The 461,373-nt window shown below is 36.6% G+C and carries 420 protein-coding genes, 7 tRNA genes and 3 pseudogenes (2 of these 430 running past the window's edge); 253 read left to right on the top strand and 177 right to left on the bottom strand.

All coding sequences use genetic code 11. The features are described from left to right. The 3 genes from GTH25_RS10270 to GTH25_RS10260 all read left to right on the top strand — a co-directional run. Nucleotides 1-50 carry the 3' end of a conjugal transfer protein TrbL gene (locus tag GTH25_RS10270; RefSeq protein WP_164530540.1) on the top strand. 148 nt of this gene lie to the left of the window's left edge, so 50 of the gene's 198 nt are visible here — the last part of the coding sequence; its start codon lies beyond the left edge, outside the window; it ends in the stop codon at nucleotides 48-50. A 20-nt stretch (nucleotides 51-70) separates the two neighbouring features. Further along, nucleotides 71-325 carry a hypothetical protein gene (locus GTH25_RS10265; RefSeq protein WP_164530539.1) on the top strand — a complete coding sequence of 85 codons (255 nt, stop codon included), beginning with the start codon at nucleotides 71-73 and terminating at the stop codon, nucleotides 323-325. A gap of 476 nt (nucleotides 326-801) precedes the next feature. Further along, a complete protein-coding gene (locus tag GTH25_RS10260) occupies nucleotides 802-1,725 on the top strand; it encodes an Abi family protein (RefSeq protein WP_140367403.1) in 924 nt (307 codons plus the stop codon). 65 nt (nucleotides 1,726-1,790) lie between these two features. Here GTH25_RS10260 and GTH25_RS10255 read toward each other — a convergent pair whose 3' ends face one another. Together GTH25_RS10255 and GTH25_RS10250 are read right to left on the bottom strand one after the other, a co-directional pair. Next, nucleotides 1,791-2,423, bottom strand: coding sequence for a Cap15 family cyclic dinucleotide receptor domain-containing protein (locus GTH25_RS10255; RefSeq protein ID WP_140350356.1), 633 nt, complete (start codon nucleotides 2,421-2,423; stop codon nucleotides 1,791-1,793). Further along, nucleotides 2,423-3,322: a nucleotidyltransferase domain-containing protein gene (locus GTH25_RS10250; RefSeq protein ID WP_164530538.1), complete on the bottom strand. Its 900-nt coding sequence runs from the start codon at nucleotides 3,320-3,322 to the stop codon at nucleotides 2,423-2,425. Before GTH25_RS10250 ends, GTH25_RS10255 begins: the two co-directional genes overlap by 1 nt. Before the next feature lie 605 nt (nucleotides 3,323-3,927). Here GTH25_RS10250 and GTH25_RS10245 point away from each other — a divergent pair. From GTH25_RS10245 to GTH25_RS10235, 3 genes and pseudogenes are all read left to right on the top strand, one after another. Continuing rightward, nucleotides 3,928-4,113, top strand: a complete 186-nt coding sequence (locus GTH25_RS10245; RefSeq protein WP_164530537.1) for a hypothetical protein — start codon at nucleotides 3,928-3,930, stop codon at nucleotides 4,111-4,113. Nucleotides 4,114-4,312: 199 nt separating this feature from the next. After that, on the top strand, nucleotides 4,313-5,536 hold the full coding sequence (locus tag GTH25_RS10240; RefSeq protein WP_164530536.1) for an ISL3 family transposase: 1,224 nt from the start codon (nucleotides 4,313-4,315) through the stop codon (nucleotides 5,534-5,536). Nucleotides 5,537-5,579: 43 nt separating this feature from the next. Then, nucleotides 5,580-5,984: pseudogene (locus tag GTH25_RS10235) on the top strand (IS91 family transposase); the annotation flags it as partial. A 106-nt stretch (nucleotides 5,985-6,090) separates the two neighbouring features. On the opposite strand, the gene GTH25_RS10230 reads toward GTH25_RS10235, so the two are convergent. Genes GTH25_RS10230 through sul2 form a run of 3 tightly spaced genes read right to left on the bottom strand, consistent with a single transcriptional unit; the run spans nucleotide 6,091 to nucleotide 8,606 of the window. After that, complete coding sequence (locus GTH25_RS10230) at nucleotides 6,091-6,927, bottom strand: aminoglycoside O-phosphotransferase APH(6)-Id (protein WP_000480968.1); 837 nt, start codon at nucleotides 6,925-6,927, stop codon at nucleotides 6,091-6,093. Beyond that, nucleotides 6,927-7,730 carry an aminoglycoside O-phosphotransferase APH(3'')-Ib gene (gene aph(3'')-Ib, locus GTH25_RS10225; protein ID WP_001082319.1) on the bottom strand — a complete coding sequence of 268 codons (804 nt, stop codon included), beginning with the start codon at nucleotides 7,728-7,730 and terminating at the stop codon, nucleotides 6,927-6,929. The genes GTH25_RS10230 and aph(3'')-Ib overlap by 1 nt, the downstream gene beginning before the upstream one ends. Before the next feature lie 60 nt (nucleotides 7,731-7,790). Then, nucleotides 7,791-8,606 (bottom strand): sulfonamide-resistant dihydropteroate synthase Sul2, encoded by an 816-nt coding sequence (gene sul2 / locus GTH25_RS10220; RefSeq protein WP_001043260.1) that lies wholly within the window; start codon nucleotides 8,604-8,606, stop codon nucleotides 7,791-7,793. A gap of 690 nt (nucleotides 8,607-9,296) precedes the next feature. Here sul2 and GTH25_RS10205 point away from each other — a divergent pair. Continuing rightward, a complete protein-coding gene (locus GTH25_RS10205) occupies nucleotides 9,297-10,577 on the top strand; it encodes a DUF262 domain-containing protein (RefSeq protein ID WP_101095781.1) in 1,281 nt (426 codons plus the stop codon). Further along, nucleotides 10,574-12,526 carry a DUF262 domain-containing protein gene (locus GTH25_RS10200; RefSeq protein ID WP_101095780.1) on the top strand — a complete coding sequence of 651 codons (1,953 nt, stop codon included), beginning with the start codon at nucleotides 10,574-10,576 and terminating at the stop codon, nucleotides 12,524-12,526. Before GTH25_RS10205 ends, GTH25_RS10200 begins: the two co-directional genes overlap by 4 nt. 366 nt (nucleotides 12,527-12,892) lie before the next feature. Here GTH25_RS10200 and GTH25_RS10195 read toward each other — a convergent pair whose 3' ends face one another. After that, the gene (locus GTH25_RS10195) at nucleotides 12,893-13,486 is read right to left on the bottom strand and encodes a hypothetical protein (protein WP_156733535.1); all 594 of its coding nucleotides are present in this window, start codon (nucleotides 13,484-13,486) and stop codon (nucleotides 12,893-12,895) included. A 146-nt stretch (nucleotides 13,487-13,632) separates the two neighbouring features. Here GTH25_RS10195 and GTH25_RS10190 point away from each other — a divergent pair, with 146 nt between their 5' ends. Then, nucleotides 13,633-14,412, top strand: a complete 780-nt coding sequence (locus GTH25_RS10190) for a nucleotidyltransferase domain-containing protein (RefSeq protein ID WP_156733533.1) — start codon at nucleotides 13,633-13,635, stop codon at nucleotides 14,410-14,412. Then, nucleotides 14,396-15,448, top strand: a complete 1,053-nt coding sequence (locus tag GTH25_RS10185) for a DNA polymerase beta superfamily protein (protein ID WP_156733531.1) — start codon at nucleotides 14,396-14,398, stop codon at nucleotides 15,446-15,448. Before GTH25_RS10190 ends, GTH25_RS10185 begins: the two co-directional genes overlap by 17 nt. A gap of 128 nt (nucleotides 15,449-15,576) precedes the next feature. Here GTH25_RS10185 and sra read toward each other — a convergent pair whose 3' ends face one another. After that, the gene (sra, locus tag GTH25_RS10180; RefSeq protein ID WP_075674263.1) at nucleotides 15,577-15,810 is read right to left on the bottom strand and encodes a stationary-phase-induced ribosome-associated protein; all 234 of its coding nucleotides are present in this window, start codon (nucleotides 15,808-15,810) and stop codon (nucleotides 15,577-15,579) included. A gap of 390 nt (nucleotides 15,811-16,200) precedes the next feature. Then, a complete protein-coding gene (gene cutA, locus GTH25_RS10175; protein ID WP_075674264.1) occupies nucleotides 16,201-16,509 on the bottom strand; it encodes a divalent-cation tolerance protein CutA in 309 nt (102 codons plus the stop codon). 371 nt (nucleotides 16,510-16,880) lie between these two features. On the opposite strand from cutA, the gene GTH25_RS10170 reads away from it, so the two are divergent. From GTH25_RS10170 to GTH25_RS10155, 4 genes are all read left to right on the top strand, one after another. Continuing rightward, complete coding sequence (locus GTH25_RS10170; RefSeq protein ID WP_075674265.1) at nucleotides 16,881-17,864, top strand: sugar-binding transcriptional regulator; 984 nt, start codon at nucleotides 16,881-16,883, stop codon at nucleotides 17,862-17,864. Between the two features lie 253 nt (nucleotides 17,865-18,117). Then, a complete protein-coding gene (modA, locus tag GTH25_RS10165; protein WP_075674266.1) occupies nucleotides 18,118-18,873 on the top strand; it encodes a molybdate ABC transporter substrate-binding protein in 756 nt (251 codons plus the stop codon). A gap of 99 nt (nucleotides 18,874-18,972) precedes the next feature. Further along, nucleotides 18,973-19,749: an ABC transporter permease gene (locus GTH25_RS10160; RefSeq protein ID WP_075674267.1), complete on the top strand. Its 777-nt coding sequence runs from the start codon at nucleotides 18,973-18,975 to the stop codon at nucleotides 19,747-19,749. Continuing rightward, on the top strand, nucleotides 19,743-20,369 hold the full coding sequence (locus GTH25_RS10155; RefSeq protein WP_099660548.1) for an ABC transporter ATP-binding protein: 627 nt from the start codon (nucleotides 19,743-19,745) through the stop codon (nucleotides 20,367-20,369). The genes GTH25_RS10160 and GTH25_RS10155 overlap by 7 nt, the downstream gene beginning before the upstream one ends. Before the next feature lie 21 nt (nucleotides 20,370-20,390). Here GTH25_RS10155 and GTH25_RS10150 read toward each other — a convergent pair whose 3' ends face one another. Together GTH25_RS10150 and GTH25_RS10145 are read right to left on the bottom strand one after the other, a co-directional pair. Next, nucleotides 20,391-21,083 (bottom strand): XRE family transcriptional regulator, encoded by a 693-nt coding sequence (locus GTH25_RS10150; RefSeq protein ID WP_156733530.1) that lies wholly within the window; start codon nucleotides 21,081-21,083, stop codon nucleotides 20,391-20,393. 110 nt (nucleotides 21,084-21,193) lie between these two features. Further along, nucleotides 21,194-21,451, bottom strand: a complete 258-nt coding sequence (locus GTH25_RS10145) for a hypothetical protein (RefSeq protein ID WP_075674270.1) — start codon at nucleotides 21,449-21,451, stop codon at nucleotides 21,194-21,196. Nucleotides 21,452-22,349: 898 nt separating this feature from the next. Here GTH25_RS10145 and GTH25_RS10140 point away from each other — a divergent pair. From GTH25_RS10140 to GTH25_RS10125, 4 genes are all read left to right on the top strand, one after another. Further along, nucleotides 22,350-22,757, top strand: a complete 408-nt coding sequence (locus tag GTH25_RS10140) for a DUF4878 domain-containing protein (protein ID WP_075674012.1) — start codon at nucleotides 22,350-22,352, stop codon at nucleotides 22,755-22,757. Further along, nucleotides 22,754-23,311, top strand: a complete 558-nt coding sequence (locus tag GTH25_RS10135) for a YiiX/YebB-like N1pC/P60 family cysteine hydrolase (protein WP_156733528.1) — start codon at nucleotides 22,754-22,756, stop codon at nucleotides 23,309-23,311. Before GTH25_RS10140 ends, GTH25_RS10135 begins: the two co-directional genes overlap by 4 nt. Nucleotides 23,312-23,560: 249 nt before the next feature. Then, nucleotides 23,561-24,265 carry an RNA ligase family protein gene (locus GTH25_RS10130; RefSeq protein ID WP_156733526.1) on the top strand — a complete coding sequence of 235 codons (705 nt, stop codon included), beginning with the start codon at nucleotides 23,561-23,563 and terminating at the stop codon, nucleotides 24,263-24,265. Then, complete coding sequence (locus GTH25_RS10125; RefSeq protein ID WP_075674015.1) at nucleotides 24,262-25,398, top strand: AAA family ATPase; 1,137 nt, start codon at nucleotides 24,262-24,264, stop codon at nucleotides 25,396-25,398. Before GTH25_RS10130 ends, GTH25_RS10125 begins: the two co-directional genes overlap by 4 nt. A 142-nt stretch (nucleotides 25,399-25,540) precedes the next feature. On the opposite strand, the gene GTH25_RS10120 is transcribed toward GTH25_RS10125, so the two are convergent. Continuing rightward, entirely contained in the window at nucleotides 25,541-26,032 is a 492-nt protein-coding gene (locus GTH25_RS10120) for a DUF4822 domain-containing protein (protein ID WP_099660544.1), read from the bottom strand. Nucleotides 26,033-26,989: 957 nt separating this feature from the next. Between GTH25_RS10120 and GTH25_RS10115 the strand changes: the two genes are divergently transcribed. From GTH25_RS10115 to GTH25_RS10100, 4 genes are all read left to right on the top strand, one after another. Further along, entirely contained in the window at nucleotides 26,990-28,210 is a 1,221-nt protein-coding gene (locus tag GTH25_RS10115) for a PfkB family carbohydrate kinase (protein WP_023581937.1), read from the top strand. 27 nt (nucleotides 28,211-28,237) lie between these two features. Then, on the top strand, nucleotides 28,238-28,975 hold the full coding sequence (locus GTH25_RS10110; protein WP_075674017.1) for a glutamine amidotransferase: 738 nt from the start codon (nucleotides 28,238-28,240) through the stop codon (nucleotides 28,973-28,975). A 130-nt stretch (nucleotides 28,976-29,105) separates the two neighbouring features. Beyond that, nucleotides 29,106-30,062, top strand: coding sequence for a DMT family transporter (locus GTH25_RS10105; protein WP_075674018.1), 957 nt, complete (start codon nucleotides 29,106-29,108; stop codon nucleotides 30,060-30,062). 10 nt (nucleotides 30,063-30,072) lie between these two features. Then, on the top strand, nucleotides 30,073-31,104 hold the full coding sequence (locus GTH25_RS10100; RefSeq protein WP_075674019.1) for a methylphosphonate esterase: 1,032 nt from the start codon (nucleotides 30,073-30,075) through the stop codon (nucleotides 31,102-31,104). Between the two features lie 109 nt (nucleotides 31,105-31,213). Here the strand turns inward: GTH25_RS10100 and glpX are convergent, their stop codons facing one another. Beyond that, the gene (gene glpX / locus GTH25_RS10095) at nucleotides 31,214-32,194 is read right to left on the bottom strand and encodes a class II fructose-bisphosphatase (RefSeq protein WP_075674020.1); all 981 of its coding nucleotides are present in this window, start codon (nucleotides 32,192-32,194) and stop codon (nucleotides 31,214-31,216) included. Nucleotides 32,195-32,400: 206 nt separating this feature from the next. On the opposite strand from glpX, the gene GTH25_RS10090 reads away from it, so the two are divergent. From GTH25_RS10090 to tnpA, 13 genes and pseudogenes are all read left to right on the top strand, one after another. Next, nucleotides 32,401-35,475, top strand: coding sequence for a DUF2339 domain-containing protein (locus tag GTH25_RS10090; protein WP_156733524.1), 3,075 nt, complete (start codon nucleotides 32,401-32,403; stop codon nucleotides 35,473-35,475). 96 nt (nucleotides 35,476-35,571) lie between these two features. Next, nucleotides 35,572-35,976 (top strand): GFA family protein, encoded by a 405-nt coding sequence (locus GTH25_RS10085; protein ID WP_075674022.1) that lies wholly within the window; start codon nucleotides 35,572-35,574, stop codon nucleotides 35,974-35,976. A 216-nt stretch (nucleotides 35,977-36,192) separates the two neighbouring features. Next, nucleotides 36,193-36,852, top strand: coding sequence for a LuxR C-terminal-related transcriptional regulator (locus GTH25_RS10080; protein WP_075674023.1), 660 nt, complete (start codon nucleotides 36,193-36,195; stop codon nucleotides 36,850-36,852). Continuing rightward, the gene (gene uvrC, locus GTH25_RS10075) at nucleotides 36,836-38,668 is read left to right on the top strand and encodes an excinuclease ABC subunit UvrC (RefSeq protein WP_156733522.1); all 1,833 of its coding nucleotides are present in this window, start codon (nucleotides 36,836-36,838) and stop codon (nucleotides 38,666-38,668) included. The genes GTH25_RS10080 and uvrC overlap by 17 nt, the downstream gene beginning before the upstream one ends. Before the next feature lie 55 nt (nucleotides 38,669-38,723). Next, nucleotides 38,724-39,272: a CDP-diacylglycerol--glycerol-3-phosphate 3-phosphatidyltransferase gene (pgsA, locus tag GTH25_RS10070; RefSeq protein ID WP_075674025.1), complete on the top strand. Its 549-nt coding sequence runs from the start codon at nucleotides 38,724-38,726 to the stop codon at nucleotides 39,270-39,272. Between the two features lie 141 nt (nucleotides 39,273-39,413). After that, nucleotides 39,414-39,489, top strand: a tRNA-Gly gene (locus tag GTH25_RS10065). Between the two features lie 25 nt (nucleotides 39,490-39,514). Then, nucleotides 39,515-39,588: transfer RNA gene (locus GTH25_RS10060), tRNA-Cys, on the top strand. 5 nt (nucleotides 39,589-39,593) lie between these two features. Next, a tRNA-Leu gene (locus GTH25_RS10055) sits at nucleotides 39,594-39,680 on the top strand. 126 nt (nucleotides 39,681-39,806) lie between these two features. After that, nucleotides 39,807-39,893, top strand: a tRNA-Leu gene (locus tag GTH25_RS10050). A 167-nt stretch (nucleotides 39,894-40,060) separates the two neighbouring features. Continuing rightward, a tRNA-Leu gene (locus GTH25_RS10045) sits at nucleotides 40,061-40,147 on the top strand. Nucleotides 40,148-40,889: 742 nt separating this feature from the next. Then, nucleotides 40,890-41,300, top strand: coding sequence for a (deoxy)nucleoside triphosphate pyrophosphohydrolase (locus GTH25_RS10040; protein ID WP_099660541.1), 411 nt, complete (start codon nucleotides 40,890-40,892; stop codon nucleotides 41,298-41,300). Then, on the top strand, nucleotides 41,293-44,163 hold the full coding sequence (locus GTH25_RS10035; protein ID WP_156733520.1) for a DEAD/DEAH box helicase: 2,871 nt from the start codon (nucleotides 41,293-41,295) through the stop codon (nucleotides 44,161-44,163). The genes GTH25_RS10040 and GTH25_RS10035 overlap by 8 nt, the downstream gene beginning before the upstream one ends. A gap of 207 nt (nucleotides 44,164-44,370) precedes the next feature. Then, nucleotides 44,371-44,815: pseudogene (gene tnpA, locus GTH25_RS10030) on the top strand (IS200/IS605 family transposase). Between the two features lie 274 nt (nucleotides 44,816-45,089). Here the strand turns inward: tnpA and GTH25_RS19195 are convergent. From GTH25_RS19195 to copM, 5 genes are all read right to left on the bottom strand, one after another. After that, complete coding sequence (locus GTH25_RS19195) at nucleotides 45,090-45,563, bottom strand: glycosyltransferase family 9 protein (protein WP_229581668.1); 474 nt, start codon at nucleotides 45,561-45,563, stop codon at nucleotides 45,090-45,092. 42 nt (nucleotides 45,564-45,605) lie between these two features. Then, complete coding sequence (locus tag GTH25_RS19190) at nucleotides 45,606-45,956, bottom strand: glycosyltransferase family 9 protein (RefSeq protein ID WP_223673590.1); 351 nt, start codon at nucleotides 45,954-45,956, stop codon at nucleotides 45,606-45,608. Between the two features lie 453 nt (nucleotides 45,957-46,409). Next, entirely contained in the window at nucleotides 46,410-47,579 is a 1,170-nt protein-coding gene (locus tag GTH25_RS10020) for an iron-containing alcohol dehydrogenase (RefSeq protein WP_075674026.1), read from the bottom strand. 228 nt (nucleotides 47,580-47,807) lie between these two features. Further along, on the bottom strand, nucleotides 47,808-48,719 hold the full coding sequence (locus GTH25_RS10015) for an AraC family transcriptional regulator (protein WP_099660538.1): 912 nt from the start codon (nucleotides 48,717-48,719) through the stop codon (nucleotides 47,808-47,810). Between the two features lie 166 nt (nucleotides 48,720-48,885). Continuing rightward, complete coding sequence (gene copM / locus GTH25_RS10010; protein WP_075674028.1) at nucleotides 48,886-49,251, bottom strand: CopM family metallochaperone; 366 nt, start codon at nucleotides 49,249-49,251, stop codon at nucleotides 48,886-48,888. A 285-nt stretch (nucleotides 49,252-49,536) separates the two neighbouring features. Between copM and GTH25_RS10005 the strand changes: the two genes are divergently transcribed. The 5 genes from GTH25_RS10005 to GTH25_RS09985 all read left to right on the top strand — a co-directional run bounded on the left by GTH25_RS10005 (nucleotide 49,537) and on the right by GTH25_RS09985 (nucleotide 53,452). Next, nucleotides 49,537-50,322, top strand: coding sequence for a class I SAM-dependent methyltransferase (locus tag GTH25_RS10005; protein ID WP_223672290.1), 786 nt, complete (start codon nucleotides 49,537-49,539; stop codon nucleotides 50,320-50,322). 212 nt (nucleotides 50,323-50,534) lie between these two features. Continuing rightward, the gene (locus tag GTH25_RS10000) at nucleotides 50,535-50,954 is read left to right on the top strand and encodes a hypothetical protein (RefSeq protein ID WP_099660537.1); all 420 of its coding nucleotides are present in this window, start codon (nucleotides 50,535-50,537) and stop codon (nucleotides 50,952-50,954) included. A gap of 459 nt (nucleotides 50,955-51,413) precedes the next feature. Continuing rightward, on the top strand, nucleotides 51,414-52,643 hold the full coding sequence (locus tag GTH25_RS09995) for a sugar transporter (RefSeq protein ID WP_099660536.1): 1,230 nt from the start codon (nucleotides 51,414-51,416) through the stop codon (nucleotides 52,641-52,643). A 134-nt stretch (nucleotides 52,644-52,777) separates the two neighbouring features. Further along, the gene (locus GTH25_RS09990; RefSeq protein WP_075673888.1) at nucleotides 52,778-53,110 is read left to right on the top strand and encodes an SMR family transporter; all 333 of its coding nucleotides are present in this window, start codon (nucleotides 52,778-52,780) and stop codon (nucleotides 53,108-53,110) included. Nucleotides 53,111-53,143: 33 nt separating this feature from the next. Further along, on the top strand, nucleotides 53,144-53,452 hold the full coding sequence (locus GTH25_RS09985; protein WP_075673887.1) for a putative hemolysin: 309 nt from the start codon (nucleotides 53,144-53,146) through the stop codon (nucleotides 53,450-53,452). Nucleotides 53,453-53,537: 85 nt separating this feature from the next. On the opposite strand, the gene dsbB is transcribed toward GTH25_RS09985, so the two are convergent. Together dsbB and nhaB are read right to left on the bottom strand one after the other, a co-directional pair. Further along, nucleotides 53,538-54,062, bottom strand: coding sequence for a disulfide bond formation protein DsbB (gene dsbB, locus GTH25_RS09980; protein ID WP_075673886.1), 525 nt, complete (start codon nucleotides 54,060-54,062; stop codon nucleotides 53,538-53,540). Nucleotides 54,063-54,240: 178 nt separating this feature from the next. Then, nucleotides 54,241-55,785 (bottom strand): sodium/proton antiporter NhaB, encoded by a 1,545-nt coding sequence (gene nhaB, locus GTH25_RS09975; protein ID WP_075673885.1) that lies wholly within the window; start codon nucleotides 55,783-55,785, stop codon nucleotides 54,241-54,243. 233 nt (nucleotides 55,786-56,018) lie between these two features. Here nhaB and fadR point away from each other — a divergent pair, with 233 nt between their 5' ends. The 5 genes from fadR to GTH25_RS09950 all read left to right on the top strand — a co-directional run bounded on the left by fadR (nucleotide 56,019) and on the right by GTH25_RS09950 (nucleotide 62,845). Next, a complete protein-coding gene (fadR, locus tag GTH25_RS09970) occupies nucleotides 56,019-56,738 on the top strand; it encodes a fatty acid metabolism transcriptional regulator FadR (RefSeq protein ID WP_072064116.1) in 720 nt (239 codons plus the stop codon). 476 nt (nucleotides 56,739-57,214) lie between these two features. After that, nucleotides 57,215-58,519 carry a D-amino acid dehydrogenase gene (locus GTH25_RS09965; protein ID WP_075673884.1) on the top strand — a complete coding sequence of 435 codons (1,305 nt, stop codon included), beginning with the start codon at nucleotides 57,215-57,217 and terminating at the stop codon, nucleotides 58,517-58,519. Nucleotides 58,520-58,532: 13 nt separating this feature from the next. Continuing rightward, entirely contained in the window at nucleotides 58,533-59,645 is a 1,113-nt protein-coding gene (gene alr / locus GTH25_RS09960; RefSeq protein WP_075673883.1) for an alanine racemase, read from the top strand. 49 nt (nucleotides 59,646-59,694) lie between these two features. Further along, entirely contained in the window at nucleotides 59,695-61,998 is a 2,304-nt protein-coding gene (gene hypF, locus GTH25_RS09955; protein WP_156733518.1) for a carbamoyltransferase HypF, read from the top strand. Nucleotides 61,999-62,092: 94 nt separating this feature from the next. Further along, nucleotides 62,093-62,845, top strand: coding sequence for a MipA/OmpV family protein (locus tag GTH25_RS09950; protein ID WP_098942553.1), 753 nt, complete (start codon nucleotides 62,093-62,095; stop codon nucleotides 62,843-62,845). 99 nt (nucleotides 62,846-62,944) lie between these two features. On the opposite strand, the gene GTH25_RS09945 is transcribed toward GTH25_RS09950, so the two are convergent. After that, entirely contained in the window at nucleotides 62,945-63,829 is an 885-nt protein-coding gene (locus GTH25_RS09945) for a D-hexose-6-phosphate mutarotase (RefSeq protein WP_075673880.1), read from the bottom strand. Between the two features lie 115 nt (nucleotides 63,830-63,944). Next, entirely contained in the window at nucleotides 63,945-64,940 is a 996-nt protein-coding gene (gene gapA / locus GTH25_RS09940; protein WP_023581959.1) for a glyceraldehyde-3-phosphate dehydrogenase, read from the bottom strand. A 343-nt stretch (nucleotides 64,941-65,283) separates the two neighbouring features. Here gapA and msrB point away from each other — a divergent pair, with 343 nt between their 5' ends. Next, nucleotides 65,284-65,721, top strand: coding sequence for a peptide-methionine (R)-S-oxide reductase MsrB (msrB, locus tag GTH25_RS09935; RefSeq protein ID WP_164530535.1), 438 nt, complete (start codon nucleotides 65,284-65,286; stop codon nucleotides 65,719-65,721). A gap of 81 nt (nucleotides 65,722-65,802) precedes the next feature. Next, nucleotides 65,803-66,084, top strand: coding sequence for a YeaC family protein (locus GTH25_RS09930; protein ID WP_036912841.1), 282 nt, complete (start codon nucleotides 65,803-65,805; stop codon nucleotides 66,082-66,084). 106 nt (nucleotides 66,085-66,190) lie between these two features. Here GTH25_RS09930 and pncA read toward each other — a convergent pair whose 3' ends face one another. From pncA to sppA, 3 genes are all read right to left on the bottom strand, one after another. Next, on the bottom strand, nucleotides 66,191-66,835 hold the full coding sequence (pncA, locus tag GTH25_RS09925; protein WP_075673878.1) for a bifunctional nicotinamidase/pyrazinamidase: 645 nt from the start codon (nucleotides 66,833-66,835) through the stop codon (nucleotides 66,191-66,193). 22 nt (nucleotides 66,836-66,857) lie between these two features. Next, complete coding sequence (gene ansA, locus GTH25_RS09920; RefSeq protein ID WP_075673877.1) at nucleotides 66,858-67,880, bottom strand: asparaginase; 1,023 nt, start codon at nucleotides 67,878-67,880, stop codon at nucleotides 66,858-66,860. Nucleotides 67,881-68,124: 244 nt separating this feature from the next. Beyond that, nucleotides 68,125-69,981 carry a signal peptide peptidase SppA gene (gene sppA, locus GTH25_RS09915; protein WP_075673876.1) on the bottom strand — a complete coding sequence of 619 codons (1,857 nt, stop codon included), beginning with the start codon at nucleotides 69,979-69,981 and terminating at the stop codon, nucleotides 68,125-68,127. A gap of 546 nt (nucleotides 69,982-70,527) precedes the next feature. Here sppA and GTH25_RS09910 point away from each other — a divergent pair. The 3 genes from GTH25_RS09910 to GTH25_RS09900 are packed head-to-tail and all read left to right on the top strand — an operon-like array spanning nucleotide 70,528 to nucleotide 74,105. Further along, nucleotides 70,528-71,079, top strand: a complete 552-nt coding sequence (locus tag GTH25_RS09910) for an NAD(P)H nitroreductase (RefSeq protein ID WP_075673875.1) — start codon at nucleotides 70,528-70,530, stop codon at nucleotides 71,077-71,079. A gap of 16 nt (nucleotides 71,080-71,095) precedes the next feature. After that, complete coding sequence (selD, locus tag GTH25_RS09905) at nucleotides 71,096-72,139, top strand: selenide, water dikinase SelD (RefSeq protein WP_075673874.1); 1,044 nt, start codon at nucleotides 71,096-71,098, stop codon at nucleotides 72,137-72,139. Between the two features lie 4 nt (nucleotides 72,140-72,143). Continuing rightward, the gene (locus GTH25_RS09900; protein ID WP_159364056.1) at nucleotides 72,144-74,105 is read left to right on the top strand and encodes a DNA topoisomerase III; all 1,962 of its coding nucleotides are present in this window, start codon (nucleotides 72,144-72,146) and stop codon (nucleotides 74,103-74,105) included. Between the two features lie 62 nt (nucleotides 74,106-74,167). Here GTH25_RS09900 and xthA read toward each other — a convergent pair whose 3' ends face one another. Then, nucleotides 74,168-74,974 (bottom strand): exodeoxyribonuclease III, encoded by an 807-nt coding sequence (gene xthA / locus GTH25_RS09895; RefSeq protein WP_075674383.1) that lies wholly within the window; start codon nucleotides 74,972-74,974, stop codon nucleotides 74,168-74,170. 447 nt (nucleotides 74,975-75,421) lie between these two features. On the opposite strand from xthA, the gene GTH25_RS09890 reads away from it, so the two are divergent. Further along, on the top strand, nucleotides 75,422-76,285 hold the full coding sequence (locus GTH25_RS09890) for a helix-turn-helix domain-containing protein (protein WP_075673962.1): 864 nt from the start codon (nucleotides 75,422-75,424) through the stop codon (nucleotides 76,283-76,285). 33 nt (nucleotides 76,286-76,318) lie between these two features. Here the strand turns inward: GTH25_RS09890 and GTH25_RS09885 are convergent. From GTH25_RS09885 to GTH25_RS09875, 3 genes are all read right to left on the bottom strand, one after another. Continuing rightward, nucleotides 76,319-76,403: transfer RNA gene (locus tag GTH25_RS09885), tRNA-Tyr, on the bottom strand. 256 nt (nucleotides 76,404-76,659) lie between these two features. Further along, a complete protein-coding gene (gene purU, locus GTH25_RS09880; protein ID WP_069368973.1) occupies nucleotides 76,660-77,508 on the bottom strand; it encodes a formyltetrahydrofolate deformylase in 849 nt (282 codons plus the stop codon). A gap of 38 nt (nucleotides 77,509-77,546) precedes the next feature. Beyond that, nucleotides 77,547-78,020, bottom strand: coding sequence for a YchJ family protein (locus tag GTH25_RS09875; protein ID WP_099660528.1), 474 nt, complete (start codon nucleotides 78,018-78,020; stop codon nucleotides 77,547-77,549). Between the two features lie 149 nt (nucleotides 78,021-78,169). On the opposite strand from GTH25_RS09875, the gene rssB reads away from it, so the two are divergent. From rssB to GTH25_RS09860, 3 genes are all read left to right on the top strand, one after another. Continuing rightward, nucleotides 78,170-79,189 (top strand): two-component system response regulator RssB, encoded by a 1,020-nt coding sequence (gene rssB, locus GTH25_RS09870; protein ID WP_075673960.1) that lies wholly within the window; start codon nucleotides 78,170-78,172, stop codon nucleotides 79,187-79,189. A gap of 179 nt (nucleotides 79,190-79,368) precedes the next feature. After that, nucleotides 79,369-80,277 (top strand): UTP--glucose-1-phosphate uridylyltransferase GalU, encoded by a 909-nt coding sequence (gene galU, locus GTH25_RS09865; protein WP_075673959.1) that lies wholly within the window; start codon nucleotides 79,369-79,371, stop codon nucleotides 80,275-80,277. A 256-nt stretch (nucleotides 80,278-80,533) separates the two neighbouring features. After that, nucleotides 80,534-81,541 carry an NAD-dependent epimerase gene (locus GTH25_RS09860; RefSeq protein ID WP_075673963.1) on the top strand — a complete coding sequence of 336 codons (1,008 nt, stop codon included), beginning with the start codon at nucleotides 80,534-80,536 and terminating at the stop codon, nucleotides 81,539-81,541. Between the two features lie 231 nt (nucleotides 81,542-81,772). Here GTH25_RS09860 and hns read toward each other — a convergent pair whose 3' ends face one another. After that, nucleotides 81,773-82,177: a histone-like nucleoid-structuring protein H-NS gene (gene hns / locus GTH25_RS09855; protein WP_075673958.1), complete on the bottom strand. Its 405-nt coding sequence runs from the start codon at nucleotides 82,175-82,177 to the stop codon at nucleotides 81,773-81,775. A 509-nt stretch (nucleotides 82,178-82,686) separates the two neighbouring features. Between hns and GTH25_RS09850 the strand changes: the two genes are divergently transcribed. Further along, the gene (locus GTH25_RS09850) at nucleotides 82,687-83,283 is read left to right on the top strand and encodes a thymidine kinase (protein ID WP_023581977.1); all 597 of its coding nucleotides are present in this window, start codon (nucleotides 82,687-82,689) and stop codon (nucleotides 83,281-83,283) included. A 1,238-nt stretch (nucleotides 83,284-84,521) separates the two neighbouring features. Here the strand turns inward: GTH25_RS09850 and adhE are convergent. Then, complete coding sequence (gene adhE, locus GTH25_RS09845) at nucleotides 84,522-87,188, bottom strand: bifunctional acetaldehyde-CoA/alcohol dehydrogenase (RefSeq protein WP_075673957.1); 2,667 nt, start codon at nucleotides 87,186-87,188, stop codon at nucleotides 84,522-84,524. A gap of 514 nt (nucleotides 87,189-87,702) precedes the next feature. Between adhE and GTH25_RS09840 the strand changes: the two genes are divergently transcribed. After that, nucleotides 87,703-88,347: a YchE family NAAT transporter gene (locus GTH25_RS09840; protein ID WP_036936397.1), complete on the top strand. Its 645-nt coding sequence runs from the start codon at nucleotides 87,703-87,705 to the stop codon at nucleotides 88,345-88,347. A 108-nt stretch (nucleotides 88,348-88,455) separates the two neighbouring features. On the opposite strand, the gene GTH25_RS09835 is transcribed toward GTH25_RS09840, so the two are convergent. The 5 genes from GTH25_RS09835 to GTH25_RS09815 all read right to left on the bottom strand — a co-directional run bounded on the left by GTH25_RS09835 (nucleotide 88,456) and on the right by GTH25_RS09815 (nucleotide 93,506). After that, nucleotides 88,456-89,172 carry an ABC transporter ATP-binding protein gene (locus GTH25_RS09835; RefSeq protein WP_171455368.1) on the bottom strand — a complete coding sequence of 239 codons (717 nt, stop codon included), beginning with the start codon at nucleotides 89,170-89,172 and terminating at the stop codon, nucleotides 88,456-88,458. Next, nucleotides 89,159-89,995 carry an ABC transporter ATP-binding protein gene (locus GTH25_RS09830; RefSeq protein WP_075673955.1) on the bottom strand — a complete coding sequence of 279 codons (837 nt, stop codon included), beginning with the start codon at nucleotides 89,993-89,995 and terminating at the stop codon, nucleotides 89,159-89,161. The genes GTH25_RS09835 and GTH25_RS09830 overlap by 14 nt, the downstream gene beginning before the upstream one ends. Beyond that, nucleotides 89,988-90,818 carry an ABC transporter permease gene (locus GTH25_RS09825; protein WP_075673954.1) on the bottom strand — a complete coding sequence of 277 codons (831 nt, stop codon included), beginning with the start codon at nucleotides 90,816-90,818 and terminating at the stop codon, nucleotides 89,988-89,990. The genes GTH25_RS09830 and GTH25_RS09825 overlap by 8 nt, the downstream gene beginning before the upstream one ends. After that, nucleotides 90,818-91,861 (bottom strand): ABC transporter permease, encoded by a 1,044-nt coding sequence (locus GTH25_RS09820; RefSeq protein ID WP_156733515.1) that lies wholly within the window; start codon nucleotides 91,859-91,861, stop codon nucleotides 90,818-90,820. Before GTH25_RS09820 ends, GTH25_RS09825 begins: the two co-directional genes overlap by 1 nt. Before the next feature lie 79 nt (nucleotides 91,862-91,940). Then, nucleotides 91,941-93,506: an ABC transporter substrate-binding protein gene (locus GTH25_RS09815; RefSeq protein WP_075673952.1), complete on the bottom strand. Its 1,566-nt coding sequence runs from the start codon at nucleotides 93,504-93,506 to the stop codon at nucleotides 91,941-91,943. Nucleotides 93,507-94,110: 604 nt separating this feature from the next. Here GTH25_RS09815 and nirB point away from each other — a divergent pair. The 16 genes from nirB to GTH25_RS09735 all read left to right on the top strand — a co-directional run bounded on the left by nirB (nucleotide 94,111) and on the right by GTH25_RS09735 (nucleotide 114,033). Beyond that, a complete protein-coding gene (nirB, locus tag GTH25_RS09810; RefSeq protein ID WP_164530534.1) occupies nucleotides 94,111-96,657 on the top strand; it encodes a nitrite reductase large subunit NirB in 2,547 nt (848 codons plus the stop codon). Next, nucleotides 96,654-96,998, top strand: a complete 345-nt coding sequence (gene nirD, locus GTH25_RS09805) for a nitrite reductase small subunit NirD (protein WP_164530533.1) — start codon at nucleotides 96,654-96,656, stop codon at nucleotides 96,996-96,998. Before nirB ends, nirD begins: the two co-directional genes overlap by 4 nt. Nucleotides 96,999-97,012: 14 nt before the next feature. Next, nucleotides 97,013-98,392, top strand: a complete 1,380-nt coding sequence (gene cysG, locus GTH25_RS09800; RefSeq protein ID WP_099660520.1) for a siroheme synthase CysG — start codon at nucleotides 97,013-97,015, stop codon at nucleotides 98,390-98,392. A gap of 654 nt (nucleotides 98,393-99,046) precedes the next feature. Further along, on the top strand, nucleotides 99,047-100,684 hold the full coding sequence (locus GTH25_RS09795; protein ID WP_164530532.1) for an ABC transporter substrate-binding protein: 1,638 nt from the start codon (nucleotides 99,047-99,049) through the stop codon (nucleotides 100,682-100,684). Between the two features lie 268 nt (nucleotides 100,685-100,952). Further along, nucleotides 100,953-102,590 (top strand): oligopeptide ABC transporter substrate-binding protein OppA, encoded by a 1,638-nt coding sequence (gene oppA / locus GTH25_RS09790; protein WP_164530531.1) that lies wholly within the window; start codon nucleotides 100,953-100,955, stop codon nucleotides 102,588-102,590. A gap of 79 nt (nucleotides 102,591-102,669) precedes the next feature. Further along, nucleotides 102,670-103,590 carry an oligopeptide ABC transporter permease OppB gene (gene oppB / locus GTH25_RS09785; RefSeq protein WP_069368989.1) on the top strand — a complete coding sequence of 307 codons (921 nt, stop codon included), beginning with the start codon at nucleotides 102,670-102,672 and terminating at the stop codon, nucleotides 103,588-103,590. 18 nt (nucleotides 103,591-103,608) lie between these two features. Further along, a complete protein-coding gene (gene oppC / locus GTH25_RS09780) occupies nucleotides 103,609-104,517 on the top strand; it encodes an oligopeptide ABC transporter permease OppC (RefSeq protein ID WP_023581989.1) in 909 nt (302 codons plus the stop codon). A 10-nt stretch (nucleotides 104,518-104,527) separates the two neighbouring features. Next, nucleotides 104,528-105,514, top strand: a complete 987-nt coding sequence (gene oppD, locus GTH25_RS09775) for an ABC transporter ATP-binding protein (protein ID WP_075673767.1) — start codon at nucleotides 104,528-104,530, stop codon at nucleotides 105,512-105,514. After that, complete coding sequence (oppF, locus tag GTH25_RS09770) at nucleotides 105,511-106,518, top strand: murein tripeptide/oligopeptide ABC transporter ATP binding protein OppF (protein ID WP_075673768.1); 1,008 nt, start codon at nucleotides 105,511-105,513, stop codon at nucleotides 106,516-106,518. The genes oppD and oppF overlap by 4 nt, the downstream gene beginning before the upstream one ends. Nucleotides 106,519-107,326: 808 nt before the next feature. Then, nucleotides 107,327-107,662, top strand: coding sequence for a helix-turn-helix domain-containing protein (locus GTH25_RS09765; protein WP_098942576.1), 336 nt, complete (start codon nucleotides 107,327-107,329; stop codon nucleotides 107,660-107,662). 272 nt (nucleotides 107,663-107,934) lie between these two features. After that, complete coding sequence (gene fimA, locus GTH25_RS09760) at nucleotides 107,935-108,495, top strand: type 1 fimbrial major subunit FimA (RefSeq protein WP_069368993.1); 561 nt, start codon at nucleotides 107,935-107,937, stop codon at nucleotides 108,493-108,495. A 62-nt stretch (nucleotides 108,496-108,557) separates the two neighbouring features. Continuing rightward, nucleotides 108,558-109,100 carry a fimbrial protein gene (locus GTH25_RS09755; protein WP_156733507.1) on the top strand — a complete coding sequence of 181 codons (543 nt, stop codon included), beginning with the start codon at nucleotides 108,558-108,560 and terminating at the stop codon, nucleotides 109,098-109,100. 24 nt (nucleotides 109,101-109,124) lie between these two features. Beyond that, on the top strand, nucleotides 109,125-109,817 hold the full coding sequence (locus tag GTH25_RS09750; RefSeq protein ID WP_156733505.1) for a fimbria/pilus periplasmic chaperone: 693 nt from the start codon (nucleotides 109,125-109,127) through the stop codon (nucleotides 109,815-109,817). Between the two features lie 33 nt (nucleotides 109,818-109,850). Then, nucleotides 109,851-112,442 (top strand): fimbrial biogenesis usher protein, encoded by a 2,592-nt coding sequence (locus GTH25_RS09745; RefSeq protein WP_156733503.1) that lies wholly within the window; start codon nucleotides 109,851-109,853, stop codon nucleotides 112,440-112,442. 19 nt (nucleotides 112,443-112,461) lie between these two features. Then, a complete protein-coding gene (locus GTH25_RS09740; protein ID WP_098944070.1) occupies nucleotides 112,462-113,457 on the top strand; it encodes a fimbrial protein in 996 nt (331 codons plus the stop codon). An 18-nt stretch (nucleotides 113,458-113,475) separates the two neighbouring features. Continuing rightward, nucleotides 113,476-114,033 carry a fimbrial protein gene (locus GTH25_RS09735; RefSeq protein ID WP_098942581.1) on the top strand — a complete coding sequence of 186 codons (558 nt, stop codon included), beginning with the start codon at nucleotides 113,476-113,478 and terminating at the stop codon, nucleotides 114,031-114,033. A 63-nt stretch (nucleotides 114,034-114,096) separates the two neighbouring features. Here the strand turns inward: GTH25_RS09735 and GTH25_RS09730 are convergent, their stop codons facing one another. Both GTH25_RS09730 and GTH25_RS09725 read right to left on the bottom strand, forming a co-directional pair. After that, a complete protein-coding gene (locus GTH25_RS09730; protein ID WP_164530530.1) occupies nucleotides 114,097-115,254 on the bottom strand; it encodes a pyridoxal phosphate-dependent aminotransferase in 1,158 nt (385 codons plus the stop codon). A 159-nt stretch (nucleotides 115,255-115,413) separates the two neighbouring features. After that, on the bottom strand, nucleotides 115,414-116,292 hold the full coding sequence (locus GTH25_RS09725) for a LysR family transcriptional regulator (RefSeq protein WP_164530529.1): 879 nt from the start codon (nucleotides 116,290-116,292) through the stop codon (nucleotides 115,414-115,416). A gap of 205 nt (nucleotides 116,293-116,497) precedes the next feature. On the opposite strand from GTH25_RS09725, the gene GTH25_RS09720 reads away from it, so the two are divergent. Beyond that, nucleotides 116,498-117,112, top strand: coding sequence for a LysE family translocator (locus GTH25_RS09720; RefSeq protein WP_164530528.1), 615 nt, complete (start codon nucleotides 116,498-116,500; stop codon nucleotides 117,110-117,112). A 62-nt stretch (nucleotides 117,113-117,174) separates the two neighbouring features. Here the strand turns inward: GTH25_RS09720 and GTH25_RS09715 are convergent, their stop codons facing one another. Further along, nucleotides 117,175-119,217 carry a choline transporter gene (locus GTH25_RS09715; RefSeq protein WP_164530527.1) on the bottom strand — a complete coding sequence of 681 codons (2,043 nt, stop codon included), beginning with the start codon at nucleotides 119,215-119,217 and terminating at the stop codon, nucleotides 117,175-117,177. Nucleotides 119,218-119,426: 209 nt separating this feature from the next. On the opposite strand from GTH25_RS09715, the gene betI reads away from it, so the two are divergent. The 7 genes from betI to GTH25_RS09680 all read left to right on the top strand — a co-directional run bounded on the left by betI (nucleotide 119,427) and on the right by GTH25_RS09680 (nucleotide 126,937). Further along, a complete protein-coding gene (gene betI, locus GTH25_RS09710) occupies nucleotides 119,427-120,029 on the top strand; it encodes a transcriptional regulator BetI (protein WP_075673777.1) in 603 nt (200 codons plus the stop codon). A gap of 24 nt (nucleotides 120,030-120,053) precedes the next feature. After that, entirely contained in the window at nucleotides 120,054-121,529 is a 1,476-nt protein-coding gene (gene betB / locus GTH25_RS09705) for a betaine-aldehyde dehydrogenase (RefSeq protein WP_099660320.1), read from the top strand. Between the two features lie 39 nt (nucleotides 121,530-121,568). Next, nucleotides 121,569-123,248 (top strand): choline dehydrogenase, encoded by a 1,680-nt coding sequence (gene betA / locus GTH25_RS09700; protein WP_075673779.1) that lies wholly within the window; start codon nucleotides 121,569-121,571, stop codon nucleotides 123,246-123,248. A gap of 365 nt (nucleotides 123,249-123,613) precedes the next feature. Then, nucleotides 123,614-124,864 carry a cytosine permease gene (gene codB, locus GTH25_RS09695; RefSeq protein ID WP_164530526.1) on the top strand — a complete coding sequence of 417 codons (1,251 nt, stop codon included), beginning with the start codon at nucleotides 123,614-123,616 and terminating at the stop codon, nucleotides 124,862-124,864. After that, nucleotides 124,854-126,131, top strand: coding sequence for a cytosine deaminase (locus GTH25_RS09690; RefSeq protein WP_075673780.1), 1,278 nt, complete (start codon nucleotides 124,854-124,856; stop codon nucleotides 126,129-126,131). Before codB ends, GTH25_RS09690 begins: the two co-directional genes overlap by 11 nt. Before the next feature lie 240 nt (nucleotides 126,132-126,371). After that, nucleotides 126,372-126,590, top strand: coding sequence for a hypothetical protein (locus GTH25_RS09685; RefSeq protein ID WP_069369007.1), 219 nt, complete (start codon nucleotides 126,372-126,374; stop codon nucleotides 126,588-126,590). A gap of 2 nt (nucleotides 126,591-126,592) precedes the next feature. Next, complete coding sequence (locus GTH25_RS09680) at nucleotides 126,593-126,937, top strand: low molecular weight protein tyrosine phosphatase family protein (protein ID WP_202983534.1); 345 nt, start codon at nucleotides 126,593-126,595, stop codon at nucleotides 126,935-126,937. Between the two features lie 103 nt (nucleotides 126,938-127,040). Here the strand turns inward: GTH25_RS09680 and GTH25_RS09675 are convergent, their stop codons facing one another. From GTH25_RS09675 to GTH25_RS09660, 4 genes are all read right to left on the bottom strand, one after another. Continuing rightward, nucleotides 127,041-127,505, bottom strand: a complete 465-nt coding sequence (locus GTH25_RS09675) for an HIT family protein (protein WP_075673782.1) — start codon at nucleotides 127,503-127,505, stop codon at nucleotides 127,041-127,043. Nucleotides 127,506-127,615: 110 nt separating this feature from the next. After that, nucleotides 127,616-128,593 (bottom strand): porphobilinogen synthase, encoded by a 978-nt coding sequence (gene hemB / locus GTH25_RS09670; RefSeq protein ID WP_072064069.1) that lies wholly within the window; start codon nucleotides 128,591-128,593, stop codon nucleotides 127,616-127,618. 592 nt (nucleotides 128,594-129,185) lie between these two features. Then, complete coding sequence (locus tag GTH25_RS09665; RefSeq protein ID WP_075673783.1) at nucleotides 129,186-129,548, bottom strand: hypothetical protein; 363 nt, start codon at nucleotides 129,546-129,548, stop codon at nucleotides 129,186-129,188. A gap of 727 nt (nucleotides 129,549-130,275) precedes the next feature. Next, nucleotides 130,276-130,497 (bottom strand): DUF2594 family protein, encoded by a 222-nt coding sequence (locus GTH25_RS09660; protein ID WP_036936466.1) that lies wholly within the window; start codon nucleotides 130,495-130,497, stop codon nucleotides 130,276-130,278. A 278-nt stretch (nucleotides 130,498-130,775) separates the two neighbouring features. On the opposite strand from GTH25_RS09660, the gene GTH25_RS09655 reads away from it, so the two are divergent. From GTH25_RS09655 to GTH25_RS09625, 7 genes are all read left to right on the top strand, one after another. Further along, nucleotides 130,776-131,660 carry an NAD(P)H-hydrate dehydratase gene (locus tag GTH25_RS09655; RefSeq protein ID WP_156733496.1) on the top strand — a complete coding sequence of 295 codons (885 nt, stop codon included), beginning with the start codon at nucleotides 130,776-130,778 and terminating at the stop codon, nucleotides 131,658-131,660. A gap of 142 nt (nucleotides 131,661-131,802) precedes the next feature. Continuing rightward, on the top strand, nucleotides 131,803-132,231 hold the full coding sequence (locus GTH25_RS09650) for a universal stress protein (protein ID WP_075674297.1): 429 nt from the start codon (nucleotides 131,803-131,805) through the stop codon (nucleotides 132,229-132,231). A gap of 118 nt (nucleotides 132,232-132,349) precedes the next feature. Beyond that, nucleotides 132,350-132,688 (top strand): hypothetical protein, encoded by a 339-nt coding sequence (locus GTH25_RS09645; RefSeq protein ID WP_075674296.1) that lies wholly within the window; start codon nucleotides 132,350-132,352, stop codon nucleotides 132,686-132,688. Between the two features lie 64 nt (nucleotides 132,689-132,752). After that, nucleotides 132,753-133,190 carry a universal stress protein gene (locus GTH25_RS09640; protein WP_075674295.1) on the top strand — a complete coding sequence of 146 codons (438 nt, stop codon included), beginning with the start codon at nucleotides 132,753-132,755 and terminating at the stop codon, nucleotides 133,188-133,190. Nucleotides 133,191-133,400: 210 nt separating this feature from the next. Continuing rightward, entirely contained in the window at nucleotides 133,401-133,814 is a 414-nt protein-coding gene (locus tag GTH25_RS09635) for a hypothetical protein (RefSeq protein ID WP_075674299.1), read from the top strand. 297 nt (nucleotides 133,815-134,111) lie between these two features. After that, nucleotides 134,112-134,915, top strand: coding sequence for a threonine/serine exporter family protein (locus tag GTH25_RS09630; RefSeq protein WP_099660326.1), 804 nt, complete (start codon nucleotides 134,112-134,114; stop codon nucleotides 134,913-134,915). Then, complete coding sequence (locus GTH25_RS09625; RefSeq protein ID WP_088495400.1) at nucleotides 134,906-135,379, top strand: threonine/serine exporter; 474 nt, start codon at nucleotides 134,906-134,908, stop codon at nucleotides 135,377-135,379. The genes GTH25_RS09630 and GTH25_RS09625 overlap by 10 nt, the downstream gene beginning before the upstream one ends. 4 nt (nucleotides 135,380-135,383) lie before the next feature. Here GTH25_RS09625 and GTH25_RS09620 read toward each other — a convergent pair whose 3' ends face one another. After that, nucleotides 135,384-135,587, bottom strand: a complete 204-nt coding sequence (locus GTH25_RS09620; RefSeq protein WP_023582012.1) for a hypothetical protein — start codon at nucleotides 135,585-135,587, stop codon at nucleotides 135,384-135,386. Between the two features lie 232 nt (nucleotides 135,588-135,819). Between GTH25_RS09620 and GTH25_RS09615 the strand changes: the two genes are divergently transcribed. Next, the gene (locus tag GTH25_RS09615) at nucleotides 135,820-136,803 is read left to right on the top strand and encodes an endonuclease (RefSeq protein WP_164530524.1); all 984 of its coding nucleotides are present in this window, start codon (nucleotides 135,820-135,822) and stop codon (nucleotides 136,801-136,803) included. Nucleotides 136,804-136,818: 15 nt separating this feature from the next. Here the strand turns inward: GTH25_RS09615 and GTH25_RS09610 are convergent, their stop codons facing one another. Further along, a complete protein-coding gene (locus GTH25_RS09610) occupies nucleotides 136,819-137,262 on the bottom strand; it encodes a methyltransferase family protein (protein WP_075674291.1) in 444 nt (147 codons plus the stop codon). A gap of 350 nt (nucleotides 137,263-137,612) precedes the next feature. On the opposite strand from GTH25_RS09610, the gene phoH reads away from it, so the two are divergent. The 6 genes from phoH to GTH25_RS09580 all read left to right on the top strand — a co-directional run bounded on the left by phoH (nucleotide 137,613) and on the right by GTH25_RS09580 (nucleotide 144,523). After that, entirely contained in the window at nucleotides 137,613-138,398 is a 786-nt protein-coding gene (gene phoH, locus GTH25_RS09605; RefSeq protein ID WP_075674290.1) for a phosphate starvation-inducible protein PhoH, read from the top strand. A gap of 456 nt (nucleotides 138,399-138,854) precedes the next feature. Beyond that, nucleotides 138,855-139,445 carry a fimbrial protein gene (locus GTH25_RS09600; RefSeq protein WP_075670953.1) on the top strand — a complete coding sequence of 197 codons (591 nt, stop codon included), beginning with the start codon at nucleotides 138,855-138,857 and terminating at the stop codon, nucleotides 139,443-139,445. 47 nt (nucleotides 139,446-139,492) lie between these two features. Further along, nucleotides 139,493-140,185: a fimbrial biogenesis chaperone gene (locus tag GTH25_RS09595; RefSeq protein ID WP_075670955.1), complete on the top strand. Its 693-nt coding sequence runs from the start codon at nucleotides 139,493-139,495 to the stop codon at nucleotides 140,183-140,185. Between the two features lie 13 nt (nucleotides 140,186-140,198). Beyond that, the gene (locus GTH25_RS09590; protein WP_235906208.1) at nucleotides 140,199-142,712 is read left to right on the top strand and encodes a fimbria/pilus outer membrane usher protein; all 2,514 of its coding nucleotides are present in this window, start codon (nucleotides 140,199-140,201) and stop codon (nucleotides 142,710-142,712) included. A gap of 11 nt (nucleotides 142,713-142,723) precedes the next feature. Beyond that, nucleotides 142,724-143,803 carry a fimbrial protein gene (locus tag GTH25_RS09585; protein ID WP_098942605.1) on the top strand — a complete coding sequence of 360 codons (1,080 nt, stop codon included), beginning with the start codon at nucleotides 142,724-142,726 and terminating at the stop codon, nucleotides 143,801-143,803. 12 nt (nucleotides 143,804-143,815) lie between these two features. Then, entirely contained in the window at nucleotides 143,816-144,523 is a 708-nt protein-coding gene (locus GTH25_RS09580; RefSeq protein ID WP_138158014.1) for a fimbrial biogenesis chaperone, read from the top strand. A gap of 87 nt (nucleotides 144,524-144,610) precedes the next feature. Here GTH25_RS09580 and GTH25_RS09575 read toward each other — a convergent pair whose 3' ends face one another. From GTH25_RS09575 to GTH25_RS09555, 5 genes are all read right to left on the bottom strand, one after another. Then, nucleotides 144,611-145,456, bottom strand: a complete 846-nt coding sequence (locus tag GTH25_RS09575) for a siderophore-interacting protein (RefSeq protein WP_164530523.1) — start codon at nucleotides 145,454-145,456, stop codon at nucleotides 144,611-144,613. A gap of 383 nt (nucleotides 145,457-145,839) precedes the next feature. After that, nucleotides 145,840-146,223, bottom strand: a complete 384-nt coding sequence (locus tag GTH25_RS09570) for a DUF805 domain-containing protein (protein ID WP_075670963.1) — start codon at nucleotides 146,221-146,223, stop codon at nucleotides 145,840-145,842. Nucleotides 146,224-146,832: 609 nt separating this feature from the next. Then, nucleotides 146,833-146,994 (bottom strand): DUF2474 domain-containing protein, encoded by a 162-nt coding sequence (locus GTH25_RS09565; RefSeq protein ID WP_074454095.1) that lies wholly within the window; start codon nucleotides 146,992-146,994, stop codon nucleotides 146,833-146,835. Continuing rightward, nucleotides 146,975-147,982 (bottom strand): cytochrome d ubiquinol oxidase subunit II, encoded by a 1,008-nt coding sequence (gene cydB / locus GTH25_RS09560; RefSeq protein ID WP_159364039.1) that lies wholly within the window; start codon nucleotides 147,980-147,982, stop codon nucleotides 146,975-146,977. Before cydB ends, GTH25_RS09565 begins: the two co-directional genes overlap by 20 nt. After that, the gene (locus GTH25_RS09555; RefSeq protein WP_164530522.1) at nucleotides 147,972-149,306 is read right to left on the bottom strand and encodes a cytochrome ubiquinol oxidase subunit I; all 1,335 of its coding nucleotides are present in this window, start codon (nucleotides 149,304-149,306) and stop codon (nucleotides 147,972-147,974) included. Before GTH25_RS09555 ends, cydB begins: the two co-directional genes overlap by 11 nt. Nucleotides 149,307-149,443: 137 nt before the next feature. On the opposite strand from GTH25_RS09555, the gene GTH25_RS09550 reads away from it, so the two are divergent. Together GTH25_RS09550 and GTH25_RS09545 are read left to right on the top strand one after the other, a co-directional pair. Continuing rightward, the gene (locus GTH25_RS09550; RefSeq protein ID WP_075670969.1) at nucleotides 149,444-150,859 is read left to right on the top strand and encodes an aminotransferase-like domain-containing protein; all 1,416 of its coding nucleotides are present in this window, start codon (nucleotides 149,444-149,446) and stop codon (nucleotides 150,857-150,859) included. A gap of 114 nt (nucleotides 150,860-150,973) precedes the next feature. Next, nucleotides 150,974-151,543 carry a HutD/Ves family protein gene (locus GTH25_RS09545; protein ID WP_099660334.1) on the top strand — a complete coding sequence of 190 codons (570 nt, stop codon included), beginning with the start codon at nucleotides 150,974-150,976 and terminating at the stop codon, nucleotides 151,541-151,543. A 56-nt stretch (nucleotides 151,544-151,599) separates the two neighbouring features. Here the strand turns inward: GTH25_RS09545 and GTH25_RS09540 are convergent, their stop codons facing one another. Continuing rightward, nucleotides 151,600-152,211: a LysE family translocator gene (locus GTH25_RS09540; protein ID WP_075670973.1), complete on the bottom strand. Its 612-nt coding sequence runs from the start codon at nucleotides 152,209-152,211 to the stop codon at nucleotides 151,600-151,602. A 161-nt stretch (nucleotides 152,212-152,372) separates the two neighbouring features. On the opposite strand from GTH25_RS09540, the gene GTH25_RS09535 reads away from it, so the two are divergent. Then, complete coding sequence (locus GTH25_RS09535; RefSeq protein ID WP_023582027.1) at nucleotides 152,373-152,837, top strand: Lrp/AsnC family transcriptional regulator; 465 nt, start codon at nucleotides 152,373-152,375, stop codon at nucleotides 152,835-152,837. A 102-nt stretch (nucleotides 152,838-152,939) separates the two neighbouring features. On the opposite strand, the gene GTH25_RS09530 is transcribed toward GTH25_RS09535, so the two are convergent. Both GTH25_RS09530 and bla read right to left on the bottom strand, forming a co-directional pair. After that, nucleotides 152,940-153,164: a hypothetical protein gene (locus tag GTH25_RS09530; RefSeq protein ID WP_075670975.1), complete on the bottom strand. Its 225-nt coding sequence runs from the start codon at nucleotides 153,162-153,164 to the stop codon at nucleotides 152,940-152,942. A 181-nt stretch (nucleotides 153,165-153,345) separates the two neighbouring features. Beyond that, nucleotides 153,346-154,242 (bottom strand): class A beta-lactamase, encoded by an 897-nt coding sequence (gene bla, locus GTH25_RS09525; RefSeq protein ID WP_075670977.1) that lies wholly within the window; start codon nucleotides 154,240-154,242, stop codon nucleotides 153,346-153,348. A 171-nt stretch (nucleotides 154,243-154,413) separates the two neighbouring features. On the opposite strand from bla, the gene GTH25_RS09520 reads away from it, so the two are divergent. Then, complete coding sequence (locus GTH25_RS09520; protein WP_156734451.1) at nucleotides 154,414-155,292, top strand: LysR substrate-binding domain-containing protein; 879 nt, start codon at nucleotides 154,414-154,416, stop codon at nucleotides 155,290-155,292. A gap of 68 nt (nucleotides 155,293-155,360) precedes the next feature. Here GTH25_RS09520 and lhgO read toward each other — a convergent pair whose 3' ends face one another. From lhgO to budA, 12 genes are all read right to left on the bottom strand, one after another. Beyond that, complete coding sequence (gene lhgO, locus GTH25_RS09515) at nucleotides 155,361-156,563, bottom strand: L-2-hydroxyglutarate oxidase (protein WP_164530521.1); 1,203 nt, start codon at nucleotides 156,561-156,563, stop codon at nucleotides 155,361-155,363. A 15-nt stretch (nucleotides 156,564-156,578) separates the two neighbouring features. Further along, nucleotides 156,579-157,292 (bottom strand): FadR/GntR family transcriptional regulator, encoded by a 714-nt coding sequence (locus GTH25_RS09510; RefSeq protein ID WP_075670981.1) that lies wholly within the window; start codon nucleotides 157,290-157,292, stop codon nucleotides 156,579-156,581. Next, nucleotides 157,293-159,260 (bottom strand): TRAP transporter permease, encoded by a 1,968-nt coding sequence (locus GTH25_RS09505; RefSeq protein WP_159364036.1) that lies wholly within the window; start codon nucleotides 159,258-159,260, stop codon nucleotides 157,293-157,295. It abuts the gene before it with no gap. Between the two features lie 12 nt (nucleotides 159,261-159,272). Continuing rightward, nucleotides 159,273-160,307 carry a TAXI family TRAP transporter solute-binding subunit gene (locus GTH25_RS09500; protein WP_075670985.1) on the bottom strand — a complete coding sequence of 345 codons (1,035 nt, stop codon included), beginning with the start codon at nucleotides 160,305-160,307 and terminating at the stop codon, nucleotides 159,273-159,275. A 414-nt stretch (nucleotides 160,308-160,721) separates the two neighbouring features. Then, complete coding sequence (locus tag GTH25_RS09495) at nucleotides 160,722-161,234, bottom strand: DedA family protein (RefSeq protein WP_099660337.1); 513 nt, start codon at nucleotides 161,232-161,234, stop codon at nucleotides 160,722-160,724. Nucleotides 161,235-161,302: 68 nt separating this feature from the next. Further along, nucleotides 161,303-162,124, bottom strand: coding sequence for an energy-coupling factor ABC transporter ATP-binding protein (locus GTH25_RS09490; RefSeq protein ID WP_099660338.1), 822 nt, complete (start codon nucleotides 162,122-162,124; stop codon nucleotides 161,303-161,305). Continuing rightward, on the bottom strand, nucleotides 162,108-162,953 hold the full coding sequence (locus GTH25_RS09485; protein ID WP_164530520.1) for an energy-coupling factor ABC transporter ATP-binding protein: 846 nt from the start codon (nucleotides 162,951-162,953) through the stop codon (nucleotides 162,108-162,110). Before GTH25_RS09485 ends, GTH25_RS09490 begins: the two co-directional genes overlap by 17 nt. Continuing rightward, nucleotides 162,944-163,648, bottom strand: a complete 705-nt coding sequence (locus tag GTH25_RS09480) for an energy-coupling factor transporter transmembrane component T (RefSeq protein ID WP_075670993.1) — start codon at nucleotides 163,646-163,648, stop codon at nucleotides 162,944-162,946. Before GTH25_RS09480 ends, GTH25_RS09485 begins: the two co-directional genes overlap by 10 nt. A gap of 2 nt (nucleotides 163,649-163,650) precedes the next feature. Next, nucleotides 163,651-164,232, bottom strand: coding sequence for an ECF transporter S component (locus tag GTH25_RS09475; RefSeq protein ID WP_075670995.1), 582 nt, complete (start codon nucleotides 164,230-164,232; stop codon nucleotides 163,651-163,653). A gap of 76 nt (nucleotides 164,233-164,308) precedes the next feature. Next, a complete protein-coding gene (locus GTH25_RS09470) occupies nucleotides 164,309-164,737 on the bottom strand; it encodes a PPC domain-containing DNA-binding protein (protein ID WP_075670997.1) in 429 nt (142 codons plus the stop codon). A gap of 361 nt (nucleotides 164,738-165,098) precedes the next feature. Next, complete coding sequence (alsS, locus tag GTH25_RS09465) at nucleotides 165,099-166,778, bottom strand: acetolactate synthase AlsS (RefSeq protein ID WP_099660339.1); 1,680 nt, start codon at nucleotides 166,776-166,778, stop codon at nucleotides 165,099-165,101. 67 nt (nucleotides 166,779-166,845) lie between these two features. Continuing rightward, the gene (gene budA, locus GTH25_RS09460) at nucleotides 166,846-167,673 is read right to left on the bottom strand and encodes an acetolactate decarboxylase (RefSeq protein WP_075671001.1); all 828 of its coding nucleotides are present in this window, start codon (nucleotides 167,671-167,673) and stop codon (nucleotides 166,846-166,848) included. 495 nt (nucleotides 167,674-168,168) lie between these two features. Here budA and GTH25_RS09455 point away from each other — a divergent pair, with 495 nt between their 5' ends. The 3 genes from GTH25_RS09455 to GTH25_RS09445 are packed head-to-tail and all read left to right on the top strand — an operon-like array spanning nucleotide 168,169 to nucleotide 169,969. Next, a complete protein-coding gene (locus GTH25_RS09455) occupies nucleotides 168,169-168,414 on the top strand; it encodes a hypothetical protein (protein WP_164530519.1) in 246 nt (81 codons plus the stop codon). A gap of 55 nt (nucleotides 168,415-168,469) precedes the next feature. After that, on the top strand, nucleotides 168,470-168,859 hold the full coding sequence (locus tag GTH25_RS09450; RefSeq protein ID WP_164530518.1) for a pentapeptide repeat-containing protein: 390 nt from the start codon (nucleotides 168,470-168,472) through the stop codon (nucleotides 168,857-168,859). A gap of 42 nt (nucleotides 168,860-168,901) precedes the next feature. Further along, a complete protein-coding gene (locus GTH25_RS09445) occupies nucleotides 168,902-169,969 on the top strand; it encodes a hypothetical protein (protein ID WP_164530517.1) in 1,068 nt (355 codons plus the stop codon). Nucleotides 169,970-170,067: 98 nt separating this feature from the next. Here GTH25_RS09445 and ychF read toward each other — a convergent pair whose 3' ends face one another. After that, complete coding sequence (gene ychF, locus GTH25_RS09440; RefSeq protein WP_072064039.1) at nucleotides 170,068-171,159, bottom strand: redox-regulated ATPase YchF; 1,092 nt, start codon at nucleotides 171,157-171,159, stop codon at nucleotides 170,068-170,070. 184 nt (nucleotides 171,160-171,343) lie between these two features. Further along, entirely contained in the window at nucleotides 171,344-171,928 is a 585-nt protein-coding gene (pth, locus tag GTH25_RS09435) for an aminoacyl-tRNA hydrolase (RefSeq protein ID WP_036912918.1), read from the bottom strand. A gap of 344 nt (nucleotides 171,929-172,272) precedes the next feature. On the opposite strand from pth, the gene ychH reads away from it, so the two are divergent. Then, entirely contained in the window at nucleotides 172,273-172,551 is a 279-nt protein-coding gene (ychH, locus tag GTH25_RS09430) for a stress-induced protein YchH (RefSeq protein WP_075671005.1), read from the top strand. A gap of 236 nt (nucleotides 172,552-172,787) precedes the next feature. Here the strand turns inward: ychH and prs are convergent, their stop codons facing one another. From prs to lolB, 3 genes are all read right to left on the bottom strand, one after another. Then, nucleotides 172,788-173,735: a ribose-phosphate diphosphokinase gene (gene prs, locus GTH25_RS09425; protein WP_036912921.1), complete on the bottom strand. Its 948-nt coding sequence runs from the start codon at nucleotides 173,733-173,735 to the stop codon at nucleotides 172,788-172,790. A gap of 87 nt (nucleotides 173,736-173,822) precedes the next feature. Continuing rightward, nucleotides 173,823-174,698: a 4-(cytidine 5'-diphospho)-2-C-methyl-D-erythritol kinase gene (gene ispE, locus GTH25_RS09420; RefSeq protein WP_109419814.1), complete on the bottom strand. Its 876-nt coding sequence runs from the start codon at nucleotides 174,696-174,698 to the stop codon at nucleotides 173,823-173,825. Then, nucleotides 174,695-175,333 (bottom strand): lipoprotein insertase outer membrane protein LolB, encoded by a 639-nt coding sequence (gene lolB, locus GTH25_RS09415; RefSeq protein WP_075671009.1) that lies wholly within the window; start codon nucleotides 175,331-175,333, stop codon nucleotides 174,695-174,697. Before lolB ends, ispE begins: the two co-directional genes overlap by 4 nt. Nucleotides 175,334-175,573: 240 nt before the next feature. Between lolB and hemA the strand changes: the two genes are divergently transcribed. Genes hemA through GTH25_RS09385 form a run of 6 tightly spaced genes read left to right on the top strand, consistent with a single transcriptional unit; the run spans nucleotide 175,574 to nucleotide 181,430 of the window. Beyond that, nucleotides 175,574-176,836 (top strand): glutamyl-tRNA reductase, encoded by a 1,263-nt coding sequence (gene hemA / locus GTH25_RS09410; RefSeq protein ID WP_075671011.1) that lies wholly within the window; start codon nucleotides 175,574-175,576, stop codon nucleotides 176,834-176,836. A gap of 28 nt (nucleotides 176,837-176,864) precedes the next feature. Continuing rightward, nucleotides 176,865-177,947 carry a peptide chain release factor 1 gene (gene prfA / locus GTH25_RS09405; RefSeq protein ID WP_075671013.1) on the top strand — a complete coding sequence of 361 codons (1,083 nt, stop codon included), beginning with the start codon at nucleotides 176,865-176,867 and terminating at the stop codon, nucleotides 177,945-177,947. Beyond that, on the top strand, nucleotides 177,947-178,795 hold the full coding sequence (prmC, locus tag GTH25_RS09400; protein ID WP_075671015.1) for a peptide chain release factor N(5)-glutamine methyltransferase: 849 nt from the start codon (nucleotides 177,947-177,949) through the stop codon (nucleotides 178,793-178,795). Before prfA ends, prmC begins: the two co-directional genes overlap by 1 nt. After that, on the top strand, nucleotides 178,779-179,588 hold the full coding sequence (sirB1, locus tag GTH25_RS09395; RefSeq protein ID WP_075671142.1) for an invasion regulator SirB1: 810 nt from the start codon (nucleotides 178,779-178,781) through the stop codon (nucleotides 179,586-179,588). The genes prmC and sirB1 overlap by 17 nt, the downstream gene beginning before the upstream one ends. Nucleotides 179,589-179,644: 56 nt before the next feature. Next, nucleotides 179,645-180,499, top strand: a complete 855-nt coding sequence (gene kdsA, locus GTH25_RS09390) for a 3-deoxy-8-phosphooctulonate synthase (protein WP_075671017.1) — start codon at nucleotides 179,645-179,647, stop codon at nucleotides 180,497-180,499. Nucleotides 180,500-180,506: 7 nt separating this feature from the next. Continuing rightward, complete coding sequence (locus GTH25_RS09385) at nucleotides 180,507-181,430, top strand: tRNA modification radical SAM protein MnmL/YtqA (RefSeq protein WP_164530516.1); 924 nt, start codon at nucleotides 180,507-180,509, stop codon at nucleotides 181,428-181,430. A 145-nt stretch (nucleotides 181,431-181,575) separates the two neighbouring features. Here the strand turns inward: GTH25_RS09385 and dauA are convergent, their stop codons facing one another. Together dauA and GTH25_RS09375 are read right to left on the bottom strand one after the other, a co-directional pair. Beyond that, on the bottom strand, nucleotides 181,576-183,276 hold the full coding sequence (gene dauA, locus GTH25_RS09380) for a C4-dicarboxylic acid transporter DauA (RefSeq protein ID WP_098942637.1): 1,701 nt from the start codon (nucleotides 183,274-183,276) through the stop codon (nucleotides 181,576-181,578). A gap of 573 nt (nucleotides 183,277-183,849) precedes the next feature. Next, nucleotides 183,850-183,937, bottom strand: a tRNA-Ser gene (locus GTH25_RS09375). Between the two features lie 314 nt (nucleotides 183,938-184,251). On the opposite strand from GTH25_RS09375, the gene ghrA reads away from it, so the two are divergent. The 4 genes from ghrA to GTH25_RS09355 all read left to right on the top strand — a co-directional run bounded on the left by ghrA (nucleotide 184,252) and on the right by GTH25_RS09355 (nucleotide 189,938). Then, nucleotides 184,252-185,193 (top strand): glyoxylate/hydroxypyruvate reductase GhrA, encoded by a 942-nt coding sequence (gene ghrA, locus GTH25_RS09370; protein ID WP_156733483.1) that lies wholly within the window; start codon nucleotides 184,252-184,254, stop codon nucleotides 185,191-185,193. A 197-nt stretch (nucleotides 185,194-185,390) separates the two neighbouring features. Continuing rightward, nucleotides 185,391-188,252, top strand: coding sequence for a hypothetical protein (locus tag GTH25_RS09365; protein ID WP_164530515.1), 2,862 nt, complete (start codon nucleotides 185,391-185,393; stop codon nucleotides 188,250-188,252). A 244-nt stretch (nucleotides 188,253-188,496) separates the two neighbouring features. After that, nucleotides 188,497-189,105 carry a 2OG-Fe(II) oxygenase gene (locus tag GTH25_RS09360; protein WP_075671027.1) on the top strand — a complete coding sequence of 203 codons (609 nt, stop codon included), beginning with the start codon at nucleotides 188,497-188,499 and terminating at the stop codon, nucleotides 189,103-189,105. A gap of 251 nt (nucleotides 189,106-189,356) precedes the next feature. Next, the gene (locus GTH25_RS09355; protein WP_075671029.1) at nucleotides 189,357-189,938 is read left to right on the top strand and encodes a TorD/DmsD family molecular chaperone; all 582 of its coding nucleotides are present in this window, start codon (nucleotides 189,357-189,359) and stop codon (nucleotides 189,936-189,938) included. Nucleotides 189,939-190,047: 109 nt separating this feature from the next. Here the strand turns inward: GTH25_RS09355 and GTH25_RS09350 are convergent, their stop codons facing one another. Next, nucleotides 190,048-190,602, bottom strand: a complete 555-nt coding sequence (locus GTH25_RS09350) for a lipoprotein (protein ID WP_075671031.1) — start codon at nucleotides 190,600-190,602, stop codon at nucleotides 190,048-190,050. A 42-nt stretch (nucleotides 190,603-190,644) separates the two neighbouring features. After that, nucleotides 190,645-191,847, bottom strand: a complete 1,203-nt coding sequence (gene mdtH, locus GTH25_RS09345) for a multidrug efflux MFS transporter MdtH (protein WP_156733479.1) — start codon at nucleotides 191,845-191,847, stop codon at nucleotides 190,645-190,647. Nucleotides 191,848-192,044: 197 nt separating this feature from the next. On the opposite strand from mdtH, the gene rimJ reads away from it, so the two are divergent. Beyond that, a complete protein-coding gene (gene rimJ, locus GTH25_RS09340; RefSeq protein ID WP_075671035.1) occupies nucleotides 192,045-192,626 on the top strand; it encodes a ribosomal protein S5-alanine N-acetyltransferase in 582 nt (193 codons plus the stop codon). A gap of 107 nt (nucleotides 192,627-192,733) precedes the next feature. On the opposite strand, the gene GTH25_RS09335 is transcribed toward rimJ, so the two are convergent. After that, nucleotides 192,734-193,369: a GNAT family N-acetyltransferase gene (locus tag GTH25_RS09335; RefSeq protein WP_099660347.1), complete on the bottom strand. Its 636-nt coding sequence runs from the start codon at nucleotides 193,367-193,369 to the stop codon at nucleotides 192,734-192,736. A 104-nt stretch (nucleotides 193,370-193,473) separates the two neighbouring features. Here GTH25_RS09335 and GTH25_RS09330 point away from each other — a divergent pair, with 104 nt between their 5' ends. The 3 genes from GTH25_RS09330 to GTH25_RS09320 all read left to right on the top strand — a co-directional run bounded on the left by GTH25_RS09330 (nucleotide 193,474) and on the right by GTH25_RS09320 (nucleotide 197,052). Further along, nucleotides 193,474-194,070 carry a TetR/AcrR family transcriptional regulator gene (locus tag GTH25_RS09330; protein WP_075671039.1) on the top strand — a complete coding sequence of 199 codons (597 nt, stop codon included), beginning with the start codon at nucleotides 193,474-193,476 and terminating at the stop codon, nucleotides 194,068-194,070. A gap of 146 nt (nucleotides 194,071-194,216) precedes the next feature. After that, nucleotides 194,217-195,752, top strand: coding sequence for a murein biosynthesis integral membrane protein MurJ (gene murJ, locus GTH25_RS09325; protein ID WP_075671041.1), 1,536 nt, complete (start codon nucleotides 194,217-194,219; stop codon nucleotides 195,750-195,752). Between the two features lie 1,027 nt (nucleotides 195,753-196,779). Next, nucleotides 196,780-197,052: a hypothetical protein gene (locus GTH25_RS09320; protein ID WP_075671043.1), complete on the top strand. Its 273-nt coding sequence runs from the start codon at nucleotides 196,780-196,782 to the stop codon at nucleotides 197,050-197,052. A gap of 140 nt (nucleotides 197,053-197,192) precedes the next feature. Here the strand turns inward: GTH25_RS09320 and argS are convergent, their stop codons facing one another. Then, the gene (gene argS, locus GTH25_RS09315; protein WP_075671045.1) at nucleotides 197,193-198,923 is read right to left on the bottom strand and encodes an arginine--tRNA ligase; all 1,731 of its coding nucleotides are present in this window, start codon (nucleotides 198,921-198,923) and stop codon (nucleotides 197,193-197,195) included. 172 nt (nucleotides 198,924-199,095) lie between these two features. Here argS and GTH25_RS09310 point away from each other — a divergent pair, with 172 nt between their 5' ends. Further along, on the top strand, nucleotides 199,096-199,650 hold the full coding sequence (locus tag GTH25_RS09310; RefSeq protein WP_075671047.1) for a VOC family protein: 555 nt from the start codon (nucleotides 199,096-199,098) through the stop codon (nucleotides 199,648-199,650). 154 nt (nucleotides 199,651-199,804) lie between these two features. After that, nucleotides 199,805-200,557 (top strand): copper homeostasis protein CutC, encoded by a 753-nt coding sequence (gene cutC / locus GTH25_RS09305; protein WP_099660349.1) that lies wholly within the window; start codon nucleotides 199,805-199,807, stop codon nucleotides 200,555-200,557. 48 nt (nucleotides 200,558-200,605) lie between these two features. On the opposite strand, the gene GTH25_RS09300 is transcribed toward cutC, so the two are convergent. The 5 genes from GTH25_RS09300 to GTH25_RS09280 all read right to left on the bottom strand — a co-directional run bounded on the left by GTH25_RS09300 (nucleotide 200,606) and on the right by GTH25_RS09280 (nucleotide 205,701). Next, the gene (locus GTH25_RS09300; protein WP_075671051.1) at nucleotides 200,606-202,180 is read right to left on the bottom strand and encodes an ATP-binding cassette domain-containing protein; all 1,575 of its coding nucleotides are present in this window, start codon (nucleotides 202,178-202,180) and stop codon (nucleotides 200,606-200,608) included. Between the two features lie 228 nt (nucleotides 202,181-202,408). Next, nucleotides 202,409-203,233, bottom strand: coding sequence for a hypothetical protein (locus tag GTH25_RS09295; RefSeq protein WP_099660350.1), 825 nt, complete (start codon nucleotides 203,231-203,233; stop codon nucleotides 202,409-202,411). A gap of 155 nt (nucleotides 203,234-203,388) precedes the next feature. Further along, nucleotides 203,389-204,363 (bottom strand): tRNA 5-methoxyuridine(34)/uridine 5-oxyacetic acid(34) synthase CmoB, encoded by a 975-nt coding sequence (gene cmoB / locus GTH25_RS09290; protein ID WP_109419830.1) that lies wholly within the window; start codon nucleotides 204,361-204,363, stop codon nucleotides 203,389-203,391. Further along, nucleotides 204,363-205,115 carry a carboxy-S-adenosyl-L-methionine synthase CmoA gene (gene cmoA / locus GTH25_RS09285; protein WP_075671144.1) on the bottom strand — a complete coding sequence of 251 codons (753 nt, stop codon included), beginning with the start codon at nucleotides 205,113-205,115 and terminating at the stop codon, nucleotides 204,363-204,365. Before cmoA ends, cmoB begins: the two co-directional genes overlap by 1 nt. 187 nt (nucleotides 205,116-205,302) lie before the next feature. Further along, complete coding sequence (locus GTH25_RS09280) at nucleotides 205,303-205,701, bottom strand: MAPEG family protein (protein ID WP_075671057.1); 399 nt, start codon at nucleotides 205,699-205,701, stop codon at nucleotides 205,303-205,305. A 266-nt stretch (nucleotides 205,702-205,967) separates the two neighbouring features. On the opposite strand from GTH25_RS09280, the gene aspS reads away from it, so the two are divergent. The 7 genes from aspS (at nucleotide 205,968) to GTH25_RS09245 (ending at nucleotide 211,877) form a co-directional block, all read left to right on the top strand. Then, complete coding sequence (gene aspS, locus GTH25_RS09275; RefSeq protein ID WP_075671059.1) at nucleotides 205,968-207,752, top strand: aspartate--tRNA ligase; 1,785 nt, start codon at nucleotides 205,968-205,970, stop codon at nucleotides 207,750-207,752. Nucleotides 207,753-207,755: 3 nt separating this feature from the next. Then, nucleotides 207,756-208,190 carry a dihydroneopterin triphosphate diphosphatase gene (nudB, locus tag GTH25_RS09270; RefSeq protein ID WP_164530808.1) on the top strand — a complete coding sequence of 145 codons (435 nt, stop codon included), beginning with the start codon at nucleotides 207,756-207,758 and terminating at the stop codon, nucleotides 208,188-208,190. A 27-nt stretch (nucleotides 208,191-208,217) separates the two neighbouring features. Next, nucleotides 208,218-208,973, top strand: a complete 756-nt coding sequence (locus tag GTH25_RS09265; RefSeq protein ID WP_023582074.1) for a YebC/PmpR family DNA-binding transcriptional regulator — start codon at nucleotides 208,218-208,220, stop codon at nucleotides 208,971-208,973. Between the two features lie 124 nt (nucleotides 208,974-209,097). Beyond that, a complete protein-coding gene (ruvC, locus tag GTH25_RS09260; RefSeq protein ID WP_006536599.1) occupies nucleotides 209,098-209,619 on the top strand; it encodes a crossover junction endodeoxyribonuclease RuvC in 522 nt (173 codons plus the stop codon). A 103-nt stretch (nucleotides 209,620-209,722) separates the two neighbouring features. Further along, nucleotides 209,723-210,343: a Holliday junction branch migration protein RuvA gene (ruvA, locus tag GTH25_RS09255; RefSeq protein ID WP_075671063.1), complete on the top strand. Its 621-nt coding sequence runs from the start codon at nucleotides 209,723-209,725 to the stop codon at nucleotides 210,341-210,343. A 12-nt stretch (nucleotides 210,344-210,355) separates the two neighbouring features. Then, nucleotides 210,356-211,366 carry a Holliday junction branch migration DNA helicase RuvB gene (gene ruvB, locus GTH25_RS09250; RefSeq protein ID WP_075671065.1) on the top strand — a complete coding sequence of 337 codons (1,011 nt, stop codon included), beginning with the start codon at nucleotides 210,356-210,358 and terminating at the stop codon, nucleotides 211,364-211,366. A 34-nt stretch (nucleotides 211,367-211,400) separates the two neighbouring features. Then, nucleotides 211,401-211,877, top strand: coding sequence for a macro domain-containing protein (locus GTH25_RS09245; protein ID WP_075671067.1), 477 nt, complete (start codon nucleotides 211,401-211,403; stop codon nucleotides 211,875-211,877). A gap of 98 nt (nucleotides 211,878-211,975) precedes the next feature. Here GTH25_RS09245 and znuB read toward each other — a convergent pair whose 3' ends face one another. Then, nucleotides 211,976-212,761: a zinc ABC transporter permease subunit ZnuB gene (gene znuB / locus GTH25_RS09240; RefSeq protein WP_075671069.1), complete on the bottom strand. Its 786-nt coding sequence runs from the start codon at nucleotides 212,759-212,761 to the stop codon at nucleotides 211,976-211,978. Then, entirely contained in the window at nucleotides 212,754-213,479 is a 726-nt protein-coding gene (gene znuC, locus GTH25_RS09235) for a zinc ABC transporter ATP-binding protein ZnuC (RefSeq protein ID WP_075671071.1), read from the bottom strand. The genes znuB and znuC overlap by 8 nt, the downstream gene beginning before the upstream one ends. Nucleotides 213,480-213,553: 74 nt before the next feature. Between znuC and znuA the strand changes: the two genes are divergently transcribed. The 3 genes from znuA to lpxM all read left to right on the top strand — a co-directional run bounded on the left by znuA (nucleotide 213,554) and on the right by lpxM (nucleotide 216,916). Beyond that, a complete protein-coding gene (znuA, locus tag GTH25_RS09230; protein WP_156733472.1) occupies nucleotides 213,554-214,498 on the top strand; it encodes a zinc ABC transporter substrate-binding protein ZnuA in 945 nt (314 codons plus the stop codon). Between the two features lie 12 nt (nucleotides 214,499-214,510). Continuing rightward, nucleotides 214,511-215,836, top strand: a complete 1,326-nt coding sequence (mepM, locus tag GTH25_RS09225) for a murein DD-endopeptidase MepM (RefSeq protein WP_099660353.1) — start codon at nucleotides 214,511-214,513, stop codon at nucleotides 215,834-215,836. A 105-nt stretch (nucleotides 215,837-215,941) separates the two neighbouring features. Further along, nucleotides 215,942-216,916 (top strand): lauroyl-Kdo(2)-lipid IV(A) myristoyltransferase, encoded by a 975-nt coding sequence (lpxM, locus tag GTH25_RS09220; RefSeq protein ID WP_075671077.1) that lies wholly within the window; start codon nucleotides 215,942-215,944, stop codon nucleotides 216,914-216,916. Nucleotides 216,917-216,998: 82 nt separating this feature from the next. On the opposite strand, the gene pyk is transcribed toward lpxM, so the two are convergent. After that, complete coding sequence (gene pyk, locus GTH25_RS09215) at nucleotides 216,999-218,441, bottom strand: pyruvate kinase (RefSeq protein ID WP_075671079.1); 1,443 nt, start codon at nucleotides 218,439-218,441, stop codon at nucleotides 216,999-217,001. 231 nt (nucleotides 218,442-218,672) lie between these two features. Then, on the bottom strand, nucleotides 218,673-219,515 hold the full coding sequence (locus GTH25_RS09210) for a MurR/RpiR family transcriptional regulator (RefSeq protein ID WP_075671081.1): 843 nt from the start codon (nucleotides 219,513-219,515) through the stop codon (nucleotides 218,673-218,675). 351 nt (nucleotides 219,516-219,866) lie between these two features. Here GTH25_RS09210 and zwf point away from each other — a divergent pair, with 351 nt between their 5' ends. From zwf to GTH25_RS09190, 4 genes are all read left to right on the top strand, one after another. Then, nucleotides 219,867-221,342 carry a glucose-6-phosphate dehydrogenase gene (gene zwf / locus GTH25_RS09205; protein ID WP_075671083.1) on the top strand — a complete coding sequence of 492 codons (1,476 nt, stop codon included), beginning with the start codon at nucleotides 219,867-219,869 and terminating at the stop codon, nucleotides 221,340-221,342. 568 nt (nucleotides 221,343-221,910) lie between these two features. Beyond that, entirely contained in the window at nucleotides 221,911-222,351 is a 441-nt protein-coding gene (gene mdtJ / locus GTH25_RS09200; protein WP_075671146.1) for a multidrug/spermidine efflux SMR transporter subunit MdtJ, read from the top strand. 2 nt (nucleotides 222,352-222,353) lie between these two features. After that, nucleotides 222,354-222,686 carry a multidrug/spermidine efflux SMR transporter subunit MdtI gene (gene mdtI, locus GTH25_RS09195; protein WP_023582084.1) on the top strand — a complete coding sequence of 111 codons (333 nt, stop codon included), beginning with the start codon at nucleotides 222,354-222,356 and terminating at the stop codon, nucleotides 222,684-222,686. Between the two features lie 432 nt (nucleotides 222,687-223,118). After that, nucleotides 223,119-223,982 (top strand): SDR family oxidoreductase, encoded by an 864-nt coding sequence (locus tag GTH25_RS09190; protein ID WP_075671085.1) that lies wholly within the window; start codon nucleotides 223,119-223,121, stop codon nucleotides 223,980-223,982. A 33-nt stretch (nucleotides 223,983-224,015) separates the two neighbouring features. On the opposite strand, the gene GTH25_RS09185 is transcribed toward GTH25_RS09190, so the two are convergent. Further along, on the bottom strand, nucleotides 224,016-224,360 hold the full coding sequence (locus GTH25_RS09185; protein WP_072068200.1) for a RidA family protein: 345 nt from the start codon (nucleotides 224,358-224,360) through the stop codon (nucleotides 224,016-224,018). 85 nt (nucleotides 224,361-224,445) lie between these two features. On the opposite strand from GTH25_RS09185, the gene GTH25_RS09180 reads away from it, so the two are divergent. The 5 genes from GTH25_RS09180 (at nucleotide 224,446) to rnd (ending at nucleotide 231,079) form a co-directional block, all read left to right on the top strand. Beyond that, nucleotides 224,446-226,389 carry a DNA repair helicase YoaA gene (locus GTH25_RS09180; protein ID WP_083629065.1) on the top strand — a complete coding sequence of 648 codons (1,944 nt, stop codon included), beginning with the start codon at nucleotides 224,446-224,448 and terminating at the stop codon, nucleotides 226,387-226,389. A gap of 92 nt (nucleotides 226,390-226,481) precedes the next feature. Then, complete coding sequence (gene tsaB / locus GTH25_RS09175; RefSeq protein ID WP_156733470.1) at nucleotides 226,482-227,183, top strand: tRNA (adenosine(37)-N6)-threonylcarbamoyltransferase complex dimerization subunit type 1 TsaB; 702 nt, start codon at nucleotides 226,482-226,484, stop codon at nucleotides 227,181-227,183. A gap of 92 nt (nucleotides 227,184-227,275) precedes the next feature. Next, nucleotides 227,276-227,872 carry a Slp family lipoprotein gene (locus GTH25_RS09170; RefSeq protein ID WP_075671089.1) on the top strand — a complete coding sequence of 199 codons (597 nt, stop codon included), beginning with the start codon at nucleotides 227,276-227,278 and terminating at the stop codon, nucleotides 227,870-227,872. A 301-nt stretch (nucleotides 227,873-228,173) separates the two neighbouring features. Continuing rightward, nucleotides 228,174-229,862: a long-chain-fatty-acid--CoA ligase FadD gene (gene fadD / locus GTH25_RS09165; protein WP_075671091.1), complete on the top strand. Its 1,689-nt coding sequence runs from the start codon at nucleotides 228,174-228,176 to the stop codon at nucleotides 229,860-229,862. A gap of 98 nt (nucleotides 229,863-229,960) precedes the next feature. Further along, nucleotides 229,961-231,079 carry a ribonuclease D gene (gene rnd, locus GTH25_RS09160; protein WP_156733468.1) on the top strand — a complete coding sequence of 373 codons (1,119 nt, stop codon included), beginning with the start codon at nucleotides 229,961-229,963 and terminating at the stop codon, nucleotides 231,077-231,079. A gap of 373 nt (nucleotides 231,080-231,452) precedes the next feature. Here rnd and minE read toward each other — a convergent pair whose 3' ends face one another. From minE to minC, 3 genes are read right to left on the bottom strand one after another with little or no spacing between them, the layout of a single operon-like run. Next, nucleotides 231,453-231,722, bottom strand: coding sequence for a cell division topological specificity factor MinE (minE, locus tag GTH25_RS09155; RefSeq protein WP_023582089.1), 270 nt, complete (start codon nucleotides 231,720-231,722; stop codon nucleotides 231,453-231,455). A gap of 3 nt (nucleotides 231,723-231,725) precedes the next feature. Next, the gene (gene minD / locus GTH25_RS09150; RefSeq protein WP_099660358.1) at nucleotides 231,726-232,538 is read right to left on the bottom strand and encodes a septum site-determining protein MinD; all 813 of its coding nucleotides are present in this window, start codon (nucleotides 232,536-232,538) and stop codon (nucleotides 231,726-231,728) included. 22 nt (nucleotides 232,539-232,560) lie between these two features. Further along, nucleotides 232,561-233,262: a septum site-determining protein MinC gene (gene minC / locus GTH25_RS09145; protein ID WP_075671097.1), complete on the bottom strand. Its 702-nt coding sequence runs from the start codon at nucleotides 233,260-233,262 to the stop codon at nucleotides 232,561-232,563. 133 nt (nucleotides 233,263-233,395) lie between these two features. On the opposite strand from minC, the gene GTH25_RS09140 reads away from it, so the two are divergent. The 6 genes from GTH25_RS09140 to GTH25_RS09115 all read left to right on the top strand — a co-directional run bounded on the left by GTH25_RS09140 (nucleotide 233,396) and on the right by GTH25_RS09115 (nucleotide 237,815). After that, nucleotides 233,396-233,683, top strand: coding sequence for a YcgL domain-containing protein (locus GTH25_RS09140; protein WP_069369136.1), 288 nt, complete (start codon nucleotides 233,396-233,398; stop codon nucleotides 233,681-233,683). 24 nt (nucleotides 233,684-233,707) lie between these two features. Then, the gene (locus GTH25_RS09135; protein ID WP_164530514.1) at nucleotides 233,708-234,835 is read left to right on the top strand and encodes a lytic murein transglycosylase; all 1,128 of its coding nucleotides are present in this window, start codon (nucleotides 233,708-233,710) and stop codon (nucleotides 234,833-234,835) included. A 53-nt stretch (nucleotides 234,836-234,888) separates the two neighbouring features. Continuing rightward, on the top strand, nucleotides 234,889-235,545 hold the full coding sequence (locus GTH25_RS09130) for a fumarylacetoacetate hydrolase family protein (RefSeq protein ID WP_075671101.1): 657 nt from the start codon (nucleotides 234,889-234,891) through the stop codon (nucleotides 235,543-235,545). A gap of 36 nt (nucleotides 235,546-235,581) precedes the next feature. Continuing rightward, nucleotides 235,582-236,025, top strand: coding sequence for a cysteine cluster protein YcgN (locus GTH25_RS09125; RefSeq protein WP_075671103.1), 444 nt, complete (start codon nucleotides 235,582-235,584; stop codon nucleotides 236,023-236,025). A gap of 57 nt (nucleotides 236,026-236,082) precedes the next feature. Beyond that, entirely contained in the window at nucleotides 236,083-236,559 is a 477-nt protein-coding gene (locus GTH25_RS09120; protein ID WP_099660360.1) for a DUF6392 family protein, read from the top strand. Nucleotides 236,560-237,083: 524 nt separating this feature from the next. Next, entirely contained in the window at nucleotides 237,084-237,815 is a 732-nt protein-coding gene (locus GTH25_RS09115; RefSeq protein WP_375546383.1) for a DNA/RNA non-specific endonuclease, read from the top strand. A gap of 82 nt (nucleotides 237,816-237,897) precedes the next feature. Here GTH25_RS09115 and fetB read toward each other — a convergent pair whose 3' ends face one another. The 5 genes from fetB to GTH25_RS19285 form a co-directional block, all read right to left on the bottom strand. Then, entirely contained in the window at nucleotides 237,898-238,671 is a 774-nt protein-coding gene (gene fetB / locus GTH25_RS09110) for an iron efflux ABC transporter permease subunit FetB (protein ID WP_075671107.1), read from the bottom strand. Nucleotides 238,672-238,721: 50 nt separating this feature from the next. Beyond that, nucleotides 238,722-239,372 carry an iron efflux ABC transporter ATP-binding subunit FetA gene (gene fetA / locus GTH25_RS09105; protein ID WP_075671109.1) on the bottom strand — a complete coding sequence of 217 codons (651 nt, stop codon included), beginning with the start codon at nucleotides 239,370-239,372 and terminating at the stop codon, nucleotides 238,722-238,724. Between the two features lie 161 nt (nucleotides 239,373-239,533). Further along, nucleotides 239,534-239,737, bottom strand: coding sequence for an EamA family transporter (locus GTH25_RS09100; protein ID WP_156733461.1), 204 nt, complete (start codon nucleotides 239,735-239,737; stop codon nucleotides 239,534-239,536). Continuing rightward, nucleotides 239,715-240,647: an acyl-CoA thioester hydrolase/BAAT C-terminal domain-containing protein gene (locus tag GTH25_RS09095; protein WP_099660363.1), complete on the bottom strand. Its 933-nt coding sequence runs from the start codon at nucleotides 240,645-240,647 to the stop codon at nucleotides 239,715-239,717. Before GTH25_RS09095 ends, GTH25_RS09100 begins: the two co-directional genes overlap by 23 nt. 181 nt (nucleotides 240,648-240,828) lie before the next feature. After that, nucleotides 240,829-241,743: a helix-turn-helix domain-containing protein gene (locus tag GTH25_RS19285; RefSeq protein WP_075671115.1), complete on the bottom strand. Its 915-nt coding sequence runs from the start codon at nucleotides 241,741-241,743 to the stop codon at nucleotides 240,829-240,831. Nucleotides 241,744-241,832: 89 nt separating this feature from the next. Between GTH25_RS19285 and GTH25_RS09085 the strand changes: the two genes are divergently transcribed. The 3 genes from GTH25_RS09085 to GTH25_RS09075 all read left to right on the top strand — a co-directional run bounded on the left by GTH25_RS09085 (nucleotide 241,833) and on the right by GTH25_RS09075 (nucleotide 245,114). Continuing rightward, on the top strand, nucleotides 241,833-242,453 hold the full coding sequence (locus tag GTH25_RS09085) for a TetR family transcriptional regulator (RefSeq protein WP_075671117.1): 621 nt from the start codon (nucleotides 241,833-241,835) through the stop codon (nucleotides 242,451-242,453). Nucleotides 242,454-242,518: 65 nt separating this feature from the next. Further along, the gene (locus tag GTH25_RS09080) at nucleotides 242,519-242,995 is read left to right on the top strand and encodes an NUDIX hydrolase (RefSeq protein ID WP_075671119.1); all 477 of its coding nucleotides are present in this window, start codon (nucleotides 242,519-242,521) and stop codon (nucleotides 242,993-242,995) included. 520 nt (nucleotides 242,996-243,515) lie between these two features. After that, nucleotides 243,516-245,114 carry a methyl-accepting chemotaxis protein gene (locus GTH25_RS09075; protein ID WP_075671121.1) on the top strand — a complete coding sequence of 533 codons (1,599 nt, stop codon included), beginning with the start codon at nucleotides 243,516-243,518 and terminating at the stop codon, nucleotides 245,112-245,114. 89 nt (nucleotides 245,115-245,203) lie between these two features. On the opposite strand, the gene GTH25_RS09070 is transcribed toward GTH25_RS09075, so the two are convergent. Continuing rightward, nucleotides 245,204-246,202: a 2-hydroxyacid dehydrogenase gene (locus GTH25_RS09070; protein ID WP_075671123.1), complete on the bottom strand. Its 999-nt coding sequence runs from the start codon at nucleotides 246,200-246,202 to the stop codon at nucleotides 245,204-245,206. 148 nt (nucleotides 246,203-246,350) lie between these two features. On the opposite strand from GTH25_RS09070, the gene GTH25_RS09065 reads away from it, so the two are divergent. Genes GTH25_RS09065 through GTH25_RS09055 form a run of 3 tightly spaced genes read left to right on the top strand, consistent with a single transcriptional unit; the run spans nucleotide 246,351 to nucleotide 249,533 of the window. Further along, on the top strand, nucleotides 246,351-248,987 hold the full coding sequence (locus GTH25_RS09065) for a YdbH family protein (RefSeq protein ID WP_164530512.1): 2,637 nt from the start codon (nucleotides 246,351-246,353) through the stop codon (nucleotides 248,985-248,987). Further along, nucleotides 248,984-249,190, top strand: coding sequence for a YnbE family lipoprotein (locus tag GTH25_RS09060; protein ID WP_371317006.1), 207 nt, complete (start codon nucleotides 248,984-248,986; stop codon nucleotides 249,188-249,190). The genes GTH25_RS09065 and GTH25_RS09060 overlap by 4 nt, the downstream gene beginning before the upstream one ends. A gap of 10 nt (nucleotides 249,191-249,200) precedes the next feature. Further along, nucleotides 249,201-249,533, top strand: a complete 333-nt coding sequence (locus GTH25_RS09055; protein WP_075671127.1) for a YdbL family probable chaperone protein — start codon at nucleotides 249,201-249,203, stop codon at nucleotides 249,531-249,533. 82 nt (nucleotides 249,534-249,615) lie between these two features. Here GTH25_RS09055 and GTH25_RS09050 read toward each other — a convergent pair whose 3' ends face one another. The 5 genes from GTH25_RS09050 to GTH25_RS09030 form a co-directional block, all read right to left on the bottom strand. Continuing rightward, a complete protein-coding gene (locus GTH25_RS09050; RefSeq protein ID WP_099660368.1) occupies nucleotides 249,616-250,167 on the bottom strand; it encodes a fimbrial protein in 552 nt (183 codons plus the stop codon). Between the two features lie 26 nt (nucleotides 250,168-250,193). Then, nucleotides 250,194-252,563, bottom strand: a complete 2,370-nt coding sequence (locus GTH25_RS09045) for a fimbria/pilus outer membrane usher protein (protein ID WP_164530511.1) — start codon at nucleotides 252,561-252,563, stop codon at nucleotides 250,194-250,196. Then, entirely contained in the window at nucleotides 252,553-253,248 is a 696-nt protein-coding gene (locus tag GTH25_RS09040) for a fimbrial biogenesis chaperone (RefSeq protein ID WP_164530510.1), read from the bottom strand. Before GTH25_RS09040 ends, GTH25_RS09045 begins: the two co-directional genes overlap by 11 nt. A gap of 76 nt (nucleotides 253,249-253,324) precedes the next feature. Beyond that, nucleotides 253,325-253,873 (bottom strand): fimbrial protein, encoded by a 549-nt coding sequence (locus GTH25_RS09035; protein WP_164530509.1) that lies wholly within the window; start codon nucleotides 253,871-253,873, stop codon nucleotides 253,325-253,327. Between the two features lie 357 nt (nucleotides 253,874-254,230). Beyond that, complete coding sequence (locus GTH25_RS09030; protein WP_075673648.1) at nucleotides 254,231-254,854, bottom strand: FMN-dependent NADH-azoreductase; 624 nt, start codon at nucleotides 254,852-254,854, stop codon at nucleotides 254,231-254,233. A gap of 233 nt (nucleotides 254,855-255,087) precedes the next feature. Here GTH25_RS09030 and hrpA point away from each other — a divergent pair, with 233 nt between their 5' ends. Continuing rightward, complete coding sequence (gene hrpA, locus GTH25_RS09025) at nucleotides 255,088-258,984, top strand: ATP-dependent RNA helicase HrpA (protein ID WP_164530508.1); 3,897 nt, start codon at nucleotides 255,088-255,090, stop codon at nucleotides 258,982-258,984. A gap of 257 nt (nucleotides 258,985-259,241) precedes the next feature. Here hrpA and GTH25_RS09020 read toward each other — a convergent pair whose 3' ends face one another. Then, nucleotides 259,242-260,636, bottom strand: a complete 1,395-nt coding sequence (locus tag GTH25_RS09020) for a basic amino acid/polyamine antiporter (protein ID WP_099660373.1) — start codon at nucleotides 260,634-260,636, stop codon at nucleotides 259,242-259,244. A gap of 267 nt (nucleotides 260,637-260,903) precedes the next feature. Next, nucleotides 260,904-261,857: a DUF1471 family protein YdgH gene (gene ydgH, locus GTH25_RS09015; protein WP_075673645.1), complete on the bottom strand. Its 954-nt coding sequence runs from the start codon at nucleotides 261,855-261,857 to the stop codon at nucleotides 260,904-260,906. 386 nt (nucleotides 261,858-262,243) lie between these two features. Here ydgH and pntA point away from each other — a divergent pair, with 386 nt between their 5' ends. Together pntA and pntB are read left to right on the top strand one after the other, a co-directional pair. Then, entirely contained in the window at nucleotides 262,244-263,773 is a 1,530-nt protein-coding gene (pntA, locus tag GTH25_RS09010) for a Re/Si-specific NAD(P)(+) transhydrogenase subunit alpha (RefSeq protein WP_075673644.1), read from the top strand. A gap of 11 nt (nucleotides 263,774-263,784) precedes the next feature. Beyond that, nucleotides 263,785-265,173 carry a Re/Si-specific NAD(P)(+) transhydrogenase subunit beta gene (gene pntB / locus GTH25_RS09005; protein ID WP_075673643.1) on the top strand — a complete coding sequence of 463 codons (1,389 nt, stop codon included), beginning with the start codon at nucleotides 263,785-263,787 and terminating at the stop codon, nucleotides 265,171-265,173. Nucleotides 265,174-265,243: 70 nt separating this feature from the next. On the opposite strand, the gene uspE is transcribed toward pntB, so the two are convergent. Beyond that, the gene (uspE, locus tag GTH25_RS09000) at nucleotides 265,244-266,194 is read right to left on the bottom strand and encodes a universal stress protein UspE (protein WP_075673642.1); all 951 of its coding nucleotides are present in this window, start codon (nucleotides 266,192-266,194) and stop codon (nucleotides 265,244-265,246) included. Between the two features lie 141 nt (nucleotides 266,195-266,335). Beyond that, the gene (locus tag GTH25_RS08995) at nucleotides 266,336-267,094 is read right to left on the bottom strand and encodes a fumarate/nitrate reduction transcriptional regulator Fnr (protein ID WP_036912995.1); all 759 of its coding nucleotides are present in this window, start codon (nucleotides 267,092-267,094) and stop codon (nucleotides 266,336-266,338) included. A gap of 572 nt (nucleotides 267,095-267,666) precedes the next feature. Here GTH25_RS08995 and GTH25_RS08990 point away from each other — a divergent pair. The 12 genes from GTH25_RS08990 (at nucleotide 267,667) to ahpF (ending at nucleotide 283,012) form a co-directional block, all read left to right on the top strand. Next, nucleotides 267,667-270,057, top strand: a complete 2,391-nt coding sequence (locus tag GTH25_RS08990) for a DMSO/selenate family reductase complex A subunit (RefSeq protein ID WP_164530507.1) — start codon at nucleotides 267,667-267,669, stop codon at nucleotides 270,055-270,057. Beyond that, on the top strand, nucleotides 270,054-270,683 hold the full coding sequence (locus GTH25_RS08985; protein ID WP_075673640.1) for a DMSO/selenate family reductase complex B subunit: 630 nt from the start codon (nucleotides 270,054-270,056) through the stop codon (nucleotides 270,681-270,683). The genes GTH25_RS08990 and GTH25_RS08985 overlap by 4 nt, the downstream gene beginning before the upstream one ends. Then, a complete protein-coding gene (locus GTH25_RS08980; RefSeq protein ID WP_159242044.1) occupies nucleotides 270,680-271,552 on the top strand; it encodes a dimethyl sulfoxide reductase anchor subunit family protein in 873 nt (290 codons plus the stop codon). The genes GTH25_RS08985 and GTH25_RS08980 overlap by 4 nt, the downstream gene beginning before the upstream one ends. Nucleotides 271,553-271,566: 14 nt before the next feature. Next, nucleotides 271,567-272,451 (top strand): 4Fe-4S binding protein, encoded by an 885-nt coding sequence (locus GTH25_RS08975; protein ID WP_075673638.1) that lies wholly within the window; start codon nucleotides 271,567-271,569, stop codon nucleotides 272,449-272,451. A 128-nt stretch (nucleotides 272,452-272,579) separates the two neighbouring features. Next, entirely contained in the window at nucleotides 272,580-273,605 is a 1,026-nt protein-coding gene (locus GTH25_RS08970) for an NAD(P)H-quinone oxidoreductase (RefSeq protein ID WP_099660377.1), read from the top strand. A 516-nt stretch (nucleotides 273,606-274,121) separates the two neighbouring features. Further along, entirely contained in the window at nucleotides 274,122-275,960 is a 1,839-nt protein-coding gene (locus tag GTH25_RS08965; protein WP_075673636.1) for a tyrosine decarboxylase, read from the top strand. A gap of 424 nt (nucleotides 275,961-276,384) precedes the next feature. Then, nucleotides 276,385-277,221 carry a PadR family transcriptional regulator gene (locus tag GTH25_RS08960; RefSeq protein ID WP_099660379.1) on the top strand — a complete coding sequence of 279 codons (837 nt, stop codon included), beginning with the start codon at nucleotides 276,385-276,387 and terminating at the stop codon, nucleotides 277,219-277,221. Then, on the top strand, nucleotides 277,214-277,369 hold the full coding sequence (locus tag GTH25_RS08955; protein ID WP_164530186.1) for a hypothetical protein: 156 nt from the start codon (nucleotides 277,214-277,216) through the stop codon (nucleotides 277,367-277,369). The genes GTH25_RS08960 and GTH25_RS08955 overlap by 8 nt, the downstream gene beginning before the upstream one ends. Before the next feature lie 676 nt (nucleotides 277,370-278,045). Further along, nucleotides 278,046-279,569, top strand: a complete 1,524-nt coding sequence (locus GTH25_RS08950; RefSeq protein WP_156733446.1) for a carbohydrate porin — start codon at nucleotides 278,046-278,048, stop codon at nucleotides 279,567-279,569. A 314-nt stretch (nucleotides 279,570-279,883) separates the two neighbouring features. Further along, nucleotides 279,884-280,534: a hypothetical protein gene (locus tag GTH25_RS08945; protein WP_226891900.1), complete on the top strand. Its 651-nt coding sequence runs from the start codon at nucleotides 279,884-279,886 to the stop codon at nucleotides 280,532-280,534. 279 nt (nucleotides 280,535-280,813) lie between these two features. Continuing rightward, nucleotides 280,814-281,377 (top strand): alkyl hydroperoxide reductase subunit C, encoded by a 564-nt coding sequence (ahpC, locus tag GTH25_RS08940; RefSeq protein ID WP_006536680.1) that lies wholly within the window; start codon nucleotides 280,814-280,816, stop codon nucleotides 281,375-281,377. 69 nt (nucleotides 281,378-281,446) lie between these two features. Next, on the top strand, nucleotides 281,447-283,012 hold the full coding sequence (ahpF, locus tag GTH25_RS08935; protein WP_075673632.1) for an alkyl hydroperoxide reductase subunit F: 1,566 nt from the start codon (nucleotides 281,447-281,449) through the stop codon (nucleotides 283,010-283,012). Between the two features lie 253 nt (nucleotides 283,013-283,265). On the opposite strand, the gene catA is transcribed toward ahpF, so the two are convergent. Continuing rightward, the gene (gene catA / locus GTH25_RS08930; RefSeq protein WP_099660381.1) at nucleotides 283,266-283,907 is read right to left on the bottom strand and encodes a type A chloramphenicol O-acetyltransferase; all 642 of its coding nucleotides are present in this window, start codon (nucleotides 283,905-283,907) and stop codon (nucleotides 283,266-283,268) included. Nucleotides 283,908-284,182: 275 nt separating this feature from the next. Between catA and GTH25_RS08925 the strand changes: the two genes are divergently transcribed. Then, nucleotides 284,183-284,674, top strand: a complete 492-nt coding sequence (locus GTH25_RS08925; RefSeq protein WP_075673630.1) for a hypothetical protein — start codon at nucleotides 284,183-284,185, stop codon at nucleotides 284,672-284,674. Nucleotides 284,675-284,749: 75 nt separating this feature from the next. Here GTH25_RS08925 and GTH25_RS08920 read toward each other — a convergent pair whose 3' ends face one another. Genes GTH25_RS08920 through GTH25_RS08910 form a run of 3 tightly spaced genes read right to left on the bottom strand, consistent with a single transcriptional unit; the run spans nucleotide 284,750 to nucleotide 289,231 of the window. Continuing rightward, entirely contained in the window at nucleotides 284,750-287,263 is a 2,514-nt protein-coding gene (locus GTH25_RS08920) for a PEP/pyruvate-binding domain-containing protein (protein WP_164530506.1), read from the bottom strand. Further along, nucleotides 287,247-288,128 (bottom strand): phosphatase PAP2 family protein, encoded by an 882-nt coding sequence (locus tag GTH25_RS08915; protein WP_109420003.1) that lies wholly within the window; start codon nucleotides 288,126-288,128, stop codon nucleotides 287,247-287,249. Before GTH25_RS08915 ends, GTH25_RS08920 begins: the two co-directional genes overlap by 17 nt. After that, complete coding sequence (locus tag GTH25_RS08910) at nucleotides 288,122-289,231, bottom strand: 1-acyl-sn-glycerol-3-phosphate acyltransferase (protein ID WP_164530505.1); 1,110 nt, start codon at nucleotides 289,229-289,231, stop codon at nucleotides 288,122-288,124. The genes GTH25_RS08915 and GTH25_RS08910 overlap by 7 nt, the downstream gene beginning before the upstream one ends. Before the next feature lie 143 nt (nucleotides 289,232-289,374). On the opposite strand from GTH25_RS08910, the gene GTH25_RS08905 reads away from it, so the two are divergent. The 4 genes from GTH25_RS08905 to GTH25_RS08890 all read left to right on the top strand — a co-directional run bounded on the left by GTH25_RS08905 (nucleotide 289,375) and on the right by GTH25_RS08890 (nucleotide 293,919). Beyond that, nucleotides 289,375-289,860, top strand: coding sequence for a GNAT family N-acetyltransferase (locus GTH25_RS08905; RefSeq protein ID WP_099660457.1), 486 nt, complete (start codon nucleotides 289,375-289,377; stop codon nucleotides 289,858-289,860). 191 nt (nucleotides 289,861-290,051) lie between these two features. Next, nucleotides 290,052-290,960 (top strand): AEC family transporter, encoded by a 909-nt coding sequence (locus GTH25_RS08900; protein WP_075673626.1) that lies wholly within the window; start codon nucleotides 290,052-290,054, stop codon nucleotides 290,958-290,960. 134 nt (nucleotides 290,961-291,094) lie between these two features. After that, a complete protein-coding gene (locus GTH25_RS08895; protein ID WP_164530504.1) occupies nucleotides 291,095-292,402 on the top strand; it encodes a hypothetical protein in 1,308 nt (435 codons plus the stop codon). Nucleotides 292,403-292,467: 65 nt separating this feature from the next. Then, a complete protein-coding gene (locus GTH25_RS08890) occupies nucleotides 292,468-293,919 on the top strand; it encodes an AMP nucleosidase (protein WP_164530503.1) in 1,452 nt (483 codons plus the stop codon). A gap of 91 nt (nucleotides 293,920-294,010) precedes the next feature. Here GTH25_RS08890 and GTH25_RS08885 read toward each other — a convergent pair whose 3' ends face one another. Then, nucleotides 294,011-295,003 (bottom strand): tyrosine-type recombinase/integrase, encoded by a 993-nt coding sequence (locus GTH25_RS08885; protein ID WP_164530502.1) that lies wholly within the window; start codon nucleotides 295,001-295,003, stop codon nucleotides 294,011-294,013. Between the two features lie 329 nt (nucleotides 295,004-295,332). Continuing rightward, nucleotides 295,333-296,367 carry an isoaspartyl peptidase/L-asparaginase family protein gene (locus GTH25_RS08880; protein WP_156733438.1) on the bottom strand — a complete coding sequence of 345 codons (1,035 nt, stop codon included), beginning with the start codon at nucleotides 296,365-296,367 and terminating at the stop codon, nucleotides 295,333-295,335. Nucleotides 296,368-297,219: 852 nt separating this feature from the next. Between GTH25_RS08880 and GTH25_RS08875 the strand changes: the two genes are divergently transcribed. From GTH25_RS08875 to GTH25_RS08855, 5 genes are all read left to right on the top strand, one after another. Further along, entirely contained in the window at nucleotides 297,220-298,293 is a 1,074-nt protein-coding gene (locus tag GTH25_RS08875; RefSeq protein WP_156733436.1) for an HlyD family secretion protein, read from the top strand. A gap of 8 nt (nucleotides 298,294-298,301) precedes the next feature. After that, complete coding sequence (gene rbbA, locus GTH25_RS08870; protein ID WP_191902118.1) at nucleotides 298,302-301,058, top strand: ribosome-associated ATPase/putative transporter RbbA; 2,757 nt, start codon at nucleotides 298,302-298,304, stop codon at nucleotides 301,056-301,058. Next, a complete protein-coding gene (locus tag GTH25_RS08865; protein ID WP_156733432.1) occupies nucleotides 301,059-302,186 on the top strand; it encodes an ABC transporter permease in 1,128 nt (375 codons plus the stop codon). Between the two features lie 259 nt (nucleotides 302,187-302,445). Then, nucleotides 302,446-302,835 (top strand): hypothetical protein, encoded by a 390-nt coding sequence (locus GTH25_RS08860; RefSeq protein WP_075673119.1) that lies wholly within the window; start codon nucleotides 302,446-302,448, stop codon nucleotides 302,833-302,835. Further along, nucleotides 302,822-305,569 carry a phage tail protein gene (locus tag GTH25_RS08855; RefSeq protein WP_156733431.1) on the top strand — a complete coding sequence of 916 codons (2,748 nt, stop codon included), beginning with the start codon at nucleotides 302,822-302,824 and terminating at the stop codon, nucleotides 305,567-305,569. Before GTH25_RS08860 ends, GTH25_RS08855 begins: the two co-directional genes overlap by 14 nt. A gap of 43 nt (nucleotides 305,570-305,612) precedes the next feature. Here the strand turns inward: GTH25_RS08855 and kdpE are convergent, their stop codons facing one another. The 6 genes from kdpE to GTH25_RS19365 are packed head-to-tail and all read right to left on the bottom strand — an operon-like array spanning nucleotide 305,613 to nucleotide 313,480. Continuing rightward, entirely contained in the window at nucleotides 305,613-306,296 is a 684-nt protein-coding gene (gene kdpE, locus GTH25_RS08850; protein WP_075673117.1) for a two-component system response regulator KdpE, read from the bottom strand. Then, nucleotides 306,293-309,013, bottom strand: a complete 2,721-nt coding sequence (gene kdpD / locus GTH25_RS08845) for a two-component system sensor histidine kinase KdpD (RefSeq protein WP_156733429.1) — start codon at nucleotides 309,011-309,013, stop codon at nucleotides 306,293-306,295. The genes kdpE and kdpD overlap by 4 nt, the downstream gene beginning before the upstream one ends. 1 nt (nucleotide 309,014) lies before the next feature. Then, entirely contained in the window at nucleotides 309,015-309,611 is a 597-nt protein-coding gene (gene kdpC, locus GTH25_RS08840) for a potassium-transporting ATPase subunit KdpC (protein WP_075673115.1), read from the bottom strand. A gap of 10 nt (nucleotides 309,612-309,621) precedes the next feature. Next, entirely contained in the window at nucleotides 309,622-311,679 is a 2,058-nt protein-coding gene (gene kdpB, locus GTH25_RS08835) for a potassium-transporting ATPase subunit KdpB (RefSeq protein ID WP_075673114.1), read from the bottom strand. Nucleotides 311,680-311,690: 11 nt separating this feature from the next. Beyond that, entirely contained in the window at nucleotides 311,691-313,394 is a 1,704-nt protein-coding gene (gene kdpA, locus GTH25_RS08830) for a potassium-transporting ATPase subunit KdpA (protein WP_164530501.1), read from the bottom strand. Nucleotides 313,395-313,396: 2 nt separating this feature from the next. Next, complete coding sequence (locus GTH25_RS19365; protein WP_099660395.1) at nucleotides 313,397-313,480, bottom strand: potassium-transporting ATPase subunit F; 84 nt, start codon at nucleotides 313,478-313,480, stop codon at nucleotides 313,397-313,399. Nucleotides 313,481-313,696: 216 nt separating this feature from the next. On the opposite strand from GTH25_RS19365, the gene GTH25_RS08825 reads away from it, so the two are divergent. Further along, nucleotides 313,697-314,383 (top strand): ankyrin repeat domain-containing protein, encoded by a 687-nt coding sequence (locus GTH25_RS08825; RefSeq protein WP_075673112.1) that lies wholly within the window; start codon nucleotides 313,697-313,699, stop codon nucleotides 314,381-314,383. Then, nucleotides 314,383-314,844, top strand: coding sequence for a nucleoside deaminase (locus GTH25_RS08820; RefSeq protein ID WP_099660396.1), 462 nt, complete (start codon nucleotides 314,383-314,385; stop codon nucleotides 314,842-314,844). The genes GTH25_RS08825 and GTH25_RS08820 overlap by 1 nt, the downstream gene beginning before the upstream one ends. An 85-nt stretch (nucleotides 314,845-314,929) precedes the next feature. Here the strand turns inward: GTH25_RS08820 and dmsD are convergent, their stop codons facing one another. The 4 genes from dmsD to dmsA form a co-directional block, all read right to left on the bottom strand. Further along, nucleotides 314,930-315,541, bottom strand: coding sequence for a Tat proofreading chaperone DmsD (dmsD, locus tag GTH25_RS08815; RefSeq protein ID WP_075673110.1), 612 nt, complete (start codon nucleotides 315,539-315,541; stop codon nucleotides 314,930-314,932). A gap of 174 nt (nucleotides 315,542-315,715) precedes the next feature. Beyond that, nucleotides 315,716-316,573 carry a DmsC/YnfH family molybdoenzyme membrane anchor subunit gene (locus GTH25_RS08810; protein WP_099660397.1) on the bottom strand — a complete coding sequence of 286 codons (858 nt, stop codon included), beginning with the start codon at nucleotides 316,571-316,573 and terminating at the stop codon, nucleotides 315,716-315,718. Between the two features lies 1 nt (nucleotide 316,574). After that, nucleotides 316,575-317,192: a DMSO/selenate family reductase complex B subunit gene (locus tag GTH25_RS08805; RefSeq protein ID WP_023582154.1), complete on the bottom strand. Its 618-nt coding sequence runs from the start codon at nucleotides 317,190-317,192 to the stop codon at nucleotides 316,575-316,577. Nucleotides 317,193-317,203: 11 nt separating this feature from the next. Next, nucleotides 317,204-319,642, bottom strand: coding sequence for a dimethylsulfoxide reductase subunit A (dmsA, locus tag GTH25_RS08800; protein WP_164530500.1), 2,439 nt, complete (start codon nucleotides 319,640-319,642; stop codon nucleotides 317,204-317,206). 675 nt (nucleotides 319,643-320,317) lie between these two features. Between dmsA and GTH25_RS08795 the strand changes: the two genes are divergently transcribed. The 13 genes from GTH25_RS08795 (at nucleotide 320,318) to GTH25_RS08735 (ending at nucleotide 333,419) form a co-directional block, all read left to right on the top strand. Next, entirely contained in the window at nucleotides 320,318-321,688 is a 1,371-nt protein-coding gene (locus GTH25_RS08795; RefSeq protein WP_075673122.1) for a sucrose-specific PTS transporter subunit IIBC, read from the top strand. Beyond that, complete coding sequence (locus tag GTH25_RS08790; protein ID WP_075673107.1) at nucleotides 321,689-323,095, top strand: sucrose-6-phosphate hydrolase; 1,407 nt, start codon at nucleotides 321,689-321,691, stop codon at nucleotides 323,093-323,095. A gap of 63 nt (nucleotides 323,096-323,158) precedes the next feature. Beyond that, nucleotides 323,159-324,169, top strand: a complete 1,011-nt coding sequence (locus tag GTH25_RS08785; RefSeq protein WP_075673106.1) for a LacI family DNA-binding transcriptional regulator — start codon at nucleotides 323,159-323,161, stop codon at nucleotides 324,167-324,169. Between the two features lie 82 nt (nucleotides 324,170-324,251). Then, nucleotides 324,252-325,106, top strand: a complete 855-nt coding sequence (locus GTH25_RS08780) for an AraC family transcriptional regulator (RefSeq protein WP_075673105.1) — start codon at nucleotides 324,252-324,254, stop codon at nucleotides 325,104-325,106. 130 nt (nucleotides 325,107-325,236) lie between these two features. Continuing rightward, a complete protein-coding gene (locus tag GTH25_RS08775; RefSeq protein WP_075673104.1) occupies nucleotides 325,237-325,950 on the top strand; it encodes an AzlC family ABC transporter permease in 714 nt (237 codons plus the stop codon). Continuing rightward, a complete protein-coding gene (locus GTH25_RS08770; RefSeq protein ID WP_075673103.1) occupies nucleotides 325,947-326,261 on the top strand; it encodes an AzlD domain-containing protein in 315 nt (104 codons plus the stop codon). Before GTH25_RS08775 ends, GTH25_RS08770 begins: the two co-directional genes overlap by 4 nt. Before the next feature lie 313 nt (nucleotides 326,262-326,574). Further along, nucleotides 326,575-327,819: a PfkB family carbohydrate kinase gene (locus tag GTH25_RS08765; RefSeq protein ID WP_075673102.1), complete on the top strand. Its 1,245-nt coding sequence runs from the start codon at nucleotides 326,575-326,577 to the stop codon at nucleotides 327,817-327,819. Further along, a complete protein-coding gene (locus GTH25_RS08760; protein WP_075673101.1) occupies nucleotides 327,819-328,763 on the top strand; it encodes a tripartite tricarboxylate transporter substrate binding protein in 945 nt (314 codons plus the stop codon). The genes GTH25_RS08765 and GTH25_RS08760 overlap by 1 nt, the downstream gene beginning before the upstream one ends. Before the next feature lie 31 nt (nucleotides 328,764-328,794). Continuing rightward, nucleotides 328,795-329,232: a tripartite tricarboxylate transporter TctB family protein gene (locus tag GTH25_RS08755; protein WP_075673100.1), complete on the top strand. Its 438-nt coding sequence runs from the start codon at nucleotides 328,795-328,797 to the stop codon at nucleotides 329,230-329,232. 15 nt (nucleotides 329,233-329,247) lie between these two features. Further along, a complete protein-coding gene (locus GTH25_RS08750) occupies nucleotides 329,248-330,738 on the top strand; it encodes a tripartite tricarboxylate transporter permease (RefSeq protein WP_075673099.1) in 1,491 nt (496 codons plus the stop codon). A 147-nt stretch (nucleotides 330,739-330,885) separates the two neighbouring features. Next, on the top strand, nucleotides 330,886-331,881 hold the full coding sequence (locus GTH25_RS08745; RefSeq protein ID WP_075673098.1) for a dihydroxyacetone kinase subunit DhaK: 996 nt from the start codon (nucleotides 330,886-330,888) through the stop codon (nucleotides 331,879-331,881). Between the two features lie 2 nt (nucleotides 331,882-331,883). Then, nucleotides 331,884-332,489, top strand: coding sequence for a dihydroxyacetone kinase subunit L (locus GTH25_RS08740; RefSeq protein ID WP_075673097.1), 606 nt, complete (start codon nucleotides 331,884-331,886; stop codon nucleotides 332,487-332,489). An 18-nt stretch (nucleotides 332,490-332,507) separates the two neighbouring features. Beyond that, nucleotides 332,508-333,419 (top strand): dihydrodipicolinate synthase family protein, encoded by a 912-nt coding sequence (locus tag GTH25_RS08735; RefSeq protein WP_075673096.1) that lies wholly within the window; start codon nucleotides 332,508-332,510, stop codon nucleotides 333,417-333,419. A gap of 121 nt (nucleotides 333,420-333,540) precedes the next feature. Here GTH25_RS08735 and GTH25_RS08730 read toward each other — a convergent pair whose 3' ends face one another. The 4 genes from GTH25_RS08730 to GTH25_RS08715 all read right to left on the bottom strand — a co-directional run bounded on the left by GTH25_RS08730 (nucleotide 333,541) and on the right by GTH25_RS08715 (nucleotide 337,426). Continuing rightward, nucleotides 333,541-334,509, bottom strand: a complete 969-nt coding sequence (locus GTH25_RS08730) for a threo-3-hydroxy-L-aspartate ammonia-lyase (protein WP_075673095.1) — start codon at nucleotides 334,507-334,509, stop codon at nucleotides 333,541-333,543. Further along, nucleotides 334,502-334,903 (bottom strand): RidA family protein, encoded by a 402-nt coding sequence (locus tag GTH25_RS08725; protein WP_164530499.1) that lies wholly within the window; start codon nucleotides 334,901-334,903, stop codon nucleotides 334,502-334,504. Before GTH25_RS08725 ends, GTH25_RS08730 begins: the two co-directional genes overlap by 8 nt. A gap of 124 nt (nucleotides 334,904-335,027) precedes the next feature. After that, complete coding sequence (locus GTH25_RS08720) at nucleotides 335,028-335,804, bottom strand: type III secrection system effector, WxxxE family (RefSeq protein WP_164530498.1); 777 nt, start codon at nucleotides 335,802-335,804, stop codon at nucleotides 335,028-335,030. Between the two features lie 206 nt (nucleotides 335,805-336,010). Continuing rightward, on the bottom strand, nucleotides 336,011-337,426 hold the full coding sequence (locus GTH25_RS08715) for an MFS transporter (RefSeq protein WP_099660405.1): 1,416 nt from the start codon (nucleotides 337,424-337,426) through the stop codon (nucleotides 336,011-336,013). A gap of 93 nt (nucleotides 337,427-337,519) precedes the next feature. Here GTH25_RS08715 and GTH25_RS08710 point away from each other — a divergent pair, with 93 nt between their 5' ends. After that, nucleotides 337,520-338,170 (top strand): helix-turn-helix transcriptional regulator, encoded by a 651-nt coding sequence (locus GTH25_RS08710; protein WP_075673091.1) that lies wholly within the window; start codon nucleotides 337,520-337,522, stop codon nucleotides 338,168-338,170. Between the two features lie 85 nt (nucleotides 338,171-338,255). On the opposite strand, the gene glgP is transcribed toward GTH25_RS08710, so the two are convergent. From glgP to GTH25_RS08680, 6 genes are all read right to left on the bottom strand, one after another. After that, nucleotides 338,256-340,709, bottom strand: a complete 2,454-nt coding sequence (gene glgP, locus GTH25_RS08705; protein ID WP_223672263.1) for a glycogen/starch/alpha-glucan family phosphorylase — start codon at nucleotides 340,707-340,709, stop codon at nucleotides 338,256-338,258. Between the two features lie 42 nt (nucleotides 340,710-340,751). Continuing rightward, nucleotides 340,752-342,185, bottom strand: a complete 1,434-nt coding sequence (glgA, locus tag GTH25_RS08700; RefSeq protein ID WP_164530497.1) for a glycogen synthase GlgA — start codon at nucleotides 342,183-342,185, stop codon at nucleotides 340,752-340,754. Continuing rightward, nucleotides 342,182-343,531, bottom strand: coding sequence for a glucose-1-phosphate adenylyltransferase (glgC, locus tag GTH25_RS08695; protein WP_075673088.1), 1,350 nt, complete (start codon nucleotides 343,529-343,531; stop codon nucleotides 342,182-342,184). The genes glgA and glgC overlap by 4 nt, the downstream gene beginning before the upstream one ends. Before the next feature lie 21 nt (nucleotides 343,532-343,552). Continuing rightward, the gene (gene glgX, locus GTH25_RS08690) at nucleotides 343,553-345,622 is read right to left on the bottom strand and encodes a glycogen debranching protein GlgX (RefSeq protein WP_164530496.1); all 2,070 of its coding nucleotides are present in this window, start codon (nucleotides 345,620-345,622) and stop codon (nucleotides 343,553-343,555) included. Between the two features lies 1 nt (nucleotide 345,623). Continuing rightward, nucleotides 345,624-347,807, bottom strand: a complete 2,184-nt coding sequence (gene glgB, locus GTH25_RS08685) for a 1,4-alpha-glucan branching protein GlgB (RefSeq protein WP_164530495.1) — start codon at nucleotides 347,805-347,807, stop codon at nucleotides 345,624-345,626. A 365-nt stretch (nucleotides 347,808-348,172) separates the two neighbouring features. After that, complete coding sequence (locus GTH25_RS08680) at nucleotides 348,173-349,054, bottom strand: LysR substrate-binding domain-containing protein (protein ID WP_083629140.1); 882 nt, start codon at nucleotides 349,052-349,054, stop codon at nucleotides 348,173-348,175. 144 nt (nucleotides 349,055-349,198) lie between these two features. On the opposite strand from GTH25_RS08680, the gene GTH25_RS08675 reads away from it, so the two are divergent. Further along, on the top strand, nucleotides 349,199-349,924 hold the full coding sequence (locus tag GTH25_RS08675; protein WP_164530494.1) for a sulfite exporter TauE/SafE family protein: 726 nt from the start codon (nucleotides 349,199-349,201) through the stop codon (nucleotides 349,922-349,924). Nucleotides 349,925-349,953: 29 nt separating this feature from the next. Here GTH25_RS08675 and GTH25_RS08670 read toward each other — a convergent pair whose 3' ends face one another. Next, nucleotides 349,954-350,571 carry a TetR/AcrR family transcriptional regulator gene (locus GTH25_RS08670; protein WP_075674319.1) on the bottom strand — a complete coding sequence of 206 codons (618 nt, stop codon included), beginning with the start codon at nucleotides 350,569-350,571 and terminating at the stop codon, nucleotides 349,954-349,956. 85 nt (nucleotides 350,572-350,656) lie between these two features. Between GTH25_RS08670 and GTH25_RS08665 the strand changes: the two genes are divergently transcribed. Together GTH25_RS08665 and GTH25_RS08660 are read left to right on the top strand one after the other, a co-directional pair. Further along, nucleotides 350,657-351,415: a DJ-1/PfpI family protein gene (locus GTH25_RS08665; protein WP_075674318.1), complete on the top strand. Its 759-nt coding sequence runs from the start codon at nucleotides 350,657-350,659 to the stop codon at nucleotides 351,413-351,415. A gap of 81 nt (nucleotides 351,416-351,496) precedes the next feature. After that, complete coding sequence (locus GTH25_RS08660) at nucleotides 351,497-352,096, top strand: sugar O-acetyltransferase (protein ID WP_156733414.1); 600 nt, start codon at nucleotides 351,497-351,499, stop codon at nucleotides 352,094-352,096. A 52-nt stretch (nucleotides 352,097-352,148) separates the two neighbouring features. Here GTH25_RS08660 and GTH25_RS08655 read toward each other — a convergent pair whose 3' ends face one another. Further along, nucleotides 352,149-352,916 (bottom strand): GNAT family N-acetyltransferase, encoded by a 768-nt coding sequence (locus GTH25_RS08655; protein ID WP_075674316.1) that lies wholly within the window; start codon nucleotides 352,914-352,916, stop codon nucleotides 352,149-352,151. 774 nt (nucleotides 352,917-353,690) lie between these two features. Between GTH25_RS08655 and leuE the strand changes: the two genes are divergently transcribed. Further along, complete coding sequence (leuE, locus tag GTH25_RS08650; RefSeq protein WP_075674315.1) at nucleotides 353,691-354,338, top strand: leucine efflux protein LeuE; 648 nt, start codon at nucleotides 353,691-353,693, stop codon at nucleotides 354,336-354,338. A gap of 79 nt (nucleotides 354,339-354,417) precedes the next feature. Here the strand turns inward: leuE and GTH25_RS08645 are convergent, their stop codons facing one another. After that, nucleotides 354,418-355,440 carry an ArsR family transcriptional regulator gene (locus tag GTH25_RS08645; RefSeq protein WP_238795311.1) on the bottom strand — a complete coding sequence of 341 codons (1,023 nt, stop codon included), beginning with the start codon at nucleotides 355,438-355,440 and terminating at the stop codon, nucleotides 354,418-354,420. Nucleotides 355,441-355,768: 328 nt separating this feature from the next. Here GTH25_RS08645 and GTH25_RS08640 point away from each other — a divergent pair, with 328 nt between their 5' ends. The 3 genes from GTH25_RS08640 (at nucleotide 355,769) to yqfB (ending at nucleotide 357,686) form a co-directional block, all read left to right on the top strand. Then, the gene (locus GTH25_RS08640; RefSeq protein ID WP_075672866.1) at nucleotides 355,769-356,377 is read left to right on the top strand and encodes a DNA-3-methyladenine glycosylase family protein; all 609 of its coding nucleotides are present in this window, start codon (nucleotides 355,769-355,771) and stop codon (nucleotides 356,375-356,377) included. A gap of 77 nt (nucleotides 356,378-356,454) precedes the next feature. Continuing rightward, nucleotides 356,455-357,303, top strand: coding sequence for a bifunctional DNA-binding transcriptional regulator/O6-methylguanine-DNA methyltransferase Ada (gene ada, locus GTH25_RS08635; RefSeq protein WP_075672865.1), 849 nt, complete (start codon nucleotides 356,455-356,457; stop codon nucleotides 357,301-357,303). A gap of 62 nt (nucleotides 357,304-357,365) precedes the next feature. Further along, nucleotides 357,366-357,686 carry a N(4)-acetylcytidine aminohydrolase gene (yqfB, locus tag GTH25_RS08630; RefSeq protein ID WP_099660415.1) on the top strand — a complete coding sequence of 107 codons (321 nt, stop codon included), beginning with the start codon at nucleotides 357,366-357,368 and terminating at the stop codon, nucleotides 357,684-357,686. A 58-nt stretch (nucleotides 357,687-357,744) separates the two neighbouring features. Here the strand turns inward: yqfB and GTH25_RS08625 are convergent, their stop codons facing one another. After that, nucleotides 357,745-359,490 (bottom strand): ABC-F family ATP-binding cassette domain-containing protein, encoded by a 1,746-nt coding sequence (locus GTH25_RS08625; protein WP_159242066.1) that lies wholly within the window; start codon nucleotides 359,488-359,490, stop codon nucleotides 357,745-357,747. A 730-nt stretch (nucleotides 359,491-360,220) separates the two neighbouring features. On the opposite strand from GTH25_RS08625, the gene ddlA reads away from it, so the two are divergent. After that, nucleotides 360,221-361,321, top strand: a complete 1,101-nt coding sequence (gene ddlA / locus GTH25_RS08620) for a D-alanine--D-alanine ligase (RefSeq protein WP_099660417.1) — start codon at nucleotides 360,221-360,223, stop codon at nucleotides 361,319-361,321. A 25-nt stretch (nucleotides 361,322-361,346) separates the two neighbouring features. After that, on the top strand, nucleotides 361,347-361,727 hold the full coding sequence (locus GTH25_RS08615; protein WP_099660418.1) for a VOC family protein: 381 nt from the start codon (nucleotides 361,347-361,349) through the stop codon (nucleotides 361,725-361,727). A gap of 54 nt (nucleotides 361,728-361,781) precedes the next feature. Here the strand turns inward: GTH25_RS08615 and GTH25_RS08610 are convergent, their stop codons facing one another. Continuing rightward, on the bottom strand, nucleotides 361,782-362,657 hold the full coding sequence (locus GTH25_RS08610) for a DMT family transporter (protein WP_202983529.1): 876 nt from the start codon (nucleotides 362,655-362,657) through the stop codon (nucleotides 361,782-361,784). A 172-nt stretch (nucleotides 362,658-362,829) separates the two neighbouring features. Here GTH25_RS08610 and GTH25_RS08605 point away from each other — a divergent pair, with 172 nt between their 5' ends. Then, entirely contained in the window at nucleotides 362,830-364,164 is a 1,335-nt protein-coding gene (locus GTH25_RS08605; protein WP_159242067.1) for an aminotransferase-like domain-containing protein, read from the top strand. Nucleotides 364,165-364,268: 104 nt separating this feature from the next. Here the strand turns inward: GTH25_RS08605 and GTH25_RS08600 are convergent, their stop codons facing one another. Then, nucleotides 364,269-365,318, bottom strand: a complete 1,050-nt coding sequence (locus GTH25_RS08600; RefSeq protein ID WP_164530492.1) for an alpha/beta hydrolase family protein — start codon at nucleotides 365,316-365,318, stop codon at nucleotides 364,269-364,271. 545 nt (nucleotides 365,319-365,863) lie between these two features. Here GTH25_RS08600 and GTH25_RS08595 point away from each other — a divergent pair. The 4 genes from GTH25_RS08595 (at nucleotide 365,864) to GTH25_RS08580 (ending at nucleotide 369,563) form a co-directional block, all read left to right on the top strand. Then, entirely contained in the window at nucleotides 365,864-366,241 is a 378-nt protein-coding gene (locus GTH25_RS08595) for a lysozyme inhibitor LprI family protein (protein ID WP_223672418.1), read from the top strand. Nucleotides 366,242-366,446: 205 nt separating this feature from the next. Further along, nucleotides 366,447-366,980 carry a carbapenem self-resistance protein CarG family protein gene (locus GTH25_RS08590; RefSeq protein WP_075672858.1) on the top strand — a complete coding sequence of 178 codons (534 nt, stop codon included), beginning with the start codon at nucleotides 366,447-366,449 and terminating at the stop codon, nucleotides 366,978-366,980. A 218-nt stretch (nucleotides 366,981-367,198) separates the two neighbouring features. Next, nucleotides 367,199-367,999, top strand: coding sequence for a MetQ/NlpA family lipoprotein (locus tag GTH25_RS08585; RefSeq protein ID WP_164530491.1), 801 nt, complete (start codon nucleotides 367,199-367,201; stop codon nucleotides 367,997-367,999). A gap of 280 nt (nucleotides 368,000-368,279) precedes the next feature. Then, a complete protein-coding gene (locus GTH25_RS08580; RefSeq protein ID WP_075672856.1) occupies nucleotides 368,280-369,563 on the top strand; it encodes a cystathionine gamma-synthase family protein in 1,284 nt (427 codons plus the stop codon). Nucleotides 369,564-369,630: 67 nt separating this feature from the next. Here the strand turns inward: GTH25_RS08580 and GTH25_RS08575 are convergent, their stop codons facing one another. Next, a complete protein-coding gene (locus GTH25_RS08575; RefSeq protein WP_156733411.1) occupies nucleotides 369,631-370,188 on the bottom strand; it encodes a GNAT family N-acetyltransferase in 558 nt (185 codons plus the stop codon). A gap of 221 nt (nucleotides 370,189-370,409) precedes the next feature. On the opposite strand from GTH25_RS08575, the gene GTH25_RS08570 reads away from it, so the two are divergent. Both GTH25_RS08570 and GTH25_RS08565 read left to right on the top strand, forming a co-directional pair. Further along, nucleotides 370,410-371,255 (top strand): helix-turn-helix domain-containing protein, encoded by an 846-nt coding sequence (locus GTH25_RS08570; protein WP_099660425.1) that lies wholly within the window; start codon nucleotides 370,410-370,412, stop codon nucleotides 371,253-371,255. 132 nt (nucleotides 371,256-371,387) lie between these two features. Beyond that, nucleotides 371,388-371,924 carry a metallophosphoesterase gene (locus tag GTH25_RS08565; protein ID WP_156733410.1) on the top strand — a complete coding sequence of 179 codons (537 nt, stop codon included), beginning with the start codon at nucleotides 371,388-371,390 and terminating at the stop codon, nucleotides 371,922-371,924. Nucleotides 371,925-372,022: 98 nt separating this feature from the next. Here the strand turns inward: GTH25_RS08565 and ydeE are convergent, their stop codons facing one another. Next, the gene (gene ydeE / locus GTH25_RS08560) at nucleotides 372,023-373,210 is read right to left on the bottom strand and encodes an efflux MFS transporter YdeE (RefSeq protein WP_156733409.1); all 1,188 of its coding nucleotides are present in this window, start codon (nucleotides 373,208-373,210) and stop codon (nucleotides 372,023-372,025) included. 302 nt (nucleotides 373,211-373,512) lie between these two features. On the opposite strand from ydeE, the gene accA reads away from it, so the two are divergent. Then, nucleotides 373,513-374,475, top strand: coding sequence for an acetyl-CoA carboxylase carboxyl transferase subunit alpha (accA, locus tag GTH25_RS08555; protein ID WP_075672851.1), 963 nt, complete (start codon nucleotides 373,513-373,515; stop codon nucleotides 374,473-374,475). Between the two features lie 78 nt (nucleotides 374,476-374,553). Next, nucleotides 374,554-375,441, top strand: a complete 888-nt coding sequence (locus tag GTH25_RS08550) for a LysR family transcriptional regulator (RefSeq protein WP_099660460.1) — start codon at nucleotides 374,554-374,556, stop codon at nucleotides 375,439-375,441. A 4-nt stretch (nucleotides 375,442-375,445) separates the two neighbouring features. On the opposite strand, the gene GTH25_RS08545 is transcribed toward GTH25_RS08550, so the two are convergent. Continuing rightward, nucleotides 375,446-376,948: an MFS transporter gene (locus GTH25_RS08545; protein WP_075672850.1), complete on the bottom strand. Its 1,503-nt coding sequence runs from the start codon at nucleotides 376,946-376,948 to the stop codon at nucleotides 375,446-375,448. A gap of 152 nt (nucleotides 376,949-377,100) precedes the next feature. Between GTH25_RS08545 and GTH25_RS08540 the strand changes: the two genes are divergently transcribed. Beyond that, the gene (locus tag GTH25_RS08540; protein ID WP_099660427.1) at nucleotides 377,101-377,697 is read left to right on the top strand and encodes a TetR/AcrR family transcriptional regulator; all 597 of its coding nucleotides are present in this window, start codon (nucleotides 377,101-377,103) and stop codon (nucleotides 377,695-377,697) included. Between the two features lie 96 nt (nucleotides 377,698-377,793). On the opposite strand, the gene GTH25_RS08535 is transcribed toward GTH25_RS08540, so the two are convergent. Then, the gene (locus tag GTH25_RS08535) at nucleotides 377,794-378,000 is read right to left on the bottom strand and encodes an MFS transporter (protein WP_164530490.1); all 207 of its coding nucleotides are present in this window, start codon (nucleotides 377,998-378,000) and stop codon (nucleotides 377,794-377,796) included. On the opposite strand from GTH25_RS08535, the gene GTH25_RS08530 reads away from it, so the two are divergent. Further along, nucleotides 377,999-378,616 carry a hypothetical protein gene (locus GTH25_RS08530; protein ID WP_164530489.1) on the top strand — a complete coding sequence of 206 codons (618 nt, stop codon included), beginning with the start codon at nucleotides 377,999-378,001 and terminating at the stop codon, nucleotides 378,614-378,616. The two genes, GTH25_RS08535 and GTH25_RS08530, sit on opposite strands and share 2 nt — an antisense overlap. Nucleotides 378,617-378,901: 285 nt before the next feature. Here GTH25_RS08530 and GTH25_RS08525 read toward each other — a convergent pair whose 3' ends face one another. The 7 genes from GTH25_RS08525 to GTH25_RS08495 form a co-directional block, all read right to left on the bottom strand. Beyond that, the gene (locus GTH25_RS08525) at nucleotides 378,902-380,497 is read right to left on the bottom strand and encodes an ABC-F family ATPase (RefSeq protein ID WP_164530488.1); all 1,596 of its coding nucleotides are present in this window, start codon (nucleotides 380,495-380,497) and stop codon (nucleotides 378,902-378,904) included. Nucleotides 380,498-380,757: 260 nt separating this feature from the next. Continuing rightward, nucleotides 380,758-381,384, bottom strand: coding sequence for an NAD(P)H-binding protein (locus tag GTH25_RS08520; protein ID WP_075672846.1), 627 nt, complete (start codon nucleotides 381,382-381,384; stop codon nucleotides 380,758-380,760). Nucleotides 381,385-381,390: 6 nt separating this feature from the next. After that, the gene (hutX, locus tag GTH25_RS08515) at nucleotides 381,391-381,879 is read right to left on the bottom strand and encodes a heme utilization cystosolic carrier protein HutX (RefSeq protein ID WP_229578339.1); all 489 of its coding nucleotides are present in this window, start codon (nucleotides 381,877-381,879) and stop codon (nucleotides 381,391-381,393) included. A 42-nt stretch (nucleotides 381,880-381,921) separates the two neighbouring features. Continuing rightward, nucleotides 381,922-383,268, bottom strand: coding sequence for a heme anaerobic degradation radical SAM methyltransferase ChuW/HutW (gene hutW, locus GTH25_RS08510; RefSeq protein ID WP_373274655.1), 1,347 nt, complete (start codon nucleotides 383,266-383,268; stop codon nucleotides 381,922-381,924). 13 nt (nucleotides 383,269-383,281) lie between these two features. After that, nucleotides 383,282-384,160, bottom strand: a complete 879-nt coding sequence (locus tag GTH25_RS08505; RefSeq protein WP_223672422.1) for a heme/hemin ABC transporter substrate-binding protein — start codon at nucleotides 384,158-384,160, stop codon at nucleotides 383,282-383,284. Between the two features lie 2 nt (nucleotides 384,161-384,162). Continuing rightward, nucleotides 384,163-386,301 (bottom strand): TonB-dependent receptor plug domain-containing protein, encoded by a 2,139-nt coding sequence (locus GTH25_RS08500; RefSeq protein ID WP_075672844.1) that lies wholly within the window; start codon nucleotides 386,299-386,301, stop codon nucleotides 384,163-384,165. A 284-nt stretch (nucleotides 386,302-386,585) separates the two neighbouring features. Then, entirely contained in the window at nucleotides 386,586-387,068 is a 483-nt protein-coding gene (locus tag GTH25_RS08495) for a MarR family winged helix-turn-helix transcriptional regulator (RefSeq protein WP_075672843.1), read from the bottom strand. 99 nt (nucleotides 387,069-387,167) lie between these two features. Here GTH25_RS08495 and GTH25_RS08490 point away from each other — a divergent pair, with 99 nt between their 5' ends. After that, the gene (locus GTH25_RS08490) at nucleotides 387,168-388,043 is read left to right on the top strand and encodes an EamA family transporter (protein WP_164530487.1); all 876 of its coding nucleotides are present in this window, start codon (nucleotides 387,168-387,170) and stop codon (nucleotides 388,041-388,043) included. A gap of 69 nt (nucleotides 388,044-388,112) precedes the next feature. Continuing rightward, complete coding sequence (locus GTH25_RS08485) at nucleotides 388,113-388,568, top strand: YaiI/YqxD family protein (RefSeq protein WP_075672841.1); 456 nt, start codon at nucleotides 388,113-388,115, stop codon at nucleotides 388,566-388,568. A gap of 102 nt (nucleotides 388,569-388,670) precedes the next feature. Here GTH25_RS08485 and GTH25_RS08480 read toward each other — a convergent pair whose 3' ends face one another. Next, a complete protein-coding gene (locus GTH25_RS08480) occupies nucleotides 388,671-389,909 on the bottom strand; it encodes a TerD family protein (RefSeq protein ID WP_156733406.1) in 1,239 nt (412 codons plus the stop codon). 173 nt (nucleotides 389,910-390,082) lie between these two features. Here GTH25_RS08480 and GTH25_RS08475 point away from each other — a divergent pair, with 173 nt between their 5' ends. Both GTH25_RS08475 and GTH25_RS08470 read left to right on the top strand, forming a co-directional pair. Continuing rightward, nucleotides 390,083-391,483 carry an amidohydrolase gene (locus GTH25_RS08475; protein WP_075672868.1) on the top strand — a complete coding sequence of 467 codons (1,401 nt, stop codon included), beginning with the start codon at nucleotides 390,083-390,085 and terminating at the stop codon, nucleotides 391,481-391,483. A 361-nt stretch (nucleotides 391,484-391,844) separates the two neighbouring features. After that, nucleotides 391,845-393,497 carry a DUF4139 domain-containing protein gene (locus GTH25_RS08470; protein WP_164530188.1) on the top strand — a complete coding sequence of 551 codons (1,653 nt, stop codon included), beginning with the start codon at nucleotides 391,845-391,847 and terminating at the stop codon, nucleotides 393,495-393,497. Nucleotides 393,498-393,744: 247 nt separating this feature from the next. Here the strand turns inward: GTH25_RS08470 and GTH25_RS08465 are convergent. Then, nucleotides 393,745-393,858, bottom strand: a pseudogene (locus GTH25_RS08465) (transcriptional regulator); the annotation flags it as partial. A 107-nt stretch (nucleotides 393,859-393,965) separates the two neighbouring features. Here GTH25_RS08465 and GTH25_RS08460 point away from each other — a divergent pair. Then, nucleotides 393,966-394,709: a DUF4184 family protein gene (locus GTH25_RS08460; protein WP_156733404.1), complete on the top strand. Its 744-nt coding sequence runs from the start codon at nucleotides 393,966-393,968 to the stop codon at nucleotides 394,707-394,709. A 91-nt stretch (nucleotides 394,710-394,800) separates the two neighbouring features. On the opposite strand, the gene mnmH is transcribed toward GTH25_RS08460, so the two are convergent. Then, nucleotides 394,801-395,886, bottom strand: a complete 1,086-nt coding sequence (gene mnmH / locus GTH25_RS08455; protein ID WP_075672834.1) for a tRNA 2-selenouridine(34) synthase MnmH — start codon at nucleotides 395,884-395,886, stop codon at nucleotides 394,801-394,803. Between the two features lie 270 nt (nucleotides 395,887-396,156). Here mnmH and GTH25_RS08450 point away from each other — a divergent pair, with 270 nt between their 5' ends. Then, a complete protein-coding gene (locus GTH25_RS08450) occupies nucleotides 396,157-396,303 on the top strand; it encodes a hypothetical protein (RefSeq protein WP_226891894.1) in 147 nt (48 codons plus the stop codon). 93 nt (nucleotides 396,304-396,396) lie between these two features. Here the strand turns inward: GTH25_RS08450 and GTH25_RS08445 are convergent, their stop codons facing one another. Continuing rightward, on the bottom strand, nucleotides 396,397-397,485 hold the full coding sequence (locus tag GTH25_RS08445) for a linear amide C-N hydrolase (RefSeq protein ID WP_075672833.1): 1,089 nt from the start codon (nucleotides 397,483-397,485) through the stop codon (nucleotides 396,397-396,399). A gap of 102 nt (nucleotides 397,486-397,587) precedes the next feature. On the opposite strand from GTH25_RS08445, the gene GTH25_RS08440 reads away from it, so the two are divergent. Continuing rightward, on the top strand, nucleotides 397,588-398,001 hold the full coding sequence (locus tag GTH25_RS08440; protein ID WP_075672832.1) for a DUF6122 family protein: 414 nt from the start codon (nucleotides 397,588-397,590) through the stop codon (nucleotides 397,999-398,001). Nucleotides 398,002-398,028: 27 nt separating this feature from the next. Here GTH25_RS08440 and GTH25_RS08435 read toward each other — a convergent pair whose 3' ends face one another. Continuing rightward, entirely contained in the window at nucleotides 398,029-398,460 is a 432-nt protein-coding gene (locus GTH25_RS08435) for a DMT family transporter (protein WP_075672831.1), read from the bottom strand. A 3-nt stretch (nucleotides 398,461-398,463) separates the two neighbouring features. Further along, the gene (locus tag GTH25_RS08430) at nucleotides 398,464-398,919 is read right to left on the bottom strand and encodes a DMT family transporter (protein WP_075672830.1); all 456 of its coding nucleotides are present in this window, start codon (nucleotides 398,917-398,919) and stop codon (nucleotides 398,464-398,466) included. A 98-nt stretch (nucleotides 398,920-399,017) separates the two neighbouring features. Here GTH25_RS08430 and GTH25_RS08425 point away from each other — a divergent pair, with 98 nt between their 5' ends. Further along, nucleotides 399,018-399,941: a LysR family transcriptional regulator gene (locus GTH25_RS08425; RefSeq protein ID WP_075672829.1), complete on the top strand. Its 924-nt coding sequence runs from the start codon at nucleotides 399,018-399,020 to the stop codon at nucleotides 399,939-399,941. Here the strand turns inward: GTH25_RS08425 and GTH25_RS08420 are convergent, their stop codons facing one another. Beyond that, a complete protein-coding gene (locus GTH25_RS08420) occupies nucleotides 399,942-400,418 on the bottom strand; it encodes a hypothetical protein (protein ID WP_164530486.1) in 477 nt (158 codons plus the stop codon). A gap of 236 nt (nucleotides 400,419-400,654) precedes the next feature. On the opposite strand from GTH25_RS08420, the gene yegD reads away from it, so the two are divergent. The 5 genes from yegD to GTH25_RS08395 all read left to right on the top strand — a co-directional run bounded on the left by yegD (nucleotide 400,655) and on the right by GTH25_RS08395 (nucleotide 408,014). Beyond that, nucleotides 400,655-402,007, top strand: a complete 1,353-nt coding sequence (gene yegD, locus GTH25_RS08415) for a molecular chaperone (protein ID WP_099660442.1) — start codon at nucleotides 400,655-400,657, stop codon at nucleotides 402,005-402,007. Between the two features lie 140 nt (nucleotides 402,008-402,147). Next, nucleotides 402,148-403,173, top strand: a complete 1,026-nt coding sequence (locus GTH25_RS08410; protein WP_075672826.1) for a threonine aldolase family protein — start codon at nucleotides 402,148-402,150, stop codon at nucleotides 403,171-403,173. Nucleotides 403,174-403,345: 172 nt separating this feature from the next. After that, a complete protein-coding gene (locus tag GTH25_RS08405; protein ID WP_075672825.1) occupies nucleotides 403,346-403,609 on the top strand; it encodes a YjbD family protein in 264 nt (87 codons plus the stop codon). Nucleotides 403,610-403,902: 293 nt separating this feature from the next. Next, nucleotides 403,903-406,311 carry an SMC family protein gene (locus tag GTH25_RS08400; protein ID WP_156733400.1) on the top strand — a complete coding sequence of 803 codons (2,409 nt, stop codon included), beginning with the start codon at nucleotides 403,903-403,905 and terminating at the stop codon, nucleotides 406,309-406,311. Continuing rightward, entirely contained in the window at nucleotides 406,311-408,014 is a 1,704-nt protein-coding gene (locus GTH25_RS08395; RefSeq protein ID WP_164530485.1) for a LeoA/HP0731 family dynamin-like GTPase, read from the top strand. The genes GTH25_RS08400 and GTH25_RS08395 overlap by 1 nt, the downstream gene beginning before the upstream one ends. A gap of 75 nt (nucleotides 408,015-408,089) precedes the next feature. Here GTH25_RS08395 and xylB read toward each other — a convergent pair whose 3' ends face one another. The 4 genes from xylB to GTH25_RS08375 form a co-directional block, all read right to left on the bottom strand. After that, nucleotides 408,090-409,544, bottom strand: coding sequence for a xylulokinase (gene xylB / locus GTH25_RS08390; protein WP_164530484.1), 1,455 nt, complete (start codon nucleotides 409,542-409,544; stop codon nucleotides 408,090-408,092). Nucleotides 409,545-409,615: 71 nt separating this feature from the next. Continuing rightward, the gene (xylA, locus tag GTH25_RS08385; RefSeq protein ID WP_075672821.1) at nucleotides 409,616-410,932 is read right to left on the bottom strand and encodes a xylose isomerase; all 1,317 of its coding nucleotides are present in this window, start codon (nucleotides 410,930-410,932) and stop codon (nucleotides 409,616-409,618) included. A gap of 10 nt (nucleotides 410,933-410,942) precedes the next feature. After that, the gene (gene nhaC / locus GTH25_RS08380) at nucleotides 410,943-412,418 is read right to left on the bottom strand and encodes a Na+/H+ antiporter NhaC (protein WP_075672820.1); all 1,476 of its coding nucleotides are present in this window, start codon (nucleotides 412,416-412,418) and stop codon (nucleotides 410,943-410,945) included. A gap of 6 nt (nucleotides 412,419-412,424) precedes the next feature. Next, entirely contained in the window at nucleotides 412,425-413,594 is a 1,170-nt protein-coding gene (locus GTH25_RS08375; protein WP_164530483.1) for a MalY/PatB family protein, read from the bottom strand. Nucleotides 413,595-413,782: 188 nt separating this feature from the next. Between GTH25_RS08375 and GTH25_RS08370 the strand changes: the two genes are divergently transcribed. Beyond that, the gene (locus GTH25_RS08370) at nucleotides 413,783-414,949 is read left to right on the top strand and encodes a XylR family transcriptional regulator (RefSeq protein WP_075672818.1); all 1,167 of its coding nucleotides are present in this window, start codon (nucleotides 413,783-413,785) and stop codon (nucleotides 414,947-414,949) included. 119 nt (nucleotides 414,950-415,068) lie between these two features. Next, on the top strand, nucleotides 415,069-415,767 hold the full coding sequence (locus tag GTH25_RS08365) for a DUF7830 domain-containing protein (RefSeq protein ID WP_164530482.1): 699 nt from the start codon (nucleotides 415,069-415,071) through the stop codon (nucleotides 415,765-415,767). Between the two features lie 60 nt (nucleotides 415,768-415,827). Here GTH25_RS08365 and GTH25_RS08360 read toward each other — a convergent pair whose 3' ends face one another. Continuing rightward, nucleotides 415,828-416,118 (bottom strand): VF530 family protein, encoded by a 291-nt coding sequence (locus GTH25_RS08360; protein ID WP_075674396.1) that lies wholly within the window; start codon nucleotides 416,116-416,118, stop codon nucleotides 415,828-415,830. 456 nt (nucleotides 416,119-416,574) lie between these two features. Here GTH25_RS08360 and GTH25_RS08355 point away from each other — a divergent pair, with 456 nt between their 5' ends. After that, a complete protein-coding gene (locus tag GTH25_RS08355) occupies nucleotides 416,575-417,363 on the top strand; it encodes an LEM-3-like GIY-YIG domain-containing protein (protein WP_075673835.1) in 789 nt (262 codons plus the stop codon). 38 nt (nucleotides 417,364-417,401) lie between these two features. Here the strand turns inward: GTH25_RS08355 and GTH25_RS08350 are convergent, their stop codons facing one another. Continuing rightward, a complete protein-coding gene (locus GTH25_RS08350) occupies nucleotides 417,402-418,073 on the bottom strand; it encodes a Crp/Fnr family transcriptional regulator (protein ID WP_083629120.1) in 672 nt (223 codons plus the stop codon). A 136-nt stretch (nucleotides 418,074-418,209) separates the two neighbouring features. Between GTH25_RS08350 and add (GTH25_RS08345) the strand changes: the two genes are divergently transcribed. The 3 genes from add (GTH25_RS08345) (at nucleotide 418,210) to GTH25_RS08335 (ending at nucleotide 421,849) form a co-directional block, all read left to right on the top strand. After that, nucleotides 418,210-419,205 (top strand): adenosine deaminase, encoded by a 996-nt coding sequence (gene add / locus GTH25_RS08345; protein WP_164530481.1) that lies wholly within the window; start codon nucleotides 418,210-418,212, stop codon nucleotides 419,203-419,205. 444 nt (nucleotides 419,206-419,649) lie between these two features. Further along, the gene (locus GTH25_RS08340; RefSeq protein ID WP_075673828.1) at nucleotides 419,650-420,006 is read left to right on the top strand and encodes a DUF4186 domain-containing protein; all 357 of its coding nucleotides are present in this window, start codon (nucleotides 419,650-419,652) and stop codon (nucleotides 420,004-420,006) included. A gap of 721 nt (nucleotides 420,007-420,727) precedes the next feature. Continuing rightward, nucleotides 420,728-421,849 carry a ribosomal protein uL16 3-hydroxylase gene (locus GTH25_RS08335; protein ID WP_075673827.1) on the top strand — a complete coding sequence of 374 codons (1,122 nt, stop codon included), beginning with the start codon at nucleotides 420,728-420,730 and terminating at the stop codon, nucleotides 421,847-421,849. A gap of 162 nt (nucleotides 421,850-422,011) precedes the next feature. Here the strand turns inward: GTH25_RS08335 and arsC are convergent, their stop codons facing one another. From arsC to GTH25_RS08320, 3 genes are all read right to left on the bottom strand, one after another. Further along, the gene (gene arsC / locus GTH25_RS08330) at nucleotides 422,012-422,437 is read right to left on the bottom strand and encodes a glutaredoxin-dependent arsenate reductase (protein ID WP_075673826.1); all 426 of its coding nucleotides are present in this window, start codon (nucleotides 422,435-422,437) and stop codon (nucleotides 422,012-422,014) included. A 10-nt stretch (nucleotides 422,438-422,447) separates the two neighbouring features. Next, nucleotides 422,448-423,737, bottom strand: coding sequence for an arsenic transporter (locus GTH25_RS08325; protein WP_075673825.1), 1,290 nt, complete (start codon nucleotides 423,735-423,737; stop codon nucleotides 422,448-422,450). Nucleotides 423,738-423,811: 74 nt separating this feature from the next. Beyond that, nucleotides 423,812-424,147, bottom strand: a complete 336-nt coding sequence (locus GTH25_RS08320) for a metalloregulator ArsR/SmtB family transcription factor (RefSeq protein ID WP_075673824.1) — start codon at nucleotides 424,145-424,147, stop codon at nucleotides 423,812-423,814. Between the two features lie 261 nt (nucleotides 424,148-424,408). Here GTH25_RS08320 and dhaT point away from each other — a divergent pair, with 261 nt between their 5' ends. Next, nucleotides 424,409-425,572, top strand: a complete 1,164-nt coding sequence (gene dhaT / locus GTH25_RS08315) for a 1,3-propanediol dehydrogenase (protein ID WP_075673823.1) — start codon at nucleotides 424,409-424,411, stop codon at nucleotides 425,570-425,572. Nucleotides 425,573-425,649: 77 nt separating this feature from the next. Here the strand turns inward: dhaT and GTH25_RS08310 are convergent, their stop codons facing one another. Next, nucleotides 425,650-425,952 (bottom strand): hypothetical protein, encoded by a 303-nt coding sequence (locus GTH25_RS08310; protein ID WP_075673822.1) that lies wholly within the window; start codon nucleotides 425,950-425,952, stop codon nucleotides 425,650-425,652. Nucleotides 425,953-426,028: 76 nt separating this feature from the next. Here GTH25_RS08310 and GTH25_RS08305 point away from each other — a divergent pair, with 76 nt between their 5' ends. Continuing rightward, complete coding sequence (locus tag GTH25_RS08305; RefSeq protein ID WP_223673648.1) at nucleotides 426,029-426,538, top strand: P-loop NTPase family protein; 510 nt, start codon at nucleotides 426,029-426,031, stop codon at nucleotides 426,536-426,538. A gap of 22 nt (nucleotides 426,539-426,560) precedes the next feature. Here GTH25_RS08305 and tehA read toward each other — a convergent pair whose 3' ends face one another. Further along, nucleotides 426,561-427,547, bottom strand: coding sequence for a dicarboxylate transporter/tellurite-resistance protein TehA (gene tehA, locus GTH25_RS08300; protein WP_156733395.1), 987 nt, complete (start codon nucleotides 427,545-427,547; stop codon nucleotides 426,561-426,563). Between the two features lie 229 nt (nucleotides 427,548-427,776). Between tehA and osmB the strand changes: the two genes are divergently transcribed. From osmB to GTH25_RS08280, 4 genes are all read left to right on the top strand, one after another. Beyond that, nucleotides 427,777-427,998: an osmotically-inducible lipoprotein OsmB gene (gene osmB / locus GTH25_RS08295; RefSeq protein ID WP_006536908.1), complete on the top strand. Its 222-nt coding sequence runs from the start codon at nucleotides 427,777-427,779 to the stop codon at nucleotides 427,996-427,998. Nucleotides 427,999-428,517: 519 nt separating this feature from the next. Further along, nucleotides 428,518-429,267, top strand: coding sequence for a bifunctional NADP-dependent 3-hydroxy acid dehydrogenase/3-hydroxypropionate dehydrogenase YdfG (ydfG, locus tag GTH25_RS08290; protein WP_156733394.1), 750 nt, complete (start codon nucleotides 428,518-428,520; stop codon nucleotides 429,265-429,267). Nucleotides 429,268-429,406: 139 nt separating this feature from the next. After that, the gene (locus tag GTH25_RS08285; RefSeq protein WP_228766779.1) at nucleotides 429,407-429,724 is read left to right on the top strand and encodes a DUF1283 family protein; all 318 of its coding nucleotides are present in this window, start codon (nucleotides 429,407-429,409) and stop codon (nucleotides 429,722-429,724) included. 53 nt (nucleotides 429,725-429,777) lie between these two features. Continuing rightward, the gene (locus tag GTH25_RS08280) at nucleotides 429,778-430,014 is read left to right on the top strand and encodes a DUF1161 domain-containing protein (RefSeq protein WP_075673817.1); all 237 of its coding nucleotides are present in this window, start codon (nucleotides 429,778-429,780) and stop codon (nucleotides 430,012-430,014) included. Between the two features lie 277 nt (nucleotides 430,015-430,291). Here the strand turns inward: GTH25_RS08280 and bioD are convergent, their stop codons facing one another. The 3 genes from bioD to GTH25_RS08265 all read right to left on the bottom strand — a co-directional run bounded on the left by bioD (nucleotide 430,292) and on the right by GTH25_RS08265 (nucleotide 433,413). Beyond that, on the bottom strand, nucleotides 430,292-430,963 hold the full coding sequence (bioD, locus tag GTH25_RS08275) for a dethiobiotin synthase (RefSeq protein ID WP_075673816.1): 672 nt from the start codon (nucleotides 430,961-430,963) through the stop codon (nucleotides 430,292-430,294). Between the two features lie 195 nt (nucleotides 430,964-431,158). Then, a complete protein-coding gene (gene mlc, locus GTH25_RS08270; protein WP_083629119.1) occupies nucleotides 431,159-432,370 on the bottom strand; it encodes a sugar metabolism global transcriptional regulator Mlc in 1,212 nt (403 codons plus the stop codon). A 128-nt stretch (nucleotides 432,371-432,498) separates the two neighbouring features. After that, entirely contained in the window at nucleotides 432,499-433,413 is a 915-nt protein-coding gene (locus tag GTH25_RS08265; protein ID WP_075673814.1) for a LysR family transcriptional regulator, read from the bottom strand. A 125-nt stretch (nucleotides 433,414-433,538) separates the two neighbouring features. Here GTH25_RS08265 and GTH25_RS08260 point away from each other — a divergent pair, with 125 nt between their 5' ends. The 3 genes from GTH25_RS08260 to tus all read left to right on the top strand — a co-directional run bounded on the left by GTH25_RS08260 (nucleotide 433,539) and on the right by tus (nucleotide 436,209). Continuing rightward, on the top strand, nucleotides 433,539-434,822 hold the full coding sequence (locus GTH25_RS08260; protein ID WP_099659704.1) for an MFS transporter: 1,284 nt from the start codon (nucleotides 433,539-433,541) through the stop codon (nucleotides 434,820-434,822). A 110-nt stretch (nucleotides 434,823-434,932) separates the two neighbouring features. Beyond that, the gene (locus GTH25_RS08255; protein ID WP_156733393.1) at nucleotides 434,933-435,103 is read left to right on the top strand and encodes a hypothetical protein; all 171 of its coding nucleotides are present in this window, start codon (nucleotides 434,933-434,935) and stop codon (nucleotides 435,101-435,103) included. 176 nt (nucleotides 435,104-435,279) lie between these two features. Continuing rightward, nucleotides 435,280-436,209 carry a DNA replication terminus site-binding protein gene (tus, locus tag GTH25_RS08250; RefSeq protein ID WP_075673812.1) on the top strand — a complete coding sequence of 310 codons (930 nt, stop codon included), beginning with the start codon at nucleotides 435,280-435,282 and terminating at the stop codon, nucleotides 436,207-436,209. An 8-nt stretch (nucleotides 436,210-436,217) separates the two neighbouring features. Here the strand turns inward: tus and GTH25_RS08245 are convergent, their stop codons facing one another. After that, nucleotides 436,218-436,577, bottom strand: a complete 360-nt coding sequence (locus tag GTH25_RS08245) for a hypothetical protein (protein WP_159242189.1) — start codon at nucleotides 436,575-436,577, stop codon at nucleotides 436,218-436,220. Between the two features lie 75 nt (nucleotides 436,578-436,652). After that, a complete protein-coding gene (gene fumC, locus GTH25_RS08240) occupies nucleotides 436,653-438,050 on the bottom strand; it encodes a class II fumarate hydratase (RefSeq protein WP_075673810.1) in 1,398 nt (465 codons plus the stop codon). A 580-nt stretch (nucleotides 438,051-438,630) separates the two neighbouring features. Here fumC and GTH25_RS08235 point away from each other — a divergent pair. After that, nucleotides 438,631-440,313 carry a YdgA family protein gene (locus GTH25_RS08235; RefSeq protein WP_164530480.1) on the top strand — a complete coding sequence of 561 codons (1,683 nt, stop codon included), beginning with the start codon at nucleotides 438,631-438,633 and terminating at the stop codon, nucleotides 440,311-440,313. A 79-nt stretch (nucleotides 440,314-440,392) separates the two neighbouring features. Here the strand turns inward: GTH25_RS08235 and GTH25_RS08230 are convergent, their stop codons facing one another. Further along, entirely contained in the window at nucleotides 440,393-441,361 is a 969-nt protein-coding gene (locus GTH25_RS08230) for a VWA domain-containing protein (RefSeq protein WP_164530479.1), read from the bottom strand. Nucleotides 441,362-442,041: 680 nt separating this feature from the next. Between GTH25_RS08230 and add (GTH25_RS08225) the strand changes: the two genes are divergently transcribed. Beyond that, complete coding sequence (gene add / locus GTH25_RS08225) at nucleotides 442,042-443,043, top strand: adenosine deaminase (RefSeq protein ID WP_075672044.1); 1,002 nt, start codon at nucleotides 442,042-442,044, stop codon at nucleotides 443,041-443,043. Between the two features lie 133 nt (nucleotides 443,044-443,176). Continuing rightward, the gene (locus tag GTH25_RS08220; protein WP_075672046.1) at nucleotides 443,177-443,629 is read left to right on the top strand and encodes a hypothetical protein; all 453 of its coding nucleotides are present in this window, start codon (nucleotides 443,177-443,179) and stop codon (nucleotides 443,627-443,629) included. Nucleotides 443,630-443,725: 96 nt separating this feature from the next. Here the strand turns inward: GTH25_RS08220 and GTH25_RS08215 are convergent, their stop codons facing one another. Both GTH25_RS08215 and GTH25_RS08210 read right to left on the bottom strand, forming a co-directional pair. After that, nucleotides 443,726-444,715: a bile acid:sodium symporter family protein gene (locus GTH25_RS08215; protein ID WP_075672047.1), complete on the bottom strand. Its 990-nt coding sequence runs from the start codon at nucleotides 444,713-444,715 to the stop codon at nucleotides 443,726-443,728. A gap of 22 nt (nucleotides 444,716-444,737) precedes the next feature. After that, on the bottom strand, nucleotides 444,738-445,781 hold the full coding sequence (locus tag GTH25_RS08210) for an oxidoreductase (protein WP_164530478.1): 1,044 nt from the start codon (nucleotides 445,779-445,781) through the stop codon (nucleotides 444,738-444,740). Nucleotides 445,782-445,912: 131 nt separating this feature from the next. Between GTH25_RS08210 and GTH25_RS08205 the strand changes: the two genes are divergently transcribed. From GTH25_RS08205 to GTH25_RS08160, 10 genes are all read left to right on the top strand, one after another. Then, complete coding sequence (locus GTH25_RS08205) at nucleotides 445,913-446,380, top strand: DUF2569 domain-containing protein (protein ID WP_088495674.1); 468 nt, start codon at nucleotides 445,913-445,915, stop codon at nucleotides 446,378-446,380. A gap of 94 nt (nucleotides 446,381-446,474) precedes the next feature. Further along, the gene (gene rsxA, locus GTH25_RS08200; protein ID WP_006536930.1) at nucleotides 446,475-447,056 is read left to right on the top strand and encodes an electron transport complex subunit RsxA; all 582 of its coding nucleotides are present in this window, start codon (nucleotides 446,475-446,477) and stop codon (nucleotides 447,054-447,056) included. Next, nucleotides 447,056-447,682, top strand: coding sequence for an electron transport complex subunit RsxB (gene rsxB / locus GTH25_RS08195; RefSeq protein ID WP_006536931.1), 627 nt, complete (start codon nucleotides 447,056-447,058; stop codon nucleotides 447,680-447,682). The genes rsxA and rsxB overlap by 1 nt, the downstream gene beginning before the upstream one ends. Next, a complete protein-coding gene (gene rsxC, locus GTH25_RS08190; protein WP_164530477.1) occupies nucleotides 447,675-450,332 on the top strand; it encodes an electron transport complex subunit RsxC in 2,658 nt (885 codons plus the stop codon). Before rsxB ends, rsxC begins: the two co-directional genes overlap by 8 nt. A gap of 6 nt (nucleotides 450,333-450,338) precedes the next feature. Beyond that, nucleotides 450,339-451,415 (top strand): electron transport complex subunit RsxD, encoded by a 1,077-nt coding sequence (gene rsxD / locus GTH25_RS08185; protein WP_075672057.1) that lies wholly within the window; start codon nucleotides 450,339-450,341, stop codon nucleotides 451,413-451,415. Nucleotides 451,416-451,431: 16 nt separating this feature from the next. After that, nucleotides 451,432-452,058, top strand: coding sequence for an electron transport complex subunit RsxG (gene rsxG, locus GTH25_RS08180; protein ID WP_164530476.1), 627 nt, complete (start codon nucleotides 451,432-451,434; stop codon nucleotides 452,056-452,058). 1 nt (nucleotide 452,059) lies between these two features. Further along, nucleotides 452,060-452,764: an electron transport complex subunit E gene (locus GTH25_RS08175; protein WP_075672061.1), complete on the top strand. Its 705-nt coding sequence runs from the start codon at nucleotides 452,060-452,062 to the stop codon at nucleotides 452,762-452,764. A gap of 12 nt (nucleotides 452,765-452,776) precedes the next feature. Continuing rightward, nucleotides 452,777-453,415 carry an endonuclease III gene (gene nth, locus GTH25_RS08170; RefSeq protein ID WP_075672064.1) on the top strand — a complete coding sequence of 213 codons (639 nt, stop codon included), beginning with the start codon at nucleotides 452,777-452,779 and terminating at the stop codon, nucleotides 453,413-453,415. 113 nt (nucleotides 453,416-453,528) lie between these two features. Next, the gene (locus GTH25_RS08165) at nucleotides 453,529-455,475 is read left to right on the top strand and encodes an exoribonuclease II (RefSeq protein WP_075672066.1); all 1,947 of its coding nucleotides are present in this window, start codon (nucleotides 453,529-453,531) and stop codon (nucleotides 455,473-455,475) included. 179 nt (nucleotides 455,476-455,654) lie between these two features. Beyond that, nucleotides 455,655-456,203 (top strand): RNA 2'-phosphotransferase, encoded by a 549-nt coding sequence (locus GTH25_RS08160; protein ID WP_164530475.1) that lies wholly within the window; start codon nucleotides 455,655-455,657, stop codon nucleotides 456,201-456,203. A 52-nt stretch (nucleotides 456,204-456,255) separates the two neighbouring features. On the opposite strand, the gene yciH is transcribed toward GTH25_RS08160, so the two are convergent. The 5 genes from yciH to pgpB all read right to left on the bottom strand — a co-directional run bounded on the left by yciH (nucleotide 456,256) and on the right by pgpB (nucleotide 459,744). Beyond that, entirely contained in the window at nucleotides 456,256-456,579 is a 324-nt protein-coding gene (yciH, locus tag GTH25_RS08155) for a stress response translation initiation inhibitor YciH (protein WP_075672070.1), read from the bottom strand. 6 nt (nucleotides 456,580-456,585) lie between these two features. Next, nucleotides 456,586-457,320: an orotidine-5'-phosphate decarboxylase gene (pyrF, locus tag GTH25_RS08150; protein ID WP_075672072.1), complete on the bottom strand. Its 735-nt coding sequence runs from the start codon at nucleotides 457,318-457,320 to the stop codon at nucleotides 456,586-456,588. A gap of 45 nt (nucleotides 457,321-457,365) precedes the next feature. Then, the gene (gene lapB, locus GTH25_RS08145) at nucleotides 457,366-458,535 is read right to left on the bottom strand and encodes a lipopolysaccharide assembly protein LapB (protein ID WP_075672074.1); all 1,170 of its coding nucleotides are present in this window, start codon (nucleotides 458,533-458,535) and stop codon (nucleotides 457,366-457,368) included. 12 nt (nucleotides 458,536-458,547) lie between these two features. Further along, nucleotides 458,548-458,805: a LapA family protein gene (locus GTH25_RS08140; protein ID WP_229578439.1), complete on the bottom strand. Its 258-nt coding sequence runs from the start codon at nucleotides 458,803-458,805 to the stop codon at nucleotides 458,548-458,550. 219 nt (nucleotides 458,806-459,024) lie between these two features. After that, the gene (gene pgpB, locus GTH25_RS08135) at nucleotides 459,025-459,744 is read right to left on the bottom strand and encodes a phosphatidylglycerophosphatase B (protein WP_075672078.1); all 720 of its coding nucleotides are present in this window, start codon (nucleotides 459,742-459,744) and stop codon (nucleotides 459,025-459,027) included. A gap of 266 nt (nucleotides 459,745-460,010) precedes the next feature. On the opposite strand from pgpB, the gene ribA reads away from it, so the two are divergent. Beyond that, a complete protein-coding gene (gene ribA, locus GTH25_RS08130; protein WP_075672080.1) occupies nucleotides 460,011-460,610 on the top strand; it encodes a GTP cyclohydrolase II in 600 nt (199 codons plus the stop codon). Nucleotides 460,611-460,860: 250 nt separating this feature from the next. Then, nucleotides 460,861-461,373: the 5' portion of a MetQ/NlpA family lipoprotein gene (locus GTH25_RS08125; RefSeq protein WP_109420116.1), read on the top strand. It continues 303 nt past the right edge of the window; only the first 513 of its 816 coding nucleotides appear in the window; its start codon is at nucleotides 460,861-460,863; its stop codon lies off the right edge, out of view.

Raw genomic sequence — 461,373 nt, 5'->3', positions numbered from 1 at the left:
AACGAAATAGTGAGATTGCCAGCTTTATTAAAAAAGGCCGCATGGCCTAACTAGATAAGGATTACTGATTATGGAGTTTAACTTTCCACCCCAAAACCTTGCGGAGGTATTTGGTTTCTTCGCAGTGATGTTCATTGTGATGTTAGCCTTCTATTTTTTTGGGCAGTGGCTGCACAGCACCGGACACGGCCCGAAGATGAAAGACATTGCCGACAAAATGGAGGTATTCCAAAACAGGTTGACCGGTCGTGCTTACAAGGACATGACGAGATCGATTGATCAAATAGACAAAATGAGACGATGGCCGTTTGGTCGACGCAAGTAGTTAGAAAGCACACGGGCCGGTGATGGTGCACCGGCCCGCGTTTTCACATACATCAAACCGATTATGGTGAAGCTGTAACTCGTTCTGGACAGAACCTTGTTAGACCTGATGATCTAAAAGGGCTCTATCTGATTAAGAAAACTATCTTGAAACCTTAAGTGTTTGTTAAGTGAACATAAATTGATGACAAACTTCTTTCCTTTACCTCAGAAACAAGAAAGCCCTCGCATAAATGCAAGGGCTAATTTCTTGTGCCGTTATGTAAGAAGTATCAACCTGTTGTTGAAAGGGTTCTACATTAGCTATTTCTTTAGTGCCATTATGCTAGACATAAAGAACGATGTTGCCATTCCAAAGGGGTCTGCACTAGCTCCGTTAACTATACGAGATCGAGAGGTGGACGTCAAATATGAATACAGACTTATAAACGGTTTATGATAAGCTTGCTTGCACTTTCAATATCATAAGTTAGATATATGCCAAATTCGATACGCTACCATATCATACAGAATGCAATCTCAACACCACGCATCGAAACATACCGAAAATTTTTTGATGGTCATTCAACAGAAGAGATCTATGGCATATATCTTTGGAACAAAACTCTTTGTGGAGCAATCTACCCATTATTGCAGGCCTGTGAAGTTGCACTCAGAAATGCGATAAACGCTCCAGCGGTTGAGCGTTTCGGACCATATTGGTATGAAACAATTAGCCATACACAATATCGTGGAAATGACAACTATAACTATACTAACTTAGTTGGAAACTTCGAGAGAGCTAGAGATAACGTTGTAAAAAAGTTAAATAAACAACTTCGCAGCCGTGGTCGTCGCCAATTGAGGCGTGATCACAGACCTGATTTCAATTTAGTTGTTGCGGCTACTGACTTTAGTACATGGGAGTACGCCCTGCATACTTGTCATTACAGAGTAAATAACAACAATTACCTATGGCCAAAACAAACTAAAAAATCATTTAAAAATTGGCCCCACCAAAGCTCATCAGATACCCAAACAGAGCTTTATGACATCGTGTCTGAACTTAGGCCTTTTAGAAACCGTCTATCTCACCATGAGCCGTTATGGAAAGGTATATCAGTTACAACAGAGGAAGAGGCTTTAGCATATGTGAACCAAAAAATTGACAAAATTGAGTCATTAATTTCCATTATCTCCGATGAAAAAGCTAAATATCTAAACGTTCAAAAATTACTTGTTAAAGCTAGATATACTGCATCGAAAGATATGTTGGATAGATGTAGATACCGCTCAAAAGCACGACAATTTAGCCTAAAACGTAAAAATAAACTGAAGGCTTTTTTACGCGAACTATCAACTTCAAATACACCGAAAATCATCGAATTTGGCGGCACTAAGCTTCTAATTGAGGCACTTTAATAGTGCCTAGTCATATTCACTTAACGCCGCTCTCTGCGGAGAATTTGTCCGACAGCAGCGCCTTGTTAGTTGCCGATTTCACGCTCTGCCTGCTCATACGTGCTATATAATTTTCCCACACGACCAACTAACTTCATTCCACCTTTTGTTGCTCTATCTGTCCAATAATGCCCTTCGAGCTCTTCGGCTGGGGAACCATGCACTTCTAGGGCGAAAGAACCATGATGGATTTCGCTTCTTACGCCCTGTAATTCAATTTTGGGTTCATTTCGATAAACACCAACTAGCTTGAACAGATCTTCATCTTCTTGCTGCTCTATACTGTGGGCTACCAACACGGATCTAGATTCCTTTGTCATCAACCTCAAACTAAGAAATGTTAACGACTGCCTGATGACTGCATACCCATAGACTGGTTCGATTCCTTCACCAGTATCAGGGTTTATCCAGCTACTTTTCAGCTCAACTTTCCATGTTCCCCTCAAGTCCGGTCTTTTAACATACCAACCTTTAAATATTTTCCATGACCACATGTATTTGTTAAACAAGGCTACAAACAGTGTTATGACACCAACTACTGTACCAAATGGCTTTACAAAGTCCGCACTGAGTACAGGCATGCCTTGAACCCATAGAGCAACTAACCAAACCGCGATCGTGAGACCAATAAATGATGAAATATGAAGTCTAGTTAGCATTATTCGTAACCTATGTAGTCCCATGCATCACTTAAGAACTTATGCGCTCCCTGCCTCGTCCAAGGCTGTGAGCCTCTGAATAAGTATTTAAGCTCGCTCACTTCCCCCCATTCAGAACATTTCTCATCGTTAATTGTATTGTTGAAAGTTTCAGCTAGAACTTCACGAACCATTTGTTTATATGTTGAATAGTTGAAGCAGGAATTTGAAGCATTAAAAACTAAGCATTCGATCAAAAAACTGGGAGCGTCTTCTGCTGATTTGATACCATTTCCCGCCATTTCATTGGATAGCGTTTTAAGAATCCGAACAACACGCTTGTATCTTCTGGATGTAGAATTGTTCTTGTCTACGCCATTAGCATAATGTTGCTCTGGCCAGTTTCGTACGATAAACGGTTTCCCATCATCAGGTCGCATTTCTACACCTGATAAATAACTAGAGGTAGATGTATACCTTCTATGTTCAAAGAAAGCTGCTACGTCTGACTCTACCCGATAAGTGTTTTTCTTAATGTCGAAAGATTTACTACTTCTAGATACGGACGCTCTACCAAATCGAGCGACTAGGGCTTCTTCAAGCTCATTTTTGAAAGTCAAATAAGTGTATGTGCCATCGCTAAAGCTCTTATTCAATTCTGCTTTGACGTTATCATCTGGATAATCTGGGAAAAAGGCGTCATAACAAATTACACCGATGTCAACGTCACTATCTTTTCTTACATTTACCCGATTTCTGTAAGAACCTTGAGTAATTACTTTTATATCTCTATTTTGAAGCTTAGAACTATTTTGAATTGCCTGCCTGATTTGACGTTCTGCGTTTTCAGCTCGCTCCTGCTCAGTTTTACTTGGTCCTTGCGCCCATCTTGAAAAATCTGACTCCCAATCTCTACTCATTCCTGTTCCTTTAGTGATGCAATTTAGCAACTAACAGTTTTAAGACAGACAACGTCCACCTGAACTTGTCTGTCTAAAAAACATTACGTAATCCTTTTAACCATTTATCCAATCGCAGACACTGTCGGTCTAACACACCATGGTAAACTATGTACATAGTTTACCATTACCGAAAGTAGATCAATAAACGACAAGCGTAACGAGTCAAGAATGTAGAGCTAAGCAACTTTAGGGCAAAAGTGTGTTTTGGGTTATAGCAACAAGAGTCAGTACCGCTTACTCTGACTCGATATTGAGGTAGCGTTACTTGGTCGAGGATTTACTCGGCTTTAAGCCCGGAGTGTTTCCTGGAGTTTTTTTGTTGTCACGTCGACGTTGATCTGGTTTACCAGTCGACTTGGCTATTGGTTTTGGCCCTGGTTTCAAACCCATGATTTGATCCTTTTATTTAACGAGGTTATTCCTCGTTGTATAATCTTTGGGCGGTATTGATGGCTTTCAAGATGTGTATGAAAAACAATCTAAAAATATCCCCAAGGTCTCTTGCTGGTAACTCATGTTTTGATGCGTTTTAAAAATGTACTGCGACAAGTTGGAGGCACAAGATGGATAGAATTACCTCAGGTCCGCGACGGCTTAGTGTTGAAGAGATACAAGAGCTTCGTCGTGATATGCAAGAATCCTCAGCTTGGGCCAAAGCAGAACTAAAACGTCGACGAGCAGCAAAAATTCAAAAAAATTCTGCGCATGGTATCGATGATGGTATTGAGAAAAGCCACCTTTCTAACTAGCTGTTATATAAGTTTATTTTATTCTCATTGATATTCGAGTGGGAGTGACGGGCACTGGCTGGCAATGTCTAGCAACGGCAGGCATTTCGGCTGAGGGTAAAAGAACTTTCCGCTAAGCGATAGACTGTATGTAAACGGCTCTTCTCTGAACATGGTGGAGTAGGTATAGTTCCAGCCAAATTCCTCTTAAATATCAGTGATGAGTGAAGCAGCTTTATATCAACAAATTTTGGGGTTAAAGACACCCTGGATTGTATCCAGTGTTCAACTCGATGAACCACATCAGAGCATAATTGTTACCATCGCCTATGCTTCTCAAACAGGCTTTAAATGCCCTATATGCCACAATGCGAGTCGCCATTACGATTCCCGTATACGGAAATGGCGTCACTTGGATACCTGCCAGTATCAAACGCTCATTCAAGCTAACGTGCCACGAGTACACTGTACTTCACACGGTTATCAAACTCTTCAAGTCCCATGGGCCAGTGGTAGTAGTCGTTACACTGAGCTATTTGAGATGCGTGTACTGGCCTTGCTTGCGATGAGTTCTCTTAATGCCGTCAGTCGATTCTTTAAACTGAGCTGGGGAGCCATCGACAGGATTATGGCGCGTGCTGTTTACCGCGGACTGGCAAAGCGCAAACAGATTAATACAGACTATCTATTAGTTGATGAAACCGCACTTAAAAAGGGGCATGAATATGTCACGTTACTTTCTAATCATGAAGGACAAGTTTTAGCGGTTTCTGAGGGCCACTCAGCTGCAAGTTTTGATGCCTGCCTAACACAACTGCCTTCAGATGCATTACGTCAAACACAGTCCATCTGTATGGATATGAGCCCTGCTTACATTAAAGCTGCAAGGAAAGCGTTACCAAATGCAGAGAGGAAAATCGCATTTGATCACTTCCATGTAGCCAAGATGCTAACGGAAGCGGTTAACCGGATCCGCAAAGAAGAGTTACTCAGGTTGGCGCCATCAATGCGGCAAGAGGCACATCGAACGCGTTTTTACTGGTTAAAGCGACGAGATAATCTCAGTAAACCCGACCGAGAGAGAGTCAATAGACTCATTCCGGCAATGATGAATACGGCGCTCGCATGGTATTTCAAAGAGCAGGCTAGAAACATCTGGCATGGCAATAGTGTTCGAGGAACAAAGCAACGATGGACAGACTGGATAGCTTTAGTTAAAGCCAGCGGACTAAAACCTTTAATGGCGGTGGCAGATACTATCGAGAGTAAACTCTGGGGCATACTTAATGCCATGCGCTTTGGTCTATCAAATGGTTTGGCAGAAGCAATCAATAGCCAAATTAGACTACTCAGAGTAAAGGCTATGGGGTATCGAAATTCAGAGAGATTTCAACGTGCCATCTTCTTTCACTTTGGTAAGCTGGATATGGGGTTCCACCAATAACAACGAAGAGCCATGTAAACACAGTATTGCAAGGACGCGGAACATGCCTCATGTGGCGGCCAGGACGGCCAGCCGGGATCGGGATACTGGTCGTTACCAGAGCCACCGACCCGAGCAAACCCTTCTCTATCAGATCGTTGACGAGTATTACCCGGCATTCGCTGCGCTTATGGCAGAGCAGGGAAAGGAATTGCCGGGCTATGTGCAACGGGAATTTGAAGAATTTCTCCAATGCGGGCGGCTGGAGCATGGCTTTCTACGGGTTCGCTGCGAGTCTTGCCACGCCGAGCACCTGGTCGCTTTCAGCTGTAAGCGTCGCGGTTTCTGCCCGAGCTGTGGGGCGCGGCGGATGGCCGAAAGTGCCGCCTTGCTGGTTGATGAAGTACTGCCTGAACAACCCATGCGTCAGTGGGTGTTGAGCTTCCCGTTTCAGCTGCGTTTCCTGTTTGGGGTCGTTTGCGGGAAGGGGCGGAATCCTACGCTAAGGCTTTGGCCAGCGATATTCTCCGGTGAGATTGATGTGTTCCCAGGGGATAGGAGAAGTCGCTTGATATCTAGTATGACGTCTGTCGCACCTGCTTGATCGCGGCCGCGATAGCTAGATCGCGTTGCTCCTCTTCTCCATCCGCGTTCCAAGCTGCGGAAAGGCACCCATAAGCGTACGCCTGGTCGAGCAGGCGACGCGGATCGACGTCCAGCGCACGAGAGAATGCGTCCGCCATCTGTGCAATGCGTCTAGGATCGAGACAAAGGTCGTCTCTGTCAGCCGGATCGTAGAACATATTGGCGGCGCCAAAGCCCACTTCACCGACCAGACCGACGGGATCTATCACCAGCCAGCCGCGACTGGAGAACATGATGTTTTCATGATGCAGATCGCCATGTAGCCCACGCAGTTCCGAGGCATTGCTCATCATTTGATCGGCTATAATCGCCGCGTGGACGTAGTCAGTTTGACAACCTGCGTTTTGATCATCGCGCGCCCGCTGAAACAAAGCTGCAAAGCGATCCCGGATCGGGAGAAGGGCAGAAGGCAGGGGTTCCTCAGATGCGGCATACAGCTTCGCCATTAGTTCCGCTGCAATTTCGGTCGCCTGGTAGTCGCCGTGCTCGGCAACGATGTGAGAGAGCATTCGCTCCCCGGCATATTCGAGCAACATCAGATTGTTCTCACGACCGAGCAACCGGACTGCTCCCCTCCCATTGCGCCATACCAGATAGTCGGCCCCGCGCAGTTCATCAGCAATGTCTTCTATAGGTTTCAATCCCTTGACGATTGCAGGAGTCCCGTCTGGCAATGAAACTTTCCAAACGAGGCTGGAAAAGGTGTCCGCAATGAGAACAGGTTGCGAAACGTGCCAATGAGCAGGAAAAACAGGCGGCATGAACATCAACCCCAAGTCAGAGGGTCCAATCGCAGATAGAAGGCAAGGCGTTCGCGGTCGGGGGCTTCGATCCCCAATACATTGAATAGGACAGCGAAGGCGCGCTCTGCTTCATCTGGCGCTGCCCAGTTCTCTTCGGCGTTAGCAATCATGAGTGCCAAATCGGCATAGCGATCTGCTGTTCCGAGCCGCCCAAGGTCGATCAGACCCGTGCATTGAAGAGTTTTAGGGTCCACCATGAAGTTCGGCATGCAGGGATCACCATGGCAAACAACCATATCGGTGCGCTCTTGGTCGAGCCGCACCGGTAGCTCTCGTTCGACACGAGCCAAAAGATCGAGCTGCGGCGTACTCTTGTCCTCGTCCGGTAAGAAGTCGGGATTGACGGCATTGCGGGACACCACATCAACGGCGCGTCCGAACATTCGCGACAGCCTGCGCTCAAACGGACATTGATCAACCGATAGGCTGTGAACAGCGCCAAGTTGCTGCCCCATTGACGGCCACGCTTTGAGCAAATCCGCTCCAGACAGATCAGCCGCCGGTACTCCCGGAATTGCCGTTATCACCAAGCATGCACCCTCCTGTTCCTCCTGCCAGTTGATGACCTCGGGGCAAGCCACACCTCGACCTTTGAGCCAAATGAGGCGGTCACGCTCTCCAGCGAGCTCACCGCGGCGGGAAGCAGGTGCGATTTTCGCGAAGGCATGCCCGTCACCACGTCGAAAAACAAAATCACCAGATTCTCCGCCTCTGACAGGCAACCAGTCAGAATGCGATTCACCAAAAAAAATATTAGTTCGATTCAATGGAGGTTCCTTCAGTTTTCTGATGAAGCGCGAATATAGAGAAATATCCCGAATGTGCAGTTAACGAATTCTTGCGGTTTCTTTCAGCGCCGCCAATACCGCCAGCCCGTCGCGCAAGGGGCGCGGCTCGTGTGTGCGGATGAAGTCAGCTCCACCTGCGGCGGCGGCAAGCTCTGCAGCGAGTGTCGCGGCCCCGACATCCCCCGGACCACGGCCTGTGAGCGCGCGCAGAAAGGATTTGCGCGAAACAGACAGAAGCACCGGCAAATCGAAGCGCAGCCGCAATTCATCGAACCGCGCCAGCACCGAGAGCGAGGTTTCGGGAGCAGCCCCCAGAAAAAACCCCATGCCGGGATCAAGGACAAGGCGGTTGCGTTTGATACCGGCACCCGTCAGCGCCGCGATGCGCGCGTCAAAGAACGCCGCAATGTGATCCATGATGTCGCCAGCGGGTGCCTCGCGCCGATCTGCCTGCCCGTCTTGCACCGAATGCATAACGACGAGTTTGGCAGATGATTTCGCCAATTGCGGATAGAACGCAGCGTCTGGAAAACCGCGAATATCATTGAGATAGGCCACACCACGCGACAAGGCATAGGCTTGCGTCGCGGGTTGATAACTGTCGAGCGAGACGGGAATGCCATCTGCCTTGAGCGCGTCCAGCACCGGCGCGATACGCGCGATTTCTGTGTCGGACGAAACAGGCGCGGCGTCGGGATTGCTGGATGCCGGACCGAGGTCGATCACATCTGCCCCCTCGGCCATCAGCTTACGCGCCTGCGCAATGGCTGCGTCTGGCGCCAGATACCGGCCTCCATCGGAGAAACTGTCCGAGGTTATGTTGACGATGCCGAAAATGATGAGCGATTTATTCATGGGGGCTTCTATAATAATAATAATCGAGCATGAGTCTCATACGGATGCTCGGGTCGAAAGGGAATCCCCAGGCGAGTAACCTGTTTGCGGTGATCCATTAGCTGCAGGAGCAGAATAGCATACATCTGGAAGCAAAGCCAGGAAAGCGGCCTATGGAGCTGTGCGGCAGCGCTCAGTAGGCAATTTTTCAAAATATTGTTAAGCCTTTTCTGAGCATGGTATTTTTCATGGTATTACCAATTAGCAGGAAAATAAGCCATTGAATATAAAAGATAAAAATGTCTTGTTTACAATAGAGTGGGAGTGAGGCTATTATCTAGCCTATTGTTTTATTTGATTTAGTGAGTGCCATTGATGATATTGACTGCATTATCAATGGCATTTTTTATGGTTTAAGGCCGACGCTGAATCGAAGATATAGCAAATACCATGTGACCGTATCAGCAAATGCCATGGTATCGACAACCGGGTGCAATGCAGCGCTGTGCTGATGCCATCGATGCTCGCTTTGATCAGAACCGCTCTCTCGACCCATGCCCCAGATCGTTAAATATGCGCCAGAGGAGCACCTCGTGATAGAAATTGTGAACAAGACAGCCGCCACTCGGAATCGAAATATCCATATAGGTGAATAAAGTTTGCGGAAAATACGCTGAGAAAATAGAAAAGCGTCAATGAAGGGACATAGGAATGGCGATTAACGGAGAGAACGGTGTTAGTGCAGCCACCGTGGATGAACTACTCAAGCAAGGCCTTCGGATACCGAACTATCAACGCCCATACAGTTGGGATGTATCGACTGCTCTACAACTGGTGGATGATATCAGCGAAGCTCTTCGAGATACCGAACGAAAAGATATTCCCTATGTTTTGGGTGCAATCATTCTTCACGATGATGGTGAGTATCTCAATGTAGTCGACGGGCAGCAGCGCCTGCTGACTTTGCGAATGATTCTTGCGGCCTTAGATCCGATAAATCATCAAATTTCGATGTCTGGTAACAGCGAAACTCCTGTCTCCCTAGTTTGGATAGAGCTTCAAAGGCGCCTGTCGCAGTTGGAAGATAAAAAAGAGTTTTTGGATTTTATCTGTCACAAATGTCAGTTGGTGCGTATTGTGACGGACGATATTGATGAGGCATTTCGTGTCTTTGATTCCCAGAACTATCGCGGCAAACCGCTTGCCCCTCACGACTTGCTCAAAGCACACCACCTACGCGAAATGCACGATGAGTCCGCTGCTATGAAAGTGGCTGTCGTTGAGGCTTGGGAAGCCGTAAACGATGAGGATCTGGACAGGCTTTTTTCTACTTTTTTATACCGGATATCCAAGTGGTCACGAGGCGAAAGCTCGCTCGAATTTACTATTCGGGACATCGGCATGTTCAAAGGCATTTCATCACGATCCCACAGGTCATTTTCGCCAAATCTGCGATATCACCTTGCAGCACAAGCCGCTATGCCACTTCTAAGTGCATGGTCGGTATCCTCTACACATGATGCACGAAATGCCGGGCGCAGCCGCTTTCAGCTTGATGCCCCGATAATCGCAGGACGCTCATTTTTCGAGATGGTGACATTCATGCTTGACGAATTGAAGATACTGGAACAAGAGGTTATTGACAGAGGTTTCAAAAACTTTGGCCCATCTCAAAGTCGCTACCGCTACGTGTACGAATTGTTCATTGCCGCGCTGCTTTGCTATACAAACAAGTTTGGCGATGAAGATGTAGATGAAGTGCGAAATAGGTTATTCGCATGGGCATATGCCTTGCGGGTCGAGTTACTTCGTGTGCAATTTGTATCTGCTGACAACCGAGCGCGAGGTAAAAACGATGCAAATAAATCGCCTTTTGTTTTGCTACGTAATGCGATGACTGGAAGTGTTGTCCGCAAACTTCCAATAGCAAGTAAGCCATACAGCGATAACCACGAAAAGGAACTCGTTGCTTTTATCAAGGGGCTGCAATGAGCAAGAAGGAGTTGAAACCTGAACTGTTAACAGTAGGCAAGTTATTCACTGACAATTATCTGATTCCTATTTATCAACGGAACTATGCTTGGCGGGCCGAACAGATTGAGCAACTTATTAGCGATATTCAAGACTCGGTGGTAGGGGGCCAGGACAACTATTTTCTTGGGAACCTTGTTGTAATCAAGCGGGGTAGAGAGGATGAGTTCGAGGTCATAGATGGACAACAACGACTTACAACCCTCTATCTGCTTCTGACCTTCCTGGAGCAAGACGGTGAGGGTGAGAAGCCCTCGGTTGGCCATGCAGGCCACTTGCAATATGAGTCGCGCGCACGGGCAACTGAGGCCCTGCTGCGAGTAGCACAGGAGGCGGCTAAGGAGCACGCTCGACCGCAGAGCTCCACGAGTAATGCAGATGCTGGCATTCATGAAGGCTACAGCATCATCAATCAGTTCTTCAAACAAAATGAAAACCTTAATCGCTCACGCGAAAAATTCTCCGATTTCTTGCTAACGAAGGTGACTGTCGTCCGTGCCTCGCTGCCACCCAATACCGACCTCAATCGCTACTTCGAGATCATGAACACTCGTGGGCAGCAACTCAAGCAGGTTGATATTGTTAAGGCTCGCCTGATGAGCAAACTGCCCAATCAATATGAACGCGAATGCTTTGCGTGGGTTTGGGATTCCTGTGCTGACATGGATTCTTATGTCCAGATGTCTCTGACCCGTGGTGACACAAGTTTGCGAAACAAAGTATTTGGTGATGAATGGTCCTGGCTGGAGGTGACCAGCTTCGCTTCGCTAATGGAAAGTCGTCCGCAATCCGGCATCAATTCATCAAGGCAATCCTCCGAAGGGGTATCGTTGTCCTTGGATGAGGCGTTGTCAAAATACGCTAAAGAGCTCGAGTCAAATTCCACTGAAGACGAGGGCAACGAGCGGTTTCGTTCGACTATTGAGTTTCCGGCCTTTCTGCTACACGTTCTAAGAATTATGAAAGGCGATGAGGTCGAAGACGAAGGCCTGCTTGACGACAAGCGCCTCATCAAGTCATTTGACGACGCCGTAAATAATGTACCCGATGCTAAAGCCGATTGGGTGCGTAGTTTTGCATTTATGCTTCTCAAGTGCCGCAACCTCTTCGATGGCTTCATCTTGAAGCGTCAATTCACGGCAAACATCGGTGACGATGGCGATTGGTCTCTCCAGCGACTGAAAAAAGGAGGCGGGGACAAGAAGCCAACCCCGACGTACATCCATGTTTTCTCGGCCAGCAATGGAAGCTTAGAGGAGGACGGGAGTGCTGACCCACATACCCGAGATGTATTGCTGCTTCAGTCCATGCTTCGGATTACCTACACTTCTCCGCGAACGATGCACTGGATTACCAAAGTTCTTCGCTGGCTCTCCGTTAAAGCCCCTCGAGACGTGAAACATGCGGATCTTGCCGATTTGTTGAAGGGATATGCCCGCAGCAAGGTTAAAGAGACATTCTCCTTTGAGAAAGATCAGCAACCACAAGGGTTTGGTATCAGCCGTATCGTCTTTTCGTATCTCGACTATCTTCTGTTGAGTGACTCCTCAAAACGAGATTTCAAATTTCAGTTCAGAACTTCCATTGAGCACTTCTATCCACAGCATCCTGACAAAGAACAGTCGGGCGCGGTTGTTTCAGGTTCTAGCCTTAACCTGCTTGGCAACCTCGCGCTCGTAAGCGTCAGCGCGAACTCAAAATTCAGCAATAGCCTCCCCAGAGCGAAGGCCGAAAACTTCAAGGATACAATTGAACTTCAAAGTCCCAAGCTCAAGAGAATGGCGGAAATCACCCGAAATACAAACTGGGACGATCAGCAGATAACAGCACATCACGAAGCGATGGTGACATTGCTTCGTGATGATGTAAGTCTGGTGGAGGCAAGCGGAAGATCCAACCCAGGGCGTTGACTTCTTTGAATAACCGCTTTTGGACGAATATCCTTTGTGGTGTGCAAGTTGTCAGTCTAAAAGCGTTTTGCGTCGGGCGACACGATCAGTACAGTCTCCAAGTTTTCTTACCATGGTATTTTGTATGGTATCGACATGCAGAGATAATGCTATTTTATTGATTTTATAGTGTTTTAAGACAGCATTAATCATCGAGTGGGAATAAAATAACGTTTATCAGCAATAGTTGATAAAGGTTAAAAAACCAAGAGCCATCAGTAAGTTACTGGTGGCTTCTAAAATATTATGGCGATAAATAACGAAAAATAATATTTGGTATTATACCTAATAAACTTAATATATTAGAAATAATAGTAATTAAATTCATTAGCATGAATTCTCATTCCTAATAGCCTTCCTTAATTCTTTTATAATATCCTCTTCAAACCATATACTATTATCGACAATAATGGCATGCTCGATTTTATCCACGAGAACAATTTCAGTTTCAATATTACGCTTATTTAATAATGCTTGTATATGTTGTAAATGGCGGCGTTTACCAGTAAACCAATTTCTACTAATAGTGAGTAAATTAACGGTGTCGGTATATCCGTATCCTAACCATTGTTTTAAATTAAGTAATGCGATTTTGTTTTCTTTAGAAAAGGTAGGGCGAAGAAGATAAAACTGACTGCCAGCGGCTTTGGCATCGTAGATATCTTGCAGAAAATCCTCGACACTTTCTCCACTGCCAACGGTATCAATTTTACCCGTAAAGGTATCCACTAAATAGGCATTTACACCAACATAACAATGTTCTGGTTGATTATAAATAACATAACACTCAGAGTTACAACGGATTATCCAAAAGTCTTGCTTAGGCGATAACTCACAAAAATAAATAGCAAACCGCTCACCACAATGTGATGAATGACAATGATTAAGAACGATATCTTGTGCTTGTTGTGAGGTTATCATTTTAATTTATAAACCACCTAATTACACATGGATAAAATGGGAATTTGACTAAGTTTGTATTGGCTTATGTCTGTGTTATAACCATAGAATATTAACGTTGAGATGTAAATTAGTGAAAAAATCACAAATAAGGAGATAAGGACATCATGCATAATGTGATATTAAAAAAATTACCGCAAATAGAACAAGAGCATCAAGTTAAATTACTTTATGTTGCAGAAAGTGGTAGCCGAGCTTGGGGATTTGCCTCAACAGATAGTGATTATGATGTGAGGGGGATTTTTATACGCCCTCGCAATGCCTATCTTTCTATCGATAAACCTAAAGAAACCTTAGAATGGATAGAAAACAGTTGGTTTGATGTTGGTGCTTGGGATATTACTAAGGCACTGCATTTATTACGTAAATCGAACTGTATATTATTAGAGTGGCTCCAATCACCGATAATTTATCAACAATATCCTAATGCCCAAAAGGAATTGTTTGAGCTTGCAAAACTCTATTATCAACCCAAAGTGATTGTTCACCATTACCGAGGAATCGCTAAAGTTGTAAGTGGATATTCTCCTGAAAATAACTCAAAGAGTGAGATTAGTGTAGCGCCAATAAAATTAAAAAAATGGTTCTATATGCTGCGTTCTCTTTTATCCGCTTATTGGACAGTAAAAACGGGTGATATTCCGCCTATGGAATTGGATAAGCTGATAAAAATTTTAACTGTTGAAGAACAAAAAGCCATCAAAGAGCTAGTAGAATTTAAATCAGATAAAAATGAGCATTTTACTTGGATCCCAACAGATGCGATGCAATATTTAGTGATTTCTTTATGGCAAGAGACAAATGTTCAATTAGCAAAAAGAACAGTGCCAGATAATGATATTTTAAATAATTGGTTTAGGAAGAAATTAGATGAAACTGACCATTGAAGATATAAAGCCTTACCTTTTATTTGAAAGTATCTCTGGAAGTCGTTCTCATAACCTTGCGACGGAAACATCAGATACGGATATTAAAGGCATATTTTATCTCCCTAAAGATCTTTTTTATGGGTTGGAATACACACCGCAAGTCAGTAATGAAACCAATGATATCGTTTATTATGAACTAGGACGATTTATAGAACTATTGTGTGCATCTAATCCTAATATTTTAGAGCTACTTAATTCACCTGAACATGTGGTTATCTATAGACACCCTTTAATGTCATTAATAAAGCCAGAGTGGTTTTTGTCTAAAACATGTATTCAAACATTTGTGCACTATGCGCAAGGCCAAATTAAAAAAGCTCAGGGACTAAATAAAAAAATAGTAAATCCAATTGAAAAAACATTAAAAACTATTCTCGACTTTTGTTATGTGATTGAAGACGGAAAAACAATTTTAATCAATACTTGGTTAGAGAATCGACATTGGAAACAAGAACATATTGGATTAACAAAACTTGCCCATGCTCAAGATATTTATGCAATTTATTATGATGATAAAGCGAATTATCAAGGAATAATAAAAAAAGAAAGTGCTAATGATGTACTGCTAAGCAGTATTTCTAAAATAGCAAAACTAGAAGGTTATCTTAGTTTTAATAAAGAAGGTTATAGCGCATATCGAAAACAATATCATGAATATTGGCAGTGGGTTGAGCAGCGTAATAATGTTCGTTACCAACAAAATATCGATCATGGGCGAAGTTACGACAGTAAAAATATGATGCATACCTTTAGATTACTCTATATTGCATTGGGGATCGCACAAGAAGGGAAAGTAAAGGTTTGGTGTGATAATCGAGATGAGTTATTAGCAATTAAAGCCGGTCAGTTTAGTTATGATGAATTATTAGAGCGTAGTAAAACTCTTATCAAGAATATTGAGAATACATTTCAACTAAGCACATTGCCTGATGAAATTGATCCTTCAATCGCGGAGGTTGCACTTATAAATATAAGAAAAGAGCTTTATAAATAGTGGGAAAATAAACTAGCCTAGAAAACTAATATCCCTTACGTAACGTAAGGGATATGCTATTTTTAATATTTTAAGTATATAAACTGAAAACAAAAATATTTATCAAATAGCGTTGGCGTATAACCATATTAATTGGTTGCAAGATACTCTGGATAAGCATCTATTAACTTCATATAGACACGCTTGTGCTCTGCTTTCTTTCTGAAATCCTGTTTTAAACAGACTTTAGCTGAATTTTTTAACTCAGCAGGTATATTTTCAGCATTTGTAGAGGCAATAATGGAAAAACGCACTTTCCTTTTAGACCGACTTAAATTATAAGGTAAACCTAAAATACGTCTTGCGACTCTGTTTGTTTTCACAACTCACTCCTTTTTGTATGTAATTTAGAGAAAGCCCGTTTATTATAACAGAAAATAAAAAGAATAAGATGTTGGTAAGTTTATTAATTTAGCATTAAAAGCTATTTAACCTATATATATTTAAAATATATTCATACCAATAAAATAAATAATCTTCTGTTTATATTTAATTAACCATCTGTATTGTTACTGGCCAAAATTAAAATTATTTTTATTGTAAAGTATATTTAAAATACCTGTATTAATTTAAAATAAGAAGTTTAATTTAACATTAACAATAAGTTACTTGTCTAATAATTGAGATGGAATAAGATGATTTTATTTACAATTTATTATTATATTTTTGAAAAAATATTAAAAAAGAAGCCTCACTAAAAATTTAACATTGTTTTAATTCAAGGATGTATGGATCCAATTAAGATAACCTTTAAAACTATTTTCAATCGGTATTATAATTACTTCAGGAATATCGTAAGGATGTATTTCGACAAGAGTATCAATTAAGTTTTGCTGTTTACTCTTTTCAGATTTTATCATCATAAGTATTTCATTATCTTCAATAATTTCATTATTCCAATAATAAATAGATTTGACTTGAGGGATTAAATTTACACAAGCAGCAAGTTTCGCATTGATGAGGTAGTGAGCAATTTCATTAGCGATTGTTTCATTTGGTGCTGTAGAGTATGCAATTATCATTCTTTTTCCTGTTAAAATTAATTTGATTTTTCATAGCAACAATAAGGATTGGGTTATTTTAATTTTATCAAAATAAAACTTTTTAAAACTTAAAGCTAATATTTTTATTTTTAGCAAAATAAAACTGCATTTTCAAAAAAAACTTTCTCGATATGAACTGTTTACGGCATTATTAAGGGCTTTTTACGTATTATAAGGTTCTTGTAGTAAAGAAAAATATCAGGGTGCCGATATTATTAGTAGATTAATGAAATGTATCTATTTGTGTTATAAGACTTAATTTTGCCAAAGGCATTTTTATCTTCAATAATATCTCTAATATAAAATAAATTAATTAGTCATAAGATTTATAAAAATTTGTGGGGTTTAAAATGGATAATAATTCGCTAAAAAACGCGAGTTTATTTGATAATGATCCCGTTCTCTATGCTGCATGGCTTTACTATCAGGACGGACTCAGCCAAAGTGAAGTTGCAAATATAATGGGTGTTTCTCGTGTCACTGTAGTGAAATATTTGCATCTAGCTAGAGAAAAAGGATTCGTAAATATTAACTTGGATTCATCAGTATTTTCTACGATTGATTATGCCATAAGAATAAAAGCAAAATTCGATCTTAATAATGTGCTTATTTTGCCTGATGAAGAAAAGAATAAATCGCAACATACTTTAAATATGAACAGAGAAAGATTAGCGAAAGCAGGAGCGATGTATCTTTCTCAGATAATTAATGACGATGATATTTTAGGTGTTGCTTGGGGACGAACAATTTATAAATTGGGTAATTATCTTCCACCCAAGTCATTAAAAAATATCACAGTATTACAAATGATAGGTGCCGTGGCACCACAACCTGATTTTAAAACAACAGAAGCAGCCGCGTTAATCGCAAACAAGTTATCAGGGTGCAGTATTAATTTACATGTACCTGCGGTGGTGTCTAGCGCACGCCTAGCAATGGAACTCCAAGCTGAGCCCATTATTAGGCGTAATTTTTCAGCGCTAAATCAGTGTAATAAAGCTCTGTTTGTCGTGGGTAATACATGCGATGACAATCCTCTGGTAACAACGGGGGTTTTAACGAGTAGTGAAATGGCTCAATATCGTGATTTGGGTGCTGTTGGTGTAATTTGTGGGCGTTTTTATGATGCGCAAGGTAATCCTTTGGTTTCTGATATTGATCTTAGGATTATGGGAATAAGCCTTGCTCAATTAAGACAAATAACACAGCGACTTTTTATTGCAGGTGGCGTGGAAAATATTCAGGCAACAATAGGGGCGATAAAAGGAGGTTACGCCACTGATATTGTGATTGATGAAGTGACAGCGTTGGCATTATTAGAGCTAGATAATTAGTAATAAAATCCTCGTGAAAGCGAGGATTTGTCGGCAAACTGCTAATTTAAGATCTACTTATCTCTGATAAAAATAAAATATTTGAAGCATTTATTTTGAGTAGTTTTCTTTGTAAAGCTTACACATAAAGAAAAAGATAAAAATGATATGTTGTTAACATTTTTCTCTTTTTTTATATGAGCCTCTTGCCTTAAACTGTCACATCATACATTATATAAAAAATTATATAACGATAGTTAGGGTCTCCACATTTATGAAACGCCAATTGCTTGCTGGTTTAGGACTAGCATTAGGATTAATTTGTCATAATACATTTGCAACCGAGCTTCATCTTTATGCTGGAGCTGGGTTAAAACAACCCGTAGAGCAAATTGTAAGTGTATTTGAAAAAGAGACAGGAAATAAAGTTACTATTGAATATGGCGGTTCAGGTCAAATATTAACACGCTTTAATTTAACTAAGCAGGGGGATTTATTCTTTCCTGGTTCACAAGATTATGTGGAAAAGTTAGATAAAGAAGGCCAAGTCGTTAATCAGTATTCTATTGTTCGTCATATTCCAGTTATTGCTGTGCGTAAAGATAAAGTGGGTGATATTAAAACACTAGAAGATCTTGCGAATAGCTCATTAAAACTAGGAATGGGTGATGCTAAAGCTATCGCGTTAGGAAAAAGTGGCGAGCAACTCATTGATGCGTCAGGTCAAGGCAATAAATTACGTGATAAAGTTGTTGTGCGCACTGCAACGATTAAACAATTGCTTATGTATTTATTAAATGGGGAAGTGGATGCCGCCATTATTGGATATGCAGATGCAATGAAAAACCAAGATAAACTTGTTTTACTTCCAGTTCCTGAGGGCAGTCCAGAAGAAGTGGCAACACTTGCTGTTTTAAAAACATCAGCAAATCCAAAAGAAGCACAATTACTTGCTGATTATTTTACGCGAGCTGAAGGGATAAAGGCTTTTACTGATTATGGTTTTCTTCCTGTAATTTCGAAACCATAGATTTTTTCTCACATAAATTGTGTTTTTTCGCCACCAACTCACTGGTGGCTTTTTTCATTATTACAGCAAAATAAATATCTATCTTAAAAAGGAAGTAACGTGTTTCGATGGGCATTAATTCCACTTTTTTTGTTGTTATTTCTGATCTTAGGATCGCTAATTGCACTAATATGCCAACTTTCTTATGTTGAATTGAGTCAAGTTATTACTGATCCTGAATTCCATTTTGCTATTGGTATGTCACTTAGTACAGCGTTAACTTCTTTATGTTTGGCTATTATCCTAGGTGTGCCAGCAGCGTGGGCAATGGCAAGAATTCCTTTTAAAGGACATCGTTTTATTGATGCATTATTAGATTTACCCTTGGTGACTCCTCCATTAGTTATCGGTATCGGATTATTATTATTGTTAGGAAATCAAGGGCCTTTAACAGGAGTTTTTCCTGAATTATCTCGCTCTCTCTTTTCACCATTGGGTATTATTATTGCCCAAACTTATGTCGCTAGCGCGATTATTATGAGAAATAGCCTCTCTGCTTTTAAATCAGTTGATCCTGCTTATATTCAAACTGCGCAAAATCTAGGATTAACACCAACAAAAACATTTTTCCTGATTGAAATCCCACTGTGTTGGGCTGCTCTAATGAGTGGAAGTATCATTGCATTTTCTAGAGCCTTAGGTGAATTTGGCGCTACGTTAATGTTAGCTGGTGCAACAAGATTAAAAACAGAAACGTTACCAATGGCAATTTATTTAAATATCGCCAGCGGAGACTTCACTCTGGCAATAGGTTGTGCACTTATTCTTATCGCTATCGCGATTATTTTATTATTTGCGTTACATCGTTTACAGCGAGAAAGGAAAAGATCATGCTAGAAATTCGTTCATTAACAACGGGTATATTAAAAGATATTTCACTGAAAGTAGAAAAAGGAACATGCTTAGGAATAAGTGGTACATCTGGAAGTGGTAAAACAACGCTTTTAAATGCGATTGCTGGATATACTTCATACTCCGGTGATATCTACCTTGCAGATAAAAATATAAATAAACAACCAGTGTGGTTACGTTCTTGTCGATATTTAAATCAGCGGCTTTATTTATTTCCATTTATGACGGTGACACAAAATTTATGGCTAGCACAATATGGTGCAAAACAGAAACGAAGCAAGGAGAGAGAAACGGCGATATTAGAGCAAATGGGAATTGCACATCTCGCAACACGTTATCCTCATCAAATTTCAGGAGGGGAGCAACAACGCGTCGCATTGGCTAGAGCTCTTATTAGCCAACCCAAACTTTTACTACTGGATGAACCTTTTTCGAGTTTGGATTGGGAAACACGTTATCAGCTTTGGGATTTAATTGATTCCTTAAAATCTAAGGAAATAACGATGATCATGGTTACTCATGAGCCTCGTGAAATCAGAGCGCTAGCAGATAAAACGGTTTTATTATCTAAAGGACAAGTTGTTACTGAAAATTCTATACTGTGAAATTATTGCCTTGCTTATTGATTACCAAGCCATTACTGACCAATGGATAATACGTCCCATAATTTTTACAGAATCAGTTTCCGCAGATTCATCAGGAAATTCGTCTTTATTATAGCTACGTATAATCAATTTACCGCCCGGTTGACGGTAAAGCAGTTTTATTCTAAATAAGGCATCTTGTTCGATAGCATAAATGCCACCATCGACAATACGTGTGTTGCCTGTATCAACGGTGACTGTTGAGCCATTTGGAATAACAGGTGACATACTATCGCCATAAACAGAAAAGCAAATAACGTTCTGAGAAGATGCGCCATAACGGCGTAATGTGCTTTTTGAAAATCTCAATTTATATCCATTATGATCTTCGTTTGTACAACAACCGTCACCCGCTGCGAGTTCGATACTTTTAAAATAGGGAATTTCCACTTCATCAGCACCTAAAGGGGTATTACTGTCCCATTCGCTTACTGGTTGCCATTCATTCTCTGGCGGAATTTCAGAATTCACATTGAGTTGTTCTTCACCTTCGAGTAGCCAAGCTAAATCACAATTTAATGCTTTTGCTAATTCAGGTAAAAAACGGGGACGTTTAGTTTTACCACTTTCTAGCTGTTCTATGGATTGCTGCGTTGTACTTGCTAAAGTAGCAAGTTCTGATTGTGTTAAACCTAACGCAATGCGTTTATTTTTGGTACGTTTCGCAATAGACATTAGTGACTCCTAATACGTGTCCTTACATATTCAAGTACAAAGAGTATATCGTAAAAAGAAAACAAATTAAATTGTATTTTATCCTAATCATAAAATTAAGAATAAATTAATTACTTAACTTTGAAAACGTCGTCTACACTATCTGGTGGGATGAGATAAGGATTTTCATCAGTAACTTCAGGATCTCTCAAGACTTCTCCACAGAAAATAATAAAGTCCGGTCTTTTTTGTTTTAAGTAGTTAAGCCGTGTTGTGCATTCATCTTTAGTATAAATTGTTTCTGTAACAGGAACTGCATCACAAGAATCATTTCCACAAGGACTTACCAATAACACATAACCGACCAGCATGAGCTGTGAAGTAAACATAAAATACCCTTTTAACTATTCATGTTTGGTCATCAAAATAAGACCGTTAGATTACCTATTTGTTGATAAAAAAGCAGTTTATATTTGTCTTAAATAGCATTAATGATGCAAAAAGGTGTATGTGGTCACAATTTTTCTAGTGTTTATTTGTATTTTTTTGCAATGTGTTATAGGCAAAAGACCTAAATATTAGGCAATAATATACTATGATATATTATGAAAACAAATAGAATTGTTTTTTAGTCTATTTTGTTGTTGTAATATTGTTATTTGTAATGTTAAATTGATATTTTCTATGAAATATTAATTTAAATGATGTTTGTTAATTAGATAAATTAAAATACATTATATTTAGCAAAAATTAAGTGGTTATAGCAATAAATAGAGAATAATTTTATTTCAAGATTGTTACAAAAATAATAAAGTTTATTCTTATTAATACTTGATCTTAATTATATTCTTAAAGTTAAAGTTAAAGTTAAAGTTAAAGTTAAAGTTAAAGTTAAAGTTAAAGTTAAAGTTAAAGTTAAAGTTAAAGTTAAAGTAAAAAGTCAAAGTTGAGATAAATTCTTTCTTATTTATTGATTATAAAGGATAAAAATAAATCACTTTTATTGTTTAACTAGTGAATTCCCTGTGATAATTGGAATTGCTCTTTTTATGATATGTTGCAAAACTAATTAAATCTCATCTAACCTCTACACACAAATAGTGAGTGATATAAAAATATGCCGAAATCTATTTTTATCGCGTATACTTTATCAATAGAAAAGGCGAAGTTAGCTCTCTTTATAAAATTAATTTTAAATAATGTATTTGCTACCTTATATTTTAATATAGAAAATATTTTATATAAGATTTTTTTGGTCAAAATAACTTTTTATGGTGATGGTGAATTATGTTAAAGAAAATTATAAGTTCTCTGTTTTTAATATTTACAGTCATGACATTATCAGCTTGTGGTGATAAAACGGATGATCCAGGGCAAGCTGCTGTTGCATTTGTCGAAGCAATTGCAGAAGGAAATGGGGATAAAGTCATTTCATTAATTCATTTAGGTGATATGGAAGGAGATCCAAGAACTGAACAATTTAATAGCAAATTTAAAATGATTGTAGAAGAGACTGGAAAACAAGTTAAAAAGCAAGGTGGCTTGAGCAAAGTTGAAGTTATCAGCATTGAATACAGTGAAGATAAAAATAGTGCAATTGTGACATTAAAAACTGTATTAAAAGATGGTGTAGAAAAAAATCAAGCACAAGAGATGATTAATGTTGATGGTAAATGGAAAGTTGCCATCAAATGATAGTTCACATATTTAATATTGTCGCTTTATTCTTAGTGAGTGCATTTTATGCACTCGCTTTGCCTCATGACTTAAAAAACGGTGATTTGGTTTTTCGGGATGGCGATGAAGTTATTAGTGAGATAATTAAACAAGTTGATAAAAGCGGGTTTAGCCACGTAGGTATGCTGTGGATCTCTGATAACGGCATTCAAGTGATCCATTCTACACCCAGTGAACATAGTAATATAAAAGGTGGTGTTATTGTGGATAGTCTTGAATTTTTCATTAGTCGAGCAAAGCCTAATTCAGTTCGTTTTTACCAAGTGAAAGGAAGTGAAGAAGCAAGAGAGATTGCAGTGCAAACTGCATTAGAACGAGTGGGTGAAAATTTTAGTATTCATTCCGGGCAAGGTGTTTATTGTACTGAGCTAGTTGCTACAGCATGGTTAAAAGCAGGGGTTTCTATTTCTACTGGTACTCGAAAATTAGATATGCCATTTATTTCAGATAATCCACTTATTCTTCCTGAAAATCTGATTAAGTCTAAAAATATTATCCAATATCCCCGGTAATACTTATTTTTGCCATCTCTTAATAACTCTTAACCAAGAAAAATAAATAACATTAAATTTCTAGCTCTTTGGAAAACTTACAGGTAGTATCTGTCTAAATTTATTTTCCTCTCTCTTTTGATTATTTAGGTCGTTGTTATGTAATACGCATTAAGGCACTGAAGGATATAGTGCAAATACAGAAAAATAAACTTACCGAATTTTTCTTTTAATTTGGTAGACCTTCTGTTACTTAATGAGTATTAAATAATGAATAATCAATCACAAAAATATGATAGAACCTATCACTATCCTTTTTCACCAGGTACAACAAACGACGATCGTATAAATGCGCAATGGTGGCAGGATATTTGCCAAATAAAACAACTTATCCACACAGAAAAACTGGATGGAGAAAATAATTGCCTAAATAAAATTGGGGTTTTTGCACGCTCACATGCAACCCCGACTCAATCAGCGTGGACATCTCAATTGCGTCAACGTTGGCAAATGATGAAAAACGATTTAGGTGAGTTAGATATTTTCGGTGAAAATCTATATGCCATTCATTCTATTGAATATACACATTTAGAAGAATATTTTTATGTGTTTGCAGTTCGTTATAAAGATAAATGGCTAAGTTGGGAAGAAGTGCAGTTTTATGCTTCTCTCTTTGATTTACCAACGGTGCCAGAAATGAAACTACCTGAATGTCAGGATAAAACTGCTTTTGAAAATATGATTGTTTCACAAGCCAAGCAGGCAAGTTTTTTCCAATCACAAGATGTTTTAACACAAAAACCAAGCCCAATGGAAGGCATTGTTACACGAGATGCCCAGTCGTTTTCTTTAGATGATTTTTCACATCGTGTTTTTAAATATGTTAGAAAAGACCATGTTAAAACAGATGTTCATTGGAAAACAAATTGGCGAAGAGCCCCTTTAATTTGGGAAAAAATACAGGAGTCTCAATGATGCTTCATAAGAAATTACACACTGAAATGTCATGGGGACACCTCTGTGAACTGTATGATGAGATTAGTGATATGGCAGGTGTTATGCAGGATCCTATTCATCATGCAGAAGGTGATGTGGCGATACATACACAAAGAGTAATCAATTCAGTTAAATCATTGCCAGAATATGAAACGTTAACTGAAAGAGAACAGCAAATTTTATGGATCTCGGCACTTCTTCATGATGTAGAAAAACGTTCTACAACACGAGAAGAAGAGGGGCGAATTGTTTCACCGGGTCATGCACGTAAAGGTGAATTGACAACGCGTCTTTTTCTATATGAAAAAGTGCCTTTAAATTTTGCAGATAGAGAGCAGATCGCGGCTTTAGTTCGTTTTCATGGATTGCCGCTGTGGGTGATGGATAAACCTGATCCTAAAAAAGCACTGCTTGCTGCATCATTAAGAGTTGATTGTTATTTATTGGCATTATTAGCTAAAGCTGATGTTTTAGGGCGAGATTGTGAAGATAAGCAGGCACTTTTTGATAAAATTTCACTATTTACACTTTATTGCGAAGAGTTAAATTGTTGGCGTAGAGTCGCTCCATTTCCTTCAGATGATGCTCGTTTTCACTATTTTTATACAGAAAATAGTACGGATTGCAATTATGAGCCTTATCCTGAAAAAGGAAGTGAGGTTACAGTGTTATGTGGACTACCGGGTATGGGAAAAGATACCTTTATTCACCAACATTGTGCAGATATTCCGATTGTTAGTTTAGATGATCTCCGTCGCAAGCATAATATTAAGCCTGATAATAGAGATGCTAATGGTTGGATAGCACAGCAAGCAAAAGAACAAGCCCGTATTTATTTACGAGAGCATAAACCTTTTGTTTGGAATGCCACCAATATTACGCGAAAAATGCGAGACCAGCTTATATCTTTATTTTATCGCTATAATGCCAAAGTCACCTTGGTTTATATTGAAGTTCCTTATGCGCAATGGCAGAGGCAAAATAATGCACGAAATGAAGCTGTACCAGCTAAAGTAATGGAACGCATGTTGAGTAAATTGGAAGTTCCCACACCAGAAGAAGCGCATAAAGTGATTTATTGGATTGAAGGGCAATCTCAGAGCATACTTTAATAATTTGATTAATTTCAGTGAAATGACAAATAGGTTATAAAAATAAAGTGGGGGTTACTTATAAAAATAAGTAACCCTTTTTTATTTATTAAGCTGGACTAATTTAGTAGGATTAATTTGCAGGTAAAACAACGTATTAAATTTATTTTTTAACGTGATGAATAATATCAAAATAGGTATTACGATCATCCGCATTTGGATAAATACGGTAGGTATATTCGTCATTTTTAATTGTGATATTTTCTACATCTCGGGTGAACAGTGTTTTACCTTCAGTATCTTTAGCAACTAAAGTACGTATTTTTCCATCATCTGAGATTGACCAGTCACCTTGCATTTTTTGTTTACCTTCAGGTGTAAACATAATAAACGTGCCATTAGGGTAGTATTCAGCAAGGCCAAAATAATTGCTTACTTGTGCATTATCTGCATTTGTTTTATTACCTTTTTCATCTATAGCATCTGTCGTTACCCAGACTTTTTCTATCATGATTTTTTCATAATCATTAAGCTCTTTTTGAGCCTGAATAACACTTTGAGTTTGAATATTGGTAGATGATGTTGAACTCTCTGCAGCGAAAAGAGAAAAGCTAGCGCTTAATAATGAGATTGCGATAAGTGATTTTATTTTCATTGATATATCCTTATTTTATATTGTGCTTCTGTCAGGAATTTATGTTGTGTCTGACGGTATGAATAAACTTAAGTATAAAATAGGCAAAGTGCTAGGAAAGAAGTATGTCTAAATGTTTCTGATAAAAACACTTTTTGACAAAAATAAATGGTTTAAAGTATCGATACTTTTGTTTTTACTGGCATTATTATCTGCATTTATTCTTATTCTAGATGTAATTACTGTGAATGAAGTGGTTAAAAAAACAAATCATATTTATAGATGGTATAGAAAATAGATAAAAACCATTCTTGATTTACAATATGAACTCAAAGATTGACTTACATGTGAACTAAATAGACAAAGGTGATGACTTTTTTATCTAACTAAATGTTACTTAGATCACAAAAATGAAAGATGAAAAATGAGTATGTTTTAAGCATTGCTTTTGCATTACTTAAGTAATTTACGTCCTTTGTCAAAAGGGTATCGTTTTCTTTGGTATTTAATGATTAGAATTCCTTTATGGTAAATTCTGACTAAAAATTAGAGATGATAAAAATAATTAATGCATTGCTCGATTCAATTAGATTGTATTTTATTTAAGCATTATTACGGTTACTTTACAGAAATATAAAATGATTTTTTTGTAATGTCTTATTTATAAAAGTAAATTTTATTCTTGCATGTGAGATTTTAATGTTATTTCCTTTGGATAGGTAAAAAGTAATATTAAATTTATTTATACTAAATAAGTTAAAGCTACGTTATTTAATAACTCTATTTTTTATAAAAAAAGAATAAACCTCAAATTTATTTATTAAATAATCTTACGATTTTCATTGTTTATTTCTGTTTCTTTTTGTTTTTTATTTTTGTATTTCTGCTTTTTTTTGCTTTTAATAAATAACATATGATTGTAATCACAATCCCATAACAACTAATAAACTAAAGTTGTTGCCATAGAGGTAACATTAAATGAAAGCAGAACGTCATAAGAAAATAATTAATCTGATCAAAGGTAATGGTGCAGTAAAAGTTTCTGTTTTGGCTAAAGAACTTGATGTTACCAAAGAAACAATACGATCAGATTTAAATACACTAGCAGAAAAAGGAATTATAAAAAGATGCCATGGTGGCGCTTTTATAGAATTTGAAACATTAGATAAAGTAGCGAAGAAAGAAATTATACAATTTCTAGAATGTAATGATCAAATTGATAAAAACGATTTAGCAAACAAGACTGCAATAAATAAGGTATGCGTACTGGGTTCATTTAATGTTGATATGATTAGCTATCTTCCTAGATTGCCAGAAGCCGGGGAATCCTTATTATCGAATAAATTTATCTTCTCGCCAGGAGGTAAAGGTTGTAACCAAGCACTAGCTGCGAGTTATGCTGATGCGCAGGTACATTTTATTACTAAGATAGGTACTGATCAATTTAGTGATTATGCAGTTAATTTTATATCGTCATCAAGAATAAAAACATCAACGATATATCAAACTGAAAATTACCAAACAGGAACAGCTTCTATTTTTGTTTCAGAAGAGAGTGGAGAGAATATTATTTCTATTTACTCTGGTTCTAATATGGATATTTCTGCTGATGAAGTGAAAATACAGAAAGATAAAATTATTGATGCAGATATAATCTTATTACAATTAGAAACAAATATTGAAGCATTAAAAGAAATTATTGCTATTGGAAATGAGAATAATATTCCTATTATTCTTAATCCAGCACCTTATAACAAAATAGTTAATGAATTACTTCCAATGATAGATGTATTAACACCTAATGAAACGGAAGCGAGTTTATTATCTGGAATAGAAGTACTTGATTTAGAATCTGCAAAAAATGCTGCGGTTTCTATTTATCAGCAAGGCGTAAATAAGGTGGTTATTACGCTGGGTAGTAAAGGTTCGTTAGCTTATGACGGATATAAGTATATTTACTCGCCGGCATATCCGGCAGTTGTAAAAAATACAGCAGGGGCAGGTGATGCTTTTAATGGCGCGCTCGCTGCCTCGTTGGCAAAAGGAAAGCAGTTTTCTTATGCGTTACGCTATGCATCAGCTTTTTCATCATTAGCTGTTGAGACGAGTAATGCTTCAGAAATGCCTGAAGATATTAATGTCATGCATCGCATCAATCAAACAACATATTCACAGATTGTCACCCAATCCCCTGAATAAATAATCTTTTTTGAAAGAGGAATAAAAATGAAAATCTTATTTATTGGTGAGTCATGGCACATTCATATGATCCACTCCAAAGGCTACGACAGTTTCACTTCCAGCAAATATGAAGAAGGTTCAACGTTCTTATTAAGTTGCTTAAGAGAAAAGGGTATTGAAGTTGATTATATGCCTGCTCATACCGTTCAGGTTGCATTCCCACAAACGGCTGAAGCATTAGCTAAATACGATGTCATTGTCATTAGTGACATTGGTGCAAATACGTTCCTTCTGCAAAACGATACTTTCTATAACATGAAAGTTATTCCTAACGCATTAGGGTTAATTAAAGAGTTTGTAGTTAATGGCGGTGGTTTATTAATGATTGGTGGTTACCTGTCATTTATGGGTATTGAAGCTAAAGCAAACTACAAAAATACATTACTTGCAGAAGTTCTGCCTGTTGAAATGCTGGATGGTGACGATCGTGTTGAAGCGCCTGAAGGTGTATTTGCAAGTGCTGTGAATGCTCAGCATGCATCAGTAAAAGGTTTTGGTGAATGGCCAATGTTCCTTGGCTATAACAAAGTTTCAGCTAAAGAGAATACAGAGACTGTATTAAATATTGGCGAAGATCCATTGTTGGTATTTGGTCAATTTGAAAAAGGGAAAACGAGTTGCTTTATGAGCGATTGTTCTCCTCACTGGGGTAGTAAAGAATTCTTAGCATGGCCTCATTATGCAGATATGTGGGTCAACATTCTTAAACAAATTGCCCGTTAATTTGCATTAAGAATAACTGTCATAAAAAGTAAAAAAGCGCAGAGTTGCCGCTCTGCGCTAATAAAAAACCGATTACTTGAAAAATAAAAAAAGAAATCACTCATAGCCAATAATCCAAAAGGAACATCTTATGAGTACAAAAAATTTATCAACACCATTGCTGATGTTAGCAACTGTGTTAGCAGGTATGCTATCACCAATGCAGTCTGCGGTGAATGGGCAGTTAGGGCATGTTTTAAAAGATGGTAACGCGAGCGCAGTTATTTCTTTTGCCAGTGGTTTAGTGGTGATGTTTTTTATCATCATGTCGAAAAAACAGTATCGCCAGCAATTTGCTTCAATTCCAAGTTTAATTAAAACGCGCAAAATTCCATTGTGGAACTGGTTTGCGGGTCTTTGTGGTGCAATGGTTGTTTTCTCTGAAGGGGCTTCTGCAAGCGCATTAGGGATTGCAACATTCCAAACAGCATTAATCTCAGCACTCTTATTATCAGGTTTATTGTGTGACCGCTTTGGTGTTGGTGTTGATGAGAAAAAATATTTCACGCCATATCGTGTATTAGGTGCAGTATTAGCCGTTGTTGCAACTTTATTTGTGGTTTCTCCACAATGGCACTCAACCTCATTTATCTATTTAGCAATCTTACCTTTCCTTGCAGGCTTATTAGCCGGTTGGCAGCCAGCTGGTAACTCTAAAGTTGCAGAAGCAACCGGTTCAATGATGGTGTCTATCACTTGGAACTTTATTGTTGGCTTCACTGTTTTAACCATTGCTCTTATTGTTCGTATGGCATTAGGTCATATCACTCTTGAATTGCCAGGTACTTGGTGGATGTATTTAGGTGGTCCTTTAGGACTCATGTCTATCGCATTAATGGCTATTTTAGTTCGTGGTTTAGGTTTACTGATGTTAGGTGTTGCTTCAACAGCGGGTCAATTATTAGGTTCTGTATTAATTGATTTATTATTACCTTCATTAGGCAATACCGTTTATTTAGTGACAATCATCGGTACATTATTTGCGCTAGTAGGTGCGATTGTAACCACAATCCCTGAATTCAGAGCCACTAAGTCAGCAAAAGCGTAGGAGTATCGTAATGAAAGGTTATATTCAAACCGTAACTGGCCCCGTGAAAAAAGAAGATATGGGGCTAACATTGCCTCATGAACACCTCTTTAATGATCTCTCAGGTGTTGTTGATGAACCTTTTTATGAATTCTCGCATGTGTTAGTTGATAAAAAAGTGAGTGCAGATATTCAGTGGGGGCTTAAATATGATCCATATTGCTGCTGCGATAATATGGATAAAAAACCAATCGAAGATGTTATTTTTGAATTAAATAACTTCAAAGAGTTAGGTGGAAGAACAATTGTTGATGCAACTGGCTCTTCATCTATTGGACGTGATATTAGAAAACTAAGACAAGTTGCAGAGATAACAGGCATTAACGTAGTGGCTTCTTCCGGGCTTTATATTGAGAAATTTGAAGGAGAACGACTGGCTGATGATATTGATGCAATGGCAAAAATCATTGATGATGAATTGAATGTAGGTATCGATGGTACTGATATTCGTGCAGGTATGATTGGTGAAATTGGTGTTTCTCCCTTCTTTACTGATGGTGAGAAAAATAGTCTAAGAGCAGCAGCTATTGCACAAAATAGTAATCCTCATGCATCGATGAATATTCATATGCCGGGTTGGCAGCGTCGTGGTGATGAAGTTTTAGATATTTTATTAACTGAAATGGGATGTAATCCCGCTAAGATTTCATTGGCACACTCAGATCCATCAGGAAAAGATATTGATTATCAATGTAAAATGTTAGATCGTGGTGTTTGGCTTGAGTTTGATATGATTGGCCTCGATATCTCTTTCCCTAAAGAAGGGGCGGCACCAAGTGTTATGGATACTGTAGAAGCTGTCGCAACCTTAATTGAAAGAGGTTATGGTAGCCAAATCGTATTAAGCCATGATGTGTTCTTAAAACAGATGTGGGCAAAAAATGGAGGGAATGGTTGGGGCTTTGTTCCTAATGTATTCCTTTCATTATTGGCTCAACGTGGGATTGATAAATCTATTATCAAAAAATTATGTGTTGAGAATCCAGCTAATTTATTGGCTTAAATCTGAAGTGAATAAATAATAATAAATATACCCCTTGTAATAAATTTAGCGGCACTTTAATCGAGTGCCGCTTTTTTATGTCTCAAGGAAAGAAAGACAAATTGAGGTATTAACGTAAATGGTAATTCTCAATATAACGTAATGAATGTGTTGAACCATTAATCACTAAAGAGTGTGTTTGTAGGTATTGGGTTTGTTGATTAACACCCGATAAGAAATCACCAGCAGTAATTGCCGTTGCTGCAAACATAACATCTTGGTTACGTACTAATGTATCTAATGACAATTTGATATTTACATCAGTCCCCATTTTATGACAGCGAGCAATTTCAGAGATGGCATATTCTCTATTTTCTGCGCTATTTCCTTTTGCAATATCACGAGTAATTAAACGAGCTTGCATATCACCGCCTAATGCCTTAGCTATCGCAGCACTAATAACGCCTTCAGGTGCTCCACCAATGCCGTACATAACATCAATACTGTTATTAGGCATTGTGGCATATAAAGAGGCTAAAACATCACCATCAGGAAGTGTAATAACATTAATGCCTTTAGCGCGTAGATCTTTAATAATATCGTGGTGGCGTGGTTTATCTAAAATAGCGAGAGTTAATTGCTCAATAGATTTATTTAATGTTTGTGCAATAGCATCAAGGTTATATTCAAGACAATGGTTAAGATCAATCACGCCAGCAGCTTGCTTACCAACAATTAATTTTTCCATATACATGTCGGGAGCTTGTAAAAAACTGCCTTCAAAGCCAGCAGCTAAAATTGCTAGAGAATTGTTTTCACCAGTGGCTACCATACGAGTACCGTCAATTGGGTCAACTGCAATTTCTATTTTATCGCCTTTCCCATTACCGACTTTTTCGCCAATATAGAGCATAGGTGCTTCGTCTATTTCACCTTCACCAATGACAATTTCACCATTGATATTTAGGCTATTTAAGCGTTCACGCATGGCACTGACTGCCGCATCGTCTGCTGCGTTTTTATTTTGCTTTCCAATCCAAGGCATTGCTGCAATAGCTGCGGCTTCTGTTACAGAAGCGATAGCATTAGTTAATTCGTCATTTAATTTCATATTATGAGTGTGTTTTGCGATATAAATGGAAGGTTAAGATAGGTTACCGATCATACCTTTTTTTCGAAATTATGTGCTAGGTTTAAATCAAAAGTTCTAGAAATAGGTTATTTAGGAATAAACTAAGATAAATCTGTGAAAATTAAAGTATAACTAAGGTTAAGTAATTAAAACTATATGATGCTTAATGCAAAAGGATTAGGTCTATGGACGACTTTTTGGCGCTCATCGTTACAATATTTGTCGTGGTGTCTTTGTATTGGCAATACCACTCTTATACAAATAGTAATTCATTGCTGTATCGAATTAAACAGCTTGAAGAAAAACTGACTGAGCAACAAGAGAAATTATTTAAGTTATTAAATAAAGATAACGCTGTGGATATTCGTACAGAGGTTGATGCTCAGAAAAGCGAAGTTAAGGATTTATCTCATGATATAAAAAGAGAGCCTCAACCAACAGTTTCAACCGCTTCAACTCATCAACCCAAAACGGTTGACCTTAAAACAGTTGAGTCTATTAACACAAGAGAGCATGTACAAAATAAGGCGAAAAATAAAGAAGTACCTGTATATCAACATGCTAAAACACCACAAGAAACAACATTTAATAAAGTTTCTCCTAAAGAAGAAAATTCAGTTGTTCAGTCTTCTATAGTTAATGATATTAACATTGAAAACAAACAATCGAATAAACCTGAAATACCAACAGTCCCTACACCTAAAGAGCCCGAGCTTTATCAACCTAAGGTAGCTACAAGTCGTTTTGCTCATCATTATCAAAAAGAAGTGAAACAAACATCTATTGAACCTGCATCAGATCCGCGTGTGGAAAATAGAGCAAATGTGGCAAGTGCTAGCCTTGCGGGATCTGAAATAGGTCATTTAAAAAGTGCTACACCTCAAGTAAATAGACCAGCATCGCAATATAGACCTGCTTTAAATCCTCATCCAAAACGTCAACAGAAATCGATTTTGGGACTTATTTGGAATTGGGTAGTAACAGGAAATCCGTTGGCTAAAATAGGGATGTTATTGCTCTTTTTTGGCCTATCTTATTTACTTAAATACAGTATTGAAAATGAGCTTATCTCAGCATCAACACGTTTAATGATGGCTGGAACAGGATGCTTAGCCTTATTAGGTATTGGCTGGTGGCTTAGAAAGAAAAACTTGATATATGCATTAATTTTGCAAGGTGGTGGCATTGGTGGGCTTTACATTACTATTTTTGCCGCAACTAAAATTTATGATTTTATTCCAATTGGTATTGCTCTCGCGATTATGGTGTTTATCTGCTTGGTCAGTGTAAGTTTAGCAGTTATTCATCGAGCCATTAGTTTAGCCGTATTAGCCTCGCTTGGCGGTTATTTAGCCCCTATTTTATTATCTACTGGTGATAACAATTATGTTGGATTGTTTAGCTATTATCTTATCCTTTCAATTGGCATTCTTATTATCAGTCATTGGCAAGTTTGGCGTTTATTAAATCTTATTGGTTTTGCTTTTACTTTTGGTATTGGTTTTATATGGGCAATACCCAATTACACTCATGCCGATTATTTACCTTGCCAGCTGTTTTTAATTGCAAACTGGTTGATTTTTGGTGTCGCAACGGAACTTTCAACATTAAAAAATAAACTGAAACTTAATATTTCTTTTGATGCCACATTATTATTTGGCACACCATTAATTGGTTTTATCTTCCAACATCGATTAGCCTCAGAATGGGAATATGGTGTTGCTATCGCTTCATCACTTTATGGATTAGCCTATTTCGCACTAAGTTGGTTTGTGCTTAAGCATTATCGTGAAGAGGGCAAATTACTGGCAATTGCCTTCTTTATGCTCTCTGCTACTTTTGCAACTTTAGCTGTACCATTTGCATTCTCTGCTGAATGGACATCGATTGTATGGGCAATTGAAGGGGTGATGATCCTTGCATTTTCTGTTTTACAGCAGCAAAAGAAACCCGCTATTGCAGGGACTCTTTTAGTTGCAGTTTCCTTTGTTTTACTGTTCAACATGCCTGTTACCTTGTTAGGTGATTGGCTAATGATCGTAATACAAGTAATCGCTGTATTTGCTGTTGCAGTACTGTGGTATCGAGCTAAATTTATTAATATTGATAATCAAACTATTGGGTATGTAGCACTATTTATCTCTGTTGTAAGTTGGGGATATAGCGTTTTACTTTTACAAGAGTATGGCGAATATTGGCTCTACCCGGAGGTAAAATCCATTACCTTTGCATTTATTCTTATTAGCTGTTGGGGCATGTTCTTTGCGGGTAAGAAAACCCAATTTTCTGAGTTGGCTAGTTGCTCTATTTTATTATGGCCGATGTCAGCACTTATTATGTTAGTGTACATCTATCTTGCAGGTTCACTAATTGATAATTGGTTAAGTGCGATTATCTGGATTGCAATTTTTGCAAGTGGTTTCTACTTGCTTAAAGTAAATACGTTATTGCCGAAACAAAGGATCAATAAAGCGTTGATCCATAGTATGCATCTTGTTTTTATTGGTATTTTCTTATTTACTGAAATTATTTGGCTGCTGGATGTTACGTACCTTTATGTGAGCTTACATTTTGCAAGCGTTATTCTTGCCATAAGTTTATTTATTGCAATAAGCTTTATGTTAGCAATGAAAGTTAATTGGATAAAAGAGTATCAGAATACCTATTGGTTAGTTACTTTACCGATTTTAGGTTTACTGGCACTTTCTTTAATCTTTGCGAACTTTAATAACGGTACTGAAAGTGGAATTAAATTTATTCCATTATTTAACTTGATGGATCTAATGGGTATTATTGGAATATGGGTTGGCTATAAATTTATTTCAGTAATAAAACAGTCAACTAAGTGTCAAGCATTATTGAAAAATAACTTACCTATATTTAATTACATTATTCCCGCGATGATTTTCTGGTGGGCAAACGGTATTTTATTAAGAGGGTTAGTCTTTGCAACAGATATTGATTGGTCGAGTTATGCAATCATTAATTCCAAAGTGATCCAAACCGTATTAGCTATTATTTGGGCGATTACGGCATTAGTGACTATGGTAATGGCGACACGTAAGAAGTTACGCTCACAATGGTTTATTGGTGGTGTGCTGTTGGCTGTGGTTATCGCTAAACTCTTCCTAATTGATACGTCATTAAGTAGTGGATTGCTGAGAGCATTGGCCTTTATTGGTGTTGCAATATTGATTTTATTAATCGGATATTTCTCACCATTACCGCCGAAAAAACAAACTAACAATACAAGTGTGTAAGTCATGCTTTAGCTTGTGTTGTGTTTGTTTTAGTAATTAAATCATGCATATAACCTTAAATGGTTAGTGCATGATTTAACGAAGAGGAGAGTTATAATGCATCAAGGTCAATGTTTATGCGGTAAAGTTAAACTATCGACAACACAAGATATATCTGCGCTCAGTGTTTGTCATTGTAGTATGTGTTTGCGTTGGAATGGTGGCCCAGGTTTTTCGATTGATTGTAAATCAGATTTGAAAATTAAAGGTGAAGAAAATATAACACGCTATGATTCATCTTTATGGGGAGAACGAGCATTTTGTAAGCATTGTGGCTCTCATCTTTTTTATCATTTAAAAGAATCCCATACTTACTATGTATCAGCAGGATTATTTCCTGATGCAAAAGAAAGCAAACTAACAATACAAATTTATATAGATAGCAAACCTCTTTATTATAATTTTGTAGAAAAAACACCAATGCTAACAGAGCAAGAGATTATGAGTATGTTTAATAAATAATATTTTAATTTATTAGTTTTTTGGATTTTTTATTCTTTTAAGACTCTTTTCTATATGAGTCTTTTTTTATGATATTTATTAAATAAACATTAAGTAACACTAAGAAAGAGTTAGGTTACTATTTTTTAGTATAGTATGATGTTTTCTTTAAAGTTTATAACAAGTTGATCTAATGTTTTTTGTTATGTTTTGTTTTGATTTAAAAGGAGAGTTTTATTGATCAATACATTGATAATAAGTCGAGTTGAAATATTTAGCTTGGGAATAAAAACACTTCTTAGTCAGATTAAAAAAATCAATATCCGAAAGGTGATGAATGATGAAAATGATGCATTTCGTTATTGTCGACAATTTTCGGTTAATCTTATTATTATTTATTCAGTACCTTCAGTGTCATTAATTGATTCTATAAAAAGAATAAAGCGATCATCTTTATCAATTAAAATTATTGTTATTTCACCAAAAATAGACTCTATATTATCAATAACACTTCTTCAATTAGGTATCGAAGGCTTTATTGTCGTTGATACTTCTTGTGAAAATATTCTGCAAGCTATTCGACAAGTTTGTATCGGTCAACGATATATAAGCCAAGAGTTAGCTATGGAAATCGCACTCACAAAACTACAGCAAGAATTAAATCCGTTACATCATCTATCTGAACGAGAATTGCAAATTATGTCGATGATCATTAGAGGAAAAAAAATCGCACAAATTGCAAGTGAGCTGAATATTAATACAAAAACAGTAAATAGCTATCGCTACCGAATGTTTAGTAAACTTAAAATCTCAGGTGATGTAGAATTAACACATATAGCAATACGTTATGGGTTAATTGAGATAGAGAGTCATTTACAAAGTGGAAGACAAATTTGACGCCAAAGCATTCTTAAGCCGAGTCACAGATAAACCAGGTGTTTATCGGATGTATGATGCGACAGACACAGTAATCTATGTTGGCAAAGCTAAAGATCTGAAAAAAAGGCTTTCGAGCTATTTCCGTACACAAGTAAATAGCCGTAAGACTGAAGCTTTAGTGAAGTGCATCACCAATATTGATGTCACGATCACCCATACAGAAACAGAAGCTTTATTGCTTGAACATAGCTACATCCAGCGTTATCAACCTCGCTATAATGTGTTGTTACGCGATGATAAATCCTATCCTTATATCTATTTAAGTGGTGATAAACACCCTAGACTTGCTAGTTACCGCGGTGCAAAACATGCGAAAGGGGAATATTTTGGGCCTTTCCCTAACTCTTTTGCAGTAAGAGAAACATTGGCGTTAATGCAAAAATTGTTTCCTATTCGTCAATGCGAAGACAGTGTGTATCGCAATCGTTCAAGACCTTGTTTGCAATATCAAATTGGCCGCTGTCTTGCACCTTGTGTAAAAGGTTATGTTTCTGATGAAGAATATGCTCAACAAGTTAATTATGTACGACTTTTTCTTTCAGGTGATGATTCGCAAGTTATTGAAGGATTGGTTAAACGTATGGAAGAAGCAAGCCAAGAGTTACATTTTGAAGAGGCCGCTCGCATTCGTGATCAAATCCAAGCGGTAAGGCAAGTGACTGAAAAACAATTTGTCGCTAATATTGGTGATGATCTTGATGTGATCAGTGTCGCTTTTAATGGTGCGATTGCTTGTGTTTATGTTCTCTTTTTCCGTCAAGGTAAAGTGTTGGGAAGTCGGAGTTATTTTCCTAAAGTCCCCGCAAATACCTCAATTGATGAAGTTGTTCAGACTTTTATTGGCCAATTTTATTTACAAGGTAGTGCAATTCGAACTTTACCAACTGAAATCTTGCTTGATTTTAATTTAGAAGATAAAGCCATTCTTTCTGAGTCTATTTCTTCAATAGCAGGGCGAAAAATTCAAATTCAAACAAAACCGCGCGGTGATAGAGCTCGTTATTTAAAATTAGCCAGAACAAACGCAGCAACAGCATTTGCTTCAAAACAAGTCGAGCAATCGACAATTTCACAACGTTATACCTCGTTGATGTCTCTTCTTGGCATGAAAGAGATAAAACGAATGGAATGTTTTGATATTAGTCACACTATGGGAGAGCAAACTGTGGCTTCATGTGTAGTATTTGACATGAATGGCCCATTAAAATCTGAATATAGGCGCTATAATATCAGTGGTATTACTCCTGGTGATGATTATGCGGCGATGAATCAGGTGCTCACTCGACGTTATGGTAAATCATTAGAAGAGACTAAGGTTCCAGATATTATCTTTATCGATGGTGGTAAAGGGCAATTAGCACAAGCAATAGAGGTATTTGATTCTCTTGATGTTGATTGGGACAAATCACACCCGAAATTAATAGGTGTCGCAAAAGGGAGTGATCGTAAAGCAGGGCTTGAAACCTTGTTTTTTGTGCCAGAAGGTGAAGGGATGGCATTACCTTCGGATTCACCTGCGTTGCATTTGATCCAACATATTCGTGATGAATCGCATCGTCATGCAATAACTGGACATCGTCAGCGTAGAGCAAAAGTGAAAAATACTAGTTCGTTAGAATCTATTGAAGGTGTAGGGCCTAAACGTCGTCAAATGTTGTTGAAATATATGGGAGGGCTACAAGCTTTGCGAGACGCAAGTGTTGAAGAAATTGCGAAAGTCCCCACAATTTCGACTGCATTAGCAGAAAAAATTTTTAATGCGTTGAAACACTAAGTGTATTGATGCACCATATTAATAACTCTCACTTTTCTAGGTCGTGTAGAACGCTATGCAACTAAATATCCCAACTTGGCTAACTCTATTTCGTGTCGCATTAATCCCATTCTTTGTTTTGGTGTTTTATTTACCATTCAAAGATGCTCCCTTAGTCTGCGCTATTATTTTTATGGTAGCAGCTGCAACTGACTGGTTTGATGGTTTTTTAGCACGTAGATGGAAACAAACTACTCGCTTCGGGGCTTTTCTTGACCCAGTAGCGGATAAAGTAATGGTTGCAACAGCACTTGTTTTAATTACTGAATACTATCATGAGTGGTGGATAACCTTACCCGCAGCAACCATGATTGCTCGTGAAATTATCATTTCTTCACTAAGAGAATGGATGGCTGAATTAGGAAAGCGTAATAGTGTTGCAGTTTCTTGGATAGGAAAAGTGAAGACAACCGCACAAATGGGTTCACTGGTTGTGTTATTATGGCGTCCTACTGTTGAAGCGGAGTGGTTTGGATTCGCTTTATTATATATTGCAACTGTGTTGACATTCTGGTCAATGTTTCAATATTTGAGCGCTGCATGGTCAGATTTGCGCGAAGGTTGATCGAAATGACTGAAAATTCACCGAACAGTCAAAAAGATGCAAATATAGTGTTGACTAGATTCAGGAAATCAGTAGAATGCAACGCATCGAAAGGCACAACGGTTTACGGAAATAAATAAGTAAATCAGCAAGTTCGGTAAAGCGGGAATAGCTCAGTTGGTAGAGCACAACCTTGCCAAGGTTGGGGTCGCGAGTTCGAGTCTCGTTTCCCGCTCCAATCTCTAATGAGATTGAGCAGTTGAGGCGCGTTGGCAGAGTGGTCATGCAGCGGATTGCAAATCCGTGTACCTCGGTTCGATTCCGGGACGCGCCTCCATTAATGCCCAGGTGGTGAAATCGGTAGACACAAGGGATTTAAAATCCCTCGGCTGTAAGGCTGTGCGGGTTCAAGTCCCGCCCTGGGCACCATCTCTTTTAGATAAAGAGTTTGGTGCAAAAAAGTCCATTGTGAATGGCATTGAGAAGTAAGTAATAAGTCGTCCATACCAGTATCTCTCTTAGTAATAAGAATTTACGGACGCACCACAGAATTTAGCCCAGGTGGTGAAATCGGTAGACACAAGGGATTTAAAATCCCTCGGCTGTAAGGCTGTGCGGGTTCAAGTCCCGCCCTGGGCACCATACAAATAGCGGACCTTAAGTTAGGTCCGTTTTTTCTTCCATTAGCAAGCAAGTTGGTGAGAGAAGAGTAAAAACTAAAGTTAGTTTAGAAGTGAATGCTTTAAATTTATTTGTTATCTATCTTGTTTGATAAACGGGTATTAAGTGTAACAAGTAAATACAATTTAGCCCAGGTGGTGAAATCGGTAGACACAAGGGATTTAAAATCCCTCGGCTGTAAGGCTGTGCGGGTTCAAGTCCCGCCCTGGGCACCATATAAAAAAGCGGACCTCAATGAGGTCCGTTTTTTTCTTTATGGATAATATTTTTCTTTTCATATTGGTACGGCAAAAACTTTAACCGTATCAATCAACAAGCTGCTAAAAAGTGATATTAAGACTATCTTTAGCAACATATTTGGATGGTCAATCAAACATAGGTAGATTTGTTTAAAGCCATATTAGATATGGCTTGGTTGCTATTCCAAAGTAAATTAAATTCTTTATCCATAATAATCACTTCCACCGGATAAGCTATTCACACCTTCGATTATTCTTACTCTGGATATTTTATTAGCTGTTTAGTTAAAAGTAGCATCATTTTGATGAGTATCGAGTACGCGTCAGAGTATTGCATTCGACTCCCTATTAGCAATATCCCAAACTATCATTTCTATTTGGATCCTGCATTTTTGAACAGTGTCTGTTGCTCTAGCATCCATCAGATATTCATCGGAGATCTTAGAGAAAATAAGATACAAGAGTGAGATAGGTAAATAGTTCGAATGACCCGAAGGAATAGCATAAAAAAGAAATCGGAGTGGATTAGAAAATCTTACACAACTATCAGAGCGATCTATGATCCTTACTTGTTTGAAATTAAGCCATTGACCATTTTTGTTGTTTAAAAAATTATTTTCAATAATTTTCAAAAAGAGATGAATATAAGGAATATATGGTAAATAAATGTATATACTGAGGGTATTCAAATAAATATTGTATTAGGTATTCCAGATTTATGACTAAAAAAACTATTTATGTTGTTGCAGCTGCAATGTATAACGAAAAAAATGAAATATTTTGTGCCTTAAGATCTCAAAAAATGAGCTTGCCAGGATTATGGGAATTCCCTGGAGGTAAAATCGAACCCGGTGAAACTCCTGAAGAGGCACTTAAACGAGAAATTCAAGAAGAATTAGGATGTGAAATACTGGTACAAGCACATATCGATACTCATTTACACGAATATGAGAATATAAATGTTAATTTAAGTGTTTATAAGTCAGTTCTTCAAAGTGGAAAGATTCAATTATACGAACATGAAAAAGGAATGTGGACTCCTATTTCTGAGCTACTAACTTTAAATTGGGCCCCCGCTGATATCTCTGCTGTTGAAAAAATCTTAAAAGAAGAGAGTCGCAATGCATAAAGATTTTAAGCAGTCTATTTTACACAGCTTTGTAGATCATCAGATACAAGCGAAAGATCACCTTAAAGCTGAGGTTTTTACAAATCAAAGTTATGATGATCAATTGTTGTCAGGCATTATTGATCGATTAAAAAATGTAAAATCATTTGATATTGCGGTCGCTTTTGTGACTAAATCGGGCTTATCTCTACTTAAAACAATCTTGTCAGATTTGTCTCTTAGAGGAATTACTGGCCGACTTCTAACATCAGATTATTTAACATTTAACCATCCTGATACATTTAAAGAATTACTAAAAATCTCTAATTTAGAAGTGAAGATTTCAACAAAGCAGGGATTCCATGCCAAAGGCTATTTTTTTCATTATGAAAATTACTCAACTACAATTATTGGTAGCTCAAATCTAACGGCAAATGCATTAAAGATAAATTATGAATGGAATCTTGCTATTACGAGCTATCAAGATGGTGATATCTATAAAAAATTACGAGATATATTTGAAGATGAGTGGGGAGCTAGTGAATTATTAGATTTGGTTTTTATCAATAAATATACGATTGAATATCAGAAAAATAACAAGCTATACCCGCAAGATAACTCAATATCTAAAGTAGTTAATACAGACATAATTAAACCAAATAAAATGCAGCAAGATGCTTTGCTAAATCTTAAGGCTTTAAGAGATCAAGATAAAAAAAAAGCGCTTATTATTTCTGCTACCGGAAGTGGTAAAACATATTTATCTGCCTTTGAAATACAAAATGCTAAACCCAAGAGAATGCTGTTTCTGGCACACAGAGAACAAATTTTATTAAAGGCATCCGAAAGCTTTAAAAAAATTATTCCCGCTTCATCCGAGATTGAATATGGTATCTTTTCGGGAAATCAAAAAAATTTAAACGCTAATTATCTTTTTGCGACAATACAAACTTTGTCACAGACAGAACACTTAGATAAGTTTTCAGCTGATTATTTTGATTATATTATTATTGATGAAGTCCATAAAGTTGGTGCTACTTCATATCAAAAAATTTTAGATTATTTTAAACCGAAATTTTTACTTGGTATGACTGCTACGCCAGAAAGAACAGATGGATTTAATATTTTTGAAATGTTTAACTATAACGTTGCATATGAGATCCGCTTGAAAGACGCATTAGAAATGGATTTAGTTGCGCCTTTTCATTATTTTGGCGTGGTGGATTATGAGCTTAATGGCGAATTAATTGATAATTTATCCAATCTGAAACATTTAGTTAGTGACGAGCGAGTCGATTTTCTAATTGAAAAAATAGAATATTATGGGTATTCAGGTGATTCACCCAAAGGTTTAATATTTTGTCGTTCACTAGATGAAGCAAGAGATCTTTCAGATGAATTCAATAATAGAAATTATAGAACTGTAGCATTGTCGGGAGAAGATCCACAGGAATATAGAGCACACACTATTAAGCGGCTTGAAGTTGGAGAAATTCAGTATATTTTTGTTGTGGATATATTTAATGAAGGCATTGATATTCAATGTTTAAATCAAGTGATTATGATGAGACAAACGGAATCAAGCATCATATTCATTCAGCAACTAGGTAGAGGATTGCGCAAATTTCCAACTAAAGAATATCTAGTTGTTATTGATTTTATAGGGAATTATCAGAAGAACTATTTGATCCCAATAGCCTTGATGGGTGATAACTCATTGAATAAAGAAAGTATCAGACGAGCAGCTATTGATCCTGGTAATTTATATGGTTTGAGTAATATTAGCTTTGAAAAAATAGCACAGGAGAGAGTGCTTAAGGCTATTTCTTCCGTCAAACTTGATAGTGTTCGATCCATCAAAAAGGCTTACATTGATTTAAAAAACCGTATAGGCCGTATCCCGTTATTGTTGGATTTTATTACCAATAATAGTGTAGATCCTAGTGTTATAGCCAGTTCATATAAAACATATGATGACTTTATTGCCTCAATGGAAGGACAACCCATAAAAACTTTTGGGGTGTATGCGGATGCCGTTTTGCTGTTTTTAATGAGGGAGTTATTAAATGGTAAACGCTTACATGAGGTTTTATTATTAGAAACTTTATATATCCAATCTACATTATTACATGCTAATTATTTAAAAGTTTTAGATGATAATCAAGTTAGTTATACAGTAGAAACTATAATTTCTGTCCAAAGAATATTGAATTATGATTTTTGGGGAGAGATTGAACGAAAAAGGTATGGTGGATCTTCTTTAGTTATTTATGATGAGGCATCAGAAAATTATATTCTGGCATCAGAAATAAAAAATCTATTAGAATGTAATCAAGAGTTTAAAAATCGCTTCTTAGATATTATAAATGTAGCAAAAGCGAAAAATAAAAAATACTCTTCATCTACACCATTAAAACTGTATGAGCGTTACAGTAGAAAAGATATATGTCGATTATTAAATTGGCATAAGGACGAATCAAGTACTATTTATGGTTATCGCCTTAAACATAACACACTGCCTATTTTCACAACTTATCAAAAAACGGAAGATTTGAATTCCAAGGTGCATTATGAAGATAAGATATTAAGTCCAGATCTTATCAAATGGTATAGTAAGTCTAAGCAAACACGAAATTCAGGACCAATGCTTGAAATATTTCAATCTCAAAAAGATAAAACAGCTGTAATACATTTTTTTATTAAAAAAGATGATTCTGAAGGTACAGAATTTTATTATTTAGGCCCAGCTGATATCGTTGAAGATTCGATTATGGATGAGCAAGCAACAGAGATCGATGGAGGAAAAACACACTCTATTGTATCAATGCATTTGCGTTTACATTATTCGATAGAATTAAGTTTGTATCATTATTTAATTGCCTAATTTTTTTAGGCACCATATAAAAAGTGGACCTTATTGAGGTCTATTTTTTTGATTTTGGCTTTAGCCAGTTTAAGTCGCATCAGTGTCTTAAACATAAAACCACCTGCTTTGCGGGTGGCATTCAAGGGTTATACCAAGAAAAACACCTTTCCGTTACGATATAGATGTTCAAGCTAATATTCGTAACTTAAATAAGGAAAGGTGTTTATGGGCATTAAAGCACAAAGTTCAGCACATACAAAGTGGCTGTGTAAATACCATATTGTCTTTTTGCCGAAAAATAGACGGAAAGTTATTTTTTATAATATTCGTTTAAGTATAGGTGAGATCCTTAGAGACCTTTGTAAGTATAAAGCAGTGGAAATAATCGAAGGTCATCTTATGCCAGATTATGTTCATATGTTAGTGAGTATTCCACCAAAAATAGGTATTTAAAGTTTCATGGGATATTTGAAGGATAAAAGTTCGCTAATGACCTTCGATAGACACGCCCATTTAAAAAACAGAAAGTTTTGGGCGGAAGGGTTCTATGTATGTACAGTAGGGGGTCAATGAAGCCACAATTCAGAAGTATATCAGAGAGCAAGAAAAGTCGGATTTAATCTTGGATAAATTGAGTAGTAAAGAGTATGTGACCCCCTTCAAAGGGTAAGCCAAGGTAGCAAAGGCACTTAGCTTGAACGAAGAGAAAGCTGCGTCATTTAGGCGCAGTCGGTAACAAGCCTTTATAGGGCAAGAGCAAACTACCCATTTTACGGGTGGTTTATTATCAAAAAGTAAAAATTAAATTGAACACATTATCTTATAGTCACTTAAGCTAATATGGTTTTGTAAATTTGATAGTGTGTAAAATAAAAAATCACCTTATCAGTTGTGGCAATAAAGGTGATTTATATTTGATATTGTTTTGTCTAAGTGTTCACCGATTAACTCTTAGTGTCTAAGGCAATAATTCTATTTCTTAGTGTAATAAAGCGAGCCAATACGTCGTCTACCGTAAGAAGCTCTACATTATTTTCAGGCGCTTTTAGTACTTCATTCGCTATATGCCACGGCCCCCAAAAATCAGCATCACTATTACCAAACATAGCTACTGTCGGTACACCAACACCTACTGAAATATGTAATGCTCCCCCATCACTAGTTAGCATTTGATCACATAAAGACATACCGGCCATTAATTCTCTAAGGTTTTGTGTAGGCAGCGGTGTGATAGGAATATTTTTACACTGTTCGAGAATAAATTGTGCTTTTTCGTCATCACCAGGGTGCAGTTTATTATCGCTCCTGCCTGGCGACCAAAAGAGAAGAATATGACATTTTTCGCGTTGTGTTAATTGGTGCGCTAACGCGATAAATTTTTCTGCTTGCCAACGTTGTTGTGGCTTGCGTGAACTAATTTGTAATCCATAAATAGGAATATTTTCAGTTATTTTAATACGTTAGCGAATTGTAGCAATTTCTTCATTTTTGACGTACAACTTTAAAGGACCTGCTTTTTTCTCTATTCCAAGAGGATGGCTTAGTTGACAGAACAACTCAGCGATATGACCTTTATTAGACGGTGTTGGAATTGGATCTGTCACTGCTGAAGGTGTGTCATTGCCAATAGCGATAATACGCTTAGCGCCTGATAATTTTGCCCATTGTAATGCTCTTTTGGCCCAATGATCACGAGCAATAATGGCAACGTCATAATGTTGACGACGCATATCAAGAATAATTTTCAAGCGACTAAGAATAAGTTTTAAGGATGACTGGCCTGATTTTTTATGATGTAACTTGCTGTACACATGGATATTTCCAACAGAAGGGTTACCTTCTAGAATCGCTTGATTGTAAGAGTTTACGAGCAGATCTATTTTCGTATTATATTCATGGGCAAGAGTATCAATTAATGGTGTTGTAAGTATTAAATCACCAATGTTATCTCTTTGTATTATTAATATTTTAGGCATAGTTAGATTTATGTATATTCGAATGAGAGAAGTTCATTGCTGAAAAGTATAACTTCAGCTGTAATCATATTATGTATTTATGATTATAGGCTATTCGACATGTAGGGGCATCTTTATCAGAGAATTAATCTGCTTTTTGAAGAGGAAATAAGAAGGGGGTAAGTTCAAATGTTGAGCTATTGATAATACGATGACTATTTCTTAGATAATCATCGTATTTATTACATGCCTAAATATGAAATTTATTTTAGTGGCTAAGGTGATGCTAACAAGAGTATTGATAGATAATTAAAAACATGCTTCCAAAATATCGAGGACATCTTTAGTGGTTAGTTTTTTATATCCTCTACCAATAATTGTGGTTGATTGCGCAATCTCAGGAAGCATCTCTCTTGTTGCACCTAAGTCTTCTAATGAAGTTACAATACCGCACTCTTTTGTGAAATGTTCTAGTGCATCAATACCTTCAAGTGCAATTTGATTTTGTGTTTTTCCTTCTGTTGAAATACCCCAGACTTGAGTTGCAAATCGTACAAATTTATCAATGCCAAATTTATAGATAAAACGATAATAAGGTAGAGAAATTGCAGCAAGTCCCATTCCATGTGCACAGTCTGTATAAGCCCCTAATTGATGCTCAATCATATGGACTTGCCAATCTTGTGTTTTTGATAATCCTGTGAGGGTATTTAGTGCAAGTGTTGCATTCCACATAAGATTACTTCTTGCTTCGTAATCACTTGGATTTTTAAGTGCGATACGTAAATTATCAATCGAAGATTTTAATAAACTTTCAATTAAGTAATCTGTTGTGTTTGCACCTTGATCAGAGAAATACTGCTCCATCAAATGCGACATGGTATCAAATACACCACTGACCATCTGATACTGAGAAACAGTAAAGGTATATTCTGGATTTAAGATTGAAAACTTAGGAAATACATTGGCAGGAAATACTCGGCCAATTTTATATTTTGTGTCTTCATGTGTAATAACAGAACCCCCATTCATTTCAGAGCCTGTACCTACCATGGTAAGAATTGAAGCAACAGGAATAATTTTATTTTTAACTTCTTGATATTCAACCCAATATTTTTGAAATGGATCTTCATTTTCACAGTAAGCAGAAACAGAGATCCCTTTAGCACAATCAATGACAGAGCCTCCACCAACGGCTAAAATTAAGCTGACGTTATGTTCACGAACTAATTGAGCGCCTTCCATCATTTTTTTATAAGTTGGGTTTGGCATAACACCTGATAATTCAATAATATTTTTACCAGCATGACGGAGTATCGCGATAACTTCATCGTAGAGTCCATTAGATTTAATCGCGTTTCGGCCATACATCAGCATAACTGTTTCGCCATAATGTGATAATTCATCATTCAATTTAGCAAGAGAATTCTTACCAAAATGGATAGTTGTTGGATTATAGTAAGAGAAATCGAGTTGCATTATGAGATCCTATTGCCAGATTAAAGATTATCTAATTGAAGTTTATTGTATTTTTTAACTTCAAATAAGATAGGAATGGATTATTTGTTGAGTAGAATGCTATCGCTTTTGTATTTAGAAATGAATGTCTGATCTTCTTAGTCTCTTGCCTATTTTTCCAAAAAACTAAAATGATGATTGTGAATAATATAAATTTGGTAATAGAGAGAATAAGAAACTTTATAGCGGTTAAATATGATTTGTTTCTTTAAGCATCTTAATATCGGTTGCCGGTGGAGCTCCAAATAATCGGCTATATTCACGACTAAATTGAGAAGGGCTTTCATAACCAACTCGGAAAGTAGTTGTCATTGCTCCTAAATTTTCAGTTAACATCAATCGGCGGGCTTCACTGAGCCGTAATTTTTTTTGGAATTGAAGCGGAGTCATTGATGTCATTGTTTTAAAATGAGTATAAAAAGCAGATTTACTCATTCCTGAACATGAAGCCAATTCATTGATATTTAATGGTTTTATGTAATTACTTTTTAGCCAATCAATCGCTTTAGCTATTTGATGACTATGGCTACCTGCTGTGACAATTTGATTCAATCGTTCACCTTGCTCCGTAATCAATAGACGATAGAAAATTTCACGTTTTATACCAGAAGCAAGAATTTTAATACTATCAGGCTCATCAAGAAGAGTGAGTAAGCGAATAAACGCATTGACTAAAGGTTCTGATAATTCACCAACAGCAATGCCTTTTTGGGCATTAGAATCTGAGCTAAATGTTATTCCACTATCAACAATAAGTTGTGATATTTCTTGCAGATCTAACTCCATAACTAGCCCTAAAAACGGTTTCTCGTTGCTGGCTTTCATAATATTTGCCATAACAGGGAGTTCTATTGAAGAAATTAAAAAATGATTGGCATCGTAAATAAAGCTTTCTTCTCCTAAGATCACTCTCTTTTCGCCCTGGGCAATTAAACAGATCCCTGATTTATGAGTATGGCTGGTAATTGGTGTAGGAGAAGTCCAGTGTGTTAGTGTTAATCCTGGAATGGGGGTTTCAAATTGATTAGTATCATGAGTCCATTTTTTAATCTGCATGGCTAGCTTTTGAGTTAATAACGCCATGTTTTTTAAATTATTCATATGGACCCCATACGTGATAAAGCGATTAATATTATGGTAGTCGTAATATTATAATATATGAGATGAGTATTAGAAAATTATTTGATTTACTTTAATAAGAAATTAGGAAAGGAAATATTAAAAATAAAACAGGCTGTGCCTAATAAATCACAGCCTTATAAAATTCTTATTTATTGGTTTTATTTTTTTCTAACCATTTTTGCATTTGTTCTATTTCAGGGCCTTGCGCATCAATAATAGCTTGAGCTAGTTTACGCATTTCAGGATCAGTACCATATTTCAACTCAATTTTAGCCATATCAATAGCGCCTAAATGGTGGGCTATCATGCCATCAGCAAAAGCAACATCTGCATTATCAGTATTCATTCCTTTTGCCATATCAGCATGCATTTTATTCATAGATTCATTAAGCTCTTTTTGCATTGGAGAGCTATTATGTGATGCATCCATGTTCATATGTGTATTGTTTGCCATTGCACCAAAAGAGATAGCACTCATTAAAATAACTGCGGCAGGTAAAAACTTTTTCATAACAGTTTCCTTTAATTTATCGTGAAATTGTTATCACTCTAAAGATTCCCCCTAGGGGAAGGTCAATGTTGTTATTCAAAGTTTAATATTCTTTACCTTTAATGACGTAATTACAAAAATAGTCTTTTTACCTACTTTATTTCAATGGGTATATATCAATATCTAACTTTATACCTCTTTGCATATTCGGAATTTCTTTATAAAAAAGAAAATTAATGATAACTATTCCCATTAAATCTATTTTACTATAAAGTTGTATAAATAATGCAACTTTAAGGTGTCTATATGGATAATCAAACTACAACGCAATATATGTCTCAAGAACCGTCAAAAGCAGGGCATACCTTTTTAGCGAGTTTAGGGAAAACACGTTTAAGACCGGGTGGTGTAGAGGCATCTGATTGGTTAATTAATAATGCACATTTTACATCATCAAGCCATGTTCTTGAGATTGCTTGTAATATGGCGACAACTTCAATCGAGATTGCCAAGAAATACGGTTGTCATATTATTGCTATCGACATGGATGATAATGCTTTGTCTCAAGCGCAAAAAAATGTCGATAGCGCTCAATTATCACATTTGATCCAATTAACAAAAGCTAATGCGTTATCTTTGCCTTTTCCTGATAATACTTTTGATATTGTGATAAATGAAGCGATGCTGACAATGTATGCAGATAAAGCCAAAACAAAACTAGTAAAAGAGTATTACCGGGTTTTAAAACCTGGTGGCTTATTATTAACTCACGATATTATGAAGAAAAATGATGATGTTAATAGAAAAAAATTAATCGATATAGTGAAATCAAATGTAGCACCTATGTTTCAGCAAGAGTGGCACGATTTATTTATTAATGTTGGTTTTTCAGAAGTAAAAATAAAATCAGGTAATATGAGTTTAATGTCACCTATTGGTTTAATTCGTGATGAAGGCTTATTTAGGACTGCAAAAATAATTAAGAATGGGTTGATAAATAAGAAAAATAGATCACGATTTTTATCAATGTTCCGTTTTTTTAGAGAGAATCGACATGTTTTAAATTATATTGCATGTTGTTCTAAAAAGTAATGTTATCAAGAAAAATTTATATATTAATTAGTGGCACCTAAGTCAAACTAGGTGCTCGTTTTCTTTTATAAATAAGAATAAATAGAACTGTATACCTCCGTAATAAAATGTAAAAAATAAAAAGAATCGTAATCCAGATTGAATCCTATTTATTTTGACTATATATATTAAAAAAGAAATATTAAAAAAATAATTTTTATGTGGAGTTTAATATGAAACAGATACTTATTATTGCGGGAGGAATATTGTCGCTGACTATTATGCTGGCTATTCTTGTTGCTATTTTAATTGTGTCTGTCATTAAAGAAAATACTACTGAGTTTTGGAATGAAAACCGCGAAGTGATTGAAAGTTCGTCATCTACCATACGTGAAACTCTTTCTAGCGTAGATGCAAAGCGCGATACGCTTATGGCTATTTACCAATCTAAAAATAACAATGGAAGTTGTCAGCAGTTAGCTGAAAAGCTAAATGATGTAGAAAAAGCACTTTCTAATGGAAATTTAACGTTACCACGACCCGCAAAAGAACAAATTTCAACTATCAAAAATGCTTTTGATGGTTCAACATCATCTACGAAAAATATTGCTTGCGAACAGGCACTTCAAGTTATTAATGATTTGAGTCAGTAATCTCAATATCCTTTCTATTTTTATTTATCTTTTGTCCAGCAGTAAGATTATTTCGGACTGTTAAATTAATATCTCTTAACTTAATTCAATGAATATTCGATATATTTTTCTTGAAAAGAGCATGTTTTTATTCTTCAACATAAAATAGTGATAGGTCATTTATATCTACAATCTCTCTATTAGAAGATTATGTTAACGTTAAAAAGAAGTTGCGAAGGGGATTTAAAATCATGATATGAGATGCTAAAATTGATAGCTGATTCGCTTTAGCAATGAGATTTAGTGATAAGTTAGTTTATTTTTTGTTTTTAACAAAATACATTTTTATCTTTATGTTATTTTTTTATTTTCAATATAATAAATACATTTTAGCTCAAGTAAGAAAAGTAAATCAGACAAAAGCTTCTGTAAAAAGCATGGCATATATATCAATATAATTTAAGAAAGCATCAATTAATTATGAATATCGCAACATCAAATGTAAATGAAGTTAGCCGTCAAACAGCGTGGATCAGAGTAATAATATTATCATTTGCGGCTTTCGTTTTTAATACAACAGAATTTGTTCCGGTTGCACTGTTAAGTGATATTTCTGACAGCTTCGGCATGCTTCCGGCTCAAACAGGTTTAATGATCACAATATATGCTTGGGTTGTTGCTTTGATGTCTTTGCCTTTAATGATAATGACAAGCAAAGTTGAGCGACGTAAGCTACTTATTATTTTATTTATTCTCTTTATTTTAAGTCATATTTTATCTGGTGTAGCATGGGATTTTAAATCGTTGCTAGTAGGGCGTATTGGTGTTGCATTTTCTCATGCCGTATTCTGGTCGATTACTGCATCACTGGCTATTAGAGTGGCGCCTGCGGGTAAGCGAGCTCAAGCATTAGGTTTATTAGCGACAGGAACTGCATTAGCAACTGTACTTGGTTTACCTTTAGGCCGTGTTGTTGGGCAGTGGTTAGGATGGCGTGCAACATTTATGGGAATTGGTGTTTTAGCTTTAATTACCATGTTTGCATTAATGCGCTATTTACCTTTATTACCAAGTGAGCATTCGGGATCATTAAAAAGTGTGCCCGTGTTATTAAAACGTGGACCATTAATGGGTATTTTTCTGTTAACTGTAATCGCGGTTACTGCACACTTTACCGCTTATAGTTATATAGAACCTTTTGTTGTTGATATTGCCAATTTAGATCAAAACTTTGCCACATTGGTTTTACTTATTTTTGGAGGGGCAGGTATTGTGGGAAGTATTTTATTTAGTCGTTATAGTACCAAAATGCCAACATCATTCTTGTTCTTTGCCTTAATTCTGCTGACATTCTGTTTAAGCTTATTAATGATGAGTAGTCAAAGTTTAACGTCATTTATTGCACTGATTATATTTTGGGGCATCGGCTTTATGTGCATTTGTCTTGGAATGCAAGTCAAAGTGATTGATTTAGCCCCTGATGCAACAGATATCGCCATGTCCATTTACTCAGGTATTTTTAATATCGGTATTGGCGCTGGAGCATTGATTGGTAATCAAGTTATCTTACATGCTGGTATGACAAATCTTGGCTACGCAGGAACAATATTAAGTGTTGTTGCTGTGGTTTGGTGTGGTTTTATCTTTAATCGCTATCGTGTTTCCATGGGCGGAGAACCTCGTCAAAAAAATCAGCTTCATCAACACTAAATAAGTATTTCCACGATATAAAGGCATCTATTCAATATGAAAGATGCCTTTTTTATTTGTTGTAGATGAATATCCTTAATCTCGCTTGTGATAGAATTCACAAAATTGATTTTATATAGGATTAAGGCGAAAAAATGAATGGATTAACTTACCTAATGTTGGCAATTATATCTGAAGTGATTGCGACAACAATGCTGAAAGCTTCTGATGGTTTTAGTCGTTTGTATCCATCTATTGTGGTCGTCATAGGTTACTGTTTTTCTTTTTGGGCACTTTCCCAAGTGGTAAGAGTGATGCCATTAGGTATTGCTTATGCAATATGGAGTGGTCTAGGGATAGTTTTAGTTTCTGTTGCGGCGGTGTTTCTCTATCAACAAAAACTTGATTTACCAGCCATTGTTGGTATGACTTTGATTATTGCTGGTGTTTTAATTATAAATCTACTATCCAAAAGTGCTTCACACTAATAGGAATAACTGGACAAAATTAGGGTGTCTTTGATGCAAAAGAAATTTAAAACAGCTTGTTATCTATTTATGTTAACTAGCTTTGCTTTTATTGCAGGATGCAGTAATTCAACACAGACACAATATTCATCTACACAAGTAGTTAATAAGAGTCGAACAATACCGACAACCAGCCTTGATATTCCCTTAGATGAATCAGCCAAGGCAACCTGTGTCTTTTCAGGTGGCGTGCCTTCTTTAAACTATGAATTACATGGTGGTCAGACACCTGTGTGTCAATTTGCTAATGGTAAGCGTTGTAGTGAACAAGCTTTAATTGAAGGGGCTTGTATACCAGGTTAAAGCTTATTTTGGGTTGAATCTTTAATCACTAATTATCTATTATAAAAATAGCCCTTAGTTTATCGCTAAGGGCTATTTTCTTTTTTTATTCTTTTGTTTTAAAAGAACTTGTTATTTGGCTCATTAATACTAATAAACCCACAACAAAATAAGCTGAGAAAATAATAAGCATCCATTGTGGCATTTCTAAAGTTAAGAATTGCCATTGGCTGACAGAGCAATCACCAGTTGCTTGGAATACAGCAGGGAACCAATCTTGCAGAGCAAACCAAGAGGGTAAAGTGACAAAAAAGTCACAGGTTGCAAAAGGTGATGGATTCAGAATGAGTTGTGTATGTTCCCAAGAAAGTTCAATTCCTCGGTATGCAGAATAAATCCATAAGAAACCACCTGCCATACGCATAAGTGCCATTTTAGGTGCGGTTGCCCCAATCAATGCGGCAACTAATATTCCTAATACCGCGATGCGTTGATAGACGCACATTACACAAGGCATTAATTCCATTCCGTACTGAAAATACAAAGCTGCGCCTTCAAGACCTATTGCTGTTAATGCAAGCAACAGCCATGAAAAACGGCATTGTGACCAGTGACGAAGAGAAGTCAGCATAATAATGTCCATTTAAATATTAAATAAAATAAGTGTATATTCTGCCCAAAAATCAAGCGCAAAAAAAGTCAAAACCTGTTATTTCACAAATATTTACATTCAAGCTTCTTTTAAAGAAGAAAATAGGACTTTCATCAAATAAAAGTCCTATTAATGTGGTGTAACTGTGGATCTATTGTTATGGAATAGCAACTAAACCAATTTCATAGAACCAATGTGTTGCAGGAACAAGCCAAAACTCAACAGCTAGTAAACCAAGTAATGTCATTATAATCGTGTATGGCAGTGCCATTATCACCATTCGGCCATATGATAAACGGATGAGCGGTGATAGTGCCGATGTTAATAAGAACAGGAATGCAGCTTGACCATTTGGGGTCGCAACAGAAGGTAAGTTTGTACCTGTATTAATAGCAACACCAATATGCTCATATTGTGATTGGCTAATTAACCCATCTTGCAATGCAGTTAAGGCCTCACTGATATAAACCGTACCTACAAACACGTTATCTGAAATAGCAGATAGTAGACCATTAAAGAGGTAAAAAAGAGATAGTTGTGAGGATTCTGACGCTTGAAGAACAAACTGAATAATAGGGCCAAATAATTGTTGGTCAATAATAACAGCAACGATAGAGAAGAATACGGTCAATAATGCAGTAAAAGGTAAGGCTTCTTCAAATGCTTTACCAAGAGCATGTTCTTCTGTGATCCCACAAAATGCAGTGGCAAGAATAATAACAGATAAACCGATAATACCGACTTCTGCTAAATGGAGCGCTAAAGCAACAATCAACCAAATACCAATTAATGCTTGGATCATTAATTGAGCTTTTTCTTGCGAAGTACGTTTTTCACTGTTTTTCCTGTCGTATTCAGTTAGAACTTTACGAACTAAATCAGGTAATTCAGCACCATAACCAAAGAGCTTAAAGCGTTCTACTAAGTAGCACACTACAAGACCAGCAAAGAAAACAGGAATAGTGACAGGTGACATTCTGATAAAGAAGGTCACAAAATCCCATTCTAAATGTTTTGCAATAATTAGGTTTTGTGGTTCACCTACCATGGTCATTACGCCACCTAACGCAGTACCGACACCAGCATGCATCATTAAGCTACGTAAAAAGGCACGGAATTGTTCTAAAGTTTGTTTTTTTTCTGCGGTATCAATAAATCCATCATTACTTAATTCTGCACCTGATTGATTCGAGGCAAAATTATGATAAATAGAGTAGAAACCGAGAGAGACACTGATTACAACCGCGATTACGGTTAAAGCATCTAAAAAGGCAGATAAAAATGCACTTGCGAAGCAAAAGGCAATAGATAACATTCGTTTAGAACGAATGGATAACAGCAGTTTAGTAAAAGCAAACAGCAATAATTGCTTCATAAAATAGATGCCTGCAACCATAAAGACAAGAAGCAAAATCACTTCAAGGTTGTTGGCAATTTCATGACCAATTTGTTTTGGGCTAGTCATACCAATGATGACAGCCTCAATGGCAAGTAATCCTCCGGGTTGTAACGGGTAACACTTTAGCGCCATAGCTAGTGTAAAAATAAATTCTACAACTAATAGCCAACCGGCGACAAAAGGGTCAATAAAGAAAAAAATCAGTGGGTTGATAATTAAAAAAGTAAGAATAGCAAGCTTATACCAATCTGGGGAATTCCCCATAAAATTCTTTAGTAGTGCTTGTCTTATACTCATATCCATTAGGTTTCTCATCCTCCAAATAGAGATTTTAAGCGCAATGATACGCAATTGAACCATAGTACGCGCTAATCGCTGTGAAATTAAGCGCATTAGTAATAATAAATTGATAAAGCTACATCAAGTTTTATGATGCCATTCACTATTTAATGATGGTTGAGCTATATCAAAATTACGCATTCTGATATTATCTTTTCCATTATTAGCAGAAAAATCGCTTCGGAAGAAATAAAAATATGGTTATTAAGGCTCAAAGCCCCGCAGGTTTTGCGGAAGAGTATATTGTTGAAAGCATCTGGAATAATCGTTTTCCTCCTGGATCTATTCTTCCAGCGGAACGTGAGCTCTCTGAATTAATCGGTGTTACAAGAACCACATTAAGAGAAGTGTTACAACGCCTTGCTCGTGATGGTTGGTTAACAATTCAACACGGAAAGCCAACGAAGGTAAACAATTTCTGGGAAACATCTGGCCTTAATATCCTTGAAACAGTTGCTCGTCTTGATCATGATCGAGTACCACAGTTAATAGATAATTTATTGGCTGTCAGAACCAATATTTCAGCTATTTTTATACGTACAGCATTTAGAAATAGCCCTGAAAAATGTATTGAAGTTTTAAACCATGAGCTTACCACTGAAAATAGCGCTGATGAGTTTAGTGAACTGGATTACAACATTTTCCGTGGATTAGCGTTTGCGTCAGGTAATCCAATTTATGGTCTTATCTTAAATGGCTTAAAAGGGCTTTATACGCGCGTAGGCCGTTATTATTTCTCAAATATTCAAGCCAAAGAACTCGCGTTAGCATTCTATAAAAAACTGGCTGTATTATGTGAGCAAAAAGATGTCGAGCATGTCATGGAATGCGTCCGCCAATATGGTAAAGATAGTGGTATTATCTGGCAAAGTTTACAGTCACCACTACCTAGTGATCTAGAAGAAGTAAAACGCTAATTACGTTTGTTACTTTATTACAATAGAAAAAACCAGTATTCCTATAATTTGTGGTACTGGTTTTTTTATGTTTTTAAAAAGTGAAAAAGAGTCATTTTTTAGGCAATGCTTTAAATAGGTTATTTTTAGTAAAAAGAGTAACCAAAGTGAGTTAATTAAAGATTTATCATCTTAAATTAAGCCTATTCTTGGATTTTAATAAAACCCCAGCTTTGTCTTCTTACACCTTAAAATCCCTTCAATTTTAAATAATTTACTAATCAATATTATTATAATTTATGGTGATAATTATATCTTGTTGATTTTATGAGTTAATTCAATAATTGTTTTTGAAAATCACTTGTCGAATAGCAATCAAATGTGATTTAACTCTAAAATTTGCTTTTTTATTAGTCTAGATGATTATTCTATATTGGCTTTTTGTGTATGGAATATTATTCTTATGTTATATCAATGTAAATTATTGGAGTCTTGCCATGAAAGTAATCATCTTAGGTGGCGGCGTTATTGGTGTAACGAGTGCGTGGTATCTTGTGCAACAAGGCCATGAAGTCATTGTTGTTGATAGACAAAACAGTGCAGCAGAAGAGACTAGTGCAGGTAATGCAGGTCAGATATCTCCAGGATATGCTACCCCTTGGGGTGCTCCGGGCATCCCATTAAAAGCAGTTAAATGGATGTTCCAAAAGCACGCACCATTAGCAATTAAACCTGATGGCTCACTTTTCCAGTTACGTTGGATGTGGCAAATGTTACGTAATTGTGATGCATCACATTACACCATGAATAAAAGTCGTATGGTGCGTATTGCTGAATATAGCCGTGATTGTATTCGCCAGTTACGCCAAGATACTGGTATTGAATATGAAGGGCGCCAAGGTGGCACTCTGCAACTTTTTCGCGATCAAAAGCAATTTGATAATGCAGCCAATGATATTGCTGTATTAAAGCAAGAGGGTGTTGCTTATGAGTTGTTAACTGCGGATCAATTAAAACTAGCAGAGCCAGCGCTTGAACATGTTAGTCACAAATTGACAGGTGGTTTACGTTTACCGAATGATGAAACGGGTGATTGCCAAACTTTTACGAAAAAACTCGCTAAAATGGCAGAAGATGCCGGTGTTACGTTCCTATTTAACAAAGAAATCAAACATTTGTTATTTGATGGTGATAAAGTTGCGGGTGTTCAATGCCATGATGGATTATTAACAGCCGATCACTATGTTGTTGCCATGGGCTCTTACTCAACAGCGTTTTTGAAAAACAAAGTCGCCATTCCAGTCTATCCTCTTAAAGGTTATTCGCTTACGATGCCGATTATTGATGCTTCAAGAGCACCAACATCCACTATTTTAGATGAAACCTATAAAATTGCGGTAACGCGTTTTGATGAACGAATTCGTGTCGGTGGAATGGCGGAGGTCGTTGGTTTTAATCTGGATATTTTAAAATCGCGCTGTGAAACATTAAAAATGGTTGTGCAAGATCTCTATCAAGGTGGTGGTGATATTGAAAAAGCCACATTTTGGACCGGTTTAAGACCTATGACGCCTGATGGTACGCCTATTGTAGGGCCTACGGCTTATCGCAATTTATCATTAAATACAGGGCATGGCACATTAGGTTGGACAATGGCATGTGGCTCAGGCCAATTATTGGCTGATTTAATTTCAGGAAATAAACCTGCTATTGCCGCTGATGATTTATCTGTGTTTCGGTATATCGATGGCTTTAATACTAAATTGCTCTTACCGGGGCAAAAACTTGATGCAGCTTATTAATTGAGGAAAAACCATGTCCAGACCTACAAAAGTAACCATTAACCTCGATGCATTAAGCCATAATCTGTCTGTTATTAAAGAGAGAGTCAAGGGCAGCAAAGTGTGGTCTGTTGTGAAAGCAGATGCTTATGGACATGGATTATCCAGTGTTTGGCCTGCATTAAGTCATACTGATGGTTTTGCATTAATTGAGTTAGACAAAGCTGTTATGCTAAGAGAGCAAGGATGGGTAGGGCCTATCCTTTTGCTGGAAGGTTTTTTTAAGCCAGAAGATGTCTATTTATTAGAACGTTATTCCTTAACGACAACAATTCATTCTGATTGGCAATTTGATGCTATAGAAAATGCACAATTAGAAAGGCCCATTAACATCTACCTTAAGCTTAATAGTGGAATGAATCGGCTGGGCTACCGACCAGACACTTATAAGCAAGCAATTGCTCGTGCAAAAAGTATCAAAAATATTGGTTCTATTATTCAAATGTCTCATTTTGCTAATGCAGATACGGGATTGAATATGGGGGCACAGAAAAATACCATTAATCAAGCTATGGTAAATGAATTACCTCGATGTTTGGCAAATTCAGCCGCAATACTGTTTGATCCTGAAACTTATCAAGATTGGGTGCGTCCGGGCATTATTTTATATGGTGTTTCGCCTTCAGGTGTTTGGCAAGATATTGCTGATTTCGATTTACAACCCGTAATGGCATTTAATAGTGAGATATTAGCTATTCAACAAGTCAAAAAAGGTGAGCAGATAGGCTATGGTAGCCGATATACCGCTGAGCGTGATATGCGGATCGCTGTTGTTGCCTGTGGTTATGCTGATGGTTATCCAAGACATGCGCCAGACGGTACACCCGTTATTGTTAATGGGCATAAAACACAATTGGTCGGGCGTATCTCTATGGATATGCTAACCGTTGATGTAACGGATTTTCCTGATGTAAGTTACGGGAGTCCGGTTGAATTATGGGGAGAGCAATTGCCTGTTGATGATGTCGCAACGGCATGTGGCACTATTGGTTACGAATTATTGTGTGCAATTGCACCAAGAGTGACTGTTGAAGTGATGATAAATCTACCTAATTCCACTTTTTCTGATCTAAATGAAAGTTGTTGATAATCACTAAACTAGAATAAGCTTAAATTTATTTTGATTTGGTGATCCTATGAGTAACGGCATTGCATTGCGTGTGAAAGGAAAGGTTCAAGGCGTTGGGTTTCGCCCATTTGTTTGGCAACTAGCCCATCGTTTTGGTTTATTAGGGCAAGTAAGTAACGATAGTTTAGGTGTATTGGTGCATTTAACCCCTTCACCTAAAAATGCGCTCTTTATCGAAGCATTAAAAGCAGAATGCCCACCACTAGCACGCATTGAACGAATAGAAGAATCACCCTATCAATGGGAACAGTTGCCTACAGACTTTATTATTGTAAAAAGTGGTGGTGGCGAAATGGATACACAAGTTGTTCCTGATGCTACAACTTGCCAAGTTTGTATTGATGAATTGTTTGACCCTCAAAATCGTCGTTATCATTATCCTTTTATCAACTGCACACATTGCGGCCCTCGTTTTACTATCATAAAAAAAATGCCTTACGATAGGCCTTTTACTTCAATGTCTGAGTTTCCATTCTGCCCTGACTGTAAACATGAATATGAAGATCCCGCAGATAGACGGTTTCATGCTCAGCCTAATGCATGTCCTGTTTGTGGACCTCACATCTGGCTTGCAAATAATCAAGGAAAAGAGTTAGCAATAAAAGAACTTGCATTAACTCAAGCTTGTGAAGCGTTACTTGCTGGAAAGATTGTTGCAGTTAAAGGTATTGGTGGTTTTCATTTAGTATGTGATGCACGCAATAATGAAAGTGTTGCATTATTACGAGAGCGCAAATATCGACCTGCGAAGCCACTCGCTGTGATGCTCACCGGAATTGATCAAATTAAAGCAGATAAGCAAGATCCAGATTTTCTTCCAACCGCTATCCAAACGTTGCAAAGTACTGCCGCCCCAATTGTATTAATCCCCAAAACAGTTGCACCTAAGCTTGCGGAGCTTATTGCGCCAGGATTAACTGAAATTGGTGTTATGTTGCCATCCAATCCGTTGCAACATCTATTAGCGCGTGGCACAAATATTCCACTTGTTATGACATCAGGCAATGCATCAGGTCATACGCCGGCATTAAGTAACGAAGATGCCTTAATGCAATTGAAAGATATTGCAGATTTATTCTTAATGCACAATCGAGAGATCATACAAAGAGCTGATGACTCACTTGTTCGCATTGAGGGTAAAAAGAGTGTGATGATCAGACGCTCTCGTGGTTATGTCCCAGATGCGATTTCATTACCTGAAGATTTTGGAGAGCAACCCTCAGTACTCGCGATGGGAGGCGATCTCAAAAATGTATTTTGCCTATTACGCCAACATCAAGCCATTATGGGGCCTCATTTAGGGGATCTTGATGATTTAAGTGTGCGACAGCAGTTGATAAAATCGTTGGCTCTCTTTCAGCAAATTTATCGTTTTACGCCTAAAGCGATAGCGATAGATGCGCATCCTAACTACATTAGTCATCAGTTGGGTAAACAGTTTGCTCAAGAGCAAGATATTCCTGTTATTGAAGTCTCTCATCACCATGCACATATTGTTTCTTGTCTCGCCGAACATGGTCATACACATCAACAAGGTGCTGTCATTGGTATTGCGCTTGATGGATTAGGTTTTGGACAAGATGGCACGCTATGGGGAGGGGAATGCCTGTGGGTGGACTATCAAAAATCAGAGCGGGTTGGGGGGCTTCCTGCTGTTGCGATGCCCGGAGGTAATCTTGCCTCAATTCAACCTTGGCGAAACTGGTTCGCACATTTAGCTACTTTTTCTGAAGATTGGCAAGGTAGTGTAATCGCCCAAATGGTGCCTAGCAATGATTTGCAGATATTAAGTAAGGCCATAGAGCGTGGCTTAAATTCACCTAAAGCCTCTTCTTGTGGGCGTTTTTTTGATGCGGTTTCAGCATCATTAGGATTAGCCCCTAAAGAGATAAGTTGGGAAGGTGAAGCGGCTTGTTATCTACAAACAGCAGCATTAGCGTGCCATCAAGAAAAACAGGCAGAAATAATTAAGCAGTATGGGCATTTAATGCCAGTAAAAAATAGTGTGCTTGATTTGTCGGTTTTTTGGTCGCAGTGGGAAAGTGTAGCGCTGAATGTCAGTGAAAAAGCATGGTTATTTCATTATTTATTAGCTGAAGGTTTAGGCGATATTGCATTGCAATATGCAGATAAATATCAGATTGACACCATTGTACTTACGGGCGGTGTGTTAAATAACACATTACTCAAACATCTGTTTAAGAAAAAATTAAACAATAAAAAAGTACTTACCCCTATGATGTTACCAGCCGGAGACGGTGGTATTGCATTAGGGCAAGCACTGATTGCTACACATTTAATGCAAAACTAAAATGATTATAGGTAAAATAATACCAGTTTTAGTTATTTGTGACTGAAATAGGTTTTTGGTTGCTACTTTATTAATGACAATATGGAAAATCATCGTGAGTAATAAGAAGATTATCATTTCTTTAGCCGTTATCGCAGGGCTTAGCACACCAGCAGCATTTGCTGGCGAATGGTCAATAGGTGGTTCAGTCTTAGCGCAAGTCACTCCTTATAAAGGGGCTAAATCAAAAGATTATTTATTACCAGTACCACAAGTTAACTACCAGTCAGAAAACTTCTATTTCGCAACGTTAGCTGCAGGATATTACCTGTGGAATACACCTAAAGATCAGCTTTCTGTTGATTTGCACTATTATCCTCAGGCTTATAAACCAAGCGATAGTGATGATGAGCAAATGAAAAAACTGAATCGTCGTCGTGACACCATGATGGGTGGCTTTACTTATAAACACCACGAATCATGGGGTAGCTTAAGAGCGATCGTATCGGGTGATATGTTAGGAAAAAGTAACGGTATTATCGCTGACGCGGCTTATTTATATCCTTTTGAATTCGGTAACTGGTCTTTACAGCCGGGTGCTGGTGTTGTTTGGGAAAACAAAAAACAAAACCGTTATGCTTATGGAATTAGTCATGCAGAATCACAACGCAGTGGTTTAGCAGAATATACGCCAAATGATAGCTGGAGACCTTATGTTGAAATCTCCGCTAATTATAAATTTGCTGAAAAATGGAATTTCTTTGCGATGGGGCGTGTTGATCATTTACCAAGTGAAGTGAAAGACAGCCCTATGGTGAATAAATCTGTTACTGCGATTGTGTGGACAGGTGTGACTTACACATTTTAATTAGCAGAAATCTGACTAGAATTTAGTGAGATTAATGATGATAAAAAAGCTTCGATTTAAACTCGAAGCTTTTTTATTGTGTAAGATGCCAGCAATATTTTATTTTTCAGCAATATTCTTACGAACACGGACTACCAAAGATAAACGGCCGGGATGAACGTTATCTGGTTTTAATGGCTGGTGGATGCGTGCGGTTTCTACACAAGCCATTTTACGATAACCGCCAGAACTCATATCTTTCATTGAACTTGCAAGCTCTGCGCCGGGGTTCCAACACACGACATCACTATGATGATAATGATGAACTTCAATTGTACGATCCCAACCATCATCATGAATGAGATTGAAATCATCAGGCTCCGTATAAAGCCTGTCAGTGCGTCCATTAAAGCGTAATGAGGTTTCATCAGTGTAAACCTCTTTATCTGCCACTGTGTCAATGTAGTGGCCTCCTAGGCCGGTTACAGAAACATTATCGATATCACTCACATTAAAGTAAGAGTGAAGAGCAGCTGTCGCTTCATAATCACCATAAGATTCTAATTCAACCTCACAGGTTGCTCCTAATTTAAAACGAGCAATAACAGTAAAGGGATGGGGCCAATATTTTTGTGTTTGTTGACTCTCTTTTAATGTCATGGTGATGAGGACACCATCATCTTGTTCTGTATGAGCACTAAACTCCCAAGGAAGAATACGTGCAAATCCATGACTTGGTGTACCTGCTGAAGCAAACCAAGGCCAGCAAATAGGGATACCACCACGAATGGCAACACCTGGAGTGAAGAGAGAGGCTTCACTTACCCAAAATACAGGATGTTCTTGTGCGGGCTGCCAAGCGATTAAATGTGCGCCTTGAAGGCTGATAGCTGCGCGTACTTTAGGATGTGAAATAACAAGGATAGGAAGTTCGCCTAATTGCCGACGACTTAAGTAAGGGGATATTTGTTCAATAATCGGCAAAGAAAAAATTTTCTCATTCATTATCTTATGACCTTTATGTCACTGGCTATTTCAATACAATAAACTGACTGGCTAGAAAATAAAAGAGCCACCGAAACGGTGGCTCTAAAAGAAATCGTGACTTTCTAAACTCTAATTATTTAGAGATATGAGAAATCAGATCCAGAACTTTGTTTGAATAACCAACTTCGTTATCGTACCAAGCAACTAATTTAACAAAGTTGTCATTCAGAGCGATACCTGCTTTAGCATCAAATACTGAAGTCAGAACTTCGCCATTGAAGTCAGTTGAAACAACTGCATCTTCAGTGTAACCCAGAACGCCTTTCAGTTCGCCTTCAGCTGCTGCTTTGATAGCGTCACAGATTTGAGCGTAAGTTGCTGGTTTTTCCAGACGTGCGGTCAGGTCAACAACAGAAACGTTAGGAGTAGGAACACGGAAAGACATACCAGTCAGTTTGCCGTTCAGTTCAGGGATAACTTTACCTACAGCTTTAGCAGCACCAGTTGATGAAGGGATGATGTTCTGGGAAGCACCACGACCACCACGCCAGTCTTTTGCAGATGGGCCATCAACAGTACGTTGAGTTGCAGTTGTTGCGTGAACAGTAGTCATCAGACCTTCAACGATACCGAAGTTGTCGTTGATAACTTTAGCTAAAGGCGCTAAGCAGTTAGTAGTACAAGATGCGTTAGAAACGATATCTTGGCCTGCGTATGATTTATGGTTTACGCCCATTACGAACATTGGAGTGCTGTCTTTTGAAGGACCAGTCAGAACAACTTTTTTCGCACCAGCTTGGATGTGTTTACGAGCAGTTTCGTCAGTTAAGAACAGACCAGTTGCTTCTGCAACAACGTCAGCACCGACTTCGTTCCATTTCAGATTTGCTGGATCTCTTTCTGAAGTTACGCGGATGGTTTTACCATTAACAACGAGGTGGCCATCTTTTACTTCAACAGTACCGTTGAAACGGCCATGAGTTGAATCGTATTTCAGCATGTATGCCATGTAGTCTGCGTCTAACAGATCGTTAATACCTACGATTTCGATATCTGAACGTTCTTGAGCAGCACGGAAAACGATGCGGCCGATACGACCAAAACCATTAATACCTACTTTGATAGTCATATGTATTCCACCAGCTTTAATTTAGTGAATTAAAAAGTTGCTTCTAAAGTTACCAAAACCGCGCCAATCGTCAAGCGGAATCGTGTCAATAATTGCAAAAAATCAATTAAAAAAACACTTTTCGCTTAAAGATTGGTCGTTTTAGCTAAATGTTACGCTGTGTATTATCGGGATCAACGCCGATAAATGAAGTTACCTTTGCTCTATTATGTGAAATTCATCACATTTCAAAAACTAAAGATTACTCTTGATGATTTTAGACTATATTTTTCAGATTTGTTGTTAAATCTTTGTTATTATTCACTGTTGTTTTAAAAAGCATTTTTCTGGGCAAGAGGTCGATATGGCAGATAATGAAAAGAAAGTGAATATTTCAAGTAATAACAATCACCTTGATTTATCAATACTCAACGAAATGCAACGTTATGTGACGCAACAGCAAGGCACAGAACCTCCGTTTAGTGGTAAATTATTACACAATCGTCAAACAGGTATTTATCACTGTTTATGTTGTTCGGCTCCTTTGTTTTATTCAGAAACAAAATTTGATGCTGGATGTGGTTGGCCTAGCTTTTATCAACCCGTTAGTGATAATGCAATTCGCTATATTGATGATTTTTCTCATAATATGAAAAGAACTGAAATACGTTGTCAGCAATGTGATGCACATTTAGGCCATGTTTTTAATGATGGCCCAGCCCCTACAGGGGAGCGTTATTGTGTCAATTCAGCATCTCTTTCATTTACGAATAGTGAAACAGGCGAAAAACAAATCGGTTAATCCAGTTAAATTAACAAAATGATAACAATAGAAAAAACGATTCAGCCATTTCAATAGATTATTTAGTTTATGGAGCAATCAATGGAAGTTAATGAACTTATTTCGATGGTAACCCCTGAAATTTACCAACGTATTTCAACCGCAGTTGAACTGGGTAAATGGCCTGACGGCGTTGCATTGACTGATGAGCAAAAAGAACATTGCATGCAGATTGTTTTATTATGGCAGGCGAAAAATAATCACACACCTGAGCATATGACTGTGGGAACTAATGGGCAGATTACCATGAAGAGCAAACAAGAATTAAAAGCTCAGTTTCAATCTGAACGTTTAGCAACACTAACACCAATGGATGATGACTAAAACGTGTATTGAATGAATAGAATCGAGATAAAAAAGGGGGGTTATTAACCAAACCGGTTAAAATTAACCCCTTTTTTGTTTTATGAAGATGAAGAAAATAACGAACCTATTGATTGTTACGATTAAGCCAATGTGCTGAATCAATTAATACCGCACCTTGTGCCCGCATCTCTTCTAGTGCTTTTTCGCTGTCATCATCTTGAATATTTACGCCACGACAACCATCTGTAATTACGGTCACATGATAACCTAACTGTAAAGCATCCAGTACCGTATATTTAACGCAGTAATCCGTAGCAATTCCTAAAATATAAAGATGTTTTATATTCAGAGTCTGCAAAAGAGTATGCAAGCCCGTCTGATATTCATGGTCGTTATCAAAAAAGGCACTATAACTATCAATAAGACGATTTTGCCCTTTGTAAATAATATGGTTTATTAGTGCTTGGTTTAATTCAGGGTGAAATGCAGCACCATAAGAATTTTGTACACAATGCACAGGCCACCATACTTGTGGTAATCCATTAAGCGTTCCAATTTCTCCTACAACAGTGCCTGAATTTTCAGCAAAGCTAAGATGATCGGCTGGGTGCCAATCTAAACTGGCAATAATGGGATTTTTAGATAGCTTAAAATCATGAATAAGTTGGTTGGCTGTTTGTATCACTATATCGCTTTCATTAACAGCTAATGCACCACCAGTACAAAAATCGTTTTGTATATCAACCAATAACAGTGCAGAATTTTTCACCAATTTTACCTTTAAATTAAACTTAGTCGTTATCGTCTAATGTCATTTCACCGCGAAGGTTTTGTTGCATTAGTCGGCAGATCTCTGTGTAATTATATTGTTGGCTAAGGAGATAATGCAGTTTAGTTAATGTTGCTTCAAATGTCATATCAAAGCCACTGATCACACCCACTTCCGCTAATGCCTGACCTGTTGCATAACCTTCCATATTTACTCGACCAGAAATACATTGCGTAAGGTTGATAACAACAATGCCACGCTCAGTTGCTTCACGTAGGGTTGAAAGTAGAGCAGGATGCGATGGTGCATTACCGACACCATAAGAGCGCAATATTAAGGCTTTTACAGGTTGCATTAAGATATTTTTAACAACTTCATCTGAAAGACCTGGATAAATGGTGACAACGCCGATCGGCTGAGGCGTAATATTATGTGCAGTAAATTCGCCTTTTCCTTTTGGAAATGAATTAATTTTAAATTGTTTAATATTAATACCCGCTTCTAACAGTGGGGCGCTATTGGGTGATGCAAAGGCGTTAAAACCATCTGCATGGGCTTTTACTGTGCGGTTCCCACGATACAGCGTGTTATTAAAAAATAGCGCCACTTCATTAATTGGGTGATGTGCTGCGAGGTAAAGTGCATTTAATAGGTTTGTTTGCCCGTCAGAACGTAAGGCTTCTAAAGGAATTTGAGAGCCAGTAACGATAATCGGTTTGCTAAGATTCTCAAACATAAAAGAGAGTGCTGATGCGGTAAAAGCCATGGTATCTGTACCATGAAGAATAACGAACCCGTCATAGTTGTGATAATTTTCATTAATATCATCAGCAATGGATTGCCAATCTTCTGGTGTGATATTTGAAGAATCAATTAAAGGAAGGTGCTCTTTAATTGTAAAATCAGGCATCTCCTCACGGTGGAATTCTGGCATTTTAGCTAATTGGCGTTGTAAATGCCCTGATACAGGAATATAGCCATGTTCAGAATGTTGCATACCAATAGTACCGCCAGTATAAACAACGTAGATTGATTTCTTTTGCATCAGACAAAGCACTCTTATTAAGCTGTGAGAAATACCTGATTATAGGGAGTTTGCAGAATAAAAAAAGGAAAGGATGCTAAAAAAAGAAAATAGAGACTGACTAATATCTACTTTAAATCATTGTGTTAAAAATAGTTTGAATATAGACGAACAAAAAGCATTCATCAGAATATCATTCTATCAAAAGCCAGAAAAAGGAGAGAAATACACCTGTTCAGTGTAAACAGGTGTATCAGTGGAAAGACTATTGAATATCACCACAAGATAAACAATACGCATAGCGATTTAGCGGATCGTTCATATTGCGATAAAACTCTGTCTGTGTTTTAACTTCTTTTAAAACAGGCGCAGGAATATAAGCTTGTAACGGATCAGGAAGAAGTGCTTTTGCATTAGACGATAAGCTCATAATGATTTGCTCAGAAAGGCTTAATTCTGGTTTCATCCAATCAATAACAGGTTGGTCAATTTTTGCCATTTTAGCGACTGCATCAATAGCATCATCAAAGTCACCAAACTCATCAACTAAACCGACATTCTTTGCATCTATTCCTACCCACACTCGGCCTTGAGCAATACGATCAATTTGAGCGGGTGTTTTTTTACGAGATTCAGCCACTAAATTAAGAAACGTTTTATAACCACTTTCAATATTGAGCTGTAAAAGCTCTGAAAATTCTTCAGGTAGTTTATTTGTGACAGATAATCCGGCTAATGGTGAAGTTGTGACACCATCAGTATAAACACCAATAGATTCTAAGCTGTTCTCAAAAGTATTAATAACGCCAAAAATACCAATCGAGCCAGTTAATGTTGATGGGCTAGCAATAATCTTATTTGCAGGGGTTGAGATCCAATATCCACCTGATGCCGCTAAACCTCCCATTGAAACAACCACATGTTTTTTCTGTTGTTTAAAGGCGGCAATTTCACTACGTATTTGCTCTGATGCAGAAACACTACCACCAGGGCTGTTTACACGTAAGACAAGCGCCTTAATATTTGGATCTAAACGTGCTTGACGAATTTGATTAGCAATAGTTGACCCTCCCGCTGAACCCGGGATACTTTCACCATCAATAATGGCACCTTGAACAACGACTACGGCAATATTACCTTCATCACTGGCAGGTAAAGAGGAGGTTAGCGTATCGGCATAATCATAAATACTGATATTGTTAAATTGCTTGCTCTCTTTATCCCACTGGAAGGTTTCTGTCATATCAGCTTCAAATTGAGCATATGAGCTTACAGAATCCACTAATTTACGATTTAGCGCATAAGTTGCGTTATCCCCATCCGCATTACGTAGCTGTGCAATCATCTCTTTTGCACCAGGGAAAACATCTTCTATGGTAATGCTACGGTTTTCTGCAACTTGGGTTAAATATGTAGACCATAGTGCATTAACTAAACGTAATGACGCTTCTCGAGATTCCGCAGACATGTCATTACGCATTAATGGTTCAACCGCAGATTTATACGTTCCGACGCGGAAAATATGAGTACTCACCTTTAAGTTTTCTAACAGTGTCTTGTAATAGAGATTTTGAAAGCCAAAACCATAAACACCCACAGCACCTTGAGGTGTGAGATAAATTTTATCAGCATAAGAAGCGAGATAATATTGTGGCTGATTATAATAACCGCTTACTGCAAAAATTGGTTTGCCTGTCTTTTTAAATTCATTAAGTGCTTTACCAATATAATTTAGCGAAGGTTGGTCTGCGCCTGCAAATTCATCAAGTTTGAGCACCATACCTTTAATTTTTGGATCTTGAGAGGCGAGGCGTAGTGTATCGACAACTTCAAATAATGAATTTTCTTGGAGCTGGCTACTAGAAACACCTAAAAGCTCACGTCCAACTTCACCTAAAGGATTTTGGGTTGCCGTTTGGTCAACAATCACACCCTTAAGGTCAACAAGAAGGGCACCTTCATAATCCATTGGTTTTTGTGCTTCTTTGCTAATTAAGAAAATACCAATGACCATAAAAAGAAGGAAAAAGAAAATAACGTTTAAGATTAATTTCCTGATAAAGTTAATGGCTTGCCAACTAAATTTTAATATTGCGCCGATTAACTCCATAATTTTACTCATATTATCTCCACATCATGTAAAGCTAAATTTTAATCCTAAACAGTCATGCTAGAATTATTGGTAAGCAGGCTACATTCACATAATCTCATACTATTAAAACAAAAAATATTGTTAGTAATAGAGAGAATAGCAATAACAATGAAGGAATATTCTAATATAGCTCTTATTGAATGTCTGTCATTGATTTTTAAGAAACCATTGATGATAACTTTTTGCTTAAGGTGTTGTTAAGTAAATATTTACCTTATGTCAAAATAGCGAAACAATTTCACACAAAAAGGGTTTAACGTAATATAGGAATTTGTCGAATTAAAAAGAAAATAAGAACCAAGGCCAGTATAAATTAACTGAGGTAAACTAAGGTTAATCATTTTATGAACAATAAATTACGATTAAATAACCACACAGCGGATTTTTAGAAAAATTCCCGCCTAAATCTATGGATGGTGGTAATATAACAGTTTGTTATACTGCGAATTGATAAGAACTGTCCATCCCCATAAGAATGGGATCTTGCTAAAATAAAATGCTGACAGGAGAATAAAAATGGATGCATTAACACTGCTTTTGAACCGCCGTTCAGCTTCCCGACTGACTACTCCAGCCCCTGATAGTGAAGCCCTCAATACTATTTTACAAGCCGGTATGCGCGCGCCTGATCATGGTGCACTTAAACCTTGGCATTTTATTGTGATGCAAAATGAAGGTATAGAGCGTTTTAGCCAATTACTGCATAAAGCCGCGGTTGTGGGTAATTTAGGGCCAGAAGTTGAAGAAAAAGCAAAAAATGCACCTTTTCGTGCCCCATTAATCATCACTGTTATTGCGAAAGTGAAAGATCATCCAAAGGTTCCTGAATGGGAGCAAGTTGTCGCTGCTGGTTGTAGTGTTCAAGCAATGCAAATGGCTGCGGTTGCTCAAGGATTTGGGGGAATTTGGCGTTCAGGTTCTTGGACTCATGATGCAGTGGTAAGAGAAGGACTTGGCTGTGGTGAACACGACCAGATTATTGGTTTTCTTTATTTAGGCACGCCAGCCCTGAAAGCGCCAATGACGGTTTCTCCTGCTGACTTAACTGATTTTGTGACTTATTTTTAAAAAAGGATGGCATGTTATGTCTGAAGCAATTCGTTTAACACAGTACAGTCATGGTGCAGGTTGTGGTTGTAAGATATCACCAAAAGTTTTAGAAACCATTTTACATAGCGAACAAGCTAAATTTCATGACCCTCATTTACTTGTAGGTAATGAAACTAAAGATGATGCAGCTGTTTATGATTTAGGAAATGGTACAGGTATTATTAGTACTACTGATTTCTTTATGCCAATCGTTGATAACCCTTATGATTTTGGGCGTATCGCTGCAACAAATGCAATCAGTGATATCTTTGCGATGGGGGGGAAACCTATTATGGCGATTGCTATTTTAGGTTGGCCTATTAATAAACTAGCACCTGAAATTGCGCGTGAAGTGATTGAGGGTGGCCGAGCAGCTTGCCAAGAAGCAGGAATTTCACTGGCTGGTGGTCACTCAATTGATGCACCAGAACCTATTTTTGGCCTTGCAGTAACAGGTGTTGTGTCTGTGAGCAAAGTGAAGAAAAACAGTGAAGCTAAAGCAGGATCTCAACTCTTTTTAACTAAACCTTTGGGGATTGGTGTATTAACAACCGCTGAGAAGAAAGGTCTGTTAAAACCAGAGCACCAAGGTTTAGCGACAGAAATTATGTGCCGTATGAATAAAGCTGGTTCTGATTTTTCTGATATCGAAGGTGTCACTGCAATGACTGACGTTACAGGATTCGGTTTATTAGGGCATTTAAGTGAGATTTGTGACGGCTCTGGTGTACAAGCCACTATTCATTTCTCTCAAGTACCAAGATTACCAGAAGTAGAGTCTTATATTGAACAAGGCTGTGTTCCGGGGGGGACAGGGCGTAACTTTGAAAGTTATGGTCATTTAATTGGTGAGATCACTGAAATGCAACGTAAATTACTTTGTGATCCGCAAACATCAGGTGGCTTATTATTAGCAGTATTGCCTGAAGCGGTTGAACAAGTGAAAGAGGTTGCCTCACGTTTTGATATCGAATTAACTTCTATTGGTGAGCTAACCGCGCCAGTAGCTGGAAAAGCGTTGATTGAAGTGACTAACTAAAGTAATGAGATTATTTATTGCAGAAAAACCCAGCCTTGCTCGTGCTATTGCTGATGTATTGCCAAAGCCTCATAAAAGGGGCGATGGCTTTATTCTTTGTGGTGATAACCAGTATGTGACGTGGTGTGTTGGTCACTTACTTGAACAAGCTGAGCCGGATGCATACGACCCGCGGTACGCCCGCTGGTCGTTAGATGATTTGCCTATTATTCCTGAAAAATGGCAACTCAAGCCCCGAGCTGATGTTAAAAAACAGCTAGAAACTATCAAAACACTACTTAAGCAGGCAAAAGAGGTGATCCACGCGGGAGACCCCGATCGTGAGGGTCAGCTTTTAGTCGATGAAGTGCTTAACTATTTAAATATCAGCGAAGATCAAAGGAAACAGGCGCGTCGTTGCTTAATTAATGACTTAAACCCAGCAGCAGTAACGCGTGCTATTGATAAGCTACGTTATAACCATGAGTTTGTACCATTGTGTGTATCGGCTTTGGCGCGAGCAAGAGCAGACTGGCTTTATGGTATTAACATGACTCGAGCCTATACGCTTTTAGGTCAACGCAATGGCTATCAAGGTGTATTGTCCGTGGGGCGAGTACAAACACCAGTATTAGGCTTAGTGGTTCGTCGAGATGAAGAAATTGAAAATTTTGTGCCTAAAGATTTCTTTGAAGTTAAAGCGCATGTTGTAACACCTGCCGATGAACGCTTTACCGCGATTTGGCAGCCAAGCGAGCATTGTGAACCTTGGCAGGATGAAGAAGGGCGATTATTAAATCGTAAGCTTGCAGAGCATGTTGTTGAGCGAATTAAAGATAAACCTGCCAATGTAACGGATTATCAAGATAAGCAAGAATCTGAAATAGCACCGCTTCCTTTTTCGCTTTCCGCATTACAAATTGAAGCCGCAAAACGCTTTGGTTTAAGCGCACAGCAAGTCTTAGATACATGCCAAAGGCTATATGAAACGCATAAATTAATCACTTATCCGCGTTCTGATAGTCGTTATTTGCCTGATGAGCATTTTGCTGGTCGCCATGCCGTTATTAATGCGATTAGCGCACATGATGCAAGCCTATTACCGCAAGATACCTTAGATATTGATAAAAAGAATCGTTGCTGGGATGACAAAAAAGTTGATGCCCACCATGCAATTATTCCAACGGCAAAAACGGGTAATATCTCATTAAGTGAAAATGAGAAGAATATTTATTATCTCGTGGCTCGCCAATATCTAATGCAATTTATGCCTGATGCTGTTTATCGTAAATGTGTTATTGAACTTGATATTGAGAATGGCAAATTTATCTCTAAAGCACGTTTTTTAGCGCAAGCAGGCTGGAGAATATTATTAGGTGCTAAAGAGCAAGATGCCGAAAATGATGGCTCTGCATTGCCAGTCGTGGCGAAAGGTGATGAGTTGCTGTGTGAAAAGGGAGAGATTGTTGAAAAGCAAACGCAGCCACCAAGACCTTTTACTGATGCGACATTGCTTTCTGCTATGACAGGAATTGCGCGCTTTGTTCAAGATAAAGAACTTAAGAAAATCCTAAGAGCGACGGATGGATTAGGTACTGAAGCGACAAGGGCGGGAATTATTGAGCTGTTATTTAAGCGAGGCTTTTTGCAAAAGAAAGGACGAGCCATTAACTCAACTCCAGCAGGTAGAGCATTAATTCATGTATTGCCAGATATGGCAACTTTACCGGATATGACGGCACATTGGGAATCGATACTCACGCAAATTAGTGAGAAGCAATTTAAATATCAAGATTTTATGATGCCATTAAATAACACCTTGATAGAGTTGATTACTCAAGCGAAACGTCGTCCGAATATTCAAGCTTTCAGAAATCTTCCCGCACCGGCGCATAATAAAAAGCGTAAGGCAGCAACTAAAGGAAGTAACAAAGCAGGCGCTACAAAAAATAAAGCGCAGAATAAAGCAGCAACAACGGATAATTAAGCACAAATAAAAGCACTTCCTGCGTTATCTCAGGGAAGTGCTTTTATTGAATTAAAATTTAATTAGATTTTAAATTCAGCCCAAACTGGTGCGTGATCAGAGGGTTTTTCCATTCCTCGGATCTCATAATCAATTCCTGTTGAAATACAATTATCCGCTAAGTAGCGACTTGCTAGAAGTAAGTCAATACGTAATCCTCGGTTATCATCGAATCCTTTAGAACGATAATCAAACCACGAGAATTTATCATCAGCTTCAGGATGTTGTTGGCGGAATGTATCTGTTAATCCCCAACCCATTAATGTTGCCAGCCATTCCCGCTCTTCTGGTAGGAAGGAACATTTGCCTGTTTTTAACCAGCGCTTCATATTATTTTCGCCAATACCAATGTCTTTATCTGTTGGGCTAATATTTAAATCACCCATAATAAGCACTGGAGAGGTTGGTTTTAAGCTGGTGGTTAGGTAATTTTGCAGATCAGCATAAAACTTTTCTTTTGCTGGGAATTTAGTCTCATGATCACGGCTTTCACCTTGAGGAAAATAGCCGTTCATGACTGTTAATAAACCCGCTGGTGTTTCTATATCAGCCATGATCATTCGGCGCTGAGCATCGTCATCATCACCCGGAAAGCCTTTACGCACTGCAACTGGCTTCTCTTTTGTGAGTAAGGCAACGCCATAATGCCCTTTTTGACCATGATAGAAAACGTGATACCCCAAAGTGCCCACTGTATCTAATGGAAACATATCATCATGAACTTTCGTTTCTTGAAGTCCAATAACATCCGGCTGATGCTTTTCTATGATTGCTTCAAGCTGGTGAGGACGAGCGCGTAAACCATTAATGTTGAAAGAGACAAATTTCATGTGACTGTAACCATTTATATATTGAATAATAGGATGTCTTATATTAGCAGGATCATAAAATGAATGTAAGCAAATCACTGAAATGATGGCACGGCTTATCAAGAGAAAGATAAAAATAGATAAAAATAAAAGTCATTAAATAGAGTGTGCTAATTTAATAAAAATAATTAATTGCATAACAAAAAATATTAATTAAGCAAACTAGAAACATAAACTAATCTTTGATAGAAGAATATAAGTATTATTATTCTTTATATGTGAAGAATGATGACATAATAAAAATAATATTGTAGTTATAAATTGTATTCATTAAAAGGAGGTAAAGGAATATTTATATAAAACTGCTTTTATATAAATTTAAATTTTAAATTAATTAATCATTATTTTATTTACATTAAATGAATTGATGAAATTATTTTATTCTACACAGCAAAGGAATGGTGAATTATGTTTTTTTCTCGTAAGTTAGAAGCCTTTATGGCTGTAGTCGAAAATGGCTCGTTAAGTAAAGCTGCACGCGTGATGAATCGCACGACACCTCCCGTCGCCAAATCTATCAAAGACTTTGAAGCCGTGTTAGGAAAGCGTTTATTCAAGCGAGAGAAGTTCGGTATGAGTTTAACCCAAGAAGGACTTGAGCTTTATAATGATTTGAAATCGCTTTATCTTCAGGAGAAAGAGATAACTAAAAAACATATCTCGGGGATCATAAACAATAGCATTCATATTTATTATGATTGGGGAAAAAGCCAGTATTTAACTCAGTTCTATCAGGCGGCAAATAAAAATTATTCTCATATAAATATCATGCGATTTTCAAAAGAAAACTTTGAAGAAATACCCGACTATGATGGTAATACATTAATATTAAGCTCGGAGAAAATTATTAGTGAAAAATTTAGCCTTCTTCATAAAATAGAAAATAAATACTTAGGTGTTTGTTGTCAAAAAATACTTATGAATAGTGTGAATAATAATATTGATAGGCTGTTAAGTGAAAATATTTGGTTATGTGATCCGGCATTATACAAGACAGCTAAGATAAAAAAATTAGAGAGTGAAATCGGGAATAGAGGAAAAGCCGTGTGTGTCAGAATAATGGATGACCTTAATTGCTGTTTACGTTTTATTCAAACGCATCATTCTCTTTTATTAACTGATGAAAACCCATTGAAAAATGAATACGAAGCAGGCTTATGTTTTATACCATTAACGCAACCTGAAATACGGTATAGCTGTTATATTTATAAATCTAAGTATCATTCAAGTGTATTGAATCGATTTTTGGATTTAATTGATAAAATGGAATAAAAAGAATTTTTAGAGAGTAAAGCTAAGAGGAGATGGTGGTGGGAGAAGGATTCGAACCTTCGAAGTCTGTGACGGCAGATTTACAGTCTGCTCCCTTTGGCCGCTTGGGTATCCCACCAACATTAAATTGTTTTGCTGTCCGTGACAGCGGGCGCAATAATACCAAATACCTGAGATCTGTAAAGCGCTATTTTGCTAAAAATCGACTGACTGCTGTAAAAATATGCGTATCGTTCAAGCTTTATGCGCTATCGTATTGATTTTAAGCAATATGATCCATATTAATAAGGGATAAAAAAATAAACCGCGATATGCTTTATATCGCGGTTTACATTTAGATAGCCGTAATGTGTACGTTATTAGTGACAGAAAACTTATAAAATGATGGTTCTGTTACCGTAAACGAAAACTCGTTGTGAAAGTACCCAATATAAAGCATGGCTAAGGACATTCTTTTCAACATCTCGGCCCGCTCTCATCATATCTTCTGCAGAAAACGTATGGTCAACATTAATCACGTTTTGAGTGATGATTGGGCCTTCATCTAAATTATCATTTACGTAGTGTGCTGTTGCACCAATAATTTTAACACCGCGCTCATAAGCCTGATGGTAAGGTCGTGCACCAATAAAGGCAGGTAAGAAAGAGTGGTGGATATTGATAATTTGATTTGGGAAATTTTGTACAAATGCAGGTGTTAATACACGCATATATTTTGCGAGCACAACATAATCAGGTTTGTATTGATTAATTTGTGCAATTAATTTTTCATCATGTTGATCACGAGTTAAGCCTTCATGGCTAACAAGATGGAAAGGAATACCAAATTGTTCTACTAAATGTTTTAACGTGTCGTGATTACCAATGACGGCGGCAATTTCAACATCCAAATCACCAAATGCACTTTTCATTAATAAGTCACCCAAGCAGTGTGCTTCTTTTGTCACCATAATGACAATGCGACGACGGCCTGCGGTATTTAATTCGCGTTTTGAGCCTTGTGGTAAAGCATCATCTAAATCCGCAAGAAAGGTTTCATCATTAAAGATACCTTCCAGTTCAGTGCGCATAAAAAAACGACCTGTACGATGATCAACAAATTCACTATTTTGAACAATATTTAATTGATGTTTGTAGCAAATATTCGTGATTTTTGCGATAAGTCCTTTTGCATCAGGGCAAATAGTGCGCAGTATTTTTTTTTGAGTATTTTGGTGTTGCATGTATGGATAAATCCTTTCTTTTACTTCTGTGTTTGCAGTTATTTGATGTTATTTTCACAACATTTTTTGTATTTACGTCCTGAGCCACAAAGGCAGGGATCGTTTCGTCCCACTTTCGGTTTCACACCGTCAATATAAAACCAACAGCCATCTATTTTTAGAAAACGAGAGCGTTCATGTAAGTACTGTTTATCATCGGCATTTCTTTCAATAAAGCAAGCCGAGAATTCAACATATGCCTCATTTTTATTTGTGCTAGCTTGCGATGAGATAACATTGAGTCCAAGCCATTGTGTATTTGGAAAGCCCGAAACTAATTCATCATGTAGGGATGCAACACGACAAGAAGGATGCCACGTCTTTATTAAGTAATTAGCATTATGTTTAACGAACGCACTATAACGCGAACGCATTAATGCTTCTGCTGTAGGGGCGTTTTTTTGACCTAAATGGTAAGGCTCACAGCAATCAGAGTAGAATAATTGGCTATTACAGGGGCATAAATTCGACAAAATAATGTCCTAACTCACGTTATCAGTATGACGATTTCCCATAGATTGAAAAAAGTAACGATTGGGAATAATTAACGTCAATGTTGAACTAAACTAATAATGTAACGCTAATTAATCAGCATGTGAAACGATAGTTACCGGAGTCACCGATGAACAAAGCCTTAGTGGGTAAAAAAATCTTAATAATTGATGATGAGGTCGTTTTTCGCACAATGTTGACGGAATATTTCTCACATGAGAAGGCTTGTGTCTATACAACAGATAATGGTAGCCAAGCATTATCTTTATTAGAGGGAGGATTGCTCCCTGATCTTATTTTATGTGATATCCGTATGCCGGTAATGAATGGACCCACTTTTTTGTGCCATCTTGAACAACGAAAACTGGCTATTCCTGTTATTGCTATTTCATGTACAGATAATATGGCTGAAATAGATGATATGTTGCGTTTAGGGGCACAAGAGATTTTTCTTAAGCCAATAACACATCTTGATAAATTAAAACAAAAAGTCATTGAAGTATTATGTCCTGGCTTTTTTGAATCAGTATTAATAGAAGGCATACATCTAGAGCCACTTTGGAATAGCTTACGAAAAGATACCCATTATATTCAGTCGTTCATAAAACAGATGCAACCTCAGGTTAAGCAAGTTGTTGCGGGATATTGTGTTAATTATCGTCAATTAAATGATATCGCTAAAATGGGGCTATTATTTGATATTGCGGCTTTATCAGAAGATCAAATTATTTTCTATTGTGTCGATATATCGAGAGATGATGAAAATGGGCTTTTGGTCGCTTTACTCTTACGGGTTGTTTTTAATGATGTATTAAAATCATCAGAAAAAGTGCGATCTTTGCCAAGTATGTATAATATGTTGAATAAGCTAAACAAAATGCTTAATGAGATTGGGGTGAAAGGACAATTTCCTATTATACTCGGTTATTATCATACTCAGAAAAAAAATATACTATTAGCATCAGCAGGTTTAAAAGCTGAAATAAAAACAGAAAGTAAAAAATTTGAATTAAATAGTGGGATCCCTTTAGGCTCATTGCAACTTTTATATATTAATCAAGTAAAATGCGAGGGAACAAATTGGCAATGTAAAATTTGGGATAACACAAATCAGATTAAATTAATGTTTTCCCCTATCTATAAAAGTTAAATTTAGATTAAATAAAAACAGAATATCGTGCATATATTAAACATAAATGAAGAACTATCTCAATTAACGGGTAGGGCTCTGTTTATCCTTAGATATTAGCTGGTATACTCTGGCGATTATTTTTAATTGTACCCATTCATATTTGAAAGTAGAACGGTACGAATTGCAGGAGAAGTAGAATGTCATCAGCAGTGCGTAAAGTTAGAAAAGCGGTGATCCCTGTTGCTGGATTAGGAACAAGAATGCTACCTGCAACCAAGGCAATTCCAAAAGAGATGTTGCCAGTGGTTGATAAGCCTCTTATTCAATATGTAGTGAATGAATGTATTGCAGCAGGTATTAATGAAATTGTACTTGTTACACATTCATCTAAAAATTCAATTGAAAACCATTTTGATACGAGTTTTGAATTAGAAGCGATTTTAGAAAAGCGAGTTAAACGTCAGTTATTAGAAGAAGTACAAAGCATTTGTCCAAGCCATGTCACTATTATGCAAACTCGTCAGGGAATAGCAAAAGGATTAGGCCATGCCATTTTATGTGCTAAGCCACTAATTGGTGATGAACCTTTCGCTGTTATCCTGCCTGATGTTATTTTAGATAGATACAGTGCGGATTTAACAAAAGTTAACTTAAGAGAGATGCTTTCTCACTTTGAACGTTCAGGTGCAAGTCAAATTCTTGTTGAACCTGTTCCTGAAGATGAAGTCTCGAATTATGGTATTGTTGATTGCATGGGCGAAAATTTATCTCCAGGTGATAGCAAACCAATTACTCGTGTTGTTGAAAAGCCTAAGAAAGAAGAAGCACCTTCGAATTTGTCTATCGTAGGGCGTTATGTGTTATCTGAAAGTATTTGGCCGCTATTAGCGAAAACCGCACCAGGTGCCGGAGATGAAATTCAGTTAACTGATGCGATCGCAATGCTGATTGAAAAAGAAGCTGTTGAAGCTTATCACCTACAAGGAAAAAGCCACGATTGTGGTAATAAACTAGGATATATGAAAGCCTTCGTAGAGTACGGAATACAGCACGAAGAGTTTGGCGAAGATTTTGCACAATGGCTAAAATCATTAAAGGTACAGTGATATAAAGTTTATTAATAATCATTTATATGGTTAATCTCATTGTATAATTCCCGTAAATGCATGTTGCGTATTTTATGGGAAAAGCTAGATAAAGCGGTTGTAAGAGATTAGGGTATGGCTCAATACATTTAGTATTGAGCCATGTTGATTTCTGATATGTATAACGATGTTAAGCGTTATGATGTTTAATCAAGGTGATATTAAGCATGATAGCGTTGACATAAAAAATAAATTATTGGGTTATTTGAGTAATAATATGAAAATATTAGTAACAGGTGCTGCGGGTTTTATTGGTTATCATATGAGTCAGCGTTTAATCGAAATGGGTTATCATGTTGTCGGAATAGATAACTTGAATGATTATTATGATGTGCGCTTAAAAGAAGCTCGATTAGCTAAATTACAACAGCTAGAAAATTTCCATTTTGAGAAACTTGATATTGTTGACTCAGCAAAAGTGGCTCAATTATTTGCATCACATCAATTTGACCGAGTTATTCATTTAGCGGCTCAACCTGGTGTTCGCTACTCGATTGAAAATCCAATGGCATATATTGATGCCAATATCGTTGGTCATATTAATATATTAGAAGGGTGTCGCCATAATAAAGTTGGACATCTTATCTACTCATCTTCAAGCTCTGTTTACGGTTTAAATCAGAAGCAGCCTTTCTCTACAGAAGATAGTGTTGATCATCCGGTTTCATTATATGCAGCAACAAAGAAAGCTAATGAGTTAATGTCTCATAGCTATTCACATCTATATCAATTACCAACAACGGGATTACGTTTCTTCACGGTATATGGCCCTTGGGGCCGCCCGGATATGGCATTATTTAAGTTCACTAAAGCTATGTTAGCGGGTGAACCTATTGATGTTTATAACGGTGGAAATATGACGCGTGATTTCACTTATGTTGATGATATTGTGGGATCAGTGGTTCGATTAGTTAATGTTGTACCAGAAGCAGATAAAAACTGGACAGTAGAGAAAGGTGAAACATCTTCAAGTTCTGCACCTTATAAAATCTATAATGTGGGGAATGGGCAACCTACTAAATTGATGGCATTTATTGAAGCGATAGAAAAGTCACTCAATATTAAAGCTAAATTGAATTTAATGCCAATGCAAGACGGTGATGTTCTTTCTACTTGTGCTGATTGCCAAGATTTGTCTGAGACAATCGGTTTTTCGCCGAATACAGCAGTAGAGTATGGCGTAAAACAGTTTGTTGATTGGTATTTAAGTTATTATAAAAATTAATAGTATTAGTTTAATTAAATCAAAGAAAAAAGGAGCTATAAAAGCTCCTTTTTCATTATAAATAAAAATAAATAACGCAGTTATTACATTTTTTATTTTTGCTTACCGACATCTAATACAAACAACATCAGCACATATTAAAATTAAACGCTTGTTTAATTAAATGAGGTAAACAAGAAAATACCCTTTTAAATAATTAAAAGGGTATTTCAAATAGAGTATTGACTTAAATTACAGCAGGAAATCGTCTAATGATTTGCCTTCTTCATCAATAGCACGTTTGATTACAGCTGGTGTACGACCTTGGCCTGTCCAAGTTTTAGTTTCACCATTTTCATCAACGTAAGAGTATTTAGCTGGGCGAGCTGCGCGTTTAGCACGGCCAGTTTTATTAACAGCACTTGCTTCAAGTAAGTCTGTTGGATCAATACCGGCTTCTTCTAACATTTCACGGTATTTTTGTAATTTCTGAATACGTTCTTCTTCAGCTGCTTTTTCTAATGAGAATTCTTCACGACGCTCATTAACGACAACTTCGAGTTTCTCCAGCATTTCTTCTAAAGTTTCTAAAGAAGTTTCTCTTGCTTGTGCGCGGAGAGTACGGATGTTATTTAATATTTTTAAAGATTCGCTCATTTTCCTGGTCTCAAATAAATGTTGTTGGCTGATGTAATACTAATAATAGATTGCTATTTAAATTTCTGCAATACCTAAATACAAACCTTACGTAAAATTTCTTTTTTTTAAACTAATTTCTCAACGAAAAAAATAATAAAAGTAGAGGTATCTTTAGTCAATAAAGGAAATATTAGTAAGGAAATGCATCTTTTAACTGATGATAGCCCTAATGCTAAAGAATAGAAAGCTTTGTTCATTTTTTTATAATAACGGACTTTTTTCTAAAAATGGAATCGGACTAACTTTCATACTTTAATAAAGGTATATCAAGGTGTGTTTAAATATGTTAAGTACTTATTAAAGCTATTTATTTTTTAAGCAAAAATTAGCATTAACAACGAACTTCATCTTTCGATGGTATATCTAGAATAGAAATAAAGGTAATAAATACTTGTTATGGATAACTTGTAGATTGTTTATGTTAGACTGTCGCTCGTGAAAATAAACACTATTTAAGGAGAGAGCTGATGGCTCAGCTTTACTTTTATTATTCAGCCATGAATGCTGGAAAATCAACATCTTTATTGCAATCCTCATATAACTATAATGAACGAGGAATGCGCACATTGATTTTCACCGCGGCTATTGATACACGCTTTGCAAAGGGAAAGATTAGCTCAAGAATAGGACTAAGTGCGGATGCATTACTCTTTAGTGATGATATGAATATTCGTGATGTTATTGTTGCTGAGCATAACAAACAGCCTATTCACTGTGTATTGATTGATGAGTGCCAATTTTTAAGTAAGGCACATGTCGAACAACTTTGTGAAATAACGGATACCTATGATATTCCCGTTCTTACATATGGGCTAAGAACGGATTTTAGAGGTGAGTTATTTACTGGTAGTGCTTATTTATTAGCATGGGCTGATAAGCTCGTAGAACTTAAAACAGTATGTTACTGCGGTAGAAAGGCGAATAAAGTATTACGCTTAGATGATAAAGGAAATGTACTAAGTGATGGTGCTCAAGTTGAAATTGGTGGAAATGAAAAATATGTTTCAGTCTGCCGTAAGCATTATACGCAGGCAACGCTAAAAGGGTGTATTGAACAAGAGTAACCTTTTCATTTTCCCTCTTTTACTAATTTTCAAGGGTGAAAGAGGGGGATGAAATAAGAATTCAAATAAAATGTTATATTACGTAATACTAAAAAATGTTTATATATTTTTAAATTTTAGCCAATTAATTGGCTTTTTTTATATCAAATTGCGGTGGGGTTGATTTTCCTCTGTGAAGATATGTTATTTTTTTATGGGAAAATTTATTTATTTCATCGATTTCATTATCATTAATCAAAAAAGACATAATCAAATATACGTAAGGTGTTTGTTTTGTGATGTCGATATTGTTTTTTACAAATGATAAGAGAGAAAGACATTTGATGCATTTATATTGTTCATAGTTTAATAAAATTGAATAAAGATAGTCATAAAATACTAAAAAATATTTCCTTTATCTATGGTTGGTATAATGAAACATTTATATCGAGTTTTATAGATGCCGATTATAGGGTGCTTAAGTTGTTATTGAATAAATAAAATACTTCACTTGATGCCTGTTAATACGGATAAACAGGCTTCTTTCATACTCCTAAAGGAGTAATTTTCAAGTAGAATGTACAAATAGCGACCTTTATTACGTTATTACTTTAGCTGACTCAAACTAACAAACCTCATTTTGATAATATTTTATTGAAACTATGTTTCTTATAAAACCAAGATAACTAGAGATATAAAATATTTATATTTCTATATTTTGAGCACTAATTAATAATCAATATGATTAAGTCTATTTATTTTTTATCAGATAAGAATAAAAGTACGATTGCAAATCGTAACGTGAACACGTTTGTTTCAAATAACATTTCGTTATAGTCATTTTATGAGGTAAATAAGGTAAGAGTGAAATAATTATACTAACTAATGAAAGAGGAGGAGAGTTTGATGCACTCTGTAATCACTCGTAAGGCATTTTCTATAATGTGGTAATGCAATGATGCTACTTAAGAGATAAGTTGCTCAGCGCCTTTTTTAGAGCCAATTATAAACATATAAAGAAAGGCACTGTTTTTATAGTAAAAATAAAACCCACTAACTAAGTGTAAGTACTTATAGTTTATGACTAAATAATGACTTATTGCGACTAACTTCTCAATCTTAAAAATCAGTAGCAAAGTGTATATAGAATAATATAGATAAGTAAGAAACCATAAAAAACACCCAGCCATAAGACTGGGTGTTTATTTAAGAACAAATAACCGAAATATTGAGGATCATACTAACACAGCGTGTTTCGATTATTTTTTACTGCTTTTTTTAGCAGGTTTTGTCTCTTCTTTCACTTCAACAACGGGGTGTTCATTAAATTCACGACCGTAGTAAGAATCTAATAACAGTTGTTTTAATTCAGAGATCAGTGGGTAACGTGGGTTAGCACCAGTACACTGATCGTCAAACGCATCTTCAGATAATTTATCAACTCTTGCTAAGAAATCACTTTCTTGAACGCCAGCTTCACGAATAGAGGATGGAATTCCTAAGGAAGATTTCATTTCTTCTAACCAAGCTAATAATTTCTCAATTTTAGCAGCAGTACGGTCACCCGGTGCTGAAAGTTCTAAATGGTCGGCAATTTCTGCATAACGACGGCGTGCTTGAGGGCGGTCGTATTGGCTAAATGCAGTTTGTTTGGTTGGGTTGTCATTAGCGTTATAACGAATAACGTTTGAAATTAATAACGCATTAGCTAAACCGTGAGGAATATGGAACTCAGAGCCTAATTTATGCGCCATTGAGTGACAAACACCCAAGAATGCGTTAGCAAAAGCGATACCTGCAATAGTTGCTGCGTTATGAACACGCTCACGAGCAACAGGGTTTTTAGCACCTTCATGATAACTTGCAGGCAGATATTCTTTCAGTAATTTTAATGCTTGCAGTGCTTGTCCATCAGAATATTCGTTTGCTAATACAGAAACGTAAGCTTCTAATGCGTGAGTTACAGCATCTAAACCACCAAATGCACACAGAGATTTAGGCATATTCATAACAAGGTTTGCATCAACGATAGCCATATCTGGTGTTAATGCATAGTCTGCTAATGGGTATTTCTGACCTGTTTCATCATCAGTTACTACTGCAAATGGTGTTACTTCAGAACCAGTACCTGATGTTGTTGTGATAGCAACCATCTGTGCTTTCACACCCATTTTCGGGAATTTGTAAATACGTTTACGGATATCCATAAAGCGTAATGCTAATTCTTCGAAGTGAGTTTCTGGATGTTCATACATAACCCACATGATTTTTGCAGCATCCATTGGTGAACCACCACCTAATGCGATGATCACATCAGGTTTAAAGCTGTTCATCTGTTCCGCGCCTTTACGCACAACGCTTAATGTTGGATCTGCTTCAACTTCAAAGAAAACTTCTGTTTCAACACCAAATTTTTTCAGTACACGAGTGACTTCATCAACATAACCATTGTTGAATAAGAAACCATCGGTCACGATAAAGGCACGTTTTTTACCATCAGTCGCAATCTCTTCCAGTGCGATAGGTAAACAACCACGGCGGAAGTAAATAGATTTAGGAAGTTTATGCCACAACATATTTTCTGCTCTTTTCGCCACGGTTTTAGTGTTGATAAGGTGTTTTGGCCCTACGTTTTCAGAAATGGAGTTACCACCCCATGAACCACAACCTAATGTTAGAGAAGGAGCAAGTTTAAAGTTGTATAAGTCACCAATACCACCTTGAGATGCTGGAGTATTGATTAAAATACGAGATGTTTTCATCTTGTCGCCGAAGTAGGCAACATGTTCAGGGCAGTTATCTTGGTCTGTATATAAGCATGAAGTATGACCGATACCACCCATCTCAACTAATTTTTCAGCTTTTAGTACTGCATCTTCAAATGATTGAGCATGATACATTGCTAATAGTGGAGATAATTTCTCGTGAGCAAACGGCTCAGCTTCGGTTGTTTCTTTTACTTCACCAATTAAAATTTTGGTATTTACGGGTACTTCAATGCCGGCCATTTCAGCAATTTTTGTTGCAGGTTGGCCCACAATAGCTGCGTTTAAGTTACCGTCTTTTAAGATGATATCTTGAACAGCTTTTAATTCTTTACCTGTCAGCATGTAACCGCCGTGAGTAGAGAAACGTTCACGAACTTGTTTATAAATGCTGTCAACAACGATAACGGATTGCTCTGACGCACAAATTACGCCGTTATCGAAAGTTTTCGACATTAAGATTGAAGCCACTGCACGTTTGATATCAGCAGAGTCATCAATAACAACTGGCGTATTACCTGCGCCAACACCGATAGCTGGTTTACCAGAACTATACGCTGCTTTAACCATGCCTGGACCACCTGTCGCTAAGATCAGGTTAATATCATCATGGTGCATTAATGCGTTAGATAGAGCGACTGAAGGCTCATCAATCCAACCGATAATATCTTTTGGTGCGCCTGCTGCGATAGCCGCATTTAAGACGATTTCAGCAGCACGGTTTGTCGCTTCTTTTGCACGAGGGTGTGGAGAGAAGATAATACCATTACGTGTTTTTAAGCTAATTAATGCTTTAAAAATCGCAGTAGAAGTTGGGTTAGTTGTTGGTACGATACCACAGATGATCCCAATAGGTTCAGCGATGGTTATTGTGCCGTAAGTCAGATCTTCAGATAAGATCCCGCAGGTTTTTTCGTCTTTATACGCATTGTAGATATACTCAGAAGCAAAGTGGTTTTTAATTACTTTATCTTCAACGATACCCATACCAGACTCTTTAACAGCCAATTTTGCAAGGGGAATACGGGCATCAGCGGCAGCTAATGCAGCTGCACGGAAAATAGCATCAACTTGTTCTTGAGAGAAGTTAGCAAATTCACGTTGAGCTTTTTTTACACGAGCAACCAAATCATTGAGTTCAGTAACGTTAGTTACAGACATAAAGAGACTCCTGATAAAATGTTAAATTTTTTAAGCAAATTAGCCGTTTTCATCACATGTAATAAGAATAGCCTAGATAGATGATAATGTGCTTATTTCAGTAATAATTATTAGAGGGCATAATTTGCTTAAAAAACTTAAAAAAAACAATAATAAAGGTAAATATATTTTCGAAGTAACCCTCTTTTTTCGAATGATAACAGCTTACCATCTTTCTAATTAATTAACGTGATATATATCACAAAATTAGCAAGCTGACACCTTTCAGCATGGCTATTTATGAGAATGATTCTTATATGTGATAAATGTTCAACGATTTTTTTGTCGTATAGTTTATTTCGATATAAAATTAAACCACTAGGTTTTGATCGGTTTACAAGAGAATATTTTAGGTAAAAACTTGTTAACTAATAGAATTAACTGGTTTATTGATTTAAAGTAACGCGCATTTTTTGGAGTTACTCTATCTTTTATAGAATAATTCGCATGTTTATTAGCCAAGAAGGGGCTTTTCATGGGGTCACTGCTGGATTTATCCGGTTATATTAAATTTTTTGTCGGTCTTTTTGCGATTGTAAACCCAATTGGTATTTTGCCTGTCTTTATCAGTATGACGAGTTATCAAACTGATGCAGGGCGTAACAAAACAAACTTAATTGCGAATGGCTCCGTTGCGATTATTTTAGTTTCTTCTCTGTTAATCGGTGATTCTATACTGAGTATTTTCGGTATTTCTATCGACTCGTTTCGTATAGCAGGGGGAATGCTGATTGTTACTATTGCGATGACCATGATAAATGGACGTTTAGGAGAAGATAAACAAAACAATCAGGAACGAAACGAATCGGCAGTACGTAGTAGTGTTGCTGTTGTGCCTTTAGCATTACCATTAATGGCCGGACCTGGAGCAATCAGTTCTTGTATTGTGTGGAGTTCTCGTTGGGAAGGTTTTACTAACTTTTTAGGATTAGCCGCAACCAGCATCTTTTTTGCATTTTGTTGTTGGTTACTGTTTCGCAGCGCAACACTATTAGTGAAATATTTAGGGCAAACCGGCATTAACGTGGTTACTCGTATAATGGGCTTATTATTAATGTCGTTAGGTATTGAATTTATTGTGACCGGATTACGTTCTATTTTCCCGGGCTTATTAGTTTAAACACAGCGCAGAACAATTAAAAAACGGTACGACTAAACAGTACTATTAAAAACGAGCAGTATTAATAACGTAATGCTGCTCGGTTCTTTTCTTTTATTCTCTTTTATTTCAATCAAGACGATGTATCCCTTTTGATAACGCATCTCGATCGTAATGTTGTGTTAATTCACCATTTTCCATTAATGCAGCTCGATCCGACATATGTGCGATAACATCTGCATCATGGCTGACAAGTAAATAAGTCATATTATGCTGTTTTTTCAGTGTGTTAAGCAGATTTAAGATCTCGGCTTGTACTGACATATCTAGCGCTGAAGTTGGTTCATCTAAAAGTAATAGTTGAGGTTGTAATAAAAGGGCTCTTGCAATGGCGACACGTTGACGTTGTCCACCTGAAAGTTGATGTGGATAACGACTCGTCACATCGGCAGGCAAACCAACTTGGGTTAATGCTTGCTCAATTGTCTCTTTATCAAAAGGAATTTGGTGGATTTTTAAAGGCTCAGAGAACGCTCGCTCAATACGGTGTTGAGGGTGTAAAGAGGCGTAGGGATCTTGAAACACCATTTGTATATTACGGCGCAAAGCTCCTTGAAAACGTTGTTGAGGTTTAATTTTTTGCCCTAAAAGCGATATATCACCTTGCCAATGAGGCAATAATCCTGCGATCACGCGCAACACAGTCGATTTTCCACAGCCAGAACGACCAATTAAGCTAAAGGTTTCGCCTTGTTGAACATGTAGATTGATCCCTTTTACAACGTGCTTTGCTTGTTTACCTTGTTCAAATTGAACATGTAAATCATGAATATCAATTAACATGATGTAGCCCCTTAAAATTAAGCGTTCTATCTAATACTGGCAATTGAGTGCCATAAGTGCTTGCATTAGGTCTACATGTCCAAAGTGTACGTGTATAAGGATGTGACGCCGTCGGTAGCGCTTTAGCATCGAGTTCATCAACTTGCTCGCCTTGATACATCACCATGACGCGCTCGCAATATTCAGCAACAAGGGGTAAATCATGGCTAATCAGTAATAAACCCATATTACGCTGTTCACACTGAGTAGTGATCAGTTCAAGGATTTGATGACGTAACTGAGCATCCAGTGCAGATGTTGGCTCATCGGCAATTAAAATAGTCGGGTTATTAATTAGCGCAATCGCTATCATTGCTCGTTGCCCCATACCACCTGATAATTCACCGGGATAACGATAAATATTCTGTTCAGGTAAGCCGACAGACAGCAAGGTATCGATGATAAGTTGACGCCTATCTTGGCGTGAAAGTTTTTGATGTTGTTTTACAGTTTCTTCTACTTGCTGATAAATGGTTTTTACAGGATTTAATGCATAGCGTGGATCTTGTAATACCATTGAAATTGTATTACCGCGGATGTTATTCCATTGGCGAGATGAAAAATCTAATAGATTATTTCCCTGTAAGTTCAGTGTATCTGCGCTGACTTTTCCCGGATGACGAACAAGCCCCATTAATGCACGAGCGGTCATTGATTTGCCAGAGCCAGATTCACCAACAACCGCCAAACGTTCTTGACCCAAAGTAAAAGAGACATTATTGACAACTCTTGTCTTTGGAAAATCGATAGAGAGGTTATTGACCTCAATTAATGGTGTTTTATTCATGGGTATCTCCCAATACATCACGTAATCCATCACCTAATAAATTAAATGCCAGACTGCTGATTAAAATTGCCGTACCCGGAATAGCTGCAATCCACCATTGATCAAAAATAACGGGCATACCTTCTGCGATCATCGCTCCCCATTCCGCCATCGGCGGGCGAGCACCTAATCCAAGGAAGCCTAATCCGGCTGCTGCGAGAATAATCACAGCCAAATTCAGTGCTAAACGCACAATGGCTGAAGGTAAACATAGCGGTAAGATATGTCCCCATAACAGTCGGATACCTTTAATTCCCATCATTTCGGCAGCAGCAAGGTAATCACTATTGCGTAAATGCTGAATTTCACTGCGAGATTGTCGTGCATAAGCCGGCCATGCAGTTAAAGCCAGTGCTAATGCACCATTAAGTAGACCAGGTCCCAACATTGCGACAAAGGCGAAGGCGAGAATAAGAGAAGGCATCGACATCACAATATCAGTGAATCTCATTAAAATACGTTCAGTCCAACCACCGTAATACCCAGATAAGATCCCAATTAATAACCCTAAAGGTAGCGTAATAAGCGCGACCAGCCCCACTAAACCTAGCATTGGGCGAGTACCGTAAATAAGTCGAGAAAGAATATCGCGCCCATAATTATCTGTCCCTAGCCAATGTTCAGCATTGGGTGCTAATAAACGTTGGGCAGCATGTTGCCAATTGGGATCGTAAGGGGCTAACCAAGGTGCAAAAATAGCAATAATTAACAGTAAAATAAGCAACGATAAACCGATAAATGCAGAAGGCGAACGCGCTATTTTTCTTAAAAATGGAGATGACATTAGCGGAGCCTCGGATCAGTCAAACGAATAACGATATCGGTCATATTATTGATAAAAACAAAGCATAAACCGATAACTAAAGTACCGCCCATAATGGCTGTGGTATCACCTGCAAAAAGAGCTGTTGTGAGATATCGACCAATTCCCGGCCAAGAAAAGACCGTTTCTGTTAATACGGCACCTTCTAACATGCCAGTATAAGACAAGGCGATAATGGTCATTAAGACACCACGAATATTAGGTAGTACGTGATAAAAAAGAATACGCAATTCACCAATGCCTTTTGCTCTTGCTAACGTGACATACTCTTTATTCATTTCGTTTAAGCAGGCTGAACGAGTTAAACGAGTAATAGAAGCAAGGGCAAAATACGCTAATAGAGAAACGGGCAAAATAAGATGTGATAACGCATTAAAAAAAGCATCTTTATCTCCAGCTAATAACGTATCAATTAATGCAAAACCCGTTATAGGTTCAATGGTGAATTGATAAATATCGTCTAATCGCCCAGGGCCTGCTGTCCATTGTAATGTGGCATAGAAAAGCAATAGCAAAATCAAACCTAGCCAGAAAATAGGAACCGAGCTACCTAATAGCGTCAGAATTCGCAAAATAAAATCGAGCGGTGTTCCCACAAAACGCGCACATAAAACGCCGAATAAAATACCCAGACTGGCACCAATCAATAATGCAACGGTTGCTAATTCTAACGTGGCGGGAAAAGTCGCCAATAAATCATCAAGAACGGGTTGACCTGTTGATGTTGCTGTACCTAAATGCCCTTGCAACAGGGCTTCTACATAATGAAAAAACTGCATGTAGATAGGTAAATCCAGCCCTAACTTATGTTTTACTTGGTTATAGGTTTCAAGGCTTGCGTGATCACCAACAATTTGTAAAACAGGATCAACGGGTGAAAGAGCTGAAAGCGTAAAAGTGATGACAAGAAGCCCTAAAAGAGTCAGCACCAGAGTCAATATTCCTTGAGCAAAGGTAATTAACTGACCTTTTAGACGAATAGGTAACGTCATAGCAGTATTCATACAGCAATAGCCTAGTGAAATAGCAAAAAATAGACCATCCACAGTAACATGACTGTGGATGGCTTTAGGAAAATAAATATTATTTAGTTACTTTGTCATAATAGACCATATCTGCATTCAAACCTTGCGCATAACCGTTGACGTTATCGCGCATGACTATCTGGTTTTTGCCTTGGTCAATAAACACATAAGGTGAACTACGCTGTAACTCTTTTTGCATTTCAGTATAGAGCGATTGGCGTTTTACTTTGTCCGCTTCATTAAGTGCAGACAGAGTTTGCTGACTCAACTCAGGAATTTTCCAACCATTTAACCAAGCAACAGTATTGGATTGTCCATCATTATAAGCGAAGGCACTCGCATTTGAGTGCGCATCAAAATAATCAGGGATCCAAAAACGAATGGCTGCTTGATGCTGTTTAGCGCGTACACGGCTATACACTTGGCTGCCTGCTGCGGGTAATAAATCAACTTGTACACCCGCCTGAGCAAAGCTTGCTTGAATAGATTGCGCCACAGTGATGTAAGGAACTTTGTTCTCAACATCTAACGTAAAGCGTGCATTGGTAATACCCGCTTTGGCTAAAATTGCTTTGGCTTTTTCGGGATCAAAAGTAAAAGGATTATCTTTTAATGCACCCGGTAAGCCTACAGGTAAGAAGCTTTGGTGAATAAAGTACTGACCACGCATTAAATCTTCAGTAATGCCTTTGTAGTCAATTAAATAACGAGACGCTTCCCAAAATGCGGGGTTACTCAGCGCTGGGTTTCCACTGGCAGTATTAAAAGCCATATAAACTTGCTCAGCAGAAGGAATATCTAAAATTTTGATACCAGTTTTACCCGCTAAAGCTGCGGTCTGATCGGTACCTAAGTCACGCGCGATATCCGCATCACCTTTTTCAATTAATAAACGACGCGATGCCGGATCGGGCACGTTTTTAATAATAATATTGGCTATTTTAGGCGCGCCAGTTGGCGAAAGTGGATTAGCTTCTAACACAATAGCTTGACGTGGTTGATAGGCACGCATTTTGTATGCGCCACTGCCTGCTGAGTTCATCTTCAGCCAGCTATTCCCAAAGTCATTATTTTTAACATGAGCGGAAACCAGTTTTTCATCAACAATAGAAGCAATTGGTGTTGAAAGGATATTTAGCACAACATCAGGGCTGACATCAGCAGTCCAACGTACTTCTAATTCATTATCACTGACTTTTTTCAGCAGAGAATGAATGTTATCAGTTTTCCAACCCAACACATTTAGAATAAAAGCAGGTGATTTGTTCATGGTGATCGCACGCTGATAAGAGAAGATAATATCTTCAGGACGTACAGCGTTACCAGATGCAAATTTTGCCTCTGGCTTAATTTTAAATACGATTGTTTTTTGTTCAGGGTTCGCTTTCCAGCTTTCAACTAAAATCGGTTCATTAATTTCTGGATTATCACGATTAGGTTGAACAATACGTTGATATAAACTAGGCACAGTTTGAATACTGGATAGTTCATTACTTTCAGCAGGATCAAGGCTGACAATATCATCAAGCCCTTGTACCACAATTAATGTATTAGCAGGTGTTGCTGCAAATGCCGGTACGGAAAGGGCACCCACAACGAATAATGATAATAATTTTGCTTTCATGAGACGCTCCCTGAAACGGTGTAGCCAAAATCGTTATGTCAATAACTTATTAGAGCGTGTTAGCCTTTTATGGTCAATTTTTATTCGAATTAAAAGCATTTTAGGCAAGGCGATAAACACTAGCCTAGTGAACTAAGCTAGTGTTTATCAACGCAGAATAAAATGAGTAAAACGTCTTTTAATCGAACCTGTAAGGCAGCTTTCAACACTTGTTTTTATCTTAAGTGGACATTGTTAATGGCAATCAATGTCTATACTCGTTGAGTCGTTTGCTTTACTCGGTTTTCTTGCTGTAAAAATAAGCAAAAAAGGTTAACACGCTCTAATTATTATTACTTTGTGAAATTAACTTAGGCAAAACGTGACCAATGCGCAAAGTTTTAATTACGCTTACATATAACTCTTCGTTATAAGTGACCAAAATTAATTATGGTAGAAGAATAATTAACCGCAAGAAGATGATGATGAAATACTCCTTTAGTAGTAACCCATTGACTATTAAGTTGTAGTAGCTGAATTGATTAAGCTGTATTTGATATTCATCAATATTTCTTATAAGTAGTTTCGTATTTTAGCCTTAGAAATCTTTAAATCTGAGGCTAAAATGAGCAAGAAAACACTCGCAATCATTGGTAACGGTATGGTGGGACACCGTTATATCGAAGAGTTGATTGATAAAGGTGGCAATGAAGAATTTAATATTGTTGTCTTTTGTGAAGAACCTCGCGTTGCATATGATAGAGTCCATCTCTCCTCTTATTTTTCACATCACACTGCTGAAGAGCTCTCCTTAGTTAAACACGGTTATTACGAAAAACACCAAATAGAAGTATTAATTGGTGAGCGCGTGATAACCATTAATCGTGACGAAAAAGTGGTACACACGAATACCGGACGTTGTGTCAGTTACGATAAATTAGTGATGGCTACAGGCTCTTATCCGTGGGTTCCCCCAATTAAGGGAAATAACTCGCCAGACTGTTTTGTCTATCGGACTATTGAAGATCTAAACGCTATCGAATCTTGCGCACGTATTAGTGGTAAAGGGGCGGTGATTGGTGGTGGGTTGTTAGGTTTAGAAGCAGCCGGTGCGTTAAAAAGCTTAGGTATTGAAACTCACGTCATCGAGTTTGCTCCAACCTTAATGGCAGAGCAGCTGGATACATTAGGTGGTGAGCAACTTAAACGAAAAATAGAGCGTATGGGTGTAAAAGTGCATACCTCTAAAAACACCCAAGAAATATTATCAACTGGGGAAAGCGCACGTAAAACACTGCAATTTGCAGATGGTACATCTCTTGAAGTTGATTTTATTGTGTTTTCCACAGGTATTCGCCCGAAAGATAAGTTAGCTCGTCAGTGTGATTTAGATATTGCCCCACGAGGCGGCATTGTTATTAATGATTATTGCCAAACAACAGATCCTGATATTTATGCTATTGGTGAATGTGCATCTTGGCAAAATAAAACCTTCGGTTTAGTGGCGCCTGGCTACAAAATGGCACAAGTTGCGGTCGATAATTTATTAGGCCATCACTCTGTTTTTCAGGGTGCTGATTTAAGTGCAAAATTAAAACTTCTCGGTGTCGATGTCGGCGGTATTGGTGATGCTAATGGGCAACAAGCAGGGTGTCGTAGCTATATTTATCTGGACGAAGGCAAAGAAATCTATAAACGCCTGATTGTTAGTGAAGATAATAAATATCTATTAGGTGCTGTATTAGTGGGTGATACAGAAGATTATGGCAATCTTTTACAACTATCACTCAATACCATTGAATTACCAGAACACCCAGACTCTTTGATTTTACCCGCACATGCTGGAAATAAGCCGGCAATCGGTGTTGATTCACTACCGGAAACTGCACAAATTTGCTCTTGTTTTGATGTTACAAAAGGCGACATTATTCAAGCAATTGAACGAGGATGTCATACGGTTGCTGCTATAAAGGCAGAAACCAAAGTGGGCACAGGCTGTGGTGGCTGTATTCCTCTGGTGACTCAAGTCTTAAATGCAGAATTAGCTAAACAAGGTATTGAAGTTAATCACCATCTTTGTGAGCATTTCCACTATTCTCGCCAAGAGCTTTATCATCTTATTCGTGTAGAAGGGCTGAAAAGCTTTGATGAGTTGTTGAAAAAACACGGTCAAGGCTATGGTTGTGAAGTGTGTAAACCAACCGTCGGTTCATTGCTTGCTTCATGTTGGAATGATTATATCTTGCGTGATGATTTAGTTTCTCTGCAAGATACTAACGATAACTTCCTTGCGAATATGCAAAAAGATGGGACTTATTCCATTATTCCTCGCTCTCCTGGTGGTGAAATTACCCCAACAGGCATTATTGCCATTGGGCAAATCGCTCAAGAATACAATTTGTATACCAAAATTACGGGATCGCAACGAATGGCGATGTTCGGTGCACACAAACAGGATTTGCCCGCTATTTGGGAAAAACTGATAGCGGCGGGTTTTGAAACTGGTCATGCCTATGCAAAAGCACTGCGTATGGTAAAAACATGTGTAGGTAGTAGTTGGTGTCGTTTCGGTGTGGGTGATAGTGTCGGTTTGGGCGTTGCACTAGAGCATCGTTATAAAGGCATTAGAACACCTCATAAGATGAAATTTGGCGTATCAGGTTGTACTCGTGAATGTTCTGAAGCACAAGGTAAAGATGTCGGTATTATCGCCACAGATAAAGGCTGGAACCTCTATTTCGGTGGAAATGGTGGTATGAAACCACGCCATGGAGATCTCTTTGCTTCCGATCTCGATGAAGAAACCTTAGTGCATTATATCGACCGTTTTATGATGTTCTATATTCGTACTGCCGATAAGCTACAACGCACTTCAGTGTGGTTAGATAATTTAGAAGGCGGCATTGAATATTTACGTGATGTCATAATTAACGACAAATTAGGTTTAAATGCACAACTGGAAAAAGAACTTAAAACCTTACAAGAACGCGTTGCTTGTGAATGGAAAGAAACAGTTGATTCTCCAAAAGCATTAAAACGGTTTGCCCACTTTATTAATAATCCAATGCCTGATCCAACAGTGCAAACAGTAAAAGAACGATTTCAGCATCGTCCCGCACGTTTACATGAACGTATTGATATCAAACAGATCACTGAGGAGGCGCAATCATGAGCCAATGGATAGCTGTTTGCCAATTAGATGATATTACTCCGGGAACGGGTGTTTGTGCGCTGGTGGAACAAGATCACGTTGCCATATTTCGTCCTTATTCTGATTCGCGTTTATATGCGTTAAGCAATATAGATCCCTTTGCACATTCTAGCGTTCTATCACGAGGATTGATCGCTGAACATGAAAATGAGCTGTATATCGTCAGTCCGCTAAAAAAACAGCATTTTCGTTTAACGGATGGTTTTTGCCTTGAAGATGAGAATTTCTCGATCACTCATTTTGATATCAAGGTTGAAGGTAACACTGTTAGCGTTCGTAGTCGTAATGAGTCATCACAATAAATAGGGGAACGAATATGGATTACTTTCCTATATTCTGTCAGCTAAAAGATAAACCTTGTTTATTAGTAGGAGGTGGTGAGATTGCTGAACGTAAAGCGAGATTACTTATGGAGGCGGGCGCTATTATTTCAGTTGTCGCACCTTCATTTACAAGGCAATTTAGGCAGTGGCATACAGAGCAAAAACTAAACTGCATCACAGGAATATTCACTGAGGATCATCTGTCTGGTAAATGGCTTGTTATTGCTGCAACGGATAGCGAGCAAGTGAATCAACAGGTTTTTCAAACAGCGACGGAAAAACAGCTATTTTGTAATGTGGTTGATTCACCAGAGCAAGCCAGCTTTATTATGCCTTCTGTTATCGATCGCTCTCCTATCGTGGTGGCAATTTCATCGGGCGGAAAAGCACCTGTACTCGCTCGTATTTTGCGAGAAAAAATTGAGCAGTTACTCCCTAATTATCTTGGTGCACTAGCACAACTTGCCGGAAAGTTACGAGAGCAAATAAAACAACGTTTTTCATCGATGAGTGCCAGACGTTATTTTTGGGAGCAATTTTTCGCGGATAAATCATTACAAGCTGAAATAGAAGCGCAAAGAGATGTCGGTATTGAGCGACGTATTAGCGCACTGTTATCTGAAAATCAGCAACCTCTAGGTAGCGTTGTTTTAGTTGGCGCAGGGCCGGGTGATGCTGGGTTAATGACCATTAAAGGTTTACAGCAGTGCCAGCAAGCTGACGTGGTGGTTTACGATAGACTAGTGTCTGATGAAGTAATGGCATTAGTTCGTAGAGATGCACAACGTATTTATGTTGGTAAGCAAGCAGGTTTTCACTGTGTTCCTCAAGATGAAATCAATCAAATTTTAATCAAAGAAGCCATGGCGGGAAAGCGAGTGGTGAGATTAAAAGGGGGCGATCCCTTTATTTTTGGCCGAGGCAGTGAAGAACTAGAAGCTTTGATTGAACATCAGATCCCATTTTCTGTGATCCCCGGTATTACAGCTGCATCAGGTTGTACGACTTATGCAGGTATTCCTTTGACGCATCGAGATTATGCACAAAGTGTTCGATTTATTACGGGACATGGCAAAGGATTAAATGAAGCACAGTGGCAATGTATTGCACAAAAAAATCAGACTTTAGTGTTTTATATGGGATTAAGTAAAGCCCATTATATTCAGCAAATGTTACTCAGCCAAAACATGTGTGCGACAATGCCAGTCGCTATTATTGAAAAAGGAACATTAACGACACAAAAAGTGATTGTTGGTGAATTACGTCAACTGGCAGAGATGGCTGAAACAATGGAAAGCCCTGCACTGATTATAGTGGGGGAGGTCGTCTCATTGAATGAGAAGCTACAATGGTTTCAATCAAAGTCGGCTTAGTAGCTGAAAAATTTTGAAGTTATTATTTTAAAATTAAAAACCTCTTTAATATTCGAGATGTATATTAAAGAGGTTTTTTTATCTAACTCATAGAAATATAAATAAAAACTTTTTTATTTTTATTTTAATTAAACATTTAGATTAAATTTTAAAAATAAACAATAAAAGTGAATATTTAATAATCTATAAATATTTTTAGATTAGAATTGTTATTCAGCCTAAAGATGAGTTTATTGTTATTTGTAATTAATTTCAAAGAGAAACTCTTTACAAATAAAGCATCATAAAGTTCTGCAAGTCAGTTAAAAGCCATCCTAATTATATTAATTTTGTGAGCTAAGTAGGTTTTCTATCTATAAAACTTGCATGATGTTAATTTAATGTTTATTTGTTGTTTTGCCTCTCTTGATATGTATTTTTTATTTTCTCAATATAGAACGCTAGAGGGCTCAATAAAGTTAAGTGATAAGAATACCGCATTAATTGACAAAATTTACGATAAGTGTAAAAAAGAAGTGTGTTGTTATCATTTTTATCTCGTTAATATCAGCAAATATCTAAGAGTCATAAATATTACAATCAAAATTTAACAACGATACCTATCGTTAATTGAGCGACCCCGCTATAAATTATTGTTTATTAGGAGAGGTACCCATGAAAAATAAAGTTACGTTAAAAACAGTGTTTCCACTCAGTATTATGTCACTTGTCTTAACCTCTTTTTTTTCTCATGCCGTCACTCTTCCTGAAGGTACTATTCTGGCGAAACAACAGAATATTGTGATTAATAACGGAACTGAAGTTTCATCACTTGATCCACATAAAGTAGAAGGTGCACCAGAAACTAATATTATTTTAAATTTATTAGAAGGGCTGACTTATGTTGGGCCGAATGGTGAAAGTATGCCAGGCGTTGCACAACGCTGGGAAACTGATGATAACAAGGTGTGGACATTCTATTTGCGAGAAGATGCAAAATGGAGTGATGGTTCCCCAGTTACTGCTGAAGATTTTGTTTATAGCTGGCGTCGAGTGGTAGATCCTAAAACAGGTTCACCTTATGCCAGCTATCTCGAATATGCTTATGTTGAAAATATTACAGATATTCTTAGTGGCAAAAAATCCCCTGAAACATTAGGTGTGAAAGCGATTGATCCTCATACTTTTCAGGTGAGTTTAACAAAGCCAATTCCTTATTTAATCGATATGATCAGCCACACGCCATTAAAGCCCGTTAAAAAAGAGATTGTTGAAAAATATGGCGTGAATTGGACTCGCCCTGAAAACTTCGTTGGCAATGGTGCTTATGTTATTGAAAATTGGGTTGTAAATGAAAAGGTGACTTTAAAGCGTAATCCACTTTATTGGGATAATAAAAATACCATTATTGAACAAGCCATATTTTTACCAATAAGCTCGGAAACTAGTGATGTTAATCGCTATCGCAGTGGTGAAATCGATATCACTAATAGCGCTATTCCTCCTGTTCTTTATAGAAAAATGAAGCAAGAGCAACCTGAAAATTTACATGTCACACCGTATTTATGTACTTTCTATTATGAATTAAATAATCAAAAAGCGCCTTTTGATGATCCGCGAGTTCGAGAAGCGGTAAAGCTTACTCTTGATAGAGAAGTGATTGCCGAAAAAATAATGGGGCAAGGACAAATACCTGCTTACTCTTTTACACCTTCTTTTATTGGTAACGGTAATTTTAAAGCTCCTAAATGGGCTTATTGGACGCAACAACAACGTAATGAAAGGGCGCGTGAATTATTAAAAGAAGCGGGATTTAATAGTCAAAATCCGTTGACTTTCACATTGCTCTACAATACTTCAGATCAAAATAAACAGCAGGCAATAGCGGCCGCATCAATGTGGAAAAAAAGTATTGGTGCAAATGTAACGTTGCAAAATCAAGAATGGAAAACGGCATTAGAAAACCGTAATCAAGGAAATTACCAAGTTGCAAGAGCAACATGGTGCGCAGATTACAATGAACCTACCTCATTTTTAAACTCGTTTCTTTCCAGCAGCAGTCTAAATACCGTTTTTTATGAAAATAAAGATTACGACGATGCATTAAATAATGCCTCAATTGCTGTTGATAAAGGGGCACGTCATCAACTCTATCAACGGGCTGAAGCCTTGCTAGACAAGGATTCGGCGATAGTGCCTGTTTATTATCGTGTCAGTGTTAGATTAGTTAGTCCAAAAGTAGGCGGATTTACAGGTAAAGACCCCTTTGATTATACGGACTTAAAGCGCTATTTTATAAAGGCAGATAACTAAAACTGGTAAATTATCGATATTCTATAGTTATGTGCGATTTTGAATCATTAAAAGTGATTTAAAAAGTAGTAACACAATAAAAAGCTACACAAAAAAGCTACCGGCATAAAAAATTATAATGCTATCAGGCAATTAAGCACTGATAGTAAATAAGCAAGATTTATTTTTTTGTAAAAACAATAAGTTGTGTAAACCGTTCTAAAACACAACTGAACATCACAGAATGGTTGTCTAACAACCAACTCACTAACTGGGAGTATTTTATAAGATGAGTAATTTAACTAAAAAGAGTGCGTTGGCGATTGCTATAAGCGCAATCTTTGGATTATCAGCATTAACAGCTAATGCTGCTGTTGTTCCTGATGGGGTAAAATTAGCTGAAAAACAAGTGCTTGTACGTAATAACGGCTCTGAACCACAATCGCTTGATCCTCATAAAATCGAAGGTGTTCCTGAATCTGCATTAGCGCGTGATCTTTTCGAAGGCGTGACGATTGTTGGTCCAGATGGTGAAATTTTACCGGGCTCTGCAACTAGCTGGGAAAATAAAGACTTTACTGTTTGGACATTCAAAATTCGTGAAGGTGCTAAATGGTCAAATGGTGAACCTGTTACAGCACAAGATTTCGTCTATAGCTGGCAACGTTTAGCTGATCCTAATACGGCATCTCCTTATGAAAGCTATCTGCAATATGCGCATATCGTAAATATTGACGATATTATTGCCGGTAAGAAAAAAGCCACAGAATTAGGTGTTAAGGCATTAGATAGCAACACATTAGAAGTCACTTTATCTGAAGCGGTGCCTTATTTACCAAAATTATTAGCTCACTCCTCCATGTCGCCAGTAAACCAAAGAGTCATTGAAAAATTTGGGGAAAAATGGACGCAACCTGCTAACTTTGTCGGCAATGGTGCTTATGATTTAAAAGACTGGACAGTCAACGAACGTATTGTTTTAGAACGTAGCCCAACTTATTGGGATAACAAAAGTACCGTTATTGACCAAGTCACTTTTTTACCTATTTCATCAGAAGTCACTGACGTAAACCGCTATCGTGCGGGTGAAATTGACATGACATACAGCAATTTACCGATCGAATTTTTCCAAAAGCTGAAAAAAGAGATCCCAGATGAATTGCGTATAAGCCCATATTTATGTACTTATTATTATGAAATTAATAATGAGAAAGCACCGTTTAATGATCCGCGTGTTCGTGAAGCACTTAAGCTTTCAATGGATAGAGATATCATCACTTATAAAGTGAAAAACCAAGGTGATATTCCAGCTTACGGCTTTACCCCTCCATTCACAGACGGCATTAAAGAGAGTAAACCAGAGTGGTTTGCGACTTGGACTCAAGAACAACGTAATGAAAAAGCACGCCAATTATTAGAAGAAGCAGGCTATAACAAAGCAAATCCACTGAAATTTAAGCTTCTGTACAATACATCTGACTTACATAAAAAAGTCGCGATCGCCGCTTCTTCAATTTGGAAGAAAAACTTAGGTGCAGAAGTGTCTCTTGAGAACCAAGAGTGGAAGACATTCTTAGATACACGTCACCAAGGAACTTATGATGTTGCACGTGCTGGCTGGTGTGCGGATTATAACGAACCTTCATCATTCTTGAACATGATGTTGTCTTACAGCAGTAACAACACCGTTCACTATAAAAACACAGAATTTGACGCATTGATCAAAGAGTCTTTACGTGTGAAATCTGATGACGAACGTGCCGCTATTTATCAAAAAGCTGAAGGCGTATTAGATAAAGATTCGGCCATTGTTCCACTTTACTACTATGTAAACACCCGTTTAGTTAAACCTTATGTGGGTGGTTATTCAGGTAAAGATCCATTAGATAATTTACATACTAAAGACTTGTACATTATTGCTAAGTAATCGGGCGAGACCTTGTCTTTTTTAAGGCAAGGTCTTTTTATCGTCACGCCTGAATAGGTTTGTGTTATAGGAACGGGCAATGCTCAAATTTATTTTTCGTCGCTTTTTAGAAGCGATACCGACTCTATTTATTCTAATAACGATTTCGTTTTTTATGATGCGCTTAGCACCCGGTAGCCCTTTTACAGGGGAAAGGAAACTTCCACCGGAGGTTATGGCAAACATTGAAGCGAAATATCACTTAAACGATCCCATTTATAAACAATACTTCGATTATTTAATTCAATTGTCGAAAGGGGATTTAGGGCCTTCTTTTAAATATAAAGACTACAGTGTAAACACCTTAGTCGGTAAAGCATTCCCTGTTTCAGCTAAATTAGGGCTGTCGGCATTTATTTTTGCTGTCATTTTAGGTGTGGGGGCAGGCGTGATAGCCGCACTGAATCAAAACACCAAATGGGATTATACCGTCATGACTTTTGCCATGACGGGGGTTGTAATACCGAGTTTCGTTGTCGCACCACTACTGGTTCTTATTTTCGCTATTTCGTTGAGGTGGCTACCGGCTGGTGGCTGGAATGGCGGTGCGGTGCAATATATGTTGCTACCGATGATTGCACTGTCGCTTTCTTATATCGCCAGTATCTCGCGTATTACCCGTAGTTCAATGATTGAAGTGTTACATTCGAACTTTATCAGAACGGCAAAAGCGAAAGGCTTGCCGATGAAAAGAATTGTACTACGTCATGCTTTAAAACCTGCGTTGCTACCTGTTATCTCTTATATGGGGCCTGCATTCGTCGGTATTATTACGGGCTCAATGGTTATTGAAACCATCTTTGGATTGCCGGGTATTGGACAATTATTCGTTAATGGTGCTTTAAACCGTGATTACTCATTGGTATTAAGCTTAACCATTATCGTAGGTGCATTAACGATTTTCTTTAATGCGATTGTCGATATTTTATATGCCGTTATTGATCCGAAAATTCGTTATTAATAGACACTGGAGCGCGTTATGTTATCACTGAAGGAAAACAGCGAAGCTCTGGGGAATTTCTCGGAGCAGCTAGATATTGAAGGTCGTAGTTTATGGCAAGACGCTCGTCGTCGTTTTATGCACAATAAAGCGGCTATCACGAGCCTTGTATTACTTTTCTTTATTTTATTATTTGTTATTTTTGCCCCAATGTTATCGCCCTTTGTTTACGACGATACTGATTGGGAAATGATGTCAATGGCACCTGATTTTGCCTCTTCTCACTATTTTGGTACTGACTCATCTGGGCGTGACTTATTAGTCCGTGTTGCGATTGGTGGGCGTATTTCATTAATGGTTGGTATTGCAGCCGCCTTTGTTGCTGTTATTGTGGGTACGCTGTATGGCGCAATGGCAGGTTATATTGGTGGGCGTGTTGACTCCGTGATGATGCGTTTACTGGAAATCTTAAACTCATTCCCATTTATGTTCTTTGTTATCTTATTGGTGACATTTTTTGGTCAAAATATCTTACTGATTTTCGTTGCGATTGGGATGGTATCTTGGCTGGATATGGCACGTATTGTAAGAGGACAAACCTTAAGTCTAAAACGTAAAGAGTTTATTGAAGCCGCATTAGTCTGTGGTGTGTCATCACGCAATATTGTGTTAAGGCATATTGTACCTAACGTATTAGGTGTGGTGGTGGTTTATGCCTCTCTATTAGTGCCTAGTATGATTTTATTTGAATCCTTCTTAAGCTTCTTAGGTTTAGGAACACAAGAGCCACTAAGTAGTTGGGGCGCACTATTAAGTGATGGTGCAAACTCAATGGAAGTTTCTCCTTGGCTGTTACTTTTCCCGGCTTCGTTCTTAGTTGTCACACTGTTTTGCTTTAACTTTATCGGTGACGGCTTACGTGACGCATTAGACCCGAAAGATCGTTAAGGAGAACAAAATGACAAATTCAACAAGTAAGTCGTTATTAAGTGTTAAAGATCTCTGTGTGACTTTTGGTACACCAGATGGAGATGTTACTGCCGTTAATAAACTCAATTTTGAATTAGCTGCAGGTGAAACCTTAGGGATCGTCGGTGAATCGGGTTCAGGTAAATCGCAAACAGCTTTCGCATTGATGGGATTATTAGCGAAAAATGGTCGCACAGCGGGTAGTGCTAATTTTAATGGCCGTGAGATCTTAAATCTTCGTCAGAGCGAATTAAATAAAATGCGCGCTGAAGAAATATCCATGATATTCCAAGATCCAATGACTTCATTAAATCCCTATATGAAAGTCGGTGCACAGCTTATTGAAGTCTTAATGCTACATAAAGGCATGAGTAAAAATGATGCTTATGCAGAATCTGTGCGTATGTTAGATGCCGTAAAAATGCCTGAAGCTCATAAACGTATGAGCATGTATCCTCATGAGTTTTCAGGTGGTATGCGTCAACGTGTCATGATCGCGATGGCATTACTTTGTAAGCCAAAACTTTTAATTGCAGATGAACCCACAACGGCACTCGATGTGACGGTTCAAGCACAAATCATGACCTTACTCAATGAGCTTAAGAATGATTTAAACACCGCGATTATTATGATCACCCATGACTTGGGCGTGGTTGCAGGGATTTGCGATAAAGTATTGGTGATGTATGCAGGGCGTACTATGGAGTACGGTAAAGCGCGTGATATCTTCTATCAACCTTCACATCCGTACTCTATCGGCTTATTACAGGCGGTTCCGCGTTTAGACGGTGAAGATGAGCGACTCGCTACCATTCCCGGTAATCCTCCTAACTTATTGCGTTTACCAAAAGGCTGCCCATTCCAACCTCGTTGCCAGTATGCAACAGAGCAATGCTTAACGAGTGAACCTCAATTAGAGCAATTTGCACAAGGGCGATTACGTGCCTGTTTTAAAGCAGTGGAGGAATTGGTATGACTCAAGCCACATTACAAGATAGAAAAGTTATTCTTGAAGTGAATGACTTAAAAGTTTATTTCGATGTTCAAGATAATAAACAGTGGTTTTGGCAACCTAAAAAAAGCCTCAAAGCCGTTGATGGTGTCACACTGCGTTTATATGAAGGTGAAACACTCGGCGTTGTTGGTGAATCTGGTTGTGGTAAATCGACATTTGCTCGAGCCATTATTGGATTAGTCAAAGCCTCTGGCGGTACAGTCACTTGGTTAGGTAATGATTTACTGGGAATGGGAAATAAACAATGGCGCGATATTCGCCAAGATATTCAGATGATTTTCCAAGATCCGCTGGCTTCTCTAAACCCAAGAATGACGATTGGCGATATCATTGCCGAACCGCTTAAAACTTATCATCCTAAAATGAAACAGGTTGAAGTTGTTGAAAAAGTGAAAGCAATGATGATGCGAGTCGGATTATTGCCAAACTTAATCAACCGTTACCCACACGAATTCTCAGGTGGGCAATGCCAGCGTATCGGTATTGCGCGTGCGTTAATTTTAGAACCCAAATTAGTGATTTGTGATGAACCTGTTTCAGCATTAGACGTATCAATTCAGGCTCAAGTGGTTAACTTGCTGAAAGATATTCAAAAAGAGATGGGATTATCGTTAATCTTCATTGCGCACGATCTGGCAGTGGTAAAACATATTTCAGATCGTGTGTTGGTGATGTATTTAGGACATGCAGTGGAGTTAGGAACCTATGATGAAGTTTATCATCATCCATTACATCCTTATACTAAAGCGTTGATGTCAGCAGTGCCTATTCCTGATCCCGATAAAGAGCGTAATAAGCATATCGATTTATTAGAGGGGGAATTACCTTCACCGATTAATCCACCATCAGGCTGTATATTCCGTACACGTTGTCCGATGGCTGATGAAGAATGTGCAAAAACACGTCCTTTACTAGAAGGGAGCTTCCGCCATGCGGTCTCTTGCTTAAAAGTGGATCCGCTTTAAATTTTAATGAAAATTTATTAATGAATAAAAAAGTCTGAAATTATTCAGACTTTTTTTTACCTAAAAGATTGTCGTCAATTCTATGTTGTCTAATAGGTAAAAGATATTTTATTAAATTGTCTTACTTTAATATTGATCGTATTTTTATTCAAGAAAATTTAAACACATTGTTTATTATTAATATCTTAATTATCAACCTATTAGAGTGTTTTTTTTTAATATCAACGATATTTGCTCTTTTTATGAACCTCTACATATTGAAAAGAATACAGTTTTTAATGTGTTAGATGTAACTTAAATAAAATTTAAGTTTTTTTAATTGTAATAAAAAATTAATAAACATAAAGATTGATTTTTATCAATAAATCCCATATTGGATGGCCTTCTTTCTTTTATTTATAAGATTAATTAATGGTTTATCTTTTTTTAATTTAATTCGCGAGGGTAAAAAAGTGTTTTTTTATCTTTCTCTTTATCTTTTTCTTTGCTGTTGTATTCAACGGAATATTAAAATCCTAAAAAACACCTCTCAATATTAAATGATAAGTATTAACCCCTTCCATTTTAACAGAATAATATCTTTTATTTTCTTAAATAATAATTATTTTTTAGAGTTTATCCCTGTACAAAAAAGATAGTATAACTAAAGTGCGTCATTAACTTCCTGATATAAGGTGGTTGCGTATATTTACTTACACTTATTTAGTGTTTTATTATGCGTATTTTAATTGGTTAGAAAAATTTGAATGTTTGATTTTGTTAATCTCATAACGTAAATTAAATACAAATACATTTGAGGAAAGCGATTTTGGAAATAAATGATTTCTCATTGAATTTTAAATATATTTCAGAAAGAAAGATATTTTGTCATTCGATAGGATATGAACTCTCTCTTTTACGACAACGCAATTTAATGACGGGGGCTGAACTAGGAAAAATATTAAATATTTCTCAACAACAGATATCTCGTTATGAACGAGGTATAAATAAAATACCTGTTGATTTGTTATTTTACATATTAAATATATTTGATATTTCAATTGGTGATTTTTTTGAACGAGTTAGAAATAGAGTAATAACATTAAAATATAAGATAAAATATGATTCTGATAATAACATTCCTTTTTTTAAAAATGTTATTTAATAAACTTTAATCTATTAATTTATTTATGTGGATATACCAATATTACACTTTTTAATATGAATTTAAATTGAATTCTATTTATGTAATATCGACATATCTATTGAACCATTTTTTTTGTGATGTTTATTTTAAATATTTATATCTAAAATTTAGATTTAGATATTATTGTCCATTCTTAATATTATATTTTTAATATTAGCCTTATTATTTTAAGTCTATTTTGAAGTGAAGATGTTGTTTGTATTTACCTGAAATATAAAAAGGAAAAGTCAATGCTTAAAAGAAAAATGCTAGTTAAAACCGTATTCGCTGTATCAGTTTTATCACTGAGTAGTATTGCTTCGGCGGCTACTGTTGTTAATGGTGGTAAAATTAATTTTACGGGTCAAATAGTGAATGCAGCATGTGCTGTTAGCGCAAAATCAATGAATCAAACAATCAATATTGGTCAATATCGAACCGCTCAATTTGACAGTGTCGGTAAAACTGTTGGAAATACGGATTTTTCGATTGATTTAGAAGAGTGTGATACGACTGTTGCAAAAAATGCCTCTGCATCGTTTTCAGGCGTTAGCGATTCAAATGACAAAACAGTATTAGCCGTCAGTAATATCACAACGGGTGGCGCAGGCGCAGCTACTGGTGTGGGTATTGAGATCGCCGATCATACTGGTAAGGTTTTATCACCAGATGGTTCTGTATTCTCTACTGCTAAGCAGCTAATTGACGGTGCTAACACTTTGAATTTTGTTGCTCGCTATAAATCAACATTAGATACAGTAACACCAGGCCAGGCTGATGCCAATGTGACTTTCAGAATGCAATATGAATAAGTCTAACTAGTTTATTGAGAAGTATGGTCTGATAAAGGCCATACTTCTATATCGAGGCAAATATGAAATATAGTTTAATATATTCTATTGCGCTGTTTTTTTCTATTTCATTTACAACATATTCAATAGAACGGAATAAAGTATTTTTAAATGATGGTATTGTTTATTTTAGGGGCGGAATTGTTGAACCAGCATGTACAGTATCTCCAGAAAGTGAGAATCAGGTTGTAGATTTAGGTGTTATTAGCAGTAATCAATTTAATGGTGTAGGAAGCCATTCAATAAAAATTCCTTTTTTTATTAAGCTAATGAACTGCAATAAAAATATGGCTGATAAAGTGAGTGTATACATTTTAGGTGATGTGGATAATAAAGATAAACGTTTATTTAATATTACAGAAAAACAAAACTCAGCTTTAGGTGTTGGTGTCGCATTATTTAACTCTGAAGATGAAATAATAATTCCAAACAATATTAATAAATATAAGTTTATTGAAGAGAATGAATTAAAGCTAGAATTCAAAGCAAGCTATTTAGCAACAAGAAAAACGGTTATTGGCGGTAAGGCTGATAGTGTTGTTTGGTTTGTTTTTAATTATCATTAATTAAACCTATTACTCGAGGTTCATATGTATTTAATGTATAGAAATTATATTTTTTTATTTTTTCTCTTCTGTTTTTCTTCATTTTCTTATGCTGGGGGAGTGGCATTGGCTGCAACTCGTATAATATATCCAATGGATGCTAAACAAACATCAATTACTATTAATAATACAGATAAAAAACTACGGTTTTTAGTTCAATCATGGATTGATGATAGCAACGATAAAAAAACAGATGAATTTATTGTAACGCCGCCCCTTTTTGTGAGTAAACCTGAAAGTGAAAATAAATTAAGAATAATATATGCAGGAAAAGTTTTACCTACTGATAGAGAAAGCTTATTTTGGTTGAACACAAAAGCAATACCTGAAATAGAAAGAGAAGATATTAAAGATAAAAATATATTGCAATTAGCCGTTTTGTCTAGAATAAAAATATTTATTAGACCACAAGGGTTGGAATTTAAAACGGAAGATGTTCCTAATAGCCTGGAATTTATATATTCGCAGGGTAGGATAGTAATAAATAATCCAACGCCATATTATGCGACTTTAATTAATATAAAACTGGGAGATGAAAGGTTAAATAGTACTATGGTCCCACCCAAAGGGTCTATAGAAATAAAAATTAATAATCCTAGCTATAATCAAATATCTTATCAAACTATTAATGATTATGGTGCTAGCACGCCGACAATAATAAAAAAGGTTGGTAAATAATACTGTAAGATTAATTAATGATAAGGTTTTATTATGCTAAAATCTAAAACTATAATTTTTAATCTCCATCTCATTTTAGGTACTTTTTATTCGGGCATTAGCCATGCAGATAGTTTTTTTAATCCTAATTTGATATCGAGTGTTGATAGTGAAGTTGCAGATTTATCACGCTTTGATAAAGGTGAAGGTCAGCCTGAAGGAATGTATTCAGTAGAGATTTATGTCAATAATGAATATATTGAAACTAAAAACATTTCCTTTTATGAAGATAATAAATCATCTGATGGCACAGGATTATTACCTTGTTTGAATAGTCAAACATTAAACAATCTAGGCGTGAGTCTAAATGAAAATAGCAAGAGTATTAATAGTGAAAGTTGTATTAATATTTTAGATGAAATTGAAAAATCAAGTATTAGATTTGATTTTGAAAGTCAAAAATTATTTTTAAGTATTCCACAAGTAATGTTTAAAAATAATATTCGTGGCTATATTCCTCCAGAAAAATGGGATAACGGTATTAATGCATTCCTATTAAATTACAATTTTACAGGAAGAAATAGTAAAAACTATAAAGATAATATTAATAATAATAACTATTTTTTAAATATAAACCCGGGTATTAATGTGGGGTCATGGCGTTTACGTAATGAAAGCACATGGACGTACGCTAGCGGTGAAAGTGATCAGAATAAGTGGCGTAATATAAGAACATATGTACAAAAACCTATAATCCCATTAAAAGCAGAGCTGACAGTAGGTGATTCATTTTCTAGTGGTACCATTTTTGACAGCCTTGGTTTTAGAGGTGCTAAGCTAGAATCTGATGATAACATGCTACCAGATAGTATGAGAGGTTTCGCGCCTACAATTAAAGGGATTGCAAATAGCAATGCGATCGTTACTGTTAAACAAAATGGTTTTGTTATCTATCAAATTTCAGTTCCTCCCGGTGCATTCGAAATAAAAGATCTCTATGCAACATCAAGCAGTGGTAATTTAGATGTCGTAATTAAAGAGAATAATGGAGAAATAACTCAATTTGTTGTGCCTTATTCTAATGTGCCTATTTTGCAACGTGAAGGACGTCTTAAATATGAATTTATTGGTGGGGAATTTAGAAGTGGGTCTGATTTTCAAGATAAACCAAATTTTGGGCAATTAAGTTTAATTTATGGTTTGCCACATAATTTAACACTCTATGGTGGAAGTCAGTTTTCGAATAACTATCAAGCTTATGCTATTGGTCTTGGTGGCAATTTGGGAAATCTAGGCGCGATATCAGCTGACGTCATTCAAGCAAATAGTATTTTACCCAATGATGAACATAAAAAAGGACAGTCATTCCGTCTACTCTATGCAAAGTCAATTAATAGTACTGGGACTAATTTCCAAATTATGGGATATCGATATTCTACACAAGGATATTATACGTTAAATGAAGTGAGTTACAAAAGGATGGAAGGGCGTGAAATTATCACTCCTGATGGAATAACACGAGATAATGAAAGTTTATCTAACTATTATAATTTAAATTATTCTAAAAAAGGACGTTTTCAAGTTAATATTAATCAGCAAGTGACAGATAACAGTTCTTTATATCTACTAGGCTCTTATCAAAATTATTGGCGCACATCGGAAACGGAACAACTATGGCAAATTGGTTATAATGGAAATATAAAACAAATTAATTACAGCTTGAATTTTTCTAAATCTAAATCGCCTGGTATGAGCGGAGATAATAAAAATATTGCCTTTAACATTTCTATACCTATCAATGATCTTTTTAATCAAAATAGAGTTAATGATTTAAATTCTAGCCAAAATAGTATGTATGCCGTTTATTCTATGAATAGAAATAATGACAATATGTGGGTACAGCAGGCGGGGGTAACAGGGACATTACTTGAAGATAACAATTTAAATTATAATATCCAACAAGGATATGCACATAATGGCGGCGGATATTCAGGTATGGTTTATGCTAATTATAAAGGGAAATATGCGAATATAGGAAGTGGATATAATTATAATAATGATTGGCATGAATTAAATTATAATTTAAATGGTGGAGTGGTTGCACATTCTGGTGGAATAACGTTAAGTCAACCTTTAGGTGATACAAATATTCTTATTAAAGCAAATGATGCTAATGATATTAGAGTAGAGAATGCTAATGGTATATTAACTAACAGTAAAGGATATGCTGTTTTACCTTATGCCTCTATTTATAAGAATAATCGTGTTTCTTTAGATATTAATTCATTAGGCGAGAATGTTGAATTAGAAAATGCAATTATGAATGTTATTCCTACTAAAGGAGCATTAGTACAGGCTGATTTTAAAACAAATATCGGTTATCGAGCGATAGTCAATTTAAAGAAACAAAATGGTGCGATTATTCCATTTGGTGCAATGGTTGTCGATGAAGAACGTTCTGTGAGTGGGATCGTTGGTGATAACGGTAATGTTTTTATTTCTGGATTAGCACCGATAGGGAAATTAAAAGCCAAATGGGGAAGACTGGAAGATCAACAATGTGCATTTAATTATGAAATTAACGATAAATCATCTAAAGAAAAAGGGATTTATTTTATTTCTTCTACGTGTCAATCAGATAAATAGCAACTGAATGGGTTTTATTATGATGAGAATATTATTATTTACAATAATAGCCATTGCTTCAAATAGTGCTATTGCTGTTAGCTGTATCAGTGGTTGTAATGCTAATGAAATTTCAACACTAAGTGGACAGTTAACAAAAAATGAAAATAAGGTAGGGATCACTAAAGATGCATCTGATATTAGTTTAACTAATCGAACTACATTACGCTGGAATGCAGGTCAAGGACAAACTTGGGCAACATATTCTAATGGCAATATTCCTACTGCAAATACGAGTAATAATGATTGGGTATACTCAAGAATAGATGATTACATTTCAGTGGCTTTAAGGATGACAAATAATTGTAGAACAATTTATGTTCCTTATAATGTGCCTACTTTAAGTTCTACTTGTGGCCCGCGTTCTTATAAAGAAGGTGAAGAAGGGATTGTATCCACACGAAAATATCAGACCCGAATAAAAATTGATAAAGCGATTATTTCTGGTACTTATGTAAAAAATATTTTTGTTGGTGAATTTGGCTTTTGCCAACCACAAAATTGCGCCACAAAACAAGCTGTGATCACTCAGTTATTTTTAAATCTTTCGATATCTGTACCACAATCTTGTGTTATTAATTCAGGTCAAGTGTTAAATATTGATTTTGATAATATTCCTGCATCAAGTTTTAAAGAAGCGGGGAAAAAAGCCGAAGGTGTAAATACAATTTCTCGTAACTTAAGTATTCAATGTGACAATATAGATGCCAGTGCCGATTTAACGATGCGCTTACAAGCCGATTCTGTGCAGGGTAATGCAATAGTGTCTAATAATAAAAGTGTTGGATTTATTATTGCGAACGCGAATGGTGCGGAATTAACCCCTAATGATCTATCCAGTTTTATTCCTTTTAAACTAAATGGGAATTCTGACTCTAATGTTACCATTAATGTGTATCCTGTCAGTATTGATGGTAAAACACCGACAGAAGGGGCTGTGACATCGAGTGGTTTTCTAAGAGTCGATTTCCCTTAATTTATATAGGCTCATATCATGAATGAATTATTTTATAGTAACAAAATAATACGCTCTTTATTATGGATACTCTTTTTAGTGGTCGGGTGTTTAATATTTCTCGTTCAAAGCGCAAAAGCTGAATTGGCAAATACCAATATTGTTATAAAAGCAAATATTGTTGCAAACACATGCAGAGTAAGTCCTGAATCCATGAATAAATTTGTAGATTTGGGAGTATGGGGAACGAAAGATCTTAAGCAAAACAAAACAACAGAACCGATAAAATTTACGCTTAATTTAACGGATTGTGGTGTATTTACAACTGGAGTGAAAGTGACCTTTAAAGGGGATACTGATAGTCAAGATAATACACTATTTAAATTGTCAGAAAATGATTCTGCAAAAAATATTGGAATTGCAATTTTAGATAAAAATAAAGATAGGGTATTACCGGGGAAAAGTAGCATTATTTATCCCGTAGGAACAATCAATAATATTGCTCTTGATTTTTATGCACAATATGCAGCGACGGGTTCGGCTGTTGTGAGTGGTAGTGCAAATGGCGAAGTTTTGTTTTCTTTAGAATATCTTTAAATGATAAAGGGAACATTTTAGTTCCCTTTATGCATAACCCATTATAAATTAATCGGAATAAAGTTAAATCCAACCTTTAGCCCTAAAGGTTTTTAATGTAGCTACAAAATAACGCATCTCTTCTGGGGTTCCTAACGTTAAACGGCTCCAACCAAAAGCAGGCGGAAATTCGCGGCCCACCATAATATTCGCGTCTTTCATTCTATTTTGATAGGTTTTTACATCGCCTTTAACTTTATGGAATATAAAGTTTGCATGAGATGGTGCATATTCAATATTGAGCTCTTTTAAGGCATCCACAACCATCTGACGTGAAACATCAATCGATTTACGGCTATATTCCACATAAGCTTTATCTTTTAGTGAGGCTAATGCGGCAACTGCACCTGCAGTATTAGTATTATCAATAGAAACAAAGGCATCAATTTGTGAGATTACTTCTGGGACGGCAACGCCATAACCTACACGCAGCCCTGCTAAAGCATAAATTTTAGAGAAAGTACGGGTCACAATCAGGTTTTTATAACCTTCCGCTACTAATGTAATAGCACTGATAAATTCAGGTGTTGAAACAAACTCAGCATAAGCTTCATCAATAATAAAAAAGACATTCTCTTTTGCTGATTTTACCCAATTCGATAAATCTACACTAGGAGTTAACATTGCGGTTGGGTTATTCGGATTGCACAAATACACCATGCTAATACCATCAAACTCTTGCGCTTTTTTCTGCATAGTTGCTAAATCGAAAGCTAGAGTATTATCAACAGGCACTTTAACGATTTTTACACCTAAAGGTTCTGCATAAAGTTCGGCATAATTAAATGTTGGATCAGGAACAATAAGTTGAACTGATTTACCTTCTTTTTGTGCTTTATTTGCCACAAATTGAACTGCTGCTTGAATTGTTTCAGATGAACCGTTTCCCAAGGTGATATGTTTATCTGAAAGTTTAAATTCTTTCCCTAATTCGCTAATTAATTTGCTACGCGCCTCATCTGGATATCTAAATGCATTGGGTAAAGCATCAATAATGGCTTTTTTAGCGTTAGGCGACATGCCTAATGAGTTTTCATTGAAATTAAGCAGTAACGGATTTTCTGCATTAAATACTAATTTATTTTTTAGTACTTCATTGGCATAAGCTGAACTCACAAAAGAACTTAATGATAATCCGCCAATAACAAGGCTTGATGATGTTAAGAATGAACGACGATTCATGTTATGTTTCCCAAGTAAATTATTCTATGTTTTATTAGTTCTCATAGATTACTAAAAAAATGATAGAAGTAAATAAATATGATAAAAAAATAATTATTTATTCACTTTATTTTCATGGGAGCAAACGGGTAGCTGAGTGTTTTTGAGATAAGAATAGAATTATCCCTGTGATCTTTCAGTCTCTATTGCGCATTTTTCCGCTTCAGCAATGATCCAGTTTTTAAACTTATCTTGCTTTGAGTCAGGCATGATTTCACTTGGAGAGAGCAAGTAGTAGCTTGAGTTATCTTTAACAAAGCCATGTGTAGCGATAAGCTGTTGATCTTTTAATTCATCTTGCACCATAAGAAAAGAGGCGATGGTCGTACCTAATCCAGCAAGAGTAGCCTGAATAGCAAGATAAAAATGCTCATATTGGCTGGTATGAGTATAAGTAGATTGTTGCATACCTGAATATTGATACCAATCTTGCCAAGTTTGAGGGCGAGAGAGCGTTGTTAATTGCTTATCTGAATAATGGATATTATTAGGCTTTACGACAGCACCAATTCGCTCATCACATATTTTTGTTGCATAAATATTCTTATGCCATAAGAAATCATTCCGCCGAAATGCTAAATCGACACCTTCTTTATTGAAATCAATCGCACCACCCGCGGCAACTAAATGCAACGTGATTTCAGGGTGTAATGCATAAAAGTGAGATAAGCGAGGAATAAGCCATTTCATCGCAATAGTGGGTTCACAAGAAACCGCTAACACCGGATTATTTAAAGGGGAGCGCAGATGCGAGACTGTTTCTTCTAGCTGTTCAAAAATTGAAGAAGTTGTTTTATATAAATATCGACCCGCTTCATTTAAATAAACTGCGCGATTGCGCCGTTCAAATAAAGGAATACCTAATTCATCTTCTAATAATCGTATTTGGCGACTTACTGCGCTGTGAGTGACATGAAGTTGTTCCGCTGCATTAACAAAACTACCTGTTTGAGCGGCACTATTAAAAAAACGCAATGATGTTAAAGAGGGTGTTTTCATAAAGATAAGCAATAAAGTTGAGTTGTAAAAATAGACGATGAAAAATCACAGATATACTGCAAGATAAATCGCTTTTTATTTTTAGTCAAGACAGCAAAATAGGGTAATTGTTGGTGAGTTAAATAGGTTTTTATTAAAAGAAGAACATATTTTATGTCACTTTTTATTACTTATTATTGATTCAAAAGTGAGAGTGAGAAGAACAATGAGTGAACTAATTGCTGTGGCGATAATTACAATATTGGCAGTTATTAGCCCAGGGCCAGATTTTGCTATGGTGACAAAAAATAGTTATTCCTATGGTGTAAGAGTAGGGTTAATGACAGCAATTGGTATTGCGATTGGAGTACAATTACATGTTTTTTATACCGTATTTGGTATCTCTTTTATTATTATGGGATCACCAACGCTCTTTTTTATTATGAAATTATTAGGTGTTGGATATTTAATTTATCTTGGGGTTAAATCGTTAACGAATAAAACACAACTGACCATTGAGAATGCGAGCAATTTAGCACCCAATATGTTTCAGGCATTACGTGTTGGTTTTTTTACTAATGCTTTAAATCCTAAAACGATGTTGTTTGTTATTGCACTTTATACGCAAGTTGCCAACTTAAGTAATCCACTTTGGATAAATCTTTCTTATGGTATGTTTATCTCTGTTGCTCATTGGGTTTGGTTTAGTTGTGTTGCGTTATTTTTTTCTACGCCTTTATTACGCACAAAAATACTTTCAAATCAAAAAGTGGCAGATAAAATTATTGGTGTATTATTAATCCTTTTGGGTATTGGGTTGTTGTTTATTTCAGTGAAGTAGAAAATTAAACAAATAAAAAGGAGATCAAATAATGATCTCCTTTCTTTATTTTAAGTGAGGATTTAATTTGATTCAGGAAACGTTAATGTTGCCCCTGGTGCTTCACGACTAAGATGAATAAAATTTAGGTGCTTTTCATATTGATCTAAAATATCTGTAATGACCTGCTCTTTGGTGTAATCCATTAAGTCATTTCCTTGGGAGCCTTCCCATAAATAAGTCTCTAAACGGTAATAATCTGATTTACCTCGACGAGCACGATAAGTAAATGCAGGTACTGAATATTTTTGTGGCCAAATCTGATAAATAAAATTTTGCTCTTGGTCAAGATCGACCACAAGCTCTAAATGATGTAAGCGTTCATTATCTTCAATTGGGCAATAATTGAATTCGACTTTGGCTCCTCGTAATAACAGCTCTTTAGCCACATCTTGCATTGCTGGCATACAAGTTAAATCTAACATCCGTTGTGTATAGGTCGTTCCTGGGAAATTCATTACTCGCCCTAAACGCTGTTTCCAATTCATCGTAGTATTGCCATAAAGTGGTGCTGGCGCATTGGTATTTAGCGAACTAACACGTCTAAAATCTTCGACTTTTAATGATTTATAAAGTCCGGCCATAATAAAGAAAATAACAAAGCTAAAGGGTAATCCCATTATTATGGTTGTGTTTTGTAAGGCCGAAATACCATCTGCCATTAACATACCTAACGTTAATAAACCAATAGCAATAGACCAGAAAATGCGAAGCCAATTGGGGGCGTCATTATTAACATGGCTTAATTGAGAGGTGAAATTACCTAATACTAATGAACCAGAGTCGGCAGAAGTGACATAAAATAATAATCCAGTAATTGTGGCAACAGACGCCGTTAAACCAAAACCAGGATAGAGTTCTAATAATGAATAAAATCCTTTTTCGGGAGCTTCCAATACTGTTTTTGCGAGTTCTTTATTACCATGGATCACTTCATATAAAGCACTATTACCAAAAATTGACAACCATAGTAGTGTAAAAACAAAGGGAATAATTAAGGTACCTATGACGAATTGTCGAATTGTTCGTCCTCTTGAGATCCGTGCCAAAAATAGACCAACAAAAGGTGACCATGCAACCCACCAAGCCCAGAAAAAGAGTGTCCAGCTATTCATCCAATCGGTTGGTTTATCAAATGCAAAGCTATTTAATGTCATGCCTAAAAAACGATTAGTATAATCACCGACATTTAATACTAGCGCATTTAATAAAAACTCAGTATCACCTGCAAATAAGATAAATAAAATAAGTCCTATTGCAAGTAATACATTGAGTTCAGATAAAATCCTGATCCCTTTATTAACGCCAGATGTTGCCGAAATAACGGCCATAATTACAGATAATAGAATTAACCCGCCTTGAACGCCTAGCCCTTGGGGCAAATCAAAAAGAACTTTTAGCCCATAATTAAGTTGTACAACACCAATACCTAATGTTGTCGCAATACCAAAAATAGTTCCCAATACCGCTGCAATATCAACGGTATGGCCAATTGGGCCATAAATGCGGTTTCCAAAGATAGGATAAAGTGCAGAGCGTATGGTCAAGGGCAAATTATAACGATAGCTAAAATAACCGAGTGCTATACCAATAAGTGCATACATAGACCAGCCCGTCAGGCCATAGTGGAATAAAGTCCACACCATCGACTGACGGGCTGCTTCTATTGTTTCACCTTCGCCTGTTGGCGGTAACATATATTGCGTAATGGGCTCCGCCACAGAGAAAAACATCAAATCAATCCCAATACCTGCTGCAAATAACATTGCAGACCAACTTAAAACACTAAACTCGGGTTTTGATTGTTCAGGCCCTAATTTGATATTTCCAAAACGAGAAGTAGCAACAAAAATAACAAAAACGATGTATAGCGTTGCTGCTAATAAATAGTACCAACCAAAGGTTTTTGATACCCATCCTAGCGTTGACACGATCCATGTATTTGCCGTTTCTGTCATTAAAATTGTGAAAAAAGAAAACGCTAAAATTAGCGTTGCTGAAGCGAAAAAAACAACAGAATTTAGCTTGTCTTTCTGTGGTTTTTTTGTGCTGTTAAGAGTTGTCATCAGAAATTCCAAAAATTTATTTATCTAAAAGTTAAAAGTTGCATTCTTTGTTAACTAATTGAATTAGTTGCAAAGATTCAAATTTTCACAATGTCCTCCTATATAAAAATGTAAATTAATTGTGATAAACAATAGTTAATATTGATTGAATGTTCAATTAAAAAAACGTTTAATAAAAGCGTTCAATGTATTTTTTAGGTCTTTAAAACATGCCGAAGATAGGAATGCAGTCGATACGTAAACAGCAATTAATCCAAGCAACGTTAACCGTTATAAATGAGGTTGGAATGCAAGAGGCGAGCATCGCATTGATAGCTCGAAAAGCCGGTGTTTCTAACGGCATTATTAGTCACTACTTTCGTGATAAAAATGGATTGCTGGAAGCTGCAATGCGCCATATCCAGTATCAATTGGGTTTTGCGGTGGCGATACGTTTAAGGATGTTAAGTGATGCAACACCTAAACAACGTATTCAAGCTATTGTTGAAGGTAACTTTGATACCTCTCAAACCAGTGAAGCTGCAATGAAAACATGGCTAGCCTTTTGGGCGAGTAGTATGCATCAGCCTAATTTGAATCGTCTACAAAAGGTCAATGATAGAAGGCTTTATTCCAATTTAAGTTACGAGTTTGGGCGCGTTCTTACGAAAGATCAAGCACGTTTAGCTGCGAAAGGTTTAGCAGCATTAATCGATGGTTTATGGCTACGAAGTGCATTAAGTCATGCACCATTTTCTCTTGAAGAGGCCAAAACCATTACTAATGAATATATCGATATGCAATTGACAAATCGGAGTCAAATAAAGACTTAAAAAACTAATAATAAAGGAGAAAATATGCCAAACCCACCGTTACAAAAACTCTATATTCATGGTGGATATGTTGATTGTGCACAACCGGAATGTGAGCAATTTGAAGCGATTAACCCAGCTAATGGTGAAGTGATCGCACATTTACAATCTGCAAGTGAAGAAGATATCAATTGGGCCGTTGAAAGTGCCAAGCAGGGACAAAAAATATGGGGCGCAATGACGGCAATGGAACGCTCTCGAATTTTGCGACGCGCTGTTGATATTTTACGTGAACGTAATGATGAATTGGCTCATTTAGAAACCTTAGACACAGGTAAACCGCTATCTGAAACGCGCTATGTCGATATTGTGACGGGGGCTGATGTTTTAGAATATTACGCAGGTCTGATCCCCGTACTTGAAGGAGAGCAAATTCCGCTTAGAGAAACCGCTTTTGTTTATACGCGACGTGAGCCTTTAGGTGTTGTGGCTGGGATTGGTGCTTGGAACTACCCCATTCAAATAGCGTTGTGGAAATCTGCACCTGCGCTTGCCGCAGGTAATGCCATGATCTTTAAACCAAGTGAAATGACTTCATTAACAGCATTAAAACTTGCCGAAATATATACTGAAGCAGGATTGCCAAAAGGCGTTTTTAATGTTGTTACAGGAAAAGCGAACGTGGGGCAATGGTTAACACAACATCCTGACATTGCGAAAGTTTCTTTTACTGGTGGAATTGAAACTGGTAAGAAAGTGATGGCAAATGCTTCTGCATCAAGCTTAAAAGAAGTGACAATGGAACTTGGTGGAAAATCACCTTTAATTATTTTTGATGATGCAGATTTAGATACCGCAGCTGATATTGCAATGATGGCTAACTTTTATAGTTCAGGCCAAGTTTGCACCAATGGAACGCGCGTATTTGTACCAGAAAAGTTAAAAAAAGCATTTGAAGCCAAAATCACTGAACGTGTCTCCCGTATTCGAATCGGCTCTCCTCTTGAAATGGACACCAATTTTGGTCCTCTAGTCAGTTTCCCTCATCTTGAAAAAGTCTTGAGTTATATTGAGTTAGGCAAAACCCAAGGGGCGAGATTACTTTGTGGTGGTCATCGTTTGTTAGACGGCGATTTTGCGCAAGGTGCTTATGTTGCACCGACAGTTTTTACTGATTGCACAGATGATATGCAAATTACGCAAGACGAAATATTTGGCCCTGTGATGAGTATTCTTAGTTATCAAACTGAAGATGAAGTAATTTTACGTGCAAATAATAGCGTTTATGGTTTGGCCGCAGGTCTGGTCACTAAAGATCTCACAACAGCTCACCGTGTTATTCACCAATTGGAAGCAGGAATTTGTTGGATAAATACATGGGGCGAGTCTCCAGCAGAAATGCCGGTTGGTGGCTATAAACATTCTGGGGTGGGACGTGAAAACGGGCTTGTTACATTACAGAATTATACTCAAACAAAATCTATTCAAGTTGAACTTGGGGAGTTTTCATCCGTTTTTTAATCCATTCTTTTTTTAATGACTGAAACAGAGGAGATAACAATGGTCTATGACTACATTATTATCGGTGCTGGTTCAGCCGGTAACGTTCTTGCTACCCGCTTGACAGAAGATCCTGAAGTTACTGTGCTGCTCCTTGAAGCTGGAGGTCCGGACTACAGGTTCGATTTTCGTACACAAATGCCAGCGGCATTAGCTTATCCGTTACAAGGTAGGCGATATAATTGGGCTTATGAAACAGAGCCTGAACCTTATATGAATAACCGACGTATGGAATGTGGTCGAGGAAAAGGGCTAGGTGGTTCATCGCTAATTAATGGCATGTGTTATATTCGTGGTAATGCAATGGATTTTGATGGGTGGGCAAAATTGCCTGGTCTTGAAGAGTGGGACTATTTAAGTTGCTTGCCTTATTTTCGTAAAGCTGAAACTCGTGATATTGGTGCCAATGACTATCATGGTGATAAAGGGCCTGTAAGTGTAACAACACCGAAAAAAGGCAATAATATTTTATTTCAAGCGATGATTGAAGCCGGTGTACAAGCAGGATATCCAAGAACGATTGACCTTAATGGCTATCAGCAAGAGGGCTTTGGCCCAATGGATAGAACAGTCACACCGAAAGGTCGCCGAGCAAGCACCGCAAGAGGTTATCTTGATCAAGCTAAAGCACGAAAAAACTTAACGATCAAGACTCACGCCATAACAGATGTTATTGAGTTTGAAGGAAAAAAAGCAATTGGTGTGCGCTATTTTTTAGGGGAAAATACCACTCTTCATCATGTAAAAGCCCGTCGAGAAGTATTGCTTTGTGCGGGGGCAATTGCCTCACCTCAAATATTGCAACGTTCTGGTATTGGGCCTGAAGAAATATTAAATGAATTTGATATTTCTCCTGTGCATGTATTACCAGGGGTTGGGGAGAATCTGCAAGATCATCTAGAAATGTATTTGCAGTATGAATGTAAAAAGCCTGTTTCACTTTATCCTGCTTTAAAATGGTATAACCAACCTAAGATTGGTGCACAATGGTTATTTCAAGGAACAGGTATAGGTGCAAGCAATCAATTTGAAGCTGGCGGATTTATTCGCTCTAGCGAAAAATATGCGTGGCCCAATATTCAATTCCACTTTCTACCCGTTGCCATTAATTATAACGGCACCAATGCGGTAGATGTTCATGGTTTTCAAGCACATGTAGGATCGATGCGTTCACCCAGTCGAGGGAGAGTAAAATTAGCCTCTACAGATCCTCATCATCATCCTAGTATCTTGTTTAATTACATGTCCACAGAACAAGATTGGGAAGAGTTTCGCGCTGCAATTCGGATCACTCGAGAAATAATGGCACAACCGGCATTAGATCCTTATCGTGGAGAAGAAATTAGCCCAGGGAAACATATTCAAAGTGATGAAGAGCTTGATGCTTTTGTCAGAGAACGTGCTGAAACAGCATTTCATCCTTGTGGCACGTGTAAAATGGGAACGGATGAAATGGCAGTTGTCGATGGGGAAGGTCGAGTACACGGCATAGAAAACTTAAGAGTTATTGATGCATCTATCATGCCATTAATAATCACTGGGAATTTGAATGCAACTACAATTATGATGGCAGAAAAACTAGCAGATAAAGTGAGAGGAATAAATCCTTTACCTAAAAGCCAAGCTGACTATTATGTTGCAGGAGATCAACCTGTAAGAAAAACAAATATAAGCCTATAAATTAAGGTAGACAAAAGAGGAATGTAAATTCCTTTTTTGTCTTTTCATCATTATTTCCTCTTTGTTGACATTGAAATTATATAAAAATAATTTATATAAATCCTAAATATTCAAGAAAAAATATGATTGGTTTTTATCATAAATATTTCTAAATAAAATTACTTTATAAAAGAAATCCAAAGTAACGAGGTAAATTCAAGTAAAATAACGTTTTTCCTGCCATTTTTGTGATGAATATCAACTCTCCATAACTGAAGCATTCCATTAATTATCGTAAACAGACAACGAAAACGTTTGCATAATATTTTTATGCAGATAGAATTCGTCAGATTTTTTTGGCCTGGTGAAATTAATAGGGGGTTAAAGTGTCTCAGGACAACAATTATAGTCAGGGTCCAGTGCCCATATCCGCAAGAAAGGGTGGATTGGCGTTAACCTTTGTGATGTTGGGATTAACGTTTTTTTCAGCCAGTATGTGGACTGGCGGCGCTCTTGGTACTGGTCTTTCCTTTAATGATTTCTTCCTCGCAGTTCTAATTGGTAATCTTCTTCTTGGTATCTACACCGCATTTCTTGGTTTTATTGGTTCAAAAACAGGTCTTACTACTCATCTCCTCGCGCGTTACTCTTTCGGTATTAAAGGTTCTTGGCTTCCCTCATTTTTACTCGGTGGTACTCAGGTTGGTTGGTTTGGTGTGGGTGTGGCAATGTTTGCCATCCCGGTAGGAAAAGCTACTGGTATTGATATTAATCTCCTTATCGCCGTTTCCGGCATTTTAATGACCATCACAGTATTCTTCGGTATTTCTGCTCTCACTATTCTCTCTATCATCGCAGTTCCTGCTATCGCAATCCTTGGAAGTTACTCTGTTTATCTTGCTATACATGATATGGGGGGGCTTTCAACGCTAATGGCCGTTAAACCTGCTCAACCATTAGATTTTAATTTAGCGCTGGCGATGGTTGTCGGATCGTTTATTAGTGCAGGTACGCTGACGGCTGATTTCGTACGTTTTGGGCGAAACCCTAAAGTAGCGGTGGTGGTTGCAATTATCGCCTTTTTCTTAGGCAATACATTAATGTTTGTCTTTGGCGCTGCAGGTGCAGCTTCACTGGGAATGGCAGATATTTCTGATGTGATGATTGCGCAAGGATTATTACTTCCAGCGATTGTCGTATTAGGCTTAAATATCTGGACAACCAATGATAATGCGTTATATGCATCAGGATTAGGTTTTGCCAATATCACTGGTTTATCAAGTAAAAAACTTTCAGTCATAAACGGTATCATCGGAACGCTGTGTGCGTTATGGCTCTATAATAACTTTGTAGGTTGGCTTACCTTTTTATCTGCAGCAATTCCACCAGTAGGGGGCGTTATTATTGCAGATTATCTGATGAATAAAGCACGCTATAACACCTTTAATATTGCTACAATGCAATCGGTTAACTGGGTAGCGCTACTTGCTGTTGCGATAGGTATTGTTGCAGGGCATTGGTTACCGGGTATTGTGCCTGTTAATGCTGTGCTAGGGGGCGCAATAAGCTACGCTGTGTTAAATCCAATATTAAATCGTCGTACAGCTCGACAATCGGAGATAAGTCATGCTGGGTAAGAATATCGAACAAATTAATCATGCTCGTCTGGTTGGAAAAGAAGGTTTGTGGCGTATTACGCTTAAAAACAACAAAATTGAAGCGATAGAGTCACAACCTGAAACTAATTTTCATCCTGAAGCATTAGATGCGCAAGGTGGTTTAGTTCACGCTCCTTTTGTTGAACCTCATATTCATTTAGATACAACACAAACAGCAGGGCAACCGAATTGGAATCAATCGGGAACATTATTTGAAGGTATTGAGCGTTGGGCTGAAAGAAAAGCACTGTTAACTCACGATGATGTTAAGCAACGTGCATGGCAAACGCTGCAATGGCAAATTGCTAATGGTATTCAACATGTTAGAACCCATGTGGATGTTTCAGATGCTTCGCTAATAGCATTAAAAGCCATGTTGGAAGTGAAAGAAGAAATTAAACCTTGGGTTGATTTACAAATTGTTGCTTTTCCACAAGAAGGTATTTTGTCTTACCCTAATGGTGAAGCATTATTAGAAGAAGCATTAAAATTAGGTGCTGATGTTGTAGGTGCTATTCCACACTTTGAATTTACGCGTGAATATGGTGTTGAATCACTGCATAAAACTTTTGCATTAGCACAAAAATATGATCGTTTAATTGATGTTCATTGCGATGAAATTGATGATGAACAATCTCGCTTTGTTGAAACGGTTGCCGCTTTAGCACATAAAGAAAATATGGGCTCAAGAGTGACAGCCAGTCATACGACCGCAATGCATTCTTATAATGGCGCTTATACTTCACGTTTATTCCGACTATTAAGAATGTCTGGTATTAACTTTGTGGCGAATCCTTTAGTTAATATTCACTTGCAAGGTCGTTTTGATACCTATCCAAAACGTCGTGGTATTACTCGCGTCAAAGAGATGCTAGAAAGTAATATTAATGTTTGTTTTGGTCATGATGATGTCTTTGATCCTTGGTATCCATTAGGCACAGCAAATATGCTCCAAGTTTTACATATGGGATTGCATGTTTGTCAATTAATGGGCTATGGTCAAATAGATAACGGATTACAGTTAATTAGCCACAACAGCGCAAAAACACTCGCTTTAACGGATTATGGTGTTGATGTAGGAAATAGTGCAAACTTTATTATTCTGCCAGCAGATAACGGATTTGATGCTTTACGTCGTCAAGTACCTGTACGTTATTCTATTCGCCAAGGTAAAGTTATTGCACAAACTGAGCCGGCAAAAACAGAAATTATGTTAGATAAGCCAACACTGGTTAATTATAAATAATCTAATAGATTTCATTTTTTATAACGGATAAATCAGATAATGGTTTGTCCGTTATTTTTATAAAGGTTCAATGCTCGCTTTTTGTTTATTTAGCTAAATATTTTGTTAAATAAAGATCTACTTATTTACTTTGGTACAGAAATAAACCATTGTGGATTTACCTGATTCAACTAGAATATCATATTGTTAGACACTCTCCGTATTACTGCGGCTGCTATCCCTTTAATCTGAGAGGTTTTTATGTCTATACAAAGAGATCGTGGTTGGCGCCAATGTGTTAACCGCAAAAATAAACATCAAGAAATGGGTTGTTCACGAGTGATGTTTAAACCAGAAAAGAAATGGTCTAATTTATATACTCGATCACTTAAAATGACCAGAGCTGCACAACTAGGAATCGAATACCCAAGAATTTCTCGTAGTCAGCGTCGATTAAATGCGTTATCTGATAGTGAGTAATGATGAATATCTTGTTTATTTGCAGTAAAAATCAATGGCGAAGCCCAACCGCAGAATTGTTATTTGCAGATAGAGAAGGCATCAATACACTTTCAGCAGGTACGCGTAAAGATGCGCAATGTGTGGTTGATAACGAATTACTAAAATGGGCTGATTTAGTGCTTGTCATGGAATCTAAACATTTAAATCGATTATCTGCACATTTTCCTACAACCATGCGCTATAAAAAAGCCCATGTATTGGGAATACCTGATAATTATCGCTTTAACGATCCGGTATTAATTGAACTCCTTGAACAGAAAGTTCAGTCTTATTTACCGATGGAAGCGAAGCTTTCAGCTAAATAATGCTTTTAATCTTGATAAAAAAACGCTCAGCTTAAAATAAGACTGAGCGTTTTTTATATCTAAAAATTTTATAGAGGTATAAAAAGAGCAGGTCGGATTTTTATTATTGGTTATTTTTTCTGATTAGTGCCGCGAGTTGTGAAAGCTCTTCATCACTTGCTCGTTCGAAATCGTGAGATGAAAGATAACCTGGATATTTATCAAAGAAAATCTTCTGCTTATTTTCAATAGGTGCCCAATTTGTCATATCACCAGTGCCATGCATCGGGCTAAGTTTACTATGAACATGATCAACCCCAAATCCTTCAAAAAACATTCCTGAACGTGAAACATCAGGAAATGTTTTATCTAAGATTTTTGCCACTTTTTTCGTCGCAATAACTAATAGCGCTAAGGCTTCATCACTGAGATCAAAGGCATAACTTGGATAGTGTTTTTTAGGAATAACAACCGTAAAGCCTTTGGTATTCGGAAATATAGAAAGAAAAGCAAGGTGGTGTTCGTCTTCCCAAATTTTATGGCAAGGGGCTTTTCCAGCAACGATTTGACAGAAAATGCAGTTATCCATATTAACCTCATAATTAAGCATTCGTTATACTTCAAGTTGCAGCGTTGTTGGCTGAGCATTATTGCAATTGTCATTTAGCTGCATCTTGAATTATTCAGAGTATAAGGTGGTTAAAGTAGGTTTCTTTCAGCTAAATCAAGTGCGAAGTAAGATAAAATTAAATCCGCACCAGCACGTTTAATTGAACCTAAAGTCTCCATTACTACACGATCTTCATCGATTGCACCGGCTAATGCTGCAAATTTAATCTGAGCATATTCACCACTGATTTGATAAGCCGCTAAAGGTAATAAAGTACGTTCACGTACATCGCGAATAATATCTAAATAAGCACCTGCGGGTTTAACCATCAGCATATCAGCACCTTCTTGCTCATCAATTAATGATTCACGAATTGCTTCACGACGGTTCATTGGATTCATTTGATAAGTTTTACGATCACCAATTAAGCGAGAGCCGGCTGCATCACGGAAAGGACCATATAAAGCAGAAGCAAATTTAGTCGAATAAGAAACAATACCTGTATCGCTAAATCCTGCTTTATCAAGTGCTGCACGAATAGCAGCGACTTGACCGTCCATTGCAGCAGATGGTGCGATAAAATCCGCACCAGCTTGTGCCGCGGCAACGGCTTGAAGACCTAAATTATAGATAGTTTCATCATTATCAACATGTTCACCATGTAAAACACCACAGTGACCATGTGATGTGTATTCACAAAAACAGGTATCAGACATGACAATCATTTCTGGTACTGCATCTTTACAAATACGAGACATGCGAGAAACTAAGCCATCACTTTTCCAAGCATCACTCCCTGTTTCATCAAGGTGATGCGATACTCCAAAAGTCATGACAGTTTTAATGCCTGCTTTTGCAATACGTTCAATTTCATAAGCAAGACGCTTTTCAGGAATACGAACGACACCCGGCATACTTTTAATAGGTTGGTAATCATCAAGCCCTTCTTCTACGAATATAGGTAGAGCGAGATCATTTTTAGTTAACGTTGTTTCTTGAAAGAGCGCGCGCAGGTTTTCGGACTGGCGTAGTCTTCTTAAACGCTGGATGGATTGTTCGTTGCTCACAATATCTCCTTTTTATGGCCAGTACTAACAAGTATTTACCGAGGTATTATAAACCTTAATATCGATAGATAGATACTCTATAATTGATACTCGTCATACTTCAAGCCGTAGCGTTGTTGACTTCATTCACTCGCACTAGTCACATACTCTTGTATGCTCCTAGCGACTCATTCACTTGTCGCCTAGCTACACCTTGAATTATTTAGAGTATTTACTCGTTGTATTTCAAGCCGTAGCGTTGTTGACTTCATTCACTCGCACTAGTCACATACTCTTGTATGCTCCTAGCGACTCATTCACTTGTCGCCTAGCTACACCTTGAATTATTTAGAGTATTTACTCGTTGTATTTCAAGCCGTAGCGTTGTTGGCTTCATTCACTCGCACTAGTCACATACTCTTGTATGCTCCTAGCGACTCATTCACTTGTCGCCTAGCTACACCTTGAATTATTTAGAGTATAGATAGTTAGTTATAGAGAAAGAGAGAAAAGGAAAAGCAAAAAGAATAAGTGATGGAGAGGAAGGAAATAAAAAAGAGCAGAATAATTTCTACTCTTTAAATTGATTACTACTCATTTCTTAATGAGAAGATTATTTTTTTTGCTCTTCTAATGCAGAGATCATTTGAATTTTACAAGCAGCAATGATTTGAGTAAGTCCTTCTTGGAATTCTGCACGAGTACCCATTTCAGCTTTTGCATCACGTAAAGAGTTAACAACTTCGATAGTACCTTCAGTAAATTGTGCTTCAGTTGTTTCTAGTTTTGCAAAATCGAATTTCTTTACATTTAGAGAAGCTATTGCATCTTTAGCAATTTTTTCTGCTGGCTCTTTTGTATCGTAAGCTTTAATCGAGATATCTTTAAAGGTATCGCAGTAATCATCAGCTATTTTTGTTGGGTTGGCAAAAGCAACTGCGGGTAATAATAGCAGAGATAAGAGAAGTGGTTTCATTTTAGCCTCATGTTTATTTTTTGGTACGTACTCATTGAGTGTAACATATAAACTGGAGTGACGATAAATCAGAATAAGTGTAAAAATATAAAACGTTAATTTCTTTAATTCGATTGAATCTAATTTCATAGTTGTAATTGTGTTTAAGGACAATAAGCTAGGCTTTTATTTTCAAATGAAAATTATAATTAACAATAAATAAAATAACATAAATTTAATAATATTAGGATTTATCTTTATTTGCATTTTATGATATTGATTTTTATTTACGTTAATAATGAAAAATAGAGAATTAAATATAAAAATAAGGATAAAATGATAACCTGTTAATACTAAGTTAAACTTAATCTGCTGTATTCTATAGGTTAATCTGTAATCACCATACTCAAAGTATAAAATTTTTTATCTTCTTCTCTAATTCAAATAACATTAAAAATTCTTAACAAAAAGAATTTATTATTCAGATTATTAGCTAAAATAATGAATAAAAAAATAATTGTTATTTATAAAATATGAAAAAATTTTAATGGGAGAGTTAAAAAATGGGAATAAAAGAGAAAAAAATCCCCTCTATAGAGATAGAGGGGTAGCTAAATGAATAAAGAATGGTTTATTTCGAGATTAAGTATATAGGAATTTAAAACTAATTTTTGTTTATTTGTGCAGCACAAAAAGTTTAGAAAACAGAATAAAAATATGTACTAGTACTCAATCCAAAATAAATCAATTATTGGCGATAAACAGTTTTAATTTGGCTAATAGTATTACGGAATGTCTCTGCTTGTTTTTCGTCATCAACTTCTGCAATCGCGCGTTCAATATTTAAAATAATACGACCTGCATCTGCTTGGCCTAATGCTTTTAACATATAAGTGACTAGTGTTTTTAAACAAGCCACTTCTTCTGCTAATGTTTCCACATCTGCTTGTGTTTTAAACTTCTCGTTCATTATCTACGTTCCTTTGTCTTTAATTTATAAATCATATCAAGCTAGGTCATTAGAATAGCAAAGTCTCAGCAAGGTATGAATAGTGATAATGAAAGCATTTTATCATATTGAAATTGTTAGCATGATAAAGATACAAAATAGTCTGTGATCCCATTTATTTGTTGAAACCACGCTATACTTTGAACATTATGTTTTGAACGTTAATACAAACAGATGTGGTATGGCAATCATCGCCAGCAATAAGAAAAAATGCAGAAAAAGGCGGGGAGGAAAATAATATGAATGAAGAACAACTATTACATGCGATCACTCATTATCCCGCGCTTTATCAGCGCAAGTCAGGGAATACACATAAAGGAACATTTGGCACATTAGGCATTGTAGGTAGCGCAGAAGGAATGAGTGGCGCGATTGTATTAGCCGGTAAAAGTGCATTGAAAGCAGGGTGCGGAAAGGTATTTCTTGGTTTTGCTCAGTCACAGCTTCCTATCCCTTTTATTGATAGTGCGCCAGAGCTTATGCTCAAAACAGCACTGACATTGATACATCAGCAAGATATTTCTGCTTGGGCAATTGGATGTGGATTAGGATTATCTGCAAATTCTGAAGAGAGCTTATCAATAGCTTTGGCACAACGTAATGAAAATATACCCTATGTTTTTGATGCGGATGCATTAGTGTTAATGGCTAAATTAAAATCAGAATGCTCACTTAATCAGCATTGTGTATTAACACCACACCCTAAAGAAGCGTCTATTTTGCTTAATTGCACGCTAAATGATATTCAAAATAACAGAGAAGAAGCGGCGAAAGAGATTGCGAAGCTTTATCATTGTTGGGCAATAATCAAAGGTCAAAATACTGTAGTAACATCTCCGAAAGGGGAGTTAACGATTAATACAACCGGTAATAGTGGATTATCAACCGCAGGGAGTGGCGATGTGCTAACAGGTGTTATGGGCAGTTTTTTAGCGCAAGGATTGACAATGTCTGATGCGGTAAAAAGTGCGGTTTGGATACATGGAATGGCGGCGGATATCTTAGTTGAAAAAGGTATTGGGCCAATAGGATTAACTGCATCAGAATTGATTGATACTATCCGAAATATTCGCAATCAAATATGGACGTTAACACAGCAACATAATGCAAACTATTTTGAATGAGCACTTTTATTTTTTAGCTTAAAGTATTAATAATTAAAGTAGGTTTATATTAAGATTAGGTTGTTTTTAGTTAATTCACTCACAGTAATCTTTGGGTTATTGCGATAGGATTAAGGCAAATGGAGAGTTGAGAGGAGTTATTATGTATAAAACGATTTTAGTGCCTATTGATATTGTAGAAGAAGAGTTAACCAGTAAAGCGGTACGACATGCTGTGTATTTAGCAAAAGAAACGGGAGCTAATTTACATTTAATTCATGTTCTTCCTATCTCTTCAGCAATCATTAATGCTTATTCACTGGGTTATCCAGAAATTAAAGATAAAGCGACAGTGAAAGCAGAGAATGATATGCAAATGTTGGTAGATTCGGTGGATTTACCTGCTGAAAAGGTCGCTTATACGGTTACTTTTGGCTCACCACGTGATGAAATTTTAGTCACAGCAAAAGATATTCATGCAGACTTAATTGTGATTGGTTCACGTAGACCTAATATCAGTACTCATTTATTAGGCTCAACAGCTGCGGGTGTTGTTCGCTATGCTGAAATTTCAGTGTTAGTGGTTCGTTAATATATTACTAATATGCTATGAGTATTCCTCATAGCATATTTTTTAGTTTTTTTGCGTAGCTTATCTTATTTATTCAATAAGCCGTTTATCGAATAAACAGTCTAGAAAGTGGATAAGAATGGAAAAATTTACCCAAGAACTTTTAAGGCTTGATCATTTTATTCTACGCATCTTACGCTATTATGTAATAGGCTCTATTTTCTTTTTCTTAGGGTTATTACCCGGCGTATTAGGGTTTTATTTAATTGAAGGACATAGTTTTATGGAATCTTCATTAAATGCAATCTCTATGTTAAGTGGTCAACCGGTAGAGCCAGCACCTGCAACCCCTACAGGGCGCTTTTTTATTGCAATTTATGGTTTATTTCTTCAGTGTGTTTTTATTTTATCAATTGGGCTTGTAGTGACACCTTTTATTCATCGACAATTGCATAAATGGCATCTTGAGGAAGATTAAATAAGCAAGCTGTGGGATACGCTACAATAATAAACAGACAATAATCTGATAATGAGGAGTTGCTATGTACAAGACAATTCTAGTACCTGTTGATATTTCAGAAGATGAGTTAACGACTAAAGCCTTACAACACGCTGTTTATATTGCCAAATTAGAAGGCGCAAAACTGCACCTTTTCCATGCCATTCCTGATATTTCACGTTTCTCTATTAGTTATAGCTATCATTATGACATGCTCAGCTCTTTTGCAAATAAAGCACTTGAGCGTGTACAAGAACAACTGCAAGAATTAGCTGATGGCATTGATTTACCAAATGAACAAGTCGAATTTTCAGCCGTATTTGGTTCTGCAAGAGATAAAGTTTTAGAACTCGCTGAAAAAATTAATGCAGATTTAATTGTAATCGGTTCTCGTCGCCCAAGTATTTCAACACACTTATTGGGTTCAAATGCATCAGGTATTGTTGCTTATGCTAAGCAATCTGTTTTAGTTGTTCGTTAAAATTTTTATAAAAGTTAGAAAATAATATGCGACCCCTAGATCTCGATTTAGGGGTTTTTTATTTTTAAATTTAAGCATTGCCATTTTTAATTGATATGTGAGTGCGATTGCTTATTAATGCGGTTTTATTTTAAATACTCGGATCTTTATTGATTGAGAATGATAGTCATTCTAAAGTGGAGTGGTTGTTATTAATTAGAGATGAGTATTATGTTGAATAATAAAACTTTTACCGTTATGGATGTTGAGCAATTTCCTGTTATTACGATGAAAATATTTCCAGAAACACTGGAAGATGCCAATAACTGGACTGCTGAAATGGATATTGTATTAAACGAAAAAAGAAAATTTGTTCTAGTTTACCCTTCCATCAATAAAAAGGACAAAGAGCATAAAAAAGAAGATATGGAAGGGATGAAGGCGGTTAGACGTTGGCTTAAAGAGGGGAAAGCACTTCTTAGTGAATATTGTGCAGGTATGATAATGACCGCCGATCTACAAAAAAATGATAAAGAGCAACTGGTACAACTCTCTTCTGTTATTTCTGCGGTTTATGGGGTACCAGTATTCGTTGCAGAAACTCTGGTTGAGTCTTATATCCAAGCTAATGACTTACTGAAGTAATTAAATATTATTAATTTTCTTAATTAAATTAGTTTATAAAGCACTTGTATGAGTGCTTTTTTATTAAAATAGTGATAGTTATTTAATTATGTGAGTTAAAAATGAGTAATTTTATTACAGTACTGCATTTTTCTATGGCAATGTTTATGACTACACATCGATAAAATTGATCTATCTACAGCCTTAAATATTTTATTTGTTCATAATAGTATTGAAAGATAATAGAGCGAGAAACGAGCTATGCTGATAAACTTTATATTAGCAGTGGCTCGTTTTTGATTAAAACTAAGGCATAGTATGGATAATGAGATAATGGCGGATTGCACTGCCATTTCACAAGATGAACAGCGTGAAATTACCAAGTTATGTATTCAAACTGCGTTGTTGTTATTGCAACATGGTGCAGAAAGTATGTTGGTTGAGCAGCTTTCAACCCGCCTAGGTTTAGCTTTAGGTGTACATCAAGTCGAAAGTGCAATTTCTGCTAATGCAGTGGTATTAACTACGATTGTTAATGGGCATTGCCAAACTTCAACACGTAAGATTGTCGATCGCGGTATTAATATGCATGTTGTGACAGAAGTTCAGCATATTGTTATTTTGGTCGAACATCACCTTGCAGATATTCATGAAGCAAGAAAACGCTTTGAGCATATAAAACCGTTACGTTATCCACGTTGGGCGATTATTTTTATGGTTGCCTTATCATGTGGCTGTTTCTCTAAATTAAATGGTGGTAATTGGGATGGCTTTTTAGTTTCTGCCATTGGTGGTGGTCTTGGTATGTTTGTTCGCCAAGCATTAACACATCGCCAAATGAACCCATTAATTAATTTCTGTATTACTGCATTTGTGGCAACTTCAGTCTCAGGTCTATTATTAAAACTCTCTTATTTTCAAACTACGGCGACTATTTCAATGGCTGCCAGCGTCTTATTATTGGTTCCCGGATTTCCTTTAATTAATGCTGTTGCTGATATGTTTAAAGGGCACGTTAATACAGGGTTAGCGCGTTGGGCAATGGCAACAATGTTAACTTTAGCCACCTGTTTAGGGGTTATTTTAGCTATGGCAGTATGGGGGTTAAGAGATTGGGCATAATAACGATACTTCTCACCCTAATTGAAGATATGATCTTAGCTGCTATTCCCGCAGTAGGTTTTGCGATGGTATTTAATGTACCTTCAAGGGCATTAAAATATTGCGCACTATTAGGAGCAATAGGGCACGGCTCTCGTACTGTTTTAGTAATGAGCGGGATGAACATAGAATGGGCAAGTTTTTGTGCCGCCATTTTAGTAGGTTGCATTGGTATTCAATGGTCACGCTGGTGGCTTGCACACCCTAAAGTTTTTACTGTTGCCGCGGTTATTCCAATGTTCCCCGGAATAAATGCATATATAGCGATGATCTCAGTGGTGAAATTAACACAAATTGGTTATAGCGCGGAAATTTTTGAAGCTTTAGTTACTAATTTCCTTAAAGCTTCATTTATTGTCGGTGCGCTCTCTATAGGGCTATCCTTGCCGGGATTATGGTTATATCGCAAGCGTCCGAGTGTATAATGACTTACATCGCGTGTTGTAATGAATTTAATGTAATATCCAGTTCATTTTTGTCAGAAATAATAATTTGAATTCGTAATTTATTCTCAGATTCTAAACTAGCATGCGCTTTAACATCTTCGTTATTCGCATGCTTTTTTGTTATCTCGACTAATTCGTCCATCAAATTCAGCATATTCTCATTCATTTTTAAATTTCTCCAAATCATTGATGGACTAAACCATAGCAAATCCCTTTTGCGTTAATGTCGAGAATAACGGCTTTTTCTATCACCATTCACGCTTATTGTTTTATTTTTTATATAAAAAATAGCAAGAAAGATTGCCCAAAATAAATAAAAAAAAGGTAAGATTAGACTAAATAAAAATAAGATTATCAGTTGGTTATTAAAGATAATTTTTATTGGGTTTAATAAAACAAAGAGTAAGGCAGATACCACTTTGAGAAAAATATTACACTATACCGCGGTTGTGTTGGGTTTATTTTTTATTACGCTAAATGTTCAAGCGCAAGCCCCTGAGAATTTTACAAAAGCGAAAGAGATAGCAAAAGAACGTATTTATTATGATCAAAATCAAAAGTCACAAGGCACTATTTATTGTGGTTGTGATTGGGAATGGGTAGGTAAATCTGGTGGACGTGTTAATTTAGCCAGTTGTGGTTATAAAGTCAGAGCCCAACAAACAAGAGCAGAACGTATTGAGTGGGAGCATATTGTTCCTGCATGGGTTTTTGGTCATCAACGTCAATGTTGGCAAAATGGAGGCAGAACTAATTGTGTGAAAAACGATCCTGTATTTGGCAAAATTGAAGCTGATTTACACAATTTAGCGCCATCTATAGGTGAAGTTAACGGGGATCGTAGCAATTTTAGTTTTGGACAATTACCAGCACAAGCATCTTATCAATATGGTCAATGCCGTAGCCGTGTTGACTTCGCGTCACGTACATTTGAACCTCGTAATGAAGTTAAAGGGCTAGTAGCAAGGGTTTATTTCTACTTACATGATCGCTATAACCTCTCTATGTCACGCCAACAACAACAGTTATTAATGGCTTGGGATAATGCTTATCCACCAACAGCGTGGGAAAAAGAGCGTGATAACCGTATTGCTCGTATTGTTGGATATCATAATCCGTTTGTGACAGGTCAAATGAAGTGGCAATTAGGACATAAAAATAGTGGTGCTGGATTATCTGCAACAAGTAGTGCGCCAGTCACTAAAGCCAAAACTGAAACGCCTAAACAACTAAATACATCACAATCTGAAGATATTAAAGGTAATATTAATAGCAAGATCTACCATTTTGCACATTGTTCTGGTTATAAAACAATGTCAGATAAAAATGCGGTTTTTTTTAAAACAGAGAGTGAGGCCATTAAGGCAGGTTACCGTTTAGCTAATAACTGTAAACAGCCTTAATCGTAATTATTTAGCTCACATCCAACGACGAACGTGGCGACAATATTGTTGCCACGCTTGTGGAAATAATTCACTTAAGATTTTTTCTTCACGTACTATCGTATAGCGATCAGTAATAAAGTAAAACGCAATTGCAGCTCCTAAAAACCCCCAGTTACCAAAAATAAAAAATAACCCGATACTGATATCCAAAAAACCAAGATACATAGGATTGCGACTTATTTTATAAGGACCACTTGTCACTAATTGTCGAGGTGTGTGATTGGGGTTAGGAGACGTTTTTTGTTTAATAAAAAAAGAGAGGCAATAAAAAAGCCAGATCCCAGAAGTCATAATGGTGAGTAAACCGAGATAAAAAAAGAAGCCCATCTTAAGAGAGCCAGAGTGAAGTTCAAAACCAATAAATGGAATGAGGTTAAGTAGTAACCAATAAATAAAAGGTAGTCGTAAGAAATTCATTTATTCCCCCCAAAATAACACTTATTGTTATTTTTATGTTAAGTCCATCTCGTTATAAATCATCTCAGTATTGAAAATATTTTTATTTTGTCATTATACTGTCATAAAGCTTCGTTAATTTTCACTCTAACTCCATGATGGGGAATATGAATGACAGAAGCAATGGAAATATCTCGTTACTTACAGAAAACCGGCAACAACCGTTCATTGATGTTTAATGTTCAGGATTGTGACCGGTTTTTTTGTTTTCTGCGATTAAACAGAGTCTGAAGGGGACTCACCGGCAAGTGAATGGAATATAAATAGGGATGTCGATGACTTTTTGAAGACTAACAAGGGTAAATACCACTATGAGTAGACAAAAAGCAGCAACACGTTTACGCCGAGAAAATAAGCGCACTTCACGTAAAGAACAACGTAATGGAGCGCATCGAGATAATGTTATGGTTTTACCGGGATTTGGAGATATTAATACTATTGGTATGGCGAGAGAGAAGCGTGATGAACGTGTGTTATCTCCTCGCAACGAAGCACAACGCCAATATATGAATGCAATTAAGCATCAAAATCTTATTTTTGCCACAGGAGAAGCGGGCTGTGGTAAAACCTTTCTTAGTGCCGCAATGGCTGCCGATGCTTTAATTAATAAAGAAATAGAACGCATTATTGTTACTCGACCAGTGTTGCAGGCAGATGAAGATCTCGGTTTCTTACCCGGCGATATTGCTGAAAAATTTGCACCGTATTTTCGTCCGGTCTATGACGTATTAGTGAAACGCTTAGGTGCTTCATTTTTACAATATTGTTTACGGCCTGAAATCGGTAAAGTTGAAATTGCACCTTTCGCTTATATGCGAGGGCGTACTTTTGAAAATGCATTTGTTATTCTAGATGAAGCACAGAATGTTACAGTAAATCAAATGAAATTATTTCTAACCAGAATGGGCGAAAATGTCACCGTTGTGGTTAATGGTGATATTACCCAGTGTGATTTACCTACTAATGTACCGTCTGGATTAGCGGATGCCCTGATTCGATTTGAAGCTAATAATCGAGTAGGCGTGATTAAATTTATGCAAGAAGATTGTGTGCGCTCTACATTATGTCAGCATGTATTAGCTGCTTATAATGATTAAATAGATCATGGGAATTTTTGTATGAAATTTAAAAGGTCACATATTAATGTGGCCTTTATCTTTATTTTTTATTTTATCTTATATGATTTATCTTTTTTATTAATTATGGGGCGTTTGATTTGAATAAAAAATTCCAAAGTGAAGTGATTTATCTAGGAGTATTCTTTTTTAGATTGGTTATTAATAAATTAATTGTTATTGTTATTTTGTTTATAATATTTATATTAAATGATGATATTGAAATATAAATACATTTACATATTAACTAAGAGTCCTCTCACTTAATTAAATTTGACTTAAATCACGTATTTTAAAAAATAGATAAATTTATTTGTTGGTTTTTAAAGTTATGACTAATATCAAATTGACTAGGATTTTTTGTTACCTCTAGTTAATGATGGCAATAATAGAATCTTATTTTTGCTAATTAAATATTTATCTATTCTGGAGTTATATATGTTTAAAAATAAACTCCCACTGTCATTATTATCAGTGGCTATATTGTCGTCGTCGGCATTTGCCGCAACCAACAGCGCAGGGGGGATCATTTCTTTCTCTGGTGCTATTAGTGATACCACTTGTACAATTAATGGGGGAAATAGTGCGGACTTTTCTATTCTATTAGATCCTATTACCGTAACGGATGCTGGAACAACGGCAAATACTGTTATTGCCAAAAATCAAAAAGAGTTTGCTTTGACATTCTCTGATTGTGCTCCTGCATCTACTCCAAGTGGAAGTAATTTAAAGATACATTTCTCATCTGCAAACACTATTTCAACAAGTGGATTATATTTAGTTAATGATACTTCGAATGAAAATGATCCATTAGTTGCAAAAAACGTCGGCTTTAGTTTATCAACTCCTGCTGCACCAACCGTTGCTATACCACTAAATGCCACCTTTGATACAGGTATTAAAGGCGATAAAACAGCGCCAGATTCAGATACTCTACGCTTAATTGCCAGTTACTATAAAACAAATGCAACAGCGGCTAAAACAGGGCCAGTACACTCTAACGTTATTTATACAGTATCTTATTTATAATATAAAAAGCCAGACTCAATGGGTCTGGCTTTTTTGGGGTGGTTATAATGAAAAAATTAATATTCCTTTTAATTATCTTGATATTACCCTCGACTGTATTAGCCAATATCATTATCAATGGTACTCGCGTTATTTATTATGAAGGCGTTGGTAGTGTTAATATCCAATTAACGAATAATGGTGATTTAGCTTCTTTAGTACAAAGCTGGATAGATGATGGAGATATGGATTCAACACCAGAAAATGCAAATTCTCCTTTTTATTTATATCCACCAATTGTCAAAATAGTAGGAAGGCAAGGGCAAACTCTAAGAATAAAAAATTCCGATGAAAAACAGATAAGTAATGTTGAAAAAGTCTATTATTTAAATGTATTAGATATTCCTGAAAATGCACAAGAACTAAAAGGAAAAAGCTATTTACAATTAGCGATGAAAACAAGAATTAAAGTTTTCTATCGTCCTACTGCATTAACAGATGATCCTGAATTAGTGAATGAAAAAATAACTTATCAATTAAATGGTAATAAGGTTTTAGTTAAAAATAACTCACAATATCATTTCACTATAGCTTCTATTTCTACTGAAGAAATGCCACGTATTACTCTTGCTGATTCTGAAATGATCCCACCGTTATCTTCTCGTGAGTTACCATTAATTAATAAATTAAAAAATAATTCTGTTGTTGTTGTTTATGTTGATGATTTTGGTGTTTATAAATCACAAAATATTAAACTCTAATCGAGATAACATCGTGAATAATCCAAGATATCTCTCAATCCTTATTTTTTTAGGAATACAAAATTATACTCAAAATCTGTATGCAGAGGGATTTGATACATCTTTACTTGTTGGAAATTCAAAGAATGGAGATATTTCACGATTTTATATTGACGACAAAATTCCTGAAGGAAAACAACTTGTCGATGTTTATGTCAATCAAGTATGGAAAGGACAATTTGAAATAAATGTAATAGGTGAACACGCAGAGATTAGTTTTGAAACCGTGGATGTAAATAAACTTGGTTTAAATTTATCTCTATCTGCGAAACAAAAAATTGCACAGCAAAAAACAATACTATCAAATGAATTGGCAAAAGGCGTGACGTCGGCATTAGATATTAATAAATTAAGGCTTGATATTAATGCTCCTCAGATTTCAGTGAAACAATCAGAGGTAGGGTATGTTGATCCAAGTTATTGGCAACAAGGTATTTCAGCTCTGATTTTATCTTATAATTTAAACTACTATAACTATAAAGAAAAAAAAGGAAGTAAAAGCAATAACGAGAGTTTTTTTGCCAATATTAATTCAGGTGTGAATTTAGGTGCATGGCAGTTTAGAGATGAATCTAACTACTCTTATTATTCTCACGGCAAAAGCCAATGGAAAAACAATACGCGCTATGTTTATAAGGCATTTAGCCAAATAACTTCAGGATTAACAATTGGTGATTTTTATACGCCAATAGCGCTTTTTACCAGTATTCCATTTAGAGGGGCGTCACTGGCAACAGAAATGGGTATGCTCCCTAATTCGAGTCAAGGATTTGCGCCCATTATTCGTGGTGTTGCACAGACGAATGCGCTAGTGAGTGTTTATCAAAATGAAAATCTAGTTTTTCAAGAAAATGTGCCTCCGGGTGAATTTTCCTTTCGAGATATACAACCTACTGCGGGAGGTGGTGATCTCTTAGTGGTTATTCAAGAAGCAGATGGGAGAAGGGGATCTTTCACTGTCCCGTTTTCAGCCGTTCCTGATATGTTAAAAGAAGATGTTTATCGTTATAACGTAACGTTAGGTGAATCACGAATTAGTAATACAAATTATCGGCCTAAATTTGCACAAGGTGAGTTTCATTATGGTCTTAATAATTTAGTTACTGTTTATGCGGGCGGTATTGTCAGTGAAGATTATTACTCCGCATTGATAGGTAGTGGTTGGAATTTTAAATTTGGGGCAATTTCAGCAGATATAACACATGCAACGGCAGATTTACAGACAGGTAAAAAAACAGGGCAAAGTTTTCGGCTTGCTTATAGTAAATATATGGATGCGACATTAACCAATTTAACATTGGCTGCTTATCGTTATTCTACTCGTGATTATTATAGTTTTGTAGATTCAATTTACGCTCATGACAACTATAAAGCTTGGAAAGACTATCAAAATGATATTGCTCAACAGCAAAATAATAATAATGCAGTATCTGATCTTGATTTATCAACGTTTGATGCACTACGAGGTTCTAGAGCAAAAAATACGTTTACCATAAATCTTAATCAATATTTGGGTGGTCAGCGTGGTGTTGTTTTTCTTTCAGGGACACATCGAAACTATTGGAATACAGATGAGAGTAATCGCGAGTATCAGTTAGGCTATTCAAATAATTATAAAGATATTGCGTATAATCTTTCTGTTTCAAAGTTAAGAAATTACGATAATAAAGAAGAGACTCGTTATTATTTTAATATTAGTGTGCCGATTTCATTTTTTGATAAAAGAGCCAATATTAATACTTCAATTTATGCGGCTGATTCACGTTACCAGCAATCTACAATTAGTATGAGTGGAACAGCAGGTAAAGATGACCTAGTTAATTATACTTTAACAGGTTCAAATCAAACGGGTGGAAATAATTTAGTCGGCGCAAATGTGAGTTATCGTCATCCATATAGCACATTATCTGCATCTTATACGGAAGCAAATAATTATCGCCAGGGAGGATTAGGCGCTAGAGGAACAGTTGTTGCCGTACCTAATCATATTGTTTTTTCAGGTAATACAGGGAATACCTATACTCTTATCGAAGCACCTATGGCCAATAATATGATGGTTAATGGAAATAAAGCCACATTAACCAATAATCAAGGGATAGTATTAGTGCCTAATAGTATCCCTTATCGTACAAATAATTATACTTTAACAAATACAGAAATGCCTTCAAATGCTGAGCTTGTTGGAAATACAACCCAGGTTACTCCGTATCTAGGCGCAGTTAATTACCTCACATTAACAACGGATAAACGTAAGACATTTATTATTAAAGCATCTTTAGAAAATAATGAAAGTTTACCTTTCGGTACAGAAGTTTTAAATAATAAAAAAGAAAGTATTGGTTATGTCGGACAATCAAGTGTGCTTTATTTAAAAAGTGATGAGTTACCTTCTTCAATCTTTATAAAATTAAATAAAGCTGAAAAAATGGAATGTGTTGTGGAGCATTTAATAAATACGATGGATAAAAATAGTAATATTTGTCGATAAAGGAAAGCGCTATGAAATCACCAGCTTTTATATTTATAATTTTATTAGGTGCGATAAGCCAACAGGCAATTGCTAACTGTAAACCTGAGGACACTATTACGGCACCCAATATTAACTTTGATTTATCTGCAGATTTAAATGCAGCTTCAACAACTGTAACAAAAACGAGTAGAACAATATTTCCGGGTACCTTTAAATGTAATGCAAGAGGGGTATTATTTCCTAATACTGTGGGTATTGCCTCACCTTTTAATGATGGTCGAACGGGAACAATTGGTTTTAATGGTGGGAAGCAGTTTGTCTCTATTACATTAACAGCATTAGAAAAAGATAATGTAACGAATATTTCAGCGGGAACACACCCTGCATCAGATTTAGATACTAATTTCACCTTAAAATTTACGTTATTGAGTAGTAAACCCTCGACCAATTATAAAGAGGTGAGTGGAAGTACAGCGGTTGTTAATCCTGTTATTTTAGCGTCAGATGCATCGAGTGTTGGGTTAGTTCAGTGGTTACTTAATATTGTTATTAAACTTGTGCAATTCTTATTAACGTGGCAATGGCCAGTTGATCAAAATGATATTTTCTTACAACCAATGCTAATTACTTATAATCCTGTAATGACAACCTGTAATTTTTCTAATGCGGGTTTAGTTGTTTCATTGCCATTAATCAGTGTAAAAGATGCAAAAACGGTAGATAAAGCAGGATACACACCTTTTACATTAAATTTTACGTGCCAAGACTTTTTAAGTGGCTCAAAAACGTCTAGAAATATTAAGATGTTTTTATCAAGCCAAAATTTATTGGCGACAGATAAAACTATATTAACTAATACAACAGCGCAAGGTGCAGGGGGGATCGGGTTCCGTGTAGTAAAAAGCGATAATATCAATAGCCCCGTTATTTTTTCTGACAATATTAATTCTCAAGGCAGTGCGACCAGTATTTTCAGTGTTAATCAAGGTGGCAACTTATCCTCTGCATTTTCGATAAATATGGGGGCTTATTACTATCCTTATAATGCTAATTCAGTCACTCAAGGAAAAATAACAAGCACAGCGACATTAGTAATGTCTTATGACTAAAGAGCGTATCTAATGAAAAAAATAATGAATGCTACTTTTATTTTATTTTTTATGCTTATAACATCGACAACAAAAGCGAGTGTAGTACTTGAACGTACACGTCTAATTTTTCCTATGGACAAATTAACACTGTCATTGCAAATTTTTAATCGCAGTGAACAACCAACATTAGTCCAATCATGGATAGATGATGGTGATATTGCATCAACCCCTGAGACAACAACGGCTCCTTTTATTGTTATCCCTCCCATAATGAAAGTTTCCTCTAATGGAGGAGCACAATTAAAAATACAACAATTAGACAATAAGTTGCCTCAAGATAGAGAGTCTATTTTTTATCTTAATGTGCTTGATATTCCGCCTAAACCTAACAGTGGTGAAAATACAAACACGTTGCAATTAGCATTACAAACTCGTATTAAGCTTTTTTATCGCCCTAAACAACTCGAGTTAACGAGTAACGCTATTTTTAAACAGATTGAGATTACAAAGGAACAGCAGAATTTAGAGATTAGTAATTCTTCAGCTTATTTTTTTACGATTTCCAAAATATATACACAAGAGAATAAAGAGCAATCTTTAATTCAGGCCACAATGATAGCGCCGTTTTCAAAACAAAAAATTGAATATAAAGGGCAAGTTGATACCAACCAAGTCATTACAGTCATCTATATAGATGATGATGGAAATTATCAGCAAGATAAGAAGAATATACATTGATTACATTTTTATAATAAAAAAGGCTACATATAATGAAAGAAATTATATGCAGCCTGTACAGCCAACGCTTAATCTTTAACTTATCGTTTAGCTTACGTCTTCGTTATCCATAACATGGTGACGTTCAGCGTGATAGCCTTCTTCGTCATAACCAAAACGCCAATAAGGAATGGCATAAATTAAGCTGCGATCGTAACCGTGATCACGGCGAATATGACGTCTTAATGCACGAATGATTTTGTCTTCACCTGCAATCCAAAACGCCACATCTTCAGCAGGTAATTCCCATGACATAAATTCATTAATTAAGTTTTGAGTTTGTTCTTCTACTGAGCCAATCAACCAGATTATCTCTAAGCCACTAGGATGTTTAATTTCTTGGCGATGTGTTTCGTCTTCTACTCGTATAACAACTTTTCCTTGAACATTAGGCTGCATGGTTTCAATTAAAGCCATTAAAGCAGGTAATGAACTTGGGTCGGCCGCCATATAGTAATGTGACGCAGGTGCTAATAAAGGATCAGGGCCACCCGGATTAGTGATCCCAATATAGTCACCTTGCTTAGCATTTAGCGCGAAATGAATAGCTGGGCCTGCATCGTCGTGTACGGCAAATTCAATATCTAACTCTTTTTGCTCAGGGCGAATAGCACGAACACTATAAGTACGTACAATCGATCTTGGTTCGCCTTCAGGCCATTTAGGACCTTTTTCAGAAAAGCCTGGTACAGTAGGTTTAACTTGGCCTTCTAAAGGTAAGAATATTTTTAAATGTGCTCCCGCAGTATCTTCTGGGTAAGAATCTAAATCATCACTAGTAAAGGTAATACAGCGCATTCCTGGAGTGACATCAGTAATACGTTTTACTTGAACTAGGCGAGGAGGTGCTGGTTTATAAATATTTTTTTCTTGAGGTGTTTTTTGGTTACTCACGTTTTTTTACCTGACTCATTTAATTATTTTATCGACGTAGATATTATCATTTTCAATTAATAATGATAGTCATTATCAACATTAACATTAATTTAGTAAAGGAAAGCGTATTTTTTTACTTATATTGTGTGACTAAGTTCAAACTCACAACAAAGAAAAAACTTAAGGATCAATGCAATAAGCATGGTGTAATAACGTGATATCGTTAATTAGAAACGTAAAAATACCAAAGTACAATGCGGGAGGAGATGAGCCAGTGTTATTTTATTTAAAGAAAGGAATGTTTTTAGATATTTGTAACAAAGGTAGGAAAATCAATTAATACAGTGAGTAACTTAATAGTAGGTGTACTCACTGTATTGTCATATTAATGCAACAATAGATTAAGCTTTAGGGTCTGGGCCGAATCTGTTGTCACCTTTAGTACCTTCAAGGCACATAAAGACAAAAACAATTAATCCACCAACAGCAGGAATAAATGCAAGTAAGAACATCCAACCTGATTTATCTTGGTCGTGGAAGCGACGAATAGTCACTGCAAGGCTAGGGATAATAATAGCTAAAGAGTAAATACCTAAAATGATACCAACAATTGAACCTAATGAACTCATTTCACCCGTATTCATGTCTATTGATGAAATCACAATAGCATATAGGATGGTAATAATAATGGTATTTACTAGAGTAAACATCCAATATTCTTTTCTGCGAGCACGTCCTGAAAAGTTAGCATAATTATTTTTAATGACTTCCAAATACCAATTCATGATTTCATCCTTAATTTAGTAGCAACAATGAGTAAGCCTAGTGTAAGTGATCTTTCTTAGCAATTAAGATAAATCTAAATTATCAAAATATGTATTTTGAACAGACATCATCCATCCTTTTTAATAGGGAGTGGATTTAATTCTTGAATTAATCATATGGCATATCTAAATGACACATTTGGTGTGTCTTTATAAAATAATACAGATATGAACCTGCTAGGCGGCGATATCATAATTACTTTGGAAGCCTAATTCAACATTCATTCCATTTTATTTCTAGAGAAGATGGCTTTTTATAGGATTATTTATATCTTTATTTATCGTAATAAATGCCTAAAAAAGATTTTATCTCTTATTTTTAATCAAAAATGATGTATTTAAAATGATTTTATCAAGGCGTTTGATTTAAGTTTAGTTAATCATAGAAAAATGAAAATATTTACATTCTTATTTTCTTTTATAAAAAAGAAAATTATATAAAATTAGCTGTTAAAAGAGCATCTAATAAAAATAAAAGGGTTGAAGATAACTTCAGCCCTTTCTTTACTTCTATTCTATAGCTTGCCGTATTCGGTGTTAGTTGATTATATTGCTGTATGTATTTTGCCTTTACTTGACTTTCATTCCGGCTAACGTCATTAAAAAACGAAAGAGGGAAGAGACTGCGAATAAGGCTAAAACACTACAAAACCAAATAGTAATCAACCATCCCCATTTTTTTAATAATGAGGGTTTGTTCTGTATTTGTGGATCAGTGATAACCTTCTTCATAATTTGTTTTTCCTCTGAAAACGTAATAACTCCAGAATGTGTATACGAGAATAATTGGAATAATAAACAGTGCGCCAACTAGCATAAACCCTTGACTTTCTGGCGGTGCTGACGCTTCTACAAAACTGATTGCTGGTGGAATAATGTTAGGCCAAATACTGATCCCTAATCCTGCAAAACCTAAGAAAATTAAAGCCAGCGCACCAAAGAAAGGCAGGTAATGTCCTTGTTTTTTCACTGAGCGTAAAATTAACCAAGTGCTATACAACACTAAAAGAGGAACAGGTAAAAAGAAGAATAAGTTTGGTAATGTGAACCAACGTTCGGCAATTGCAGGTTGTGCTAATGGTGTCCATGCACTAACCACTGCAATGACTGCAAGCATAACAAGTGTAAGTGGTTTAGCGACCTTATATAGACTCTGTTGTAAATGACCTTCGGTTTTCATAATTAGCCAGCCACATCCTAATAAGGAATAGGCGATAACTAATCCAAATCCACAAAAGAGTGCAAAAGGGGATAACCAGTCAAAATAGCTACCTACAAAAGCGCGATTAACAACTGGCAAACCTTGAACTACGCTACCAACGACAACGCCTTGCATAAAAGTGGCTAAGATAGATCCAAAGATAAATGATTTATCCCAAAAACCTTTGTGATTGTCATCGGCTTTAAAACGAAATTCAAATGCGACACCACGAAAAATTAAGGCGACAAGCATTAATGTTAGTGGCATCGCTAAAGCATCAAGAATAACCGCGTAAGCTAATGGGAAAGCACCAAATAATGCAGCTCCGCCTAGGACTAACCATGTTTCGTTACCGTCCCACACCGGAGCAACGGTATTCATCATTAAGTCACGATCTTGGTCACTTTTAATAAATGGATAAAGCATACCGATACCAAGATCGAAACCATCCATGACAATATACATTAACGTACTAAATACGATAATGACGAACCAAATGACTGGTAAATCAATTCCCATGATGAACCTCCGGTGTACCTTTACGGATCAGTTTTAACATATAGGCATATCCAACACCGAATACAGAGCTATAAACAACTAAGAAGATCAGCAAGCTTATACTCATATGCATTTCGCCGTGTGCAGATACGGCATCTCGTGTTCGCTGTATGCCATAAACAACCCAAGGTTGACGTCCTACTTCGGTTGTAAACCAACCGGCAAGAATAGCGATAAGTCCTGAAGGTGCCATTAAGAAAGTTAAGCGTAAAAAAGCCTTAGATTCATAAAGTTTCTTTTTATAGCGTAACCACGTTCCCCAAACACCGACTAAAATCATTAACATGCCAAGGCCAACCATAATGCGGAAAGACCAGAAGACAATAAGTGAGTTAGGTCTGTCTTCTTTAGGAAACTCTTTTAATGCTGGAACTTGTTTTTCTAAGCTATGGGTTAAGATCATGCTGCCAAGATAAGGAATTTCTATCTTATATTTGGTTTCTTCAGCATCCATATCTGGCATACCAAAGAGAATTAACGGTGTTGCTTCTCCTGGTTCATTTTCCCAGTGACCTTCAATAGCCGCAATTTTAGCGGGTTGATGTTTTAAGGTATTTAAACCATGGACATCACCAATGAGTGCTTGAATTGGTGCTAAAATTAAAATCATCCATAAAGACATTGAAAGCATCTTTTTCATGGCGGATGTTTTATGGCCTTTGAGCAGGTGCCACGAGGCAGATGCAGCAATAAAGAAGGCCGAAGCAAGGAAAGCTGCAACACCCATATGAGTGAGGCGATAAGGGAATGATGGATTGAAAATAACTGCGAGCCAATCTACAGGAACAACTTGGTTATTTATAATTTCAAACCCTTGTGGTGTTTGCATCCAACTATTTGAAGCCAAGATCCAAAACGTAGACATTAATGTACCTAATGCCACCATACAGGTTGCGAAAAAGTGAAGTTTTTCGCCTACTTTATTCCAACCAAACAGCATCACACCTAAGAAACCAGCTTCTAAGAAGAAAGCAGTAAGAACTTCATAAGTGAGTAGAGGGCCTGTAATTGAGCCCGCAAAATCAGAGAAAAAACTCCAGTTGGTTCCGAATTGATAGGCCATGACCAAACCAGAGACAACGCCCATAGCAAAGTTAACAGCGAATATTTTTGACCAAAAATGGAATAGCGCTAAATAATCCTTATTGCGAGTTTTTAACCATAAACCTTCCAATACGGCTAAAAAGCTAGCCAGTCCGATAGTAATTGCAGGGAAGATAATATGAAAAGAAACTGTGAACGCAAACTGGATACGCGCCAAATCAAAGGCACTTAACCCAAGCATAAAAAACCTCGTTATATTGATATAAAAATGTAAATTGCAGGTAAATCGTGTGGATTAGTAGACCATATGACAGTAAGCTATAATAGTGACAATAAGTTTAAAAATGACTATAACAGTTTTGAGGTAAACAGTTTTATATGACTCGATATGAACAGCTTGCAGCGCAAATACGCCAACAAATTGAAGATAATATCTGGCAATCTGGCGACCGTTTACCTTCATTGCGGGACACGGTGAAACAATCAGGTTTAAGTTTAATGACTGTTTTACAGTCGTATCAGTTATTAGAAAGCCAAGGATGGATAACTGCACGACCACAATCAGGTTATTACGTTGCACATCGTAATAACCGTTTTGGTCAGGTGACAGCCAGCAAAGGGCTACACATGAGTGAAAATGTTGAAATAAGCACCTCTATTTTCAATGTCCTTCAAGCATGTAAAGATCCTGAAATTATTCCTTTTGGTTCTGCTTTCCCCGATCCCAGTTTATTTATTCAACCCAAACTAAGTAGTGCATTGGCTTCTGCTGCAAGACATCTAGCGCCCCAAAGTTCGGTGATCAATCTACCACCGGGAAATGAAAAGTTACGCCGTAACATTGCACAACGCTATGCATTACAAGGAATTCATGTTTCTCCAGATGAAATTGTGATCACTGCTGGTGCAATGGAATCATTAAGTTTTAGTTTGCAAGCTGTTACCGAACCGGGTGATTGGGTTGTGATTGAGTCACCTGCATTTTATGGTGCATTACAAGCCATTGAACGTTTGCGATTAAAAGCGATTGCCATTAGAACAGATCCTGTAACAGGAATTTGTTTAGATGAACTCGAAAAAGTGGTTGAGCAATACGATATTAAAGCCTGTTGGTTGATGAGCCATTGTCAAAACCCATTAGGTGGAACAATGCCCGATGAGAATAAAATAAGGCTGGTGGACATATTAGCGAAGAAACAGATAACGCTAATCGAAGACGATGTCTATGGCGAACTCTATAACAGCCAGAAAGCACCGATGCCAGTAAAAGGTTTTGATAAAACAAATAGCGTTTTACATTGCGCTTCTTTTTCTAAATGCCTTGCACCAGGATTTCGTGTGGGGTGGGTTGCAGCAGGAAAACATGCAACAAAAATACAGCAGTTGCAAATGATGAGTACAGTTTCTGCCAGTATGCCAACACAACAAGCTATAGCTGATTATTTATCACAAGGTGGTTATGATACGCATCTTCGCCGATTAAGATTATTGTTAGAACAAAGGCGTTATCGGATGTTACAAGCGATACAAACGCATTTACCAGAAGATGTAAAAGTGAATATTCCATCAGGAGGATATTTTCTCTGGCTAGAGTTTGAGTCAACATTTGATGCTAATAAACTCTATCACTTTGCATTAGAACGAGGTGTCAGTATTGCGCCGGGTTCAATGTTTTCCACCAGCTCCCAATTTAATCATGCATTCCGTTTAAACTCTTCTTTTCAATGGAGTAGTCGTACTGAAAAAGGAATGGAAATAATTGGCGAAGGGTGCAGAAAATTACGACGTAAATAGCTGACGTCAGCGCACATTTTTAAAAGGTAGCTATTGATTTATTGACGGTAATCTCCAATGATTAATCCTTAACCTCATTATCAGACTGATAGCCAGATATTGCAGGAGGATACAATGAAGCTACGTTGTTTTGATCAGCAAGAGTTACCGTTTATATCATGGAATAATCAAAAAGGCACAACACAAGAAATTGTGTGTTGGCCAGTTAATAATGATTTTTCATGGCGAGCGTGTATAACCTCTATCGAAGAGAATAGCTCATTAGGACAGTTTCCTGACATTGAAAGGCAAATGGTGCTATTAGAAGGTAATGGCATCAATTTAAATAGCCCTGGCTTTCTTAGTCATTCCGTTACAAATTCTTATCAACCCTTTGATTTTTCAGGTGATATTCATGTTAGGTCTGAACTTATTAAAGGCGGTGTAAAGTGCTTAAATATCATGGTACGTCGGACGTGCTGGAAAGCAGAAACGACCTTAGTAAGACAGCCACTTATTTTGCCTAATTCTCATGCAGGGTTAATTTATGTCACTCAAGGTGAATGGACTTTAATGGGGGCGACTTGTCAGCATTTGTCAAAAGGACAGGGCGCTTGGTGGTTGCCTGATATTCGTGAAGGTGAAATAAGACCATTAACCACAAATTGCCAATTATTATGGGCAGATATTCGACCACTTAAATAGAGGCATTTTTGTGGTCAAATACTGACTAGAATAATAAATAGTGCTTAGGATTAAGGCTAATTTAAAGCCAGATTAATAGCTGCAAAAGTGAGTAATCCACCTGCAATGCCATCGTTATAGCGGCGACGTTTTTCACTTAAACCACCTTTTAAGCCAATATAAGCAAAAAAGGTGCCGAGTAGACCATAAATAATTAAGCAAGTCGTGATAAATATCCCAGATAACAGCAATGATTGTGTTGCTACATCATTATGATTATCAATAAAGTTTGGTAAAATAGCGAGATAAACGAGTAGTCCTTTAGGATTAAGAAAACTGGTTAAAAAACCTTTACGAAATAGATGTGAAGTTTTTGAGGCATCTAGGGCTAGTTGGCCTTTTTTGCAGGCTGATATCAACATTTTGACTGCAAGATAACTAATATAGAACACACCAACCCATTTGAGTAAATGAAATAAAATGGGTGATGCTGATACTAAAGCGGCAAGCCCTAACGCACTCAGTAACGCATGGGTTAAATAGCCTGATATAACGCCAGTATTGGCAATCCATGCTGATTTCATACCACCAGATAGCCCTTGGGATGAGATAAAAAGAATATCGGGTCCCGGCGTGCAAATAAGTGGTAGAACAGTCAGTGCGAAGAATAATAAAGTGTTAAATTCCATCTTTTCACCTGATAGAGATAGTTTAAGAGAAATATCGTTTTTGCTGTGAAATTTAGCGGAAAGATTATATGATGTTTTCGAAAAAATCGGGTTGCTTTGTTGCTAACAAAAAGAATTAATTGGCAATAAAATTCCACAAATAGAATTAAGGTTAATCTTTGATGTCAATAAAATTAGATAAGATAGACAAACATATTTTGCAGGTGCTTCAGCGTGATGGCAAAATCCAGAACATTGAACTGGCAAAAGAGGTTGGACTCTCACCTTCTCCTTGTCTTCGCCGAGTGCGTTTACTCGAAGAGTCTGGTGTGATCACTCGTTATGTTGCTGTATTAGATGGTAGTAAGGTTGATGCAGGGTTATCTTTATTTGCAAGGATTTGGTTTAGAGCACAAGATGCTGAAACTATTGAAGAATTTGTAAAAGCTATCAAGGTGTTACCTGAAGTGGTTGAATGTCATTTAATGGCTGGCGAATGTGATGCTCTTATTCGAATCGTTACTAAAGATTTGGCAACGTATCGTCGTTTTCATGCCGATTATTTAACACAAATTCCAAGCATCCAAAGTATAAAAACAGAAGTACCAATGGAAACGGTAAAAGTAAGTTTTGCTTTACCACTTTAATTTTTTACACATTTAGATTTAGTTAATTTTAAATCATCACACGATATTTTTAATAGAGAAAGCCTCTAGTTAATTTAACGGAGGCTTTTTTATAACTGTAAATTAAACTATCCAGCTTTTAATAAACAGATATATCTCGGGTGTATAAAGTAACATACAGATAAATAATGAAGCACCAATAAAATAGAGATCAAATGACCAAGTACATAAAGAAACAATAACTAACATTAATAGGGTAAGAATAACGATACAAAGTCGGATCTGAGTGAGCGTGATTTGACCTGCACAGGATAGTAATTCACCAATTAATTCAAATAGATCAGACATCTTACTTCCTTAAAATAAATCCATTTAATAAAAGTCAGTATATTAGGCTTGTTTATTACAGTCTAATTGTTTTATCTGTATGTTATTTCACTTATATTATTATGTGTGCTTGTAGTAATAGAGCCAATTAATAGCTCTATTACTATGTTTGATTTCTTGTTTAGATTATTAATAAAGAAACTTATTTTGTTTGAGATAAACTGGAAAACTCTTTTGTTAAAATTTCAGTTGCTTTAACAATAATATCTTTACGGTATTTTGCATCTTGTTCTTGTTGTGTGAAATAGACGACTAAAATTAATGGTGCATGGTTTTCAGGCCAAATAACGGCAATATCGTTAGTTGTACCATAATCACCACTGCCAGTTTTATCCCCAACAACCCAGTGTTTTGGTAAACCTGCTTTAATACTGTGATCACCCGTTGTATTGCCTTTTAACCAAGTAACAAGTTGTTGACGTTGAGATTGACCTAGCGCATCACCTAATGTCAGTGCTTGAAGACTTTTAGCCATCGCAATTGGAGAGGTTGTATCACGAGGATCACCATGAATTGCTGTATTTAATTCAGGCTCTTTACGATCTAGGCGATAAGTTACATCATTAATTGAGCGTGCAAACTGAGTGACTTTGGTTGGACCCCCTAAATAATCTAATATCTTATTCATTGCTGTATTATCGCTATATTGCAATGTAGCAGCACTTAATTCAGCCAGAGTCATTCCTGTTGTTAAATGTTTTTCTGTAATAGGGCTGTAAGCAACTAAGTCAGATTTTTTAATCGTAATATTCTTATCTAATAATCCGGCTTGTTTTTCACTCGCTTTTAAAACGGCAGCAACTGCCATAACCTTACTTGTACTTGCCATCGCAAAGCGTTCTTCACCACGGTATGTTATTTGTGAGTTATCTTCCGTGTCGATTAATGCCACGCCTAAACGGCCTTGGCTATATTTTTCAAGCGTATTTAATTGCTCTTCAATTGTATTATTGTTGTGAGCCCATAGCATTGGTGATGTTAATAGAGATATTAATGAAACTGCGATCGCTGCTGTTTGGCGAAATGTTGTTTTAAACATAGTCTTTGTTGCTCATATTAAGTTAATAAAGAAAATCTCAATATAAATAGACAGTTATTAGGTAGATATAGCGCCGTTTATTTATAAGGTGCAATATCCTATTTAATTGATTTATTGACAATCGATAATAAATCACCTTAGCTTATAGAAAATCTAATGGCTAAGAATATTATGCGAACACATCTCCCCCTAAATGCACTGCGTGCATTTGAAGCTTCTGCAAGACATCTTAATTTCACCAAAGCGGCATTAGAGCTGTATGTCACTCAAGGCGCTGTTAGCCAACAAGTGAGAATGTTAGAAGAGCGACTTGGTGTTGTTCTTTTTAAGCGTTTGCCTAGAGGCTTAGAAATGACGGATGATGCTCAAATTTTATTTTCTGTATTAACAACAGCTTTTAGTGATATTGAGCGTGTATTTAAGCAATTTGAACGTGGTGAATATCGCGATGTTGTTTCAATTGCGGCTGTCGGCACATTTGCGGTGGGATGGTTATTACCTAGGTTAGCTGAATTTAGGCAGTTATATCCAAGAATAGAAGTAAATTTAAGAACAAATAATAATGTGGTTAATTTGGCTACTGAAGGATTAGATTTTGCTATTCGATTTGGTGAAGGATTATGGCCATTAACACATAACAAAACGTTATTTTCTGCACCATTAACGGTATTGTGTTCATCAGGTACGGCGAAACGTTTACAACATCCAACTGATTTAATAAATGAAAACTTGTATCGTTCTTATCGAGAAGATGAGTGGTTACAATGGTTTGAAAAAGCAGATATGTCGCCTATAAAAATAACGGGTTCTATTTTTGACTCTTCACGCTTAATGATTGAAAGCGCTATTTATGAAGGAGGCGTTGCATTAGCACCGGCCAAAATGTTTTCAAGAGAAATTGAAAATGGCCAGTTAGTGCAACCCTTTAAAATAGAAGTTGAAATGGGAAAATATTGGCTAACATATTTAAAATCAAAGCCAATGACAGCATCAATGGAGATATTTCAGCAATGGTTAATGAATGAAGCGTTAAAAGAATGCAGTGAGTGATATAAAAATAAAAAGCACTGATTAATTTCAGTGCTATTTGTTATTTTTACTCACAGTATATTTTTCAATTACAAAGAAAAATGCTCTTTTACTATTTCTCTACCTATTTCAATAGACGCTGTTGCAGCAGGTGATGGAGCATTACAAACATGCAGTGAACGTTTACCTTTTACAAAATGGAAATCATCTACTAATTTCCCTTCACGAGTTAATGCTTGGGCTCGAACACCGGCAGGGCCCGGATGAATATCTGCTTCGCGTAAATCAGGAATGAGTTTTTGTGCATTTGCGGTAAATAATTTACGTGAATATGAGCGACGAAGCTCTGCCATTCCTTCACCTAAATAATTTCCAGCAATTTTCCAAAATCCTTTATAAGTGAGAACTTCAGCGAGATCTTTTAAGTTAATATCGCTTTTTTTATAACCTTCACGCTTAAAAGCTAATACCGCATTAGGTCCAACGTCACGATGTCCGTTATACATGCGTGTAAAGTGTACACCTAAGAAAGGAAAATCAGGATTAGGAACAGGGTAGATAAGATGATTTACTAAGTAGTTTTTATTAGTATTAAGCATAAAATATTCACCACGGAATGGGACTATTTTCATACCTGTGTCATAACCTGCCATTTTAGCAATACGATCACTAAATAAACCGGCACAATTAATTAACCATCGGCCTGTAAATTGGTTATTAGATGTTGTAACAGTGACAGTATCATCGGTTTCATTGATTGCTGTGACCGCTTGTCTAAATGCAAATTCACCGCCACGAGATTGAATAATTTCAACGTGTTTTGCTGCAATTTCGGGATAATTCACAATACCTGCATCAGGAACTAATAGGGCAGCAATACCATTGACATAAGGCTCTCTGACTTTAAGCTCCGCTTCAGTCATTTTGATAACTTCAAGTCCGTTTTCAATGCCTCGTTGATAGATATTTTCTAATGCTTGTAACTCTTTTTCATTGGTAGCAACAATGACTTTGCCACAACGATCATAATAGAGATTATGTTGTTGGCAAAATGCATACGTTGTGATGTTGCCTTGTTTTGCTAGCCTCGCTTTAAGACTCCCTGGTGTATAATAAATACCGGAATGAACAACATTACTGTTATGTCCACTTTGGTGAACAGCGGGGCCAGATTCTTTATCAATCACTAGTAATTTCAGCTCAGGTTGACTTTCTTGTAGTGCACTTGCAACCCCTAATCCGACTAATCCCGCACCAATAATAATCACGTCATAAGTCATAATATTATCCATTTTATAAATTTTAAATTAACAGGGTTCTTGTTGTAAGCGTTTTAATTTGCCTCGTACATTGGTCAAATGAAGACGCATTCTATGGCTTGTTTCATCGTGATCTTGTTGGCGTATTGACTCGAGAATTGCCTCATGTTCTGCAATTACTCGCTCAATTTCAGTATCTCGCCCTTTGTTTTTACTTAACGAATACATTAATACGCCAAGGTAGAGTTCGTGTAAGTTATCTAAGATCTGGACAAAAAAGGGGTTATGTGCGGCAACCATAATCGAACGATGAAATTGATAATCTTCTTTATGACCAATGCTTTTGTTTTGCCTTGTTGCCAAAACAAAAGCGTCATGGGCGTTTTCGATAGCGCGTAATTCTTCTGGTGTTCGACGTAAAGCGGCAATAGCGGCCGCTTCATGTTCAATGACCTCACGCATTTCAAGCAGTGAATCTATCTCTTCAGGGCAAGCTATTTCCATAACTAATGGCTCATATTTACTGAGTATAGAATGGTCAATTACACGGCGACCGCCCCCTTGGCGTGAAGTTACAATGCCACTGGCTTCTAAGACACCTAATGCTTCTCTGATGGGGACTCGACTGACGCCAAAGGCGTCAGCAAGTACATTTTCAGAGGGTAACTTTTCACCAATAGGGTATGTCCCGTTACTAATATTTTGCTTTATCTGCTCAAGAATTTGATGTGACGCTTTTTGGCGTGAGATCTTTTGTATCATCTAGTTTTCTCCAGATGCATGTCCCATATTGGCTAACTGTTTTTTAGACCGTAATAAATGGAATGCACCGGTTAATAGGATCAAGGCGACACCTAAAAGGTCGGTATACAAGCCCGGTTTAATCATTAGAATTGCCGCCGCTGCAAATGCAATACGCTCAAACCACGTTGTTTTAATCATCCAAAAGTTTGCTGTTGCGATACTTAATGCATAAATTCCGATTAATGCACTAATAACCATTAATCCAATAGAAAGTACACCTAAATTATCACCTTGCATCAGTAAAGCAGGGTTATAGACTAAGATAAATGGAATGATAAAACCAGGAAGGGCTAAACGGACTGCATCCCATGATGTTTGCATAGGGTCGGCTCTTGCGATACTGGCTGCAGTATAACTTGCTAATGCCACAGGTGGTGTAATATTGGATAATGCACCAAACCAGAAAACAAAGAAGTGAGCCGCTAAAGGCATTACACCTGCTTTAATTAAAATAGGTGACACTGTAACAGCTACAACAATATATAATGCTGTTGAAGGTAAACCCATACTTAATACAATACACACCAGCATAACGACTAATAAGATCATCCATAATGTGTTATCTGTCATTGAGACAATATTAAATGCTAATGTTGCACCGATACCTGTCATTGTAACAACACAGATAATGACACCTATGGCAGCACAAGCGACAGTCACTTGAACAGATCCACGAGCCGCTTCAGCCAAGGCGTCGGCCACTTTAGTTAACGTCATACGGACTGATTTATCAGGCGTAATCCAACTTGCAACAATAATAGTTAGAATACCTAAGAAACCTGCATAAATAGGTGTTTTACCCACTAATAAGGTTCCAATAACAATAACCAAAGGCAGTAATAATAAACCACGTGCTTTTAGTACTGCTTTAACTTGTGGGATATTCTCTTTACTTAAACCTTTTAATCCTTGTTTTTTAGCTTCGATATCAATTGCCATAATTAATGCTGCGTAATACAACAACGCTGGAATAATCGCGGCAATAACAATCGTAGTATAAGAAATGCCCAAAAAGCCCGCCATAATAAATGCGGCAGCACCCATAATAGGTGGCATGATCATACCGCCTGTTGATGCAGTTGCTTCTACGGCACCCGCAAAGCGAGATGATAATCCAATGCTTTTCATTAATGGAATGGTAAAGGTACCCGTTGTCGCTACGTTGGCGACAGCACTTCCACTTAATGAACCAGTTAATGCAGATGAAATAACAGCAACTTGAGCAGGACCACCACGGCGACGACCCGCAAGAGCAAGTGCTAAGTCATTAAATAGTGCTGTTGCGCCACTCACACTTAAGAACGATCCAAAAAGAATAAAGACGACAATAGCTGTCGAGGCTGTTGAAAGGGTGATCCCAAAGATACCTTCACTGGTCATAAATAAACGGTATAACAATCTTTCTACAGAAAATCCTGCATGACCGAAAATACCCATAAAATACTGACCAAATAAAGCGTAGATAATGGCAAATGTGGCAAGTCCTGGAATAAAGTAGCCAGTGGTTCTTCTTGCTGCTTCAAACAGTACAATAATTCCTAATATAGCCATGACATAATCGGTTGTATTTGGAATACTTTTTCTCACAACGTGAAGATCAACATAATTAAAGAAAAAGTAGCCATAGCTGATTAATGTTAAAGCAATAAAAAGATAATCCCATCCATTAAATTTAGGCGTTGAAAAACGCTTAGAGAATGGAAACAAAATAAAACCTAAAATTAAAATACCACTAAGAAAAATAGTATTACGGTAAAACTCTTGAGTATTTGATAATGCGTTGGAATAAATAGCATAAAGCGAAATTAATATTGCAAGAGTTGTGGTAATTTTCAGGTAAATACCTGCAAGTTGGCGATTGCCGGAGCTTGCTTCTTTATCTAATGCAGGTGGCTCTACCGGAGTTAGGTGGTCATTGTTAGTCATAACTCACTCCTGTTATTTATTATTAGTCTGCGTTTGAGCTTCTGGTGGAATAAGATAATCAGGGATCTCTAATCCGATTTCTTTGTAGTAGCGGTAAGCCCCTAAATGTAATGGCACAGAAACGCCTTTTAATGCATTTTCTGTGGTGATGTACTTGGCTGCGCTATGAACTTGATGAACCTCAGGCAGGTTCTCAAACATGGTTTTTGTCAGCTCATAAACTAAATCATTATCAATACTGGTTGTGGTCATTAAGATATTAGGTTGAGCAATCGTATTGACCATTTCAGTTTGACGAGGGTAGGTGTTGGCGGGTATTTCAAATCGAAACCATGAATTTGCCACATGATTGATATCATCAAGTTGCTTATCTGTGACTTCGAGTAATTTTGCACTGACACCACTTGCATACATATCCGTTACCGCTGAAGCAGGCACACCAGCAGGTAATGCGCCACCATCAAGGCGACCATCCCGCATGGCAGAAACCGTATCCCCATATCCAAGATATTCTGGAGTGATATCTTTCTTAGTTAAATTAACGCCTTTAAGAATAATAATTGTAGATTGTTCAGTACCGCTGGCTTGAGGGCCAACAGAAAAACTTGTTGCACGAATATCGTCTAATGTTCCTGTTTTTACTTTGTTGTCCATTAAAACAAAGTGCTCAACATTGGGCCATAACATAGAGATTGAACGAAGATCTTTTTCTGGTTTCCCTTCAAAATTGCGCACGCCTTCATAGGCTTCTACGGCTAAAAGACTTTGTAGTATTGAAAGTTGAGCTTCATTTTTCTGCATTAAATAGATGTTTTCTATTGAACCGGCAGAAGATTGTCCAGTTACTTGAACGCCTCTATCCTTAAGATGCGTACTCCATACGTTTGCTAAACCCACTCCCATCGGATAATACGTTCCTCCTGTTGAAGCGGTTGCTACAGAGAGAAATTGTTTATTCGCATTCTCTTTTTTGCCGATTACTGCTAATGAGACAACAGCAATAACAGCAACAATACCGATGGCAAGTTTTGTTTTTCTTATTCTCATGATGTTGTTCCTGTACATAAAAACGCAGGTGAATGTTTCACACTAACTTGTATACAACATGACAACTTTTATAGAAACAAGGAACGTTAAGAAATTGTGAAGTAGCGTAATGAAATTAAAACAAGAAAATAACAATTTGTGATCAGCATAGTAATTATGCAATTTTTAATCATAATTATGGTGATAATCATAAAACACAAAAGAAAATATCAATAACTTGCTAGAGAAACGATAAAACAAGCTAAAAAACAACCTATTTATCGATAATAAAAAATAAAATGAAAAAAACAGGGGTTCAGAAAATCGTTAAATAATTCGCTGAAAAGGAGGGTAAATAGACCATTTTTAGTGTTAAGAGGATAAATAAAAGTTAGCAGTAAAGATTGGTAGTAAAATTAGTCGTAATTAAAACGCTTATAAGGCAATGGAAAGTACGCCTGTTGCAATCAGTACAAACATAGCTGACCAAATTAATGCTGAAATAGCACTGGTGATGTAAATACCGTATGTGGGTAGTTTTAATAGGCCGGCACTAAAAGGCGTTAAATAACGAAATACAGCGAGGAATCGAGAGATAAATAAAATATAGAGGGTCTTATTTTTTAATAACTGCTGAACTCGATTAATTTTTGATTGATAACGCTTAACCCATGCCTTGAGTCGAGGAAATCGATAAATAGAGCGACCTAATTCATAACTAATAATCGAGCCTAATAGTGCACCACAACTGGTTGCTAGCCAAAGAAAGATAGGTGAGTAAAGAGGCAAACAGGCACCAAAAATAAAGATCAACATTAAAGATGCAGGAGGTAAGAATGAAGAAATACCAATAGTTGATTTTCCCGCAGTGATTAAGGTAATGGAGAGAAAAAGTGTAATAGGAGATAAATGACCCAGTGAGTCTAATAGAGTATGGATCATTTCCATTTTATTATCTCCAGTAACGAAATAAACAACGATGGCTACGAGTAATGGGAAAATAAGGTTTAAGATTATTATGAGTTAATTTTATGACTATCATTCATTTCAACTAGCATTTTAGCCCATTCAATAGGGGAATTTTTAGTTGGTAATTTTAATTTTTGGCTTAAAGAGTATAGCGTAGGTGCAGGTATATCTGAAAGAGATTGCAATGTTGAGCTCATTAATACCTTTTCAGGTACATCATCGGCAATTAATTTACCTGAAGATAAATGAATGACTCGCTGAAAATGGCGTGCAGTAAAGTCCAGATCATGGCTAATAGCAAGAACAGATGTCCCTAATGTTTTTTGTACCTGAAGCCAATTTTCAAAACAAGTTAGCCAATGTGCATCAAAATCGCGAGTCGGTTCGTCAAGCAGTAATATTTGAGGGGATAGAATACTTAAACTGGCGACGGCAACCATTCTGCGCTGACCAGCATGTAAATCTAAAGGATGAACATTAACGACATCACTTAAGCCACAAAGCATTAATGTTTCATCTAAACGTTTTTTAATTTCATCTTTAGAAAATTTGCGTTGTTTCAGACCAAAAGCGACTTCTTTTTCTACTGTATTATGAAATATTTGTCGTTCAGGCTCTTGGAATAATACGCCAATATATTGAGCACGTTGCGCAGCTTTCATTTGAGATAATGACTGATTATTGAGTTTTACCTCACCTTCATTGGGGGTTAATAATCCCGCAATTAAACGTAATAAAGTTGATTTACCCGCACCATTATCACCAACGAGTGCAACCCATTCACCTTGATTTAACGTTAAAGATAATTGAGAAATACAAGGCGGAACATCTTCGCTCCAACGATAAGACACTTTATCCAGCTGTAGCATAAAATTCCTTAAAAGCCTTCAGCAAAGCTTTATCGTTATTTACAATATTTTTGTTCCAATAATGGTTTTCAACTAACCAATTTAAAGCTTGCCATGAGTCAGTGGCATTAATTGTTGAAAATAAGAAAGGAAATATATCTTCTAAGGCGCCTGTTGCTTTTGTTTTTCCTGCTTCTAACAATAAAAATTGTTCACTAAGCGTTATTGCAGGTAATAAACTACGTTCAAAAATAATCACACTGCATTTATGTTCTTCTGAATATTGTTTTATACGTTGTTGTAATTGTTGTGTCGCATTAGGCGTTAAACGACTAAATGCTTCATCAAGTAATAATAATTTGGGGTGCATAGCAAGTGCACTTGCAATCACAACTCTCTGAGCTTCTCCGCCTGAAAGTGTCGATGGGTGGCGAAAACGTAAGCTGTCGCATTGTGTTAATATCATTGCTTCTTTTACACGAAATCGAATTTCATTATCACTTAGCCCTAAGTTTTCAGGACCAAAAGCAATCTCTTGCTCTACAGTAAAAGCACAGCCAGAGAGCTGTAATTGGGGGGATTGTTGAACAAGTTGTCTTCCAGGGGCCAGCGATACTAATCGGCTTTTATCTAGAGCAATATTTTGTACAACACCCAAACCTTGCAATGAACCTGTTAATAAATCGGGGTACCAACCTGCGAGCAATTGTGCAAGAAGACTTTTCCCACTGCCATTTCCACCTAAAACAACAAGCCATTCCCCTTGCTTTAATTGCAAATCAATTGGACCAATAATTGGGTACTCATTATCTTTAGGGGTAAAACTAAATTGCTGAAGATTTAGTACCATAGCCAAATACCTCCTTCAACAACTATAAGCAGTAAAATAAAACAGCGTAGCACCTCTTGTAGCTGGCTATCGGCAGGAGGAGATAGTGTGGTGCGATTTTTGATAATACGAAATCCTCGCATATCTAATGCAGCACTGCGAATAGTTAAATCACTTAACACATGGCTAATAAGTGGCAAGATAATGGCAGGTAATGTTATTAGACGCTGCCAAAATGAGCCATCAAGAGGAACACCTCGCGCTAATTGTGCTTCCCTTATATTGTGTAGTTGTTGGCGTAATTGTTCTACAAGCAGTAAAGGCCCTGCTAATAAATAAGAAAGGCTCATAGGTAGACGGCTAGCAAATAAGGCTCTGATAAATTGTTCAGTTGAAGTGTATTGCAACCACAATTGAGCACCGCTTATTATTGCTAATAATCTTAGCCACAGTGCTATTGCCATAGTTTGTTTACTGGTATCTAAAATGCCGCCTGTTAACCAATACGCAAGCCAACCGCTATGAACTAACCATAAGCCTACTGCCATTGGGATCATCAACCATGCAATAAAGCGCCAACGCCAGCGAGAGGCTTTCCAAAGTAATAAGCTAATAAAAGTACCACTGCTGATTATCAGCAGTGGTAAACTTAATGATAAAAAAAGCACACTAGCACTTAGCCAAAGCCATAATGCTAATGAGGTAAAGGGATGCATTATTAGCGAACCTTAGCTATTGCAGGGAAATTACGTTGTGTTCTTTGTGGTAATTGACGTACTAATAACCAAGCAATAATTGCTGATAATATTTTATCGGCAAGATTTGCACCTAATACAGTAATTGCAACAGATTCAATAAGTCCTTCACCAACAGCATGGAAATAAGCGACAAAGAAATCTGCACCACTTCCAGTTGCACCACCAAATAAATAAGTACGAATTGGAACAGCGACAATCATCAGCGCTAAAGTAATGACAACGCCTGAGCCAATAACGCGAATTAAAGAGCGAAAGCCGCCTGCACGCGCTAATAAACCTGCACTTAATCCTATCATCATGGCAACAGGTGCAAATGCGGCTGCCATTGGCCCACTAATTAACCCCCATAATAGGTTGGTTAATAATCCAGTAAATAATGCAACCCACGGTCCACCTAATAATGCACAGATAAGAGTGCCAATAGAGTCTAAAAAGATAGGAAGTTTGACCATAGAGGTGATTTGACCACCGATCATATTTATTGCAATAGAAACAACAATGAGCACAAGAGTACGGCTCGAAATTTGAGGAGTTGTAGACATAGTTTAAAAACCTTTACAAAGGATAGTGACTATTGGTTTTATTATTTTGCATAAATAGCGCTTTTTTATAAAAAGGCTATTTACGCGGTGTGATGACCAACTCCTCATAACCAGAGTGTTCACAAGGCTGACGGCTAAAAGTCACTTGCTCTAACTCACCAATAACGAGCTCTAGCGTCGTGCGCACTGTACAACCTGGCATCATATGTCCACCACACATTAATCCATTTTCATCTGAAACCGCTAAATGCAAATGTTCACCTTGGTCATCTAATGTTCCAATCAGTGAAACAATTTCAAATTTACCTGTAAGATAGCGATTTTCTTCGCGACCTGCAAAGCGTAATACCACATCTGTTAAACTTCCCACACAACCTGCAATAAATGCCGATTTCAGATTTTGTTCTTTAATAATCTGTCGTAATGCCATAATCACATCCTCATTAGGGAGAAGGCGAAGTGCAATAAATCGAGCATGAGAAGAAAGATGAGGTGATTGTAGCATGGTGTTATCCTAAACGATTGACGGGTGTAAATAGGAAAAGAGATACTTAAATCAAATAAGTAAAAGATTAATTATTTCGCTAATCATTGTTATTTTAGGTTTATTTTTCAAGAAAGAAAAGATTGGACCTGTATCAGGTGGGGCTAGCAAAAATACAGAATAGACTTTATTACTATTCGAGAGTGAAGTTGTAGATATAAATATCCAATCAGGAAAATAAATTTGCTAAGGAGTGAGTGTAAAAATATTGAAACTCATGTCACTGAATATTTAAATAAAAACAAACAGTAGAGCTACATTAGAAAGCCCTCAGTGATATTTTATATTGCTGGGGGCTTTTATATGATGAGTTTAAAATACACTAAATAATTAAATTGTAATCAATATGTTCCATTAGTTTAGCGTTATCTCGATAGTCAACAGGGATAGCAAGTACCGCAGGGCCATCAACAACCATTGCTTCATGTAACACAGTACGTAATTGAGAAGCACATTCAACAGAAAATCCTTTAGCGCCAAAGGATTCAGCGTAACGTTTAAAATCAATTGCCCCAAATTTTACACCAGAATAACGACCATATTTTTCTTGCTCTTGCATTTCTACCATATTATAGGCGTTGTCCACCCAAATAATATGCAAAATATTGGTGTTTAAACGAACCGCAGTTTCTAATTCCATGGACGATTGCATAAAACCACCATCACCAGAAACAGAAATAATTTTATCGGATGGTCGAACAAAAGAAGCGCCAATTCCCCAAGGTAATGCAACACCCATTGTTTGTTGTCCATTTGAAATCAGCATTTGTCTTGCTCTAAAACTATAGAGGTAACGAGCGAGCCATATATGGAAACTCCCCATATCAATGCAGAGTGTTACATCGTTATCAATAATATTTTGCATCTCATGGATGATGGTTAAAGGGTGAATAGGAGAACCATGCCGAAAATAACTATTTTGTTGCAAAATTTCTCTTTGGTGACGAATTTTCTCTAAAACCTGACTAGTATTATTTGAGAGTATAATTTGAGATGTAGATCGTTTAGCAAAATAACGAGTTAAATTATCAATTGTTAATTTGATATTGCCTGTTAATTCTAAATCAGGGCAGTAAGCTAAATCAATTTCAGCGGGGATCTCATCTATATGAATAATATTGGCATTATTATGATTCCATAATGACGGCTCATATTCGATAGGGCTATAGCCCAGAGTTATGACTAAATCAGCGTGAGATAATAACTCATCGCCCGGTTGATTATTAAATAAACCAATACGACCAGCAAATAAAGGAAAATGACGCTGAGCAATCGCACCTGCTGATTGATAAGTACCCACAATCGGAAGAGGGCAAGTATCAAGTAGTTTTTGTAATGCTAATGCATTTTCAGGGTAACTAGCTTGTAGTCCTAATAAAATAACAGGGCTTTTGGCATTCAGCAGTAATTTAACAGCTTCTTGGATGGCATCATTATTTGCACTACCAATATTGGATTTTGATTTAGGTACTAATATTGGGCTACTAACTTCATTATTTAAAATATCCATTGGAAAAGTTAAAAAAGCGGAGCCCGGTCTTCCTGATTCTGCATGGCGAAAGGCATTAGCCATAGTTTCGGAAATTGATTTTGAAGAATCAATTTCAGCACAAAATTTAGTAATTGGATTAAACATGGTAACGGTATCCATGCTTTGATGAACCAGTTTTAATCTATCGGAGGATTTTACTGATCCTCCCAACGCAACTAATGGATCACCTTCAGACGTTGCTGTTGCAATGCCTGTGGCAAGATTAGAGCATCCCGGACCTGATGTTGCGATAGCCACTCCCGCTTTACCGGTTAAACGACCAACCGCGGCAGCCATAAATGCGGCATTAGCTTCATGGCGAACAACCACTGTTTCAATGCTGGAATCAACAAGAGAATCAAATACACGATCAATTTTTGCACCCGGAATACCAAATACTTGCTTAATGCCATGTTGTTCTAATTGTTTGACAACTAAATCTGCACCACATTTCCAATGAGGAGTATTCATATAGCCTTCTTTGATTTTGCAAGTGAATAAAAAATTGGATTGAGAATAAAATGAAGCGACTTTTAAATTAATTTTCGGCTTTTTCTATTGCTTGATGGAGATTGTCTGGCATTAAGTTAGCTTGTAGAAAAGCGGATTGGCTGGGTAAATCAATGGTAAGGCGAGAAATGATTCCGATTTGTAATGTGCCCTTTTTTAAATAGTAATCAAGAACATGACCACCACCTTGGCGTTGTTGATTAATATAATGCTCATGAAATCCCGCAACAGTGATCCCTTGAGTAAATTGTGGGGAGCGAAAACCTGCAATAACTCCTGTTTCATTGTGAAAGTTAAAAATAGGCTGATTTTCGATAGCCTCTAACATCGGAAGGTAGGGAGGCTCTTGGCGAGGAACGGTGCGTGTTTTAACTAATTCAAATTCGCCTTCAATTCTGATTGCACAAAATAAATTATCGGAAGGAACATATTGATTAATTACATTGTGTATTTCTTTTTGTGATGCACCATAAGAAAAGTGATGTTCAATATCACAATTAAAAAATGTCATTACAGCAAAAGGTGATTTTTGAGAATTTAATGCCTTTCGCGCACTACCATCAGAGCGTAGCTGAAAAACATTACTGTCGAATGCAACTAATTCACCATCAAGTTGATTGAACGTTCCTAAACCGAAATCACCATGCTTTAATAAATCAGCAATAGTGATATCACTGTCATATACACCCGCAATTAAACTACTCATTAATGAATTTTGATAAATAGTACATTCGGGATGATTATTAATATAATTATTTAAGTTGTTTATTATTTCTTGCCCACATTGGCAACCACTCTCTTTATTTTGTTTGATATCGCTATTATCTCGCATGTTATATTTAAGACTGCTGTTCATAATAAAACCGATCCTTATTAAATAAAGATAACCATTGATTGACTATCAAATTTATTATTAAATCAATACATAAATTTTTCAAATGTTTTAATTGTTATTGAATAGTGTGTGATAGTTGTATACTTAAAAAATAAGTATAGATTATTTTTTTGTGTGGTTTAATAAACCTTATTAAGTTAAGTCGTTCTGATATTTAATTTGTTATTGATGGGTTTTATTAAACTTTTTTATATCAAAGCAAAGTTTAAAATAGTTGATTTTATGATTTTAAAATCGAACCATTTGTGTGGATAGGTAAATTTTTCATCATGATTTCTACAATTTTTAGAACGAAAAATCTAATTGTGGTTGTTTTATTTTAGAAGAAGGAAATTATAAAGCTTCAATTTGCTAATTTGGTTGCTTTTTTAAAGTATAAGTAATTAGAAATAATATAGTGATTCAATAATTTTTGATTATATTATATTGTATTTTTTAAGCTTTTTAGGAGGAGTTTTGAATAATATATATTTATATCTGAGTTCTCGTATTGCTGGGAATAGTTTGTCTGCTGTTGATTTGGCAAAAAACAACCCAACAGAGAGCAATTTTTCTTTTGCAACTAAATTATTAGCAATAAAAATGAAAATAACTACAATGAAAATACAAAAAAATAATGGTGATAGTCTTTTTTATAAACAAAAAGAAAGTAAATATAAAATGTTATTTCAAAGGTTGGAAGCAATTAAAAAAACCAATTAAAGATTTTGATATTAAGAATGTAAATATCGACTTTTCCAATTCATGTCTAAAAGGTGTGGACTTAAGTGATGTAAATATAGATGGTGCAATATATAAAGGCGCTGATTTGACTAATGCTAAAATTAAGATTGTTGCTGGAGAATATCTAACCGATTTTTCAAATGCAACACTTGATGGAGCAACGATATATTTCTCTGACAGTCAGAGTTTAAATTATCATTTAAATGAGGAACGCTATAAAAACTCGCCATTTGAGATTATTAAAACTATAAGTGATAAATATAAAGAAATAAAAGTATCTCTTATTAAAGATATTATAAAAAAAATAAATGTAGCTGAGATGACGAACGAAGTTCCTATAGATTCAATAATTAAAAATCTTATAAGTATGAAGTTTTGTGTGGAAGATGAAACTATTTCTAAATTTATTAAGAAGTTATTTTAAATAAAATGTGCGAATAAACAAGGGAAAGATTTTGATTTTTATATGGAAGATAAGTACATAATGACTTATTTAAATCTTCTTTCTGATTTTTACAATATTCAAGAATTAAAAGATTTCATGTTAAATAAAAATGGTAGTTTTATTAAATTAATGACTTTATCACTTTATCATGGTAATGAAAAAATAAAAGAGAAAGCTAGAGTTTTATATGACAGATATCTTGAACTTGATGAAGTAAAGCCTTTTGTGGGGAAAAATAATTTTAGTAACGGGTATTATCGTATTAACTGGAGAAGTGAAGAGTATAATAATTACATTCTTGTTAGTGAAGATAAGGCTATAATAATTAATCATAAAAATATAACCAAAATGCTATTTAATAATCATATGGGGTGTGATGTAAAGTGGAATAAGTATTTTCTTTATGTTGATAGGAAGTATAAAAAAAACGATTATATCAATGCTGAAATTTTATTTAATAAATTTTTTAAAGTTTTTAAAAATAATTATAATATGTCTGTTAATAAAGTTAAATTTGATAAGTTTTTATCGTTACTTAATCTTGGTGACTATCAAAAACAATTCCAATCAAAATGGATGGACATACCTATCACCTTTCAGGAAGATTTTCTTGATACGGAAAAGTATAAAGATATATCAATAATATTTGAAAAGTTATTACTCATTCCTGAAGATGCAAAAGAAGGTATTTCACTTAAACCAGAACATTATGAAGATATTTGTAAGGTTTTTGAATTGACGTTGTTAGATAATAAAGAAAAATCTAAATATTTACTGAGTCTTGCCATATTATTTATTGATTTTGTATATGAATTTGTTTTTGATGTATATAAAAAAGAATACTATCAACCTATATTAAATTATGCATGTGCATTAATAAATAAAGCAAATGAATTAAATATAGAATTAATGGGCAGTAAATATCCGGAATGGATTGATGCATTTTCTGAATATGATATGGAGAAGTATTCTGAAATTAAAGATACTTTATTGAAAATGAAAAAACATGCTAAAAAACATTTTGAATCGATTTATCAGAAAATAATACCTTTACATTGGCAAAGTGATAAAGATAAATACTCATCTTAAGAAAAAATGGAATATATCTTTTATCTTATTACTTAATAGAAAACCACGTATTTGAGTTTTCCTCTATTTACGTGGTTTGTTATTATGAAGGAAAAAATTTAGACATTAAATAAGAAGTTCATTACATCGCCGTCTTGAACGATATACTCTTTACCTTCTGCACGCATTTTCCCTGCTTCTTTAGCGCCTTGTTCACCACCGTAAGTAATAAAATCGTTATAAGCGATAGTTTGAGCACGGATAAAGCCTTTCTCAAAGTCAGTGTGGATTTTACCTGCTGCTTGTGGTGCTGTTGCACCTACAGGGATTGTCCATGCACGTACTTCTTTAACGCCAGCAGTGAAGTAGGTTTGTAAGTTCAGTAATGAGTAACCTGCGCGAATTACACGGTTTAAGCCAGGCTCTTCAATGCCTAAATCTTGCATAAACTCTTCACGTTCTGCATCTTCTAGCTCAGCAATATCTGCTTCGATAGCAGCACAAACAGGAACAACTACAGAGCCTTCTGCTTCTGCGATTTTGCGAACAGTTTCAAGATATGGGTTATTTTCAAAACCATCTTCATTAACGTTTGCAATATACATTGTTGGTTTTAACGTTAAGAAGCTTAAATAACGAATAGTTGCTTTTTCTTCTTCAGTTAAATCTAAAGCACGTAACATACCTGCGTTTTCTAAATGCGGTAAGCATTTTTCTAACACTTCCATTTCTGCTTTAGCAATTTTATCGCCACCTTTTGCTTTTTTCTGATTACGGTGCATTGCACGTTCGCAGGTATCTAAGTCAGAAAGGGCTAATTCAGTATTAATGGTTTCGATATCTTCAGCAGGATCAACTTTTCCTGCAACGTGAATGATATTGTCATTTTCAAAACAACGAACCACATGGCCAATCGCTTCAGTTTCACGAATATTTGTTAGGAATTGGTTACCTAAACCTTCACCTTTAGATGCACCTTTTACTAAACCTGCGATATCAACAAATTCCATTGTTGTTGGTAAAATACGCTGTGGTTTAACAATTTCAGCTAGTTTATCTAAGCGAGGATCAGGCATTGGAACAACACCTGTGTTTGGCTCGATAGTACAGAATGGGAAGTTGGCTGCCTCAATACCTGCCTTAGTTAAGGCATTAAACAGTGTAGATTTCCCTACGTTAGGCAGACCGACGATACCACATTTAAATCCCATAAACGTTCACCTTGTCACATAAAAACAACAGGAGGGAGTATTCCTGTTGTGTGCTGTTAAAAAAATTTGGCGTTATTATAGAGCAAATCCCTGTTTTATTAAATCATCAGGGATTAATCGCACAAAAGAAGAGGAGAGCTTTACCCTCTGAATATTAAAATTACTTAATTTATCAATATAATGATTACGCTTTAAAGCTATGCAAGCGGTTTATTGCTTTCTCATAACCATCACGCATTAAAATGTCTGTGCATGAAAGTGCTTCATCAATAGCGTCATCAATTAGTTTCTGTTCACTCATTGGTGGTTTACCTAATACAAAACCAACAACTTTATTTTTATCACCAGGGTGACCAATGCCAATGCGTAAACGATAGAAGTTAGGATTATTAGCAAACTTACTTTGAATATCTTTTAAACCGTTATGACCGCCATTGCCACCACCTAACTTCATTTTGACAACACCGGGTGGTAAATCGAGTTCATCGTGTGCAACTAAAATTTCATCAAGCTCGATACGATAGAAATTTGCCATCGCCTGTACTGCTTTACCACTTAAGTTCATAAAAGTTGTAGGCACTAATAATCGAACATCATTACCATTCAAATTAATGCGTGCGGTATAACCAAAGAATTTGCTCTCTTCTTTTAGAGATTGTTGATGACGTTGAGCCAATAAATCAACATACCAAGCACCCGCATTATGGCGAGTCTGGGCATAATCTGCACCGGGGTTTGCTAACCCGACGATAAGTTTAATTTTACTCACAATAGCCTTTCACTGTTATCGTCTTAAAAGAAAGGCCATAGTTTACCTGTCTAAGCTCAGAAGCACAAAATAGATTACATAGAATATTTTTGGGAATGATAAGTGGAGGGAACCTCCCTTTTTTGATTTAACAAAAAGAGCGAAAATGACAAAATCGGCGTTATTTTCTTCTTTTGAAAGAAAAAAACACATTTTTTGTTAAGAATTGTCAATAAATTTCGGAGCGTTGTGATCCCTTCGACAATAACTTCTTAGTATTTATGGCTATAATAACTGCAAAGAACAAAAGGTTATTCGATGTATTTTGTTGTTGAATCGTCTGACGACGCGCTTGGAGGTGCAACATGAAATATAAACATGCATTTGCAGTTGGTAATTTATGTATGGCTACGGGGATGATTGTTATGCTCGGTAGTCTGGGTTATACGCTTCTTACTCATATTTTCCCATTAGGACTCCCTGAATTTTTATCAGATATATCTTTAATGGGGATCTTTATTGGTGCTTTGATTTGGTTAGCAGGCGCCCGTATTGGTGGTAGAGAAACAATAGCAGAAAGATATTGGTGGTTACGTAATCATGATGAACGTTATCGTCGTCATGACAATCACCGTTATCCATAATGTTGTTATCACAAATAAATATCAGACTAAATAAAAATAACAATGAAGTTAATAACTGATATTAAGTGAATAACAGTTATCATTATGCGTAGTAATACATACTTATAGACCCGTTTAATGATAACGGGTTTTTTGTTGTCTAAAATTATTATTCGAGAAAAAACAACAAAAAACCCGCTATAACAAAGGCTATAGCGGGTTTAGTTATCTCAAATTGCAATGAATGTTATAACAAATTAATGTTCAAACATCGCAGAGATTGACTCTTCATTGCTAATGCGACGAATTGCTTCAGCCAGCATGCCAGAAAGGGTCAATGAGCGGACTTTATTTAATGCTTTGATTTCTGCTGACAATGGAATTGTATCGCAGACAACCACTTCATCAATAACAGAGCTTTTGATGTTCTCAACAGCATTACCAGAGAAGATTGGGTGAGTCGCGTAAGCAAATACACGTTTAGCACCACGTTCTTTCAGCGCTTCAGCTGCTTTACACAATGTACCGCCTGTGTCGATCATATCGTCAACAAGGATACAGTCGCGGTTAGCAACATCACCAATAATATGCATAACTTGAGAAACGTTAGCACGAGGGCGGCGTTTATCAATGATAGCCATATCAGTGTCATTCAGAAGCTTAGCGATAGCGCGAGCGCGAACAACACCGCCAATATCTGGAGAAACAACAATAGGGTTGTCCAAATCTTTTTGAAGCATATCTTCTAAAAGAATCGGGCTGCCGAAGACATTGTCAACCGGTACATCAAAGAACCCTTGGATTTGTTCTGCGTGTAAGTCACAGGTTAAAACACGGTCTACGCCTACACTAGATAAGAAATCCGCAACAACTTTTGCCGTAATAGGAACACGGGCTGAACGAACACGGCGATCCTGACGGGCATAACCGAAGTAAGGAATAACAGCAGTGATACGACCAGCGGAAGCTCGACGTAATGCGTCAACCATTACCACTAATTCCATTAAGTTATCATTAGTAGGTGCACAGGTTGATTGAATGATAAATACATCACCACCACGTACGTTTTCGTTGATTTGCACACTGACTTCACCGTCGCTAAAACGACCTACAGCCGCGTCTCCTAGGCTAGTGTAGAGTCGGTTGGCAACACGTTGAGCCAGTTCCGGGGTTGCGTTACCAGCAAAAAGCTTCATATCGGGCACGAGAAAAACCTCAGGCTTGCGTCCAGAGAGAGATATTGTTGACCAGTAAAGAACGTGTTTATGAACATAAGGTTTGTAAACATCATCTTACGGGTGCAATAACACAGGTATCCTTGAGCGGAATAAATGCAGAGGAGAAATGTTGGCGCCTTGCGCTACAAATCCATGCACCCACTCAGGGGCGTTAACTAACACTTCACTAGCGGCAACTTGTGAGTCGAACTCACCGAACACACAGGCACCTGTCCCAGTTAAGCGTGACGGTGCATATTCTAACAGCCACGAAAGCAGATATTCAACCTCACGAAAACGTTTTCTTGCGATCATTTCACAGTCATTTTCGAACGGAGCCTTTAATAATGCGCCAAGAGAGCGAATAGGAGAATTACGTTTTAATTCTGGATCTGTGAAGATTGTCGGTGTTGGAATGGAAATTCCGGGGTGTGCGACCAAATACCATTGTTCTTTTGGTTCTGCAGGGGTCAAAATTTCACCAACGCCTTCGGCAAATGCAGCATGACCTTTTACAAAAACAGGAACATCCGCACCTAAACTTACACCTAATTCGGCTAAGGTTTCGTCACTTAATCCGGCCTGCCAATGGTAATTAAGTGCAATTAATGTCGTTGCTGCGTTAGAAGAACCTCCACCTAAGCCACCTCCCATAGGAAGTTTTTTATCAATACTGATATCTGCACCGTGATACTGCAAAGGAATATTATGTTGCTGACAATAATCACGAAGCAATTTAGCGGCTTTAATAATTAAATTATCTTTATCTTCTACGCCATCAATCGGCGTCAAGATAGTTAACTGGGTATCATCACGAGGTGTAATAGTGAGTGTGTCGCCATAATCTAAAAATTGAAATAACGTTTGTAAATTATGATAACCATCAGGGCGTTTCCCCGTGATGTAGAGAAAAAGATTTAATTTGGCAGGAGAAGGCCAACTTAGTGTCATTGCTGTATATCCCAGTTATCCATTTTTAATTTGATAGTGCGTTCACCTTGTTTTAATTCAAGGCGTTGTGGCAGGTTGGGGGTGGTACTTGAATCATAAGCTTGGTAAGTTACAATCCAATCGCCTTCAGGGGCAGGCAAGGTGACAGATTTTAGTAAGTGATTAGCATCTAACGCGAAATCAGTTGCATCACCCGGTAAACCGATGAGCCAAGCACGAAGATTTTTCAGTGGAATAACCATACCTGTGAGCTGGTAAATCATCTCAGTAGGGTTATTACTATAATATTTTTTACCATTATTATCGGTAACTTCAATTACTCCAGGCATGACATTTAAATCGAGTTCTGTTGTGCCTAAAGGATTGGTAAGCAATAAGCGATAACGCTCATCGGCTCTGTCTTGCCAATAGAATCGAGCATAGGTTTTGTTTGTATCTTCGATATAAGCAAAAGCGCCTCGGGTTTCATATTGTGAAATTTTCTTTAATGCTTGTTGGCGAGCTTGCCATTGCATATCGTTATCAGATGCCGAGCCTTGAGTTTTTATCTGATTTAGATTACAGGCACTCAGCAACAACGCTGTTAGCGGGATAAGGCGCAGCAATTGTTTGGTTGAAAAAAAGCGTGAACGCATAGCTGAGACATTCCTTTAATTCGTTATTAGTTGAAAAAAAGAGTATCATAAACCTTATGATATAACGATATTTCGTTAAATTGTGTATAGAAATCTCCTATCACTCAAGTAAGCTCTTTTATTGAATCTGTTCATCAAGTAGAATGGCGGAAATGAAGAGTCCATACTAAATGCGCTGTTTTAGGTTTACACTAAGTCAAGTCGCGAGGCGGTATTTATTCATAACTCGATATAGTTGATATGACGTTATTAGCATTAGGTATTAATCATAAAACAGCCCCCGTTGCTTTACGTGAGAAAGTCTCTTTTTCTCCCGATACCATGGGTGATGCCTTAAATAACCTCTTACAGCAACCCGCTGTCAGAGGTGGTGTCGTGCTGTCTACTTGTAACCGTACTGAGCTCTATCTTAGTATGGAAGATAAAGAAAATAGCCATGAACAGCTTATTCGCTGGTTATGTCAATATCACCAAATAGAGCCAAATGAACTGAAAAGCAGTGTTTATTGGCATCAAGATAATCAAGCTGTCAGTCATTTAATGCGAGTGGCAAGCGGTTTAGATTCTCTCGTATTAGGTGAACCTCAAATTTTAGGGCAAGTTAAAAAAGCCTTTGCTGATTCTCAAAATTATCACTCGCTCTCTTCAGAGCTGGAACGCCTGTTTCAGAAATCTTTTTCAGTTGCGAAAAGAGTGAGAACAGAGACTCAAATTGGTGCTAACGCAGTTTCTGTTGCTTTTGCAGCTTGTACATTAGCGCGTCAAATCTTTGAATCGTTATCTTCTTTGACTATTTTATTAGTGGGAGCCGGTGAGACAATAGAATTAGTGGCTCGCCATCTTCGTGAACATCAAGTCAAAAAAATCATTATTGCTAATCGAACAAAAGAACGTGCTCAGCGTTTAGCAAATGAAGTTGATGCTGAAGTCATTACATTATCAGATATTGATGAATGTCTTGCACAGGCTGATATTGTCATTAGTTCTACAGCAAGTCCATTACCGATTATTGGTAAGGGAATGGTTGAAAGAGCGCTTAAAAAGCGCCGTAATCAACCAATGTTGCTGGTGGATATCGCGGTTCCTCGTGATATTGAACAAGATGTCGAAAAGCTTAATAACGTTTATCTTTATAGCGTTGATGATTTAGAAGCGATTATTCAACATAACCGTGAACAACGCCAAGCTGCTGCGATTCAAGCAGAACACATTGTCCAGCAAGAAAGTGGGCAATTCATGGATTGGCTACGAGCACAAGGTGCTGTGGGTGCAATTCGAGAATATCGAGACAGCGCTGAAATGTTACGTGCAGAAATGACAGAAAAAGCCATCACATTGATACAAAACGGAGCGGATGCAGAAAAAGTCATCCAACAGCTCTCTCATCAATTGATGAATCGTCTTATTCACACACCAACAAAATCTCTTCAACAGGCTGCCAGTGATGGTGATATTGAACGCCTGAATCTATTACGTGAAAGTTTGGGTATTACCCATAATTAACTTTGTCTAACAGGATCTTAATCTACGAATGAAGCCTTCTATTGTCGCTAAGTTGGAAGCTCTACAAGAGCGTTATGAAGAAATTCAGGCACTTCTGTCAGAAGCTGATGTTATTGCCTCTCAGGAGCGTTTTCGTGCGCTTTCAAAAGAATACTCTCAATTAACTGACGTCACGGCTTGTTTTAGCCAATGGCGAAAAGTGCAAGACGATATCGAAGCAGCAGAAATGATGCTTGATGATCCTGAAATGAAAGAGATGGCACAAGAAGAGCTGAAAGAAGCACAAGCATTAAATGATGATTTAGAACAACAGTTACAAGTGCTGTTACTGCCTAAAGATCCTGATGATGAATTTAACTGTTTCCTTGAAATTCGTGCGGGAACAGGGGGAGATGAAGCGGCATTATTTGCTGGTGATTTATTCCGTATGTATAGCCGTTATGCAGAGTCACGTCGTTGGCGTATTGAAGTCATGAATGCTAACGAAGGTGAGCATGGTGGCTACAAAGAAGTTATTGCAAAAGTGGTTGGTGATGGCGCTTATGGTGTATTGAAATTCGAATCAGGTGGTCACCGTGTTCAACGTGTTCCTGAAACGGAATCTCAAGGTCGTATTCATACTTCTGCTTGTACGGTTGCTGTATTAGCTGAAGTACCAGAAGCTGAATTACCTGAAATCAGCCCAAGCGACTTGCGTATTGATACATTCCGTTCTTCAGGGGCAGGTGGTCAGCACGTTAATACCACCGATTCTGCTATCCGTATTACGCATATTCCAACAGGAATTGTGGTGGAATGTCAGGATGAGCGTTCGCAGCACAAAAACAAAGCCAAAGCGATGTCTGTATTAGGTGCACGTATTCGTGCGGCTGAAATGCAAAAACGCCAAGAAGCGGAAGCTTCTGAACGTCGTAACTTGTTGGGTTCTGGTGACCGTTCTGACCGAATTAGAACATACAACTTCCCACAAGGTCGTGTAACTGATCACCGTATCAATCTCACGTTTTATCGCTTAGATGAAGTGATGGAAGGAAAGTTAGAACCATTAATTCAGCCTATCGTAACTGAGTACCAAGCGGATCAGCTTTCTGCACTTTCTGAGTCGAATTAATGAATTATGAACAATGGCTGCGTGAAGCAGCCTTGCAATTAATTGAAAGTGACAGCCCTAAACGTGATGCTGAAATTCTACTTGGGTACGTGACACAACGTACCCGCACTTATTTAATTGCCTTTAATGAAACGGTACTTTCGCCAGACGAATTAGCACAATTATCGCAATTGCTGACTCGGCGTATTAAAGGTGAACCTATTGCTTATTTAGTCGGTGAAAGAGAGTTTTGGTCACTGCCTTTAAAAGTCTCACCTGCAACATTAATTCCTCGTCCAGATACAGAATGCCTTGTTGAAAAAGCATTAGAAAAACTGCCTTCAGAGCCGACCCATATTCTTGATTTAGGTACAGGAACAGGCGCTATTGCGTTAGCAATGGCATCAGAACGTCCAGATTGCCATATTATTGGTGTGGATTTTCAAACTGAAGCTGTGGCATTAGCGCGAGAGAATGCGACCAACTTAGCATTAAACAACACAGAATTTATGGAAAGTTGCTGGTTTAGTTCACTCTCTGGGCATCAATTTGATATGATAATTAGTAATCCTCCTTACATAGATGAAAATGATGAGCATATTCATCAGGGGGATGTTCGTTTTGAACCTTTAACCGCATTAGTTGCTGGCAAAAATGGTTTTGCTGATATCGAGATTATCATTGAAACTGCTCGTCAGTTTTTAACTGATAATGGTTGGGTGTTACTGGAACATGGCTGGCAACAAGGCGAAGGCGTACGCAATATTTTTATTGATAAGGGTTACTGCTGTGTGGAAACTTTCCGTGATTATGGCGGTAATGAGCGAGTGACAGTAGGTCGTTGGAATTATGATAGAAACCATAGCTGATTACGAATTTAATAAAGCCCCTTTAGTTAAGGGCATGATCCTTATCTCTCAGGCTATTCGACCTGATTTTCCAACCACTTCTGTTGGTTATCAACTAGCGCAGTTAGTTGAACAGGCGGAAGCTGAAATTCCGCAACAAGGAAATACTAAAGAACAGATAGAAGCACTACTAAAACTGTTTTATAAGCAGTGGCACTTTAGTGGAGCAAGTGGCAAATACTGTCTTTCTGATACGTTATGGTTAGATAAAGTATTAGCGACACATGTAGGCTCTCCTGTTTCACTGGGTTCGATTCTTATTTATATCGCACAAGCGTTAAATTTACCGTTAGTGCCGGTTATTTTTCCTACACAACTTATCATCAGAATAGATATTCCTAATGAACAACCGCTATTTTTAAATCCAATAAATGGTGAATATCTATCGCAACATACCTTAGAAGTTTGGTTGAAAGGGAATGTAGGCGGTGCCTCTGTATTATTAGAGGCAGATTTAGAAGAATCAGAATACAGTTCTATTATTCGTAAACTTTTGGATACATTAAAAGTTTCTTTAATGGAAGAAAAGAATATGGAGCAAGCATTAAAAGCGAGTGAAACGGTGTTAATGTTTGATCCTGAAGATCCCTACGAAATACGTGATCGTGGCCTTATTTTTGCTCAGTTAGAGTGCAACCATGTGGCGATTTCTGATTTAAACTATTTTATTGAGCAATGCCCTGAAGATCCTATTTCAGAGATGATCAAAATCCAAATTCATTCGATAGAACAAAATCCTATTGTTCTACATTAAAATTTAAGAAACGTACTTAATTAACACAGTACATTACAAACAGTATAGGGATAAATATGCAACATAAAGTGGTGAATATTGGTGATATCAAGGTAGCAAACGACCTGCCATTTGTGCTTTTTGGTGGCATGAATGTATTAGAATCGCGCGATTTAGCCATGCGTATTTGTGAGCATTACGTCACTGTAACTCAAAAACTGAATATTCCTTATGTATTCAAAGCTTCTTTTGATAAAGCAAACCGTTCTTCAATCCACTCTTACCGTGGTCCAGGCTTAGAAGAAGGAATGAAAATTTTCCAAGAGTTAAAAGAAACTTTTGGCGTTAAAATTATTACTGATGTTCATGAAGCAGCACAGGCTCAACCAGTATCAGAAGTGGTTGATGTTATTCAGTTACCTGCATTTTTAGCGCGTCAAACTGATCTTGTTGAAGCGATGGCAAAAACCGGTGCAGTGATCAACGTAAAAAAACCTCAGTTTGTAAGCCCTGGTCAAATGGGAAATATCGTCGATAAGTTTAAAGAAGGCGGTAACGACCAAGTTATTCTATGCGATCGCGGTAGTAACTTTGGTTATGATAACTTAGTTGTTGATATGTTAGGCTTCCATGTCATGATGCAGGCCTCTCAAGGTGCACCCGTTATTTTTGATGTAACCCACTCATTACAGTGTCGTGACCCATTTGGTGCAGCATCCGGTGGACGCCGTGCGCAAGTTACAGAATTAGCACGAGCAGGGATGGCTGTTGGTCTTGCTGGATTATTCCTTGAAGCTCACCCAGATCCAGATAATGCGCGTTGTGATGGTCCATCAGCGTTACCACTAGCAAAATTAGAGCCTTTCTTAGCGCAAATTAAAGCCATTGATGACTTAGTCAAAAGTTTCCCAGAGTTAGATACTAGCAAATAAAAGTGTTATGCAACTGCATACGGTTGTGAATATGTTCGGCGCTGATCTTCAGCGCCGTTATCACGAAAAAATTCATAAAATCACCCTTCATGGCGGTTTCAGCTGCCCTAATCGAGATGGTACATTGGGGCGGGGAGGCTGTACTTTCTGTAATGTTTCCTCTTTTGCTGATGAGCAAACACAATATCATTCGATAGAAGAACAAATTGCATTACAAGCCCAAAATATTAACCGTGCGCATCGTTATCTTGCCTATTTTCAAGCCTATACCAGCACTTATGCCGAAGTAGAATATCTACGTACGTTATATGAAACCGCATTATTACAAGCGGATATAGTTGGATTATGTGTCGGAACTCGGCCAGATTGTGTCCCTGTTAGCGTATTGGATTTATTGCAAGGTTATCGCGATAAAGGCTATGAAGTATGGTTAGAACTTGGTTTACAAACGGCTCATGATAAAACATTGAAGCACATTAATCGTGGGCATGATTTTCAATGTTATCAAGCGACCACTCGCGAAGCTCGTCGGCGTGGTTTAAAAGTGTGTACGCACCTAATTGTCGGGCTGCCACGAGAAGATCATTTGCTTAATATGCAAACATTAGAGCGTGTGGTAGAGACAGGTACTGATGGGCTTAAATTGCACCCATTGCATATTGTTGAAGGTAGCACGATAGCTAAAGCATGGAAAGTAGGGCGAATTAATGCATTGACGCAAGAGCAGTATGTTTATACTGCGGGTGAGATGATCCGCCATACTCCTCCTGAAATTATTTATCACCGAGTGTGTGCTAGCGCTAGAAAACCCACCTTATTAGCTCCTGATTGGTGTGAAAATCACTGGTTGGGAATGAATGCACTTTATCAAGATTTATTAAAAAAGGGAGTGCAAGGAAGCGGGATTGATAATGCGTTTATTCCTAATTAAGTGAATTATTTTTTATATTAAGAATAAGCGTTGAAATTAATAATTTCTTAAATTAAATATTATAATTTTTCATAATTAAAAACGCCTTTAATCTTTATTTAATATTGATTAAAGGCGTTAATTTTTTATCTGAAAATATAAACCACTACTGAATTAATTCCAAATCATCCAGTGCTTTTTGTAATGAAGGATAAAAATTCAGAGTACCTTCAATTGGTGTGACTCTTGCTCTTGCCAACGTTTTTAAAGGCTGGAAAGGAATATCACAAACAATCACATGGGTATCATTTTTAACATCGGTGACAAAATGCTGGAATGCATGTAATCCACCTGCATCTAACACAGGAACTGCATCCCATTGCATAATAACGGTTTTATAACCTTTACTACGATCACGCAACTCATTAAAGATACGCTCAGCGGCGGCAAAGAATAATGGGCCATTAACACGTACCACTAATAATTGTTTATCATCATCAGTATAAGGAGATTCAGTTATTTTGGTCATATTGGCAATACGACGCATAAATAACAGTGAAGCCAACACAATACCGATAGTAATAGCAATAACCATATCAAAGAGAACGGTGAGCGATAAACATAAGACTAAGACAATAATATCGTCTTTAGGAGCGTGTCGAATAAGATCAATAACTTTACGCGCTTCACTCATATTCCATGCAACAATTAACAGTAATGCGGACATTGCGGCTAAAGGTAAATAAGAAAGAAAAGGAGCTAATACAAGTAAAGTTAGCAACACCAATAATGAGTGAACAATAGCAGAAACAGGTGATGTTGCACCTGCACGTACGTTAGCAGCAGAACGTGCAATTGCCGCTGTTGCTGTAATACCACCGAAGAAAGGCGCAACAATATTACCAACACCTTGCCCGACTAACTCACCATTAGAGTGATGTTTTTTGCCTGTCATACCATCAAGCACAACTGCACATAATAATGATTCGATAGCACCTAACATTGCCATTGAAAAGGCTGCAGGTAATAAAGCAGAAACAGTACTCCAATTTAATTCAAGTGATGTACCTGAACTTGGTAAATTCCAAGGTAAAACAAACTGAGGCAAAATAGGTGGAATACCTTGCCCAGTTGTTCCATCAGGAAGCATATAACTAAATTGCGAGCCAATTGTTGCAACCTCATGGCCGAACATATTCACAATTCCCATTACTGCTGTACCTGCGATTAAAGCGGGTAAGTGCCCGGGTAAGCGTAAATTCAGCTTAGGCCAATAAATTAAAACAAACAGTGTTGTCAGACCAATAAGTGTATCACCAAGATGAATAGTCGGTAATGCAGAGCCTAGAGCAATCACTTTATCGATATAGGTTTCTGGTACATGCGCTAATTCAAGACCAAAAAAATCTTTTACTTGCATTGTGGCAATAGTGATAGCAATCCCCGAAGTAAATCCAAGTGTTACAGAAACAGGAATATACTCAATAAGCTTACCAAAGCGAGCTAATCCCATAACCACTAAGATAACGCCAGACATGAGCGTAGCAATCAATAGGCCACTCAAACCAAACTGTTGTGATACAGGATAAAGGATCACAACAAAAGCGGCAGTAGGCCCTGATACACTGTATCGAGAGCCACCAGAAACAGCAATGACTATACCGGCAATAGCTGCGGTATAAAGACCGTATTGCGGAGGAACACCGCTACCAATTGCCAAAGCCATGGCTAAAGGTATCGCGATAATTCCGACGGTGATCCCTGCAATAATATCTTTTAATAAACGCGCAAAAGAGTAAGGCTCTTTTACACATGCATCAATAAATGCACTAAAGGGGCGAACCCGGTTAACTTTATGAGTTTTCATTTAGGATTAAACCAAAATAAGAAGTCAGATGCCGAATAACGGCGATAAGGAAAAGAGAGGATATCGCTTTTATTCGCTGATAATAATGTGATATATCAAATTATTAATGCATATCTTAAAGCTTAGTAAAAATAAAATCAATTAAACTAATAAGTTAACCTAAATAGATAACGCAATGTATCTTATTGTATTTATTCTGTTGCTTGCTTGAAAATAAAGTTTAAATTTATTTTAAAATTATAAAAAGCGTTTTATTTTAGAATAAATGTCGTTCAGAGATAGGGTAATAAAAATCTTTTTACGTTATAAAAATCGGATAGAGTTAAATAACAACTACATAAGTTGTTTTAACTCATTAAAATTAATAATCAAAGCTTATTAAGCGATGAGAAATTATTAAATAAAACGATTAAGCAAAAAATAAAATAAAAATGTGTTGTATAATAATATCATCAAAAAATGAAGAATTGATGGATATAAACAAATCAGTGAAGAGAAAACGAGACTAAGAAGGTGGAAACTTCGGACAAAAAAATAGAGCCTAGTTAAAAAACTAGGCTCTATCTTAGAATATGGCGGTGAGAGAGGGATTCGAACCCTCGATACGTTGCCGTATACACACTTTCCAGGCGTGCTCCTTCAGCCTCTCGGACATCTCACCATATTTTTGTTGGACATATACTTAATATCTCTCAACGGGGCGCTACTATAGGGAAAAGGTTTATAAGCGTCAACAGCTAAATGCATTTTTCCTTTAACTTTTGTATCAAGTAGTCAAATAAAAAACAATATGTGCAAATGCTAGACAAATTATGTAGCAAACCAGTAGATAATAGGTTGGTGTATAAAAAAAGAATTGAGATTTTCGTTAGCTAGTTAACATTCTCAACATTTTTATTAACAACTTATTCAAAGAGACTTGAAATCGGAACATAACCCTCGCACCCTATGATAAAAATGCTGGAGGAAGGCAAAATGAATATTATTTATTATCATCCTTTTTTTGATGCAGAAACATGGATCAATGGTATGAAGGCGCGTTTACCGAATGCCAATATACGCATTTGGGAACCAGGCGATCATCAACCTGCAGATTACGCTATGGTTTGGCTTCCTCCCTATGAAATGTTAGCCAGTCGCAATCATCTTAAAGGTATTTTTGCCTTAGGTGCCGGGGTCGATGCTATTTTAAAACAAGAACAACAAAAGCCGGGTACATTACCAACAGGTGTTCCTGTTATGCGTTTAGAAGACACCGGAATGGGGCTTCAAATGCAAGAATATGCGATTGCTAAAGTGATGTATTACTTTCGTCGAATGGATGATTATAAACGCCAACAATCACAACGATTATGGAAACAACTTCCTGCGCATTCTTATGATGATTTTGTTATTGGTGTTTTAGGGGCTGGTGCTTTAGGTGGGAGTGTTGCGATTAAACTTGCTGAACTTGGTTTCAAAGTTCGTTGCTGGAGCCGCAGTGTAAAGCAAATCAAAAATGTTGAAAGTTTTTATGGTAAAGAGCAACTTAGTGATTTTCTCAAAGAGTGTAATTTGTTGATTAATTTATTGCCTTATACGCCAGAAACTCATGGTATTTTGAATTTTTCTCTTTTTGAACAGCTGAAACCTTCTTCTTATTTAATTAATCTTGCTCGCGGTGCGCATTTAGTTGATCAAGATTTATTAGAAGCGATCGATCAAGGGCATATTGCTGATGCCACTTTGGATGTTTTTGCTCAAGAGCCTTTAGCGGGGATGCACCCATTTTGGACACATCCTCGAGTTTCTATTACGCCACATATTGCAGCTTTCACCATTCCTAATATTGCAATGGATACGATTGTTGAAAATATCCAACGCATTGAAAAGGGAGAAGCCCCTTTTGGTGTCGTTGATATGAAAAGTGGTTATTAATTTTATTCCATTTATATTTTAATTTTAGGAAAAAGGCGATAAATTTTAGTTTATTGCCTTTTTTTTATTCCTGACTTTCAAAAAACAACATTTTTTCTGTTTTTTGCATAATGTAATAAATATTTGTCCATAAATAGATATCTCTTGCAGTTTATCTTATTGATTATTACCTCAAACTTTAATTGTTGAGGTGAAAAATGACTAATAAAATAATTGTTGCTAGCCTGGTTCCTTCAGGTGTCTATGGTGATGAAAAAGAAAATAAAAACTCTAAAGTAAATTCTTTAAATAACGGTAATAATGAGTTTAGAAAAAATAATGGAATAAAGTTTTTTAACTCAATGAATAAAAATAATTATATTTATCTGGGCTCAACAAATAATACTGTTTTTAATAATATGGGGGTTACATTAGAAGAGGATGGTTCATTATTGTTAATTAGAGGAGAGCCGAAAGATTTATTTACGGGCATGATTCAAAAGTATTTTAATAAGGGGTTTAAGTATGACGGTTTTCATATAAAAGAAAAAGATAGTAAGTTAATAAAATTCAAAGGAATTTATGTCGATTCAAATGGAGATTTAATTGGAATTAAACGAACTGATGATAATGTTAATGGAAATGAAAAAGGGGATAATGAATTATATAAAATAAAGTTTGATAAAATTGAATATAACTATAATTTTAATAAGAATATATTAGGTGATGATTCAGAGTGTATTCATATTGAATATAAGGAATACATACCAAAGTATACTGAAGAACATGACTTATCTGTTGTGAATAATATGGTATGGAAACAAGGGGAAAATATATTAAAATTTAATAGGAAAAATTTGGACTTTACAGTGAGGTTAGAAAATGGCGAAATACTTGTTTCTAATTTACCAGCAATTCTAGCGGAAGATGAAGTGGATGCAAGGAGTAAAGAATATAAACTTAATATAGAACTAAATAATAATGAAAAAATAGAATCAATTAAACCTATAAGAAATAAAATTCAAGTAAATATAAGTGAAGGAGAGAAAACAAGAATGCATTATGTAGATACTTCCTTAATATCTTCAGTTGAGGATTATCTATATAAAAATAGAAAAGTAGGAAATAAGCCACCATTATCATTCTATTCATTAGTAGGAGAAAATAATTATAATAAATATCATTCAGGACAACCATTTTCTTCTCAAAGCCCTAGTTATTTTAGTAGCCGTCATATTCCATTTTTTTCATCTGCAATTGATAATATGAGAATACGGATAGATAAAGCTAAACAGCAACGAGCACTAAAAGAATATAAAACAATGGTATCAGATATTGCTAAAAGTGTTGACCCGGGGTTTAGGAGTTTTCTTTCTAATATAAAAGAACTCACAAATACGTCAACATCACCATGTAGTAATAAATATAAAGCCTTACATAATGCTAAAGTAAATAAAGAAAGATATTTTAAATCATTAAACAAACATCTTGAAAGCATTAATAATAGAAAAACTCAAGGAGAAACTTTTTATTCTATAATTAAAGATCTAAAAGAAAAAAACAGTATTACTATTACACATGCTAATGATGCTCGTGCTTTCTTTGGTATAAATGCGTTTAGTTTTGCTCCTAAAATTAAAGCTAATGCCTTTTTGTTAGCAAGTTATTCAAAAACACATTCAATAATACTTTCAAAAAATGAAAATAACCGGGTTAAATTTTCATTTATTAATAAAAAAGAAGCAAATTTATCTACTGGATTATCTGCGGGTATTGGTGGTTATGATAAAAGATGGCAAAAAAATAGTACAGATTATGGTGTTACTACGCCATTAATGGCAAGTGCGTATCTTAGCTTGAATTATGAAAGGAAATCTAATTTTTCATTCGAAATTGGATTGGATGATGTTGTAGATTTTATTGATAAAGATCTTAATTTTAATTTAAGTACACTGGAAAATAATACGACATTGAATGATAATAAAAATATATCGTTTGGATTACTTGCTGATGCTAGAAGTGAATTTAGTTTTGATGTGAATCTAGAACTCAATAATGGTACGGAAGTCACCATACCAAGAAATGCAGTAGGAATAAATATGATCGCATCATTGTTAAAATTAAATATTAATATTAATAAGTTTCTTGATTATGGACAAATAAAAGTAGATGAAGTAGATACATTAATTGAATTAAAGTCACTTGAGATATTTCTTGATATTTATAGAGATTTGAGGTTTTTGCCATCAAGAACACGCTCTACTCATGAGGTAACGTGGTTTCCACTTGCTACAATGAAAAACTTTGAATTTATGATCCAAAAGAAAATTAATAATTTATTGAATGTAAATGTTTTTGATAGTAAAAAGATAAAAAATAAAGAAGAATTTGAAGAAGATAAAAAAGATTTAAAAGGAATATATAAACGTATCTTAAAAATAGATAAATTATTTGATGAGCATCCTATTACTATTGATGTCAATAAAAATATAAATAAACTTGATAGCATTTATCTAAAAATGTTATCCAATAAAAAAAGGGTGGATAAAATAATTAAAGATCCTTTTGTTGAGAATAGTGAACCTGATTATTTAAATAGTTTAAATAATAAAGAGCGTAAATTACAACAATTTTTATTGAATTTAAAACAAAAAAAAGAAATCTTATCTTCACAAGAGAAAAAGAACATGAATGAAAGCTTTAAAGCTTATTCTGTTTTTAAGTATAAACTAAATAAAAGAAGTGAAGAGATTTATAAAAATACTAGAGGTAAATTTGATGATATGATGAATAATATAAAAAAGAATAAAGATTTTTCATTAAAAAATATTAAAAATGAGTTAGATAACTTATTTAATGATTGTGATAAAGAACTAAATAGAATGGAATATAAATTAGATAGTATAGATATAATGTCTGTTAGTGAAATCTTGGATAAAGTTAAATCAATACCATTAGTTTTATTAAAGTTAGAACATAAAGAAGGAATTATTCATCATCAAATAAAAGGTGAAATAAAAATAAATTATGATACTGATGATAAGACATTGGATAACATATCAACAGTCTATTATTTTTAGTTAAATATTCATTTGTCTTATATGTTTAATTAATAATAGTGATTCTACCTTATAGTGCTATGTTTTTAAAAAGTTTTTTGTGAATCACAATAGTACAATATGTTATAAGTACTGTAAATTTATGATTTAATAGAACTTACCTCTGATAAAATGATGTTATCGAGAGGATAAGCGTATTAAATTGTGATTTTGCTTGGCTTAGTGATATAAAGTTATTTCCCATGTTAATAAGACAATATACTTAATGAATATAGCAGAACTTCTTGAGCAAATAGCAGAGAAAGGATGGTGTGTATGGAATGATTTCCTCACACCAGAAGCTGTTCGACAACTACGCACTTGTTTTGGTGGCAATGCACAACAAGCTCGTATTGGTCGTCATGAAAATCGTCAAGCAGAAACAACAATACGTAGCGATAAAATAAGTTGGCTAGAGCCAGAAATGGGTGAACCAGTACAACATTATTTAATGCAAATGGAGTCTATTCAACGTGCTGTTAATCGAGAATTTTATTTAGGACTTTTTGAATACGAAGCACATTTTGCGTGTTATGAGAAAGGCGCATTTTATAAAAAACATCTTGATGCTTTTAAAGAAAATGTGACTCGACGTTTAACCACTGTGTTATATCTTAATGAGGATTGGACAACCGAAGATGGTGGCGAATTAGTTATTTATGATTTAAAGGATAACGAACTTGCGACAATCACACCAAAAGGAGGGCGTTTAGTTGTTTTCCTTTCGGAACAATTCCCTCATGAAGTACTCCCTACTAATAAAGAGCGAGTGAGTATTGCAGGATGGTTTCGTGTGAATGGTGTAAGAGATAATTTTCTCGATATAGCCAGTTAAAAAATGCAATAAAATGCTGTTGTCATAAAGTCGTTTTTAATACTTTATTATAAAACTGCTTTAGAAGATAAGTAGCATGGGATTAGGCGCGTTTCTTATATTAAGTAAAAGACTTAATAATAAGAGCGCGCTTTTTCTGTTTTAAGCGATTAAAGATAGTAATATTAACAATAGAAGAGAAATGACGAAAAAAGTTGATTTTCTTGCCGTTAAAAGCACAATAACGCGAAACTTTTTAGGATGAAAATATAATGAATGAATTTTCAATAGTTTGCCGACTTTTAGGCACATTATTTCAGCGTGCCCCTAAGGATCCTATTTTATCGCCAATTATTACAATGATTGGTGAAGGAAAACTTAGTCAGTTATGGCCATTAGAGCAAGATGAGCTCTTTAATACATTAAAAAGCAGTGTCAAAGATTTGGCTGTTGTTGAAGCAGATTATCAATCCCTTTTTGGTAGCGAAGCGCCAGCTGTGTCTGTTTATGCCCATGATTATGAAAAGATCAAAGAAGACGATATTCGTCAATTTTTAGTCACAAGAGGTATGCCTGTTACTGACAATGCAACAGACAGCTTTGGTGCTTTATTACTTGCTGCTTCATGGCTTGAAGATAATTCAGCGGAAGATGAAGTATTAGCTCAAATACAATTATTTGATGAATATCTGCTACCTTGGGCTGGCGTATTTTTAGGTAAGGTAGAAGCTCATGCAACAAGTGGCTTTTATCGTACACTAGCAGGTATTGCCCGTGGTGCGTTATCAGCATTACGTGAAGAACTCTCTGATGATGAAGAGAGTGATGAGACAGAAAATATGCAAGCAGAGTAATATAACTATTTCTTTGCAAAAGTATTTTATTATTCATAAAAAAGGCAAACCATTAGGTTTGCCTTTCTCATTAATGACGATAAATATTTTTAATCAACTCGCGTAACTATTAGAGTTGGATCACGAATTTACCCGGTTTAACTTCAATTCCTTTAGCTAACTTAAACGCGGCAGCCTCAGCACTATTTTTTTCTGGATTAAGAACATAAACAGGATGAGTATCAAAGTAAGTTGCGATAGTTGTATCTAAATAAGGCTTTAGTGCCACAACTACAGCATCCATTTTTTCTGGAGAGACTTTGTAGTTATCAATAGTCATCGATTTTATGTATATCGCTCCTTTATCAGCTTGATAAAAAGGCTGGCCTGATAATGTTAGCTCAACTTTAGCGCTTGTTTTACCTAAGAATGAGTTAATTTTTAGATCAGTTGTACCAGAAAGGCGAATTTTACCCGGCTCAGTACGACCAATTTGAATAGAAAGATTACTTAATTTAATATCAGCAGATACAACCTCATCTTCACCAATATGTTTCTGAAGATTTATCTTTTGACTGATATAGTCATTGATGAGATTTTCACTCACATCAAATTGCTTGAGCTGTTCACACCCTGTGATTAAGCTTGTTAAAACTAATATACTGGTTAGAAAAATTGCTTTCATAAACGCTCCTTGATCATTGATAACTAAGAGTTTACCTGATCTCTAGGGAGTAAGCATGGCTGTTTCTATTTTTTTACGATTAAATTGGCGATGTAACGCATAAAGTGTTATTAAACCTACAGTTCCTAGTAAGAACCAAGGTAGTTCAGGCATATCAAGTTGATTACCTAAATCATACATCCATCCGCCACCTGTATATCCAATAGCGCCACCAAATGCCAAACCTAAGCGACTAAAACCCATATAACTACCACGAGCGCGAGGATCTGCAAGTGATGCACTTAAGGTTTCGCGTGCAGGCTCTGCTGTAATGGTACCAAGATAAAATAGACCAATAATCAGGAATATACTTTGTAATGAATGGATCATACCAACAGGGAACATGCTGATGCTCATTAAAAATAAGCCAGCCATTAAACGCTGTTCTAATTTGAAACGTTTTTCACTCCAGCGAGCAATAGGATAAAGCAATGTTAAAGAAAGTAGAGCTTCAATGGCATACATCCATTTTACTGCGGTTGGTGTACCAGCAATATCATTGACGATAATAGGAAACATCAACATAACTTGAACAGATAATACAAAATAACCAGTTAGTGTTAAGACATAACTGACAAAGCGCTTATCAAGGCAAACTCGTTTTAACCCTTCTTTTATTGGAGTTCGAGTCGTCGATATACGGTAAGCAGGTAATAACCAAGCATTGAATAAGGCGGCGATAACAAAAACACCAGCGCCAACCCAGCAGACTAAATGAAAATCATACTGTAATAACCAGCTACCAATGAGTGCGCCAATAACGGCACCAGCGCTATCTTGCATTAACAATAAAGAGTAAAAACGGCCACGTTCATAAGGGCGGGTTAATTTTATAACTAGTGCTGTGCGAGGCGGATCAAATAAAGTTCCGCCTAATGCAGATAAAATGCAAGATAACCAAAGTATCCAAGGTTGATCCGCCATTGCCATTAAAGCAAAACCTAAAGCTCGTAATAACATGCCTGTTATTATCATTGGTTTTGCACCAAAACGGTCTGCAATAGCGCCACCAAAAATGCCAAGGCCTTGTTGTACTAATTGTCTAAGCCCTAACGCAAAGCCGACAATAACACCTGCCCAACCTAATTGTTCGACGAAACGAATAGAAATAAGCGGAAAAACGACGAAAAAACCTAAGACAACTAACATATTGTCAACTAGGAGGAAGTATTTACCCAAAGTACGGGCTTGTGTTACCAGCGCCATTACTCACCATCAATAAGCAAATAATTTAAATAAGATAAGGGGGGAATGAAATAATTTATTTCTTCGACTATTCTGTCTCTAAATGTGCATAATTCCTAGTAAATTAAAGATGATATTTTTTTATTAAGGTTAGTGGCAGAATAAGAAGAGTTGCTTCAGAATTAGACTTATTTATATCAAAGGATAATGAAATCGTAATGTTTGGTTATCGTGGCGGAATTCCTAAAATTCGTTTTGAAACACAAAGAATGGTCATTCGTTTAGCATACGAACGAGATGCTGAAAGATTGGCTGATTATTATACATTAAATCGTCGTTTTTTAATTCCGTGGGAGCCCGTAAGAGATAAAACTCATTATATACCCTCTGGTTGGGAACACCGTTTACAATATATGAATGAATTACACCGACAAGAAAGTGCTTTTCATTTTCTGTTATTAACACAAAAAGAAGATGAAATTATTGGTGTCGCTAATTACAGCAATGTTATGCGTGGTGCTTTCAATGCCTGCTTTTTGGGCTATTCCGTCGGTGAAAAATGGCAAGGCCAAGGCTATATGTCTGAAGCTTTAACGGAAACACTTCGTTATATGCAACGACAGCAGGGAATGCATCGTATTATGGCTAATTATATGCCCCATAATTTACGTAGTGGGAACTTATTAGCTAAACATGGTTTTGAACGTGAAGGGTATGCCAAAAACTACCTGCAAATTAATCAAGAGTGGCGAGATCACGTACTGACTGCATTAACAACGCGAACTTATTTTAAACGTTAATATTGGTCATATGGAAGAAAAGCACTGTTTATAATTATATTAAAAACGTTGTTATGTCAGTGCTTTTAGCCTCTTTTTAATGATAATCTTAATATCTAATAAACCATCTAATCCGTTTTTTTCAACATATAGTACCAATGTTGAATATGGAAAATAGACTGTGTTAAGCGTGATGATTCTTCTTTTTCAATATAGAATCCATTCTTTTGATACAAATAAAGCGCACCTTCATGATGAGTATCGACATAAAGTGACAAATACGCTTTTTTCAGAACATCTTTACTATATTGGGTTATCCACTCAAGTATAGCGTAGGCAATGCCTTGTCCTTGATATGATGATAATACGGCAATATGTGCCAAGTAAGCTTCATTTTTATTTGGCGTATAATCAAATAAAGAAAAGAAAATCTTTTGCTTAATATAATGAATAATACCAAAACGCCAATAATTTAATGATAGTGTTTTAATAAATGGATTTGCAATAAAGTCGTTTTCTTTTATTACTAAACAAAATGTTGCGATAATTTTTCCATTATCAGTGACAACAAATTGTTGGCTATTTTTTTTACAGGCTAATGAATTCCAAATAGCTTCTAATTGCTGACGTTGATTAAGATTAGTGCTATCAATATTAAAAGCATTTAATTTAAAACGAAATGCTTGTGCAAATAATCGAATAATTTCAGGAATATCTGAAGGTTCTGCAACACGAAGCTGATAGTGTTCATTAAGTAATTGCATGATATCGTTACTCTGCAATAATAGGGTTAACTTTTTAGACTGTTTGGTCTAGTTATTTGTAGACTAATCAGTCTAATTTATTTTGTCCAGAGATTTTTAATGCTATGAACAAGACTGTTACTGAAAAACAAAAAGCGAAAATGAAGCATATCATTGATGCTGCAATACGTTGCTTTGCTGTAAAAGGTTTTCACTCCACATCAACAGCAGAAATCTGTCATGAAGCGGGTATGAGCCCGGGAAATGTATTTCATTACTTTCCAAATAAAAATTCGATTATTGAAGCGATAGCGTTAGAAGATGCACTGCTATTTGATGATATTTTTTGTCGCTATGAAGCCGAAGAAGAGTGCATTCAAGCAATTATCGATTTAATGAAGGAAATTATAGAGCTCTATAATCATCCAGAATATGCACGTATTAGCATTGAAATTTTTGCTGAAGCTTCACGTAATGCGAGCATTCACGAGATTTTTATTGAAAATGAAAGAAACAACAAACAGCGTTTGATTGCAATGCTGAAAAACGGTATTAAAAAAGGGCAGATAGACTCAACACTTGAGCCGGAAAAAATTGCAACATGGCTGTTAGTTATCGCAGATGGTTCAATGGGAAGAAATATTATTGATCCTGAATTTAATGAAAGAGAGAACCAAACTATGCTGGAAGTGATGTTGAGAAAAATGCTCACAAAGCCATAAATTGCTATTTTTTAATCGCTTTGGTTAGTCGTAGATAAACAGAGTCACAGTATATTCTTAGCTAATTGAAGATTGATTTTTCGATGTGAGAGACGGAGTATAGTCCCTTTCTTTTTATTCCATTCAACACAAATTAGAATGACTTTATGAATTTACTTAAATCACTTGCTGCAGTGAGTTCTATGACCTTATTTTCACGGGTACTAGGATTTATTCGTGATGCAATTATTGCGCGTATTTTTGGCGCAGGTATGGCAACCGATGCCTTTTTTGTTGCTTTTAAATTGCCAAACTTATTACGTCGTATTTTTGCAGAAGGGGCATTTTCTCAAGCATTTGTTCCTATTTTGGCAGAATATAAAAATCAGCAAGGTGAGGAAGCAACGCGTACTTTTATTGCTTATGTTTCGGGTATGCTGACACTTATTTTAGCCGTGGTCACAGTGATTGGTATTATTGCTGCGCCTTGGGTGATTTATGTTACAGCACCGGGTTTTAGTAGTTCACCTGATAAATTTCAATTAACGACTGACCTATTACGGATCACTTTTCCTTATATTTTTCTTATTTCATTAGCTTCATTGACGGGCTCTATTTTAAATACTTGGAATCGGTTTTCAGTACCAGCTTTTGCACCGACGCTCCTCAATGTCAGCATGATCTTTTTTGCTTTAGTGGTTGCCCCTTATTGTAATCCTCCTATTATGGCCTTAGCGTGGGCTGTTGTTGCGGGAGGAATATTACAACTTGGGTATCAATTACCACATTTGAAAAAAATCGGTATGCTTGTTTTACCGCGCATCTCATTTAGAAATAGCGGTGTTTGGCGTGTCATGAAATTAATGGGGCCTGCTATTTTAGGGGTTTCTGTTAGTCAGATATCGTTAATTATCAATACGATTTTTGCTTCTTTTTTAGTTTCTGGCTCAGTTTCTTGGATGTATTACGCAGACCGCTTGATGGAGTTACCGACAGGGGTATTAGGGGTTGCATTAGGTACAATCTTACTTCCTTCATTATCTAAGAGCTTTGCCAGTGGTAATACTGAAGAATATAGAAAACTGATGGATTGGGGATTAAGACTGTGCTTTTTATTGGCACTGCCTTGTACTATTGGTTTAGCGGTACTATCAGGGCCCTTAACTGCATCTTTATTCCAGTATGGTAATTTTAATGCTCATGATGCATTAATGACACAACAAGCGCTAATTGCTTACTGTGTTGGACTAATGGGGCTGATTATCATAAAAATCTTAGCACCGGGTTTTTATTCTCGTCAGGATATTAAAACACCCGTAAAAATTGCGATTGCCACATTGATCCTCACACAATTAATGAACCTTGCGTTTATTGGTAGTTTAAAACATGTGGGTCTTGCGCTCTCAATTGGTATTGCAGCTTGTTTCAATGCCTCTATGTTGTTTTGGCAAATCCGTAAGAAAGATATCTATCAGCCTTTAGCCGGTTGGCCTGTGTTTTTATTAAAACTTGTTATTGCGCTTGCTGTAATGGGGGCTGTGCTAGTTGGAATGTTGTGGGTCATGCCAAGTTGGGATATTGGCAGTATGCTAATGCGTATCTTACGTTTGCTATTAGTTGTAGTCGTCGGAGCAGGAAGCTATTTTGTTGCGCTGTATGCATTAGGGTTTAGGCCTCGTCATTTCTCACTACGTGCTTTATAACTGATAACACAAACTCCTCGCTTTTTGTATAAAAGTGAGGAGTTGGAAAATTAACAATGTTTTTATCAAGAGAACTCTCCCCGTCTAGAACCTTTCTCTATTTTTAGACTATTTATAATGCAACATAGATCACACTTCTAGCATTTAGTTACACGATTTCGGCGCCCCTTAGAAAGAAAAAAAAGTAAAAAAGAAGCAAAAATCATTTTTCTTGCTCTTTTTTTTATTAAATTTTTTTTTCAATTTTTAAATGATTTATACAGTATTTAGGCGTTGGAACACACTTTTTAATGTTTATTGATAAGTTTATCTAAACATTAATCATATCGAATATCTTTAGACAATTTGTTTACTAGTAATGAGATTCTACATAAAGTAAAAAAATAGACACTATATTCTAAGCACTTACGGTTTGACGAATTATCTTTTTTTAGATAAACTCTCTTGTGTTGTATAGGTTTAAAAATTGACACATCTGTTAAATATTTCTTACTTAATGATGAGATATTGCAAATATTTCAAAATATTGCAGTATATTTTAAAACATTTGATTTTTTTGATTTAAGACATATTATTATTTCTTTATTCAGGTAGATTAACCGTGACTGTAAAGTTATTTGCTTGTTATCGTTCAGTACTACTGAAAGTGATCATATCTATTTTGTCTGCGCTTCAAATAGGTAACACGATTGCTGGGGATAAGCAGTAAACAATAAGTCGTGTGAATAATGAAATTAATGCTAAATCTATTATTAATAGATAATTAGATTACTGAGAATTCAGTATGGTACACTAATTATTGCTTTCATTTGTCCGCCGTTGTTTTCTGTTTTTCCCTCTCTTTTCTATTCCTTCTCAATGTTTCCTGTTTTTTTCATTAATAGCTCAATAACTCAAATATTTTTCCATTTATTCGTTATACTCAAGTCAGTTACAAGGCATGTTTAGTTTCTAGTTTAATGACTACTAAATAATCGACTAACGATTGTTAGTAAAAATAAAAATAAAAGAGTGTCAAGGAGTTACTATGAAAAAAGCACTTATCCTTTCTGTATCTTTAGCTACATTGTTTCTTGCAGGTTGTACTGCTGATGGAAAAATTAAAACTTCAAGACTAACTCCAGTGAATTGTGTGGGCGTTTTTGATAAAACAAATGAGAAAGTTAGCTTTACAGCTAAAGATGTTGACCAGCGCTTATACAGCCCCGATAAGCCTATTGATAGTGTTGATGGTTGGATTGACAGCAAAGATATTTCAGGATTATTGTGCCAGGATGTTATTACGGCTAACGAAGATTAATTATTCCGCCGTATTGGAAGTTTGATTGAGCAAATTTTTTGTAAGTTATATTGGCTAAATAATTTAGAACTGACAAATAAAAAACCGATGGTGAATTGCCATCGGTTTTTTTATCGCTATTATTTGAAAACAGAGATAAATTACATTCTATCTACGGTTTCAATGCCTAAAGTGTCTAAACCTTGTTTTAAGGTTCTCGCGGTTAAACGAGCCAGTTTTAAACGGCTTTGGCGAGTGTTTTCATCTTCAGCAGATAAGATAGGGCAGTTTTCATAAAAGCCAGAGAAGGCTTGTGCCAGATCATACAGATAAGCACACATAACGTGAGGCGTTCCTTCACGGGAAACTTGCATAATGGTTTCATCAAACTGGACTAAACGTAATGCAAGCTGTTTCTCATGAGATTGTGTTAGCGCGATAGGTTGCGTTAACGCATTTTCATCAATTTCTGCACGTTTGAAGATTGAAGCAACACGAGTATAAGCATATTGCATATAAGGTGCTGTGTTACCTTCAAAACTTAACATCAGATCCCAATCAAATATGTAATCTGTTGTACGGTTTTTTGACAAGTCAGCGTATTTAACAGCGCCGATACCTACAACGCGAGCAACATTATTTAATTCGTCTTGATCCATATCTGGATTTTTTTCAGCAATTAATGTACGTGCTCTTTCTTGAGCTTCATCAAGTAAATCGGTTAAACGAATAGTGCCACCAGAACGAGTTTTAAACGGACGACCATCTTTACCTAACATCATCCCGAACATATGGTGTTCAAGTGACATTGAATCAGGGATGTAGCCTGCTTTACGAACAATCGTCCAAGCTTGCATTAAGTGCTGGTGCTGACGAGAGTCAATATAATAAAGTACACGATCAGCGTGTAATGTTTCGTGACGGTATTTTGCACAAGCGATATCAGTTGTTGTATATAGGTAGCCACCGTCTTTTTTCTGAACGATAACACCCATAGGTTCGCCTTCCTTGTTTTTATATTCATCAAGGAAAACAACCGTTGCACCTTCACTTTCTACTGCAAGCCCTTTGGCTTTTAAGTCGGCAACAATACCCGGCAACATTGGGTTATAAAGACTTTCACCCATAATGTCATCTTCGGTTAATGTGACGTTAAGGCGTTGATAAGTCACCTGGTTTTGTTGCATGGTGATATCAACTAATTTGCGCCACATTGTACGGCAGTATTCATCACCACTTTGTAATTTCACAACATAATTACGAGCACGCTCTGCGAATACTTCATCTTCATCATAATGTTTTTTCGCTTCACGATAGAATTCTTCGAGATCAGATAATGCCATATCGGCAGCATTTTCATTTTGTTTCTTCTCTAAATACGCAATTAACATACCAAATTGCGTACCCCAATCACCAAGGTGATTAGCACGAACAACATTGTGACCTAGGAAAGATAAAGTACGCGCACTTGCATCACCAATAATGGTTGAACGCAAGTGGCCAACGTGCATCTGTTTTGCAACGTTTGGCGATGAGTAGTCGATAACAATAGTTTGAGGTTCAACAGGTGTTACGTTTAGATGTTCATCTGCCAATGCGTCTTCAGCTTGCTTTGCAACCCATTGTGGGGATAAAAAGATATTGATAAAACCCGGGCCTGCGATTTCAACTTTATCTGCAACATCTGTAATATCGAGCTTTTCCAAGATCTTTTCTGCGAGTTGTCGGGGTGGGATCCCCATTTTTTTTGCAGCTCCCATGACACCATTTGCCTGATAGTCACCAAATTGTACTTTGGCTGACTGACGGACAAGAGGTTCGCTATCAGCGGGTGCGCCAGCAGCACACATTGCCACACTGATTTTTTCTGAAAGAAAAGCCTGAATATTCACCGGGTTACCTTAAATTATTGAGAAAATAAAACCTGACGACAGAAGTCTGACAGGTTTCTTATAAAGAATTAGGATTAACCTTGAATTTATAACATATTCCGGCTAGAACATGCTACCATCTCGGCCTTATCTTTAAGGTTTTTTCTCTGCTTTTTCATTAAGGTTATTCAAAATGGTGTTATTTTCTTCAATTCCTCAATTAAATGATTTAACTCACGAGCTTTCTTTGTTTGAAGAGAATATGACATTATTTGCCGATACTCTGGGTATAGATTTATCACTTTACCTCACGGATCATGTATCGTTACGTTGTCACGATTTAACATTAGCAGAGCAGTGGCGAACAGGGTTAAGTCAGTGTGGAAAGTGTATTTCTGATAATGTGATTAATGGGCGACCAATATATCTATTTCAATTAGAAACACCATTAACTATTTTAAATCAATTTGTTTCAATCGTTGAGTTGCCTTTTCCCACAAATAAAAAATATGAATACCAAGGTTGGGAGCATATTGAGCAAGTGATCTCTGTTGAACCCGATGATTTAGTGAATAAAGTTATGTCGTTTTTACCTCAAAAGTTACCTGAGAGTGTTAGCTTGAAAATCAGTGAACCTAAAGGTGAGAAAGAGCGTCTACCTAATCCAACAGTGGCTATTTCTAATGGAAAAGTCACAGTGAAGTATCATCCTTATTCGTTACTTGAAATCGTAGAAAGTGAGTGTTGAGCGACACTTTCAGAAAATAGTTTGCTTGTGTCAGCACAAAATTCTGATAGCGGAATTGAATGAATAACGAGATTCGACAACTATTGTTAGTAATCGCTAAGAAATGATATTTATTTTCTGATTACTTTCTTTATTAAGGATGGAGAGGGATGATATGGCTACGTTGGAGATTTGTTGTTTTGGCGCTGAATGTGCGTTGGTAGCAGAACGAGCAGGTGCAGACAGAATAGAACTGTGCACGAGTCCAGCAGAAGGTGGTATTACGCCAAGCTTTGGAATGCTACGACAAGTCAGAGATCTGGTTCGTATTCCCGTTCATCCTATTGTTCGCCCTCGTGGTGGCGACTTTTGTTATACACAAGCTGATTTTTCAGCAATGAAAAATGATATTAGCTTGATCCGTGATATGGGATTTTCAGGGGCAGTTGTTGGCCTTCTAAATGAAGAAGGGCATATTGATTTACCTAAAATGGAAATTTTAATGGAGCTTGCAGGCCCATTAGCCATTACTTTTCATCGCGCTTTTGATATGTGTATTAATCCATTGTTAGCGCTAGAACAACTGACTCAGCTAGGTGTTTCTCGTATTCTAACATCAGGACAGCAGGCAAACGCGGAATTAGGTTTGCCGTTATTACGAACGTTAAATGAAAAAACACAAGGCCCTATAATTATGGCAGGGGCTGGTGTAAGACTCAGTAATATCCAAAAATTCCTAGATGTGGGATTAAAAGAAATACACAGTTCAGCAGGAAAAGTGGCACCTTCAACAATGATTTACCGTAAAGCCGGTGTAACAATGAGCTCTGATAGCGAAGTAGATGAATTTACGCATTACTGTGTGGATGAAGATACGGTTGAAGCGATGAAGGATATTATGAGTATTCATGCACCATTAGCATCTTAATTAGCACAAATTAAAGATTTTAGAACTGCGCCTTTATGGCGCAGTTTTTTACATAATCTCGTCTAATAACAACGTATGTGTAATACCACAGCGTTCCACAAAAGCTTCATCATGCGAAATCAGTAATAATGTGCCCTGATATTCAACGAGTAAATTTTCCAATAGTTGTTTGGACTCGATATCAAGGTGATTATCTGGTTCATCAAGTAATAATACCGCAGGTGGTTTTGGACTATGTGTTAAAGCCAATAACGTTGCTTTTAATTGCTCGCCACCACTAAGTTTTCCAAGCGGTAGTAAAGATTTATCACCTCTAATTCTCAACATCCCAAGGCGTGTTCGCCATTGTTCGATAGAAATGGCGGGCTGATATTGGTGTAGTGCTTGTGCAACAGGCAATGTTTTATCAAGTAAAGCAAGGTGTTGATCGAGGTAGCAATAGTCTTTGTTTAGACGAAACTCACCAGAAAGAGGTATAATTTGTTTGATCAAACATTTTAATAATGTTGATTTCCCACACCCATTCTTACCTTTAATATGCCAATGTTCATTACCATAAGCTGAAAATGAAACAGGGTGCGGATAACCATATGGAAGTTGAAGATTATCAACAAATACATTTAAACGGTGACCATCACTTTGATAATTCAACACTATTTTTTGTTGATGAACATGTGATTTTTCGTCATCGATACCTTGTTTTTGAGATTGCATATCATCAATTACGCGTTGATAACGCTTTGCAACCGCTGATTGTCTCTGTTCAGCCCGATTTGTCTGCATATCCAATAAAAGTAAGCATTGAGAGCCACTTTGCCTAATTGATTCGCCTTGTCGTTTCCGTTGTGCTGCTTTTTGTAATGTGGCTTGTTGTTGGCGTTTTTCATTTTTAATTTGGCTGTTTAGTCGTTCACTTGCGGCTTCCAACGAGGCTATTTCTGCACTTTTTTGTGTCTCATATAAAGTATAATTTCCCCCATATTCAGATAAACCTTTCTCACTTAATTCAAGAATAGTGTCCGCATATGAGAGCAAGTTTCGACTGTGGCTAACAATAAGAGAGCCAGCTTTGTGCTGAGCTAACTGTTTTATTAGCCATTGTTGTCCTTGATAATCAAGGTGGTTATCTGGCTCATCTAAGAGTAGAAAACTCTGCTCGCATAAAAAAGCGCGACAAAGTGCTAAACGTGTTTGCTCTCCACCACTTAGATGTGCAATAGGGGTATCTAATGCGACTGGGAGTTGTGCTGAATCTAATAAATTCTGCCACGTAACAGGAAGTTGCCATTTGCCATCAAGTAACTCAATATCTTCTAATGTAGCAATCCCCGAATCAACACGTTGGAATGCTTGGTAAACTTCATGAATATCTAACGCTTGAGCAAGTGTATCGCCTTGTAATCGGGTTAACTGATCAACGTGAACAAAAGGCATATTCCAATTAACTTGACCTGATGTCGGTAATATTTTTTGTGCTAATAATCTTAATAGTACAGATTTTCCTTTACCGTTATGACCAATTAATCCATTTTGCTGACAAGCCAATGAGCGAGTTAATGGTGGAAAAAGAGTTTGTTGATTAAATTCGATAGTAATTTGTGAGAAGTGACAGGCTATTGTCATAGAAATACCTCCTAAACAAAATAGGTGGCAGACAGCCGTGATCTTTTTTAGATGCGACGAAATAAATTATTGTCTGCCAGTAACAGAAAATAAATACCCAAAAGGTATTTGAAAAAATTTTCTGGCAGAATTTAATTCATCGTAGGGAAGTGCCTTCTTAAAAAGAAAATAGGATAGGGAATGTAACTCGCTAATTATAGCGATAAACATGTCCAGGTCAATAGGTGATTAACGTCGTGATCTGCGTGTTGTTTTTTCTCTGCTATAACTAAATTTAATTTTTTTATAAAGAGGTGAAAACATTGTAATTGTCAGAAAAATAAAAGGAATAGTATATAAAAGTGTTCCTAACGCCATACCAACATGAGGTGCATTAAAATATTCACTATGTGAGGTAATTAAATTTAAGTAATTTACTTTGTCTAAATATTCAGGTGTTAATCCACCATAAGGAACAATAAAGCGAATTATTGCAATTAAGAAGATGCAGAATAGAAAATTGAGTGTCATATATGCGGAATTAAGAATATTTTTATTCCAGTCCTCTCTACTTTTTGCTTGATAGCTACCAATAAGGCGATTAGCGATAATAACCGCGTAGAGCCAAAGTACAATGTTTTCATCGCCCATAACAAAACTATTAATCATAAAGGCGAATACGCTATAAACAGGAATAAGAACAAAAATAAGTTTAGTTCGTGCTAATACAGCCATAAACAAACCTGAATGAACAAGAATAAACTCAAAGATAAAAATAACGCTTAAATTATAAATGGTTTGAACGCTAAATAACGCGGGATAACACCATGCGGTAATAATAAAAGCGATATAAAAAAATTGAGTAAAATAATCAAACCAAGAGAATAATACACTGATTTTACGCTGTAATGGCGTAAGTATAATAGATGACTCATTTTCCAAAAAATTTTGATTAGAAAAAAAGAGTTCTCGTTTTTCATTTTCTTTTCGGTACTCATTAAGAGCCAGAGATTGCTGTTTTTGTTGTGCGATCCTTTTTTGTTTAGCTTGTTTATTTTCTTTATATTTCGCCATAATGTTCTTTTATAGAGTCAATTTTATCGCTATAAATACGATTTAAGTTAGAATAAATGATTTTAAAACATTTAGATTGATATAGAAAAAAGGATATCTCTATAAGATACCCTTTTTATAATGATTATCTGTAACACACTTAAAATAAATAAATCTTAGGGTTTAGTTGCAATTAATATCGCACGTTTAGGTGCGGGATAGCCTTCAACTGTTTTTGTTTTATCATCAGCATCTAAGAATGCGTCTAATGAATCCGTTACCATCCAATCTGTTTTGCGTTGTTCATCAAGAGAGGTTGTGTTTTCATCGACAATGCGCACATCTTTAAAGCCACATTTTTCTAGCCAAACTTTTAGCATTTTTGCAGATGGAATAAAGTACACATTACGCATTTGCGCATAACGTTCACCTGGGATCAGGCATTGAAATTCATCACCATCGACAACAAGGCTTTCTAATACTAATTCGCCACCAGAAACTAATTGGTTTTTTAATTGCCATAAATGATCGAGAGGTGAGCGGCGATGATAAAGTACACCCATAGAGAATACGGTATCGAAGGCATTTAATTCAGGCATTTGCTCAATACCAACAGGAATTAAATGTGCGCGTTGGTCATTACCTAATAATTTTCTGACTGCTTCAAATTGACATAAAAATAGTTGAGTAGGGTCGATCCCGACAACAAATTCTGCACCTTCACCTAACATCCGCCACATGTGATAACCACTGCCACAACCAACATCTAAGACTAAACGGCCTTCAAGTGGTGAAAGATGAGGTAAAACACGATCCCATTTCCAATCTGAGCGCCATTCTGTATCGATATCAACACCATAAAGTGAAAATGGACCTTTACGCCACGGCATTAAATTTTTTAAAACATTACTTAATCCCAGTTGCTCGCCTGCGCTTAACGCCGGTGTATGCTGAGCAATTACGCCATTTTTCAAATCAATCTCAGTAGGGGTAATCTCAGGTAAACCATCGAGCATTCTTTCCCATGAGGAAAAGTGACCGTGTAACGCATTTGAGCGCCATTCTGATAATTGAGCAGGTAATGTATCTAACCAATGAAATAAGCGCTCATCTTGCGCAATAAGTTGATAAAACGAGCCAAAATTAATCATTAATTATTGCCTTTAATCGCTAAAAGAGAGCCGAAATTAAAACATTGGAACCAAACTTCCGCATGAGGGAAACCCGCATTATGTAAGCGAGTTTTATGTGTTTCAACAGAATCGGTCAGCATGACATTTTCTAACATGCTGCGTTTCTGACTAATTTCTAATTCGCTATAACCGTTAGCACGTTTGAAATCATGGTGCATATTAAACAATAACTCACCAATTTCTTTATCTTCAAAACTGAATTTTTCAGAAAGTACTAACACTCCGCCGGGATTAAGACCTTGGTAAATTCGGTTTAATAATATTTGACGATCGTTTGGCGCTAAGAATTGCAACGTGAAGTTCAGCACGACCATTGAGGCGTTGTTGATCTCGATATCAAGAATATCACCTTCAATAATATCAACGGGTGTATCTGCTTTATAGGCATCAATATGGCGCTGACAGCGTTCTACCATTGCAGGTGAATTATCAACACCAATAATTTTGCAACCAGCAACATCAATATTACGACGCATGGAAAGGGTTGCTGCACCTAAAGAACAGCCTAAATCATAGACTTGGCTATTGGGTGTAACGAAGCGACCTGCAAGCATACCAATCATGGAAATAATATTAGAGTAGCCTGGTACTGAGCGTTTTATCATATCAGGAAACACTTCAGCGACTTTTTCATCAAAGCGCCAGTCACCAAGATTAGCGATAGGTGTCGCAAATAAGCTGTCTTGTTGTGATGATTTTGAATTCGACATAACTAAAATAGGTTTAAGGAATAAAAGAAGCAAGCATTCTACCAGAAGCGACGGTGCTCACAAAGTTGCATTATTTAGAAAGAAATTGGAATAAATGAATAAACCTTTTTGATACCTTGCCGTTATTAGACACAACAGCAAGGATGTCGGTTTTGATCATGGATGATCATGTTATTCCCGCGAGGACTTAGTAATAAAAGGAAAAGATTTGTATCCAAGGAAGGAAATAAATATTAGCAATGACCATCAATGCCATTGATAAGTAAGTGGCTGCCATGCCTGAACGACGCCAGCGAAGTTCACGGTGTTTTAATCCATAAGAGTGTAAAAAACGACCTACGATTAAAATTGAGCCACAGATGTGTACCATCCAAACAAAAGCACCATTCATTTCCATGACCAGTAATAAGATCATGGAAATTGGAATATATTCTACCGCATTGCCGTGAACACGGATGGCAGTTTGTAATTCATAAAAGCCACCATCACCATAAGCAACCCGATATTGTGTTCTGAGTTTTACGACATTGAGGGACAATTTAATCAATAATAGTGCGCCCAGTACGATATAAAGCGAGCTAACCATCTTTTCTCCATTGTCAAAGCCAAAAAACGGCGAATTTAATGATAAACCTCAAAGCGACTTCTGTCGCTATAAATAATTATTATTAATTAATTGTTTGGGGATTAGCAAATCCTTGAAAAGATGTATCATATAAACTAGGTCTATACTCTTATCGCCGGGAAGAATTTTCGTTATAATGTCTGCCTTTTTTTTGACACTACTCGAAAAAGACTATTGCCAAAATTTCCGCAGCAGAAAGCACAACAAGCTGAGTAAAAGGATATTGTATGCGTACTAATTATTGTGGGCAGTTGAATAGCGCCCATGTGGGCCAAAAAGTGACTCTTTGTGGTTGGGTTAACCGTCGCCGTGACTTAGGTGGGCTTATCTTTATTGATATGCGAGATCGCGAAGGTATTGTTCAAGTCTTCTTTGACCCAGAGCAGAAAGAGGCATTTTCTCAGGCTTCAGAACTGCGTAATGAATTTTGTATTCAAGTCACAGGAACAGTACGCGCTCGTCCTGATAGCCAAGTTAATAAAAATATGGCAACAGGTGAAATTGAGTTAGCGGCAGAATCTCTGTCTATTTTTAACCGTTCAGAGCCATTACCGTTAGATAGCAATCAAACAAATACTGAAGAGCGTCGTTTAACTTATCGTTATTTAGACCTGCGTCGCCCTGAAATGTCAGATCGCTTAAAAACCCGTGCTAAAATCACAAGCTTTGTTCGCCGTTTTATGGATGGTGAAGGTTTCCTTGATGTTGAAACCCCAATGCTGACAAAAGCGACACCAGAAGGTGCGCGTGACTATTTAGTTCCAAGCCGTGTACATAAAGGTAAATTCTACGCATTACCACAATCACCACAGCTTTTTAAACAGCTACTGATGATGTCCGGTTTTGATCGTTACTATCAAATCGTAAAATGCTTCCGTGATGAAGACTTACGTGCTGACCGTCAGCCTGAATTTACACAAATCGATGTTGAAACCTCTTTCATGAGTGCAGACCAAGTGCGCGAAGTGATGGAGCGTATGATCCATGCATTATGGTTAGATATTCTGAATGTCGATTTAGGTGCGTTCCCAGTAATGACTTTTGCTGAAGCAATGCGTCGTTATGGTTCAGACAAACCAGATTTACGTAACCCAATGGAACTTAAAGACATCGCTGATTTAGTCAAAGATGTTGAATTCAGTGTATTTGCACAAGCGGCAAATGATGAAAGATGCCGTGTTATCGCATTGCGTGTACCGGGTGGTGCATCATTAACCCGTAAAAATATCGACGAATATACACAGTTTGTTAGCATTTACGGTGCTAAAGGCCTTGCGTGGATGAAAGTCAACGAAAGCGCGAAAGGCATTGAAGGTGTACAAAGCCCAATCGCTAAATTCCTGACTAACGATGTTGTTAATTCAATTTTAGAAACAACAGGCGCAACAGACGGCGATTTGATTTTCTTTGGTGCAGGTCGTAAAGGAACAATGAGTGATGCGATGGGTGCTCTGCGCCTGAAAGTGGGTCGTGATCTTGAGTTGACCGATTTAAATGCATGGAAACCATTGTGGGTTATCGACTTCCCAATGTTTGAAGAAGATGAAGAAACAGGTAGCTTAAGTGCGATGCACCATCCATTTACTTCTCCAAAAGACTTATCACCAGCTGAATTGACTGCTCACCCAGTAGGTGCTGTGGCAAATGCTTATGATATGGTTATTAATGGTTATGAAGTGGGTGGCGGTTCAGTGCGTATTCACCGTAATGAAATGCAACAAGCAGTATTTAGCATTTTAGGTATTGCACCGAATGAGCAACAAGAGAAATTTGGTTTCTTATTAGATGCGCTTAAATTTGGTACTCCACCACATGCTGGTTTAGCATTTGGTTTAGACCGTTTAGTGATGTTGTTAACGAGTACCGATAACATTCGCGATGTTATTGCTTTCCCTAAAACAACTGCCGCTGCGTGTTTAATGACTAATGCACCAAGCTTTGCTAATGAAGACTCTTTAAAAGAGTTAGCGATTGCAGTAACTCAAAAAGAAGTTAGCGAAGATAAAGAGTAAATGATGAAATATAAGCGCCCGATATCCGTTTTAGTTGTTATTTATGCAAAAGAGACCAAACGGGTGCTTATGCTAAAGCGTCGAGATGATCCTGATTTCTGGCAATCTGTGACTGGCAGTTTAGAAGCGGAAGAAACGCCTTTTCAAACGGCGTTGCGCGAAATGCAAGAAGAAGTTGGAATTGATATCATAAAAGAAAATCTTGAGCTGGTGGATTGCCATCGCTCAATTATTTTTGAGATTTTTGCACATTTTCGGCATCGTTATGCACCAGATGTTACACATTGTCAGGAACATTGGTTTACATTAGCACTACCCGCAGAGCGAGATATTGTGCTAACTGAGCATTCACAATACCAATGGCTAGACGCGCCACTGGCGGCAAAATTAACAAAATCCGCCAGTAATCAGCAAGCAATTGAAGAATTTGTTATTTAATGATTAGACCACGTTTGGAGATATTTCATGGCAGGTCATAGTAAATGGGCCAATACAAAACACCGTAAAGCAGCGCAAGATGCGAAACGCGGTAAAATTTTCACTAAAATCATCCGTGAATTAGTTACAGCAGCACGTTTAGGTGGTGGTGATCCTGCAACTAACCCGCGCTTACGTGCGGCAGTTGATAAAGCATTATCGAACAACATGACTCGTGACACCTTAAACCGTGCAATTGCACGTGGTGTGGGTAATGATGAGAACGATAATATGGAAACCATCATTTATGAAGGCTATGGCCCAGCAGGTACTGCTGTGATGGTTGAATGCTTAAGTGATAATCGTAACCGTACTGTTTCCGATGTTCGCCATGCATTTACCAAAACAGGTGGTAACTTAGGAACAGATGGTTCTGTATCTTATCTGTTTACCAAAAAAGGTGTTATTTCATACGCACCAGGTGTTGATGAAGATGCTGTTATGGAAGCTGCGTTAGAAGCCGGTGCTGACGACGTTGAAACTTTTGATGATGGCGCTATTGATGTTTACACCACACCAGAATCTTTTGGTGAAGTAAAAGATGCGATGGATGCAGCAGGTTTTGTTGCTGAATCAGCGGAAGTTTCAATGATCCCATCGACTAAAGCAGAGTTAGATATTGAAACTGCACCAAAATTAATGCGTCTTATCGATATGTTAGAAGACAGTGATGACGTGCAAGAAGTGTATCACAACGGTGATATCTCAGATGAAGTTGCAAAACAACTGGAAGATATCCTGTAATCGTTCTAGCGATTATCGAAAATAACGGTGTTTAAGGCTGTTATTAAAAGTGCGAAGAGAAGAGCAGAGCAGATTTTTTTGCTCTTTTCTCTCGCCATCGACCATATCGGCAACAGGAATTGATATGGCTATCATTCTAGGTATAGACCCCGGTTCGCGTGTTACAGGCTACGGCGTAATTCGACAGCAAGGGCGACAACTTATCTATTTGGGAAGCGGTTGTATTCGCACACAAGTTCCCGACCTTCCAAATCGACTTAAACGTATTTATGCAGGTGTTAGCGAAATCATTACTCAGTTTTCGCCAGATGTGTTTGCGGTTGAGCAAGTGTTTATGGCTAAAAATGCTGATTCTGCTCTCAAACTTGGGCAAGCGCGTGGTGTAGCAATACTTGCGGCAGTTAATAACGATCTACCCGTTTTTGAATATGCGGCTCGCCAAGTTAAACAGACCGTAGTGGGTACTGGTGCGGCTGAAAAAAGCCAAGTGCAACATATGGTGCGTTCAATATTAAAATTATCCGCCGCACCACAATCAGATGCTGCCGATGCACTAGCGATTGCGATTACACATTGTCACTTTAACCAAAATTTATTACGTGTAGGTGATCCGCGTCTGGTTTTAACGCGAGGTCGGTTAAGATAAGTTGTTATCTTGGTAAATGTCTTTGGTTTTTCACAAGCTGGATATACGTCCAGCTTTTTTTATGTTATAAACTTGGCGTAATTATTTTTGCGGAGGCATTAGTGTGATAGGTCGTATCAGAGGAATTATTCTTGAAAAACAGCCACCAGTGGTGCTGATCGAGGCAGGTAATGGTGTAGGTTATGAAATCAATATGCCAATGACCTGTTTTTATGAATTGCCTGATATTGGCCAAGAAGCCATTATCTACACGCAATTTATCGTACGCGAAGATGCTCAATTACTTTATGGTTTTAACCAAAAACAAGAGCGCGCACTCTTTCGTGAATTGATTAAAGTAAATGGTGTGGGGCCTAAACTCGCTTTAGCCATTCTATCTGGCATGTCTGCTCGCCAATTCGTGACTGCTATTGAAAATGAATCTATCACTTCATTAGTGAAATTACCGGGTGTAGGTAAAAAAACCGCTGAGCGTTTAGTGGTTGAAATGAAAGATCGTTTTAAAGGTCTTAATGGTGATTTATTCGAAAATAGTGATATCGAGCTACCAGAAAGCACTTCACCTAAAGCGCCAAAAGCGGCTGATATTGAAGCTGAAGCCTCTGCTGCATTAATCGCATTAGGCTATAAGCCACAAGAAGCTGCAAAAATGATCAGCAAAGTGGCAAAACTGGGTACAGATAGCGAAACACTTATTAAAGAAGCGTTGAGAGCGGCTATTTAGGAGTAACACATTGTGATTGAAGCAGATCGCCTGATTTCAGCAGAAATTCAACAACCTGAAGAAGAAATTATTGATAGGGCTATCCGCCCTAAATCTCTTGCCGAATATGTTGGGCAACCGCAAGTTCGAGAACAAATGGAGATTTTTATTCAGGCGGCTAAATTACGTCATGATGCACTCGACCATTTGCTTATTTTTGGACCTCCCGGATTAGGTAAAACCACATTAGCAAATATCATTGCTAATGAAATGGGCGTTAATTTACGTACGACATCAGGCCCAGTGCTTGAAAAAGCGGGTGATTTAGCGGCTATGCTAACTAACCTTGAACCTCATGACGTGCTGTTTATTGATGAAATCCATCGTCTTTCACCCGTTGTTGAAGAGATCCTTTACCCAGCAATGGAAGATTATCAACTCGATATCATGATTGGTGAAGGACCAGCGGCTCGTTCAATTAAAATCGACCTACCTCCATTTACCTTAGTGGGTGCAACCACCCGAGCGGGCTCTTTAACATCTCCATTGCGTGATCGTTTTGGTATTGTTCAACGCCTTGAGTTTTATAATGTTGACGATCTCCAGCACATTGTTTCTCGTAGTGCCGGTTTTATGGGATTAGAGATGACAGACGAAGGCGCTCGCCAAATTGCTATGCGTTCACGAGGCACTCCGCGTATTACGAATCGATTATTGCGCCGTGTAAGAGACTTTGCCCAAGTAAAAGGTAATGGTGCCATTGATGAAGAGATTGCTTCTAAAGCGCTTGATATGTTGAATGTGGATGCGGCAGGTTTTGACTACTTAGATCGTAAACTTCTTTTTGCCATCATTGATAAATTTATGGGTGGCCCAGTAGGATTAGATAACCTTGCGGCAGCTATTGGTGAAGAGCGAGAAACTATAGAAGACGTATTAGAACCTTATTTAATTCAGCAAGGTTTTATTCAACGTACACCAAGAGGTCGAGTTGCCACTAATCACGCCTATCGTCATTTTAATCGTATTGTAGAAGAGCCTTAATATTTATATCAGTATGAAGCTGAAGGTGATTTAAATGATAGAACTGACTCGAGGCAATCTTTTACATGCAGACACTGAGGCGATTGTAAATGCCGTTAATTGTGTTGGTGTAATGGGGCGTGGTATCGCCTTACAGTTTAAAAAAGCATGGCCTGATAATTTTAAAGCTTATGCTTTAGCGTGCAAAAATAAAGAGCTGACACCCGGTGTAATGTTTATTTATGAGATACAAAAAGCGACTCATCCTCGTTTTATTGTCAATTTCCCAACAAAACGACACTGGCGAAATGCAAGTTGTATTGAAGATATTGAAGCTGGATTAATTACACTGGTTGATGAAATTAAACAGCGTAATATTAAATCTATTGCTATCCCACCTTTAGGGGCGGGTTTAGGTGGCCTAGAATGGTCTATAGTGTATGAAAAAATTAAAAGCGCAATGGAACCTTTAGCGGATGTTCATGTGTTAATTTATGCTCCCATAGATGAAGCTGAATTAAATAAAAAATAGAAAAATTAATTTTCAGATATTCAATTATAAAAGATAAAAACAAACCCCAAGAACATTGCGTTGTTGGGGTTTTATTTTATCTAATGGGTGGGAAATAATTACTGTTTAGTGGGTGCAAATAAACTCAAGATAAATAGGCAACTTGCGGCTAAAACAACAGAAGGGCCAGCAGGGGTGTCATAGAAAGCAGAGAAGGTTAAACCGCCCGTAATTGCCAACATACCAACAGCGATTGCAATCAGAGCCATTTGTTCAGGAGAACGAGCAAAACGACGTGCTGTTGCCGCTGGGATGATTAGTAAAGAAGTAATGATCAGCGCACCTACAAATTTCATGGCTAAACCAATGGTTAACGCGGTGATCATCATTAACTTTAAGCGTTCTCGCTGAATATTTACACCATCAACAAATGCCATATCTTGATTGATTGTCATGGAGAGCAGGGGGCGCCATGAGCGAATAATGACAAATAAAACAATCACAACACCAATAAAAATACTGATAACGTCTTGATAGTTTACTGACAGCAAATCACCAAACAGATAAGCCATCAAATCAACACGCACATTCGACATTAAACTGACGACCACAAGCCCTAAAGAAAGTGCACTGTGTGCCATGATCCCTAAAAGTGTATCGACAGAGAGTTGAGGTTTTAATTCTAACCAAACCAATAGAATAGCGAGAAGAAGGGTGACTGCAATAACAGCGTAAAAAGGCTCGATATTAAACAGCAAACCAAATGCAACACCAAGTAGTGAAGCGTGCGCTAAGGTATCACCAAAATAAGACATACGACGCCAAACGACAAAAGAGCCCAAAGGGCCCGCCGCCATGGCTAAGAGCATACCGGCAATCCAACCCGGTAACAGCAACTCAATCATGACGACACTCCTTACTATGTTGGTGATGATGACGATAAATACCAAGTTGTTCAGCACCACGACTTCCAAACATGGCAATAAATTCAGGATGTGAAGAAACAACATCAGGTGTGCCTGAACAGCAAATATGGCCATTTAAGCAGAGGACTTCGTCTGTTTTTGCCATCACAAGATGAAGATCATGAGAAACCATTAAGATGGCACAACCTAGTTCGTGACGAAGTTGATTGATCAAATCATAAAGTGCTAATTGACCGTTAACATCAACACCTTGAGTGGGTTCGTCTAAAACTAAAAGTTGGGGTTGATTAAGCAACGCTCTTGCTAACAAGACTCGTTGAGACTCACCACCAGAAAGTTTCTGCATAGGCTGATCGATTAATTTCGACGCATTAACTCGTTCTAAAGCAGGGAGAATATCTTTATCATGAACACCTGGTTTTAGTGTCATAAACCGTTTAACGGTGAGTGGCATTGTAGGATCGAGATAAAGTTTTTGTGGCACATAGCCCACACGTAGCGCATTTTGACGCTCAATTTTTCCTGAGGTTGGATTTAATAAACCAAGAACTAAACGGATAACCGTAGATTTACCAGCACCATTAGGGCCAAGTAAAGTAAGAATACGGCCTGCTTTTAGATCAAAAGAGATATCTTTTAAAATTTCTCTTTCACCAAAAGAAACACAAACCGATTTTAAACAAATCAAGTCAGACATAAAATTAGCACTTGCAGAATCATTGAAACGTTATAATATAACATTTCCAATGATGATTCACGAGAATTCTTCCTATGTTACATAAAAACAACAAATTTGCGCACCGTTTTTTATTGAAATCATTTTTAGCGACAGCGATGATAAGCTCATTCAGTGCTTCAGTGCAGGCTGATGTCGTCGTTTCCATTAGACCATTAGGATTTATTGCTGCTGCTATCGCTGATGGAGTAACACCAACGGACGTTTTATTACCAGATGGGGCATCTCCACACGATTATGCATTAAAACCCTCTGATTTGAAAAAAATCACCTCCGCAGACTTGATGGTATGGGTAGGGCCTGATATGGAAGTGTTTTTAGATAAGCCATTAAACAGACTTACTGACAATCATAAGTTGGCTTTAGCGGAAACTGACGAAATAAAGTCGCTTTTATTGAAAGATGATGATGACAATGTGCATAAACATGAGGAAAATCACGAACATCATTCTCACGGTGATTATAATATGCACATCTGGTTATCACCAGAGATTGCGTTGTCGTCTGCAAAACAGATCCACGAAAGGTTAATTGCGCTGTATCCAGATAAAAAAGAACTTCTGGACGTAAACCTAGGTAAATTCAGCGAACAACTCAAGCAAACTGATAAGAATCTTGTTAATATTCTGTCGCCTGTGAAAAATAAGGGTTATTTTGTCTTTCATGATGCTTATGGCTACTTCGAAAAACATTATAATTTAAAGCCGTTAGGTCATTTTACGATCAACCCTGAAATACAGCCGGGTGCGCAGAAATTACATCAAATACGAACACAGTTGGTTGAGCAAAAAGCAACTTGCATTTTTGCTGAGCCACAATTTAGGCCGACAGTAATAGAAACAGTGGCGAAAGGCACTGGGGTTAAAATGGGTGTATTAGACCCCCTAGGAAGTGGGATTGCTCTGACTCAAGAGAGCTATATAAAATTCCTTACCCAACTAGCTAACCAATATGCGAGCTGCCTGAATGAAACACAATAAGGAATTAAGAACGTGCAGCAGAAGAAATCCATTGCACAGGTATATTTAAGTTTACCACTCCCACATAAGATCATGCTCGGTTCGTTAACTGCAGCAACACTGGCCGTCGCAATTTGGCGGCCAGTGGTTCTTCAAAATGAGCAAACCCGAGAAGTTCCTGTCAGTATCCAAATGCCGCTTGCCAATCAAGGCGAAAACACGGATGACATTATCACTGATAGTAGTGATCAACTTACCGATGAAGGGTTAGTTGGTGCGGAAGATGGCACTGATACAAGCACCGCAGTTGCGCAAGTCCCTCATACTTATATAGTCTCTAGTGGTGATTCATTAAGTTCAATATTGACTCAGTTTGGTATTGATTCTGCTGATATTGCAACTATCTCTAATCAAAATAAAGATCTTAGAAATCTTAAAATTGGGCAATCTATTAGTTGGGAGCTTGATGATAATGGGTTGCTAAAAGAGTTAAGTTGGGGCGTTTCTCGCCGTGAAACTCGTATTTATACCCGTACAGAAACGGGCTTTAAAGAGACAAAAGAGTTTCAAAAAGGTGAGTGGAAAAACAGTGTGACCACCGGTGTTATTCGTGGAAGTTTCTCTGTTAGTGCAACGAATGCAGGTTTAACTAATTCAGAAGCACGTGCAGTGACTAAAGCATTACAATGGCAAGTAGACTTTAAAAAACTACAAAGTGGCGATCAATTTGCAGCACTCTTCTCTCGTGAAGTGCTTGATGGCCGTACAGAACAAAGTGAACTTATTGGTGTACGTTTACGTAGCGCTGGTAAAGACTACTATGCTTTCCTTGCTGAAGATGGTCGCTTTTATGATAGCCAAGCTGGTGGATTAGAACGTGGATTTATGCGATTCCCAACAGTGAAGCAATTTAGAGTTTCTTCTCAATTTAACCCTCGTCGTATTAATCCAGTTACAGGTCGTTTAGCTGCCCATAAAGGTGTCGACTTTGCTATGCCAGTAGGTACACCGGTATTAGCAACAGGAGATGGCGAAGTTATTGTAGCTAAATACAGTGGTGCCGCAGGTAACTTTATTGCTATTCGCCATGGTAGCCAATACACAACACGTTATATGCACTTACGCCAGTTACTTGTAAAACCGGGACAACGTGTTAAGCGTGGAGATAGAATTGCGTTGTCAGGCAATACAGGACGTTCTACTGGGCCTCATTTGCACTATGAGCTGTGGATCAACCAACAAGCAGTCAATCCACTAACAGCCACATTACCTCGTGCTGATGGTTTAACAGGCAAAGATAAACAAGAATATCTTGCTAAAGTAAAAGAGATTAAGCCGCAATTAGTGCTAGCTGATTGACAATAAATATGATTTTAAAGACATAAAAGCGGATGATTGATATCATCCGCTTTTGTTTTAATATTTTTTACGCCTCTTTGGGGGATCAGTTCAGAGAGTTATCTGATGAATAAAGAAAAAGATACAGATAGCAAAGCGGGTTATGTACCCACTTTTCACCGTGCATATTTGCATCCTCGTCATTGGGGAACATGGGTAGGTGCAGGTGTATTAAGTGCATTAGCTTATATGCCAGTAAAATGGCGTGATCCATTTCTTGCTTCTATTGGTCGTTTTGTTGGACGTAAAGCGAAAAGCGCAAGACGTCGTGCAGATATCAACTTGAGATACTGTTTTCCAACATGGAATAAAACACAACGTGAAACAGTTCTTGATAATATGTTTGAAACTGCACCTCAATCCTTTGTGATGCTAGCAGAGCTTTGTTTAAGAGGCCCTGAGCGTATATTAAAGCGCACATCTTGGCAGGGACTAGAAATCATTGAGCGTTTTAAAGAGCAAGGTCGTAATGTCATTTTTATGGTGCCTCATGGGTGGGCGGTTGATATTCCTGCAATGCTGTTAGCATCGACAGGTCAGAAAATGGCTGCGATGTTTCATCATCAAAAAGATCCCGTTGCTGATTACCTATGGAATAAAGCACGTCATCATTTTGATGGTCGATTACATTCACGCGAAGCAGGTATTAAGCCTTTTATTTCTTCTGTGCGACAAGGTTACTGGGGCTATTATCTGCCAGATCAAGATCATGGTGCCGAACATAGTCAATTTGTGGATTTTTTCGGGACTTATAAAGCGACATTACCCGCGATTGGACGGTTAATGAAAGTGTGCCGAGCGGCTATTGTACCGTTATTCCCTGTGTATTGTTATAAAACACATCAGCTTAGTATTATTGTTCGTGAACCAATGGATGATATTGAAGATAAAGATGATGCGTACATTGCACGTAGAATGAATGAAGAGTTAGAAGCACTCGTGACACCAACGCCAGAGCAATATACGTGGATCTTAAAATTACTGAAGACACGTAAAGAGGGTGAAATAGAGCCTTACGCCCGTGAGAATATTTTGGACTAGTCCTTGCACAAAAAAGAAGTAAATTAAAAAAACGGGCACTTAATAAAGTGCCCGTTTTGTTATTAAGGTTTAGGATTCTGTATTATTCAACCGTCAGAATACGGCATGTATTGGTGCTACCCACAGTGCCCATTTGGTCACCTTGAGTGACTAACACTAAATCACCAGAAACCAAGAAACCTTTATCACGTAAACGACCAATTGCCTCATTAGCAGCGGCAATACCATCAGTGTGAGTACTGCAATAAACTGGCGTCACGCCACGATAAAGTGCGGTTTGATTCAATGTTTTCTCATGACGAGACATTGAGAAAATCGGTAAACCTGTACTGATACGAGACATCATGCGTGCAGTACGACCGGATTCAGTCATCGCAATAATCGCATTAACGCCTTTCATGTGGTTAGCTGCATACATTGTAGACATCGCAATAGCTTCTTCCACTGTATCAAAAACCATATCTAAACGGTGCTTAGAAACATTGGCGGCTGGCATTTTCTCAGCGCCTAAGCAAACTTGCGCCATTGAAGCGACCGTTTCTGCTGGATATTGTCCTGCTGCGGTTTCTGCTGAAAGCATAACGGCATCAGTGCCATCTAATACGGCGTTAGCAACGTCCATTACTTCAGCACGAGTTGGCATTGGATTTGTTATCATTGACTCCATCATTTGAGTGGCAGTGATAACGACACGATTAAGCTGACGAGCACGACGAATTAATTTTTTCTGTACGCCCACCAGCTCAGGATCACCAATTTCAACGCCTAAATCGCCACGAGCTACCATCACCACATCAGAAGCAAGAATGATTTCATCAATGATTTCATCATTAGCAACCGCTTCAGCACGTTCTACTTTAGAAACGATTTGGCATTCACAGCCTGCATCACGGGCTAAACGGCGAGCAAGGTTAAGATCTTCACCTGTTCTTGGGAATGAAACGGCAAGGTAATCAACACCGATTTTTGCCGCAGTGATAATATCTTGTTTATCTTTTTCTGTTAATGCATCAGCAGAGAGGCCTCCGCCGAGTTTATTAATGCCTTTATTATTAGATAAAGGACCACCAACCGTCACTTCAGTAAAGACTTTTAAACCCTCAACTTTGAGGACTTTTAACTGAACTCGACCATCATCAAGAAGTAAAATATCGCCTGGAACCACGTCGGCAGGTAAGCCTTTATAATCGATACCCACTTGATTTTGGTTACCTTCGCCTTTTTCAAGCGTTGCATCAAGTAAGAATTTATCACCGACATTCAGGAAAACTTTTCCGTCTTTAAAGGTAGATACACGGATTTTAGGACCTTGTAAATCCCCGAGAATAGCAACATGGCGACCTAATCTTGCGGCGATTTCACGCGTACGATTAGCACGAGCAAGATGATCTTCCGCAGAACCATGAGAGAAATTTAATCGAACAACATTTGCGCCAGCAATAATAATTTTTTCTAAGTTATTATCACGATCTGTTGCTGGGCCTAAGGTGGTAACAATTTTTGTTCTTCTGAGCCGTCTGGACATGTATTACTCCGTTGACCTTGAACGAAAGGTGTTGGCAATTGGATAAAACAGAAATCAGACTGTGTTTTATCCAATGTGTTAAGTGAAACGCTTCAAGCTAATTGTAACATACACTACTGTTTTCATTATATGCGAGAGTTAGCTCGCAGATATGCTACCATTTTTCAAAAACTTATCTAGTCAGGGGCACAATCGTAAGTGTGACAATACTAACAGAATAATTAAAAACGGTTACTTATCAAACCGTGAATCACGTAAAGCTTCTTTGACGCGCTTCAAGTTATCTCTGAATTTTGGTCCTCGACGTAAAATAAATCCGGTAGTAAGAACATCAATAATAGTGAGTTGTGCAAGGCGGGAGATCATCGGCATGTAAATATCAGTATCTTCAGGTACATCAAGTAATATAGGAAGGGTAGCTTCAGAGGCTAAAAGAGAGTTCGGAGTTGTAATGGCAATAACGGCCGCATCGTTTTCTCGTGCGATCTTGGCAATTTCAACTAAATTTTTAGTACGTCCTGTATGAGAAATAATAACCACAACATCACCATCAGTACTATTTATACAACTCATACGTTGCATAACAACATCATCAAAATAAGTGACAGGAATATTAAAACGAGAAAACTTATTCATGGCATCGTGAGCAACGGCTGCTGATGCACCTAAACCAAAAAAAGAGATTTTTTTAGCTTGCGTCAAAATATCAACTGCACGATTGATAGCTGCGATATCAATATTATTTTTAACGTTTTCAAGTCCCGCCATTGCGGATTCAAAAATTTTATTGGTATAAGAAGAGACAGTATCAGAATCATCAATATTACGATTTACATAAGGCGTACCATTGGCAATGCTTTGTGCTAATTGTAATTTAAAATCAGGAAAGCCTTTTGTTGCCATACGTCGGCAAAATCGATTAACAGTGGGTTCACTGACATCAGCCGTTTTAGCCATTAAGGCAATACTTGAATGGATAACAGTTTGTGGCGCAGTTAAAACAGCCTCTGCGACTTTTTTTTCTGATTTACTCAAGATGTCCAGATTAGACTGAACCCTTTCCAATATATTCATTAAATATACAGATCCTTGGCTTTGCCAATTTCAATAAAAGGAGAAATCTATAACGGTTTTATGAAAATATACTACGCAAAGAACAAGGCTTGCAGTGTAAACCATCGGTAAACAGGGCTTTTTTCGTTAAAGTATGACGTGTGTCTAACTTTCAAAGTTGAAAACAAGAAACAAAACTGTAGTAAAGTTACAGGAAAGGATAAAACACTAGGCATAAAATGAAGCATTATAATATGTGTGGTAAGTTAGAGACTAAAATGTGCAAGTGTATTTACTGAATACATCCAAAAGAGTACATTAATACAAAATTCTGTAACAAAATTACAAAATCTCATCATGAGGAGACGTTCTATGGCAGCGATATCGACTGCTCAGGCCTGTGATCTGGTTATCTTCGGTACGAAAGGGGATCTAGCACGCCGTAAGCTCATTCCATCATTATATCAATTGGAAAAAGCTGGATATATTCACCCTGACTCTCGTATTATTGGTGTCGGTCGTGCTGATTGGGATGTTGAGGCATATAAAAATGTCGCTCATGAAGCGTTAAAAACCTTTTTAAAAGAAGAAATTAACCCTGAAGTTTGGCAACGCTTAAGTGATCGCTTAGATTTTTGTAATCTTGATGTTAATGAAACCGACCATTTCATTGAGTTATCAAAGCATCTAAAACAAGATAAATTACCGGCTATCTATTACTTTGCTATGCCTCCAAGCACCTTTAGTGCGATGTGTCAGGGATTAGGGCATGCAAAATTAAATAAAGAGCCTAATCGTGTCGTAATGGAAAAACCATTAGGGACAGATTTGGCGTCTTCAGTTTCTATTAATGATAGTGTGGCGAAATACTTTAAAGAGACTCAAATTTATCGTATTGACCACTATTTAGGTAAAGAAACCGTTTTAAATCTATTAGCACTGCGCTTCGCAAACTCACTATTTGTCAACAATTGGGACAATAAAACGATTGATCATGTCCAAATTACTGTTGCAGAAGAAGTGGGTATTGAAGGGCGTTGGGGATATTTTGATCAAGCTGGTCAAATGCGTGATATGGTGCAGAACCACCTATTACAAATCCTGACTATGATAGCGATGTCACCACCCGCTGATTTAACGGCTGACAGTATTCGCCAAGAAAAAGTGAAAGTCTTACGTTCGTTACGCCGTATTGATAACACCAATATTCGCGAAAAGACGGTTCGTGGACAATATACTGGTGGTTTTGTACAAGGCAAAAAAGTACCTGGTTATCTTGATGAAGAAGGTGCGAATAAAACCAGTAATACAGAAACATTTGTGGCAATCCGGGCTGATATTGACAACTGGCGTTGGGCAGGTGTTCCGTTCTATCTAAGAACAGGTAAACGCCTACCAAGTAAATGTTCAGAAGTTGTGGTTTATTTTAAAAAGCCTGCGCTGAATATCTTCAGTGAGACTTATCAAGAGTTACCACAAAATAAGCTGACTATTCGTTTACAGCCAGATGAAGGTATCGATATCGAGGTACTAAACAAAGCACCGGGGCTTGATCATAAACACCGTTTACAAACAACCAAGCTGGACTTGAGCTTCTCTGAAACATTTAATCAAACGCATCTAGCAGATGCTTACGAACGTTTATTGTTAGAAGCTATGCGTGGCATTCAAGCATTGTTCGTACGTCGAGATGAAGTAGAAGAAGCATGGAAATGGGTAGATTCAATCATTAACGCATGGGAATGCGATAATGAGCTACCTAAACCATATCAAGCAGGTACTTGGGGACCAGTGGCATCTGTTGCAATGATCACCCGTGATGGTCGTTCTTGGAATGAAATTGAATAATCAATAACGCCTTTATTGTTTATTCGACGATTAAGATACCCAGTTTTGCTGGGTATTTTTTTGCCTATAAGCATAGATTCAGTGCTTTAGATGAATAAAACCGCTGAAGGATCGTAAAACTACTGATTAACTATGCAATCTAATTTAAGTTGGAAACTAAAACTTAAACAAAACCAACCAATTAACTAAAAATTTTTCCTCAAAAGCATTGCTTTAAATAATTTGGCGTGATAGAAATATCATGTAACATTTAACCATCTTATATGAGGGTTCGGAGTATATCGTGCGGATGGTCTGTGCGATGAAAGAATAAATAATCATGACTAGCGCCAAAAGCGTCAAAGTTAAACGTTCTACCTATAAGTTATTCCTTTCTGCTATTTTATCCAGCGAACACTACTGGTGTGGCGCATTATAGAAACCTCTCATCTTAATTCCTGAGTTATCAGGAAACGACGTTGCCTTAACGTTCGGCTTCTATTGCCGCCAGAAAGACTATCTACATATTCTCTATCTTCTGCGCAAGAAACGTTTTGGCGTATTTCGAATGTGTATGAGAGATGAAAAAATGATTTATTGGATATTTTTAGCATTAGCTATTGTTTGTGAAGTTATCGGTACTTTATCTATGAAGTACGCCAGTGTGAGCGGTGGTTACACTGGTATGATTGTGATGTGGTTGATGATTGCCACTTCCTATATCTTTTTAGCCATAGCCGTTAAAAAAGTGGCATTAGGTGTAGCATATGCACTTTGGGAAGGTATTGGAATTGTCATTATTACGACATTCAGTGTCCTGTGGTTTGGTGAATCACTTTCACCATTAAAATTAGGTGGCCTAGCAATGCTAATTGCAGGGATCACGCTTATCAAATCAGGTACTAAAAAATCGGCTGTTGCTAAGAAAACAACAGAATCGGTAAAAAGTATTGCTGGTAAAGCTAAGCATGTTGCCAGTGCTGTAAAAGGAGCGAATAAGCCAATTCCTGCCAATATCAAGGAGGCTTAATTATGTTAGCTCAATTTGAATGGTGGCACGGTGCATTTTTAATTCTTGCTGTAGTTCTCGAAATTGTCGCGAATATATTCTTAAAAATGTCGAACGGTTTTAGTCGAATGGGATTAGGAATATTATCACTATTTTGTGTGTTAGGTGCTTTTAGTGCACTGGCAATGGCCGTCAAAGGAATAGAGCTTTCGGTAGCTTATGCACTTTGGGGAGCATTCGGAATTATTGCAACTATCGCCGCCGGTTGGATTTTATTTAATCAAAGACTCAATTATAAAGGATGGGGTGGAATTATATTATTACTGGTTGGTATGGTAATGATTAAATTTGCTTAAATCTCAGTAATTTAATAAGTACCATTTTGGTAAAAATAGAAATTTAATAATCACAGCAAGAATAAATTATATTAAAAAAGCTGAATTCATCGGAATTCAGCTTTTTTGTATCTACTGTTTAATCTTTTTAGAGTGATATAAATTTAATTTTTTCTTCATTGTCCTAAAAGTTATTTTATATACAAACCGATTACGATATAAAACATAGTAATAACAAATTTAAATAGTAGAAAAGGGTATCTAAAATTGCAGATTGATAGCCTGTTGGCATTCAGAGGCTATAAGTTAAAGTCAAAAAACAGTAAAAATTAAAATATTCTTTCTATCTTTAATAATAGTGAATATGCAGAGGTTTTATGGAAAAACACTATTGTTATTATTTTCTCTTTGATGTTATTTTTTACTGATAACATGAAAAAAATAGGAATAGAGATGAAACGGATATTAGTTGCAGGTGCAACAGGTTATTTAGGCCGATTTCTTGTACAAGCATTAAAAACACAAGGCTATTGGGTGCGTGTTTTAGTCAGAAATCGCTCGCAAGCAGCACTGTTTACTGATGTTGATGATATTTTTATTGGTGAAATAACAAAACCCGAGCAATTAAAAAATAGTACAAAAGATATTGACTGTGTTATTTCCACGATAGGGATCACTCGACAAAAAGAGGGGTTAACCTATATGGATGTTGATTATCAAGCAAATATAAATCTTCTTGAAGAAGCAATAAAATCACAAGTTCAACAGTTTATTTATATCTCTGCTATTGATGGAGATAAATACCGCCAATTAAAAATCTTTGAAGCCAAAGAACGTTTTGTTGATAAATTGAAACAATCGAATTTACCTTATTGTGTCATTAGGCCAAATGGCTATTTCAGTGATATGGGGGATTTCTTACAAATGGCCTCATCAGGAAAAGTCTATTTATTTGGCTCAGGAGAACAACAAATAAATCCTATTTCTGGAAAAGATCTAGCCGAATTTGTGATTAAAATGATAGGGCATACTACGAAAGAAATTTCTGTGGGTGGGCCTGATATTTTGTCATTAAATCAAATTGCTGAACTTGCAGGCATGGCATTAAATAAGAAAATAAAAATTATCCACTTACCAGATGTATTAAGAAAAATGACTATTTTTATATTACGTCATTTTACTTCTCAAAAGTTTTATGGGCCTTTTGAGTTTTTCTTAACATTTATGGGCACGAGCCATATCGGTGGAGTATATGGTAATGAACATTTATTAGATTATTATCATGATTTAGCCAATAAACTAAATTCAAAAAAATAAGCACCCATAAAAGTAGGTGCTTATTAAATATTTTCACATTGCCGCGATAATTTTGATTTCGACTTTATATTCAGGGTGCATTAGTTGTGCTTGCACAGTACAACGCACAGGTGCGCTACCTTTGGCAACCCATGCATCCCACGCTTTATTCATACCCTCAAAATCAGCTTTATCAGCTAAAAAGATTGTCGCATCAAGAATTTGAGTTTTATCAGAACCTACACGTTGTAACAAAACGTCAATTGCCGCTAATGTGTCTGCTGTTTGTTCAATAATATCGCCTGATAAATTCTCTGGCACTGCAGTGTAATAAATAGTGTCGTTATGAATAACGGCTTCAGACCAGCGATCTTCAGGGTCGATACGTTTAATTGTCATTATGAGTTCTCCTTAGTATTAACGGCATAGGTGGTACTTTTGGTTATCCACTGGCATAATTTACGTCTTATTTTATAAAAAGAGTATGCCTGTGTCAGACGATTTTGCAGAAAACGGGATTTTAACCCGAACTATTCCAGGATTTCATCCCCGTGAAGCTCAACGACAAATGGCGAAATCAATAACGGAAACTATTGATAAGCAAGGTGTACTTATTGCTGAAGCGGGTACAGGTACCGGAAAAACGTATGCCTATCTCGTACCTGCATTGCGTTCGGGTAAAAAAACTATTATCTCAACAGGCTCTAAAGCCTTGCAAGATCAATTATATAGCCGAGATTTACCCACGATCATTGAAGCGATTAATTATGATGGTAACACGGCGTTATTAAAAGGGCGCTCTAACTATCTCTGTTTAGAACGACTTGATCAGCAAATGCTCAGTGGTGGTGATCTGGAAGCTGAAGTTTTGTCTGATGTTATGTATGTACGCCAATGGTCAACACAAACAGAAGATGGTGACGTTAGCCGTTGTCATAGTGTTGCAGAAGATAGTCGGGTTTGGCCTTTAGTCACCAGCACTAACGATAACTGCTTGGGGAGTGATTGCCCTCGTTATAAAGAGTGCTATGTTTTAAGCGCACGTAAAAAAGCAATGGATGCGGATGTCGTTGTGGTTAATCACCATTTATTTATGGCAGATACTGTCGTTAAAGATACTGGTTTTGGTGAGTTAATTCCGGAAGCTGAAATTATGATCTTTGATGAAGCCCATCAAATTCCAGATATTGCTAGCCATTATTTTGGCCAACAACTTACCAGTAGACAGTTGTTTGATCTCGCCAGAGATATGACTGTTGCTTATCGCACAGAAGTGAGAGACCAAGTTCAGTTACAAAAAAGTGCCGATAGATTAACGCAGATGGTAATGGATTTTCGCCTAGCGTTAGGTGAGACAGGTTATCGAGGAAACTTACGTGAGCTATTGCAAGGTGGCGAAACAAAACGTTTTCTAACGTTACTGGATGATGCCTTAGAACTGAGTTATGACGTAATGAAACTCTCGTTAGGGCGAAGCCAATTACTTGACAGTGCTTTTGAACGTGCCACTGTTTACCGCAATCGATTAAAACGCCTGATTGATACCACAATTCCGGGTTATAGCTATTGGTTTGAAAGTTATGGTCGCCATTTTTTATTAGCTATCACACCGCTATCTGTTGCAGAGAAATTTCGCGAATTAATCAAATCGCATAAAAGCAGTTGGGTATTTACCTCAGCAACACTTTCTGTAAATGAGCAGATGTCTTATTACACAGATAGATTGGGCTTAGAAAGTGCGACAACTCTGATCCTAAACAGCCCATTTGATTATCAACATCAAACATTACTCTGTGTGCCACGTTATCTGCCACCATTAAATCAGCCTTATACGGCAAAACGTTTAGCCACTATGCTAACGCCAGTTATTTTAAAAAACCAAGGTCGCTGTTTTTTCCTCTGTACCTCACATGCCATGATGCGTGGACTTGCTGAAGAGTTTAAAGCCAGTTTGCCATTACCTGTATTGATGCAAGGTGAAATGAGTAAGACGCAATTACTGCAAAAATTTGTTTCATCAGGAAATGCGCTTTTAGTTGCGACCCAAAGTTTTTGGGAAGGTGTTGATGTGCGTGGCGATACGTTGTCTTGCGTGATTATTGATAAATTACCATTTACAGCACCTGATGATCCTCTATTAAGAGCACGCATTGAAGATTGTGAATTGCGAGGTGGAGATGCTTTTAGAGACGTCCAAATTCCTGATGCTGTTATTAGTTTAAAACAAGGTGTTGGGCGGTTAATTCGTGATGTACACGATTATGGTGCAATTATAGTTTGTGATGATAGGTTAGTTTCTCGTGCTTATGGTGAAGTTTTTTTAAGTAGTTTGCCTCCATCACCTCGCACGCGTTCACTCGAAAAAACAATGAAGTTTTTGAGCCAACGCGCACAGCAGAATGAAATACAAGAAATATCGGATTCATAATAGCGATCGCACAGAATGTGTGTTTATTCTGTTGAACACTATTATGATATTATTCTTCCTCTTTTAATTATCGAATTTGCCGGAGTTATGGCGTGTCACTGCGAATTTTAGCAATTGATACTGCAACAGAATCTTGTTCAGTTGCAGTTTGGAATGAAGGCGTTGTTGCTTCACGTTTTGAAATCTCACCTCGTGAACATACACAAAAGATTTTACCTATGGTGAAAAGCGCCTTAGAAGAAGCAAACATCACATTGCAATCATTAGATGCACTTGCTTTTGGACGAGGTCCCGGAAGTTTTACAGGTGTTCGTATTGGTGTAGGTGTTGCACAAGGCATCGCGCTAGGTGCAGAATTATCCATGATTGGTATTTCATCACTTGCCACAATGGCTGAAGGTGTCTTTAGAACAACGGGTATTAAACAAGTTCTCGTGGCAATCGATGCGCGTATGGGTGAAATTTATTGCGCTCAATATCAGCGTAATGATGAAGGTGTTTGGATAGGCGAAGACACTGAAGCCGTAATGAAACCTGAGCAATTTATTGAAGCATTACAATTAACAACAGGAACATGGGCGATGGCAGGTACAGGATGGCAAGCTTATCCTGATTTAAAAGAGGCACTGCCTTTCACTGTTGTTGAAACTGAGATTACGCTTCCTGTTGCACAAGATATGTTACCTCTTGCTGTAACCGCTTGGCATGAAGGTAAAGCAACGAAAGTTGAAGACGCTGAGCCAGTTTATTTACGTAATGAAGTGACATGGAAAAAACTGCCTGGCCGTGAATAGATTTAGAAGTATCTATTAGAAGCCTAAGAGTGAAGCTAAGCTATAATATTATTATAGAGTAACGTTAATATTGACTTGCAATGAGGTGGTTTATGAACAGACAATTAAACTACCGTTTGGTAAGCAAAGCGCTATTTCTATCTGGTGCTTTGTTTCTAGCGGGATGCGTCTCTATACCTGAATCAATAAAAGGTACATCAGCAACGCCAGTGACTAATTTAAATGGTGTTTTTGTTGCGCCTGAACTTTATATTGGTCAAGAAGGGCGTTTTGGTGGGCGTGTGATTGATGTTAAAAATCTTCAATCATCAACGCAGCTAGAAATTGCCGTTATGCCTCTTTCTCAATACGATGCTGCGCCCGAATTACATCAGCCTTCTATTGGGCGTCTCTATGCTAATGTTATGCATTTCTTAGATCCCTCTGATTATAAAAATCAATACGTAACCGTTGTTGGTACTATTAAAGGTGTTGAAACTGGCAAAGTTGGTGAGGCCAGTTATCCATTTTTACGTATTGATGTGACAGGTATGAAACGCTGGACACTGACACAGCAAGTCATTATGCCCGCACCTGTTATGACATGGGGATATTATGGAGATGGCCCATATTGGGGTTATCACCATGGATATGGCGGTTATGGTGGATATCCATATGGAACTGGTCAGGTTGTACCCGTTTTAGAATAAAAAGCGGGCATTAGATTGCATGACGATATAATATTTTATCTTCATTTGTGTGAAACGGTGTATAATCAATATCTATAATATATTAGGTAACTATCTAATAGAGTTATTAAAGTTGAATAAAAATAAAAGAGAGGGCGGTTTTGACCGCCTTCTTTTTTGTTAATCTAAAAATAAAATATTTAGTGACACACTTCGCATCTTCACAACAGAAAATTGTTTGTGCTGGTAGGATGAGTTAATACTTTGTTAAAAATGAAACACAATATTAACCCAAGAAGTGCGATTAATCAGGAGTACTACTTTGGAAAAAGTCTGGCTTAAACGTTATCCGGCAGATGTCCCGGCTGAAATTGACCCGGACCGTTTTGCATCCCTTGCAGAGATGCTTGAAAACGCTGTCGCAAATTACGCAGATCAACCCGCCTTTATCAATATGGGCGAGGTCATGACTTATCGCAAACTTGAAGAGCGTAGCCGTGCTTTTGCAGCATACCTGCAAAATGGCTTAGGATTGAAAAAAGGTGATCGTGTCGCCTTAATGATGCCTAATTTACTGCAATATCCTATCGCGCTTTTCGGTATTCTTCGTGCAGGCATGGTTGTCGTAAACGTAAACCCACTTTACACACCAAGAGAACTTGAACATCAGTTAAATGACAGTGGTGCAAGTGCCATTGTAATAGTCTCTAACTTTGCGCATACGCTCGAAAAAATCGTATTTAATACCAGTATTAAACACGTTATTTTGACCCGAATGGGTGATCAACTATCCCGTCCTAAAGCAACATTAGTCGACTTTGTTGTTAAATATATCAAACGATTAGTTCCTAAATATAATTTGCCTGATGCAATTTCATTTCGTAGAGCAATGCATTTTGGCTATCGTATGCAATATATTAAACCTGAAATTACAGGTAAAGACTTAGCCTTCTTGCAATATACAGGAGGCACAACGGGAATTGCTAAAGGCGCAATGTTAACGCATCGCAATATGTTGGCAAACCTTGAGCAAGCGAAAGCGGCTTATGTACCCGCACTAAATGTAGGCAAAGAGCTGGTGGTAACTGCATTACCGCTGTATCACGTTTTTGCTTTAACCGTTAACTGTCTACTCTTTATTGAAATTGGTGGTAAAAACTTACTTATCACTAACCCTCGTGATGTGAAAGGTACAATTAAAGAGCTAGGACGTTACCCTGTCACGGCAATCACTGGCGTAAATACTTTATTTAATGCTTGGTTGCAAAATCCAGAATTTCGTCAACTCGATTTCTCCAAATTGAATCTCTCTGTTGGCGGCGGTATGCCTGTTCAAAGTAGTGTTGCTAAAGAGTGGGAAGAGTTAACGGGTAAACATTTATTAGAAGGTTATGGCTTGACGGAATGTTCTCCTTTAGTCACTGGTAACCCTTATAATCTGAAAAAATACAGTGGTAGTATTGGATTACCTGTACCTTCAACGGACGTTAAGTTTATTGATGATGAAGGTAACGAAGTTGACCGCACTGTAGGCGGTGAAATGTGGGTTCGTGGCCCTCAGGTAATGAAGGGTTATTGGAATCGCCCTGATGCAACTGATGAAGTTCTACACGATGGTTGGGTCGCAACAGGTGATATTGCGACAATGGATGACGAAGGCTTTATTCGTATCATTGACCGTAAAAAAGATATGATCTTAGTTTCAGGCTTTAATGTATACCCTAATGAAGTCGAAGAAGTCGTTACGGCACATCCTAAGGTTTTGGAGTCGGCTGCAATTGGCGTACCGAGCAAAAACTCAGGTGAAACAGTTAAAGTTTTCATTGTGAAAAAAGATCCATCATTAACGGAAGATGAGATAAAAACACACTGTCGTCGTTACCTAACAGGTTATAAAGTACCTAAAATTATTGAGTTTCGTGATGAATTACCAAAATCAAATGTTGGTAAAATTTTACGCAGAGAGTTAAGAAATGAAGAAAAAGAGTTGAAAACCTCAACTGAATCTTGATACAACACTCAATAACCTTTTTCAATTTCGCCGGTTTATACCGGCGTTTTTGTGATCACATAAAAAGTCATTAGACATAAAAACAAGAGAAACCTGTTTTGAATTATCAATTGATTACGACAGACACTGCACTAGATTCCGCCTGTAAAGCTGCTTCAGAGGCTTCACAAATTGCTTTAGATACAGAGTTTGTCCGCATACGTACCTATTACCCTCATCTTGGTTTGATCCAGATGTATGACGGTAAACAGATCTCTCTTATTGACCCGTTAGCAATTAAGAATTGGGCTCCTTTCATTGAGCTATTAACAAACCCGGGCATCATGAAGTTTCTCCATGCTGGAAGTGAAGATCTCGAAGTTTTTTCTCACCAGTTTGGTTGTGTTCCAACACCGATGATTGATACTCAAGTAGTCGCTGCATTTTTAGGCCATCCTATCTCTTGTGGTTTCGCGACATTAGTTGAGAAATATGAAAATGTTGCACTAGATAAAAGTGAATCCCGAACAGACTGGTTAGCGCGCCCTTTAACTGAAAAACAGTGCCAATATGCTAGTGGTGATGTTTTCTACTTACTACCTTTAGCTGAAAAATTAATTGAAGAAGCTGAAGAAGCAGGCTATATGGATGCGATCGCAGATGAATGCAAAATGATTGCAGAGCGTCGACAAGAAACGGTTGTACCAGAGCTCGCCTATCGTGATATTAGCAATGCATGGCAATTAAAAGACCAACAGTTAGCATGTTTACAAATGCTTGCTCAGTGGCGCTTAAATCAAGCTAAAGCTCGAGATATGGCATTAAACTTTGTTGTAAGAGAAGAACACTTATGGTCTGTTGCTCGTTACCTTCCATCCTCATTAGCAGAACTCGATGCATTATCGCTTTCAGGTCAAGAAATTCGTTGTCATGGCCGTCGTTTATTAGATTTTGTTGTTAAAGCTAAAGAAGTTAAAGATGAAGATTGCCCAGAGCCTATTGGTAATTTAATTGAACAACCAAACTATAAAAAAGCATTTAAAGCGATTAAAGCAGTTATTCAAGAAATTAGTGAAGATAAGCGCTACAACCCTGAACTGTTAGCCTCAAGAAGGCAGATTAATCAGCTATTAAGTATTCATTGGAAAATAAAAGAAGGGCAACCTGAATTAACTTCACGTTGGCGTAAAGCATTATTAGAAGAAAAAGTGACAGAAATTCTGGCGCAATATCCATAGTCTTGTTGATTGTTTATTTTCTAATAATTAATCTCCTTAAAATAAAAAAGGATTCTTAGTTCAATAAATAAACAAAATAAAGAATAACATTAGGAGTCTCTTTTGAGGCTCTTATTTTTTGTACACAAAAAACACCTAAAGAAGGTGAAGGTAGAAATAGACTAAATAGATTATTAGTAAATATAAGTATTATGACAAAATAATCGGTCTCCTGTGACTTATCACCAATGATTAAAATAGCAACAAGATATAGCGCTATTTGCGCATTCAGGTGTTTTCAATATGTATATAATTAAACACAGAGCCAATCAAATTGATTATAGTTTATGGCTGGCTCTGTGAATAATGACTTAGATAAAGCGTAAAATATGATTTACTTTGTAGGCTCTTCACTCTCAGGTAAAGTCACATTTAGCTCTAATACAGAGATATCATCGCCTTTTTGTTCAAATTGAACAGAAAGCATCTCTGGATCAATCTGTACATATTTACAGATGACACCTAATAAATCTCTTTTCATATCAGGTAAATAAGCTGGCTCGCTATCACCACGGCGACGTTCTGCTACGATAATTTGCAGACGCTCCTTGGCAATATTAGCTGTCGACTTTTTACGCGACAGGAAAAAATCTAGTAAAGCCATCTTTTACCCCCCAAAAAGGCGTTTCAGAAAGCCTTTTTTCTCTTCTTCAATAAAACGGAATGGATGTTCTTCACCTAACAAACGATTTACTGTATCTGAATAGGCTTTACCTGCATCAGATTCGCCATCTAAAATAACAGGTTCACCTTGGTTAGATGAACGTAAAACAGATTGATCTTCTGGAATAACACCCAATAGTGGAATGCATAGAATTTCAAGGACATCTTCCATACTTAACATATCACCACGGCTAACGCGGCCAGGATTATAACGAGTTAATAAAAGATGTTCTTTAATTGGATCTTGACCACGCTCAGCGCGACGTGATTTAGAAGCAAGAATTCCTAAAATACGGTCGGAGTCACGTACAGATGATACTTCAGGGTTTGTTGTAATAATGGCTTCATCTGCAAAATAAAGGGCCATTAATGCGCCACTTTCAATACCCGCAGGAGAGTCACAAATAATAAAATCAAAACCCATCTCATCGAGTTCATCTAATACTTGTTCTACACCATCACGGGTGAGAGCGTCTTTATCTCTTGTTTGTGAAGCAGGGAGAATAAACAGATTTTCTGTGCGCTTATCTTTAATCAATGCTTGATTTAAAGATGCATCCCCCTGAATAACATTAACAAAATCATAAACAACTCTACGTTCACAACCCATGATAAGGTCTAAATTACGTAACCCAATATCAAAGTCGATAACAACCGTCTTATGACCTTTTTGAGCGAGGCCGGTAGAAATGGCCGCGCTGGAAGTTGTTTTACCAACCCCACCTTTACCTGACGTAACAACAATAATGCGTGCCATGGAGTGATTCCTTGTCGATGCTCTAAATTAAGTTCTCGATTGTTAATTCATTCTCTTGCAGGCTAAGTTGTACTGATTTACCAACAAAGTCTGTAGGAATTTGGTCGCTTAGCCAATATTGACCAGCAATAGAAACAAGCTCAGCGGACAGATGTGTACAAAAAATATGGCTTTCTTTATCACCCGATGCACCAGCAAGTACACGCCCACGCAATACACCATAGACATGAACATTACCATCAGCAATTAATTCAGCGCCTGCACTCACATTACTAATAACAACTAAATCGCTATTTTGAGCATAAATGCGCTGACCTGAACGAACAGGAGTATGGATGATTTTTGTTTTTTGACGAACAGCTGTCGGTGCTTCATTCGTTTTATCGTTATTTGCCTGAGTGCTCGGCTTAACTATTTTACCTTCATTTAAGATAGGTAACTGTGCGGCAATTATCGCTTCTTTCTGTTGAGCGTCTGAACTACCACTAATTCCCACGACGCGTAAGCCAGCATCTTCTACAATTCGCCTCAGTTTTTTAAAATCAATATTCTCATCTGCTAAAGCAGAGACATTGATAACCACAGGTGCATTTTTCAGAAATTGAGGCGCTTGTGCAATTTTTTCTGAAATTGCCTGACGAATAACTTTCGGTGTTCCATCGTTTAAATGGAGTACTGAAAGGGTAAAATTACTGCCTTTTAACTCAATGGGCGTGTTTGACATCTATCTGACTCAGTAAATTTTTTATAATCTGGCACAAAAAACCAGAGACGATATTACGAAAGTATATAAGCATGTTATATTTACTAAAATATTCAGGCAAGTCGCTTATTTTAATAATTAGAGTTTAATGAAAATGATTTGTGCAATTTACCGTAGTACCAAACGTGATCAAACTTATTTATACATCGAAAAAAAGGATGATTTCTCTCGAATTCCAGACGAATTATTACAAAGTTTTGGCGAACCACAGTTTTCAATGTTGCTTAATCTCGCGGACAGACAGCGTTTAGCGCATGCTGACATTGAAAAAGTCAAAAAAGCATTAGTAGAGCAGGGTTTTTACTTACAAGTTCCGCCACCTGTCGAAAGTATGTTAAATGCTTATTTAGATGAATTAAAAAAATCAGAAAAAACTGAATAAATCATCGAGATAAAAGGAGCATAAATGTTCAAATATTCATTCATCGCTGTGATTGTTTCCGGTTTAATGTTATCGGCGTGTACTAATGGCCAACAAAAATTGGCTGAAAGACAAATTACTGCACCAGAGGCAACGGCAGTTGAAACACAAAAAACGCCTCGATGGAAACAAGTGGATGTTGCATCGTTAGAACAAGCATTTCCTAAAGAGACACGTATTTCTGCACAATTCCCTGCTTATGTTGAAGCTCTGAAATTAAAAGCAGCTCAGTTGGGATATAAACAAGAAACAATAGATTTTGCTTTTTCAGAAGCCCATTTTATTGAACGAGTGATTAAATCAGACCGTAATCAGCCGGAAAAGAAAATCACACTCGATGTTTATTTACCACGCATTGTCACTAACGGTCGTTTAAACCAAGGGGCCAAGCTCTATAAAGAGAATCAAGATACTCTAGAACAAATCAGCAAGAGATATGGTGTACCTGCAAACTATATTGTTGCGTTATGGGGACTTGAGAGCGGCTTTGGTAAAGTGCAGGGCAAAGAAGATGTTGTTTCTGCACTTGCAACACTCGCATTTGAAGGCCGCAGAGAAGAACTCTTTACACGCCAGCTAATGGCAGCATTGGAGATTATTGAGGAAGGGCATATCCCTCAAGGACAGCGTCTCAAAGGCTCTTGGGCGGGCGCTATGGGGCAAACTCAGTTTATGCCATCTTCTTTCCTAACTTATGCCGCAGATGGCAATGGTGACGGAAAAATTGATATTTGGAATACCCAAGAAGACGCATTTGCTTCGGCAGCTAACTATTTAGCAACGGAAGGTTGGAAAAGTGGACTTCCTTGGGGAGAACAAGTTACTTTATCGGTAGATTTTAACCAACAGCTTGAAGGGATTAAGACTGAGCAGAAAAAAACGGTTGCTCAATGGAAAGCATTGGGTGTTCAATTGCCTGCAAATAGTCAATTGAACGATGCAATGCCAACATGGTTAATTATTCCTGATGATGATTTGCACAGAAGCTATTTAGTGACACAGAACTTCCGTACGATTATGCATTGGAACAGCTCTTACTTTTTTGCTCTTAGCATTGTCACAATGGCTGATGGCGTTGCTAATAAAATAAATTCACTGCCAAACGCGAGTTAATCGCGTTTTTACAGTGAAATAAAACACAGCAATTTACCTAAAAGGAACACATTATGTATCAACATCGTGATTGGGAAGGTGCATTACTTGATTTTCCTGTCAATAAAGTGATTTGCGTTGGCAGTAACTATGCAAATCACATTAAAGAGATGGGGTCCGTTCGCTCAGAAGAGCCTGTAATTTTTATCAAACCAGAAACAGCTATGTGTGATATTCGCCAACCTATTGCTATCCCAAAAGATATGGGGGCGGTTCACCACGAAATTGAATTAGCAGTACTGATTGGTCAGCCACTTAAACAAGCTAATGAAGATAGAGTTGATCGCGCAATTGCGGGTTTTGGTATTGGTCTTGATCTCACATTACGTGATTTACAAGGTAAATTGAAAAAAGCAGGGCAACCGTGGGAAAAAAGTAAAGCGTTTGATGGCTCTGCACCATTATCGGGCTTTATCCCTGTCAATTCATTTGGCGACCCGCAAAACGCAGATTTAATGTTACGTGTTAATGACGAGATTCGTCAGCAGGGTAACAGTCGTGATATGCTAACCCCTGTTTTACCCCTTATCAGCTATATGTCTCGCTTTTTTACCCTACGTCCTGGTGATGTGATTTTAACGGGAACTCCTGAAGGTGTTGGCCCTCTAGAATCAGGCGATATGTTGGTATTAAGTGTTAATGAACATCAGCTGACAACGCGGGTTATTTAATTCGTATTAGATGAGCAATAAGGTAATAACGTAGAGATGACACAGGCTTTTTGGCAGACTAAAACATTAGATGAAATGAGTGATGATGAGTGGGAATCGCTCTGTGACGGGTGTGGGCAGTGTTGTTTACACAAGTTAATGGATGATGATACTGACGAGATATATTTTACCAATGTCGCTTGTAATCAGCTAAATATTAAAACCTGCCAATGCAGTAATTACGAAGATCGTTTCCGTTATGAGCCAGATTGTATCAAGCTTACACGGTATAATTTACCTACATTTGAGTGGTTACCAATGACATGTGCGTATCGTCTGTTAGCAGAAGGCAAAACGTTACAAAGTTGGCATCCACTTATTGCAGGTAATAAAGCAAAAATGCACCAAGGTAATATTTCTGTAAGATATATAGCAGTGCCAGAAACTGAAGTTGAAGATTGGGAAGAACATATTCTTAATCGTCCGAAAGGACGTGGTTAATTTCTTATTTTCATTAAAAAGCTCCTTTATAGGAGCTTTTGTTAAGGAATGTAAGTAATGACACTAGATATTGCTGGGCTAATTGCCCAATTAGGGAAGAAGTATCAAGATGTTTACGATCAAAATTTAATTCCTTATAAGTCCAAACCTAAAAATGGCAGTTTGGCGATGAGAAAAGAATCTCTTCACTTATATTTTGAGCCCTATGGTGTCGGTTTAAGTGAAATCACGCTGACGCTATTTGATGAAAAAACAAAGCAATTTCATTTCCCCCACGCACTTCCTTTCGGGTTACAGCCATTTATGACACAAGAGTGGTTACATGCTCATTATGGAAAACCGATCCGCTTTGCTAAAAAGAAAATTGTAATGTCACTTCATTTAGGTGAAGCTGAAGTTTTTGAGTTACCCAATAATAATCAGGTTATTTTTATCGCCAGATATCCCTATGTTGGTGAGAATGTAGTGATCTCGCTTACCTTTGAATTACGCGAAAGTTTAGAAAAACGGTGGGATGTTAACTACATAGCTTGATATTGTGTTAGTAACAAAAAATTTCCTTTTTGAAGTTAATAAGAGAATAAGTCATTCACCAAATAATCTTTTTAAGAAAATCTATTGACGAGATGGGAAATATAGTTCACTATTATTCTCATGGTGGGAAATTTGAATTTCACCAACCAAATGAATAAATGCCTCGCTTATGCGGGGCTTTTTGCATTCTAGGTCTGTGAAAATATCCGCCATATTTCGTAGCAAAATTCTGAGTCATATTCAGTGATTGAAACATACATCATTATTAAAATGATGCGTTTTTCTTCGCCGTTTATTACCTGAATTTACTGAAAGAGAAGATTGGATTTTCTCTTATTTGAACATCAAGACTCGCTTCGGCGAGTTTTTTTGTTTCTTCATTTTATAAAAAGGAATTTTATATGAAACGTATTACTCCAATTGTTTTATCACTACTTATGGTTTCAACCAGCTATGCTAATTCAGAGATGATGGTAGTGCCTGAACTTGAAACTTATTCATCTGCTGTTGCGCGTGACACTTCAATGCGTGCATTGAATGATGAAAACTGTGGTATTGGTTGTCCATTAGGTGGCAGTGAAACCACTATTCAACGTGATGTTTACACATTAAATAATAATAGCGAAACCAAGTTTGCAGACTGGGTTGCTTATTTAGTGACTAAAGACAGTATCGGTAGTGGTAAAGCACGTAACTGGAAAAAAGATCCGGCTTTAGGTAATGATGAAACCTTATCGCCAGCGGATTACAAAAATGCTAATGCCACATTAAAAGTTGACCGTGGTCATCAAGCTCCTCTAGCTTCATTGGCTGCGTTACCAGGTTGGAATGCGCTTAACTATCTTTCTAATATTACACCGCAAAAAGCAGACTTAAACCAAGGTGCTTGGGTAAGACTAGAAGATCAAGAGCGTAATTTGGCAAAAGAAGGTCACAAAGTCTTTACTGTTACAGGGCCTATCTACGAAAGAGATATGGGTAAATTACCAAGTACAGATAAAGATCACACAATTCCAAGTGCTTATTTTAAAGTGGTTTTTCTAAATGATTCACCAGAAAGCTCCTCTTATGCAGCGTTTATTATGGATCAACAAACACCGAAAAAAGCAAATTTCTGTGAATTCCAAGTAACGGCGGCAGAAGTGGAAGTACGTACAGGTTTAACACTTTGGAGTCAGTTACCTGAAAGTGCTCAAAGTGTGAAATCTCAAGCAGGTGAGTTAGTTAAAAAAATGGGATGTACGGTATTAAAATAAGCTTTTAAACCGACTTCTCAGTAAGTAATAAAAAAGGTCACTTTATTAAGTGACCTTTTGCAATATTTCTAAATAGCTATACTTAGCGGTTTTCTAAATTAATAAGCTGGTGGCGCTGATTAAAAAACTTCTTATAGGTTAAATAGCAAGCAATAATAGTTGAAATACTGGCTGTTGCCATCAACATAAAAGTCACCATAATTTGATATTTAACAGCTTGTAAAGGATCAACACCTGCAAATATAAGCCCTGACATCATACCCGGCAAACTCACAATACCGACAGTCTTTGCGGCATCAATAGTTGGAATTAATGAAGATTTAATGCTATCTCGAATAATACTCATTGAGGCTAATTTAGGTGTTGCACCAAGGCTTAACATCTCTTGCAATTGTTGCTGTTGATTTTGAAAACGTTGACCTAAATTATTATAACAAAGTCCCGTTGCTATCATTGCATTACCCGCAATCATCCCCGTAATAGGAATAATTTGAATGGGGGTAAAAGCAATGGAACTGGTGAGCAATAAAATAGTTAAAGTTAATAATGCTCCAGTCGTAATAGCGGTGAAAGAGATCAGAAAGATATCTTTGACGTATTTACTCCGCTTTTTGGCGTTATAGGCGGCGTTATAGCAGATAAATAACACCATTAAGAAAGTAAGAATAAAATGGTCAACATGGAAAATATAGGTCAAGACATAGCCAACAATTAATAGTTGAACAATGGCTCTTGCTGTACTCCAAATAATATCTTTTTCTAAAGCTAGTTTTTCTTTGCGACTAATAAAAATAGCCACGAGAACTAATAAAAGCGAGAAAATCAGAGATTCATTGCTTATCGTATGTTCGTTCATAATATTATGTTCGCTCATAACAAAAGGGTGACTGATAAAGAAATAAAAAATCAGGCATCATTGTGAGAAGGTAATAAGATCACATCATCAGCATGTTTTATTTCATTTTGATCGTGAGTGACCCATAATACGGCGAGATTTTGATCTTTAACGTAGTGGTGAATAACATCATTCACTTTTGTTTTATTATCTTCATCTAATGCACTTGTTATCTCATCAAGTAATAAGATTTTTGGCATAAATTGCAGATTTCTTATCAGTGAAATACGTTGTTTTTCTCCTCCCGAAAGTTCATTAATTCCCTTTTTCATAATGGATGCAGGTAAACAAAAATAATCCAAATCATGTACAAGTTTCTTATCATCTACCGAAAGTTTTCGTAAGAAATAAGGAAATTTAAGGTTATCGTAAACCGTCTCACCAAATAACATCGGTGTTTGAGTACAATAAGAAACCTGTTGGCGATATTCTTCGGGTGAAAACGTTAAATAGTCTTTATCTTCAAAGAAAATTGAACCACTGGTAGGTGATAGTAGAGAAGCGACAATCTTGAGTAAGGTGCTTTTACCACAACCTGAAGGGCCTGTGATAAGTTTAAATTCAGAAGGTTGAAGTTCAAAATTGATGTTATCAAGGATAGTTTTGTTATTGACCTGATAACCTATTTTATCAAGACGTAAAAGTGCAGTCGTGCTTTCCATTCTTATCCCAAACTTAAAAGAGAGAATAATTATCATTATATAGAATTAACGATATAAAGATCCTGCTTTAAATCAGTTAGTAAGCAATTTTGTTACTCTTTAAGTATAGGATAATAAGAATGCTAGCCAATAAAAAAGATAAATTTATTTTTCTCGGTTGACTAAAAAAATGCCAAATTGAATTTTGTTAAGAATAAAATAAAGAGCAGGCAGATAGTCGCGATAACAAAGCGCAATGTAGCAAGTAATAAACCATCAATTTCAGCCGAGATAACTCGCCCCGCAATAAAAGTCCCACCCCAAACGATAGAGACTAAGGCTAGTAATAAATAAGCCGTTAAATCACTCTTTGGATTGTTTTTCATATTGAGAGTACCAATGCTTTATATCATTGATTATTTCACTCGTTAAACGCTCACCTTGTTCATTATAAAACCCATGATCTAACTTATCGTATTTAATAAACTTCACATTAGGTTGGTTGATATCTTGGCTTAATTGATTAAATGCATCGACATTTACATTTGCGTCATTAAGTGTCTGAATAATTAAGATAGGGGTGTGTTGATTGCTTTTAATAACATTAAGTAAATCAATAGCAAAATATTGTTGCCACCATGATTTACTATGCTCACTGACAAATTGCTCATTATCTATTTGATTATTTTTTATTGCATCAGCAAATTGCTGAAAGCCACTTAGCGCATCTTTAATATGTTCTTTCGGTGTGGTAAGACGGATATTATAAAGAACATCATCAAGAAAAAAACGCCCCCCACCATTTAGTGCAATAGCCGCTTTTATATCATTACGTTTAGCTACCACTAAATGCACCATCGTGGCACCTTCACTTCCACCAATTAAAATAATATTTGGATACTGTGACGATAATTTATCTAACACAGCCTCATAATCTTCAGTTCGTTGTTTAGGATTATCATGAAGCTTATAGCTTTCAGGGCAATCAACACGTTCACCATCATATTGTGAATAAGGTAATTGAGCAGTAATACCGTATTTTTCTACCATTAAAACATCACTATTGGGTAACCACTGACCAAAGGTTTCTTGAATAAATGTATTATTTTTAATGCTGTTACAGTCAGAGCCTTGCATTAACACCAAGAGAGTTTGATTTTTTTCAGATCGTTTATCCAAGTAATAGCTAATTTCACTGCCATCTTTACGTGAGAGTAAATGTGTCGATATTTCTGCATAACTTGCAAAAGAAGGAAGTAAAAAAGTAGAGAGTAAAAATAGAAGTGAAGTGCGCATGATTGCCTTGTTTGTTTTTGTAGGGGGGCGATAAAAATTTTATTTTAATAATAAGTAAACAGCTAATTTAGTGAATTATTGTACAGAAACAAGTAATGAAAAATTTATCGCACAGGTAGTCTCTATAAAATTAATCCATTCTTAATAAAATAGCCTGAAAATTCAGGCTAATTGGGGATCATTAATGAATAGGAACGAAATAATCAATCTCTAAGGTTTTTGGCAATTCCATTAAATCAACATCAGTTTCTATACTGACATATTTTTCAATATCAGCACCTAAGCGACGACATAAACCTAATGCGGGAAGGGTATAAAAATAAATTTTCATCGCAAATTGTTTATATTCTTCTAGCGTTCCCTTAAATTGGAATCTGACATAACGTCCTGCCTCAATCACGCGTTTTCTAAAACCGCTGGTTTTTGTAAAATGATCTAAGCTATTTAACCCAATTTCATAATCAATCTGGATTTTATTTTTACGTAATGTGTTCGGTTGGTATGAGATAAGTACAGTACTTTCTGTAAAGTTTTTATCCGTATACAGTAAAAAATCATTCCAAAATTGGTGACGAATATCTTCGTGCAATTTACCTATATCTTCAATAGAGCAAAAATACTGATATTGCATCCCATAAACATAACTTTCAGGTAACTCCATAATTTTAGGAATAGGCAAATCAACAACATCAAAATTGATTGGTGGCTGAAAGTTATCACCGCAAAGGTTATCTAGTTTACGATATTCTGTGGGTGTTACACCAAAGGTTGCTTTAAAACGACGCGTAAATGATTGCTGGGAATCGAACTGATAACGTAATGCTACTGTTAGAATAGGCAATTTAGTTAATCGTAATTCGGTTGCTGCTTTTGTTAAACGTCTTCCTCGAATATACGAAGCAAGTGTTAATCCCGTTGCTTGTTTAAACACGCGTTGTAAATGCCATTTGGTATAACCAGAACGGATCGCAACATCATCAAGTAGCAACGGTTTTTCCAGATTCACCTCAATCCAGAGAAGGAGTTCTTTGATAATTTCTATATTAAAAGTGGATAAGGTATTTGAGGGGGTAAGCCCATTGTACTGAGATGACATGATAATTTCCTGAAATATTTTGTTCAGTTTACATGAAACTGATACCCATATATTATTACATACTTATGGTATGTTTTAAGGGTTTTATCATGAAAATAAAATCACGGCAACAAGAGAATTCAGAGCAAACGCGCACTGCACTACGTGAAGCAGCACAAGAACTATTTATAAATCAGAACTATTGTGATGTTTCCGTTGATGAAATATCACGTCACGCAAGAGTAACGAAAGGGGCTTTTTATCACCACTTTAGTAATAAGAAAGCATTATTAAAAGAGTGCTACCTTTTTCAGGTTGATAAGGTCGTCGAAAAACTGGTTCAAATTCCTACCTATGATGATCAGTGGCAAGAGTTAGAGGCTATTTTTAGTTTCTGTGTTGATCATATTTATCAACATAAAGATAAGCTTATTCCCTTACAAGAAATAATTTCCGTTCTAGGTTGGAAAGAATGGGACGAAATTGATTCACAAATTCTTATTCCTCGAATTAAAAAATGTGTAGATACCCTCTATAACAAACAAGAAATTTGTACCTATTCTCCTGATATTGTCGTGAATTTAATTTATGGTTTTGTCACGCATATCGCGATTAATTTAAAGAATGAAGCTATATTACCTGAAAATGCCTGTAAGGAGTTTAAAACGATATTTTCTGATTTTTTAATGGGAATAAAACAATCCTCAATAAATGCGAAAAAACATGAATAGTACAAAAATAATGATAGATTGATGTACATTGGATCAAAATACACAAAACAAAGGTTCAGAATATTATGACAATAGAAGTGCCTAAGAGTCATTTCACCGCAACGGGCATTGTATTCAATGGGCAGGGAAAATTCCTTCTCCATTTGCATTCTAAAATAGGCTGTTGGTTACCACCAGGTGGTCATATAGAAGAAAATGAAGAGCCACAAGATGCAGTATTAAGAGAAATAGAAGAAGAAACAGGTTTACTGTGTGAGTGTCTTTGTTATCAACCTGAATTTAGTCTTAACCTAAATAACAATGATGTTATTGAACTTGTAAAACCCCTCGCCATTTTAAAAGAACCCATCCACGATAAAAAACAAGGATTTCATTATCACATTGATATGATTTACCTTTGTAAGCCGTTAAAAAATAGCCAATTAACAAATAAATCTTTCCAATGGCTTTCTTTGGATGAAGTTAAAAAATTAGAAACACCATTAAATGTGATAAGACTTATTGAACTAACTGAAAAACTATTAATAAAAAAAATTATTTAAGTTTCTTAATAAAGCTAAATTACTCATAATAAGTAAACAATAAAAGCAGTTTTTAGAAACTGCTTTATTTTTATTGGAAACAAATCACTTTTAAAACTCACTATAAACTAACTTTGAAGTTAAATAAATTAATGTTAATAGGTGAATATACCTATTAAATATAAATGTAAAAAAACACAAATAAAACTTCAAAAACTAAAAAACAATTAATAAATTATCTTTTTCTGAGTAAAATCATTCTCATTGCAGGATATTGTATAGTTAATTTGTATCTAGATGGATGAAGTAATCGTTTATTTAATAAATGAAAAATGGTTTTCACTGCACTCTAAAGTTTTTCCTCATTATTACCGACATTATAAACAAAGGCAGAACCTACGTGCCTTTATATTCTAATGAATAAATTTTAGCCTTATTTTATTTACACCAGGGAATATGCTCTTTGTCAGAGAAAGAGCGCATTCTGATATCTTACAAATGTACAGATAAAAAATTCTGTATATTTTGATGGAATATGACCATGTTTAAAAATATCAGTATAGAAAAGACCGTTAAGGTCATGCTGGCCATTTTATTTGCGTTGATTATGAGCATTATTTATTTTAGTTATGATGCTTCCACTCGATCCTATAATAATTTCGTTTCATCAAATAGCCTAAGCCAGCAAATGTTACTTATGGGCAAAGCGCGATATCAAATGGCCGTGATCAGGGCAAATATTAATGGGTTAGATGGACAATTACGGGTGAATGAAAAACCCTCAGCAAAATACTTTCACCAAACCGCAGAATATATTGAAATAACGCGTGAAGAGATCCACCGTTGGTCAGACACAGAGAAACTCACCTTAGAAGGTCGAGAATTAGCTGATGATATGACAAAGCGTTTTGATGAGTTGCTCGATATCTTTACTGGTGCACTAGAGAGATTGCGTAGAGGTGAGCTAACAACACACTCCGCCAGTATTAAAATGGATGAGCTCAATGATATCACGATGCAATATTACGCCGTGGCTAATGGTATCGAAAATAGCTATATCGATATTGCAAAAACATCTCAAGAACGTTTAATGCTGGTATCAATCACGACAGGTGTTATTGTTATTCTTTTATTTTTCATTATATTACGTTGGTTCTCTCATACCTTTATTGGCAATATCAAAGTATTAATTAATATCTTTAGTAAGATGAGTCAAGGCGATTTAAGTATGCGTGTAGATAATCACGGTACTAATGAGTTTGGTCAGTTATTCAATGAAATGAATAAAATGAAAAACTCATTAAGCCATATGATTTCTTCCGTGAAAAATGCCGTTAATACTATCAGTGTTAGTGCAAGTGAAATCGCGACAGGAAATACAGATTTATCATCTCGAACTGAAGAGCAAGCTAGCGCATTACAAGAAACTGTTGCCAGTATGGAGCAAATTAAAACAACAGTTGAGAAAAATGCGGATAACTCGCGTGAAGCAAGCAAATTAGCACTAACAGCAACGACATCTGCTCAAAATGGCGAAAATGTGATGGATAGCGTGGTAGAAACCATGTCCTCAATCTCTGAAAGCGCGAAGAAAATTGCAGATATCAATGACATTATTAACAGCATTGCCAATCAAACGAATATTTTGTCGTTGAATGCGGCAGTTGAAGCAGCAAGAGCAGGTGAGCAAGGCAGAGGATTTACCGTTGTGGCATCTGAAGTGCGTAGTTTGGCGAGTCGTAGTGCGGAAGCTGCGAAAGAGATCAATGATTTGATAACACATTCTGTTAATAAAGTGCATGTTGGCTCTCAGCAAGTTGCTCAAGCTGGACGCTCAATGTCAGAGATCGTCACAACTATTAATCAGGTGAATGATTTTATGCAACAGATTGCCCTTGCTTCAAATGAACAAAGTATGGGGATTAATCAAATTGCATTAGCTGTTAGTGAAATGGATACTGTTACTCAGCAAAATGCGGCATTGGTTGAAGAATCAGCGGCTATCACAGCGAATATGGATGATGAAGCTCATCAATTAGCTAAATTAGTTTCACAATTCAAAGTAGACGAAGAGAAAGAAACACTTTCACGCTTTGAATCAACGCAGTCAGCAGAAGTTATCGATACTCAACAAAAATAAGTGTCGTATCGCTAATCAATAAAATAAGCCCCCTTTACTAATTTATGTAGAAGGGGGCTTTTTGTTACATATCTTCTTAATACTTAAAATTAAGATTTGATCTGATTAACGCATTCATTACCTGAAGCAACGTCTTTAATATTGTGCAGTGTTGTTTCGCTAATACTAATTAATGCTTCTTCCGTTAAGAAAGCTTGGTGTCCTGTAAATAACACGTTATGACAAGAAGAAAGACGACGGAAAATATCATCTTGAATAACATCATTTGATTTATCTTCAAAGAAAAGGTCACGCTCATTTTCATAAACGTCCATTCCCAATGCACCAATCTTACCTTGTTTTAATGCATTAATAGCAGCAGCAGAATCCACTAAAGCACCACGACTGGTGTTAATAATCATCACTCCATCTTTCATTTGTGCAAAAGCGGTTTCATTTAATAGATGATGATTATCTGCGGTTAATGGGCAATGTAACGAAATAACATTAGAATTTGCATAGAGTGTTGCCAGATCGACATATTCGGCACCTAAATCAAGTACTGCTTGATTTGGATAAGGATCATAAGCAAGCAACTTCATGCCAAAGCCTTTTAATATGCGCAATGTTGCTAATCCTATTTTACCTGTACCAATAATACCGGCAGTACGATTATGCATATTAAAACCAGTTAAGCCTTCTAATGAGAAGTTTGCATCACGAGTACGTTGATAAGCTCTGTGTATACGACGATTAAGTGACAGCATCATACCAACAGCATGTTCTGCAATAGCCTCTGGTGAATAAGCCGGCACACGAACAACCGTTATTCCTAATTCAGTTGCAGCTTCTAAATCGACGTTATTGAATCCTGCGCAGCGTAATGCGAGGATGCGTATATTAAGGCTAGCAAGCTCTTGTAAAACCGCACGATTTGCATCGTCATTGACGAAAATGCACACAGCATCAGCGCCAACGGCATTTTTTGCGGTTTGCTCTGTCAAATTAAAATCGAAATATTCAATATCATAATGATATCCATTATGTTGATTGACCCATTCCATGTGCTTACGATCATAATGTTTAGTACTATAGGAAACGATTTTCATCCAGTCTTCTCTACTCTCGATTAAATTTTTATTCAGAGGCCGGAAAACAAGAATTATCCAGCCCCAATATGAAAGAAATTAATACTATCATTATAAACAATTTAGCAAGGTAAGTGGATGATTCAGATTTGTTTAAAAGGAATATGATGTGTTGTTAAGAAAAACAATCAAATGGACAGGGACGATACTACTAGGCACAGGTCTAATTGGCACTGCTTTATGGGTGTCTATTCCTCGTTGGTTGCCCGTGGTTGCTCACTATTATTTGCCTGAAGGTGTAACACTTTCTTTATCGCAACCCAAGTTACAGCGCATAGGGGTTTCAATTGAAAATATCGCATTAAAGGCAGAAAGTTGTACTTTAGCTAGTCTTAATAACTTTGTTTTTACTTATCAAAAAGAGCAAATTGATAAACTTCAATTTAATAGCCAGCAACTTGCCATTGATGAACAATGTTTTTCAATGATGCCAGCAAGTAAACAAGAAGAAACGGCAACTGTTCCACTTGAGATAAATTCACTATTAACTTCAATACCTTATTTATCCGTCAGTATCGATAATGTACTCTTAAAAGAAAATGCTCGTTATCAAGGTGCATTACAACTAAAAACACAAAATAATGGGCGACTAATTACTTACCAAGGAGAAAATGCTCAACTTGGTATTTTTATTAGAGATAACCAGTGGCTTGATATTAAACAGCTTAAAGTGAATTTACCTGATGATAACAATATCGAATTGGCTGCCGAAATAGCTCTTCCTCTAGATATCGCGTCCTTACCTGAAAAAGGTACCATCGATGCGACGTTATTAACTTCTCACTATGAACATCCGTTGGTTTTTATTCTTGAATGGGTTGGACAATCTGGCACTATTTCAATTGCTGAACAAGGTGGAGGACATGCACTGGCTTTATTACCTTGGACAGTCACACCTGAAAATATCCTCATTGAGCAAGGTCGTTGGGAATGGTTTGGATTAGATCAACCTTTACGAGGTGGTGTAAATATTAATATCGCTCAATGGCAAAAAGGATTAACGGATTTAAGATTAACTGCACGATTAAACGTGATGACGGAAGGTAAAGCAGGGAAAGGAAATTTGGTGATATCGATCCCCGAAACAACAGTAAATTGGCTAGATGCACAAATCCCTATTCAAATCACCGGTGTTGTTAATAAAGAATTAATGCAAGCCAGTGTGCAATTACCCGTTAAAGTCACTGGCATGTTGACAGATCCTACTATTGAATTTCAATCCGGATCTTTATTTCGTTTCAAAGGGCCAGTTACTGAAACACTTACTGTAACAGATGCTCGTTTACCTTTAGCTGGAACCACCTTTTCATCAAAAGGCTTTAATGGGCGTTTAAACGCGATAGTCGTCGCCCAAGACAGTATTTGGGGAGATTACCGTATTCATTTTCAAGGTAAAGCAATTGATTTCTTACCTGATAATGGAACTTGGCAATGGCGTTATTGGGGAGATGGAAATTTACTACCGTTAAAAGCGCATTGGGATATTGCAGGAACAGGTTATTGGGCTGATAAATTAGTGAGTTTTGAGAAACTCAACACAGGTTTTGATGTTTTAAAATATCAACATACTACAATGACTGCGCCACGATTATCTTTATTAAGTCCATTTCGTTGGTTCAGAGATGATAAAAAGCCAACATTTAATGGAAAGCTAAAATTAACGAGTCAACGTATTGATTTTCCTGCTGGTGGTTTTTTAGATAAGACAGATTTTATTGCTACGGTCAGTGGTGAATCACCTTTTAATTTTAATGTAAAAGGTGAGTTAAGCGCTAAACCCAATATAGGACCAATTGCAATTAATACACGGTGGGATGGTGCTAGACTAAGAGGACAAATGCGTTGGCCTTCACAACCAATTAATGTTTTTCAATCACTAATACCTGCTGATTTGGGCATTACCCTTGATAAAGGTGAATTGTATACACAAGCTGATTTTTCTATTGCACCAGAACAAGGATTAATTGCTGGTGGGCATCTTGTTGTTAAACAAGGTGGAATGTGGCTAAAAGATGGTGTTTTAGAAGGTTTGGATTTTATCTTGCCTTGGCGTTTAAATGGGGATGAATGGCAATTAGGGGTTAAACAACCCGTTCAATTACGGATAAAACGAGTTAACAATCTTTTTGAAATGACCGATATTACGGCAGATCTCCAAGGTTTTTATCCCGCAACTGAAAGTAAACCATTAGTCTTATCTAACGTTAATGTCGCAATGCTGGATGGAACAATATCTTTAGCAAAATTAGCGATACCACAACATGATGCAGCTATTATTTCTATTGATAATATCCAATTAAGTCATTTGTTTACTCTATTAAAAGTGACTCAGTTTGCAGCATCAGGTAAAGTGAGTGGTGAGTTTCCATTCTTTATTAACAATAATCAATGGATTATTAAAGATGGTTGGCTGGCTAATTCATCTTACCTAACGTTAAGACTTGATAAAGATTTTGTTGATTCCATCGACGATAATAATATGTCAGCAGGTATTGCGATGGCGTGGTTGCGGTATTTAGAGATCAGTCGTTCTTGGACTCGTGTCAATTTAAGTAATTTAGGTGAGTTAATATTAGAGGCTGAAATTCAAGGAACGAACCCTCTAGAAGATAAACGCCGTCAGGTTAATCTAAATTATCGACATGAAGAAAATGTCTTTCAATTATGGCGAAGTTTACGATTTGGTTCACAATTGGAAGAATGGTTAGAAAAAAGCTTATCAGATTTAGGGAGTGAGTCAGAGTGAAACCATTATTTTTAAAAAATTTTTTTATATTAACCGCTTTGATAATGGGAATATCAGCCTTAACAGGATGTATTCGACTAGAAGTCGCGACACCAGATAAACCTATAAATATTAATATGAACGTAAAAATTGAACATGAGATTAATGTAAAAATAGACAGACAAGTTGAAGATCTCTTAAAAAATAACAGCGCCATTTTTTAAAGGGTAAATGATGAATTATAAAAAATATCTCTTAAGTTTTGGGCTAATAATAGCTTTAACCAGTACAAATGCTATCGCATTAACACTTGATGAAGCGAGATCACAAGGGCTAGTAGGGGAAACATTCAGCGGTTATATTGAACTTGTGCAGACAAATAACAAACAAGCGCAACAACTTGTTGATGAAATCAATCAAGCCAGAAAAGCAAAATATATTGAAGTTGCTAAAACTAACCAAGTAACACCAGAATCAGTGGCTCGACTTGCAGGTGAAAAATTAGTCGCAAGAGCGAATGAAGGTGAGTTTGTTAAAGGTATTAATGGTAAATGGGTAAAAAAATAGTAACGCCTTAAATAAGTATTTTATTCCATTAAAAGCACGATCTATTATAAATAGTTATCGTGCTTTTCTATAATTGCAATCATTAACTATCGTCAAATGTAACAACATCATCATTTATTTTTATAGTAAACTGAATATCGGATTGTATATAACCGGGTTTTGGAGGTATATCATCTTTTTTTACATAATTAGCAAAAAAATAAAACTCAACTTCTCCATTAATGAGATCCTCAACAAACTCATTCTCTTTATTAAGATCTAGTGGTCTTTGTTCTTCATTGTATAATAATTGAAATGCAATATTAGCACTTGCACTATCGTCAGTGATCTGGTTTTTTAAATAACCAGTATTATTATCAATACTTGAATTTTCAATTTTTAAACGAACTTCACCATGGCTTTTAGAACAGTCATTTATAGTAATAATAATGATGTGGCTATCAATATCGGCTAATGTTCCCGCTTCATGTGATGAAAAATCATTTTCATTAATAGAAATCTTGTCGCTAATGTTTTCATAGATATAATCAATATCACAACTTAAAGGAATTTCATGATCACCACGTCTAGGTGCTGATGATAGTGAAAAAGAGATAAGTAGTAACGTAATTATGAGAGAGATGTTTTTTTTCATATTTTTCTTAATAGAGATAACTTAGTTTAAATACAATTGATTTCTTTTTTTATTAGTGTGGTATTCTTTTCATTATCATCAATTTCATAATTAAATTGACACTGCTTATCTTCTCCCCATTTCACTTTTACTAATCCATTCTCTGTAATACCAGAAAGAAAAATAATATTATTTTCCGATACTAATCCATGAGAAATAATATTACTGTTTTTATCGAATGCAGTGACTGTCGATGCAAAGGGAAGAGGGGTTGTTGATTTAAAAATAACACGATAACCAATTTTTATTGGGAAAGTTATTTTAGATACTGCGCCTAATGTGGGAATAATATTTTTGCTATAAATTTCGGCTTCTGCTTGTTGAGGTAATGTCGTTGCATTTAATTTAATATTATTTATTCGGTAAGGCGTTATGTTATTTAAAATTAGGTTTCCCAAAATATCTGTTTTTGCTTTTGTTGAAAATGACGTTTTAATTCCAGATATTCCTTGAGTGTTAATCAGTGCAAATGTTCTACCTAAACGAGGAGTAAGAGTAATACCACTAGAATGAAAGACAATACCTCCATTAATAGAAGCATTGTAATTATAACTATCTTCCATTTTGTTTACATTAAATGTGTAAGATTGATAGTTGTTTTGATAACGGGTATTTATAGAAAAATGGTTGGATTTTCTTTTTCCATTATAAGCGTGTTGATAATTTACTGAATATCCTAAATTATAATTAAGCAGAGCCCCCCCAATGTTGGTCGTGTTGATATAATTTTTTTTCTTATTTTGATAATTTGTTTGATTATTAAACCAATGATAGTCATCACTATTATTACCTAATGGCATATGGAGATTGAGCGAGAAGGCGTGATCAAAAATAGATTTGTTTTTTTTAAAGTCATATTTAAGGTTATAATTTATTTTATTTATTGAAGATGAAAAAGAAGTGCCTAACTCAAATTTTTTAGATGTATTTTCATATGTTTTTTCGTGATACTGAAAAGAAAGATAACCTAAGTCATTAATGTTTTGTGATATAGAAACAGAATAATTTCTTTTAACGTTGTCTTTTTTTTGAAAATTATCTAAATAGTGATAAAAAGATATTCCAGAAGTAAAGTAAGTTTGTGTTTTTGACATGCTTTTTTGATAACGAAATTGATACTTTAATTTATCTCTGCTATTTTCATAACTTAGATCTGTTGCTAAACCACCCAATATACTTAAATCAAGAGATAGGCCAGATAGATAATTCATATGGTCATATCGTTTTTTTATTGCGCTATATGAGGTGATCTTTTGACTAATACCATATGAAAACTCACTTAAAAGAAAAATAGAATTTTCTTTATGGCTATTCTTGGCTAATGTACCGGAAATAAAATTATATTGATAACTACCTTTATTTAGTTGATTAGGCAATGATGTGAAATAATGTGTTGATATTTTTATTCTTCCATCTGCTTCTTTAACTTCTAAACTGAGTTTCTCACTTCCTAAAATAGGTAATGAATTTATAATAAAAGGACCTGGGGGAACGGTACTTTCATAAATAACTTTGTCACCTTGTTTAATCACTACTTGAGCTTCAGTATCAGCAATTCCTTCAATAATAGGTTTGTTAGCATAAAGATTATTACTTGAAATTAAATTATTGGATATTAATTGAAAGCCAATTATTTTATCAGTTGGTAATATTCGTGTTGTGGGTGAAAATTTACCTCCATAAAAAAGAGCAGAAAAAGAATTAATTTGACGATAGGTGTATATTGATGAAAGCTTTGATTGATAACGGTTTTTATTCCAATAAAAGCTGTTCTGACTGCGTATACGCCAAGCATTAAAATTAAGGCCTGTTTGTAAATTCAATTTTTGATCTAGCACTTTATTTTGATGATGTTTAATTGAATAGGAATATTGACTAAATAATGCAGTGATCCCATTATCCCAATCTTTTTTATCAGTAATATAATTTTCTTTTTTTATTAATGCTTTTTGTGGAATAATTAAATTTAAATTTTGATTTGAAAAAGAGTATTTAAAATTAATTGAATGTTCACTTAAAGGAATTATATCTTGATATTCTTTTTTTATTGAATAAAAATCAATATTAATACCAAGAGAAATTAAATCATTAACAGAGAGACAAGGAGTTAACTTATTGTCTATACTTTTAAAGTAAAGAAGTTTTGTTGTTTTTTTTCTATTGTTGATATGAATTATAGAATGATAAAAACCTTCAGGTTTTTTGTTTTCAAGTAATTGTTTAATCGTTTCTTTATCAATGTTAGAAAATGAATGAGCATAAATAGAGAGTGAGCTATCTTGAGCTATACTATGTTTGTTATAAATAGAAATTAAAATAAAAAATGCTATTTTTATTTTCATATGATTAATAATCATTAATAACTTCCTTATCTACTGCCTCTGTTTCTATACCATATTGATTAAATATTTTCCATTTTACGATCCCGTTTCCCGAAATTTCTTTTTTTGTATTATATTTTTTAAAGGGAGGGAGCGTTTTACTTTCAGTAATTGTTAAAATATCATCATAAGAAATTGAAGATAGAGTAATAAAATAAGGTGTAGGATTGTTTATAATAAACTCATTGTTTTTATTTTTTAAAAACTCAATTTTTTTATAAGCATCTTTTGCATCTTTTTCTATTGACACAGGTCTATATATTAAGTTGTATACGGAATTTACAGAAACATGTAACATATTTTTATTGCTGTCGGAGTTTAATAGGATTGGTATTCTTTTAATGTTTATTCTATATAATGCTTCTCTGTCTTCTTCTTTTATTTTATCTATTTTAAATATTTTTAAAGAAAAGTTTTCATCTTTTTCTATTTTAAAAAGAGGTGGGGTTACCATAAAAGGAATTTTATTACTATTTTCTTTATCATAATGTGTAATCCAGCTTTGTATAAAATAATCATTATCTGTTTTATTCTTTATTTCAATGATTTCTTGATTGATGCTTTCAATAAAAATAAATTTATCTTTATTTATTTCTATTGATGATTGACTATATGTAGGAAAGATAAAAAATAAGGTGAGAAATTTAAATTTTTTAAACATATTCTTTTTCTAATTTAAGTAGAAAGTATAAATATTAAAACAAAGCTGGTATACCAGCTTTGTTGATTTATGGAATTTAATCTACAGCAATATCACTATATATAATATCAAAAGTTAAAGTGGATGATACCGCACCTGGTGTCGCATCTATGTCATTAGGTTTCATATAGTTAACGTCAAATAAGAATTGTGCGCTGTGATCTTCTTTATTTATATTTGATTTAAATTCCTTAGGTTTTTCATTGTTTAATTCAATAATGTTTTTATCAGCATCAAAAATTGCAATATCAACATTGCTACCGTTATCAGCCAAATTTTTTAAAAGTCGTTTAGTTTGTTGAGGTATTTGTAATTGTATACTATTAATGTTTTCGGCACAGTTAGTAAATTGAATCGAAAGGGGTTGAGCTGGAGTGTTGGCAATATGATCATCACCAAAATTATTTGCTTGAACAGGCGGTAACTCAATGGGTTGTATTTCATCTAGTTGACATCTTGGAATTGGCGTAACAGAACCATTTATTGTTATTGTTCCTACATTTTTTTCTATATATTCAATAGCATTTGATTGAGTTGAAAAAAGAGTAGTAGATAGAATAAATAATGAGAGTATGTTTTTTTTCATCGTAAGTTCCATTTATTGAATTAAGAAGATTATTTAATTACTTCAATATTGCTTAAAGAGATGAAATCTTATTAATTTGGTTCTGATAAATCAAATTGGTTTTTTATATGAATATTTATTTATAATATGAATGAAAAAACAAACAATAAAATATGGTTATTAAAATAATCTATATTTTATTATTACTTTGAAAATTTGATTAAATGTAGTTTTTCTTGCTATTAAGGTTTTTAAATTATAAATTAGAAAAGATTTTTTTATAAAAGAAGAATTAGCATATCTTTGTATTTGATGAAGTATAAAATTTAGATATAAAAAAAGCACCTAAAGTAGGTGCTTTAAGAAGAATATAAATTATTATTTTACTGTAATACTTCTTGAGTTAATAACAGCATCAATTTCTTTTTGTGCTTGTAGGTGAGATTGCTGTGCGTATTCTTCACCATATGCGGTACCTTCAGCCATAATAAACTGTACGTCATTGATACCGATAAAAGCTAAAAATTGTTTTAGGAATGGAACAATAAGATCAGAAGGTTGATCTTTATGAACACCACCACGACTAGTTAATACAATCGCTTGTTTATTTTCAAGCAAGCCAACAGAACCCGCTTCAGTATATTTAAACGTTTCACCAGCGCGAGCGATAAAATCAATATAATGTTTTAATTGAGCTGAAATTGAAAAGTTATACATTGGTGCAGTAATCACTATCATATCGTGAGCTTTTAATTCACTAATTAACTCATCTGATAATGCTCTGACTGCTTTTTGTTCATCCGATAGCATTGCAGTTTCTTTGCCAAAAGCAAATAGTGTTGCTTGGTCTAAAGTTGGCACTGGATTTTTAGCGAGGTCACGTATTGTAACCAAGTCATCTTTATGATTACTTTGCCAATTTTCAATTAAGTAATCCGCCATTTTATTACTGTGCGAATAGCTATCTAAAATACTGGATTTCAGTACAAGGATCTTTTTCATTATTTTCTCGTGGTCTATAAAATGTTCTATTTATTTAAATTTATTAGTTGGTAGTAGTTTACCCGAACTTTAAAATATCACATCACAATCCTTTGAATATGCTATTCAAAATTATTGATTATATGAAATTATATACTAATAAATTTAATCAAGCCTTTATGTGCCAATAGCCGGTTGTGATATCATACGAGCATTAGTTTTGATTAGAATAACCTCATAAAGGATAATAAAAGGTGACATTATCATCTGCCACGCTCTATCAAGAAATAGAGCAATTATCGTTGCGGGAGCAGCAACGATTAAGAAAACGTCTACGTGGCGTCGCTAAAATTAATAATGAAGAGTCTAAACAAGCGGTATTAAGTGCAATTAAAGGCGATATTACAACAGCACAACAGATGATAATTCGCCGTCGTGCCAATTGTCCTGAAATTACTTACCCAGAAAACCTTCCTGTCAGCCAAAAGAAAGATGCCATCTATAATGCAATAAGAGATAACCAAGTCGTTATTATTGCAGGAGAAACTGGCTCAGGTAAAACAACACAGATCCCTAAAATCTGTCTTGAGCTAGGACGAGGGATCAAAGGTTTTATTGGTCATACTCAGCCTCGCCGTTTGGCTGCACGGTCAGTAGCTGAACGTATTGCTCATGAGTTAAAAAGTACGTTAGGAGGATCTGTAGGTTATAAGGTTCGCTTTAGTGATCATGTTGGCGATAATACTCTTGTCAAGTTAATGACAGATGGTATTTTATTGGCAGAATTACAGCAAGATAAGCTGTTACTTCAATATGACACTATCATTATTGATGAGGCCCATGAGCGCAGTTTAAATATCGACTTTATTCTTGGTTATTTAAAACAGTTATTACCTAAACGCCCTGATTTAAAAGTTATTATTACCTCTGCAACTATCGATCCTGAACGTTTTTCTAAACATTTTAATCAAGCACCTATTATTGAGGTATCAGGTCGAACTTATCCTGTTGAAGTCAGATATCGTCCTATTGGTGGCGACGAACTCGATAGTGATAAGGATATGACTGATGGTATTGTTGATGCTATTGATGAATTAAGCAGAGAAAGTGCGGGTGATATTCTTATTTTTATGAGTGGTGAGCGCGAAATTCGCGACACTGCTGATGCGTTGAATAAATTACAACTTCGCCATACGGAAGTATTACCTTTATTTGCCCGTTTATCTAACAGTGAACAGAATCGAATATTTCATCCTCATAACGGTAGACGTATTATTTTAGCGACTAACGTCGCAGAAACGTCATTAACTGTACCTGGTATTAAGTACGTCATTGATACCGGTTTTGCCCGTGTTAGCCGTTATAGTTATCGTACTAAAGTACAACGGCTTCCAATTGAACCTATTTCTCAGGCTTCAGCAAATCAAAGAAAAGGGCGTTGTGGTCGTGTTTCTGACGGTATTTGTATTCGTCTTTATTCAGAAGATGATTTTATTGCTCGCTCTGAATTTACTGATCCTGAAATATTAAGGACTAACCTTGCATCTGTTATTTTGCAAATGACGTCGATAGGGTTAGGTGATATTAGTGCTTTCCCATTTGTGCAACCACCGGACAAACGCAATATTCAAGATGGTGTTCGTTTATTAGAAGAACTAGGCGCGTTACAAAACGAAACTGACCACAATGGTGCTTATCGTTTAACTCCTATGGGGAAACAACTTGCACAACTTCCTATCGATCCTCGTTTAGCGAGAATGGTACTTGAAGCGCGCAAATATGGCGCAGTGAAAGAGTTGATGGTCATTACATCTGCACTTTCAATTCAAGATCCGCGCGAAAGACCGATGGATAAACAGCAAGCTTCTGATGAAAAGCACCGACGCTTCCAAGATAAAGACTCTGATTTCTTATCTTTTTTAAATATGTGGGATTATTTAAAAACTCAGCAAAAAGAGTTGAGTCAATCTCAATTTAGGAAATTGTGTCGCCAAGAATTCTTAAACTTTATGCGAGTAAGGGAATGGCAAGATGTTTATACACAGTTGCGACAAGTTGTTAAAGAGTTAGGGTTCCCTGTTAATAGTGAGCCTGCTGATTTTAGAAGTATTCACGTTGCGTTGTTAAGTGGCTTGTTATCCCATATTGGGCAAAAAGATGCAGATAAACAAGAATTCACAGGCGGAAGAAATGCCCGTTTTTCTATTTATCCGGGGTCAGGTTTATTTAAAAAACCACCAAAATGGACAATGGTGGCAGAGCTAGTCGAGACATCTCGTCTATGGGGAAGAATTGCGGCACGCGTTGAACCTGAATGGATAGAACCTATCGCTGAACATTTGGTGAAACATCAATATAGCGAACCTCATTGGTCAAAGGCGCAAGGCGCTGTAATGGCTAATGAAAAAGTCACCCTGTATGGTTTACCGATTGTTGCTTCTCGGCCTATTAATTACAGTCAAATTGATCCTCTTTTATGTCGTGAGCTTTTTATCCGCCATGCGTTAGTGGAAGGAGATTGGCAAACTCGGCATGCATTTTTCCGTGACAATTTAAAATTACGTACAGAAGTTGAAGAGTTAGAGCATAAATCTCGTCGTCGAGACATTCTTGTCGATGATGAAACAATGTTTACGTTCTACGATCAACGGATACCTCAGGATGTCGTTTCGTCTCGTCATTTTGATAAATGGTGGAAAGAGGCACAAAAGGCATCACCTGATCTGCTTAACTTTGAAAAAAGTATGCTTATCAAAGATGATGCTAAACGTGTTAGCGCACTAGATTATCCAAATTATTGGCATCAAGATAATTTAAAATTACGCTTAACCTATCAATTCGAACCGGGTACTGCGGCTGATGGTGTCACTGTTCATATTCCATTACCTATTTTGAATCAGGTGAAAGACGAAGGTTTTGACTGGCAAATTCCAGGTATTCGCCATGAATTGATTGTGGCTTTAATTAAGTCACTACCAAAACCTATCCGTCGTAATTTTGTACCAGCACCTAATTATGCTTCTGCATTTTTAGAGCGTGTACCTCAAGTTGAAGGTGATTTACTCGATAGGCTTGAAAAAGAGTTGCGCCGTATGACAGGAGTGACTATCGATAGAGAAAGCTGGCAGCTTGACCAAGTCGCTGATCACTTAAAAATGACATTCCGTGTTGTTGGCGAAAAAAATAAAACACTGGCAGAAAGTAAAGATCTCAATAAATTAAAAGAGAACTTAAAGGAAAAAGTGCAAGAAACATTATCAGCAGTCGCCGATGATGGTATTGAACAACAAGATTTACATATTTGGAGTTTTGGTGATTTGCCTCAGCGTTATGAGCAAAAACGGGGTGGCTATTCAGTGAAAGCTTATCCTGCACTTGTGGATGAAAAAAACAGTGTGGGTATTAAGCTTTTTGAAACAGAATCTGAACAGCAAGCTTCAATGTGGGAAGGGGTAAGACGATTATTATTATTAAATATTCCGTCACCTATTAAATATCTGCATGAAAAATTACCTAATAAAGCAAAACTTGGCCTTTACTTTAACCCTTATGGCAAAGTGTTGGAGTTGATTGATGATTGTATTGCTTGTGGTGTTGATAAACTGATGTCGTCTTATGGTGGTTTAATTTGGCAAGAAGATGAATATCAAAAGCTACAAGAATATGTCAGAGCTGAACTAAACGATGCTGTGGTTGAAATAGCAAAACAAGTTGAAGCGATTTTAACTCAAGTATTTGCTATCAATAAGCGTTTAAAAGGGCGGGTGGATATTAGCGTTGCTTTTGCATTATCTGATATTAAAGCTCAACTTGGCCAGTTAGTTTTTCCTGGTTTTGTTACCTCTCATGGATGGAAACGCCTTGCGGATATTCCTCGTTATTTGAGTGCAATTGAAAAACGAATGGAAAAACTAGCTATTGATCCTAATCGCGATCGGGTGCAAATGAGTCGAGTTGAAAATGTTATTCAGCAGTGGCAACAGTGGTTAGGTAAACTAACCGAGAAACAAAAGCAGCAAGAAGAAGTGCAAAATATTCGTTGGATGATAGAAGAGCTAAGAGTAAGCCTATTTGCTCAACAGATAGGGACTCCATATCCAATATCAGATAAACGCATATTGCAAGCGATGGAACAAATTAGTTTTAATTAATCAACCTATTACATATTTAGACCCACGGGAATTTATGCTTCTCGTGGGTTTTTTATTACCTTGCTAATTAATAGTTATCAATATATTAGTTACAACATACTATATGTTTCTTGATTTATACGCATCTAACCATTTGTGTAAAAAATAACAGCTTAGCAGGAAATTTTTTTGACTTAAGTGAAATTGCTTTTGAAAAGAAGAGAAGAGAGGTAGAGAGGTAGAGAGGTACTGTTTTTTCAGTACCCCTCAGATTATCTTTAGTAAATAGTTAAGTAACCCAATGCTGGAATGGCGCCCAATAAGACAAGAGCTAACAGAATTTTCTCACTTAAGAGTAGCGGTTTTTTATCTTTATACTGTTTGCGTGTATATAAAAACATCAGAATACCTGGTGCATACAGAACAACAGAGAGTAATAAATTAATGACTCCGGATGCATAAAGTAACCATAAACCATATAAACTTGCCGGTATGGCAATTAACAATAAAGCACGACTACTGCGAGCAATTGCTACTTTAAATAAAAATGCACCTACGAGGAAGTAAGGAACAAGGATCATCTCTGATGCAATAGTCAGTAATGTGTTGTAGTTACTTCCTGTCAGCCAAATTAAAACTAAAGAGAATTGAACAGCACAGTTGGTAAACCATAACGAAGCCGATGGAGCATCATTTTTATTCTGCTTTCCTAATTGTTTCGGGAAAGAGTGATGTAGTGCTGCAATATACGGTACTTCCGCGGCCATAATTGTCCAGCTTAAATAAGCACCACACACAGAAAGAATAAGACCTGCTGCAATAATTATCTCGCCCATGCTACCAATAAGTTGAACAAGTAGTGGTGCCATTGATGGGTTTTTCATCGCCGCCAATTCTGCTTGGGTAACTAAACCTTGTGATAACAAAGTCACAAGAATATAGATAATCAATGCAATGACAACGGCAAGCACTGTTGCTAAACCAACATCACGACGGTTTTTAGCTCTTGCGGAAACAACAACTGCGCCTTCAATACCAATAAATACCCACAGCGTAATCAGCATGGTATTTTTGACTTGATCCCAAACTGGAACACCCATATTTACACCTTTAAAATCAAGGGTAAATATATCCATATTGAAGGCTAATAGGGCGACAATAACAAATAATCCTAAAGGAAGTAGCTTTGCCATTGTTGCCATTAAATTAATACTGGCTGCAGTTTGAACACCCCGTAAAACAAGAAAATGAACAACCCAAAGTAAGATTGATTCACCAATTAATGCTTGCCATGTATTTCCATCGCCAAAAATAACGTTTTCTGGTGTGTCTGTAAAAAAACTAAAGGCAGCAAAGACAATAACAAGATAAGAAACGTTAGCAACGACAGCACAAACCCAATAACCCCATGCTGAACAAAAACCAATGAACTCACCAAATCCTTCTTTCGCATAGGTAAAAATACCACCATCAAGATCAGGTCGAAGGCGAGAGAGGAGTAATAAAGATGTAGCAAGAAAGAGGATACCAATACCTGTTATCACCCAGCCAATAATTAATGCGGCAGGGCTGGCAACTTCGGCCATATTTTGAGGCAAACTGAATACACCTGCACCAACCATTGAGCTTAATACTAATGCGGTGAGTGATATTAAGCCAAGTTTCTTATTCAAGGATAATTACCTACATGATTAAAATTGTAAATAAATAGCGTATTTTCTTGTTTTTTGGTAAGTAAATAGAATAAATATGAATATCTCAAATTTAAATAAAGATAAAAACACTAAAAAACAGCGAGATTTTACGGAGAGTTGACTTGGTTGTCTATGCATTAAATCATAAAAATTATTCACTTTTACAAAAATGATGTCTGATTGATTAAATTTTGCATAAAAAAAAACCTTGCATCTGCAAGGTTTTTATCAATAGGAAATTTTTTATTACTTGAATAGGTCAGCCGTAATAGTGACTGTACCACCATCACTTTGCCATTCATTGGTAATATGGTAGAACTTAGCGCCTTTTGCTGCTGCACGCTTAGCAACCTGATACGAGATTTCTGGTGAGTTTACAAAGTATCCACTAAAAGTAATGGTATCAAAAGGATCCATTAATGCAGCAGCTGCTTTGTTAACTTCTTGAATTTCAGTGCCATCTGGTAAAGTTACAGTGTAACGACCACTTGCACCAGAACTTTGCGTTTCAGCAAAGGTACCTACACTTCTATCAAAATCAGTGTTTGATGCAAGGCCTGGTTTCTCAACTTTATTGGCAGCGGCTCCGCCTTCTGCAATAAGTGCGCGACCGGCATCTGAATCATAAGGAACAACAGCCTCTGGTGCTTGAATCGCACGTTTAGGCGCATCTTTTTTGTAGATATAAGCTGTTACTTCTTGGTTACCACCATCATTCGTTGATACGTTACGAACAATAAAGAATGATGCTGCATCTTTTTTGGCTGCCGCTTTTGCAATTGCGTCGTTAATATCAGGGGTTGTAGGGAAATAACCACGGATAGAAACCGTATCAAATGGTTGTAGCAGAATTGCTTCAGGTTTTGGTAGCTCTTTCACGCCATGAAAAACACGATAGCTTTCTTGATCTGCTTTTGGTGCATCTTTATGGTATAGATCCGCAGTAACACTCATGTTGCCACTATCACTAATATCATCTAGACCTTGAATATAGAAACTATCAGCACCGACTTTATCCGCACGACGAGATACCGCATCAGCGGCTTCATAAATAGCGTTAAAACGACCGATAACTGTAATTCTTTCAAATGGTTTTAGTTCTGCAGCTTGTTCGGGTGTTAATTCCTGAGCAGCCTGCGCAACAGTGATATTAGTTAAAGACAACATCGCTGCTGCGATGACTGAGGTTTTCAGCTTCATACAAAATCCTTCCGCCTTGCGCAATTAATATTGGTCATGTGCTGAACGTCGTGGTTTATCACATAGGGATTAATTATTACATGTAATAATAGCATTTGTCGCATTATTTTATTTAGCGAATCACCACAGAGTCAAATGACCAGTATATGTTACCAGATATTTACCTGAATATAGTGAATAATTCATAAATATGCCTTTTCGACTAAAATGATCCAATTAAGTTCAATTTTAGCTTTACACAGATATAGATTATTGGTTTTATTTTCAGTAGGTTATTAGAGCTCCGATTAATGACATGAATATTATTATTTTTAACATTTTTTTTGCATGAATGTGAAGTTAACGGAGAAGTTTTAACAGATCTCTATGGATAAGAAGGGAAAATTATGCGAATTGGTATACCCAAAGAGCGACTTTCTAATGAAACAAGGGTTGCAGCTACACCAGCTACAGTGACTCAACTCATAAAATTAGGATTTACAGTCGCAGTTGAAAATGGTGCGGGCATTGCCTCAAGCTTTGAAGATAAAGCTTATGAGGAAGCTGGTGCCGAGATCCTCGCTCTTCAAAATGTTTGGGAATCAGACATTATTTTGAAGGTAAATGCACCGTTGGATAATGAAATAGCGTTGCTACAAGATGGCGCAACACTGGTGAGTTTTATTTGGCCTGCTCAAAATGCAACATTGCTCGAAAAGTTAGCTGAAAAGAATATTAACGTTATGGCAATGGATAGTGTGCCACGTATTTCTCGTGCACAATCCCTTGATGCGTTAAGTTCAATGGCAAATATTGCTGGTTACCGTGCTGTTGTAGAAGCTGCTCATGAATTTGGCAGATTCTTTACTGGGCAAATTACTGCAGCAGGTAAAGTACCACCAGCTAAAGTGATGGTTATTGGTGCTGGTGTTGCAGGCCTTGCTGCGATTGGTGCAGCAGGAAGCCTCGGCGCTATTGTTCGTGCATTTGATACTCGTCCTGAAGTGAAAGAACAAGTTCAAAGCATGGGAGCCGAATTCCTTGAGCTTGATTTTAAAGAAGAAGCAGGCAGTGGTGATGGTTACGCTAAGGTAATGTCAAAAGCATTTATTGATGCTGAAATGGCATTATTTGCAGAACAGGCAAAAGATGTTGATATCATCATTACAACGGCATTAATTCCGGGAAAACCCGCTCCTCGTTTAATTACGAAAGAGATGGTCGATTCAATGAAGCCAGGAAGCGTTGTAGTTGATCTTGCCGCTCAAAATGGTGGTAACTGTGAATATACCGTGCCTAATGAAATCTTTACGACAGAACATGGCGTAAAAATCATTGGTTACACTGACTTAGCCGCTCGTTTACCTGCACAGTCATCTCAGCTTTATGGTACTAACTTAGTTAACCTACTGAAATTATTGTGTAAAGAAAAAGACGGTAATATCAATATCGATTTTGATGATGTTGTTATTCGTGGTGTGACTGTTATTCGTGCTGGTGAAGTAACATGGCCTGCGCCACCAATTCAAGTTTCAGCACAACCTAAAGCAGCTCCCGCTGCAAAACCACAAGAAAAACCCGTTGCTAAACCAGTTTCACCTTGGAAGAAATACAGTTTATTAGCGATAGCTTTCTTATTGTTTGCATGGCTTGCAAATGTTGCGCCGAAAGAGTTTTTATCTCACTTTACGGTATTCGCACTTTCTTGTGTTGTAGGTTATTACGTTGTTTGGAATGTGAGTCATTCATTACATACACCATTAATGTCAGTTACAAACGCAATTTCAGGCATTATCGTCGTCGGTGCTTTACTCCAAATTGGTAGTGGTGGCTGGGTTAGCCTATTTTCGTTTATCGCAATATTGATTGCGAGTATTAATATTTTTGGTGGATTTACTGTTACTCAACGTATGTTGAAAATGTTCCGTAAAGGATAAGGGAGACAATTATGTCCAGCGGAGTTGTTACAGCGGCATATATTGTCGCCGCGATATTATTTATTTTCAGCCTTGCCGGCTTATCAAAGCATGAAACCTCTAAACAAGGTAACTATTTTGGTATTGCAGGGATGGCAATTGCACTGTTCGCAACCATTTTCGGGCCTTATGCTGGTAATGTGGGTTGGATCATTATTGCAATGGTAATCGGTGCCGTTATTGGTATTCGTTTAGCTAAAAAAGTCGAAATGACTCAGATGCCAGAATTAGTCGCTATCTTACACAGTTTTGTAGGTTTAGCGGCGGTTTTAGTCGGTTTTAACAGTTATCTTGACCACAATACAGCAATGGATCCTGTAATGGTGAATATTCACCTAACAGAAGTCTTTTTAGGGATCTTCATTGGTGCTGTTACATTTACGGGTTCAATTGTCGCTTATGGTAAATTAAGTGGAAAAATGTCATCTAAACCGATGATGTTGCCTAATCGCCATAAATTAAACCTTGCAGCTTTAGTTGTTTCTTTCTTACTGATGGTTTGGTTTGTTAAAACTGATAGTGTTGGTTTACAAGTTTTCTTAATCATCGTAATGACTGTAATTGCTTTGGCGTTTGGTTGGCATTTAGTTGCATCAATTGGTGGTGCGGATATGCCAGTAGTTGTTTCGATGCTGAACTCTTACTCTGGATGGGCAGCTGCTGCTGCGGGCTTTATGTTAAGTAATGATCTGTTGATTGTAACAGGTGCATTAGTGGGTTCTTCAGGTGCAATCCTTTCTTATATTATGTGTAAGGCGATGAATCGCTCTTTTATTAGCGTAATAGCCGGTGGATTTGGTACTGATGGCTCAGCTTCAACAGAAGAAGGTGAAATGGGTGAGTACCGCGAAACAACTGCTGAAGAAGTGGCTGATATGCTGAAAAATTCCACATCAGTTATTATCACCCCGGGTTATGGAATGGCGGTTGCCCAAGCACAATACCCAGTACATGATATTACTGAAAAATTACGCCAACGTGGTGTGAAAGTGCGTTTTGGTATTCACCCAGTAGCAGGGCGTTTACCGGGCCATATGAATGTGTTGTTAGCAGAAGCTAAAGTACCTTATGACGTTGTATTAGAAATGGATGAGATTAATGATGATTTCTCTGACACTGATACGGTTTTAGTTATTGGTGCTAACGATACAGTAAACCCAGCGGCACAAGATGATCCAAACAGCCCAATTGCAGGGATGCCAGTATTAGAAGTGTGGAAAGCGCAGAATGTTATTGTGTTTAAACGCTCAATGAATACAGGTTATGCAGGGGTTCAAAATCCGCTGTTTTTTAAAGAGAATACACAAATGTTGTTTGGCGATGCTAAAGCCAGTGTTGATGCAATTTTAAAAGCGCTGTAGTAGATACAAATAGCGAATAGTAAAAAGCCAGTCGATTCTTGACTGGCTTTTTTAATGGATACTTTAACAATTACTGGTGATCGCTATCAACAGTAATAGGGCAGGTAAAACCATCCGGTTTAATAGCTAACAAATCACACTTAATGTGGTCAATAAGCTGTTCTGCTGTATTACCTAAGAATGCAGCAGATAGGCCAGTTCTTCCTAATATACCCAAAACAACAATCCCAGCATTTAACTCTTCACAAACTTGAGGGATCACTTGCTCAGGCAATCCTTCTATAACATGTGTTTTCTCTTCTGGGATACAGAATTTCTGGCGTAGCTCTTTCATCGCAATAAGATGCTGACCACGTAATGCATTGTTATAAAGATTTGGATCAAAATCAGGTAACTCAATCGCAATATTAATAGGCGCAACAGGGTAGGCGCTAAGTAAATGGACATCAGGATCTTTTTGTATACGATGAGATAAGTCGGTTGTTAGCTCAATCAGTTTTAGATTAAGCGCGTCATGATAAGATTCTTCATTTGATAAATTTGCGGCGACAACGATAGTACCGTATTCAGGCCACTCTTTATCTTTGACCATCCAAACAGGAGAAGGGCATTTTCTAAGCAATTGCCAATCAAGAGGGGTAAAAATAAGCGAACCTAATTTATCATGTTGGTGAGCCATTTTAATCAGTAAGTCATGTTGATGTGCAACGACTTCTTCAATAATTGCTTCATAAGGGCGATTATGCCAAATGACTTTGATATCAATTTCTATACCGGCCTCAAGGTAATAGCGTGCTTGTTGTTTGATCCAAGCCGCCTTTTGGCTGATAACACCTTTACGCATTGCATTGCGTTCATCGGGAGATAAAAGAGTTGTCATGTCATAAGAGAGATCATAAACAGGTAGAAAAGCTTTTATCCGCCCACCATTACGCTGAACGATATAGACAGCACGACGAAGTGCTGGTTGGTCATCTTGGTTAGGATCAATGACAACGAGAAGGTTTTGATATTTTTCCATTGTAATATCCTCTTTAGGGCTGGATTTATCCATCTACAATTTAAAGATAACCCAAGAAGATAAAATGCAATAGCATAAAATAGAAAACGGGACACAAATTTGTGTGCCCCGTTATAAAATTAGCGTGTGAAATGTAACAGATTAAACTTCAACTGATGAAGGAAGCTTGCCTGCAAGTTCACTTAACAGTGTACTATCTTCGATAGTAATGTATTTACCTTTAACACTTAACATGCCACTTTTCTGGAAGCGACCAAGTAAGCGGCTAATTGTTTCAACGGTTAAACCTAAGTAATTACCGATATCACCACGAGTCATGGTTAAACGGAATTCACGAGGAGAAAAACCACGCTGTGCGAAACGGCGAGAGAGGTTATAAATAAAAGCAGCCAAACGTTCTTCTGCATTCTTTTTCGAGAGCAGTAAGATCATCTCTTGGTCACCTTTGATTTCACCACTCATTAGGCGCATCATTTGTTGACGTAAGTTAGGCATTTTGCCTGACAGGTCATCCAAAGTTTCGAATGGAATTTCACAAACCATAGACGTTTCTAACGCTTGTGCGAAACTTGGGTGTTCAGTATTAATAATGGCGTCAAAGCCAACCAAATCACCAGCAAGATGAAATCCTGTTATTTGCTCGTCGCCTTCTTCCGTAATGGTATAACTTTTAATTGTACCGGAACGTATGGCATAAAGTGATTTCAGCTCATCACCTGCTTTAAACAAGGTTTGACCTTTCTGGATGGGCTTTTTACGCTCGATAATATTATCGAGTTGATCAAGCTCATGCTCGTTTAAAGTAAACGGGATGCAGAGCTGGCTAATACTGCAATCCTGACAATGGATTGCACAACCGCCAGATTGGATTCGGCGAACGACGCGTTTTTCTGGGATCATAAGCTTGCTCATTACAAATAAAAATATTGATATGCGTCAATTTTAACACATATTGCAGTAATTAGTAAGGGGAATAACGATACGTGTGGAAATAATTCTGAATGTAACAAAACATGTATCTTGATAAAAACAATGTTTTGCCTAAAGGTCTATTTAGAACAATTTGCGCTAACCCTATACTCAATTGGTATATTATTCGATTTTCTAACGAAGTCATAGTGCTATTACTAAATTATCCTTGTCAAAAGCCAAAAATGAAGAGGCGCTTCAATATTTTCTATCTTTGTATTGACATTTTATTTACGGCTTTACCTTAAATCCGTGTTTTTTTTACATAACTCTTTATTTTTATAACAAAAAATTAGGTAAAGTTAACTAGATGTATTTTTGATACAACTTAATGCTACCTTGAATTAGCTTTTCCTTATAAAAAGTGGGGGATCTGCAAAGAAGTGTGAAATATTGAAACATTCTATTACCTCTTTAGTGGTATTGATGTACATCAATGAGGGTTTACCACTATATCCTATCATTTTTACTGATGAAAGTTGTTATGTGAGAATGATAAGCTAATGAAAAAAATAGAAAAAAGCGAAAAAAACAAAGGGGTGATGTCACTAAGTCGTCGCCACTTTGTTCAAACGAGTGCTGCATTAGTTACGGTGCCATTTTTCGCACGAAATGCACAAGCTAATGTAGATGAAAGTTTACCTATTGCAAAAATGGACGGAAATCCAGCTACCGTTGTAGCAACATGTAGTACTTTTGACTGTGGTGGTAAGTGCGATATTCGCGCCCATATAAAAGAAGGGATTGTCACTCGGATCACAACAAGACCTGATAATGAACTAGATGAATCAATGCCTATTATGAGAGCGTGCGTGCGTGGCAGAGGTTATCGTAAATTTTCTTATCATGCAGACAGACTAAAATACCCAATGAAACGCGTGGGTAAACGTGGTGAAGGTAAATTTGAACGCATTTCATGGGATGAAGCCACAACGCTTATTGCAGAAAATATTACACGTTTAACCGAAAAATATGGTGCAGCAAGCCGTTTCTTAACCGTCAATACCGCTGTCACAGGGGGGATCTTCTCTGGTGATACCATGATGAAGAAACTCTTCAATTTAACAGGTGGATACTTACCTTATTATCACTCTGTTAGTTTAGGGAATACGGTCAAAGTGACCCCTTATACTTACGGTATATCCAAAACAGGCAGTTCACTCGATACACTTGAAGATACACCACTAGTGATTTTATGGGGTCATAACCCTAATGAAACTATTTTTGGTCATACAAACCATTATTTTCAAAAAATGAAAAATAAGGGGACCAAGTTTATTGTGGTTGATCCTCGTTATTCAGATACGGCTCAATCTCTTGCTGACCAATGGATCCCTCTTTTACCAACAACAGATAATGCCTTAATGGATGCAATGATGTATGTCATTGTCACGGAAAACCTTCATGACAAACCTTTTATTGATAAATATGTCGTTGGTTTTGATGAAGAACATATGCCAGAAGGTGTTCCTGCTAATGAGTCCTTAGTGGCTTATTTAACAGGTCAAAAAGATGGAATAGAAAAAACACCTGAATGGGCAGAGAAAATCACTCGAGTACCCGCAAATACCATTCGTCAACTGGCACGCGAATATGCCATGACAAAACCAGCAGCCTTAATTCAAGGTTGGGGGCCTCAACGCCATATTTGTGGTGAGCGTAGTGCTCGTGGTTCAACATTACTTGCTGCAATTACTGGAAATGTAGGTAAAAAAGGGGCATGGGCGGCAGGTTACGGCGGTATTGGTAATCGTCAATCTATGCGTGGCCCGAATGTTGGGAAGAACCCAATTAAAGCGCAAATTTCCATTATGAATTGGATGCAAGCGGTTGATGATGCAAGCCAAGTACGTGTTGAAGATGGTCTTTTAGGTGTTGATAAACTCGATACCAATATTAAAATGATATTTTCTTTAGCAGGTAACTATTTAGTAAACCAAAACCCAGATGTAAATGCAGCAGCTAAATTATTAGCTGATGATTCAAAAGTTGAATTTATTGTTGCTAGTGACTTATATCTCTCTCCATCTGCAAAATATGCCGATCTAGTTTTACCTGAAACCAGTTTTCTAGAACGTTGGAACATTGGTAATACTTGGGGAACGGGTAACTATTTTCTTCTATCTGAAAAAGTGGTTGAGCCGGCTTTTGAGCGTCGTTCTGATTATGAGTGGATAACAGACGTAGCAGAAAAAATGGGAGTAAAAGAGGCGTTTACTGAAGGTCGAAGTGAAAAAGAGTGGATAGCGCATCTTGTTGATACCAATAAAGAGCGTTTCAAAGATAGACCTGACTTCCCTAATTTTGAAGAGCTAGTAAAAACACGTCGTTATCTTTTCAAAGATGAACCTTTTGTTGCCTTTGAAGAAAATATCAATGACTTTGCGAATAACCCATTCCCAACGCCATCAGGAAAAATTGAGATTTTTTCTAAGCGCCTTTATGACATGAATAATCCAGATATTCCGGCTTTATCTCATTATGTACCTGCTATTGAAGGCCCTGAAGATAAGTTAACAGCAAAATATCCCTTGCAAATGCTAACTTGGAAAGGAAAAAATCGTGCAAACTCAACACAATATGCAAATCCTTGGTTACAAGAAGCACAACGTCAAGAAGCATGGATAAATCCAATTGATGCTGAAAATAGAGGTATCAAAAATGGCGATATGGTGCGTATCTATAACGACAGAGGAATAACTCAAATCCCAGCATTGGTTACACAACGTATTATTCCTGGCGTGGTTGGATTGCAAGCTGGTGCATGGTGGACACCTGATGAAAATGGTGTTGATCATGGTGGATGTCCTAATGTTTTAACATCAACACGAATGACACCATTAGCCCATGGTAACTCGCATTTAACCGTTTTAGTTGAGGTAGCCAAAGCATGAGTGACTTTAAAGAATATGCATCGGTGAGTGATGAACAGCTCGGTTTCTTTATTGATTCCTCTCGTTGCTCTGGTTGCAAAGCTTGCCAAGTAGCATGCAAAGACAAAAATAACTTGGAAGTAGGACGCCGTTTTCGCCGTATTTATGAAGTAAAAGGCGGTGGCTTTGCACCAACAGGACAAGGCGGCCTGGTTAATAATGTTTTTGCTTATACATTAACCATATCTTGTAATCATTGCGATTCACCTGTCTGTGTGAAAAATTGCCCAACTACCGCAATGCATAAGCGTGAAGGTGATGGCATTGTTCGTGTGGATACCTCTAAATGTGTTGGTTGTGGATATTGTGCTTGGTCATGTCCTTACGGCGCACCACAAATGAATGAAGAAACTGGACAAATGTCAAAATGCGATTTTTGTATCGATTTATTAGCCGAAGGCAAAAATCCAATTTGTGTTGATACCTGTCCGTTAAATGCAATTAAGTTTGGCAAAATTAAAGATCTAAGAGCGAAGTATGGGCATTTAAACCAAGTTCAAGGATTACCCGATTTTACGATGACCAATCCGAATTTAGTTATCAAACCTCATACCGGAGCGACGAAAAAGGGAGGAGTTAAAGCATGAGTGAATGGCCATTAGTTACCTTTACTTTGTTCGTCCAAAGTTCTGTGGGTGTGACAATCTTTACCGCACTTTATTTTTGCTGGTTAGAAAAAGAAATTGGTAATCAAAGAGCAACTGTTGCTATGCGTCCTGTATTATTAACAGCCACTATTTTAGGTTGCTTAGGATTATTAGCTTCAACTTTACACATGGGATATCCATGGAATGCTTTTCATGCGTTACGCCATATCTCTTCATCATGGCTAAGTCGTGAAATCATATTTGCTGCAGTTTATCTTGGTGCCTTATGTCTTTATACCTTAGTTATTTTGATAAAAGGGCATATGAATAGAACCATACTGGCAATTATTGGTTTACTTGGCATCATCGATATATTCTGTATGGCATCATTGTATTACAACACCTCAATGCTGACATGGATGCATGCAAATACCTATTTTATGTTTATAGGTGCATTATTTGCAGCAGGTGCGGTTATTGCACTATCAATAACCGCATTTCGTGTTAAAGCATTTGTGAATGATGAATTAGCAAAAAAGGTTGTAATAAGTGCATTAGTCGTTGTTTTCCTTGCGGTAACAATACGTATGGCTGTACAGCCGTTCTATTTGGAATGGATGACAGCAGTCATTTCAACAAATGATGCAATAACGTTCCCTCATACGCCTATCATTGCGTATAATGAAACATTCGGATTAAGAATATCTGCATGGCTTATGTCAGTTCTTGGTATTTTAATGATGGGATACAGCGTATGGAAATATCGCAATGCTGTATTTACTTCAGGATTGCGTATGATATTAGCGAGTAGCGCAATAATACTAATTGCAGAAATTCTTAATCGTTTTGCATTCTTTATTGTTAAGTAGTGGAGTAGTGATGTATGAGGCGTTTTATTAAGGTGGATCTTCCTCCTGAACCAATTATTAATGATAAATGTGTTAGAAAACGCCTCAAACAAAGCCTATGTGATAGTTGCTCCAAAGTTTGCCCTGTGGGTGCTATCACATTTGCTCACTTAGATGTAAAAATAGACAATGAACTCTGTTTTCAATGTGGTAATTGCCTATTTACTTGTCCCGTTGATGCGATAGAAAATATCGCACCTCATGAAAGAACATATCAAGATAATTACCTTGTTGTTAATCATGATGAACCGTTAGCAAGTACAGAAGAATTATTAGTGTGGCATCGCCAATATCAAATTAGAGGCATGAAGATAGCACAGCCTTTAGTGGATAAATGGCTTCCTGTTTTAGCAAACTTAAATCTTCAATTAAAAACGTTACAAGAGCCTATTTGGCAATTGGTTATCACAGAGCCTACTGATATTGATAGTGGGCGTCGCTTTATGCTTTTTCGTCAAAAGCTGGATGATAAGCCGCTCAATAAAAATCAAGTAAGAACAGGGTTAAATGCAAGAAAGCAACTTTATCCTGAAGACAGTTGGTTCCAAATTCAGCTAGATAAAGACAGTTGTATTCTTTGTTCTGCCTGCGCCAAAGTGTGTGATGAAGGTGCGATTGAACTTGAAAATAATATATTCAAACTTGATGAAAAGCGCTGTACAGGTTGTATGAGTTGTGAAGTGGTTTGTTTTCCTAAATCTATTCATATTAATGAACAAGTTGCTAAAAATAACGAGCCCACACACTATCATTATTATGATGCTCACTGTGAAAAATGCCGTTTAGCTTTTTTATCATGGACGCCAGAAGCAAAATTGTGCCCGATTTGCATACAACATCAGAAGCAAGGTTGGTTATAATCTCTCTCAAATACACTTAAGTTATTTAGTGCTTTATAAGCCAACACTCTAATTAAAATCAGAAATAGGGGGTTGATTTTGCTTATTTATCATTAAATTCCGAGTGAGCCTAAATAAAATGGGAGTATATGATGAAAACAACTGTTTTACCTGCGAATATGTTAGAAATTGCCATCACAGAGCCAGGTGATATAGATAAATTACAACCTCAATTATCACCGATACCCCCACTTCCTCCACATTATCTTTTGATCAAAGTTGGTGCTTCTGGTGTTAATCGCCCCGATATTTTTCAACGTCAAGGTAGTTATCCGCCACCAGCTGATGCTTCACCTATTCCAGGTCTTGAAGTTGCCGGAGAAGTTGTCGCATTAGGTGAAAACTGCACTAAATGGCAACTGGGAGATAGAGTTTGTGCCTTAGTTGCTGGTGGTGGTTATGCTCAATACTGTATTGCACATGAAGACATCGCGTTACCATCAATGAATTTAACGGATATTGAAGCAGCTGCATTGCCTGAGAATTTTTTTACCGTCTGGGCTAATTTATTCCAGTTAGGAAAACTAATACAAGGTGAATCTGTTCTTATTCATGGCGGAACCTCGGGAATCGGCTCCACAGCCATAATGCTGGCTCATACAATAGGAGCGACAGTTTATACAACTGTTGGCTCTGAAGAAAAAGCGGTCGTAGCACGTGATCTTGGCGCTGATTATGTTATTAACTACAAACAAGTTGATTTTGCTAAAGAAATTCCTATTTTAACTGAAGGAAAAGGCGTTGATGTCATCCTTGATATTATTGGCGGTGATTACGTAGAAAAGAATTATCAAGTTGCCAGCAAATTTGGGCGCGTTATACAAGTGGGCATGATGAAAGGAATGCCTAAAAATTTAAATATGATGCCAATGATGATTAAGCGTTTAATTCACACTGGTTCAACGATGCGATCTCGTTCAATAGAAGAGAAGGCACAAATAGCGCAAGAGCTAAAAAAACAAGTGTGGCCACTTATTGCTGAAGGGAAAATTAAGCCGATCATTAATGCTACTTTCCCATTAAAAGAAGTGGGAAAAGCACATCAATTAATGGAGTCTGGTGATCTAATTGGTAAAGTGATGCTTGAAATTTTACCTTATAACAAAAAAGAGTAAAAACAAGAGTAATTAAAACTTATTTGATATAAGAGTAAGAAATTATTTTCCTTCCTAAAAAGCGAATATTCCGAAAAACACATGTTCAATATTTCATGTGTTTTTTTATATATTGAAGAAAAAATGAATTACATTTAAATAAATAAATTCCTATTTCAGATAAGTAATTTAATATCCATTCTTTTTAATAGATATTAAACGATATAATTATTCATTTATTCCAATTAGGATAGGTTTAAGTGTTGACTTTAGCAAAAATAATATCACATCCACAGGAATATAACTTAAATCAAAATTGATAATAAATTAAAGAAACTAACAAATAAAGCTAAATCATTTATCCTCAAAGTGTGAGTTACTTAAATTAAATTAGAAAAATATTAACTAATATCAATAAAATAAAGAAGATTCTTACTCATCATGTAGTATATCATTTGAATAAAGGTTAATTATTAACGATCAATAAACATAATTCTCATTAAAACAGATAATAAAAATTTATATATAGGTGCGATGATGGCAAATTACAAACAAACCTGTCTGAGTGCTACAGAGCGTGTATACCATACCCGAACCGTTGATACCCTTATATGTTATCATCGAGAGATGGCAAAAATATTAATGAATAGTGAGTATTCTTTTTCTAAAGCAAATAAAGTGAAAAGAAATAATAGCGATAGTTTAGACGCTAAAATAAAAAGTAATACTATTGAAAAAAAAGCAGTAGATAATGCTTATGAAAGTATTTTAGAGACTTTAAAACAGCAAAATAGTTATAATCAATCTGATATTGAACCTTATTTTTCCCATCATCATTCACAAGTGATGCAATTGGCGAAATTCGGTTATCTTTCTGCATTAGCATACAATTCAGATAATGTTTTTAATAACAACTCCCCCTTACTAAAAGAACAAGAAAAGAAAATTACAGATGATCTCTGTAAATTAATCGGCTTCTCGTCAGAGGACGCATTTGGTCATATCACAACAAGTCATACTCTAGCTTGTTATGAAATATTATGGGCGCTCAGAAATTTAAAAACATTACCTATGGCAATTGCTCGTCATCCAAAATCACGAGATTTGGTTGCAGATAAAAAAGCATTTGAGTTATTCAATATGTCTGTCACAGATATTTTAGCAATAAGCGAACAACTCAATGAGCGCGGGATTTTTGATGATGTTAGTCATTTAACATGCCGAGGAACGGGCATGACAAAAACAATGCATTTAGGAAAACTACTTGTTCCTGTTTCTCGGTTTGAATTTTGGAAAAAAGCAATGGATATACTTGGGTTAGGGTATGATAATCTTATTGCATTGCCTATTGATGAAACGTTTAAAACTGATATTGAAAAAACACGCAGTATTGTTTTTCGATTGATTGAACAAGGTGAGCCAATTCTTGGCGTTATAGGAATATTAGGTGCACCGTCTTATGGTTGTGTTGATAAGTTAAAGCCTCTTTTTGAACTAAGAAAAGAGTGCGAAGAAAAATACAACAATTCATTTTATATCCATATTGATGCATCTCAATTTGGTTATATGAAAAGCTTATTTCTTGATGATAACTACGAGCTTATTCCTTATCAGATTCTGTGTAAAAAATTAAAAAAAGAAGCCCCATTACTTGAGTTGACACCCGAAATATATGAAAGTATCACACAACTTTCTCTCGCCGATTCAGTTTCTTTTGAACCGTTTCAAGCTGGATTTTCACCATATCCTACGGGTGTAGTATGTATTAAAGATGCACGTATTAGTCGTTTTTTAACAAACCCTCCTAGATTATGCCCAGAGCAAGCAGATGATGTTCCTAAGATTGATGGTATTCAATCCGCGCCAGCAGTAGCGTCGATGTGGAGTGTGCATCAACTCTATCCTTTTACTTCATCTGGATATGGAAAATATGCACAAATTCAATGGGAAACGCGCGTCAAACTTGAGCAGTTTTTTAATCAAGCAACGACTTTCGAAAAAGAAGGTGAGCATTATTATATTCGTGTTTTATCTGCATGTGACTTTAATAAACTAAATTTTGCGATTGTAAGAAAAGGAAATAAGGATTTAAAAACGCAAAATGACCTTAATAAAACAATCTATGAAAACTTGGTTATAAAAAGTCATCATAAACAAGATTTAAGTTTGTTAACGCTTTGTGCTCGCAATAGTGATGATGCACCAGCACAGTTTTGTTCTGAGTGCGATTTTGATAACAATGAGTGGGAAACTATCAAACACTTAAATTTGTTACAGTTGACTATAAAAAGTACCGAAACCTGTGATGAACAACAGATTGAGGCTGGATATCAATATATTAAGAAAGTGGTTTTATCAGCATTAGATAATAAGTAGCGATATCTCGTTTTTGTTATATTTCTTACAATTAAAATAATTTTTGTTAAAAAGCGAAGTAGTGGATTATTAATCATTATTTTCGCTTTTTTTTAATAGCAATAAGTGACAGTGTCACTTATCTTCTTCTAAAGATAGTTGGCTATTTGTGTGAATTTTAAGCTAAAAATACCTATTTTTTATTCTTTTCTATTAATTATCTTCTTTTATTTTCACTGATAGCACATAAAAGCAAACTAGAGAATGAGAATCATTCATAATTAAGTCAATATTTTTAAAAGTTTAATCATAAATAAATCATATTGTTAGTGAAAGAATCGATTTAGATGTGCATTTAGATATATCTAAAGCTTGATCATTTAGATATATCGGATTACATTGCACTACATGAATTCGATATATCTAAAACAATGAGGGAATATTTATGATGATTCGAGCATTAAACTCACTTTATCAACAGCGTGCTGAAAATGGTGGACATGGCCACGGAAAAGGGTGTTGTGGTGGTAAAGGTAAACATAGCCAACACCAAGAACATCATGGTGAACATTGTTGCCATGGTGAACATGGTCATGGACACGAAGTACGTGGTGAATGCTGTCATGAACATGAAGGGCGTGGCGAATGTCGTCATGGCGAACATGGACATAGACACGAAGGACACGGTGAATGTTGCCATGGAGAACACGGTTCTGAAGGGCGCGGAAAACAACGTGGTCGTGGATGTGGTAGCAGAGGAAAAGGTCAAGGTCGCCAATTAAAACGTATGTTTGATCATGGTGATTTACGAGTTCTGTTACTTAGCATGATCTCAAAAAAGCCAAGTCATGGTTATGAAATTATTAAAGAAATAGATGAGGCTTCTTCAGGATTATATGTACCTAGCCCGGGTGTTATTTATCCAACGCTAACATTACTTGAAGAGCAAGATCTATTACTTGCTACCATTGCTGAAAAAGGCCGTAAAAACTACAGCATTACACCTGAAGGCACTGCATTTTTAGCAGAACATCAGGAAATAGAGGCCAACATTCAAAGAAAACTGGCTTATGCGAGAGATTTATCTCAAAACGCAGGTGGTGTTTCTGAGGAAATTGAATCTGCTGTTGGTAAATTAAAAGCAGTTTTACGCCATAAATTAGTGTTAAAAGAGCTCTCTGTGGAAAGAGCAGGACGTATTGCTTCTATTCTTAATGAAGCAGTTGAGAAAATTGAAGCTATTAATGAGGCATTGATCTCAGAGGAAAGGGAAGATGAATAAAACAGATACTCAGCTACAAAATTCAAGAAGAAATAATGAAATAGACAAAGAAGATTTGGAAAATAATCCAGCAGTAAAAGAACAAATTTGCCCTAAAATGCCAGTTTCTTACTTTCGTAGAGCGTTACGTAAACCTGGCAGAATATGATAATGATGGACGGAGGTTATAATGACATGACCTCTGTCAGTTCTTCTTCTTCCACCATATCAGCTTACCTTTATACTAAGGTGTCTAAATAATAGAAGCTAATAACACCGCGTTATAAAATTACTCTCTTCAGATCTTAACTATCTTTTGCTTAGTTTAAACCTTACTTAATAAATCACTTTATTTTCTTTCTATATCCCCCATTTTGATGGTTATTTGTGTCTTTTTTCTTAGGTTATTGTACCAACCTCAAAAAAATCACAAATGATTGTGGAAATGTTCCATGTTAACGATTATTTTATTTAGGCTAGTAAGCCATTATAAAAATAGAAAACACAAACCAGAGATATGCTTCTAATAACAATAAATTAAATACCAAATCAGAATAATAAATGTTTGTAAGTACTTAAACGAGAATAAGTGCCTTAGTTCAAACATAGTCTTACTTATGATACTGGAAGTTAATCAGTAAAAATAATGGCAAGGCAATGAAGATATGGATTTATTTATTGTTAAGAATAGAAATAACGATGCGAATAACCGATTGATATTTATACGATATTATCGAACAAAAATAACAACACGCTCATTAGATAGAACAATCGATTAACCAAATTGATTGTTCTGTATTTGCCGTACCTGTTAAACCAACATTTGCTAACTTAGGAATATTCGAATGAAAGTAAAAGCATTATCTGTTGTGATAAGTTTAATACTCGCTACGCCATTATGCGCAAACGCACAAACCGATATAAGTGCAATTGAAGCAAGGTTAAATACCCTTGAACAACGTGCAACCGCTGCGGAAGCTAGAGCCATCGCAGCAGAACAAAAAGTGGCTCGCCTTGAGCAATTAATTAATTCCAACAGCTTATCTCAAGAAAAGAAAGTAATGAATCATGTTACAACCGTCAACATGGAGCAACGCATTGCTATATTAGAAAAGCAATCTGATGAGGCTCAAGCAAAAGTAAATAGTGCACAAACTCAACTTAATGAAATCCAACAAAAACAATCCTCTCAGTTAGCTAGTACGAAAAATAAAGAAGGTACGGGCTTTTTCTCTACTAATACAAATTGGGGTGATCTCAAATTGTACGGTGACGTGGAATATAATATCGATGCTGCTAGTAAGAAAGGGCAACTAACATCGATGAGAATGATGCCCGGCAATCAAAAAGATTTTGATGATAATGAAAAATGGTCACTTAATGGGCGTATTTTAATTGGTGTGGATGGTGAACGAGAATTAAAAAACGGTAATTATGCTGGTTTTCGTGCTCAGCCAATGGCTGACATGACGGGTAAAATGAATCTAGATGATGCTGTTTTCTACTTTGGCCAACGTGATAAATGGCAATATAAAATTGGTCGTTATGAAGCTTACGACATGTTCCCTCTAAACCAAGATACATTTGTTGAATACTCAGGTAATACAGCAAATGATTTATATGGTGATGGTTTTGGCTATATCTATATGATGAAAGAAGGACGAGGTCGTAGTAGTGATGGTGGTAGCATGATGGTTAATACACACTATAACGACTGGTATTTTGAGTTAAATGCTTTAGTTGAAGATGGAACTTCTGTTTTCAAAGATGGTGGGTATCACGGGCGTAAACTTGATAATCGTAAAAATGTTATTTATATGCGACCTGTTGTTGCATGGCAAAAAGATAACTTAACAATTGCAGGTGCGATAGACGCAAACGTAATAAGTAAAGCCTATGGCTATGATGATGAAAATGGAAAATTTCAAGATCAATCGCAACGTACAGGTTATGGCTTAACTGTAAAATGGGACACTTTAGCTGATGATCCTATTAACGGCATTGTTGCAAATTTAAGTGCTGCTTATCTTGATGCTAAAGGTGAAAATGATTTTTCTATTGGTAGTAATGTTTTATGGCGCAAATTTCAACTTGGTTATATCTATGCTCATAATGATATTAAAGTTTACTATCAAAAAAGCGGAAACAGCAGTGATCAAAATGACACCTATTTAACGCTCAATCCTGGCAAATACAATATCAATACGGTATTTACTTCTTATGAACTGCCAAATATTTTAGATATGGATAATTTTAAAACCTATTTAGGTGCTTATTATTCACGTATAGATGGTAAAGACGATATTAATGTACATAGTAGTGATAAAGATCGTTACGGTGCCCGTATCCGCTTTAAGTATCTATTTTAAATTTGTTTTTATACTCAAAGTTAACGATTAGCTTCATATATAAAGACTTCAAAACACAACGTACAGTTGGTTAGTTGAAGTCTTTTTTCTTATATAATGTATATAGTCATTAAATCTATTAACTAGATTGAACTCTTTACTTTCTGAACCTTGGTTATTTCTAGTTGTGAGACCTCTCGAATTTTTGAATTTTTCTTAATTAGGTAACTGATTTTACGAGTACTTTTGTTTTATTTCCTGCCATAATCGGTTTAACGTTTACAGACCTTAAATAGCGTATTAAGTACGGATGATATTTATCAGGAAATAATTCAATGTCTTTCTATATACAAAACAGTAATTCAAATAACGATAAAACCTATAAGAAAAGTAGAACAAAAATACCATTAATAGGTTTAGCCTTAATTCCTTCATTTGTATTTGCTAATGACCTTTCTCAATTGCCACAAAAAGAACGCGTAGCTTACTTCACTCAGGCTCAGCAAGCAGGGATCACAGGTGTTGCAATTAAAACCAAGCCAGTCCTAGCAAGGGCAGCCAAAGAAGGTGAGATTATCACCACAATAATTAAAGGTGAAGGAGTCGAAACCGTTTCAGAACCAGCAAAAGTAGGTGATTGGGTAGTACAAAATATTTGCCCAGAAACAGGTAATGAGGAGATCTTGGTAAGAAAAGCAAAATTTGCTCAGCGTTACAATCCCGCAGAGAAAAGTGAAATTAATCTAGCATCTTATCCTAGTGATTATCAGCCTTTTATCCCCCAAGGCATTGAGATGAATTACTTTATCGTTCCTGAATCTACACCTACATTTGCAATGAAGGCACCTTGGGGAGAATTACAACGCTTTCAATCGGGCGATGCGGTTGTGCAATCCATAACAGATAGCCACGATATTTATCGTATTCAAAAAGCAGCATTTGAGTGTACTTACACTATTCTAAAACCTGCCAAATTAGTGAAGTAATATTTAATTTATCTATGATGATAGATATTAATTTTATAATTCATTAGGTTATGATTTTTCTGTTACTGAGGATAAAGATATTAAACAGAGAGTAGGCTAATAGAAAGTAGGTACAATTTACTTGTTGTGCATTTGCTTTAATAGCTACATTTCGTTAACCTATCTCTATCAATTTCTTCAACTCATTAGGTAAAACCTATTGAACTGATAGCAGGAATGTATTAGCTATTCTCAAGTGGAATAGGTACATTAGACCCATACCAAACAGGAGGAAATACAATGTCTTTAATTAATACCCCAATCAAACCATTCAAAAACATGGCATTTAAAGACGGTCAATTCGTAGAAGTGACTGAAAAGGACGTCGAAGGCAAATGGAGCGTTTTCTTCTTTTACCCTGCAGACTTCACTTTCGTGTGCCCAACTGAATTAGGTGACTTAGCTGATCATTATGCTGAGTTCCAAAAAATGGGCGTAGAAATTTACTCTGTTTCTACTGACACACATTTTACCCATAAAGCATGGCACAGTAGCTCAGAAACTATCGGTAAAATCAAATATGGCATGATTGGCGACCCAACTGGCGCATTAACTCGTAACTTCGAAAATATGCGTGAGAATGAAGGCCTTGCTGACCGTGGTACTTTCGTTGTTGACCCACAAGGTATCATCCAAGCAATTGAAATCACAGCTGAAGGTATTGGCCGTGATGCATCAGACCTGCTGCGTAAAGTGAAAGCTGCTCAGTATGTAGCTAGCCACCCAGGCGAAGTTTGCCCAGCAAAATGGAAAGAAGGTGATGCAACTTTAGCTCCATCACTGGATTTAGTTGGCAAAATCTAAATAAGAATTAAGCCACTAAAAAGTTATTTATCGGGTGTCTCGGCACCCGATTTTATTGAGGGTGCAAAAATGTTAGATAATAATTTAAAAGCTCAATTGAAAGCTTATTTAGAACGATTAACCCAGCCAGTTGAGTTAGTAGCAACATTAGACGACAGCAAACATTCTGCTGATATCCAAGCGCTATTAAAAGAAATCGAACCATTATCCGATAAAGTCACTTATCGTGAAGATAATAACGCTAATGTACGTAAACCATCTTTTCTTATTACCAACCCAGGGAAAGAAACGGGTGTTCGCTTTGCGGGCTCGCCATTAGGTCATGAATTTACTTCATTGGTTTTAGCATTATTGCAAACCGGTGGTCATCCATCAAAAGAAGCACAAGAATTACTTGAACAAATTCGTCAGTTAGACGGTGAGTTTCATTTCGAAACCTATTATTCGCTCTCTTGTCATAACTGCCCAGATGTTGTTCAGGCATTAAACTTAATGGCGATTTTAAATCCGAAAATCACACATACTGCGATTGACGGAGGCATGTTCCAAAATGAAATTCAGGAACGTAATATCATGGGCGTTCCTGCTGTATTCTTAAATGGTAACGAGTTTGGTCAAGGTCGCATGACCTTAGCTGAAATCGTTAACAAAGTAGACAGCAATGCAGAAAAACGTACTGCAGAATTGTTAAATCAAAAAGATGCATTTGATGTGTTGATTGTGGGTAGTGGCCCTGCTGGTGCATCAGCTGCTGTTTATTCTGCTCGTAAAGGTTTAAATACAGGTCTTATTGGTGAACGTTTTGGTGGCCAAGTTCTTGATACTGTTGATATTGAAAACTATATTTCAGTACCGAAAACCGAAGGTGCAAAACTTGCTGGTGCATTAAAAGCCCATGTTGATGATTACCAAGTGGATGTGATTGATAGCCAAACTGTTAGTCGTTTAATTCCAGGGGCGTCAGAAGGGGAATTACACCAAATTGAAACGGCATCAGGTGCAATTTTAAAAACTCGTAGCTTAATTATTGCGACAGGTGCCCGCTGGAGAAATATGAATGTTCCCGGTGAAAATGAGTACCGTACTCGTGGTGTAACTTATTGCCCACACTGTGACGGCCCACTGTTTAAAGGAAAAAGAGTTGCTGTTATTGGTGGTGGTAACTCAGGTGTTGAAGCTGCAATTGACTTAGCTGGCTTAGTTGAACACGTAACAGTATTAGAATTTGCTCCAGAAATGAGAGCAGATGCGGTATTACAGAAAAAATTACGTAGCTTAGGCAATGTAGAAGTTATCTTAAATGCGCAAACCACAGAAGTGTATGGCGATGGCACTAAGTTAACTGGCCTAAAATACAAAGATCGTACTAATGATTCTATGCACGATATTGCATTAGCAGGTATTTTCGTTCAAATCGGTTTATTACCTAATACACAGTGGTTAGAAGGTACTGTTGAGCGTAATAAGATGGGTGAAATTGTTGTTGATGCCCGTGGCGAAACTAATATCAAAGGTGTATTTGCTGCCGGTGACTGTACAACAGTTCCTTATAAGCAAATCATTATCGCCGCAGGTGAAGGTGCTAAAGCCTCATTAAGCGCCTTTGATTACTTAATTCGCACGAGTGCAAAATAAGTAAATCAAAAATAATCAATAAGTTATAGAGAAAGGCATCTTTTTTAAGATGCCTTTTTTTGTACATAAGTTATTAGCTAATTAGATACTGATATAACTAAACAAAGTAATATTCGATTCACCAATGAAGAAATTAAATGGATCAAAAAACAAGTTAGATAATTATTGGTTTTCAAGTGAGTTGCTTTAATAATAATCCGCTCTTTTATTCAATAGATAAGAGAGCGGTTTTTTTATTTAAAAATCAATATAATCAACCTGAAAATCTATCACATAACTCTTGGAGTTTATTAACCATTCTAGCTATATGAAAACCATCACATGTCGCATGATGAACTTGGATAGATATCGGTAATAAAAATTTGTCATTTTGTTGAGTATATTTTCCCATAGTAAAAATAGGGGGAAAATAATCTTTTATATTAGCGACATTTAAATTAAACCCATCAAAACTTACCCATGGGATCATCGAAATACAGAAGTGATTTTCAGGAAAATTAGCTTTTGCGGATAGACTTAGATTATCTTTATATTTTTGATAATCTTGATTATATCCTTCTAGAAAAGGACACCAATCCTCAAAGTATTCACTCCATAACTCTGAAAAAGTCTCAGTTTCTGGATGAAAAATAGTGTATGCGGGATTGATATAATCCCAAATAACTAAATCGTTATCCTTGATCGCCATTCTAGACTCAGGGTAGCTATTAACCGTTTTCGCAATCAAATAAATCATTACAGGATAAAACTTAAGATTATTTTTAGCTAATACTGTCTTTAAAGCAGTAATATCAATTTTAGTTGTTAAGCTAAAACTACACTGTAGGTCATGTCGATAATGTAAGAAATGTTCTTTTCTATTCCATTGTTCTAATTTGATTTTTTGATAATTCATTTTTAAAGCCCTTCTTGTTAAGTAATAAAATTGTTTTTAACGAAGAAGGGCAAAACGGGTTGTCTGAATAGGTAGCATAATCGCTCCTTATATATTTAATGTTTTAGTTAGATAAAAAAAGCAAAATAATAAGAGCGAATTGTTACACTAAATATCAAAAATTAAAGGTATTTTTGTGCTTTTATCAGATTACGATATTATTATTTTGGAGATAAATATTAATTGTATTATGATAAAAAAGATAGAGATACACTTTAAAAATGAAGGGATTTATTATGCAAGCTAAACTTGCTTATCAATGGAAACAACAAAGACGTGGAAGACTCTCTTTTTTAGGCCTAGAAATTGCTTGGACAATTTTCTTCGCTATTGCAGAGAACTTAGCAGATCGATGGTTTATATTACTTTATCCCGAAAAAATAGAGTTGGTTACTGAAAATTATTTTTACTACCAATTCTCTTTCACATCTTATGGCCTAATGGAATTAGTGTTTTTAATAATACAAGTTTACATATTTACGCTTATTTTATCTCAACGTGTGAGAGATATTGGTATAAAATATCCTGTCATTATTTCACTTATTTTTACAGCTAGTCCAATAGTATTAATGCCATATTTTTTATTTAATGCACCAACTATGATGATGGTATTTTCTTTTGTTTTATTACTTGGGGGGCTTGTTGCATTATTAGCACCATCTGCTTATAAAGTTGATATTAACAAAGTCTCAAAAGAGAAAGATAACAACAGTAAAATGGATAGTTAAAAAGTCAGTAAAATAAAAAAAGAAAAGCATCATTTAGATGCTTTTCCTGATCTAGCGGTAATACTTTTCAAGTTATTAGGACATAATCTCAATTATGCCTTTTTGTCCATCAACTCTGACTTTTTGACCATTTCGTAAAATATTCAATACATTACGTATGCCCATTACAGCAGGTAATCCTAACTCTCGGGCTGTAACCGCACCATGGGACAGAGGCCCACCACTTTCTGTAATAATACCAGATGCACGATAAAAGAGAGCCGTCCATGCAGGGTTAGTTGTTCTTGCTACTAAAATGGCATTTTGTGGAAATTCAGCAAAATTCTCTGGGCCATAAACAAGATAAACTTCACCTTCAATAACACCTGCACTACCAGCTAGTCCCTTTAATTGATGTTCATTTGTATTTAATTCATTACAACTATCCTCACCATAGATCCATTGTGGTGTGACTGATTTTGCTTTTAGATATCCTGCCTTGTTTTGGTATATATGATGACGTAACTTATTCCATTCAGTAGGATTATCTGCAAGAATTGCATCAGCTAAAGGGTGTTCATTAGCAAAATAAATATCCATTGGGCAATCTAAAACACTACGGATAACCAATCGCTCTCCTAAAGCTTTTAATCCGCGACGCATAGGTAGGGCTAATCGAGTTGTTTGATAATGCTCTAAGTCATCAAGTGCAGTATAAACACGAGCTAATCGAATAATCTCTTGTAAGAAAAAGCGTAGCTCTTCAGGTGCATCAGAGATAATTGAAAATTCTGTTTCTGACTGCAGGATCTTTTTGCCTAATGGATCATCTGTTTGTTTATCATCTGTTAAATCTGCCATTGCTTTAATTTGAGTTAATACAATATGTGGGGCATCTAACCAAGTAGGATGATATGCATCAAAATCTAATTCTCTATGACCATGATTAGCTAAGAATAAGGTAAATTGCTGGTAAAAATGAGGATCACATACCTCAATTTCTTGCATAATACTTTCAGGAACAATGGATGTTATAAGTTTGATAAGTTGGGAGTGCTGTCGAACATAACGAGAAAGAGCCCAAAGTTCCGCATTCACTTGTCCAGTTTTAGTTTCAGACATAGCAATTAAATTATCGAATGCTGTATGTGCATATTTTTCTTCTTTAAAGAAGAGTTTTAGCAATGCCATCAATGCAGAATAGAGTGAGCGCTGAGTTAAGGATATGGCAATGTTAGGTAAAAAGTAATCAGCACCTAGTTTATTAATTCTTTGCACATAATCCCATAGTTGAGGCAAACTTTTATCCTGCAATGGCTCATTCATCAATGCGCCAATAGAGATTAAATATTTATCTAAATCACGCATCCAAGTGATAGGTAATTCCTGTACCCAACTGAATTTTTGTGCAATTTCAGGCAAAGATTTTAACAGGGTAGGTAAATCATTCATCATCGATGTAGGGAGACGATTACTATACAAGGAAACTGCATTTTGGTTGCCGTAAATATAATAATCTTGCATCCCGAACCATTTACCATTAAATGAAGGAAGCCCCATAAGATTAAGGCTAAAGTTTAATGATGAATGAAAACCCGCTTCACACATATCCCATGTTAATGGTGTGATAGGATTAGGAAATCTTTCTGCTGATTCTTCTCTTGTCCAAATTGGGGCAATTTGTGTCACATTACGTGATTGCAAAAGCCATAATCTTCCATCATGAAATGCCCATTCTATATCTTGAGGGAAATCAAAATATTTTTCTGCTGAGATAGCAAGTTCCGCCACTTGTTTACACTGGTTTGCTGTCAGGGAGGACATGGATTGTTGAGCAGATTTAAGTGGTAATATTTTAGTACCATTATCAACCATAACAATGGCATTTATTTTTTGAGCAATCGTTTCTTGTTTTAATGTGAAACTCTCTCTATCAATAAGAAATTCATCAACAGGATCTTCACCAGCAACAACAGTTTCACCTAATCCAAATGCAGCATTAATTAATACAGTAGAAAGAGAGCCTTGAACGGGATCAACAGAAAAAGCCACACCCGCAGCTTCATTTTCTTGGACGTTAATCATTCTTTGTAGCACAACTGCCATTGATGCTTGAGTATGGGGTAAATTTAAATGTTGGCGATAGAGCATAACGTGAGTGTGCCATAAAGATGCATAACATTGGCGAATTGCATCCAGTAAATTAGGCAAAGTTTTAACACCTAATACCGTATCGTGTTGCCCTGCAAAGGCGGCTCCAGGCATATCTTCTAATGTTCCGGAAGATCTTACGGCTAAAGCGGTATTATTTAATTGGAGTTCATTTAGTCTTGAACTTAAAGAATGAACTAAGCTCTCTGGCATGGATGCTTGTAAAATTAAATGACGAATATTTTTACTAACAACTTCAATTTCTTGCTTTTTTTCTGATAATAAACGATTAATTTCAGGTAGTAAGGGGGTGATAAATAACTGGTAAGCTTGACAAGAGAGGATTAAACCATCCGGAACAGGCAGTGATTGAATTGTTTTTGCTAAACTCGCGCCTTTACCCCCACTAATAGATACTTCAGAAGCAATAGGCTCGTTAATTTTATAAATGAGTTCCATATTCGACCTTATTATTTTTACAAGTGATGTAAAGCACCAATGATGCAAGCAAAGCACCGACAATAACATCAATGCCGTAGTGATAATGTAAATAGACAGTTGCTAAAATAAGTCCTATTAAGATAGGAGATAAGCAATACGCTGTTTTTCGATAACTTGAAAAATAGAAAAAGCCAACAATATAAAGAGTGATCCCTGTATGCAATGAAGGAAAAACATCCATTCCTGTAATTCCTTTATCAACAAGATCAGTCAGAAATAATGTCATGGCACCAGAGTAAACTGGATAGTTAAAATCAGAAGGAAAAGCAGAGTAAGGGCCGGCTGCGGGGATAGAGAAGTAACCAATAAAGCCGAAAAAATACATTAGCATTAAGCCGAAAAAATAGTTTTTAGTCAGTATATTATTTCGGCTAAAAAAGAAGAAAAGGGCACTGCCAATAATCAAGAAGTAGAAACTAAAATAGCAAAAAGAAAGAAATTCACTTAGCCAGCCTGACTGTAAATAAATTGTCCATTCTGGCAAGCTTTTTCCAAGCCATAGGAATTTATCTAATTTATATAAAATATCATCAAAACTCCATTGATATAAACCATAGCGGATCGACTTAAACAGAGGAAAAATAGTCCAACAAGCAATCAGTTGTAATAAACCAAACCAATAGAATCGAGAATAAGAGGTTGTTTGTTGTGTTTTGTATCCAACAAAAACGAGTATCACCCATAAAAAGAAGCCTAAAAATATGGGGAACAACATTTCTGTCGCATTCGTTAACCAACTTCCATAAGCCCCCAATGCCCAAATAATAAACAGTTGTAGAGAAAATAAATGGTTAAAAAGCATCCTGGCTTTCATGGTTAACATATTTGAGCGCCTTTCTTCCTTATTAAGATAAAACCGAATAGTGTACTGGCTAAACTTATACCAATAAATACAGGAAAAAAGAATAGGAGTACGACTAAGATGGGAGCCCAAATGGCAGTCGCAATAGCGCCACCTAATATTTTAAAAAAGCTGATAGTATTCCGAGCATCAGCAAAATGAGACGCAATAAATGACGATAATAATATTGGAAATAAAATATACATGAATAAAAATGAAACATAACGCCAAATTAATATAGAAAATTGAGAATTTCTTTCTATATTTTGATTATCATTATTTGATCTATACAGATTGTTTTGATAGTCAATAAAGGATTCAGCATAAGAATGACCGTCCTTATTTTTATTAAAAGCATAGGCTGATGCTTTCTCAAAAATATCAATATTTAGACAATTAACAGAAATTCTATTTAGTGCTGTAGAAACTTCCGTATGAATATTTTGTTCCCATTCTCTGGTTGACAAAATATCTTTTTGTGAGTTTATAAAAATATTTTCGCCAATATAAACTTCAACTTTTGAACTGAATTTATCAGGGGCTATATAAAACAAGCCCATAGGGATAATATCAAAAACTACTCCCTCACTGATTAATGTTCTAATCATTCTCGCAGCCCCTCGTTGATAAGGTAATGGCTGGAAACCCCACTCACTACTGCCTTCTGGAAATAAGAGTAAATCACCACCTGCTTTTATATGTGCAATTGCAGCCTCAGAAGGACTTGAAAATATATTTGCATTTACACCTAAACGTTGTCTATCCTTTTTCCTAACTACGGGAATGCCCGTAAAAAAAGTTCTCATTAAAGGACTGTTTAATAATTGAATTGATGCTAAAGCCTGAGCTTGAGGAAATGCCTTTAATGCAATATAACCATCAAAAGCACTGTTCCGATGACTACATAGAATTAACTTTGGATGTGTATTTTCAGCTTGATATCTATTATGGTAAATAAGTGAAATTTTGGAAAAGTAGATTTCTCTAATTGCACTTGAGATGCATTGATAATAAAAAGGGAGCGGAGAACCTGCAACAAACGAGGAGGTTTTTTTTATTGGAGAAGGTAATATTGAATTAGGCATAAGATTTCCTTACATTATTCCTTCTGCAAAAACATATCACGCTCTTAAAAAAAGTAACACTAAAAAATCAAAATTTAAAATGCATTGTTAGAATAAATTATTTTACTAATTTGAGGCTCTTAATTCTAATGAATAAAATGGAAATGAGAATGATTCAGCTTAGGCTTGCAGAGCCACAAGAAGCAAAAAGATTGTGGTATTTACGAAATCAAGCATTACGATTTGGTTGTGAAAATGTTTACCCATCAGAGATTTTAGCCGCATGGACTCCTGATGAAATGCCAGAAGGTTATCGGCAGGCTATTATCGATAATCCATTTTATGTGATTGATTATCAAGAATACAATATACCTGTTGCTTCGGGTTTTTTAGATGTTAAAACGGGTTTTGCTGAAGCCATTTTTACATTACCTGAATACATGGGAAAAGGATTTGCAGGATTAATTTTAAAGCAACTAAAGCATGAGGCAATTAAAAGAGGACAATCCAAATTATTTTTAGATGCAACACCTAATGCAGTATTATTTTATTTAAAACAGGGTTTTAAAGCATTAGAAGAGCGTGATTATTATTCTGATTTAGCGAAAGCAAGCTTACATTGTTACCGCATGTACATTGATTTAGATTAGCTACTTGTATTTAGATAATCTTAAAAGGATTATTTTTATAATGAACTAATAATAAAAAAGCTATTCTTAAAATGCGGTATAAATTTATTTTTATCATTTTTTGAATTAGCTTTTATATTAATAACATAAAATAGCAATCCTCATGATGTTGCGATATTGTAAAGGATTACAATATCTTTAGGATAAATATTATGCAAAATGTGTTATTAACGTTATGGCCGTTATTTGCGTTAATTGCGCTAGGTGCAATTTTAAGAAGAAATAAAACGTTTGAACCAGCATTTTGGGTGGGGGCTGAAAAACTTAACTATTTTTTACTTTTTCCTGCCTTATTGATAAATAGCTTGGCAAATGCACCTTTATTGGATCCTCAATTACCCCACCTTGCTGGGGCTATTTTTTCTGTCGTTTTAATTGTCACTATATCGTGCGTTATCTTGAAAAAAATAACAGGGTGGTCTGCTGGTCGCTTTGGTGCAATTGTTCAAGGCAATATTCGATTTAACACTTATTTAGGTTTAGCAATTGTTGCTGATTTATTTGGGGTTGAAGGTTTGGGAATAGCTGCTTTGATTTTAGCAACACTAGTTCCCCTATCAAATGTGACCTCAGTACTTTGTTTAACAGCAGGGCAAAATGTGACTTTGCGTCAGCTGGTATTGCCTATCATAAAAAACCCTTTAATTATCTCTTGTGTTATTGGCATCATAATAAATTTGTCAGGGATTGGGCTTCCTTTTGGTAGTGATCAATTCTTGAAATTGTTAGCTGCAACGAGTTTACCTTTAGGCCTTATTTGTATTGGTGCAGCATTGCATCTATCAACACTAAAAGCAGAAAGCAAAATGATTGGTATTAACACTGTTACCCGTTTGCTTATAGTACCGATAATCGCGTATAGCGTTGCTTATTTTCTAGGTCTATCTTCATTAGTTATGATGCTTTTAGTTATTTTCTTCTCTATTCCAACAGCACCAACTTCTTACATTTTAACTCGTCAATTAGGGGGGGACTCTGAGTTAATGGCGGGAATTATTACATCTCAGACAATGTTTGCTGCAATTACATTGCCTATCGTATTAAGTTTTCTATCAGGATAATTTTTTCGAGACATCAATGTAAGTAAAATATCCTTTATCTTTAAGCAACTATAATTTTGTGGTGTTTTTTTATATAAAAAAATAATACTTTTTATTATCTTTATTTTTCATTTGGTTAAAATGGGAAAATAAAAATGATTATTTCAAATGCAAATATCAGTTGTAAAAAAGCAACTAAATTATCGGATAATTCGCCATCTAAATTAATGAGTATTTGGGAAAAAATAAAAGATTGGTTTGGGCTAAGCCAGCAAGAAAAAGTATTAACCTTAATTAAAAACATCCACTTTAAAAAAGATGCAACAACTTTAGAGAAAAATAGAGATTTCTTTGATCTAAAAAAAATTGCAGGAGATCACTATAAAAACAATTTAAGGTATAAAGTGGAGAATGATGAAATATCTTATATTATTGATTTTGGTGATGATTCCATTGAATCTAGAAGTAGTATTATACCATTTATTGAAGCTATAAAAAATGAACTTAATCTTGATTTAAAAAATTATAGTAATGAAGATCTAACTGCATTTATTAATAATTATTATAAATTATCTACATTAAGTAATAAAGAAATAAATTATGAAGAAAAAACTATTGCGTTTATAGCGGTTCTTATAGAATGCATTAATGCTAATAAAAAACCTCTTAGTAAACAAGGTTTTTCTCTTAATACTTTTGATGAAAAAAAATTATTTAATGATAAATATGAATATTTAAAAGAAAATAGTAAAAAGTTTTTCGGAAAAATTAATACCAAGAAATTAATCGATAATATATATGATTCTGCAAATCAACATAAGTACAAAAATCTTAGAGAACAGGTAGAAAAAGATATTCCAAGATATGATTTAAAATTCAATGATGAAAATATATCTGACATTAGTGTATTAGAGGAAAAATTAAAACCATTAAATAATAAAGATACTATGATTATTTTTGAATTGCTTAATCAAGGTATTTTTCCAATGATAAAAGATTCTTTTGAAGAATATGATCCTATTGCTTCAATGTATTCCCCCTTTACAGGAAGGACATCTGTTAATATAAAAAATAAAGGTAACTTATACACTATAATTGTTAACAATGAAAAGATAATTACAGAGTCTGATATTAATAAAGTGAGTCAGTTATCAGATTCTATTTTAAATGACTTTGATTACAATTCTATAAATTTATATATGAAAAATTTTATCGACTCCCCTGTATCAAAGGAAAAGTTAGATGCTTCATTAGCTCGGTATAAAAGTGAAATGAAGAAGATATTTATAGACAACGTAGACAACATAGACAACATTGGCGATAAATTTAATTACAAAGGAAGTAGATTTGCTTTGCTGGAAGAAAATATGAATATTAAATTTGAATTTAATCCTGACTTAATGAAAAAACTATCCATTTCAACTAATGAAAGTAAAGTTGAATACAGTTTATTAAAATCTTGATTTGGGATAAAGGGGGCTTCTTGCTATTATGGTTATAAATCAATAATAAGTAAGAGGCTCTTTTTATGTCACAACCTCATCACCTTGAAATCCAAGCAGTTATTACCAAACTAAAAGAACAATATCAAAATGCTGTTGATGCATTACGTAATGCAATTGTTGATTACGCACAAGATGGAAAATTACCCGATGTAAAACAAAGAGCTGAAGGATTATTTGCTTATCCTCAATTAACGGTATATTGGTCTGGTGAAACGAAAACGGAAGATAAAACAAGAGCTTATGGGCGTTTATCTCGCTCAGGAACTTATTCTACCACTATTACTAATCCCGCTTTATTTGAAAATTATTTATCAGAACAATTGCAACTTATTGCTGATGCCTACTATACAACTTTTGAAGTCAGCGCCTCAAAACAAGAAATTCCTTATCCTTTTGTCATTGATGGAACAGGCATTGGCTTTGATAGAAAAATGAGTGCTTCTTTAGCTAAATATTTCCCGACAACTGACTTATCTAAAATTGGTGACGAAATTACTGATGGATTAATTTGTGATAGGGATATTTTACCACTTTCTCATTTTGATGCTTTGCGTACAGATTTTTCATTGGCTCGTTTAAAACATTACACCGGTACATTACCTGAAGATGTTCAACCTTATATTTTATTCACTAACTATAACCGCTATGTTGATGAATTTGTTCGTTGGGCTTGTGAACAAGTTACAGACAAAAATAGTCCATATTGTGCGCTTTCTTGTGCTGGCTTTCAGCAAATTACGGCTGAAACTGTTGATCCTGAAAAGTTAATATCCGATTTAACTTGGAAAAAATATCAAATGCCAGCCTACCATTTAATTGCAAAAGAAGGTCCAGGAATAACATTAGTTAATATTGGTGTAGGGCCTTCAAATGCAAAAACAATTTGCGATCATTTAGCTGTTTTACGCCCTCATGTTTGGTTAATGATTGGCCATTGTGGTGGTTTACGTGAAAGCCAACAACTTGGCGATTATGTATTAGCGCATGCATATTTACGTGATGATCATATTTTAGATGACGTATTACCACCTGATATTCCAATTCCTAATATTGCTGAAGTGCAGCGCGCGCTTTACGATGCAACAAAAATAATTAGTGGAAAACCGGGGCATGAAATAAAACAAAGATTAAGAACAGGAACTGTTGTGACAACAGACGATCGTAACTGGGAATTACGCTTTTCTGTCTCAGCTAGACGATTTAACCTAAGTCGCGCCGTTGCTGTTGATATGGAAAGTGCAACAATCGCAGCACAAGGTTATCGTTTTCGAGTTCCTTATGGTACGTTATTATGTGTATCTGATAAACCTTTACATGGTGAAATTAAATTACCCGGTCAGGCTAATCATTTTTATGAAGGTGCAGTATCAGAGCATTTACAAATTGGTATTGAATCTATCGAGTTACTTAAAAAGGAAGAGGGTAGCTTGCATTCTCGTAAATTGAGAACTTTTAATGAACCGCCTTTCAGATAAATTTTAAGTAATAATAAGTCCCAAATTATAATTAATTCAATAATTTGGGATTTTTATTGAATTTCATCAAAAGTAAGTTATTTAAAAAAATTTAAAAACGTAAATGTCTCGCTGCTTTTCTTAGTCGATCATCTCCACGCCTATCATAACGTTGAGTCGTCATAATACTGGCATGCCCCATGGCATCTTTTACAGTGACAATATCTTCACCATTATCAAGCATTGCAGAAGCAAATGTTCTTCGTAGATCATGAGGAGCAAATTTATCAATACCACTTTCTTGTTGTCGAGTTTCTAAAATATAGTAAATGGCTTGATCGGTGATCCGCTCATCGGTGACATCATCAAACCGACGAATGCGAGTAAAAAGAGGACCATCTTGTGTGCCTCTTATTTCATCAATCCATAATTGAACACGATCCCAAGTATCATCGGGCATATAAGACATACGTTCTTTATTACCTTTACCTCTAACAAGAAAAGCTTGATCACGAAATTGAATGTGCTCATAGTTAATAGCCACTATTTCTGAACGACGCAATCCACAACCTAATAACACACTTAATATTGCTGCATCTCTTAAACCTTTCGACGAACTGTCTTTTTCACAACTTCTAAATAAAGCACGAATTTCATGACTTGTTAGAGCTCGGCCTTTGGGTAATCTACTTCCTCTTACCGATTTAACTTGGCGGATATGCTGATAACTTTCAGTATCCATTTGTTTCATTGCCCAAGCTTCTAAAGCGACACCTTTTAACGCAGCAAGATAAGTATTGATAGTAGCGGGGGCTTTATTGGCATCAGATAACATGTCAATAATAGCTTGAATATGATGACGGCGAAGTGCTCCCCATTGGCAATTTTTAAGAGAAGAAAAACCGATCATCTTAGCAACAATAGTTAAAAACGATCCCATTGTTTGACGACTACGTTTTGAACCCAAACTCATTAAATATGCCATTGCAGGATTAGTATGAGCAGGCGAGGTGAATGTTGCATTCAGATCCAATAATGTTTGTTTTTCAGACAAAACTAGCGATGTTTCAGGTGTTAATTCCTGATCGTCGTGGTGAAATTCCACTGTGATTTCCTTATTAAATCAACATAACCATGATGAATATTCTATCAGATCCAAAAAAGAAAAAAGCTACTTTTTCAAAGGTACATTTTAATAAGTAGAGATGATCTTGTTTGTTTTCGCATCAGAGTGATGGTGATGTGAGCTATTTTAGCGTGAATAAGCATCAAGAGAATTTTTGGTAAAAAACGAGGCAAGTCGTGTTAAGAAAAAGTGCAGGGAATAAGAAGAGAAAAAGGGGGGACATACCGTTTTCACACCCAATTTTTACCGTTATTCTTGAGTCGATAAAGGTAAAATTTTGGGTGTGAAATAATCAATAGCTATTTAAATCACTCTTTATAAATTGCGACAACAGGTTTTCCGTCATTACCAATTGTGCCACGATACATACCTTCAGAATTAAAACTCATTGTGTAGTTACCTGTTTTATCTAATACGATAACACCACCACTACCATTAATGGCTTTAACTTCATCAAGTGCATTTTGAGCAGCCTCTTCTAAAGGTAAATTTTTATATTTAACTTGGGCTGCGATATTGAAGGCAGTTAATGTTCTGATAAACATTTCACCCGATCCTGTTGCGGAGACAGCAACCGTTTCATTATCAGCATAGTTACCCGCACCAATAATTGGGGAATCACCAACTCGGCCATAACGTTTGTTTGTCATTCCTCCTGTAGAAGTTCCTGCCGCCAAGTTACCATGTTGATCAAGAGCAACTGCACCAACAGTGCCATATTTATAATCGTACATCATAGGATCAACAAAAAGTGCCGCTGTTTTACCATCATGATCTAAAACAACTTGTTCTTTTTCTATTGCTTTTTGAAGTTGTTGCCAACGATGTTCGGTTTTAAAATAAGAAGGATCTACAATAGTAAGCCCTTGTTCTTTAGCAAAAAGATCAGCACCATTTGATACCATCATCACATGTGGACTTTTTTCCATCACGGCAATGGCGGCGTTAATTGGGTTTTTAATAGTGGTAACACCTGCAACAGCACCGGCTTTACGGGTTTTACCATCCATAATAGAAGCATCAAGTTCATTACGACCATCATGAGTAAAAACGGCACCTTTCCCCGCATTAAATAATGGTGAATCTTCCATGACATTAATGGATTTTTGAACAGCTTCTATGCTGGTGCCTCCACTATTTAAAACAGCATATCCGGCATTTAATGCTTCGGTTAATTTTTCTTTATATTCCTTTTCTTGTTCTGGCGTAATGGTGTCTTTAGTGATTGTTCCTGCACCACCATGAATAACAAGGCGAATAGGAGAATCGCTATTTGCGAAAACAGAGGTAGCAAACAGGGTGCAAAGTGTCATTGTGGCAAGTTTATATTTGATATTATTCATATAACCCTTCTTGTTTTTAATTAAAATTGACTGGATATCATCATATGGATTTTACAATCTTGATCTTAAATTCTAATTAATTACATCAACGTACTTTGATAACTAATTGCAATAATCACTATATAAAAAGTTTAAGGTATAAGTGGTCTGAACACTCAACTTTCTTTTTAATTTGTCGATCTTCATCATGGATTAGTTTGTTTTTATTTTTCAATAGAAAGAAATCAATGCGTTGTGTTTTTTAGTATTTTTTCTTAATGAAGGGAATAAATATAAATCGTAGCTAATAATATTTTTAAAAAATAAAAATAAAAATAAAAATAATAATGCTATTTTTTACTTTTTATTTTCATTTATATGATGAAATTTAAACTATAAAATTTGTTAAATTATAAAAAAAATACAATTTTTGATGATTTTAAATTAGGAAAAACTCAATTGTAAATTGAAATTATTTATCAATAAATTAATAGAACTTTAAATTTAATTAATAGTTGATAACTTTTGTTACTATTTCACCTGTATTTTTATGTAATAAATACGGAGTTTCTATATACAATTTGTGTCTTTCCTTGAATAATCAAAAATAGATGATGGATTATGTGATAAAAGTACTACATTAATTTGAGTTAAAGCTCTATTATAATAACATAATATTTATAATTCATAAGGTTAGCTTTTTATATTTTATTTTTTATAGTGAGTGCGTTAGCGTTATCAATACAAATGAACTATTTTTAAATAGATATAAAATAAAAATATACGTCTCATTATTTAACTATTTTCTTACATACAGCGGATAAACATATTTTTGGTATTCTTTTATGGCTAAAGGAAGGTTAAATAATTTATATGAAAAATCAAAAAAAGAGTCGTTTTTTTGTTTATAGCATCATTCTCGTTGCGATTGTTGTCGCGGGAGTTTTTTGGTGGAAATCTCAAGCACCAACACTTCCTTCAGGATTTGCTCAAAGTAATGGGAGAATAGAAGCAACAGAAATTGATATTTCAACGAAAACGCCGGGAAGAATAGACTCTATTTTAGTTCAAGAAGGTGATTTTGTTAAAGCGGGTGAAGTGTTAGCAAACATGGATACTCGAACACTTAAAGAACAACTTCATGAAGTTCAAGCTCAATTAAACCAAGCAAAAAGCAGTGTGATCACTGCGCAGTCTGCATTATCACAACGTAAAAGTGAACAACTTGCAGCTCAAGCTGTTGTTCGTCAACGTATCGCTGAACTTGATGCCGCCCAAAAAAGACTTAATCGTTCTCGTGCATTAGTAAAAACGAATGCCATTTCTATTCAACAATTAGATGATGATATTGCAAGAACAGAAGGGGCAAGAGCAGCGGTTGAAGCCGCTAAAGCGCAAGAAACCGCAACGATAGCGGCAATAGAATCGGCTAAAGCGGGGATCATTCAAGCCAATACAAAAGTGGATGCAGCAACAGCAACCGAAAGACGTATTTTGGCGGAATTGGATGACAGTATTTTAAAAGCACCGCGCAATGGTCGTGTTCAATATCGTGTTGCAGAGCCTGGTGAAGTTTTAGGTGCTGGCGGTCGTGTATTAAATATGGTTGATCTCAGTGATGTGTATATGACTTTCTTTTTACCAACAGAAGCCGCGGGTAAAGCTGCATTAGGAAGTGAAGTTCACATTATTTTAGATGCCGCACCTCATATCGTTATTCCTGCCAAAACAACTTATGTTGCCAGTGTCGCTCAATTTACACCCAAAACGGTAGAAACAGATAACGAAAGATTGAAACTCATGTTCCGTGTAAGAGCTCGTATTGCTCCTGAATTACTTGAAAAACACCTTGAATATGTCAAAACAGGTTTACCCGGGCGTGCTTATATTCGTTTAGATCACAACCAATCTTGGCCAACTGATTTAGAGGTGAAATTACCACAATGAGTCAAATAATGAGAACGCAAAGTCATTCTCATATCATTGAATTGACTCATGTATCCCAACATTATGGCGATACCAAAGCGCTTGATGATGTGACATTGACTATTCCTGCGGGAAAAATGGTCGGATTAATTGGCCCTGATGGCGTAGGAAAATCGAGCTTGATCTCTCTTATTTCTGGTGCGAGAGAGATTCAAACAGGACAAGTGATTGTTTTAAACGGAGATATGAATGATGTTGAACATCGAAGAGCCGTTTGTCCTCGCATTGCTTATATGCCTCAAGGGTTAGGTAAAAACCTTTATCACACACTTTCTGTTTTTGAAAACGTTGATTTCTTTGGCCGTTTATTTGGTCAATCAAAACAAGAACGGGCAGAACGCATAAATGACTTACTTGAAAGTACCGGTTTAGCGCCATTTAGAGATAGACCTGCGGGTAAACTTTCTGGGGGAATGAAACAGAAACTAGGTTTATGTTGTGCGCTTATTCATGATCCGGAATTGCTGATCCTTGATGAACCCACTACAGGAGTTGACCCATTATCACGGGCACAATTTTGGGAATTAATTAATCGTATACGTAAGCGTCAAAAAAATATGAGCGTATTAGTTGCGACCGCTTATATGGAAGAAGCTGAACGTTTTGATTGGCTGGTTGCTATGGATGCAGGAAAAATATTAGCAACAGGTCACGCGGATGAATTAAAAGCCAAAACTCATACTAATGAACTAGAAGCTGCTTTTATCGAATTATTACCAGAAGAGAAAAAGAAAGATCACCAAAAAGTTATTATCCCGCCAAGAAATAAAAGTGACGATGATACTATCGCCATTGAAGCACAAGATTTAACCATGCGTTTTGGTCAGTTTGTTGCCGTAGACCATGTTAGCTTTCGTATTCCTAAAGGAGAAATTTTTGGTTTCTTAGGATCGAATGGTTGTGGTAAATCAACCACCATGAAAATGCTAACTGGTTTACTAGAAGCCAGTGAAGGGCGAGCCTGGTTATTTGGTCAAGAGGTTGACCCTAAAGATATCGAAACTCGCCGCCGTGTCGGTTATATGTCACAAGCATTTTCACTTTATAGTGAATTAACGGTACGTCAAAACCTAGAGTTACATGCCAAGCTTTTTCATATTCCAGAAGATGAAATTCCTCAACGAGTTAAAGATATGAGTGAGCGTTTTAATTTAACCGACGTCGAAGAAATGATGCCAGATGGCTTGCCATTAGGTATTCGTCAACGTCTATCGCTTGCTGTAGCCGTTATCCATAAACCTGAAATGTTAATCCTTGATGAACCAACTTCAGGAGTTGACCCCATAGCACGAGATATGTTCTGGAACTTGATGGTTGATTTATCAAGACGTGACGGTGTCACTATTTTTATCTCAACTCACTTTATGAACGAAGCCGCGCGTTGTGACCGAATGTCATTGATGCATGCAGGTAAAGTATTAGTGACTGATACACCTGCGAATTTAGTTAAAAACAGTCAATTTGATACACTTGAAGAAGTTTTTATTGACTATCTTAAAAAGGCATCGGGTGAACAAGAAGCACCAGAACTTGATGAAAAAAAACTACAACTTCCTACATCTCCCCATGACAGTGCAGAAAAAGCATTAAAACAACGATTTAGCTTACGACGTTTATTTAGTTACAGTATTCGTGAAGGTATGGAATTACGCCGAGATCCTGTACGACTTACCTTAGCGTTATTAGGCACGGTGATCTTGATGTTTATTATGGGATACGGTATCAGTATGGACGTCGAAAACCTGCGTTTTGGTATTATGGATCGAGACAAAACAGGGCTAAGTCAGGCCTATAGCCAAAATCTTTCAGGCTCTCGTTATTTTATTGAAAAAGCACCAATCACAGATTATGACCAATTGGAAAAACGGCTTCGTAGTGGTGATATTACGGTTGCGATTGAAATTCCACCTAATTTTGCACGAGATGTTGCTAAAGGCCACACGGTAAAAATTGGTGTTTGGATTGATGGTGCAATGCCTAATCGAGCTGAAACTGTTCGTGGTTATATTCAGGCAATGCATTTAACATGGATGCTTGATATGGCTATGCGTCAACCCACTAATATTGTTGATAAATTGTCACCTATTAATATAGAAACCCGCTATCGCTATAACCCTGATGTAAAAAGTTTACCTGCAATTGTACCCGCGGTTATTCCTCTTTTATTAATGATGATCCCCGCGATGTTAAGTGCGTTGAGCGTCGTTCGTGAAAAAGAGCTTGGTTCTATTATCAATCTTTATGTTACACCTATCACCAAAGCAGAGTTTTTATTAGGTAAGCAATTTCCTTATATCTTATTAGGTATGTTTAACTTTTTTATGCTCTGTGCGCTTTCAGTCTTTGTATTTGGTGTAAGTTTTAAAGGGAGTATGTTAACGCTTTCTTTAGGTGCATTACTCTATATCACTATTGCAACAGGAATGGGATTGCTCATTTCTTGCTTTATGAAAAGTCAGATTGCAGCCATTTTTGGTACTTCAATTATTACTTTAATTCCAGCAACACAATTTTCAGGCATGATTGATCCTGTTTCGTCACTGGAAGGTATCGGTAAATGGATAGGGCACATTTATCCTACATCTCACTTTTTGACTATCTCTAGAGGGACATTCTCTAAAGGATTAAACCTTTTTGATTTACCTTGGTCTTTTATTCCTTTGCTTATCACTATCCCAATTGTTATTGGGTTGAGTGTCTTTTTCTTGAAAAAGCAGGAGGCTTAAATGTGGCGCACAATCCAAAATGTGTTTAATTTAGGCGTAAAAGAGCTACGCAGTCTCTCTCGTGATAAAGCGATGCTGGCATTAATTGTATTTGCTTTTACGGTATCAATTTATTCATCAGCAACTGTTACCCCAGGCTCATTACATCACGCGCCGATTGCTGTTGCTGATCAGGATAAATCACAGCTATCTGCACGTATTGTAAATAGTTTTTATATGCCTTATTTCTTGCCTCCCGCCGATATTACTCCTGAACAAATTGATGGTTTATTAGATAGAGGTGCTTATACCTTTGCACTTGATATTCCCCCTAATTTTCAGCGTGATCTCTTAGCCGGTCGTAAACCTGAAATACAAGTTAATATCGATGCAACCAGAATGAGCCAAGCTTTCTTAGGTAATAGCTATATCCAAAACATTGTCATGGGTGAAGCAAAAACCTTTTTAGCGAAAAATAGAACCAATGATCCACTGCCTGTTGATTTGGAAGTTAGAATGAGTTTTAACCCAAACCTAACACAATCTTGGTTTGGCTCTGTTATGGCAATTATCAATAATATCACTATGTTATCGATAGTATTAACCGGGGCTGCATTAATAAGAGAGCGAGAGCACGGCACCATTGAACACTTATTGGTTATGCCTGTAACTCCTTTTGAAATTATGCTTTCTAAGATATGGTCAATGGGATTGGTTGTATTATTGGCATCAGCCATGTCGTTGGTATTAGTCGTAAAATCGCTACTTCATGTTCCTATTGAAGGCTCTGTTTTACTGTTTATGTGTGGTGTTGCTTTAAGCTTATTTGCGACAACCTCAATAGGTATTTTTTTAGGAACAATGGCACGCTCAATGCCCCAATTTGGTTTATTGATGATTATGGTATTATTGCCATTAAATATGTTATCAGGAGGGATGACATCACGAGAAAGTATGCCTCAGTTTGTACAGGATGTAATGCAAACAATGCCAACCACACACTTTGTTAGCTTAGCGCAAGCTATTTTATATCGTGGTGCTGACTTCTCTATTGTGTGGCCACAATTCATTATCTTAGTTGTTATTGGTTCGGTGTTTTTCTCATTAGCATTATTACGTTTTAGAAAAACCATTTCGGCTATGGCCTAATAAATTTAAATATTAATCGATAAATTAACCTATTTTCTTCTATTATTAAATATAGAAGAGAATAGGTTTTTTATTAATCCAATTACTTTGAATTGGTATTTTTACTTAAAAATGAACTTTCAATAAATAACCTTCACTGAGGTAAATAATATATTTGAGATAAGATATTAAGTAAAAGTCATTAATAAATAACTTTATCCTTCATTAGAGTAATGAAATTAATATATTTTTATTGATTATTTTAAATAAGGCTAATTTTATGAAAATAATGAAAATATTAAAAAGAGAAACAATAGAAAGTAATTTTAATAAAAAAGAACAAGCTAGTATAGATATAATGGATATTAAACCAATTAGAGATAAATTATATTTACCTTACTCTATAAATGCTTGGTATACCACAACACTTAGTGAAGCGATAACATTTATTCAGCTTCCTACTGCTATATCTGGCTCTCAAATTTTACTTCATATAACGCAAGGTTCAGGTGCAAATCAAGTCGTTTTTATTGATGATGTATTATGGCCTTTAGGTCGTAAGCCCCTCTTATCATGGGATAAGGGGGCTATTGATATTATTCAATTTATTGCCCTTAATGAGACGTGGTTAGGGCGATTTATTGGCGGAGGTATGCATGTATCAGAATGACAATTTAATGTCTGTCTATAATTTGCTATTTGGGCATCAACGTTTTTTAGATAATAATACTGGTTTAACAATAGATAGAAGTAAACAGCATTTTGTTTTTAATCCTGATGGCGTTTTATCAAATAATAGACATACAATCGGATATACACGTTTAGAGTCACAACCTAATGGAGATGCAACAACTGAAGGCCAATCCTTACAAATATTGGGTTATCTCTATGTATATAAAGCAACAAAAGATAAGTATTGGCTAAATAAGGCTATCTGGTGTTTTAATGCCTATATTAAATATTTCTATCAATGCCAAGAAATACCTGATCCCCCACATGATAGATGGTTAAGTCAATGGATTATTAATGGCAAAGAGCCTACTTTATCTAATTGGCCAATTAATTTTGATGAACCCACTAATTCAGGGTTTATTGATACTGAAATTATGTTTGTTGATGGAACTTGTCAAATACCACACGGTGCTCCTTATTGGGGAGAATATCTTGATATCGTGACACAAGCTTATCGTGGCGTATTATCTTATCCCAACATAAATGCCCGAGTTGTCGCACTAAATAATGACGGAAGTATTAATTGGAGACAAAAAGGTGAGTCTGTTGAATTAGCATGGTTAATTGATTTATATGGACGAAAAATTGATAACCAAGGTCATATTTTAGAAGAAAGGGCAATTGAACCTAAAGGCTATGTAAAAATGACATCGCCAATTAATGGATTATGGAAATTGTGTCATGCAAATATTCAACCTGTAGAGAAAGGTGGTTTTCTGATAAAACGAAATATGGCATGGCATAATCGACCACTCAATATTCCTATTATCGATAAGAGAAATTATGGTAATGCAGCTGATGCAGAAGAGTGGTTTTTAGAGGCCAGTTATACATTATGGAAAATAACAAATGAACACCGTTATTGGTTAGCTTGGCGAAATAGTGCATTAATGTGCATGAGATATGCAAATATTGATTCTAATGATAAATTCTTCAGACAATCTACCACGGAATTAAGCCCGTTTACTGATGGGATCTCCTATGAATATCATTATCCCAAGGATCGCCATATTTCTCTTGATAGAAATAAGCAGGGGTTTATCAGAATAAAAACGGATGGAAATGCTGCGGTGACTTTAGAGCAACAAAGTATTTCAAAGAAAATTGATAAAAACTCGAAAATAACCATTAATGTGGGAGGGGGGGATAAAAATAAAGCCCCATTAAACGTCAGAATTAATATGGGTATTATTCCGCAAAAGAACAGCCATGCTGTGAAAAATTGGTTTTTGCCACTACCTCATACTCCTACAAATAGTAACGTAATAAAATATGAATTTAGTGTAAGTTCGTTTATTAAAAAAAATGAAGATATTGAATATCTTACAGTTAATGATGTGGGATATATTAAACTTGACGAAGATATCGAGACTTCATTTGAGTTCGAAGATAATATTATTGATGGTCGTTCAGCAGTTGTACAACATGTGCGACTTAAAGAGAACAGTAAAATAATGGTGGGTTTTTGGCTAACAACTGTAGGAAAGGCGATACCGACATCATTTACGTATAAATTGCATAGGGATAAATGGAAAATCATTATTTACGATGCTGATCTCTGGCGTTGGTATTGGATATTACCTATGACGAAAGGTCAGTGGTCTACTATTCAATTAAAGCCTGAAACACTTATATTAATGGATTATCAACCTTATTATTCAGGCGATGAAATTAAACCTACACATCCGAATTTACAAGCAGTCTCTAGTGTCACTCTTGCTATTTATGAACTTGAAAAAAATGATAGTTCAGAAATCACTTGGTATTGCTTTAACGATATACCAACTCATTTTAATGATCTTGATGGTTGGACACATAAGTTTTCAATCACTCTAACAGGTAATGATAGTTTTGAAGGGCTGATTGGTGATTGCGACATTAGCTACAATGATCTCAATAAACTCGCTTATACCCCCGGTATTATTCCTTTTTCCAATAATTCTACAAAAGATTCTTCTCAATTCGATTCATGGCGTGGATTACCTTATCCTGGCTATCAACATCCTTTTATTTATATCCATGAAGAAAATGCACAAACTCATTTAGAAAATATGTGTCAATTTCTGTTTGATGCCCAAAAGGCTTATGAAGAGAAGTTTAAGGTGAAAGGCCCCGTTGCCATGGCCTATGTTTGGGATCGCTGGGATAACATTGAATATGGTGAGGCAGATACCTTTATTTTTAATCATTGGGGGAGCGATGCTTGGGCAGGATATCAACCTAGGGCTTTTGCTTCAGCGGCTAGAGCGTGGTATGAATTAGTCTTGTGTAAAAAAAACATTCCTGAAAATCTTATTCGATTTACAAGTAATTGGGTTGATTATCTTATTCATTTCTTTGAGAAAGTTGGCGGGTTTCCTTGTGAGTTTCCTGCTGACTCGCCACCACCAGAAAATCGAGATTTTGTCGGCCATATGACAGGATTATGGTTGTGTGGCCTTTGTTTTGCTGCAATGTCTGGGTGTAAAAACAGTAAATTAAATTGGATTATTGAAAAATCAGTTACTGAACTTATTGAGCACTATAATGTGGTGTCTCCAACAAGCCCAATGAATGGAAGTTGGTCTCCTGCCGTAAGAAAAGAAAGTGATAATGGGATGTTTTATGGTTTCTGGTCAGGCGAGATCTTACGCGGATTAGGCATGTATATATTGTATAAACAAGAAAACTGATTAATTGATAAATTAACCTTGTTTATTTTCCTATTACCCTCAGTTACGGCATAAATCGATAACCGATCCCCGTTTCTGTAATTAAATGCACAGGACATGCGGGATCGGTTTCTAGTTTTTGGCGTAAATGACCCATATAAATGCGCAAATAGTGGCTATGTTCAACGAAATTAGGCCCCCAAACATGTTGCATTAAATGCCGTTGAGTAAGCACTTTTCCGCTGTTATTAACCAATTCACTTAGCAAACGAAATTCAGTCGGCGTTAAATGTACAGGTTCATTTTGACGAGTAACAATACGATTAACCCAATCAATCGTAATATCGCCAAAGGTAAATTGTGTGTTTTCATTTTCTTGTTTAACAAAACGGCGTAGTGACGCTCTAACTCTAGCTAATAACTCACTAATACCAAAAGGTTTAGTTAGATAGTCGTCCGCTCCTGCATCAAGCGCTTTTACTTTGTCTTGTTCCGAATCTCGAGCTGAAAGTACGATAACGGGTGTACTACTCCATTGACGAAAATCTTGAATAAAGCAGAGACCATCTTTATCTGGTAAGCCAAGATCAAGAATAACTAAATCAGGCTTTCTTGATGCCGCTTCAATTAATCCTCGTTGGCATTCACTGGCTTCATAAACACGAAATCCTTCGTTCTCTAAAGCAAGCCGAACAAAGCGTAAGATCTCTTTTTCATCTTCAATAATTAAAATGTTATATGGAGTCACTGTTTTATTTCAATCTCATCAATATCAGGGAGTAATTTTAAAGGTAAAACAAAGTGGAAACTTGCTCCACCTTTTTTATGGTTTTCAGAAAAATTATTGTTTTCAGCCCAAATTTCACCCTCATGTAAGCGAATAATCGCGCTACATATCGCTAAACCTAAGCCAACACCAGGAATTGCGGATTCTTTTACTGCGCGTGAAAATTTATTAAAAATAAGTTGTAGTTGGTCAGTCGGAATACCATTACCTTCATCCCACACCTCAACATGAATTTTAGAGGCTTCAATATAAGCTCTTACTCCGAGCTTTGTGTTTGGAGTCGTATATTTTACTGCATTTTCAAGTAAGTTCGTGATAACCCGTTCAATTAAGTTACCATCACAATAAAGCAGTAAATCAGCAGGAATATCAATTTGTAATGGATGTTTATCAAGTAAATAAGAGAGTGACCGAATGGCACTGCCTGTAATTTCTTGCAGTGAATTCCATTGTAAATTCACTTCAATACCACCAGATTGAATACGTGCCATATCAAGTAGATTATTGACTAAACGCGAGGTTGTGAGGATCTGCTGTCGAATTTGGTTAACTTGTTCTGTATGGGATGAACCTTCAGCACTTAAATCGAGAAGTAAAATCTCTGATTGCCCAAAAAGCACTGTAAGCGGTGTTTTTAAATCATGAGAAAGCGCCGCTAATAATGCATTTCTTAATTGCTCCCGTTCGATATTAATTCGAGATTGTTCTGCAATTTCAGCTTGTTGTAATCGTTCGAGTGCATTAGCAATCAAACCATTAAAGGTTTGCAATAGTTGCTGTTGTTCTGGAATAAGCAATTGGCGAAGATTATTAGGTTCAATGGCTAAAATAGCTAAAACTTGTTGAGATGCGGTAATTGGATGTAATTGGTAAGGCACACTTGGTAACGTATCTGTACCAGCACCTGCAATTTGGTCTTTATCACAACACCAGCGCGCAATGCCATTATCAATAGGTAAATGCCCCATACCTTCGGCATGAAAAGGCATTAATTCACCTTGTTTGTTGGGGAGCAATAAGCAAACTTTTGCATCAAACGCACTTGATAAAAAATGGTAACTGGTATGAACAACATCTTGTAATGTTACCGCGCGTCCCAGCTCCCTTGTCATTTCAAATAAATGACGAGTGCGTTGCTCTCTATAACGAGCAACACGTGTTTGATAACGCATACCCGCAGTTAAATTACCGACTACCAATCCTACAATAAGCATGACTGTAAAAGTGATCAAATACTGCATATCGAGTACAGCAAGTGAAAAGTGAGGCTGTACAAAGAACAAATCAAAACTAATGACATTGATTAATGCTGCAAAAATAGAAGGGCGACGACCAAAAAAGAGAGCAATTAATACTACGCCCAATAAATAGAGTGTCACTAAATTGGCTTTATCAAGCGCTAATAGAAATGTGCGAGAGAACAAGGTGATCGCTAAACATATTCCTATCGCTGTAAGATAGCCTTTTATCTCTTGTCGCCATTTTTCATTTTGCAGTGGTGCTGTTTTAGTTTTATAACGGAGCTCCTCATCATTAAGAGCAACGCTGATAACATGAAGATCGGGGGCATAGCGTGCTAGTTTTTCTGCAAACCGCATCCGTATCCAGCGTTTTAACCATTGCCATTTTTGATAAGCACGCTGACCAATAATCACTTTCCCAAGATTATGTTCTCTGGCGTAACGGATCACTGCTTTTTCCGCTTGATTATCAGAAAGGATCGCGGTTCTTGCACCTAGATGTTGTGCCAGTTTTAAAGAGTGCAAAATTGCCCGGCGTTTATGCTCACCAATTTGATGAAGCTTAGGGGTTTCAACATAAATAGCATGCCATTGGCAACCAAAAGCGGCAGCATAACGAGCTGCCGTGCGAACTAATTTGTCGTTACCACCATGAGCACCGAGACATACCATTAGACTATCTGTCGTGTGCCAAACAGGTGATGCTCCTTGGCTATCTCGAAATTCTTTAACTTGTGTATCAACTCTATCTGCCATACGACGTAAAGCTAATTCTCGTAGTGCGATTAAATTACCTTTACGAAAAAAGTGTTCGATGGCTCGTTCTGCTTGTCCGGCTAGATATACCTTGCCTTCATGCAAACGTTGTTGTAAATCATCCGGCGGTAAATCCACCATAACCACTTCATCAGCACTATCAAAAATATAGTCAGGGATCGTCTCTTGAACACGAATTCCTGTAATGCTTCCCACAATATCGTTAAGGCTTTCAATGTGTTGTACGTTTATTGTGGCAAGTACATCAATACCGGCATCCAATAGTTCTTCCACATCTTGCCAGCGTTTAGGATGTCGGCATTTGTGTGGATTACTAAATGCCAGTTCATCCATTAAGATCACCGCCGGATGTCTGGCTAATGCGGCATCTAAATCAAATGCTACAAGCTTTCTACCATGATGATGAATACGCTGTGGTGGTAATAAAGGTAATCCATGAAGTAGCGCGGCCGTTTCTTGCCTTTGATGCGTTTCAACAACACCAGCAAGCACATCAATACCTTGCTGGTGGAGGCGTTGAGCCTCTTGTAACATGGCATAAGTTTTCCCTACGCCAGCACAAGCGCCAAAAAATATTTTTAGGCGTCCACGAGTTGTTGTTCGCGTTGAAGCGAGTAAATCATCGGGTGAGGGTCGTTGCCACTGCTTTTCGAGTTCCATTTTATTGAGTACTCACTTTCTGCTGTTTTTCTGCACTTAATTTATCTAGTGCCTGATTTAGCATAAACACATTCACAACAGGTTCACCCATAAACGGCAGTAGTGGTGATGTTGTATTGTTTTTTATTAATTGCTCAATTTCATTTTTAGTGAGTTGGCGAGAATATGCAATATTTTCAATTTGATAATAAGCTGCTTGTAATGAAATATGAGGATCAAGCCCACTTCCTGATGCTGTGACTAAACCAACAGGAACAACATCTTGATTATGCGTTATTTTTTTCCATGTTTGGATACGTTTAGTTATCTCATTAAGAAGTAATGGATTTGATGTTGCTAGCTGGCTAGCACCTGATGCCAGGCTGTTATAGGGCATTTCTGACGTCATTGATGGACGACCCTTAAAATAATCATCCCGCGTAAATTGTTGCCCAATCAATTCAGAGCCAATAAGTTTATTATCTTGATACACGAGAGAGCCGTTTGCTTGCCATGGAAAAATAAGGTTGGCTAATCCTGTAACAAGTAAAGGATAGGCGAGCCCAGTTATTAGTGTGAGTAATAATAACATCACTAAAGATGAACGAAATAGATGCATATAAAACTCCTTAAAACCCAATAAACGCTAAGATCATATCGATGATTTTAATGCCAATAAAAGGGACTAATAATCCACTGATCCCGTATAAAGAGAGGTTACGGCGCAATAATGAGTGCGCAGAAACAGGGCGATAGTGAACACCTTTAAGGGCTAGAGGGATCAAAAAAACTATAATTAAGGCATTGAAAATAACGGCAGATAACATTGCAGATGCGGGTGAATGTAAATTCATGACATTAAGCATATTGAGTTGTGGGTAAGTGACTGCAAAAGCCGCAGGAATAATGGCAAAGTATTTTGCGATATCGTTGGAAATACTAAATGTAGTTAAAGCGCCTCGTGTCATTAGCATTTGTTTACCAATGTGCACCACTTCGATTAATTTTGTTGGATTAGAATCTAAATCAACCATATTTCCCGCTTCTTTGGCGGCTTGAGTACCTGAATTCATCGCAACAGCAACATCAGCTTGCGCCAATGCAGGAGCATCATTAGTACCATCGCCGGTCATTGCGACTAATCGACCTTCTGATTGATATTGACGAATTAGTGCTAATTTTGCCTCTGGTGTTGCTTCAGCCAGAAAATCATCAACACCCGATTCTGCTGCGATAGCCGCTGCCGTAAGATGATTATCGCCAGTGATCATGACCGTTTTTATACCCATTTGGCGAAGTTGAGCAAAACGCTCTTTAATTCCGCCTTTCACAATATCTTTAAGCTCAACAACACCTAAGATTTTCTGATTTTCAACCACCACCAGCGGTGTCCCACCCGTTCTTGCCACTTGTTCGACGATTGTGGTGACTTCATCAGGAAAATGACCGTGACTGACTTCAATATGGCGACGAATAGCATCAACAGAACCCTTGCGGATCAAGCGTTCACCTAAATTAACGCCACTCATTCTTGTCATTGCAGAGAAGGGAATAAAAGAAGCGCCAATTGACGCTAAATCGCGTTCGCGCAAATTAAAACGTTGTTTAGCGAGGATCACAATGCTTCTGCCTTCAGGCGTTTCATCTGCAAGTGAACTTAGCTGTGCTGCATCTGCAAGCTGTTTTTCACTAATACCTGAAAGAGGAATAAAACGAGAAGCTTGGCGATTACCAAGTGTAATAGTGCCTGTTTTATCAAGAAGTAAGACATCAACATCGCCCGCGGCTTCCACTGCGCGACCACTGGTTGCAATTACATTGGCATCAAGCATTCGGCTCATACCCGCCACTCCAATCGATGAAAGCAATCCACCGATCGTGGTAGGGATCAAGCATACTAACAAAGCAATCAAAGTTACTACTGAAATAACAGCACCATGTCCTTGAAACTCGACAGCAAAAACACTAAATGGATAAAGGGTAATGCAAGCCAACAAGAAAATCAGTGTCAGAGCGGTTAATAGGATAGTTAAAGCCACTTCATTTGGCGTTTTTCTACGCTTTGCACCTTCCACCATTCCAATCATGCGGTCGAGAAATGAATTGCCAGCTTCTGCAGTACAACGAATAATCAGCCAATCTGACAATACTCGAGTTCCTCCCGTTACAGAAGAAAAGTCACCGCCTGACTCACGGATCACCGGCGCTGATTCCCCTGTAATCGCGCTTTCATCAACAGAAGCACCACCTTCAATCACTTCACCATCACAAGGAATAACTTCACCAGCATTGACTAAAACGATATCACCTTTATGCAGTGAGAAAGAGTCCACGGTTTCTTTCGAGGCATTAATATCTGCGTGATGTAAACGTACTGCTTTGGATTGTTGTTTTGCACCACGTAAGCTCGCTGCTTGCGCTTTACTTCGACTTTCTGCTAATGACTCAGCAAAATTGGCAAATAGCAATGTCACCCATAACCAAATCATTACTTGTGAAGTAAAGTGATTATCTTTAGGGAAATAACCTAACAGTGAAGCAAACCAAATTCCGCTAGTTAAAAGCGCACCAACATAAACAATAAACATAACGGGGTTACGCCATTGTGCTTGAGGTGTGCATTTTTTTATTGCATCAAAGAAAGCCGACATCACGGTTTTTCTGTCAAAAAGTTGCGTTGTTTTCATGATACGTTTCCTTATTTAGCCCAAAACTGTTGTAAATGTTCTGCTATAGGGCCAAGTGCTAATGCCGGAACAAAAGTCAGAGCGCCGATCATTAATACAGTGAGGATCAATAACAAAATAAATAGCGGTGAAGTGGTAGAGAGAGTTGCCAAGCTTTCTGGCTGACGTTTTTTCACGGCTAAACTACCTGCAATAGCTAAAACCGGTAACATGACACCGAAGCGACCAATCAACATGGCGAACCCTAATAATAGATTGTAAAAAGGTGAGCTGGCATTAAGTCCAGCAAAGGCACTGCCGTTATTATTCGCAGCAGAAGTAAAGGCATATAGCACTTCACTAAAACCATGAGGACCTGGGTTTAAAATGGCCTCGCGACCAATATCAGTAAATAAGGCGAGGGTTGTGCCTAATAAAACCACGGCTGGAGAGATTAAAATAGCAACAGCTACCCATTTCATTTCAGCAACACCAATCTTTTTACCAAGGTATTCAGGTGCTCGCCCAACCATTAATCCCGCGATAAATACGGCTAATAATACATAGAGGATCATGCCGTAAAATCCTGATCCCACACCGCCAAAGACCACTTCTCCGGTTTGCATTAACCACATTGGCACCATGCCACCTAAAGCCGTTAATGAATCATGCATGGCATTGACTGCACCACAAGATGCAGCTGTTGTGACAGCAACAAAAATCGCGCTACCAATTATGCCAAAGCGTGTTTCTTTGCCTTCCATATTTAGTGAGCTATCTGTACCAGCAAAGATAAACTCTGGATTTCCTTGCCATTCAGCCCAAGTGATCACAGCAACGGCAACAATGAAAATTAGTGTCATAGCCCAAAGTAAGGTATAGCCTTGGCGTTGCATCCCACTTAAACGACCAAAGGCAAAACATAAGGCAGTAGGAATAAGAAATATGGCAAGGATCTGTAAGAAGTTACTGAATGACGTTGGGTTTTCATAAGGATGTGCAGAGTTTGCTGCAAAATAACCACCACCATTTGTACCCAAGAGTTTAATTGCTTCTTGAGATGCAACAGGTCCCATTGGTAACCATTGTTGGTGTCCATCAAGACCTTGACTTAATACCGCAGGATGAAAGTTTTGTATAACGCCTTGGCTGACAAATAACAGTGACCAAATAACTGCTAAAGGCAATAAAACATATAATGTAATACGCCCAATATCGATCCAAGCATTCCCTAATGAGGTACAAGAAGATTGAGTTAATGCTCTAATTAAAACGAAGGCAACAGCAATACCCGTTGTAGCAGATAAAAAATTTTGTACGGCAAGCCCCGTCATTTGACTTAAATAACTGACAGCCGTTTCACCGCTGTAAGCTTGCCAATTCGTATTTGTGATAAAGCTAATTGTGGTATTTAACGCTAAATCCCAACTCATATTAGGGGCAAATTGAGGATTTAAAGGTAAATAGCCTTGGTTAAGCAATATGACAAATAATAGAATTGCGCCCATTAAATTAAAAATAAGAAGGGCGAGCATATAGTGATACCAGCTCATCGGCTGGATTGTTTTTCCTGCGGGTTTAAAACCACAACAACGCCAAATAACATGTTCGGTTTGAGTAACCCAATGAGGTAAGTCACCTTCAATAAGGCGAGCTAAGTAATGTCCAAGCATTTTCCCCATTACAAATAATGTGATCAGAAAAACAGCAAGATATATCCACATTGTTGTTGCCATTTTTAAAATGCCTCTGCGTTAAATAACACATAGATAAGATAAGCAGTGAGCAAAACAACTAATGCCACAGCACCAAATATCAGCATCAGAACAATCCTTTTACTATTTAGATTGAATGAGCGTACTTAATGGGCTGTAAAGATGTTGATAAAAAAGGGATGGGCGGTGTAAAAAAAGTATAAAAATGGCTGATAGGTGATTTATTGACTCCTTGAGCGGTTGAAATAATGTCGTCCCTTTGTTAGATCTAACTTAGGTTTAAATTAAGTGAATAGAAATTAGCACTCTCTAGGGGATATTGAATGAATACTCTCTATCTAAAGACCAAATGGTTTTTATACTTCTTAAGCCTACTATTAATTTCATCTATCTTCATGGTTAAAGCGATGGCAAGTTCTGATAAGGCATACCTAGTTACACTGGCACAAGAGGGAAATTTATCTGAATTAAAACGTCAGATAGAACAAGGTGCAAATATTGAACAACGTGATCTAAAATTACGCACACCGCTAATGGCAGCCACACATGCTAATCAAATTGAAGTCGCAAAATATCTGATAGAACAAGGTGCCGATGTTAATGCTCGTGACGCAATTCATGATTCACCTTATCTTTATGCAGGCGCAAGAGGGTTACAGGAAATTTTAGAACTAACCTTATCACATGGCGCCTCGCTTAAAAGTGTTAATCGTTATGGTGGAACAGCATTAATTCCTGCATCAGAGCGAGGTCATGTCAAAACAGTAAAAACATTGATTGATGCTGGTGTAGATGTTGATCATATTAATCGTTTAGGTTGGACGGCTTTAATCGAAGCGATTATTTTAGGTGATGGTAGCCAAAAATATGAAGAAATTGTGACTTTACTTATTGAAGGCGGAGCTAATGTCAATCTTGCTGATGGATCAGGCCATACACCATTAACCTTGGCTAAAGATAAAGGCTACACGAATATTGTTAATATACTTGAACAAGCGGGGGCAAAATAATGTCAGATAACCAATTTATACAACAAGCCATATCGCTTGCAATGGATAATGTGAAAGTGGGGGGAAGACCATTTGGTGCGGTCATTGTGAATAATGGCCAAGTGATTGCGAGCGCCGTTAATCAAATACTAACGACAAATGATCCGACAGCCCATGCTGAATTATTAGCATTACGGGAAGCCGGTAAAGTATTAGGGCGCCCCAAGTTAGATGATTGCGTTGTTTATGCTAGTGGACAACCTTGCCCAATGTGTCTTGCCGCAATGCGTATGGCGGGGATCACTAAAATTTTTTATGCCTATTCGAATGCTGATGCCGAGCCTTACGGACTATCGACAGCCCATATTGCTAAAGCATTAAGAAAGGAACCAGAACAACAAGAAGGCCTTCAATTTACACAGATAAAAACCGAAGATGAAACACAACCTAGGCTTTATCAGTTTTGGTCACAGCAATCTTAAGAACGTTAACTTTTATATATCAAAGCCCTAAAAGCGAGAATTTCTTTCGTCTTTAGGGCTTCACATTTTTACTGTCTATTGTAAATCAACAAAATAACTGTTTTTCAGCAGGTATAATATTTAACTGTGATTGCCAACTTTTGAGCGTTAATGTCGCCAGCATGGCTAGACCTTCGTAATAAGGAAATGCGCCTTGCAGAGATAATTTCTCTAAATAACGATAAGCCCATGGAAGAAGATGTTCAGCTAATAGCTCATTTAATTTTTCAGGGCGAGTTTCTGCAATCCATGCCACCATCATCACCATTAAACCAAAGTGATCTTCTGGCTCATTTTGAGTTAACGCAATATCAATGCCGTTTGCTAGCATCCACTCGCGTAAATCTAATGTTGAGTTACCGAATAATACATTTTCATGATCAAGGTAAACAGAGCCCCAAGGTGGCGCAGGTAGTGCGTAAGGGCCGACAAATAAACGTTGATATGCCTGCGCTAAAGTTTCTTCCTCTAATGTGGTTTGTGAAAGAAGGTTAGCAATGCGTTGCTTTTCTTCATCACTGCCATAAGGCCATTCTTCAACCCACTTTTGACTAGACAGCAGCTCGACAATGTCACTTTTCTCTGTAGGTGCGTAATAAAACGCAGCGCCTAAAATACGGGCCGTGAGAGAAATATCAGTAATAAGTTGTTGTTCCATAATATTTTTATAATCCGCTTAGATTTATTTTCTTTACTATATGCGATTTTCTATCTAAACATAATGACGAAGATTAAAAAAGAGTGATACCGCATTATAAAAGGAAAACCGCCATAACAGATAAAAAGTGTGGGCTTTTTAACTATTACAGCGGTTTAAAGGCAGCGTTTTTAATTAACCAACAACCGCCATACCGACAGTCATATGTAAACCATAGAACACACCGCGCCCTATAAATTCACCGGCAAACACTAAAATAAAGCCCAATGCTAACAAAGCAACAGAAGGGTTATTTTTATGCAGAAGTGGCGCAATCCAGCAACTTAAGCCTAAGACTAAAGCCACTAATTTAATGCCCATTAAAGCACCATAGTTAGGGACTAAATCCACCGCTTTTTGTACAGAGGTTTGAATAGAGCCTAATTCAAAACCTTGTGATGTTGCCACAATGGCACTCACAACAATCGCAATAACACTTAATAATGGCAATGCACTGACGCAGTTTAAATTAAAGCCTGCAATTCGCATTAAAAGTGCCGCTAAAATAGGGCCACAGATAAAGGCAGTCAGCACAAAATTAAATGTGGTGTAGCTGTTATACCACGTTGGAACGGTATCAATTTGGTATACACGAGAGATCGCCGTAATAAATAATGCGGCTAATATCATAACCAGTGTGACCCATAATTTACCTAATGCAGCCGGCATTTTATTAAGTACCGCCAGTAACCAGTAAATACCACCTAGTGCAAAGAAAATTGAACCGCTGGCAATTTCATTACTTAATGATGAGTGGCCTAGACGAAGTAATGAGTTAAATGCACGTAGTGGCGTTCCCATATGCATCATGGAGAGCAAGAAACCAATTCCCATTAATGCCCAGAGTCCAAACATGCTGTAATGCACTTTTCGGTTCATTTCTGCGGAGAGCTTACCCGAAAGAATTGCGCATCCCATAATAATAAAAGCGCCAGCAACACTTTGACCGATAACGGTAAAAAACATTAGTGGCCATTCATGCAATCCCACCATCTTACACCTCCTCTGGGTTTGCCAGATGACCAGTGGTATCACCCACAGGACGGCTATTGGCATTTAATTTAAGGACAATATTTGGCTTGGTGTATTTTGCTGAAGGAAGTGGGGCGATTTCAGCTAAATCACCATATTTAGCGCGTAACTCTTCAATCGGTGCCATATCTAATGCACGTAGTGGGCAAGATTCGACACAAATAGGTTTTTTACCTTCGGCTACACGTTCATAGCAACCATCACATTTGGTCATATGACCTTTGACTTCATCAAATTGCGGTGCGCCGTAAGGGCAAGCCATGTGACAATAGCGACAACCAATACAAATATCTTCGTTAACGACAACAAAGCCGTCTTCACGTTTATGCATCGCACCACTTGGGCAAACTTTGGCACAAGCGGGATCGTCACAGTGGTTACACGAAATAGATAGGTAATAAGCAAAAACGTTCTGTGTATAAACGCCATCTTGCTCTGTCCAATCACCACCCGCATATTCATAGATACGGCGGAAATTAACTTCTGGGGATAAATTTTTAAAATCCTTGCACGCCAGTTCACAGGTTTTGCAGCCGGTGCAACGACTTGAATCAATATAAAAACCATATTGCGTTGACATAACCAGACTCCTTACGCCTTGACGACTTCAACAAGATTACTGTGAGAAGGATTACCCTTAGCGAGAGGTGAAGGGCGTTGTGTCGTTAACACGTTAATGCTACCCGCGTGATCGATACGGTTACTATCTGGGTTATACCAAGCACCTTCACTTAAACCGACAACTCCCGGTAAAATACGAGGTGTGACTTTCGCATTGATCCTAACTTCACCACGATCGTTATAAATACGCACTAAATCACCGTGTTTGATACCGCGTTTAGAAGCATCAACAGGGTTGATCCACATTTCTTGAGGGCAAGCAGCTTTTAAAACATCAACGTTGCCATAAGTTGAGTGAGTGCGTGATTTATAGTGGAATCCTGTCATTTGTAATGGATATTTCTCCATTGCCGGATCGCCATAGCTTTCAAAGCCAGCGGAATAGATAGGCAATGGATCAATCACATCGTCAGACGCCAGTTCCCATGTCGCTTTAATGTTGGCAAGCTGAGAAGAATAAATCTCAATTTTGCCTGATGGTGTGGTTAATGGGTTACTTTCAGGATCTTCACGGAATTTGCGATAAGCAACGTGATGGCCTTCAGGATCGCGTTTTTTGAAGATACCTTGAGCACGGAATTCTTCAAAAGTCGGCAGTTCAGGTAAGTTTTGACGAGATTGTTCGTAAAGATGACGTAACCACTCTTCTTGTGTGCGGTTTTCAGTGAATTTTTCACCTACACCCATACGTTTTGCAATTTCGCTTGTCATTTCATAGATATTACGGCTTTCAAAGCGCGGTTTGATTGCCTGATCAGCGAAAATAACATAAGCCATATTACCCGCTGAAGCATCCATACAGAAATCCATCTGTTCTGATGCAGTGCAGTCAGGAAGTAGAATATCGGCATATTTAGCAGATGCTGTCATATGGTTATCGATCACCACAATCATTTCGCATTTTTTATCGTCTTGCAAAATGTCATGAGTACGATTGATTTCAGAATGTTGGTTAACTAAGCAGTTACCCGCGTAGTTCCATACCATTTTGATAGGTACATCAAGCTTGTCTTTACCACGAACACCATCACGGGTCGCGGTCATTTCAGGGCCACGTAAAATGGCATCCGTCCACATAAACATGGAAATGCTGGTGGTGACTGGATTAGTCAGCGTTGGCATACGAACAAAAGGAATACTGTAAGAGCCTTCACGAGCACCAGTATTACCGCCGTTGATCCCCACATTACCTGTTAAAATAGAGAGCATCGCAATAGCGCGAGAAGCAAGCTCGCCATTAGAACGGCGTTGAGGCCCCCAGCCTTGTGTAATATAAGCCGGTTTCGCTGTTGCGATTTCACGCGCTAATTTAACAATACGTGAAGCGGAGATACCGGTGATCTGCGCTGCCCATTCTGGAGTTTTTGGCTGACCATCTGCGCCATCACCTAAAATATAGGCTTTATAGTGACCATTTTTGGGCGCACCTTCTGGCATAGTGGTTTCATCATAACCAACACAATATTTATCTAAGAAAGGCTTATCAACTAAGTCTTCTTTGATCATGACATAAGCTAATGCATTGACTAATGCCGCATCTGTTCCCGGACGAATAGGGATCCATTCATCTTCACGGCCTGCACCTGTATCGGTATAGCGTGGGTCGATAATAATCATTCGTGCATCAGATTTTTCACGCGCTTGCTCAACATAATAGGTGACACCGCCACCACTCATACGTGTTTCGCCAGGATTATTACCAAACATCACGACAAGTTTAGTGTTTTCAATATCTGAAGGGCTATTACCATCAGCCCAACCACCATAGGTATAGTTTAATCCAGCTGCGATTTGTGCCGTACTATAGTCACCATAGTGATTAAGATAACCACCACAACAATTCATTAAACGTGCAATTAATGTTGCACCTGGTGGCCAAGACTTCGTCATGGTGCCACCTAAAGTACCTGTACCGTAGTTTAGATAAATAGATTCATTACCATAATCTTTGATTAAACGTTTCATGGTATCTGAAATAGTATCAAAGGCTTCATCCCATGAAATACGTTCAAATTTACCTTCACCGCGTTTACCTACACGTTTCATTGGGTAACGTAAACGGTCTGGATTATAAACACGACGACGCATAGAACGACCACGTAAACAGGCACGAACTTGGTGTAATTCTTCGTAGACATCATTGCCAGTGTTATCAGTTTCGACGTACTTAATTTCGCCATCAACCACATGCATACGTAATGGGCAACGGCTACCGCAGTTTACAGTACAGGCGCTCCACACCACTTTTTCGCTATTGGTTGTTGTTGTTGTTTCTGAGGCAACGGCTTGATTAAAGGGGAGTGATAATCCCCCAGCAGTCATTGCTAAACCACCCGCTGCACCTGTTTTGACAAAACGACGGCGAGATAAAGGAGTGGAAAGTAACGCCATCTCTTTGATGTTTTTCATACATTACTCACTTGATTATTTACATTTTTAAGAAAAGCAGAAGCTAACAAGCTTATAAAGAAATAATTATTGTTATTGTTGTTAAAAAATAAGCATTTTAACGTAGGCAATAAAACCCAACTGTTAATGTGGATACTACGTATTTTCTAAAAGTTGTAGTTGCTTTACATCAAAGAAAAGTGATTTATTACAAGCGTTACCAGTTTTTGAGGTTAACTTAAGTTTTTGTATTAATTAAATTTAATCATTTGATTAAGTTCAATATGTAATAAAATACATAGCGATTGGTGAGGTATTGTAATGTTACGGATAACAGAAAATAACAGAATAATAATGCGCTATCTATCAGATTTAAATGGATTATTTACCAATAAAACTAATGAATGGAATATATTTTTCTAAAATTAAATTATTTAACATTATATTAATTTATTTAGCTAAACAAAAAATAAAACGTTTAGCATATCTTTTGTTTTTACTTCTCTCTTACTATCTAAATAAGACTAGTTATCTATTTTTTTGTTGCTTAGATCACAAATAAAACGCTTTTATACGCATATTAATTGCCATTTAAGGTAGGTTTTCATTTAATCAAATTATTAGCTAAACCGTTTTAGTTTTTATATTTACTATTAATGATCGTTTATAAACGAAGTAAGAGTTACTGAGGCTATGATGAATATTGAAAATATTGCTCGCCAACTAGTGCCTTTATTGGGAGGTGCTGAAAATATCGCAAGTGCAGCGCATTGTGCTACACGCTTAAGACTTGTTCTTGTGGATGACTCAAAAGCAGACAAAGAAGCAATCAATAAATTAGAGGGTGTGAAAGGGTGTTTTAGTAATGCAGGGCAAATTCAGGTTATCTTTGGCACAGGCCTAGTTAATAAAGTACATGCTGCATTTATTGCGGCTGCTGGCATTGGTGAATCAAGCAAATCTGAAGCCGCCAATATTGCGGCTAAAAAGCTCAATCCATTTCAACGAATAGCAAGACTGCTTTCTAATATCTTTGTTCCCATTATTCCCGCCATTGTGGCGTCAGGTTTATTAATGGGATTACTGGGATTAATGAAAACTAACCAATGGGTAAGTCCTGATAATGCACTCTATATCATGCTTGATATGTGTAGCTCTGCGGCATTTATTATTTTACCTATTTTAATTGGTTTTACAGCTGCAAAGGAGTTTGGCGGAAACCCTTATCTTGGTGCAACACTCGGTGGAATTCTAACGCATCCCGCATTAACCAATGCGTGGGGTGTTGCTGCGGGTTTTAACACCATGAATTTCTTTGGATTAGAAATCGCCATGATTGGTTATCAAGGCACTGTTTTCCCAGTATTACTTGCTGTTTGGTTTATGAGTGTATTGGAAAAACAATTACGAAAAGTTGTTCCTAATGCCCTCGACTTAATTATCACGCCATTTTTAACCGTTATTATTTCGGGATTTGTCGCGTTATTAGTCATTGGCCCAGTCGGTCGTCTTTTAGGTGATGGTATTTCATTAATCTTAAGTACCTTAATTACGCAAGCCGGCTGGATTGCGGGGCTGATTTTTGGTGGACTCTACTCTGTGATTGTTATTACAGGTATTCATCATAGTTTTCATGCCGTTGAAGCTGGTTTATTAGGAAACCCTAATATTGGGGTTAATTTTTTATTACCTATTTGGGCAATGGCGAATATTGCTCAAGGTGGTGCTTGTATGGCAGTTTGGTTTAAAACCAATGATGCAAAAATTAAAGCTATTACGATCCCCTCGGGCTTCTCGGCTATGTTAGGCATTACTGAAGCTGCTATTTTCGGGATCAATTTACGTTATGGAAAACCATTTATTGCGGCTTTAATTGGTGGTGCAGCTGGAGGCGCTTGGGTTGTAGGCTCGCATGTTTATATGACAGCCGTAGGGTTGACTGCCATTCCAGGTATTGCAATTGTGCAAGCAGGTTCAATTATGAACTATATTATTGGCCTTGTGATTGCCTTTGTGACTGCGTTTGTTATCTCTCTTTTGCTGAAATATAAAGTGGAGTCTGCATAAATGAACACAAACGAAGGGTTATCTGCGATTTTACAAGCGGTTATGCGTAATAATGCTAAAGCTGTAAAAGATAAATACTACCCATGTTGGCATTTAGCGCCAGTAACTGGGTTGTTAAATGATCCTAATGGATTTTGTTTTGATGGTGAATACTATCATCTGTTTTATCAATGGAACCCTTTGTCTTGTGAGCATAAACATAAATGTTGGGGTCATTGGTGCTCAAAGGATTTGATTACTTGGCAGCATCAACCTATTGCTTTATTACCTGATGAATTTTATGACAAAGATGGCTGTTATTCTGGTAGTGCAGTGATCCATCAAGGGCAATTAATCCTTTGTTATACTGGTAATGTTAAATTTGAGGATGGCTCTCGCACGGCATGGCAATGTTTAGCCGTTGAAAATCAACAGGGAGGGTTTGATAAGTTAGGGCCTGTATTAGGGCTTCCTGAAGGTTACAGTGGTCATGTCCGTGATCCGAAGATTTGGCAATATAATGATGTCTGGTACATGGTATTAGGCGCACAAAACTTAGATAAACAGGGTAAAGTTTTACTCTATCGTGCATCTCACTTATATCAATGGCAATTAGTCGGCGAGTTAGCGGGAAGTTATTTAGGCGGATTAGCTGATGCGGGTTATATGTGGGAATGCCCAGATCTCTTTGAACTAGATGATCACTTTATTTTATTAACATGTCCTCAAGGTATAAAAAGAGAACAACAACGATTTTTAAATTCGCATTCTAGTGCCTATTTAATCGGGGATTTTGATTATTCAACATTACAATTTCAGCATGGTGATTTAATCGAACTGGATGCAGGTTTTGAGTTTTACGCACCTCAAACAACATTAGCGAATGGTAGGCGTTTATTATTTGGTTGGATGGGAGTTCCTGATGGTGAAGAGATGTATCAACCGACCATTGCTAATGGCTGGATACACCAAATGACTTGCCCTCGCGAATTACATATAAAAGAAGAGAAGCTTTATCAGCAACCCGTAAAAGAGTTACAGCAACTCAGACAAAAGCCAGCATATTGGCAGGGTATTGCTGATGATGCGCCAGATATCAGCGGATTTTCGTTTGAACTTGAAGTAGAACTATTCGGCTCTCTTACTATTTATTTTTCTGATACTCTTGTTTTACTTATTGAAAATAATCAAGCCGTGTTAAAACGCCGTAGTGTTAAAAGCGGGGAGTGGCAATCTCGTTTCTGGTCTGGTGAGATAAAACATCTTCAAATATTATGTGATAACTCTAGTGTAGAGATTTTCTTTAATGGCGGTGCTGGTGTGATGAGTAGCCGTTTTTTTCCTTCAGAAAAACGGACTATCTGTTTCTCAGGGAAAGACACCATTAATCTCACAACTTGGCAATTAAAGAATACATTACTCAATTAAATACAATTATATAAACAATAAAACAGTTTAAGTTTAGAGAACGAGACATTAAGTAGAATAATAGTGAAAAAACAAAAACGTATCACGATCACCGATATTGCAAAATTAGCGGGTGTTTCAAAAACAACGGCAAGTTTAGTATTAAATGGCCGTGGTAAAGAGATGCGAGTATCTGATGATACTATCGCGCGTATTACGACTATAGCTGAACAATATCAATATCAGCCTAATATTCATGCTCGCTCTTTACGTGATAATCGTAGTTATGCATTAGGGTTGGTTATTCCTGATATAACTAACTATGGTTTTGCTTCTGTGGCGTATGAACTAGAAATATTATGCAGAGAAGCAGGTATTCAATTACTTATTTCCTGTACTGATGAAAATGCGGCTCAAGAAACACTGGCGATAGAACATCTATTATCACGACAAATCGACGGTTTAATTGTCGCCTCATGTTTACAAAGTGATGTTGAATATCAGCGTTTGAGTAAACAAATACCTGTTGTGCTATTTGATCGGTATTTTGAAGGAACAACACTGCCTTTTGTTGTCACAGATTCAACAACCACGACACAACAACTCATTGAAGAGATTGCTTCAACAAAAGGTATTGATGAGCTTTACTTTTTAGGCGGGCAATCAACGCTTTCACCGACTAAAGATCGCCTTTTAGGTTTCACCCAAGGGCTTTCACAAGCAAATATTAATTTGAAATCAGAGTGGATCATTCATGGGCATTATCACCCAAGTTCTGGTTATGAAATGTTTGGCTCTTTGTGTGCATCACTAGGACGAGCGCCTAAGTTTATTTTTACTTCTGCTTGTGGCTTATTAGATGGAGTGTTGCGCTATCTAAGTCAAAATAAACAGATGCAAAATGAAGTCTATTTGGCAGGTTTTGATGATCACTATCTTTATGATTCATTATCAATCCCCATAGATACAATTGCTCAAAATAACCCCGAATTAGCCTCACACTGTTTCCGACTGATTATGGGATTAATTAACCAGACAAATTTAGGATCTTATCAAATTTTTGTTCCAGCAAAAATTCATCAACGACATGAGTAAGGCTGAGCAATTTTATGCAATCATCAGTATAGTGTTTATGATACAAGCTGATGATTTTTACTGTTGATGGAGTCAATATTCAATGCGACAAGAGCAGGCTAAACTTATTCACCTTCCTGAGCTTAATAGCCTTGCTTATCTGCAAGCTGAATATTTGCATCAAACTTTCTCTCGCCATACTCATGAAGGCTTCTGTATTGGTGTAATTGATGATGGCGCACAACAGTTTTATCGCACAGGAAGCGAACATATCGCACCTAAAGGCGATATCATTATTGTCAATGCAGATGAAATCCACACAGGCTCATCTGCGGTTGAATCTGGCTGGGCGTATCAAGCTATTTATCCCACACCGGAATATCTGCAAACATTAACGCGTGATTTACAGCAAGAGCGTGGTTCAACGCCGTGGTTTCCTGATGCCGTCATTCACGATCCGGGTTTAAGTCAGCAGCTTTTATTGTTTTTTTCATTATTAGAGCAACCCAATAATTTTCTACTTAAAGAGTCTTTGTTACTTTCAACAATGGCAATGTTGATATTGCGTTATAGCAAAACACGAATTCAAGAAAAGCCGTTGAGTGCAATAGGGCAGCGGTTGCAATGGGTCAGTGAATTAATGAATGACACACCTGAAAATGAATTTTCACTTAATACCTTAGCCGAGATGGTAAATTTAAGCCCTTGGCATTTTTTACGTCAATTTAAAAAAGAAATTGGCATGACTCCCCACGCTTGGCTTATTCAAGCGCGAATTCGCAAAGCAAGACAATTGCTTTCTTTAGGTCATACGCTTTCTGATGTTACACAACTTTGTGGTTTTTCAGATCAAAGCCATTTTCATCGCCATTTTAAAAATGCCATTGGTGTCACGCCGGGTAATTATTTAAAAGGGCTTCGATTGTCATCCTCTTTAAAATCCCCTTTATTGTCATAAAAAATAAATGATAGTAAAAAAGTACAGCGTAATAAAAAAACAAAATAGCAATTTTATACAATCCCATTTATCTTTACTGACTGATAATCATTCTCCATAGAATTAATGTATTAGAAGTGAAGACGGGTAAATGGAAAAAATCAAAAATAATAATGAAGATAGGCAAGTAATGCGTGCTTTCGGCCTTGGTGCTTTGCATGTTTTGCCTTTATGCCTTGCGGTTATTCCTTGGGGAATATTAGCAGGATCAATGGCCGTTGATGCAGGGTTAACCTTTGCACAAAGTATCGGAATGTCTGCAATTATATTTGCAGGGGCAGCACAACTAGTCACGTTAGGATTAGTGGTTTCTGGTGCAGGAATGCTGACCATTATTGTTTCTGTTTTTTTTATTACAGCACAACATCTTTTATACGGATTGACCTTACGTCCACATGTTGCCCATTTAAAATGGTATCAACGTATTACGATAGGATTTTTATTAACGGATGAGCTTTTTGCAGTTTCAGCACAGCCGAAAGTAAAACTCACACCCGCTTATATGATAGGTGCGGGATTATGTTTTTATTTAGCGTGGGTTGCTGTCAGTATTGTTGGCATTATTATGGCAAGCCAAGTTTCTGATTTATCTCGTTATCATCTTGATTTTTCTATTGTTGCTACTTTATTAGCGATTGTAATTCCGTTAATAAAAACATTTAGTACGTTAGTCGGCGTTATTGTCTCTTTTTGCCTCTCGATTATTTTTAGTTGGTTGAATATAGAAGGTGGCGTAGTTATTGGTGGGTTAACAGGCATGTTTGTTGCTGTTTGTGTAGCTAGGGCAAGAGGAGAACAAAAATGACATGGTCGTTATTATTAATTTTGGCGCTGGTCATTTTCATGTTGCGTTATTTCTTTCTTGAACCGGCGATCCCCGTCAAATTACCGTCAGTGATCAGACAAGCATTAGGATATTCTGCACCTTGTTTATTAACGGCAATCTGTGCGCCAATCGTGCTGTTAGAAAAAGGAGAATTCAAAGGTATTTTAGATAATCCTTATCTTTGGGGAACCTTATTATGTGTAGGATTAGCGCTTAAAATACGTAATACCTTAGTGGTGGTTTTACTCACATTAGTGGGCTTTTATCTGCTTAATGCCTTGTTAAACTAAATACCACGGTGATTTTATTTAACATGACATTTACATTTTAAAATTATCATTTCTGTAATAATATAAGTCGTTATTTTATCAGCCGTCGTTGAACGGCTGATCCTACCTCTCTTTTCTTAATCACCATTCTTTATTCGACTCGTTTCACCTCTCATTTTTAACGTATACCAATTGATATTGTGTTAAAGAAATGTGATCTAAATTGCTTCGATTTGGTTTTGCTTTTGTTTTTGGTTTTTTGTTTTGAATGCCATCGCAGAATCACTCGCCTAATCTTCTTATTCTCGTTATCAATGATACGGAGGCACTTTATATGTTTTCAGAAGAACGGCGGCAGGAAATTTACACCATCATCAGGGAACAAAAGAAAGTTAAAGTGGCTCAACTTGCGGAGAAATTCAGTGTCACATTGGAAACTATCCGTAATGATTTGAAATACCTTGAAGGAGAAGGGTTGATCAAACGTTGTCATGGTGGCGCCATACTAGGGAAACAAGAAATAAAAAAAATAAGTAAATTTAGTGATAGTTTTGATATTTCATGTTTATTGCACGATTTATTAATCGTGAGAGAACGTAAAGATAGAAAGCCTGAAGGCAAAGTCTGTGTGCTTGGGTCGTTTGTAGTAGATATTATTGCCAATGTCGATTCTTTTCCAAAAGTTGGTGAGTTAATTAACTCTAAAAGTAATTCGATAGGCCCTGGTGGCAAAGGAACAAATCAGGCAATGGCTGCCAGTTTTTCTGATGCGAAAGTACACTTAATAACGAAAGTGGGTGAAGATCATTTTAGTAAATACGCTTATAAATATTTACAAGAAAGTGGGATTGATTCTTTTACTATTTTTCAAACAGAAATAGAACCGACAGGTAGTTCAATTAGTTATTTAGCAGATAGAACACAAAATAATATTACAGCGACTTATTTAGGTGCGAACAATACATTTTCAGATCAAGAGATTGATATTTCTTTGCCTTATGTAAGTGAAGCTGATGTGTTATTGCTTCAAGGTGAAATTAATATAGAAGCCAATATTAAAGCCGCACTGTTTGCAAAATCAGTTAATAAAACAGTCGTACTTAATGTTGCACCTTATAACGAAAACCTAAAGCAACTTTATTCAAATCTTGATTTTATTACCTTAAATGCAAACCAAGCATCACATTGGGCTGACATTGAAATAAACGACATTAATGACGCTAAACAGGCTATTGGCATTATTTCAGGTGATGAAAACAAGAAAGTCATTATCTATATGGATGAGCTTGGTGTGGTTTATTTTGATGGACGAGCCACATTTCATATACCCCCTATGCCATCGTTGCGAGTGGATACGATGGCTGCCACGGATGCTTTTAATGGCGCATTTGCTTCAAAAATAGCAGCGGGAGGTACAATGCATGAGAGTGTATTATTTGCCAGTGCTTTCCTCTCTGCATTTATAGAACAAAAAGGCGTAACAGCAATGCCTGTGCTTTCTCAAGTCCAGGCTCGCCTTAAATCAAGGCTCGAAGATATTCGACCACAAATAATCTGCAATGAGAAAAGGTGCATATAATGAAAAAAACACTTCTGGCATTTACCCTATGCAGTTCCATTTTTACACTTCCGGCTTTTGCTCAATACCCTGAAAAGCCGATTACTATTGTTGTTCCTTGGGCGGCTGGAGGTAACACAGATACCGTTGCACGCCTAGCGGCTAAAGGACTACAAGAAGAGTTGGGTGTAACCGTTAATGTGATAAATAAAACTGGTGGTAGCGGAGTTGTAGGTCACGACGCAATTAAAAATGCAAAGCCCGATGGTTACACACTGGGTATTGCAACAGTTGAAATTACCATGATGCATCATCAGGGAATGACGAATTTAACTTATCAAGATTACACACCGATCACACGTCTTGCTGTAATTTATGGTGGGTTACAAGTTGGAAAATCCTCGCCATTTAAAAATGCACAGGAAATTATTGATTACGCGAAAGCAAATCCGGGCAAGTTAAAAGCATCGGGTAGTGGCTTAAATTCAATCTGGCATCTCAATACTATTGGTATGTTACGTGCTGCTGGATTACCTGATAACGCCATTCGCTTTATTCCATCTCAAGGTGCAAGTGCTGCATTACAAGAGCTTGCTTCTGGTGGTGTTGATATTGTGACTTCTTCATTAGGTGAAGCGGACAGCATGGTAAAAGCTGGATTAGTGAAACATATGGCAGTTATGTCAAATGAGAAATCGGCTTTTTATCCTGACGTACCGTTATTCAAAGAAGCCACACCTTATAATTGGGATCTGCAAGCGTGGAATATGCTAGTTGCGCCAAAAGGGCTAGATAAAGAAGTACAAGATAAACTCACTGCGGCAATGAAAAAAGTGTATGCCTCTGGTGAATTAGCCGAGTTTGCAAATAAACAAGGTTTTGAAGTTATCGAATTATATGGCGATGATGCCACTCAATTTATGGCCAATGAAGATAAAAAGTTTGGTGAAATTATAAAGAAATAACTGAGGAAACGGCTGAACAACAGCCGTTTTTATGCCTATGCTAAATCGTCATATTCTATCGCTAATATTTTGTTGCTTTGGTTTATTTCTTATTGTTTATAGTGCGTATTCATTAGGTGACTTTAGTGAATATGGTGCCGCGTTTATGCCTTCTATTATTGGCGGTGGCATGATTATCTTTTCGTTAATCGATATATTTTCACGTGATCAAGAAAGTGATATTCCATTAGTTTCATGGCATGAAATCAAATTTGTTTTATTAATTATTGGTATTATTCTTTTTTATGTTTTTGCATCGGATTATCTAGGTTTTATTTTAACAGGTTTAATTATTACAGCACCGTTAATGATGAAATATGCAATAACAAAACCTATATACAGCTTTATTATTTCAGCCAGTGTGGTGTTAGGAGTGTATTACTTATTTACCGCTGTACTGTTAGTACCGCTACCTCAGCTATTTTCATAAATAGAGAACAACAGTATGGATATATTAATTAGCGCCCTTGCTTATATTGATTACACAACAATACTTGTCATTATTGGTGCTTGTTTATTTGGCTTATTTGTTGGTGCAATACCCGGGTTAACATCAACAATGGCCATCGCATTAATGGTGCCATTTACTTTTTTTCTCGATCCCATACCTGCATTAGCCTTAATGATTTCTGTCGGAGCCTCTTCTATATTTGCGGGTGATATTCCTGGCGCCTTATTAAATATTCCGGGTACGCCAGCATCAGCAGCTTATACCAATGATGCTCACACTTTAGTGAAAGAGGGCAAAACAAACCGTGTACTGGGCATGTCGTTAACAAGCTCAGTGATTGGTGGCGTTATTGGTACGATTATATTAGCATCCACAGCGCCAATATTAGCTGAGTTTGCTTTAAAATTTAGTTCTTATGAATATATGTGGCTCTCTTTAATTGGGCTCAGCTGCGCAACCATAGTTTCAGGTTCACATATTCGAAAAAGCTTATTAGCGCTGTTCTTTGGTATCGCACTAGCCACTATTGGTTACGATGAATTTACCGGACAAGCTCGCTTTACTTTTGGTGAAGTCTCTTTAATGCAAGGAGTAAGCTTTATTCCAGCAATGATAGGATTATTTGCAATTTCAGGTGCAATTAAATATTACGTTGAACGTTGGAAAGAAAAGCAAATTACGCTAAACGAAGTGAATGCCGAAAATAACTCTTACAATATTTTTAAAGGGGTTGGTGGCGTTGTTCGCCAACGTAAAGGTGGTATTTTCCGTAGCGGAATAATAGGCACATTAATTGGTGCTTTACCAGGTGCTGGCGCCGATATTGCGGCATGGATCTCGTATGCTGTTTCAAAGAAGCTCTCTAAAAAACCAGAGAAATATGGTCATGGCTCTGAGGAAGGTATTGTTGATGCTTCAGCGAGTAATAATGCAAGCTTAGCAGGAAGTTGGATCCCATCTTTAGTCTTTGGTATTCCGGGCGATTCTGCAGCTGCAATTATTATCGGTGTATTATATATGAAAGATATGCAACCGGGGCCAACACTGTTTTTATTCAATCCTGATAAGTTGTATGCCGTTTTTATTATTTTCTTTATCGCTAACCTAATTTTATTACCGATTGCTTTTATTGTTGTCAATTTATTGAAAAAGATTGTTGCTATTGATAATGCGATTATCTATCCAGCAATTATCTTATTTAGTCTTGTCGGCTCTTACGCAATCACAAATACGATGTCTTCTATTGTTGTTATGTTGGTAATGGGCGTTATCGGTTATTTCCTTCAAGAACGAAAATTCCCAATATCACCGATTATTTTGGGCATGATCTTAGGGCCAATGTTAGAAAAGAATTTACTTTCATCATTAATGAAATCTGATGGTGACTTAACTAATTTCGTTAACAGACCTATTTCGATGGTATTAGCAAGTGTATTTCTACTCATTGTAGTAATGCAAATTAGAGGTGCATTTAAAGCTAAATAAATAACCTATTTAATACTCATATTTATTATTAAAAATTTAATCATAGAGAGATACTTTTTTAAGTATCAGGGAAAACTCACCTTAAATAAAATCCGTTTGCTTAAGGTGTCAGAAATCAGCAGATAAATAAAAATATCGGGTGATCACATGAAAAAAATATTAAATAAGCCAGAAAATTATGTCGATGAAACATTAGCAGGTTTATGCCTTGCTCATAGTGATATTTATCGCCAACCACAGCCAAGATTGATTACTCGTTCGAAAAAAGCAGATAAGCCCAAAGTGGGGATTGTAACTGGCGGTGGTTCAGGTCACTTACCTGTATTTACCGGATATGTCGGTGAAGGGTTACTCGATGCTGCCGCTGTAGGTGATGTTTTTGCTTCGCCTTCAGCAGATTTAATGGCCGATGCCATTCGTGAAGCCAACAATGGCTTAGGTGTATTGCTACTTTATGGTAATTACGGTGGCGATATTATGAATTTTGATATGGCGACTGAAACGGTTGATTTTGAAGATGATATTCGTTGTACAACTGTTTTAGCCGCTGATGATGTGGCTTCAGCAAAACCAGAAGAAGCGCACAAACGTCGTGGTGTTGCTGGGATGATCTATGGTTTTAAAATGGCAGGCGCCAAAGCAGAAGAAGGTGCAACGCTTGATGAAGTTACGCGTATTGCTCAAAAAACCATGGAAAATACCCGAACTATTGGCTGTGCGTTGACATCTTGCACCTTACCCGCAGTAGGTCATCCTACTTTTGAAATTGGTGAAGATGAAATGGAAATGGGGATGGGGATTCACGGTGAACCAGGAATTTGGCGTGATAAGTTACGTAGTGCAGATGATATTGCACAAGAGATGTTTGAGCGTCTACAAACGGAATTATCATTAAAAACAGGGGATAAAGTCTCTGTATTAGTTAACTCTTTAGGCGCAACGCCATTAGAAGAGCTTTATATTCTGTACAATAAAATTGCACAACTGATTAATAAAACAGGTGCGACTATTGTGCATCCATTGGTTGGTCGTTATGCCACATCTATGGAAATGACAGGGGCAAGCTTAACATTGTGCAAATTAGATGATGAGCTAGAAGCCTTGATGAATGCACCAGCTCATTGTGCATTCTGGAGAGTATAACGATGAATATTACACTTGAAATGCTCAAACAAGCGGTTGTGCGTATCGCCATCGCTTGTGAGCAATCTCAATCTATGCTTTGTGAAGCCGATAGCCGCCTAGGTGATGGGGATTTAGGGATCACCATGCAAAAAGGCTGGCGACAAATTGCTGACGATTCACAAGATTGGCCTGATGATCTCAGTAAAGCACTTTTTCAATGCAGTAAATCATTACAAAAAGCCTGTGCTTCTTCTTTTGGTACATTGCAAGCAACGGCTTTTATGGCAATGGCAAAATATTGCAAAGAAAACCAGCTTCAAGAAATACCGTCCTCTGACATTTCACCGCTATTAACCGTTGCCTATCAAAGCATGATGGCGAGAGGAAAAGGGGAATTAGGGCAAAAATCCGTACTCGATATTCTTTACCATTTATCTGAAGCGCTAAAAACAACTTTAGCTATCGATAAACTAAAAACAACCGCATTACAGAGTATCAATAGCACGCTTGATGAATACCGCCAAAAACCTAATTTATTAGGTCGAGCTCGTATGTTCCCAGAAAAATCTATTGGTTTAGATGATCCGGGTATGTTGGCAATTAAAGTTATTGTTGAAGCAATCTGATTTAATAAAGGTCTTTATATGAAAAAATTATTTGGCGTTACAGTGGCAATGGTTACTCCGTTCGATTTGAACGATCAAGTGGATATTAAAGCGTTATCTGCATTAACTGAAATGTTAGTAACCAAGGGCGTTGATTGCCTTTATCCTTGTGGTACAACAGGTGAGATGTTGCGTTTATCTGCGTTAGAACGTAAAAATGTTGCGAAAACCGTTGTCGATACAGCGAATAAACGTTTACCTGTCTTTATTCATGTTGGTGCAATGACATTAAATGAAACCATTGAATTAGCCAAACATGCTGTTGAAATTGGTGCTGATGGTATTGGTGTGGTGACACCACAATTTTTTGGTGCAACGGACAGAGAATTAGAAAACTATTTTGTGACAGTGGCAAACAGCGTACCAGATAATTTCCCTGTCTATCTGTATAACATTCCACAATGTGCCGCAAATAATATCAAGCCTGAATTAGCGGCAAAAGTACAACAACAGTGTAAAAATGTAATTGGTATTAAATACAGTTTTGCTGATAACAATACAACATTAAGTTATCTTGCAGTTGCAGAGGGTTTTTCAGTTCTTCACGGCTACGATAAATTATTCTTAGGGCTATTAGATGCAGGTTGCGATGGTACAGTTTCAGGTTGTGCTTGTGTGTTCCCTGAGCCATTTGTGAATATGTATAAAGCCTATATTGCAGGTAACTATCAAGAAGCGAAACATTGGCAACAATTTTGTGTGAAATTTAGTGATGCACTTAAGTCTGGTGCGAATATGGCAATATTTAAATCAGCATTAACTATGCGTGGTTTAGAAGGTGGTCATATGCGTTTGCCACAACTTGATTTATTATCTGAAGAAAATCAACAATTAAAAGAAAATCTAACTCAACTATGTAAAGAAGCAGGTATCACTTTTTCACTTAATTAAACAGTGATCAAATAAACGTCCCCGTTATTTTAGTTGATTGGTTGTATGTTGATCCTTTTAAGCAGTATAGGCTTTTCTATACTGCTTTTTTAATATAAGGACATACATAAGGCGCAATGGTTTATTGTGCTAAAAAGTGACCGTATTGTGCGATATCGACATTACCGCCACTGATAATAATACCGATTTTTTTACCTTTTAATTTATCACCAAATTGACGAGCAGCCGCTAAACTTAAACAACCCGTTGGCTCTACAATTATTTTCATTCGCTGGGCGTAAAACTGCATAGCTGAAATTAACTCTTCATCTGTTGCAGTTAAAATATCGTCCACATTGTTGCGAATAATCTCAAAAGTATAATTGCCTAGGTGCTGAGTTTGCGCGCCATCTGCAATTGTTTTCGGGGTATCAATATGAATGATTTCGCCTTTGCGTAATGATTGTTGTCCGTCATTTCCTGCTAAAGGTTCAATGCCAAATACTTTACAATCAGGTGAAAGGGCTTTGGTTGATAATAAAGAACCAGAAAGTAATCCACCACCACCTAATGGAACAAATAGCATATCTAATTCACCAACTTCATCGAACAGTTCTTTGGCAGCAGTACCTTGCCCCGCAATAATATGAGGGTGATCGTAAGGTGGAATTAATGTTAGGCCTTCTTTTTGTGCTAATTGTTGCCCAATTTCTTCGCGATCTTCCGTATAACGATTATACGTGATCACTCGACCACCATAGCCTTTTGTTGCTTCCATTTTTGCCTTTGGTGCATCTTCAGGCATGATAATTGTTGCAGGAATACCTAATAGCTTTGCCGATAAGGCAATTGCCTGAGCATGATTACCCGATGAGAAAGTCACAACACCATTTTTACGTTGTTGATCATTAAATTGAGATAACGCATTCATCGCACCACGGAATTTAAACGCTCCCATTCGTTGAAAGTTTTCACACTTAAAATAAAACTGTGCTCCTGTTAGCTCATTAATCGTACGAGAGGTTAAAACAGGTGTTTTATTAAGATAAGGTAGAATGCGTTGATGGGCTTCCGCAACATCTTTATAGGTAGGAATAGACAACTTATTCATAAGATTGCTCCTTGATCACCACGGCTTCAATTTCAATTTTGCTTCCAAAATGTAATTCTTTTACGCCAGCGACTAATCTTGCGGGTCTATGTTCGCCAATCCATTTTGCATATAACTCATTAACAACGGGCCATTCATTAATATCAGTCACATAGACTTTTACTTGAGCAATATCGGTTTTCTTTGCATTTATTCCGAGAAGACAAGTATTTAAATTTTCAAGTACTTGTATGATTTGAGCTTCAACTGGCTTGTTTGCCAATGGATTTCCTTGTTTATCTAAAGGCAATAGTCCAGAAATAAACGACATATTATTTGCAGTAACAACATGAGAGTAATGCCCACCAGGGGAAGAGAGGGCATCAATATTTTGTAGTGTAAGATGTGATGTCATTACGGTTTCCTATTTCACTTAAATTAGATAAAATGTATATCTATTTATACATAATGTCTAATGTTAGATCAATAGTTCAATTGATATTTTTTTATTTAAATCCATTAACAAGAAGAATAGATGCTTAGTTTTTATTTTTAATTATTTTTTCAGTTAAATCATACGTATCTTTAGCTAGATTAGTGAAATTTATGGGATGATGTTTATCATTGTAGAATAAGGTGTTATATATGGCTTTAGCCATTTTATTGTAGATGGCTCCTTTTGCCTCTGCTATTAAATAATTTCTATTCATTTGATTTTCTTCATTTTTATTTTTAAGGTATTTATTTCTAAGGTATTTACTTTTAAGGTATTTATTTTTAAGGTCTTGAACATTATCTTCTTTGCATATTTCTAATGAATCTATTTTTTTAGTGATTTCATTGTCATTTAAAAGCATTTGAACAATAGAGCTTTGTGCACTCTTAATATCTGTGTTTATTTTATATTTTTCACTAATAACATTAAATATCTCTTTTTTTTCCTTAGTAGTTATTCCACATTGATTTTCTATACAAAATTGATCAATTTTTTTATTGATAACACTAGATGGGAATGTAATTTTTTCTTGATCTTTCCATTTAATAATCTCATCGCTTATTATTATTCTATTATATTTATCTATAGGGTGTAGATATTCCTCAACTAAGCTTAATAGTAGTGATGTTGATATTTCTCTACTAATGGTATTTATATCAAAACTTATTGATGTTTTTTTATTACTTAAATTTATAGATGTATTTTTTGCACTATCAATACTTTTCATCAACGTCTGATAACCGATGTTATAATCATTATTAATTGACGTAATATTTTCTTTTTTATTTAGTATGTTAGTTTCTAATGGCTTTAAACTCATTTTATTACCTATAATTATGTAAATATTATATCTAATATTAATTTCATTAGGCAATAATTCTTTTAAAAATTAACCAGTACATTTTGTTCTATACTAGAAATGAATAAAATTTGTAAGAATTATTTTAGAAAAAGAAGTGAAAAAATAAAGAAAATGAAAAGAGGCACTTTAAAGTGCCTCTTTATTTAATCTAATTTAATCAAGATTCAATAAGAACAACGCGTTATTTTCCATGCAGTGTAAATCGCCATTAACGGTGCTAATGCTAGAAATAAAAATAGAGCAGATGCAGAAGTAGAGAGCCCTTCAGGAGTACCACTATTAAAGCCATTTAAATTGACTATCATACCTGCAAATGCAGAGCCTAACGCGGTTGCAAATAGTTGTACAGTTGTGATAGAGGCACCTGCAATATCTTTATCTTGCGTGGAAGCCGCTTGTAATATACGTGTTAATAGGTGAGGCCAACCAAAACCAATGCCATAACCCACTAAGAACAAAGCAAATAAAATAATAAAAAGACTAACCACGTTTTCCGATTGCAGTAATGGGTTTGGAATAACAAAAGCCAACACAAGCAAACCGATAAAAACAATAATAGGGCCGCTTAAAATACTAAAACGCATTTTAGCACCTTGCCAACTTGCGCTAATTACTTCAGCAACTGTCCAGCCTAATGCCATTAATGCACTCATATAACCTGAAGCTAAAGGCGTTTGCATATGTAAGCTTTGTAGATAATAAGGGACAAAGATCTCACAAGTCATGCCAATGGCTAATAACGAAATAGTTAAATACAAAAGGGCATGTAAAGAGAGACCTTTAAACGTATTAGTGGGTAGCAACCGAACAGTAAGGCGTTTCTCACAAAATATAAGCACACCAATTAAACCAAACACAACCACGATACTCAGTAAATTAATGGTAAGTGAGGAAGAAAGACTACCAGATGAAATAAGCAAAACGGCGGCCGTTAAAATTATTAACTGAAGATAAGGTAGGCTTTGTGAGGTTGATTTTGGAGCATCATTGTCATTCTTGGGTAAGATAACCCACAGATAAATGCCATAAAAAAGCATAATAGGTAACATAATACCAAAGGCATAACGCCAAGCATCTAATTGAGCAAAAATACCGCCAATAGCAGGGCCAATTAATGTAGCAACACCCCACATACCTGAAATTAATGCCATTGCTCTTGGCCATAATGCTTGATCGTAAACGATATTTACCATGGCGTAAGAAAGCGCAAATAAAAGTCCACCACCAAGTCCCTGAACAAATCGACCAATTAGCATCACTTCCATTTTAGGTGCAATTGCACACAACAAACTACCAATAAAAAATAATACTGTACCGGCTAAATAGGCACCTTTAGCGCCCAATAAGCTGAGTAAGCGAGCAGACAATACTGAGCCAATAATTGAAGCGGCTACAAATAGCGTGGTATTCCATGCATATAATCCCATTCCACCAATATCAGTTACAACAGAAGGCAAAATAGTGGTTGCCATTAAAATATTAATCGCGTGGATCACAACACCAAAAGAAAGGGCAAAGGAAATAGCACCATTCCGCCCTGAAAAGAGATCACGCCATTGGCTATTATTATTTGGGTGCATTAGAAAAAATATCCTTCTTTTATTGCTATTACGACATAGCTTCGTTAAATTACCAAGGTAAATCTTGGATAAATAAATGCTGAGACGCTTAATATGTCAAGAAAAAACTTGGAATATAATTATCCTGCTCAACGTACTGTTGGCGATAAAATTCTATTTTTAATTAAAAAACATGGGCCTATGCAAGCAAATGAGGTTGGGCAACGTCTTGGTACAAGTAGTGAAGCGGCAAGACAACAATTTGTAAAACTTGCTAACGCAGGATTTGTTGAAGCGATAACCGAACCAAAAGGTGTTGGAAGACCTATTCAATATTGGCATTTAACCGAATTAGGTCAGAAACAATTTCCTGATACTCATGCTGAATTAACCGCTCAGATTTTACTGACTATTCGTGAAGAATTGGGTGAAAGTGCTATCGAAAAAATTATTTTAGCACGAAAGAAACAGAGTTATCAGCGCTACACACAAGCAATAAAAGATTCAGATGAACTCACAGACCGTTTAGATATTTTAGCCACACTGCGTAGCCAAGAGGGCTATATGGCACATTGGGAGCAAGTAAAAGATAACGAGTATCTTTTTATTGAAGATCATTGCCCAATTTGTGCAGCAGCTAAAGTGTGCCAAGGTTTTTGTAATACAGAGAAAGAGCTATTTTCTGAAACACTAGGGGTAGAACTACAACGTGTTGAATATATTTTAGAAGGCGCAAGACGTTGTGCCTACCGTATTAAAATCTAATTTTATTTAAGCCTTAAACAATAAAAGCAAAAACCGCGCAATAAAGCGCGGTTACTGTTCTATCCTTAGAAATTTAGCTTAATTTTTACAATGTAATCGCAGAAGCTTTCCAAATTCGTTGCATATATTCTGTTACCGCACGATCAGCAGAAAAATAGCCCATTTGGCAGATATTTAACGCGGACTTTTTCAACCAAGCCTCTTCATCTTGATAAAGCACATCAACATTATCTTGCGTATCGACATAGCTACGATAATCGGCTAATACCTGATAATGATCACCAAATTCAATTAAGCTATCGAAAATTGATTTGTATTTATCAGGGCAAGTTGGATTAAAGAAGCCATTAGCGATTTGGTTAAGCGCAGTATGCAACTCAACATCTTCATCGTAATAACGACGAGGGGAATAACGTTGCCTTAACTCTGCCACTTCTTGTGCATTGTGACCAAAGATAAACATATTATCAAAACCAACATGCTCACCAATTTCAATATTAGCACCATCAAGCGTGCCAATAGTTAATGCACCATTTAGGGCAAATTTCATATTCCCTGTACCAGAAGCTTCTGTTCCTGCTAATGATATTTGCTCAGATAAATCTGCGGCAGGGATAATGTGTTGCGCTAAACTTACGCCGTAGTTAGGAATAAAGATCACTTTTAATTTATCTTTAATACGCTCATCATTATTAATCTTACTGGCAATATCGTTGATAAGATTGATAATCTTCTTCGCATTATAATAAGCTGATGCTGCCTTACCCCCAAAAATAAATACGCGAGGCACCCAGTTTTTCTCTGGATTTTCTAAAATGCGATTATAACGAGTGATAATACCTAACACATTGAGAAGTTGGCGTTTATATTCATGAATACGCTTGATTTGTACATCAAACAGCGCATCAGGGTTAATATCAATATTTAAATCTTCCTTAATGATCTGCGCAAGATTTTGTTTATTGATCCATTTTGAATCTTTTAATTGGCGCAAGAAATTTTTATCTTTCACCAATGGCATTAATTCACCTAACTGCTCTAAATTGGTTCGCCAATTCGTACCAATATGGCTATCAATTGCTTTAGAGAGAGAAGGGTTTGCTAACGCCAACCAACGGCGTGGTGTGATCCCATTGGTAATATTGCAGAATTTCTTAGGATAGATCATCGCAAAATCAGCAAATAAAGATTGCACCATTAATTGGCTATGAAGCTCAGAAACACCATTAACCTGATGACTAATAATAACCGCTAACCATGCCATACGAACATTTCGGCCATTCTCTTCATCTATAATAGAAACACGACGTAATAAGTCGTTATCGTTAGGGAATAGTTCTCTAACTTGTTTTAAGAATTTATCATTGATTTGGAAAATGATTTGTAAATGGCGAGGAAGCGAGCGACCAAGCATATCAACAGGCCAAGTCTCTAATGCTTCACCCATTAATGTATGGTTGGTGTATGAGAATATATGAATGGTTTGTTCCCATGCTTCATCCCAACTAAATCCATGATTATCAATCAGCTGACGCATTAGTTCAGGGATAGCAAGAACAGGGTGAGTATCATTAAGATGAATTGCAATAAAATCTTTTAGATTATCAAAGCGTTGATGCAGATGATAATGACGTTGCAAAATATCTTGAACAGAAGCACTGACTAAGAAATATTCTTGTTGTAAACGCAACATTTTACCTGATGTTGTTGAATCATCAGGGTAAAGAATACGAGAGATATTTTCAGAGCGATCTTTAGCCTCTGTTGCCTCTAAATATTCACCTTTATTAAATTTACCTAAGTTAAACGCCACATTTGATTTAGCTGACCATAAACGAATGGTATCTGTCGCTTGTGTGTTATAACCCGGAACAATAGAGTCATAAGGTTGTGCCATTACGTTGAAAGTATCAACCCAATAATTTTTCTCACCTTCTTGCTGTAAACGTCCGCCAAAATCTACTTCAAATTGCAGATCATGACGAGGGAATTCCCATGGATTACCTTTTTCAAGCCAGTTATCCGCAACTTCATGTTGTTCACCATTCTGAATTTGCTGGCGGAACATTCCGTATTCATAACGAATACCATAACCTGTAACGGGATAACCTAATGTGGCACAAGAATCAAGGAAACAAGCAGCCAAACGACCTAAACCACCATTACCTAAACCAGGATCGGGCTCAAGTTCGATTTGTTTCTCAAGATCAAGGCCTAACTCTTTTAATGCCTCTTTAACTTCGTGATAAACACCTAAAGAGAGCATGGCATTGGTTAAAAAACGTCCCATGAGAAATTCCATCGAAATGTAATAAACTTGTTTTACTTTCGGTGAAAGCTCTGCTTTGGTTGATTTTAACCAGCGTTCAACTAAACGGTCTCTAATAGCGTAAGAGGTTGCATTTAACCAATCTGTTGGTGTTGCATATTTTGGCGACGTACCAACAATAAACATTAGTTTATAAACAATAGAACGCTTTAATGATTCAATATCCTTATCAGGTGATAAATAATCAAATTCACATAAATTTTTCATCATAAATCTCTTTTTGTTATTCACTGGCTCAAATAGACCTCATGTCTATAAATGTTGATACAGTGCCGCATACGTTTTTGCAGCAGTTTCCCAACTAAAAATAGTTTGATTCATGCCATCAGTTTGAGCTTGTTGCCACTGTTTAGGCATACTCCATAAAGTAAAGGCACGATTAATAGCCTGACGCAGAGAGTCTGGTGTTGCTTCATAGAAAACAAAACCAGTAGCTTGGTGATGTGCTAAATTTTCTAATGAACAATCATTAACCGTATCGGCTAATCCGCCCGTGTGTCTCACTAAAGGTAGGGCTCCATATTTCAAGCCATATAACTGAGTTAATCCACAAGGTTCAAAACGACTAGGTACCATAATCACATCAGCACCGGCGATAACTTGGTGTGAAAAACTTTCGTCATAACCAATATGAACTGCTACATTTTGCGGATATTGTTGTTGTGCGTGTAAAAATGCCGCTTCAAGGTGACTATCGCCAGTACCTAATAAAACAAACTGGCCACCTTGTTCAACGATATCAGGGAGTATTTCAATAACTAAATCGAGCCCTTTTTGCGAAGTTAAACGACTGACAGCTGCAAAAAGAGGAGCAGTATTGTTGACAGGTAAACCACATTTTTTCTGTAATGTGGTTTTGTTTTCTAAACGCTTATTCAGGTTTTTAATATCATAACGACGTGTAATTAAGCTATCTGTTGCAGGATCCCAAACCGCCTCATCAACGCCATTTAAGATGCCACTTAATCGCTGTTCATAAGCACGTTGACGCAATAATCCCTCTAAACCGTAGCCAAATTCTTGAGTGGTTATCTCTTTGGCATAAGTTGGGCTGACTGTCGTAATGTGGTTAGCATAAAAGAGGCCTGCTTTTAGGAATGAAATTTGTCCGTAATATTCCAGTCCATTAATTGAAAAACTGTAATCAGGTAATTCAAGTTGATGCAGATGATAAGGTGAGAATTCACCTTTATAAGCCAGATTATGAACAGTAAAAACAGATTTTACTGAATAATGTTTAACTGCTAAATAAGCACAAGCAAGTCCAGCATGCCAATCATGAGCATGAACAACATCAGCTCGCCATAAAGGATCTAACCCCGCTGATAATTCGCTCGCTACCCAACCTAATAAAGCAAAACGAAAAACATTATCACTATAAGGGTGTTGATGTTGGTCGTGATAAGGACTACCAGCGCGTTGATAAAGATGAGGTGCATCAATAAGATAAATATCAACACCTTGGTATTGGCCATAAAGCAGAGAAATATTACCTGCAAAGGTATCGATATTAGTCACTAATTTGAGATCGGGAATATTATCTTTGATAGCAGGAAACGCGGGTATAACAACCCGCGCATCTAAGCCTATCTTTTTTTGAGCTAAAGGCAAAGAGCCCATAACATCCGCTAATCCCCCTGTTTTTAGCAGAGGGAATAGTTCAGAACAACAGTGAAGGACATTCACGAAAATGCCTCCTCATTTTGAGGTTTTTTTTCTGCAGTTGTTTCAGTTGGATTTTCTTTTTCATTAAGTGCGAGTTGCTCAAGCATTTCTCTTGTTACAAGCACAATACCTTCTTCAGTTCGGTGGAAACGTGCCGCATCTTCTTCGGCATTCATCCCAATAACAGTACCTTCTGGAATAGTACAGCTACGCTCAATAATGCAGCGTTTTAAGTAGCAATGATGGCTCACAGTCACATCAGGTAAAATCACGGAATCTTCGATATGGCAGAAAGATTCAACGCGAACTAATGGGAATAGGATAGATGAATAGAGTGTTGATCCATTGATAATACAACCGTCAGCAATCAAGGAGTTCATCATTTGTCCATGTTCACCATGATTATCTTGGACAAATTTAGCTGGTGGTAACGGTGTCATAAAGGTGCGAATTGGCCAGTCTTTCGCATACATATCAAGTTCTGGTGTTACAGAGGCTAAATCAAGGTTAGCAGACCAATATGCTTCAATGGTTCCTACATCGCGCCAGTACGGTGGCACTGAAGGATCTGAACTGACACAAGAGAGTTCAAATGGGTGAGCAAGAACATCGCCACGTTCAGTGATTCTCGGAATGATATCTTGACCAAAGTCATGGTGTGAATTTGGATCACGGCTATCTTCTTCTAATAAATCAAAGAGATAATCTCTATCAACCACATAAATACCCATGCTTGCTAATGAATGATCAGGATCATCAGGAATACAAGGTGGGTTTGATGGTTTTTCTAAGAAATTGAGCACTCGACGATTTTCATCGATATCCATAATACCAAATTGGAATGCATCTTCTTTAGGAACACGAATACAAGCCACGGTGAATTTTGATTTATTTTCAACGTGATCAAGTAATAAACGGGCGTAGTTCATTTTATAAATATGGTCGCCAGCTAAAATAACGACATATTTTGCTTTGTAACTACGAAGAATATCGAGGTTTTGATAGATAGCATCAGCTGTCCCCATATACCAATGTTCGGTATTACGACGTTGTTGAGCCGGTAATAAATCAACAAACTCATTCATATCTTCGTTGAAGAATGACCAACCGCGCTGAATATGTTGAACTAAGGAGTGTGACTGATATTGGGTAATTACACCAATACGACGGATCCCTGAGTTAAGACAGTTTGATAGCGTAAAGTCGATAATTCGAAATTTCCCACCAAAGAAAACCGCCGGTTTTGCACGTTTTGAAGTCAATGCTTTTAAGCGTGTACCACGACCTCCCGCTAAAACGAGTGCAATTGCCTCTTTAGGAAGTTGTTGTGCCAACATTAATTTTTGGCCTTGTTCTGTTGTCATCATAGATATAGCACTCCAATCAAATTACTTAACTTGGGAGGAAATAATGGGTAATTTTTCAGTAGAAGACTGAGTATAAAAAACGCTATTTCGCCAAAGGGTGATACTGTTAGGTTGTACTTCACAATCCTGAGATTGTGTCGGGTAACAATCAGGCCAGCTAGCCGTATCAAGCAAGCAAGACCAAGACCCTTCAGGTAAAGAAAAAACGGCGCTATTTCTTAATGGGTTAAACATTAAGATCCATTGTTGCGCTAAAATAAGTTGTAATGGTGAGGGTGGAAGTTGTTGCCAATCTTCATAACTCATAGGTTGAGCATTCTGATTTAACCAAATAACATCTTGGCTATTTTCTTCCCACCATTTAAGAGAACTTAAAGGTGTAATTTGGTGACGTAATTCAATAAGGTGGCGAATGTAATCAGTTAAGTTGTAAGGCTGTTGAAACCATTTGATCCAACTGACTTTATTATCCTGACAATAAGCGTTGTTATTACCATATTGCGTATTACCCACTTCATCACCGGCGAGTAAATGAGGTGTTCCTCTAGAAAGCAGTAGCGTTGCCAGCATGTTCCTTGTTGCAAGCAATCTGTATTGACTTATCTTTTCGTTAACTATCAAACCTTCTTCACCAAAATTCACACTGTAATTGGTGTTGTGTCCATCTAGGTTTGATTCTCCATTCTCCTCGTTATGTTTATTCTGATAACTCACTAAATCCCGCAGTGTAAAGCCGTCGTGGCTAGTTATCATATTGACGCTAGAATAGGGAGGTCTGCCATTTTTGTGATACAGCTTTGCTGAGCCTGTAATATTGTCTGCAAATGTCGCAATAGAAACATCACGCCATAACCAAAAACGACGAATAACATCACGATAACTATCATTCCACTCTGTAAATGGAACAGGAAAATTACCGACTTGATAACCATCAGAGCCTAAGTCCCAAGGCTCTGCGATAAGTTTAATGCGTGACAATAGCGGATCTTGTCGAATAGCCGTCAATAGAGGTGATTGAGTATCAAAATAGGGAACTCGGCCAAGACTTGTCGCCAAATCAAAACGAAAACCATCAATATGAAATTCTGTCACCCAATAACGCAGGCAATCCATAACCCACTGCACCGTTTCTGGGCGACTTAAGTTGAGCGTATTACCACAACCCGTCCAATTTTGAGCTTTTTTTTCGTCGTTTAGCCAATAATAGCTTTGGTTATCAATACCACGCTGCGAAACAATATAACCTTCGAATTGATCACTTAATTCCGCGGTATGGTTAAACACCACATCTAAAATCACTTCAATATTGGCTTTATGTAGGCATCTTACGGCTTCTCGAAATTCATCAATAATATTGCGACCTGAATTAGAATAATATTGAGTTGATAAAGCGAAAGGTGCTAATACGTTATAACCCCAATAGTTTTTTAAACCGATTTTATGGAGATGTGGCTCTGTTAAATGGTATTGAACCGGCAATAATTCTAATGCTGTAATACCCAATTTTTTTAGATGTGAAATAAAAGCAGGATGCCCTAATGCCGCATAAGTGCCCTGCAATTTCTCAGGTATTTCAGGATGCAGTTTTGTCAGTCCTTTTACATGTCCTTCGTAAATAATGGTTTCTGACCACGATGTATTTAAACGCTGATAAGTGCCTTTTTCTTTATAAGAATGGCAAAAACAGCCACTATCATCTGTGATAACCGCTTTAGGTGTAATCGCACTATCATCATGCTCTAATGAATTAAAAACAGGAGAGGTGTAAGGTAATGTATTATCAACAATACCCGTCACCTGTTTTGCATAAGGATCTAATAATAGTTGCTGAGGTTGATAGAACAATCCTTGCTCTGGGTCCCATTCACCTTCTACACGATAACCATAATGTAAACCGGGCCCTGCACCGGGCAAATACCCATGCCAAATTGAGCCAGTTTTACCCGGTAATGGGTATCGGATCTCTTTGCCTGCTTTATCAAACAGGCAAAGAATGACTTTAGTGGCATTTTCACTAAAGAGTGTAAAATTTACTCCATAGCCATCATAATGACTGCCCATAGGAAAAGGGCGACCATAGTCTAAAGACATATTAATCCTTCAATCTTAAATACAGCGTCGCAAGTGGGGGTAATGACAATGACAAAGAGTGAGGCTTGCCATTAAATGCACTTGCGGTTGTCTCTATTTCACCTAAATTTCCTACATTACTGCCGTTATAAAATTCAGAATCACTGTTGAGAATTTCTTGATAAGCACCGGCTTTATTTACACCGACAACGTAGTTGTGATGAACAACTGGAGTGAAGTTACTGATAACAATAATTTCATTGCCTTGTGCGTCTTTACGGCAAAAAGCAAAGACGGAGTTATCGTGATCATCAACGGTAAGCCACTCAAAGCCTTCACGTTCAAAATCACATTCATAAAGCGGAGCATTAGCTTGATAGGAAAGATTCAAATCTCGGACAAAGTGTTGAACACCTTGGTGCGGACTATTAGGCTCTTCAAGAAGATGCCAATCTAAGCTACTGTCGTGGTTCCATTCACGCCACTGTGCAAACTCACATCCCATAAATAGTAGTTTTTTGCCGGGATAAGCCCACATAAAGCCAAGATATGCACGTAAATTGGCAAATTTTTGCCAATCATCGCCCACCATGCGACCAATTAACGAACCTTTACCATGCACAAATTCATCGTGAGAGAGAGGCAGAACAAAGTTTTCGTTATAGGCATAGAGCATGCCAAAGGTCATTTGGTTGTGATGATATTTACGATAGATAGGATCACGTTGCATATAAGCTAACGTGTCATGCATCCAACCCATATTCCATTTGTAATTAAAACCTAAACCACCATCATCAGGCGGTAATGTTACACCTGGAAAATCGGTAGACTCTTCTGCAATTGTGATAGTTCCTGGGCAGGTTGTACCCAGTAATTTGTTGGTATGGCGAATAAAATCAATAGATTCTAAATTCTCACGTCCGCCATGTTTATTGGGGATCCATTCGCCTTCTTTTCGGCTGTAATCACGATAAAGCATTGAAGCAACAGCATCGAAACGGAAACCATCAAGCGCAAAATGCTCATGCCAATACAACAAATTACCAGAAAGATAATTCAGTACTTCATTGCGCCCATAGTTATAAATCAAAGTATTCCAATCAGGATGAAAGCCTTCACGTCTATCTGCATATTCATAGAGTGATGTGCCATCAAAATTACGTAAACCGTAATCATCCTCAGGGAAATGACCAGGAACCCAATCTAATATGACTTTAATTCCTGCTTGATGAGCCGCTTCAATAAAGTCACGGAAATCCATAGGAGAGCCAAAGCGACGAGTTGGTGAATATAACCCTAACGGTTGATATCCCCATGAGCCATCAAAAGGATGCTCATTAATAGGGAGCAACTCAATATGAGTAAAGCCCATCTCTTTAACATATGGAATTAACTGTTCAGCTAATTCGCGGTAACTTAACCAGCTTTGATCGTCAGTATGTCTACGCCATGAACCTAGATGAACTTCATAAATAGACATAGGTGCATTGCGTTGATTCGCTTGCTGACGCGATAGTGGCATCGGTTTGATTGGGGGTAATGTATTGATAATTGACGCAGTTTCAGGGCGTATTTGTGTTTCAAAAGCATAAGGATCAGCTTTTAATCGACGTTCACCATTCGCATCAAGAATAGAATATTTATAGCAATCACCAAGATGAGCCTGTGGAAGGAAAAGCTCCCATATTCCACTTTCACGACGTAATCGCATTGGAAAACGTCTTTCATCCCAGAATGAAAAATCGCCTACAACGCTTACACTTTTTGCGTTGGGTGCCCATACAGCAAAAGTAATACCATCAATATCCCCCAGTTTTGTAGGGTGCGCGCCTAAACATTGGTAAGGGCGGGAGTGATGGCCTTGTGCTAAAAACCAAATATCCATTTCTTGCAATAAAATGCCAAATTGATAGGGATCATCAACGACACCTTGTACATTTTCCCACGTTACATCTAAACAGTAACTAAAACGACGTTTACGTCGAGGAATAGCGCCACAGAAAAAACCACTAGGATGCTTACACTCTAGTGTTGCTACATTTCGACCGTTTTTTCTATCAATGACACTGACTGCAACTGCATCTGGTAAAAAAGCACGAACCTCTAAACCTGCCGACGTTTCATGCATACCAAGAAGTGCAAAAGGATCAGACTCATACCCATTAATTAGTTTTTCTATTGCTTTTTTTGTCACAGCTACAGACATCTTATCGTCCTTCGTTGTCAGCAAATAAATTAATAAATTTTATATATAAATATCAGCATAGAACGTTAATTTAAGTTAAACAATAAGTGTTTATAACAGATTATTTAAAATCAAAATAATTTTTATAAGTTAATGTACTTATTTTTTGATTTTAATTAATTGAATTTAAATGGGTTTGCTGGATGGTGCAGGGGAAGATCGCGAATTATTAAAACAGCACGATTAGTGTTTTTACTTGTTCACAAAAAGAAGGCTAACATTAGATGTTTTTAATTAAACAACTAACAATTAGTTTTAAAAAGTGTAATTAATAAGATTAGAATCGCTATTTTTATGAAAAATAATCACTTACTTCATTAGTAAAATTAACTTTTCTGTTGGGTAAGCCATTGTTCAAAATCAAGATGTGTTTTGGTTTTTTGTACACCTATTGGCGTTAAAGCGTAATAACTCATCGGTGCAATTTGAATATTTGGAAATAAAACTTTTAAAATACCATTATTTATTTCATTCGATAAAATTGAAATAGGGCCAATACCAAGTCCTAATCCTTCAATAATAGCTTGCAGAGAAATATGAAAGTGATCAAAGCGATAATGACGCGAGAACGATCGCTGCGTATTGAGATGAGTTGCGTTTAACCATTGTTGCCAATGTCCGGGACGAGTAAGTGTATCGATAACAGGGCAGCCAAAAACATCTTCAGGCTCAGTGACACTGTAACGGTTTAAGAATTTTTCAGAAGCAATTAAACAATGTTTATCCTCTAAAAAAACAACAGATGAATACTCTTGTTGCTGAGGTTGAGGACGAATTATCAGATCATCATGACTAATCAAATGAAATCGCTCGCTATTTGCAGAGGCAATTTGGATATTTGCATTAGGATATTGAAGATAAAAATCCTCCATTCGGGGAATAAGCCATTTTAAACAAAGTGTTGTCGGAACACTGATATTTAAAATATCGTTTTTTCCGCCATTGCCATACCGAAAACCAATATCATTTAATTTATCAAAAACTTCACTTAGTTCTTGCGCCAATGTCAATGCATAAGGGGTGGGTACTCGACGTAAACCTTGTTTATTAAATAAAGTGACACCAAACCATTTTTCTATAACTTGGATATGACGACTAATTGCACCATGAGTGACACACAATGTTTGTGCGGCTTCTGTATAACTTTGACTATGGCAAGCAACTAAGAAAGCACGTAATGAAGGCAATGGAGGAAGATTTCTCATCATAATTTTCTCATTATAGTTTACGCATCATAAATAAATCGGGCTTTCTGATTAAAACTCACAATACCGTGACATTTTATCACAGGTAAAAATAAAGAAGGTAGGTATGATACAGCGTCTTTAACTTATTGAACTTAAAGGATGATAATGAGTTTTATCGCGGTTATTTTACTGGCAATATTTTCTGGTGTGATCAGTGGCGTTGTAGGTACGGGCTCTTCTATTTTATTAATCCCAGCGTTGACCTATGTTTTTGGTGCTAAAGAAGCTGTACCTATTATGGCGTTAGCTTCAGTGATGGGAAATTTATCGCGTATTTATTTATGGCGTCACAGCATTCGCTTTAAACCACTATTTTATTACCTATTACCGGGTATTCCTGCCGTGGTTCTTGGCGCTAACACATTATGGATAATGCCGGAAAAATGGCTAAATATTGGTATGGGAATGTTCTTCATATTGATGATCCCTGTGATCCATTTATTACGCAAACATCAAATTAAAATGAAAACCTACCAAGTTATTATTGCTGGCGCGGTTATTGGCTATTTAACGGGGGTTGTATTTTCTACAGGACCATTAACTATTCCTATATTTTCTGCATATGGTCTGACATTAGGACCATTACTTGCGACGGAAGCTGCAGCTTCATTTGTTATTTATCTCACTAAAGCCTTAACTTTTAGCCAACTAGGTGCGGTTAATTGCTTTATCTTAATTAGTGGTGCATTAGTGGGCTGTGGTTTAACTGTAGGAAATTATCTTGGTAAAAAACTGGTATTAAAACTGACACCAAAACTTTTTCAATGGCTGTTAGATGCTATGCTGATTTTTGCTGGTGGATCACTACTTTTTAATGGCATTTATTCTTAATAAGAATGGCTGTATTAACAGCCTTTACTTTAGTCATTATCTGATAAATAAGGTATTAATAGAGTTTGTGAAATATCAGCAAATGGCATCAATTCATTAACGCTGGCTCCCGCCCTTGCTCTCAAAGAAATTGAATGTAAAAGGGCAACTACACCCAATGCAATAGTGTGAACATCCGTTCCTTCTTTTAATTCACCAGCTTCTAACGCTTCTTGTAAGGCATCTTCAACTTGCTGAGTTTGCGCGTTAATGACTTGATTTAACATCATTCTTATTGCCGGATCTTCAACTTCAGTCACCGCCGTTGAAAGCACCATACAGCCTGTTAATCCTTCATTATCCGTATAAAAATGGATAGCTGAAGTCAGATAGCGTTTTATTCTTTCTGTCACTTTATCTTGAGCTGATTGTTTCTCAAGTTCATGCCGATAACGCGTGGAAGCAATATGATTAAAGCGCTCAATCGCTTTTTCATACAATGCCGCTTTATTGCCAAATGCAGCATAAAGACTCGGCTTATTCATTTGCGTTTCAATGACTAAGTCATCCATAGATGTTGCTGTAAATCCTTTACGCCAAAATAATGCCATTATTTTTTCAAGTGCAGCATCACTATCATAACGGCGAGGGCGACCTTTCTTTTGCATTTTGTACCATTTAGTAAGAAATATATTTACTCAGTATAAAACAAATGTCATTATTTTACTAATCAGTACAAAATAGGAAAATCAAATGAGTCATAATGAAATGCTGTATGGAAAGAATATGCCTTCAATCATTAAGCTTGTTGAAGAAGGGCGTGAGCAACAAGTCAAACCTCTTAAAGTTGGTATCTTTGTTTGTCCTGGCTTTATGCCTATGGATATTAATGGTGCTCAATCAGTATTTACTATTGCAAGTGCAGAAATTTATTTTATTTGGAAAAAGAAAGAGTTAGTTGAAGGCTATATTGGCTGGCCGACAATGCCAACTATGACTTTTGAGGAGTGCCCAGACGATCTTGATGTATTAGTGGTTGGAATGGTGCCACCAGAGATTGTTGAGGATGAACAGACATTGGCATTCTTTGCCAAAATGGGTAATAAAACTCGTTATGTCATTGGTACATGTTATGGCTCTTTAGTTTTGGGTGCTGCTGGATTATTAAAAGGTAAGAGAGCAACCAGTAATTCCAATGTCGTTCCGATGTTACCGGATATGGGGGCCATCGCAGTAGAGGGAAGTGAGGTTGTTGTTGATGGCAATATTTATACCTCAGGGCCAGCAACTGGTTCATTCGACGCTTCATTATTAGTATTAGAACAACTGTTAGGTACCCCTTTTGCTCAATTAGTTGAATTAGCAATTGAGTATGATCCTCGTCCTCCTTTTGGTACAGGTTCACCTACTTTAGCAGGGCCAGAAATGACTGCTATTTCACAAAGCTTAACCGCTAATTTAAATGCTCAATTTCATCAAGCCGCACTTAATGGACTTAAAAAACACCGCTAATTTAAGTTAATTAACGTTAGAATAAGGAAATAAATATTGATGTTTACCTAAACTGTTTTATTTCAATTTCGGAGTATTACAATGACAGAATACGAAAAAATGGTATCAGGCAATCTTTATCATGCCAGTAAAGATGATAGTTTAGAGCCTCTTAGAGTAAAAGCGCGTGAAATTATTTATGATTTTAATATGACGCGTCCTTCTGACGTTGAAAAGAGAAAGGCATATTTAAAACAGCTGTTAGGAAAAACAGGCAACAATTTTACTATTGAGCCACCATTTCATTGTGACTATGGCCAATTAATTGAAATTGGTGAAGCGTTTTACGCTAATTTTAATTTAACGATATTAGATTGTGCATCTGTGAAAATTGGACACAATGTGATGTGTGCGCCCAATGTCAGCATTTTAACTGCAACTCATCCGATTGATCCTGAAATACGCAGTAGTGAACTTGAATATGCATTACCTATTACTATCGGCAATTCGGTATGGTTAGGCGCAGGATGTATTATTTTACCAGGTGTAACTATTGGGGATAACTGCGTTATTGGTGCGGGTAGTATAGTAACAAAATCTATTCCCGCTAATTGTGTTGCCGTTGGCAATCCTTGTCGTGTGATAAGACTAATTAGTGATAAGGATAAACAAGACGCTGAAAAAAGGCTTGGCCTTTATTAATATTTAAAAAATAGGCTCAAGAAACACGATGAGCCTATTCATACAATTGCTTTTATTCTTTAATAAAGCTGAGATAGTTAAAGAGCGATTTAAAGCCAAATTTACGGTATAGCGCTAAACCATCTGCTGATGCATCTAAGAAGCAACGTTCAACGCCTTGTTCGCGGCAAAACTCTAAAACATGCTTAATTAAATGTGTCGCATAGCCATTACCTTGATAGGCAATATCTGTCCCAATATCATCAAAACGCGCTAATTTATCATGTATTGTTAACGTTAATGAAGAAACTGGCTGACCATCAACTAATAACGCGTAATGGAAGATAGCTGCGCCATTATCTAATGCTTTCTGGTGATAACGAATATACTCATTAACAATAGTATCATCACTATCATCTCCCACTGGGAACGCCGTTTTTAATGGATGAGCCCACTGTTCAAGGTTGTAATTGGTTAAAATAATATCGCAAGGATTATTTTTATAAGAAGGGAATACTGCTTCAGATAATGTTAAATACATTGCGGTTGTCATACCATCACCGGTATAACCTGCATTTTTTATTATCTCTTCAAATTCAGGTAATAATGACTCAGGCAATACTAAAATATGATTTTTTTTCTGCGAAGTAAAAAGGGTACTGGCTTGCTGGAATGAGCCTTCTGTTGCGCCTTGGCGCAAATAAATAAAGTTAAAAATGGCAGCATCCATTGGTGTCATAAAGCAGTGAGTATGATCACCAATACGAATATTATTTTCACAAATTTCTGACCAAAAGGCTTTTTCTACTATTTTGAATTCTTTATACAGTTGTGCATCCATAATGGTTCTCTAGCTAAATCGTGATACGCGATAAGGCGTTAATAGAGGTTCCGCTTTTTCGTAAATAAGTTCTTGTGCAACTAATTCACATAATAAAAGTGACAATGTCACGGTAGCGTGCATAGTAACAAGTTATAATTCCTGATAAGGAGATATTTCTCCAATAATTAGTATTTCATCTTTAGACATAGACCGTTCACTAATAGAAACCTGTTTTGTTGTTAGTTTACCTGTTTACGTAAAATTATCATAAAAAGTCGCTTGTACGTGGCATGCAACACGCTCAGAGTGATGCTCATCACTATTATCAATGTAATCTTCTACTACAACAATCCCATTTTGAGCGATATGGGGTAACTCCATCTTTGAGTTAAAAATTTTTCATTAAATTAATAAGTGAAATAGTTTTTGTTTAAAAATAGTGACACGCATGAGATCACAAAAAGAATAATGAACTATAACACAAAACAAACAATAGGTTATTACATCTGAATTTAAACGATAATGCAGTTTATAATTCCATAATTAACGACCTTTGTTAGATGTTAAATCCGTATAAATTTTAATTTCAGCATCATACTATAACGCATGTTTAAATTGGTTTTTTAATCCAAAACAGAATCAAAAAAAAGACTTATGAACTGCCTTTTGCATACAAAAGCAGATTAATTTACTTATCTTTATTGCATATAAAGATTATTGTTTTACAAAAATATTATTATAGATATGATAGCTCACATATTCAGCATGTTATTTTTTTAAAAAAGGCGTCGTATGTTAGAAAGTATCGGTATTTCAAATATTTGGACATACCTTTTAGGCGTTATTTTTATTACATTAGTACCAGGTCCAAACTCGATTTTCGTCCTTACTTCCAGTGCGAAGCATGGCGTAAAAGGGGGGTATAAAGCCGCTCTTGGTGTTTTTACGGGTGATGCATTATTAATCTTTTTGGCATTTTTGGGGGTTGCTTCATTAGTCAAGACTTCACCCGTCTTCTTTATTGTCATTAAATATGCTGGTGCTCTTTACTTAACCTATTTAGGATTGAAAACGCTATATACAACGTTTCAAAAGAAAAAAGAAACACCAGAGCAAGTAGCTGAAGTAACGGTAAAAGCAAAAGATGGTCTTTATGTTAAGGCGTTATTTTTGAGTATGCTTAACCCAAAGATGATCATTTTTTATGTTTCTTTCTTTATTCAGTTTATCGATCCTAAATATGAAAATGCAGGTGTTCCATTCTTTGTATTAGGTGCGATTTTAGAAACATGCAGTATGCTTTATTTATCAGTTCTTATTTTTGGCGGTGTTGCTATTACTAATAAAGTAAAACATAACAAACGGTTAGCTTCATTATCAAATAGTTGTATTGGTGCAGTGTTCTTACTTTTTGGCGCAAAACTGGCATTAACTGCATAATATTTCTCTAAACTAAAAAGCCACTTTCAAAAGTGGCTTTTTTTTGCGACAAATAAATGACTATCTCTATTCCAATAGATTATTTAATAACGATCTCTAATATTGAGTTGTAGGTTTCTGTTTTAATCACTTTATTAATTTTTAAATCCGCTTGATCGAGTAAAGCAATAAATTCTGCCTCTGTACGTTCACCTGATTCAGGAAAAGCACACATACAGAGAAGATCCATATATTTCGCCATATCAGGTACATTCTTTTTAAAAATAACCGGTTCAATAATAAGTATTTTTGAGTTGGGTTTCATTGCGTTGCGGAAATTTTTAAAAATTTTAATAACACTTTCATCATCCCAGTCATGAATAATATATTTTATTAAATAAATATCAGATTCGGGGTACTCTCCAAATAAATCTCCTGATATTAAACTCCAGCGACTATCATCATTTAATTCGGTCAACAACGTTCTTTCCAACACATGAGGCCTATCAAATAATTGGCCCTTTAAAGTCGGATTTTCTTTTAATACGTTTAATAACAGTCCTCCCAATCCGCCAGCAATATCTGTAATGGTTACATTTTCAGGAAATTCATAATGTTTGATAATAAAATAATTTTCTATCTTTGAAAGTGAGCTCATACCTGATTGAAAATCATGATCTTTTCTTACATTATCTTGCCAATATTGATAAAAGCTTATGCCATAAAGATTTTCAAAGGCTGGATTACCTTGCACGGATTCAGTGATATCACCCACAGGCCCCCACAGAGTCTCGTTTGTCAGCATTAAAATGGCATCACGTAAGCTATATTCATGATCACTTAATAAAAAAGAGCCCATAGGAGCAAGTGAGTAACTTTCATTTTCTAATTCATAAAATATTTTCTCAGAAGCTAACATTCTTAATATTCTATTTAATGCAGATGGTGATGAATTTGTTTTTTCTGCTAATTCACTAACGTTCTTAGAACCGTTTTTTAATAAATCCGCGATATTTAATTTTACTGCAACTCTTAATGCGGCTGGAATAGTAAAGCTCATTGCTTTCTTCATTACTGCCAGCGCATCAGCTTTGTTTTGTAAATTGAGTGTATAATTTTTCATATTAAATCCTGTAATTACAGAGCAACTAAGAATTGACCTAAGTAAAAACTAAAACAATCAATAAAAGTATAGGTGGTAATTTAAATTTGGTATTTTTATATTTTTTATAACTTTTAATATTAAATGTAAAATTATAGTTTTTAAATATGATGATGTTTTTAATTAATTAGTTTTTGATAAGAAAGGCAATTAATCTTTTTTGTCAAAAATTACCTTTTTTACCTATGATAAAAAAAGAAAGTTCAGAAAAAAGCAAGAAATGGAGTGCGTAATACACTTATTTTCACGTTATACTAATATAAATATTCTATTTAATTTAAGTTAACTTATGCACTTTCAGTATGGCGAAACAGAGATAAACACATTAAAAAAACGTGATAAACGCTTAGCTAAACTCATTGAAAGAATAGGGGAAATTAAGCGCCCATTAACACCCGATCTATTTACAGCATTAGTTAAAAACATTATTGAACAACAAATTTCGGTTTCTGCTGCCATAACTGTTAATCAGCGGTTGCTCAAATTATGTGAAGGTATTTACACGCCAGAACGCATTGCAAGACTATCGGAGCAAGAGATACAACAGTGTGGCATGACAATGCGTAAAGCCGGTTATATTATCGGTATTGCTGAAGCCGTCATTTCAGGAAAATTAAATTTAAATAAAATCCCTGATATGACAGATAAAGAGGTTATTGATACTTTAATTCAATTAAAAGGTATTGGGGTTTGGACTGCCGAAATGTTATTAATTTCCTCACTTAATCGCCCAGATATTTTAAGTTGGGGAGATTTAGCTATTCAACGTGGGATCATGCGTCTTTATCGTCATAAAACATTAGATAAAATACGCTTCGAACGTTACCGAAAACGTTATTCACCTTATGGTTCTACTGCGTCGCTTTATCTATGGGCATTATCTAAAGAGACAGAGTAATTACGCAATAAACGGAGTTCTTTGTTCATTATATTTTTCAATAATAGCCATAATTCCGCATTCAAAGGACTACCATAATGGAAAATAAACATAATCAACTTATTGAGCAAGCTTGCCGTTTTATTGAAAAAAATAACGGTGATGTGTCGCTTACCTGCATTGCAGAGCATGTTATGGCAAGCCCGTATCATTTTCATCGCTTATTTAAATCAACGATGGGGATCACGCCAAAAGATTATGCTAATGCTTATCGCCAAAAATTAATAAAAAAAGCATTAGTTCAAGATGGCAGTATTACAGATGCGATTTATCAATCAGGCTTCAATGCCAATAGCCGTTTTTATGAGAATGCAACGGCAATATTAGGAATGACGCCAACAAATTGGCGTACAGGTGGTAAGAATATTGCTATCTTTTTTGCTATTGCTCAGTGCTCTTTGGGTAGTATTCTCGTGGCGCAAAGTGAAAAGGGGATTTGCGCCATTATGTTAGGGGATGATGCCGAGCTGTTATTAGAAGACTTGCAAAAACAATTCCCTCTGGCTGAATTAATTGGCGCAAATGAAGAATTTGAGCAAGTCATAGCACAAGTCATCGGTTTTATTGAATTACCCAAACAACCCTTGTCTTTACCTCTTGATATCCAAGGTACTGTATTCCAACAAAAAGTTTGGCGGGCATTATTAGATATTCCTTTTGGTAGCACAATGACTTACCAAGAAATAGCAGACAAAATTGGAGCACCTAAGGCATATCGCGCAGTCGCTAATGCCTGTGCAGCTAATAAACTTGCAGTTGCTATTCCATGCCATCGTGTTATTCGACAAAATGGTGAGTTATCTGGCTATCGTTGGGGGATTGAGCGTAAGGCTAAGTTGCTTCAGACTGAGGCATTAAATAACTCACCAACGGATAAAAAAGAATAAAAAGTTATTTATTGCATGATAAGATAATCAGCAACTTATCAATAAATTAATGAGTCAATATTATGTCGGCAATACCAACAGAAATTACTTTTTTTGAACGTTTAATTCCTTCCATTCTTGAAGAAAAAAAAGTGATTACTATCCGCGATAAAAGTGAAAGTGATTACAAACCGGGAAGCATTGTTGAATTATTTGCTAACGAACATCGTACTCATTATGGAAAATTGAAAATCATAGCGGTGTCGCCGTTACATTATGACGATATCAATGAGTATCACGCACAGCAGGAAGGTATGACACTTCCAGTTCTGAAAGCACTTATCAAAGATATTTATCCGACAACGCAATCTTTATATCTGATTGAATATCAGTTGGTAAAATAAGAATAAATAAAAAAGGATCACATTGTGATCCTTTTGCTTAAACAAAATCTTATCTATCTTAAATTAACTTAAGTAGTTTCTTTAGCTGGTTAATTTCTAATTTCCATTGCGCCTGCAAAGCAGGTTTTTGATGATTAGTTTTACGTGCTAAATCAGCCTCTAATTTCTCTTCTAGCTCAATTAACTTAAAGAGTTTTTCATCATCATCATGTGAAATCAATGGAGCTGATGGGATATCCTGCAAATTATTAAGTTTATCCATTAGCAAAGTTTCAGGCATTTCTTTTTCTGAAATAAGCTGATAAATGGCTTCTATATCATGATGTTCTGTTAAAACACCGTTGTGAATATACCAAAAACGATTACAGCTATTTTCAATCAACTCCCTATCATGGCTAACTAATAGAACACCACCAGGAAATTGACTAATTTGCTCAGCTAATGCCTTTTTACCTTCCATATCAATATGGTTTGTAGGTTCATCCAACATTAATAAAGAATAGTTTGCTAAACTCAAACCAACGAATAATAAACGTGCTCGTTCACCACCGCTTAAAGTATTCACTTTCTGCCCATGACGCGTATAAGCAAAGCCAGCACTAATAAGTGCCATTTTTCTCTGTTCATCCGTTAATGGTGCAAACGGTTTTAATGCATCAGAAAGGGTATCATTATCAATTAATTGCTCAATTTTTTGATCGTAATAACCCAATTCAACTCGGGGGTGTAGCTTTATTGCATTTTGTTCACTTATTTCAGCTAAACTTAATGACCAAATCATCTTTAATAATGATGATTTGCCTGTTCCATTGGCACCAATTATTGCTACTCGATCACCACTTTTTATACGCTGATTTTCAACAGTATATAAAATAGGGGCATTTTCAGCAGGAATAACAGCAAGTTGATTTAATTCGCAGAGCCTATCAGCTCGTAATGCCGTTCCAGAAAACTGTAGTACCCATTGATTTCCAACCGTCACTTCAGTTTGTTCATCTTTTAAACGAACAATATGTTTTTCCATCTGTTTGGCTTTACGAGATAAATTCTCGTTATCATAAACGTGCCCCCATATTGCGAGTTGCTTCGCACTTTGGGCTATTCTATCTATCTCTTTTTGTTGCGCATCATGACGGTATTGCGCACTAATATCTTGCTCTTCTTGTGCAATTCGAGCTTGAGAGCAGGGTAATCGAAAGATAGATAGCGATTTATCACGAATGATCCATGTACAATTCGTCACGTTGTCTAATAACGTATTATCATGTGAAACCAAAATGAAGCTACCACGCCACTGTTTTAAAAATGTTTCCAACCATAAAATAGTGGGTAAATCGAGGTGGTTACTTGGTTCATCAAGCAATAATAAATCAGGCTCAATAATTAACGCTCTCGCTAATAATAAACGAGTATGTTGACCACCACTTAATTGCGAAACGAGTAGATCTTTTTCGTGAAGTTTAAATCCCATTTCATTCAGCAATAACTCAGCTCGCCAACCTTCAGATAATCTGTATTCTTCTGGTAATTTATGAAGTACAGCATCCATTAAAGTCATTGACTGTAATTTAGCGGGTAAGTGCTGTTCTATATATGCCATAACCGTTTGATTAGCGACGGAAATAGCACCTGAACTTGGTGATAATTGATGTGAAAGTAATTTTAATAAAGTACTTTTTCCACAACCGTTATAACCAATTAAACCAATCTTCTCGCCTTTAATCAGTGCTAAAGAAATATCGTTTAATAATAAACCGTGATTATTATGGAAAGAGAGATTTTGTGTAGATAATAATGTGCTCATAGCTTACTCATTTTTTAGGCATAATAATGCCTTGGGTAATATCAAGCGATAACCCTGTAAGCTGAGGAGAGGTAATAGTTAACGTCGCTCAGGCAGGTTAACGCAGTAAAATACTGTGAGAGCCTGAGCTGTGGCGATTACCAAAGAAGTGTGAGTATTCAATAAGATCACACAAAAACATAATTAGCCTCCTTCTCTAAGTTTAAAAGTTAATCGGTAATGAAATTCTATCAAGATATAATTCCGATATGCAATCCTGTAAGAAAAACAAAAGGTGTCATTTTGTGTGAAAGCCCGCAATTTAAGCGGGCTTAAGATAATTATGAATAAATAAAGAACACATATATTGGTCATAAATCTATAAGATTGCTCTATTGTGCCGAAACAGGTAAATGCTTTCGTAGTTTAATTGCTGTCAATAACACTCCAGTTGCAATAGCAATACCAACAATATTAGTGCTTTGCCAACCGATTAAATAGAAAGCAACACCACCAGTAATACATCCTTTCAGGCTTAAGGCTAAGGTCTTTTTCTACCTTATACCAATAGAATTGTTATCGTTATTGAGCTGTTATATCTTGAAATAGTGACGTTTTAACACTCTAAATCATAGAATTTCATCATTTTATCGTAATTTTTCGCAGATAAGAACTATCTACCTACATTGGGGGTTTTTATCATGATATATTGCTACCTATTCGCTATAGCTGTCCTATAAAAGGTTAGAAAATGAGTAAATTAAGAGTCGCTATTATTTTTGGTGGTAAATCCACAGAACATCAAGTTTCATTACAGTCAGCAAAAAATATTATTAATGAATTAGATCGAACGAAATTCGACCTTTGCTTAATCGGTATTAATGAGCAAGGCCAGTGGCATGAATATTCAGAAACTGACTATTTACTAAATAGCGATAATCCTAAAACCATTTCATTAAGCAAACCTTTAAGAGCAGTTGCTATTATTCCTGGTAGTGTAAAAGGCCAATTTATTTCACTTGAAGATGGTCAAACATTACCTCAAATCGATGTTGTATTCCCAATTGTTCATGGTGCGTATGGTGAAGATGGTACACTCCAAGGCTTATTACATATGATTGATATGCCTTATGTAGGGCCAAATATCATGAGTTCAGCAGCTTGTATGGATAAAGATATTACTAAACGCCTACTTGATGGGGCAGGATTAGCTGTTGCGCCATTTATCACTATTATGGCACATCAAATTAATGACATTCCTTACAATGAAATGGTTCGTCAATTAGGACTTCCTTTATTTATAAAACCAGCAAACCTAGGTTCTTCTGTAGGAATTAGCAAAGTTAATAATGAGGAAGAGTTCAACGCGGCTTTAAAAATGGCTTTTGAATACGACCTTAAAGTGATTGTTGAAAGTGCAATTGTAGGTCGTGAAATAGAGTGTGCCGTTTTAGGTAACGAAGCTCCTGAAGTTAGTCCTTGTGGTGAAATCGTATTAAACGATGCTTTCTATGCTTATAACACGAAATATATTGATGACGATGGTGCTAAAGTCGTTGTTCCAGCAGTAATGGATGAAAATACGAGTTTGCATATTCGCCAAGTTGCTTTAAAAGCATACCGTGTTCTTAATTGCTTAGGTATGGCTCGTGTTGATGTGTTCTTAACACAAGATAATCGTGTTGTGATTAATGAAATAAATACACTACCTGGTTTTACTAATATCAGTATGTATCCAAAATTATGGCAAAGTGCAGGTTTAGGTTATCAATCATTAATTACTAAATTAATTGAGTTAGCACTAGATCACCATAGAAAAACGGCAGTTCTAAAAACAAAGTGTGAGCTTTAATTAATATATAAAAAGTGAGAGCCTGATGAAAATTACACACCTTGACCATCTGGTATTAACTGTTGCTGATATTCAGATAACCTGTGATTTTTATCACCGCGTACTAGGCTTTAACGTTATTACGTTTAAAGAAGGGCGCAAAGCTCTCACTTTTGGCTCTCAAAAAATAAATCTTCACCAAGTGGGAAAAGAGTTTCTTCCCAAAGCGGCAAAACCAACTGCAGGTTCGGCTGATTTGTGTTTTCTAACACAAACACCGTTATCAGAGATTATTGAACATTTAAATCAACAAGGTGTAAAAATAGAAGAGGGGCCAGTTCCTAGAACGGGTGCAACTGGCGCTATTATGTCGGTTTATTTACGTGACCCTGATAATAACTTGCTCGAAGTTGCCAATTTAACTTAAGAGTAAAACACGCTAAATATGGTTATTTAGCTTGTTTTAAGTGTTTAATTTTAATTAGGCATATTTTTTTGAACCAGCAACACAAAAAATAACGCCAATAGTTACTAACAACATCAATAAATTGACTGATTCATGAAGTAATACGGCAGCTAAACCTAATCCAAAGAAGGGTTGTAATAATTGAAGTTGTCCTACTGCTGCGATCCCACCTTGTGATAATCCTTTGTACCAAAATATAAAACCAATCAACATACTAAAAAGCGAAACATAACCTAAGCCCACCCATGCTGATATACTAATTGTAGCAAGCTTTTCAGGCATAAGAATAAAGCTAAAAATAAGCATTGGAGGTAAAGATACAATTAATGCCCAACATATAACCTGCCAACCACCTAATGCTTTCGTTAAAGTCGCACCTTCAGCATAACCTAAACCACAAACAATCACTGATGCTATCATTAATAAATCAGCACTGATTGATGATGCTCCATTTTGAGAAATGGCATATCCCATCACCAATAAACTACCAATAATAGAAAAAAGCCAGAAAATAGGGCGAGGCTTTTCACCACCACGTATTACTGCAAAAATTGCCGTGAATAACGGTAATAAAGCTAAAAAAACAAGGGAGTGTGCTGAAGTTATTTCTTGTAGTGCGATAGCCGTTAATAATGGAAAACCAACGACAACACCTAATGAGACAACCGCTAATGAAATCCACTGTTTAAACGTAGGTAATTTTTCTTTATATAACAGTAGCATTGCTAAAGATAATAATCCTGCAATCGTTGCTCTCGCTGCGGTTAAAAATAAAGGTTCAAAGCCTAATACAGCCGCTTTTGTTGCAGGTAAAGATCCACTAAAAATCAACATACCTATAAATCCATTTACCCAGCCATTTGTCTGCTCTTTTTGATTAATTTGCTGCATACGATTTTCCATTTTTATTATGATAAAAAAACAATTAATTACAGTTTTTGTAATAGCAACAGATATATAAAAATCTATTTATATAAAACTTGTATCTACGATGTAACTTGCTGAACTCCATCTTATGGAACACAATTATGACAATCAAATAATTGTCATGGATACAATTTCTATGGTTCAGCCCCGTTATAAATCTTTAGTTGATAAATTGGCGAACGAAATACGTATAGGAAAACTATTACCAGGTACACGTTTACCAACACATCGCCATTTGGCTGCAGAACATAAAATGTCTCTTGCAACGGCAAGTCGTGTATACGCTGAGTTAGAAAGTATGGGCTTGATCATTGGTGAAACAGGAAGAGGAACTTTTGTACGAGAATTGTCGCTTCCAATAAATCATGGAATAGAAAATCCTACAGCAGCAGATATGTTGGATCTTAATTTCAATTATCCCTCATTGCCTATTCAAGCTGAACTATTACGTACTGAACTAAAAAGATTAGCAACATCAGGTGAAATTGAATCATTGCTTCGCTATCAACCACATAGTGGGAAATTACACGATAAAATCGTGATTTCTCAATATCTTAAAAATAAAGAAATCACGGTTGAACCTGAAAATATTATTATTACTAACGGTGCACAACAAGGCATTGCGATTACATTATTAAGTGCTTTAAAACCGGGAGATGTTGTTGCGGTAGATGCATTAAGTTATCCCGGATTTAAATTAGCAGCACTCGCTCATCACTTGGAAATATTACCCATTCCCATAACACCATTAGGTACAGATTTAGATAAGCTGGAAGAACTATGTAAAAAAAGGGCAATACGTGCACTTTATTGTATTCCTACACTACATAACCCAATGGGATGGGTATTAACATTAAAACAGCGACAACAATTAATTATTTTGGCGAGAAAATACCATTTCATGATAATTGAAGACGCGACTTATGCATTTTTAGTTAAAAAAGCACCGCCAGCAATTGTTACCTTGGCACCAGATATCACATTTTATATTTCAGGATTTTCTAAGAATATAGCTTCTGGATTAAGAGTTGGTTTTATTGTTGCTCCTACAAACACTATTTCATCGTTAGAGAGATCAATGAGAGTGACGACATGGAACACACCTGCTCTAATGACTTCCATTGTATGCCAATGGGTGAAAGAGGGGGTAGTTGATAAACTAGAACATTTATTACGTAAAGATGCACAGCAGCGACAAAAAATAGTGAGTGAAATATTTGAAGGACTTACTTATATTCATCATCCAACTTCCTATTTTTTATGGTTCCCCTTACCTGAAGAAGTTAGAGCCGATAAAATTGTTGCTTCATTACATCAATTACAAATATCGGTTGCCACTGCTGAGCCTTATGCCACAACATCCAATATTCCTCATGCAATTCGCATTGCATTAGCTTCAATTAATATTAATTTATTATGTGATACATTAAAGAAAATTCGAGAGATTATTGAGTATCAAGTTGATTTATAAATAAATTATTAAAATCCTTACACTTTAACGCCTAAAGAGTGGTTCTCATTTAGGCGTTATCTACATTTTATCTTAAACTTGTATTGCCACTTTCACATTTAAAATCAATAATCAGAAGGTATTGTTGCATCTTCAGTGATCCACGCTGTTAAGTAATTTAAAGCATCAGAGAAGTAGCTATCTCGTCCTTGATAAATAAAAAGCATCTGTTTCCACCAAGGCCATTGGTTATCTAATTGATAATTAAAGAATGGTGCTTTTAATAAGCCATGAGAGGCATTAGGGAATAGGGCAACGGTTTTATCTACATGGTTTCCTAATAGATTTTTATATAAACATGCATTTTTTGATGCATCTACATTAAGATCTAACTCACCAAACAGAGCCAGTACCCGTCCATTCATATGAGGTAAGTCTTTAGATGAATCACTTAAATAGTTTTGGATAACAAAATAAAAGCGATCATCAGACATATCTCCCTGAGCTGAAATATCATGGCTGCCATTAATGCCAAATATACGATCATTTTGTTGCAGTTGCTCTGAGACTCTTCGAGTAATTTCCTTATCATCAACATCGCCGGCTTTTAAACGCACTTGGTGATAGTAAGCACCTTGAGCTCGCCAGTTTACAGCACCACCAATAATAACGGAAAAATCAGGTTTAGATTGTGTCGCTGCAATAGGGATAACCCATCCAGCCTGTGAAAATCCTAAATAACCTACTTTAATATCAGTATGGGTAAATTTCTTTTGAATAAGCTGTAAAGCTATTTGTGCTTCATCTGCTCTATCTTGCATAGATTGAAGCAACCAATTTCCTTGGCTTTCGCCCACACCAGCTTTATCCCATGTATATACACCAATACCTGCATCCAGCAAATTATTAATTAATGGTAAATATCCACTATTAGAAAAGCGATCTTGAGCGCCATCGCCATGAACAAAAATAGCAACTGCTTTTATGTTGTTCTGATTCGGTAAAATTAATGTTCCAGATAAAGTATCTTTTTTAGAAGCAAAACTAATTGGAGTTATCACTGATGCATGATCATCCAATTCAAAATCAGAATACTGACCACCACTAATGATAATCACAAAAATAAGAGTGATAAGCCCTGAATAAAACCAAATTGATTTGAAACATTTTTTCATAGCTTGAAAAATCCACGATGGGTATAGACCCTTGAGTAATATAAATAAGCCATTTATGACCACATTTATATAATACCTATCAATTAGACTAATTAGTCTAACTAATTGAAGTGATTTTATTAAAATCTCCTTAAATAGAAACTGGTAAGAGGAGCTTCTATTTAAAGTAAAATTAATTGGATATTTTTAATAAAAATGTCTCAGTACAAAAAATAATAGAATATGACTACTATTTTACTTAATTATTTTGTAAATGACATTTATTGTTAAAGAAAAAATATATTTAGTTATCATTTTTTAAAATTTGTATTAACTAAATATTTAATCTAAACAAAATATCAGTATAATTACTAAAGGTTAAATATTTAAATCTAAACTGGATTATCAAAAATAGATAGATTTTGCGTTATCTTCACGTAATTGTCATATAAGAAATATTGCTATGCTGATAAAGAACTTACTTTGTTTTTATCTTTTAAATTAAGTAGTAAGAGAATGAAGTAAATACTTTTAGCGATACTTTTAATCAAAAAATGGACGGTATGATGAAAAAACTTATCCTATTCGGTGCAATATCTGGCGGCATACTATTTTGGTCTATACATTTACAAGCAGATAATTTCGATTGTCGGAATGCGGCGACTCAGACTGAAATTAACCAATGCGTATATCAAGATTTTCAGCAAAAAGATGAAGAACTTAACCATATTTATCAACAATATTATGCAAAATTAGAAGTTGAACGAAAGGATCAACTTAAACAAGCCCAGTTGGTTTGGATTAATTTTAGAGACCTCTCTTGTCAATACGAAGCAGACTATTATCAAGGTGGTAGTTTAGCTCCAATGGTATATAGCAGTTGTTTAAAAGATAAAACAAAAGAAAGAATTAGCGATCTTAAAAATTACATTGCTCTATATTAAAGAGAAAAATTAAATCTAAAAAATATAAATATTAAGGTATATTCTTTTTATAATAGTCAAATAAGTATAGTGTTTAGTATGAAAATAATTTATAAATGATGCAATTGTAAATTTTGTATTATTTTGAAACATAAAATGCCTTGACTAATCACTGCCACAAAGTAGTCTGATGCACAAGTAATAAGCAAAAAAAGAAGTGAATACAATGAATAAGATATTAAAACTTGGGCTAGGATTACTTTTTTTATCGCTACCATTTTCTTCAACATCAGCAGATATTAAACTTGAATATGGAGTAAATCTTATCGATTTTAATGGTGATGGTGTTCCTGATGTTGTTGTTAAGTCTAAACGACTATTAAATGATTCAACATCTGTCGATATGGCAACTGTTTATATCAAAGGAAGCGATCAAAAAGTTTATATTGTTCCGTCCATATATGCTAATGCTTTGAGCCTTTACAACAATAAGATTAAAGGCACAGATATCACTATCTCTGATTTCAAGTTCATTGAGAAAAAAGATCATGTTGTTTTGTTAAGTGCGGAAAAGGTAGGAAACAACTTACAAAAAACCACTCCAATCCGTTTCTCTAGCTATTCTATTTTAGAAAATAAGAAAGGTGATGAAATTCAGTTTAAATGGCAATTTAATAGCTATTGTGTAACTGAATTATCCTATCTTAGCGTAGAAGATGCGTATTCTGATAATTGTATAAACAAAATTATTAATGAATAAATCTACAATTAAAAAAAGAAACACATCACATTATGATGTTTTTCTTTTTTGTTTTATAAAACAATGCATTGCAAAAATATAAACAATATTCCTTTCTTTATATGCATTGGGCACTTGTATCATTTCTTGTTCCTTGTTATTAATCTATTGTTAGGATATTTCTTAATCAAAATGATTTTTATGGCGCTGTTTTATCAAGATCTGTTTAAGAGGGAGATATGAAGGAAATTATTACAGGTTTACTTCTAGCCTCAATATCACTATTTACTGTATCTTGCTCACAAGAAGATACGCATAGAATAAAAGTGGCAATTAATACAGGGCCTGATCAAGTGATTTGGGATGAAGTTATTCGTTTAGCGAAATTAACTGAAGGATTAGATGTTGAGATTGTTGCTTTCAATGATTATGTTCAACCTAATAAGGCATTGAACGATAAAGAAGTTGATGCAAATGCGTTTCAATCCATTCCTTATCTTCAAGCTCAAATGAAAGAGCATGGCTACCAATTTCATATTGCCAGTAAAACATATATCTTTCCTTTAGCCGCATACTCTAAAAAAATTAGCGATATAAATGAATTAAAGCCCGGTGATGTTGTTGCAATTTCAAATGAAGTTAGTATGAAAGGGCGTGCACTTTTATTACTAGCAGAAAATCATCTCATTACTCTTAACGATAGTGTTGGTTTCACACCAACAGTAGACGATATTATCTATAACCCAAAAGATATTACTTTTGTTGAAGTTGACTCACCTAAACTTACCGAAGCATTAAATGATCCAAATGTCACAATGGTTATAATCAACAATAACTTTTCATCCCAAGTGGGGCTAATTGCGACTCGTGATGGATTGATCTTAGAAAATAAAAACTCACCTTATGCTAATGTTATTGTTACGCGTGAAGATAATAAAAATGATGAAAATATAAAAAAACTGGTTTCAGTTCTGCATTCAAGACAAATCGAGCTAAAATTCAAAGAAATGTATAAAGGTGATGCTGTAAGAGCTTGGTAACATCCTTTAACTTAAAGGTAAAAAGAGGTGTTCATTCTTTTTATCTTTAAGTTTTCCTGCTTTTTCCCTTCTTTTTAACTAGAATAATCAACTTTTATTTAATTAAATCACCTTGATTAAACACTAATGAATGGATAGAACTTTTTATTTAAAGTTATCTTTATGTTAGAGCTCGTTATTTTTATATAACTAGTGGTTTTTATTCTATATAAAACATTCTAACAACATGAATTTTTTTCAGTATGATAAAGATCCTTCATTAAACATAAGAAATAAAAAAATGACTGACTCTCAACTGAAAAAACAATATATCGGCGAACATAAATTATCCCCAGAAACACTAATGATGAGCTATGGCTATGATCCATTACTCTCTGAAGGCTCAGTTAAACCACCTGTATTTTTAACATCTACCTTTATTTTTAAAAGTGCTGAAGAGGGTAAAGCTTTTTTTGATACCGTAAGTGGTAGAAAACCTTTACCTGAAGGCGAAAAAGCAGGTTTAGTTTATTCTCGCTTTAATCAACCTAATAGTGAGATTGTTGAAGACAGATTAGCTGTTTATGAAAATACGCAATCTTGTGTATTATTTTCATCAGGAATGTCCGCAATTACCACAACATTAATGGCATTAACGCAACCCGGTGATGTTATTTTACACTCACAGCCACTTTATGGCGGAACTGAGACCTTAATTGCTAAAACACTTGCTAAGTTTGGTATTCAAGCCACACCATTTACTGATGGAATAAACTTCTCACTTATTCAAGAACAAGCTAATGTAGCCCGTCAAAAAGGGCGTGTCTCCGTTATTTTTGCAGAAACTCCTGCAAACCCAACTAATTCCTTAGTAGATATTGAAGCATTAAAAAATGTTGCTGACCAATTAGAAAAAACGCAAGGTTATCGTCCTATCATCGTTTGTGATAACACATTACTAGGCCCTGTATATCAACATCCAATAGAACAAGGCGCTGATATTTCAGTTTACTCTTTAACTAAATATGTTGGGGGTCATTCGGATTTAGTTGCCGGTGCGGCTATGGGCTCTCGTGAACTGATTAATCAAATCAGATTACTAAGAGGTGCAATAGGAACACAACTTGATCCACATTCTTGCTGGATGCTAGGCCGTTCTTTAGAAACGTTACAAATTAGAATGGAAAAAGCCAATCAGAATGCGTTATTAGTTGCAGAATTTCTGCGTGGCCATGAAAAAGTAAAAGCAATTCATTATTTACCTTTTGCAGATAAAAATTCTGTTGAAGCTCAGGTTTTTGCCAAACAATGCACTGGTGCAGGATCAACGTTCTCTTTTGATATTGTGGGCGGAGAAAGTGAAGCTTTCCGTTTTCTTAATGCAATGAAAATTTTTAAACTTGCAGTAAGTCTGGGGGGAACAGAATCTCTAGCTTGTCATCCGGGGTCAACAACGCATTCGGGGGTACCAATGACATTACGCCATAGCATTGGTATTCAAGACACTACAATTCGTTTATCGATTGGTATAGAAAATCCACAAGACTTAATTGCTGATTTATCCCAAGCATTAGTAAGTGCTTAATTAAATAGCCGTGTTAATATTAAAAAAACACCAGATAATGTAGATTTCACAGTCTGGTGTTTTTGTTTTAATCGATCTGTTTTTGGATCTCAATCCATTCATCTTTAGTTAAGCGACAAATATTTTCAATTTTCACTTCATCTAAAAATTCTGCATATTGCTCTTCAATAACGTGATGAAATTTAAATCCGCATTTCTCTTGTACTTTTTGCGACTTCTCATTATCAGCGAAATAACCACACCATAAATTATCCAACTCCAATGTTTCAAAACTATGTCGACTAATTTCTTTTACAGCTTCAGGTATTAAACCTTTACCCCAAAATGGTACTCCAATCCAATAAGAGACTTCAGCATCATTATCTCCAATTGGGAAATTACTCTCATTTGCGAAAGATAATCCGACCAAGCCGATAGCTTGGTCATCATTAATTAACGTAACGGCATAAACTTCGTCGCGCATAAATATAGCTCGAATAATTTCGGCACTTTCTTCAACACTTTTATGTACTGGCCAACCTGCAATTGGACCAACACGCTCATCTTTTGCATTTTGATACAAACTTGACGCATCAGAAAGTTTCCAAGGGCGCAATACAAGTCTTTCTGTTTTTAATGTTTTCATTTCAATGACTTCTCTTATTTTTTAAATACTTTGCAATTTATCTTACGTCTTTAAGATGTGTGTATTCTAAAGAAAAGAAATAAAGAACCGAATGTCATAAAAGAGGCAAAATCGGTACTTTTTACAACTAAATAAAAGGAAATACTTGTTATTAAGTTTAATATCGTCAAATATAAAAACAGCAAATGGGCTAGATAAAATTAAAAGAAGGTAATTGATTTATGTTGAGTCAAGTGTTGCCACAACTTAATGCATCATCACAACATGTCATAATAGGCGAAAGTGATATGGCGAATGAAATCGATTACCCTCTACCACTATCTTATATTGTGGTTATGATTTGTTTAGAAGGCAGGGCAATAATCAATATAGGTTTTCAAAAGCAAGCAATCAAAGCGAATGATATTCTTATATTAGGCGATGATATGATGACAATTTTGAGTCAAAAGTCGGCAAACTTTCGCTTATTCTATTGTTTTCTCGATAAATCTTTTGCCTCAGAAATTGCTTATTCTCTTTCTAATACTTTATTTTCTTTTCTTCATGAAAATCCTGTTTGCCACCCACAAAAAGAGCAATATGAAGCCTTAAATAGATGGACTCAACAACTAAAATATATAGATAACCGTTATTCTGAACACAGAAAATTGATGTTAAAAAATCACTTACAAAATCTCTTTTTTGCTATTACTGAATCAATACCTGCTCATTTTTCTATCGCTAAAAAAGAATTTAGTCGTAAAGAAAAACTTTGCTGGCAGTTTTGGGAATTGATTGGAAAGCATTGTTTAGAGCATAGAGAGGTGGCTTTTTATGCAAATAAGCTTAATATTACACCCTTTTATTTATCACAAATAACAAAGCAATTTTTTAATGATGCACCTAAGACCTTGATTAACCGTCAAGTTACTCTTGAAATAAAAGCATTATTAATGCACACTTCGCTTTCGGTAAATGAGTTATCAATAAAACTTCATTTTGATGATCCCTCTTATTTATGCCGATACTTTAAAAGAGAAACAGGTAATTCTCTATCTGGTTACCGTAAACAACATCAACGACAATAAGACAGATAATATTGTGCTTATCGTTTAATTTTTAACTAAAGGAGGAAATTATTTTGAAAAAATATCACTATACAGACCGAGGGAAAATATTTTCTTAAGGTTGAGAATTCTATTACTTATTAAGAAATTACTATGATTTATTTTACTTCTGATACACATTTTTGCCATTCAAACATCCTCAATCTTTGTGATCGCCCATTCAATAGTGTTAGTCATATGAATGATACTCTAATTCATAATTGGAATGCTTACGTCTCTGATAATGACGAAATCTACATTTTAGGTGATTTTCTTTATCGAGGAACAGGGCGAGATGCCAATCAAATCTTGCGTCGATTAAAAGGTAAAAAGTACCTTATCCGCGGAAATCACGACAAATTTCTAGACGATCCGGAATTTGATGCATCAGCATTTGAATGGGTAAAAGATTATTTTGAGTTGGATTATAAAAAAAGAAAAATTGTAATGTTTCATTATCCTATATTGGAATGGGCGGGGTTTTTCCGTGATTCTATTCATTTATATGGTCATGTCCATAATTCACAAAAAGATCCCTCTCAACGTAAACGTTTAGATGTTTTAGGAAAAAGCGCAATGAATGTCGGTGTCGACGTAAATGACTTTTTCCCCATTAGCATTGAAACCATACTAAAAAGAACATCTAAATAACCTTATTATTAGCAGTCGTGGTTTACTCGCAAAAGAATTCCATATAAAAAGACATCCATTGGGATGTCTTTTTTATTTATGCTAATTAACCATCCAAACTACAGTGCAATGGCTCTTTTTTGACTTACATTCATTCCTTGGATCATACAAAACCAAGCAAGACCACAAATCACCATTAAAATCGCAAATAAAGAGACAGGAGGGAATGAAGTCAAAATAAAACCACTAGCTAATGGATTAAGTGCAGCACCCAACCAACCTAATGACTGAGCCGAAAAATAACTTGCTTTCATTCCTAATGGGGCAATGTTATCAATCATCATATACTCACCAGGTGCATAAATTAATTCACCCAAGGTAAATACAGCGATAGCTAATGCCCAAAAGATTAAATTGTTGCCTGCAAACATAAAACCAAGTAAGCCCACCATAAAAAATAGAGTACCAAGCGTCATTAATTTACGTAGCCTTTCAGCTGTCACATGTTTACCGACAATATATTGTAGAGAGACGACAATGGCAGCGTTTACAGGTAATACAACCGCAATAACAGACTCTGCCAACTTTGCATCGTAAGCCACTAAAATATATTGCGAAATACATGACGCAAAAGAGCCAAACGTTAATGTACCGAAAAAAGTCGAGAGTACAAACCAACTTAATGCTCTGTCTTTTAGCATTATTTTCGGGTCCCACTTCACACTATTTTCTTCACCCGCATTTATTGCTTTAGAACGCTGAACAAATAACTGGATCATAAAAAGTGGAACACTAGCAGAAATAGCTGCAAGCCAGAAGGGCAATTGAGTTCCATACATTAATAATAAGGTGCCAATCGGAGGACCCACCGTCCACCCCATATTAATAAAGGTATAGTTTAGAGAGAATATTTTAGGTTTCGCTGAAACCGATAAAGTTTCAGAAAAATAGGCCTTTAACACAGTTGAAAATACTAAATAAGAGCAGTTAATCACCGAGAAAAAAATAACCACTAAAACAGTGCTATGAACCATCGGTATTGCGGCAAAGCCAAAGATAAACGTTATAATAGATAGTAGCATATAACGTTTTTTTTCAAATTTATCAGCAAGCATTCCAAAGCCAAGGCTGAAAAAGATACCTGTTGTTAATGCAATAGACATCGCAATACCAATATCATCGACAGGTAATTGATACTCCCGCGATAAATAGATCGCCATAAACGGTAATGTTGCACCTCTTCCTATTGTGAGAAGAAGTGATGAAAATAGTAATGCAGTTGTTGATCGTGTTTTTTTTGAGAACATATTATTTTTTTCTAATTATTTGTATTTTATGGAGTGTTTTATAATTTATGCGTTTTCTACGGGTGAAAAAAGAACAAATTCGCACTGTATATTAATACATGACTTACTAATTGCTGTATAGCTTTAAGTCAGCAAAAAAGCTCTTTTTGATCTTGTATTTTTTCTTGCTGACCTTGTAGTAATATTTAATTATCCCATTTTTGATAATAGTATTTATCAAATTCCTCTCTATCACCACATTATTATTTTTTCTAAACTGACCTAATTACTGTTTTATTTACTGCACTAAATCTGAGGTCGTTATGTCTTTTATTCATCTTGAATTTGAAAAACCTATTGTGGAATTAGACGAAAAAATAGATGCATTGCTCACCTTTAAGCAATCTCAAGATGAACCAACAGGTATTAATTTAGATGAAGAAATTGCACGTTTAAGGCAGAAAAGCCTTTCGCTAACAAAATCTATTTTTACTGATTTAGGTGCTTGGGAAATTGTACAACTCGCTCGTCACCCCATGCGCCCATATACTCTTGACTATCTTAAAGCGATTTTTACTGACTTTCAGGAGTTGGCGGGTGATAGAGCTTATGCCGATGATAAAGCGATTGTTGCGGGTTTAGCGCGTTTAGACAAAATGCCAGTCATGGTGATAGGGCAACAAAAAGGCCGTGATACAAAAGAAAAAATTCTTCGCAATTTTGGTATGCCATCGCCAGAAGGTTACAGAAAAGCATTACGTTTAATGAAAATGGCAGAACGCTTTCATCTACCTGTCATTATTTTTATTGATTCTACAGGCGCTTATCCTGGTGTCGGCGCTGAAGAGCGCGGACAAGCAGAAGCGATTGCTCGTAACATTCTTGAAATGTCACGATTAAAAACACCGATTATTTGTACTATTACGGGTGAGGGATTCTCTGGCGGTGCGTTAGCCATTGGTGTTGGTGATAAAGTTAATATGTTGCAATACAGCACTTATGCGGCAATTTCACCAGAAGGATGTGCTTCTATTTTATGGAAAAGTTCTGATAAAGCACCAATTGCAGCAGAAACGATGGGAATGACTGCTCCTAAATTACAAGCATTAGGCATTATCGATGCCATTATTCCCGAACCCTTAGGTGGAGCCCATCGTGATCACCAACAAGCTGCAGAATTTCTTAAACAACAGTTATTAACTGATTTAGCATTATTAAAAAGTTACTCAACCGAAGAACTTTTAGATAAACGCTATCAAAAACTCATGTCTCATGGTTACTGTTAATTATTAACGAGAGAAAAGAGAATGAATGATACACTGCCTATATTGAGTAATAGAATTACCGTAGGCAGTGAATTATTTATGCAAATCGATCTTAATTTATTACGTATTTTTTCTGCTGTAGCAGAGCAAGGGCAATTTGCAGCCGCTGCTCGGCTATTATCTATGCCTACCTCAAATATCAGTCGTGCAATTAAACAGCTTGAACAGCAACTCAATTGTAAACTTATTGATAGAACAACTCGAAAGATGCGCCTTACGGAACAAGGTAAAATACTCTATCAACAAGGAAAGAAAACCTTAACCGAGTTGGATAATGTTGTAAGCAATATCACAAGTGATGGGCCATTAACGGGCACTTTTCGTTTAACTATTCCTAGCGAATATGGTAGTGAGTTACTTGGTGATATTTTGGCTGACTTTGCTGTACTTCATCCTAATTTACTTATTCAATGTGATACCCAATTAATGCCAAGAAATATCATCGATGATGATATTGATTTGCTATTAACTTTTCATCGTGGAAATTTAGCGGATAGTAGCTATCACTCTCGCTTAATTAAATCATGGCGCAGTATTGTTGTGGCATCTAATGAATTATTAGAAAAAACAGGAATACCCACACATATAGAACAATTAAGCAAATTTCCTTGTATTTCTAGTTTAAGCGCACTAGAAGGGCAACCTTGGATATTTATGGATGAAGATAAAAAACCGATAAAAATAACCATTAACAGCAATTACCGAGTAAACAGTGCCATATTAGCAAAATCAGCAGTATTAAAAGGGTTGGGATTTGCTATTTTAGCCGAACATTGCTGTCTTGATATGATTGAAGCGGGGAAAATACGGGCTATTGAGTTTCCTCAACAACCCGCAACAATTAATTTAGTGGCAATATATGCAACTCGTAGCTCTCTTTCACGTAATATTGAGTCTTTTCTTGAGTTTCTCTCTCAACGTTTATAACTTATTAATTTGTGATTTGTTGAGTAAGTGCATTATGTTTTACTTTAACAGGAAAGAGCACAATAAATAGTGTCACAAAACACGAGATCCCTGCGGTTACAATCGCATAAGCAAATCCCGAATTAAATGCCTCTGGTAGCAAAGTGACAAATCCTTTGTCTAAATTATTTGTTGTATTTTCAGTCACTAAACTAACAATATCGATATAGTTTACAGATATTCCCAATACCTGGCTTTGAATAACCATATAATGGATTGCTTGTTGCACCATCAATGTACCTAATAAAGCAATTCCCATCGTCATACCGGTTTGTCTTAGTGCATTCATGGTTGCTGACGCCATACCAGAACGAGATGCTGGCACACTTTTCATCACTAAAGCACCTATTGCTGGCGTTGATAATCCCATTCCGGCACCTAATACAAAGAGATAGCTTCCTGTTATTCCATAGTGGCTATTAGTTGCTAATGTCGCTAATAAACAAGAAGAAATGGCGATAAATAAGAAACCACAAATCATCAATTTTCTGACTGAGAAATAAGAAGAGAGTCGTCCAAAAGACATAGAAAATAGTGCCATTGCAATAAACTCCGGTGCCATTCTCCAACCAGTTTCTAATGCACTCCAGCCTTGTGCCTTTTGTAAAAAGAAAGCGATAAAGAATACATTACTATATGTGGCAAAACCTAAGGTAAAAGAAGAAAGATTATATTGAAAGAATGTGCGATCTTTAAATAAAACCAGTGGTAATAATGGACGCTCAACACGTTTTTCTATTATTAAGAAAAGGGTAAGAAATATAACACCTGCAATCAGCGTTGATAACGTTCTATAATGTGTCCATCCCACAGATCCAGCTTCAATTAAGCCATAAGTCAGCAATCCTAATCCCAACATACTGGTTAATTGACCGAAGGGATCTAAAGCAACATTTTCAGGATCAGCACTCTCACTTAATCCATACCAACCTAACAATACGGTAATAATGCCAATAGGAATATTGATAAGAAATATACTCGCCCAACCACTCGCATGAACTAAAACCCCACCTAAAATAGGGCCAATGATAAGTGATAACGCACTAACGGAAGACCAAATTCCGATGATACGAACGCGTTCAATATCAATAGGAAAAGCATGAGTAATTAAAGACAATGCGCCTGGAATAAGTGCAGCGGCGGCAATACCTTGAATAATACGTCCAAGAATTAATATTTCATGTTGCTGCGCAATCGCACAAATTACTGAACCTAAAGTGAAAATAATTACGCCCCATAGCCACACTTTTTTTCGTCCAAAGCGATCACTTAAAGGACCAGATGACAAAATACAGGCTGATAGACAAAGCGCATAAGCATCAACAATCCACTGTAAGGTTGCCATATCAGCATGAATATCATTTTGAATAGTCGGTAGAGCCACATTGACGATACTAATATCAAGAGTCGCCATAAAAGTGCCTAAACAAATGGCACAGATAAGTGACAGTCGTTTTAAATAAGTCATAAGCTTTATTGCCTTAATGATGAATAATACTGGTATAATAATACCCGACCGACCGTCGGTCAATTATTATTGGTAATGAGTTTTATTTATCATTATTGTGAGCCGCTTTAATATAGAGTACTCTTTACTCGCGACTTTGAGGGAGATAAACAATGTCATTAAAAGAACAAACAACAGATAAACCGAGAACAAAACCCGCAGAGGTTCGTTTAGAAGAGTTAATGAATGCAGCAGAAGAGTTATTTCTTGATAAAGGTTTTGATGCCACAACCGTTAGCGATATCGTAAAAAAAGCAGGGGTAGCAAAAGGGACGTATTATCACTATTTTTCTGCTAAAACAGACGTTCTTGATGCGCTCAGAACACGTTATATGGATTGGTATTTAAATAAAATAGATAATGCAATGAATACCTGCTCACAACAAGAGCATCGTGAAAAATTAAAACAATGGTGTGAAATTAGCGTTATTGCTTATGTTGAGAAACAAGAATTACACGATATGCTTTTTCATCAAGTTTTTCATCAAAGTAGCAATATTCATGAAAATAGAGCATTACAACAAATTCAATCACTGTTAATTTCGGGCACGAAAAATAAAACCTGGCACGTTACACAACCGGGATTAACTAGTACATTGATTTATCATGGTATGCATGCCGCCGTTGATAATTTAGGCCATAGCGATGAATATACCGCAAAAACATTAGGAAATATGCTATATCAGCAGTTTACTCAGTTACTAAAATAGACCAAAGCTTATCGTGACAACGTCACATTATTGTGTATCTAAAAGAGAAAAGGGTAATAACTATTACCCTTTTTATTTATGACAAACTTGAGTTTGTTATTTAGCTGAACACTTCGCATATCTTGATGAAAAAACACATAGTAAAGCGAATAAAATAAACAATACAGCAATAAATAATGCTGAGTTTAATCCATAATTATCAACGCTTAAGCCACCTAAATAAGCACCTAATGCAATAGCTAAATTAAAAATTGCAATATAAGCAGAACTTCCTAATTCAATTCCTTTAGGAACTGCTGTCATGATCCATGTCATCAGTGCAACTGAAACGCCACCATACATTAATCCCCAAATTAGCATCACTGCGATCGCCATTATTGGAGATGATACCCAAAATAAAAAACCTAAATTTAGAATATTTAGAAATTGGTTAAAAAATAACGCCAACACCCCTCATAATCCATTGGATTTTATAGTAAAAAATAATAAAATAGAATTCTATTTAGTTGATGAATCTGGTAAGAAAAAAATATCAACGGAACATTATCTCAATAGTGATATCTATCATAAGATATCTGAATTAGATAAAGATACACAAATTTGGCTATTAGAAATATCGTTAATGAATAAGGTTAATATTGATTTAGTTATTGATATTTTTGAGAATATTAAACTAAAATTATTTGGTAATCAATTTAGTCACAACATAGACTATAATAACTGTATATTTAATTTAATATTAGAAGATTTAGATAATCTAAAACCAAAAGATTACTATTTAGATGAAGTGAAAAAATTTATTAATAATAAATTAGGAGATATTAATTTAGTAGTTCAAAATAGAATGCCAAGTTTAATAGATAATTTATCTACTTTCAATCCGGATAAAAAAGAAGGCGTTAATATCCTCCATAGCTAAAATTGCAACGAGTAAGAATGCTAACAATAGAGTTTTATTGTGTGAGGAAATAGAAAAAAACTATAGAAATGATGGTATCTCTTTATTTTAGGATCAAAATAAAACACTCATCATCTTTAAACATAAAATTATCTATGAACTTATTCAAAATGGTGAAAATATGAATAATTAAAAACTCAGAGTTAGATCAAAAATATAGGGTATATATGTAGAAAATTCAGTAAAAAGGCTCGATAAATAATATCGAGCCTTTTTACTATTTATTATTTTAATTTGGTTATGAAATTAAAGTGTGACACCTTTCTTCGCAAGGAACTCATCGTAAGTTCCTTGGAAATTAGTCACTTTTTCAGGTGTAATTTCAATAATACGGTTTGCTAATGAACTTACGAATTCACGGTCATGAGAAACAAAAATCAAAGTGCCTTGATAAAGCTCTAATGCCATATTCAGTGATTCGATAGACTCCATATCTAAGTGGTTAGTTGGTTCATCCATAATCAGAATATTTGGTTTTTGCATCATCAGCTTACCAAATAACATTCTGCCTTTTTCACCACCTGATAAAACTTGAACTGATTTTTTCAAATCATCTTGAGAGAACAGTAAACGTCCTAATACGCTACGTACAGATTGCTCGTCGTCTTCTGGTTTCATCCATAAGCTCATCCAATCAAACACCGTCATATTGACTTCAAAATCAATTGCATGATCTTGTGCATAATAGCCAATGTTTGAGTTTTCAGACCATTTTAAACGACCAGTATCTGCTGCTAATTCACCGACTAATGTTTTGATCATTGTCGATTTACCCACGCCGTTGTTACCTAAAATGGCAACTTTTTCACCCACTTCAAGCATCATATTGACGTCTTTAAACAGCGGGGTATCATCATAGCCTTTAGAGATATTTTCCACTTCAAGCGCATTACGGAATAATTTTTTCTCTTGTTCGAAGCGAATGAATGGGTTTTGGCGGCTAGAGGCTTTAACTTCAGCTAATTGAATTTTCTCAATTTGCTTAGCGCGAGAGGTTGCTTGGCGTGATTTAGATGCATTAGCACTAAAGCGACTTACAAAAGATTGTAATTCACTAATCTGTGCTTTTTTCTTCGCATTATCTGCTAATAAACGTTCACGCGCTTGGGTTGCAGCAAACATATATTCATCATAGTTACCCGGATGAACAGCAAGCGCACCATAATCTAAGTCAGCCATGTGCGTACATACCATATTTAGGAAGTGACGGTCATGGGAAATAATGATCATGGTACTGTTACGTTCATTTAGCGTTTGCTCAAGCCAACGAATAGTATCAATATCCAAGTTGTTCGTCGGTTCATCCAGTAACAAAATATCTGGATCAGCAAACAGGGCTTGTGCAAGTAACACACGTAATTTCCAACCCGGAGCCACTTCACTCATAGGGCCATTATGTTGTTCTAATGGAATACCTACGTTTAGTAATAATTCACCCGCACGAGATTCAACGGTGTAACCGTCCATTTCACCAAATTTCACTTCAAGATCGGCAACACGTAAACCATCTTCTTCGCTCATTTCAGGTAAGCTATAAATGCGTTCACGCTCTTGCTTCACTTCCCAAAGTTCAGTGTGACCCATAATCACGGTATCAAGCACAGTAAACTCTTCATAAGCGAACTGGTCTTGTTTTAGTTTACCAAGACGTTCATTAGGATCGAGGAATACGTTGCCACTACTTGGCACTAGATCGCCACCTAAAATTTTCATAAAGGTTGATTTACCGCTACCGTTGGCACCAATTAAACCATAGCGATTTCCGCCACCGAATTTGACAGAAATGTTTTCAAACAGTGGCTTTGAGCCAAACTGCATAGTGATATTATTGCTGATTAACAAGACGAATACTCATTATTAGTGAATGACAAAAGGTAATGGGGCGGCATTATGCCACAAGTTACCCCTATTAAGACAGTAAAGTGACGAATGTCTGTTAAGGAATTTTGGCTGTAAGAACAAAACTCATCATATTGTGAGTTATTGCCCATAATAAAAGTAAGAAAAAGAGATAACGCAAATACGTTATCTCTTAATGGTGAGCTTAACTTGAAACGTAATATATTCACCGCGTACGCAACGACTTGGTCACCACTTGATGACTATTTGGAAGGTGCTAAACCCGGTTCAACTACTGCATAAATTTGATCACCTAGAAGGTCGGCTTCAAGAAGCTGAGTCACTAAACGCGCAACATCTCGGCGATTCACTAAACCATGAGTCTCTTCATATTGATAAAGCTGAGCTTTGCCCGTTTCTTCACCATTAAGTAATCCCCCCGGTCTTACTATTGCATAATCAAAATGGCTGGTTTGTAACCACACTTCAGCCAATGATTTTTCTCTTACGGCTTGGCCAAACGCTGCTTTTGCTCTGTCAGATAAGGCAGCCCAACTGTCACCACATCCTAAAGATGAAACCATTAGCATACGTTGAAAATCCATTTTTTCCGCAATATCAATGACGGTTCGATGAGCTAGATAATCATTTTCCCCCCCCATTGTGGAAATAATATCTGCTTCTTTTCCTGCTAATGTTAAAACCGCTTCAACTGCTTTAGCATCAATCGCATCCCCGATAATGGTTTTTATCCCTTTTTCTTTTAAACGATTAGCCGCTTCTTCGGAACGAACTAGAGCCACAACAGGGCGTTGTTGTGTAACACCAATATCTGCAATATGTGCGCCAACACCTTTACCGCCAGCGCCAAAAATAACCCATGTTTTCACGCGCAATTATTCCTTATTTAATTGTTGTGCTAATTGACGGAAGGCTGATAATTGCTCTGGCAATAATTCACGATGTTCATCTCTACCGAGGAAGATTTTAAACATTGCAACGCCTTCTTGATTGAAAAATAAAATAGAGGCAGTATCCATACCCATGAATTTACGCTCGATCATTGCAATATATTGGCAATTTTCGGCTTTAATATGGCCTGTCATTCCTTTTTTACCACGTAAGTTAAAATAGCCATGACGATGAAAACCACTCGGTAATTCGCCACTAAATTCTAAAATAACATCTTGAGTATGCACAAGCGTGGTGACATTACCCCATTTCATCACGTTATCCCACACTGTATCGAATTGCTCACCACTCATTAATGAGCGTGATGGCAAATGTCTCACAACCTCCAACAAGGTTGTGTCAAATTGCGTAGCTATAGTTTCCAGCGTTCCATCAGGCTCAGTCATTAAAAATTGTTGTAGCTCTATATTCATGATGTTATTTCCATCTTTTAATTAATATTTAGGGTAATAAAATTAGCGAGGTGTATTTAATTGCAAAATTAATTGCTGTAAGGATGTCAGCAAATTACTTGCCCAAAACCGACCTTCATTAGTGAGTTTCATACAAAGAAAATCATCTTCGACAAGACCAGCTTGATACCATTGATTTAATAAAGGGGAGAGCAGAGTCGCTTGCGGACTTAATTTGGCTAAATCAACACGCCCGCACTCAATGCCAGCTTGTAATTCATGACGCCAACGAAAACCACTGTCAGTTGTACGACTCATCATCATTAAAGGCTTTTGGTTATCTGTAATTTTTTGATAATAGCTATCCAGTGAACGCTCAATCATCCATGAATAGCCATTAACCGAACCACCAGCACCAGAACCAAAGGCAAGGCAATCCGCGCCTTGTTTAATTAATAAATTATAGAGATTGCGCTCACGGGTTGTTCTAGCCCAGTGGCTATTACTTATCTGGCGCCAACCCACATTCTCCATAAAATCACAACCTTGAAGATATAACGCACGCCGTTCTATCGGCGTTGGCACAGTGACTCGCTGATTTTCAACCGCTTTACCTAATGGTGTATTGGGTAGCAAATTTAATGCATACAGATCGACGCCATCTAAACCAATATCGTGGGCAATAGTGAGATCTTCTTGCCAATTCACCGCATTTTGTCCCGGCAATCCGAATAACAGATCGCATACCACAGCGGCTCTATCACGTAAACAAAGCCCCTTCATAAACTTAGCGGCTTCTTCACCCGTTGATGTTCTTGCCATTCGTTTACGAATTTTGCTATTAAAGGTTTGAATACCAATAGAAAAACGGTTTGCACCTGCATCTAAACAAGCATCAATTCGATTATCATCAAAATTTAAAACACGACCTTCAATCGTAATTTCACAATCTGGAGCTAAAGGAAGTGATTGGCGCAAATGTGTGATCACACGATAGAGATCTTTAGCTGATAATGCAGAAGGGGTTCCGCCACCAAAGTAAACGGCATGAATTGGTGCTGACTGATAAAGTAAGCTATCTGATTCAGCCGATATCTCACGCAATAATGCGTCGGTATAGCGCGTGCAGGCTTCTTCATGGTAGTTATTTTGATAAAAACCGCAAAACGTACAATGAGTTGCACAAAAAGGAATGTGGATATACAACAAACGTTTACATGCGGGTGTTTTGCTTTCTAATAAAGCTTGCCATGTTGATTGGTGCTCTTCTTTTGCAATAGGTACAGAGCCTCTCCATGGCATTGTGGCATGTCTATCGCGAAAAGGGCTATCACCCTCAAGTGCAAAATGGGGAGTAAGATCGATTTCAGTCGAAGATTGCATGCTATGTGTTGCGACTAACTCTTTCATTATTAAATCATTCCTACTTATTATCATTAACAGGATCAGCGGGATAAAACTGTTGATGCAATAACTCAACGGCATCCACAATACGAGGTCCCATTCCCAAAATAAGGGATTGATCAATTTCAATAATGCGCTGTTTTTTCCATGCTTGAGTCATTGAAACACCAGGTACAGAAGCAAGCCCTTCTGAGGCTCTTAATCCACCTGTTTGGTTTTTCTGACTTTGTGTTGTAATAACAATTAATTCTGGATTGGCAGCAATAATCGCCTCTGCACTATAAATACGATAGTTCTCGTGCGTGGCAATATTTTCTCCGCCGGCTAAATGAAGAATGGCATCAGCGACACTTGTTTTCCCTGCAACTTGAGGAATTCCACCTCCAGGTGAAAGAAAGAACATCACTTTTACTTTTTGCTTAATTTGATTATTTTTAGCGTGGATCACGGCTAAACGAGATTGAAGAGAATCAATTAATGCTTCTGCTTCCTTTTGTTTATCTAATGAAATCGCTAGAGTACGAATATTTTTAAGCATCAATTCAAATGTAGCGGGTGTTCTTGGTAAGGAAATCACCTTTACATTATGCTGTGTCAGTTGGCGCAATACCATTTTAGGTTCAGCATCATCCCAAGTGACAAAAGTAGAAGGGCGTAAAGACAAAATACCTTCTGTACTTAGTTGTTTCCAATATCCGATATGAGGCAATGCTTGCGTTTGTTCAGGATAAGACGTCGTTTCATCAACACCAACAACCTTATTGCCAGCACCTATGGCATAAACTAATTCTGTGATAGAGCCACCGGCAATAACCCAACGCTCACTATTGTTGTTATCTTTTGCCATTAAGTTAAAAGGTAACAATAACAAGCTAAATGCGATCACTATTTTTTTCATAATTAAAATGCCCATGTCAGACCAACTGCAGCATTAATACCCGTAGCTGGGATAGATTCATGAGCTGTTTGATAACGCTTATTTAAAATATTATTTAAATCAAAGTTGATACGGTATTGATCGTTATTGCCAAATTCTGTACTCAGTGAAAGATTCACCGTTGTCCAACCGGCATAATGCTGTTTGTTTTCAGGGTTGCTATGATCTTTCGCTTTTGTTGCTGCTCTTAAATACAAATCTGACATTAAATTCATATTATTGAGCAATAATAAATGTTTAGCGCCAAAGCGAGTCGTTAATATAGGTTCGCCGGTATCCCATGTTTTCAATGTTGAACCAATAAATTGGCGGCGCATCACATTGGCAGAAACATAAGGCGTAATTGACCAACCTTGGTATTGGGCCATCACTTCCATCCCATAGGTTTTAGCGCGGTCGATATTGTCATAATAGAAATAATCTGCTCGTCCTGTTTTGCTATTTCCTTCGCAAATCGATTCGCCTGCACAGGCAAGAGATGTGATGTAATCTTTGGCTTCAGAATAATAAATCGCGCTATCGATATACCAATTATTCCCTTTATAACGCGCACCAAATTCCACATTATTAGAGTGTTCAGCGTCAAGATCTCGATTACCGTAAGTCACCGCACCGCCAGCAGTCGTGTTCATAAATTGCTGGACAAGCGTTGGGAAAACATAACCTTGTGCAAACGCAAGACGTAATTCTGTATCTTTGAATCCAGAATAACGTAAATTAGATGACACAATAAATGCGTTATCTCTTACAGGATCAGAGCCCAATGTCTTATAACTTGTTCCTATTTTATTATGATGAACAGTTTCATCACCATCTTGTAATTCTGATTTCAACCAATATTGTCTGGCGCCCATTGCCCATGACCAATCCTCTGTTATTTTCCAATCATTTTGGGTAAAAACAGACACATTAGTTTGCTGACTACGATTATGTAACAGAGATTTTTTTTCGTAATTTACGGCAGGTGGGAAGCCTGTTGTGCTATTTGAAGATGTTTGACCAACAGAGGTTTGTTTTACTTTATCTTGTTGATATTGAGCGCCTAAAATTAATTCATTATTTGCAGGTAATGTAAAGTTTGCCTGCATAGTCATGCCATAAGTATTCTGTGTATCTTCCGATTGGGTTCTGTTTTTAACCGTCAAATTACCAATCATTGGCTTACCTGTTGGTGTAATAACACCTACACGGTTTTCAAATTTTCGCTCTATACGCTGTGTGTAAGCATCAATATGAAGTTTTTTGAAATAATCAGCATCAACCTCATAGTCATAAAATAAACCCACTTTTTCACGCTCAAGTTTAGGCACTTTGACGCTAAACTCTTGATACTTTCCTTCATCTGCATAATAAGATTGTGTTGATAAATTATAACGATCGAGTGAAAGGCCAAACTTATGTTTATCCACTTTATAGCCTAACCATGCACCTTGACCGTTATTTCTAAAATGCGTATTAGGTAAACGCCCATCAGGCGAATATCTGTCACCATGATCGGCATAACTTCCATTAAGGCGATATTCAAAATCACCGATAGTACCTGAAATTAACGCAGACTCTCTCCATCCCACAGTGGCTGAGTCATAAACAACTTTAACATTTCCGCCAAAAGGCTTATCGCCGCCTTTTTGAGTAATTAAATTCACTACACCACCAATAGCTTGTGAGCCATAAAGCACAGAATAGGGGCCTTTAACCACTTCAATGCGCTCTAGTGCAGATTCATCAATTAAAATGCCAGCACCAAAGTTTTGACCACCTCGTTGATAGGTCACTTCTTGCCCATCAACTAACAAAAGCACGCGTGATGATGCTTCTCCACGAATGCGGATCTGTTTACGACCAGCGAGGCTGTTATCCGTGACTTCAACACCAGGGATATCACGTAATTGGTCTGCAATAGAAGAAGATGTTGATTGAGTTAATGTTTCTTTATCAATAACCTGAATGGTAGCGGGGCTATTCCATAGCGAAGAGGCATTACGTGTTGTAGTCACAACGAGAGTTTCTTCTTCAGGCGAAATAGTATTAGCAAGAGCATATTGAAAGAGTGAAAGTGTTAAAGCTGATAATACGAAGCAAGGCTTAAATCGAATACACATAATCGCGAACCCTAATGAGATCAATAATAATTATCATTCGCTTTATAATTTAAGATTGACTATTCATCAACCACAAAAAGGTAAATAGAATACATCTTTGATTTAAATCAACGTAAAGGTGTGATCCCATGCACATTAGGTGCTTAAATTGAAAGAAACGACATAAATAGAAGGGTTTTTAAACAAGTAGAGAAAAGAAGGCAAGTAAAGACACTCGGTTTATATGCTTACCTTTATTATCGAGAGAGTTAGATTAAATGGGAGAAAATAAAAAGGGATAAAAACTATTCTAATGTTTTAAGAAAAACTTTAAGCAATTGGTTTAATGCTTGTTGCTCTTGTTGCGATAAACCAGAGACTAAACGTTTTTGATTTTCAACATGTGCTTCTATTACTTGGTTGATTAACTCCAGGCCTTCCGGTGTTAGCGAAACTAAAAAACCACGCCCATCTTCCGGATTAACTTTACGAATAACCCAACCTGCTTTTTCTAATTGATCAATACGATTTGTCATCGTGCCTGATGTAACCATCAGTGTTGATAACATCTCACCAGGAGAAAGGGTATAAGGAGCTCCTGCACGTCGTAGTGTAGCAAGAACATCAAAACTTGACGTATTTAAGCCAAATTGAGAGAAAATTTTCTCCATTTCGCGCGAAAGGTGCAAAGTTATATTCCCCAATCGACCAATTAATCCCATCGGACTAACATCAAGATCAGGGCGCTCACGCTGCCATTGCTTAGTAATTTTATCTATTCTGTCCATGTATTCATAATGTCAATTATTTATCTTGACGTCAAGGTATTATCAATTTATCTTGACATCAAGATAAATAAGTATAGTAACAACTAAACGAGTGATTTTATGAATAGATACACAACATTACTATTAACGGCATTAGCTCCCATTGTATGGGGGAGCACTTATATTGTAACAACGGAAATGTTACCCGCTAATGTTCCCATGACGTTAGCTGCATTACGAGCATTACCCGCAGGAATTTTATTATTAATTATCATGAGACAACTGCCACAAGGTATATGGTGGTTACGTGTGATTATTTTGGGGATTTTAAATTTTTCGCTGTTCTGGTGGTTATTATTTATTTCAGCCTACCGTTTACCCGGTGGTGTTGCGGCTACAGTGGGTGCAGTTCAGCCTTTAATTGTCTTATTTTTATCTCGTTGGTTATTACAAACACGTCTGTCGTGGTTGTCTATTTCAGCTGCGTTAGGCGGTATTTTTGGTGTAGCAATACTGATATTGACACCGAATGCAGCACTTGATCCTATCGGAATAATTGCAGGATTAGGCGGCGCATTTTCTATGGCCACAGGTACTGTATTAAGTCGTCGTTGGCAACCGCCAGTTACACCTTTAACTTTTACAGCTTGGCAATTAACCGCTGGTGGCGCTGTATTATTACCTTTTGCATTATTATTTGAACCCGCATTACCTTCATTAACAGGAATTAATTTTCTAGGCTTGGCTTATTTAACCTTAATAGGTGGAGCATTAACCTATATTTTCTGGTTTAGAGGACTTGCATTATTAGGACCAAGCTCTGTGGCTTCATTAGGCTTTTTAAGCCCACTAAGCGCGGTTATTTTAGGTTGGGCATTGTTAGGGCAACAATTAACGAGCTTACAAATTCTAGGCATGATCGTGATATTACTCAGTATCTGGACTAATCAACAGTCAGAAAAACGAGAAAGAGCAAAGCTTCAATCACTTAGTTAGGATTAATGTGTTATTTTAAACACCATAAATACAGACCATTTAATACCGAATAACCAAGAGAGTGTTGTTATGCCTATATGGGTTGATGCTGATGCATGTCCAAAAGTAATCAAAGAAGTGTTATATCGTGCAGCAGATAGAGAAAAAGTGATTATTACTTTTGTCGCTAATCAACGATTAATCGTACCCGCATCGCCTTTCTTACGTACATTACAAGTTTCTGCTGGGTTTGACGTTGCTGATAACGAAATTGTTCGCCGTACTAATAAAGATGACTTGGTTATTACTGCTGATATTCCATTAGCTGCCGAAGTTATAGAAAAGGGCGCAGTTGCTCTAAATCCAAGGGGCGAACGTTATACTGAAGCAACTATTCGGGAACGTCTAAATATACGTGATTTTATGGATACGATGAGAGCAAGCGGAATTCAAACGGGAGGTCCCGCAAGTTTAAGTCAACGTGACCGCCAACTTTTTGCGAATGAATTAGATAAATGGCTTTTGCAACAAAAAAAGCGTACTTAATTTAGTCAGTAATAAATGCTTTTAATAAAATAAACGGGCATAGATATTATTGCCCGTTTTTCTTTGAGATAAACTTTAGATTATTTCTTTTTTATAATGAGATCAGACATAACGCTTGGTGCCTAAAATACTGGGTTTCTTCCCTTTAAAAACATGAGGGCCGTCCATTGTTAATTTAAGCTCATTACCGTTGCGTGTTAACCAAGGCGTCGCTTCACTGCCTGCTCTTGATGTTACACCTGATGGTTTTAATGTAATGCTATCTTGGTCAATTTCAATAATACCAATCACATAGGTATAAATCATATTATTGAAAAAGCCTTTTTTATACTCACAAGAACATTCAACCACTTGATTGCCATATTCCATACGCATTGTTGGTTTTAATGAGGCAACAGAAACACAACCGTTACTAATCGCAGAGTAAACACTACACACCAACGCCACTTTACCACCCATTAATTGGGAAATAGCGGGGTTAATCTCAACGGTTTCGCAACCGGGTTGTTCTTGACTCACACTCACCACATCACCAGTGTGGAAAACAAAAGGATCAGAATTAAAAGCACCGCTTTTATCTGGCGCTTGAATAATCGACATTTGACCATTCGGGCGTAAAATTCCCACACGAAGATCTAAATCATCATTATCCTTCCCATCTCCATTATCTATCCATGTTGCACTGACTAAAATACGTTTAGGTGCATCATTACCTTTTAGCAATGAAACACGATGACTACTATCCGGTTTAGTCAGTTTCACTACACTTTTTTGTATATTTACAGGGGCTGGTGGTGATGTAACAACTGGAGTTGGCTCTTCAACTTCAACACCGTAAAAGTTACATAAACCTGAAAGTCCAGAAGCAAAACCTTGCCAAACAGAACGGACTTTATTCTGACCATTTCGAACATAAAGTTCTAAAACGATAATGCCTGTTTCTTGTGAAAATTGGCTTGGTGCTAACTCAATAATTTCATTATTTATCAGCACTTGTGCTTTTAATTGATTAACTACAGCAAAACCGCCAGCACTGCCATCTTGCGTTAATGTAATTGCTATTTTGGTAATATTTGCGGGTAAACGGGAAAAGTCAAAATCAATACTATGAATAACTGTTGAGCCTTGAGTTATCGGTGAAATAAACGAAGCGGCACCAGAAGCATGATGAGGAGCATTAAAGAAAACCATATCATCGTCATTAACGACTTTTCCTGAGCCTGATACTAAAAATGCAGTCAGATTAATATCAAGATTATCGCCTACTGCATGAGAGACTTTAACTTGTCCTTTATTTTCACTGAGTGATGTATTTTCACCCGGTTGCAACGTTTTACTCATTAAAACTGCTCCTTGATTGATAAGACCAACTGCAAGAAATTGAGATGAAAGAAGTGATAATAACTTCAATTAATTATTTATTCGGTGATCTCTTTCACTTTCATTAGATATCAAAAACCAATGAATTTATTTATAATCTTAGGGAAATTTTCCCATCAAGACGAGAGGTAATGATGTCATTTTCTAAATCTATGCTTGCTTTGGCTGTCATGGCGGTCTCTTTTTCCAGTTACGCAGCAAAACAGGCTGATTTGATGATAGTTGACGGTACTGTTCTAACTATGGATCAGCAAAATAAAGTTATTGAACAGGGTACTGTTGTCGTAAAAGAAAATAAAATTATTGCCGTTGGTGGCCCTGAGCTTTCTAAAGAATATCAAGCCAATAAAGTGTTAGATGTTGATGGTGATATTGTGATGCCGGGTTTAATTAACACCCATACACATGGTTCGATGACTGTATTTCGTTCATTAGCTGATGATGTACCAGACAGACTTCACCGTTATATTTTCCCACTCGAAAGCAAAATGGTTTCTCGCGAAATGGTCAGAGTGGGTGCTGAACTTGCAAATATCGAAATGGTAAAAGGTGGCGTAACAACTTACGTTGATATGTATTACTTCGAAGATGAAGTAGCTAAAACTGTTGATAAAATGGGTAATCGCGCAGTATTAGGAGAATCTGTTATTAATTTCCCTGTTGCAGATGCGAAAACACCAGAAGAGGGCATCCAATACGCAGTAAACTTTATCAAAGAATATAAAGATCACCCTCGTATTATCCCAGCATTTGCACCACATGCTCCTTACACTAACACCACAGAAAACCTTCAGAAAATTGCTAAATTATCAATAGAACTTGATGTTCCTGTTATGATTCATTTAGCTGAAACTGACCGTGAACAAGAAGAAATTGCTAAACGTACTGGCGGTAAAAGTCCAGTTCAATATATGGCAGATATCGGAGCGCTAAATAATAAAGTTATCGCAGCGCACGCAATTATGGTCGATGATAAAGATATTGATTTACTGAAAAAATATGATGTTGGTGTCGCTCATAATATCAGTGCAAATACTAAATCAGCAAAAGGTGTAGCGCCTGTCGTCGCGATGTTAGAAAAGGGTGTTCGTGTGGGCTTAGGGACTGATGGTCCAATGTCGAGTAACACGCTAACGACCATGAATGAGCTAAATCTTGTGGGTAAAATCCATAAATTAGAGAATAAAGATCGTGCTGCTATGCCACCATTAACTGTAGTAGAACTGGCAACAATGGGTTCGGCGAAAGTATTACATATGGAAGATAAGCTGGGATCTTTAGAATCAGGCAAACTTGCTGATATTATCGTTGTTGATACTAAATCTCCTAATATGGTGCCAATGTATAGTCCTTATGCCGCATTAGTTTATGGCGCAAATGGCAGTAATGTTCGCCACACCATTGTTGATGGAAAGATCTTAATGGAAGATCGCCAACTATTAACCGTTGATGAAAAAGCCATTATTAAAGAAGCACAAGATTTTTCAGATAAAGTACGTAAAACCGTTATCGACAGCGGTGAAGTTGTTAAATAAAAATAGATAAAAACATCTTTATCCTAGGCAGTTTGTTTTTAAACTGCCTTTTTTATTGTTATTGCTAGAGTACATTAATCTTTTCTGCTTATTTTTATCGAAACAAGACTATATAAAGTTAATAAAAGCTAAATATTGCACCATCATTAAGATAATCCTTATTATTTAAATAGTTATTTAATTTAAAACACTAACACACTGTTTTATCTATTTTTTCTCCTTCACAACTATTAGGTATTTAAGTTTATTCTGTTATCTAATTTATTAGAGATGCAATACTATCTAAATATACTTGTGCAACAGTGCATCTCTATTTTGCAGTTCTCACTAATACTGCTCATCAACTATGGATAGAATGAAAATGATGATTAAACCCAATAAATTAACGCTATCGCTTATTACATTATCTATTATTAGTGCAACTAGTACTTTTGCTAATGAAATCAATTCAGTAGTCCCTACTAAACCGCTTAATTATGATATAAAACTCAATCAAGCAACAATTTTTTTACGGGGTGCTGAGCTTGAAAATAACGTCACGCTCAACTTACCTGCGGGGCAGAGTGAAGTTGTTTTATCTAATGTTGCAAACAATATTGATCCTAGAAGTTTATCAATTAGCATTGATAATGAAGATGTGATTATTAATACCATTAACGTTAAAAAAATTCCTATTGCTCCTAGTTACCCTTCAGACATTGCAGTATTGATGGAAAAACAGAAAGACATTAATAAGCGAATTGAAGAATTAAACATCAATATTAATGTGGGTAATGAACAAATTACTTTATTAAAAGACCAATCATTTTTTGGTTATGGTGAAACTCAGTCATTAGAACACTCATCACAAAAATTTGATTTTATTAGCCAAAAAATGACATCTATTCTAAATCAGCAAAAAATGGCGCGTGAAGAAATCGCTGAATTAACAGAACAATTAGAAGAGCTAAGCCGACAATTAGAAATTGATATGCCAATTATTGCGCAAGAGAAAACACAAATTGTTTTATCTTTAGGCACATCAAAAAATCTAATCAGTAAAATGCGTATTTCTTATATAACACCAGATGCAGGATGGTCACCTGCTTATGATATTCGAAGCCAAGGAATGGATAAGCCAATATTACTCACCTACAAAGCGGATGTTATTCAAAATACAGGCTTAAATTGGGATAAAGTAAAACTGATTTTAACATCCACAAATCCATCTTTAAATATTACTGCACCAACTTTATCGCCATGGTATCTCGCTCTTTACAATGATAATGCTAAATTTAGAAGTAAAAATATGAGTATGGAGATGGCTTCTCCAGCCGCACCATCTCCTGCGATGATAAGAGAAGAAAGCCATGAAAAACAATTAAATAAAGGAGTAACACGATATGTAACAACCAATAATAATGGTATCAATTTAAGCCATGCTATCGCACTACCTTACACCTTAAAAAATAGCACGGAACCTAATACATTAGTGATTAATCAAAAAGAAGTTGTTGCGAATTATCGCTATTTAACGACGCCTAAATTAGTTGAAGAAGTTTATTTACAAGCTGAAGTCAAAGATTGGGAAAACTTAAATTTACTTAATGGCCGTGCGAATATTTACTATATGAATAACTTTATTGGTAATAGTTATATTAATACTAACGAATTAACAGAGTTACTTAATATTCCATTTGGAATAGATAAAAATATTCAAATTAGCCGTATTAACAATGAGAAGATAAGAAAAGAGCCCATCTTTATTGGTACAACGATTGAACAAAAAGAGAGTTATACCATTAAAGTAAGAAATACTTATAACTCTCCTGTAAAAGTTACTATTTACGATCAACTTCCACTTAGTCAGGAAAGCAATATCAATGTAGCAGATGCAGTTTATAAAGATGGTGTACTTGATAAAGATACTGGCGAAATTAAATGGGATATTATATTAGGTGCCAAAGAGGAAAAATCATTACCATTAAATTATACCCTTTCTTATCCTAAAAATAGACAAATTATGGGGTTATAATTTCTCTTATTTAAATTAAAAAATAGAAGAGGGTGCAATTGCACCTTTTTCTATTCACAGAAGAAACTAAATAAATAGCAGTAAAATTTTTAATGGCCATTTTTCTGCATAAATTGATTAACATTATTTTTGATCGTTTCTCTTAACCACAACACTTTAGAGTTATACGCATGGCGTTTATGCCACAGTAAAATATATGAAATATCAAGCTGTTCAGAAACACTATGTGGCAGTGGTAGAGGTAATTTCCTTGTTCAAGCCATGTATACCAAGTTAGCCCAACGCCAGAGAGTGCAGCAACTTCCTCACGACGTAATCCTGGTGTGCGACGACGCCCTGTACCAGGTAATCCCATGGTTTCAGATAAAGCTTAGCTAATCTACTGATATACTCATACTCATACTCATACTTATACTTATACTTATACTCATTTTTTGTTATTCATCTTCATATTATAGAGATATTCCTATGCCGTGGACTTTTTCACATCCTTCTATTGTTTTCCCCATAAAGCAGTCCCGAATAGGAAAAAACCTTAATTTACCTGCATTAATTGTAGGAAGTACTTCACCTGATTTACTCTATTCTTTTGGTTTATATCAATCAGCAACAACGGCACATGATTTATTGGGCTGGTTTTATACTGCATTTCCTTTTTGTTTACTGGTTTTTATTCTAAATTATTTACTACGAAACCCATTAAAGTGCGTATCGCCGATCCCTTTATATGAGCCAATAAAACCCAATATTCGAGCATTAAGCTTATTTGTTTTATCTCTATATATTGGTGCAATAACTCATATTGTATGGGATTCTTTTACCCACGAAACAGGAACTGCTGTCAGATTGTTTTCTGTACTACAAGCACAGTTATTACAAGGAATGACTGATAGCCAAGAGATTGCTATCTATAAATTATTACAACATTTAGGCTCTGTATTAGGGTTGCTTTATTTGTGTTGGAAATACATTCAATACCAGCGCAAACAAGATGCTCCAACACAAAAAGAAAATCGTATTAAGTTATATCGCTTAATTGGGATCGGTTTTCTGTCTGGATTATGTGCTTTGCCTTTAGCTTTACAATTCTCAAATAAAGGGCAGGGAATTAACATTAATCGGTTTATTTTCCTTGAGCTCTCTTTGGCAGTGCCTTTTTTCTTTGGTTTAATGATAATCTTAGGAGCTTGGTTATACCGAACTAAAGTTTGACCAAGTAAACTAAAAAAAGCCCCGTAACATAAATTTACGAGGCTCTTCTTTGGTATACTCTGTATTTAATACAGAAAATCTTAGCTATTTATTAGTTTTTAAACCACTGCATGACTTCTTCATAGCTTCCTTGGTAAATAATCTTATCTTCCTTTTTGCTTAATTGATAACGATACATCGGATCGTAATATTCTTTTAGTAAAGGGGTTAACCAAGAAAAATGTGCTTCTGTATTAGACTCTTTTTTCTGAATTTCTAGGGCATCATCTAGCAACTGCGTTAATTCCATTGCTCTTTGAGAGCCCAATCGGCGGCGGATAGCAAATAAACCATGATGTAAATAATCACTGTAAGCTTGCCAACCTTTTTCTTCGCCATACGCTTCCAGATAATCGTGCGTCATACGATCAAAATACTCTGCTTTCAAACGTTCTATGCGTCGCTCGAAGGGATCATCCACAACAACTATTGAAGCATCAACCATTTTTGCTCGCAAACATTCAGGCAATCCATTGGCTCCAATAGCACGACCTTCATCCTCAAGCACCCATCGTGTATATTTCGGTGATTTTTTCAACATTTCAACACCAAGATGGTTTTCAAATGTGGCCTGCGGAAATTGCTCTTCTACTGTACGACCAAAAGATGAACCTCGATGATGTGCAATACCTTCGAGATCAATACCTTCTGGTAATGAACGCACTAAAGTCGTTTTTCCATTACCGGTACATCCACCAATTAAGATAATAGGGCGTTGAACTAATTCATTGGTCATTTCAATAACAGTCTGTCTTAACGCCTTATATCCCCCTTCAATTAATGGATAATCTATACCACTTTCTTTAAGCCATTGCTGAACGATATGAGAACGCATTCCTCCACGAGCACAGCAAATATAACCATTTGGAAATTGCTCACAAGCATCACGCCAAGTTGCGATACGGTTCTCACGAGTTTCACCACTTACCAATTGATGCCCTAAATCAACCGCTTTTTGTGAGCCTTGTTGTTTATAACAAGTCCCCACAGCAGCACGTTCTTCATCATTCATTAAAGGTAAATTAATCGCATTAGGGATTGAGCCTTGATTAAATTCAATAGGTGCACGCACATCAATAATAGGTGTGTTATTAGCAAGAATATGTCGAATATTTTGAGCAAAAAAAGCTGATTCCATAATAAAAATTGTTGTATCTAGTCTGGCTGAAAGATTGACTACTATACTCTTAAAATCATGTAACGCCCATAATTACAGTCATATTTAAAAATGGAGTCCTTCTTTCAAGAAAAAAATTTAAGATAAGGTTGTAGATTGATAGATAAAAACATCTAACTTATTCATGATGTTTCGGTTACCTATTTTAGCTATGGTGCAGCACAAAAAAGATGAATAGTAGAGACAACACAATTAACATGTACCGCCAGTGTAGAATTTTATCGCAACGGATTGGGAACAGTAACCGAAATTAATACCGCAGAGGTTGCATTATTAAATGCACAAATGTCTCAGATTGATGCCTATACAGGATCACAGATTGCAGCCGTTGATTTAGCATTTACATTAGGTGAAATAGGTAGGGTATTGCCTAATTAAGCACCACATTAGAAATATTTCTTTTCTATATTGTTATTTTAGTAGAGGTGGCGTTAATAATAAGTCGCCAGCCTCTAACGCAACGATGAAAGATTATTTATTCAAGTTAATCTGTTCAAAAGCAGGTTTATTCATATCTTTAAACTGTGAAAGAGAATATTCGGTATAGTTGATATCGTTATAGCCTCTTATTTTCATTGTACCATTCGTCAAATCAGATAACGTTGTCCAAACAGTGTATTCCGTTTGCAGTTGATTACTAGTGCTTTGACTTTCGCCCATGATATCAGCCGTGATATTTTTTGTTCTATCAAAGCGATTCATAATGTGCGCTAGGGTATTCATCGCTTCGGGTGTTGATTCGGCTGTTGGTGCGTAGGTTGAAAAATAAACCGCGCGGATAAAACGGCCGACAGATGTATCTGATGAAGGTAATTGAGATGTTGCAATGCCACTATCAGGCTGTACGACATTGATATTAGCCAATTTACCTGAAGATTTATCAATATTAGTTAATTGGCTATAATTATTGAGGTTAGTTAAATGCCAAGGAAAGTCTGGACCATTTGTCATTACACGGGTTGGATTTTGATAAACGTGTAATTTACCGTTTGTAGCTTCAACGACAATACTGCCACCTTTTTTATCATAAAAAGCATAGTGAAAAGGCGATTTTAGATTGCCAAAGTTTTTTAACACGGGAGCCCAAAAATAACCTGACTCAACCGCTTCTTGTACTTCTTCAACTGTTGAAAAATTAGCTAAAGCCCATTCACCTATAGAAGTAACGGGAATGGCTTTATCATAATCCTTTTTATCAAGCGGTGATAATTCAGCTTCTGTTATCATATTGGCGCTAAATGACAAACCCGCACTATTTAAACCTTGTAATAGGTTATGATCATCACCATCAAAAAAGATATCTGTTGTAACGGCTAATATGTCATATTTATTGCTATAACTTAGGCTATTTTCACCATTAGGAGCTTTTTTTGTGAATTGTGTATTTTTAGGATAAAAAGTAACCCATGAAGGTAAATCTGCCGTCAGTTCAAGTGTTCTACCTTGGTAAACGTTATTATTTTTATCAAGTATAGCCAAACTAGAACAGGCTTCACTCGCTACTGAAACAGCGAGTAATGAGGATAATAAACCAACCAATATTTTATTGCGTTTCATTATGAATTCCTTAATTAAAAAACTCCTTTAAAGTTAGTTCAAATAAAGAATACGACAACTATTTGGTAATTAAATAACAAATATTTTTAGAACATTGGAGATCTTGTGATACTTGAAATTGTTAGAACATTTTTACACTATAGCTTGCATTTTCTGGCACCCATTTTATTAGGCTATCTTTTCTGGGGTAAGAATTGGAAGATAGCCTCACTTCTTATGATAGGAACAATGGCCATCGATATTGACCATTTGTTAGCAACACCTATATTTGATCCCAACCGCTGTAGCGTAGGCTTTCATCCATTACATACTGTTTGGGCTGCCTTGATTTACTTAGGTATATGGTTTTTACCCTCATGGAAATTAAAAGCCATTGCAGTAGGGTGTTTATTTCACTTATTTACCGACTCAGTTGACTGTTATTTAGGTGGATTAAAACCCGATCTAACAATAATGATGAGTTGTGATAAAAATTACTTTATGTCTACTTTCAATAATAAATTTATTGCACCCAAATAGTAGGGATTTTAATTATCCCTTTATTTTTTATTTAGATTGCTTAGTAAATTTTATTAACACACCACCAATAATCAGCAAAACACCTATTATTTGCAATAGTAGGTTATTACTTTCAATACCACTGAATATATCAATAACTAGACTTGAGATCATTTGTCCGCAAATGGCTAAAACAGACGTTAACATAACCCCCAATAACGGTAGAACATAACTATTAATGACCACGAAGAATGCACCAATAATACCACCAGCAAAGGCAATTAAAGGGATCGTAGATAGTTCAATAGCGTGGTAATCTTTCACCCATAGAACAAAGATAGTTAAAAATATAAAACCGACTAAGTGATTGATTAAAGAGCTATAAAAAGCATTGCTATTTTGTGCTAACTTACCATTCAGAGTACGACTTGTTACAATACAAACACCATTAAATAATGCAATTAAAATAAAAACACTCATTAGTTATCTACCTATAATTAATAATGTACTACCAGAAATAAGTAAAAAGCACATAAATAAATCACGTAGGGTGATTTTCCTTTTTTCAACCCCAAACCATCCCATTGCATCAACAATAACGCTAAAAAGAATTTGCCCTGTTATCATTAAAATAATACTACCGGAGAGCGATAATGGGCTATTTACTGTAATTGCAGCTAATAACACCGTAAATGCCCCAGGGATCCCTCCCAAATACAATAGGATTTTTATTTTGTTATTGTTTTTCTTAGTTAGTTGATTCTTTCTTAAATATAAAATGTATATAATTAAAGAGAAAAGAGTCCCTATACCGTGTGTTATCCATGATGCGGTTAATGGCGTTGTAAAACTGGCTAAGTAACTATTACTCATAATCATTAATGAAAGTAAAACGCCAGAAAAGACTGCAACAAGAGAAAGAATATACTTGTTATTCATAATATTAAGCCTATATAAATCATTTTTTGTGTGGGCTTAAAATATTCTCTTTCAACAATACAGGCAAGAAAACACACTGTTTACTTTAGGTTGACAATATGAATGATATGAATGTTTTTCCCATTCTGATTGCTGTGACTGAGCATTTGAGTATTACCAAAGCTGCCAAAACATTGAATATGACAAAATCAGCAGTTAGTAAGGCAATCCAGGGTGTTGAAGAGAAGTTAGGTATACGCCTATTTCATAGAACAACAAGAAGTGTCAGTTTAACCGAAGAAGGCATTGTTTATATTGGCTATATTCGAGAGTCTTATAAGTTAGCGGTAATGGCAGAAGAGGCTGTTTCACAATTTAGCGATAAAGCCAAAGGTAGAATTAAAATTTCAGCGCCCATGTCATTTGGTACGTTACATCTTGCTAAGATAATGCCTTTATTTATGCAGAAGTACCCAGAGCTTGATGTACAACTTTTATTTGATGACAAAGTAACGGATTTAGTAGCAGAAGGATACGATCTTGCAATTAGAATTGGTGAATTACCCGATTCTTCATTGATAGCACGTCAATTATCACCTTGTCATAGCCAGCTTTATGCTTCTTCAGAATATCTTGATAAATATGGTGAACCCATGCAAGTTTCTGAGTTAAAAAACCACAATTGCTTATCGTATTCATTATATCAAGCTGGCATGGAGTGGGTTTTTTATCAAAGAGGTAAAAAATATAGTCACATTCCTAAAGGTAGTTATCGTGCCAATAATAGTGAAGCATTATTACAAGCCGTTTTACAGGGAATAGGTATTGCTTTACTCCCTCATTTCATTACTCAAACAGCCTTATCAAATACAGATAAAAAGCTTATCCCTATATTGACGCACTTCGATTTACCTGAGCACTTTATTTATGCGGTTTATCCTGACAAAAAAAATCTTCCGCGCAAGATAACGCTATTTGTTGATTTCTTAAAAGAGCAATTCGGTGTTAATAGCGACTATCAACACAATATCGAAAAAGAATAATCACAATAAACGGTTATCATCGCCGAAAAAGTCATCTGCTAACCACTGCGTTACGGTTTTAGTATTAATTTGATTTGCTTGTAGCTTCTCAATCGCAAAATATTCAGGAAACGAGCTATCAGATTCATCATGCTCTTTTTCAAGTTGTTCTAATTTAACAAGCGCATTTTCATAGTTATCAAAAATCGCTTCAATATCACGATAGATCTGACCAAATCCCTCACTAAAACGTGAAACTATGTAATAAAAATCTGAAAGGGGAATATCACAGCTAAAACTATCTAATTTCACCTCTTTAACTTCTATCCATCGGTCTTTTTCAGCAAGTATTTTGACTTGATTGTCCTCGTTTTGATTATCTCTAATAAATGTCGTTTTTGCTTTTTCAGCAATATCTTCGTTATCAAAAGCTCCTAAAATAAAATCTGGCCCTTCATAACCTGAAATTCCTACTACGCATAAGTGAATTGTGTTCATTTATTTATCCATAAAAAATATCTAATAAATTTGCTGACTTATCTTACCTACTTTTCTTTTTTACATTGAGTTTAATAGGGAATAAATGTGCTAAAAAATAGCGACTAATCCAATCATTTTTATTGTCGCTTTAAGGGATTTTTCTCTCTTTTAAACCTCATAATCTGGTGGTAATTGCAAAAAGCTTGATGTAGAGTGCTCAGTCTTTTTTTAATGAAGTCTATTGGGGAGGCTGAATGTTTATTGGCTTTGACTACGGAACATCGAACTGTTCTGTTGCAATTATGAAAGAGGGGAAACCCACTCTTTTGCCTTTAGAAGGTAATGATGTGTATATTCCATCAACCCTTTGTGCGCCAACCCGTGAATCTGTTTCTGAGCACTTATTTCGCCATTTAAATATTAAACCTTCCAGCGAAGTTGGCGAACAACTATTAAGAAAGTCGATTGCGTTTAATCGAGAAGAAGATATTGAATTAGTTCCTGAAGATATTCTTTTCGGACAATCTGCACTAAGTTTATACCTACGTGATCCTCGTGATGTCTATTACGTTAAATCACCCAAATCCTTTTTAGGTGCTTCTGGCCTACATGATATACAAATTAGCTTCTTTGAAGATTTAGTTTGCGCCATGATGGCAAATATTAAGCACCAAGCAGAAAAAAGTACACAAGAAGCGATCACTGATACCGTTATTGGCAAGCCGATTAACTTTAATGGGTTAGGTGGCGACGCTTCAAATAGGCAAGCTGAAAGTATTCTTATCCGTGCAGCTAAAAGGGCCGGCTTTAAGAATATTATGTTTGAATTTGAACCTGTTGCTGCTGGGCTGGAATATGAGTCAACGTTAACTAAAGACCAAACTGTATTAGTCGTTGATATTGGTGGCGGTACCACTGATTGCTCATTAATTCAAATGGGGCCAAGCTACCAAGGCAAAACCGACCGTTCAAATACATTACTTGCCCATAGTGGACAACGTGTTGGTGGTAACGATCTTGATATTTATCTTGCTTTTAAACAGCTTATGCCATTATTTGGTATGACAGGGTTAACGTCTTCAGGGATTAAATTACCACTGAGGCAATTCTGGGACCCGATTGCGATAAATAATGTCGAAGCACAAAAAGATTTTTATTCTCGTCAAAATCTTGCTGTATTAAATCAGCTAAGACGAGACGCTAAAGAGCCTGAAAAAATAGCGCGTCTTATTGAAGTCTATAATGAAACATTGGGCTATAGCATTGTTAGACGTGCTGAAGAAGCTAAAATCGCTTTATCAGATTCTCCTGAATATATTGCTAATATCGCCTTATTAAGTGAAACATTAGAATGCACCATTGAGCGTGAGCAAATGGTGGAGTCGATTGAATCTCCTAAAAGTAAAATGATTGAATTAGTTAATGATGCCGTTTTGCAAGGGGGAATAAAACCCGATGCTGTCTTTATGACGGGAGGCTCTGCGCGTTCACCTATTTTATGTCAAGCCATTGAACAGCAATTGCCTAATATTCCAATTGTTAAAGGTAATGACTTTGGATCGGTTACTGCAGGTTTGGCGCGTTGGGGCGAGGTCTGCTTTAAATAATGAGTATTAAATAGTCGGTTTTAAATAACTGATGTTTTCAATATATTAAAGCGCTTTACATTCAATCTTTGTATTGATTAGATGTAGAGCGTTTTGCTTTATAAAACACGATAAAAATACAACATTCGACAGGAGAACACATGTACCGCTTCCAAAATGATTATAATGAAATTGCACATCCTGCGGTCATGAAGGCAATCACTGATACAGTGGGGCAACGCTATGATGGATATGGCATGGATAAGCTTTGTCATCAAGCTGCTCAATCAATAAAACAGCGTATTCAACAACCTGATGCAGATATTCACTTTTTTAATGGTGGTACCATTACTAATTTAACTGCAATCTCTCATTTTTTACGTCCACACCAAGCAGTTATTTCTATCAGTACTGGGCATATTGCGACACATGAAACAGGCGCTATTGAAGCAACAGGACATAAAGTTATCACGACATTTTCCGCTGATGGCAAATTAACACCAGAGTTATTAAAACCTATTCTTGCTGAGCATAATGATGAACATTGGGTTCAACCCAAACTTGTTTATATAACGAATGCCACAGAAATTGGTACGGTTTACCGCAAAGCGGAGTTGCAAGCATTACGTAACTACTGTAACGAACATAATTTATGGTTGTACCTTGATGGTGCTCGTTTAGCCGCAGGATTAATGTCCGCACAAAGTGATCTGACTATTGAAGATATCGCCAGCTTAACCGATGCATTTTATATTGGTGGTACTAAAATCGGTGCAATGTCAGCTGAAACGCTCGTGATTTGTCATCCTGCACTAAAATCTGATTTCCGTTTTAGCTTAAAACAAAAGGGTGGATTACAAGCGAAAGGTTGGTTATTAGGTGCGCAGTTTGAAGTTTTATTTAAAGATGATCTCTATTTTAAATTAGGCAAACACATTAATGAAATGGCATCACAATTAACCGAATTCTTTACTGAACAAGGCTTTGAATTTTTAGCTCCGCCTGAATCTAACCAAGTTTTTGTTATTTTACCAAACACGATTGCGGAAAAATTAACACAACAGTTTGTTTTTCATCGTGTATTACTTGAAGATCCTAACTTGAGTTGCTTACGTCTTTGTACTTCTTGGGCAACAACACAACAAGATATCGATGGATTTAAAACAGCATTTCTGCAATTAGTTTAAATTTTCCGTTTAAACTTATCTCTTATTGTTATGCATTACACGCTTATTACGTGTGTAATGCATTTTCAATATAATCAAAATTTAATTGCCTTAAATCTAAATATAATGCTGGAGAGGTGCATTAATAATGTTATATTAATTACTCCTCTCTCAACATAAGTAGGGTAAAAGAATGAAGAAATTGACACTCCAAGAGATGACCGATGCCCAAAAAATGCGAGTAAAAACCAGGATAGGTCAAGAGAGAAAGAAATTAGGGCGCGAATTAACCAATGCCGAAATGAATAAAGTCAAAGACTCCATTATTACTGAAATCTCCCTCGAAGTTGAAAAAGCCACCAAAAAAGCACAAGCCCTCAAGAAAAAACAAAAACTAGCCCCTAGTGATGAAACCTATAGCTGGTCCGCTAAAAACCATCGTAGTGGCTATCGTTAATTTTTTAATTAGCCCTGATATATTTATTTATCAGGGCTAAGAGATTAAAATTCCTAACCACAAAATATCGCACAAAATTAAAATAAAATATTTAGTCAATTTCAATAAAAAACTCATAAAATGAGTATTTTATATACGTAATATATTTATTTTTAAGATATAAGTACTGAGTTGTTTCGTTATTATCAATTCAATCTTAAAGGTAAATTAGAGCTTTTAATTATTAGCTTAAATTATTAAAATAAAATAATACATTTTATTTTTACTGACATATTTTTTAGATGATTTAACTAATGACAATAAAACCTCATAACCCCAATGAAATATATAGAAAGATCAATGATGAACTTACAATTCTTATACACTCGATGTGTGAGCAATCATCTGATGAAATAATAAACAAAGCAGGAAGTGATGCACGAAATAAATTAGAACAATTTCAAGAAGTATTAAAAAAAGATCTTGATTCTTTACAAAAGAATGCAGAATGGAATATTTTTACTATCGCGTTTTATGGGGAAACAGGCGCAGGCAAATCAACATTAATTGAAACACTGCGAATACTTTTGCGTGAATCAAAAAAATTAGAGAATCAGAAGAAATACCGTCAACAATATGCTAATTATCAATACTGCTCTGATGATATTGAAAAAACTAAAAACTCTATAGATGAAATCAAGCATAATGCAGAGAAAACAACATCAAAAATCAATGAATTAAATGATTTCCACGCTCAGGAAAGGTATGATATCCAACAATTAATTAAAGAAAGTGATATTGAGTTTTTACCGCAACTTAATGAAATTAAAAATCAATTAGAACAAAAAGAGCGCATTAACACTCAGATATTACAGCAAATTGATGATATTAATATTCAAATTTCTGAATATAAAAAAAAGGCATCATTATGGCAGAAATTTCTTCTTTTTTTTAATAAACTACCTGAAGAAATCACATTAAGTAATTTAGAAAAACAAGTTATTTTAACTGGAATCGAATGCAAAACCATACATCAACAATATAATTCACGCAAACTATTGATTAAAGAAAAACAAAAACCCTTATACTCTAAGCTAGCAAATTTAAATGAAAGGTTAGAACAGGAAAAGCAACAATTTGAAGATCAATTACAGTTTTTAAAGAATGAGGGTATTTCGTTAACAAAAAAAAATGAACAATTAGAAACACTATTAGAAAAACAACATGCATTATTATCTCAATATGCTGATGGTGAGATTATTGGTGATGGCCGCGCTGATTTTACAAGAGAAACTCAATGTTATAATTTAACACTAAATGGAAATGTTTTTTCTTTATTAGATGTTCCAGGCATTGAAGGAAAAGAAGAACTTGTTTTAAAAGAAATTGAAAATGCCATTGAACGAGCTCATGCTGTCTTCTACATCACAAATAAAGCAGCACCACCACAAACAGGGGATGAAGGAAGAAAAGGAACATTAGAAAAAATAAAACAACATTTAAATTCACAAACAGAAGTATGGTCAATTTTTAATAAAAAAGTAACCAATCCAAAATTAACATTAAAAAATAGGCCATTGCTATCTGATGATGAATCAAGCAGCTTGTCTGTATTAGATGAAAAAATGAGTGAACAACTTGGTTCTCATTATAAAAAAACAATTGCATTAACCGCATTACCTGCTTTTTTAGCATCGACAGACTGTTTAGTTCCTCATTCTCAAAATGCCAAACGTCGTACTAAATTTTTACAAGATTTCATGGAGTATGATTTATTAGAATTGACTGGTATTCTTGATTTTATCAATTTGTTGGAAAAAGAATTACTACCCGATAGCCAAAATAAAATTTATCAAGCAAATCTTAATAAAGCTAAAGAAGCTCTTAACAAAACTACCAAAGGGCTTGATGATGTAGAAAAAACTTATCAAGATCTCGCTGATGATGTTTCTGTCAAGTGTGAAGAATCAAAGATATTACTGGATTCAAGCTTCCGCATCATGCAAACACGATTAAATAGCAATATCGCAAATCTTATTCGTGATGCTATACATGATATACGTACAAATGTTTATTCACGTATTGAAGATAATATTAGTAATGATCATTTTAAAGGGATTTTAGAACAAAAGGTCAAAGCAGAATTGAGTAAACTTTCAGCCTCTTTACCTCATACAATCAAACAACAAATTGAGCATTTTCAAACTGAGGCTTCTGATATTTTTCAGCGTTATGAAGAGCAAACACAAGATTTAATGCATCTAACTGAGAAATTGAATAAAGCTAAATTAGATAACGATATCAATATAAAAATCAACATTGACAGTGGGATAAATAAAGCTGGTTTATTGGGTGCATTAGCTGGGTTGGCACTTATACCAATTACAGGTGGAGCTAGTGCGTGGATTATTGCTGCGTCAGCATTTACAGCAATTGTCTCTATTGGTAAAGCAGTTGTGGGTTTCCTGAGTAGTAATTATAAAATGTCTCAACAAAAAAAATCAACTAACGAAAACTTACGCAAAATTGAATCTCATTTGACAGAAACTTTAAACGACAATTTAGCTCAAGTTCTTCCTAAAATGAAAGATAGTATAAAAACAATTAAACAATCACTTGATGAGCCAATAATCAAAATGAACCAAACGGCAGTATTGTTAAAAAATTCAAATCAAAAACTAAAAATCTTATCTAGAAGTATTCAAACAGAAGGTAATTTGTAATGAAACATACACTCACTAACTTTAACGAAAAGCAAACTCAAATCCTTAATTTATTGAATAGACTCTTACGCTTTTTACAACAAGGTACTCAAGCAGGTGTTTCCATTGATCCTTCTTTAATTAAAAAATTAGAAAATAATATTGCTCATGTAGTTGATGAAAAGTTAAAAGTTGCATTAATAGGTGGTTTTTCAGAAGGGAAAACCTCAATAGCGGCTGCATGGATGGAAAAACTAGATAAATCCACGATGAAAATTAGCCATCAGGAATCTTCTAATGAAGTTAAAGTTTATGAAATTGGCGAAGAGTTCGTGTTAATCGATACTCCGGGGTTATTTGGTTTTAAAGAGCAGCAAAATGCACAAACATTTGAGGTAGAAAAATATAAAGATCTCACTAAAAAACATGTCAGTGATGCACACCTTGTTCTTTATGTTATGAATTCAACCAATCCGATTAAAGAAAGTCATAAAGAAGATATGTATTGGTTATTCCGTACTCTAAATTTATTGCCACGTACTATTTTTGTCTTAAGCAGGTTCGATGAAGTTGCCGATGTTGAAGATGAAGATGACTATCAAGAAAATCTTAATATAAAACAACAAAATGTCATTGGTCGTTTACAAGATATGATATCTCTTACACAAGAAGAGATTAATACATTATCTATTGTTGCTGTTGCCGCCAATCCTTTTGATGAAGGTATTGATTACTGGCTTGAAAATATTGAGCAATTTAAAGCACTTTCTCATATCACTCATTTGCAAACAGCGACAGCAAATAAAATTACTCAAAATGGAGGAAGTGAGGCATTAGATGCTGAAATGCGTACAAGCGTTATCAGTGATATTCTTCATAAGCAATTGCCTATAGCTATTGATGCTAATGCTAGTATTTCCCATGAAGTGGGCCAACTTGAAAAAGCTTATCAGCGTTTAGATAATCAAATGAGAAATACCCAAGCACAAATTAGTGAAACTCAAATTACATTGAGTAATTTTGTTACTCACTACTTTGCTGACTTAATCATGCAAGCCAAAGGATGCAGCATTGAAACATTTAGTGATTTTTATGAGCGTGAAATTGGTGATGAAGGCATCATGATTAATAATAAACTGCAAAATGAATTTCGTAGTCAGATGGGTGTTATTAATCTTGAAGTTGAAAAAATACAAACCAGTTTTGATAGTGAAGTGAGCCATTTTAATAATACAATTAAATCCCTAGGTAAAATGGGAATAAATAACGTCCTAAAAGGCAATTTTATTAATAATAAAACTGTACTTGCAACACGTGATGGCATCGTGTCTGTTGCTAAAACTGTTGGTCTTGATATTGGTAAATATCTTAAATTTAAACCTTATGGTGCTATTAATTTTGCTAAAGGTGCCAATGCGGCGTTAGCGGCTGTTGGTGTGATTATAGAGATTTGGGATAGCTATGATAAATATAAAAAAGAAGAGCAATTTAAACAAGTTATTGATGATATGGTCAAAGGATTTAACGAACAAAGAAGCGACCTTGTTGCATTAATTGACTCACCTGAATTTGCAGAAAAATTCTTCGCTAATTACATAATACTTAACAATCAAATCAAAGAACTGGGTTCAAATTTATCTGATAGTCGAGAAAGAGAAAATGTATTCTCAGCTTGGCTTACAGAAGCAAAATTATTAGAAAGTGAACTAGTGACTCTTTTTTAATTAAGCGAACATAAAATAGCGCTAACTTTTGAAAAATTAGCGCTATTCTTTTACCCTGATATTGACGCAATATAGCTATATTTCCATCGTATCAATTAATGAATATAACTTTTTAAAGGCATGATATTTTTTTTCATATGTTTTATGTTTTTCTAAATTTGGTGTGTGGCATTTGTTAAGCTTAGGTTGAGAAAGAATAACCTGTGATGAATGAGCAGGGTTTACTGCCAATTGTGCCAGTCTTGCTGCACCAAGTGCCGGACCAACATCGCCACCTTGGCGATAATCGAGGGTTTTTCCTGTAATATCTGCGAGCAATTGTCGCCAATATTCACTCCTTGCACCACCACCAATTAACGTAATGTTATTAGCTAATTGACCTGCATTTTCAGCAACTTCAATCCCTTGTCGTAACGCAAAGCTTACACCTTCAAGAACAGCTTGGCATAAGTCAGCACGTTGATGTTCATGGGTTAATCCCCAAAAGACACCTTTCGCATTAGGATTGTTATAAGGCGTCCGTTCGCCTGAAAGATAAGGTAAAAACAGGAGGGGGCTATCAGCAAAAATTGCGTGTTCAATCTCTTCAAACATCGCACCCACACTCTCAATTCCTGTCAATTGACACACCCAATCAAGGCACGATGCAGCACTTAGCATCACAGACATTAAATGCCAAGTATTAGGTAATGCATGACAAAAACTGTGTACTGCATTGTCACTATTTTGGAGAAACTTTTCGCTAACAACAAAATAAACACCTGAAGTACCTAGAGAGAGCATCGCTTGACCGGGCTGATAAACGCCGACACCAATTGCACCCGCTGCATTATCGCCACCACCAGCAATAATAGGCACTTGTTTCATCTGCCATTTTTTAGCGATATCAGCCAATAGATAGCCGGTTATTTGATTGCCTTCAAACAACGTCGGCATTTGACGACGCGTTAATCCTGTGGCATTTAAAAGCTCATCACTCCAATCTCGCTTTTGCATATCTAGCCAAAGCGTACCTGCTGAATCCGACATATCACTGGCGAAATTACCGCTCATCTTCCAACGTAAAAAATCTTTAGGTAATAAAACATGCGCAATGCGTTGAAAAATCTCAGGCTCATTTTCAGCAACCCATTGTAGTTTTGGCGCAGTAAAGCCGGGCATAACTAAGTTACCCGTAATTTTTTTAAACTGGGGATATTGCGCTTCAAGTGCCTGACACTGTTTAAAACTACGGCCATCATTCCATAAGATTGCAGGACGCAACACCGCTTGTTGAGCATCAAGCAAAACGGCACCATGCATTTGACCGCTTAGTCCAATCGCCTCGATTTGATCCATTGGATAACTGCGTCCAAGCTGAAGAATGGCTTCATCTGTTGCTTGCCACCATTGCAGGGGATCTTGTTCTGACCATTGAGGGTGAGGGCGTGATATTGCTAAAGAAACGGAATGACTGGCGATAACGTCACCTTGCTCATTCATAATGATCGCTTTAACGCTTGAAGTGCCTAAATCTAGCCCTAAATACATAAAGTTATCCCATGACCTGTATCTAATTAATAACACAGCGGAAAGCCCGCTATGTTATTACATTTATGCCATTAGCCAAAAATATAGCGATTCACTAAACTTTCTAGCATTTCTTGGCGTCCACTTTGTAATTGTGGCGCTAAGGTGTTGCTTTGTGCATATTTTGCTACTTCTTCAAGGCTTAATTTACCTTGTAAGATATTTTGACCAAACTCTGCACTCCAGCCTGAATAACGCTGCGCTGTAAATTTATCAAGACCACCATCTTGGATCATTCTTGCTGCAATGCGTAATGCCATTGCCATTGTATCCATTCCTGAAATATGTCCGTAGAAAAGGTCATATTTATCATTACTTTGACGACGAACTTTTGCATCAAAGTTTAAACCACCTGTTGTAAATCCACCTGATTTAAGAATTTCATACATGACTAGTGCATTTTCTTCTACGCTATTTGGGAATTGGTCTGTATCCCAACCTAATTGTGGATCACCACGGTTAGCATCAACAGAGCCTAAAATACCTAACGCAATGGCAGTCGCAATTTCATGATGGAAGCTATGTCCTGCTAACGTTGCGTGGTTGGCTTCAATGTTTACTTTGACTTCTTTTTCAAGACCAAACTGTTTTAAGAAACCATAAACAGTCGCAGTATCGTAATCGTATTGATGTTTTGTCGGCTCTTGTGGTTTTGGTTCAATCAGTAATGTGCCTTGGAAACCAATTTTATGTTTATGCTCAACAACCATCTGCATAAAGCGACCAATTTGCTCTCTTTCTTGGCGTAAGTCTGTATTTAACAGCGTTTCATAACCTTCGCGTCCGCCCCATAATACATAGTTTTCACCCCCCAGCGCTTTTGTTGCTTTCATTGCTTCACAAACTTGTGTCGCAGCCCATGCAAAAACATCAGGATCAGGGTTAGTCGCTGCACCCGCACCATAACGAGGATTGGTGAAGCAGTTTGCGGTTCCCCATAATAGCTTAACGTTGGTTTCTTCTTGTTTTTTCGCTAATACATCGGTGATCGCCGCCATATTAGAGATATATTCATTGATGTTATTGCCTTCAGAAATAACATCCACATCATGAAAACAGTAGAAAGGAACATTGAGCTTATGAAAGAACTCAAAGGCAACATCTGCTTTACGTTTTGCTTGTTCTAATGCTTCACCCGGTGTTTGCCACGGTCTATCAAAAGTACCTATACCGAACATATCAGAACCATTCCAGCAAAAATTATGCCAGTAGCAAGCGGCAAATCTTAGGTGATCTTCCATGCGTTTACCTAAAATAATCTCATCTGGATTATAGTAACGAAACGCTAGTGGATTATCGCTTGTTGTGCCTTCATATTGAATTTGTTCAATTTTATCAAAGTAAGACATGGAATCGTCCTTATTTAGTATCAAGTTGTAATTCTGAATGTGATTCAAGCTCAGCAGTCATCTCTTCCTGCTCTTCTGGTGTTAATTTGGCAATGCCAAAGCCCGTGAAACCCCACAGCATGGCGAAGAAGATGCCACTCCAGCACAATACAGCCCAAGGTAAGTAACTTAAGGTTGCAACGCCTAACGTACCTGCCATATAAGCGCCTGCGGCTGTCCACGGTAAAATGGGTTCAAAGATAGTGGCGGAGTCTTCTACCGTACGAGCTAGGTTTTTAGGGTGTAAGCCTCGTTCGATATAAGCACCGCGCAACATTTCAATAGGAATAAGGATTGAGATTTGTCCATTACAGGTCACGCCAATCATGGTTAGCCCACAAGCAATTGTGGCTAAGATCATTGAACCAGTTGAGTGAACCATTTTTAATAATGCATGGACAATCACTTCTAATGCGCCACTTAACGATAAAGTACCGGCAAAAGAGAGGGCGCAGAAGCAGATAAGCAAGGTGCTCATCATTGAGTTCATGCCACCACGATTTAATAAGTTACCTAATAATTCAGGAACTTCTTTCCCTTGGATCATTGAGACATTGAAGCCATCAACCGCACTTTTTACGATGTCATGTAATCCAAAACCTTGAATAAGATAAGCATTAAACATAGCAATGGCGGCCGAGGCTAACATCACAGGGATAGTTGGTTTTTTCGTTACTGAACCATATAAAATCACTAATACAGGAATGAGAAGGATTAGATTGAAGTTATAAACATTCTCAAGACCATTGGTAATTAATGTCACTTTTTCTGGCACACCTTGTCCTGCTAAATCACCGTTCATGCCATAAACAGTCATCACAATTGCGGTTAAAATCAGCGAAGGCAGTGTGGTATAAAGTAAGTGCCAGATATGTTGATAGAGGTCGATCCTTGCGGCCATTGCGGCAAGGTTAGTATCACCTGATAGCGGTGAAAGTTTGTCGCCGAAATAGGCACCCGCAACTACGGCACCTGCTGTTGCAGCAAGATTTGCTTCCATACCAACAGCAACCCCCATAAAGGCAACACCGATGGTTCCTGCTGAGCCCCATGAAGTTCCTGTACAGACCGACACTAATGATGTCACCAATAATGCCGTAACATAAAGCATTTCTGGGCTGATCATTTTTAAGCCGTAATAGATCATCAATGGAATGGTACCACCAATCATCCATGTGCCGATTAACAAGCCCACGCTGATTAAAATCAGTAAAGCTGGCATGGTTTTAGCAATTTTTTGTGATATTGCCGTTAAGATCTCGTCATAGCGATACCCTAATCGTTTGACCAATAGTGCAGCTACAACTGTAGACAGCACCATTAAAGGCTCTGGTGGTAAATCAAAAGCGGCGTAGCCTCCTCCTAATAGCACCACCATGGTGAATATAGGAAAGAGTGATTCGAGTAATGTAGGTGTTCTCGGGCTGTTTATCGTTTGCGTTTTCATTGTAATTTATTCCAAACTGGCGTGAGGTAAGGTACGAATAAGCCGAGTGAAAACGGTTTCTAATATTGAACGAGGTGTCGCGATATTAATGCGGAAAAAACCATCCCCAACCGCACCAAAACCACGCCCCCAACTCATTTCCACTTCAGCTAATGAAACAAACCAATGTTTTAGTTGTTCTTCAGATAACTGCATCTTTTGGTAGTTAATCCATAGCATGTAGGTGCCATGACTTTGAGTGATAACCCAATCAGGAAAGTAACGTTCACATTGTTCTTTTACCCAATGTCGGTTATCAGCAAGATACGTTTTTAATTCACCAACCCATTGTTGGCCCTGTAAGGTGTAAGCTTGTAAAAAAGCGGGAACTGAGAAATAACCTGGATTATGAATACCCGCAGCAATTAAGCATTGCTTGAATTTTTCACGATATTCCGGATTAGCAATAACGATATTGGCGACTTCGAGTCCGGCTAAATTGAATGTTTTAGCGGGAGAAGTACAAATAAAAGAGTGTTGTTTTACATAACTATTTATTGATGAAATAGGGTGATAAGTTGCACCATCAAAAACAAAATCAGCATGTACATCATCAGAAATAATAAAAATCTGATATTTCTGTGCAAGTTCCGCTATTTTTAATAGATCACTTTTTTGCCATACCGTTCCTGTTGGATTATGTGGCGATAGTAAAATAAAGCAGACAGACTGTTTAAACTTACTTTCTAAGTCATCAAAATCAATTTCATAATAGCCGTCACGATAAATCAACGGGCTTTCTAATAGTTCACGTTGATTGACACAAACCGCATTACTAATAGGGTGATACGCCGGTGACAGGGTTGTGACTTTATCACCAACGCGTGTGAAGTTTTGAATATAAAGTGAAACAGCTTGAATAATACGAGGACAAAAAACAATAGATTCAGGCTCAACAACCCACTGATATTGCGTTTTAAACCAATTTACAGCAACGTTATTCCAATCATGGCTAAGGTCGGTATAGCCATAAATTCCTTTGAGATTGAATTGAGCCAATGCATTAATAATAAAATCAGGCGCAGGAATATCCATATCTGCAACAGATAACGGAATAACATTAGCGTTACTATTACACCATTTTGCGCTATAGGTATTTTGCCTAGAAATTAATTTATTAAAGTTATTCTGATACATGAAAAATCTCCTCGGCAACCGTGTTTAAAAACAAAATACTCGTTGTGATTAACATTGGTTATTCCTATTTTTTACTTTGCTATTACGAAATTTGGCTTGTGTGATAGTAATCACATAGCGATGAAAGCAAGTTCTAGCAACATTAAAGCTGTGGTTTAATGCCTAGCTGGATAATTAGGTAGAGTAAAATGAAAAAAGATAAATACTTTCGTATTGTGCTGTTATTCAACGCTAATAAAGTCTATGACCGACAAGTGGTTGAGGGTGTTGGAGAGTATCTTCAGGCATCACAGTGCCATTGGGATGTATTTATTGAAGAAGATTTCCGCACTCGACTTGATAATATAAACCATTGGGTTTGTGATGGTATTATTGCTGATTTTGATGATCCGATTATTGCTAAGCATTTAAGCCAATCACCATTAACGGTTATTGGTGTCGGAGGCTCTTATCATCAAGAAGAAAATTATCCCCCCGTTCCTTATATTGCTACTGATAATTATGAATTAGTTCAACAAGCCTTTTTGCATTTAAAACAAAAAGGGCTTAAACACTTTGCTTTTTATGGTTTACCAGCAAAAGATCATCCCCATTGGTCTAATGAACGAGAGCATGCATTTCGACAATTAGTTACCAGCGAAAAATATCCGGGTATCGTTTATAACGGCATGGATATTACACAAGAGAACTGGCAACACGCACAAAATCGTTTATCCGATTGGATACAAACTTTACCACCACAAACTGGAATTATTGCGGTCACCGATGCAAGAGCACGACACTTACTGCAAGTTTGCGACAATTTAAATATTAATGTGCCTGAAGAAATAAGCATTATCGGTATTGATGATGAAGATATGACACGTTATTTATCTCGCATTGCATTATCTTCTGTTGTGCAAGGTTCACGACAAATGGGATATTTAGCAGCAAAACTATTACACCAAACGCTGGAAGGGCATCCAACCAATAAACAACAAAGAGTGTTGGTTCCGCCTGTTAAAATAGTCGAACGTCGCTCAACCGATTTTCACTCATTTAACGATCCTACCGTTGTGCAAGCTATGCATTATATTTATTACAATGCCTGTAAAGGGATAAAAACAGAGCAAGTTTTAGATGCGGTTAATATGTCGCGCTCTAATTTAGAGCAACGGTTTAAAAAGGAGATTGGCAAGACAATTCATACTGTTATTTATGAAGAGAAACTCAAACGCGCTCAAAATTTATTAGCCACTACAACACTCGCAATCCAAGAAATATCAGTGATGTGTGGCTATCCTTCATTGCAATATTTTTACTCTATCTTTAAAAAAGAATTTGGTATGACGCCAAAAGAGTTTAGGGATGAGTAAAGAATTATATTAAATATAATTAGTTTACTTTCAAAATAATTTAAAAAATTAATATTTGATTTTAAATTAAGAATATATAACATTCATACTTATAATAAATTAACGTTAAGGAATGTGATATGTTTAAAGCCTTTCATCCAGAGAAGGATATCTTAATTAATGATAAAGAATATATTGAATTCACTCTAGAAGGAGGATATCAAATAGTTAAGGATGCGCCTAAAGTACGTTGTCCGATCTGTAATCAAGAAATGAATCTAATAGCAGGAAAAAATAAAGATAACGGCCATTTTCGTCACAAAGAAAATTCCAGCTGTCCTACTATAGAAATAAATAATGAACGATATCTTAACCTTTTCAAAGGCGATAGAAATAATGAAGCCCAAATAGAAAACAAAGATTTCACTAAAAGAAACATTCGCAATATATATAGTAAGGTTAAAGAAATTACACCGTTTTTAGATTTTCAAGAATTTATTGAAATTCTAAAAGAAGCAAGAAGAATTAATATATATGGATATGCAAATTTAAATCCTGCATATCTTCCATATATTTTTGTCACTTTAATAAACTTCTTACCTAATAAAAGCTATAAAAAGCAAAGAAAACTGAAGTTTATATTTTTTTATAAATCAGAAATTAATAGCATTGATGAATTATGGATTAATAAAGGAGTTTTATCTAAATTATTCAGGATTTCATACCAAAATAACACCGCAAAAAAAATAACCATAATAAATATTAATACTGATTATTTAAATGAAAATAATGAATTCCTAACTGACAAACAAATAGAGTATTTAAATAAATTTATTTAATAAAAACTAACGCTTCATATTTTTTAATATCAAATGAAGCGTTCTAAAAAAAACAATCCCTCAATTTCTACGGCTATTCGCCCAAGGATCACAATCTGGGTGGTCGATAACTTCAATCACATCATCAATATCAGCTTCGAGAGAATCAAGATAGAGTGCTTCTACTTCAGCACGTGCCCAAGGAGTTCTGCGCAAAAATTTTAAACTTGATTTCACGCTAGGATCACTTCTAAAGCAGTTAATTTTGATGAGTTGACCTAATTTAGCCCAGCCATATTTAGCCACCAGCGCATTTATTTGCATTTCGAGAGTAACGCCATGCAAAGGATCTTTAGAAACGTGTCCGGTCATTACTATTTTACCTACAATGAAATAGAAGAAACGGTGCAGAGTACAAGAAAGCAGTGAGAGTGGCAATAAAATGGACTGAATAAAATAGAGATGATGTGTTGTTACCCAGCATGGCTTGTAATATAAAAAATTCCCATTTGTTTGTTTTAGAAAACTATAAGCAAACAGATAGCCAGAAGCGGGAGTTTCTCTTATTAATTAAAAATCATAAAAAATCAAAAAATAGTTGTAATAAATCCATTATTTCATCGCATAATAGATTATTTAATATAGAAGGAAAAACCCCGCCCATTGAAAATGAGCAATTATTTCAAACATATAAAAATATAATTATTATTACCTCATATTTATTAAATTAAATGATTAAAGTAATAGCCGTTATTTATACTACATAATCCATCCATTAAAAATAGAAATATATTATATAAATAAATTTTTATAGCGCTGGAAATAAAAATGAAAGAATTTAATAAGTACAAAAATATATTGAATGAAATTGACTACTATGTGTATGCCCTTTGTGAAGTAAATGGGACTCGTCGTATACCATTTTATATTGGGAAAGGTAAAAATTCTCGCTGTCTTACCCACATTGCTGAAGCCGAAAAAATGAAGAAAAGTGGCGATAAATTAGATGAAAAAACACAAAAAATCATTGAATTACAAAAAAATAATATGCTTGGTATTGATATTTTGTGTCATGGGATTAATAACTCAGATAGTGCATATATGGTCGAACGGACTTGCCTAGATTTAATTGGTATTGACCTTTTGACTAATAAAATTAATGGAAAAAGTAGTAGCAATAATGAAACCTACAAAAGACAAGGTAGGTTAACAATAGAGGAAATACAATCCATTTATTCTCGTGAAGATGTTGATGTTTCACCTGAACACAGTGGTTTAGTTTTTATTTTAAATAAACTTTATAAATTTGGCATGACCGATCTTCAATTATTCGAGGCAACCAGAGGTGTGTGGCATAATCCACCAAGAAATGATGAATCTGTAAAGTATGCTTATGCTACCTATAATAATATTGTTAAGGAAGTATACGAAATTCACGGATGGGTAAAAGCTGGAACACAAGAATATTTTACTCGAACAATAAAATTACCTAGTGAACGTTGGGAATTTATAGGTCGAAAAGCACCTCAAGATATTCGCGATCGCTATGTTGGAAAAGTAATCAATTATAACCGTAGTTATAGTAGTCCATTTGTCAGAGTTGGAAAAAATAACTAATTTAAGATAATGAATAAAATAGAAATATAAATTTCTATTTATATTTCTATTTTGGCTAGCCATTCACAATCCAACACCGTTATCGATTTACTCTTTAATTTAATCGCCTTAATACTGACTAAATGTGCCAAAGCGCGGTTTAATTGTCTGGTTGAGATCCCAAGCATTGCTGCTAATGAGTCTCTTTTTTCTAATTGAAAAGAGAGTCCTTCTTGTTGTGCTTTAAAAAATAAATATCGACGTAATTTAAATTCTGAAGAATAGGGTGATTGAGCGTGTTTTAATGACGTTTGATAAAGTTTTTGGCTTAATTGCTGGCAAATAAAGGTTAGAAAGTTAGCATCTTGTAATGCTTTTTGTCTGACAATGGAAAGAGGTAACGCTAATAAATAGGAAGGAACTAAGGCTTGTACGGTACTAAACACCATTTCATCTTTAGCTGAAAACAGCTCTAAATCACCAATAACACAGAAAGCTTGTTCAAAAGAAAAAACCACATGCTCACCGTTTATTTCATAACGTTCAATCTGTAATTTTCCTTCCACTAGACAGTATAAATGTGTTGCTTGGCTATTTTGCGTTATTAAATATTCCCCCGTTTTCACTTCCATTAATCGCATAGAAGACAACAATGCATCAGATAAATAAGTATCAAGTTGATGCATTAAAATAAAAGCGTTACGTTTTTTTTCGTCATTAACTATTTTCACTCTTATTTTCCTTTCGCAATTAAGCCTCAATTTATTATCGAAAATAGCATACTTTTTAAAAAAGGACATATGTCCTTTTTTAGGCTGATGGAGGTGATTACTATCATGATATTCCTAATATTTAGAGACTATATTAATGACATTCAATCCCAGCTTATTACCTAAAGTCGAGCTTCATGTGCATTTAGATACCTGTTTAAGCTATTTTTATATTAAACAGCTAGATCCAACAATAAGTTTTGATAAGTTTAATCAGCAATTTGTTGCTCATAAACCCTGTTTTGATTTGGGCGATTTTTTAAGTAAAGTCACTCCTCAAATTGATATTTTGCAGACTAAATCAGCAATTACGCTGGCTGTTGACGATCTGTTTTATCAGTTGAAAGCAGACAATGTTATTTATGCTGAAATCCGTTTTTCCCCGTTATTACACACAAAGCAGGGCTTAACAGATAAAGACGTTGTTGAAGTTGTTATTTCAGCAATGAATGAAGCATCTCAAAAATATGATATTAAAGCAGGATTGATCTTATGCACATTGCGTCATTTTAGTGCGTTAGAGAGTCTACAAACCGCCAAATTAGTTGTCGAATATCTGAATAAAGGTGTTGTCGCACTTGATTTAGCGGCTGATGAAGCGCGTTTTTCTTTAGATAATCATATTGATGCTTTTGATTATGTTAAAAAATCAGGAGGGAATTTAATTGCTCATGCAGGGGAAGCGAAAGGTGCTGAAAGCGTTACTGAAACATTGGATAAACTGCATGTTACTCGAATTGGTCATGGTGTAAGAAGTATTGAAGATAGTGAAGTCATTAACAGGCTTAAATCTCAAAATATATTATTAGAGGTTTGCCCAAGCTGTAATATTATCTGCAATATCTATGAGCAAATAGACCAACATCCCGTTAATCAGCTAAAAAAGCAGGGCGTTAAATTAAATATTAATACTGATGCGCGAACAGTTGCCAATACTTCGTTAAATAAAGAGTATCAGTTATTACATGATATTTTTGGTTGGAGCGAAAAAGACTTTCAGCAATGCAATATCGATGCTCTTAATGCCAGTTTTATTACAAATGACGTTCATAAAAAGCTAATGGATAAACTCTGTTATGTTCATGCAAAATAGTGACTACACATAATAATCATCAAAGAGAACACCTTTATTTTTAAGCGGAAATACCTACTTATCAGATTGCGATTACTCAATTTAGATAAAACAATGTGATATAAAACATAAGAATGGTGAAATCTAATCACATCCTTCCTGTTTTAAGAATAATTACATTCAATAAGTAAAAAGAATTGATGACTATGCTTGTATAACCCTTATCAATGTAAGGATACAACATGTCAGAAGAACAGCGTCATCAAATGGATAATTTAGTGGATCTCGCTTAACAAGCTATTTTAAAATTTTAACCTTACCATCTAGCACTTAAATAAATATTCTTTATTCCGGTGTTTATAATGCATGTTTGAAACTTATTCTTTTAATGATTAGAGAGATATTATGTGCGATTGCAAGCTATGTACTATAAGCGTACGATCATTGTCTTAGGGGGCAAATTTAATGAATAATGTAGATCTTTTATTTAACAGATTATCCAAATCAACTTTTCGACAAAAGTTTAAACTAGGGCCAAAAGAGCGACAATACTGTATTGATAAAGGCCCTGATACTATTGATCAACATGCTTTAGATTTTATTCAAAAACGCTTAGCTACTGAAGAACCCAAAAATGATGGTAAGCAAACTCCAATGCGAGGGCATCCTGTATTTATTGCTCAGCATGCAACGGCAACTTGTTGTCGTGGATGTTTAAAAACCTGGCATGGTATAGAAAAACACCGCCAATTGACGGAAGAAGAACAGGCATATATTGTCCAAATCATTCATCGCTGGCTAGTTAATCAAATGAATTCTTAAGATTAATCCATTGAAGTAGAATAATACGTTTCTTATCTATGCGTAAATTCTGTATTGAACTAGAAGCGAAGTTATAAATTCTTAACACGTATCTGAGGTAATAGGACTTTGAATAAAATAGCTAATTCGTTGAGAGTAACCACCTCATGATGGTTATTATATTCAATTTAACATAATATACATTATGCGAACCTTGGTATCTAAATACGGATAGCCACTGAAATCTCTGTTTTGGTCTGGTTGATTATGTTGGTTGACTCTTAACTTAAAGTTTATTTGCCAATGCTTTTTCTTAGGTTTTTTATCTTTTCTTTAAATACCACTTCACTAAGGGTTTTAAAAAATCTTTTTGGATATCACGACTTCCGTAAAGTCGATTTCAGTAATTCCATTATCAGAAGTAAAAACCCCATCCAGTAACCTTTGATGTTTTCATTTTCCATATATAGTCGAATAACCATCTTTGATGCGAGAAGCTAAACAATTTCATTCAACAAAATATCACATGACAAAAGAATTCATGGAATTAGAACGTATACCACTTTGATTCGCACAATGCACTCTATGTGTAAAGACGAACCTTCACCATTCCGGTAAACAGCAACGGTATTATTGTCATATTCCTATCCGTGTTATTGATGGGCATTTGACACCAAACAAAAATATTGCAGTGCATTACTTCTATAATTACCCACTTATTTATTTACACAGATGTGGTCACATGGTTAACAAACTGAATCTTAACTGGCCTGAATTTTTAGAAAAATACTGGCAAAAGAAACCTGTTGTATTGAAAAATGCATTTCCTAATTTTGTCGATCCTATCACACCAGATGAACTGGCAGGTCTGGCAATGGAGCCAGAAATCGACAGCCGTCTTGTCAGCTTAACTGACAACAAATGGCAGGCAAGTCATGGTCCGTTTGAAGATTATAGCGGATTAGGCGAAGAAGGATGGTCACTACTAGTACAGGCCGTCAACCATTGGCATATGCCGTCAGCTGAGTTAGTGAAACCGTTCCGTGTATTGCCTGAATGGCGTCTTGATGATCTGATGATCTCCTATTCAGTACCCGGAGGCGGTGTCGGACCACATATTGATAACTATGATGTTTTTATCATTCAAGGAATGGGACGCCGTCGCTGGCGTGTCGGTGATGCCCTGCCAATGCGTCAGTTCTGCCCACATCCGGCATTACTACATGTTGATCCGTTTGAGCCAATTATTGATGTGGAAATGGCGCCGGGAGATATTCTGTATATTCCACCTGGATTCCCTCACGATGGCTTCACTTTCGAAGATACCATGAACTATTCTGTCGGCTTTCGTGGACCAAATGGCCGTGATTTACTGAGTAGTTTTGCAGACTATGCGCTGGAGCAAGATCTGGGCGGGATAAATTATGGCGATCCTAACCTAACTGTACGTGACAATTCAGGAAGAATGGAAACTCATGAAGTTGAACGCCTGCGTGCCATGATGATTGAAATGATCAACAAGCCCGGTGATTTTGAACAATGGTTAGGCCGTTTTGCCACTACACCACGTCATGAACTGGATATCGCTCCAGCAGAACCACCATATCAGCCTGAAGAAGTATTGAGTGCTCTGAATGATGGTGAAAAACTGATCCGATTGAGCGGACTACGCGTCCTACGTATCGAAGATAATTTCTTTGTAAATACAGAATCTTGGGCTACCAAAGAAATGAAGGGAGCAAATGCACTGTGCCAGTTTACAGAAGTTGGAAAAGATGAACTCGGTGAAGCACTGATGGACTCAGCCTTTGTTGCGGAATTAACTGAATTTATCAATCAAGGGTATTGGTACTTCGAAGAATAGGCCTTATCTGCGGAATATGATAAAACACCTGCTTGCAGGTGTTTTATTTGATCGTTTCCGCCCTTCTTTTTTCTCAAATCAGATGGTGTTGGCTTAATAACAACAAAAAAACCTCGTTTTAACGAGGTTTTTATTACCGTAAAATAGAGTTAATAGACTCTTTTATACCAGCCTATTTCCTTTTTCATCGACAACATTTTGCCCGTCTTCTTTTGAAAAAGCACCTTTCTGTGCTTGTGAAAGAATATCTAAAACAACTTCAGAAGGTCGACATAATCGTGTTCCCAATGGTGTCACAACGATAGGTCTATTGATTAATATTGGATATTGCAGCATATAATCAATAAGTTGCTCATCAGTCGCATTAACATTATCAAGATCTAATTTATCATAGGGTTCAACATTCTTTCGTAATAATGCCCTAACAGAAATTCCCATATCAGTGATGAGTTTCTCTAAAACATGCTTAGAGGGTGGCGTATCAAGATAAAGGATAATTTCAGGCTCTATACCACTGTTGCGTATCATTTCAAGCGTATTTCGTGAAGTACCACAATGGGGATTGTGATAAATTACAATGCGATTCATATTGCCACCACTAATTCATTAATGTCAGTCTAAGCGCTAATGAAACCAATGTTACTGTTAGCACTGGGATGGTCATAACAATGCCCGTTTTAAAATAATATCCCCATGTAATGGTCATATTTTTTTGTGACAAAACATGTAACCACAATAATGTCGCTAAACTTCCTATTGGCGTAATTTTAGGGCCTAAATCTGCACCAATTACATTGGCATAAATCATTGCCTCTTTAATTAACCCCGTAGCATTACTGCCCTCAATGGATAAGGCACCAACAAGGACTGTTGGCATATTATTCATAATTGATGATAGAAATGCGGTGATATATCCCGTTCCTAAAGTTGCAACCCATACACCTTTGCTTGATAGGAAATCGAGAATTTCTGACAGATATTGAGTCAAACCCGCATTACGTAATCCATAAACAACAAGGTACATACCAAGGGAAAAGATCACGATTTGCCAAGGTGCTCCTCGTAAAACTTTTCGAGTATTAATCGTCTTTCCTTGTGCTGCAATAAACCACAAAATTACGGCACCACCTGCAGCAATGGCACTAATTGGAATACCCAAAGGTTCCAATATAAAAAAGCCAAATAATAAAAGAAGTAATACCAACCAGCCTGCTTTAAATGTTTTTACATCTTTAATTACTGTCGCAGGTACCGCTAATTTAGAGATGTCATATTGCTGAGGAATATCTTTGCGGAAAAACCAATGCAACATAATTAATGTCGCGATAATAGCGGCAATATCAACGGGGATCATCACTGAAGCATATTCTGTAAACCCGATATTAAAGAAATCAGCAGAGACGATATTGACTAAATTTGAAACAATTAAAGGTAAGCTTGCTGTATCTGCAATAAATCCTGCTGCCATAACAAAAGCTAGTGTTGTACCTTTACTAAACCCAAGCGCTAACAACATTGCGATCACAATAGGCGTTAAAATAAGTGCGGCACCATCATTGGCAAAAAGTGCTGCAACGGATGCCCCTAACAGGATAATATAGCTAAATAAAAGCCGACCTTTTCCACCGCCCCATTTTGCAACATGAAGCGCAGCCCATTCAAAGAAACCACTTTCATCAAGAATAAGGCTAATAATAATAACAGCAACAAATGTCGCGGTTGCATTCCAGACAATATTCCAAACCACAGGAATATCTTGGAGATTAATGACACCTAGTAATAGTGCGATTAACGCCCCTATTGTTGCACTCCAACCAATCCCCAATCCTTTAGGCTGCCAAATAACAAAAGTAATTGTTAGAACAAATATTAATACTGCAATAAGCATAAAAACCTCTCACAGAAGACCTATCATACAGATATGTCATATCTGTTTTTTCATATATGTTTAATTAAAAAAATTTATTCAGAACAGCAGATAACCGTTTCTTTCTTTTCAATAGATTGAAGCAAACCTGCTATTTTATTTTTCTCTGTCTCATAAGTGACTTCAATAATGTTTTTCACCCAAGGTAATAATGTCGGAGATAAACGATAGTGAACCCATTTCCCATGCTTAGAATCAAGTAATAGCCCGCTTTCCCGTAACATGGCGAGGTGGCGAGACGTTTTTGGTTGGGATAAATTTAAGGCAGTATAGATGTCACAAACACACAACTCGCCAGATGCTTTTAGTAGCAACACAATATCTAGCCTTGTTGGATCACTTAATACCTTAAATAATTGCAACGGTTCCATATTTGCTCCTCTCTTTGATAAACACCAACGTATACCTGAAATACATATCTGTCAAACCATATGTATTAAAATCGTTATTTTTACTTAACCTCACCCTCTCAAAGAAAGCATATCCTGTTGACTTATATCAAATGAACCAAAGTTAAATGAATCGATTCACCTTGTTAATGAGCCATGTCTCTTGACTTAATAAACTATGGTGTGAGAATGCACTAATACTTTAATTTATCTGAATAATAATCTGATATTGGAAGGTTTATCATGAGCTATCGTATGTTTGATTACCTGGTACCGAATGTTAACTTTTTTGGTCCAGGTGCTATCTCTGTTGTTGGCGAACGTTGCAAATTATTGGGTGGTAAAAAAGCCCTGCTGGTAACAGATAAAGGTCTACGAGCAATAAAAGATGGCGCCGTAGATAAAACTATCGGTTATCTAAAAGAAGCGGGTATTGATGTTGCCGTATTTGATGGCACTGAACCTAACCCAAAAGACACTAATGTTCTTGAAGGTCTTGCAATGTTCCGCAAAGAACAATGCGACATGATAATTACTGTAGGTGGCGGTAGCCCACATGACTGCGGTAAAGGTATTGGTATTGCAGCCACTCATGAAGGCGACCTTTACAATTATGCGGGTATTGAAACACTAACAAATCCACTTCCACCGATTATTGCAGTGAATACAACTGCGGGTACAGCAAGTGAAGTCACCCGCCACTGTGTTCTGACCAATACCAAAACTAAAGTTAAATTTGTTATTGTAAGCTGGCGTAACCTCCCTTCTGTTTCTATTAACGACCCACTATTAATGCTTGGCAAACCAGCAGGACTGACAGCCGCAACGGGTATGGATGCGTTAACTCACGCAGTTGAAGCTTATATTTCTAAAGATGCAAACCCCGTCACTGATGCTTCAGCGATCCAAGCAATCCGTTTAATTTCTCGTAACTTGCGTCAAGCTGTAGCCTTGGGGACAAATCTAAAAGCTCGTGAAAATATGGCTTATGCTTCACTTTTAGCAGGAATGGCATTTAATAATGCTAACCTTGGTTATGTTCATGCAATGGCTCACCAATTAGGTGGCTTATATGATATGCCACATGGTGTAGCTAATGCAGTGCTATTACCACATGTACTGCGTTATAACCTGATTGCTAACCCAGAAAAATTTGCAGATATTGCTGAGTTTATGGGTGAAAACATCACAGGGTTATCAGTGATGGATGCAGCAGAACGCGCTATTTCGGCTATCGCTCGCCTATCTGCGGATATTGGTATTCCGCAACATTTAGGTGAATTAGGCGTGAAAGAGTCTGATTTCCCATATATGGCAGAAATGGCACTTAAAGACGGTAATGCATTCTCTAATCCTCGTAAAGGTAATGAAAAAGAGATCATTGAAATTTTCCGTCAAGCATTTTAAGGTTTCAGTATATGACCCGTTAATAATATTGTGTTAACGGGTTTTTTAACAATTTATACATCACAAATCCTATTCGTTTAAAATGCTTTCCATTTTTTTTTATATTCTAATGGCACTAATTCTTTGTTATAAACTCTATCGTGATAAATAACTCGTCCATCAAATCGCCGTTGAGGCACTATTGCAACACCGGTATCAAAAATGGCTTGATTCCAATCTTCTTTAATTAAACCTCTTCGCCATAAGCGGTAATATCGATTTGCTTGTGACTCTAATTTATTCTCTTTTAAAATAACCGATAATGGTGCAAATAGTTGTTGTGAAAGGTGATATTTTTCCATCAGCCAGCGTTTATTTCTTTTAATTAACTTTCTTTTCATCGTTATTAGCTCTATTTCCCTTTATACTATTCTTATCTTAAAGCAACTTATTGAAAAAGAAATGAAGATTTGTATTATGGGCCCCTCTGGAGCAGGAAAAACAACATTATCTAAGCAACTTGCAACTGCGTTGTCTTTACCTGTATATCCGTTTGATGCCATTTATTGGGATATGACTGGAGATGAATTCCATAAAAATAGTGAGGATTTTATAACATCTCAAGTAAATGCCATTAAAGAAACAGATAAATGGATCGTTGAAGGTGCTTACGACAAACGTTTATTACCCTTTCTTAATGACTGCACTGTTATTTTTAGAATAGACATTCCTTATTGGAAACGTGTTAATTACTTAATAAAGCGTTTATTTATTAATAGAATTAAGCGCCAATTACCTAAAGAAACGTTAGTAAATACGTGGGAACTTCTTCGCTTTTCAAAGCAATATAATAAACGCTTAGATGTTTTTTTTAATAATCATCCCGAATTATCTTCAAAAGTTATTGTTATTCATGATATTTCTTTATGTGTAGAAATATGTAATAAGCAACTTGAAAATAAAAAGAGCCTAAATAATTTTGTTTAGGCTCTCTTTGTTTTTATGTTTATTAAAGTGCTTTAGATGGACAACATAATTGTTTTAGTCCTTTAAAAGCCCATAATAATGAGTGCCAAATCAGTAATAAGATTATTAAATTAGCAAAGATAAATAGTGCTGTTGAGAGTAGCTGCATAAAATGACTATTAGATGTCATACTCATATTTAATGAAGCTTTTGCCAATGCAGATACACCGAAAGAGAAACTCCAAAAAGGTAATGAAAAAGGCTGTTTAACAAACCAAGGAATTAATCTCACCATAAACAGAAGCTGTAAAAGACCATAGCCTAATAACATTTTAGCGAAGAAATCGATATGATTGTCATTGATAGCCAAGTAAGCACTACAAGCAACTAAAGCAGGTGCTAATTGAATACCAAATGATAGCCGTGATTTTTCATCCATTAACCCTTCACTGCGTATTCTTTTTAAAATAGCGGGTTCTAAACTTAACCAAGAAAATACACCGGCACCGAAAAATAAAACACCCAGATCATTAAAACCTAATGCACCACATGCCATGGTACAAATGAAATTGTTCGCAACTGTGGGTAAATATAAAACTGGTGTCGTCGCCATTTTAGGATATTCACCCTTCCATTGATAACCAATTAACCAACTGGAATACCCTAACTGAGCAATTGCTCCTATGCTAAACAGTGTCAGAGAAAATAACGGTAAATATGGGTTTAGTCCTATCGAGACTAAGACTGTCGTTGCGGGAAATAAGCTAGTAAATCCACTGGCAACCGGATGTTTAATTTCATCAATAATTGCTTGTCGATGAAATAGCCATTTACTCAGCAAAAATAGTGTAAGTGTTAACCAAACCAAACAACCTACACCAATAAATATTTCACCAATATAAGACGGATAGTCGTGCTCTTTTGCTGCATAACGCCATGCCATCCCCGTACCAATCATCCCTAATACAACACCAAAATAACCCGATGCGAATTGTGAAGAGAGTGTTTTTAATTTATTTATCAATATCATATTGTTACGTTAACTCATATAAATGACATAATACATTGATGCTTTTCATCTGAGCATCAAATAATAATATAGATAATAAAATTTATTTTAATTAAATGCATTTAAAATGTATGTTATAAGTGTTCACTCACTTTAAGAGTTTTCTCTCCGTTGTTCCCGAATATTCCGATCCCTGTATAAATACGATAAGTTTATCTTTATATTGTCCTTTATATCGGAGTTTATAAAAATGAATATCACGTTAAAAAAGATTGGAACACTATGTGTCGCTTCTGTTCTGCTTTTTTCACTTGCGGGCTGTTCTAGCATGACAAAACGCGACCGTAATACAGCAATTGGTGCCGGCGCAGGTGCTATCGGTGGCGCTATTTTAACTGATGGTAGCGCATTGGGCACCATTGGTGGCGGTGTCTTAGGTGGCGTTATTGGCCATCAAGTTGGTAAAAAATAACCGTTGTTTTAATATTTTGTTAGACTGAGTTTATATTTTTTTGACTCAGTCTAGCAACGAGTCACAATAAGATAATCTGCATTTATTTTGGTGTGATATGAACAAATCGTTTCTCTCTCAATTAAAAAAAACCATCGTGGTTTTATATAAGTCGTGTAGCGATTTAGTTCATATCGTAGTGACCTTTATTTTTTGTTACTTCTGTTTTCTTTTATCACCCACACTAACGATTGCTGTAATTGGTAGCATCATTATTATTATCACTATGTTCTTACTGAGTTTATTTGTTTTACCTTGATAGCAGGCTTGAATTTTATCTTCTTTGTTTTTAACTAAATAATCACCTCTTGTTCTTCCAGTTAAAAACAAAAATACAGGTTATTATTAAAGATAAAAATCTTTCATATAAGAAAAGGGGCTGGTTTTTAGCCTGATTTATCACAAAGCCGGTTTTTAAACTTGACTCTTTCTATTGATAGCCTTTTACTTTCAAATATTATAACTATCGAGGGTAATTAAATGATTATTTTTATCACGGGTGCTTCCGCTGGCTTTGGTGAAGCCATTGCTCGCCATTTTATCAGCCATGGACATAAAGTTATTGGTACTGCTCGTCGTTTGAATAAACTTAATAACTTGCATAAAGAGCTAGGTGAACAATTTTATCCGTTACAGTTAGATGTCACAGATAAAAAAGCAGTCAGTGAAATTTACACCCAATTACCTGAAAAATGGCGTGAAATTGATGTATTAGTCAATAATGCAGGCTTAGCCCTAGGTTTAAATACCGCCGATAAAGCTAACCTTGATGACTGGGATACGATGATCGAGACAAATAATAAAGGTCTGGTTCATGTCACTCGCGCTATTCTTCCTTTTATGGTTGAAAGAAATAAAGGTCATATTATTAATATCAGCTCAACAGCAGCCTCTTGGCCTTATATGGGCGGCAATGTTTATGGCGCCACTAAAGCGTTTGTTAAGCAATTTAGTTTAGGATTGCGTGCAGACCTCCAAGGTAAAAAAGTTCGTGTTACCGATATTGAACCGGGCCTTGTTGGTGGTACAGAGTTTTCATTAGTTCGTTTTAAAGGTGATAGTGATAAAGTTGAGCAAACTTATGCCAATGCAAATGCATTAACACCTGAAGATGTCGCAGAAGCGGTATATTGGACAGCGACATTACCTGCTCATGTAAATATCAATACCTTAGAAATGATGCCTGTAAGTCAGTCATTTGCAGGATTAAGTGTTCATCGTCAAAATTAAACGCACTGAAAACACATTTTTTATTAAGGTATCAGCTATAATTATTAAGATATAATAGTCATTGAGAGCAATAGCTACATAACTTTAGAGGATAGCAACCATGATAAACACACTAACTAAGAAACAAGCCATCAGAACCATGGTGTTCTCCTTATTTCTTGGTTTATCAGTGTCTTCTTTTTCTTCTGTTGCCGCTTCAACTAATGTAACCATTAATGGCGATGGCTATGACAATGTCTTAGATAAAGAACAAGCTCGACAAATGAAAGAAGACTGGGATCAAAAGCGCGAGCTTCGTACCCAAGTTAATCAACGAGAAAAAATTGAATTTAATAAAGTAGATAAAGCCATTGATGAGCGAGATGCTTGTCTAAAAAGTGCGAATGTCTATGCATATTGGGAGCCTGAAACGCGTCGTTGTTTAGACAGTAATACTGGTCGCCCTGTTAACCCGTAAGAAAATTGTGTAAAACAGTGATGTTTTACTTCGTAAAACAAGGAGAGAATGATATGAAAAAATATGTATTTGCAGTAATGGCCACTCTTGTTGCATTTGCACCTTTAGCCGCGAATGCGGGATGTGATGAAGTCGTTGAATCTATTCAACAAAAAATCGTTAACAATGGCGTGCCAGCAACTAACTTTACTTTAACTGTTGTTGAAAACGACCAAGTTGCTCAAACAGATGGTAAAGTTGTCGGAACTTGCGAAAATGATAGTAAGAAAATCATCTATACTCGTCATTAATCTATAGTTGATAACATCTTGTGATTAAAAAAGGGCGCAATATAAGCGCCCTTTTTCTTTGCCACTGTTTATCAATGACTATTCATCTGATTTATCTGCATTTTATCTTATTTAGCTTCAATTTTGTGTGTTACTTTTATCATTAGTTATACTTGAGGCGAAATCAGAAAAAACAAAAACACCCAATGAGTTTACTCATCAGGCGTTTAAAAGTAACAAGTTTGGTATCGTTTAAAAACAGATAGCAATCCACTTCGTTACTTATTTATATTCTCTCTTAAGCAGGTACAGCGATTTCCAACTGACTTAAATCTAGGTAACAAGAGAGATCACGTTCTTCAGGACGTAACAAATATGGGATTTCACCAATCAGCGGTGCAGGAATATGCTGAGACAGCCTTTCCACTATTTTCGCGTAATAAGGTAATCCTGGATTTATTCTATTCGCAACCCAACCTACTAATTTTACACCATCGTTGATAATAGATTGTGCTGTTAATATTGAGTGATTAACACAGCCTGGTTGAATACCGACAACCAAAACAACTGGAATTTGTTCTTTTACCACCCAATCAGAATAAAAGGTATTATCATCGAGCAGATAACGCCAACCGCCATTACCCTCGATAACAACACACTCTGCTTTTTTACTTAAACTGTCGAGCTCATTTGAAATCTTATTAAAATCAATTTCATTTTCACTAACATAACAATTATCAAGCAAAATAGGATTAATTTCGTCGTAGCGAACTTCAACTGGCGATGAATTATGAATAATCATAGCGTCACGATTACGTTCACCATCAGCCGTTTCATGTAATTCTGTTGCAATAGGCTTATAACCCACTGCCGTTGACCCGCCACGATTTAATGACTGAAGAAGTGCTCGGGTTACAACAGTTTTACCCACGTTGGTATCTGTCCCCGTAACAAAAAAGCGTGTTAACATATAATTTACTTCCGTTATGACAGATAAATCAGGTTCATAAAAAATGACAGAGATTAGAGTTTAGGGTAACACTGTTTCTGGTGGCTTGAGATAGCTCAATTTTTTAGTTAATTGGTCGAAAATAGAGAATTCGTTAATGATCAATTGACAGATTTACGCTTGAAAAACACTTTTGTTACGATTTTTTCACTTAACCTAGCCTTGCATCAACTCAATTAACAAAGAGCCATTGTAGAGAGCTTCTTTTACAAGCGAAGCCGCAGGCAATGTTCCTTTGTTTCTTAACTCTGTTTCTTCAATAATTAAAGACTGCGCATAACGTGGCATAACGTGATATTGAACTTGCTTCAAGATCAAAGGAAAAAGAATGGATTTGGCTCGACAAAGTGGTGAACCAATTAATATTTTTTGCGGATTAAAGACATTAATCATGACCGCCAAAATAAAACCTAATCGTTGAGCAACTAAATTAACAATCTCAAGCGCTGATTTATCGCCAACTAATATTGCATCACACAATGTTTCTATAGTAATAGGATATTTGTTCAGCAACGAAGTCGGATCTTCTTGAGCTAATAATTGGGCTTTTTTAATTAATTGAGGAATAGCAATTTCTGTTTCTAAGCACCCTTTTGCCCCGCAATAACAGCTATTTTGAGAATCGATAACTTTAGTATGTCCAATTTCAACGGCACTATGACTGTTAGAGTGTAATGTTTTTCCATTACTTATCACGCCAGCACCAACAATATCATCAATAACAATTTGCAGAACGTCTGAATTGTTTTTTGCCGCACCGTATAACGATTCGGCCATTGTCCATGCAGTTACGCTATGTTGTAAAAATACAGAAACACCTGTTTTTTCATGAATTTTATCGGCAAGTGGAATGTCTTTAATATCATAATAAGGTGAGCTATAAATAACGCCACTAATGGGATCAACAATAGCATTCATTGTAATACTAATTGCCGTCAATCTCTCAACACGAGATTGATAACGTTCGAAGAATTTATCAATTGTAACTAAAAAGTGATTAAGAAAGTCATCGCTATATTCTTTGGGGAAATCGAAAGTATCTTCAGTAACCAGCTTGCTATCTAATTCTCTTAAACTAAAAAGCAAACTACCTTTATTGACGCGGATACAGAGAAATTGCCAGCCTTGGCTTTCTAATTTTAATCCGACCGCAGGTCTGCCACGAAATCCCACATCTGGGAACTCTGTTTCATGAATAAGGTGTGCTTCAACTAATTCTCGTGTGATCTTAGTAATACTTGCTGGCGCAAGCTCTGCCTTTTTTGACAGTGAAATACGAGAAATGGGACCATGTTCATCAATCAAGCGAAAGACTGTGCCAAGATTAAATTGTTTTACGTGATCGATGTGACTAGGTTGGTTCCCCATTGAATGCATCCTTAATTAAGGAGCCATAATTAATTCGAGGCTCCAAATAATTCATTACCGATTATGTCGTCAATTTGTGATAATTGTACAATACTTACATAAAAAGCGTGATCAAAAACACAGATAAATCAAGATTTTTGGTGATCTAAGATATTTTTTAATAGTAATTGCGTTAATCGATTCGCTGCCGCTGGAATGGCTCGCTTATTATGAGAAACTAGCCAAACCTCAGAAAACGCCTGAGAATTTGCAAAGTGTAGATAATGCACACCATCGACTTTCATTCGCGTAAATGATTTTGTCACGATCGAAATACCAAGCCCTGCGGCAACCAGTCCTAAAATCGTCATGGCTTCACCCGCTTCTTGTGCAATAGTTGGCGTAATCCCTGACAAACTAAGCAATTGAATAATCTCATCATAAAGAGCCGTACCAACATCTCTTTCAAAGAAAACAAAAGGATATTGCCCAATATCTTGAATATTAACGCCCATTTCTTTGTAAGCAAGTAAAGGATGCCCTTCATAAACCGCTAAAATAAAAGGCTCACGAAACAATAGCTGGTGGTGCAAATTTTCGGGTAACGTCGTGTTTCGCATGATCCCCAGATCAATACGTCCTGTCAGTAACGGCGATATCTGTTGTTTTGTATTCATTTGATGCATATGAATACCGACTTCAGGATAGTTCTCTCTAAATTGTCGCAAACTCAAGGTGACTAAATGCATAAAAGGTGTCGTTGAGGTAAAACCAATTGAAATTTCACCTAACTCACCTTTTTCCATTCTAGCGGCACGTGTTGCGGCTGCGTTGACCTGCGCCATAATTTGATACGACTCTTTTAAAAACATTTGTCCTGCAGGTGTTAACGAAACAGAACGGTTAGTTCGTTCTAATAGCCTAGCGCCTATTTCACCTTCAAGTGCTTGTATTTGTTGGCTTAAAGGAGGCTGAGAAATGTTTAATCTTTCTGCGGCTTTACCAAAATGAAGCTCTTCTGCTACGGCAATAAAGTAACGTAAATGCCTAAGTTCAATATTCATATTTCTCTCATATCGTCATTGATACTTTAAAAGTCTTATTTTTAATGATTAATATATTAGACAAAAAAATCAAATATTTCTAACATTGACATAAATCAAATTTAAGTAATGGAAGTTTAATCAATATGGATACTCACGAAATAGACAGTAAAAGTATGAGCTTAGGCACTGATATTTCAGACAATACATCAAGTATAGAAAAGCCTGCTCATCGCCAATCTAACCCTAAGCACTATATTCAGCGTGATGATGCGCTGTATATAAAAGTGACAGTGTCATTTTTTATGGTCGGTTTAGCGACATTCGCCTTACTCTATTTTGTGCAACCCATATTGCCGGTGTTATCTAACGAATTTTCCGTCAGCCCTGCGACCAGTAGTCTAGCGCTCTCCCTTTCAACCGCTTTAATGGCGTGTGGATTATTGATTACAGGCCCACTGTCAGACGCTTTTGGGCGTAAGAATGTCATGGTCATTGCATTGTTTTGCGCTGCATTTTTTACATTATTAAGTGCAACTATGAATAGCTGGACAGGTATTTTAATTACACGGGCTTTAGTTGGACTTTCATTAAGTGGTGTAGCCGCAGTGGCAATGACGTATTTAAGTGAAGAAATTCATCCTGCTTATCTCGCATTATCAATGGGTTTATATATTAGTGGTAACTCTATTGGGGGAATGAGCGGCCGCGTTATTACAGGGGTATTAAGTGATTATTATTCTTGGCGTTTATCTGTTGTTATTCTCGGCATTTTTGCCCTTTTTGCTGCAATTACTTTCTGGAAGATATTACCTGCTTCACAGCACTTTAGACCAACAGCATTAAAACCTCGTAATCTTCTTATTACCACTAAATTGCATTTTAGAGATAAAGGACTGCCTTTGTTATTTATTGAAGGTGGTTTATTGATGGGCGGTTTTGTCACTTTATTTAACTATATTGGCTATCGGTTATTAGATGCACCCTATTCGTTAAGTCAAACCACAGTGGGACTAATTTCTATCGTCTATTTAAGCGGCACTTATAGTGCATCCAAAGCGGGCTTATTAACGACTAAATATGGATTAGGCAAAATCTTTATTGCTGGGATCTCAATGATGTTAATCGGCATATTGATCACCTTAATTGAATCCCTACCCGTTATTTTTATTGGAATGCTTATCTTAACGACAGGTTTCTTTGCTGCACATGCTGTTGCAAGTAGTTGGGTTGGTCGTCGTGCTAAACGAGGACGCGCCCAAGCATCTTCACTCTATCTCTTTACTTACTATGCAGGTTCTAGCCTTGCAGGAACAGTGGGTGGCTTATTCTGGGTGAGCTTCGGTTGGCTGGGTGTAGGTTTATTTATTGCCCTTTTAATGTTAATTGCTTTATTAATCGCATTACACTTAAACAAAGTTGCCCAATAACTTTATTGATAATGAATAAAGTGCAAAAGTGGATTAATACGGTTTAATGTTGTCGATTTTGCACTCTCTTCTTAAGGTATAGGCTTATTCTTTAAGAAGGAGCAACGATTATGTCTATTATAAAATTATCTATTACCTTATTGTTTTTCTTCTTTACTTCTCTTACGAGTGCGTTTACAGAACACTGCCCACCAACAAAACCAGATTGTGATGTTACTCATGGAACGTTAATACCAACGAGTGAAAAACAGGCTGTTATTGATTTAAAAACCATCAAATAATTCTCTTTTAGGAAAAACATCATCCAAATATGCCCTTTTCACGGTATACTGTATAAATAAACAGTATACCGTATTTTTGGCATTTTTTCCTGTTAAGCGATGTACTTTCCACTGAAGCTAATGTATTGTTTTAAACAAAGGCTTATAGTATGTTGTAACTAAATAAGGATATTAAGATGAGTCGATATGATTTAATTGAGCAATTCAATCTCTGTTTTCAGCAATTAGAAACTGAGATTAAAACGCTAACTGATGTGTTGAAAAATCTAACTTTATTGCCATCAGCCGTATTTGAATTGCCTGAAGTGAGCAAAGAAGAAGAACATGATGAGGTTGTTCGCGTTACAGTGTCACCCTGTTATGATGAAGAAGCTAGAGATCTCACTTTAAAGTTAATAGCGAATCTCTTTATTTATGACAATGCCCCACACATCAGTAGTAAACGCGCTATCCGTTTACCCGGTGTACTCTGTTTTAGTACGGATAATCAAACTTTTAAGTCTGTAAAAAAACACGTTGAGAAAATTAATTTATTAAAAAAACGGCTTTCAGATATTGTCACTAAAGAGCCTGGCATATCGAAGGAAGAGCGTTTTGATTTTGTCCATAATCAACTAAAAGGGTTAATTACGCTGAATGCTTATCGTACCCTCACCCTTTTGTCTGATCCTGATACTGTGCGTTTTGGTTGGGCAAATAAGAATATTATTAAGAATTTAACGCGTAACGATGTTTTGGCTCAATTAGAAAAAAGTCGCGAAGCCAATCGTGCAGTGCCTCCTTACACTAGTGAACAATGGGCTGAACGTATTGATAAAGAGATCATTACCCTTTCACAATTACCTGAAAATGCAAAACTAAAAATAAAGCGTCCTGTCAAAGTGCAACCTATTGCTCGTGTTTGGTATTCAGAACTTCAAAAACAAGTACAATATGCGTGTCCCTTGCCTTTATTAGCTTTCTATATTGATAAAGAGAGCAACTTTAAACCTGTTATTGGCGAGCTTCCTGATTATGATGCCGAGAATATTCAAATTCGCCATCGCCCTAAAGCTAAAAAGCTACAATTAATTATTCCAAGAATGCATTTGTACATTGAAGAATAGATAATATCTTATTTTTCAATAAGTTTAATTGAACTACCTTGAAGAATTTGGAGAAGATAATCATTAAGCTGAGCAAAGTGATTGTTTTCAATATCTAAATGGATCGTTATCACCACATTGTTTTTTAGTACAAGGACAATATTTTTTCGATCAAGCGTAATTTTTTCAAGTGTATTAATGGCTTCAATATCAGATAAATGAGTCATTAAACCAATCGAATTATCGATATCTTCATCTTCTTCGTCAAATCTTGAAAGAATAATGAAATGATCAGGAGAAACTGCATCATCCCCTATTCCAATAATGGTGACATCATCTTCGACATAGCAATTAACTTCTGTCGCAGTAAACGTAATTTCTTCAGTCATTATTTTTCCTATAAGATCTAAAAATCCCGCCATTATGGCGGGATTTAATATCGGCTAAATAAGTGTATTTAACACTTATTTTTTCATGCTACCAACCATATCTTCTGGACGTACCCAGCTATCGAACTCTTCCGATGTAAGGTAGTTCAGTTTCAGTGCGGATTCTTTTAGCGTTAAACCTTCTTTATGCGCTTTTTTCGCGATTTCAGCGGCTTTATCGTAACCGATATGAGTATTTAACGCAGTCACTAGCATTAATGATTCATGCAGTAGTTTATTGATACGCTCACGGTTTGGTTCAATACCAATTGCACAATGCTCATTGAAACTACGCATACCATCAGCCAGTAAACGGACTGATTGTAAGAAGTTATCAATGATCATTGGACGATAAACGTTCAGTTCAAAGTTACCTGATGCACCACCAATATTAATAGCAACATCGTTACCCATCACTTGAGCACATAACATCGTTAATGCTTCACATTGTGTTGGGTTAACTTTACCTGGCATGATTGAACTACCTGGTTCGTTTTCTGGAATAGCGATTTCGCCAATACCACAACGAGGACCAGAAGCTAACCAACGCACATCGTTAGCAATCTTCATTAATGAAGCAGCTAAACCTTTTAATGCACCATGTGAATGAACTAATGCATCACAAGTTGCTAATGCTTCAAATTTATTAGGAGCCGTTACAAAAGGCTGGCCTGATAATTCAGCAATACGCTTAGCAACACGAACAGCATATTCTGGATGGGTATTTAATCCCGTCCCCACTGCTGTACCACCTAGCGCTAATTCACAAACATGAGGAACGGAATCATCGATATGTTTGATGCTGTGCTCAAGCATAGCAGCCCAACCGGAGATTTCTTGACCTAATGTCAGTGGTGTCGCATCTTGCAGGTGAGTACGACCAATTTTAACGATGTCATGGAAAGCTTCTGCTTTCTCTTTGAATACTTTCAGCAGTGATTTTAATTCTGGCAGTAAATCCTGACGTAATGCAATAACAGCAGCGACATGCATGGCAGTTGGGAACACATCATTTGAACTCTGACTTTTGTTAACATCATCATTCGGATGGATTTTGCGTTCCATGCCACGGATACCACCAAGTATCTCACTACCACGGTTAGCCAACACTTCATTCATATTCATGTTTGATTGAGTGCCAGAACCGGTCTGCCAGATTGCTAATGGGAATTCAGTTGGGTGTTTACCTGCAAGCACTTCATCTGCAGCTGCGATAATTGCATCAGCGCGCTCTTTTGGTAATAAACCTAAATCCATGTTAACACCAGCGGCTGCTTTCTTCGTAATAGCAAGCGCATGGATAAGTGCAACAGGCATTTTTTCAACTGAAATACGGAAGTGTTCAAGAGAACGCTGCGTTTGAGCTCCCCATAACTGGTCAGCTGGTACTTCGATTTGTCCCATTGAGTCTTTTTCAATGCGAGTGGCTGCCATTTCAATCTCCTTAAGTACACAGAATAATTGATTAATTCCGAATCACTTTCTAGTAAATAACTCGGATTCCAGTATCATGCCATAAACAGAATAATAAATATGAGAGCTAAAGCGAGCTTATGAAATTTATAACAGAATGAAATCTGTTGATTTTTTGTGGAAAGTACGATTAGCAATCTTATTTTATTGCCAATGTTATTATTTAAGCTTTCATATTTATATCCACACTTATTATGAGCCTTTATTATTCATCATAAATAGAATTACATCACAATTAAATATTGTCTAAATCTAAAAATGAGTAAGAAAAAAGAGTTTTAGCCCTTATTTAGATTATCTTATAAATCATATCCATTTTGCTTTAAACTCATTACGTTAGCGATTAACTAAGTAAGTTCTGATTGCGATTTTATTCCACTAAATCTATATTTACGGTTAATATAGATGGCGATGTATATATGTGGATTATCTATATTTAAACTTAGTAAAATTTATCACCAATTTATCGGGTTGTTTAAGGGTTACAAAACAACCTTTATAACGTACATCGCCAGATGTACACAGAGGATGGACTAGAATTATGAAGAAATCGCTTGTCGCTGTTGGTGTTATCGTCGCACTCGGTGTTGTTTGGACTGGTGCGTCATGGTACATGGGCAGCAAAATTGAAAGTCGCTTACAGGAAGAAACGAAACTAGCTAATGTCCAATTAGCGCAACTTGCTAAAAATGCACAATTTGGTGCTGATGTTAAACTTGAAATTCGTGACTATAAGAAAGGGGTTTTTACCTCTAATGCAGACTTTGCTGTCGTGATTTCACAAGATGCTAGTGATGCAGACCAAGAGAAAAAAGTAGAAGAAGTTGTCTTCTCTACTGATATTGACCATGGTCCATTCCCTCTTTCTGATCTGGCTAAATTTAATTTGGCGCCAAAATTAGCAGCAATGAATAATACGTTGGTTAATAACAACACAACAAAAGATTTATTCAAGCTAACTAAAGAAAAATCTATTTTTAACGTTCACACCTCTTTAGCTTTCGATGGCTCTGTATCGGGTGATGCAACATTAAATCCTATCGATTTTACTGAAAATGGTGGCACAGTTAAAACAACACCATTAACTGTTGAATTCTCATCAGATAAAAATGCAACAAACTTTTCAACCAAAATTAAAGGTGATCAAGTTGTTGTGACTAAAGATGGTGAAGAAACCTTCACAATCAAGAATATTTCTGGTGCTATTGCTGGAACAAAAGTTAATAACGATCAATACCTATTTAATGAACAGTTATTAAGTTTTGCTGAAATTGCTCATACCAGTAAAGACAAAGCATCTGATTTCTCACTGAAAGATTTTTCTCTTACAACAAAAAGTGATATCAAAGATAAGCTCTTTAATATCTCTCAAACTTATTACTTTAAGTCACTGAATGTTGCTGGACTCGAATTTGGTGCAGGTAAATTTGGCTATTCGATTGATAAAGCTGATCCTGATGCAATGTTGTTATTAACCAAAGTTTATAACAACTCATTGTTACCATGGAATAAAAACCATTTTGATAATTCAGAAATGGTTGAACAAGCCGTTCGTGATGTTCTGGAGAAAGGCTTAGTTTTCCGTATCGATGAAGCGTCTTTAACCAATAAAAGTGGCGCAAGTAAGTTAACCTTTAACTTAGATTTAAATGCTTTTAACGTTAAGGTTTTAGAAAACCAAGAGAAATCACCAGCAGAGTTATTTAACTATCTGTTTAAAAACATTGATTTCAATGTTGATTTATCTCTTCCAATGTTAGCTGAATTCCGTAATACCACTCAATATCTTGATGCGGCTCGTTACCAAGAAACCGCATTAACCGATGCTGAGAAAAAAGAGATCGAAGTAGCAACAGCTACTGATATTGAGCAGTTAAAAACTGAATTACAACAAAATATCAATCAAATCTCTCAAGATGAAAAAGATGCATTACCACTGATGTTACTTGCACAAGACGGTAATACATTAAGCATGAAACTGAACTATGCTGCTGATAAATTTACCATGAATGGTAAAACCTATACTTTTGATGAGTTTATGGATGTCACTCAAGCTCCTCAAATGTTAGGTTTAGCTGCAATGTTATTCGGTATGGGCGCATCATCTTATGATTACGATGACTCTGATTATTCAGAAGATGGTTATCAAGAAGAGATGACTGAAGATCCAGCGATTATCGAAGAGCAAGAAATCTTAATTCCTGAGCAACAACCAGCGCAATAATTAAGTTTCTGTTAAAACACATAAATAAAAACACCCCATTTGTCAAAACACAATGGGGTGTTTTTTCTTCGTATTTTAATTAACAATCACAATCTTTAGCCGGAAGGTGATGATTGCTCCATTCATCTTTACAGCAAGAATCAATGGTTTTATTAATTATTCCTGCAAGTGTATTTACTGTTGAAATAATCGAGGTTAATTGATCACAAACGTGGCTACAATTGGTCTCTTTCTCATGGGGTTTAGGAATATTAGGCGGAGTTAAGCTATCACAGAGGATCTCTTGCAATACTAATGAAAACTTAGCAATACCTGTTGTATAGATATAAGAACGCCCTCCTGTTTGCTTCGCTAAGCGTACATACTCTTTTGTAATACTGTCTCTATCCGCAATACTTGGGAAACGATCTAAATTAGTCATTCTATCATCAGGCGTACCTTGGTAAGTGTACACTTTAACTTTCTCGTGCTGAGCAACAGCAATCGCTTCATTATTTTTTCTCTCCGCAGCATCAGTAAGAACACCACCGCCACCTTCCATGCCTTCATCGCCCAACACAAAAATGGCACGACGCGCACCATCACGCCAATCAAAGTACTTACTTAAATCAATCACAGCACGACATAAATCCTCTTTATTACCCGCATGATCACGGCCGTCAGCCTCTTTAAACGGCTTTCTTGCCTGTAAACGATTCTCAGGAACACCCAGCGCTTTTAAATAATCACTGGCTGATTGATCAAATTTAGTGTCATCCCATGTGCCTTCTATACCTAAAAATGTGACCCGAAGTTTTGATGGACATTTTTCTGACGCTTCTTGTATTGCTACATCAACTTCTTTGCTCAAATCCGAGGATTCATCAGACATTGAACCACTTGTATCAATAACAACAACTAAATCTAACGCAATCGCACCATCGCCAGTAACGACTTGAGAACCATAAGTAAGATTATTTTCTACTGAAGGAGGAAGTAATTTTGAAGCCAACAGATTTTTAATTTTATTATTTCTTTTTTCAATATTTAAATCAGAATTCTCATTCATAATTATTAGCCTTAATTTTAAGTAATAAATTAATATTAAAAAGTCATAATGAAATGACTCCATTCAATTAAATATTTCTATTTAACTAAGAAGTATTATGGCTTTAATTTCTTTTCCGTTATCACTTATTTAATAATATAAATATATTATTATTTGTTTTAATTTTGTTTAATTAAAACCGAACAATATTAAATATAACCAAATTTTAATATCATACTTTTATGAAAAACATCTTAAACATTTTAGCTAATAAAACAAAAAACACACAAAACAGGTAATTTATTGAATAACCAAATGAAAAATTAATATCTTGGCTATTTTTTTCTGTTCGTTTACCCCTGAGCAACCTATCAAAATAATTGATAGGATATTTCAATTGTAATGACAGCCTTATTTTTAGATCAAAAACCAATGTATCAGTTATTTTGATAATACACGTCAATTACATTGAATGTTATAGCTAATAAATAGACAGACCTATTTTTCATTTTTACTTTTTAACTTAAAACTGAGAAAAATAGTCATTTTTAGCTTCAGAAATAACCAATTTATGTTTATTTATTAGTGAATGAAATAAAAATAAGTCATAATAACCCGCAACTATTTTATAACTTACCGATTATAAGAAAATCACTATAAACGATAGATTTTCATTATTTCTATTAAAAGGAAAATAACACGTGATTGACACACAGTTGCCTTTAACCGATTTACATCGCCATTTAGATGGTAATATCCGTCCTCAAACAATTCTAGAGTTAGCAAAACAGCATAATATTGCGCTACCAGCTTATGAATTAGAAGCATTGCGCCCTCATGTGCAAATCACAAAGAATGAGCCAAGTCTTGTTAGCTTTTTACAAAAATTGGATTGGGGGGTGGCGGTTTTAGCCGACTTAGATGCATGTCATCGTGTTGCTTATGAAAACGTGGTGGATGTAGTTAATGCAGGTATTGATTACGCTGAACTGCGTTTTTCTCCTTACTATATGGCAATGAAACATCAACTTCCTGTCGAAGGTGTAGTGGAGGCTATTGTTGATGGTGTACAGAGTGCATTGCAATCTCACGATGTAGACATTCGTTTAATCGGTATTTTAAGCCGTACCTTTGGTGAAAATGCCTGCCAACAAGAACTCAATGGTTTACTAAAACATCAAGATAAAATTACTGCGCTTGATTTAGCGGGTGATGAATTAGGTTTCCCAGGTCATTTATTCCAACCTCATTTTAATCGTGCTCGTGATACAGGCTGGAATATTACTGTTCACGCAGGTGAAGCTGCGGGGGCAGAAAGCATTTGGCATGCGATTAATGAATTAGGCGCAAGTCGTATCGGTCATGGTGTTAAAGCTATTGAAGATCCACGTTTAATGGACTACCTCGCAGAGCATCAAATTGGGATTGAGTCTTGTTTAACGTCGAATATTCAAACCAGTACCATCAATTCGTTAGCAGAGCATCCTTTAAAAAAATTTTTAGAGCATGGCATTATTGCATCGCTTAACACAGATGATCCTGCGGTTGAAGGCATTGAATTAAAACACGAATATACCGTTGCGGCACCGGCAGCTGGATTAACGCCAGAGCAAATCCGTCAGACACAGATTAATGGCTTAAAAATGGCATTTATTAGCCAAGCAGAACGTGACGCATTAATTAAGAAAGTCAGCTCACGTTGATATTTTAATAGCTTATTGATTAAAACCATCTGTTAATCAGATGGTTTTTTTATATTTATTGAAAATAGATGGAATTATTAATGACTCTTAGACTAAAATTAATTTTCAAGGGGTTACTTATTAAGGAAAATCTATGTGGAATATTCATCCGACAAGAGGTCAATATAGATTATTAGCTCAGTATCTATCACCACTTGATGCCTCTATTGAAGCAGGCTTTCTTCAGTCAGAAGGCATTGATGCTATCCTTTTAGATGAAAATATTGTTTGGAATAACCAAGTGTATGCTCAAGCTACTGGTGGCGTAAAACTACTGGTTAACTACAAAGAATTTGAGCAAGCGCAAGCAATGCTTAATGAGCTTTACCAAGGCAAATATAATATTAACGACCAGTTAGAACCCATCGATTGTGAATTAAAAGTTGATGTGAAAAATAATATATCCGACTATTTAAATATGGGTTTTGTTTTCTTAATTTACCTTGTATTCGGCTTACCTCTTCCCTTTAAATCTCAACAACTTTCATTAACAGATAAAAAAGAAAATAGTGACCATAACAAGAATGATGACCTTTATAACAAATAAAAAAGCACCGATGAAAAACTAAATCGATGCTTTTTCTTATTTATCTAATTATCAATATTTAATTAATATTATTGATTACCCACCAGCTTAAATACATTATTTCTTTTCAGTTTCTTTAGCTTGATTAGCGTAGCGCTGTGCTAACACAGCACAAACCATTAATTGGATCTGATGGAATATCATTAATGGTAATAACATTACCCCAACTGTCGCTGCAGGAAATAACACATTCGCCATAGGGACACCATTTGCTAAGCTCTTTTTAGAACCACAAAAAACAATGGTGATTTCATCTTCTTTATTAAAACCAAGCAATCTAGCACTATATACGTTCACAAAAATGACAATCGCTAACAAAATACAGCTCACTATTGCAATCGTTAATAGCGACCAACCGTCAATTTTATGCCAGATCCCTTCAACAACCGCCTCACTAAATGCGACATAAACCACCAGCAAAATAGAAGAGCGATCCGTTCTATTAACTAATTTTTTATGTTTATCAACCCAGCGACCAATTAAAGGTCGTGATAAATGACCAATTATAAAAGGTACCATCAGTTGCAGTAAGATTGATTGAATAGCCCCTGCCGTGTCGAAATCATCCGCAGAGCCTTGTGTTTGCATTAAAAAACCAACTAATACCGGCGAAAGGAAAACACCAAGAATACTGGATGCAGATGCACTACAAATAGCAGCAGCTACATTTCCCCCAGCGACAGAAGTAAAAGCAATGGCAGATTGAACTGTTGCAGGTAACGCACAAAGGTATAAAAAACCCATATAGACAGTCGGTGACATCCATTCAGGCACAATAACTTGTAATCCTAGCCCTAAAACAGGGAAAAGAATAAAGGTACTGGCAAATACCGTAAGATGTAAACGCCAATGCCCAAGCCCTGCCAATATCGCCTCTCTAGAAAGCTTGGCACCATGCAAGAAGAACAGCAGAGCTATCGCACCAGTTGTAAGATATTGGAACAGGACTTTAATATCGCCTTGTGCGGGTAGTAGCGTTGCTAGCGTCACCACACAAATCATAATCATGAGAAAAGGATCAAGTTTTAGTTTTTGCCACCAAGACATTAGATTTAACGCTCCCTTTTGCTTATAGCGTAATAGTTTGTTTTAAACGATTAGAAATTTCGCCAGCTTCAATCAAACGCATAATGGCTGTTGCTTGTATTGGCGTAACAGGGTTTTCTTCACCCAATGTAATTGCACGATAAATTTGTTGATAGTAAGCGGGGTAATCACCAGAAAGTGTAGTGAGTGTGGTTGTCTCTAACTCACCAGACTGTGACAGTGTTGTTAACTCACCATCTTGACTATCCCTTCCCCAATTATAAGCTTGATTAGGGAGATAGCCGGCTTTTAGGGCGTCTTCTTGAGTATCTAGGCCATATTTAACATAACTGCCTTTTGTCCCATGAATAGCAAAGATAGGTGTTGGAGAAGCAACGAGCATAGAGGCATGAAGGACAACTCTAAGATTGTCATATTCTAATAGTGCATGAAAGTAATCGGCATTTTTTGCATTAGGGCGTAATTGAGCAATATCAGCAGTAATTGCCTTAGGTTCACCAAAAAGGCAAACCGCTTGGTCAAGTACATGGGGCGCTAAATCATACCAAAGCCCCCCTCCTATACCTGCATCTTCTCGCCACCGTTGGCGCACGGTTGGACGAAAACGGTCAAAATGCGCTTCATAAGCACTAATCTCACCGAGTGTTTTATCCGCTAAAAGTTTTTTAACGGTTAAGAAGCCAGAATCCCAACGGCGATTATGAAAGACAGAAAGGAGTTTACCGGCATCTGTAGCTTGCTGAGTCAATTTCTCTGCTTCTTCTAGCGTCAATGTAAACGGTTTATCAACAATAACATGTTTACCTTTTTCCAGAGCCAGTGTAGCCAGTGAATAATGGGTATCATTCGGCGTTGGAATAATGACTAAGTCTATTGAGGGATCGTTAATAAGTGCTTGAGGGTCTGCATAAACCGTAATGTGAGGAAAATCTTGTTTAACTTTATTTTCATCAGAGCTTGAAATTGCACTAAGATTTAAGCCTTCGGTTGTTGTTATTAGCGGAGCATGAAAGGTTTTACTTGCATAACCATATCCGATAATCCCAACATTGAGTTTAATTGCCATAACCCTATCCTATTTTTATATACTTTTTTATTAACAAAAATCACTTTCACTTTTGTAGCTAAATAAATAATAACAAAGTTTGTGATAATATCCCGTTTAGTTCTATACATACGAGTAGGAATAATTAATTAATGAAATTTGATCTCAAAGCAAACACGCAGAATAACCTTTCAGGAAAAGCGCCTATTACAGGGTGGTTGCTTGCGCCATTGGCTTATATGATCTTGTCAGTGATTGGTTCTGGGTTGATGTCTGTTTTGTATATTATTAAATATTTTTCAGACTTTTCGATCCTCCACCAGCTTCCTTTTCATTTGATCTCAAGTTGGTATCTCTCCGCGTTAACAACATGGGTAATGTTTAGTTTTACGCTTTATCTACTAAGACAATTTTTTTATCGCGCTAAAAACTTTCCGCGTCTGTTTATTTTTTGGTTACTTATCAACTTACTCTTAGCCATTAAGAGCTTTGGTTTTGCGCCTGTCGACGACCAAACAGCATTACAATCCCTTCTATGGTCTGTTTTCTCAACTGTCTGCTTTGTGCCTTATATCAAGTACTCTAAACGTGTTCGTGAAACTTTCACACAAGTTCGATAACTTCACAACTTTACCCTTGATATTATATACACTTGTTTAGCCTCTTTATTTCAGGAGGCTTTTTGTTTCTCTGTTTAACAATTTTGGCATAACAATGACTGATTACTTACTTCTATTCGTCGGCACCGTATTGGTGAATAACTTTGTACTCGTCAAATTCCTTGGTTTATGCCCATTTATGGGTGTATCAAAAAAATTAGAAACCGCGATTGGTATGGGATTTGCGACAACCTTTGTTATGACTCTCGCCTCGATTAGTTCTTGGCTGATGGATAATTTTATTTTAGTTCCTTTAGACTTACTTTATTTACGCACACTGAGCTTTATTTTAGTTATTGCAGTAGTTGTACAATTCACGGAAATGGTCGTAAGAAAAACAAGTCCGACACTCTATCGTTTATTAGGGATCTTCTTACCTTTAATCACCACAAACTGCGCTGTATTAGGTGTGGCATTATTAAATATCAATCAAGCCCACACATTTATGCAATCTGCCGTTTATGGTTTTGGTGCAGCCGTCGGTTTCTCTCTTGTAATGGTATTATTTGCTGCTATTAGAGAACGCTTAGCCGTCGCCAATGTACCCGCACCCTTTAAAGGTGCTTCAATTGGTTTAATTACCGCAGGTTTAATGTCTCTCGCCTTTATGGGTTTTAGTGGTTTGGTGAAACTGTAATGAATTCTTTATGGATAGCAATTGGCGTACTTGGTGCGCTAGGTCTTATCTTTGGGCTAATTTTAGGATATTCCGCACGCCGCTTTAAAGTGGAAGAAGATCCTATTGTCGAAAAAATTGACGCAATATTACCGCAAAGCCAATGCGGACAATGTGGTCATCCTGGGTGTCGTCCTTATGCAGATGCAGTCGCAAACAATGGTGAGATGATTAACCGTTGCGCGCCAGGTGGCGAACAAGTGATGTTAAAAATAGCTGAATTGATGGGTGTTGATCCTCAACCACTTGATGGTGACGAAGAAGCATTAAATCCAATTAGAAAAGTCGCCTTAATTGATGAAGATAATTGTATAGGATGTACTAAGTGTATCCAAGCGTGCCCCGTTGATGCCATTGTGGGTGCCACACGCGCTATGCACACCGTTATTGAAGACTTATGTACTGGATGTGATTTATGTGTGCCTCCTTGCCCTACTGATTGTATAACTTTGGTTCCTGTCAAAGTCACAACCTCAAATTGGAAATGGGATTTAAATACAATCCCTGTAAAAAACATTCCCGCAGAGCCAGAAGAAACACCTGAAGATGAACCGTCATTAAAGACGGAGGATAACGCTCATGTTTAATCTCTTTTCACTATTTAAAAAAGATAAAATCTGGGATTTTAAAGGCGGTATCCATCCTCCTGAAATGAAATTACAGTCAAGTCGTACACCAATGCGTATCGCGCAATTACCTGATGAAGTGATTATTCCTATTCATCAGCACTTAGGTGTACCGGGCCAACTGTGTGTCAGCGTAGGTGAACATGTTTTAAAAGGCCAACCATTAACAAAAGGAGTTGGTAGAACATTACCTGTTCATGCATCTATCTCTGGTACAGTTACAGCAATAGAACCGTTTCCAAGTGCTCATCCTTCTGGATTACCTGAAATTGCGGTAAGAATTCAATCAGATGGTAAAGATGAATGGCGAGAGAAATCCCCTATCATCGATTACCAACTAGAAAGTAGAGATACATTACTTAACCGTATCCATGAAGCAGGTATTGCAGGATTAGGGGGCGCGGGATTCCCAACTGCATCAAAATTAAAAGGTGGTGGTGACCTCGTTAAAACACTCATCATCAATGCGGCGGAGTGTGAACCTTATATCACAGCAGATGATCGCTTAATGCAAGAACATGCTGATGAAGTGATTGCTGGGTGTCAAGTCTTAATTCACCTTCTCTCTCCAGATGAAGTGTTAATTGGTATTGAAGATAATAAGCCTGAAGCCATTGAGTCATTAAAACACGCTTTAAGTGCTGTACCTTATGAGAAACGTATTTTCATTCGTGTCATCCCCACTAAATACCCATCAGGTGGTGCTAAACAACTTACTAAGATCTTAACCGGTAAAGAAGTCCCATCAGGAGGACGTTCGTCTGATATTGGCGTTTTGATGCAAAACGTAGGTACAGTTGTTGCCATCAAACGTGCCATTATTGACGACGAGCCATTAATTGAACGTGTAGTCACGGTCACAGGTAATGGCGCTAAAACACCGGGTAACTTTTGGGCTCGTTTAGGTACACCTATCTACTCATTACTAAAACAAGCTGGTTTTGTTGCTGGCTCTGAGCAGATGGTAATTATGGGTGGGCCATTAATGGGATTTACATTACCAGACTTAAATGCCCCTGTTGTTAAGATAACCAACTGCCTACTTATTCCTTCAGTCGAAGAGATGGATACAGATAACCTTGAAGAAGCCTGTATCCGTTGTGGTCATTGTGTTGATGCTTGTCCTAGTGGTTTATTACCTCAACAACTTTACTGGTTTAGTAAAGGTAAAGAGCATGAGAAAGCACAACAACATAATTTATTTGATTGTATTGAATGTGGTGCCTGTGCGTATGTTTGCCCAAGTAATATTCCGTTAGTTCAATACTATCGCCAAGAAAAAGCAGAAATACGTGAAATTGATGCAGAAGCAAAACGCGCGGCTGAGGCCAAAGCACGTTTTGAAGCGAAAAAAATACGTATGGAGCGTGAAAAACTGGAGCGTGAAGCCAGACATCAACGCGCCGCAGTTAAGCTTGATGATGAAGATCACAGTGAAGTTCAATCTGCACTTTCTCGCGTAAAAGCGAAACAATCTATTGGCAAAATTATTTCTGTTAAAGCGGGTGAAGAGCCAGATAATGCAGCCGCTATTGCTGCGCGTAAAAAACGTAAAGAGGAAGTCAGAGCAAAACAAGCTGCTAAATTAGCACAGCAAAAAGCACTAGAAGCCTCGAGCGAGAATATAGCGAGTGAAAGCAAAGATGCTGATCCGCGTAAAGCCGCCGTTGCTGCTGCATTAGCGCGTGTTAAAGCTAAAAAAGCACAGCAAGCTACTGAAACAGCTTCAACTGTAGAAACACCTGCTCAAAATGTTGAAGTGGAAAATGCCGATCCGCGTAAAGCCGCTGCCGCTATTGCCAGAGCTAAAGCTAAAAAAACACAGCAAGCTGCTGAAACAGCTTCAACTGTAGAAGCGCCTGCTCAAAATGTTGAAGTGGAAAATGTCGATCCGCGTAAAGCCGCTGTCGCTGCCGCTATTGCCAGAGCTAAAGCTAAAAAAGCACAGCAAGCTGCTGAAACAGCTTCAACTGTAGAAGCGCCTGCTCAAAATGTTGAAGTGGAAAATGTCGATCCTCGTAAAGCTGCTGTCGCTGCGGCTATTGCCAGAGTGAAAGCTAAGAAAGAAGCTCAACAAGCTCAAGCTGAAACAACGATTGATAAAGCACCGGCTCAAAATGCTGAAACGGAAGAAGTCGACCCGCGTAAAGCCGCTGTCGCTGCCGCTATTGCTAGAGTAAAAGCCAAAAAAGAAGCTCAACAAGCTCCAGCAGAAACAATTGATGAAGCCCCTACTCAAAATGTTGAAGTGGAAGAAGTCGACCCGCGTAAAGCCGCTGTCGCTGCCGCTATTGCCAGAGTGAAAGCAAAGAAAGAAGCTCAACAAGCTCAAGCTGAAACAACGATTGATAAAGCACCGGCTCAAAATGCTGAAACGGAAGAAGTCGACCCACGTAAAGCCGCTGTCGCTGCCGCTATTGCCAGAGTGAAAGCAAAGAAAGAAGCTCAACAAGCTCAAGCTGAAACAACGATTGATAAAGCACCGGCTCAAAATGCTGAAACGGAAGAAGTCGACCCGCGTAAAGCCGCTGTCGCTGCCGCTATTGCCAGAGTAAAAGCGAAAAAAGAAGCCGAACAACGTCGAGCTAAAGAAGAAGTTACCTTGGATTAATCACAGATGAAATTCAGACCAATACAAAATAACAATAGTAAATTAAAAATTGCGAGTTCACCTTTTACGCATAATCAACAGTCCACCAGCCAAGTTATGCTATGGGTAACATTAGCAGCACTGCCGGGGATCTTAAGCCAGATCTATTTTTTTGGCCTAGGAACCATTTACCAAATTGTGTTAGCGATTGTCGTAGCGCTTGTCACTGAAACACTCTGCGTAAAACTCAAAAAAGAAGATCCTTTACTGTATCTGAAAGACAACTCAGCGTTGCTGACTGGCGTATTACTCGCCATTAGTATTCCACCTCTAGCGCCGTGGTGGATCATTGTGTTAGGCACTTTTGTTGCCATTGTTATCGCAAAACATATTTATGGTGGCTTAGGGCAAAATCCATTTAATCCAGCAATGGTGGGTTATGTGGTTTTACTTATCTCATTCCCAGTACAAATGACATCATGGATGCCTCCAGTTGAATTACAAACTGTCTCTTACAATGTAATGGATAGTTTAAGTATCTTCTTTACTGGACATACATCATCTGGCTTAACGCTTGAAGATTTAAGACGCTCTGTTGATGGAATTACACAAGCAACGCCTCTTGATAGTTTTAAAACAGGCTTATTAACGCACTCTATTGATGAAGTGTTAGCGACACCTATTTTACAAGGTGAATTTGCGGGTATTGGCTGGCAATGGGTGAATGTAGCTTATTTAGTTGGTGGATTAATTCTGCTTTATAAACGCATTATTAGCTGGCATATCCCTGTTGCGATGATTTCTGTATTAGCACTATGCTCGGTTATTAGCTGGGGCATTGATCCTACACGTTACTCACAACCGCTATTACAAATTTTCTCTGGAGCAACCATGCTAGGGGCATTTTTTATTGCCACTGATCCGGTTAGCGCCTCAACAACGCCTAAAGGTCGTTTAATTTATGCAGGAATGATTGGTTTATTAGTTTGGGTTATCCGCGTTTATGGTGGCTATCCAGATGCCGTCGCGTTCTCTGTATTACTTGCCAATATCGCTGTACCTCTTATTGATAGCTATACACGCCCTCGTGTTTACGGGCATTAATGCTAAGGAGAAAATGATGATCGAAATCTTAAAACGCCATGGACTCACATTAGCAATCTTTGCTGCTTGTACTACAGGTTTGACAGCAGTGGTCTATCACCTGACGGCAGATACCATTGCAGAGCAAGTAGCCTTAGAGAAACAAAAACTATTGGATCAAGTGATCCCCAAAGCGATGTATAACAATTCGCTTTCTAAAGATTGTTATCTTCTTACAGCACCAGAGTTAGGTAATACCAAGCCCCATAAACTGTATGTTGCCCGTTTAGACGGCAAGCCAATTGCTGCCGCGTTAGAATCTACGGCACCCGATGGATATTCAGGCGCCATTGAACTTCTTGTGGGTGCCGACTTTAAAGGAAATGTCCTTGGTGTGCGTGTTACTGCCCATAATGAAACACCGGGGCTAGGTGATAAAATTGAAACTCGTATTTCGGATTGGATCACGACACTGAGTAATAGATTCATTTCCAGTGAAAACGATCCGCACTGGGCAGTAAAAAAAGATGGCGGCGATTTTGATCAATTCACGGGTGCGACGATCACCCCTCGTGCTGTCGTCAACTCATCAAAGCGTACTGCGTGGTTAATACAATCTTTACCAGAGAAACTAGATACACTCTCTGTCTGTGAGGCAAATTAATATGAACTCAATTAAAGAGCTCTTTTCTCAAGGGCTATGGAAAAATAACTCAGCTTTAGTGCAATTACTTGGGTTGTGCCCTTTACTTGCGGTTTCCTCAACAGCAACAAACGCCTTAGGCCTTGGTATTGCGACAACATTAGTCCTATTTTGCACAAATGTGGCCGTTTCTAGCTTACGTCGTTGGGTTCCTTCTGAAATTCGTATCCCAATTTATGTTATGATAATTGCGTCAGTCGTCAGCGCTGTACAATTACTGATCAACGCATACGCCTATGGCTTATATCAATCTTTAGGGATCTTCATTCCATTGATCGTCACTAACTGCATTGTTATTGGTCGTGCTGAAGCTTTTGCGGCTAAGAATGAAGTTTTTCCTTCTGCTATTGATGGCCTAGCGATGGGGTTAGGTGCAACTGCTGCGCTCTTTGTTTTAGGTGCTATACGTGAAATATTAGGTAACGGTACATTATTTGACGGGGCTGATTTACTATTAGGTGAATGGGCTCAAGTATTAAGAGTTGAGATAGTACATTTAGACTCACCCTTCTTACTTGCTATTTTGCCACCGGGTGCTTTTATCGGCTTAGGCTTTATGTTAGCAGCAAAATACCTAATTGATGAAAGACAGAAAAAGCGCAGCGCTTCGACAACTAAAACTTACGAAAAAGAACAAGGCTGTGGTAGTCATATCGTTAAAAATTAATTTGTGAGCATAATGAATCAAGCAAAACGTATTGAAATTCTAACTCGGTTGCGCGATGACAATCCGCAACCAACGACAGAGCTAAAATTTGACTCTCCGTTTGAACTATTGATCTCCGTATTACTCTCTGCACAAGCCACCGATGTGAGTGTTAATAAGGCAACAGCTAAGCTTTACCCTGTTGCCAATACACCGCAGGCGATACTCACTTTAGGCGTCGATGGTCTTAAGAAATACATTAAAACCATTGGTCTATATAATACTAAAGCTGAAAATGTGATTAAGACATGTCAAATCTTAGTCGATAAACATAACAGCGAAGTTCCTGAAAACAGAGAAGCCCTAGAAGCTTTACCCGGCGTCGGTCGTAAAACAGCAAATGTCGTTTTAAACACAGCATTTGGTTGGCCAACAATCGCTGTCGATACGCATATCTTTAGAGTGAGTAATCGCACAGGTTTCGCCCCAGGTAAAAATGTCAATGAAGTCGAACAGAAACTGTTAAAGGTTGTTCCGGCAGAATTTAAAGTTGATTGTCACCATTGGCTTATTCTTCATGGTCGTTATACCTGTATTGCACGAAAACCGCGGTGTGGCTCTTGTATTATTGAAGATCTTTGTGAATTTAAAGAAAAAACAGATCCTGAATAATTTTTTACTGATTTGTCTGTTTTGCTGATGCAATATTACTTGCGTCACTACACACAATCGAATAAAACTATTGCCCACTTTTATTATTAAAACTGCCGACTTTCCGGAAAAATATGTTTCAAGACAATCCGCTGCTTGCACAGCTAAAACAGCAACTCCATGCCCAGACACCGCGCGTGGAAGGCCTTGTAAAGGGAACAGATAAAGGCTTTGGCTTCCTTGAAGTTGATGGTCAGAAAAGCTATTTTATCCCCCCTCCACAAATGAAAAAAGTGATGCACGGCGACCGAGTTATTGCTGCAGTTCATACAAACGGCGATAAAGAGTCAGTTGAACCTGAAGAATTAGTCGAGCCGTTCTTAACACGTTTTGTCGGCCGTATTCAGAAAAAAGAAGGTGATAACCGTCTGTGGATAATTCCAGACCACCCTCTTTTAAAAGACGCTATTCCCTGCCGTCCTGCTCAAGGATTAACACATAGCTTTGTTGATCAAGATTGGGCCGTTGCTGTAATGCGTCGTCACCCTCTTAATAAAGGTGATAAAGGTTTTCAGGCAGAAATAACCGACTATATCACGGATAAAGATGATCACTTTGCTCCTTGGTGGGTGACCTTAATGCGTCATCAACTTGAACGTGATGCGCCTGAAATGGGTAACGAAGCGCTGACATTACATGACACTTTGCCTCGTGAAGACCTAACTTCTCTCTCCTTTGTCACTATTGATAGTGCATCAACAGAAGATATGGATGACGCGCTCTTTATTCGTAAAGAAGAGAATGGTCAATTAACGCTATTTATCGCAATCGCCGATCCAACAGCTTATATTCTGCCAAATAGTGAATTAGATAAAGTTGCGGCACAACGTGCCCTGACTAATTATCTACCAGGCTTTAATATCCCAATGTTGCCTCGTGAGCTGTCAGATAACATTTGCTCATTACGCCCTAATGAAAAACGCCCTGCATTAGTTTGCCAAGTCAGCATCAATGAAGATGGTGCTCTGCTTGAAGATATTCACTTTTACTCTGCATGGGTAGAATCAAAAGCTAAGCTGGTTTATGACAATATTTCAGATTGGTTAGAAGGTGAAAATTCACAATGGCAACCTGAAAATGAAATGGTTCATGAGCAAGTAATGTTATTGAAAGAGATGTGTGAAAAACGTCATGAATGGCGTGAAAAGCATGCTCTGGTCTTTAAAGAACGCCCTGATTACCGTTTTATTCTTGATGAAGGCGGCAATGTTTTAGATATCGTGGCAGAAAAACGCCGTATCGCAAACCGCATTGTTGAAGAAGCAATGATCACCGCCAATATCTGTGCAGCAAAAGTACTAGCGAAAAACTTAGGTTTTGGCGTTTACAATGTTCATACAGGCTTTGATCCCGTCTATATCGATCAAGTCGTACAGACCTTAAAAGATAACGGTATTGAAACGACATCTGAAAGTTTGTTAACACTTGAAGGTTTCTGCCAATTGCGTCGTGAACTTGATAATCAGCCAAATCAATTCGTTGATAGCCGTATTCGTCGCTTCCAGAACTTTGCTGAAATCAAAGCTGAGCCAGGCCCTCACTTTGGATTGGGGTTAGAAGCTTATGCGACATGGACTTCACCAATTCGTAAATACAGTGATATTTTAAATCACCGTTTACTCAAAGCGATTATCAGCAAAGAAAGCGCTGAAAAACCGCAAGAAGAAGATGGCATTCGTATTGCAGAGCGTCGCCGTGCTAACCGTATGGCTGAACGTGATGTGGGCGATTGGTTATATGCTCGTTTCTTAAAACCTTTTGCTGGCACTGAAACACTATTTAATGCAGAAATTATCGATATTACTCGTGGTGGTGTTCGTGTTCGCCTAGTTGAAAATGGTGCTGTCGCTTTTATTCCTGCACCATTCTTACATGCCGTACGTGATGAAATCCAATGTAGCCAAGAGACAGGCACCGTTATTGTGAAAGGCGAAACCGCATATAAACTCAACGATGTCATTCCTGTTCGTATTGAAGATGTAAAACTAGAAACTCGTAATATCGTCGCTCGTCCTATCTAATAGGACTTAAATCGGTATACAATAAGGCTGATAGTTCGTTTTGAGCTATCAGCTTTTTTATATCTCTAGTTTTTAAATTAGTGATAAAAAGAGCATTCAAAAGAAAGGAAATGTTTTTATGTTGCATGGGAATTTTCTCTTGCATCATAAATTTAATAATTAATAAATGGATTAAATCAATGAAAGACAAAGTACAAATTAGTCGCTTTTTAAGTTATATCTTACGCCATGCTCCTGAAAGTATCGGTTTAACATTAGATGACCAAGGATGGGGAGAAATATCAAAATTGATCCCATTAGCACAGAAAAATGGAACTGCGCTAACCCTTGAATTAATTAAATATGTTGTAGAAACCAATGATAAAAAGCGTTTTGCTATCTCAGAAGATGGGCTTTTTATTCGTGCAGTTCAAGGCCACTCGCTTAAAACCACAATTGATTACCAAGCCATCACTCCCCCTAAAATACTTTTTCACGGTACAGCAACTCGCTTTCTCGACAGTATTTTTAAGCAAGGTTTAATTCCTAATGGTCGTCAATATGTTCATCTTTCACAAGATTATAAAACAGCCGTGAATGTTGGTGAGCGTCATGGAAAAGCTATTGTTTTAACGGTGGATAGTGAAAAAATGTTTAGTGAAGGTTTTGAGTTTTACCAGGCTGAGAATGGAGTCTGGCTAACACTTTCAGTGCCGGTGAAATATCTAAAAATAGATGAGAAAGAATAAAATGAAATACAAAAAAATAGGTGACATTGTCACCTATAATCTGTTAAATAAATCAGCCACCAGCGAGTTTAACTTTCATTCCTTTGGCTTCTAATAGCGATTTAATTAAATCACGTTTATCGCCTTGGATCTCAATTAAGCCGTCTTTTACACTGCCACCACAACCACATTTTTTCTTCAGTTCAGCCGCCAGTTTAGCTAACTCTGCATCATCCAGATCGATACCTGAAACAACGCAAACACCTTTACCTTTACGTCCACTAGTTTGACGCTGAATACGCACAATACCATCACCAGTAGGGCGAGCCGGCTTTTGCTCTTCTTCTTTAATGCGACCCGCATCTGTGGAATAAACCAAACGAGAGTTATTATCCATGTTAAATTACATACCTTGTATAGAACGATTAATTTGATGCAGTGTTTCAAGAGGGTTATCGCTACGCGTGATAGGACGACCAATCACCATATAATCAACACCGGCTGCAATAGCTTGCTCTGGTGTCATTACGCGACGCTGATCGCCAACATCACTTCCTGCCGGGCGAATACCCGGAGTGACTAATAAGAAATCATCACCACAAACTTGTTTAAAACGCATTGCTTCATGCGCAGAGCAGACAACACCATCAAGACCACAAGATTTTGTCAATAATGCTAAACGTTCAGCTTGTTCTGCAGGCGTCAATGTTATTCCCAATTCAATTAAATCAGATTGGTCCATACTGGTAAGTACTGTCACTGCCGTTAAAAGTGGCGCATCTTTACCAAAGGCTGTAAGGCTTTCTTTGGCTGCACGCATCATACGACTTCCACCACTCGCATGTACATTGACCATCCATACACCTAAATCAGCGGCGGCGGCGACAGCTCTTGCAACGGTATTGGGAATATCATGGAATTTCAAATCTAAGAAAATATCAAACCCTTCTTTTTGTAACTGAGTCACAAATTGAGGCCCAAAACGGGTAAACATCTCTTTACCAATTTTTAAACGACAAGATGCGGGATCGATACGTTGTGCAAAATCTAATGCACTTTTTTGGTCTTCATAGTCTAGTGCTACAATAACGGGCGCGCAGGTAAGCTCGGGCGATTTTTTATCACAATGAAATGACATTTTAGGGCCTTTATTTATAAAGAGACTATTAAAAAAGTGACATCGTCACTGACCATCTAAACCGCGAATAGGTTTAACGGTATCCCATGAACGACAGGATGGACAATGCCAATATAATGCATGAGAGGTAAAGCCACATTTATGGCAACGATAATCTGGTTTTGTGCGAATTTGTTCACCAACCATATAGCGTAATAAGATAAGGCTCTCTTTGGCGCGTCCTTCTTCCGCCTCTGCTAAATGGTAACGCATTAAGCGATAGAACAGGCGCATGGTTGGATGACGTTCTAATTGGCGATTAATGTATAACTGAGCCGCTTCAATACCTTCTTTAGCTTCAATAATGTCAGCAAGGTAAAGTTCAGCAATCGCACCACAATTACTATCCACACATTGACGTAAATAAGTTTCCCAGCGAGAAGTATCGCCTTGAGATTGGAAACATTCAAAAAGCATAGGTAAGGTTTCACTGACCATCTCTTTATCTTGCTCAATGACTTTCATTAAAACATCAATGGCTTTTTGCTTATCATCACGAGCAATATAGATACGACCATACATAATTGAAACACGAGCACAAAGTGGATCCATTTGCCCTGCTTTTTGCAACAAATTAAGCGCATTATCAAGATTATCACTGCTCATTTCTTGAAGTGCCAATTCACAATAAAAATGTGAAATTTGTTCTTTTAATTCATGCTGACCTAACTTCACCAATTTTTCAGCCGTTTCTATGGCTTTCCCCCAATCACTGGTTAACTGGTAAATAGCAAGCAAAGACTGTAGCGCACTTTGGCGAAATTCTTGTTCATCAATAAGTTGCTGAAACATATTTTCAGCACGATCGTAAACACCCGCCGCCACATAGTCGCGACCTAGCTGTTGAACAGCAAGTAGGCGTTGATCAAAAGAAAGTGCAGCACTCTCCATTAACGATTGGTGGATACGAATAGCTCGTTCAACTTCGCCACGAGAGCGGAAAAGGTTACCTAAAGTAAGATGAGCCTCAAAAGCGGAGCTATCTTCTTTAAGCATTTCGAGGAAAAGATCAACCGCTTTATCTTGTTGATCAGAAAGTAAGAAGTTAACACCCGCCACATACTCACGTGACAGGCGATCGGCGTTCTGCTGTTTGTCCTGTTGAGCGCCACGACGCCCCATATACCAGCCGTAAGCCGCAGCGACAGGTAATAACAGAAACAGCAATTCTAGCATCAGCTATCGTCCTTATTTCGTAGCAGAAGCAACCGTTGGGCGACTTTCTTGGTTTTCTTGTTTTGTTTGAGCGCTTTCAAGACGTTTAATTTTACGTTTTGCTCGGCCTAATGATAAGCGTGCACGTAGATAAAAAACACCACTTACAATCCAGCCAAGTACAAAGCCTACACCAAACAGGGTCGCTAACAAGGTAGAAATACGATATTCATCTTGAGCAATAAGGTAATTAAATGTGACTACCTGATCGTTATTTGTGCCTAAAGTCATGGCGATCACCACGATGGCAAGAACAAGAATAACCAAAATAAAAAGTAGGACTTTTTTCACATTATTTCCTTTTTTATTCTCTTTTCTTTAGTAGACAGATAAAGGTAGCATTTTCACTGCGCACAAAGAAAGTGATTTCTTAGAATCATCTGATTTTCGTATATTTTTTCACATAAATATCGAAAAAGACATTCTGTATCTCAAAAATAAGGGCTATCGTTAGGATTTGAGCAATAAACGTCGCTCAATCACCTTAAATGCACACCAAACCAGCACTGTGCTGATAAGAATACCGACAATCACATCAGATGCCCAGTGCATTCCTAATACAATACGCCCTACCGTGACATCAATTCCCCATAATAACCCGAGTGACGCTAAAAAATAATGACGACGCAACATAAAAAGTGCAAAAACAAATAATGCGAGTGTGGCAGAAAATAAGCTATGACCCGACGGAAAAGCATAACCCGTTTCAGCTTTCCAATGTTTAAGTTGCCATTCAGGGATTACTGGTGAGTTAGCTAATCCATTTTGAAGCAATTGTTCTCGCTCTGGTCTTGAAACTTGATAAAAAGCCTCAGAGCTAATGTGCAAACTTTCACTAACCCAAACAACGTAAGGACGAGGCTCTTTTACTGTGTTTTTAACCGCAACCTTAATTAATTGTCCAATAGCCAATGTAGCAATAATTATCACGGCTAATTGAATAAAATGGTTACGTTTTAATTTTAAAACCATAAAGAGCAACGCTAAAAAAACAACAATAGTCACAGCCCCCCAAGGTTTTGCTGCACTATCTGCTATCCATAATGTACTTATACCGCCTAAAGGATGGTCGGTAGGTTGCCATTTCCACCCCAATATCAACACAACACTCGGTATGATTAAGAGCAACATACTGCCTAATAGAACCAACTTTGTTATTTGCTTATTCAATATATTGCCCCTTCTTAAATACAAATATTATCTTCCGTTCACAGCTAAAGATTATCAGTATAAACGATGCAAGTTTAGCAATAAATCATTATGCAAGAAGGCGCAAAATCTGATAATTTGTAATGGTGTGAATTTATAAGTGTGTGTTACCCCATTTCCTTGCCTATTAGACATGGAAGCATTTCAGTGTTTTATTTCTCTTTGTTCTCGTTATAAAGTGTATAATCTTGAACGAGAGTTTCACCTGAAATTATGAGTCAAAAATAATGAAATTAAGACGTATCGCAGAAGCAAAACTACCTACCCCTTTTGGTGAGTTTTTAATGGTTGGTTTTGAAGAAATCGCAACAGGAAAAGATCATGTCGCACTTGTTTACGGTGATATTTCAGGCTCAGAGCCCGTATTATCTCGTATTCATTCAGAGTGCTTAACGGGCGATGCTTTATTTAGCCTGCGTTGTGATTGTGGTTTCCAACTTGAAGCTGCGCTTTCACAAATCAGCAAAGCGGGTCGTGGCGTATTACTTTATCATCGCCAAGAAGGCCGAAATATTGGATTACTAAATAAAATACGCGCTTATGCACTACAAGATAAAGGATTAGATACCGTTGAAGCGAACCTCGAGTTAGGTTTTAAAGCTGACGAACGTGATTTTACCCTTTGTGCTGACATGTATAACCTATTAGGTGTTCATGAAGTTCGGTTATTAACCAATAATCCGAAGAAAATTGAAATCATGAAAGCCGCAGGCATTAATGTTATCGAGCGGGTGCCATTGATCGTTGGACGTAATCCAAGCAATGCGCATTATCTTGATACTAAAGCCGATAAAATGGGTCATCTTCTATTTAAGAAAGCGCAATAATAAAGTAACAACACAGCATTAATTATTTTCAAATCCGAGTCTGAGTCGCTCGGATTTTTTATTTATCACTTTACTCTATTGCCTTGTAAATTCATTCTTTATCTATTTTTCTCTGCTTATATTTTGTTCTTTTTTACTGCTCTTTCATCATTAAATTATATCATGTGAAAATTTGTCATATGCGATTTCATTGACTATCAATCTTATTCTAAGTTATTTATTAATAAATAAATTTTCATAGGAATGCATTATGCCATTACATTTTTCTGGTAGGATCCTCGGCGCACTATTATTAGCAGGAACGTTATTAACTGGTTGTGATAATAGCGATAAAACCAGCTATTCAATCAAGGTTGGTGTAATTAATGGTGCTGAACAAGATGTGGCTGAAATTGCCAAAAAAGTCGCAAAAGAAAAATATGGCTTAGAGGTTGAATTGGTGAGCTTCAGTGGCTCTTTATTACCTAACGATCCCACAGCAAATAAAGAGCTTGATGCCAATGTTTTTCAACATCGCCCTTTTCTTGCCCAAGATAATCAATCTCGTGGTTACAATTTAGTCGCAGTTGGTAATACCTTTGTTTTTCCTATGGCTGGCTATTCAACAAAAATTAAGCATCCTTCGGAGTTAAAATCAGGCGATACCATTGCCGTTCCTAACGATCCTACCAATTTAGGTCGAGCATTACTGCTATTAGATAAAGAAAAGCTGATTACATTAAAACCAAACAGTGGTTTATTGCCTACGGCTATCGACATTATT

Origin of the sequence: Proteus terrae subsp. cibarius (assembly GCF_011045835.1) — a bacterium.
Classification (GTDB): domain Bacteria; phylum Pseudomonadota; class Gammaproteobacteria; order Enterobacterales; family Enterobacteriaceae; genus Proteus; species Proteus cibarius.
Note: the sequence above shows the minus strand (reverse complement) of the source record. Positions and strands in the feature narration are given on the sequence as shown.

What these genes read in the sequence shown, in the direction of transcription:
- GTH25_RS10265 (WP_164530539.1), top strand. Translation starts at nt 71, where the DNA reads ATGGAGTTTAACTTTCCACCCCAAAACCTTGCGGAGGTATTTGGTTTC.
- GTH25_RS10260 (WP_140367403.1), top strand. Translation starts at nt 802, where the DNA reads ATGCCAAATTCGATACGCTACCATATCATACAGAATGCAATCTCAACA.
- GTH25_RS10255 (WP_140350356.1), bottom strand. Translation starts at nt 2,423, where the DNA reads ATGCTAACTAGACTTCATATTTCATCATTTATTGGTCTCACGATCGCG.
- GTH25_RS10250 (WP_164530538.1), bottom strand. Translation starts at nt 3,322, where the DNA reads ATGAGTAGAGATTGGGAGTCAGATTTTTCAAGATGGGCGCAAGGACCA.
- GTH25_RS10245 (WP_164530537.1), top strand. Translation starts at nt 3,928, where the DNA reads ATGGATAGAATTACCTCAGGTCCGCGACGGCTTAGTGTTGAAGAGATA.
- GTH25_RS10240 (WP_164530536.1), top strand. Translation starts at nt 4,313, where the DNA reads ATGAGTGAAGCAGCTTTATATCAACAAATTTTGGGGTTAAAGACACCC.
- GTH25_RS10230 (WP_000480968.1), bottom strand. Translation starts at nt 6,927, where the DNA reads ATGTTCATGCCGCCTGTTTTTCCTGCTCATTGGCACGTTTCGCAACCT.
- sul2 (WP_001043260.1), bottom strand. Translation starts at nt 8,606, where the DNA reads ATGAATAAATCGCTCATCATTTTCGGCATCGTCAACATAACCTCGGAC.
- GTH25_RS10205 (WP_101095781.1), top strand. Translation starts at nt 9,297, where the DNA reads ATGGCGATTAACGGAGAGAACGGTGTTAGTGCAGCCACCGTGGATGAA.
- GTH25_RS10200 (WP_101095780.1), top strand. Translation starts at nt 10,574, where the DNA reads ATGAGCAAGAAGGAGTTGAAACCTGAACTGTTAACAGTAGGCAAGTTA.
- GTH25_RS10195 (WP_156733535.1), bottom strand. Translation starts at nt 13,486, where the DNA reads ATGATAACCTCACAACAAGCACAAGATATCGTTCTTAATCATTGTCAT.
- GTH25_RS10190 (WP_156733533.1), top strand. Translation starts at nt 13,633, where the DNA reads ATGCATAATGTGATATTAAAAAAATTACCGCAAATAGAACAAGAGCAT.
- GTH25_RS10185 (WP_156733531.1), top strand. Translation starts at nt 14,396, where the DNA reads ATGAAACTGACCATTGAAGATATAAAGCCTTACCTTTTATTTGAAAGT.
- cutA (WP_075674264.1), bottom strand. Translation starts at nt 16,509, where the DNA reads ATGATAATTGCATACTCTACAGCACCAAATGAAACAATCGCTAATGAA.
- GTH25_RS10170 (WP_075674265.1), top strand. Translation starts at nt 16,881, where the DNA reads ATGGATAATAATTCGCTAAAAAACGCGAGTTTATTTGATAATGATCCC.
- modA (WP_075674266.1), top strand. Translation starts at nt 18,118, where the DNA reads ATGAAACGCCAATTGCTTGCTGGTTTAGGACTAGCATTAGGATTAATT.
- GTH25_RS10155 (WP_099660548.1), top strand. Translation starts at nt 19,743, where the DNA reads ATGCTAGAAATTCGTTCATTAACAACGGGTATATTAAAAGATATTTCA.
- GTH25_RS10150 (WP_156733530.1), bottom strand. Translation starts at nt 21,083, where the DNA reads ATGTCTATTGCGAAACGTACCAAAAATAAACGCATTGCGTTAGGTTTA.
- GTH25_RS10145 (WP_075674270.1), bottom strand. Translation starts at nt 21,451, where the DNA reads ATGTTTACTTCACAGCTCATGCTGGTCGGTTATGTGTTATTGGTAAGT.
- GTH25_RS10140 (WP_075674012.1), top strand. Translation starts at nt 22,350, where the DNA reads ATGTTAAAGAAAATTATAAGTTCTCTGTTTTTAATATTTACAGTCATG.
- GTH25_RS10135 (WP_156733528.1), top strand. Translation starts at nt 22,754, where the DNA reads ATGATAGTTCACATATTTAATATTGTCGCTTTATTCTTAGTGAGTGCA.
- GTH25_RS10130 (WP_156733526.1), top strand. Translation starts at nt 23,561, where the DNA reads ATGAATAATCAATCACAAAAATATGATAGAACCTATCACTATCCTTTT.
- GTH25_RS10125 (WP_075674015.1), top strand. Translation starts at nt 24,262, where the DNA reads ATGATGCTTCATAAGAAATTACACACTGAAATGTCATGGGGACACCTC.
- GTH25_RS10120 (WP_099660544.1), bottom strand. Translation starts at nt 26,032, where the DNA reads ATGAAAATAAAATCACTTATCGCAATCTCATTATTAAGCGCTAGCTTT.
- GTH25_RS10115 (WP_023581937.1), top strand. Translation starts at nt 26,990, where the DNA reads ATGAAAGCAGAACGTCATAAGAAAATAATTAATCTGATCAAAGGTAAT.
- GTH25_RS10110 (WP_075674017.1), top strand. Translation starts at nt 28,238, where the DNA reads ATGAAAATCTTATTTATTGGTGAGTCATGGCACATTCATATGATCCAC.
- GTH25_RS10105 (WP_075674018.1), top strand. Translation starts at nt 29,106, where the DNA reads ATGAGTACAAAAAATTTATCAACACCATTGCTGATGTTAGCAACTGTG.
- GTH25_RS10100 (WP_075674019.1), top strand. Translation starts at nt 30,073, where the DNA reads ATGAAAGGTTATATTCAAACCGTAACTGGCCCCGTGAAAAAAGAAGAT.
- glpX (WP_075674020.1), bottom strand. Translation starts at nt 32,194, where the DNA reads ATGAAATTAAATGACGAATTAACTAATGCTATCGCTTCTGTAACAGAA.
- GTH25_RS10090 (WP_156733524.1), top strand. Translation starts at nt 32,401, where the DNA reads ATGGACGACTTTTTGGCGCTCATCGTTACAATATTTGTCGTGGTGTCT.
- GTH25_RS10085 (WP_075674022.1), top strand. Translation starts at nt 35,572, where the DNA reads ATGCATCAAGGTCAATGTTTATGCGGTAAAGTTAAACTATCGACAACA.
- pgsA (WP_075674025.1), top strand. Translation starts at nt 38,724, where the DNA reads ATGCAACTAAATATCCCAACTTGGCTAACTCTATTTCGTGTCGCATTA.
- GTH25_RS10040 (WP_099660541.1), top strand. Translation starts at nt 40,890, where the DNA reads ATGACTAAAAAAACTATTTATGTTGTTGCAGCTGCAATGTATAACGAA.
- GTH25_RS10035 (WP_156733520.1), top strand. Translation starts at nt 41,293, where the DNA reads ATGCATAAAGATTTTAAGCAGTCTATTTTACACAGCTTTGTAGATCAT.
- GTH25_RS10020 (WP_075674026.1), bottom strand. Translation starts at nt 47,579, where the DNA reads ATGCAACTCGATTTCTCTTACTATAATCCAACAACTATCCATTTTGGT.
- GTH25_RS10015 (WP_099660538.1), bottom strand. Translation starts at nt 48,719, where the DNA reads ATGAATAATTTAAAAAACATGGCGTTATTAACTCAAAAGCTAGCCATG.
- copM (WP_075674028.1), bottom strand. Translation starts at nt 49,251, where the DNA reads ATGAAAAAGTTTTTACCTGCCGCAGTTATTTTAATGAGTGCTATCTCT.
- GTH25_RS10005 (WP_223672290.1), top strand. Translation starts at nt 49,537, where the DNA reads ATGGATAATCAAACTACAACGCAATATATGTCTCAAGAACCGTCAAAA.
- GTH25_RS10000 (WP_099660537.1), top strand. Translation starts at nt 50,535, where the DNA reads ATGAAACAGATACTTATTATTGCGGGAGGAATATTGTCGCTGACTATT.
- GTH25_RS09995 (WP_099660536.1), top strand. Translation starts at nt 51,414, where the DNA reads ATGAATATCGCAACATCAAATGTAAATGAAGTTAGCCGTCAAACAGCG.
- GTH25_RS09990 (WP_075673888.1), top strand. Translation starts at nt 52,778, where the DNA reads ATGAATGGATTAACTTACCTAATGTTGGCAATTATATCTGAAGTGATT.
- GTH25_RS09985 (WP_075673887.1), top strand. Translation starts at nt 53,144, where the DNA reads ATGCAAAAGAAATTTAAAACAGCTTGTTATCTATTTATGTTAACTAGC.
- dsbB (WP_075673886.1), bottom strand. Translation starts at nt 54,062, where the DNA reads ATGCTGACTTCTCTTCGTCACTGGTCACAATGCCGTTTTTCATGGCTG.
- nhaB (WP_075673885.1), bottom strand. Translation starts at nt 55,785, where the DNA reads ATGGATATGAGTATAAGACAAGCACTACTAAAGAATTTTATGGGGAAT.
- fadR (WP_072064116.1), top strand. Translation starts at nt 56,019, where the DNA reads ATGGTTATTAAGGCTCAAAGCCCCGCAGGTTTTGCGGAAGAGTATATT.
- GTH25_RS09965 (WP_075673884.1), top strand. Translation starts at nt 57,215, where the DNA reads ATGAAAGTAATCATCTTAGGTGGCGGCGTTATTGGTGTAACGAGTGCG.
- alr (WP_075673883.1), top strand. Translation starts at nt 58,533, where the DNA reads ATGTCCAGACCTACAAAAGTAACCATTAACCTCGATGCATTAAGCCAT.
- hypF (WP_156733518.1), top strand. Translation starts at nt 59,695, where the DNA reads ATGAGTAACGGCATTGCATTGCGTGTGAAAGGAAAGGTTCAAGGCGTT.
- GTH25_RS09945 (WP_075673880.1), bottom strand. Translation starts at nt 63,829, where the DNA reads ATGAATGAGAAAATTTTTTCTTTGCCGATTATTGAACAAATATCCCCT.
- gapA (WP_023581959.1), bottom strand. Translation starts at nt 64,940, where the DNA reads ATGACTATCAAAGTAGGTATTAATGGTTTTGGTCGTATCGGCCGCATC.
- msrB (WP_164530535.1), top strand. Translation starts at nt 65,284, where the DNA reads ATGGCAGATAATGAAAAGAAAGTGAATATTTCAAGTAATAACAATCAC.
- GTH25_RS09930 (WP_036912841.1), top strand. Translation starts at nt 65,803, where the DNA reads ATGGAAGTTAATGAACTTATTTCGATGGTAACCCCTGAAATTTACCAA.
- ansA (WP_075673877.1), bottom strand. Translation starts at nt 67,880, where the DNA reads ATGCAAAAGAAATCAATCTACGTTGTTTATACTGGCGGTACTATTGGT.
- sppA (WP_075673876.1), bottom strand. Translation starts at nt 69,981, where the DNA reads ATGAGTAAAATTATGGAGTTAATCGGCGCAATATTAAAATTTAGTTGG.
- GTH25_RS09910 (WP_075673875.1), top strand. Translation starts at nt 70,528, where the DNA reads ATGGATGCATTAACACTGCTTTTGAACCGCCGTTCAGCTTCCCGACTG.
- selD (WP_075673874.1), top strand. Translation starts at nt 71,096, where the DNA reads ATGTCTGAAGCAATTCGTTTAACACAGTACAGTCATGGTGCAGGTTGT.
- GTH25_RS09900 (WP_159364056.1), top strand. Translation starts at nt 72,144, where the DNA reads ATGAGATTATTTATTGCAGAAAAACCCAGCCTTGCTCGTGCTATTGCT.
- xthA (WP_075674383.1), bottom strand. Translation starts at nt 74,974, where the DNA reads ATGAAATTTGTCTCTTTCAACATTAATGGTTTACGCGCTCGTCCTCAC.
- GTH25_RS09890 (WP_075673962.1), top strand. Translation starts at nt 75,422, where the DNA reads ATGTTTTTTTCTCGTAAGTTAGAAGCCTTTATGGCTGTAGTCGAAAAT.
- purU (WP_069368973.1), bottom strand. Translation starts at nt 77,508, where the DNA reads ATGCAACACCAAAATACTCAAAAAAAAATACTGCGCACTATTTGCCCT.
- rssB (WP_075673960.1), top strand. Translation starts at nt 78,170, where the DNA reads ATGAACAAAGCCTTAGTGGGTAAAAAAATCTTAATAATTGATGATGAG.
- galU (WP_075673959.1), top strand. Translation starts at nt 79,369, where the DNA reads ATGTCATCAGCAGTGCGTAAAGTTAGAAAAGCGGTGATCCCTGTTGCT.
- GTH25_RS09860 (WP_075673963.1), top strand. Translation starts at nt 80,534, where the DNA reads ATGAAAATATTAGTAACAGGTGCTGCGGGTTTTATTGGTTATCATATG.
- hns (WP_075673958.1), bottom strand. Translation starts at nt 82,177, where the DNA reads ATGAGCGAATCTTTAAAAATATTAAATAACATCCGTACTCTCCGCGCA.
- GTH25_RS09850 (WP_023581977.1), top strand. Translation starts at nt 82,687, where the DNA reads ATGGCTCAGCTTTACTTTTATTATTCAGCCATGAATGCTGGAAAATCA.
- adhE (WP_075673957.1), bottom strand. Translation starts at nt 87,188, where the DNA reads ATGTCTGTAACTAACGTTACTGAACTCAATGATTTGGTTGCTCGTGTA.
- GTH25_RS09840 (WP_036936397.1), top strand. Translation starts at nt 87,703, where the DNA reads ATGGGGTCACTGCTGGATTTATCCGGTTATATTAAATTTTTTGTCGGT.
- GTH25_RS09830 (WP_075673955.1), bottom strand. Translation starts at nt 89,995, where the DNA reads ATGAATAAAACACCATTAATTGAGGTCAATAACCTCTCTATCGATTTT.
- GTH25_RS09825 (WP_075673954.1), bottom strand. Translation starts at nt 90,818, where the DNA reads ATGTCATCTCCATTTTTAAGAAAAATAGCGCGTTCGCCTTCTGCATTT.
- GTH25_RS09820 (WP_156733515.1), bottom strand. Translation starts at nt 91,861, where the DNA reads ATGAATACTGCTATGACGTTACCTATTCGTCTAAAAGGTCAGTTAATT.
- GTH25_RS09815 (WP_075673952.1), bottom strand. Translation starts at nt 93,506, where the DNA reads ATGAAAGCAAAATTATTATCATTATTCGTTGTGGGTGCCCTTTCCGTA.
- nirB (WP_164530534.1), top strand. Translation starts at nt 94,111, where the DNA reads ATGAGCAAGAAAACACTCGCAATCATTGGTAACGGTATGGTGGGACAC.
- nirD (WP_164530533.1), top strand. Translation starts at nt 96,654, where the DNA reads ATGAGCCAATGGATAGCTGTTTGCCAATTAGATGATATTACTCCGGGA.
- cysG (WP_099660520.1), top strand. Translation starts at nt 97,013, where the DNA reads ATGGATTACTTTCCTATATTCTGTCAGCTAAAAGATAAACCTTGTTTA.
- GTH25_RS09795 (WP_164530532.1), top strand. Translation starts at nt 99,047, where the DNA reads ATGAAAAATAAAGTTACGTTAAAAACAGTGTTTCCACTCAGTATTATG.
- oppA (WP_164530531.1), top strand. Translation starts at nt 100,953, where the DNA reads ATGAGTAATTTAACTAAAAAGAGTGCGTTGGCGATTGCTATAAGCGCA.
- oppB (WP_069368989.1), top strand. Translation starts at nt 102,670, where the DNA reads ATGCTCAAATTTATTTTTCGTCGCTTTTTAGAAGCGATACCGACTCTA.
- oppC (WP_023581989.1), top strand. Translation starts at nt 103,609, where the DNA reads ATGTTATCACTGAAGGAAAACAGCGAAGCTCTGGGGAATTTCTCGGAG.
- oppD (WP_075673767.1), top strand. Translation starts at nt 104,528, where the DNA reads ATGACAAATTCAACAAGTAAGTCGTTATTAAGTGTTAAAGATCTCTGT.
- oppF (WP_075673768.1), top strand. Translation starts at nt 105,511, where the DNA reads ATGACTCAAGCCACATTACAAGATAGAAAAGTTATTCTTGAAGTGAAT.
- fimA (WP_069368993.1), top strand. Translation starts at nt 107,935, where the DNA reads ATGCTTAAAAGAAAAATGCTAGTTAAAACCGTATTCGCTGTATCAGTT.
- GTH25_RS09755 (WP_156733507.1), top strand. Translation starts at nt 108,558, where the DNA reads ATGAAATATAGTTTAATATATTCTATTGCGCTGTTTTTTTCTATTTCA.
- GTH25_RS09750 (WP_156733505.1), top strand. Translation starts at nt 109,125, where the DNA reads ATGTATTTAATGTATAGAAATTATATTTTTTTATTTTTTCTCTTCTGT.
- GTH25_RS09745 (WP_156733503.1), top strand. Translation starts at nt 109,851, where the DNA reads ATGCTAAAATCTAAAACTATAATTTTTAATCTCCATCTCATTTTAGGT.
- GTH25_RS09740 (WP_098944070.1), top strand. Translation starts at nt 112,462, where the DNA reads ATGATGAGAATATTATTATTTACAATAATAGCCATTGCTTCAAATAGT.
- GTH25_RS09735 (WP_098942581.1), top strand. Translation starts at nt 113,476, where the DNA reads ATGAATGAATTATTTTATAGTAACAAAATAATACGCTCTTTATTATGG.
- GTH25_RS09730 (WP_164530530.1), bottom strand. Translation starts at nt 115,254, where the DNA reads ATGAATCGTCGTTCATTCTTAACATCATCAAGCCTTGTTATTGGCGGA.
- GTH25_RS09725 (WP_164530529.1), bottom strand. Translation starts at nt 116,292, where the DNA reads ATGAAAACACCCTCTTTAACATCATTGCGTTTTTTTAATAGTGCCGCT.
- GTH25_RS09720 (WP_164530528.1), top strand. Translation starts at nt 116,498, where the DNA reads ATGAGTGAACTAATTGCTGTGGCGATAATTACAATATTGGCAGTTATT.
- GTH25_RS09715 (WP_164530527.1), bottom strand. Translation starts at nt 119,217, where the DNA reads ATGACAACTCTTAACAGCACAAAAAAACCACAGAAAGACAAGCTAAAT.
- betI (WP_075673777.1), top strand. Translation starts at nt 119,427, where the DNA reads ATGCCGAAGATAGGAATGCAGTCGATACGTAAACAGCAATTAATCCAA.
- betB (WP_099660320.1), top strand. Translation starts at nt 120,054, where the DNA reads ATGCCAAACCCACCGTTACAAAAACTCTATATTCATGGTGGATATGTT.
- betA (WP_075673779.1), top strand. Translation starts at nt 121,569, where the DNA reads ATGGTCTATGACTACATTATTATCGGTGCTGGTTCAGCCGGTAACGTT.
- GTH25_RS09690 (WP_075673780.1), top strand. Translation starts at nt 124,854, where the DNA reads ATGCTGGGTAAGAATATCGAACAAATTAATCATGCTCGTCTGGTTGGA.
- GTH25_RS09685 (WP_069369007.1), top strand. Translation starts at nt 126,372, where the DNA reads ATGTCTATACAAAGAGATCGTGGTTGGCGCCAATGTGTTAACCGCAAA.
- GTH25_RS09680 (WP_202983534.1), top strand. Translation starts at nt 126,593, where the DNA reads ATGAATATCTTGTTTATTTGCAGTAAAAATCAATGGCGAAGCCCAACC.
- GTH25_RS09675 (WP_075673782.1), bottom strand. Translation starts at nt 127,505, where the DNA reads ATGGATAACTGCATTTTCTGTCAAATCGTTGCTGGAAAAGCCCCTTGC.
- GTH25_RS09665 (WP_075673783.1), bottom strand. Translation starts at nt 129,548, where the DNA reads ATGAAACCACTTCTCTTATCTCTGCTATTATTACCCGCAGTTGCTTTT.
- GTH25_RS09660 (WP_036936466.1), bottom strand. Translation starts at nt 130,497, where the DNA reads ATGAACGAGAAGTTTAAAACACAAGCAGATGTGGAAACATTAGCAGAA.
- GTH25_RS09655 (WP_156733496.1), top strand. Translation starts at nt 130,776, where the DNA reads ATGAATGAAGAACAACTATTACATGCGATCACTCATTATCCCGCGCTT.
- GTH25_RS09650 (WP_075674297.1), top strand. Translation starts at nt 131,803, where the DNA reads ATGTATAAAACGATTTTAGTGCCTATTGATATTGTAGAAGAAGAGTTA.
- GTH25_RS09645 (WP_075674296.1), top strand. Translation starts at nt 132,350, where the DNA reads ATGGAAAAATTTACCCAAGAACTTTTAAGGCTTGATCATTTTATTCTA.
- GTH25_RS09640 (WP_075674295.1), top strand. Translation starts at nt 132,753, where the DNA reads ATGTACAAGACAATTCTAGTACCTGTTGATATTTCAGAAGATGAGTTA.
- GTH25_RS09635 (WP_075674299.1), top strand. Translation starts at nt 133,401, where the DNA reads ATGTTGAATAATAAAACTTTTACCGTTATGGATGTTGAGCAATTTCCT.
- GTH25_RS09630 (WP_099660326.1), top strand. Translation starts at nt 134,112, where the DNA reads ATGGATAATGAGATAATGGCGGATTGCACTGCCATTTCACAAGATGAA.
- GTH25_RS09620 (WP_023582012.1), bottom strand. Translation starts at nt 135,587, where the DNA reads ATGATTTGGAGAAATTTAAAAATGAATGAGAATATGCTGAATTTGATG.
- GTH25_RS09610 (WP_075674291.1), bottom strand. Translation starts at nt 137,262, where the DNA reads ATGAATTTCTTACGACTACCTTTTATTTATTGGTTACTACTTAACCTC.
- phoH (WP_075674290.1), top strand. Translation starts at nt 137,613, where the DNA reads ATGAGTAGACAAAAAGCAGCAACACGTTTACGCCGAGAAAATAAGCGC.
- GTH25_RS09600 (WP_075670953.1), top strand. Translation starts at nt 138,855, where the DNA reads ATGTTTAAAAATAAACTCCCACTGTCATTATTATCAGTGGCTATATTG.
- GTH25_RS09595 (WP_075670955.1), top strand. Translation starts at nt 139,493, where the DNA reads ATGAAAAAATTAATATTCCTTTTAATTATCTTGATATTACCCTCGACT.
- GTH25_RS09585 (WP_098942605.1), top strand. Translation starts at nt 142,724, where the DNA reads ATGAAATCACCAGCTTTTATATTTATAATTTTATTAGGTGCGATAAGC.
- GTH25_RS09580 (WP_138158014.1), top strand. Translation starts at nt 143,816, where the DNA reads ATGAAAAAAATAATGAATGCTACTTTTATTTTATTTTTTATGCTTATA.
- GTH25_RS09570 (WP_075670963.1), bottom strand. Translation starts at nt 146,223, where the DNA reads ATGAATTGGTATTTGGAAGTCATTAAAAATAATTATGCTAACTTTTCA.
- GTH25_RS09565 (WP_074454095.1), bottom strand. Translation starts at nt 146,994, where the DNA reads ATGAAGAAGGTTATCACTGATCCACAAATACAGAACAAACCCTCATTA.
- cydB (WP_159364039.1), bottom strand. Translation starts at nt 147,982, where the DNA reads ATGGGAATTGATTTACCAGTCATTTGGTTCGTCATTATCGTATTTAGT.
- GTH25_RS09555 (WP_164530522.1), bottom strand. Translation starts at nt 149,306, where the DNA reads ATGCTTGGGTTAAGTGCCTTTGATTTGGCGCGTATCCAGTTTGCGTTC.
- GTH25_RS09550 (WP_075670969.1), top strand. Translation starts at nt 149,444, where the DNA reads ATGACTCGATATGAACAGCTTGCAGCGCAAATACGCCAACAAATTGAA.
- GTH25_RS09545 (WP_099660334.1), top strand. Translation starts at nt 150,974, where the DNA reads ATGAAGCTACGTTGTTTTGATCAGCAAGAGTTACCGTTTATATCATGG.
- GTH25_RS09540 (WP_075670973.1), bottom strand. Translation starts at nt 152,211, where the DNA reads ATGGAATTTAACACTTTATTATTCTTCGCACTGACTGTTCTACCACTT.
- GTH25_RS09535 (WP_023582027.1), top strand. Translation starts at nt 152,373, where the DNA reads ATGTCAATAAAATTAGATAAGATAGACAAACATATTTTGCAGGTGCTT.
- GTH25_RS09530 (WP_075670975.1), bottom strand. Translation starts at nt 153,164, where the DNA reads ATGTCTGATCTATTTGAATTAATTGGTGAATTACTATCCTGTGCAGGT.
- bla (WP_075670977.1), bottom strand. Translation starts at nt 154,242, where the DNA reads ATGTTTAAAACAACATTTCGCCAAACAGCAGCGATCGCAGTTTCATTA.
- GTH25_RS09520 (WP_156734451.1), top strand. Translation starts at nt 154,414, where the DNA reads ATGCGAACACATCTCCCCCTAAATGCACTGCGTGCATTTGAAGCTTCT.
- lhgO (WP_164530521.1), bottom strand. Translation starts at nt 156,563, where the DNA reads ATGGATAATATTATGACTTATGACGTGATTATTATTGGTGCGGGATTA.
- GTH25_RS09510 (WP_075670981.1), bottom strand. Translation starts at nt 157,292, where the DNA reads ATGATACAAAAGATCTCACGCCAAAAAGCGTCACATCAAATTCTTGAG.
- GTH25_RS09505 (WP_159364036.1), bottom strand. Translation starts at nt 159,260, where the DNA reads ATGACTAACAATGACCACCTAACTCCGGTAGAGCCACCTGCATTAGAT.
- GTH25_RS09500 (WP_075670985.1), bottom strand. Translation starts at nt 160,307, where the DNA reads ATGAGAATAAGAAAAACAAAACTTGCCATCGGTATTGTTGCTGTTATT.
- GTH25_RS09495 (WP_099660337.1), bottom strand. Translation starts at nt 161,234, where the DNA reads ATGGAAATGATCCATACTCTATTAGACTCACTGGGTCATTTATCTCCT.
- GTH25_RS09490 (WP_099660338.1), bottom strand. Translation starts at nt 162,124, where the DNA reads ATGCTACAGCTGGATAAAGTGTCTTATCGTTGGAGCGAAGATGTTCCG.
- GTH25_RS09485 (WP_164530520.1), bottom strand. Translation starts at nt 162,953, where the DNA reads ATGGTACTAAATCTTCAGCAATTTAGTTTTACCCCTAAAGATAATGAG.
- GTH25_RS09480 (WP_075670993.1), bottom strand. Translation starts at nt 163,648, where the DNA reads ATGCATCCCTTTACCTCATTAGCATTATGGCTTTGGCTAAGTGCTAGT.
- GTH25_RS09475 (WP_075670995.1), bottom strand. Translation starts at nt 164,232, where the DNA reads ATGTCTACAACTCCTCAAATTTCGAGCCGTACTCTTGTGCTCATTGTT.
- GTH25_RS09470 (WP_075670997.1), bottom strand. Translation starts at nt 164,737, where the DNA reads ATGCTACAATCACCTCATCTTTCTTCTCATGCTCGATTTATTGCACTT.
- alsS (WP_099660339.1), bottom strand. Translation starts at nt 166,778, where the DNA reads ATGAATACTCCTCATTGGAAATGTGGTGCAGATTTAGTTGTCAAACAA.
- budA (WP_075671001.1), bottom strand. Translation starts at nt 167,673, where the DNA reads ATGAACAGCAGTCTTAAATATAACATGCGAGATAATAGCGATATCAAA.
- GTH25_RS09445 (WP_164530517.1), top strand. Translation starts at nt 168,902, where the DNA reads ATGGAAGATAAGTACATAATGACTTATTTAAATCTTCTTTCTGATTTT.
- ychF (WP_072064039.1), bottom strand. Translation starts at nt 171,159, where the DNA reads ATGGGATTTAAATGTGGTATCGTCGGTCTGCCTAACGTAGGGAAATCT.
- ychH (WP_075671005.1), top strand. Translation starts at nt 172,273, where the DNA reads ATGAAATATAAACATGCATTTGCAGTTGGTAATTTATGTATGGCTACG.
- ispE (WP_109419814.1), bottom strand. Translation starts at nt 174,698, where the DNA reads ATGACACTAAGTTGGCCTTCTCCTGCCAAATTAAATCTTTTTCTCTAC.
- lolB (WP_075671009.1), bottom strand. Translation starts at nt 175,333, where the DNA reads ATGCGTTCACGCTTTTTTTCAACCAAACAATTGCTGCGCCTTATCCCG.
- hemA (WP_075671011.1), top strand. Translation starts at nt 175,574, where the DNA reads ATGACGTTATTAGCATTAGGTATTAATCATAAAACAGCCCCCGTTGCT.
- prfA (WP_075671013.1), top strand. Translation starts at nt 176,865, where the DNA reads ATGAAGCCTTCTATTGTCGCTAAGTTGGAAGCTCTACAAGAGCGTTAT.
- prmC (WP_075671015.1), top strand. Translation starts at nt 177,947, where the DNA reads ATGAATTATGAACAATGGCTGCGTGAAGCAGCCTTGCAATTAATTGAA.
- kdsA (WP_075671017.1), top strand. Translation starts at nt 179,645, where the DNA reads ATGCAACATAAAGTGGTGAATATTGGTGATATCAAGGTAGCAAACGAC.
- GTH25_RS09385 (WP_164530516.1), top strand. Translation starts at nt 180,507, where the DNA reads ATGCAACTGCATACGGTTGTGAATATGTTCGGCGCTGATCTTCAGCGC.
- dauA (WP_098942637.1), bottom strand. Translation starts at nt 183,276, where the DNA reads ATGAAAACTCATAAAGTTAACCGGGTTCGCCCCTTTAGTGCATTTATT.
- ghrA (WP_156733483.1), top strand. Translation starts at nt 184,252, where the DNA reads ATGAATATTATTTATTATCATCCTTTTTTTGATGCAGAAACATGGATC.
- GTH25_RS09365 (WP_164530515.1), top strand. Translation starts at nt 185,391, where the DNA reads ATGACTAATAAAATAATTGTTGCTAGCCTGGTTCCTTCAGGTGTCTAT.
- GTH25_RS09360 (WP_075671027.1), top strand. Translation starts at nt 188,497, where the DNA reads ATGAATATAGCAGAACTTCTTGAGCAAATAGCAGAGAAAGGATGGTGT.
- GTH25_RS09355 (WP_075671029.1), top strand. Translation starts at nt 189,357, where the DNA reads ATGAATGAATTTTCAATAGTTTGCCGACTTTTAGGCACATTATTTCAG.
- GTH25_RS09350 (WP_075671031.1), bottom strand. Translation starts at nt 190,602, where the DNA reads ATGAAAGCAATTTTTCTAACCAGTATATTAGTTTTAACAAGCTTAATC.
- mdtH (WP_156733479.1), bottom strand. Translation starts at nt 191,847, where the DNA reads ATGGCGCTGGTAACACAAGCCCGTACTTTGGGTAAATACTTCCTCCTA.
- rimJ (WP_075671035.1), top strand. Translation starts at nt 192,045, where the DNA reads ATGTTTGGTTATCGTGGCGGAATTCCTAAAATTCGTTTTGAAACACAA.
- GTH25_RS09335 (WP_099660347.1), bottom strand. Translation starts at nt 193,369, where the DNA reads ATGCAATTACTTAATGAACACTATCAGCTTCGTGTTGCAGAACCTTCA.
- GTH25_RS09330 (WP_075671039.1), top strand. Translation starts at nt 193,474, where the DNA reads ATGAACAAGACTGTTACTGAAAAACAAAAAGCGAAAATGAAGCATATC.
- murJ (WP_075671041.1), top strand. Translation starts at nt 194,217, where the DNA reads ATGAATTTACTTAAATCACTTGCTGCAGTGAGTTCTATGACCTTATTT.
- GTH25_RS09320 (WP_075671043.1), top strand. Translation starts at nt 196,780, where the DNA reads ATGAAAAAAGCACTTATCCTTTCTGTATCTTTAGCTACATTGTTTCTT.
- GTH25_RS09310 (WP_075671047.1), top strand. Translation starts at nt 199,096, where the DNA reads ATGGTGTTATTTTCTTCAATTCCTCAATTAAATGATTTAACTCACGAG.
- cutC (WP_099660349.1), top strand. Translation starts at nt 199,805, where the DNA reads ATGGCTACGTTGGAGATTTGTTGTTTTGGCGCTGAATGTGCGTTGGTA.
- GTH25_RS09300 (WP_075671051.1), bottom strand. Translation starts at nt 202,180, where the DNA reads ATGACAATAGCCTGTCACTTCTCACAAATTACTATCGAATTTAATCAA.
- GTH25_RS09295 (WP_099660350.1), bottom strand. Translation starts at nt 203,233, where the DNA reads ATGGCGAAATATAAAGAAAATAAACAAGCTAAACAAAAAAGGATCGCA.
- cmoB (WP_109419830.1), bottom strand. Translation starts at nt 204,363, where the DNA reads ATGATTAATTTTGGCTCGTTTTATCAACTTATTGCGCAAGATGAGCGC.
- cmoA (WP_075671144.1), bottom strand. Translation starts at nt 205,115, where the DNA reads ATGTCGAATTCAAAATCATCACAACAAGACAGCTTATTTGCGACACCT.
- GTH25_RS09280 (WP_075671057.1), bottom strand. Translation starts at nt 205,701, where the DNA reads ATGGTTAGCTCGCTTTATATCGTACTGGGCGCACTATTATTGATTAAA.
- aspS (WP_075671059.1), top strand. Translation starts at nt 205,968, where the DNA reads ATGCGTACTAATTATTGTGGGCAGTTGAATAGCGCCCATGTGGGCCAA.
- nudB (WP_164530808.1), top strand. Translation starts at nt 207,756, where the DNA reads ATGAAATATAAGCGCCCGATATCCGTTTTAGTTGTTATTTATGCAAAA.
- GTH25_RS09265 (WP_023582074.1), top strand. Translation starts at nt 208,218, where the DNA reads ATGGCAGGTCATAGTAAATGGGCCAATACAAAACACCGTAAAGCAGCG.
- ruvC (WP_006536599.1), top strand. Translation starts at nt 209,098, where the DNA reads ATGGCTATCATTCTAGGTATAGACCCCGGTTCGCGTGTTACAGGCTAC.
- GTH25_RS09245 (WP_075671067.1), top strand. Translation starts at nt 211,401, where the DNA reads ATGATAGAACTGACTCGAGGCAATCTTTTACATGCAGACACTGAGGCG.
- znuB (WP_075671069.1), bottom strand. Translation starts at nt 212,761, where the DNA reads ATGATTGAGTTGCTGTTACCGGGTTGGATTGCCGGTATGCTCTTAGCC.
- znuC (WP_075671071.1), bottom strand. Translation starts at nt 213,479, where the DNA reads ATGTCTGACTTGATTTGTTTAAAATCGGTTTGTGTTTCTTTTGGTGAA.
- znuA (WP_156733472.1), top strand. Translation starts at nt 213,554, where the DNA reads ATGTTACATAAAAACAACAAATTTGCGCACCGTTTTTTATTGAAATCA.
- lpxM (WP_075671077.1), top strand. Translation starts at nt 215,942, where the DNA reads ATGAATAAAGAAAAAGATACAGATAGCAAAGCGGGTTATGTACCCACT.
- pyk (WP_075671079.1), bottom strand. Translation starts at nt 218,441, where the DNA reads ATGTCCAGACGGCTCAGAAGAACAAAAATTGTTACCACCTTAGGCCCA.
- GTH25_RS09210 (WP_075671081.1), bottom strand. Translation starts at nt 219,515, where the DNA reads ATGAATATATTGGAAAGGGTTCAGTCTAATCTGGACATCTTGAGTAAA.
- zwf (WP_075671083.1), top strand. Translation starts at nt 219,867, where the DNA reads ATGGCAGCGATATCGACTGCTCAGGCCTGTGATCTGGTTATCTTCGGT.
- mdtJ (WP_075671146.1), top strand. Translation starts at nt 221,911, where the DNA reads ATGATTTATTGGATATTTTTAGCATTAGCTATTGTTTGTGAAGTTATC.
- mdtI (WP_023582084.1), top strand. Translation starts at nt 222,354, where the DNA reads ATGTTAGCTCAATTTGAATGGTGGCACGGTGCATTTTTAATTCTTGCT.
- GTH25_RS09190 (WP_075671085.1), top strand. Translation starts at nt 223,119, where the DNA reads ATGAAACGGATATTAGTTGCAGGTGCAACAGGTTATTTAGGCCGATTT.
- GTH25_RS09185 (WP_072068200.1), bottom strand. Translation starts at nt 224,360, where the DNA reads ATGACAATTAAACGTATCGACCCTGAAGATCGCTGGTCTGAAGCCGTT.
- GTH25_RS09180 (WP_083629065.1), top strand. Translation starts at nt 224,446, where the DNA reads ATGCCTGTGTCAGACGATTTTGCAGAAAACGGGATTTTAACCCGAACT.
- GTH25_RS09170 (WP_075671089.1), top strand. Translation starts at nt 227,276, where the DNA reads ATGAACAGACAATTAAACTACCGTTTGGTAAGCAAAGCGCTATTTCTA.
- minE (WP_023582089.1), bottom strand. Translation starts at nt 231,722, where the DNA reads ATGGCTTTACTAGATTTTTTCCTGTCGCGTAAAAAGTCGACAGCTAAT.
- minD (WP_099660358.1), bottom strand. Translation starts at nt 232,538, where the DNA reads ATGGCACGCATTATTGTTGTTACGTCAGGTAAAGGTGGGGTTGGTAAA.
- minC (WP_075671097.1), bottom strand. Translation starts at nt 233,262, where the DNA reads ATGTCAAACACGCCCATTGAGTTAAAAGGCAGTAATTTTACCCTTTCA.
- GTH25_RS09140 (WP_069369136.1), top strand. Translation starts at nt 233,396, where the DNA reads ATGATTTGTGCAATTTACCGTAGTACCAAACGTGATCAAACTTATTTA.
- GTH25_RS09135 (WP_164530514.1), top strand. Translation starts at nt 233,708, where the DNA reads ATGTTCAAATATTCATTCATCGCTGTGATTGTTTCCGGTTTAATGTTA.
- GTH25_RS09130 (WP_075671101.1), top strand. Translation starts at nt 234,889, where the DNA reads ATGTATCAACATCGTGATTGGGAAGGTGCATTACTTGATTTTCCTGTC.
- GTH25_RS09125 (WP_075671103.1), top strand. Translation starts at nt 235,582, where the DNA reads ATGACACAGGCTTTTTGGCAGACTAAAACATTAGATGAAATGAGTGAT.
- GTH25_RS09120 (WP_099660360.1), top strand. Translation starts at nt 236,083, where the DNA reads ATGACACTAGATATTGCTGGGCTAATTGCCCAATTAGGGAAGAAGTAT.
- GTH25_RS09115 (WP_375546383.1), top strand. Translation starts at nt 237,084, where the DNA reads ATGCGTGCATTGAATGATGAAAACTGTGGTATTGGTTGTCCATTAGGT.
- fetB (WP_075671107.1), bottom strand. Translation starts at nt 238,671, where the DNA reads ATGAACGAACATACGATAAGCAATGAATCTCTGATTTTCTCGCTTTTA.
- fetA (WP_075671109.1), bottom strand. Translation starts at nt 239,372, where the DNA reads ATGGAAAGCACGACTGCACTTTTACGTCTTGATAAAATAGGTTATCAG.
- GTH25_RS09100 (WP_156733461.1), bottom strand. Translation starts at nt 239,737, where the DNA reads ATGAAAAACAATCCAAAGAGTGATTTAACGGCTTATTTATTACTAGCC.
- GTH25_RS09095 (WP_099660363.1), bottom strand. Translation starts at nt 240,647, where the DNA reads ATGCGCACTTCACTTCTATTTTTACTCTCTACTTTTTTACTTCCTTCT.
- GTH25_RS19285 (WP_075671115.1), bottom strand. Translation starts at nt 241,743, where the DNA reads ATGTCATCTCAGTACAATGGGCTTACCCCCTCAAATACCTTATCCACT.
- GTH25_RS09085 (WP_075671117.1), top strand. Translation starts at nt 241,833, where the DNA reads ATGAAAATAAAATCACGGCAACAAGAGAATTCAGAGCAAACGCGCACT.
- GTH25_RS09080 (WP_075671119.1), top strand. Translation starts at nt 242,519, where the DNA reads ATGACAATAGAAGTGCCTAAGAGTCATTTCACCGCAACGGGCATTGTA.
- GTH25_RS09075 (WP_075671121.1), top strand. Translation starts at nt 243,516, where the DNA reads ATGTTTAAAAATATCAGTATAGAAAAGACCGTTAAGGTCATGCTGGCC.
- GTH25_RS09070 (WP_075671123.1), bottom strand. Translation starts at nt 246,202, where the DNA reads ATGAAAATCGTTTCCTATAGTACTAAACATTATGATCGTAAGCACATG.
- GTH25_RS09055 (WP_075671127.1), top strand. Translation starts at nt 249,201, where the DNA reads ATGAATTATAAAAAATATCTCTTAAGTTTTGGGCTAATAATAGCTTTA.
- GTH25_RS09050 (WP_099660368.1), bottom strand. Translation starts at nt 250,167, where the DNA reads ATGAAAAAAAACATCTCTCTCATAATTACGTTACTACTTATCTCTTTT.
- GTH25_RS09045 (WP_164530511.1), bottom strand. Translation starts at nt 252,563, where the DNA reads ATGATTATTAATCATATGAAAATAAAAATAGCATTTTTTATTTTAATT.
- GTH25_RS09040 (WP_164530510.1), bottom strand. Translation starts at nt 253,248, where the DNA reads ATGTTTAAAAAATTTAAATTTCTCACCTTATTTTTTATCTTTCCTACA.
- GTH25_RS09035 (WP_164530509.1), bottom strand. Translation starts at nt 253,873, where the DNA reads ATGAAAAAAAACATACTCTCATTATTTATTCTATCTACTACTCTTTTT.
- GTH25_RS09030 (WP_075673648.1), bottom strand. Translation starts at nt 254,854, where the DNA reads ATGAAAAAGATCCTTGTACTGAAATCCAGTATTTTAGATAGCTATTCG.
- ydgH (WP_075673645.1), bottom strand. Translation starts at nt 261,857, where the DNA reads ATGAAGCTGAAAACCTCAGTCATCGCAGCAGCGATGTTGTCTTTAACT.
- pntA (WP_075673644.1), top strand. Translation starts at nt 262,244, where the DNA reads ATGCGAATTGGTATACCCAAAGAGCGACTTTCTAATGAAACAAGGGTT.
- pntB (WP_075673643.1), top strand. Translation starts at nt 263,785, where the DNA reads ATGTCCAGCGGAGTTGTTACAGCGGCATATATTGTCGCCGCGATATTA.
- uspE (WP_075673642.1), bottom strand. Translation starts at nt 266,194, where the DNA reads ATGGAAAAATATCAAAACCTTCTCGTTGTCATTGATCCTAACCAAGAT.
- GTH25_RS08995 (WP_036912995.1), bottom strand. Translation starts at nt 267,094, where the DNA reads ATGATCCCAGAAAAACGCGTCGTTCGCCGAATCCAATCTGGCGGTTGT.
- GTH25_RS08990 (WP_164530507.1), top strand. Translation starts at nt 267,667, where the DNA reads ATGAAAAAAATAGAAAAAAGCGAAAAAAACAAAGGGGTGATGTCACTA.
- GTH25_RS08985 (WP_075673640.1), top strand. Translation starts at nt 270,054, where the DNA reads ATGAGTGACTTTAAAGAATATGCATCGGTGAGTGATGAACAGCTCGGT.
- GTH25_RS08980 (WP_159242044.1), top strand. Translation starts at nt 270,680, where the DNA reads ATGAGTGAATGGCCATTAGTTACCTTTACTTTGTTCGTCCAAAGTTCT.
- GTH25_RS08975 (WP_075673638.1), top strand. Translation starts at nt 271,567, where the DNA reads ATGAGGCGTTTTATTAAGGTGGATCTTCCTCCTGAACCAATTATTAAT.
- GTH25_RS08970 (WP_099660377.1), top strand. Translation starts at nt 272,580, where the DNA reads ATGATGAAAACAACTGTTTTACCTGCGAATATGTTAGAAATTGCCATC.
- GTH25_RS08965 (WP_075673636.1), top strand. Translation starts at nt 274,122, where the DNA reads ATGGCAAATTACAAACAAACCTGTCTGAGTGCTACAGAGCGTGTATAC.
- GTH25_RS08960 (WP_099660379.1), top strand. Translation starts at nt 276,385, where the DNA reads ATGATGATTCGAGCATTAAACTCACTTTATCAACAGCGTGCTGAAAAT.
- GTH25_RS08955 (WP_164530186.1), top strand. Translation starts at nt 277,214, where the DNA reads ATGAATAAAACAGATACTCAGCTACAAAATTCAAGAAGAAATAATGAA.
- GTH25_RS08950 (WP_156733446.1), top strand. Translation starts at nt 278,046, where the DNA reads ATGAAAGTAAAAGCATTATCTGTTGTGATAAGTTTAATACTCGCTACG.
- GTH25_RS08945 (WP_226891900.1), top strand. Translation starts at nt 279,884, where the DNA reads ATGTCTTTCTATATACAAAACAGTAATTCAAATAACGATAAAACCTAT.
- ahpC (WP_006536680.1), top strand. Translation starts at nt 280,814, where the DNA reads ATGTCTTTAATTAATACCCCAATCAAACCATTCAAAAACATGGCATTT.
- ahpF (WP_075673632.1), top strand. Translation starts at nt 281,447, where the DNA reads ATGTTAGATAATAATTTAAAAGCTCAATTGAAAGCTTATTTAGAACGA.
- catA (WP_099660381.1), bottom strand. Translation starts at nt 283,907, where the DNA reads ATGAATTATCAAAAAATCAAATTAGAACAATGGAATAGAAAAGAACAT.
- GTH25_RS08925 (WP_075673630.1), top strand. Translation starts at nt 284,183, where the DNA reads ATGCAAGCTAAACTTGCTTATCAATGGAAACAACAAAGACGTGGAAGA.
- GTH25_RS08920 (WP_164530506.1), bottom strand. Translation starts at nt 287,263, where the DNA reads ATGGAACTCATTTATAAAATTAACGAGCCTATTGCTTCTGAAGTATCT.
- GTH25_RS08915 (WP_109420003.1), bottom strand. Translation starts at nt 288,128, where the DNA reads ATGTTAACCATGAAAGCCAGGATGCTTTTTAACCATTTATTTTCTCTA.
- GTH25_RS08910 (WP_164530505.1), bottom strand. Translation starts at nt 289,231, where the DNA reads ATGCCTAATTCAATATTACCTTCTCCAATAAAAAAAACCTCCTCGTTT.
- GTH25_RS08905 (WP_099660457.1), top strand. Translation starts at nt 289,375, where the DNA reads ATGAGAATGATTCAGCTTAGGCTTGCAGAGCCACAAGAAGCAAAAAGA.
- GTH25_RS08900 (WP_075673626.1), top strand. Translation starts at nt 290,052, where the DNA reads ATGCAAAATGTGTTATTAACGTTATGGCCGTTATTTGCGTTAATTGCG.
- GTH25_RS08895 (WP_164530504.1), top strand. Translation starts at nt 291,095, where the DNA reads ATGATTATTTCAAATGCAAATATCAGTTGTAAAAAAGCAACTAAATTA.
- GTH25_RS08890 (WP_164530503.1), top strand. Translation starts at nt 292,468, where the DNA reads ATGTCACAACCTCATCACCTTGAAATCCAAGCAGTTATTACCAAACTA.
- GTH25_RS08880 (WP_156733438.1), bottom strand. Translation starts at nt 296,367, where the DNA reads ATGAATAATATCAAATATAAACTTGCCACAATGACACTTTGCACCCTG.
- GTH25_RS08875 (WP_156733436.1), top strand. Translation starts at nt 297,220, where the DNA reads ATGAAAAATCAAAAAAAGAGTCGTTTTTTTGTTTATAGCATCATTCTC.
- rbbA (WP_191902118.1), top strand. Translation starts at nt 298,302, where the DNA reads ATGAGAACGCAAAGTCATTCTCATATCATTGAATTGACTCATGTATCC.
- GTH25_RS08865 (WP_156733432.1), top strand. Translation starts at nt 301,059, where the DNA reads ATGTGGCGCACAATCCAAAATGTGTTTAATTTAGGCGTAAAAGAGCTA.
- GTH25_RS08860 (WP_075673119.1), top strand. Translation starts at nt 302,446, where the DNA reads ATGAAAATAATGAAAATATTAAAAAGAGAAACAATAGAAAGTAATTTT.
- GTH25_RS08855 (WP_156733431.1), top strand. Translation starts at nt 302,822, where the DNA reads ATGTATCAGAATGACAATTTAATGTCTGTCTATAATTTGCTATTTGGG.
- kdpD (WP_156733429.1), bottom strand. Translation starts at nt 309,013, where the DNA reads ATGGAACTCGAAAAGCAGTGGCAACGACCCTCACCCGATGATTTACTC.
- kdpC (WP_075673115.1), bottom strand. Translation starts at nt 309,611, where the DNA reads ATGCATCTATTTCGTTCATCTTTAGTGATGTTATTATTACTCACACTA.
- kdpB (WP_075673114.1), bottom strand. Translation starts at nt 311,679, where the DNA reads ATGAAAACAACGCAACTTTTTGACAGAAAAACCGTGATGTCGGCTTTC.
- kdpA (WP_164530501.1), bottom strand. Translation starts at nt 313,394, where the DNA reads ATGGCAACAACAATGTGGATATATCTTGCTGTTTTTCTGATCACATTA.
- GTH25_RS19365 (WP_099660395.1), bottom strand. Translation starts at nt 313,480, where the DNA reads ATGCTGATATTTGGTGCTGTGGCATTAGTTGTTTTGCTCACTGCTTAT.
- GTH25_RS08825 (WP_075673112.1), top strand. Translation starts at nt 313,697, where the DNA reads ATGAATACTCTCTATCTAAAGACCAAATGGTTTTTATACTTCTTAAGC.
- GTH25_RS08820 (WP_099660396.1), top strand. Translation starts at nt 314,383, where the DNA reads ATGTCAGATAACCAATTTATACAACAAGCCATATCGCTTGCAATGGAT.
- dmsD (WP_075673110.1), bottom strand. Translation starts at nt 315,541, where the DNA reads ATGGAACAACAACTTATTACTGATATTTCTCTCACGGCCCGTATTTTA.
- GTH25_RS08810 (WP_099660397.1), bottom strand. Translation starts at nt 316,573, where the DNA reads ATGGTGGGATTGCATGAATGGCCACTAATGTTTTTTACCGTTATCGGT.
- GTH25_RS08805 (WP_023582154.1), bottom strand. Translation starts at nt 317,192, where the DNA reads ATGTCAACGCAATATGGTTTTTATATTGATTCAAGTCGTTGCACCGGC.
- dmsA (WP_164530500.1), bottom strand. Translation starts at nt 319,642, where the DNA reads ATGAAAAACATCAAAGAGATGGCGTTACTTTCCACTCCTTTATCTCGC.
- GTH25_RS08795 (WP_075673122.1), top strand. Translation starts at nt 320,318, where the DNA reads ATGAATATTGAAAATATTGCTCGCCAACTAGTGCCTTTATTGGGAGGT.
- GTH25_RS08790 (WP_075673107.1), top strand. Translation starts at nt 321,689, where the DNA reads ATGAACACAAACGAAGGGTTATCTGCGATTTTACAAGCGGTTATGCGT.
- GTH25_RS08780 (WP_075673105.1), top strand. Translation starts at nt 324,252, where the DNA reads ATGCGACAAGAGCAGGCTAAACTTATTCACCTTCCTGAGCTTAATAGC.
- GTH25_RS08775 (WP_075673104.1), top strand. Translation starts at nt 325,237, where the DNA reads ATGGAAAAAATCAAAAATAATAATGAAGATAGGCAAGTAATGCGTGCT.
- GTH25_RS08770 (WP_075673103.1), top strand. Translation starts at nt 325,947, where the DNA reads ATGACATGGTCGTTATTATTAATTTTGGCGCTGGTCATTTTCATGTTG.
- GTH25_RS08765 (WP_075673102.1), top strand. Translation starts at nt 326,575, where the DNA reads ATGTTTTCAGAAGAACGGCGGCAGGAAATTTACACCATCATCAGGGAA.
- GTH25_RS08760 (WP_075673101.1), top strand. Translation starts at nt 327,819, where the DNA reads ATGAAAAAAACACTTCTGGCATTTACCCTATGCAGTTCCATTTTTACA.
- GTH25_RS08755 (WP_075673100.1), top strand. Translation starts at nt 328,795, where the DNA reads ATGCCTATGCTAAATCGTCATATTCTATCGCTAATATTTTGTTGCTTT.
- GTH25_RS08750 (WP_075673099.1), top strand. Translation starts at nt 329,248, where the DNA reads ATGGATATATTAATTAGCGCCCTTGCTTATATTGATTACACAACAATA.
- GTH25_RS08745 (WP_075673098.1), top strand. Translation starts at nt 330,886, where the DNA reads ATGAAAAAAATATTAAATAAGCCAGAAAATTATGTCGATGAAACATTA.
- GTH25_RS08740 (WP_075673097.1), top strand. Translation starts at nt 331,884, where the DNA reads ATGAATATTACACTTGAAATGCTCAAACAAGCGGTTGTGCGTATCGCC.
- GTH25_RS08735 (WP_075673096.1), top strand. Translation starts at nt 332,508, where the DNA reads ATGAAAAAATTATTTGGCGTTACAGTGGCAATGGTTACTCCGTTCGAT.
- GTH25_RS08730 (WP_075673095.1), bottom strand. Translation starts at nt 334,509, where the DNA reads ATGAATAAGTTGTCTATTCCTACCTATAAAGATGTTGCGGAAGCCCAT.
- GTH25_RS08725 (WP_164530499.1), bottom strand. Translation starts at nt 334,903, where the DNA reads ATGACATCACATCTTACACTACAAAATATTGATGCCCTCTCTTCCCCT.
- GTH25_RS08720 (WP_164530498.1), bottom strand. Translation starts at nt 335,804, where the DNA reads ATGAGTTTAAAGCCATTAGAAACTAACATACTAAATAAAAAAGAAAAT.
- GTH25_RS08715 (WP_099660405.1), bottom strand. Translation starts at nt 337,426, where the DNA reads ATGCACCCAAATAATAATAGCCAATGGCGTGATCTCTTTTCAGGGCGG.
- GTH25_RS08710 (WP_075673091.1), top strand. Translation starts at nt 337,520, where the DNA reads ATGTCAAGAAAAAACTTGGAATATAATTATCCTGCTCAACGTACTGTT.
- glgP (WP_223672263.1), bottom strand. Translation starts at nt 340,709, where the DNA reads ATGATGAAAAATTTATGTGAATTTGATTATTTATCACCTGATAAGGAT.
- glgC (WP_075673088.1), bottom strand. Translation starts at nt 343,531, where the DNA reads ATGATGACAACAGAACAAGGCCAAAAATTAATGTTGGCACAACAACTT.
- glgX (WP_164530496.1), bottom strand. Translation starts at nt 345,622, where the DNA reads ATGTCTTTAGACTATGGTCGCCCTTTTCCTATGGGCAGTCATTATGAT.
- glgB (WP_164530495.1), bottom strand. Translation starts at nt 347,807, where the DNA reads ATGTCTGTAGCTGTGACAAAAAAAGCAATAGAAAAACTAATTAATGGG.
- GTH25_RS08680 (WP_083629140.1), bottom strand. Translation starts at nt 349,054, where the DNA reads ATGATGAGAAATCTTCCTCCATTGCCTTCATTACGTGCTTTCTTAGTT.
- GTH25_RS08675 (WP_164530494.1), top strand. Translation starts at nt 349,199, where the DNA reads ATGAGTTTTATCGCGGTTATTTTACTGGCAATATTTTCTGGTGTGATC.
- GTH25_RS08670 (WP_075674319.1), bottom strand. Translation starts at nt 350,571, where the DNA reads ATGCAAAAGAAAGGTCGCCCTCGCCGTTATGATAGTGATGCTGCACTT.
- GTH25_RS08665 (WP_075674318.1), top strand. Translation starts at nt 350,657, where the DNA reads ATGAGTCATAATGAAATGCTGTATGGAAAGAATATGCCTTCAATCATT.
- GTH25_RS08660 (WP_156733414.1), top strand. Translation starts at nt 351,497, where the DNA reads ATGACAGAATACGAAAAAATGGTATCAGGCAATCTTTATCATGCCAGT.
- GTH25_RS08655 (WP_075674316.1), bottom strand. Translation starts at nt 352,916, where the DNA reads ATGGATGCACAACTGTATAAAGAATTCAAAATAGTAGAAAAAGCCTTT.
- leuE (WP_075674315.1), top strand. Translation starts at nt 353,691, where the DNA reads ATGTTAGAAAGTATCGGTATTTCAAATATTTGGACATACCTTTTAGGC.
- GTH25_RS08645 (WP_238795311.1), bottom strand. Translation starts at nt 355,440, where the DNA reads ATGAAAAATTATACACTCAATTTACAAAACAAAGCTGATGCGCTGGCA.
- GTH25_RS08640 (WP_075672866.1), top strand. Translation starts at nt 355,769, where the DNA reads ATGCACTTTCAGTATGGCGAAACAGAGATAAACACATTAAAAAAACGT.
- ada (WP_075672865.1), top strand. Translation starts at nt 356,455, where the DNA reads ATGGAAAATAAACATAATCAACTTATTGAGCAAGCTTGCCGTTTTATT.
- yqfB (WP_099660415.1), top strand. Translation starts at nt 357,366, where the DNA reads ATGTCGGCAATACCAACAGAAATTACTTTTTTTGAACGTTTAATTCCT.
- GTH25_RS08625 (WP_159242066.1), bottom strand. Translation starts at nt 359,490, where the DNA reads ATGAGCACATTATTATCTACACAAAATCTCTCTTTCCATAATAATCAC.
- ddlA (WP_099660417.1), top strand. Translation starts at nt 360,221, where the DNA reads ATGAGTAAATTAAGAGTCGCTATTATTTTTGGTGGTAAATCCACAGAA.
- GTH25_RS08615 (WP_099660418.1), top strand. Translation starts at nt 361,347, where the DNA reads ATGAAAATTACACACCTTGACCATCTGGTATTAACTGTTGCTGATATT.
- GTH25_RS08610 (WP_202983529.1), bottom strand. Translation starts at nt 362,657, where the DNA reads ATGCAGCAAATTAATCAAAAAGAGCAGACAAATGGCTGGGTAAATGGA.
- GTH25_RS08605 (WP_159242067.1), top strand. Translation starts at nt 362,830, where the DNA reads ATGGTTCAGCCCCGTTATAAATCTTTAGTTGATAAATTGGCGAACGAA.
- GTH25_RS08600 (WP_164530492.1), bottom strand. Translation starts at nt 365,318, where the DNA reads ATGAAAAAATGTTTCAAATCAATTTGGTTTTATTCAGGGCTTATCACT.
- GTH25_RS08595 (WP_223672418.1), top strand. Translation starts at nt 365,864, where the DNA reads ATGAAAAAACTTATCCTATTCGGTGCAATATCTGGCGGCATACTATTT.
- GTH25_RS08590 (WP_075672858.1), top strand. Translation starts at nt 366,447, where the DNA reads ATGAATAAGATATTAAAACTTGGGCTAGGATTACTTTTTTTATCGCTA.
- GTH25_RS08585 (WP_164530491.1), top strand. Translation starts at nt 367,199, where the DNA reads ATGAAGGAAATTATTACAGGTTTACTTCTAGCCTCAATATCACTATTT.
- GTH25_RS08580 (WP_075672856.1), top strand. Translation starts at nt 368,280, where the DNA reads ATGACTGACTCTCAACTGAAAAAACAATATATCGGCGAACATAAATTA.
- GTH25_RS08575 (WP_156733411.1), bottom strand. Translation starts at nt 370,188, where the DNA reads ATGAAAACATTAAAAACAGAAAGACTTGTATTGCGCCCTTGGAAACTT.
- GTH25_RS08570 (WP_099660425.1), top strand. Translation starts at nt 370,410, where the DNA reads ATGTTGAGTCAAGTGTTGCCACAACTTAATGCATCATCACAACATGTC.
- GTH25_RS08565 (WP_156733410.1), top strand. Translation starts at nt 371,388, where the DNA reads ATGATTTATTTTACTTCTGATACACATTTTTGCCATTCAAACATCCTC.
- ydeE (WP_156733409.1), bottom strand. Translation starts at nt 373,210, where the DNA reads ATGTTCTCAAAAAAAACACGATCAACAACTGCATTACTATTTTCATCA.
- accA (WP_075672851.1), top strand. Translation starts at nt 373,513, where the DNA reads ATGTCTTTTATTCATCTTGAATTTGAAAAACCTATTGTGGAATTAGAC.
- GTH25_RS08550 (WP_099660460.1), top strand. Translation starts at nt 374,554, where the DNA reads ATGCAAATCGATCTTAATTTATTACGTATTTTTTCTGCTGTAGCAGAG.
- GTH25_RS08545 (WP_075672850.1), bottom strand. Translation starts at nt 376,948, where the DNA reads ATGACTTATTTAAAACGACTGTCACTTATCTGTGCCATTTGTTTAGGC.
- GTH25_RS08540 (WP_099660427.1), top strand. Translation starts at nt 377,101, where the DNA reads ATGTCATTAAAAGAACAAACAACAGATAAACCGAGAACAAAACCCGCA.
- GTH25_RS08530 (WP_164530489.1), top strand. Translation starts at nt 377,999, where the DNA reads ATGATCCATGTCATCAGTGCAACTGAAACGCCACCATACATTAATCCC.
- GTH25_RS08535 (WP_164530490.1), bottom strand. Translation starts at nt 378,000, where the DNA reads ATGACAGCAGTTCCTAAAGGAATTGAATTAGGAAGTTCTGCTTATATT.
- hutX (WP_229578339.1), bottom strand. Translation starts at nt 381,879, where the DNA reads ATGAATATAGAGCTACAACAATTTTTAATGACTGAGCCTGATGGAACG.
- hutW (WP_373274655.1), bottom strand. Translation starts at nt 383,268, where the DNA reads ATGAAAGAGTTAGTCGCAACACATAGCATGCAATCTTCGACTGAAATC.
- GTH25_RS08505 (WP_223672422.1), bottom strand. Translation starts at nt 384,160, where the DNA reads ATGAAAAAAATAGTGATCGCATTTAGCTTGTTATTGTTACCTTTTAAC.
- GTH25_RS08500 (WP_075672844.1), bottom strand. Translation starts at nt 386,301, where the DNA reads ATGTGTATTCGATTTAAGCCTTGCTTCGTATTATCAGCTTTAACACTT.
- GTH25_RS08495 (WP_075672843.1), bottom strand. Translation starts at nt 387,068, where the DNA reads ATGGACAGAATAGATAAAATTACTAAGCAATGGCAGCGTGAGCGCCCT.
- GTH25_RS08490 (WP_164530487.1), top strand. Translation starts at nt 387,168, where the DNA reads ATGAATAGATACACAACATTACTATTAACGGCATTAGCTCCCATTGTA.
- GTH25_RS08485 (WP_075672841.1), top strand. Translation starts at nt 388,113, where the DNA reads ATGCCTATATGGGTTGATGCTGATGCATGTCCAAAAGTAATCAAAGAA.
- GTH25_RS08480 (WP_156733406.1), bottom strand. Translation starts at nt 389,909, where the DNA reads ATGAGTAAAACGTTGCAACCGGGTGAAAATACATCACTCAGTGAAAAT.
- GTH25_RS08475 (WP_075672868.1), top strand. Translation starts at nt 390,083, where the DNA reads ATGTCATTTTCTAAATCTATGCTTGCTTTGGCTGTCATGGCGGTCTCT.
- GTH25_RS08470 (WP_164530188.1), top strand. Translation starts at nt 391,845, where the DNA reads ATGATGATTAAACCCAATAAATTAACGCTATCGCTTATTACATTATCT.
- GTH25_RS08460 (WP_156733404.1), top strand. Translation starts at nt 393,966, where the DNA reads ATGCCGTGGACTTTTTCACATCCTTCTATTGTTTTCCCCATAAAGCAG.
- mnmH (WP_075672834.1), bottom strand. Translation starts at nt 395,886, where the DNA reads ATGGAATCAGCTTTTTTTGCTCAAAATATTCGACATATTCTTGCTAAT.
- GTH25_RS08435 (WP_075672831.1), bottom strand. Translation starts at nt 398,460, where the DNA reads ATGAGTGTTTTTATTTTAATTGCATTATTTAATGGTGTTTGTATTGTA.
- GTH25_RS08430 (WP_075672830.1), bottom strand. Translation starts at nt 398,919, where the DNA reads ATGAATAACAAGTATATTCTTTCTCTTGTTGCAGTCTTTTCTGGCGTT.
- GTH25_RS08425 (WP_075672829.1), top strand. Translation starts at nt 399,018, where the DNA reads ATGAATGATATGAATGTTTTTCCCATTCTGATTGCTGTGACTGAGCAT.
- GTH25_RS08420 (WP_164530486.1), bottom strand. Translation starts at nt 400,418, where the DNA reads ATGAACACAATTCACTTATGCGTAGTAGGAATTTCAGGTTATGAAGGG.
- yegD (WP_099660442.1), top strand. Translation starts at nt 400,655, where the DNA reads ATGTTTATTGGCTTTGACTACGGAACATCGAACTGTTCTGTTGCAATT.
- GTH25_RS08410 (WP_075672826.1), top strand. Translation starts at nt 402,148, where the DNA reads ATGTACCGCTTCCAAAATGATTATAATGAAATTGCACATCCTGCGGTC.
- GTH25_RS08405 (WP_075672825.1), top strand. Translation starts at nt 403,346, where the DNA reads ATGAAGAAATTGACACTCCAAGAGATGACCGATGCCCAAAAAATGCGA.
- GTH25_RS08400 (WP_156733400.1), top strand. Translation starts at nt 403,903, where the DNA reads ATGACAATAAAACCTCATAACCCCAATGAAATATATAGAAAGATCAAT.
- GTH25_RS08395 (WP_164530485.1), top strand. Translation starts at nt 406,311, where the DNA reads ATGAAACATACACTCACTAACTTTAACGAAAAGCAAACTCAAATCCTT.
- xylB (WP_164530484.1), bottom strand. Translation starts at nt 409,544, where the DNA reads ATGTATTTAGGGCTAGATTTAGGCACTTCAAGCGTTAAAGCGATCATT.
- xylA (WP_075672821.1), bottom strand. Translation starts at nt 410,932, where the DNA reads ATGTCTTACTTTGATAAAATTGAACAAATTCAATATGAAGGCACAACA.
- nhaC (WP_075672820.1), bottom strand. Translation starts at nt 412,418, where the DNA reads ATGAAAACGCAAACGATAAACAGCCCGAGAACACCTACATTACTCGAA.
- GTH25_RS08375 (WP_164530483.1), bottom strand. Translation starts at nt 413,594, where the DNA reads ATGTATCAGAATAACTTTAATAAATTAATTTCTAGGCAAAATACCTAT.
- GTH25_RS08370 (WP_075672818.1), top strand. Translation starts at nt 413,783, where the DNA reads ATGAAAAAAGATAAATACTTTCGTATTGTGCTGTTATTCAACGCTAAT.
- GTH25_RS08365 (WP_164530482.1), top strand. Translation starts at nt 415,069, where the DNA reads ATGTTTAAAGCCTTTCATCCAGAGAAGGATATCTTAATTAATGATAAA.
- GTH25_RS08360 (WP_075674396.1), bottom strand. Translation starts at nt 416,118, where the DNA reads ATGACCGGACACGTTTCTAAAGATCCTTTGCATGGCGTTACTCTCGAA.
- GTH25_RS08355 (WP_075673835.1), top strand. Translation starts at nt 416,575, where the DNA reads ATGAAAGAATTTAATAAGTACAAAAATATATTGAATGAAATTGACTAC.
- add (WP_164530481.1), top strand. Translation starts at nt 418,210, where the DNA reads ATGACATTCAATCCCAGCTTATTACCTAAAGTCGAGCTTCATGTGCAT.
- GTH25_RS08340 (WP_075673828.1), top strand. Translation starts at nt 419,650, where the DNA reads ATGAATAATGTAGATCTTTTATTTAACAGATTATCCAAATCAACTTTT.
- GTH25_RS08335 (WP_075673827.1), top strand. Translation starts at nt 420,728, where the DNA reads ATGGTTAACAAACTGAATCTTAACTGGCCTGAATTTTTAGAAAAATAC.
- arsC (WP_075673826.1), bottom strand. Translation starts at nt 422,437, where the DNA reads ATGAATCGCATTGTAATTTATCACAATCCCCATTGTGGTACTTCACGA.
- GTH25_RS08325 (WP_075673825.1), bottom strand. Translation starts at nt 423,737, where the DNA reads ATGCTTATTGCAGTATTAATATTTGTTCTAACAATTACTTTTGTTATT.
- GTH25_RS08320 (WP_075673824.1), bottom strand. Translation starts at nt 424,147, where the DNA reads ATGGAACCGTTGCAATTATTTAAGGTATTAAGTGATCCAACAAGGCTA.
- dhaT (WP_075673823.1), top strand. Translation starts at nt 424,409, where the DNA reads ATGAGCTATCGTATGTTTGATTACCTGGTACCGAATGTTAACTTTTTT.
- GTH25_RS08310 (WP_075673822.1), bottom strand. Translation starts at nt 425,952, where the DNA reads ATGAAAAGAAAGTTAATTAAAAGAAATAAACGCTGGCTGATGGAAAAA.
- GTH25_RS08305 (WP_223673648.1), top strand. Translation starts at nt 426,029, where the DNA reads ATGGGCCCCTCTGGAGCAGGAAAAACAACATTATCTAAGCAACTTGCA.
- tehA (WP_156733395.1), bottom strand. Translation starts at nt 427,547, where the DNA reads ATGATATTGATAAATAAATTAAAAACACTCTCTTCACAATTCGCATCG.
- osmB (WP_006536908.1), top strand. Translation starts at nt 427,777, where the DNA reads ATGAATATCACGTTAAAAAAGATTGGAACACTATGTGTCGCTTCTGTT.
- ydfG (WP_156733394.1), top strand. Translation starts at nt 428,518, where the DNA reads ATGATTATTTTTATCACGGGTGCTTCCGCTGGCTTTGGTGAAGCCATT.
- GTH25_RS08285 (WP_228766779.1), top strand. Translation starts at nt 429,407, where the DNA reads ATGGTGTTCTCCTTATTTCTTGGTTTATCAGTGTCTTCTTTTTCTTCT.
- GTH25_RS08280 (WP_075673817.1), top strand. Translation starts at nt 429,778, where the DNA reads ATGAAAAAATATGTATTTGCAGTAATGGCCACTCTTGTTGCATTTGCA.
- bioD (WP_075673816.1), bottom strand. Translation starts at nt 430,963, where the DNA reads ATGTTAACACGCTTTTTTGTTACGGGGACAGATACCAACGTGGGTAAA.
- mlc (WP_083629119.1), bottom strand. Translation starts at nt 432,370, where the DNA reads ATGGGGAACCAACCTAGTCACATCGATCACGTAAAACAATTTAATCTT.
- GTH25_RS08265 (WP_075673814.1), bottom strand. Translation starts at nt 433,413, where the DNA reads ATGAATATTGAACTTAGGCATTTACGTTACTTTATTGCCGTAGCAGAA.
- GTH25_RS08260 (WP_099659704.1), top strand. Translation starts at nt 433,539, where the DNA reads ATGGATACTCACGAAATAGACAGTAAAAGTATGAGCTTAGGCACTGAT.
- GTH25_RS08255 (WP_156733393.1), top strand. Translation starts at nt 434,933, where the DNA reads ATGTCTATTATAAAATTATCTATTACCTTATTGTTTTTCTTCTTTACT.
- tus (WP_075673812.1), top strand. Translation starts at nt 435,280, where the DNA reads ATGAGTCGATATGATTTAATTGAGCAATTCAATCTCTGTTTTCAGCAA.
- GTH25_RS08245 (WP_159242189.1), bottom strand. Translation starts at nt 436,577, where the DNA reads ATGACTGAAGAAATTACGTTTACTGCGACAGAAGTTAATTGCTATGTC.
- fumC (WP_075673810.1), bottom strand. Translation starts at nt 438,050, where the DNA reads ATGGCAGCCACTCGCATTGAAAAAGACTCAATGGGACAAATCGAAGTA.
- GTH25_RS08235 (WP_164530480.1), top strand. Translation starts at nt 438,631, where the DNA reads ATGAAGAAATCGCTTGTCGCTGTTGGTGTTATCGTCGCACTCGGTGTT.
- GTH25_RS08230 (WP_164530479.1), bottom strand. Translation starts at nt 441,361, where the DNA reads ATGAATGAGAATTCTGATTTAAATATTGAAAAAAGAAATAATAAAATT.
- GTH25_RS08220 (WP_075672046.1), top strand. Translation starts at nt 443,177, where the DNA reads ATGTGGAATATTCATCCGACAAGAGGTCAATATAGATTATTAGCTCAG.
- GTH25_RS08215 (WP_075672047.1), bottom strand. Translation starts at nt 444,715, where the DNA reads ATGTCTTGGTGGCAAAAACTAAAACTTGATCCTTTTCTCATGATTATG.
- GTH25_RS08210 (WP_164530478.1), bottom strand. Translation starts at nt 445,781, where the DNA reads ATGGCAATTAAACTCAATGTTGGGATTATCGGATATGGTTATGCAAGT.
- GTH25_RS08205 (WP_088495674.1), top strand. Translation starts at nt 445,913, where the DNA reads ATGAAATTTGATCTCAAAGCAAACACGCAGAATAACCTTTCAGGAAAA.
- rsxA (WP_006536930.1), top strand. Translation starts at nt 446,475, where the DNA reads ATGACTGATTACTTACTTCTATTCGTCGGCACCGTATTGGTGAATAAC.
- rsxB (WP_006536931.1), top strand. Translation starts at nt 447,056, where the DNA reads ATGAATTCTTTATGGATAGCAATTGGCGTACTTGGTGCGCTAGGTCTT.
- rsxC (WP_164530477.1), top strand. Translation starts at nt 447,675, where the DNA reads ATGTTTAATCTCTTTTCACTATTTAAAAAAGATAAAATCTGGGATTTT.
- rsxD (WP_075672057.1), top strand. Translation starts at nt 450,339, where the DNA reads ATGAAATTCAGACCAATACAAAATAACAATAGTAAATTAAAAATTGCG.
- rsxG (WP_164530476.1), top strand. Translation starts at nt 451,432, where the DNA reads ATGATCGAAATCTTAAAACGCCATGGACTCACATTAGCAATCTTTGCT.
- GTH25_RS08175 (WP_075672061.1), top strand. Translation starts at nt 452,060, where the DNA reads ATGAACTCAATTAAAGAGCTCTTTTCTCAAGGGCTATGGAAAAATAAC.
- nth (WP_075672064.1), top strand. Translation starts at nt 452,777, where the DNA reads ATGAATCAAGCAAAACGTATTGAAATTCTAACTCGGTTGCGCGATGAC.
- GTH25_RS08165 (WP_075672066.1), top strand. Translation starts at nt 453,529, where the DNA reads ATGTTTCAAGACAATCCGCTGCTTGCACAGCTAAAACAGCAACTCCAT.
- GTH25_RS08160 (WP_164530475.1), top strand. Translation starts at nt 455,655, where the DNA reads ATGAAAGACAAAGTACAAATTAGTCGCTTTTTAAGTTATATCTTACGC.
- yciH (WP_075672070.1), bottom strand. Translation starts at nt 456,579, where the DNA reads ATGGATAATAACTCTCGTTTGGTTTATTCCACAGATGCGGGTCGCATT.
- pyrF (WP_075672072.1), bottom strand. Translation starts at nt 457,320, where the DNA reads ATGTCATTTCATTGTGATAAAAAATCGCCCGAGCTTACCTGCGCGCCC.
- lapB (WP_075672074.1), bottom strand. Translation starts at nt 458,535, where the DNA reads ATGCTAGAATTGCTGTTTCTGTTATTACCTGTCGCTGCGGCTTACGGC.
- GTH25_RS08140 (WP_229578439.1), bottom strand. Translation starts at nt 458,805, where the DNA reads ATGACTTTAGGCACAAATAACGATCAGGTAGTCACATTTAATTACCTT.
- ribA (WP_075672080.1), top strand. Translation starts at nt 460,011, where the DNA reads ATGAAATTAAGACGTATCGCAGAAGCAAAACTACCTACCCCTTTTGGT.